Annotated in this window: 259 protein-coding genes, 3 tRNA genes, 3 rRNA genes, 1 pseudogene and 1 riboswitch; of the genes and pseudogenes, 93 read left to right on the top strand and 173 right to left on the bottom strand. The window is 38.6% G+C overall.

Annotated elements, in window-relative coordinates; translation table 11 throughout:
- Window positions 1–397: 397 nt before the first annotated feature.
- From tyrS to RZ55_RS01295, 3 genes are all read right to left on the bottom strand, one after another.
- Window positions 398–1,654, bottom strand: a complete 1,257-nt coding sequence (gene tyrS / locus RZ55_RS01305) for a tyrosine--tRNA ligase (RefSeq protein WP_057175571.1) — start codon at window positions 1,652–1,654, stop codon at window positions 398–400.
- 300 nt (window positions 1,655–1,954) lie between these two features.
- On the bottom strand, window positions 1,955–2,719 hold the full coding sequence (locus RZ55_RS01300; protein ID WP_057175570.1) for a DUF4811 domain-containing protein: 765 nt from the start codon (window positions 2,717–2,719) through the stop codon (window positions 1,955–1,957).
- Window positions 2,719–4,164 carry an MDR family MFS transporter gene (locus RZ55_RS01295; RefSeq protein WP_057175569.1) on the bottom strand — a complete coding sequence of 482 codons (1,446 nt, stop codon included), beginning with the start codon at window positions 4,162–4,164 and terminating at the stop codon, window positions 2,719–2,721. The genes RZ55_RS01300 and RZ55_RS01295 overlap by 1 nt, the downstream gene beginning before the upstream one ends.
- Window positions 4,165–4,338: 174 nt before the next feature.
- Here RZ55_RS01295 and RZ55_RS01290 point away from each other — a divergent pair, with 174 nt between their 5' ends.
- From RZ55_RS01290 to RZ55_RS01275, 4 genes are all read left to right on the top strand, one after another.
- Entirely contained in the window at window positions 4,339–4,803 is a 465-nt protein-coding gene (locus RZ55_RS01290; RefSeq protein WP_057175567.1) for a MerR family transcriptional regulator, read from the top strand.
- A gap of 212 nt (window positions 4,804–5,015) precedes the next feature.
- Entirely contained in the window at window positions 5,016–6,233 is a 1,218-nt protein-coding gene (locus tag RZ55_RS01285; RefSeq protein ID WP_034532694.1) for a glycosyltransferase, read from the top strand.
- Between the two features lie 2 nt (window positions 6,234–6,235).
- Complete coding sequence (locus tag RZ55_RS01280) at window positions 6,236–6,547, top strand: hypothetical protein (protein WP_053792448.1); 312 nt, start codon at window positions 6,236–6,238, stop codon at window positions 6,545–6,547.
- Window positions 6,537–7,469, top strand: coding sequence for a polysaccharide deacetylase family protein (locus RZ55_RS01275; RefSeq protein WP_241772081.1), 933 nt, complete (start codon window positions 6,537–6,539; stop codon window positions 7,467–7,469). Before RZ55_RS01280 ends, RZ55_RS01275 begins: the two co-directional genes overlap by 11 nt.
- 96 nt (window positions 7,470–7,565) lie before the next feature.
- Here RZ55_RS01275 and RZ55_RS01270 read toward each other — a convergent pair whose 3' ends face one another.
- Window positions 7,566–8,258 carry a 2,3-diphosphoglycerate-dependent phosphoglycerate mutase gene (locus RZ55_RS01270; RefSeq protein ID WP_034532690.1) on the bottom strand — a complete coding sequence of 231 codons (693 nt, stop codon included), beginning with the start codon at window positions 8,256–8,258 and terminating at the stop codon, window positions 7,566–7,568.
- Between the two features lie 70 nt (window positions 8,259–8,328).
- Entirely contained in the window at window positions 8,329–9,375 is a 1,047-nt protein-coding gene (locus RZ55_RS01265; RefSeq protein WP_081034481.1) for an AI-2E family transporter, read from the bottom strand.
- A gap of 148 nt (window positions 9,376–9,523) precedes the next feature.
- Here RZ55_RS01265 and RZ55_RS01260 point away from each other — a divergent pair, with 148 nt between their 5' ends.
- From RZ55_RS01260 to RZ55_RS01250, 3 genes are all read left to right on the top strand, one after another.
- On the top strand, window positions 9,524–10,702 hold the full coding sequence (locus tag RZ55_RS01260) for an SAM-dependent methyltransferase (RefSeq protein ID WP_057175566.1): 1,179 nt from the start codon (window positions 9,524–9,526) through the stop codon (window positions 10,700–10,702).
- A 206-nt stretch (window positions 10,703–10,908) separates the two neighbouring features.
- Window positions 10,909–12,000: a PTS transporter subunit IIC gene (locus tag RZ55_RS01255; protein WP_057175575.1), complete on the top strand. Its 1,092-nt coding sequence runs from the start codon at window positions 10,909–10,911 to the stop codon at window positions 11,998–12,000.
- A 92-nt stretch (window positions 12,001–12,092) separates the two neighbouring features.
- Window positions 12,093–13,202, top strand: coding sequence for a PTS transporter subunit IIC (locus RZ55_RS01250; RefSeq protein WP_431354836.1), 1,110 nt, complete (start codon window positions 12,093–12,095; stop codon window positions 13,200–13,202).
- 56 nt (window positions 13,203–13,258) lie between these two features.
- On the opposite strand, the gene RZ55_RS01245 is transcribed toward RZ55_RS01250, so the two are convergent.
- The 15 genes from RZ55_RS01245 to RZ55_RS01175 form a co-directional block, all read right to left on the bottom strand.
- Window positions 13,259–13,591, bottom strand: a complete 333-nt coding sequence (locus RZ55_RS01245) for an AzlD domain-containing protein (RefSeq protein ID WP_034532687.1) — start codon at window positions 13,589–13,591, stop codon at window positions 13,259–13,261.
- A 27-nt stretch (window positions 13,592–13,618) separates the two neighbouring features.
- Window positions 13,619–14,359 carry an AzlC family ABC transporter permease gene (locus tag RZ55_RS01240; RefSeq protein WP_081034485.1) on the bottom strand — a complete coding sequence of 247 codons (741 nt, stop codon included), beginning with the start codon at window positions 14,357–14,359 and terminating at the stop codon, window positions 13,619–13,621.
- A 288-nt stretch (window positions 14,360–14,647) separates the two neighbouring features.
- Window positions 14,648–16,039 carry a D-alanyl-D-alanine carboxypeptidase family protein gene (locus tag RZ55_RS01235; RefSeq protein WP_057175563.1) on the bottom strand — a complete coding sequence of 464 codons (1,392 nt, stop codon included), beginning with the start codon at window positions 16,037–16,039 and terminating at the stop codon, window positions 14,648–14,650.
- Window positions 16,029–17,237 carry a sensor histidine kinase gene (locus tag RZ55_RS01230; RefSeq protein WP_054482894.1) on the bottom strand — a complete coding sequence of 403 codons (1,209 nt, stop codon included), beginning with the start codon at window positions 17,235–17,237 and terminating at the stop codon, window positions 16,029–16,031. Before RZ55_RS01230 ends, RZ55_RS01235 begins: the two co-directional genes overlap by 11 nt.
- Window positions 17,227–17,916: a response regulator transcription factor gene (locus RZ55_RS01225; RefSeq protein WP_034532684.1), complete on the bottom strand. Its 690-nt coding sequence runs from the start codon at window positions 17,914–17,916 to the stop codon at window positions 17,227–17,229. The genes RZ55_RS01230 and RZ55_RS01225 overlap by 11 nt, the downstream gene beginning before the upstream one ends.
- Window positions 17,917–18,035: 119 nt before the next feature.
- Window positions 18,036–19,172, bottom strand: a complete 1,137-nt coding sequence (guaB, locus tag RZ55_RS01220) for an IMP dehydrogenase (RefSeq protein WP_053792443.1) — start codon at window positions 19,170–19,172, stop codon at window positions 18,036–18,038.
- A 92-nt stretch (window positions 19,173–19,264) separates the two neighbouring features.
- Window positions 19,265–19,993: a DUF1129 family protein gene (locus RZ55_RS01215; RefSeq protein WP_057175562.1), complete on the bottom strand. Its 729-nt coding sequence runs from the start codon at window positions 19,991–19,993 to the stop codon at window positions 19,265–19,267.
- 18 nt (window positions 19,994–20,011) lie between these two features.
- Complete coding sequence (gene ychF, locus RZ55_RS01210) at window positions 20,012–21,112, bottom strand: redox-regulated ATPase YchF (RefSeq protein WP_034535011.1); 1,101 nt, start codon at window positions 21,110–21,112, stop codon at window positions 20,012–20,014.
- Between the two features lie 27 nt (window positions 21,113–21,139).
- On the bottom strand, window positions 21,140–21,328 hold the full coding sequence (locus RZ55_RS01205; RefSeq protein WP_034532678.1) for a DUF951 domain-containing protein: 189 nt from the start codon (window positions 21,326–21,328) through the stop codon (window positions 21,140–21,142).
- A gap of 14 nt (window positions 21,329–21,342) precedes the next feature.
- Complete coding sequence (locus tag RZ55_RS01200; protein ID WP_057175561.1) at window positions 21,343–22,224, bottom strand: ParB/RepB/Spo0J family partition protein; 882 nt, start codon at window positions 22,222–22,224, stop codon at window positions 21,343–21,345.
- Entirely contained in the window at window positions 22,214–22,981 is a 768-nt protein-coding gene (locus tag RZ55_RS01195) for a ParA family protein (RefSeq protein ID WP_034535006.1), read from the bottom strand. Before RZ55_RS01195 ends, RZ55_RS01200 begins: the two co-directional genes overlap by 11 nt.
- 18 nt (window positions 22,982–22,999) lie before the next feature.
- Entirely contained in the window at window positions 23,000–23,737 is a 738-nt protein-coding gene (gene rsmG, locus RZ55_RS01190; protein ID WP_057175558.1) for a 16S rRNA (guanine(527)-N(7))-methyltransferase RsmG, read from the bottom strand.
- Between the two features lie 175 nt (window positions 23,738–23,912).
- Window positions 23,913–25,232: an NCS2 family permease gene (locus tag RZ55_RS01185; protein WP_143444173.1), complete on the bottom strand. Its 1,320-nt coding sequence runs from the start codon at window positions 25,230–25,232 to the stop codon at window positions 23,913–23,915.
- A 39-nt stretch (window positions 25,233–25,271) separates the two neighbouring features.
- A complete protein-coding gene (locus RZ55_RS01180) occupies window positions 25,272–26,519 on the bottom strand; it encodes a NupC/NupG family nucleoside CNT transporter (protein WP_057175557.1) in 1,248 nt (415 codons plus the stop codon).
- An 87-nt stretch (window positions 26,520–26,606) separates the two neighbouring features.
- Window positions 26,607–27,422 carry a hypothetical protein gene (locus RZ55_RS01175; protein ID WP_057175555.1) on the bottom strand — a complete coding sequence of 272 codons (816 nt, stop codon included), beginning with the start codon at window positions 27,420–27,422 and terminating at the stop codon, window positions 26,607–26,609.
- Between the two features lie 221 nt (window positions 27,423–27,643).
- Between RZ55_RS01175 and RZ55_RS01170 the strand changes: the two genes are divergently transcribed.
- Together RZ55_RS01170 and RZ55_RS01165 are read left to right on the top strand one after the other, a co-directional pair.
- Window positions 27,644–28,243 carry an SGNH/GDSL hydrolase family protein gene (locus RZ55_RS01170; protein ID WP_057175554.1) on the top strand — a complete coding sequence of 200 codons (600 nt, stop codon included), beginning with the start codon at window positions 27,644–27,646 and terminating at the stop codon, window positions 28,241–28,243.
- An 87-nt stretch (window positions 28,244–28,330) separates the two neighbouring features.
- Window positions 28,331–29,053: a hypothetical protein gene (locus tag RZ55_RS01165; protein WP_057175552.1), complete on the top strand. Its 723-nt coding sequence runs from the start codon at window positions 28,331–28,333 to the stop codon at window positions 29,051–29,053.
- Between the two features lie 3 nt (window positions 29,054–29,056).
- Here the strand turns inward: RZ55_RS01165 and RZ55_RS01160 are convergent, their stop codons facing one another.
- The 4 genes from RZ55_RS01160 to RZ55_RS01145 form a co-directional block, all read right to left on the bottom strand.
- Window positions 29,057–30,859, bottom strand: coding sequence for a hypothetical protein (locus tag RZ55_RS01160; protein WP_057175550.1), 1,803 nt, complete (start codon window positions 30,857–30,859; stop codon window positions 29,057–29,059).
- 65 nt (window positions 30,860–30,924) lie between these two features.
- On the bottom strand, window positions 30,925–32,694 hold the full coding sequence (locus tag RZ55_RS01155; RefSeq protein WP_171823244.1) for a hypothetical protein: 1,770 nt from the start codon (window positions 32,692–32,694) through the stop codon (window positions 30,925–30,927).
- 12 nt (window positions 32,695–32,706) lie between these two features.
- Window positions 32,707–33,573: a DNA/RNA non-specific endonuclease gene (locus tag RZ55_RS01150; protein WP_237757098.1), complete on the bottom strand. Its 867-nt coding sequence runs from the start codon at window positions 33,571–33,573 to the stop codon at window positions 32,707–32,709.
- Between the two features lie 117 nt (window positions 33,574–33,690).
- A complete protein-coding gene (locus RZ55_RS01145) occupies window positions 33,691–35,052 on the bottom strand; it encodes a hypothetical protein (RefSeq protein WP_057175548.1) in 1,362 nt (453 codons plus the stop codon).
- Between the two features lie 173 nt (window positions 35,053–35,225).
- Here RZ55_RS01145 and RZ55_RS01140 point away from each other — a divergent pair, with 173 nt between their 5' ends.
- The 3 genes from RZ55_RS01140 (at window position 35,226) to RZ55_RS01130 (ending at window position 36,913) form a co-directional block, all read left to right on the top strand.
- The gene (locus tag RZ55_RS01140) at window positions 35,226–35,483 is read left to right on the top strand and encodes a hypothetical protein (RefSeq protein ID WP_053792430.1); all 258 of its coding nucleotides are present in this window, start codon (window positions 35,226–35,228) and stop codon (window positions 35,481–35,483) included.
- A gap of 99 nt (window positions 35,484–35,582) precedes the next feature.
- The gene (locus RZ55_RS01135) at window positions 35,583–35,861 is read left to right on the top strand and encodes a hypothetical protein (RefSeq protein WP_143444171.1); all 279 of its coding nucleotides are present in this window, start codon (window positions 35,583–35,585) and stop codon (window positions 35,859–35,861) included.
- A gap of 158 nt (window positions 35,862–36,019) precedes the next feature.
- A complete protein-coding gene (locus RZ55_RS01130; RefSeq protein WP_034531417.1) occupies window positions 36,020–36,913 on the top strand; it encodes a LysR family transcriptional regulator in 894 nt (297 codons plus the stop codon).
- 35 nt (window positions 36,914–36,948) lie between these two features.
- Here RZ55_RS01130 and RZ55_RS01125 read toward each other — a convergent pair whose 3' ends face one another.
- The 3 genes from RZ55_RS01125 to RZ55_RS01115 all read right to left on the bottom strand — a co-directional run bounded on the left by RZ55_RS01125 (window position 36,949) and on the right by RZ55_RS01115 (window position 38,003).
- Window positions 36,949–37,194 (bottom strand): DUF2922 domain-containing protein, encoded by a 246-nt coding sequence (locus RZ55_RS01125; RefSeq protein WP_034531405.1) that lies wholly within the window; start codon window positions 37,192–37,194, stop codon window positions 36,949–36,951.
- A 21-nt stretch (window positions 37,195–37,215) separates the two neighbouring features.
- On the bottom strand, window positions 37,216–37,416 hold the full coding sequence (locus tag RZ55_RS01120; RefSeq protein ID WP_057175546.1) for a hypothetical protein: 201 nt from the start codon (window positions 37,414–37,416) through the stop codon (window positions 37,216–37,218).
- An 83-nt stretch (window positions 37,417–37,499) separates the two neighbouring features.
- Entirely contained in the window at window positions 37,500–38,003 is a 504-nt protein-coding gene (locus RZ55_RS01115) for a sigma-70 family RNA polymerase sigma factor (RefSeq protein WP_057175545.1), read from the bottom strand.
- A gap of 166 nt (window positions 38,004–38,169) precedes the next feature.
- Between RZ55_RS01115 and RZ55_RS01110 the strand changes: the two genes are divergently transcribed.
- Complete coding sequence (locus tag RZ55_RS01110) at window positions 38,170–38,604, top strand: GNAT family N-acetyltransferase (protein ID WP_034531399.1); 435 nt, start codon at window positions 38,170–38,172, stop codon at window positions 38,602–38,604.
- Between the two features lie 37 nt (window positions 38,605–38,641).
- On the opposite strand, the gene RZ55_RS01105 is transcribed toward RZ55_RS01110, so the two are convergent.
- A complete protein-coding gene (locus RZ55_RS01105) occupies window positions 38,642–39,205 on the bottom strand; it encodes a hypothetical protein (RefSeq protein ID WP_034531397.1) in 564 nt (187 codons plus the stop codon).
- 350 nt (window positions 39,206–39,555) lie between these two features.
- On the opposite strand from RZ55_RS01105, the gene RZ55_RS07230 reads away from it, so the two are divergent.
- Window positions 39,556–39,858, top strand: coding sequence for a hypothetical protein (locus RZ55_RS07230; protein WP_143444169.1), 303 nt, complete (start codon window positions 39,556–39,558; stop codon window positions 39,856–39,858).
- 36 nt (window positions 39,859–39,894) lie between these two features.
- On the opposite strand, the gene RZ55_RS01100 is transcribed toward RZ55_RS07230, so the two are convergent.
- On the bottom strand, window positions 39,895–41,664 hold the full coding sequence (locus RZ55_RS01100) for a hypothetical protein (RefSeq protein WP_057175543.1): 1,770 nt from the start codon (window positions 41,662–41,664) through the stop codon (window positions 39,895–39,897).
- A 162-nt stretch (window positions 41,665–41,826) separates the two neighbouring features.
- Here RZ55_RS01100 and rlmD point away from each other — a divergent pair, with 162 nt between their 5' ends.
- Window positions 41,827–43,230 carry a 23S rRNA (uracil(1939)-C(5))-methyltransferase RlmD gene (gene rlmD, locus RZ55_RS01095; protein WP_143444167.1) on the top strand — a complete coding sequence of 468 codons (1,404 nt, stop codon included), beginning with the start codon at window positions 41,827–41,829 and terminating at the stop codon, window positions 43,228–43,230.
- A gap of 22 nt (window positions 43,231–43,252) precedes the next feature.
- On the top strand, window positions 43,253–43,690 hold the full coding sequence (locus RZ55_RS01090; RefSeq protein WP_054482874.1) for a hypothetical protein: 438 nt from the start codon (window positions 43,253–43,255) through the stop codon (window positions 43,688–43,690).
- Between the two features lie 58 nt (window positions 43,691–43,748).
- On the opposite strand, the gene RZ55_RS01085 is transcribed toward RZ55_RS01090, so the two are convergent.
- Entirely contained in the window at window positions 43,749–43,979 is a 231-nt protein-coding gene (locus tag RZ55_RS01085; protein WP_034534031.1) for a hypothetical protein, read from the bottom strand.
- Between the two features lie 155 nt (window positions 43,980–44,134).
- Here RZ55_RS01085 and RZ55_RS01080 point away from each other — a divergent pair, with 155 nt between their 5' ends.
- The gene (locus RZ55_RS01080; RefSeq protein WP_057175540.1) at window positions 44,135–45,769 is read left to right on the top strand and encodes a glycosyltransferase; all 1,635 of its coding nucleotides are present in this window, start codon (window positions 44,135–44,137) and stop codon (window positions 45,767–45,769) included.
- 2 nt (window positions 45,770–45,771) lie between these two features.
- On the top strand, window positions 45,772–47,286 hold the full coding sequence (locus RZ55_RS01075; protein WP_057175538.1) for a glycosyltransferase: 1,515 nt from the start codon (window positions 45,772–45,774) through the stop codon (window positions 47,284–47,286).
- A gap of 45 nt (window positions 47,287–47,331) precedes the next feature.
- On the opposite strand, the gene RZ55_RS01070 is transcribed toward RZ55_RS01075, so the two are convergent.
- The 5 genes from RZ55_RS01070 to RZ55_RS01050 form a co-directional block, all read right to left on the bottom strand.
- The gene (locus RZ55_RS01070; RefSeq protein ID WP_057175536.1) at window positions 47,332–56,733 is read right to left on the bottom strand and encodes a DUF5776 domain-containing protein; all 9,402 of its coding nucleotides are present in this window, start codon (window positions 56,731–56,733) and stop codon (window positions 47,332–47,334) included.
- Window positions 56,734–56,981: 248 nt separating this feature from the next.
- Window positions 56,982–73,925 (bottom strand): DUF5776 domain-containing protein, encoded by a 16,944-nt coding sequence (locus RZ55_RS01065; RefSeq protein WP_057175534.1) that lies wholly within the window; start codon window positions 73,923–73,925, stop codon window positions 56,982–56,984.
- A gap of 326 nt (window positions 73,926–74,251) precedes the next feature.
- Window positions 74,252–99,307, bottom strand: coding sequence for a DUF5776 domain-containing protein (locus RZ55_RS01060; RefSeq protein ID WP_057175532.1), 25,056 nt, complete (start codon window positions 99,305–99,307; stop codon window positions 74,252–74,254).
- A 207-nt stretch (window positions 99,308–99,514) separates the two neighbouring features.
- Entirely contained in the window at window positions 99,515–113,266 is a 13,752-nt protein-coding gene (locus tag RZ55_RS01055) for a DUF5776 domain-containing protein (protein ID WP_143444165.1), read from the bottom strand.
- A 269-nt stretch (window positions 113,267–113,535) separates the two neighbouring features.
- The gene (locus RZ55_RS01050) at window positions 113,536–136,122 is read right to left on the bottom strand and encodes a DUF5776 domain-containing protein (protein ID WP_057175528.1); all 22,587 of its coding nucleotides are present in this window, start codon (window positions 136,120–136,122) and stop codon (window positions 113,536–113,538) included.
- Window positions 136,123–136,583: 461 nt separating this feature from the next.
- Between RZ55_RS01050 and RZ55_RS01045 the strand changes: the two genes are divergently transcribed.
- Window positions 136,584–137,366 (top strand): tyrosine-protein phosphatase, encoded by a 783-nt coding sequence (locus RZ55_RS01045; RefSeq protein ID WP_057175527.1) that lies wholly within the window; start codon window positions 136,584–136,586, stop codon window positions 137,364–137,366.
- A 20-nt stretch (window positions 137,367–137,386) separates the two neighbouring features.
- Window positions 137,387–138,325, top strand: a complete 939-nt coding sequence (locus RZ55_RS01040) for an alpha/beta hydrolase (RefSeq protein ID WP_057175525.1) — start codon at window positions 137,387–137,389, stop codon at window positions 138,323–138,325.
- 33 nt (window positions 138,326–138,358) lie between these two features.
- On the opposite strand, the gene RZ55_RS01035 is transcribed toward RZ55_RS01040, so the two are convergent.
- From RZ55_RS01035 to purB, 3 genes are all read right to left on the bottom strand, one after another.
- Window positions 138,359–138,967: an Lreu_0056 family protein gene (locus tag RZ55_RS01035; RefSeq protein ID WP_057175524.1), complete on the bottom strand. Its 609-nt coding sequence runs from the start codon at window positions 138,965–138,967 to the stop codon at window positions 138,359–138,361.
- A 97-nt stretch (window positions 138,968–139,064) separates the two neighbouring features.
- Window positions 139,065–139,613 carry a hypothetical protein gene (locus tag RZ55_RS01030; protein WP_054482851.1) on the bottom strand — a complete coding sequence of 183 codons (549 nt, stop codon included), beginning with the start codon at window positions 139,611–139,613 and terminating at the stop codon, window positions 139,065–139,067.
- Between the two features lie 82 nt (window positions 139,614–139,695).
- Window positions 139,696–140,991, bottom strand: coding sequence for an adenylosuccinate lyase (purB, locus tag RZ55_RS01025; RefSeq protein WP_057175522.1), 1,296 nt, complete (start codon window positions 140,989–140,991; stop codon window positions 139,696–139,698).
- Window positions 140,992–141,221: 230 nt separating this feature from the next.
- Between purB and RZ55_RS01020 the strand changes: the two genes are divergently transcribed.
- Window positions 141,222–142,514: an adenylosuccinate synthase gene (locus RZ55_RS01020; RefSeq protein ID WP_057175520.1), complete on the top strand. Its 1,293-nt coding sequence runs from the start codon at window positions 141,222–141,224 to the stop codon at window positions 142,512–142,514.
- Between the two features lie 15 nt (window positions 142,515–142,529).
- Window positions 142,530–143,495 (top strand): GMP reductase, encoded by a 966-nt coding sequence (locus RZ55_RS01015; RefSeq protein ID WP_057175519.1) that lies wholly within the window; start codon window positions 142,530–142,532, stop codon window positions 143,493–143,495.
- A gap of 56 nt (window positions 143,496–143,551) precedes the next feature.
- Here RZ55_RS01015 and RZ55_RS01010 read toward each other — a convergent pair whose 3' ends face one another.
- The 9 genes from RZ55_RS01010 to RZ55_RS00970 form a co-directional block, all read right to left on the bottom strand.
- Window positions 143,552–144,982, bottom strand: a complete 1,431-nt coding sequence (locus tag RZ55_RS01010) for an AbiH family protein (protein ID WP_057175517.1) — start codon at window positions 144,980–144,982, stop codon at window positions 143,552–143,554.
- Window position 144,983: 1 nt separating this feature from the next.
- Complete coding sequence (locus RZ55_RS01005; RefSeq protein ID WP_057175515.1) at window positions 144,984–146,405, bottom strand: hypothetical protein; 1,422 nt, start codon at window positions 146,403–146,405, stop codon at window positions 144,984–144,986.
- A gap of 276 nt (window positions 146,406–146,681) precedes the next feature.
- Window positions 146,682–147,302: a hypothetical protein gene (locus RZ55_RS01000; RefSeq protein WP_057175513.1), complete on the bottom strand. Its 621-nt coding sequence runs from the start codon at window positions 147,300–147,302 to the stop codon at window positions 146,682–146,684.
- 259 nt (window positions 147,303–147,561) lie between these two features.
- Window positions 147,562–148,221, bottom strand: a complete 660-nt coding sequence (locus RZ55_RS00995) for a class A sortase (protein ID WP_053792406.1) — start codon at window positions 148,219–148,221, stop codon at window positions 147,562–147,564.
- Window positions 148,222–148,346: 125 nt separating this feature from the next.
- Window positions 148,347–149,291: a dihydroorotate oxidase gene (locus tag RZ55_RS00990; RefSeq protein ID WP_057175511.1), complete on the bottom strand. Its 945-nt coding sequence runs from the start codon at window positions 149,289–149,291 to the stop codon at window positions 148,347–148,349.
- Window positions 149,292–149,302: 11 nt separating this feature from the next.
- On the bottom strand, window positions 149,303–152,479 hold the full coding sequence (gene carB, locus RZ55_RS00985) for a carbamoyl-phosphate synthase large subunit (protein WP_057175509.1): 3,177 nt from the start codon (window positions 152,477–152,479) through the stop codon (window positions 149,303–149,305).
- Window position 152,480: 1 nt separating this feature from the next.
- Window positions 152,481–153,560, bottom strand: coding sequence for a carbamoyl phosphate synthase small subunit (locus RZ55_RS00980; RefSeq protein WP_053792403.1), 1,080 nt, complete (start codon window positions 153,558–153,560; stop codon window positions 152,481–152,483).
- On the bottom strand, window positions 153,561–154,829 hold the full coding sequence (locus RZ55_RS00975; RefSeq protein WP_057175507.1) for a dihydroorotase: 1,269 nt from the start codon (window positions 154,827–154,829) through the stop codon (window positions 153,561–153,563).
- Window positions 154,813–155,751: an aspartate carbamoyltransferase catalytic subunit gene (locus RZ55_RS00970; RefSeq protein WP_057175505.1), complete on the bottom strand. Its 939-nt coding sequence runs from the start codon at window positions 155,749–155,751 to the stop codon at window positions 154,813–154,815. The genes RZ55_RS00975 and RZ55_RS00970 overlap by 17 nt, the downstream gene beginning before the upstream one ends.
- Window positions 155,752–156,627: 876 nt before the next feature.
- On the opposite strand from RZ55_RS00970, the gene RZ55_RS07260 reads away from it, so the two are divergent.
- Window positions 156,628–156,777, top strand: coding sequence for a hypothetical protein (locus RZ55_RS07260; protein WP_155453890.1), 150 nt, complete (start codon window positions 156,628–156,630; stop codon window positions 156,775–156,777).
- Between the two features lie 50 nt (window positions 156,778–156,827).
- Here RZ55_RS07260 and RZ55_RS00965 read toward each other — a convergent pair whose 3' ends face one another.
- The 7 genes from RZ55_RS00965 to RZ55_RS00935 form a co-directional block, all read right to left on the bottom strand.
- Complete coding sequence (locus RZ55_RS00965) at window positions 156,828–157,487, bottom strand: LysM peptidoglycan-binding domain-containing protein (protein WP_081034484.1); 660 nt, start codon at window positions 157,485–157,487, stop codon at window positions 156,828–156,830.
- A 387-nt stretch (window positions 157,488–157,874) separates the two neighbouring features.
- Window positions 157,875–158,357, bottom strand: coding sequence for a LysM peptidoglycan-binding domain-containing protein (locus RZ55_RS00960; protein ID WP_057175503.1), 483 nt, complete (start codon window positions 158,355–158,357; stop codon window positions 157,875–157,877).
- 507 nt (window positions 158,358–158,864) lie between these two features.
- Window positions 158,865–160,247, bottom strand: coding sequence for a Na+/H+ antiporter NhaC (gene nhaC / locus RZ55_RS00955; RefSeq protein ID WP_053792398.1), 1,383 nt, complete (start codon window positions 160,245–160,247; stop codon window positions 158,865–158,867).
- Between the two features lie 413 nt (window positions 160,248–160,660).
- Window positions 160,661–160,981, bottom strand: coding sequence for a thioredoxin (trxA, locus tag RZ55_RS00950; RefSeq protein WP_057175501.1), 321 nt, complete (start codon window positions 160,979–160,981; stop codon window positions 160,661–160,663).
- 4 nt (window positions 160,982–160,985) lie between these two features.
- The gene (locus RZ55_RS00945) at window positions 160,986–161,720 is read right to left on the bottom strand and encodes a TerC family protein (protein WP_057175572.1); all 735 of its coding nucleotides are present in this window, start codon (window positions 161,718–161,720) and stop codon (window positions 160,986–160,988) included.
- Between the two features lie 80 nt (window positions 161,721–161,800).
- A complete protein-coding gene (locus RZ55_RS00940) occupies window positions 161,801–162,478 on the bottom strand; it encodes a glycoside hydrolase family 73 protein (RefSeq protein WP_053792397.1) in 678 nt (225 codons plus the stop codon).
- Window positions 162,478–162,930: a MerR family transcriptional regulator gene (locus RZ55_RS00935; RefSeq protein WP_057175500.1), complete on the bottom strand. Its 453-nt coding sequence runs from the start codon at window positions 162,928–162,930 to the stop codon at window positions 162,478–162,480. The genes RZ55_RS00940 and RZ55_RS00935 overlap by 1 nt, the downstream gene beginning before the upstream one ends.
- Window positions 162,931–163,187: 257 nt before the next feature.
- On the opposite strand from RZ55_RS00935, the gene RZ55_RS00930 reads away from it, so the two are divergent.
- Window positions 163,188–163,646, top strand: a complete 459-nt coding sequence (locus RZ55_RS00930) for a C40 family peptidase (protein ID WP_347230234.1) — start codon at window positions 163,188–163,190, stop codon at window positions 163,644–163,646.
- A 63-nt stretch (window positions 163,647–163,709) separates the two neighbouring features.
- Here the strand turns inward: RZ55_RS00930 and RZ55_RS00925 are convergent, their stop codons facing one another.
- Window positions 163,710–164,375, bottom strand: coding sequence for a histidine phosphatase family protein (locus tag RZ55_RS00925; RefSeq protein ID WP_053792395.1), 666 nt, complete (start codon window positions 164,373–164,375; stop codon window positions 163,710–163,712).
- Window positions 164,376–164,436: 61 nt separating this feature from the next.
- Window positions 164,437–164,703, bottom strand: coding sequence for a hypothetical protein (locus tag RZ55_RS00920; protein WP_034530962.1), 267 nt, complete (start codon window positions 164,701–164,703; stop codon window positions 164,437–164,439).
- Between the two features lie 198 nt (window positions 164,704–164,901).
- Between RZ55_RS00920 and RZ55_RS00915 the strand changes: the two genes are divergently transcribed.
- Window positions 164,902–167,016 carry an LTA synthase family protein gene (locus RZ55_RS00915; RefSeq protein ID WP_431354837.1) on the top strand — a complete coding sequence of 705 codons (2,115 nt, stop codon included), beginning with the start codon at window positions 164,902–164,904 and terminating at the stop codon, window positions 167,014–167,016.
- Window positions 167,017–167,125: 109 nt separating this feature from the next.
- Window positions 167,126–167,887: a potassium channel family protein gene (locus tag RZ55_RS00910; RefSeq protein ID WP_057175498.1), complete on the top strand. Its 762-nt coding sequence runs from the start codon at window positions 167,126–167,128 to the stop codon at window positions 167,885–167,887.
- A gap of 4 nt (window positions 167,888–167,891) precedes the next feature.
- On the opposite strand, the gene RZ55_RS00905 is transcribed toward RZ55_RS00910, so the two are convergent.
- Complete coding sequence (locus RZ55_RS00905) at window positions 167,892–168,881, bottom strand: NAD(P)/FAD-dependent oxidoreductase (protein WP_057175497.1); 990 nt, start codon at window positions 168,879–168,881, stop codon at window positions 167,892–167,894.
- Window positions 168,882–168,962: 81 nt separating this feature from the next.
- Here RZ55_RS00905 and RZ55_RS00900 point away from each other — a divergent pair, with 81 nt between their 5' ends.
- Both RZ55_RS00900 and RZ55_RS00895 read left to right on the top strand, forming a co-directional pair.
- Window positions 168,963–169,742, top strand: a complete 780-nt coding sequence (locus RZ55_RS00900; RefSeq protein WP_053796220.1) for an alpha/beta hydrolase — start codon at window positions 168,963–168,965, stop codon at window positions 169,740–169,742.
- 214 nt (window positions 169,743–169,956) lie between these two features.
- Window positions 169,957–170,919 (top strand): nucleoside hydrolase, encoded by a 963-nt coding sequence (locus RZ55_RS00895; protein ID WP_041152831.1) that lies wholly within the window; start codon window positions 169,957–169,959, stop codon window positions 170,917–170,919.
- A 40-nt stretch (window positions 170,920–170,959) separates the two neighbouring features.
- Here the strand turns inward: RZ55_RS00895 and RZ55_RS00890 are convergent, their stop codons facing one another.
- Window positions 170,960–171,763, bottom strand: a complete 804-nt coding sequence (locus RZ55_RS00890; RefSeq protein WP_054482816.1) for a Cof-type HAD-IIB family hydrolase — start codon at window positions 171,761–171,763, stop codon at window positions 170,960–170,962.
- Window positions 171,764–171,828: 65 nt separating this feature from the next.
- A complete protein-coding gene (spx, locus tag RZ55_RS00885; RefSeq protein WP_034534086.1) occupies window positions 171,829–172,227 on the bottom strand; it encodes a transcriptional regulator Spx in 399 nt (132 codons plus the stop codon).
- A 245-nt stretch (window positions 172,228–172,472) separates the two neighbouring features.
- On the opposite strand from spx, the gene RZ55_RS00880 reads away from it, so the two are divergent.
- Window positions 172,473–174,032 (top strand): bifunctional metallophosphatase/5'-nucleotidase, encoded by a 1,560-nt coding sequence (locus tag RZ55_RS00880; protein ID WP_057175496.1) that lies wholly within the window; start codon window positions 172,473–172,475, stop codon window positions 174,030–174,032.
- A gap of 57 nt (window positions 174,033–174,089) precedes the next feature.
- On the opposite strand, the gene rny is transcribed toward RZ55_RS00880, so the two are convergent.
- Both rny and RZ55_RS00870 read right to left on the bottom strand, forming a co-directional pair.
- Entirely contained in the window at window positions 174,090–175,682 is a 1,593-nt protein-coding gene (rny, locus tag RZ55_RS00875; protein WP_034534092.1) for a ribonuclease Y, read from the bottom strand.
- A 171-nt stretch (window positions 175,683–175,853) separates the two neighbouring features.
- Window positions 175,854–176,807: an alpha/beta hydrolase gene (locus RZ55_RS00870; protein WP_057175495.1), complete on the bottom strand. Its 954-nt coding sequence runs from the start codon at window positions 176,805–176,807 to the stop codon at window positions 175,854–175,856.
- Window positions 176,808–176,923: 116 nt separating this feature from the next.
- On the opposite strand from RZ55_RS00870, the gene RZ55_RS00865 reads away from it, so the two are divergent.
- The gene (locus RZ55_RS00865) at window positions 176,924–177,355 is read left to right on the top strand and encodes a helix-turn-helix domain-containing protein (protein WP_034530974.1); all 432 of its coding nucleotides are present in this window, start codon (window positions 176,924–176,926) and stop codon (window positions 177,353–177,355) included.
- Window positions 177,356–177,556: 201 nt separating this feature from the next.
- On the opposite strand, the gene RZ55_RS00860 is transcribed toward RZ55_RS00865, so the two are convergent.
- The 6 genes from RZ55_RS00860 to RZ55_RS00835 form a co-directional block, all read right to left on the bottom strand.
- Window positions 177,557–178,042: an S-ribosylhomocysteine lyase gene (locus RZ55_RS00860; protein WP_053796214.1), complete on the bottom strand. Its 486-nt coding sequence runs from the start codon at window positions 178,040–178,042 to the stop codon at window positions 177,557–177,559.
- 24 nt (window positions 178,043–178,066) lie between these two features.
- On the bottom strand, window positions 178,067–178,942 hold the full coding sequence (locus RZ55_RS00855; RefSeq protein WP_057175494.1) for a MetQ/NlpA family ABC transporter substrate-binding protein: 876 nt from the start codon (window positions 178,940–178,942) through the stop codon (window positions 178,067–178,069).
- 13 nt (window positions 178,943–178,955) lie between these two features.
- Window positions 178,956–179,627, bottom strand: a complete 672-nt coding sequence (locus RZ55_RS00850; RefSeq protein ID WP_057175493.1) for a methionine ABC transporter permease — start codon at window positions 179,625–179,627, stop codon at window positions 178,956–178,958.
- Window positions 179,617–180,660: a methionine ABC transporter ATP-binding protein gene (locus RZ55_RS00845; RefSeq protein WP_057175492.1), complete on the bottom strand. Its 1,044-nt coding sequence runs from the start codon at window positions 180,658–180,660 to the stop codon at window positions 179,617–179,619. The genes RZ55_RS00850 and RZ55_RS00845 overlap by 11 nt, the downstream gene beginning before the upstream one ends.
- 264 nt (window positions 180,661–180,924) lie before the next feature.
- Window positions 180,925–182,061: a 5-methyltetrahydropteroyltriglutamate--homocysteine S-methyltransferase gene (locus tag RZ55_RS00840; protein ID WP_057175491.1), complete on the bottom strand. Its 1,137-nt coding sequence runs from the start codon at window positions 182,059–182,061 to the stop codon at window positions 180,925–180,927.
- Window positions 182,062–182,493: 432 nt separating this feature from the next.
- Entirely contained in the window at window positions 182,494–183,822 is a 1,329-nt protein-coding gene (locus RZ55_RS00835) for an ammonium transporter (RefSeq protein ID WP_057175490.1), read from the bottom strand.
- 211 nt (window positions 183,823–184,033) lie between these two features.
- Between RZ55_RS00835 and RZ55_RS00830 the strand changes: the two genes are divergently transcribed.
- Window positions 184,034–184,876, top strand: a complete 843-nt coding sequence (locus RZ55_RS00830; RefSeq protein ID WP_053792387.1) for an SAM-dependent methyltransferase — start codon at window positions 184,034–184,036, stop codon at window positions 184,874–184,876.
- A 19-nt stretch (window positions 184,877–184,895) separates the two neighbouring features.
- Here the strand turns inward: RZ55_RS00830 and RZ55_RS00825 are convergent, their stop codons facing one another.
- A complete protein-coding gene (locus RZ55_RS00825) occupies window positions 184,896–185,771 on the bottom strand; it encodes a LysR family transcriptional regulator (protein ID WP_053792386.1) in 876 nt (291 codons plus the stop codon).
- Between the two features lie 126 nt (window positions 185,772–185,897).
- Here RZ55_RS00825 and RZ55_RS00820 point away from each other — a divergent pair, with 126 nt between their 5' ends.
- The gene (locus RZ55_RS00820) at window positions 185,898–187,565 is read left to right on the top strand and encodes an alpha-keto acid decarboxylase family protein (RefSeq protein ID WP_057175489.1); all 1,668 of its coding nucleotides are present in this window, start codon (window positions 185,898–185,900) and stop codon (window positions 187,563–187,565) included.
- 225 nt (window positions 187,566–187,790) lie between these two features.
- Here RZ55_RS00820 and RZ55_RS00815 read toward each other — a convergent pair whose 3' ends face one another.
- Entirely contained in the window at window positions 187,791–188,324 is a 534-nt protein-coding gene (locus RZ55_RS00815; RefSeq protein WP_053792384.1) for a hypothetical protein, read from the bottom strand.
- Between the two features lie 18 nt (window positions 188,325–188,342).
- A complete protein-coding gene (locus RZ55_RS00810; protein ID WP_053792383.1) occupies window positions 188,343–188,723 on the bottom strand; it encodes a hypothetical protein in 381 nt (126 codons plus the stop codon).
- An 86-nt stretch (window positions 188,724–188,809) separates the two neighbouring features.
- On the opposite strand from RZ55_RS00810, the gene RZ55_RS00805 reads away from it, so the two are divergent.
- Window positions 188,810–189,700 (top strand): RluA family pseudouridine synthase, encoded by an 891-nt coding sequence (locus tag RZ55_RS00805; RefSeq protein WP_053792382.1) that lies wholly within the window; start codon window positions 188,810–188,812, stop codon window positions 189,698–189,700.
- Window positions 189,701–189,776: 76 nt separating this feature from the next.
- On the opposite strand, the gene RZ55_RS00800 is transcribed toward RZ55_RS00805, so the two are convergent.
- The 4 genes from RZ55_RS00800 to RZ55_RS00785 form a co-directional block, all read right to left on the bottom strand.
- Window positions 189,777–192,167: a phosphoketolase family protein gene (locus tag RZ55_RS00800; RefSeq protein ID WP_053792381.1), complete on the bottom strand. Its 2,391-nt coding sequence runs from the start codon at window positions 192,165–192,167 to the stop codon at window positions 189,777–189,779.
- Window positions 192,168–192,408: 241 nt separating this feature from the next.
- Window positions 192,409–193,128: a GntR family transcriptional regulator gene (locus tag RZ55_RS00795; protein WP_034534115.1), complete on the bottom strand. Its 720-nt coding sequence runs from the start codon at window positions 193,126–193,128 to the stop codon at window positions 192,409–192,411.
- 67 nt (window positions 193,129–193,195) lie between these two features.
- A complete protein-coding gene (locus RZ55_RS00790; protein WP_034534118.1) occupies window positions 193,196–193,525 on the bottom strand; it encodes an ArsR/SmtB family transcription factor in 330 nt (109 codons plus the stop codon).
- Between the two features lie 11 nt (window positions 193,526–193,536).
- Window positions 193,537–194,100, bottom strand: a complete 564-nt coding sequence (locus RZ55_RS00785; RefSeq protein ID WP_057175488.1) for a cadmium resistance transporter — start codon at window positions 194,098–194,100, stop codon at window positions 193,537–193,539.
- 118 nt (window positions 194,101–194,218) lie between these two features.
- Between RZ55_RS00785 and RZ55_RS00780 the strand changes: the two genes are divergently transcribed.
- Entirely contained in the window at window positions 194,219–194,716 is a 498-nt protein-coding gene (locus RZ55_RS00780) for an aminoacyl-tRNA deacylase (protein ID WP_034530987.1), read from the top strand.
- 12 nt (window positions 194,717–194,728) lie between these two features.
- Here RZ55_RS00780 and RZ55_RS00775 read toward each other — a convergent pair whose 3' ends face one another.
- The 3 genes from RZ55_RS00775 to RZ55_RS00765 all read right to left on the bottom strand — a co-directional run bounded on the left by RZ55_RS00775 (window position 194,729) and on the right by RZ55_RS00765 (window position 198,346).
- Complete coding sequence (locus tag RZ55_RS00775) at window positions 194,729–195,370, bottom strand: HD domain-containing protein (protein ID WP_054482802.1); 642 nt, start codon at window positions 195,368–195,370, stop codon at window positions 194,729–194,731.
- 73 nt (window positions 195,371–195,443) lie between these two features.
- Window positions 195,444–195,941 carry a DUF1836 domain-containing protein gene (locus tag RZ55_RS00770; protein ID WP_034530989.1) on the bottom strand — a complete coding sequence of 166 codons (498 nt, stop codon included), beginning with the start codon at window positions 195,939–195,941 and terminating at the stop codon, window positions 195,444–195,446.
- A gap of 53 nt (window positions 195,942–195,994) precedes the next feature.
- Window positions 195,995–198,346 (bottom strand): HAD-IC family P-type ATPase, encoded by a 2,352-nt coding sequence (locus RZ55_RS00765; RefSeq protein ID WP_057175487.1) that lies wholly within the window; start codon window positions 198,344–198,346, stop codon window positions 195,995–195,997.
- 94 nt (window positions 198,347–198,440) lie between these two features.
- On the opposite strand from RZ55_RS00765, the gene RZ55_RS00760 reads away from it, so the two are divergent.
- From RZ55_RS00760 to glyA, 3 genes are all read left to right on the top strand, one after another.
- Complete coding sequence (locus RZ55_RS00760; protein ID WP_034534125.1) at window positions 198,441–199,298, top strand: aldo/keto reductase; 858 nt, start codon at window positions 198,441–198,443, stop codon at window positions 199,296–199,298.
- A 70-nt stretch (window positions 199,299–199,368) separates the two neighbouring features.
- A complete protein-coding gene (locus tag RZ55_RS00755) occupies window positions 199,369–199,653 on the top strand; it encodes a hypothetical protein (protein ID WP_034530993.1) in 285 nt (94 codons plus the stop codon).
- A gap of 389 nt (window positions 199,654–200,042) precedes the next feature.
- Window positions 200,043–201,275 (top strand): serine hydroxymethyltransferase, encoded by a 1,233-nt coding sequence (gene glyA / locus RZ55_RS00750; protein ID WP_057175486.1) that lies wholly within the window; start codon window positions 200,043–200,045, stop codon window positions 201,273–201,275.
- 296 nt (window positions 201,276–201,571) lie between these two features.
- Here the strand turns inward: glyA and RZ55_RS00745 are convergent, their stop codons facing one another.
- A complete protein-coding gene (locus tag RZ55_RS00745; RefSeq protein ID WP_053792374.1) occupies window positions 201,572–202,048 on the bottom strand; it encodes a kinase in 477 nt (158 codons plus the stop codon).
- Between the two features lie 198 nt (window positions 202,049–202,246).
- Here RZ55_RS00745 and RZ55_RS00740 point away from each other — a divergent pair, with 198 nt between their 5' ends.
- Window positions 202,247–203,413 (top strand): MFS transporter, encoded by a 1,167-nt coding sequence (locus RZ55_RS00740; RefSeq protein WP_057175485.1) that lies wholly within the window; start codon window positions 202,247–202,249, stop codon window positions 203,411–203,413.
- A 27-nt stretch (window positions 203,414–203,440) separates the two neighbouring features.
- Here the strand turns inward: RZ55_RS00740 and RZ55_RS00735 are convergent, their stop codons facing one another.
- From RZ55_RS00735 to RZ55_RS00700, 8 genes are all read right to left on the bottom strand, one after another.
- Window positions 203,441–203,623: a hypothetical protein gene (locus tag RZ55_RS00735; protein ID WP_034530997.1), complete on the bottom strand. Its 183-nt coding sequence runs from the start codon at window positions 203,621–203,623 to the stop codon at window positions 203,441–203,443.
- Between the two features lie 60 nt (window positions 203,624–203,683).
- Window positions 203,684–204,232, bottom strand: coding sequence for a biotin transporter BioY (locus RZ55_RS00730; protein ID WP_057175484.1), 549 nt, complete (start codon window positions 204,230–204,232; stop codon window positions 203,684–203,686).
- Between the two features lie 140 nt (window positions 204,233–204,372).
- Window positions 204,373–208,038, bottom strand: coding sequence for a hypothetical protein (locus RZ55_RS00725; protein WP_057175483.1), 3,666 nt, complete (start codon window positions 208,036–208,038; stop codon window positions 204,373–204,375).
- Between the two features lie 308 nt (window positions 208,039–208,346).
- Window positions 208,347–208,658: a carboxymuconolactone decarboxylase family protein gene (locus RZ55_RS00720; protein WP_034531000.1), complete on the bottom strand. Its 312-nt coding sequence runs from the start codon at window positions 208,656–208,658 to the stop codon at window positions 208,347–208,349.
- 1 nt (window position 208,659) lies between these two features.
- The gene (locus RZ55_RS00715) at window positions 208,660–209,085 is read right to left on the bottom strand and encodes a cupin domain-containing protein (protein WP_057175482.1); all 426 of its coding nucleotides are present in this window, start codon (window positions 209,083–209,085) and stop codon (window positions 208,660–208,662) included.
- A gap of 12 nt (window positions 209,086–209,097) precedes the next feature.
- Window positions 209,098–209,502: a MerR family transcriptional regulator gene (locus RZ55_RS00710; RefSeq protein WP_057175481.1), complete on the bottom strand. Its 405-nt coding sequence runs from the start codon at window positions 209,500–209,502 to the stop codon at window positions 209,098–209,100.
- A gap of 109 nt (window positions 209,503–209,611) precedes the next feature.
- On the bottom strand, window positions 209,612–210,328 hold the full coding sequence (locus RZ55_RS07290) for a hypothetical protein (RefSeq protein ID WP_191976634.1): 717 nt from the start codon (window positions 210,326–210,328) through the stop codon (window positions 209,612–209,614).
- A gap of 471 nt (window positions 210,329–210,799) precedes the next feature.
- Complete coding sequence (locus RZ55_RS00700) at window positions 210,800–211,753, bottom strand: biotin--[acetyl-CoA-carboxylase] ligase (RefSeq protein ID WP_057175480.1); 954 nt, start codon at window positions 211,751–211,753, stop codon at window positions 210,800–210,802.
- Window positions 211,754–211,936: 183 nt separating this feature from the next.
- On the opposite strand from RZ55_RS00700, the gene RZ55_RS07145 reads away from it, so the two are divergent.
- The 3 genes from RZ55_RS07145 to RZ55_RS00685 all read left to right on the top strand — a co-directional run bounded on the left by RZ55_RS07145 (window position 211,937) and on the right by RZ55_RS00685 (window position 213,874).
- Window positions 211,937–212,527: a helix-turn-helix domain-containing protein gene (locus tag RZ55_RS07145; protein ID WP_081034476.1), complete on the top strand. Its 591-nt coding sequence runs from the start codon at window positions 211,937–211,939 to the stop codon at window positions 212,525–212,527.
- A gap of 100 nt (window positions 212,528–212,627) precedes the next feature.
- The gene (locus RZ55_RS00690; RefSeq protein ID WP_057175479.1) at window positions 212,628–213,008 is read left to right on the top strand and encodes a MerR family transcriptional regulator; all 381 of its coding nucleotides are present in this window, start codon (window positions 212,628–212,630) and stop codon (window positions 213,006–213,008) included.
- Window positions 213,009–213,010: 2 nt separating this feature from the next.
- Window positions 213,011–213,874 carry an aldo/keto reductase gene (locus RZ55_RS00685; protein WP_057175478.1) on the top strand — a complete coding sequence of 288 codons (864 nt, stop codon included), beginning with the start codon at window positions 213,011–213,013 and terminating at the stop codon, window positions 213,872–213,874.
- A gap of 32 nt (window positions 213,875–213,906) precedes the next feature.
- Here RZ55_RS00685 and RZ55_RS00680 read toward each other — a convergent pair whose 3' ends face one another.
- Together RZ55_RS00680 and RZ55_RS00675 are read right to left on the bottom strand one after the other, a co-directional pair.
- Window positions 213,907–214,656, bottom strand: coding sequence for an ABC transporter permease (locus tag RZ55_RS00680; RefSeq protein WP_057175477.1), 750 nt, complete (start codon window positions 214,654–214,656; stop codon window positions 213,907–213,909).
- Between the two features lie 10 nt (window positions 214,657–214,666).
- Window positions 214,667–215,551, bottom strand: coding sequence for an ABC transporter ATP-binding protein (locus RZ55_RS00675; protein ID WP_057175476.1), 885 nt, complete (start codon window positions 215,549–215,551; stop codon window positions 214,667–214,669).
- A 70-nt stretch (window positions 215,552–215,621) separates the two neighbouring features.
- Between RZ55_RS00675 and RZ55_RS00670 the strand changes: the two genes are divergently transcribed.
- Window positions 215,622–215,885 (top strand): hypothetical protein, encoded by a 264-nt coding sequence (locus RZ55_RS00670; protein WP_057175475.1) that lies wholly within the window; start codon window positions 215,622–215,624, stop codon window positions 215,883–215,885.
- A gap of 26 nt (window positions 215,886–215,911) precedes the next feature.
- On the opposite strand, the gene RZ55_RS00665 is transcribed toward RZ55_RS00670, so the two are convergent.
- From RZ55_RS00665 to RZ55_RS00655, 3 genes are all read right to left on the bottom strand, one after another.
- Window positions 215,912–216,457, bottom strand: a complete 546-nt coding sequence (locus RZ55_RS00665; RefSeq protein ID WP_057175474.1) for a hypothetical protein — start codon at window positions 216,455–216,457, stop codon at window positions 215,912–215,914.
- Window positions 216,458–216,568: 111 nt separating this feature from the next.
- The gene (locus RZ55_RS00660; RefSeq protein WP_057175473.1) at window positions 216,569–217,405 is read right to left on the bottom strand and encodes an SPFH domain-containing protein; all 837 of its coding nucleotides are present in this window, start codon (window positions 217,403–217,405) and stop codon (window positions 216,569–216,571) included.
- A 10-nt stretch (window positions 217,406–217,415) separates the two neighbouring features.
- Window positions 217,416–217,616, bottom strand: coding sequence for a hypothetical protein (locus tag RZ55_RS00655; RefSeq protein WP_054482756.1), 201 nt, complete (start codon window positions 217,614–217,616; stop codon window positions 217,416–217,418).
- A 191-nt stretch (window positions 217,617–217,807) separates the two neighbouring features.
- On the opposite strand from RZ55_RS00655, the gene RZ55_RS07140 reads away from it, so the two are divergent.
- Window positions 217,808–218,419: a helix-turn-helix domain-containing protein gene (locus RZ55_RS07140; protein WP_080997670.1), complete on the top strand. Its 612-nt coding sequence runs from the start codon at window positions 217,808–217,810 to the stop codon at window positions 218,417–218,419.
- Window positions 218,420–218,450: 31 nt separating this feature from the next.
- Here RZ55_RS07140 and RZ55_RS00645 read toward each other — a convergent pair whose 3' ends face one another.
- From RZ55_RS00645 to RZ55_RS00600, 9 genes are all read right to left on the bottom strand, one after another.
- A complete protein-coding gene (locus RZ55_RS00645) occupies window positions 218,451–219,803 on the bottom strand; it encodes an APC family permease (protein WP_057175472.1) in 1,353 nt (450 codons plus the stop codon).
- Window positions 219,804–220,145: 342 nt separating this feature from the next.
- Window positions 220,146–221,186 carry a zinc-dependent alcohol dehydrogenase family protein gene (locus RZ55_RS00640; RefSeq protein WP_057175471.1) on the bottom strand — a complete coding sequence of 347 codons (1,041 nt, stop codon included), beginning with the start codon at window positions 221,184–221,186 and terminating at the stop codon, window positions 220,146–220,148.
- Window positions 221,187–221,782: 596 nt separating this feature from the next.
- Window positions 221,783–222,961, bottom strand: a complete 1,179-nt coding sequence (locus tag RZ55_RS00630; protein ID WP_057175470.1) for an LPXTG cell wall anchor domain-containing protein — start codon at window positions 222,959–222,961, stop codon at window positions 221,783–221,785.
- 185 nt (window positions 222,962–223,146) lie between these two features.
- Window positions 223,147–224,316 (bottom strand): LPXTG cell wall anchor domain-containing protein, encoded by a 1,170-nt coding sequence (locus RZ55_RS00625; protein WP_057175469.1) that lies wholly within the window; start codon window positions 224,314–224,316, stop codon window positions 223,147–223,149.
- A 146-nt stretch (window positions 224,317–224,462) separates the two neighbouring features.
- A complete protein-coding gene (locus RZ55_RS00620; protein ID WP_057175468.1) occupies window positions 224,463–224,750 on the bottom strand; it encodes a hypothetical protein in 288 nt (95 codons plus the stop codon).
- A gap of 89 nt (window positions 224,751–224,839) precedes the next feature.
- Window positions 224,840–225,694, bottom strand: coding sequence for a DUF4097 family beta strand repeat-containing protein (locus RZ55_RS00615; RefSeq protein ID WP_057175467.1), 855 nt, complete (start codon window positions 225,692–225,694; stop codon window positions 224,840–224,842).
- Window positions 225,681–226,289: an HAAS signaling domain-containing protein gene (locus RZ55_RS00610; RefSeq protein ID WP_057175466.1), complete on the bottom strand. Its 609-nt coding sequence runs from the start codon at window positions 226,287–226,289 to the stop codon at window positions 225,681–225,683. The genes RZ55_RS00615 and RZ55_RS00610 overlap by 14 nt, the downstream gene beginning before the upstream one ends.
- A gap of 2 nt (window positions 226,290–226,291) precedes the next feature.
- Window positions 226,292–226,597, bottom strand: coding sequence for a PadR family transcriptional regulator (locus RZ55_RS00605; RefSeq protein WP_034535109.1), 306 nt, complete (start codon window positions 226,595–226,597; stop codon window positions 226,292–226,294).
- A gap of 101 nt (window positions 226,598–226,698) precedes the next feature.
- Window positions 226,699–228,105, bottom strand: coding sequence for a sucrose-6-phosphate hydrolase (locus RZ55_RS00600; protein ID WP_057175465.1), 1,407 nt, complete (start codon window positions 228,103–228,105; stop codon window positions 226,699–226,701).
- Window positions 228,106–228,366: 261 nt separating this feature from the next.
- On the opposite strand from RZ55_RS00600, the gene scrK reads away from it, so the two are divergent.
- Genes scrK through RZ55_RS00585 form a run of 3 tightly spaced genes read left to right on the top strand, consistent with a single transcriptional unit; the run spans window position 228,367 to window position 231,543 of the window.
- A complete protein-coding gene (scrK, locus tag RZ55_RS00595) occupies window positions 228,367–229,263 on the top strand; it encodes a fructokinase ScrK (RefSeq protein ID WP_057175464.1) in 897 nt (298 codons plus the stop codon).
- 18 nt (window positions 229,264–229,281) lie between these two features.
- Entirely contained in the window at window positions 229,282–230,637 is a 1,356-nt protein-coding gene (locus RZ55_RS00590) for a glucose-6-phosphate isomerase (protein ID WP_053792352.1), read from the top strand.
- Between the two features lie 15 nt (window positions 230,638–230,652).
- Complete coding sequence (locus RZ55_RS00585) at window positions 230,653–231,543, top strand: ROK family protein (RefSeq protein WP_053792351.1); 891 nt, start codon at window positions 230,653–230,655, stop codon at window positions 231,541–231,543.
- Window positions 231,544–231,579: 36 nt separating this feature from the next.
- On the opposite strand, the gene RZ55_RS00580 is transcribed toward RZ55_RS00585, so the two are convergent.
- Complete coding sequence (locus RZ55_RS00580; protein ID WP_053792350.1) at window positions 231,580–231,771, bottom strand: CsbD family protein; 192 nt, start codon at window positions 231,769–231,771, stop codon at window positions 231,580–231,582.
- Between the two features lie 170 nt (window positions 231,772–231,941).
- Between RZ55_RS00580 and RZ55_RS00575 the strand changes: the two genes are divergently transcribed.
- Entirely contained in the window at window positions 231,942–232,505 is a 564-nt protein-coding gene (locus tag RZ55_RS00575; protein WP_053792349.1) for an NAD(P)H-dependent oxidoreductase, read from the top strand.
- An 18-nt stretch (window positions 232,506–232,523) separates the two neighbouring features.
- A complete protein-coding gene (locus tag RZ55_RS07255; protein ID WP_155453888.1) occupies window positions 232,524–232,694 on the top strand; it encodes a hypothetical protein in 171 nt (56 codons plus the stop codon).
- 57 nt (window positions 232,695–232,751) lie between these two features.
- Here RZ55_RS07255 and RZ55_RS07225 read toward each other — a convergent pair whose 3' ends face one another.
- Both RZ55_RS07225 and RZ55_RS00565 read right to left on the bottom strand, forming a co-directional pair.
- The gene (locus RZ55_RS07225; RefSeq protein ID WP_057175463.1) at window positions 232,752–243,053 is read right to left on the bottom strand and encodes a DUF1542 domain-containing protein; all 10,302 of its coding nucleotides are present in this window, start codon (window positions 243,051–243,053) and stop codon (window positions 232,752–232,754) included.
- A 431-nt stretch (window positions 243,054–243,484) separates the two neighbouring features.
- Window positions 243,485–244,813 carry an MFS transporter gene (locus tag RZ55_RS00565; RefSeq protein WP_057175462.1) on the bottom strand — a complete coding sequence of 443 codons (1,329 nt, stop codon included), beginning with the start codon at window positions 244,811–244,813 and terminating at the stop codon, window positions 243,485–243,487.
- Between the two features lie 81 nt (window positions 244,814–244,894).
- Here RZ55_RS00565 and RZ55_RS00560 point away from each other — a divergent pair, with 81 nt between their 5' ends.
- Window positions 244,895–245,299 (top strand): MerR family transcriptional regulator, encoded by a 405-nt coding sequence (locus tag RZ55_RS00560; RefSeq protein ID WP_057175461.1) that lies wholly within the window; start codon window positions 244,895–244,897, stop codon window positions 245,297–245,299.
- Between the two features lie 13 nt (window positions 245,300–245,312).
- On the opposite strand, the gene RZ55_RS00555 is transcribed toward RZ55_RS00560, so the two are convergent.
- Entirely contained in the window at window positions 245,313–245,582 is a 270-nt protein-coding gene (locus tag RZ55_RS00555) for a hypothetical protein (RefSeq protein ID WP_057175460.1), read from the bottom strand.
- Window positions 245,583–246,044: 462 nt separating this feature from the next.
- Window positions 246,045–246,977, bottom strand: coding sequence for a DUF4352 domain-containing protein (locus RZ55_RS00550; RefSeq protein WP_057175459.1), 933 nt, complete (start codon window positions 246,975–246,977; stop codon window positions 246,045–246,047).
- A 143-nt stretch (window positions 246,978–247,120) separates the two neighbouring features.
- On the opposite strand from RZ55_RS00550, the gene RZ55_RS00545 reads away from it, so the two are divergent.
- Window positions 247,121–247,624, top strand: coding sequence for a GNAT family N-acetyltransferase (locus RZ55_RS00545; RefSeq protein WP_057175458.1), 504 nt, complete (start codon window positions 247,121–247,123; stop codon window positions 247,622–247,624).
- 159 nt (window positions 247,625–247,783) lie between these two features.
- Window positions 247,784–248,293, top strand: coding sequence for a GNAT family N-acetyltransferase (locus RZ55_RS00540; RefSeq protein WP_053792342.1), 510 nt, complete (start codon window positions 247,784–247,786; stop codon window positions 248,291–248,293).
- Window positions 248,294–248,324: 31 nt separating this feature from the next.
- On the opposite strand, the gene RZ55_RS00535 is transcribed toward RZ55_RS00540, so the two are convergent.
- On the bottom strand, window positions 248,325–248,606 hold the full coding sequence (locus RZ55_RS00535) for a hypothetical protein (RefSeq protein ID WP_057175457.1): 282 nt from the start codon (window positions 248,604–248,606) through the stop codon (window positions 248,325–248,327).
- Between the two features lie 198 nt (window positions 248,607–248,804).
- On the opposite strand from RZ55_RS00535, the gene RZ55_RS00530 reads away from it, so the two are divergent.
- From RZ55_RS00530 to RZ55_RS00520, 3 genes are all read left to right on the top strand, one after another.
- Window positions 248,805–249,149 (top strand): hypothetical protein, encoded by a 345-nt coding sequence (locus RZ55_RS00530; protein ID WP_057175456.1) that lies wholly within the window; start codon window positions 248,805–248,807, stop codon window positions 249,147–249,149.
- A gap of 131 nt (window positions 249,150–249,280) precedes the next feature.
- The gene (locus RZ55_RS00525; protein ID WP_057175455.1) at window positions 249,281–249,481 is read left to right on the top strand and encodes a hypothetical protein; all 201 of its coding nucleotides are present in this window, start codon (window positions 249,281–249,283) and stop codon (window positions 249,479–249,481) included.
- A 223-nt stretch (window positions 249,482–249,704) separates the two neighbouring features.
- Window positions 249,705–250,868 carry an MrcB family domain-containing protein gene (locus RZ55_RS00520; protein ID WP_057175454.1) on the top strand — a complete coding sequence of 388 codons (1,164 nt, stop codon included), beginning with the start codon at window positions 249,705–249,707 and terminating at the stop codon, window positions 250,866–250,868.
- Between the two features lie 25 nt (window positions 250,869–250,893).
- Here RZ55_RS00520 and RZ55_RS00515 read toward each other — a convergent pair whose 3' ends face one another.
- The 9 genes from RZ55_RS00515 to RZ55_RS00475 form a co-directional block, all read right to left on the bottom strand.
- Window positions 250,894–251,814 carry a type II restriction endonuclease gene (locus RZ55_RS00515; RefSeq protein WP_053792336.1) on the bottom strand — a complete coding sequence of 307 codons (921 nt, stop codon included), beginning with the start codon at window positions 251,812–251,814 and terminating at the stop codon, window positions 250,894–250,896.
- Window positions 251,811–252,578, bottom strand: a complete 768-nt coding sequence (locus RZ55_RS00510; RefSeq protein WP_053792335.1) for a DNA-methyltransferase — start codon at window positions 252,576–252,578, stop codon at window positions 251,811–251,813. The genes RZ55_RS00515 and RZ55_RS00510 overlap by 4 nt, the downstream gene beginning before the upstream one ends.
- A gap of 18 nt (window positions 252,579–252,596) precedes the next feature.
- Window positions 252,597–253,445, bottom strand: a complete 849-nt coding sequence (locus RZ55_RS00505; RefSeq protein ID WP_053792334.1) for a DNA adenine methylase — start codon at window positions 253,443–253,445, stop codon at window positions 252,597–252,599.
- A 171-nt stretch (window positions 253,446–253,616) separates the two neighbouring features.
- The gene (locus tag RZ55_RS00500; RefSeq protein ID WP_053792333.1) at window positions 253,617–253,844 is read right to left on the bottom strand and encodes a hypothetical protein; all 228 of its coding nucleotides are present in this window, start codon (window positions 253,842–253,844) and stop codon (window positions 253,617–253,619) included.
- Window positions 253,845–253,974: 130 nt separating this feature from the next.
- A complete protein-coding gene (locus tag RZ55_RS00495) occupies window positions 253,975–254,769 on the bottom strand; it encodes a DUF805 domain-containing protein (RefSeq protein ID WP_057175453.1) in 795 nt (264 codons plus the stop codon).
- An 18-nt stretch (window positions 254,770–254,787) separates the two neighbouring features.
- Window positions 254,788–255,471: a zinc-ribbon domain-containing protein gene (locus RZ55_RS00490; RefSeq protein ID WP_057175452.1), complete on the bottom strand. Its 684-nt coding sequence runs from the start codon at window positions 255,469–255,471 to the stop codon at window positions 254,788–254,790.
- A gap of 97 nt (window positions 255,472–255,568) precedes the next feature.
- Window positions 255,569–255,763 carry a hypothetical protein gene (locus RZ55_RS00485; RefSeq protein ID WP_057175451.1) on the bottom strand — a complete coding sequence of 65 codons (195 nt, stop codon included), beginning with the start codon at window positions 255,761–255,763 and terminating at the stop codon, window positions 255,569–255,571.
- 212 nt (window positions 255,764–255,975) lie between these two features.
- Window positions 255,976–256,254, bottom strand: a complete 279-nt coding sequence (locus RZ55_RS00480; RefSeq protein WP_057175450.1) for a hypothetical protein — start codon at window positions 256,252–256,254, stop codon at window positions 255,976–255,978.
- 245 nt (window positions 256,255–256,499) lie between these two features.
- Entirely contained in the window at window positions 256,500–257,210 is a 711-nt protein-coding gene (locus tag RZ55_RS00475; RefSeq protein WP_057175449.1) for a DUF805 domain-containing protein, read from the bottom strand.
- A 662-nt stretch (window positions 257,211–257,872) separates the two neighbouring features.
- On the opposite strand from RZ55_RS00475, the gene RZ55_RS07340 reads away from it, so the two are divergent.
- The gene (locus RZ55_RS07340) at window positions 257,873–258,622 is read left to right on the top strand and encodes a type II CAAX endopeptidase family protein (RefSeq protein ID WP_081034471.1); all 750 of its coding nucleotides are present in this window, start codon (window positions 257,873–257,875) and stop codon (window positions 258,620–258,622) included.
- 28 nt (window positions 258,623–258,650) lie between these two features.
- Here the strand turns inward: RZ55_RS07340 and RZ55_RS00465 are convergent, their stop codons facing one another.
- From RZ55_RS00465 to RZ55_RS00435, 7 genes are all read right to left on the bottom strand, one after another.
- Complete coding sequence (locus RZ55_RS00465; protein ID WP_053792326.1) at window positions 258,651–258,887, bottom strand: hypothetical protein; 237 nt, start codon at window positions 258,885–258,887, stop codon at window positions 258,651–258,653.
- Between the two features lie 159 nt (window positions 258,888–259,046).
- Window positions 259,047–259,724 (bottom strand): hypothetical protein, encoded by a 678-nt coding sequence (locus RZ55_RS00460; RefSeq protein ID WP_143444161.1) that lies wholly within the window; start codon window positions 259,722–259,724, stop codon window positions 259,047–259,049.
- A 168-nt stretch (window positions 259,725–259,892) separates the two neighbouring features.
- Window positions 259,893–260,312 (bottom strand): Hsp20/alpha crystallin family protein, encoded by a 420-nt coding sequence (locus RZ55_RS00455; RefSeq protein ID WP_053792324.1) that lies wholly within the window; start codon window positions 260,310–260,312, stop codon window positions 259,893–259,895.
- A gap of 28 nt (window positions 260,313–260,340) precedes the next feature.
- Entirely contained in the window at window positions 260,341–260,769 is a 429-nt protein-coding gene (locus RZ55_RS00450; RefSeq protein ID WP_034531033.1) for an Hsp20/alpha crystallin family protein, read from the bottom strand.
- 245 nt (window positions 260,770–261,014) lie between these two features.
- Window positions 261,015–262,397 (bottom strand): GH25 family lysozyme, encoded by a 1,383-nt coding sequence (locus RZ55_RS07220; protein WP_057175446.1) that lies wholly within the window; start codon window positions 262,395–262,397, stop codon window positions 261,015–261,017.
- 151 nt (window positions 262,398–262,548) lie between these two features.
- On the bottom strand, window positions 262,549–263,859 hold the full coding sequence (locus RZ55_RS00440) for a sensor histidine kinase (protein WP_053792322.1): 1,311 nt from the start codon (window positions 263,857–263,859) through the stop codon (window positions 262,549–262,551).
- Window positions 263,856–264,545, bottom strand: coding sequence for a response regulator transcription factor (locus RZ55_RS00435; RefSeq protein ID WP_034531031.1), 690 nt, complete (start codon window positions 264,543–264,545; stop codon window positions 263,856–263,858). The genes RZ55_RS00440 and RZ55_RS00435 overlap by 4 nt, the downstream gene beginning before the upstream one ends.
- Before the next feature lie 122 nt (window positions 264,546–264,667).
- On the opposite strand from RZ55_RS00435, the gene RZ55_RS00430 reads away from it, so the two are divergent.
- The 6 genes from RZ55_RS00430 to nrdI all read left to right on the top strand — a co-directional run bounded on the left by RZ55_RS00430 (window position 264,668) and on the right by nrdI (window position 271,349).
- Complete coding sequence (locus tag RZ55_RS00430; protein ID WP_057175445.1) at window positions 264,668–265,069, top strand: GtrA family protein; 402 nt, start codon at window positions 264,668–264,670, stop codon at window positions 265,067–265,069.
- Complete coding sequence (locus tag RZ55_RS00425) at window positions 265,062–267,209, top strand: ArnT family glycosyltransferase (RefSeq protein ID WP_057175444.1); 2,148 nt, start codon at window positions 265,062–265,064, stop codon at window positions 267,207–267,209. Before RZ55_RS00430 ends, RZ55_RS00425 begins: the two co-directional genes overlap by 8 nt.
- Before the next feature lie 14 nt (window positions 267,210–267,223).
- Window positions 267,224–268,189: a glycosyltransferase family 2 protein gene (locus tag RZ55_RS00420; RefSeq protein ID WP_057175443.1), complete on the top strand. Its 966-nt coding sequence runs from the start codon at window positions 267,224–267,226 to the stop codon at window positions 268,187–268,189.
- A 133-nt stretch (window positions 268,190–268,322) separates the two neighbouring features.
- A complete protein-coding gene (locus tag RZ55_RS00415; protein WP_057175442.1) occupies window positions 268,323–269,261 on the top strand; it encodes a restriction endonuclease in 939 nt (312 codons plus the stop codon).
- A 168-nt stretch (window positions 269,262–269,429) separates the two neighbouring features.
- Entirely contained in the window at window positions 269,430–270,821 is a 1,392-nt protein-coding gene (locus RZ55_RS00410; RefSeq protein WP_034531027.1) for a hemolysin family protein, read from the top strand.
- A 72-nt stretch (window positions 270,822–270,893) separates the two neighbouring features.
- Window positions 270,894–271,349 carry a class Ib ribonucleoside-diphosphate reductase assembly flavoprotein NrdI gene (gene nrdI / locus RZ55_RS00405; RefSeq protein ID WP_057175441.1) on the top strand — a complete coding sequence of 152 codons (456 nt, stop codon included), beginning with the start codon at window positions 270,894–270,896 and terminating at the stop codon, window positions 271,347–271,349.
- A gap of 43 nt (window positions 271,350–271,392) precedes the next feature.
- Here nrdI and RZ55_RS00400 read toward each other — a convergent pair whose 3' ends face one another.
- Window positions 271,393–272,568: an MFS transporter gene (locus tag RZ55_RS00400; RefSeq protein ID WP_057175440.1), complete on the bottom strand. Its 1,176-nt coding sequence runs from the start codon at window positions 272,566–272,568 to the stop codon at window positions 271,393–271,395.
- 240 nt (window positions 272,569–272,808) lie between these two features.
- Here RZ55_RS00400 and zwf point away from each other — a divergent pair, with 240 nt between their 5' ends.
- The 3 genes from zwf (at window position 272,809) to RZ55_RS00385 (ending at window position 277,500) form a co-directional block, all read left to right on the top strand.
- Window positions 272,809–274,290 (top strand): glucose-6-phosphate dehydrogenase, encoded by a 1,482-nt coding sequence (gene zwf, locus RZ55_RS00395; protein WP_057175439.1) that lies wholly within the window; start codon window positions 272,809–272,811, stop codon window positions 274,288–274,290.
- Between the two features lie 81 nt (window positions 274,291–274,371).
- Window positions 274,372–275,811 (top strand): NADP-dependent phosphogluconate dehydrogenase, encoded by a 1,440-nt coding sequence (gene gndA, locus RZ55_RS00390; RefSeq protein ID WP_034531023.1) that lies wholly within the window; start codon window positions 274,372–274,374, stop codon window positions 275,809–275,811.
- A gap of 141 nt (window positions 275,812–275,952) precedes the next feature.
- Window positions 275,953–277,500, top strand: a complete 1,548-nt coding sequence (locus tag RZ55_RS00385; RefSeq protein WP_057175438.1) for a multicopper oxidase family protein — start codon at window positions 275,953–275,955, stop codon at window positions 277,498–277,500.
- Window positions 277,501–278,365: 865 nt separating this feature from the next.
- Here the strand turns inward: RZ55_RS00385 and RZ55_RS00380 are convergent.
- The 6 genes from RZ55_RS00380 to RZ55_RS00355 all read right to left on the bottom strand — a co-directional run bounded on the left by RZ55_RS00380 (window position 278,366) and on the right by RZ55_RS00355 (window position 285,066).
- Entirely contained in the window at window positions 278,366–279,637 is a 1,272-nt protein-coding gene (locus tag RZ55_RS00380) for a cation:dicarboxylate symporter family transporter (protein ID WP_034531015.1), read from the bottom strand.
- 306 nt (window positions 279,638–279,943) lie between these two features.
- A 5S ribosomal RNA gene (rrf, locus tag RZ55_RS00375) occupies window positions 279,944–280,060 on the bottom strand.
- A 69-nt stretch (window positions 280,061–280,129) separates the two neighbouring features.
- Window positions 280,130–283,048: ribosomal RNA gene (locus tag RZ55_RS00370) — 23S ribosomal RNA — on the bottom strand.
- Window positions 283,049–283,220: 172 nt separating this feature from the next.
- Window positions 283,221–283,293, bottom strand: a tRNA-Ala gene (locus RZ55_RS00365).
- 37 nt (window positions 283,294–283,330) lie between these two features.
- Window positions 283,331–283,405 (bottom strand) — tRNA-Ile (locus RZ55_RS00360).
- Between the two features lie 87 nt (window positions 283,406–283,492).
- A 16S ribosomal RNA gene (locus tag RZ55_RS00355) occupies window positions 283,493–285,066 on the bottom strand.
- Together the 16S, 23S and 5S rRNA genes with 2 tRNA genes alongside form the textbook arrangement of a ribosomal RNA operon.
- A 602-nt stretch (window positions 285,067–285,668) precedes the next feature.
- Here RZ55_RS00355 and RZ55_RS00350 point away from each other — a divergent pair.
- The 3 genes from RZ55_RS00350 to RZ55_RS00340 all read left to right on the top strand — a co-directional run bounded on the left by RZ55_RS00350 (window position 285,669) and on the right by RZ55_RS00340 (window position 287,716).
- Window positions 285,669–286,847 carry an acetyl-CoA C-acetyltransferase gene (locus tag RZ55_RS00350; protein WP_057175437.1) on the top strand — a complete coding sequence of 393 codons (1,179 nt, stop codon included), beginning with the start codon at window positions 285,669–285,671 and terminating at the stop codon, window positions 286,845–286,847.
- Between the two features lie 129 nt (window positions 286,848–286,976).
- Complete coding sequence (locus tag RZ55_RS00345; RefSeq protein ID WP_034530719.1) at window positions 286,977–287,510, top strand: GNAT family N-acetyltransferase; 534 nt, start codon at window positions 286,977–286,979, stop codon at window positions 287,508–287,510.
- 14 nt (window positions 287,511–287,524) lie between these two features.
- Window positions 287,525–287,716, top strand: coding sequence for a hypothetical protein (locus RZ55_RS00340; RefSeq protein WP_034530717.1), 192 nt, complete (start codon window positions 287,525–287,527; stop codon window positions 287,714–287,716).
- Window positions 287,717–287,761: 45 nt separating this feature from the next.
- Here the strand turns inward: RZ55_RS00340 and RZ55_RS00335 are convergent, their stop codons facing one another.
- Complete coding sequence (locus RZ55_RS00335) at window positions 287,762–288,352, bottom strand: L,D-transpeptidase (protein ID WP_057175436.1); 591 nt, start codon at window positions 288,350–288,352, stop codon at window positions 287,762–287,764.
- A 121-nt stretch (window positions 288,353–288,473) separates the two neighbouring features.
- On the opposite strand from RZ55_RS00335, the gene RZ55_RS00330 reads away from it, so the two are divergent.
- The 5 genes from RZ55_RS00330 to thiM all read left to right on the top strand — a co-directional run bounded on the left by RZ55_RS00330 (window position 288,474) and on the right by thiM (window position 292,814).
- The gene (locus RZ55_RS00330; protein WP_057175435.1) at window positions 288,474–289,601 is read left to right on the top strand and encodes an SEC10/PgrA surface exclusion domain-containing protein; all 1,128 of its coding nucleotides are present in this window, start codon (window positions 288,474–288,476) and stop codon (window positions 289,599–289,601) included.
- A 103-nt stretch (window positions 289,602–289,704) separates the two neighbouring features.
- Window positions 289,705–289,797: riboswitch (TPP riboswitch) on the top strand.
- A gap of 100 nt (window positions 289,798–289,897) precedes the next feature.
- Window positions 289,898–290,605: a thiaminase II gene (gene tenA, locus RZ55_RS00325; protein ID WP_057175434.1), complete on the top strand. Its 708-nt coding sequence runs from the start codon at window positions 289,898–289,900 to the stop codon at window positions 290,603–290,605.
- Entirely contained in the window at window positions 290,598–291,410 is an 813-nt protein-coding gene (gene thiD / locus RZ55_RS00320; protein WP_057175433.1) for a bifunctional hydroxymethylpyrimidine kinase/phosphomethylpyrimidine kinase, read from the top strand. Before tenA ends, thiD begins: the two co-directional genes overlap by 8 nt.
- Window positions 291,397–292,038 (top strand): thiamine phosphate synthase, encoded by a 642-nt coding sequence (thiE, locus tag RZ55_RS00315; protein WP_057175432.1) that lies wholly within the window; start codon window positions 291,397–291,399, stop codon window positions 292,036–292,038. Before thiD ends, thiE begins: the two co-directional genes overlap by 14 nt.
- Window positions 292,038–292,814 (top strand): hydroxyethylthiazole kinase, encoded by a 777-nt coding sequence (thiM, locus tag RZ55_RS00310; protein WP_057175431.1) that lies wholly within the window; start codon window positions 292,038–292,040, stop codon window positions 292,812–292,814. The genes thiE and thiM overlap by 1 nt, the downstream gene beginning before the upstream one ends.
- A gap of 37 nt (window positions 292,815–292,851) precedes the next feature.
- Here the strand turns inward: thiM and pgmB are convergent, their stop codons facing one another.
- The 5 genes from pgmB to RZ55_RS00285 all read right to left on the bottom strand — a co-directional run bounded on the left by pgmB (window position 292,852) and on the right by RZ55_RS00285 (window position 299,973).
- Window positions 292,852–293,517, bottom strand: coding sequence for a beta-phosphoglucomutase (gene pgmB, locus RZ55_RS00305; RefSeq protein ID WP_057175430.1), 666 nt, complete (start codon window positions 293,515–293,517; stop codon window positions 292,852–292,854).
- 2 nt (window positions 293,518–293,519) lie between these two features.
- The gene (locus RZ55_RS00300; RefSeq protein WP_057175429.1) at window positions 293,520–295,721 is read right to left on the bottom strand and encodes a glycoside hydrolase family 65 protein; all 2,202 of its coding nucleotides are present in this window, start codon (window positions 295,719–295,721) and stop codon (window positions 293,520–293,522) included.
- A gap of 20 nt (window positions 295,722–295,741) precedes the next feature.
- Window positions 295,742–297,070 carry an SLC45 family MFS transporter gene (locus RZ55_RS00295; RefSeq protein ID WP_277813708.1) on the bottom strand — a complete coding sequence of 443 codons (1,329 nt, stop codon included), beginning with the start codon at window positions 297,068–297,070 and terminating at the stop codon, window positions 295,742–295,744.
- A gap of 492 nt (window positions 297,071–297,562) precedes the next feature.
- Window positions 297,563–298,537 carry an AEC family transporter gene (locus RZ55_RS00290; protein WP_034533846.1) on the bottom strand — a complete coding sequence of 325 codons (975 nt, stop codon included), beginning with the start codon at window positions 298,535–298,537 and terminating at the stop codon, window positions 297,563–297,565.
- Window positions 298,538–299,199: 662 nt separating this feature from the next.
- Window positions 299,200–299,973, bottom strand: a complete 774-nt coding sequence (locus RZ55_RS00285) for a (S)-acetoin forming diacetyl reductase (RefSeq protein WP_057175427.1) — start codon at window positions 299,971–299,973, stop codon at window positions 299,200–299,202.
- Window positions 299,974–300,203: 230 nt separating this feature from the next.
- Here RZ55_RS00285 and RZ55_RS00280 point away from each other — a divergent pair, with 230 nt between their 5' ends.
- The 3 genes from RZ55_RS00280 to RZ55_RS00270 all read left to right on the top strand — a co-directional run bounded on the left by RZ55_RS00280 (window position 300,204) and on the right by RZ55_RS00270 (window position 303,923).
- Window positions 300,204–301,541 carry a dihydrolipoyl dehydrogenase family protein gene (locus RZ55_RS00280; RefSeq protein WP_057175426.1) on the top strand — a complete coding sequence of 446 codons (1,338 nt, stop codon included), beginning with the start codon at window positions 300,204–300,206 and terminating at the stop codon, window positions 301,539–301,541.
- Between the two features lie 151 nt (window positions 301,542–301,692).
- Entirely contained in the window at window positions 301,693–303,033 is a 1,341-nt protein-coding gene (locus tag RZ55_RS00275) for a dihydrolipoyl dehydrogenase family protein (RefSeq protein WP_057175425.1), read from the top strand.
- Between the two features lie 92 nt (window positions 303,034–303,125).
- Window positions 303,126–303,923, top strand: coding sequence for a DUF975 family protein (locus RZ55_RS00270; protein WP_057175424.1), 798 nt, complete (start codon window positions 303,126–303,128; stop codon window positions 303,921–303,923).
- Between the two features lie 128 nt (window positions 303,924–304,051).
- On the opposite strand, the gene RZ55_RS00265 is transcribed toward RZ55_RS00270, so the two are convergent.
- Genes RZ55_RS00265 through RZ55_RS07245 form a run of 3 tightly spaced genes read right to left on the bottom strand, consistent with a single transcriptional unit; the run spans window position 304,052 to window position 305,266 of the window.
- The gene (locus RZ55_RS00265; RefSeq protein ID WP_057175423.1) at window positions 304,052–304,849 is read right to left on the bottom strand and encodes an MFS transporter; all 798 of its coding nucleotides are present in this window, start codon (window positions 304,847–304,849) and stop codon (window positions 304,052–304,054) included.
- Window positions 304,850–304,899: 50 nt separating this feature from the next.
- Window positions 304,900–305,058 (bottom strand): hypothetical protein, encoded by a 159-nt coding sequence (locus RZ55_RS07250; protein ID WP_171823241.1) that lies wholly within the window; start codon window positions 305,056–305,058, stop codon window positions 304,900–304,902.
- Window positions 305,059–305,113: 55 nt separating this feature from the next.
- Entirely contained in the window at window positions 305,114–305,266 is a 153-nt protein-coding gene (locus tag RZ55_RS07245; protein WP_171823240.1) for a hypothetical protein, read from the bottom strand.
- Window positions 305,267–305,419: 153 nt separating this feature from the next.
- Between RZ55_RS07245 and RZ55_RS00260 the strand changes: the two genes are divergently transcribed.
- Window positions 305,420–307,570 carry a peptide cleavage/export ABC transporter gene (locus tag RZ55_RS00260; protein WP_057175422.1) on the top strand — a complete coding sequence of 717 codons (2,151 nt, stop codon included), beginning with the start codon at window positions 305,420–305,422 and terminating at the stop codon, window positions 307,568–307,570.
- Between the two features lie 116 nt (window positions 307,571–307,686).
- Here the strand turns inward: RZ55_RS00260 and RZ55_RS00255 are convergent, their stop codons facing one another.
- Both RZ55_RS00255 and RZ55_RS00250 read right to left on the bottom strand, forming a co-directional pair.
- Window positions 307,687–308,133: a universal stress protein gene (locus tag RZ55_RS00255; protein WP_054482623.1), complete on the bottom strand. Its 447-nt coding sequence runs from the start codon at window positions 308,131–308,133 to the stop codon at window positions 307,687–307,689.
- A 32-nt stretch (window positions 308,134–308,165) separates the two neighbouring features.
- Window positions 308,166–309,725, bottom strand: coding sequence for an Nramp family divalent metal transporter (locus RZ55_RS00250; protein WP_057175421.1), 1,560 nt, complete (start codon window positions 309,723–309,725; stop codon window positions 308,166–308,168).
- A 238-nt stretch (window positions 309,726–309,963) separates the two neighbouring features.
- Here RZ55_RS00250 and ade point away from each other — a divergent pair, with 238 nt between their 5' ends.
- The 3 genes from ade (at window position 309,964) to RZ55_RS00235 (ending at window position 314,265) form a co-directional block, all read left to right on the top strand.
- Complete coding sequence (ade, locus tag RZ55_RS00245; RefSeq protein ID WP_057175420.1) at window positions 309,964–311,637, top strand: adenine deaminase; 1,674 nt, start codon at window positions 309,964–309,966, stop codon at window positions 311,635–311,637.
- Window positions 311,638–311,998: 361 nt separating this feature from the next.
- Window positions 311,999–313,114, top strand: coding sequence for a glycosyltransferase family 2 protein (locus RZ55_RS00240; RefSeq protein ID WP_171823239.1), 1,116 nt, complete (start codon window positions 311,999–312,001; stop codon window positions 313,112–313,114).
- Between the two features lie 17 nt (window positions 313,115–313,131).
- Window positions 313,132–314,265 (top strand): collagen binding domain-containing protein, encoded by a 1,134-nt coding sequence (locus tag RZ55_RS00235; protein WP_057175418.1) that lies wholly within the window; start codon window positions 313,132–313,134, stop codon window positions 314,263–314,265.
- 1,192 nt (window positions 314,266–315,457) lie between these two features.
- Here the strand turns inward: RZ55_RS00235 and RZ55_RS00230 are convergent.
- The 8 genes from RZ55_RS00230 to yycF all read right to left on the bottom strand — a co-directional run bounded on the left by RZ55_RS00230 (window position 315,458) and on the right by yycF (window position 324,242).
- A complete protein-coding gene (locus tag RZ55_RS00230) occupies window positions 315,458–316,237 on the bottom strand; it encodes a sulfite exporter TauE/SafE family protein (protein ID WP_241772077.1) in 780 nt (259 codons plus the stop codon).
- Window positions 316,238–316,409: 172 nt separating this feature from the next.
- The gene (locus RZ55_RS00225) at window positions 316,410–317,222 is read right to left on the bottom strand and encodes a sulfite exporter TauE/SafE family protein (RefSeq protein WP_034533833.1); all 813 of its coding nucleotides are present in this window, start codon (window positions 317,220–317,222) and stop codon (window positions 316,410–316,412) included.
- Window positions 317,223–317,408: 186 nt separating this feature from the next.
- The gene (locus tag RZ55_RS00220; RefSeq protein WP_057175416.1) at window positions 317,409–318,623 is read right to left on the bottom strand and encodes a S1C family serine protease; all 1,215 of its coding nucleotides are present in this window, start codon (window positions 318,621–318,623) and stop codon (window positions 317,409–317,411) included.
- Between the two features lie 58 nt (window positions 318,624–318,681).
- Entirely contained in the window at window positions 318,682–319,494 is an 813-nt protein-coding gene (locus RZ55_RS00215; protein WP_057175415.1) for an MBL fold metallo-hydrolase, read from the bottom strand.
- Between the two features lie 21 nt (window positions 319,495–319,515).
- Complete coding sequence (locus tag RZ55_RS00210; RefSeq protein WP_057175414.1) at window positions 319,516–320,343, bottom strand: two-component system regulatory protein YycI; 828 nt, start codon at window positions 320,341–320,343, stop codon at window positions 319,516–319,518.
- A 17-nt stretch (window positions 320,344–320,360) separates the two neighbouring features.
- Window positions 320,361–321,659, bottom strand: coding sequence for a YycH family regulatory protein (locus RZ55_RS00205; protein WP_057175413.1), 1,299 nt, complete (start codon window positions 321,657–321,659; stop codon window positions 320,361–320,363).
- A complete protein-coding gene (gene walK, locus RZ55_RS00200; protein ID WP_034533825.1) occupies window positions 321,649–323,505 on the bottom strand; it encodes a cell wall metabolism sensor histidine kinase WalK in 1,857 nt (618 codons plus the stop codon). The genes RZ55_RS00205 and walK overlap by 11 nt, the downstream gene beginning before the upstream one ends.
- Before the next feature lie 26 nt (window positions 323,506–323,531).
- On the bottom strand, window positions 323,532–324,242 hold the full coding sequence (yycF, locus tag RZ55_RS00195) for a response regulator YycF (protein ID WP_171823245.1): 711 nt from the start codon (window positions 324,240–324,242) through the stop codon (window positions 323,532–323,534).
- 360 nt (window positions 324,243–324,602) lie between these two features.
- On the opposite strand from yycF, the gene RZ55_RS00190 reads away from it, so the two are divergent.
- Window positions 324,603–324,675, top strand: a tRNA-Lys gene (locus RZ55_RS00190).
- A gap of 97 nt (window positions 324,676–324,772) precedes the next feature.
- Here the strand turns inward: RZ55_RS00190 and RZ55_RS00185 are convergent.
- The 3 genes and pseudogenes from RZ55_RS00185 to RZ55_RS00180 form a co-directional block, all read right to left on the bottom strand.
- Window positions 324,773–325,288 carry a hypothetical protein gene (locus RZ55_RS00185; protein ID WP_241772076.1) on the bottom strand — a complete coding sequence of 172 codons (516 nt, stop codon included), beginning with the start codon at window positions 325,286–325,288 and terminating at the stop codon, window positions 324,773–324,775.
- A gap of 6 nt (window positions 325,289–325,294) precedes the next feature.
- A pseudogene (locus RZ55_RS07335) lies at window positions 325,295–325,360 on the bottom strand (zinc-ribbon domain-containing protein); the annotation flags it as partial.
- Between the two features lie 150 nt (window positions 325,361–325,510).
- Complete coding sequence (locus tag RZ55_RS00180; protein WP_053792291.1) at window positions 325,511–326,155, bottom strand: CPBP family intramembrane glutamic endopeptidase; 645 nt, start codon at window positions 326,153–326,155, stop codon at window positions 325,511–325,513.
- A 281-nt stretch (window positions 326,156–326,436) separates the two neighbouring features.
- Here RZ55_RS00180 and RZ55_RS00175 point away from each other — a divergent pair, with 281 nt between their 5' ends.
- Window positions 326,437–327,576 carry a cation:proton antiporter gene (locus RZ55_RS00175; protein ID WP_057175411.1) on the top strand — a complete coding sequence of 380 codons (1,140 nt, stop codon included), beginning with the start codon at window positions 326,437–326,439 and terminating at the stop codon, window positions 327,574–327,576.
- A 29-nt stretch (window positions 327,577–327,605) separates the two neighbouring features.
- Here the strand turns inward: RZ55_RS00175 and thiW are convergent, their stop codons facing one another.
- Entirely contained in the window at window positions 327,606–328,115 is a 510-nt protein-coding gene (thiW, locus tag RZ55_RS00170; RefSeq protein ID WP_057175410.1) for an energy coupling factor transporter S component ThiW, read from the bottom strand.
- Between the two features lie 296 nt (window positions 328,116–328,411).
- Here thiW and RZ55_RS00165 point away from each other — a divergent pair, with 296 nt between their 5' ends.
- Together RZ55_RS00165 and RZ55_RS00160 are read left to right on the top strand one after the other, a co-directional pair.
- Window positions 328,412–328,861 (top strand): MarR family winged helix-turn-helix transcriptional regulator, encoded by a 450-nt coding sequence (locus tag RZ55_RS00165; RefSeq protein ID WP_057175409.1) that lies wholly within the window; start codon window positions 328,412–328,414, stop codon window positions 328,859–328,861.
- Entirely contained in the window at window positions 328,848–329,273 is a 426-nt protein-coding gene (locus RZ55_RS00160; RefSeq protein ID WP_057175408.1) for a GNAT family N-acetyltransferase, read from the top strand. Before RZ55_RS00165 ends, RZ55_RS00160 begins: the two co-directional genes overlap by 14 nt.
- Before the next feature lie 667 nt (window positions 329,274–329,940).
- Here the strand turns inward: RZ55_RS00160 and RZ55_RS00155 are convergent.
- Entirely contained in the window at window positions 329,941–331,095 is a 1,155-nt protein-coding gene (locus RZ55_RS00155) for a cation:proton antiporter (RefSeq protein ID WP_057175407.1), read from the bottom strand.
- Between the two features lie 112 nt (window positions 331,096–331,207).
- Here RZ55_RS00155 and RZ55_RS00150 point away from each other — a divergent pair, with 112 nt between their 5' ends.
- The 10 genes from RZ55_RS00150 to RZ55_RS00105 all read left to right on the top strand — a co-directional run bounded on the left by RZ55_RS00150 (window position 331,208) and on the right by RZ55_RS00105 (window position 341,792).
- Window positions 331,208–331,903, top strand: coding sequence for a DUF1275 family protein (locus RZ55_RS00150; protein ID WP_081000338.1), 696 nt, complete (start codon window positions 331,208–331,210; stop codon window positions 331,901–331,903).
- A 313-nt stretch (window positions 331,904–332,216) separates the two neighbouring features.
- Window positions 332,217–334,391, top strand: a complete 2,175-nt coding sequence (gene nrdD / locus RZ55_RS00145) for an anaerobic ribonucleoside-triphosphate reductase (protein WP_053792284.1) — start codon at window positions 332,217–332,219, stop codon at window positions 334,389–334,391.
- Window positions 334,360–334,932, top strand: coding sequence for an anaerobic ribonucleoside-triphosphate reductase activating protein (nrdG, locus tag RZ55_RS00140; RefSeq protein WP_041152657.1), 573 nt, complete (start codon window positions 334,360–334,362; stop codon window positions 334,930–334,932). The genes nrdD and nrdG overlap by 32 nt, the downstream gene beginning before the upstream one ends.
- A 4-nt stretch (window positions 334,933–334,936) precedes the next feature.
- Window positions 334,937–335,710 carry a Fe-S cluster assembly ATPase SufC gene (gene sufC, locus RZ55_RS00135; RefSeq protein ID WP_057175406.1) on the top strand — a complete coding sequence of 258 codons (774 nt, stop codon included), beginning with the start codon at window positions 334,937–334,939 and terminating at the stop codon, window positions 335,708–335,710.
- Window positions 335,710–336,867, top strand: coding sequence for a SufD family Fe-S cluster assembly protein (locus tag RZ55_RS00130; protein WP_057175405.1), 1,158 nt, complete (start codon window positions 335,710–335,712; stop codon window positions 336,865–336,867). The genes sufC and RZ55_RS00130 overlap by 1 nt, the downstream gene beginning before the upstream one ends.
- Window positions 336,860–338,074, top strand: coding sequence for an aminotransferase class V-fold PLP-dependent enzyme (locus tag RZ55_RS00125; protein WP_057175404.1), 1,215 nt, complete (start codon window positions 336,860–336,862; stop codon window positions 338,072–338,074). Before RZ55_RS00130 ends, RZ55_RS00125 begins: the two co-directional genes overlap by 8 nt.
- Entirely contained in the window at window positions 338,061–338,483 is a 423-nt protein-coding gene (gene sufU, locus RZ55_RS00120; protein WP_057175403.1) for a Fe-S cluster assembly sulfur transfer protein SufU, read from the top strand. Before RZ55_RS00125 ends, sufU begins: the two co-directional genes overlap by 14 nt.
- A complete protein-coding gene (sufB, locus tag RZ55_RS00115; RefSeq protein ID WP_034533790.1) occupies window positions 338,467–339,876 on the top strand; it encodes a Fe-S cluster assembly protein SufB in 1,410 nt (469 codons plus the stop codon). The genes sufU and sufB overlap by 17 nt, the downstream gene beginning before the upstream one ends.
- Window positions 339,877–340,015: 139 nt before the next feature.
- Window positions 340,016–341,383 carry an aspartate ammonia-lyase gene (locus RZ55_RS00110; RefSeq protein ID WP_057175402.1) on the top strand — a complete coding sequence of 456 codons (1,368 nt, stop codon included), beginning with the start codon at window positions 340,016–340,018 and terminating at the stop codon, window positions 341,381–341,383.
- An 88-nt stretch (window positions 341,384–341,471) separates the two neighbouring features.
- The gene (locus RZ55_RS00105) at window positions 341,472–341,792 is read left to right on the top strand and encodes a hypothetical protein (RefSeq protein ID WP_053792277.1); all 321 of its coding nucleotides are present in this window, start codon (window positions 341,472–341,474) and stop codon (window positions 341,790–341,792) included.
- A gap of 33 nt (window positions 341,793–341,825) precedes the next feature.
- Here RZ55_RS00105 and RZ55_RS00100 read toward each other — a convergent pair whose 3' ends face one another.
- The 20 genes from RZ55_RS00100 to dnaA all read right to left on the bottom strand — a co-directional run bounded on the left by RZ55_RS00100 (window position 341,826) and on the right by dnaA (window position 366,741).
- Entirely contained in the window at window positions 341,826–342,815 is a 990-nt protein-coding gene (locus RZ55_RS00100) for a D-2-hydroxyacid dehydrogenase (protein WP_057175401.1), read from the bottom strand.
- Window positions 342,816–343,982: an aminotransferase class I/II-fold pyridoxal phosphate-dependent enzyme gene (locus RZ55_RS00095; RefSeq protein WP_034533773.1), complete on the bottom strand. Its 1,167-nt coding sequence runs from the start codon at window positions 343,980–343,982 to the stop codon at window positions 342,816–342,818.
- 179 nt (window positions 343,983–344,161) lie between these two features.
- Window positions 344,162–345,805, bottom strand: coding sequence for a peptide ABC transporter substrate-binding protein (locus RZ55_RS00090; protein ID WP_057175400.1), 1,644 nt, complete (start codon window positions 345,803–345,805; stop codon window positions 344,162–344,164).
- Window positions 345,806–345,822: 17 nt separating this feature from the next.
- On the bottom strand, window positions 345,823–347,013 hold the full coding sequence (locus tag RZ55_RS00085; RefSeq protein ID WP_057175399.1) for a metal-dependent hydrolase family protein: 1,191 nt from the start codon (window positions 347,011–347,013) through the stop codon (window positions 345,823–345,825).
- A 489-nt stretch (window positions 347,014–347,502) separates the two neighbouring features.
- Window positions 347,503–348,684, bottom strand: coding sequence for an MDR family MFS transporter (locus RZ55_RS00080; protein WP_057175398.1), 1,182 nt, complete (start codon window positions 348,682–348,684; stop codon window positions 347,503–347,505).
- Between the two features lie 61 nt (window positions 348,685–348,745).
- Window positions 348,746–350,134, bottom strand: coding sequence for a replicative DNA helicase (gene dnaB, locus RZ55_RS00075; protein WP_034530644.1), 1,389 nt, complete (start codon window positions 350,132–350,134; stop codon window positions 348,746–348,748).
- A gap of 24 nt (window positions 350,135–350,158) precedes the next feature.
- Entirely contained in the window at window positions 350,159–350,611 is a 453-nt protein-coding gene (rplI, locus tag RZ55_RS00070; RefSeq protein WP_034530642.1) for a 50S ribosomal protein L9, read from the bottom strand.
- A gap of 67 nt (window positions 350,612–350,678) precedes the next feature.
- A complete protein-coding gene (locus RZ55_RS00065; protein WP_080695498.1) occupies window positions 350,679–352,715 on the bottom strand; it encodes a DHH family phosphoesterase in 2,037 nt (678 codons plus the stop codon).
- Between the two features lie 163 nt (window positions 352,716–352,878).
- Window positions 352,879–353,115, bottom strand: coding sequence for a 30S ribosomal protein S18 (gene rpsR, locus RZ55_RS00060; protein WP_034530639.1), 237 nt, complete (start codon window positions 353,113–353,115; stop codon window positions 352,879–352,881).
- A gap of 28 nt (window positions 353,116–353,143) precedes the next feature.
- Window positions 353,144–353,641, bottom strand: a complete 498-nt coding sequence (gene ssb, locus RZ55_RS00055; RefSeq protein ID WP_034533769.1) for a single-stranded DNA-binding protein — start codon at window positions 353,639–353,641, stop codon at window positions 353,144–353,146.
- 44 nt (window positions 353,642–353,685) lie between these two features.
- Window positions 353,686–353,976: a 30S ribosomal protein S6 gene (gene rpsF, locus RZ55_RS00050; RefSeq protein ID WP_034533768.1), complete on the bottom strand. Its 291-nt coding sequence runs from the start codon at window positions 353,974–353,976 to the stop codon at window positions 353,686–353,688.
- Between the two features lie 183 nt (window positions 353,977–354,159).
- Window positions 354,160–355,248, bottom strand: coding sequence for a hypothetical protein (locus tag RZ55_RS00045; protein WP_057175397.1), 1,089 nt, complete (start codon window positions 355,246–355,248; stop codon window positions 354,160–354,162).
- A 92-nt stretch (window positions 355,249–355,340) separates the two neighbouring features.
- The gene (locus tag RZ55_RS00040; protein ID WP_057175396.1) at window positions 355,341–356,630 is read right to left on the bottom strand and encodes an MFS transporter; all 1,290 of its coding nucleotides are present in this window, start codon (window positions 356,628–356,630) and stop codon (window positions 355,341–355,343) included.
- A gap of 126 nt (window positions 356,631–356,756) precedes the next feature.
- Window positions 356,757–359,234, bottom strand: a complete 2,478-nt coding sequence (gene gyrA / locus RZ55_RS00035) for a DNA gyrase subunit A (protein WP_206742854.1) — start codon at window positions 359,232–359,234, stop codon at window positions 356,757–356,759.
- Between the two features lie 118 nt (window positions 359,235–359,352).
- Window positions 359,353–361,299, bottom strand: a complete 1,947-nt coding sequence (gene gyrB / locus RZ55_RS00030) for a DNA topoisomerase (ATP-hydrolyzing) subunit B (RefSeq protein WP_034533762.1) — start codon at window positions 361,297–361,299, stop codon at window positions 359,353–359,355.
- A gap of 23 nt (window positions 361,300–361,322) precedes the next feature.
- Window positions 361,323–362,438: a DNA replication/repair protein RecF gene (recF, locus tag RZ55_RS00025; protein WP_054482548.1), complete on the bottom strand. Its 1,116-nt coding sequence runs from the start codon at window positions 362,436–362,438 to the stop codon at window positions 361,323–361,325.
- Window positions 362,439–362,447: 9 nt separating this feature from the next.
- Window positions 362,448–362,666, bottom strand: a complete 219-nt coding sequence (yaaA, locus tag RZ55_RS00020; RefSeq protein ID WP_171819640.1) for a S4 domain-containing protein YaaA — start codon at window positions 362,664–362,666, stop codon at window positions 362,448–362,450.
- Between the two features lie 202 nt (window positions 362,667–362,868).
- Complete coding sequence (locus RZ55_RS00015) at window positions 362,869–363,963, bottom strand: M24 family metallopeptidase (protein WP_053792266.1); 1,095 nt, start codon at window positions 363,961–363,963, stop codon at window positions 362,869–362,871.
- Window positions 363,964–364,094: 131 nt separating this feature from the next.
- Window positions 364,095–365,231: a DNA polymerase III subunit beta gene (gene dnaN / locus RZ55_RS00010; protein WP_053792265.1), complete on the bottom strand. Its 1,137-nt coding sequence runs from the start codon at window positions 365,229–365,231 to the stop codon at window positions 364,095–364,097.
- Between the two features lie 166 nt (window positions 365,232–365,397).
- The gene (dnaA, locus tag RZ55_RS00005; protein ID WP_053792264.1) at window positions 365,398–366,741 is read right to left on the bottom strand and encodes a chromosomal replication initiator protein DnaA; all 1,344 of its coding nucleotides are present in this window, start codon (window positions 366,739–366,741) and stop codon (window positions 365,398–365,400) included.

Below are 366,741 nucleotides of genomic sequence, written 5' to 3'. Positions count from 1 at the left end.
CTTCGCAATGTTTAATTCTTACAACCAAGTTGTAAGTTCCTTACACATCATCGATTATCAATCTTGTTCAGTTTTCAAAGATCTACCATTTAATTAACTTGTCGCCTCAATTGACAACTTGTTAATCATACCATCTTATCAAAGCAGTGTCAACAACTTTTTTTTAATGACGTTTGCGTCATATCAATAACGCAACTCATTTATAATATCAAATTAATGACATCGTGTCAACATCTTTTGAAAAATTAATCGTTGCTGATTTGTAATCATTTTTGATTACCTCTCTCAACAACAAATAATATTATGCCAGGTAAACCTTATAAAGTCAACACTTCTCCGCAAATAAATTAAAAAAAGTAGATTGAATTAATCAATCTACTTTTAAACAATCATATTACTATTTAATTCTAGCTAAGAAGTACTTTTTCTTACCTCTTCTAACAACGACGAACTTACCATCAAATGAAGTGCTTGGGTCGATTTCAAAATCAACATCGTCAACCTTTTCTCCATTAATACGGATGGCACCGTTACTTACATCTTCTCTAGCTTGTCTTCTAGAAGGTTCGATTGCAGTATCGTCTGCTAACCATTCAACAATGTTCTTCTTGTCTGCGCTAACTTCAACTGAAGGCATATTCTTGAATCCAGTTTCTACTTCATCAGTAGTTAGGTCTTGAACGTTTCCTGAGAATAATGCTTCGGTAATGTTTTGTGCTTCGACTACGGCATCCTTACCATGAACGAATTCAGTTACTTCTTCAGCTAAACGACGTTGAGCAACTCTCTTCCATGGTTCGTTCTTAACTTGTTCTTCTAGTTCTTCAATTTCTTCTTTGTTTAGGAAAGTGAAGTACTTCAAGTACTTGATTACATCCCTATCATCAGTGTTAATCCAGAATTGGTAGAATTCGTAAGGTGTAGTCTTTTCTGGATCTAACCATACAGCTCCACCTTCAGTCTTACCGAACTTAGTACCATCTGCCTTAAGCATTAATGGAATAGTTAAGCCAAATGCTTTTGCATCTGCTCCTTGAGTCTTATGAATTAATTCAATACCACCAGTGATGTTACCCCATTGATCAGCACCACCGATTTGTAATTCAACACCGTTGTTCTTGTATAGGTGTTCAAAGTCCATCGCCTGTAGAATTTGGTAAGTAAATTCTGTGTATGAGATACCTGTTTCTAGACGGCTTGAAACAATTTCTTTGTTTAACATAGTGTTAACGTTGAAACGTTTACCGTAAATACGAAGGAAGTCTAATAATGATAGTTTTGAAGTCCAATCATAGTTGTTAACGATTTGGAACTTACCGTCTTCACCAAACAAACTCTTCATTTGGTTAGTTAGGCATTCTTCGTTGTGCTTAACTTGTTCCATACTTTGTAGCTTTCTTTCAGCCTTCTTACCTGATGGATCACCGATTGATCCAGTCGCTCCACCGATTAGAATTACTGGCTTGTATCCAGCTAATTGGAATCTCTTCAAAATCATGAATGGAATTAAATGTCCAACGTGCATACTGTCACCAGTTGGGTCAATTCCTGCGTATAGACCAATCTTCTTTTCGTTGACTTCTTTCTTTAGGCCTTCAGCATCAGTTTGTTGATTAATGGCGCCACGCCATTGTAAATCATCGATAATGTCCATATTTCTTCCTCCTAATAAAAAAGTCCCTGACAAATAAATTGTCAGGGACGAAATGTTTTTGTTAATCCGCGTTACCACCCAAGTTATCGTATAAAATACGATCTCTTTCAATCATTTATAACGAAATGACGCGTCCAATAATGGAAAGCTCTGTAGGTGTAATTCTTCAACGCGTTTGCCTAGTTCGCATTCCCACTAGGTTTCTGAATACACAAATCGCATTAAATACTGGTAACTACTTCTTAGCTTTATATTTAATAGATACTATCATAATAATCAGCAAAGAAATAAAAGTCAATACTATTTAACTTGGCTTAGTTTTTGCTTGATTTCAGGCATCATCTTTTGAAGTGCTTCAGCTTGTGCTTTTTGAGTAAATTCAGCAGTTGCCTTCTTAACTAGTGTTTTTTGTTGTGCACTTGTCATCTTAGGGTTCTTCATCATTGCTGCTTTCACTTGAGCTTGAACGTATTGTTCAGCCGCCATCTTCATTTGGGCTTGAGCAGCAGTGTTTGATCCACTAATTTCTTTGATGATTGCAGGCAATTGTTTTGCTTGGTTAACTGTTAAAGTCATCCAGCTCTTTGGAACGTAGAAGTAATTGATTGTTTTTACTCTAGTTGGTTTTTGTGCCAAACCGAACCATAGACGGTTAGCACTTGAGTTGTATTCATACTTAACAGTCTTAGTTACTAACTTATCCTTATCACTATTAATAGTAATAATCTTATTTTCTACCTTATCAGTACCAGTGTGTGAAGGCTTAGTTGCCTTTTCATCAGTACGGTAAATAACAACCTTGTCTTTACCTGAAGTTCCGATTGGTTGGTAAAGTAACATGTTCATGCCCTTGTCAGCACTTGAAACTAACTTAGTTGAAGTTTCGTGGCTAACTTTGTGCATACCATAGTGATCATGGAAGTTAATAGTAATGAAGAAAGTTGAAAGGATAAATAGAACAGCAAATACAATAGAAGTAATTGCGTGCAATACCTTGTTGTTAGTTAATAGGTTAAAACAAATAAAGAATAGGAATGCAGTAATGCATAGTACGAATAAAATCATTATTTATTTACCCCCTTTTTGTTGTCATGTAGCCAGAAGCTAGCAATGAATCCAACTACGATGAAGAATGCAGCTACCCAGAATGCAGCATGGTAACCACTTAATGTAGCGTTAATTGCTGAATCCTTGTAAGCCAATGGATCTAGTTTTAATAGTGACTTAGCAGGCATGTTGCTTGTAGTTACGTTAGATAGAATTGAAACCAATACGGCAGTGGCAATGGCAGCACCCACTTGTCTTACAGTATTGTTAACTGCAGTACCGTGGTTAATCTTGTCATCAGGTAATGCGTTCATACCGTAAGTAGTTGAAGGCATCATTACAAGCGCCATACCGAATGTTCTTACAGCGTATAGGATTATGATGTAAGCAATTCCAGTGTCTGCGGTAATGTATGCAAATGGCACTGTACCGAAGAACAATAGAATTAAACCAGTGGTAATTAGTTTCTTAGCACCGTGCTTATCAAAGATTTGACCAGCAAATGGTGAAACAACCCCCATCATTAAGGCACCAAGTAATAGACTTAGTCCTGAATGGAAAGCGTTCATACCACGAACAATTTGTAGGTATAATGGTAGAACCATTTCAAAACCAACTAAAGCCATCATTGTAATTGATGAAAGAATAGTTGCGATTGAGAACTTAGCTGACTTGAAGACCTTAACATCTAAGAATGGTTTTTCCATTACTAATTGGCGCCATACGAATAATACGATGAAGATTTCACCGATAATTAATGTAGAGATAACTGTTGCGCTACCCCATCCATCAGTACCAACTTCTGAGAAACCGTATAGTGCACTACCGAAACCAATAGTTGAAAGAATTAATGACAATACATCAATTCTTTCCTTATTAGTAGGTAGAATTGGGCGCATGTAGTATAGACCTAATAAAATCACAATAGCGACGATTGGAATGATGATTCCAAATAGATCACGCCAAGTGTAGTTAATTAGAATCCAACCTGATAAGGTAGGTCCAATTGCAGGAGCCAATCCGATAACAATACCGGATAGACCCATGGCAGCCCCACGTTTTTCAGGTGGAAAAATTCTAAGCATGATAGTTTGTAGCAATGGCATTGTCACACCAACACCTAGCGCTTGAATTAAACGCGCTGCTAACAAAGTACCAAAGTTAGGAGCGAAGAAAGCAAGGACAGTACCTGCTTCAAACACTGTCATTGCTCCTAAGTATAACCATTTAGTGTTAACACGGTTTGATAACCATGCACTAACTGGAATTGCAATCCCGTTAACCAACATAAATCCAGAAGTTAACCATTGAACAGTTGAAGTGCTAATGTCAAAGTCTTTCATTAATGTAGGAAAAGCAGTTGCTAAAATTGTTTGATTTAAAATAGTACAGAAAGTACCAACCAATAAAATCACAACAAGCATGATCTTGTTGTATGATTTACCGTTTGCATCTACATTCATAATCTAACCCCTTTTCGTTAATATTTTGTTTTCTCTATAAATTTCGACAATAACTAATATACATCTGACATTTTTCATTGTCAACAAATTTGACAATGATATTAAAAAATATATAATTATTATTGATTATGTAACATCACTTAAGAAAATTTAAGAAGAAAAGGATGTGACACCTTGGAAGAAAGATATACAAAAGAAGACATTCAAGACTACTCCAGCCGTATTCATAAGCTAATGCAAGATCTTGACTTATCAATCGGTATTGGTGGTTTGTCTAGAACCTGCAACGTGCCACAAAGCAAGATTAGATATTGGGAACAAAAAGGCTATATCCATTGCCAAAAAGGTGATAAAAATACGAGTCATCGTTATCCATATTCATCAATTATTAAGGTAGAATTAATCAAATCATTTTTGAACTCTGGATATACTCTTGCTAAGGCAGCGGAAAAAGCTGAAGTCTTTGATAAAACCGGAAGCTTACTACACAGAATCGCTAAGCAGCGCTTTAACTGCATTGACATGATTGATGATCGTCCAGCAATCGACATGGGCCCACTAAAAGATGCCCCTGAAAAACATGTCTACTTTGTTGACTATGACGGCGATTTAGAGGCCCAAATTATTAAGAAAAACTAAAAAATGAATTCCAGATATGGAATTCATTTTTTAGTTGTAATAATATTGAAACAATTGAGGCTCATAGCTTTGATATATTAGGAAGTTTAATTTATAATTGAAGTATGATAAATATATGGTTTCTACAGTCATACATATGAACAAAACGCTAAAATATCTTATTGTATTCTAATATCTTATTTAGTGGTCCTTAAAGGAGGAATTCATTTATAATGTGGTTTTTAGATATTATTAACGATTTCATTATCGGATATCCAATTGTTGTGTCAGCAATTTGGATTGTCGGGGCGCTATACTGTAACATCTACCGCCGCTCTGAAAAATTCGCTAAAGTGGATGGATCTGAACCAGTGTCAATTCTAGTCCCCGCTCATAATGAAAGTGATACGTTAAAAGAAGCGATTTCAGCCATTTCAAACATTGACTACAAGAACTTCGAAGTTGTTTTAATTGATGATAAAAGTGATGACGATACATTAGATATTATGTACAAGTTACAAAAGCAATATGCTAATCAATTCAAAATCAAGGTCGTTCCAATCGACGTTAACCAAGGTAAAGCTAACGCAATGAACGAAGGTTTCAAGGTTGCTGAAGGACAATACGTTATTGGTATCGATTCAGACTCCCTACTAGCAAAGAATTCTGTAACTGAACTAGTTAAGACACTTAAGACTAATCCAAAACTAGGTGCCGTTGCTGGTAAACCGGTTGTTAGAAATAGAACTACCGTCTTAGGTCGTTTACAACTTCTTGAATACATCGGTGTTATTGATATCATCAAGAAAGCTCAATCATACCTATACGGTCGTATCAATACTGTTTCTGGTGTTATCGTTGGTTTCAGACGTGAAGCTCTAGAAGACGTAGGTGGATGGCACACTGATGTTATCACCGAAGATATTGATATTACCTGGAGAATGTACCGTAAGGGCTGGAGCGTTAGCTACCAACCTTCTGCAATTTGTTGGATTCTAGTTCCAGAAAACACTAGAAACTTAATCAAACAACGTCGTCGTTGGGCTCGTGGTGGTATGGAAGTTATCGCTAAGAACAAGGATCTTCTACTACACGGTTCAATTACACAAAAAGCTTTAATGTATGAAACAATTATCAGTAGTACTTGGGCTGTTTTAACTGCATTGAGTACTATCTCTTATTTCTTCAACCTACTATTAATCCATGAAGTTCAATTAGATGGTGACGTCTTATTAGTACTTATCATAGTTAGTATCTTACAATTCTTCATCGGTTTCTATGGTTCACACGAAACCGCCCTACTAAGCTTCGTCGATTTACTACTGATTCCTGCTTACATTGTTTACTACTGGATGGTTAACTTAATTTCATGTATCTTGGCTTTAGTTTCATTCTTCCTAGATCCTGAAAATGTAGGTACCTGGAGTAGTCCAGACCGGGGGGTAAAATAATTATGAAGAAAGATTTGAGAAAAGATTACGAAACATTCGTAATTAGAAAGCGCATTAGTCCATTAAGACGTTTAGTTCACTTTATTCTATTCGCTGCTTTATGGATTTATGTTGCCTTTGTTTTAGTCGTAAACTTCGCTTTTCTATTTGGTTTCTACAGTGATGATTTCGTTAGTTTCTACCTATTATTAAACCTAAACTACGATTTATACATCAAACTATTAATTGCAATTGCTGGATTAATTATTATCACTGCAATATACTCAACATTTAGATTAGTTTACTTACGGAGGTTAAACAAAGATGTCAAATAAGAATCAAAAGATGACAAGAAAACAACGTAAGATTATTGTTATTATTCTAGCAATCATTTTGTTCGTCATTATGTCATTTACTATTCACAGATCTGTTGAATACGATAAAGGTAGTAGTGAATACTACGGATTAACTAAGCAAGAAGAAAAAGCTAAAGACGGTATCTTGGTATTTTGTTACCACCGTATCCTAAAGAATAACCTTGGGGTTAACGTTTCAAGAACCCTATCAACTAACTCACAACTTCATGATTTCGATGTTCCTGCTAACGAATTCAAAGAACAAATGGAATTCCTACACAAGCACAACATCAAGGTTATCTCAGGTGCTGAAATGGTCAAGATGACCAATTCAAAGAAGCCTATCAAAGGTAAGTACGCTGTATTAACATTTGATGATATCGATAGAACTACTATTGATAACGCGATTCCAATCATGAAGAAGTACAACTACCCATTCACTACTTTCATTATCACTGGTAACACCGGTAGATATCGTGAAGGTACTCAACTAGCAACATGGTCACAAATCCATTACGCTAGAAAAGAAGCTGGTAAACTAATGACAATTGGTGTTCACACCAACAACATGCATTACCTTACTTCAAACTTGATTCCAGTGTTTAACCTACCTAAGAACTACGATCGATTTACAAAAGACTTCGTTAAATCTAGAGAAGTGTTAAAAGCACACACTGGTATTTACGCTGATTCATTCGCCTACCCTTACGGTGGTGGTACTCCTAGAATTTCACAATTCTTGGCAAAACAACCTCACCTAGGATGGGTTGGTACACTTGATTCCGGTACTGTTTACAACCACGGTAACGGTGATCACACTGATCCAATCTACACACCAAGAATGATTATTAATACAAACAGTTGGCCAAGTATTAGAGAATGGTTCTTAAAGAAAAGCTAACTAAAATAAAAAGCCATACGAATTAATCGTATGGCTTTTTTAATACCCTTTTTTAGCAAATAAAGAAGCCCTCAAGAGAGGACTTCTTTTTAGTTATTACTTGTCTAATTTAGTCTTGTTTTGAACTTCTAGCTTATCGTTGAATTCGTAAACTACAGGTTCACCAGTCTTCATTTCAAGATCCATGATGTCGTCATCAGAGATTCTTTCAATGTACTTGCTTAATGCACGTAGTGAGTTACCGTGTGCAGCGATGATAACGTTCTTGCCATCTAATAGCTTAGGAGCAATTTCATCAGCCCATAGAGGCATAACGCGTTCTAGAGTAACCTTTAGGTTTTCACCACCAGGGATTAAGTTAGGATCTAAGTCCTTGTAACGACGGTCGTTTACAGCTGAACCTTCGTCATCTGCACTCAATAGTGGAGGTAGTGTGTCGTATGAACGACGCCAAATGTGAACTTGTTCGTCTCCGTACTTTTCAGCAGTTTCTTTCTTGTTTAGACCTTGTAGACGACCGTAATGACGTTCGTTTAGTCTCCAAGTCTTAGTTTCAGGTACCCATAGTTGGTCTGATTCTTCTAAGGCGTAGTGTAAAGTCTTGATAGCACGAGTTAGAACTGAAGTGTATGCGTAATCAAATTCTAGTCCTGCCTTCTTAACTAATTTACCAGCTTCTTTAGCTTCTTCTACACCCTTATCGCTTAAATCAACATCTTCCCAACCAGTGAATTGGTTTGAAAGGTTCCATTGACTTTGTCCGTGACGGATTAATACAAGTTTTGACATAGGTCGAAAACCCCTTTCTATTTCTTAAATCAACAATACTATTTTACATCAAAAGTAGAAAATTTACATCCTATTTGACAATTCTCTTTATATTTATTGTCTTTTTGTTTTCACCCTTGACTCCTAAAATTTCTAGGAAGAAGGCAAGAATTGGTACAGAGACGATTAAGCCCCATGTTCCGAAGATTTCTTCACCAATTAATAAGGCACAAAATGTATAGAAAATTGGTAACTCTGTTCTAGAAGACATTAGCTTTGGATTCAAAATGTATGCTTCTAGGAAGTGGACTACAGCAATCATAATAATTAGGTAAATGATATACTTCAATCCACCCACAGAGTACCCCACAATTGATAAAGGTACCAATGAAATAATCACACCAGCAACTGGTACTAAACTTAGGAAGAAGATCATAATTGATAGAATAACCAATTGTGGAATTCCCATGAATGCCATGATTAAAGTAGTAAAGATGGTGTTAAATAGTGCAATCAAGAATTGTGCTTCTAACACGACCCCAAATGTTTTGGTGAAAGTCTTGGCAAAGTAGTAGACGTCTTGGAAGAACCAAGAAAATTCTGCATCCAAGAAACGTTTGCTAAACTCACCCATTGATTTTTCTTCTAATGTAAAGAAGAAACTCAAGATTAGAGATAAGAAGAATGTTACCCCCATTTGGCCTACACTGGATACATATTGAAGAATAATTGAGAAGCTCCCCTTCACTTCGCTTAGGAAGTTAGAACGATGGATGAACTGAACAATCATGTCTTTAATTTGGGTAGTACCATGAAGGTTATTTGGATCTTCGTAGAAATCAATAATGTGTTTTGATGCTGTAACAGCTTGGTCGTAAATTACCGGTGAGTAAATCGCAACCGCACTTACTACCCCAGCAATGAATAGTAGATAAGTCAAAATGACTAAGATAGGTGCTGGAATCTTAATATATCTTCTGACGAAGCCGACCCATTTGGTGACTAACAATGAGAAGATGAAGGTTAGTAATAACATACTCATCATTGAGCGCATTAGATATAAAACAAAGATTATAAAAATCAATACACACCAGCGTCTTAATTTAACGTTGGCTAAAAATTTGTCCCACAGTTTCATAATTCACCCCGCTATTTAGTTATGTTTTAATTATAACATTTTACACTATAAAAAATAATGAAATTAGTCGGTGTCTTTACTTACATAAAGTGCCCTCATAAGAGTATAATGGGTTCGTGGTTTTATTAATAAAGAAAGGACTGTTCTCATGTTTGAAAAAACTTTTTATAAAACATTTTTTAAACACGGATTTAATGAACCAATCCAAGTAAATTATTGGGACGGCAAATCTGAAAAATATGGTGAAGGTGAACCTATGGCTACCATCACTATGAAAGAACCAATTCCGATCAAGGATATTAGAAAGAATGCTTCTATCGCATTGGGAGAAGCTTACATGGACGGAAAAATCGATGTTGATGGAAGTATCGAAGACTTAATCGTTTCAGCTTACCAAAAATCAACTAGTTTTATTCGTGACCATAAATACATTAATTTCCTACCTAAGCAAAATCATAACGAGTCCACTAGTAAGAAGGACATTCAAAGTCACTACGATATCGGTAATGACTTCTATAAGATTTGGTTAGATAAGACAATGACCTATTCATGTGCTTACTTTGAAAACCCTGACGATGACTTGTACGACGCTCAAATGCAAAAAGTACACCACATTATCAAGAAACTAAATCCTAAGCCAGGTCGTACCCTACTAGACATCGGTTGTGGTTGGGGTACATTAATGCTAACTGCTGCTAAAGAATACGGACTAAACGTAGTCGGTGTTACTTTAAGTCAAGAACAATGCGATTACGTAAACGCACAAATTGAAAAATTTGGTTTACAAGATCAAGCTGAAGTTCGTTTACAAGATTACCGTCAACTAGGTGATGAACACTTTGATTACATCACTTCAGTTGGTATGTTCGAACACGTTGGTAAAGAAAACTTGAACGAATACTTCTCATGCATTAACAAATACCTAAAGGATCACGGTGTTGCTTTAATTCACGGAATTACAAGACAACAAGGTGGAGCCTACAATGGTTGGATTAACAAGTACATCTTCCCTGGTGGATATGTTCCAGGTATGACTGAAAACCTAGATCACATCATCAACAATGGCCTTCAAATCTATGACTTAGAATCATTAAGAAGACACTACCAATACACATTGGAACACTGGGACAAGAACTTCAACGATCATATTGATGAAGTTAAAGAAGTTATGGGTGATGACGAACGCTTCTTAAGAATGTGGGACTTATACCTAAAGACATGTGCTGGTTCATTCAAGGCTGGTAACATTGACGTTATGCAATACTTAATCTCAAAGGGTCCTTCAGGACAAGAACTACCAATCACTAGAGATTACATGTACAAATAATTGAAAAAACTATTAAAAAACATCGGTGAAAAAATTTCACCGATGTTTTTTCTTTTAATTGTCTTGACTTTTATTTCTGATTTATGGTTTAATTATAAAAATTTTAATTAGTTTCTAATCTAATTTTAATTTTATATAAAAAATACTTTTTTAAGTAAGGGAGTTGATTCAATATGATAAATGCAACAAAAGACGATTCACCTCAGATGAACGCAGCGAATCTTGCACACGTTGAAGTAAAATCTGGGTTTAAGGATAGTGTATATTTAGTGTTCAATGGGGTGTCTAATGCAATTTTAGTCACACTAGGCGTTGGTTTATTATTAGGTGCTATTGCCAACTTTGTCCACTGGACAGCTTTAGCCGAAATTGGATTAATTTGCCAATACTTAATGGCCCCCGCCATCGGTGCTGCCGTTGCCTCACAATTAAAGACTAATACCTTGGTGTTATTTAGTTCAATGATTGCCGCTACGGTTGGTGCAAATAATGTATTCTTCACATCTGCTGTGACGAATGCAGTTACTGCAACCGGACACGTATTACCTCAACCAGCAGGTTCTGCCGTCTTCATGATTGGACAACCTGTTAGTGCATTAGGTGGCGCTGTTGTCGCCACAGTCATTGGTAAATACCTAACCGGAAAAACACCTTTGGATATGTTCTTAGTACCATTTGCAGCTACATTTGTAGGATGTGTTGCGGCCTTAGGCTTTGCAACAGTCACTACACCTGCACTTGTATGGTTGTCAGGAGTAATTGCCAAGACAATGGTCATTAACCCATTTGTTGGTGGACTAGTAATTTCAGTCGTATGGGCAATCTTTTTAATGACCCCAGCTTCATCAGCAGCATTAGCAATTGCTGTTATGTTGGATCCATTATCATCGGGAGCTGCATTATTAGGAACAACCGCACAATTCGTATCATACACAGTGATGTCATTTAAAGTAAACAAACCAGGCGCAAACATTGCCCAAGGTTTAATTACTCCAAAGGTTCAATTTGGTAACATTACCAAGAACCCATACATCGCAGTTCCTGGTATCGTCTCTGCTGCAATTATCGGACCAGTTGGAACATTAGTATTTCATTTCTCAGTATCTTATAAGATTGCTGGATTAGGTTTGAACTCACTAATTGCTCCAATTACCCTTGCTTCTGAAAGTATGCCAAAACTAGCTATCTATGTAGTCTTAGGTGTAGTTGTACCAGCTGTAATTTCAGTGGTACTTGTTAAAGTTCTAAAGGCTGCTCATAAAATTAAAAATGACGACATGAAAATTGATCTTGTCTAATTACTAAAAAGTACTGGCGATTATCGCTAGTGCTTTTTAGTATATTTGTGGCCCGGTAGAACTTAGTTTTCTATATAAGGGAGTGGATTCAAATGATTGATGTAGCAAAAAAAGACGCCCCACAAATTGATATGGTAAAGTCTTTGTCTTCCGTCAAAGAAAATGTCTTTTTGGTAGTAAGTGGCGTATCAAACGCGATTTTTGTTACGCTAGGTATCGGAATGTTGATAGTTGCCATCGCTAACCTAGTACACTGGTCTGCGCTATACCAGATTGGTGTCATTGACCAGGTCCTAATGGCCCCCGCCATCGGTGCTGCCGTTGCTCATCAGCTAAAGACCAATACTTTGGTTATGTTTAGCTCGATGATTGCTGCTACGGTTGGTGCCAACAACGTTTTCTTCACCGAAAAAACAATCAACGCCGTCACAGCGACAGGTCATTTGCTATCTCAGCCTACCGGGTCATCAGTATTTATGATTGGACAACCAATTAGTGCTTTAGGTGGTGCAATTATTGCTACGATTATTGGAAAGCACCTATCAGGAAAAACACCATTGGATATGTTCTTAGTACCCTTCTGCGCAACAATGCTGGGATCAATAATTGCGTTAGGCTTAGCTGCAATCACAACCCCTGCTCTAGTATGGGTATCAAAAGTAATTGCCAAAAGCATGATTGTAAACCCAATCGTCGGATCAATTACCGTTGCGTTAGTCTGGTCAGTCTTCTTAATGACACCAGCATCTTCAGCGGCACTGGCGATTGCGGTCATGTTAGATCCGCTATCTTCTGGAGCCGCACTACTTGGGACGACTGCTCAATACGTTTCATATACTGTAATGTCATTTAGGGTAAACCGTCCTGGTGCAAATATTGCCCAAGGTTTAATTACCCCCAAGGTGCAATTTGGTAACATCACCAAGAATCCATATATCCTGATTCCTGGAATGGCGTCATCAGCCATTGTCGCACCTATTGGAACGTTATTATTCCATTTTTCCACGACATATAAACTAGCTGGTCTAGGGACTAATTCCTTAATCGTTCCCCTTACCTTCGCTAGTCAAGGTCTAGCCAAACTAGCAATCTATGTTGTGTTAGGCATTGTGATGCCTTCAATTATCTCAGTAACCATACTAAAGTTATTAAAGGCATGTCATAAAGTAAAAAACGATGATATGAAGATGCATATCGTATAAAAACAAAACTAAAAAAGCACTGGTCAATTGACCAGTGCTTTTATTTTATTCTTAATTTAAATAAATACTGCTAATACTAACACAGCAGCTAATCCCAAAATAACTGATAGCGCCATTGATCTTGTCCAATAAGCAATAATAAACACGATTAAGGCAGCTACTAGTTCGGGCGCTTTTCCTGATACCGATAAGGTATACGATGATGTGATACATAGATCCTTAACAACCAATGAGGTAAATAAGGCAATTGGTATGTAACCCATCCATTCGTTAAACCACTTAGGAATCTTTCTTGTTCTAAAGAAAGCTAGTGGGACGAATCTAGGGATAAAAGCAACCACAAAACATAATATAATCAACCAAAAATGTTGAGTTGAATTCCATTCCATAGAATATCTCCTAATCCGTTTTTAAAGTTATTCAGTCTCTTCTTCTTCATCAAACTTATCCTCAGGGGTACCCGCAGGGTTCTTAAATAAGCGAAGCAAGCGATTCTTCTTGTACTTTTCGTAATGGCTTCTAATCCATGATTCAACGAAATATCCAACGAATGAAGCTAACAGAGTTGAAACGACTAATCCTAAAGTGGATTTCATCAATAACATGAATGCAATGGCCAATACAATGGTTAATAGAATAATTAACACCTTTAGTAATGACTTCATTTGCATAACGATCATATAGATAAATAATGCAGTTAGCGCAAAATGAACAACTGTTAGGTTAATTGAAAGTGATGAACCAACTAAACTACCAATAATGGTACTAATTGTCCATACAACCAAAGCATAGTGTTCAATTTGTAATGCATCTTGAGCAGTAAACTTCTTATCAGTTGATAGTTTCAAATAATTTACAGCGTATGTTTCATCATTTAATGAAACTGCAAATAACACAGTAAACCAAAATGACTTACCTTGTAAATATTTAGAAATACTGGATCCTAATAATGCATATCTTAACTCTAGAAAAAACATCATAATTACAATTGATAATAATGGTGAGTTAATGGTTAACATGGAGGCAATCAAGAACTGCGCCCCACCAGAGAAAACCATTAATGATACTAAAGCTGTCAATAAAGTATTAAATCCAGCTGCATGAAGTAAGATACCACATGCAATTCCAATGGGAACGTAGCTAATATTCAAAGGCATTGCCGTCTTCAAGTTGGTTAGCCAACGCGGTTCATTTGGATTTGGTACTTGCTTTGTCAAATAATATTCCCCCGTTTAAAAACAATAGGTCTTAATTTTCAACGATTTATAAACAGTCAGATAAAAATCAAACTTTACCTACTATTATAACGCAAAATAGTTTATTTTATCTAACTTATTTACATAATTTTAATAAAACATCATCATTTTATTATTATAAACACAGTGAATATACTGTTTGTTCAATATTTGCAATAAAAAAAGAGTTATCATTTTGATAACTCTTTTTTAGAATAAACTGGCAATCCATCTCCATGCTCTCACGAAAATGTTAGGTTTATCTCCATCATGATTAGCGATTAAATCAATGCGGTTAGATACACCCTTCATATACTTCACATTGGAGACTTTGGCTGTGGCAATCTTATCGCCCTTATCGAATCCAGCATCAACGCTTGATCCGTCAGCATATTCGCCAGCTGACTTGATGTCTTTAATATTTAGTTTTTGGTTCTTAGTCAACCATACACCTTGGGTAGTTGAAACGGCTAAATCGACCGAGTCATCTTTACCGTTTTCAACATTAATCTTACCGCTATTTCTACCGTCAGTGGCATTCTTAACGGTTTGACCATGAGATAGCTTAACGTAGTGATACTTAGCGTACACGTACTTCATAAGCTTTCTGGTTTGGATGAAACGAGCTGGATCGTATTGACCAGCATTAGGGACTCCCATTACAACGGTGATGATACGGTGACCGTTCTTAACAGCAGTTCCTGTAAAGCAGGCCTTAGCGGTATCGGATGTTCCGGTCTTTAGCCCATCAACCTTGATGTCAGGTAGTTCTTGGCTTCTGCCCTTAATCATCCAGTTCCAATTTAGCATTGTTTGACCGTCAAATTTGGTTGTATTAGCTGAAGTGGTCTTTAAAATATCTGGATAGTATTTCAAAATCTTCATTGCTAATAGTGCCATATCACGAGCCGATAACTTGTTTTCGGCATCAGCTGATACGCCCTTGAAACCAAGTGAGCCAACTTCCCCGTTGGTTAAACCACAGGCAGTATAAATTTTGGCATCGGTAATACCAATCTTCTTAGCTTCCTTACGCATTAGCAAGGCAAATTTTTGGGTACTACCCGCGATACCGTATCCCAATGCCATGGTTGCGGCATTTTCAGAATAGATGGCGGTTTGATAGAGTTGTTTGATTGTGTATGAATTACCCAAACGTAGTTTCACGTTCGCGTAATTATGATCGACACTTAAATCATGAAGTGCCTTGTTAATCTTTACTTTATCGTCCCAATGAATTTTACCTTCTTTAATGTACTTTAAAGTAACATATAAAGTTAATAACTTACTCATTGAAGCAGTTGGTAGTGATTCATTGACGTTTTTAGCATACAATACTTGACCAGTTTGATAGTCAATTGCAATTGCAGACTTAGCGGTCAGTGTTAGTGGTTGGTTCGTACTTAATAACTTATCGACCTCTTGGCCTAATTCTTTACTGCGTTTAATTGCAACAGCCTTTGACGTGTTGGAATTATCAGTAGTGGTTGTAGTGGCCATTGTAGTCTTAGTTGTTTGAGCACTTGCTGTTAAAGGCATTGTAGTGAATATAACTAATGCAATTAAAGCAATACTAAGCTTGGAAACAAGCTTACTTTGCATTCTCGATAACCTCCTGTTGCCCTTCTTCGTGTTTGTTTGGTGTTAACTTATCACCATGTTTGATTGGTAGATGGAGAGTAAACGTTGTTAATTCATCATTAGATGCCACTGAACAGTAGCCACCGTGGATACTAACAACTTCGTATACGATTGCTAATCCAAGACCGGTTCCTCCAGTTGACTTGTTACGAGAGTTTTCGACACGATAGAAACGATCAAAAACATGTTTAATTGATTCTTCAGGAATCTTTTCACCATCGTTAGAAACCTTTATTTCTAATTCCTTTTCATTGACACGGAAACCTTCAACATAAATATTGTGACCATCGTGACCGTACTTCAAGGCATTATTGATTAGATTGTTAATAGCTCGAGCTAAGTCTGAAGGGCTACCATCAATCACTAACTTATCGAAGTTGGTTTTGCTATGCATTTGCATATCCTTTTCGGCCATTTCTAAATCAAATCCAGCAGCGATTTGGTCAATCATTGCCTTCATTTCAATCTTTCTAGTGTTTAGCTTACTGTAATCTTTATCAGTAATTTTTGTGTATTCAAATAAATCATCGGCCAAAGTCTTCATTTGTCTAGCTTTTGAATAGGCAATATGAACATACTTAGCCAAATCTTCTTCACTTGTGTATTGCTTGTTTTCAATCAAACCTAAGTAACCAATGATGGAAGTCAAAGGGGTTCTAATATCGTGAGAAACGTTTGAGATTAACTCATCCTTTGATTTTTCAGTCTTTAGTTCTTCAGACATTGAGTGAATAACATTATTAACTAATACATTAATACTTTCAACGATTCGTTGATCATCACCGATTAGCTTATATGGAATTGTGTAATCAAAATTACCATCAGCGATATAATGCAAATCGTTAATAATATGTTGCTCTTGAATACGTTTATAATGCATGAACAAACGAATATACAACACAAACATATCCAACGCGGCAATCATAACAACAAATCCATTGCTCCAGCTCCATAGTTGGATATGATTTCCTGCAATTAAAGAGTTACCAAAGCGGATTAACTGGTTTCGCCAATCCGGATGAGTGGTGTAATACACTTCTGTTGCAAAGAAAACCAAGAAATTAACTAACAATATAAACAAACTAGTTAGAATAGCATCTGTAACTAATCCAATTCGCTCCTTATGTGTTAACTTGATTGATTTACTATTATTCTTCATTGATTCTGTATCCTACTCCCCAGACAGTTTCAATAATCTTCTTGCCGTCTGTAGCTTCTTCTAGCTTATCACGCAAGTGACTTACGTGGACCATAACAGTTTTGGCAGAAATAATACTTTCTTGGCGCCAAACTCGTTCAAAAATTTCATTGGCAGAGTATACACGACCAGGATGACTTGCCAATAGGTATAAAATACCAAATTCAATTGCAGTTAATTGAATTGACTTGCCATCACTAGTCTTAACTTCGTGTGATTCACGGTTAATAGTCAAGGTAGCAACGTTTAGTACTTCAGGTTCCCCGACAACAACCTTGTCAGTGTATCTTCTTAAAATTGAGTGCATTCGAGCCATTACTTCTAATGGATTAAAAGGTTTTGTTATGTAGTCATCAGCACCACCAACAAGTCCTTCAATCTTATCAATGTCTTCTGTCTTTGCAGATAGAATCATAATTGGTAAACTAATTTCTCTTCTTACTCGTTTTAATACTTCAAAACCAGACATCTTTGGCATCATAATGTCTAGAATCATAAGTCCAATATCACTATTTTTTCTTAATTCTGTTAGGGCGGCTTCACCGTCATTTACAATGACTGTTTCGTATCCTTCGTTTCGTATGTAAATCTTTAATAATTCAGCAATTTCTTGATCATCGTCTACTACTAGAACTTTCATCGAGACGCCTTCTTTCTTTTCGTTTATATAGTTTTATATTAACACAATATAAGGATTTGTTATATAAATGTAAATAAAAAAGACGCTAAAAATTAGCATCTTTTAATATTTTTAACATTTTATTTATAATTTGGTGCATCCTTTGTGATTTGAACATCATGAGGATGTGATTCAATTAGCCCTGCACTAGTGATTTGAACGAATTGAGCATCGTCGTTCATTGCTTGAATATCTTTTGATCCAGTGTATCCCATGGCTGCTCTTAGACCACCAACCATTTGGAAGACAACATCTTTAGCTGAACCCTTGTATTCAACACGAGCTTCGATACCTTCTGGAACTAGCTTGTTAGCTTCGTTTACTTCACCTTGGAAGTAACGGTCAGCTGAACCATGTTGCATGGCTCCAACGCTTCCCATTCCACGGTATGCTTTATACTTAATTCCATTTTCTTCGAAGATTTCACCAGGAGCTTCGTCAGTTCCTGATAACATACTTCCAAGCATTACGGCGTTACCACCGGCAGCGATTGCTTTAGCAGCATCACCTGAGTACTTGATACCACCGTCGGCGATGATTGGCTTGCCCCATTTTCTTGCAACTTCAGCAGCATCGTAGACAGCAGTTAGTTGAGGAACACCAACACCGGCGATAATTCTAGTGGTACAAATCGAACCAGGGCCAATACCAACTTTAACTACATCAACACCAGCTTCGAATAAATCGTTAGTTGCTTGTCCTGTAGCAACGTTACCTGCGATGATTGTCTTGTCAGCATACTTAGCTTTAATTTCTTTTACTTTTCTGATAACTCCTGCAGAGTGACCATGAGCAGTATCAATAATAATAGCGTCAGCACCAGCGGCAAACAAAGCTTCCACACGCTTGAATGTATCTGATGTAACACCAACAGCAGCGGCACATAATAAATGATTATTAGCATCAACTGCTGCGTTAGGGGTTTTGTCGGTCTTTTCTACTGCTTTGACCTTCTTAACTTCTGCGGCCTGATCATCGATAATCATGTTCTTGTGAATTACACCTAATCCACCAACTTCAGCCATGGCAATCGCCATATCTGAGGTTGTAACAGTATCCATACTTGCACTTAAAAATGGTACGTTTAGCTTAACATCATCTGATAAACGAACTGAAGTATCCACATCATTAGGTAAAACGTGACTTTCTGCTGGAATAAGCAATACGTCATCAAATGTTAATCCCTTTTTGGCAAACTTTGTGTTCCAATTATCCATAATCATAAAACCCCTATCTGTTTATTTTTTTAATGTCTAATATACAAAAAATGCCAGAGAAAATCAAATTTAATTTTCACTGACATTTATTTTTATCTTCTATTTGGTGTTCTAGGTGTCATCACATTAACTGTAATTTCGTAGTTCTTGTGGATCCAGAACGCTGCGAATGCTGAGATAGCAGCTAAAATAAAGTTAACAATTGGTGATACGGCGATGTTAATTCCTGCTTGTGGAATTGAAACAATTACCATGAACGCACCAATCCACACAATTACCGATAGGATTAGCAAACCAAAACGCACTAGTCCACTGTATTTGTGCTTAACGTTTCCGTCCAATAATCTAGTCATAATTGGCATAAAGATACCAAATACTAGTGAAATCAATACAAGTGATAAGATTCCGACTGATTGCTTGTCCTTTGCGTTAGTTTGAATCATCAAAGTGATTCCATATAGCAAGTTAAAGATTACAAAGAAGAATAATGCGTTAAAGATTGCATTAGGCACAAAGTTGTCCATCATAGAAATCTTCTTCTTTGGTGGGTTCATAATGAAGTTAATACGTTCTTCAACAGTACCGTATAAATTACGCGCAGTTGCACCGTGCTTTTGTTCAACTAGTAATTCATTCTTCATTTGGTTAACGATTTCGACCTTACGTTCATCTGATAGCTTGGTCTTCTTTAACTCTTTGTTAAATCTAAACATGTAATCTGAATTACGTTTAGTCAAACCAATCCCATCAAATTGTTGACGAGTCTTTTGTTCTGCTTCATGTCTGTTTTGTTGTACATGAGCATTTCTCTTTTCAGTCATTGATGTCGTCCTTTCCGATTAAACGTTGAATCTGAAGTTTACAATGTCACCGTCTTGCATAACATAATCTTTACCTTCAACACGTAGCTTACCAGCTTCCTTAACGGCTTGTTCGCTACCTAGCTTGTCTAGGTCGTCAAATGCCATTACTTCTGCTCTAATGAAACCACGTTCGAAGTCTGAGTGAATAATTCCGGCAGCTTGAGGAGCCTTAGTACCCTTTAGATAAGTCCAAGCCTTAGTTTCCTTACCACCTGCAGTGAAGAATGTTTCTAGGCCTAATAGGTTGTATGAAGCACGAATTAGCTTGTTTAGACCTGGTTCAGTAACACCTTCAGCTTCTAGGAAAGTAGCCTTGTCTTCGTCATCTAATTCAGCAATTTCTTCTTCAGTTTCAGCAGCAATACCGATTGCTTGCGCGTTTTCCTTAGCAGCGTATTCCTTAACTAGTTGGAAGTACTTTGAGCCTTCTGGATCAGCCATGTCATCTTCTGAGATGTTAGCAACGTATAGCACTGGTTTTGAAGTTAATAAGAATAGTCCCTTAACAATCTTTTGTTCATCTTCGTCAAAGTCGATTGAACGAACTGGTTTACCAGCTTCTAGGACTGGCTTAATCTTTTCTAGGACAGCTAATTCAGCAAGAGCGTCTTCGTCCTTACCCTTAGCAGCCTTTTGAACACGACCTAAACGCTTAGTAACTGCATCTAAATCAGAGATACCGAGTTCTAAGTTGATTGTTTCGATATCAGCGATTGGATCAACCTTACCAGTAACGTGGGTAATGTTGTCATCGTCAAAAGAACGAACAACGTGAACGATAGCGTCCACTTGTCTGATGTTTTCTAGGAACTTGTTACCAAGACCTTCACCCTTACTTGCACCCTTAACGATACCGGCAATATCGGTAAATTCGAAAGTAGTAGGCACAATCTTCTTAGCTGGAATTAGTTCTTGAATTCGATCAAGTCTGTCATCTGGTACTTCCACCATCCCTACGTTTGGGTCGATTGTGGCAAATGGGTAGTTAGCCATTTCCGCACCAGCTTTAGTAATCGCATTAAATAATGTAGATTTACCAACGTTTGGTAAACCAACAATTCCTGCTGTTAATGACATATTAATAATTCACTCTTTTCTTTAGATTTAATCTTCTTGTGTACTTTGAATTACTTTTTTCATTTTCTTTTCAAATTCACGACGTGGAAGCATAACCACATGGCCGCATTTTTGACATTCAATCTTAATGTCTGCACCCATTCGAATAATCTTCCAACTATTCTCGCCACATGGGTGGGCTTTCTTCATCATGACAACATCATTTAATGAATACATATTGAGCACTCCTTTTAGTCTAAGTTAATATCTAAAATTTGCAAAATGCGGTTTAAATCATCATCTGATGCGTAACTGATTTCAATCTTACCAGTCCCCTTCTTAGAACGGTTATTTGAGATTGAAACGGATGTTTGAAATTTATCTTGTAGTTCATTTTCAGAAGCACGTAAGAATGGTGACTTCTTGGTTGAACGACGTGGTTTCTTTTTCTTCTTAGGTGATGAACTTAGGTTTTCAATTTCCTTTTCAAGTTGGCGCACAGTCATAGTTTGTTCGTATGCCTTCTTGGCCAATTTGATTAGTTCATCCTTCTTCTTAACTGATAGTAATGTTCTTGCTTGTCCCATTGAAAGTTGGTTCTTAGTAAGCATGTCCTTTACTTCAGTTGGTAAACCTAATAGACGTAAGTAGTTAGCGATGTATGGACGTGATTTACCTAAACGTTTTGATACTTCAGCTTGAGTAATATCTAGCTTAGTCATCAAGGTGTTGTAAGCTTCAGCTTCTTCGATTGGATTTAAGTCCTCTCTTTGAAGGTTTTCCATCACGGCGATTTCCATCATTTGTTCATCAGAAGCATCACGAACAATTGCCGGAATCTTTTCCTTACCTGCCATGCGTGAAGCACGGTAACGTCTTTCACCAGCAAGAATTTCGTATTCGTCCTTTCTGCCGCTAGTCTTTCTTACAATGATTGGTTGGAATACCCCAGATTTTTCAATCGAACGGGTTAAATCTTTAAGTGCATTTGTATCGAAATGCGTTCTTGGTTGGAAAGGATTTGGAGATAACTTGGTTAGCTCTAATTCCAATACGTCTTCTGAGTTGGCGTCGATATCATTATCAGCAAACAATGCTTGAATGCCTCGACCTAGTCCTTTGTTATTCACCATGAGCAGCTAACACTTCCTTTGCAAATTGCATGTATAATTCTGAACCCTTTGAATTTGGATCATAATCAATGATTGGTAATCCGTAACTTGGGGCTTCTGATAAACGCACATTTCTAGTGATGATTGTGTCGTATACCTTATCACCAAAGTACTTACGAACTTCATCGTTAACTTGTTGACCTAATTTAGTACGTGAGTCATACATGGTAAGTAGAACTCCTTCAACGTCTAAGTCTGGATTAAAGTGTTTCTTAACTAATTGAACAGTGTTTAATAATTGGCTTAGACCTTCTAGTGCGTAGTATTCGGTTTGCACTGGAATTAAGATTGAGTCACTGGCAGTAAATGCGTTGACAGTGATTAATCCTAATGAAGGTGGACAGTCAACTAGTACGTAATCGTATTGATCTGAGACTGATTTTAGGGCATTTAATAAACGTGTTTCTCTCGCCATTTGAGGAGTTAATTCAATGTCTGCCCCTGATAGTTGAATTGTTGCTGGTACAATGTCTAAACCTTCATGTTTTGAAGGAATAATGGCTTCTGAGATTGGTTCTTCATTAACCAAGATATCGTAAATATCTTTTTGGATGTCGGATTTTTGAATACCTACTCCTGAAGTTGCATTTCCTTGGGCATCAGCATCGATTAGTAATACCTTTTTACCCATTGTTGCAAGGTCTGCACCTAGGTTAACGGAAGTGGTAGTCTTACCAACTCCACCCTTTTGATTAGCTAATGATATAACGTGTCCCATTAAAACCCCTCCTCTAGTCTACTTATTACTTGAACCAATTGGTTTCTTGTTTGGTGTACCCGCTTTTCGTGGATATTGTTTTGGTGTGTTCTTTACCTTTTCTAACACGACCATGTTACGTGGATCATTTGAAACCGGCAGATTGAATTCATCATCTGAAATCATCTTACCACCTAAAGTAGTAATCGCGCTTTTTCCGTCTGATAGTTCATCTTTAGCCTTAGATGCCTTTAGTGCAATCATTCGTCCGCCGACCTTAACTAGTGGCAAACAAAATTCTGCAAGCACACTCATTCGAGCAACTGCACGTGCGGTTGCGATATCAAATGATTCACGGTATTGAGATTTTTTACCACCAAATTCTTCTGCTCTGGCATGGTGTAATTCAACATTGGTTAGTCCTAATTTAGTAACTAGTTCATCCAAGAAGTTGATTCGTTTGTTTAATGAATCAATGATGGTGACCTTTAAGTTAGGAAAAACAATCTTTAACGGAATGGATGGGAAACCGGCACCGGCTCCAACATCACATAGGGTTAATTCTTCGGTTCTCAAGTCTTCTGCAAAGAATGCAGGAGTAATTGAATCAAAGAAGTGCTTTAAATATACCTCATCCCTATCAACAATGGTTGTCAGATTAACGTGTTCGTTAGTGGAAACTAACGATTCATAGTAATCTGCAAATTGTTGCATTTGGTGGTCAGTCAATTCGATATTGTGTTTTGCTAATTGACTCTTGAATTCTTCTGGATTCATGCAAATCCTCCTATTGTGAAACATGATTGTTTCACATCTATCTATACTTTAACTGATATTAATCTTTTTTACAATCATGAAACATATACTTCTCCATTATAACCAAAATTAGGCTAATTCGTCACTAGATTATCAAAAAAATACATATAAAAAGACGATCATCCGATCGCCTTTACTATAGCATTGCTGTCATTATCAAATTGATTAAAAACAACCCGCTTAAAATATAGTTAATTGTACTAATTGATTTGATTTGGCCATTGAAGATTTTCACGATTGGATAAGCGACAAAGCCGAATGCCAATCCAATTGAGATACTTCCGGTCAATGGAATCAATACCACGATTAGAAACGCTGGGAACCATTCAGCAAAGTCATCCATGTTAATGGTCTTTAGATTGGATAACATCAAAGCACCTGTGATGATAATTACCGGTGCAATCGCTGCTTGCGGTACTAAGTCCAAAAAGCTGATGAAAAACGTTGAAAGTAAGAACATTATTCCAGCGGTAATTGACATGATTCCGGTTCTAGCACCTAGTTGAAAACCAGCCACACTTTCGGCAGCCGATACGGTCGGACTGGTTCCTAAGATACTAGAAATGATTCCAGTAATTGAAACAGTTCTAAAAGTCTTCTTGAACTTCTTCATGTCCGGTAAGATTCCGGCGTTTAATCCCATCGATTCAAACACCAAGATCATCGTCATTGAAAATGATGCCATGATAAATGGTGTCGTCCAGACGTTTTTAAAACTAAAGTCGAACAATGATTTGTGATATTGCAAGATATCAATCAAGTGGGTGGTCTTAACCCCACTGTCATGAATATGGAAGATAATTCCGACAATTGTGGTAATCACAATTCCAATGAAGAAGTTTCCCTTCACGTTCTTAATGTATAGAACAATCGTTAGAATCAATCCAAAAATGGCTAGTAGCAACGATGGATTCTTAAATGATCCAATCGTTAACAACGAATTCTTCCCTTGTTGAATTAATCCGGCCTTTTGAAGACCAATCTCGACTAAAAACAAACCAATGCCTGCGGTAATCGCTGACTTCAATGAATCAGGAATGCCACCCTGTAAGATGTCCGTAAATCGGCTAAATGCGATTAATGCAAACGCAATCGTCGATACTAATGAAACGGTCAACGCTTCTTGATACGACAATCCCATGTTTAACACCATCGTGTAGGTGAAAAACGCATTGACACCCATCCCCGGCGTAATCACTACTGGGGAGTTCGCATAGAATCCCATGATAAAGCAACCGATGACAGAACTAATAATTGTCGCAAAGACGGTCTGGTGAACATCCATCCCCGCATCCGCTAGTATCATTGGATTAACTACCAAGATATACGAGATTGCGAAGAATCCAGTAATCCCACCTAAGACCTCTGTCTTAAAAATTTCTTTGTCCCTTAAAACGTCTAAAAGAGACAGCGCGGCTGTCTCTTTTTTCGACGTTTTGTTCAACTTATTACTCATTAAACAAAATCCTTAATCTATATATATTATGTTTCTATTTTACCATACAAATAGACCAACGATTCCTGCAGATAGTAGTGAAACTAAAATTCCTGATAGAATCATGTAACCTACACTCTTTGAAATAGCGTTGTTTACTTCACGGTTAACGATACCCTTGAATGCACCAATGATCATTCCTACTGTAGAAAGGTTAGCAAATGAAGTTAGGAAGACAGTTAATTGTGCACGGTAGTGAGGAGCGTATGAACCGATGTGTGATGATACTTTACCCATAACAACGAATTCGTTAGTTACCAGCTTAGTACCCATGTTTTGCGCAAAATCAAAAGCAGTATGCACGTCTGAACCCATTAACCAAGCAAATGGGAACATGATGATTCCTAAGATGTGTTCTAGGGATAAACTAGGATTGATTGCACCTAAGATCTTGTCAATTAATGCAGCTAAAGCAACGAATGCGATAACGTTTGCAGTAATGATTAAGATTAATTTACCAGCACCTAGGATTGAGTCACCCAAGAATGAGAAGAATGGTTCTTTCTTAGCTTCTTCTGCGTTTTCAGGATGTTCACCAACGGCAACTTCAGCAGTTTGTGAAGAACTACCTAAATTAGCGATAGTATCTTCTTCTGGACTAACTGAAGTTGGCATTAAAATACTAGTTACAATAACAGCATTTAAGATGTTCAATGGAACGGCAGTCAATACGTATTGACCTGGAACCATTTGAGTGTATGCTCCAAGAATTGAGGCAGTCACACATGACATTGACATCATGGCAATGACAACATTTCTTACTGCTGAGATTTGTTTTAATTGTAGAGTTGAAACAGCAAGTGCTTCAGTGTTACCTAAAAACATCATTTCAACAGCGAAGAATGATTCAAACTTAGGTTGGCCAGTTATGTATGCCAAACCTTTACCTACCCATTTGATGATCCAAGGTAGGATTCCAATGTAAGTTAAGATATCAAACACTGGAACGATTAATAAAATTGGTAGAAGTGCTGAAGTTACAAAGTCCATTGACTTAACGTGAACCCAACTAGGTAGAGCAAAAGCGATACCTTGGTAGGCGACTTCAACTAATGCTGAGAAACCATTGGCAGCGGCTTCAACAGCAGCACGACCCCATGCAAATTGTGTTAAACAGTAAGCGATTACTAGGTTTGACACTAAAACAGTAATTACTGAACGCCATTTAATTTCTTTCTTGTTCTTTGAAAAAATAAATGCAATCCCTAGGAAAACAATAATTCCTAAAATATTAACTAACAAATACATAAAATTTCTAATCCTTTCTCTGCGACAAAAAATATAGTGACAAATAGCTTATTTTAGTTGCGCAACACCCCTTTCAATATTAATTAATTACTTAACTTCGTTGATGAAGTTTGGTTTAGTAATTTCACCATCGTCTAAATCAAAGAACGCAACGATTGCATTAGCAACCGCCCCTAGTGAACGTTTAATTCCCAATGACTTACCTTCATTCTTATTTGGATTGAAGACAATTAGTGGTAAATATTCACGCGTAATTCGATTGTCCCTGGTTGGATCAATGGCATATGAAGAAGTGATTAGTAGTAAATCATTATCCCTTAGTCGTTCTAAGACCTTACCGATTGTTTCATCCAACACATTTAGTTGCTTAGCATACCCAACACTATCGTTCATTCTGGCGAAGTGTCTTAGCTCTGGTAACTGGCAGTAAATTAACCCGCTCTTTTGGGTCCTCATTTTAGCTGACAATTCAATAAAAGCTTTGCTATCATCAGGGACTTGGACCATTGAAATATCGTCCTGTTTTTCCCAATAATAAGCAAAGCTTGAAATAATTGAAACACTATGTTGTTTTTCTGCTAGCAAGTCCATTACAGAAGCTGTACGGACACCGGCAGTGTAGTCAAACATCTCACGAAATGAGGCACTACCCCTGTTGCTGTCAACTGTGGTAACCATTTTCCCAAAGAAGCCACGAGGAGCGTCAATTTGTGGAATTGACTTAATCTCGTTGTCCCAGCGTACGTTGCCAAGACCTAGGTTAATTAAATTAGAAACATTTAGCCCCTTATCAGCGATATGGCCTAATGTGTCGGCACCAATAGAATCAAAGTGATTGGCATCGGGAGCTTCGCCTAAACCAAGTGAAGCAATATCCAAAACAATCATTCTTTTGTGTGTCATTGTGTGCCCTCCTAATTTTATTTATTAACAAATGAGTATATCATAAATGGCAATTGTGTCAATAAAAAAAGGCGCGGATATCCGCGTCTTTTTCGGCTTATGTGCCCCTGCCAAGGACCTTCATTATACCAAAAAAATTTATGAGTATATAAAATTAAATTTTTACTAAGTTTTTGATATCATAATAGGTAATATATACATATTAATCGGAGTTGATTAAATTGGATCTTACAAACAAAACAGTCGTGGCCTTAGGTGACTCCGTCACTCGTGGCTTCGATGGAACCGTCAACCTACGCTACAACTATCCACAATACTTAGCCAAATACTACAATTGCCGTGTCTGTAACAACGGGATCAACGGTGCTACTATCTATGAAACACTGGAAAAAGAAATTGAAAAAATCAAAGATAAGCAATACGACGTTATCGTCTTAATGATTGGAACCAACGACTATGGTCATCTAGATGTTCCTTTGGTCCGAATCATTTCCAAATTAACTAGATTGATTCGACAACTTATTAGTGAACATCATGAAGCAAAGATTTACGCAGTGCTTCCACTAACTCGTTTTGATGATGACAAGAACGCCGCTGACGTGATTAGATATTCTAACTACACCTTCAATCAACTACTGGATGGATTGACCGAAGTCTATTCAGCATTCCAAATTCCATTCATTGATTGGCGTGAATATCACTCAGAGTTTATCACCGACTTTAATTACAAGGACATGTACCAAGATCAACACGTCCACCCTAACGCATATACTTATCGTAAACTGGCCTTTTACATAGGTGACTTCATCAAAAATAGTTAAGATTTCCTTAAATTGGCCGAAATAATTCGCCTAAAAAATCCCCTCGTGCTAGCTTGTTAAACGCAAACCACACGAGAGGATTTTTTTATGAATGAAACAAATTTAAAAAAAGAAGCAATCGAAAGTAAAGATGGCACCACCTTCGTTGATGTCGACAAGCTGCCGATTAGTATGGTCAACCACCGTTTTAATTTCAAACAAATCAACTGGCATGACCTGTTGATGCTAGTGGACGTGTATGATCGCAGCAAACGATATTCAACCATGGTGATTGAAAAAGGTTTTAACTTTTACTTACTGAAATCATCGACCACCGCTTTAATCAATAAAAAGCTACAAATGGAATGCATGCTGCACAAGCACTTCAATCGAAGCGTCTGTGAGGAACTGCATATCAAAAATAAGTTTCCGATTCTAACCACCGAGGCATCCCTGATTCCACTGCCCTCCAGTCATAAGACTCGGTCCTACTCTTGGTTTAACGCCAACCTATTGAGCTATTGCATCCCCTATTCAACTGATAAGTTCTCCTATCTATACATGCACGGCAAAGAAACCCATCTCAAGGTCAACGCCAGCGGGTACTACCTGCAAAACAAGTTCAAGGACCTCATGATGATTCATAACTTCATCATCTACTACACCCAAAAGAGTATTAACTGTATTAATTTCGTCAAACAGAGTCGGTTTAATAACCCAAATTTATCCTGTGCCAACTCAATCTTATTCGACGACCAAATATACCATGACATCTATTTGAAAACGGCTAAGTACATGTATGAGGATTATTTAGCAAATAAAAAAGAGTAACCACTATTGGTTACTCTTTTTGTTTTTGAATCTTCTAACGATGACATAGCCGAAGACGTCGACCCAACTAAGTGTGGTAACTAGGAAGATGACATCCATTCCTAATCCAGTACGATAAGATACTGTTAGCACATTCTTACCTGGCTTAGCCTTAACGGTAACGGCACCAACTTGACTAAGGCGAGCTGGCTTAATTTTCTTACCGTTTAGGACTAACTTAGTGGCTGAGTACTTAACGACAGTTACTCTAAAACGTCTAGTCTTTGAGTGATGGTTATACCATGTGACGGTCAATGATCCATCCTTGTTCACCTTCTTGGTGTAGCCACCCTTAATCTTGAAGTTGTGCTTAATCAATTGACGGTGGTTGTTCAAGTATGGATGCACACTAGCATAATTATCCTCGTTGACTGCCTCAGTAGCTGGTAAGTAATCAGGTGTTGTCTTTAGAATATCGTTAACTAGATACGACTTGTTTGGACTTTCTAGGTCCTGTAAGTATGTTCGATTATATTTTTTATTGTAGCTAAACGCATGGTTAACCGGGATGACAGAATCATTGTTTTGTTTCATCGCAATGGTTTGAGATACCCCTAGGTTGATTGCTTGGAAGTTTAATTCCATGTTTAACGCAAAAACGAAGAATAGCATTGCGTAAGTGAATGCTCGACTTGGGTAGTGCAATGGTTTTAACGTCAAGGCGTGCTTGTCGTTAGTCAAAATCATCCCTAGTAATAAGAAGAATAGGATGAATGGTACCACCGCAAAACGTTTAGGGAATTGCACCAATGTGGTTAGCTTAGGAAATTCAACTTGTAAACGAGTCCATGGCACGATGTTAGTAGACAGTACCAAGAAACCAAACCCCACACAGCCCAGTGTTCTTACAACGTAGTTTAGCTTCTTCCATCTAGTAATCACGTAGTAGATCACATACAAGAAGATTAACAGTTCCATTGGCTTCACAACGCTTTGAATTGATTCGCCGTGAAGTGAAACTGTGAATAGTTGCATGCTGGTTTCTGGGAATGTTGGAATCAAGAAGTTATGTCTAAAGATTGAGATCATGACTCCCCAGACGTTAAAGGTCAATGCAAGTGTTAATACAATTGCGATTAAACCATCCTTAATCATCTTCCATTTTTCCTTAGTTAGCACCAAAGAAACAATGATTATAGGAAGGGATGCCCCGAAGGCAATCAAACTCGATACCACATGGGTTTGAATTAGGACTGCCATTCCAACGGATACCCCTAATACCGGGATTCTTAGCTTTTGTAGCATCAAAGTAATTCCGATGAAGAACACCGGCATGACGGCAGCACCGACTCCGGTGAATTGTTGGTTAATCACCCATACGAATACGGATGATCCAATCATGTATAGTGAACCCATTAAGATGGAGTAATCACGACTAACACCGTTAACCTTACATAACCAATACATTGAAAATGCAGCGACTAACATCACTAGCATTGAACTTACAATTTCAAAAACAATCCAGTTGTAACTTAGCAATAGGACAAATCCACCAATGTATGCTACTACCGGTCCATACAAAGCATTAACAATTCTTCCCGTTTGTAAGAAACCGTAGTTCATTTGGAAGTAATTATAACTTCCATTTCTGATTTGCTCAGCAGTGTCATAAAATCGATTAAAGTGAAAAATCGTATCGTAGCTTAAAATTAATGTGTTATTTAAAATCAAGCTGCTAAGCGCAATCAACCCCAATAATCCAAATACGAGCAGCGGGAAAAAGCGGCTTTCATGTACTTTTTTAGCCGCATTTCTCAGTTGTTCCAAAACTATCCCTCCAGTAATCGGAAATGATTCATTTCCTTATAAAACGACAAAAGACCGCATTCAGCCTACTTGTTGCGTCTAATTTTTGTTATTGCAAAAATACCAAACAAAATCCAACTAATCCATGTTAGTACCATCATCAAACGAGTGGTGAATGATGTTACGTATTTAATGTTTACTCGGTTGTTACCCTTCTTAGCTGAAACGATAACAGCACCCAGTTTAGTTGTCTTCACATTCTTAACGGTTCCATTCACCGTTACTTCTGTTTGGGCATACTTAACCAATGGAACTTGAATTTCTTGAGCCTTCTTTAGCTTGAACTTGATACTCAATGATCCATCTTTTCTTACAACGTGTTTGAAATGAATCTTCTTATTGTGATTCTTTTCGATGTATTCCTTGTAATACAATTCGTATGGATTCAATTTTTCGTATTCATCATGTCCCTTGATTTGTTTGTAAGAAGGAACATAATCCGGAGTAGCCTTGATAATATCCTCTAGCAAGTTAGATAGTTTGTGGCTTTGGGTGTCCTTTTGAATTGTTCTATGGTGTTTTCTCATGTAGTAGTAAATTGAGTTATCGTTCTTGTTGTTTTTGTGACGCTTAGTATTTAAGGCCACATAGTTTACGCTACGTTGGTGAATGGCATAAAAATCCAATCCAGCACTACCAACGATTAATAATAAGATAGTTACTACCACGGCATAGTTACTCTTATGAGTATTGTTTCTAATTTCATAAGTTAAAATTCGACCGAAAGTTACCAATAAACATACAAACGCAATTACCAAGAAACGTTTTGGAAATTGGAGTGTGTAAGATAACTGTGGAATAAGATATTGAAGAACTCCCCATGGGAAGTGGCTCCATGAAATAACTAAGAAGAAAAATCCAGTGAATGCTGTTGTCTTAGTTAAGATATCAACTTGTTTGAATCTTCTAATAACAAAGTATAATACAAAAATAAATAGAATAAACTCAGTCGGTTTCATAATGTTCACTAATGATTGAACATTAAAGTTGTATCCGTAGGTACGAACATGTGGAACTGGGTATACCGGAAGTAAGTGGTTGGTAGCAGAAATGTAGATTAGGTTGTACCAAACGTTAATGGTTAATACCATTGTAATCAACGCAGCGTAAATAGTATGTAGTAGCATACGGACACGTTGCTTCTTATCAACCGCCTTAATCATTCCAACGACGAAGAATGGAATAATTCCGATGGCGGTAATCATGGCACTCATCAAGTGAGTTTGCACCAATAGACTCATTACGAATGCAAAGCCAACAAATGAAACGTCATTTTTTCTGACCATTTGAGTGGCGTAAATCATGACGAATGGCACGATCATTGCCCCTACCCCGGTAAATTGTTGAGCAGTGACCCATTGCATTACCAATGATGAGTACATGTAAATGAATCCCATGAAGATTGCTGGGTACTTGTCGACGTTGTTAACACGACATAGCTTGTACATTCCAAGTGCTGAAACAATTAGCACGATTAAATCAGTTAGAATTTCGAACTTAAACCAGGTTCCAGCTAATAGTAGTAGAAAACCACCAGCATATGCTGCCACTGGTCCATACAAGGTACTTAGCATTCTACCAGTACCTAAGAAACCATAGTTAGTTTGGAAATAACTAATCTTATGGGTCTTTAGTTGCATTGCGGCATCGTAGAAACGGTTAAAGTGAAATAGTGAATCTGATCCCAAAAATGTTTGTTTCTTAATTAGTGGAATCGCAACGACTAATAACGCTAAAACTAAAAAGATAATAAATGGTGTTAACCATTTTAAAAACTGCTTTAATTTTTCCATCATTAATTCTCCTCATTATTCAGCTACGCTAGTTCCATTGGCGTAGTTAAGTTTGAATCCTTCTTGAATATTTTTAATGTAAATATTAAACGAAATTGCGTTGCTACCAACTGACTTGGCACGCATAATCACACCAGATGCTAAAAGATTGTTCTTCTTAAAGACCGGTTTGATTTGATATCTAACGTAGTGGTGATGATTACTACGTAGATAGTATGCAACCTTGTTTTCAAACGTACTCATTGCAGGATCATTTAATGAACGCGTTCCTGTCATCAGATTACGCAAGTTGTTGTTTTGACCTGTAAACTGATAGCCGATTAGATGGCTACGGTTATATAACCATGTGCCACCGTCTTTCTTATTGTGCCAACCCGTTGGATCAACATATAAAGGTTCTCTTTTAACCTTTGGCATCAATGAATAGTTTAACATTGCATTCGCAGTGGTTGAACGATTGAGCTTATCCAAACTACCATATCTTGCCCATGCCCCATGTTTTAATGACATTTCGGACTTGGTAAACGCTGGATTATTACCATTTATAATCACAATTTGATTCTTGGCAATCTTAGTCTTACCACTGTGACTAACTGCTTGTTTATGTATCTTTCTGGCCGTTTTGGCTGTAACCTTGGTAACGACGGTGCGGTGAGCACTTTCATCTTTGGCCAAAGTAAGACCACGTGATTGCGCCTGACTTAAGGTAACACGATAAACTTGGCGTGCCCGCTTTAGTCCCCAATCATTTCGGTTGTAGTAGTATCTTTTACCAGTTCTTGTAACATATACGTAGGTTTGTGCATTGACCGTCTGTCCAGAAACTGAAAAACACATTAAAAGTACAGTTATCAATGACAAGAAAACTAAGAACTTTTTCAACTTTTATCACTCCGTTTTAATCTTATACATTAATAATAATACATATTAATATAATATTCACTGAAAATTAAAGAAAAGTAAAAAAGCCTCCCGCTTTTGGGAAGCTTTTTTTATTTATTATTTGTAGTAAAGAGTAACTGTTGGGTTGCTTGCATCAATTGCAGTTGTATCAACACCTACGAATTGAAGTGAACCGGCACCACTAGTTGATAGTTTTGATTGATCAATACTTAGTAAGTTGCGGTTAGTCAAGATTGACTTAACGGCATCAGCATTGATGCTTTGACCATTTAATACTAGTTTTTGGTTCAATAAATCTTGACCAGCTTCGTTTAGCGTAGTTACTAAATCAGCTGAAGGAGTCAAAAGTGAACCAGTGTCCTTTTGCTTGATGGCAATTGTTAAACGAGTGGCTGGAACAGCGTTTAAGTTGATGATGGCAGTTCCACCGTTAACAATCGGACCGTCAGTATTGATGGCATTAGCATCAGTAGTGATTTGGTAGTTACTTGGGATAAACTTAGCGATTGAATCAGGAGTTACGACAGGAGTGCCGTTTACTGATAAATCTGATAAGTTCACAATCTTAGTGCTTACAAAGTTGCCATTGTATTTGAATACTAGGTTGTAAGTACTTGGAGTTGGTGTGGTAGTTGTTGGGTTAGATTGAGTTTGTTTTTTATCAGTTGGTGTCTTAGCAGGATTCTTCTTAGAAGTCTTCTTGGTATCCTTCTTAGCATTACGAGAAGTAGTGCTACCGCTGTAAATCCAACCGTTAACACTCTTCTTCTTGGCGTCTTGAACGTAGTAGTATAACCAACCACGTGTGTTGTATACAGCTGATTCAACAACGAAATCATCGTTGATGTATGAAGCCTTCTTGTGGCTAACAACACGAGCGTTGTAACGACTGAACTTAGGGTAAGTCCATAGCTTATCTAGAATTTTAACGTTGACGTTGCTTGGGTTAGCACCATATCTTAATGTTTTCGTAGCTGAAATTCCAGTGTTTTTAGTGATGTTATCAAGGTTGTATTGGAAATCGTTCTTACCAACGTAGATCCAGCCACGGTACTTGCCACCCAGAGTGACAACGTGAGCGTAGTATAAACCGGTGTTAGTCTTAGCCATTCCATATACATGAAAGACGTTTTCAGGTAGTTTTGATTTAGCTAAACGACGCATTGTTGTCTTGTTGGCAACAACCTTAGCATTACCCAACTTACCTGGTTTGTTCATGATGCTAACTACCCCGTTTGATTTAGCATATGCAGCGTTTTCTGCAAAGTGAACTTTGTAATATGTGACAGTAACTTTAGTTTGTTTTTTTGTGTGCTTCCCTTTTTTTACCTTTTTGGCAACACGCTTAGTAGTGACGTGCTTCTTGGCATTAGCAGTAGTTGTGTTAACTGCAGCTAATGAACCTAATGCAAAAAGAGTTAGTCCAGCATAGACTGTCTTCTTTAAAAATGATTGCATTTTGATTCCTCCAATAATTTTATAATCTAGATTATAACACATTTTAACTTTTTAACTATTTCATTAACAAATTGTCGTGTTTTATTAAATAATTTTAAAGTTAGTGCCATACTTTAGACATTTACTCCAAAAAATATTAAAGTAAAAGAAAAAGATTAGTGGAGGTATTGCCAATGGCAGAAACATTTAGTTCGAATAATCCAAGTACCCACCTTTTGGCTCAACTTAGATTAAGGAACTATTTTGCTAGTTATTTAAAGCAAATTGTCGCTAAAAGATTTAGCGACGACGAGAAATACCCACAATTCGAACAACTTCTAAATAAACAAAATAACTTTGAGGTTGTTAACTACCTACTAATCGTAACAGACAAATATCGCAATCATGCTGATTTATTAAACGTATTAATTGATATCATGCAAGGAGACTGATATTGTCTCATTCGCAATTAAGCTACGAACTCTTCTACTATTTTATATAGATATTTGAAGGGAGTGATTTATTTGCGTCAGTTATATAGAGGACTTACATTGGATGCCAAGTTTGAGCAAGCCAATCTTCATCTCCGTCGCAAGCTACGTCAAAAAATCCAAAATAAGCTTATCAAATATGTCGGAGATAAACATTATTACCTCTGCAATAAGGCACTAGATAAAATCTACTGCGCCAACGATATGCACTACATGCTAGCAATCATTACTAGTTCACGGCCGAAACCGTTGGAATATATTATCAAATGTGTAAATAATATGGATGCCCGCAGATATCATCGTTGGTCGCAAGAAGCGTTTGGCTTTTGGTATCCATAATAAAAAAGACGCTATCGTTTGGATAGCGTCTTTTTTTCTATTCGAATTTATTTCGATAGTTTATATAATTTTTTTCAAATGGTTGTTACATATTTTTACAAAAACATATATAATCTAAAACAATAAGTTTTTAATTGTAGACGAGAGGATTGATGTACATGATTTCTTTTTCATACCAAGCTTTTGTAACCGTAGTTAGTGAAGAGAGCTTTCACCACGCAGCTCAAAAGCTAGAAGTAACACCTTCTGCAATTTCTCATTCAATCGATAAACTAGAAAAACAACTTGGTTTCTCACTACTTATCCGTGATAGATCAGGAGTTAAGTTAACCGAAGATGGAAAAGATGTTCTTCCTATCATTCAAGATATCTTAAATAACGAAGAGCGTCTTCAACAAGAAGCCAATAAAATCAAAGGACTAACCTCCGGAACAGTTAGATTAGGTGCTTTTAGTAGTGTCTGCATCAACTGGTTGCCAACCATTATACATAACTTTCATAGTCAATTTCCAAACGTCAAAGTTGAGCTGATTCAAAGTGATTTCAATGACATTACCTTACAAGCGCGACAAGGTAAAATCGATCTTGGTTTCACCTGTCAGCCAATTAACGAAAGATTAGTAAAGGCACTATTGGTAAAGGACAAGATTTACTGCATCACCCCTAAGGACTTCGTTCCAGCCAATGGTAAATCAATCACCAAGAAGGACGTTGAAAACCAACACTTCATCCTCCAAAAATCAGATTATGATGGTGATACCAAGGCGGTGTTAGATCAATACAACGTTGCCCCTAACTCAATTCAATTCAGTATCGATGACCAATCAATCATTGCGATGGTTGAATCAGGACTTGGTATGGGGATCCTACCTAAGCTAGCATTCCAAAGAATTAACGGTGACGTTTCACTATACCCATTTGATGATGATTTCTACCGTTCAATCTTTATGGTAATGAACTCGGTTCAAATGAAAACCCCTGCCGCTCAAAAGATGGTGTCATGCATTCGTGAATTTATCGAATCAAACTATCCAGATGGATACCTAAAATAAAAAGCCGTGTTGCTTAATGCAACACGACTTTTTTATTACTTAGCTGAAGTGTTAGTCTTAATTCGTTTATCGAATAAAACTTGGTTAGTGGTATCAACAATCTTGGCTGCCACTGGTTCTTGGTATAAGCTACCGTCCTTGTCACGGAATAGGTTTAATTCCGCTAGACGTTGCATAGCAGGCATTACCTTATCAGCACTTAGGTCACCTTCGACATAGTTAAAACCTAGGTTTTTGTTCTTACCGTTTTCGCTCTTGAATGTTAATTCTAGTTTTTTCATTAATTTATCCTCCAATTAAAATTAGCCCACATACTTGTTTTCTTGTACTAGTCTTGCATCATCAACTTTAGCACCGGTTAATTCGGCAACGATTGCGATTAGTTGAGCCATTTGTTCAGGTGATACTTCTTGAATTGCATTGGCAATGTTGCGTTTTCTCATAACATTGTCGCTCCCTAAAGTAGTAACTGTAATCTTTGACTTATCCCATTGCTTTTCCATTATTATTTACCTCTTTTTCCAATTTTCATAAGTGATTAGCGCCAACCCTTACACTATTAATAACGTATTGAAATGTAAAAGTGTTACCCCAGTTTGTAAAATTCTTCTTGGACGCCTTTCTTCCATTGATAGACCGTCTTTCGACTGACGTGATACTTTCTGGCGATGTCGGTTACCGTCATCGACTCGTTGTAAGCACAGCATAAAAACTTCCTTTGGTTAGTGGTGCAGTGCAGCCATAGTTGGTTTAACAAATCGATGCCGTCGATCTCATCGTGTGGGAAGAAACCATCACCATCAATTTCTGTTTCAACACTGATAACGTTGTCGTTGGTGCGTTGCTGCTTTCTTAAAATATCTAGCAGGTGCCAATAGACCGCCTGAAATAAATACCCGCAGACCCTATCGTCATCTAGTTCATCATTGTATTGACTGTACTTGGTAGCTAGATGGATAAAGCCCTCCTGCTTTAGGTCATCGAATTGTGGGTTATCCACTCTGATGTTTAGTCTTTTTAATACTCCATAGACAATGCCTACGTGGTTTTGCTTCATCAAGAATTCAAAACCGGCATCTAAATTATTCATCTTAATCAATCCTTTTGCGTATTGATCAAGGGCCCTTGAACGATTAAAAAGATAACAGTGATTGGTAAAAAAGACACCGCGTCTTTTTTGCTTGAATACTGCAAAATCTTACACTTTCAATATAAAAAATAGTAGAATGAAAATAATCAATCTAGGAGGTTGTGTCATGGAATGGAAAGTAAAAACATTTGATGAAATCACACGTGATGAACTATGGGCCATCTACTACGCCCGTGTTCAAACCTTTGTGGTGGAACAAAAACGTCCTTACCAAGAGGTCGACGATGTCGACAAAAAAGCACTACATATCTGGGCTGAAGAAGATGGGCAACTACTAGCCTATGCCAGAGTCTTTCACGGAGAAGACCACACTTCATTTGGCAGAGTGCTTACCACCCCTGCCGCACGCGGCAAAGGATTGGGCAAGCAATTAATTGAACGCGTATTAAAGGAAATCGATGAACACTTCGATCATCCAAGAGTTGAAATCGATTCCCAAGATGACAAAGAAGGCTTTTATGCCAAGTTTGGTTTCAAATCAGTCGGTGATGTTTACGAGTTCCACCAAACTCCACACATTAAAATGATTTTGAACAAATAAAAAATGCATGCAGACAATTTTTATCTACATGCATTTTTTAGTGCATAAATTCCTTGATTTTATTCATATCAATTACACTGGATTCTTCTAGCTTCTTCAAGTTAAACTCAACCGGATTCAAATGGACCCGAGGATCGTTAACCATAAATTCGAATCCCAACTGGAAATCTTTCTTAGAAATATCGTTGTGGGAAATGTCATTGTGTTCATGTTTAGCAATCGAGAAGGCCTCGGCAATGATGCGATTCAACTGTTCATCATCACTACTGCGTTTGATTGAAATCGTAACGATATAGTCGTTTGAAATCGGCCGCCATCTCGTCAATCCTTCCCTAAACAAATCTAGGTTCACACTGTGCGCTAACTCCTCACCGTGTAGCGTCATATAGATGCGGTTTAACTTAATGAACCCACTGGTGTTTAGTTTCTCATCCAAGAAGTAGATGAAAACTCCCTGACCATTAACCGATGAACGATCGACTCTGATTCTCATTGGGGGCTGGCGGCGATTCAAATATAGCGCAATGTATGCGGTGATAAAGGTTCCAATCGCGCTAGCTAGTTCAAAGATGTCGTTCCAACTTAGTGGTTCTAAATGCATTCAAACATCCCCTTTCCTTCATGAATTTAGTGTTTAAACTCATTTGATTTGATTAATAAAATCATAACATTTTTTATTTATGATTGTATTGATTACGAAATTCTTTGTATTATAATTATCAAAAATAAAACAACGAGGAGCATTTTTAATGAATAACCAAGCATTCAAAAAAGGCATTCTAATTTACGGTGGTGTCATGTTGGTCCTTTTCACATTATTTAACACCTTCGTTTTCCCCATCCTATTAGATGAGAGTATCATTTAGTCTAGCCTCCTTCTACCACGGTCTATTACCAGTCGTCATGTTTTTCCTTTACTATACAATCGCTTCACTTTTTAAAAATAAAATTGTGAACATCATCGTTTTCACTTTTTATGTTTTATCAGCAACTGATCATTTATCTTCCACCATTTTAGGACTATTATCCGGATTATACTTGGTTGCTTTTATTAACTTCTTAGCATTCTCGTTATATATCTGGTTAGCCTTCCAATTCACAATGGCGGTCAACGACATTATCAATCGCATTGATCATGATAACTACTTTCAATCATGGCTCCAAAGTATTTCAAAATTCTTTTTTGAAAACAAAACCCTCATCATCAGTATTATTATCTTCTATGTCTTTAATATTCTTACTAATAATCCATAATAAAAAAGCAGCCACATTACGTGGTTGCTTTTTTGATTAATCGATTGGTGTGGTTGATTTCAATACTTCGGATCTCCAAAGTACGACTAGATATCCATAGCCACTGCTATCAAATGATAGGCTTTCAAATTCACGGTTAGTACCAAAGGTAGTGTAGTGAACGTCTTGTGGTTGGATGTTGTCATTTCTTACTTCATCTACCGGAATGGAAATAATCATATCGTTTGATAGTAAGTATAAACGGTTGTTATTGCGGTTGTAAGTGACACCTTGGTTAAAGCTTCCTGGCCACTTGATTAGTCCCTTCACTGGAGTGAATTGAATTCCGCTTTCGTTCATTGTCCCGTGGAATAGAGTGTAGGCACCTTTCATCTTCTTAGGACCGCCACGAACACCAAAGTATGCATTACCATCGTTATCGAATGTCAAAGTATGAATAGCGTAGTAATGACCCTTGTTGTTTAGTTTGAAACGGTAAACGTGAACCGGGTTCATGTTTTCTGCATCCATTTCAGTTACTTGGTTGTAGAAGTCATCTCCAACGACTCCTAGCTTATCGTCTTGAGCCAAGTAAACGTGGTTATTGCTTGGATTATATGACAATGTTTGACCGTGACCAATGTTGGTAACCGGACTGATTGTTAGAAGTTTTGATAAGTCAAAGTACTTGCTAAACAAGTCATTGCGTTGACCAATGCGGTTGATTTCGCGGTTATTGTGACCAATCTTGGCATTCCATGCACTAATTTGCTTGTTGTCCTTAGCGATTAACTTAGCTTGTGCCTTCTTGACACGGTTGTAAGTCTTGAACGCCTTAGGAGCCAGCTTACTCATGTTTTTCTTTTGAGCGTTTAACTTCTTGTAAGTCTTGTTAAGCTTTACAATTTGTTTCTTAATCGCTCTAGTCTTGACGTGTTGCTTCTTTAATTTCTTAACAGTCTTACGGTTGGTCTTGATATTTTTAGCTAACTTCTTCTTGGCTTGCTTAGTAGCTTTGTTAAAGGTCTTTTGATTCTTCTTAACCTTTGCATTTGCGGTAGCAATTACCTTTTTCATCTTACTAATCTTAGTTTGAATGTTTCTATTATCTTTTCTGTAGACGTCAGTATTAACGATGAAATCTGACAATCTCTTGCTGTGGTCACTTCCATAAGCGGAATTTCTGTTAAAGAAGTTAAAGACTTTGGCCAAGATGTTTTGTTGAGTAGCGTCATCAATTCCCAACTTATCTAATGCATCAAGTCTAATTTTTACGATTGCACCCTTGTTGGTGTTGGTTCCAGCAGATTCAACAAAGTAGATACTATCGTTAGCGATGATTCCACCTTGGTAGTTTCCATGTTCTTCTGGACTAACGTGGAATCCTTCTGGTAAGAACCACTTAGTCTTAAAGGTGGTTGCACCTGTATTGATTGAATCAATTGATGTGTAGTTACTTGGAACACTCATGTTACGAACGTGCGTGTAATTCCCCCATGTTGGCGTAATCTTAGGTAGCTGCGCGTCGATAATATGGTAGTTAGTGTTGTTATCGACATAGGCATTTTCGCTGGTGGTAGTTGCAATTCCATCGGTGTTGATAGAATCACTGATGGTCTTGTTGTCGTTGAACTTATCACCAGTCTTTTGTGTCCCCTCGTTTGGCTTTGCTGCATCCCCATCGATTGATTCTGGATCTTTGTCATCAATGACGTTTGAGCTATTATTGGCATCTGCGGATACCTTAATTCCAAAGTCAATTGAAGGTAACGAAATTAACATTGCAATAATTGTCAAAAGTAAGAATAGATTTCTTAACTTTTTCATGTCAAAAATCGCCCCTCTCAAATTTATTCACTGTTTCTATTTAACCCCTTTACAAGCCGTTTTGCAATAAAATAATCGCTAAATAATACACTGATAATTTAAAAACATTTCTAACATGATATAATGTAAATTAATATTGTATAAATGAAAAGGACGTTTTTAATGGCATACCAAAATCGCAATAATCGTTCCAACTATAACGACGTCGACGTCGAAGTTGGCCAACAATTTAAAATGACCATCAAAAGAATGGGCATTAACGGTGAAGGAATCGGTTTTTATGAACACAAATTAGTGTTTGTTACCGGTGCTTTTACCGATGAAAAAGTCGTTGCTGAAGTAACTAAGGTCTACCCTAATTACATCAAGGCAAAGGCCGTCAAAATTAACCGTGTCTCACAAGATCGCGTTGAACCTCGTGATAGTTATGCCGGAAGTGTTGGTGGATTCGAACTTGAATCACTTTCATATCCCGCACAACTTCGTTTCAAACGTGATTTAATCAAGCAAGCACTAGAAAAGTTCCAACCACAAGGTTACAAGAACTTCAAAATCCGTTCTACTATGGGAATGGAAGATCCTTACGAATACCGTAACAAAGCTCAATTCCCAGTTCGTATGAAGGATGGCAAGGTGATTGCCGGACTATTTAAGGAAGGAACTCACGACCTAGTCGACCTTCCAGAATGTTCAGTGCAATACCCTGCTACCATGAAAGTAATGAGAAAGATTGTTGAATTCATCCAAGAACTAGAAATTCCCGTCTTTGACGAATCCAACAATTCTGGAATCATAAAAACCGTAATCGTCCGTGCTGCTTTAAACACCGACGATGTTCAAGTGGTATTTGTTACCAACACTCCTAAATTCGTTAAAAAAGGTTTCATGCTAAAAAAGATCATGATTGAGTTACCAGAAGTAACTTCCGTTATGCAAAACATCAATCCTGGTGACTCCCCTCTTATCTGGGGTGACAAGACAGTACACCTAGCTGGTAAGGATACCATCGTTGAAAAGATTAAGGGACTAAGTTTCGAACTATCAGCTCGTGCTTTCCTACAATTGAATTCAATCATGCTTCCTCGTCTATATGAAGTTGCCATCTCCGCACTAGAACTTACCGGAAACGAAAAAATCGTTGATGCTTACTCTGGTGTTGGTACCATCGGTTTACCTTTGGCCAAGCATGCAGAAGAAATCCGTGGAATGGATATCATCCCAGAAGCCGTTGAAGATGCTAACCATAACGCCATCATCAACAAGATTAGAAACGCATACTACGAAGTTGGTAAGGCCGAAGACCTACTACCAGAATGGTTAGAAGAAGGTTTCAAACCGGACGCCATCATCGTCGATCCACCACGTACTGGTCTAGACGATAAATTAATTGATTCTATTTTAAAGAGTGCGCCAGAAAAATTCGTATATGTATCATGTAATCCTTCAACAATGGCTGCTGACTTAGTCCAACTAACTCGCAAGTACAAAGTGGACTTCATCCAGCCAATCGACATGATGCCACAAACACCACGTTGTGAAGCGGTCGTTAAATTTACTAGAAAATAATCGATAGAAAGTAGGTATTCAAATGAATAACTTCCCTAAACCACCAGATTTCAAGCAAAACTTCGTCTTCATGATTAAGCGCGATGATCGCATCAAGTTTGGTCGTTTTGGATTTTCAATTCTATCATTCTTGTTGCATTGGATTCCTTCCATCTTGCGTTCTGACTACTACAACACCGCTTGTATCGTCGGTGTTGATGCTTGTATCTACATGGCTGTGCACATGTTCTTACAGCTAGTTTTAAACGTTGACCCTAGCAATGCCACAAACATTACCTATTTTGTAGGTGCTGTTATTTGGGGATTGGGTTACAACACTATGTATATAAAACGCTTAGTGAATAAAGGATTCAAACCAATTGATGTTGATTCTCAAAACGTTTTAAAACAACATCGCATTGACTGTGAACTAACTGACATGACTCCAGATGAAATTAATCATCAAGGACCAACACTTTAAAAAGAAAATGCCCAAGAATTATTCTTGGGCCTTTTTTATTTTAGATTTTTTATTAGTATTATTTGCTAATCTTTAAGTCTAAATCATCACCAATGTGTTCGGTGTAATTAAAGCCAGCTTCATTGAAGTATTTCTTTAATTCATCATTCACATTTTTTAGTGGACGTCGATCTTCTTTTTGTTGAAATACTTTGATATCATATGCTGAATTATCTGAGTCAACGTTTTCGAAATTGTATTCCACATCCACTGTGTTTAGAATTTGTTGAATTAATTGTCTTTCTGTCATAATTATCCTCCCAATAATACTTCACTATTTATTGTAAAACTAATTTAGACTTTTGTTAAAAAATCATGTAAAAATCTTTCTTAAGATTTTCTTTACTCAAATTTAACTCTCACTGCGTTATAATAATTGTAACTACATAAAAAGGAGTATCCGATATGAATTTTTTCTTAAATTCTAGCTTTAATGCCAAAAACTCCGGGATTGAACATGCCCAGTTAAAACGCGCAAAACTATTCGAAAAATTCGGCGAAGACTACCGCCTAGTCTTTCGTGAATGGAACCCACTGCTACACTTCCATTTAAACAATAACGGAATTGCAGATAAATATATCCTAAGCATTTTCGATTATTTCCAAAAAGCTACCGATGTACAAAAAAAGACAATCCGTCCAAAAGACATCAACTTTGGTGTCTCTAATCTAAGATATGAAGAAGAAAAAGATCACAACCGTGTGATTGTCTACAGCAAGAACCAAATCGTCGCTCGTATCAACCTATTCGATAAGGACGTTACCAACGATCAAATCGTGAAGTCCGTCGAACTATTCGATGGATTTGCCAACCTTTACCGTGTTGATTTCTACGACTACCGCGGTTTTCTATCAATGGCTCAATGGTATACTCCTGACAACAAGATTGCGACTGAAACTTGGTACACTCCTGAAGGTCGTCCCGCTATCGAAGACTACTTCAGACTAAACGCCCAAGGTAAAATGGAAAAATCTGGTTTTAAGACTATCGACGAAAACGGCACTGTCCGTACTCACAACAACATTGTGGGATTACTTCAAGAATTTCTTGAAGACGTCAACGTTGAATTCATGGACCAAGACCATCCAAACATCTATGTAATGGATCGTTCTGATTACTTTGAAGAAATCCTGGAAAACTTGAGTTCTCCTACCTACACCGTCTTGCATCTACATAACTCACATGCCGGTGACGCTCAAGAACCAGATACTTCAATCATGAACAACAACTATGAATACTCACTAACCGACGCTAACAGATACGACGCAATTGTTTCTGCTACCGAAAAACAAACTATAGATGTTAAACGTCGTTTCGACCCAGATATCGACATGTTTACCATCCCCGTTGGTGTGATTAAAAATGAAGACCTACAAGGTCAACGCATTCCAATGAAGGACCGTAAGAAACATAGTATCGTAGTAACTGCCAGAGTCGCTCCTGAAAAACAAATCAACAAAATTATCGACGCAATGGGAATGGCCAAAAAAGAAGTTCCTGACATCAACATGGATGTCTACGGATATGTTGACCACTCCAACGACGATATCGCTATGAAGCGCATTAACGCCTCATTAGACGAATACGATTTAAAGGATGCTGTTCACCTACACAGCTACACCAATGACGTTACTGGTGTGCAAAGAAACGCCCAACTATACGCCCTTGCTTCTGTCATGGAAGGTTTCAACCTTGCTTTAATGGAAGCCCAAGCTCAAGGTGATGTTGGTGTTACTTTTGATACCAACTACGGTCCAAACGAATTAATCGTCGATAACGAAAATGGTTACGTCGTTGATTACGACGACACCAAGGCCCTATCAGATAGAATGGTCAAACTATTTACCGATGATGAATTACTACAAAAGATGTCAAATCAAGCTTATGAATTATCAAACCGTTTCTCAGAAGACAGCGTTTGGGCAGATTGGAAACAACTAATCGATTCTGCTAAGAAGACTTGGCAAGACAAACTAAAGACATACCACTTCGACATCAAAAAGGGTCTAAGTGATATGGAACACACTGAGGAGGCCTAATCATGAGCAAGAAATTTTTATTCGTGAATGAAAACATTTTTACATTCAATTCGGGAACTGAATTTTCAGCCATGAACCGAATCAAACTGTTTAAACAAAATAACGTTGATGCCAAGATTGTTACCAGAAATTACAACCCTTCGTTGCATCAAGAAATTCAAAAATACGGTATCGCAGATGACGATATCATTAATATGTACGACTATTTCCAAGGTGAAATAGGTCCTAAAAAACATCATGAATACCTAAGATATTCCAACCTTGTCGACACGCATGAATACAAGATTAACGGTGTCGACAACAACAAGTCATACATCGAAAAATTAGGTCAACGTGTGGCCAAGGTTTCCATCTTCCCTCTTACTGTTGGTGAAATCGGAAACGTCGATTACTACGACAACTTCGGTAACGTCTCCAGTCGAGACGTCTTTGACTATCGTGGTTTCAGATCAAAGACCATCTACATGCATCCGGATGGCAACATTGGACACGAACTAGTTTTAAACAAGGCTGGTAATCCGGTTATGGAAATCACCCACATGAACATTGGTGACCAACTAATGCCTACCATGTACAAGTTGTTAAACTACAAAGGTAAAACATTACGTTTCAATACCGAAGATGAACTATACACATTCTTCTTAAATGAAATCTCAGATAAGGACACCGTCATTATCAATGACCGTCCTTCATTAACGGTTGCCGTTGGTGAAGTTAAGACTACCAAGCATAAGTACCAAATCATGCATAACGAACATACTGAAGACCCAGTACAAGCTGGTAATTCTAAGGCGAAGTTGTTTGACAACTTAACCCCACTATTTGATAACTACCAAAACAGTTACGAAGGTGTCATCACCCCTACTGAAGCGCAAAAGAAGGACTTAGCAAAACGTTATCCAAAGATGAACTTCTACAGCATCTTTGATGCCGCCATCTTTGAAATGCATAAGCCTGCTTCAGACGTAACCAACCATGAAATCACTTATATGGGTCGTGTCTTTAGAGATAAGAACGTTGCCGAATTAATCTCAATCATCCCTGCCGTTAAGCAAACCATTCCAGATGTCCACCTAACCATGATGGGATACTTCGAATCAGCTCAATTTAAGAATGAATTAGACGAAATTATCAAACAACTAGACGTTGTCGACAACGTTTCAATGATTGATTACAAGACCGGTCAAGATAAGCAAAACGTCTTAGAAAATACCCGTGTCCTAGTCCAATCATCCAAGGGTGAAGGATTAAGTATGGCACTAATCGAAGGTCTAGCTTACGGAATTCCTGAAGTTGCCTACGATGTTAACTACGGTCCAAACGAAATTATCGACAACGATAAGAATGGATCATTAGTTGAATCAGGTGACCTAGGTAAGTTTGCTAGCCAAGTCATCGATATCCTAGCTAACGATCAAAAACACAAGCAACAAAGTGAACACGCCATTGAAAAGGCTGATAAGTTTAGCGCAGACAATGTCATGAAACAATGGAATCAATTCTTTGAAACCATCTAAACCAAATAAAAAAAGCCCCTATCTATTCGATAGGGGCTTTTTTTATTATTCTTTGTTAACCCAGGTCTTGTTAGCAGTAATGTATCTACCTTGACCAATGTATAGTCTGGTGATGCCCTTGTAATGAACAACCTTTTCGATCTTTATTCTGCTGTTGAAACTAATTTTTCCAACGGCGTGCTTCTTGGCGAAAACTGGACTGTTGTAGATAACGATTCCTTGGTGTCTAATTACGCGGTAGTATCTGTCGTTGTTTTGTGGTTCAACGGCGTAATAACCATCGGTGTAATCGGAACTATCCACGAAGTGATCATGAATTTTGAATTGCAAACGACCGTCTACATATCTGTATCCTGAAACCTTGTGAACTGAAGAATGATTTCTATCTTCGTTTAGATTGTAAACATACTTAGGAACGTTGTCGAAATCATTTCTTAGTGCGACGTACTTCTTGTTTGAAGTGACGTATTCACCATTCCCTAGATATAGTCTAGTGATTCCATTGTATTCAACTACCTTTTCAACCTTGAATTCAGAACCATAACGCATGAAACGCTTGCGTTCGTGTTTGCTAAATTCTGTACTACCGTATACCCAAACACCATTGTGGTCTGAAACGATGTAGTCATTTGTAGGTTCGTTAGTTGAGTAGTACTTACTGTTGTTGTCCTTCACATCATTCAATTGAGAATTTAGTTGATCAATTTGTGCTTTGTATTGGTTAATCAAAGTTTCGTTACCATCATTTTTATCGTTTAATGACTTGGTTACTTCTGCCAATTTAGCTTGATATTGGGCATTCAATGAAGCAGCTTGGCTACTTAGTTTTGATTCTTCATTATTCATGGCAGCAATTGACATTGCTTCTTGTTGCGCCTTGATAATGTTAATTGCATTTTCATACTTGTTTGCAAGTGAATCTCTAATTACTTGAGCTTGTGAGTCAGCTTGACTAGCTGCAACACTTTGTGCACTTCTCATTGCTTCCTCGTTAGCTTTAGCTTGAGAACTCAATTCGTCATCTCTTTGTGCGTTCAATGAGGCAACTGCACTTGAGTATTCAGCCCTCTTTTCAGCCATCATACTGTCTGCTTTAGAGTTAGCCTGAGCGATTGCTGATTGCTTATCGCTTTCCACTTGTGAACTCAATGATGCCATTTGACTAGCAAATGTTGAGTTAGCAGCATTTGATGAAGCGTAATATTGACTTTCCAGTGAAGCATTTTGAGCGTTCATGTCATTGTCAGCAATACTCTTAGCAACACTAGCTGCACTTGATGCAGCGCTGTCGATTGCTGATTGAGCCTTACTACGTTCATTTTCAACTAGGCTATCGTAGTTGCTCTTGATAGCTTGTTGAGCTGAAGCATTTGATTGCGCCAAACTATCTAATTGAGCTTGAGCTGAACTATTCATCACATTTCTCACATCTTCAATTGCTTGGCTAGCAGCTGATGATTGAGATGAAGTTTGATCATTCAATGATTGAACTTGTTTTGCATATGAGTCAGCGTATGAATCTGCGATTGACTTCGCAACGCTAGCAGCATGACTTGAAGCTGAGTTAATTGTTGAATCCATTACGGATTGAGCGACTGATGAAGCGGCTTCACTATCGGCGTTAGCCTTTGAATTAGCAATTGATAATGCTAGCGAGTTAGCAATTGAGGTTGCGGTTGATTGTGAACTAGCTAGGCTTTCGGCAGCCGATTTAGCGGCTGAAACTGCTGAACTACGGATTGAGTCAGCATTGTTTGAAGCATAAACGCTATCGTTGTATGCCTTTTGTTGGGCATCGCTCAATGCTTGTGAGTTAGCAGCATTCAATGAAGCAATGGTTGAGTTAGCAATGCTTTCAGCCAATGATCTAGCAGCTGAAATAGCGTCTTGGGCACTGTTAAATGCCGCAATACTGTCCGAAATTGACTTGGCTTTTGCTTCACTTTCAGCTTGTGAGTTGGCAGCATTGATTGAATCAATAGTTGCTTGAGCTTGTGATGAGGTTAAACTCTTTGCAGCTGAAATGGCATCAGCGATATCACTTTCTGCCTTCTTTTGCGCTGCAATACTGTCAGCAGTTGATTGTTGTCTTGCTGAACTCAATTCATCTTCATACTTAGCTTGTAGTGAAGCTATTTGTGAAGCAGCTAAACTTCCTTGTGCTTCGCGAACAGAATCGATTGCACTTTGTGCACTTTGTAGTGCAGCTAAGCTATCTTGTTGAGCCTTTTGTTGAGCGGCTGAAATTGCAGCTTGGTTGGCACTGTTTAGTGAAGAAATCAAAGAGTTGGCTGAATCTTGCGCTGATTGTCTTGCTGAATCCAATGCTGAATTCTTAACGGATTCGGCACGACTTGATGCAGCTGAACTATCAACGATTGCCTTTTGTTGAGCAGAACTCAATGCTATTGAGTTGGCAGCTGATTGACTATCCAATGCTGCAGTAATTGATTGTTGAGCAGCAATACTAGCGGCACTTAGCTTGATGTTGTAGATACTATCAGCCATCAAGCTATCTTGTTTAGCCTTACTTTTCTCATCAACTAATGCTTGTGAGTTCGCAACAGAAACAGCGATTGATTCTTGTTCTGCAATACTTCTAGCAACTGATTGTGCTGATGATACTGCACTGTTTCTTTCTAAGACAGCTGCTTTACTTGCTTCATTTAGACTTTCTTGGTATTGATCAGCCTGTTCATTTAGCATCTTAGCGTATGAATCTTCGATTTGCTTAATTTGCGCATCTGTTACCAATTTGGCAGCTGATTGTGCTGAAGCAATGGCTTGATTCATTAGTGAGTTTGCATAATTTGAAGCAGCAATACTATCCTCTACAGCCTTTGATTGTGCATCGGACAATGATTGAGAGTTTGCAGATGATTGTTGAGCAAAGACAGAGTTGGCTGAATCTTGCACAGATTTTTGGGCTGAGGCGATTGCTGAATCCATGATGGACTTAGCAAGTGATGATGCTTGTAAACTATCAGCATTTGCCTTTGAGATTGCTGCAGATAATGCTTGTGAGTTCGCAGTTGATGTTGCACTAGATTGTGCAGCTGCGACTGATTGAGCTTGTTCAATCGCATCGTCAACAGCCCTTTGGATAGCGTCTTGTGCTGATGATGCAGCATTTTGACTATCCGCAGATGCCTTGCTTCTGGCAGCATCTAGAGCTTGTGAGTTCGCAATTGAAGCAGCTGTTGATTGTTGTGCTGCCAAACTATTGGCGGCATCGACGGCCTTCTTAACTGCATCCGCTTGCGCTGCTTCATATGATTGAGCAAGTTGATTTTGCTTAGTTGCATAAGAACTGTTCAATGAACTAATTGAGTTAGCGTTAGCAGATGACAAGCTATTGGCATAACTTTGAAGCGCACTAATGCTGTTGGCAGCATTTTGTGAATCTTGTTGGTACTTGTTATTTAGATCAATTACTTCTTTAGCATATGAACTAGCAATGCTATCTGCCTTATGGTTGGCTTCAGTAATCGCTAAACTATTCCTAAGTGCGGCGGCCAAACTGTCAGCCATCAAACTACTAATCTTGTTTGAGTAACTGTTCATTTGTGAAGTTGCACTATCAATCTTAGCTTGCGCTGCGGCTGAACTAGCTTGCGATTCATTTTGTAGATTACTAATGTAATCACTGTATGAATTGGCAATTGATTGTCTTTCGGCAATTGCTGAACTTCTAGCTGCTTCAGCAGCAACGCTTTGTTCGTATGAGTTCTTTGATTGTTCGGCAGCAATTGATGAAGCCTTTGAAGCGGCATCCGAGATTGCAGCTGCTGATTGTTTTGCAGCTTCTTCGGCAGCGTTTTTTGCTGCTGAGATTGTCGCATTGAAATCATTTTGCATACTGCTTAATTGATTTTGGTACTTAATTACTTCGTTAGATGCAGAGTCTCTATCAGCTTGTAAACTGTTAATCACAGCTTCATATGATGCAACCACTGAACTATAAGAGCTAGCGGCTACTGAGCTATCATATCTAGCTTGGCTAGATGCAGCTGAACTAGCAGCAGATAAGCTATTAATTGCTGATGAATTTAAGCTATTTTGCGCACTTGCTCTTGATTCCAAGTCGGCAAGTGATTGGTTAGCCTTACTAATTTCATTACGTAATTCATTGATAATCTTGTCGTAGTCGGTGTTCAAACTAGTAATTTGAGCTTGGTATGAATCGTTTAATACTTTTTGTGCTGAAGATACCGCACTGTTCTTGTCGGTTTCAGCATTAACTGACGCGGCAGAAGAGTCAGATTGTGACTTTGCAATCAAATCGTCAATGGCTTTTGAGTTAGCAATTGAAGTTGCAGTTGATTGGGCTGCAGCAATTGATTGAGCTTGGCTCTTAGCTTGTGAGACAGCAGCGTTTACAGTTGAGTTCATTAGTGAAACGGCAGCATTTGAATCATCAATGGCCTTTTGGTTCAATGAACTAATTGCTCTAGCGTTTTCATCGGCAATTGATTGAATTTGTTGAGCCGCTTGTTGTGATGCAATGACTTGCGCTGACTTAACAGCACTGGCAATTGCTGATTGAGCACTGTCGGCTGCACTTGAAAGATCTTGTTCTTTCTTCTTATTTAGGTCATCGATAGCAACAGAGTTGGCACTACTTTGAGCAGAGAATTCTGTTGAAGCCTGACTAGATGCTTCACTTGATGCTTTTGAAGCAGCGTCACTAATTGCAGTATTGGCACTGCTTTGTGCTTGATTCAATTCGTAGCTCTTTTGAGCGTTAATGGCATCAATGGCCTTACTATTTTCAGCTGATAGTGAAGCTATCTTTGAATCAGCATCATTTTGAGCTGATGAAATTGCTGAGGATACCACTGAATTTAGTTCATCTTGAGCCTTTTGAGATGCGGCCTTTGAATCAGCAATTGATTTGTTTGTTAAATCTTCAATCGCTTTAGCGTTAGCTGAAGATAATTGTGCGGCCTCATTACTTGCTGAGTCTTGCGCTGACTTGATAGCACTTCTCATTGCGCTATTTGCTTGTTGTGATGCGTTGTTTAGGTCATCTTGAGCCTTGCTTTGTAAATCAACAATGGCTTGTGAGTTTGCTAAAGAAACGGCTTTTGAATCTGCATCAGCCTTTGCTTGGGCATCGCTTTGTGCTTGTTCAACAGCTTGAGCGATTGCTGATTGCGCACTATTGGATGCATTGATTAAATCTTGTTTTGCCTTTGATTGTAGGCTATCAATTGCACTTTGGTTTTGTTGGGCAACGGATTGTGCAAGTGAGTTGGCTGAGTCTTGCGCTGATTTAACCGCACTATTCATTGCGTCGGTAGCTGAACTTTGTGCTGATTGCATACTGCTGTTGTATTGAGTTTGAAGGTCATTAATCTTTTGGGAATTAGCTAAAGAAACAGCCTTTGAATCTTCTGCTGCTTTGCTTTCAGCTAATGATTCGGCGTTATCAGCAGCTTGATAGATAGCTGCGTCAGCACTGTTAGATGCATTAATTGAATCTTGTGTCGCCTTTGATTGTAGACTATCGATTGCACTTTGGTTTTGTTGAGCTATCGATTGTGCAAGTGAGTTTGCTGAATCTTGCGCTGATTTAACTGCACTACTCATTTGTGATTGAGCATCATTAGATGCTTGCATTGAGTCTAATTTATATTTTGCCTTCAATTGATCCAATGCTTGTGAATTGGCAATTGATGTTGCTGTGGATTTAGCGTTAGCGTCATCAATAGCTGATTGAATGGCACTATTGATGGCAGCAGTTGCACTGTCGGCTGCTGCCTTCGAGTCAGATTCACCCTTTTGTTGAAGTGCGTCAATTGATGCGTTGTTAGAATCAGTAATTGATTTTACCAAACTATCAGCGTTTTGTTTTGCAGTCACACTAGCTGCAGACAATGCGGCAGCTAGATTTTGTGCTGCTTGTTGTGATGCCGCCTTTGAATCGGCAGTACTCTTGTTTAGTAAGCTTTGAACTGCTGAAGAGTTGTCCGCACTTTGCTTAGCAAAAGTATCGTTAGCTGAGCTGGTGATACTTGTAATCGCATTGTTTAGTGCAGTTTGGGCGGCTTGTGAAGCAGCAGTTGACGCTGCTTGGTATTGCGATTGTTGTTCTGAACTACTTTGAGCATATTGTGATTGTAATGAAGCAATTGTACTAGTCAATACACCCTGTGCAGATGCGCTCATTGAGTTAGCAGCTGATGTTGCGGCACTGTTAATGGCAGTGTTGGCAGAGTCACTCAATGTTTGTAGCGCAGTTTGGTAGCTTGTGTTCAAGCTGTTAGTTAAGCTTTGGTTTTGACTAGTTAATTGAGTCATCACACCGGCAGCTGATTGTTGAACACTTGCCACTGCGCTTGATCTTAGTGAATCAGCAAGCGTTTGGGCAGCTTGTGAATCAGCGATGGATTTTTGGTTCAATGAGTTTAGAATTTGTTGATTTTGTGCGTTAATGTCATTAATCTTTTGACGATTAACAGCATTAATTGAATCAGTTGCTGATTGAACCGCATTACTTTGATTGATGACTGCTTGGTTAGATGCGGCAGCCAAACTGTTGTTGTATTGACTTTGTAGTTGTGCCAATTGTTGTGCATTTTGTGAGTTCAATGAATCTTGGACTGATTGAGCTGATGATTGGACAGAAGTCAATGTTTGACTAATTGCATTAGCCTTATCAATTGAAGCTGAACTACTCAAACTTTGTAATGCACTATTAGCTGAGGCAATCAATGATTGAGCATAACTTGAAGCTTGTTGTGATGCTTGCAATGATTGGTTTTGAAGTGTTGTTAGTGAGTTTTGGTAGTTGGCACTAGCAATTGCAGAATTAGACGCTGCAATACTGTTGGCAATTGAATTAGCTTGACTTGATGCTGAATTAATTGCATTTGTAATTGATTGGCTAAGTGCTGCCTGTGAACTTTGAATGTAAGCCGCTGCTGATGAACTACTTGCAGCAGCTAATGAATCAGCAAATTGTGGTTTAGGAAGTACATAAACATATGCTGTTCCATTCCACAATTGTGGTAAAACATGCCCAGAGCTATTTTGATTATTTAGATAATAGTTATTATCTAACGATGTAACGGAAGTCAGAACTGGATTACTAGTATTACCATTAAACACAGCAACTTGTCCTTGTCCACTTACATATCTACCGCTTGAGTCCATGAATTGGATTGGGTAGTAAACAACGTTTACTGTTGGGGTAACGTTGATTTGGTATTGTCCATTATTGTTGATAATTTGACCGGTTGTCATGTAGTAGTTATTACTATCGAAAGTTCCGTTATCAACCAATCTAGGTGTGTTATTTGCGTTTAAAACGATTGATCCTTGTCCATGGTTAACACCATTACTATCAACGAAGTAGACAGGTAAAGTACTACTGATTGAGTATGGGTTAACGACTACTTGGTATTGACCATTTACGGTAACCACTTGTCCATTAACCATGTAGTAGTTGTTACTGTCGAAGGTACCTACACTAGCAATCTTTGGATTGTTATTAGCATCAAAAGCAACCAATCCAGTACCATGTGCGTTTCCATTTGCATCAACGAATGTTAATGATGCTTGGTTATTAACAACATCAGGATTTACCAGTACTTGGTATTGGCCATTAACGTTAGTAACTTGACCATTTACGACATAGTAGTTATTGATATCTAAACTACCGTTATCGATTAATTTTGGATTATTGTTGGCATCAAAGGTAATTGTTCCTTGACCATGGGTACCACCATTTCCATCAACAAATGTTGCATTAGCAAAGTTGCTTAGCTTGTTTAAAACAACTTCCATAGTGAAGTTGTCATCATTTGCGTCCTTAATCAATTGACCGTTAGGACTGATGTGGTAGTGACTGTTCGCTAAGTTACCATAGTCAACTAGTTGTGGCACGTTGTTTCCGTTAACGTTAACTTGGCCTACCGCAGTGTTTCCACTGTTATCGACTACCGGAACACCTTTACTAGTGAATGTTACTGTTGATGTTCTAGCATTTTTTAGGACAGCAATGGAGTAAGTTCCATTACCGTTAGCTACCGCTTTAGCATTTGGCGCAACGTGATATCCACTACCGTTAATGGTGGTAGTATCGTTGACGGTTGTTGATCCATCGGAGTTTAGGTAAACCGAACCAGTCAATTGGTTATTGTTACTGTCTGTTAGGATTTGATTGTTTGGAGTTACGAAGTTCAATGTTGCAGTTTGTTGGTTAACAGTAACTGCGTATTGACCGCTGTTGTTAGCGTCTGCAATAATGTTTGGGGTTGAAGCATTGGGCACATAGTAGTATTGAGTTTTCAAGTTACCCAATGTGTATGTGTTGGTAATGCTTCCATCATTATTGATGTTAACTGTACCAGTTGCTACCAATTGGCCATTGGTGTTATAGAAGTTCAATGGCTTTGGTTTTGCAGCAGGTACCAATGTTACAACGTAGACGTAGTTTGAGTTCATACTCAATTGTGATCCAACGTTTGCTACGTAGTTAGTTCCGTTAAGGTTGTAAAAACTAGTTACCTTTTTCAAAGCATTGGTTGAACTGTTTAATACGGCCATCCCTATAGCTTGATTTCCATTTGTTCCTGTAATTGCATTTCCATTGGCATCAACGAATGTTACAGGTGTTAGGAAAGTTGGATTAGTCCCCTTAATTTCAACAGCAACTTGTGGTGTTCCTAAAAAATTTTGTCCTGGAGTTGCATTAGTAGTTAAAACATATGTGGTTCCTGGGGTGGAAATATTGTTAACATTATTTAATTGGTTAACTCCGTTGGCATTTGGTGTTGCTGAATTTAGGATTTGAAAATTATTGGGATTGGTATTGTTAGCAACATATCCCATGGATGCCCCACCACCAAGTTGTTGCATCCCGCTGGAGTCATTGAAATAAACAGTTTGAGGCGTTGATCCAAAGTTATCACGGTAACTTAGTCCCTGAGCTAAGTTGGCACGATACACTGCGGCATTGCTATCAATGTTGCTTTGCGCAGATGAAGCCATCTGGTCAATGATGGCTTGAGCTTCGGACAAACTAACCCCTGTTAATGAATTATTAGAATTGCTACTTTGACTATTATTGGTACTAGTGTCTAAATTGGATTGTACATTTGAACTACTAACACTACTTATCGAATTCGATTCACTTGAAATAGAACTGCTAGCTTGAACGCTACTTGAACTGCTTTGTGATGAAGGTGTTGAACTGGTGTTACTTGTTACTATTGGGCTCTTTGATTGATTGCTTGAATAAGTACTTTGATCCACAACTGCGGCTGCTTGACCTTTAGTCGTTTCATCAGCGTTTGCGCTAACTTGAGTTGTCATCAAAGTAAAACTAGCCGCACCAAAAAGCGCAAAAGAAGAAACGGATACTACAACCCAGTTTTTCTTTACTTTTTTCAACATTTTCTTGTCGTTTAGTTTTCTTATTTTTCTCTTATTGTATTTCAATGAAAAGGCACCTCCTCTTAAAAATCAGTGATAAACTTATAAAATCGTTTTTATACAACGAATATAATATCCTATTAATACCGCGATTTCTCACTTGAAACATTGATTTTATAAAATCTTAAAAAAGTAAATAATTACTTAATATTTCACTGAGGTTTTTTCTTATTTTTCTGGAGTAAAACTCGAATTTTAGACAAAAGTATAAAAAATACCCGTTAGGAAAAAATCCTAACGGGTATTTTTAGATTCTATTTAATTCTGTTAACCCAGGTTTTATTAGCTGTAATGTATTCACCATGTCCAATGTAGAATCTGGTAATTCCGTAGAATCTTGCTACGCTTTGAACTCGGATCAATGCGTTCTTTCTGAAATGCTTAATCGCATTACGCTTAGTGAACTTCTTTGCATTGTGAACTAAGATGCCCCTATTTCTGATGACACGAATTAGCTTAGTACGACGAACGTAATATGCTGGAATTGTGCCCTTAGCATTGATGTAGCCGTGCTTGATGCGGTACTTTGTACCGTTCTTAGTCTTGACTATTCTCAATACCTTGTATGCGTTAGCTTTATTTCTTGGTCTCTTGGAGAAGTACTTAACGGCATTCTTGCGAGTGAAGTGAGTATTTACGTAAACTCCACGTTTGTTTGTCCAGTATACGTAAAGTGGTGCTCTCTTCTTAGCAAGCGCAACATAAGTCTTGTTAGAAGTTACATATTGGCCATTACCAATGTATAGACGAGTAATGCTGTAATACTTAACAACCTTCTTAACGTGGATTAATTCACCACGACGAAGTCTAATTACACGTCTCTTGCCGTAATGGAACTTCTTGTCTGTGTGAACCAATACTCCAGTCTTTCTGATGACACGGAATAATGGATGGTTAGTACGGTAGTATGCATCCCTAATGTTCTTGTTGAAGTAGATGTAACCACCATTAACCTTTAGACGTGGGTACTTGTTATGATCTAGAACAACTCCTCTAACCTTGAAGACATGTGCTAATCTTCTTGGTTTCTTAGCATAACCCTTCACACGGTTCTTGATTGTAAAGTGAGCTGAACTGTGTAGGTATAGTCCCTTCACACTGTAAACATATGAAGGAGACTTTCTCTTCAATTCGGCCTTGTATGCTTTCATGTATCTAAATACATAGTCGGCATCCTTATGCTTCAAGTTTTCAACTGGTAATAGCTTAGCAGCACGATTTCTACCTGCAGATTCAGGGGATTCACCTGCATGAGTCTTAACCGCAACTACATGCATGGTTGTTGTACCATCGCTATTAACAACTACCTTAATGATTGTATTTTCATTAGCAGTGTAGTTGTAACCATGACCATTATTAACAACTGATTTGTGTTGAACAATCAAGTTGCCGTTGCCATCAAGCTTGGCGATTACTTTTCCAATTGCATAGGTTTTATCACTGGCATCGAGATGCGCATTGTCAATTGTAATTGCGCCGTCAGCATTGATTGGGAATGATTCAACATGGTAGCTTCCATCTTGACTCTTGGTAACTGTTGCCCCAGCAGGTACCAAGTACTTGTTATCACTTGAACGAGTTGGCTTAATTACGATAATTGCTCCATTACCGTCACCCTTAACTGGGATGTTACCAATTGATTGAGTATCTTGACCACCGTGGTTGAAGTGAACATGTTCAATTTCATCATCAACAGGTGTTAATACTGGATTACTTGGTACTGGTTGACCTTCTGGAATAGTTGTTCCCGCGTAACCAGGGATGTTGGATTCAATTGTCTTTGAACCATCGTTATTAGTGTGAATAGTTACCGCATCATCTACAGGTTTTGCATTGTCACTTAGACGAGCTGGTTTCTTTTCATCTTGTTGAATTGGGGTTGCTGCAACATGGTATGAAACATTGTTGTTCTTATCAACTTCAATTGTAATTGGTTCACCAGCATCGGCTTGGTAAGCACGGTGTGGAATGGTTGGGTCAGTTACAACTGAGGTATTAGCAACTGTTAAGTCACAGGTATTTGGATCAACCTTAGCAACCAATGGTCCAATGACTGACTTAGTCTTGTCATTCTTATCATCGTAGAATGCATTATCGATGTTTAGAGTACCATCAGCATTGGTTGACATCTTAGTACCGTTTACTTGGTAAGCTCCAGTGTCTTTGTTCTTAGTGATTGATGAACCAGCAGGAACAATGTAGTAGTTACCATCGTTACCCTTAACAACCTTAGTCTTGGTTGTTACGATGTTACCATCGTCATCAACTCTAGCCTTAAAGTCAGCTTGGGCTTGTGGATGACCACTATCATCAACGATGTTTGCGTTGGCGATATCAACGTCACCGTTTGCATCGATTGGTAGTGAATCACCATGGTAAGTGCCGTCATCGTTCTTTGTAATAGTAGTTCCAGCAGGAATTACGTACTTACCATCGGTTGACTTAGTAGTCTTGGTTACGATGATATTTCCATCGTTATCACCCTTAACAGGTAGGTCAGCCTTAGAACCGGTATCCTTACCACCGTTATCGAAGTGGACATCAGAAGCAGTACCTTGAGTTGGAGTCAATACTGGTTTAGTAGTGTCTTGACTAAATGGTACGTTAGTTTGACCATCGTAGCCAGGGATGTTTGAGATAACATCCTTAGTACCGTCACTATTGTAGTGGATGGTTGCGCCATTTGGTTGAGTCTTACCATTATTACCAGGTTGTGCTGGAACCTTTTCGTCTTGAACGATTGGTGTTGCATCAACGTGGTATTCAACACCACCCTTACCATCTGACTTGATGGTAATTGGGTCACCGGCAGTTGCTTTGTAGACACGACTTGAATCACTTGGATCAGGTACCACTGTGTCTTGACTTACGGTTAGCTTGCCAGTGTTTTCATCAACGTTTGCCACGATACTGTTGATGGCACCCTTACCTGGTTCTAGTTTGTCATCATAGTGAGCATTGTCGATTGTAACCTTGCCATCCTTAATTGGTAGAGGATTGCCGGCTACTTGGTATTGACCAGTTGCCGGATTCTTAGTTATAGGTGAACCGGCAGGTATGATGTAATCGTTGCCGTCATCACCCTTAGCAATTTCATCCGTGGCAGTGGTGATGTTACCTTGGTCGTCAACGTTGGCTACTAAGTCCTTGTGAGCCTTAGTATCACCCTTACTATCGTTAACGTTAGCCTTATTGATAGTTACGGTGCCGTCTTGGTTGAATGGTAGTGAATCACCATGGTATTTACCATCGTCACCCTTGGTAATGTTGGTTCCCTTTGGAATCATGTACTTACCATCGGTTGACTTGGTATTTTGAGTTACAACGATATTACCATCGTTATCACCCTTAACTGGAACGTCACCAGTTGAACCAGTGGCCTTCTTATCAGTATCAAATGATACGTCGTGAGCGACATCATTAACAGGATTTAACTTAGCATGACTAGTATCAGCATCGTTTGGTAGTCCAGTTTGACCAGTGTATCCAGGGACGTTTGAAACGATATCCTTAGTACCATCACTGTTGTAATGAACCTTGGCACCGTTTGGTTGAGTCTTACCATTGTCACCTAATTGAGCATCGATTGACTTATCTTGGTCAATTGGAGTGGCATCCATGTGGTATTCAACGCCACCCTTGCCATCTGGTTTGATGGTAATTAGGTCACCGGCATTAACTTGGTAAGCTCTTCCTGGGTTAGTTGGGTCGTTGACAACAGTTGTCTTATCAACTGTCATTATGCCCTTTTCAGGATCAACTTTTGCGGTTACTGGTCCAACCACTGATTTTGTCTTATCTTCTTTGTCGTCATAGTGAGCGTTTGGCATATTAACGATTCCATCGCTTGGTGAATTTAACTTATCACCAACAACTTGATATGAGTTGTCAGATGGGTTCATGTTGACGTTGGAACCACTAGGGATGATGTAGTAGTTACCATCCTTACCCTTGGCAATGACATTATCGTTTGTGGTGATATTACCATTATCATCGGTATTTACTGGTAATGTTTGACCGTGGTCAACTTGAACGTTACCAATTTGGTCATATACCGAAGCGTTATCAATTCGACCCTTGGATGGGTAAATTGGTACTTGGTATAAAGTCTTACCTGGATTGGTTGGGTCAGCAATAATTTGGATTTGTCTACCAGTTGCATACTTGTATCCATCTGGAATTGCTGAAACGGCCTTGTAGGCGTCAGAACTACCTGCATAGATAGGAGTATTGTCCTTATCATTTGCGTAGATAAAGTACTTAGTAGTGTCAGCTGAAACTTGCTTGTTAGTGTAGATATCAATGAATTGAACGTTTTGTCTTGTTGAGTAAGGTGAGTTATCAGCAATTACAACCTTGGCGTTTGGATCAACGTTTCCGTTGTTATCAATCCAATCAACAACTTGTGAATCTGGGTTGTAAACGTGGAATCCATTATTTTCATATCCACCATTTGGTAAGTTAGCGTCCAGAACATGCCCAGTGGTCTTATCAATGATAACTTGACCGTTACCCTTAGGAGCACCATCGTTGTTATCAATGAATGTAGCGTTATTGATAACAGCGGTGTCATCCTTGGCAGTCAATGAGAATGCCCCATTGTTGTTGTTAATTGGTGTACCAGCATTTGCTTGATATGCTTGCTTACCCTTAACAATGTGAACACCGTTTTCATCAGCAAGAGTCATTGTACCCTTGTTCAAGTCGATGTTGGCGTGGACATCACGAACACCAATAACGTTACCTTGTTCATCCTTTACAGCAACGTTTGGCAATGTTACCTGACGAGTACCTGCATCATATGGATATGATGGAACTGTCCAGTTACCATTGCTATCCTTAGTGACTTCACTGCCAGGTAGAATGATTCTACCGTTTGGAGTAGTTACAGGTGCAGTTACCTTAATTGTGCCATCGCTTTGACCTTGGATTGGAAGTTTATCAATGGTTGCTCCCGTATCTTTACCATCGTTATCTAGGATATGAACATTGTCGATGGTACCAGTAGTTGGTTTCAATACAGGGTTAGTTGGTAGTGGTTGACCATTTGGAATGGTGTTACCAGTAAATCCAGGAACATTTGAAATGATTGTCTTGCTACCATCATTATTTACATGAATTGTAGCAGCGTTGTCTTGAGCTGTACCATTTTGACCGGTTTGAGCAGGAACCTTCTTATCTTGTTCGATAATCGTAGCTGGAATGTGATATTCAGGTTCACCATTATCGTCCTTAGTGATAGTGATTGGGTCACCAGGATTTACTTGGTATGCCTTAGTTGGGGCGTTTGGATCAGTTACGACAGTGGTCTTGTTGACAGTCATTGTGCCGTTTGATGGGTAGACGTTTGCTGAAACCTTTCCAATTACTGACTTGGAAGGATCAGTCTTGTCGTCTAGATGAGCTTTATCGATATCAACAGTGCCATCTGGGTTAGAAACTAACTTGCTACCTTGAGCGGTGTAACTACCATCGCCAGAACTGTTTGGAACAACTGAAGTGTTCTTAGTGATGATGTAGTAGTTGCCATCCTTACCCTTGGAAATGACATCCTTGGTAGTGTTGATTGAACCATCATCGTTGGTTTGAACTGATAATGTTTGACTGTGGTCGACCTTAACGTCACCCTTTTGATCCAAGACACTAGCATTGGTGATTTCACCTTGTTCTGGGACAACTGGAACAATGTAGGTACGCTTGTCTTTATCACTGTCATCATCATTATTAGTTTGTTGAACGATAATTTGCTTACCCTTGGCATAGCTGTATCCACTTGGAATACCAGTGACAGCTTGAGCAGCATTTGAACCACCGGCAAAAATTGGTAGTAAGTCATCATCGTTAACCTTAACTGATGGGTTGTTGGTGTTGTCTGTAAAGACTTGGTTGTTGTAAATGTTTATGAACTTAACGTGGTTGTTTGCATGGTATGGTGCGTTGTCGGTAACACGGACAATTGCCTTGTCGTTAACGTTACCAGTTTCATCACTCCATTGAACAATTTGACCATTTGGATCATAAACATGGAAACCTGCGTTTTGGTTACCACCAGTTGATGGCAAGTCAGCAGTCAAAATGTTACCAGTAGTCTTATCAACTCTAACAACACCGCTTCCTACATTGGCATTATTGTTGACGTTAATCAATGTAGCGTTGTGTAGAACAGCAGTATCGTTGTAGGTGTTTACATACAAGTGATTGTTATCTGAAACGATTGGGGTTCCAGCATCGGCTTGGTATGCATCGGTACTTGTAGTTGCGTGAACACCTTGTGGGTTAGCAACTGTAAGTGTTCCGTTAGCTAAATCAACATTGGCAACGACATCTTGGTGGTCGATTACGTTAAACTTATCATCCTTGATTGGAAGTTGTGACAAGGTTACCTGTCTGTTACCTGCATCGTATGGGTAAGATTGAGCGTGCCAGTTACCATCCTTATCCTTGGTTACCTTGGTATTAGCAAGGATAATCTTACCGTCTGGAGTGGTAATTGATTTTGTGGTCTTAATTGAACCATCATCTTGTCCAATAACTGGTAAGTTATCGGTAGTTTCACCAGTGTCATTTCCATTAATGTCGTCCATGTGAACACCGTTCATGTTTTGAGCACTTGGTGTTAATACAACTGGGTTTGGTACTGGTTGACCTTCAGGAATATCGTATCCCTTGAAACCAGGAACGTTTGAAACAACGGTCTTGCTACCGTCATCGTTGACATGAATCTTGGCAGCACCATCAGTCATAGTTCCGTTTTGACCAGTCTTGGCTGGAATTGTTTGGTCTTGAACGACCTTTTCAGCGTTGACATGGTAAGTAACGTTACCGTCTTGATCAACTGACTTGGTAATTGGTGTATTACTGTGGGCGATGTAAACATTACCCTTGTCATCCTTGGTAACACTGCCTTTAGCAACGGTCATGTTTCCGTTGTCATCAACCTTGGCAATTAACTTACCTGATTGTGATGTCTTGTCTGAAGCATCATAACTACCATTTGGAATATTGATAGTTCCATCTGGATTGACTGGGAATGAATCACCGTGGTAGTTGCCATCGGTTCCCTTGGTTACGGTTGAACCAGCAGGAATCATGTACTTGCCATCGGTTGACTTAGTGTTCTTGGTAACCACAATGTCACCATTTTGATTACCCTTAACAGGAACATCACCGGTTGAGCCAGTGTCTTTGCCGTCATCGTTAAAGTGAACACCCTTAATAACATCGTTAGTTGGTGTTAAGACAATGTTTCCAGTATCTTGATCAACTGGGACGTTAGTTTGTCCAGCAAATCCTGGGATGTTTGAAGCGATTGTCTTAGTACCGTTATCTGGGTTGATTGTCACTGTGGCAGCATTGTCTATGCGTTGGCCATTGGTACCGGCCTTTGCAGGGATGTTTTGAGTTGCTGGTACAGCATGAGCAGCAACGTGATATTGAACATCACCGTTTTCATACTTAGGAGTAACAGCTTCACCCTCATCGACTTGGTAGATTGTGCCATCTGTCGCCTTGGTTACTGATGCCTTAGCAATGGTAATCTTGCCAGTATCTGGATTGATGTTGGCAGTAATCTTACCTGGGTATGAAGTGTTCTTATCCTTGTCGTATTGTCCAGTGGTAATGTCAAAGGTACCATCTAGATTTGCGGGGATGGTGTATCCATCAGCATGGTATGTGCCATCGGCTTCTTGACGAACGTTGGAACCCTTTGGAACAAAGTAGTAGTTAGGGTCGTCGTTCATCCCTTTAGCCACGTGGTCTTGTGATGTGGTGATTGTACCATCTTCGTTGGTATTAACAGGTAACTTGGTAATTGCCTTTTCTTGGTTATCCTTACCATCAATGATGGCTGTTGGTAGTTCAGCCTTAGTAGGAACAACCGGAATTACATATTCAAAACTACCGTCATTATTCTTGTTAACAATGATGTTTTTTCCGGCATCGTATACATAGTTATCAGGTAATTCATTAATCGCCTTAGCAGCATCCTTTGTACCGTAGTTAATTGGCATTCCGTCTGAATGAGTAACCTTTAATTGGTATTTCTTGGAACCATCGGTAAAGACTTCACCGGTATATGCGTTCTTGAACTTCACATCAGAGATGAAATCATATGGATAGTTTTCAACAACCTTAACGGAAGCGGTGGTGTTGACGTTACCCTTACCGTCATTCCAATCAACTGTTTGAGTATCAGGATTACTGATGTGGTATCCTTCGTGATTACCACCTAGTGTTGCAACGTTTGATAGGTCTGAACTTGGTAGAATATTACCAGTTGATTTATCAACATTGATTGATGCGGTTCCATCAACCTTATTACCTTTTTCGTCGATTAATGTGGCGTTGGTAATTCTGGCGGTATCATCTTCACTCTTAACTTGGTAGCCATTACCGGTCTTAACGACTGGAGTACCATTGTTAGCTTGATATGCGTAACCGTCTTGAGTGATGGTGTGAACTCCGCCATCTGATGGTTGATTCAATGTTAGTGAACCGTCATCGTTTAACTTAGCGTAGATTGGTTGACTGTTTAGCTTCTTACCATTTTCATCGGTAATTGTGGCTTCATTGATCATAACGTTACCATTCTTATCGATTGGAAGAGTTTGAACATGGTAACTACCATCAGTGTTAATTGTGACTGGTGAGTTTGCCATTGCAACGTTTGCGCCATCGTCTGTCTTGGTGTTCTTAACAACAGTAATTGAACCGCCATCGTGACCTTGAACACTCATGTTAGTAATAATCTTACCAGTGTCTTTACTATTAACGTCATCGGCGTGAGTAGTTGGTAATGTAGTAATACCAGGTGTTAATACTGGAAGACTGGTGTCTGTATCGGATGAAACATTATCGCTACCAGTGAATCCTGGAACGTTAGACTTGATTGTCTTAGTACCATCTGGATTAGTGTGGATGGTTGCTCCACCTTGGATTGTATCGCCGTTCTTACCAGCCTTAGCAGGAACGACTTGGTCTTGTTGTTGAACTTGACTAGCAATGTGATAAGTAGTTGAGCCATCTGGGTTAACTACTGGAGTAATCTTGCTGCCCTTCTTGGCAACGTAGACATTACCCTTACCATCTTCAACAGCAGTATCAGTATTTACAGTTAGTGAACCATCGGCATTTAGATGAGCGACAACTGGTTTAACAACACTGGTACCGTTAGTACCGTCGTAAGAAGCGTTGTTAATTGTGACAGTGCCATCTGGATTTCTTGATAATGATTCGGCATGGTAAGTGCCATCAGCATTCTTGGTGACCTTAGCACCAGCTGGGATGACGTACTTGCCGTCCTTTGAAGGAGTGTTTGAGATAACAGTAACGCTACCATCATCATGACCTTGGACTTGTAGTTGATCAGTGGTTGAACTAGTGTCATTGCCATTTTGGTCATTGTGAACACCGTCAATTGTTTCCTTGATTGGAGTTAACTTGAATTGACTGGTGCTGGTGTTAGCAGGAATTTCTTCACTCTTTTGACCGTTATCCAAACCGAATCCAGCAACATTAGATGTAACTGTCTTTACACCGGTCTTAGGGTCATAAGTAACGGTTGCACCATTGTCAATAACTGGACCGTTAGCTCCGGCGATTGCTGGAACATCCTTTCTAATCTTGTGGCCAACTGTTTGAACGTGGTATTCAGTAACACCATTATTAACTACCTTTTCAACAATTGTGTTGGCTTTAGCAGTATAAGCATCATTATTGTTACCAACTAATGTTGTGTCGTTAACAACTTTAATCTTGCCATCTGGACCAATCATTCCCTTAATGGTGCTGGTTAATCCAGTGTCTTTATCCTTGTGCATAAAGTGAACATTGTTGATTGTGACAGTTTGGTCAGTTGGATCGTATGGGAATCCATCAACACTTGGTTGGTTTTGACCGTTGTTAGAAACGATTGAACCTGCGGGGATGATGTATGAACCATCGGCACTGGTTGTGTTCTTAGTAACAACTTGGCTGCCATCAGCATTCGTATTAACAGGAAGGTTGCTGATAGTTGAGTTGGTCTTTTGACCGTCATTTGTAACGGCAACGTTACCCATTCCAATCAATTGACCAGTGGTCTTGTAACCACCACCAATAGTGTTTGGTGTGTTTGGTTGAATGGTTTGACCTGGGTTGATTTGGTAGGTATTACCATCACTACCATTAATGACACCATTGTTTGGAACCTTAGTGATTGTGGTATTACCGTTAGCATCACCACTTACAGTTACATTGACAGAGTTGTTAATGACATTACCATTACCGTCAGTAACTGAAATGTTGGTTTGAGAAGTAGTTGGTGTAACAATGTATTTGTCTTGGCCGTTGTACTTCTTAGCTGTGGATGATGTGAAACCAGGATTGTCAGGGGTTACGAATGGTTTACCATTACCGGTATTGGCGTTGTAAGTACCTTTACCGACACTTGAACCATTTGCGGTAACAACATCAACTGTTTGTTGATCTTTTGGTGTACCATCTGGAAGCAATGATAGATAGTAGTAGTCTGAATCATTACCATTTGCAGCAACGTGAACCAATACATCCTTGTTGGCAGTTAACACATTACTGATTGTGTACTTATTACCATCGCTATCAGTAATTTTAGCGACTGGTTTAGCAGTGTCTGTATTATCAGCAACGACACCGTCTGATTGTTGATCAGATAATGCTGTGATGTCGATGTATACAGGCTTTTTATCTTGTTTTCTTGAGTCATTGTGACCAGTGATTAGGACGTTTACAACCTTGTTAGTATCTTGACCGGTCAAAGCATTGTAAATGTGAACATTAACTGCTTGAGGGGTATTGTTGGTTGTAACGTTAAATGAGGCATCCTTGTCGTTTTGTTGTGGATTGTATCCTGGCAAATCAGGAGTTACCACCATATGACCATCCTTGTCATAGCTGATGGTTCCTGAGAATGGAAGGATTGTGCCATCTTCACGTTGGATTGGAACCTTATCACCGGTATTGTAGTTAAATTCTTTCTTAGCAACGTTAATGATTGGGGTGTAATTACCTTGACTATCCTTATTCAAGTCAATTGCACTACCGGCAGTAACAGTGTAGCTAATGTGCTTGCCGCTTGCGTCTTGCATTCCGACAAATCCGCCGTTAACAACACTGGTAATGCGAGAAGTACCATCTTCGTTACCTTGAACCATGACTGTTGCAGTTCCAACCTTTTGACCAGAATCTTGATCGATAATGTCTACGTTAGTTTGAACCGGTGCGGTCGCAGGTTCTAAGATAGCATCGCCATTGCTATCGAATTGTGCATTAGGAGATGGTGCGAAACCAGGCATGTTAGCAGTTGCTTGTTTGCCACCTGAAGCATTCGCTGAGATGGTTGCACCACCCTTGATTGTGTTACCTGAATCGGTAACAGCGTTAACTTGTTCGGTACCAACATAACTTGGAGTAACGTAAACATTGAAATTACCTGGATTGCTCATATCAGGACTAATTGCAGTCCCGGTTGTAACAGTGTATCCATTGTGACCGTTTGTTAATGTCGCGTTGCTTGGTGAATCAATAGATGTAATGTATGAATTACCATCTGAGTGACCTTGGACGTGAACGGTCATAGTACCAACGTTATCACCGGTGTTAGCATCTAAAACATTAATAGTTGTTTGAACCGGATTCTTTGAAGGAGTCAAGATAGCACTACCGGTGGCATCAAATTTGGCTGGTGTACTTCCATCAAAACCAGGCATGTTAGATACTGACGTCTTAACGCCATCTTTGGTCTTAATCGTAGCTCCTGAAGTAATATTGTTACCCTTATCAGTAACAGCTTCTACAGAGTAATCTGCAACAGGTATTGGTTTAGCAACAATTGATGCACTAACTTTTCCAGCATTGTATTGAGGAGTTAAAACGTCACCCTTCTTGACCGTGTATTTATTACCTACACTGTCTCTGAATTCAGATTGAGTGTTCACTCCAACAACATATGAATGACCGTCGTTATTACCTTGAACATCCACTTGAATGACACCCACATGACTTCCATCAACACTACTAATTACGGGAACTGTAATACGAACTGGAGAGGCTGATGGTGTAACAACAGCACTATTTCCCTTCATTTGACCAGGGTTACTACCATCAAAACCTGGCATACCAGGTTTAATCGTCAATGTACCATCACTATTAATAACGGTTGCACCACCATCAACGGCTACACCGTCTTGGGTAATGGCTGGAGTCTTAGTAACAATATCGTTATCAACTTGACCTTCAGCATAAACAATGACATTACCTGAATTGTCGGTGTAGGCCTTAACTTTGTCACCAACACTTACCTTGTATCTATTGCCATCGTCAGTCTTATAGATGCCTCTACCTTTGATAGAAGTAATCTTTGACGTACCATCATTTTGACCTTGGGCAGTTCCTTCAATAAAGACTGGCTTATTATTAACCATTAATTGAGTATTGGTACCTGGTTGATATACCGGAATCTTGACACTAACCGGGTTAGCAGATGGTTTAACAACATCTTTTTGATTAGCACCCGTTCCTGTGGTTTGAGTATTGGCAGATGAATCGAAACCTGGTAGGTAGGTAACTGTGTGAAGGCTACCATCGGCATCTTGGCGTCTGTATCCACCTTGATCAATTGTGCTACCTGAAGGAGTAACAACATTTACGAACTTCTTATCACTATTACCAGTTAGTTGAACGTGGTAAGTTGGGTTACCTTTGGCATCGGTAACAATCCCAATCTTGGTCTTGTTATCAATGGTGTATTGCAAACCGTCATTCTTACCGGATGGAACGTTAACTGTTTGCACGGCATTAACAGTACCATCACTATTACCCTTGACTTGAACTGATGCGGTTAATCCAGTTGGGTTACCGTTAGCATCATCGATGTAAACGGTGGCAGTACCGACAGCTGGTTGCACGGTGTACATTCCATAACTATCTGTGTTTAGACCATTGTTATTGGCTGAAACAGCAAAACCAGGAAGTTGTGGAGTAATTGAAATTACGTTTCCAGTTGACTTATCAACCTTAGCAATCCCCTTAAATGGCATCTTAGATCCTGAAGGAGTATCGATTGGTAGTAATGCTCCGTCTTGGACGAATTGAACATCTGGAACGAAGATGTCATAAGTTGACTTATCGTATTGCTTCATTGGAGTTTGCGATAAATCAAGAGTGTACCCCTTGTTATTGTTGGATACATCACTAGCTAGTTTTGTAAATGCGGTCTTAGCTTGGTAGTTAGAAGTATCGTATGAGCCGTTATTTAAAATAGCATCAAATGGCATCTTAGCAATACCAACTAGTCTAGTCTTGTCACCGTTAGAAGCGATAACTCTAACTGTTGCAAAACTTGTTTCTTTGTTGTTTGCATCTGCACCACTGTATGATGAATCATCAAATGGTGTGATGTTTTGGTTATTAATTAGGTATTCACGATATTCTGGACTTGGTAGTGGATCACTTGAAGTCTTATTGGTGTAGTATTGAGCTTCATTGGTATCACGATCGCTTAAGTGGTTCAAAATACCACTAATATTCTTCAAGAAACCTTGTGCTGTAGGCATTGCGGCGATTGAGTGCATATCATTATCGGGACCGTAGTTACCCTTTAGTTTAAGTTCTTGTCCATTATCTAGACGAGTCCAAACACTGTTGAATCCTTCAACGTTAGTTTGATAACTGTTGTTACCAGGACGAAGTGAACTTGAAACACTGGCAATTGGTTGATATGCAGGTCCTTGCCAATCTGCCAAACCAGTTTGCATGAATGTATTCAAACGAATTCCGACAGTATCGATTGGCTTAGTACCTAAATCGATATCACCGTTGAATTGAATACTACCATCACTTAAAGTAGTTGAATTGCTTGAATCCAATGTGATGGTTTGGGCTAATGTTTCATTATTGTTATTAGCCTTGTACATATTACGGTAAACATCACCGTTATTTGACTTAGCATCAAATGAACCTGTGACGTAGTGAACTTCTACTTGATGTTCCTTAGCATCGTCACCAGGATTATTTAATGTTGCTTCAAACTTAGCGTGGTAGTGACCGTTAGCATCTTGGTATGTTTGAATGTTGTGGTCAAATTCAATTGATGGAGAACCAGAAAAGTCGATAGATGTATCATTTCTGGCGTTTTGTCCTGAAATAACCTTTGGTGTATTACCATTAAATGCTTCGTTAATTCTCTTAACAACATTTTGGTTATCAGACATTCCCGCAACAGTTTGACCTAATGCCTTAGCGATGTTAATGATGATGTTTGGTAAATCAGGATCATTAATATTCTTAAGTTTGTTAGCAAGGTCTCTCTTACTCATCCCTGCTAAATCAGAAAATGTGCTTCCACTTAAGTAAGCTTTTTGCGTGTTTAATGCATTTTGATTATTAGTATCATTCAAGTAGTATGTTGAATTAATTGCTCTGTTAACATCGTTCTTCCAAACGTTGGCAATTGCTGCATTAATTTCAGCTTGAGTTGGATTGTCACCGTTTTTAGCCTTTTCAGGATTGTAAGCCCCTGTACGGTTAGGGTCTGGGTTAACAATGTTACCGTTTAAGACTTGATCACTGTAGTCTTGCTTACTTGCAATGATGTCTTCATACAATTGAACAAAGTATTGTAAGTAATTGAATGCTTGATCGAAGCTAACACCGTTAACAGTGACACCTGTATCTGGTACTTCACCCCAGGTGTATGGATAACTGAAACTAAATCGTTTCTTACTACTATCAGAACCGGATGGTTTGTATCCGTTAGTGGTTCCGTTAATATCTTGGAAAATTTCACTACTGTTGAAACTGTCATCGTTTTCACCCAGTGCAGTCCCATTACGACGGTAGTGGTAGATGTATGGGTTCAATAAGTAACCACTATTAGTCTTAATACTTGCGATGTTTCCTTGGTCCAAAATGGCACCGAAAACATCAATTGAAGAAAGACTTAGTTTTGGACCAGCTGCTCCCATTGAAGAACCTGGAGTAACGTTTAGTGTTAAGTTAAACTTCTTTGGGTTAAATGCAACGATTGGTAGGAATGCAACACGAATTGGGTGATCCTTAGAACCAGTATTCATGTTGACATTTAGTGTCCCATTTTGAAGAACTAAAATCTTACTGCTTGATTGGTTTCTACGACCGCCAGTAGTCATGGTTGAATATGGACCATAGATAAAGGCATTGTACAAACCAGCATTGGCAGTAGTTGGAATCTTAGCATCAACGTTGAATGCACCACCACTTAGGATTTGCATCCCGTGACCTAGCCATACAACGGCATCTGCTCGCTTGTTGTTCCATCCACTGGCAACAGAAGATGTGTTATTAGGACCATTAACCAAGTTAGAGTTCAAAGCAGTTGGTGTAACACCATCTGGAACAACTAAGTTAACAGTACCTTTAATAACGATATTTCCGCTATCACCTGATCCGGTATCGGCTGGATTATTAACGTTTCCGACACGAATACCGTTGGTGTTATTACTCAATGTAATGTTTACTTTGGCACCCTTGTGGACATTAATATTGTTGTTAGCAACAATTCCGTAACTAGGCATCATAGTAGAATCGATGTAGTTAGTCTTTACAGTTTTACCCCAGCTCTTTTGGTAAACGTAGTTATCGATTTCAACCGGATTCAAGTTAACGTTGGCGTTTTCTTGGAACACGATATAGTTAGCCATCAATGAGTTAAAGGCGTATTGGCCATTTTCACCGACAACGAATTTACCACCGGATGGATTTAAGTTCTTGTATGTTTCTGAATATGTAATCACGCCATTGTTTGTGGTTGCATCAGAGGCATAGACATTAGCACCTAATACATAGTTACCATTACCATTGCTTGGATTGAATAGATTGTCAAAGGTATCGTTATATCTGACGTTATCGTATTCAACGAATCCATTACCGTTTACAACGTATGGATTCCCTAGACTGGTAACATTTTGAATCTTAACAACTGAAGTGCTGTCAGACTTGTTAAATGTGTAAGCTCCACTTAGTGAGAACTTGTTTTGACCATCAATTACTAGGTTGCCTAAGTTAGTAACAGTTCCGCTTGAGTTAATGTTGTTAGTTAAAACAATCTTTTGGATACTGTTGGTACCTGAAGCAACCATGGCACTATTGAATTGATTGTTGTTATTAGCGTAAACGATTCCGTTATTGAAGTCGTTTACCATCTTATTGAATGTTGTCTTGTATTGTGCAGCACTGGTATCTGTGTTGTTTTCTGGTACATTTTTATCGTCTGGTTTGGCGTCGTATCCAGATACGTTAAACTTATCTTTTGAATCAAATTGTTGGTTTAAAGAGTTTCTAACACCCATGTAGGCGTTGTCGTACATTGCTTGTAGACCAGAATCTGCACTAGGACGATTGCTTCCTTGGGTGTAGTCATTTGATCCAGATGTAGTTGCATCGTTAAATGCTGCATCGGCAGTCTTTCTAAAATCAACACCATACTTGTAAGCGATGTATAGCATTGATGAAGTATTTGCAGCTGCCTTCTTGATGTCGTCGATTGATGAACTGGCCATATTGTCTGAAACACTCTTGGATTGATCAGCATTGACCCCTTCATAAGCAGCGCTGTAAAGTTCCTTGCTGTTATTGTCGGTTATGTCATCATTATCAGCTTTACGATTACTGTAAGCATCGTTGACACCTTGATTAATTGATTGGGTATATTGTTTGTTAGCATCATTTGAATCTTTAGTGTTACCTTGTAAATGCTTTTGGTAGTTAGTGGCATCATTAGTGGATTGGTTGTTAACAATGTCAGTAGTTTGATTTTGATTATTGGATTGATCGGTTGCACCTAAACGATTTGATAACTTATTGTCGTTGTTATCATTTTGTTTTTGTTGATCGTTATTGTTGGCTGATTGACCATTATCCTTGTTTACATCATTTTGATTTTGTTGATCATCATTTGATGCAGTTTGCTTATTGTCATCAGATTGTTGGTTTGATGACTGCTGATTATTATTAGGTTGAACAACTTCAGTATTGTTCTTGGTAGTATCATCAGCGTGAGCAGAAACTCCGTGTGACATTAATGCCAGCGAAGTTCCACCTAGAAAAGCAAATGAAGCTAATGAGACGACAACCCATTGTTTCTTTACTTTTCGTAGAATCTTTTTATCATTGGTTTTTTGAAATTCATTCTTATTGTATTGCAAAGAAAGCCCTCCCCTGTTATTTATTGACTCTCTAAATCTTTAATTTAGTGTTTTATACAAACAGAACATCTAAATTAACCAATTTTAAAAGTTGAAGCTCGTTAGATTGGAACAAAAAATTCAAATAAAAGCTTGAAACGACCCAATCACGTTCAAAAATTCATCGTTTTATGCCTATTAAATCAACGATATCAAGCTTCACAACTTTATTCTACTACCACTATAAGTTTTAGTTAATCTGTCCAATTCAACCTTAAGGAAAACTTAAAAAACGATAAATCAAAAGTACAAAAAAAGACCTAGCAAATAGCTAGGTCTTTTTTCGACTATCTTACCTTCTTAACAAAGGTCTTGTTTGAAGTGAAGTATCTGTTGTGTCCTAGGTATAGTCTTGTTAATCCATAGTACTTAACAACCTTAACAACGTGAATCAATTGTCCTTGACGAACTCTTCTGATTACATTGTGCTTGGTGTACTTCTTGCTTGTATGGATCAATGCACCGGTAGGTTTAATTACACGGAATACCATTGGCTTGTTCTTGGTCTTCTTGTTGTCACTGCTCTTAGTAGTCTTAGCAGTATTACCACGGTAATATGCGTCTTGGACCATTTGACCAGCAGTTACTAGACGACCACCGGATACAACATATCTTGGTACACGGTTCTTGTAGTACTTGATACCGATAACCTTGAAGACATGTGCGTTGTATCTTCTTGAGTACTTGTACTTAACAATTCTTGAACTATTAGAGAACTTAGTGATTCTGTGAGTAAAGATGGTCTTAACGTTGTAAATATATCTTGGCATGTGAGCCTTGAATTGACGTTTGTACTCTGCGACGTATGCCTTAGCATATGCAGCTGAGTGGTTCTTGGTAATACTCATTGGAATTGGGCTACGCTTGATTGCGCGGGCACTTCCGTACTTCTTACCAATCTTAGTTTGACGGGCTGTTTCAACCTTGAATCCTTGGTTGTAAGTGTATGCAAATACTTGACCCTTAGTAGCCAATTGCTTAGCAGTTAACTTCTTGTGAGTACGAGCACTTGCTTGAGCTGCCTTAACACCTTGACGGTATCCGTTAAAGGCGTTGACATAAGTCTTACCACCTAATGCATTTAGTTGGGCATTAGTTAATTGAGCCTTAGTCTTAGCCTTCTTCATTGCAGCAAGTGCAATCTTAGCAGCCTTGTAACCATTTACGTAGTAACCAGAATCAGGATTTTGCATTTCGATATTCTTAATTCCATCAGTGAAACCATCACCAGTTTGCTTGTATGCTTGTTCATACGAGTTCTTGTCGGTTCTACTGTTGAAGTTAGTCTTCTTACTGTTGTATAGGTAATCTTCTTGGGCTGGAATATCGTTTGCAGCCTTGTTGTAACCATTGTTGTATGCATTGACGAATGCTGGGTTGGTTTGACTTGGGTTCTTAGGATGTAGTCCCGCACCAGTCTTGTAACCTTCGTAAGCACCGGCAAATACTTGACGGTATGCATCTTGATCTAATCCATCAGGTACTGGAATGTCATTTACGTTATCAAACTTACCGTTTGCTTGAGCAAATGCTTGACCATCACGCAATGCGGCTTGAGCAGAATTGTAACCCAATACATAGTTTGGATCATCTGATTGTTGCTTGTTCCCACTAGTTGCGTCGATAATTCCGGCAACGACTGACTTAGCCTTTTGGTAACCAATCTTTTGTGCAGGATTTGCATTTTCAGGTAGGTTATCATCGCCGTTTACCAAGACATTTTCGTATTGTGCCTTAGCATCTTGGTAACCCTTGTTGTGGTCTAGACTATTTGCGTCAACACCACTTGCTGAGTTTGGCTTGTTGTCATTAAATTCGTTAGAACCATCGGTGAATGAATTCATGGCTTCGGTTAATGCCTTGTCATATGCCTTTTGGTAAATTGGATTATCTTCGCTCTTAGCGTGTTGTCCTGAAGTACCGTTCTTAACATCGTTAAATGCGGCAGCTGCACCACGGTAAGTGTCATCTAGATCATTTTGATCGATATGACTTTGAAGCATTGGATTTTGTTGTGCTAATTCGTAGCCCTTCTTAGCATCGTTAAATCCAGTTGCAAATGAGTTCTTTTCAGCTTGGGTAGTGAATGAAGCCATCTTGTGGTCGTAGTCTTGGCTATCAGTCAAGTATGTCAAAGCACCATCTTGGGTGTTTGATTGACCAGAAGTTAATGCTTTGTCATATGCGGCAACGTAAGCAGGATTATTTGAGTCGTTCCTGTGTTGACCAACTGTATGGTTGGAAACGTCGTTAAAGGCGTTAGCAGCACCGGAGTAGACTTCATCGTAATCACTGCCACTCTTGTGTTGGTCGGCTTGACTTGCATCAACTTGAGCTGCGGCAAATGCAGCTTGGGCATCATTGTAACCCTTGGTGTAATCCTTAACCTTGGCACCAGAACTTGCAAATTGCTTAGTGTCATCACTTAGTGTGTGACCTTGACCAAATGCAGTAGCCCCATTATTTGCGTTAGCCTTACCTTCAGCTAATGCCTTGTTGTAAGCATTTTGGTAAACAAGATCTGCAATTGTTTGACTATGTTCACCTGGATTGCCATCTGCGACATCGTTAAATGCGGCAGCTGCACCAGCATATGCTAGACCAGCATTAGTTGTTTCATCAGCTTTGGCCTTGTCATCAGGATTACCTTGAGCTTCGCTGTATCCATTTGTAGCATCATTGAAACCTACTTGATAAGCTTGCTTGTCAGCATTGGTGTTCAATTGACGAGCTTGCTTTGGACCGTTGGCATCGATAGCACCATCATGAGCTTGTGCGAATGCTTGTTGTGATGCTCTGTTGTAAGCATCAGCGAATGCCTTATTAGAATCGACCTTAGCATTTTGGCCAGGTTCATGGTTGATAATATCACTGAATCCAAGTGAGGAACCACGGTAGACACGATCGTAGTTACTATCGCTAGTATGATCGTTTGCCTTACTGTGGTCGTTTTCAGCATCGGCGTAAGCCTTAGTTGCATCAATGTATCCAGCATTGTAAGCATCGGTTAATGCCTTCTTGCCAGCATATTGAGCAACATTGGTAGATTGTGATGCACCATTAACTGAATCATCGGCACCATTGTTTGCGATGTTGAATGCTTCGTTGAAGGCCTTGTTGTAAGCAGAACCCGCAACATCATTTGTGACATTGTCCTTAACTTGACCAGTTCTGTCGTTTACATCCTTAAATGCCTTAGCAGCATTGGTGTAGACTTGATCAGCATAGGAGTTTGTGTCGTGATGAGCTGCATCCAAGTAGTTAGTTTCAGCAGCAGTGAAACCAATTTGTGCTTCGTTGTAACCAACATTGAATGCATCTCTATCACTTGGCTTAGCTTCCTTAGCAAATGCAGCATCATGGTCATCGTTGTTGAATGCCAATACACCGTTTAGGGCCGATTGCTTAGCTTGTGCCAATGCTTTGTTGTAAGTCAATGTTGCTAGGTTATTGCCACTCTTAGCAGGTGCTAATGGGTCGTTGATGGCATCATTGAAACCAGCAACAGCATTGGTGTAGACAACATCAAAATTACTGTCAGTGGAGTGAGTAGTACCTTGAGTTCTATCGTTTTGAGCTAATTCGTAAGCACTTTGTGCATCGCTTGCACCCTTGTCGTATGCCTTCAACTTACCAGCAGCAGTTGGCTCATTACCAGCGGCGTTTGGTGAGATGAAGTTAGTTGCACCATTCAATGCATCTTGAGTGGCTTCGACTTGAGCCTTAGCGTAAGCACTAGTGTAAACGTCACTTGTGTTTTCCTTTTCATAAACAGCCACACTATCAGTTGAAGCATTTGCACCAGGAGTGCCGTTGATGACATCTGTGAATGCGTTCATTGCACCACGGTATTGTTCATCGTTAACACTGTCTGATGTGTGCTTACCATCGTTTTCACCTGAATCTTGGACGCTCTTGTACACGTAACTGGCATTGTTGTAACCAGTTACGTAAGCATCCTTGTCAGAACCAGCACTGATTTGTTGAGCTTGAGTATCTCTATTCAAACCATTGTTGAAATCAAGTGTTGCTTGATGGATTTGTGCTTGGGCTTCCTTAACGGCACGAGTGTAAGCATTTTGATAAGTTGGTGTTTGGTTATCATTTTGATGTTTACCAACTTCACCGTTAATTGTGTCGGTGAATCCTGCAGCAGCACCGTTGTATGATACATCAGCATTACTGTCTGATGTGTGGTTAACTTGATCATTTCTGTTTTGTTGAGCAAGCTTGTAACCGTCGTCTGAATCTCTGTAACCACGGTCGTATACGTCAATCAAACCTTGGTTACCATTCAATGCAGCGATACCAGTTTGTTCATCGACATTGTTAGCAGCATCAGCGGCACCTTGGTTTTGGTATTTCAAACCAAGTGCGTATGCCTTGTCGTAAGCAGTAGTGTATACAGGATCTGAGCTGATTGAACGACTAGCCTTACCGTTGTTTCCGGCAATATCGTTAAATGCTGCCGCAGCACCGTTGTATGACTTATCGATATTACTGTTTGAAGTATGGTTGAAGTTCTTGCTTGGATCTTGGATAGCTGCAACGTAACCAGTGTAAGCATCGTTGTAACCAGAAGTTACAGCGTTGATTACGGCTTGGTCATTTGAACCATTCAAACCATCAGATATTTGCTTACCAGGAGTGTTACCCAGGATTGCACCTTGGGTTGCGTAAGCAGTTGCTTCGTTTGCAGCCTTAGTGTAAGCGTTTTGGTAAACAGGGTTGGTATCGTTAGCAAATTGACTATTGAACTGGTCACTTGCGACATCATTGAATCCAGCAGCAGCACCCTTGTAAGCTTCATCGTAATCACTTGTTGTGTTGTAATCGATGGTGTTGTTAGGGTTAGTTCTTGCAGCAGCGTAAGCGGCGTTAGCATTGGTTACACCGGTGTTGAACATCTTTTGTGCTGCTTGGTTGTTCTTGTAGACTGCAAGTGCTTGGTTGACTGCGTCATTACCAAGTGGTGCAGTTTGAGCACCCTTACTTGCGATTGTCTTACCTTCGTTCAATGCACGAGCATAAGTTGATGCGTAAACTGGGTTTCCGTTTGTGGCATTCTTTCCGGCTTGGTTGTTGGCAACATCGTTAAATGCTGCGGCAGCACCATTGTATGCTTCATCGGCGTTGCTTTGGCTTGTGTGGTTGCCTTGATCACTTGGGTTGGATTGTGCTTTAGCATAATTTACCTTAGCGTCATTGTAACCAGTGGTGTAAGCAGCCTTTGCAGCTTGGTTGTTACCAAATTGGGTACGACCAAGAGTTGCATCAACGCTCTTGCCAAAGTCAACTGCACCAGTTTGAGCAAACTTGGTAGCTTCTGCGAATGCCTTGTTGTATGCAGCGGTGTAAGCCTTGTTAGTATCTGAAGCCTTACCAGCATCAGATGACTTGTGACTTGCGACAGCGTTGTATGCGTCTGCAGTACCACGGAATGTTTCGTCAAAGTTGCTTTGACTAGTATGAGTGGTATCTGCTGGGTTAGCAGTTGCGGCTGCATAAGCATTCTTAGCATCGTTAAATCCAGTTGTGAATGCACGTTTTGCGGAATCATTTGGTAGGTTCTTCAAGCTATCAGATAATGTTTGACCATTAGAGAATGCTTGAGCACCATCATTGGCATGAGCAACAGCTTCAGCTAATGCCAAGTTGTATGCATTTTGATATACAGAGTTACTGTCGGCGTTCTTACCAGCATTGATGGTGTTGTTTACAACATCATTGAATGCGGCTGCGGCACCACGGTATGTGCTATCAAGGTTGCTAGTTGTACCATGTTCACTTGATTGAGTCATATCGTTTTGAGCAGCTTTATAACCATTATCAGCATCGTTGAATCCAGTTGTGAATGCACTCTTAGCTGCAGTGTTAGCCATGTTCTTAACACCGTCGCTTAGTGCTACGTTAGTTAATCTAGCGTTGGCACCAGCGGTGGCGTTTTGTTGAGCTTCGGATAATGCCTTGTCGTAGACAGCTTTGTAGACAACACTATCGTTATCACGGTGAGCACCTGGGGTATCGTTTGTCACATCGTTAAATGCGGCTGCGGCACCCTTGTAGGCATTGTCACTGTTGGTATCGTTGGTGTGTTGACTAGCTTGACTTGGATCACTTTGAGCTGCTGCGTAGGCAGTTTGAGCATCAGAGTAACCCTTGTTGTACATAGCAGCATTAGAATCCTTAGCAGATGATTGTTTCTTACCATTAGCAAAGGCAATTGCACCCTTCTTGGATTGAGCAATTCCATGGTTCAATGCACGGTCGTACATTGCTTGGAATACTTCTGACTTACCATTCTTAGCAGTAGTGTCACTTTCGTTTCCGTTAACAACATTGTTAAAGGCTGCGACTGCACCACTGTATGCTTGGTCGTAAGCACTATCACTTGAATGAGTTTCACTCATGTTACCTTGTGCTTCAACGTATGCGCTTTGAGCGGCAACATAACCACTAACAATTGCATTACTGTAAGCAACTTGGTTGTGAACGGTGTTAATGACATCGTTAAAGCCAGTTAGCTTACCGAATGCGACAGCACCACGGTTTACATAGTTCTTAGCATCAGCTAATGCCTTGTTGTATGCGGCAGTAAATACTGGATCAGTGTTTCCATTGGTACCTAATGCAGTGTTTCCAACAGCGATTTCATTGAATGCTAGTGAAGCACCATTGAATGTCTTGTCGGCGTTACCACCTGATACATATGAACTAGGTTCAGTTTGGTTAGGATCAGTAACGGCTGCATTGTAAGCACCAGTGGCATCGCTAACACCCTTGTTGTAGATATCTGTATCAGCATTGGTACTTTGAGTAGAAGTTGTGCTATTCAAGTAGTTCAATGCTCCAGTTTGAGCAAGGTTAGTAGCGTAACGGTATACGTTTGAGTATGCAGAATTGTAAACGTTAGTGTTGCTTGAAACCTTTTGTGGTTGGTTATTCAACACGTCGTTAATTGCATCAGTCACACCGTTATATGCTTGAGTGTAATTACCAGCATCTGTGTTGTGGGTTTGCTTATAGTTATTAAATGCATCTTGTTTTGCCTTACTTGCATCATTGTAACCTTGACTAAAGGCAAGTGATTGAATGTCATTGTTAGTTGTGTTGGCGTTACCCATTAGAGCAGAAACAGCACCTAACTTAGAAGCTGCACTACCTAGTTGAGATGCAATTCCATAGACGGCATTGTATACCAATGATTGTGCTGGATTTGTTGGGTTACTGTTGGTAGTTACATTCTTACTACCATCAGCGAAACCATTAACGTTAGCATCAAACGCTGCATTGTATGCATCTTGACTGTATACTGCCTTACTTGGAGTACGAGTACCACTTTGAGCATCGTTCATACCATTTGTTTGGTCAGTAGCCAAGTTGTACCCATCCATGTATGAAACGTTTTGACTATTTGGATCACCTAGACTCATCTTATCTGTATATCCAGATTGAGCTTGGTTGAATCCATAGTTTTCAGCGTTGGATACTTGATCAGTCTTACTTGCACTATCCGGTTGAGTATCACCCGCAGCAAATTCATTAACACCCTTAATTGCAGCGTTAGCAGCAGCTTGTTGTGCCTTCTTATATGCAGCCCAGTAAACTGGTTTAGATGAAGTATCACTTGGGTAATTGTTATTACCTAAAGTACCATCAGCAAATCCGGCATTGGCACCAGCATATGCATCAGTTGCATCGTTGATAGCAGTGTACGCACTTGCGTTTTGGTTGGTGTTGGCATCGTTGTATGCATTGTTAGCAATTTGTTGACCGTATGCATATGCATTTTGATTAGCTTGAGCCCAACTAGTTTGTGAGTTGTTTTGATTAGCTAACTTGTCAATTGAACCAGCTTGGGCCTTGGCTCTTGCTGAGTCGTAAGCAGCATTGTATGCGTCTTGATATGCACGTGATTGACTTGAACTTGTATCGAATAATTGCTTAGTTTGACGAGCAATTCCAGCGAAGTATCCGTCACGAGCACCGTTGAAACCATCTCGGTCATTTGCACTTGCGTTGGTATTTGGATCAGTAGTTGTAGCAGTTGGATTGGTTAAACCGTTAAATGTGGCAATACCATTTCTGGATTCCTTAGCGGCTGCATAACCTAGTTGATATGCCTTAGTTTGACTAGTATCTACGCTTCCACTTGGGTTGCTTAGGTATGCTTGATATCCAGCTTGAGCGTCATTGTAACCCTTTTGTTGAGCAATGCCATCAGCAGAAATTACTGGAGCTTGGGCATCTGCTTGGATGTAAACATTGGCACCGTTGATTGCTGAATTCAAACCACTAGCCTTAGCCAACTTGTATGCATAATCGTATGCATACTTTTGAGGAGCTAATGATGAATCCATTGTAGTACTACTGTTGTAACTACCATCATGGTATCCATCACGGGTTGCTGCATAAGCAGCCTTTTGGGTATCAGTACCAACGTAATCTGTACGACTTGGGTTGTTTGAAGCATCTGAGATACCTAATTGAACATCCTTAGCCATACGAGTACCGGCCTTGTATGATGAATCCTTACCAGTAGTATCGACTAATGCAGTTTGGTTGATCTGGTCATTGAAACCAGCCTTGATGTGATCGTATGCATTAGTGTATGCAATTGATTCTGCATCGTTTTTACCTTGGTCTGCATTGTAAGTTGTATCCTTAACCGCTTGGAAGTCCTTAATTGCTTGAACTGTTTGAGCTCCAGCTTGGCTTCTAGCGTTATTGTATGCAGCTTGGTAAGCAGCGGTTTGTGAAGTAACATTAGCAACATTTCCTAGTTTTCCATCTGAGAATCCAGCTTGAGCCCCGTTAAAGACTTCTGAAGCATCGGAGTTATTGATGAACTTGTTCTTGTTGTTAACGTCATCGTGTGCCCATGCATAAGCACTTTGGGCATTGCTTTGACCGGCATTGTATGCAGCTTGTTGTAAAGTGTTGTAACCACTTGGGTTATTCTTCCCAGCAAGTTGATCCAATGCACCTTGGTTGGCGATTGACTTAGCATCGTTGTATGCGTTGTTGTAAGCATCCTTGTAGGATTGACTTTCTTGACTCAAGTCAGCTGGTTGCTTGTCATCTTGACCGTCTGTGTATCCTGCCTTAGTACCGTTGTAACCATCAGTGTAGGCATTGATGTAGTTTTGATCCTTACCTTCATTAGATAGTTCATCAGCACTCTTGATTGAGTTACCGTTCTTAGCATCTTCAGCACCATCACTAGCACCTGAAAGTGAGTTGAAACCAATTAGGTAAGCACTATCAGTCGAAGCGTTAGTTGACTTGTTGTCCTTAGCGTCTTGCTTACCAGTTTGAGCAGCAGCTGCACCATTGTTTTGAGCATCGTTTGCCAATGTTTGACTACCGAAGTCAGTAGTTCCCTTGGATACGAATTGAGAAGCACCATCGTTTCTTGCATCGTTTGCCATCTTCATAGCGTAGTTGTATGCAGTGACGTAGTCTAATGATGACTTGCTCAAATCACGCTTAGTGTTGGCATTTGCATCATTGTAAGCAGCCTTAGTTGCTTGGTAAGCGTCACTTGAATCCTTAGTGGCATCTTCGTTTTGCTTGTTGAATGCATCTCTGTATCCATTAACAACCTTTTGACCAGCAGCATATGCTTGTTGACTCTTATCATCTTGGTAAGTCAAACCACTTAATGGTTGATCTTTCAATGCTTGAGCATAAGCTGCCTTAGCATTGTTGTAACCATCAATGTCGGCTTGAGTGTCACCAGTAGGTGCAGTCTTACCAGTCATATAATCACTAAACCCTTCGGCATAATGTTGTTTAATTAGTGTTATAGCCGCACTATAAGCGTCCTTGTATACCTGATTACTATTATTAGGATCTGATGGTGAAAGTGTATTAGCTGCATCAGGATTATTATGCAATGCTTGCTTAGCAGCCATTGCTGCTTCAAACGCTGTATTATACATTGGACCAGTTTGTGATTGTTGGATTTCACCGTTAGCAACGTTTTGAGCTGCAGCTAGTGCAGTCAATGCTTGGTTGAATCCAATCTTCTTAGCGCTACTATCATTAGCAGATGGTTGAACATTTAGGTTCAATGAACCATCTGCATTGGTAGCTGCTTGTAATGCTTCTTGATAACCAGCTTCAGCTTCGTTAAATCCTTGTTGTAGCAATTGCTTGGATTGATCGGAGTTAACTGAAGTTTCGTCGGCAGAAGTCTTACCATTTGAGTATTGTGAGCCAAATTGGCTAGCACCATTTTGGTATTGAGTTTGTAGAGCTGAGACAGCCTTATTGTATACGTCTTGGTATGAAACAGACTTGCCTGCTGGTAATCCTGCTGGATTATCTGGGTTGGATGAAACAGCGTTAGCAGCATCCCTGTAAGCTTGTTGTGCATCATTGTATGCGCTTGGTTGCTTAGAAGCACTTGCGTTGTTTTGACCATTGATAGCATCAGCTAGACCATCTTGAGCAGCCTTGGCCATGTCACGACCCAATGTGTATGCGGCAGTAACATTACCTGTGGCTTGCCTGTTGTTTGCAAAATCATCGTGTCCACGTTTTGCATCGTTGTACCCGATGTTTTGGGCAAGTGATTGAATACCTTCATCAGTTGATGGTTGGTTACCACTTTCGTAGTTCTTAGCACCTTCCATCGCTTGAGCGCCACCATTGTTCCATGCTAATTGATATACATAGTTGTAAGCAGCGGCTTGAGCTGGATTAATTGGGTTACTGTGTTCTTTATCTCCACTAGCACCGTCTTTGTATCCGTTAACTGAAGCGTAGTATCCGTTAACAGCGGCATTGTATGCGGCAACTTGGGCTGGAGTCTTAGAACCGTCCTTACCATAGTCGGTAATTGAACCGTTGGCATTAGCGTCAGCCACACCTTGTTTAACTTGGTCTGACATTGCTTTACCAGCTAAGTATGAAGCATCTTGGTTATTAGGATCAATGGTTTGAGGGTTAGCGTTGGCATCATTGAAACCTTTTCGCATTTGGTTGTAACCATTTGATCTAGCAACACTCAATGCATCTTGACCAGAACTTGCCCCATTAATGTTACCTGCTTCGAAATCAGATTGACCTTGTTTTGCAGCTGCGACTGCTTCGGCCTTAGCCTTATTGTAGGCATCCTTAAACAATTGTGACTTGCCGTTTAGGATACTGTCATCATTTGAACCAGTAGTTCCTGAAGCAAATCCAGCCTTAGCACCGTCGAACGCTTCAGAAGCATCAGAGCCGCTTGGATATGAGTTCTTAGCACTAATATTGGCCTTAGTTGCGTTGTATGCTGATGTGGCATTTTGTTGACCTGCAGCATAAGCAGCCTTTTGTGGAGCACTCCAGTTACTTTGATCTGACTTATTGCCAGTCATTGCATCGTCAGCACCTTGGTTGGCGATTTCTTTGGCCTTGTCGTATGCCTTCTTGAATGAGTCAATGTATGCTGGTGACTTACCAGTCATATCAGGTAAACCAGCACCGTTTGGTCCTGCTAGGTAACCAGCTTGGGCACCATCGTAGGCATCCTTTTGAGTTTGACTAGCGTTTGAATCCAATTGACCGCCGTTTTCATAAGCATCATAACCGTTCATACTGTTTGAGTATGAATTGTAACCGGCCATGAATTCCTTGTTAGCCTTTTGATCAGCTGCAGGAGTTGCACCGTTAGCTGCGCCATCATGACCTGCCTTAGCATCGTCATAACCTTGGGCCTTAGATTGTTCAATTTGAGTAGTACCTGTTGGTCTGCTTTGACCTGATAGGTATTGTTGTGCCCCAATTGATCTTGAGTTTTGGGCTTCGTTAACAGCCTTGTCGTAAGCTTGGATGTAATCGAATGACTTACCAGCTGCCTTCAATTGAGCATCTGTTTGAATTGTGCCACCTGCAGTCATTGCAGCTTTGACACCGTCGGAAGCACCGTTGTAACCATCAACTTGGTGTTGGTTTTGACTTCCGGCGCTAGCTTGGTTATTCATGGCATTAATGTATCCGTTGTATACAAGTTGTCCTTGGTTGAAACCAGCTTGAACACCACTTGTAGAGTTGGATGCCATTGTTGAACCTTGCATTGCTGTAACGTATCCAGTTTTAGCATCGTTGTATCCTTGTGTTAATTCACTAGGTACGTTTGATTGAGTAGCTTGACCACTTAGGTATTGTGTAATACCTGATTGGTAGTTAGCCTTCATTTGATCCACAGTTGCCTTGTAGGCGTTAGTGTATGGAGCGGTTGAAGAGTTGCTATCGCTGGCAGCTACAATATCTGAGATATCTGGGTTAGCATCGAATGCTTCCTTAGCAACATTTGCAGCAGCTAAAGCCTTTTGGTAAATTGCGTCATTATTTCCCGCATCACCGGTAGTGTTTCCATTAGCTACTTGGTTAGCAGCCTTCAATACAAGTTGTCCTTCATTGAAACCAGCTTGTTGAACTGGGTTGTCTGATGAACTTGCACCACCATTTAAGTTATTACCATTAATGGATTCGTTGTAACCACTTAGCATGTCATTAAATCCTTGGTTAACCAATGTTTGTGCTTGAGTTGAAGCAACACCACTTAAGTTAGCTGAGTTGTTTCCATTTGCGTATTGGTTAACGAATTGGTTTTGACCCGCAACGTATTGACCTTGTAGGTAAGTCTTAGCTGCATTGTATGAATCGTTGTATGCAGTTGACTTATTAGCAAATGCTTGAGCTGAAGTATCTTGTGGATGAGCAGTTACATAGTTAAATGCATCTGTGTATGCAGTTTGAGCATCCCCATATGCAGTAGCGTCTAATGCGGTACCTTGACCACTGTTAGTTGCATTTTGTGCATCGGCTAAACCACTAGCAGCTGACTTAGCAGCATTGTAACCAGTCATGTAAGCAGCTGTTGATAATTGAGCTGCCTTGTTTGCAGCAAAGTCATCATGACCACTCTTAGCTTGGTTGTAACCAGCTAATGTAGCAACTGAATTGTAGTCACTACCACTTGCTGGTTTACCAGTGTTTTGAACGAATGCTTGCGCACCGTTTGAAGCACTAGTTAAAGCTGTTGATTGGGCTTGACCATATGAATCCAAGTAAACCTTGGTTTGAGCAGCATCGCTTGAACTTGGAGTTTGACCGGTAGTTGTACCGTTAATAACATCTTTGAATCCTGCGATAGTTGCGTTAAATGCTGCAACTTCAGCGGATGATCCTGATGCAGTTGCATTAGGATTTTCGATTGCGGCATTGATTCCGTTAGCTCTATCGATTGCCATTTGAACACCGGCAGTGTATGCAACGTTGGTGTTAGTACTGTCAGCAGTTCCACCAATTTGAGCAGCATAACCTTCACTAGCGTTATTGTAACCATTATATAGTGCTTGGTTAGTAGCGTCAGTTTGACTTTGTTTGCTGGTATCGTCAGCATTCTTGGCGAAGTCAGCTACACCATTTGAAACATTGGCACCAGCTTCTGCTTGAGCCTTGTTGTAAGCGGCTGTGTAGACTGGATCGTTTGATGCTGGTGTACCATTTCCAGTGATTCCGGCTACGAAACCATCGTGAGCACCATTGAAGGTATTGTATGAATCGGTTCCGGCAGTGTATGGGTTGATGTTTGAAACAGATAAGTCTGACTTAGCTTGGTTGTAACCAGTGACTGCGTTATTTTTACCTGTTTGATATGCATCCAATTGTTTTGCTTTGAATTGAGAAGTATCAGTTGTTGGATTGGTTGTTAATGCATCGATTGCACCTTGAGTTGCCTTAGCTTTGGCATCTTGGTATGCAAGGTCGTACGCAACACGTGATGATGGGAAGACTTCATTGTTAGTGTATTGATTAGTTCCGTTCTTACCATCTCTGTATCCATCAATTGCCCCTTCGTAACCACGTTGTTGTTCCTTGTAAGGAGCATTGTATGAAGCAGTATCTGAGGTTGCATTTTGAGCATCGTTGTAACCAATTACAGCATCAACATAAGCATAGAAACCTCTCATGAATGATGAGTTGTTCTTTTGATCATCTGTTAAACCGGTTGTGTCCTTGCTTTGATGACTCTTAGCGTATTCAAAACCTTGGGAAGCATAGTTGTATCCTTCCATAATCTTGGAATATTGGCTGTTTGATTTATCAGGAGTTTGTCCTCTTACGAAGTTAGTTGAACCTGTTAGAACAGCGTTCTTAACGTCATCGTAAGCCTTAGCGTATGCTTTTCTGTATGCCAAACTAGTTTGTGCTAATTGTGCATCAGTTTGCTTAGAACCAGAAATTGCATCCTTGTATCCGGCGGTAGCACCACTATTAGCATCATTTTGAACTGAATCGGCTGTTGGGGTTGTGTTGTTTTGCATTGCGGCGTTGTAACCAGACAATGCTCTTTGTCCTACTGCTAGACCTTGTTGAGCACCGGAAGTAACGTATCCATATGCATTAGTATCTGGATAGTTAGGACCGTTTAATGCGTTATCGAAACCATTGTTGGCATCATTGAAACCAGCGGTGTATTCAGTTGAGGAGTTAGCTGGAAGTGGTTGACCACTTAGAAGTTGTTGCACCCCATTTGAGTATTCAGTTGAAAGGCTGTAAACAGTAGCACTGTATGATTGTGAATAAACTGGGTTTAAGGCATTGGCATCAGTTGATGGTACCTTACTTGAAATATCTGGGTTCATATCAAATGCAGTCTTAGCAGCCACGGCTGCAGCGAATGCCTTTTGGTATGAAGCATCGTTGTTTCCAGAATCTGGAGTGGTTTGACCACCAGTCACTTCGTTTACGGCATTGATTGCTTGTTGTCCTTCAGCAAAACCAGCTGTGGCAGCGCTAGTTGATAGTGATGGAGTGTTTGCTCCACTCATACCATCCTTGAATCCTTTAACGGCTTCATTGAAACCTTGGTTGATAGCACTGATGCCTTGAGTTGACTTAGCAGAACTAGTGTCAGCTTGAGTAGTTCCAGCTGCGTACTTGTTCAAGAATTGTTGTTTACCAGCATTGTATTGAGCATTTAGATCTTGCTTAGCTTGGTTGTATGCATATTGGTAAGCTGGAGTGTTGTTAGTTTGAGTAACAGATGTATCATCTGGGTTACTTGCAAGAGCTGTGCTTGCGTCATTGTAAGCAGTTTGAGCATCGTTATATGAATTCAAATCACTAATAGTGCTTTGTGAATTCTTATTGCCCGCTTCCGCTTCTGACAAACCAATCTTAGCAGCGTTTACAGCTTGGTAACCTGTCTTGTATGATGCGTTGTTACTGTTATTTTGGTTTTTTAGTCCATCGGCAAAACCAGTTTGTGCTTTAGCATAACCAATTTGTTTAGCTTGAGCAATTAAACTGTTACCTTGAGGAATGCTTGTGTTATTTACATAAGCATTAGCACCGCTTCTAGCATCTTGAGAACCTTGCTTCTTGGCTTGCTTATATGCGTCATTGTATACGTGAGCTTGCGCTGGATCAGCTGGTTGAATGTTATCACTGGTGCCATTTGCACCATCTTTGTAACCAGCGATGAAACCAAGGTATGCTGCCTTTTGAGACACACTTCCTTTGTATGAGTTACCTTGAGTTGGATCAAAGTTAGCATCATCGATACCACTGTACTTATCCTTATCCATTTGGGCACCGGCTTGGTATGAAGGATCAGTATTGGAACGACTTGCCCCACTAGTCTCTTGATCATTGTAACCTAGTTGTGCTGCTTGGTAACCGTGACTTTCAGCGTTACCTAAAGCATCAGTTGCCCCTGACTTAGTGTTATTGCTATTTGCAGCAAAATCAGCAACCCCTTGCTTAGCAGCGGCCATTGCGGCAGCTTTCGCCTTGTTGTAAGAGGCTTGGTATTCAGCTGGTTGTTTTGAAATGTCACGGGTTGCACCAACTGTTCCATCGGCGAATCCAGCCTTAGCACCATTGAAGGTATTAAACATGTTAGTGCCATTGTTGCTTGGTTGAGTTGCGTTGATGTTAGCTTGTGCTTCATTGTAACCGTTTTGGGCATTTTGAACACCAGTGTCGTAAGCCATTTGTTGTTCAGGGTTCCAAGTTGAGTAGGCGGCTGGCTTGTTACCACTAAATGCGTTTTGAGCACCTAAGTTAGCCTTAGCTACCGCATCGTTGTAAGCATCTTGTTGAGCTGCGCTGTATGAGTTGGATTGAGTATCTGCACCCTTGTTGTCAGAAGGCTTGCTTGAAAGGGTATTTCCGGCATTGGCACCTTCTAGGTAACCATCCTTAGTACCGTAGTAAGCGTTCTTGGCATCTCCATTTAATCCTGAGTCATCCTTGTTACCTGGAGCAACTGCGGCATTTGAACCACTAGCTGTGGCGACCCCTTGGTTGAATCCAGTTACGTAAGGTTTATCAGTATTAGTTGGTTGAACAGAACTTGAAGTTTGACCTGCTTGTTTACCATCTGAGAAACCACTAGCAGCGGTGTTTACACCGGTTGCGTAGTTTCCATCTGATTGCTTAACTTGTTGATCAACAGTTCCCTTGGTGTAGTCATTTGCACCGGCTTGTTGACGACCAGAAGCATTACCTTGGTTGTAGGCGTTTTGGTAAATTGCGTTGTCGCCTTCAGTTGTTTGGTTAGCATTCTTGTTTGTTGAATCACCCTTAGTGCTTGCAGCACCGTCTTTGTAACCATCAACGGCACCTTTGTAACCTGATTGGTATGCACTAGCGTTAACGCTGTTTTGACGAGAAGCAGGTACTGAAGTATCGCTTGAAGTGTTTGGATCGTTCTTAACAGCATTGATACCATCGTTAGCACCGACTTCTTGTGAGTATGTCACTGCGTATAGAGGTGATGTGTTAGTTGTGTTTCTAGTGTTAGTTTGAGCATCGACTAAGGCACCCATAGTGTCCTTGTAGCCAGGTTCGGCGTTAGCATTGATGTCTCGCTTACCAGCTAGGAAGTCGTTCATAGCGTCTTGGTAACCCTTTTGAACGGACTTAGCCATGTCATATCCAGCCTTGGCATTTGGATTAGTTGGTTCGCTTGTTGGGTTTGTGCTTAGTCCTTGCTTAAATCCGGCAGTAGCATCGTTGTAGGCTTGTAGGTATACAGCTTGGTTAGCAACTGTTGATTGACTGCTTGGATTTGCGACTAGACCATCCTTAAAGTCTGATAGACCTTCTTCACTAGCAATGATGGCATCATTTCCGGCCTTGTTGTAAGCCATTACGTATGCTGCAGTGTGGCTTGAATCAACGGCAATTGGAGCAAATGTACCATTTTGTTTTACTGAAGCAATTACGTCAGCAACACCCTTGTAAGTGTCTGAATTAGAATCACTTGCACTTGGTGAAGCTTTACCTTCAGCTTCTTGGTAGTCGGCCTTAGCTTGTTGACCAACTGTGTATCCACGTTCGTATTCCTTAGAAATGTTGGCATTGTTAGCACCACTAATTCCATCGGAGTAACCTGTTTGGGCATCAGTATAACCAGTTTCATAGTTATTGTCTTCTGCACCCATTGAGCTACCATTCAAGAAGTCGGTTGCACCGATTTCTTTTCTACCAACAGCATTACCTTGATTGTAACCTGCTTGGTAAGCTGGGTTGTTCTTTTCAGGAGAAGCATCTTTGTTAGCAGTTGATCCTTGAGTGCTTGCGTTACCGTCATGGTAACCATCTAGGACTGCGTTATATCCTGTCTTGTATGAACTATCACTTGAGACTTGGTTATTATTAACCGCATCGTTTGGTCCAAGTTTTTTAGCATTTGAAGCAGGCTGGGTCAACTTAGTCATGGCATCGTTGATACCCAATTGTTGAGAAGAAACAATTGAATAAACAGCTGAAGTGCTTTGCTTGTTAACTTGGTTGTTATTAGCATCAATAATTGCTTGGACTGCATCCTTGTAACCAACTAATTCTGGATGTGCATTAGGGTTTAGGCTACCTGATTGAGCATCTGATAATGCCTTTTGGTATCCAGCTGAATATGTTTGGGCAGCTTGAATTCCGGCGGTTTGACTTGCATTGGCACCGGTAGCATTTGGATTAGTTAATCCGGCTTGGAAACCAATTTGAGCATCTTTGTAAGCTTGATCGTAAATCTTTTGAGGTTCACTGTATGGAAGAGTTGCATGCCCTTGACCACCGATAAAGTCATTAGTACCTTGAGTAGCACTTGCTCTTGCTTGACTCAATGCAGTGTTGTAAGCGTTAGCGTATTCAGCATTGACACTATCACTAACTTGCTTATCAGCAATTGCATTCTTAGCTGCATCGGTAGTTGCGTTGTTGTAGTCATCTAACGCTTGCTTTGCACCAGCGTATGTTTGACTACCGTCTGAAGCTTGGTCATTTACCGCCTTAACATAGCTATCGTGCTTGTTAGCACCAGCATCGTATCCAGCAATATATGACTTGGACTTGCCAGCTTCCATTTGAGTTTGTTGACTAGGTCCGTTAATTAAACCATCTTGGTACCCAGATTTAGCAATGTTGTAACCATCAATGTATTCATCGTTAGTGGATTCTTGAGGCTTACCATTGACAAAATCGTTTGCACCGATGTTAGTTTGGTTAGTCTGTCTTGATAACTTGAATGCATTCTCACTTAAGTCGTTATCTTGACTCGCTGGAATTGATTGTTGGTTATATTGGTAATAAGCACCTTGGTAGATAGCCTTGTATGCTTCTGTTTGTCCATTATCGTATCCAGATGGAATGGTTAGATTATTAATATCAACCTTAGTTCCATTATCATAGTCATCCTTAGCTTGCTTCAAAGCAGCTTGAGCGGCTACATAACCCTTGTAGGCAGTGGTAGTATTATCTGCTGGTTGACTTGAAGCCATTGCACCAGTGTAGATATTCTTACCATATACATAACCTGTACTTTGGGCATTTTCACTTGGTTTAGCATTATTAGCCTTAAATGCTGTCAATAATCCAGATTTAGCCTTATCCCAACCATTTTGGTAAGCAAAACCATCAAGGTTGTTTGGATTATTTGGATCGGTTCTACCTATACCATTAACAAATCCGATTGCACCATTGGTGTATGAAGTAACAGCATCTTGAGCAGCAATGTAGTAAACCTTCTTGTATAGGCTAGACTTACTATCTGCAGGTGTCTTAGATACTCCATTGTTCTTAACATCATTAAAGGCATCAAAGACAGCTTGGGTAACATCATCGATCGCTGCAGTTGCAGGATTTGATTGGTTATTAGCATTTTGGAATGATTGAGCTTGGGCTTTACCTTCTGCTAGACCGGATTGGAATGCGGGACCATTGGTAATAAAGCCTTGGTTCTTGTAGTTAGTCATATCTGCATCTGAAGTAGATCCAGTAATTCCGGCTTGGAATCCTAGTGCCTTATTCAAGTAACCTTCACTGTAAGCTGGTGTCTTATCATATTTGAATGCACCAGTGTATGGAGTTTGGTTATCAAAATCGCTTTGACCATTGTTGTATTCAGTTTGTAGTGAGTTGAATAGTAGGTTGTAGAAAGCGTTGTAAACAATACTATCTTTCTCCAAGTCACTTTGGTTTTGACCAGTACCACGTAGCATGTCATTGTAAGCATCGATTACAGCATTGCTTGCATCGTTGTTAGCGTAGGTGCTAGTTGGCAAACTAGTGTCGTTTTTAACATGAGTTGCTGTTGAGATGTTAGCAGTTGCATTGATTGCTGCTTGGTAAGTTGATTGACCTAGTTGGTAACCATTTTGGTATTGTGGTGAGTTACTGTTACTTGAACCTGATAGTCCGTCTTGGAAACCAGCAAGGATTGCGTTAATAACAGCGTAGTAGGCTAATGTCTTACCACCCTTATCTTGTGGTGTAGTAGCTGCAGTTACTCGACCATATACCAAGTCGTTGTATGCTTGTGTACCTAGTTGTTGACCAATTGACAATGCTTGGTTGTAAGCCAACTTGTAGATTTTGCTCTTGTTTGTAAGAGTAGTTGTTGTTTGTTGTGAATTTGGATTGTATGCACCATCACTGTAACCTTGAACGGTCGCGTTAAATGCATCGTCAGAATCTGAGTTAGCTGAAATGTTAGCTGGTTCTGAACTTGCATCTGTGTTGGCTGCATTAACCCCTGCTTGGAAGTTTTGGTATTGAGTTAAACCAGCTTTGTATCCAGCTGAATTGACGTTAGCACCATTTTGAGCAGTCTTTTGGTTGAACCCATCACTTGCATCGTTGTATCCAGCAACACCAAATCCATTGGTTGGGCTAGCATTACCCTTTAGGTATGCATTATATCCATCGGCATATTCCTTGCTACCACGAGCATCGATGAATTGACGTAATGCTTGGTATAGTGGTGCAGTTGTGTCGTTGGTTGCGTTGTAGGTAGTTCCTTGAAGGTTTGCCAAAGAACCGTAGAATGCGTCTACGGCAGCTCCATATGCAACTGTTGGATTATTTTGTGATGTGATGTTCTTTCCTTGAGCATCAAGTACTAGGAACGCTTGCTTTGCACCAACGGTTTGGGCATTAAATGCATAGTAACCAATTGCAGTTGCACCAGCAGTGTCAGCTGTGTAGGTTCCAGCATCTTCGATTCCTAAATCTTTGTTAGTCTTGCCTAAGTTAGTTAATGCAGTGTTCAAACCTGCGCTAGCGGCGTTAAAACCAGCAGCGTAGTTATTTTGGTAAGCAGCGGTTTGACCAGATGGAGTGCTTAGCTTTTGGTTGTTAGCAAAAGCGTTGGCACCATCGATGTAACCTTGGGCGTCCTTTTGAGCTTGAACGTCTGCCGCATACTTCTTAAGACCAGCATTAAAACCAATTACATAAGAGTGATCAGTACTTGTAGTAGTTGGGTTTTGAGTAACTTGCGATTGACTGTATGCATCGTTGTAACCTTGAGTAGCAGCGGTAATACCATCTGCATACTTGGAGTCACTAGTTTGCACACTTGTATTAATTGAATTATTTACATAGTCATTAGCACCGGCAGTACGACGACCTTCATCCATACCGTATTGGTAACCAGAGTTGTAGATAGCTGGTTGAGTGGTGTCCTTGTTGGTTGATGCTGGGTAAGTTCCAGCGGAACCATCTTTATAACCATCAACGGCAGCTTGGTAACCAATCTTGTATGAACTTGGTTCACCACTTTGGTTAGCTGCGCTGTCACTAGGGGTATGACTAGCACTAGCATTAGCTAGGACTGCTGCAAGACCGTCTTTTTGACCTTGGGTAAATGCAGATTGTGCTTGGTTGTATGCATTACGGTAAGTAGTTGCACGAATAGAGTTATCTGTTTGTGCGTATGCTTGTGGTAATCCATTCTTGAAGTCACTAATTGCGTTTGCAGAAGCAATAGGTCCAATTGCATTAATGTAACCAGCTAATTGAAGTTGGTTTAGACCTGTTTCTGGTTTACCTAATAGAGCTTGGTATGCACCAAACTTAGCTTGTTTGTATACCATTTGATCAATTGCACTACCGTCTGGGTTCTTTTGAGTAGTCCCGCTCAATTGGCTTGGATCACTAGATTTAGCTTCACTGATTTTTGTGACATCTTTACCAGATACTGAGGCAACGGCTGCTTGAACAGCGTTGAATCCAGCTTGAGCTGAGTAGTATCCAGCAATTCCTGCAGGTGGAATTGGAATATCAGCAGATGGGGTTGCAGGTGGTAAGGTCTTTGACTTAGCACCATTTACCAATGATTTACCAATCAAGAAACCATTTGTTTCAGGACGGTTTGAGTTAGCATCTGGATTATCTGCAGTCGAATCAGGCATAGTAATAGCGTTATTGAAACCAATTACGGCTGATAGGTATGCTGCTGCAGCGTTCGGATCATTTTTAATACTATTCCAGCCTGAACCATTAAAACTACCAATAGTAAATGAACTACCAGCCTTTTCATCGGTCTTAAATGCATCAATGGCCTTCTTATCAGCAAGACCAATTTGAATACCAATTGCTGGGAATCCATCTAAGTTAAGATCCTTATTTGAATCAAATGAAGTCTTACCATTTTGACCAGTTAGAGTGTATAGGTAGTCAGTAGCACCCTTCAAATAACTTGGGTTCTTGTATTGACCGTAATTTTTTTCGTTTCTAGCGGCAGTTAACCCGGCACGGTATGCTGCTTCTTGGTAACCCTTGATGAATGCATCTGGGTTAGCTGAGTTGTTATAACTAGCTAATTGAGTATAGTCAGCATCTGGGTTATTAGGGTCGAATGCGGCATAACCAGCTACGGCACCATCGTATCCACTCAAGTAGTCAGCACTTGTTTGAACATTGAATGTACGACCGGCCTTAGCATTACCATTACCATTGATGGAGTCATTGATACCATCGGTAGTACCCTGGTTAGTTTGACCGACGTTACCTTGACTAGTTTGCATAGTTCCGTTGCTGTCGTACTTAACCTTACCGTTACTGTCCTTGTTATAACCTTCGGTGGTATTTGTGTATGTTGTACCATCGGTAGCTTGAACAACAGAACTGATTCCGTAGGTAAGTCTCATTCCTGTGAATAAGTTTTTTACCAATGTCTTTGGAATGTTAAATGTGATTGGTACAACTTGTCCATCTTGGTAGTTAGATGGTAGTACCTTAGTGTCTGAGTATTGATTTGGATCGGCTGGAGCATTACTGTTTGTAATTGTTGAGTTTGTAGATGGGTTATTAATTAATCTGCTTGGTAATCTGACGATTGATGAACTACCACCTACATATACACCTACGTAGATTGGACCATTTGATGGATCGTACTTAGAAACCTTAGCGTAAGCAGTTACGGTGGCTGTTCCATCGGAATTCATGGTCTTATTAAGTGGCCCAACGAATGAAACTGATGGAACGTCACCAATTTCTAGTCTGTTAGGGTCACTAATCGTTCCAGAAACACTGTTTCCAGAGCTATCAACACCTGTGTAGTTAGTTGAACCTGAAGGCAAGTTAAAGTAGTAGAACAACTTATTATCAACGGATACGGTGTATGCACTGATAGCGTTGTTACTAAATGCTCCGGTATTTGGATTCTTCGCTAAAACAACGTGGCTGGCACCAACGTTATTAATGTTTAAGTTACCGTAGAATGGTAACATTCTTTGACCAGTACTATCGGTAGCAACAATTAAGTTCCCACGGTTACCAACGTTCATTGATCCACCAGCAGCAAAGTTGATAATACCGTTGTATGCTGCAGCTTGTCCTGGGTTGTTAGTTAATTTAATTTGAATTAGACCACCGTTTAAGACGTTAACGTTTGTATTGGCTTTAAAGTCAAATACTTGGTTGTATACGCCCGGTTGCATCGAATCAACAACATAGTTAATGGCACCACCATTAACGTTAATTGTGGTTGCACCCGCGGTCGCAATACCACCACCAGCGTAATTTCCACCCCCGGCTTGTGAATAACTTGGAATAATGTTCAAAACGGCATCCTTATTAACGTTTAGTTGGCCACCACCAGAGAAGAAGATTCCCCAGTCACCACCGTCATAAGTACTTTGACCGTTATTTTGGCCGCGTGGAATCAAAGTCATCTTAGAACCTTGTCCTAAGGTAACATTACCGTTAGCGTTAATTAGAGTAGCACCAGTTGATCTAGCAACTGTACCAAAGTAGTTAGCATTTGGTTCTAGAATGAAGTTGTTAATTTCAAGGTTTTCTTGATTACCTCCACCTTCAACGATAACTCCGTTAGAACCTACCCATGGAGAGTAGTATGTTGGGTTGGAAGTATCTTGAGGTACCAAAACGTTAACGTTACCGGCAAAATAGGTATCGTTGTTAGTGGCACTCAATAATTGAGAACCAATGTAGTTGATGTTCTTGTAGTGTAGGGTTTGATTACTGCTTGCAGGCGCAAATGGACCGTAGTAGTTGTATCCATAAAGTGCTTGAATGTTTTGAATATTGATTTGAGAAGCAGTATTAACTCTGTATGAAACACCGTGCATATCCAACATGTGGAATTGACCATCAACTGTGAATGGACCAGGATTACCGTTGTAAGTGTTGTTATTTTCACCAGCAAATGGTGCACCGGTAAAGTCCACATCAGCAGCTAACTTAACTGTCTTAATGTTCCCTGGAGTGTTACCCCCAGTTGAGTAGTTAGCTTGACCGTTAGTCATTACAGCATCAAATTGGTTAGAGTTGGTAACATAAGCTATCCCTTGATTGATGTTATTTACAACATCGTTAAAACCTGTTACGTATGCTGAACCATATTGAGATGAAGTAATTGCCTTTGGCAAGTTATTCTTTAGATAGTTGTTCTTGCTGTCATATTGTGCCTTGATAGCATCCTTAGCACCAATATATGCCAGGTCATATGGATTTTGCGAGTTGTGTAAGTCGGTATTTCCATTGTCATAAAAGTCATATGATGTTGTGGTTCCGTCACCTCTAACACCTGTCCACTTACCAGCTTCGGCATCAGCATAACCTTGTTGAGTCAATGCGTATGTGACCCCTTGATCAAAAGCAGATAGTAGTCCCGATTTTTGGGCGTACTTGTTCCTATCATTGGTGATTAAAACATCATTTGCGGCTGGAACGTTGATTGTAAAGCCATTAGTGAATTGCACACTATGGTTGTTAACACTATTCAGCTTGGCTAAAAGTGCGTTTTGATACTTTTGAGCAGAAGAGTATCCAGCTTTAGTATCATCCGCACCACCCTGGTTAGGGTTACTTGGGGTGTTGTAGCTTAATGGCGTACCATCTGTTGGCGCGTTTGTGTATGAAGTGTTATTACCCGATCCAGTATCTTGATTAGTAGTATTATTAACACCACCACTGTCACCTTTAGCACCATCTGAGGTGTTACCAGTGTAACCCTGTGGTTTATTTGGTGTATTACCATAGTATGTTGTATCTTGCGTACCTGTACCTTGACCCTTAGTATCAGTGTTGTATGCGTTCATTGCACTAAGAGCACCAGCATACCCAGCTTGGTAGTAGTCTTGGGCTTGACCACTATAGTTAACTGCGTTATTTCCCTTGTTGTTGTAAGCATCAGAAGCACCTTGGCTAATTTGTTGACTGAATTGCGCTGAGTTATCAGTATTATCAGTGGTGCTTGATGAACTATCTCCATCACGGTTAGTTAATTGATAATTGCTGTCATCTTGTTGACTATTATTAGAGTAAGACTGATTTGGGGCAGACTGGTCCCCTGAATCATTAGAATTATTATTATCTGAACTACCGTCAGAATTAGAATTACTTTGATTATTATTGGCTGATTGAACCACTTGTTGTGAGTTGTCATCGGCCTTAGCAGAAACGCTGTTCATGCCATAAGCCGATGCACCCAAAACAGATAAAGTCGCAATGGATACTACTACCCATTGTTTCTTTACTTTTTTCATGATCTTTTTATCATTAGATTTTATGAATTGATTTTTATTATATTGCATACATATCGCCCCTCTTGTCACGATTTTTATGTACCTATACAAGGTGTGTAATTATCCTAATCTTAATTTAACACTATTCTACACTTATGTTCATAAAAAAGCCCTAATATTCTCATTCTTAAATATTTCTTAATTATTTTATGTAAGTTTATATATGTATACAAAAAAGAGCCACTGGAATTAACCAGTGACTCTTTTTGTTAGCAATTATTTGATAATTGCTTTGACATATGTCTTGTTAGAAGTAATGTATTCATTCTTACCAACGTATAGACGAGTAATTCCGTGGAATTTAACCACTTTACGTACATGGAATACTTCTCCTCTGTACAATCTTCTTACTGAATTACGTTTAGTGAATGTCTTACCAGTATGGATCAATGTTCCAGTAGGCTTGATTACAGTATACTTCTTGAATTGTTTCTTGTAGTAAGCGTTTTGTACTGCTTGACTTGCAGTTACTACAGCGCCATTACTCAAACGGTATCTTGGGATACGGTTCTTGTAGTACTTCACACCGACTACTCTGAATACAGTTGAATTGTATCTTGCTGAGTAAGCATATTCTCTGATTCTAGTGTGATGAGTGAATTTAACATGGCTATGCGTAAAGATAGTATCTACATTGTAGATGTATCTTGGCATATGTCTCTTCATTTCCTTCTTGTATGTTGCGACGTATGCGCGAGCATAACTTTCAGAATGATGAGTGTAGATGTTCTTAGGAATTGCAACGCGTTCTAGCGCTCTTCTAGTTCCGAACTTCTTACCATGTGCTCTTTGAATCTTGATTTCATGTTTCAAACCTTCTTTGAAGGTGTAGCTGTATAGCTTGTCCTTGTTTAGAAGATCCTTAGCAGAAAGCTTCTTGTTCTTCTTAAGAGTTCTCTTAGCAGCAGCGACACCATTTAGGTAACCGTTGTAACCATTAACGAATGAAGCGTCCTTGGTCTTTAGAAGATCACGGTTGGCCTTAGTATCACCCTTAGCAGCTAGTTTCATACCAGCTAAACCATCTTCAGCAAGTTTGTAGCTTGCCTTGTAGTAGTCGTTGGTTGACTTAGCGCCTCTCTTGTAAAGAGCATCGTAGAAACCAGACTTAGCTTCGTCATATTGTTGCTTGTATGCCTTAGCGACAGCTGGATCTGTGATTGTTGGCATCTTTCTGTTGTTCAAGAAATCGCTAGGAGCTGAAGTATCAGTTGGGATACTTGCTTTACCCTTAGCATATCCGATACCAAATGCGATGTTGTAGTAAGCATCAGTTGAACCAGAATCAGTTGACTTACTGTTGTAACCGTTGTAGAAACCACTTAGGATTCCAGCATAAGCATCACGGTAAGCAACTGGGTCTGAACCATCTGGAACAGGGATTTGAGTTAGGTCAGCTGGTAATTGCTTGTTAGCCTTCGCATCAGCAACAGCTTGAGCAACTGCAGCTTGAGCAGTAGCTAATCCCTTTTGGTAATCAGGATCTGTGCTACCAGTGTTTGGATGACCTTCTGCAACATCTTGTAGGGCTAGTAGATATTGACTAGCTCTTTGACGTCCAGCAACTGAAGCTGGAGTGTTTGAAGTTGCGTCCTTGTCATCGACACCATGTAGTTTGTCTAGGAATGCGTTATTTGCATCCTTGTAACCTTGTGATTGAGCCTTTTGAGCTGCACCAGTTTGACCGTTAGTTGTGTCTGGTTCGTTTGCGTTTGCAGCGTCAGCACCAGCCTTAGCAACTTTTAGACCATCTAGGTAAGCAGCCTTGAAGGCATCACGGTAAGCAATTGACTTGTTACCTAGGTTAGCAGCGATATATGCATCGATATCTTCAGGCTTGATGCTTCCATCAGTAGCAGCCTTGTTGTATCCATCTACAGTACCGTTGAATCCGTCCTTTTCAGCTTGAGGAGCAGCTACATCAGGTTGTTTAGTTGCGTCAGCTTTAGCTTCTGCAACACCTTTAGCAGCATCTTGGGCACCCTTCAAACCAGTTAGGTAAGATGGGTCTTTTGCGATTGGTTGGTTAGCATCGCTGACACGACCACCGTTGTTAACGGCATCTTCATGGCCCTTTTCAGCACGTTGTGCAGCTTCCTTAGCAACTTGACCTAAACCAGCGTTGTCACCTTCAACAGATGGAACGTCGTCAATAGCTTTACCACCAAGGTAAGCATTAACACCATCGGTTGCGGCTTGAGCAACAGCAGCCTTAGCCTTTTCATAGTATACCTTGTAAGCTTGAGCATTAGCTGGATCCATGCCTGCAGCGGTTGGATCTTCCTTAGCATTACCGTTGTTCTTCAAGTAGTCATTGATAGCGTTTTGAGTTGCTTGGTAAGCAACTGAACCCTTATCAATACCATTGTGATCCTTTAGTTCTGGATCCTTGTTTGCAAGAGCATCGTTGTATGCCTTGTTTGCGTCAGTTCTTGCTTTTTCGTAAACAGCTTTAGCAAGTGCATTTGGATCATATGATGAACCGTTATCGTTAGTGTCAGTTGCACCATTAGTTGATGCAGTTTGAGCACGTGATAATGCGTTCTTGTATGCGGCAGCATATACAGGATCCTCAGCAGATAGTTGACTTGCAGTTAATGGTTGTTGACCATTCAATACAGCGTTGTATGCATCTTGAGTTGCGTGGTATACGTTACCAGCATCTGTATTAGCATTGTCACCAGCGTATTGAGCATCCTTAGCAGGATCGTTTGCTTGAGCATCAGCTAAAGCGTCCTTAGCATTTTCTAGACCCTTGTTAAATGCCTTATCTGCAGCAGTAGTTGCGTTTGGTTTAGCTAATGTTGAAGCGTTTGCAGTTGAGTTGTTGTCATTGTTATCAAACAATGCTTTAGCACCATCAGAAGCATTTTGTCTACCTTCAGCTAATGCCTTTTGGTAAGCAGCTTCGTATACTGGGTTGTTATCAGAAGTTGCGTGATCTCCTGGCTTAGCATTGTCCTTACCAGCAACATCGTTAAATGCGGCGGCAGCACCCTTAGCAGCTTCATCACCATTTACAGAACCTGTATTTGGATTTGAAGCTACAGAATCTGGGTTAGTTTGAGCATCATGATAGCCTTCTTGAGCATCGTTGTAACCTTCTTGGTTAGCAACTGCATCTACTGACTTGTTGTTAGGGTCAGTAACGTGGTTACCTTCCTTACCATCTGAAGCGAATGATTTGGCACCATCTTGAGCCGCCTTGTCAGCAGCGTGTTGAACAGTGGCATAAGCATCAGCGTAAATTTGAGCGTATGGTTTAAATGCATCAGGTACTTGACCTGCATTTGTAACCTTATCTAATCCATTCTTACCATCTGCTAATGCAGCCTTAGCGGCAGCAGCAGCGGCTTTAGCAGCACCTTGTACGTCTGGATCAGTTGATGATTCATAAGAAGTAGGTTGAGCATCGTCACCGTTATTTAGAACGTTGTCACGAGCAGCGGCAGCAGCCTTAGCCATATCAACACCCTTTTGGTAACTTGCATCTGGATTGCTTGAGAAGTCACCTGATGGGTTATTGATAGCAGCTTGGTAACCAGCAGCAGCTTGGTTGTAACCATTGCTGTGAGCATTCTTAGCGGCTTGTGCATCTTCAGTTGGGTTAGCTGCAGATAAACCTTGTGCAAAGTCTTCAACACCAGCATGTGCAGCAGCCTTAGCATCTGCATTAGCCTTGTCGTAAGCAGCCTTGTAAGCAGGACTTACGTTGGTTGGTTCGTTAGTAGCACCAGTCTTACCGTCAGCATAACCAGCCTTAGCTCCAGCGTATGCTTGAGCTGCAGTGTCATTGTTAGGAACGAACTTACCATCCTTGGTAGTACCATATTGGGCATCCTTGGTTGGGTCGTCTAGCTTAGCATCTGCGATACCCTTAGCAGCCTTAGTAGCAGCATCGTTGTAAGCAGCTTGTTCCTTAGGTGTAGCGTTCTTGTAGGCATTTGAGTCAGCAGCCTTAGTAGCAGTACCACCGTTTGCAGCAGTGTCTTGAGCTGCGTTATCTACAGCGGCCTTGTACTTGTCGTATGCGGCATCAAATGTCTTATCGTATTGATCAGAAGGAGTAACACCATTTGGAGTTGGGTAATGACCGTTTACCTTTTCAGGTTTACCGGTACCGTTAGTTGCAGCATTGTATGCTTGTTGAGCAGCTTGGTAACCAGCAGCGGCAATACCAGTTGGTTGTTGTTCGCCATTACCAAATGCGTTAGCACCGTTACCAAATGCGTCACCAGCTGCTTCAATTGCTTGAGCAAATGCAGCTTGCTTCAATGGATCATTTGGATATTTAGATTGTGCAGCTTGGTTAGCAGCGTTCTTCAAGTCGTCACCAGTCTTACCAGCATATAGATCTGGGTGATCTGTGTATTCCGTTTGACCAGCGTCGGCAGCAGGCTTGATGTTGTCATAAGCAGCTTGTTGGTTTGGAGTCAAGTTAGCCTTACCAGTTGAAGTACCATTTACAGCATCTTCAGCAGCCTTTTGGATTGCGGCAGCATCGTCAACACCTTGCTTGTATGCAGGGTTATTAGCTTGCTTAGTAGCATCTGCATGGTTTGCCAATCCATCATTTAAACCAGCAAGAGCATCGTTTTGAGCCTTGTCGTAAGCAGCCTTATCAGCTGGGTTAGTTGGTTGTTCATTCTTGTTACCATTACCAAAGTCAGTTAATCCCTTAGCAGCAGCATCCTTAGCAGCCTTGTATGCTTGAGCATATGCTAATTGATCAGCTGGACTGTATTGGCTTTGATCTGCAGGCTTGTCACTGTTGTTATGGTTGATAGCATCATTGTATGCGTTAGATGCAGCAACATATGCGTCATCCATATCTGACTTGTTGTCAGGGTTGTTGTATCCATTTGCGTTTGCTAGGTCGCTAGCCTTGTTAGGTTGACCGTTTGCAACGTTTTGACTACCTTGAGCAGCAGCGACAGCGTTTTTAACGTTTTGTGCTTGTTGCTTAGCGATAGCATAAATTGGTGACTCGCTCTTTGGATCATTTTGGTCTGAAGCAGGTGTTTGTGAACCATCTTTCATACCAGCCAATGCATCTTTGTAAGCTTGTTCTTGTTTAGGATCAGTGAATGTTTGAGTAGCATTAGCTGGGTCAGTAATGCCCTTAGCAAAGTCCTTAGCGGCAGCTTGGTATGCAGCTTGTAGTGGAGTACCGGCTTGAATACCAGCTTGTTCGTTTGCATTTGAAGAATCTGAACTACCTTGCTTACCACTTAATACTTCAGCCATACCCTTGTTAGTATCGTGCTTAGCAGCATCATATACGGCAGCTAATGCTGGGTCACTTGGACGAGCAGCAGCTGAACTTGGGTTAGCAACGGAATCTTGACCAGCCTTGTTAGCATCTACAGCATCTTGGATTGCCTTTTGGTAAGCAGCCTTAAAGTCAGGACTTTGTTTGTCAAAGTCAGCTGGACGGTCAGCCTTTGTAGCATTACCCTTAGCAGCCTTAACTGCAGCAACGGCAGCAGCGTAACCCTTGTAAGCGTCAGCAGCTGGTTGGTTGTTTGCAATGTCAGAAGGAACGTTATTTGCATCTGGAGTAGATTGTGACTTAGCTTCATTAACACCCTTTTGGTCAGCTTGTCCTTGAGCGTAAGCCTTTTGGAAAGCTGGAGTCTTTTGAGCTAGTGCATCACTACTCATTGGTTTTTGATCACTTAGACCTTGTTCATAACCGTCATTTGCATCAGTAACCCCTTGAGCGTAACTCTTCTTAGCTGGGTCAGTGCTGTTTAGATCAGAAGCAACATCCGCATTTGACTTCTTACCGTTCAATGCGTCGTTTGCACCACGAGCAGCTTCACCGGCTGCCTTTGCATCGTTAAATGCTTGTTGGTCAGCTGGGTCAGAGTTAGTTGGTGTAGCACTTGAATCATCAGCCTTACCAGCGTTGTAACCCTTGATAGCATCGTTAAATGCATTCTTGTATGATTCCTTATCAGTTGCAGGAGTATTTGCAAGTCTTGGGTCATTGTCACTAGTAATTGGTTGTGGATCAGTACCATTAGCAGAAGCGTTGGCTGCCTTGATTGCATCCATTGCATCCTTCTTAGCTAATGCTTGTGAGTTAGCAACCGCATATACAGGTGATTTATCGTTAGCATCAGTTCTACCTTGAGCTCCATCGGCGATTGCCTTCAATGCTTCTTGGTATACTGGGTCATTTGCATTGGCTGGGTTTGAAGCCTTAGTTGGGTCGGTAATGCCATTAGCATAATCCTTAACAGCAGCTTCGTACTTAGCCTTGTCGTTTTGACCAGCTTGTTGACCAGCTTTTTCGTTACCGTTATTAGCATCTGAAACTGGTTTGCCAGTTAATCCTTCTGCATAACCCTTGCTTGCATCACTTCTAGCAGCATCGTATACAGCAGCTTGAGCTGGATCACTTGGACGAGCAGCAGCTGAACTTGGGTTAGCAACAGAATCTTGACCAGCCTTGTTAGCATCTACAGCATCTTGGATTGCCTTTTGGTAAGCAGCCTTGAAGTCAGGACTTTGTGAGTCAAAGTCACTTGGACGGTCAGCCTTTGTAGCATTACCCTTAGCAGCCTTAACTGCAGCCACAGCAGCAGCGTAACCCTTGTAAGCGTCAGCAGCTGGTTTGTTATTTGCGATGTTACTTGGTACGTTGTTAGCGTCTGGAGTTGATTGTGACTTAGCAGCGTCAACACCGGCCTTGTCAGCTTGTCCTTGAGCGTATGCCTTTTGGTAAGCTGGAGTCTTCTTAGCTAATTCGTCGCTACTCATTGGAGTTGTGTCGTTTAGACCTTGTGCATAACCATTGTTTGCATCAGTAACCCCTTGAGCGTATGCCTTCTTAGCTGGGTCAGTACTGTTTAGATCGGAAGCAACATCATCGTTTGACTTCTTACCGTTTAATGCATCATTTGCACCACGTGCAGCATCACCAGCAGTCTTACCAGCATTGAATGCATTTTGATCAGCTGGATCGTTGTTAGTAGGTGTGTCAGATGTGTTGTTCTTACCAGCATTGTAACCCTTGATAGCGTCGTTATAAGCGTTCATGTATGATTGCTTATCCTTAGCTGGAGTTTGAGCTAATCTTGGATCACTTAGGTCAGTGATTGGTTGTGGGTCAGTACCCTTAGCAGCATCCTTAGCGATTTCAGCTTGAGCATCTTTTGAACCTAATGCTTGTGAGTTTGCAACTGTGTATACAGGTGAATTATCACTACCAGTTGTTCCCTTAGAAGCATCAACTAGAGCATTAAGAGCTGATCTGTAGACAGGGTCTGACTTCAATGATGGGTCAGTTGAAGCATTTGCTGGGTCAGTAATACCCTTAGCAAAGTCAGCTAAAGCATCATCATATTTTTGCTTGTCAGCAGCACCCTTTTGGTTACCTTGAGTTTCGCTAGCGTTATTGCTGTCTGATACTGGTTTACCAGTTAATCCTTCGGCATAACCCTTTTGAGCATCATTTGCAGCAGCCTTGTAAACGTCGGCTAAAGCAGCAGGAACTGGGGCTTGAGTGTTTGTACTATCTGGAGTTAATTGTGAAGCAATACCTTGCTTAGCAGCTTGCTTAGCATCTTCTAAAGCAGCGTTGTAAGCGTTGTTGTATGATGCAGGTTTGCTTGGATCATTGCTTTCAGGTAGTGAGTCTAGGTCCTTACCCTTAGCAGCCTTAACAGCGGCAATCGCTGCAGCAGCACCCTTAGCGGCATCTGAGCCATCAGGATTACCGTTTTCAGCACTTTGGAAACCAGCCTTATCGGTAGCACCGGCAGCAGCACCTGTGTTGTATGCATCTGTAGAGTTAGCTGGAGCAGCAGCGTTACCCTTCAATGCGTCAACATAACCTTGCTTAGCATCGTCGTAACCCTTAGTAAAGTTAGGATCGCTTTGGTTGTTAGCCTTACCATCTGTAAATGTCTTAGCACCTTGAACCTTTAGTCCATCAGCCTTGGCAGCTTCGAATGCAGCTGAACCAACAGCATCATCCTTGATACCAGCAGAAGCGGCAGTAGCAGTTGGGTCAGTGTTTTGGTATGCCTTAACAGCAGCAGCGTATGCCTTGTCGTATACGTCCTTGTTGTTGGCGTTACCATCACTAGGAGCTAATTGGCTTCCAGTCTTTCCAGCCTTAACGTCAGCTTTAGCTTGAGCAATGGCAGCTTGAGTGTCATCGTAAGCTTTTTGTTCAGTTGGTAAGTCATCGTTACCAGTAGCAGTGTCAGGTCTCTTATCTGCAGCAGCACCATCAGTTAATGCCTTTGCGTAGTTGTAACCTTCAACAGCAGCGGCTGGAGAAGTTGGAGCAGGTTGACCCTTCATTGCAGCTTCATAACCATCCTTAGCAGCGTTGAAACCGTCTAATTGTTTACCAGTTAAACCTTGAGAAGCACTTGGGTCTTCTGGGTTCTTGGCATTCTTAAGAGCGGCGATTCCTTGACCGTATGCGAAACCATCTTTGGTTGCTTGATCAGCGTTAGCTGGAGCTTGGTCAGTTGGTTTAGCCTTTTCACCTTGCGCTTTTCCGTCGTTAAAGTTGTTGTAAGCGTTAGTGTAGTTAGGATCTGTGTTAGTTGTTGAAGCTGGTTTAGCGTTTTCAGCGTCACTTACACCCTTGGCAATGTTGTAACCTTCTTTGTAAGCAGGTGTCTTGTCAGAAGCAGGTGTGTCTGCACTGTTTGGTTGGTTAGCATCGCTAGCACCAGCAGCAGCGTCATCCTTAACGGCCTTGTAAGCTTGACCAGCGGCACTGTTGTCATCAGCTGGTTTGTTAGCAGTTGAACCGTTCTTGTAGTCAGCAAGTGCGTTGTTTACTACTGGAGTAGCAGCGGCAAGTGCCTTCTTGTATGCGTCTTGGTAAGCTAATGATTTCTTAGCTAGGTCAGCATCTGAAATAGGTGCTTTCTTACCAGCAGCAGTGTCATAAGCATCCTTGGTAGCGTTGTAACCATCAGTTTCAGCTTGTGATGGAGCTGGGTTAGTTGGTAAGCTTTGACCATTAGTTGCTAGATTTGCACCAGTTTGTGAATCAGTCTTAGCTTGTTGACCAGCCTTGTATGAAGCAGTTTGGTTTTCAGGAGCAGTGTTGTTTGCACCGTTAAATCCGTCAGCAGCTTGGTCATATGCATTCTTGTATTCAGGATCACTGTTGTTAGGATTCTTTTGAGCACCGTTTAGAGCGTCAGCTGAACCTTTAGCAACGTTGTAACCCATCTTGTATGCAGGTGTTTGGTTTGCATCAGGTGTTGCTGGACTATTTGGTTGACTAGCAGCAGTAGCACCGGCAGCTGCATCATTTTGAACCTTCTTGTAAGCTGCAGCATCTACACCGTTACCTTGAGGCTTGTTAGCTGTTGTACCATTCTTGTAGTCAGCTTCTGCTTGAGCAACAGTGTTGTTTGCAGCAGTTTGAGCAGCCTTGTAAGCATCTTGGTATGGTAGAGATTTTTGTGATAATTGATCGTCTGTTAGTGGAGTTTGTTGACCACTTGCAGCAGCGTAAGCATCCTTAGTTGCTTGTAGACCATCTTTCTTAGCTTGTGAATCATTTGCACCAGGTTGTGCATTGACATCAGACATTGCAGCTTGTTTACCAGCTTGTTCGTCAGTCTTAGCAGCTTGTCCAGCCTTGTATGCAGCAGAGTTCTTTTCAGTATCTGAAGCAGGTTTGTTATTGAAACCATCTTTTGCATCATTGTAACCAGCAAGCGCTTGTGGATCTGATGGAGCAGTTTGACCGTTCAATGCAGCTTGTTGACCACCAGCATATTTTGATTGAATTGCATCATATTGTTGTTGGTATAGAGCTTGAGCTAATGGTGACATAGTGTTTAGAGGAGCATCAGATGTTGATTCCTTCTTACCACTTCTAACATCGTTAACGATTTGGGCGTAAGCAGCTTGACCAGCTTGGTAAGCTGATGGGTCCAAGTTGTTTGGATTGTTAGTTGTACCTTGAGCAGCTTCAACCATTGCTTTTTGAGCATCTTTGTATTGTTGTTGAGCCTTGTCGTAAACTTGTTGACCTGTTGGATCAGTATCAGCAGGTCTATTGTTTGTGTTACCAGCAACTGCATCGTTAAGTGCTTGTTGTGCTGTGTTGTAACTAGCAGCATAGTTCTTCTTGTAAGCAGAATCTTGACTACCATTTGCAACTGCGGCAGCGGCAGCTGGACTTGCGTTTGCAATGTCATTTGCAGCTTGTGAGTTAGCTAGGTAATCTTTGTATGCTTGTTGTAGACCTTGCATGAAGGCACTTGGGTTAGCAGCCTTTTGATATTCTGGTAGTTGTTGAATCTTAGCCAAAAGATCAGGTGTAAGTGTAGTAGGAGCCTTGGTTGGGTCTGTAATTCCTAATTGTTGTAGCAATTGAGGAGTAGCAGCCTTGTAACCACTCATTACACTATCGTAAACACCAGTATAATCATTGTTCTTTTGGTATCTCAATGGATCTTTTGAGTTGGTACCATTTGTGGCATCAGCAATCGCATTGTTTAAACCATCAGTGATATCTTGACCTTTACCACTGTTAACTTGAACAGTTGCGGCAGGGTCTTGAGATAGTGAACCATTTGAACCAGCTGAGTAACCAACGATTGATGAACTGTAGTCACTACCACCAGTAGCACTTGGAGTCGCTGTCATGTAGATACCATTAACACCATATCTCATGTAAATACCAACAGTTTTAATTCCATTAGCTTGAGACTTTGGAATTGTAAAGCTAATAGGAATTTGAGTAACGTTTGATGGTGATGTTGCAGAGTATACGTTGTTATCAACAATTCTTCCGTTACTATCAGTAGCTGGGTTGGAGTATTGAACAGTGTTCCCGTTTGAATCAGTAGTTAGGAATGTGTTCATACCGGAATCATTGTAGTTAGTTGTTGAGTTCTTATCGATACCATATTGTAGGTAAACGTTTTGCTTAGCATAGTCAGAACCATCGTAACCAGCAACCTTAGCAATACCAGAAACAGTGATTGAACCATCACTGTTAGTCTTAGCACTGATTGGGTTAGCGAAGTATACAGAAGGAATACTACTAATGTCTAAAATTTGTCCACCAGCATAAGGTGTGTTATTTGTTGTCTTCAAGTATTGATCAGTTGAAGTGTATTGACTTGATGAGTTCATTTGGTAGTTGTAGTAAATCTTACCATTAACCTTACCAGTGTAGGCGTTAATAGTTCCACCACTAACAAATGGATTGGTGTTGCTACCATTGCTGTTTCTTGCTGAACCAGCATCTAGGATAACGTGACTATCACCAGAGTTGTTAACAATCAAGTTACCGTAAACTAAAGGAACACCTGAACCAGTACCATCTGAGATGGCAGAGATTAAGTTACCACGGTTAGCGACTTGAACAGTACCACCAGCTAGGTAAACTAATCCACCACCAGATGTTGGTCCGCTTGGAGCACGAGAGTCCCCAATGTGGGCCACCTTAACTTGAATGGTACCACCATTAGTTGCCAAAACATTTGAACCAGATTGTACGTATAGAAGTGCGTTGGTTTGTCCGTACATCTTAGGTGATTGGTTTGATTCGATATTAATACGACCACCGTCAACACGAACTCCACCGTTACTACCTACGTAGATACCACCACCGGCACCATATTGTGGGTAAGTGTTGGAGTAATCTGGCATGATGTTCAAGTTGGCGTTCTTGTTAACAGTCAAACTACCATTTTGAATATCGACACCCATTGGGCCACTATCTGAACCGTCATCTCCACCAGTTGCATTACCTCTAGGAATCAATGTCATACTTGAGTCTTCACCTAAGGTAAGGTTACCACCACCAGAGATGTAAACAACGTTAGCCCCAGTATTTGAACCTACTGATCCAAAGTAGTGAGCGCCCTTGTTCAACACCATATTCGCGATTGATAGGTTATTTTGGTTACCTGATCCTTGGGCATTTTGTCCCTTTAAGAAAGGTGAATCGTAAACATCATCACGTTGGAAGACGTTCACATTACCATCAACGTATACGTAGTTACCTTTGGCTGACAAGATTTGTGAACCAACGTAGTTAACGTTCTTGTAGTAAATTGCACCACCATTAGATAGTGAGAATGGACCATAGTAGTTAGTTCCATATAAAGTTTGGAAGTTTTGAACATACAACTTAGTGTTACTTGTTGTAGCAGTATTGAACTTGTATTGTTGACCAGACATATCAGCGATATGGTTTTGACCATCAACAACATAAGTATTACCTTCAACGGCATTAACACTAACATCATTTTCTTGAGCCGTATTAACAGGATGTAAGTCAATATCATTTACCAACTTAATTGTGAAACCTTTGCTTAGTAATGATGAGTTGTTCATAATACCGTCAAATTGCTTACCAGTAGATACGAACACAACGTTTTGCGCTGCTTGGTTTACAACGTCGTTGTATGCAGCGATGTAATTCTTGTCTTGTTTACTTGAGGCATCAATGGCAGAAATTGATTGAACAGAGTTACCACCATTAAATTGAGCTGCAATAGCGGCCTTTGCCCCTAAGTATCCTTGATCGTATGGGTTAGTAGAACTAGTGGTAATGTTGTTATTTGCTAGATAGAAATCTTGGGTTTGACCCTTGGCAGATCCATCACCAATAACCCCTGTCCACTTACCTTTTTCAGCATCTACCATCCCTTGCTTAGCAAGAGCAGCAGTAGTTGCGTACTTGTAAACGTCAGATAATGCACCATAGAACGCTGAATTGTTGGTCTTAACATCTGATTGTGAAGCTACCTTAATGTTAGCGGCACCAGATGTTGCATTTTGACCATTAACCTTAACTGAGGTGTTTTGAGCATTATTGAACTTAAGACCTAAGTCATTTTCGTAGCTAATTACTGAGTTATAAGCATCGTTAGGGTTGTCAGCTCCACCCTTAGTTGCTTGGTAACTGTCATTGTATGAACCAGTGTAAGCAGCTGCTGCTGAAGCATTGTATGAAGCGCTTGAACCTTGGCCCCAAGTTGATTTGTTAATGTTTGGGTTAACTGCAGCTGTTGATCCATTTCCTGAAGTATAGGAAGTGTTAGCTGTGTTGTTGTAGTAGTTGTAATCTTGAGTACCAGTACCATTACCTTGAGTAGCATTTGAGTATGCATTAATGGCAGCTTGGGCACCCGCATAGGCAGCACTGTAGTATGCACCCTGATCAGTTGAGTATGAAGCCATGTTGTTACCATTACTCATAACAACATCATTAATAGCAGCTGAAATTGCAGCTGAGTATTTAGCTTCATATGCTGAACCAGCTTGATAGTTAGCATCTGAAGTGTTGGCATTGCTTGCTGTACTACTGTTCAATGCAGCATAAAAACCGCTACTTGCTTGGCTGTAAGCACTGTTGTATGTAGATTGGTTTACAGAGCCTACGTTTGAAGCAGCTGAACTACCTTTAGCGTAATCACTAATACCTGCACTTACGGCACTTGATGATGCAGCGACACTGTCATCATGTGCTTTTTGTGATGCAGCGACACTAGCAGCAGTTGATGCAGCTGAGTATGCAGTATCGTAGGCGTCTTGATGGTTGGCATAAGAAGCCTTTGACTTATTAGCGGTAAAGTCACTTGAACCTGCGTTAGATGCAGCGATACTTGCTGAAATAGAAGCAGCACTGTATGCAGAATTATAATCATCTTGGTAGGATGATAATGATGCTTTGGCTACTCCTGCAGTTCCATCAGAACTACCTTGATCTTGAGCAGCATCTTTTTGTTTTTGAGCCGCAGCACTTTGTGCGTCAGCTTCTTGTTGTGATTGAGATTCACCGGAGTTTCCACTAGTAGTGGTGGTTGTTCCGTTTGAACCTCCTTGTTGTGTGGATTGTCCGTCAGTATCAGCGTGAGCAACTACTGAAGAAGTAGATGTCATGCCATAGGCGGATGCACCTAAAAGAGCTAAGGTAGCAACGGATACAACGACCCATTGTTTCTTAACTTTTTTCATGACTTTTTTGTCATTTACTTTATTAAATTTGCTCTTATTATATTGCAATATATCATCCCCTAAAATGCAATCTATATAAAAAATATTGTACCAGTCGTCCTAATCATGATACCACTCTTAATGTTTTTTTAAAACTATTTTAATTGAGAATAAAAATCTTAATATTTTCTTTAACTTTTCTTAATATTTTCGAAAAAATCCAACAAAAAAAGGCCACTCATAATTGTGATGAGTGCCCTTTTTATCTATTTAATCAAGGTTAGTAATCCTTAATTATTATCCTTTTGAACAAACGCGGTATTAGCTGTTATATATTCGTTTTTACCAACATATAGTCTGGTAATTCCGTAATATTTAACTACCTTTTGAACTTTAACCACATTACCTTGTTGTAACTTGGCAGTCCAGTTCTTACCGTTAAATTTCAAATCAGTGTGAATTCTAATACCATTCTTAGCTACCACCCTGAACTTCTTATGGTTCTCATGGTAGTAACGACTTACTTGCTTGTTTGAAGTAGTCTTTGAATTAGTATCAGTCTTCTTACGGCGGAATGTAACCTTAGCATTGCTGCCACGGTAGAATTCCTTCAAGTAAGCGACGACATAAGCATCGCTATGATCTGACAGGTTCTTTGGAAGTGATTTGTGTGATGCCTTGTACTTCTTGGCATCTTGAGTGGCCTTACGTTGTTCGTAAGTCTTCTCATCAATCACAAATGACTTGTTACTTGTTACGTAACGACCTTTTCCAATGTAGAATCTGGTGATTCCATGGAACTTAACAACCTTTTCAACTCTAATGATATCGCCACGACGAAGCGTTGATACCCAGTTGCGGTCAGTAAAGTTCTTACTTGTATGAATCAAAGCATCCTTTTGAAGTCTGAATTCAGTGTAGTTCTTTCTGTAGTAACGACTTACCTTCGTTGGAGTCAATGTTACAGAGTAGCCTGGGTTGTTAATAGTTTGTTGTTTCTTAACAACTGGTGTAACTACCTTCTTATGGATCTTCTTATGAATTTGCTTAATTGATGTTTGCTTTGCCTTGGTCTTATGCTTCTTAACTACAGTTGGTTTCTTAGTTGTTTCAGTCTTCTTGACTACCTTCTTCTTAGCTGGTTTTGTCTTAATTACTGGAGTTACCTTCTTAACAACCTTCTTCTTGGTTGTCTTTTTAACCTTCTTAGTAGTCTTCTTCTTATCGGCCTTGGCTAATTGAGTTGCAACAACGTAATCCTTGTTACCAGTGACGTATTCACCGTGACCAACGTATAGTCTAGTTGTCTTACCGTATCTAACAATCTTGATAACCTTGATTAGATCACCATGTTGCAATGTAGTAATCCAGTTATGCTTGGTAAACTTAGGACTCATATACATTCTTGCACCATGTTTGTTAGAAACTCTGTACAACTTGTAATTCTTCTTGTAGTACTTCTTAGATACCTTAGAGAAGTCGCTTTCTTGTGCGGCTTTCTTCTTGGCCAAGAAGTAATCATAAGCACGTTGGTAAGTTGCTTGGTAAGCCAATGACTTACCACTAACATCTTGTTTAATACCCTTATTAGCATCCGCACTAGCAGCAATTGTAGCTTGATATGCATCGTCAGTAGCAACGTTACCAGTTGTGCTTTGTTTACCATTACTTTGAGCAGCTTGGTAACCCTTGTAAGCAGAATCAGCGTAGGTGAAACCAACTTGGTAATATGGATTATCTGACTTGGATTGTGCATTAGCCTGATTTCCGTCATTGTAACCAGATTGTGATTGTTCGTAACCCATCTTAATTGCGGCAGCATCTTCAGGTGTTGCTGAGTACTTGTTAATTGCAGCAGATTCAGTCAATCCTTCGGTGTATGCCTTAGCACCATTGTTAGCAGCTTGTTGAGCGATTTGTGCTTCACGTTGGTAAGCAGCAACGAAGACTGGGTCGTTACTATCACTTAGATGATTGTTTGGACGGTTTGAATTAATATCAATCAATGCCAATACAGAACCACGGTAAGTATTGTCCACATTGTTACCGTTAGTGTGACTTGCCAATTGATCAGTACCTAATTGTACTAATTCGATACCAACCTTGGCGTCGTTGTAACCCTTGGTAAAGACATCCTTAACGGATTGGTTACCACCAAATTGACCTAATGAATCATTCAATGAGCCATTTTGTAGGTAAGTAACACCCGCGTTCTTAGCAATTTGACTTGCGTAAGCCAATGCCTTAGCGTAAGCAGCCTTGTATGGAGCACCTTGTTCAGCATTTGCATATTGCCCAGGGTTTCCATTCTTAATGTCATTAAGTGCAGCGGCTGCCCCACGGTAAACAGTGTCTTCATTTGAGTTAGTTGTATGGTTGACACCATCGTTTGCATTTTGCAATGCAAGGTTGTAACCATTTTGTGCATCGCTGTAACCCTTAGAGTAAGCAGCACGTTGAGATTGGTTATCTCCAAACGTTGCCAATTGATCATTCAAGTTGACATCATTACCAAATCCAGTCGCACCGTTGGTAGTTTCTGGTTGAGCAGTTTGTAGAGCCTTTTGATATGCGTCGATGTAAACGATATCGTTAGAAGCCTTAGCTTGTGCTCCATCGTTTCCGCTCTTAACGTCGTTAATTGCATTAACAACAGCCTTGAATACCAAGTCGTTTGTACTGTTTGCAGTGTATGGACTGTTTTGATCTGGGTTTTGTTGTGCTTGGGTGTATGCCTTTTGAGCATCGTTGTAACCCTTGGTAATTGCATCCCTATCAGATTGGTTGTCACCAACACGGTCTAATAGGTCACTCAATTGACTATCACTTAGGTAACCAGTGATACCAGTTCTTAGGATTTCAATTGCTTCAGCTAAAGCCTTATCGTAAGCACTTTGTGCTACGACATCACTGTCAGCTGGACGACTGCTACCTAGTTGACCTAACTTAACATCGTTAAATGCAAGTGATGAACCATGGAAGGTTTGATCAGCATTAGTATCAGATTGTCTGCTTTCAGTATCTGGTTTGCTCTTGGCTTGACCGTATGCAGTTTGGGCATCAGTGTAACCACGGCTAATTTCATTCTTAAGAGTGTTGTTATCACCTTGAGAAGCAAGCAAGTCAGCTTGTGATTTGCCTTGGTTAAATCCAACGGCACCAGTTTGGGCAAGTTGGTTAGCCAATGCTTTGGCACGGTTAAATGATGAAACGTATGCTGGGTTAGTTTGTGATGCGTCTGGAGTAGCATTCTTATCTTGGGCAACAGCGTTAAACGCGTCAGCAGCTCCGACGTATGCCACATCTTCATTGCTTGATGTCTTATGATTGTCAGCCTTAGATGCATCTTGTTGAGCGGCATTGAAACCGTTGTTGGCATCGGTGTAACCAGTAGTGAAGACATCCTTCAATGCTTGGTTGTTACCGAATTGACCTAGTGAATTGTTAAGGTCGGCATTGTTACCGAATGCTGTAGCACCGGCATTAGCTTGAGCTTGAGCTTCTTGCAATGCCTTAGCGTAAGCAGCTCTGAATGGTGCTGATTGTTCTGCATTTGCATTTTGACCAGCATGACCATTCTTAACATCTTGCAATGCGGCTGCTGCCCCACGGTAGACTTCATCACCGTTGCTTGAACTTGCATGGTCACTACCATCATTAGCATTTTGAAGTGCTTGAGCATATGCAGTTTGGGCATCGCTGTAACCTCTAGTGTAGGCATCCTTTTTAACCTGGTTGTTACCAAACTTAGCAAGTTCATCTGCAAGGTTAACACCTTGACCGAAGCCAGTAGCACCATTGGTTGCTTGAGGTTGTGCTTCGTTCAATGCACGTTGATATGCATCTACATATACCTTATCGGTTGAAGCATTAGCTTGAGCACCAACGCTGTTAGCCTTCACATCAGCAATTGCATTCGCAACAGCGGCAAAGACTAGGTTGCTATTAGTGTTAGCAGCATATGGGTTGTTTTCACTTGGGTTTTGTTGAGCTTCTGCGTAAGCAGTTTGAGCATCATTGTAACCCTTAGTGATTGCATCCTTATCGGCTTGGTTAGCACCCGCGCTATTAACAGTGTTATCAAGACTAGCACCCTTGATGAATGAGTCACTACCGTTCTTAGCAACACCTTGAGCGTAACTCAAGGCCTTGTCGTAAGCACTTTGAGCAACAACATCACTATCAGCAGGACGACTATTACCATCGTTACCGTTCTTAACATCGTTAAATGCTAATGAAGCACCATAGAATGTCTTGTCGGTATTGCTATTAGTTTGATGGGTAGTTGTGTCAGGCTGTGCTTCAGCTTGACTGTATGCCAATTGTGCATCAGTGTATCCACGACTGACAGCATTTTGTAATGCCTTGTTGTCGCCTTGTGCACTTAGCAAGTCTTGTTGAGCAGTTCCCTTGTTGAAACCAACTGCAGCGTCTTTGGCGATTTGTAGTGCTTGATCCTTCGCACGACTGAATGCAGCGAGGTAAGCAGCATTAGTTTGTGATGCATCAGGAGTTGGGGTTTCACCACGAGATACCGCGTTGAATGCATCGGCAGCTCCACGGTAAACCTCATCCTTATCACCATTGGTGCTATGAGTTGAACTCATATTAGCATCCTTTTGTGCGTCGGTGTATCCAGCACTCGCATCGTTGTAACCTTTGGCAAAGGTATCGCTTAATGCTTGGTTATTACCAAATTGACCAAGTGCGCTGTTAAGGTCGGCATTGTTACCAAATGCAGTCGCACCGGCATTAGATTGAGCTTGGGCTTGAGCCAATGCCTTAGCGTATGCAGCTTGATATGGTGCTGATTGTTCTGTGTTTGCGTGTAGACCAGCAGTTCCGTTCTTAACATCTAATAATGCAGCAGCTGCACCACGATAAGTTTCATCACCATTTGATGATGTGTTGTGGTCGGCGTTGTCATTAGCATTTTGCAATGCTTGGCCGTAAGCAGTTTGTGCATCGTTGTAACCCTTGGTGTAAGCGTCCTTTTGAGCTTGGTTGTTACCAAATGATTCAAGTTGTTGTTGTAGGTTGAGTCCATTACTGAATCCACTAGCCCCGTTGGTTGCTACCGGTTGAGCTTCGTTTAAAGCACGTTGGTAAGCAGCAACGTATGCAGGATCAGAACTCTTGTTAGCTTGGGCACCCGCTTCGCCGTTCTTCACATCTCTAAATGCGTTTTGAGCGGCTTCGAATACCAAGTTACTGTTAGTTCCGGTCGCGTATGGACTAGCTTGACTAGGAGTTTGTTGAGCTTGAGCATAAGCTGCTTGAGCATCGTTGTAACCCTTAGTAAAGGCGTTCTTGTCAGCTTGGTTGTTACCTAATTTAGCAACTTGAGTGGCTAGGTCTTGGCCATTACCAAAACTAGTTGCCCCATTGTTAGCTACTTGTTTAGCAGCATTCAATGCAACTTGGTAAGCGTCTTGGTAGACAGGACTGGCATCAGAAGTACCATTTTGTCCTTCTTCACCATTCTTCACGTCGTTAAATGCGGCAGCCGCACCCTTGAAACTTTCATCCACATTAGTGTTACCAGTGTGGGTGGTGTTATCTGGATTTTGACGCGCTTCATTGTAACCCTGTGATGCACTAGATTGACCAGCTTGGTAAGCATTCTTATCTGCTTGAGTCCAATTAGTCATGTCTTGGTTACTGTTAGTGAATTGGTTTTGGGCACCAAGTGATGCCTTAGCCAATGCCTTGTCGTATTCGGCACTGTATTGGTCTTGGTATGCTTGAGTCTTGTTAGAACTAGTGTCAAAACTCTTCTTGGTGTTGCCTTGAACTGCGTCTAGGTAACCATCTTTAGCACCATCATGACCAGTTTGCACATTAATGTTACCTGATGTGTAGTTAGCGTTGGCATCCTTTTGACCGTTAAAGTCGTTGTCACCACTCTTACCATCTGCAACAGCTTGAGCACCTGATTGATATGCGGCACTAGGGTTGCTTGGCGCTTGAACATTGTTCATTGCGTCATCATGACCTTGTTTAGCATCATCATAACCCTTTTGAGCTGCTTGACCAGTCGCACTGTTGTCATCAGTCTTAGCACTTCCACTGTTATAAGTAGTTGCACCAGCTAATGCAGCTGCTTGACCAGCACTCAATGCCTTGTTGTATGCATCAGCATAAGCCTTAGCTTGAGTTGCATCGGTAGGTGTTGAGTTGTTAGTACCGTAACTTCCATCATGGAAACCATTTGCAGTGGCATGGTATGCAGCCTCTTGAGCAGCAGTACCGTTGTAAACTGAACGATTTGGATTAGTCAAAGCATCGTTGTATCCAGTTTGCATATCACTAGCAGTTTGCACACCAGATAAGTATGACTTATCGTTGTTGTTTTGGTTAATTTGACCATTAACTTGAGCATTGTATCCATCAGTTGCTTGATCAAACGCATTCTTGTGAGCCACATTTAGTGCATCATTTGAATTGGTAGCTGTGTCAGGTTTTCCGGCAGCAAATTCTGCAAGTCCTTCTGCTGAAGCTTGAGCAGCTTCGTTCTTCGCACTCTTGTATGCGTTGATGTATGCAGTTGACTTACCATCTAATGAAGTGTCGTTACCAGTCTTACCAGCAGCAAATCCAGCCTTAGCACCTTCAAATGAGTTGTAAGCGTCACTATCAACAATGTTGTTGTTAGCAGTTGTAGTGTCACCCTTGATTGCATTGTATGCAGTTTTAGCATTTTGCTTACCGGCATTGTAAGCATCTAATTCAGTTGAAGATAGTTTTGAAGTATCTGTTGATGGATTAGTTGCATATGCATCGTTGGCACCACTTGTAGCAATTTGTTTAGCGTTGTCGTAAGCATTGTTGTATGCATCTTGGTATTGAACTGACTTGTTAGCCAAAGTTGAATCCTTTGGTTCGTCGTTCTTACCAGCAACAAACGCAGCTTGTGCGGCGAGGTATCCAGCTTTTTCAGATGCTGATTCGTTACCAGTTAGTTGACCACCGCTGGTGAACAATTGACGACCTGAAACCATGTCGTTATAAGCATTAACCCCAACCATAAATTGTGGGTTAGACTTTTGTTCATCAGTGTAATTACCACCGGCTTGTGCAGCCTTGTAACCATCCACCGCGTCGGCATATGCTTTAGCAGCAACACCACTTGGGGCGTTGGTTACGGCTGGACTAGTGTTTCCATCAGCAAATGTTTTAGCACCTTGGATAAGTGCTTGTTTAGCATCCCCTTGTGCCTTCTTGTATGCACTTTGGTAAGCCAATGACTTGTCAGATAGATCAGTGACATTACCAGTCTTGGCATCGTCGAAAGCTTGTAGAGCAGCCTTGTTAGCATCATTTCTTGGAGCATCGTCAGTATTGCTGTTTGAAACACCGTTGTAGGCATCTTGGTAACCATTCAATGCGGATAGTCCGTACTTGTTACCAGTTTGGATTCCACTATCGGCGTTATCTGAAACCTTAGTACCAGCAAATCCAGTGTTAAATCCTTGTTGTGCATCTTGGTAACCATCTTGACCTAGCTTGTCGCTTGGTTCTGTTTGGTTAGATACAAACGCGTTTGCACCTTCATTGTATTGAACTTGCATTGCTTGGATGGCTTGCTTGTAAGCAGCCTTCTTAATTGGATTGTTTTGGATTGTTGGATCATCAGAGTTGGTACTGTGTCCTGGATTATCAACCAAGTCTGTCTTAGCTTGTTGTGCTGCTTGAGTAGCACTAGTGTAGACAGGGTCTTGGTTATTGCTGTCAGTATTACTGTTTACGATTCCACTAACGGCATCTTGAACAGTCTTAGCTGACTTAATACCATCTTTTTGAGCAGCATTTGGATTACTGATTGGTGTGTTGTTAACAACTGAATCGAATCCTGCCTTGGTATCAGAATAACCTTGGGCCAAACGATCCTTAGCTTGTTGTGAAGTTACGCCAGTAGTATCTGCAACGTTCTTACCACTATCAAATTGTTGTTGACCAGTTTGGTAGTTAGCTTGTAAATCAGATACGGCCTTGTTGTAAGCATCAACGTAAGCTGGGTCTTTGTATTGAGATGTTTGTGGTTTGTCAGGGTTAGCGGCAATTGCATTACTTGCATCTGTGTATGCCTTTTGCGCCTTAGCATATGCGTCGTTGTCGACATGGTCGGTAGTGGTATTGTTTTCAACATCGTTTAGACCAGCTTGACTTGACTTGTATGCGTTGTATCCGGATACGTAAGCAGTAGTTGCACCACTTGGTAATGAGGCAACGTTATTGTTCTTAGCTAATTGATATCCATCACTAGCATCTTGGTAACCCTTCGCTTGAGCGATTGAATGAGAGTCTGCACCGTATGGTTTGTCTAGTCCCTTGTTAAAGTCACTAGCACCAGTTGCAGCATCCATTTGAGCTTGTTGCTTAGCAGCAGCATAAGCATCGTTGTAAACCACTGATTGACTTGCGTCAGTTGGTGTTTGGTTATTAGAGTTACCATTGGCACCATCCTTGTAACCGTTCAATGTTGCTTGGTATGCGGCTTCTTGAGCAGGAGTACTCTTGTATTCATTACCATTATTGCTTGGGTTAGTTGTGGCATCGTTAGTACCATTTGCTAATTGCTTAGCTAAGTTGATACCTGCTTGGTAATTAACGTTTTGGTTATTATTATCAGCGTTACCAGCTTTTTGAGCTTGGTAACCATCTGATACAGCTTGATAACCAGCCTTGTGAGCTTGGTTTAATGAGTCGTTTGAAGCAGTAGCAGAATCACTTTTACCTGCTTCGTATTCCTTAAGGCCATCGTTAGCAGCAGCACTAGCTTCATTCTTAGCCTTGTTGAAGGCATTTAAGAATGTGTTGGACTTGCCTGATAGCTCAGGAGTGATTCCTGTTGATCCAGCAGCAAAACCAGCCTTAGCCCCATCAAATGATTGTGCAGCATCTGTTCCAGTAGCATTTGGATTAGCCTTGGTGTTGTCGGACTTAGTGTCATTGTAAGCAGCAATTGCGTTTTGCTTACCTGCTGCATAAGCAGTCTTTTGAGCTTGAGTCCAACCATCCTGGCTAACTGGAGTAGTATTATTGAATGCTTCAGAAGCACCGATTGTTGCCTTAGCTTGGGCATCGGCATAAGCATTGTTGTAAACGTCTTGGTATGCTTCTGGTTTGCTGCCTAGATCACTTGGCTTAGCGATGTCATTCTTACCACTTGAGTAAGCATCTTGGGCAGCAGTATAACCAGCCTTTTCAGCAGCACTAGCATCATCTGGTAATTTTTCACCATTTACATATGCGTCGTGTCCCTTAATTGATTGGTTGTATGCATCAACCCCGGCCATAAATGATGGATTCTTCTTATCATCATCGGTAATCTTGCCGTCTCTAGCAGCTTCATAACCTGACTTAGCGTAGTCGTAAGCTGCTTGCTTAACTTGACTTAGCGCATCGTCACCAGTTGGTCTGGTTTCACCGTTAGCAAATGCTGTCGCACCACTAGTAGTTGCAACAGCAGCATCTTGTTGTGCCTTTTGGTATGCCAATTGGTATGCAACAACTGGTTCTTTAGAGATATCAGTTGTCTTTAGGTTCTTAGCATCATCAAATGCTTGAAGGGCAGCAGAGTTAGCTTGTTGTTGCATTGCATCGCCTGAAGTATCCTTCTTGTTTGATAGTGCTTCTTGGTAACCTGACAATGCAGATTGTCCAGCTGTTTGACCAGCCTTAGTAGCACTGTGTTCGTTAGGAACGCTTGTACCATTGAATCCGGCAGCAAAACCAGCTTGTGCGTCATTGTATCCTTGATTACCTAAATCAGTGCTTGGCTTGGTTTGGTTGTTCAAGTAGTCGCTTGAACCATCTGCGTATTGTTGATGCATTTGGTTAACAGCAACCTTGTAAGCAGCTGCCTTGATTGGGTTGTTTTGAATGCTTGCGTCGTCTGAAATAGTTGAATGATCTGGATCATTTTGTAGATCTTGTTTTGCTTGTCCAGCTGCACTGTTGGCGGTTTGAACAATTGGATCATTGCTGCTTGAGACGTTGTCGGTTGCGACACCGTTGACGGAATCGATAACCTTTTGTGCCATGTCGGCACCCTTTTGGGTAGTGTCATTGGCGTTGTTAGTTGTCTTTCCATCAATCTTGTCGTTGAAACCACGTTGAACATCAGCGTAACCTTGTTCAATTTGCGTCTTAGCTTGATTTGATTTAGCACCTGAAGTGTCAGCAGAGTTGCTACCGTTAACGAATTGGTTAGTACCATTTTGGTAGTTTTGCTTCAAGTCGTTAACGGCCTTAGTATAAGCAGTTTTGTATACAGGTGAACTATCACTAGCAGTTGCTGGTGAATCTGGGTTGGAACTGATTGCCTTAGAAGCATCATCGTATGCCTTTTGAGCCTTGTTGTATGAAGCAGAATCGACAACGTTTGCAGTAGTTGTACCATTTTCGATGTCGTTGATTCCGGCTTGACCAGACTTATTGGCATTGAAACCAGTCTTGTAGGCATCAGTTGCGTTAGTTGGAATTGTTGCATCTTTGTTGGTTGCAGCATTGTATCCATCTGTTGCATCTTGGTAACCCTTTTGTTGAGCAAGACTTTCGGCTGAATTACCAGTTGGTTTAGTATTACCAGCAATGTATGAGCTAGCTCCAGTGGTTGCGGCTTGTTCACCCTTTTGCTTAGCAGCTTGGTATGCATCGTTGTAAGCCTTAGCTTGACTAGGGTCAGTAGTTGTTGCGTTATCGTTATTGCCGTTACTACCGTCTAGGTAACCATTAACGGTCGCCTTGTAGGCAGCATCTTGAGCAGCTGAACCAGAGTTGTATGAATCCTTCTTACTTGGATCAGTTAAAGCGTCGGCAGAACCCTTGGCAACGTCCTTGGCAGTTTGCACACCTGATTGGTAAGAAGTGTCCTTGTTACCATTATCAACAGTGTTATTGTTTTGAGCGTTGTAACCGTTTTGAGCTTGGGTGTAACCATTAACGTGAGCAACACTTAGCGCATCCTTGGCATTAGCATCAGCAGAGTCACTTTGTTGAGCGTTGAATTGATCAGCACCCGCTTTGGCAGCTTGTTGTGCTTCTTGCTTAGCAGCATTGTATGCGTTAATGAATGTTTGAGTCTTGTTAGTTAGGTCAGTGGTTGCACCAGACTTACCGTCTGAGAAACCAGCCTTAGCACCATCAAATGCTTCACCGGAGTTACTACCAGTTGGGTAGTTATTTTGAGCGGTAACGTCTTGCTTAGTCTTATCGAAACCAGCTTCGGCGTTCGCCTTACCAGTGTTGTAAGCATCTTTTTGAGCTTGGGTCCAAGTGCTTTGATCTACCTTAGAAGTTGAGTTACCAAATGCTTCACTAGCACCTGATTGGGCCTTTTGTTGAGCATCTGCATAAGAATCTGAATATTCATCTTGGTAAATACCAGGTTGTTGATTCAAATCACTTCTTTGTGGTTGATCACTTGCACCAGCTGTATAAGCGTCCTTAGTGGCGTTGTAAGCTAGATTTTCAGCTGTAGTTGCATCACCTGGTAATGATTTTCCTTCATTAAATAAAGTACGACCGGTTTGTGCATCTTGATATGCCTTTACCCCAGCCATGAATGATGGGTTGTTCTTTTGTTCTTGGGTCAACGTTGCACCAGTCTTGGCAGCATCGTATCCAGAACGTGCATCATCGTAAGCCTTAGCTTGGGCATCTGTGATGGCGTCAGTCACTGTTGGACGAACTTGACCACTTGCGAATGCCGTCGCACCGTCTGTGATGGCTTGTTGAGCAATTTCTTTGGCCTTGTTGTAGGCAGCTTGGAAGGCTACCGGTTCTTTAGCAAGGTCGCTGGCACTCATTGAAGTATTGTTCTTAGCATCAGCAAATGCTTGTTTGGCACCGTTGTTACCATCTTTTTCGACTTGTGGCGCATTCGCATTTTCATCCTTTAGAGATAATGCATTGTTGTAACCAGCAAGTGCTTGTTCACCAGCGGATAGTCCGCTTTGGGCTGCACTGTGTTGGTTAGCAATTGATGTTTGACCGCTGAAACCAGCAGTGAATCCATCATTTGCTTCTTGGTAACCCTTCTTACCTAGATCATCACTAGGTTCAGTAGTGTTATTCAAGTATGCATTAGTTCCGGCATCGTAGTTAGCCTTGTATTGAACTTGTGCTTGCTTGTAAGCAGCCGCCTTTACAGGGTTATTAGCGATGATTGGATCAGTTGATACATCAGCATGATCTGGGTCGCTTAGTAAATCATTGTGTGCCGATTGAGTTGCGCTGTTGGCTGCTTGAGCAACTGGGTCACTACTGTTCTTGTATGAACCAACCACTGAAGCCTTAACAGTGTCAGTTACTGTCTTAGCAGCGTCCATCCCTGCTTTTTGCGCATCGTTTGGATTAGTAATGTTTTGACCGTTAATCGCAGCATTGAAACCAGCTTGAGCATCAGCGTAACCTTGGCTAATTCTACCCTTACCTTGGTCGGATGAAGCGCCACTAGTGTTAGCACTTGATTGAGCATCCATGAATTGTTGCTTACCTGAATCGTAGTTATTCTTCAAGTCAGCTTGGGCTTGCTTGTAGATTTCTTGATATGCAGGTGAAGTATTAGTAGTTGGTGCTGGGTTGTCTGGGTTAGCAGCAATTGAATCACTTGCATCCTTGTAAGCTTGTTGAGCTTGGGTGTACGCACTGTTATCAGCGTGGCTAGTTGGGGTTGTGGCACCCTTTTCAATGTCAGATAGACCTGTACGAGCAGATTGAGCAGCATTGTATCCTGCCATGAATGATGGATTGTTCTTTTGTGCTTCAGTTGGTGTTTGGTTCTTAACAGCGGCATCGTGACCACTTTGAGCATCCTTGTACCCTTGGCTTTGAGCTTGACCAGCCAAACTCTTATCGGAATTATCTGCTTGACCTGCATTAAATGCGTTCGCACCGTCAGCAGCCTTTTGCATACCTAGTGCATGAGCTTGGTTATATGCATCAGTGTATGCCTTGGCTTGAGCAGAGTCTCCTTCAGGGACACTTTGACCGTTATTGTTGTTATTAGCACCAGCTGTGATACCAGCTAACGCGGCATCGTAAGCAGCCTTTTGAGAAGCATTGGCTGGAGTGAATGACTTGTCATCACTGCCAGTTGCTTGTTGAGCTGCTGAAACACCGGTGTTTTCATCAGTACGTAGTTGTTGACCTGCCTTGTATGCTGGATCATTGGTATTGATACCAGGACCAGTTTGACCGTTGTATCCGGCTTGAGCTTGGGTGTAACCATCATTGTGAGCTACGTTCTTAGCGTCGGTTGCGGTTGCGTTGGCAGTATTACTCTTGTTAGCAGTAAATTCATCGATACCGGCTTGAGCATTTTGTTTAGCTTCTTGTTGAGCCTTGTTATAGGCAGCCTTGAATACGTCTGACTTACCGTCTAGTGAAGTTTGTCCACCATTAGTACCGTCAGCAAAACCAGCTTTGGCTCCATCGAATGATTCTGAACCATCACTACCCGCAGAGTATGGGTTGGTTGCATTGACGTTGTCTTGGTTTTGCTTGTACGCATTGTTGGCGTTAGTAACACCAGTTGTATAGGCATCCTTTTGCTTTTGAGTCCAGCCAGTTTGATCCACTGGTTGGCCAGTCAATGCAGCGTTGGCCCCTTGGGTAGCCTTTTGCTTAGCATCATTATAAGAAGTAGTGTATGCATCCTTGTATGCTTGACTCTTACCAGTTAAATCAGGCATTTGACCGTCTGATTGACCGTTAGCGTAAGCATCGACAGTACCTTGGTAACCATCTTTTTGTGGTTGAGTCCAGTTAGTCATGTTTGGAGTGGTATTGCTACCAGCTGCGGCTAATCCTTCGTTTCCTGACTTAGAATCATTGAAACCAGTGTTTAGAGCTGAGTTGTTCTTTTGAGCTTCAGTTAATGTTTGACCAGCTTGTTGCAAGTCATGACCTTGTTTAGCAGCAGCGTAACCTGCACTTTGAACCTTGGAAATTGGATCCGTAGCATTAGTGTTGTTGTCACCATTGACATAGCCACTAGCACCATTGTCGTAAGCAGTTTGTGCTGCTTGTTTTACCTTAGCGTAAGCCAACTTGAATGCATTACTGTTTGAAGTGTATGCAGAATCGTTGTTAGCAAGACCATTACTAATGTCAGTAAGTGCTTGAGATGCACCATTGTTAGCGTCAATTTGGTTTTGATCAGTTCCAGTTGGGTAGTTCATTTGACCAGTTGAAACGGCATCGTTGTAACCTTGCAATGCCTTTTGACCTTCGTTAAACGCATTGATAGCTTCAGTAGTCTTCTTAGTTGATGAAGATTGACCACGAACAATGGCGTCTTCGAAACTTTGTTTAGCATCATTGTAACCCATGGTGTATTCATAAGTTGCGTTAGCAGGTGCAGCTTGACTACTTAGGTATTGTTGAACACCGTTTTGGTAGTTAATTTGCATTGCATTAACCGCGTTGGTGTATGCAGATGCATAAACATTATTTGAAGCATTTAGATTAGAAGATGGAACCACGTTAGATACATCTGGGTTTGCATCGACAGCATCCTTGGCTTTTAGTGCCGCAGTGAAGGCTAGACTATAGATTGGGTCTCCACCGGGGTTGGTTAGCTTACCATTGTTGGCAACATCATTAACCGCACCTAATAGTTGTTGACCTTCTTGGAAACCTGATTGAGCACCACTGGTTGTGATGGTTGTTGCGGCTTGTTCACCACTCAAGGCGTCTGTATAACCTTGTCTTGCATCAGTGTATCCATTAATTAGCATTTGAACGGCTTGAGAACTCCCTAATCCAATTGTGTTATATCCAGTTCCTTTAGCAATTCCTTGAGGGAATTGTGCTACCCCTTGTTGGTATTGACTTTGTAGGTATGTTTTTGCAGCTGAATATGCATCAGCATAAGCTGGTGATTTTCCAGTCATATTAGGATTGTTAGGGTTATCTGGATTCTTACTCAAGTCTGTATATGCTGCTGTGTACGCATTAAGTGCATCATTATATGAGTTTTTATCGATTGCAATATTAAAATTATTTTGATTACCACTTTTAGCATCGGTATTTCCAAGTAATTCAGATTGGTATGCATTGTAACCTGTCATGTATGCAGAATCGGATGCCTGAGGTGATTGGATGGTCTTGGAATCGCTAAATCCAGTTTGAGCACGACCGTATCCATAGTTAAACGCTTGTGAATCGGCATCGTTACCAGTAGCTGGGCTTTGACCTCTAACGTATGCCAAAGCACCATTAGCACCATCTTGGATTGCGATATCTCTTGATCTGTTATATGCATCCACGTACGCTTTGGATTGGTTAGCATCACGACTTAGTGGTGTTGCAGAAGCGTTTGGTGTGTTCTTCAAAACATCATTAAAGGCTCCGGCAGTACCATCGTAGGCAGCAACTCTTACAGCTGAACCAGTGTAATTAGCACCTAGAGTTGGGTTAGCCTTAGCATCGTTAATACCAGCTTGAATATCGTTGTACATAGTGTTACCAGCTTTGTATGATGCACTATTGTTGGTAGTATCAAACGTATTTGTGGTTGATGCACTGTAACCCTTTTGAGCTTGGTTGTAACCATTGCTCATTGCCTTAGTATCAACAGTTGCATTATCTGAAGTTGTGTCGTAATTATTTTGTTGGCTAGCTTGGAATGTAGCAACCCCTTGTGCTTCATCTGATAATGCCTTTGCCTTGGCGGTAGCAAAAGCTGCTTGGTAGGCATTTGATTGGGTGTTAATTCCACTCACACCGTATGAAGGTAATTGTGAGTTTTGAATATTTGGATTAGCAACGTATGCGTAAGCGTCCTTAACACCGTAATAAGCACTCTTGGAGTCACCTGATAGTCCATTATCTGTACTGTTTAGCGCTTGGGCTTGTTTTACCCCATCGGCTGATTGGATACCTTGAGTATTACCTGTTGTATATGGTTTATCTTGACCTTGCTTAGTGACACCACTAGCACCATCTTGATAACCATTTTCGGCAATTGATACCCCAGTTGCGTAGTTACTATCTTTTTGTTGTTCAGCTTGGCTAACAGTACCGTTGGTGTAGTCATTGGCACCAGCTTGAAGACGACCAGCTGTATTACCTTGCTTGTAAGCATTTTGGTAAATTGGGTTGTTAGCTTGTGCAGCACTATTGTTGGTAGATGTTCCTTCAGTAGATGCAGAACCATCCTTGTAACCATCAACAGATCCTTGGTAACCATCTTGGTATGCGAATGGGTTAACAGCACTTGGAACGTTGGTTGGAATGTCACTAGTTGAAGAATTGTTCTTAACAGCAGTCAAACCATCGTTAGCACCTAAAGCTTGTGAGTAAGCCAATCCATAAACAGTGGTTGTGTTGTTGTTATTACGTTGTTTCTTTTGAGCATCAAGCAACGCATTCATAGTGTCTGAATAACCTGGTTCAGTGTTGGCGTTAGGGTTGTTACTACCATTGTTAAAGTCCTTAATGGCGTCAGCATATCCCTTAGCTGTTGCTTTACCGTTTGCAAAACCAGCTGCAGCATTAGTGTTAGCTGGAGCAGATGAGTTTGGATTACTCAATCCTTGCTTAAATCCAGTAGTTAATGCTTGGTAAGCTTGAGTGTAACCAGCTTGAATGGCTGCTGTAGTTTCTTGACCTGGGTTTGGTTGCACCCCATTATCGAAGTCTCTAACAGCATCTGCAGAAGCCTTGTTGATATCTGCCACGGCACGGTTGTATCCGTCAATGTAAAGTGTTCCATTGGAACTACTTGTGATTGGTTGGATAGTTCCGTTTGCAGAAGCGTTGTTCAATGCATCAACAACACCATGGTAAGTTTGTGATGTTGAATCAGATACCTTTGGATTACTCTTGGCTTCGGCAGCGTTGTAGTCATTCATGAAGGTATGACCAACTGTTTGACCTTGTTGATAGTTAGCATTTGAAGTAGGAGTTGATCCAGTAGTCATGCCAAGAACTGAATGGTATCCATCCATCACTTGGTTGTATGCTGCCGTGTAAGCAACGTTCTTAGCTCCATCTGCGTTTAGTGTTGCATCAGTTGCTGATTGGTTTTGACTCAATTGTTGCAATGCTTCGTTGGCTAGACTAGCGCCATCTGAATAAGCCTTGTTATATGCATCAACGAAGACCTTGTCGTATTGGGAAGTAATTGTCTTAGAACCAGTGGTTGAACCAGTAGCAACATCCATGTATCCAGCCATGGTACCATTGTAGGCATCCAATTGATCTGGATCACTTGGTGTGTTGTTTTGAACTGATGTCTTAGCAGTATTAATCCCTGTGTTTAAGTTTTGTTGTTGTTTTACACCATCAACGTAACCTTGAGATTTGGTGTTAACAGAGTTTCCAGTTGTTCCATTGTATCCATTAGTTAAGTCGTTGAAACCAGCTTGTAGGAATCCAAATGAAATTTGTGGTTGAGTGTTACCTGCAGTTGGTGCAACAGTTGTCTTCTTGGCAATGTTTTCACCACTTTGGTAATCAGTTTGTGCCTTAGTGTCAAACCAAGTTTGCAAGTCTGTGTACAAAGTACCACTGGTACTTTGTTTGTTAGTGTAGCTAGTGTTTTCCAATGATGCTAGTTGAGCGTTAAAGATATCGGCAGCAACATTGTAAGCTACAGATTTATTACTATCGTTAGCAGTTAGTGCAGATTGGTTATTAGCTAGTGCATTGTTTGAATCACTGAATCCAGTTGTCGCATCGTTTTGGGTACTGCCATTGTTGAATGAACTATAACCCAACTTGTATGCATTTTGTAGGCTAGTAGTGAATTGAGCAACAATTGTACTACTGTTTACGTATGTTGGATCAGCCTTGTTAGCTGAAGGTGTAAAGGTTGGTAGACTTTGGTTTTTACCATCACGCGCATCCAATAGACCTTGTCTAGCGGCATCGTAACCTTGACTGTAGTATGCGATGTAATATCCATCATGACCACTTACAGACTTAGGTAAGTTGTAAGTGTAGTCCTGTGCACCTTGAGCAAATGCTTGAGCATCGCTACTCTTGGTTGCATCAGAACGTTCGTCACTAACCCCAGTGTTAAAACCAGTTACATAGGTCTTATCAGTGTTGTTCGTAGTAATATTTTGATTTCCAGGTTGGTTAGAAGCAGCAGTATAACCATCCTTGTGACCCTTGGCAGCTGTATCTACCCCAGTAGCATAGTTGGTATCACTATTGGCAACAGTTTGACTAACAGTGTTGTTGACGTAGTCATTAGCCCCTGCTTGTTGTCTACCTTGCGCATTACCATTTTGGTATGAAGTTTCATAGTTGGCATTAGCACCAGTAGAATTGTTGTTGGCACTTGATCCAGTAGTTGATGAGACCCCATCCTTGTATCCATCAACAGCACCCTTGTATCCGGTGTTGTATGAAGAAGATAGGTTTCCATCGTTTTGATAGCTAGCTGGAATTGTAGCAGCTTGGTTAGATACGTTTTGTGGGTTAGCACTATTCTTAACAGTGTTTAGACCATCAGATTGACCTTGGTTGAAAGCGGTTTGGGCATCTGAGAAACCACTGTTAAATGATTGTTGACCAATTGTTGAGTTGTTGTATGGGTTGTTAGCAGCTGTATTAGCTTGCTTGTTGTTGAATGTTTGGGCACCTTGTTCGTAAGCCTTTGGTTGAACGTATAGGATGTATCCAACTTCTTCAAGTAAATCTAGTTTTGATTCTGTTTCAGATGAGTTCAAACTAATGTCGGTTTGACCTTGAGCCGCCTTGTAGTATCCATACTTGATACTCTTGTATACAGTCTTGTCCCCTACATATGAATCATCGGATAAAGCACCATGACTAGTAGTGCTTGATTCTGATGAAATGTTAGAAACAGAGTGAATTAAAGCTGCTTGAACAGCATCATATGCTGATTGAGCGGCCGCTAAGTTGTAAATACCAGCAGATGGGTTTACAACCGTTGGTCTTTGCTTAGCTAGCGCACCGTTAATCAATGATTGTCCGTATTGGAAACCGGCTTGTTCAGCCTTACTTGCATTTGGATTTGGATTAGCAGCGGTAGGGTTTGATACGTTTTTAACCGCATTGAAATAACCCGCTTCCGCATCCAAATAAGCATTCTTTTGCGTTGGGTTTGATAGAACCGTTCCGTATCCACCGGATGTACTGTTAATAATCGCATTTCTTTCATCTTGAACGAATGAAAGTGCACCTTGGGCATCAGATAGACCAGTTGTTGTAGCTGATGCTGGAATTCCTAGGTACGTTGAAGCAAGTCCATATTGTGATTGAAGAGTTGATAATGGAAGTGATGCCTTACTTGGATCTAGTCCTACTAGGTATGCTTGGTTATATTGGTTTACACCATCTTGATATCCAGGAATATTTTGTAATTGTGGACTAGTAATCCCGAAATGAGCGTCACTAACACCGGCATCATATGCCGCCTTTTGGTAACCTTGGATGTAGGCAACCGGATTAACAGCAGAACTAAATCCAGCAGTTTGTTTTAAATCATCCAATGATAATGGTGCATTCTTATTAAATGCAGCGTATCCACGTTGGGCATCATTGTAAGCACCTGTATAGTCGGTACTTGTTCTGGTAGTGAAACTTTCTGCATTTTTGGCGTTGTTGTTACCAGCAGAAGCGTCAGTTAAACCATCAACAATACCATTTTGTTGAACAGCTGTACTACCGGCAGTAATCCCCATATCACCATTTTCGATCACTTGTCCATTACTACCAGAGTTGTAACCTTCGATTGTAATTGTGTAGTTATTAGTTCCTGCTGATGGACTAGTGTTAACGATGTTATTAACACTAGTCAAACCATACTTTAGACGCATTCCGACAAATTGTGGATTCACGCTTCCGGTTGCACTTTTTTGTAGAACAAAAGTAACTGGAATAATTTCACCAGCATAGTTAGTTGGAACATTAAGTGCACCTGTATATAAGTTAGGATCGGCATTGGAATATAAATCTTGTGTTGATGAGTTTGGATAAGTTGTTAGATTATTGAACTTTCCTTGCGGATCAGTATTTGAGTAACCAACTTGGTAGTATAACTTTTGACCAAGAATTGAATTGTAGTTGGTTAATTTAGCATATGAAGTTATAACTGTGTTTCCATTATTATCAACAGAAACGCCACTGGTCCCCACGAATTGCACGGCAGGAATACTTTGAATTTCTAGTTGAGTGGTATTAACATTACCAGTCACTTGATTACCTGAACCGTCAATTCCTTTATAAGTAGTGCTACCTGAAGGAAGATTAAAGTAATAAAGTGGCGTGATACGATTGGAAGAATCCAACACTCCAACGTTATATGCATTAATACCATTTTGGTTACCACCAGTTTGGAAGGTATTGTTAGTAGTGTTGTTATTGTAGAAAATAACATGATCACTACCCACACCATTAATGGTTAAGTTACCGTAGTATGGGGTTACGTATCCACCATTTTGATCGGTAAGTCCAGCAATCAGATTACCACCATTACCAACATAGAAGTTACCATTAGTGTTTTCATTAGAAATCAAACCGTATAAAGTAGCCTGACGACCACCAGAAGTGTAATAAGTCCCATTTGTTTGTGGTAATCCCGCTTCAAGCGCTTTAATCAATCCACCATTAATAACCTTAATTGTGGAAGATCCTCGCATATCAATAGCTTGGTTATAGTATCCAGCAGTACCGTTATACCCTTGGAAGTTAATCGTACCTCCATCGACAACGATAGTTCCCCCATTCATGTAGATACCGCCTGATAAACGATTAGCAGTTTGTGAAGCTAATGGAATAATGTTTAAGACCGCATCCTTAGCAACATTCAAGTTAGCTGATGAGCTACGGAAGTAAATTGCCATATTAGAAGCATTAACTCCATTTTCACCTTGTCCACCGGTATCACGACTGGCAAGCGTCATCTTAGAATTTTGACCAAGTGTCATATTTCCATACAACTCAATGGCGTTACCACCCATTACTGGTGAAGTATTACCAAAGTAGTGAGAATTGTTTTCTAGAACGAAGTTTTGCACTTCAAGGTTTTGTTGGTTACCCCCACCAACAGTTAAAACATTTTGGGTAAACGGTGAGTTATAGTATTGCGAATTTCCTAGATTGTTGTAGTTAACCGGATTTAAAACATTAACATTTCCAGAGAAGTATACGTTTTGTGAGACTGCACTAAGCAATTGTCCACCAATGTAGTTAATATTGGAGTAATGAATATTATCATTAGAACCAACACGGAAAGGTCCGTAGAAGTTTGCAGCGTATAAGGTTTGGAAATTTTGTAGATACAAATCTGTAAAGTTACTGTTGGTGAACGTGTAATCCATATCATGGAAGTCCATCATATGATTTTGACCGTCAATCGTAATGGATGAGCCAGTAGCATTAATATTGGCGTATTCGCCACCAGTTCCCTTAATGTTTGTTAAATCAACGTCACCAATCAGTTTAATCTTAATAACGTTATTGGCAGAATTACCCCCAGCAGCATTCATCGTTCCAGTTTGACCGGTTAAGACATTAAAGAATTGACTACCATTAGATACGAATACCACACCAGATCCTTTGGCAGTTTCTTGGTTAACAACATCGTTGTAACCCATATTGTAGTATTGATTTGATGTATTCACTGGGTTAAACGCAGTATTAACCTTAAAGTTATTGTATTGATCAAACGAGTTAGCGATTGAGTCCTTAGCACCCAAATAAGCTTGATCATATGGATTAGATGAATTTCTAATCCCAGAGAATGAATTCATGTAAAAGTCTTGGTTTCCTTGACTCGCTTGGCCAGCGGCAATACCAACCCACTTACCGGATTCGGCATCATTATATCCTTGCATTGCCAAAGTCATATTTGTGGCAGTATCAAAAGCCTTCGCCAAACCGGCGTAGTTAGCATATTGTTGACGTGCTTGTTGAATAATCGCATCGTTTACTTGGGGAATAATTACAGCACCGATGCTATTCGAAGATTTAACACTGACATTATTAACATTTGAAAACTTAGATAGTAATTGTTGTTCGTAATTTTGTGTAGAAGTATATGCCGAATATGGAGTATCAGCACCTCCACGGTATGGGGAATCCGGACTGTTGTAGTTTTGCGGAGTTCCATCTGTTAATGCGGTTTGTGGATTGGTAGTTGATGCACCTGTAAAACCACTCCCATTACTAGACGCAGCACCAGATGAAGAGTTGTTAGATGTAGTTGAATTTGCCGCTATATTGCTTGATAAACTAGCTCCACTTGAGCTTAGACTGGGTGACTTAACGTTTCCGGCATCATCTTTTCTATTAGGTGTATTTCCGTAGTAAGTGTAATCTTGTGTACCAGTACCAATTCCCTGAGTCTTTTGGTTGTAATCGTTCATTACTGCGGCTGCAGCTGCATAACCAGCATTGTAGTAATTAATTGCTTGTCCGGTTAAACTACCAGAGTTGTTAGCCTTACCACTGAAAGCATCTTGATAACCTTGTTGAATTTGTTGAGCGTAAGTAGATGAATCATCATTGTTGTTAAAGCTAGGAGCTTGACCATTAGTAGTTCCTACATTAACAACTGGTTTAGAAGAACTTGCTGTTCCACTGTTTGATGAAGACGCACTTGTCCCGCTACTTTGGTTGCTAGAAGATGATTGTCCACTAGCAGCTGTCAAAGAAACACTTGAACTTGAGTTAGATCCAGCGCTTTGAGTTGTTGTATTTCCAGAATTATTACTTCCACTATTAGCTTCAGGCTTAGCGTCCGCATGGGCCTTATTTCCACCTATTGTGTATGCAGTGGTTCCCAAAAAGGCTAAGGTAGCAACGGATACTACAACCCATTGTTTCTTAACTTTTTTCATTACTTTCTTATCTTTTACTTTGTTGAACTGTTGCTTGTTGTATTGCATAGTAATGGTCCTTTCAAATTCAATCGAGGTTTTAAATCTTTATTAAAAACTTTTTCAAAAAACATATTATTTTGCGCTGCTGTTCCATTAAAAAGCGCACAGTGTGGGTAATTTTATATAATTATTATATTATCATCTTCTTAAAGAAATTTAAAACGTTTTGAAGAATTATTTAATATTTGTCGATAAAAAAATACATAGTGTCTAATAAATTGCCAAAAATCTATATTTTAAAGACTTTTTCAATGTATTTAAATCGACCTATTTTTAATGTTTTTATAATTTTTATTCGAAATATCATAACATAAAAATTACTGTAACTATAACTAAAGATGCTAAATAAATATTTATTTAGCATTTGTCATATCAATGAAAATATTATTTCTTCTAGCTTTCATTATTGGTTAATTTCTTTTACAATATAATAAATAATATTTGCGTTAATATGGGAGGTATGAATTTTGTCACAACAACGATTATTAGACATTAAAAACGGCTATAACTTCCGTGAACTTGGTGGATACCAAACAAAAGATGGCCGTTTTGTAAAATGGAATAAAGTTCTGCGCTCAGGTGACCTTTCTGAACTATCCGATTCAGATTTAGATTTTTTAGAGGACTATGGCATTAATTTCGATGTCGACTTAAGATCTGACACCGAAAGAATAAAAGCACCTGATAAGAAATCAAGCAAGATTAAGCTTATCGCTAACCCTGTCTTCAACAGCGGTCACGACAAGACTGAACAGCAATACGCTGAACAGTACATGGATGATGCCAAGCGCGGCAAACAAAATATGATTAATTCATACCAATCAATGGTGACTAGCCCATCCGCACAAAATGCTTTTAAAAATCTTTTTAAGACCTTATTAGCTAACACTGACAACGGTGCCGTACTATTCCATTGCGCGCAAGGAAAGGACCGCACTGGTCTATCAGCTGCTTTCTTCTTATTCGCTTTAGGCGTTGATGAAGAAACAATCAAAAAAGATTACCTATTATCAAAAGAAGCAATGAAACCATTCATTCAAGTAAAAATCGATCAATACAGTAAATACGGTATGACTGACGAACTTCGTCAAAACCTACACGACTTATACACTGTTGATGAATCATACTTCGATGCTGCGATGGCTACCATTAAAGACAAATATGGTAATATCAATAACTTCTTGCATGAATTTATTGGCCTATCTGACGCAGATATTGCTAAATTAAAGGATATTTATCTTACAGACTAAATAACATTGGAGTGATTTTTATGGGATTTAAAAAAGCTGCTGCTGCTTTAGGTGTAATGTCTACTGCAGTTGGGGCAGGAGCTTTTATGTTCAGTAACTACCTATTTAAATTGGGTATGAACAGAAAGGACGATGAACCTGTCCCACAAACTAGCCAATTACGTTTTGCATACGCATACTACCGTTATGTCGATTGGTTCCACGCTATTCCTAAGGAAGAATGGGTGTTAAACGAAGTCGACACTGGCGAAAAAATGATTGCCTCATACGTTCCTGCCAAGGAAGAAACAAAGAAAACAATCATCATGGCCCACGGGGTTGGATGTAACCGTGAGACAATGGCCAACTTCATTAAGATGTACCACGAATTAGGTTTTAACGTCCTAGCTCCTGACGATCGTGCCCACGGTGATAGTGATGGTAAGTACGTTAGCTATGGGTGGAAGGACCGCATCGACTACCTTCGTTGGATTCAGCTAGTCCTTGAAAAAGTTGGTGACGATGCCGAAATCCTAATGTTTGGTATTAGTATGGGAGCCGGTATTGTCACAATGTTAAGTGGTGAAGACTTACCAAAACAAGTAAAAGCAATCATTGCCGATTGTGGATACACCAATGTTGGTGATGAATTCAACTACTTATTAAAGGACATGTTCCACTTACCTCCTTACCCAATCGAACCATTGGTTAGCGCGATTAACTGGTACAAAGTTGGATATCGTTTGCATAACGCATCATGTACAGAAGCGTTAAAGAAAAACGATTTACCAACCCTATTCATTCATGGGGACAGCGACATTTATGTTCCTACCTACATGTCTTATGAAAACTACGCCGCATCAAACGGTCCAAAACAACTATGGATAGTTCCTGGTGCAGGTCATGAAGAAAGCTTCTGGGTCAACCCAGTCGCATACAAGAAGCGCATCAAAGACTTCTTGCACACATACTTTGACTAAACAAAAAGACTCAGCATTTCGCTGAGTCTTTTTTTAATCATCGCTTGAATCACTGTCGCCGGCTTGATATAGTTTTGACCATTCTGCTTCAGTTAAAATTGATTTGGCAAAATTATCTACGTGTTTCTTTTGCTTTGGAGTATTGTAATAAGTCTTAACCAACTCAGCGATGCTAACTGTCTTGTTAGCTCTTGGTGCTTCGTATTCTGGTCTATCTCCTAGATGAGCAGAATCGGTGTATTGAAGGTTAACATTTTCTCCATCAACACTATATTTCAAATCAGCCACACCATCACCATTAAAGGTTAAAGTGCTGTGTTTTTCATTTCCTTTTTTGCCATCATAACACATTCTGCTAAGGAAATAATCCTCTTCGTTTCCATCATCATTTCCATTAAATTTGCTCTTAATAACAGAATCATAGTGAGAATATAAATCATTGTTAGTCTTTTGCTTTTCTAACTTAGCTTGATCATTACTAACCCATTCGTATGCTAAGATACCAATTTTTTCGTCGCCTAAGTCCTTAGCAGTAATTGTAGGTGCACTGGATTGATTGGAAGCTTGACTCTTTCCGCATCCCACTAGCACCAATGAGACTAGTGAAGCCAATCCGATTATGTATAACATTTTCTTGAACATTTGAAGCTCCCCCCCTTTATTCTTTTAATATTACCATTAAAAACATCTAATAAGTGCATATATGTAAAATAAAAAAGCCAGCCAATCTGGCTGACTCTTACTTAAATGTTAATGTCATTAGCATTGACGCGTTAATAATCATGTAGATAACAATTGAAATCACTAGTGGTTTCCAATCGTATGCTAGACTGACTTTCACACGGTTAAACCAACGCTTGAAGTAGTTTCCTTCGTCCGCATCGACGATTGAATCGATGATGTTAAAACTAATCTTGGCGTTGATGTATGCCATATATAGGATGGTCAAAGTACCAATCAATAGTACTAATCCACCTAAAATATCACCAACTGGAAGTGTGTAGTAAGCAAGTGCTAATTCTTGTCCAGCCAGTAATAATGTAATAATTGTTGGCAAGGCCACAATGCGACGTGATGGTAGTAAAGTACATACTAGGTAGAACAATACTAAGATCACTGCGTAAATCAATGAGCTTAATAATGTTGACCAGTGTACTAAAAAGAATGTCACTTTAACATTGCCCCAGTGAGCAAAGTGCGCCTTACTAAAACTGTAGTAGACTGCGAATAAGAAGAATAGAACTGAGAAAGTCCAACCTTCTTTTGTCATTTCAAATTTTTTATTCATTATATATCACCTATATTTCATTCTAACTGATTTTTAAAAATTACACAAAAAAAGAGCTGGCTGATTGCCAACTCTTTTTGTTTTACATTAAACCACAGCGTTTGAAAATTTCGTCGACGTGGCGGATGTGATAGTGATAATCAAAGGCATCATCAATGTCTTCTTTAGAAAGTTTTTCGTTAATTGTTTCACTGGCTTCAACCAATGGCTTGAATTGTTTGTTTTCATCCCAAGCAATCGCAGTAAGTGGTTGAACTGTATCATAAGCAGCTTCTCTAGTCATCCCTGCTTCAACTAATTTCAACATTACACGTTGTGAGTAGATTAGGCCGTTAGTAATGTTTAGATTACTTAGCATTCTTTCTTCGAATACATCTAGATCACGAACGATGTTGTTGAAACGGTGCAACATGTAGTCGATTAAGATAGTAGAATCTGGCAAGATAACACGTTCTGCAGATGAGTGAGAAATGTCTCGTTCATGCCATAATGCAACGTTTTCCATTGCAGTCACAACATGTCCCCTCATTACACGAGCTAATCCACAGATGTTTTCTGAACCAATGGGGTTTCGCTTGTGTGGCATTGCTGATGAACCCTTTTGACCCTTGGCAAAGTGTTCTTCAACTTCATGAATTTCTGAACGTTGTAGTCCACGCACTTCGGTAGCAAATTCTTCTAGACTAGTAGCAATCACACCCAGACATGCAATGTAGTTAGCGTGTAAATCACGTGGTAGCACTTGGCTGGCAACTGATTGAGCACGAAGTCCTAGTTTTTGACATACGTATTGTTCAACGTATGGATCAACGTTAGCAAAAGTACCAACGGCACCTGAAATCTTACCTGCTTCAACATCCTTTGATGCCATGTCAAAACGTTGTAAGTTACGTTTCATTTCTTCATGCCAACGAAGTAACTTCAAACCAAAGGTAGTTGGTTCAGCTTGTACACCGTGAGTACGTCCCATGATAACAGTGTCCTTGTACTTAAGGGCCTTGTTACCGATAGTTTCGATAATTTCTTCGATATCTTTACGAATAATGTTGTTAGCTTGTTTCAAACGGTAACCTTGGGCAGTATCAACGATATCTGTACTGGTCATACCGAAGTGAATCCATTTACTTTCATCACCTAAGTATCTTGAAACATCACGAGTAAATGCTACGACATCATGATGGGTAGTCTTTTCAATTTCTTCAATTTCTTTTTCATCAAAGGTAGCGTTCTTTTGAATCTTAGCTAAATCTTCGGCAGGAATTTCTCCTAACTTAGCCCAAGCTTCGTCAACAGCAACCTCTACAGCTAGCCATGAGGCGTATTGATTATATTTAGACCATACATTTCCCATTTCCGGTCTGGTATAACGATCAATCATCACAATCCATCCTTTCGAATATCTTGCTTTAATATTAACACATAAAATTCGCTTTTTCACTATTATCTTAAAATTAATTATACTTATCGTTCGTTTTTTATTTATTTTCCGAACATTATTTTCTCATTTATACAAATAGTTCTTGATTAATTTTTCCATCATGGTAAAATCTTTCGTGGAGTGTTGAAATACATTCCTCAATACTTAAAGAAATATATGAGGTGAACTTGATGTCATCAATCGTTATTATAGGTAGCCAATGGGGCGACGAAGGAAAGGGTAAAATTACCGACTTTCTAAGTCAAGATGCTGATATGATCGTAAGATATTCTGGCGGAGACAACGCCGGCCATACCATCGTTATTGACAACAAGGAATTTCACTGCCGTTTAATTCCATCCGGAATCTTCTATTCCGATAAGCTAAGTATCATCGGAAACGGAGTTGTAGTTAATCCAGAAACTTTAATTTCTGAAATGGACTATTTAGAAGAAAATGGTTTTGATTATTCTGGACTACGTATCTCAAACAGAGCCCAAGTAATCATGCCATACCACATCTTGTTTGATAAATTACAAGAAGAACAAAAAGAACATAAATTAGGTACCACACACAAGGGAATTGGACCTGCTTATATGGATAAACTAGAACGTATCGGTATTCGAATCGCCGACTTGATTGACGAACATACCTTTGCTGACAAGTTACACCAAGCATTAAACATTAAAAACAACATCTTAGAAAAACTATACGACCAACCTGGTTTTGACTTCGATGAAATCTTTACCAAATACAGTGCATACGCTAAGAAGATTGCACCATTCGTTACTGACACTTCTCTACTAATTAATGAAGCGTTAGATAACGACCAAAAAGTACTATTTGAAGGTGCCCAAGGCGCAATGTTAGATATCGACCATGGAACTTATCCATACGTTACTTCATCCAACCCTACTGCCGGAAATGCAGCTACTGGTACTGGTATCGGTCCTAACCGTATCAACTCAGTCGTTGGTGTATGTAAAGCCTACACTTCACGTGTTGGTGACGGACCTTTCCCAACCGAATTATTCGATGAACGTGCTGATCGTATCCGTGAAGTCGCTCATGAATATGGGGTTGTTACTAAGCGTCCTCGTCGTATTGGTTGGTTAGATGCAGTTGTCCTACAACATGCAGTTCGTACTTCTGGTATCACTCACCTATCACTTAACTGTCTAGATGTACTTTCTGGTTTTGACACCGTTCGTATCTGTACTGGCTACAAATACAATGGTGAATTAATCAAGTACTACCCTGCTAACCTAGACTTCTTAGACAAGTGCGAACCCGTCTTTGAAGACCTACCTGGATGGATGGAAGACATTACTAAGTGCAAGACTGTCGAAGAACTACCCGCTAACGCACAAAATTATCTAAAACGCGTTTCTGAACTAACTGGCGTTGAACTATGTACTTTCGCCGTTGGTCCAGACCGTGAAGCTACTAACATTTTGAAAAACGTTTGGGAAGATCATAAATAAAGTGAGGTCATTATAATGAGAAATTTTGATTACCACAATGTCCAATTATTACCTGAAAAATGTATCATTAAAAGCCGTAGTGAAGCTGATACTTCAGTTCAATTCGGCCCACATAAATTCCAATTGCCTGTTGTTCCCGCAAACATGGAAACAGTTATGGATGAAAACCTAGCTACTTGGATGGCTCAACATGACTACTTCTACGTAATGCACAGATTCCAACCGGAACAACGTCTAGAATTTATTCAAAGCATGCACAAAAAAGGTTTATTTGCTTCAATTAGTGTTGGTATCAAGGATGCTGAATACGACTTTATCGATGAATTAAAATCAGCTAACGCCGTTCCTGAATACACTACTATTGATGTGGCTCATGGTCACTCAGACTTCGTTATCAAGATGATTAAATACATCAAAAAAGAAATCCCAGAAACTTTCCTAATTGTAGGTAACCTTGGTACTCCTGACGCTGTTCGTGAAATCGAAAACGCCGGTGCCGACGCTACTAAGATTGGGATTGGACCTGGTAAAGCATGTATCACTAAGTACAAGACCGGTTTCGGTACCGGTGGTTGGCAACTTTCAGCACTTAAGTGGTGCTCAAAAGCTGCTACCAAGCCAATGATTGCCGACGGTGGTATCCGTACTAACGGTGACCTTTCTAAGTCCATTCGTTTCGGTGCAACCATGATGATGATTGGTTCAGTCTTTGCTGGCCACGTTGAATCACCTGGTGAAATTGTCGAAAAGAATGGTAAGAAATTCAAACAATACTGGGGTTCTGCTTCTGCCAAACAAAAAGGTGAACACCACAACGTTGAAGGCCGTCAATTGTTAATCCCATTCAAAGGAAACATTGAAGATACCCTTCTAGAAATGAAAGAAGATCTACAATCATCAATCTCATACGCTGGTGGAAAAGATTTAATGTCACTACGTAAAGTTAACTACGTTCTACTAGACAGCATTGATGAATCATAGGATGTATATGTATGTAAAAAGACCAACTCGAGGGAGTTGGTCTTTTTGTTAGTTGTCTATTTCAATTCTTTAATTACAAGTCGTCCTTCTACCAATAATTTATGCATTAAATTATTACCGCGATTTTTATTATCTAAAGTTTCACCATATTTTGATAAAAGAGAAAATACGTTATTTTCTACCTTATGCATATCTCTATCTGGATATTCACTATCTTTTCTGTGCTTAGAATAATAAAATTCCAAAATAACATCAGAATTGTATAAATCCAATTTATCGAAAATCGATTGAAAATATGAATAGTCCGCATCGCTTAAAGAATGTCCGAAAAACTTTATGACATCATAAGATTGATCAGCTAAATAAGAAATATCATTATTACTAACACGTTCATTTGTCTCAAACATCATTGCTTTCTTTGTTTTCGACATAATCCTGTATGTTTTTGTAAACATGGGAACGTGTATATCATTTTCTTGTTTTTCATTTGAACTATTATCTATACCAAATATTACGTGATCACTAATAGATCCATGAATATTAAATATATCTTTTAAATTAACTCTATATTCAATATCACTGTTCTTTAAATAGTTTTCATATTCCGTATAATTAAAATTAAGGATATCAACTGGATCCATTCCCACAAGATTATATATGTTTTTTATAACGTTATTTTTGTAATTTTTTCTCTCAACTTCATATTTTAAATAATTGGAAAACATATCCTCTAGCTTATTTAATTCACTGATTAAAAATTCATCAATGTTTATTTGAAGTATAGTTACAAAAAACTCATCTTCTAGGCAATCATAAATATCTTTTTCTGAACAATTACTTTTTTTCTCTTTATCCATTGCATTTGTAACTATTATATCCTTATTTCGTAAAATCTCTTTAAAAATAATCATAAAAAGATTAAAGTTACAAAAACTTTTATTGTTTTCCATAAAACTTTTATCATCTTTTATAAAACATCGTTTTTCTATAGCCAATTTTAACAGTTTGAATTTTCCCATAAAATCCTTTCCCCTGCTAATTTCCATAACATAATCAGATATGGATTTTTCAATACTATTCCAATTTTTTGACATTTCTTGTCTCATGACATGGGGTAAAAGCCAATAACTATAGTCTTCATCCATTAATACTTTTTCTATATGTTCAAAGAATTGAAAGACATTTTCGTCAGAATCATATTTATCTTCAGAATTAACTTTATCTGAGTTTTTATATTTTAAAATATAGTGTCGTTTGATCCATTGCTCTAACCAGTAAAGATCATTACATTGTTTACGTAAATCCTCATTAAAATTTTTCACTGTTTTTTTCCTATCCATTACAAATAATGAATCATATACTCTATCGTAATGATATATATCGTTAATCATTTTATTCTTTTGATTAAAAAAATTTTTATAGTTTGACTTTAGATTGCTTTTTAAATCAAGTCCATTACCTGTTATCAATAATGTTCTAGCCTTCATATTATTCACCCTTTTCATTATTCAAATATTCAGATAAGGCATCATCACACTGCTTTTCAGAATCATTTTTAACGTATAAGATTATGAAGTTTTTTAACTTTGCAATATTTTCTATTATTCTCAAAGTGTCTTCACTTATATCTTTCAAAATTATTAAAAACATGTTTCTCGAAATGAAAGAACATATTTTTAAAATCATTAACATTTCATCTTTATCCAAACTGCAATTTTTAATTTGTTTTGTATCCACTTCAATTAACTTGCATAAACACCTTTTATAAATTCTATAATCAAATACTTTTCTAAAGGAATCAGTTAGTATTTCTTTATCAAATTCCCTTAAATTATTAAATTCGTCTTCCAATTCAACGTCTCTATTTAGCTTTATTTTATAAAGAAGATTTTTCCTTCTATAGTCATATTCGTCATCGTAAACGATTTCATTTTCTTTTGAAGGTTTATCATCATAAGCTGTTTTAATTTTCTCGTTTATTTTTTTATCATCATTAATAAACATTACTTGTTCAGGCATATCACAAGGATAATAAAGTTGTTTACCAATATCACCAACTCTTCTAATCGAGGGTGTTTCTGCTTTGGTAAACAAATCAAAAAAATTCTTCAATATATCGCTGCTTCTATCCGCATTGATTCTGTATAATCCCTTTTTAGAATCCATTCTTTTTTTATTTTCATAATTTTTAGATTGACTAAATAGATAAGTAACATTTTCTTTTCTATGCATTTCACTCAGTGCATAATCAATTTCTTCTTTAGACTTGTCTTCAGTTACGTAGATGTGTTTTGAAAGGTATGAAGTTTCCTTTATATCTTTAATTTTTTTTAGTTCTTCTAACTTTTTTAAAGCTTTTAAATCATCAAGTCCTTCTGATTTAAGCATTTTATAACTTATCTTTCCTTTAGGTTTCAAACATTTAGACAATTCAAATTCATCTGAATCATCGTTCGAAGGGGCTTCTTTTTGACTTTCTTCAAAAAAATTCTTTATTAACGGTTTCTTATGTTTAATAATCTTATATGAAATATTATCTCTAAGTTCACTAATTAGAAATGATAAGTCATTAAAATATCGAAGTATTTCTTTATAATCATCACCAAAAAATGATCTTAAATTATCATAGTATGTATCGCTACCCATTGTATAATATGTGCGTTTAGGATCAGCATTTGCTTTTGCAAAATCATCTTTATTTTCTAGTTTGTCTATTTCTTTTCTTAAATCACTATGACACCATACCTTAATCATACCAATTGCAGTAGTTTTATCTTGAGATTCATCTAAAAGTTTACACTTATATGATATTTGACGATTATAATCTCTATTCTTTCCACCATATTCTCGCCAATCATCTTTTTCAAAAATTAATTTTTTCCCATGTAAGATTACATCAATATTTTCCAATTATAGATTCTCCTTTAAAACAAAAAAGTAGAGTAATTCCAATCTATCAAATAAACATTAACAACTTATTATATAGAATTAATATTTCGAATACAATAAATATACAAGCAAGATTACAATAACTGTAAAATCATCAGTTTTGAATCTTTTAAAATAATTTTTCATGTAAACTTAATTATGATTAAGTATGACTAAACGTTATTGATATTAATGAATTTATTTTCAAAATTAGACAAATAAAAAAGACCAGCTCCAAAGAGTTGATCTTTTTTATTTTTACTTAGTAATCTTACTAACGTACTTGTGATCACTTGTAATTACGCGACCGCCATAAACCTTGTAGTAAGTCTTGTGGTCCTTCTTAACAATCTTGTAGACGTTTAGCATAGTACCTTTGTATTCAACCTTACGACCAGCCTTGTGTAGCTTGATTGTCTTGTAAGCGTAAATCTTGTGAGCCTTTATGCGAATGCGAAATAGCTTCTTAGCTTTAGCCTTCTTAACAACCTTCTTGTGAGCTTTCTTTGCTACCTTCTTCTTAGCGACATGCTTCTTAACTACTTTCTTAGTAGTTTTCTTTTGTGCTACAGAAGTTTGAGATTTTTTAGATGGAAGTGGTGTTCCATCTTGCATAGCTATCATGTATGGTGTGGAATCATGTTCTGCGTAAGATTTATCAATAGCATCAATTTGAGCTTGATTGTCAGATTTAGAATTTTCTAATTCTTGTGCGATTTTCTTATCATCGTCTGTTACACCAGGGGCGTAGCCACTGGTCATTTCACCAGTATCCCATGAGTCAGCATGAGCTACTACGTGTACAGATGCGATAGTTGCACCTGCAGCTAAAGTTGCGACAAACATTGCGAATTTAGAAACGGTTTTTGTGCTTTTCATAATAAAATAATCTCCTTTAGACGATAATCTTTAAAAATATTATTTAAAGTAAGGAATCACTATAAGTCACTTTCCAGAGGAACTATATGATTAGAAATTAAATAAATATATTAGGAAAATTTAATCTGTCATGCCATGACATTTCTATGTACTAGTAGCGAATCAAACAATTAAATAACTTGATTTGATTATACCATAAGAATTTAAATATAAGTATTGATTAAAAAATAAAAAGAGGACTATAATAGTCCTCTCTTTTTTACTTAAAGTATTTAGCTGTCTTATCACTCAAATCAGTAATTGAGCTTAACTTAGCCCTTACCATTGTACGGTTTGGTTCATTTGGTGTACCACTAGCACATGTAATCAACGTTAACGTTGGTTTCTTGTACTTCTTAGTGATGTATTGGGTATCATATTGATCAATCACAGAGACTGAACTGACTTCATACTTGTATACCTTTTTACCGTTGGTGATGTAAATAGCATCCCCTTCAACCACCTTGTGTAATGGACCAAACAAAATCTTTTCGTTGTTCATATGGTGTCCGGCAATCGCATAGTTACCCTTACCTAGTTGTTGGTTCGGTTTCATAGTACCGACACCCGACAATAATTCTTCGTTATCCAAACCATAGTAGACTGGTAGGTTAATTGAAACTGATGGAATGGAAATCTTTCCAATCATTGTGTGCTTGTGGCTAAAGATGGCCTTTGAGATTGATGAAGCACTAACGCTTTCAATCTTTGAAAAGTCAAAGTTGGCATTCTTACTTTTATCTTGTTGAACGATTTTGCCGTTCATTTCACTACTAATCAAATGTTGAATAGCTGAGTTTTCTAGAAATGGCAGACTAACTAGAAAAATTCCAACTACAAGTAGCAATACCCATGTAGCTGTATATAATTTCTTTCTCATGATGATTCCTCACTCATTATTTTATATTTTTATCGTACCATAAAAACGCAAAATTTCGTCATTTGAGGTTCAAGCATTACCAATTTTTAAACAAAAAAGACTGAGTTTCCCCAGTCTCTTTTTAGCTAGTCTTCAATTACCTTTAGTTTGCCGCGGAAATCATCTAGTGAAGTGTATCCCTTAGCTTCCATAATATCAGTTAGCTCTCTTGTGACACGTTCGAAAGTTTGTAGCCCTTCTTCGTATAGTTGAGTCCCGATTGAAACCATCTCAGCACCACACAAGATGTGTGCGAATGCGTCTCGTCCGTTGGTAACTCCACCGGTACCAATAATCTTAATGTCATCGTTTAGACGTTGTCTTAAGCCGCGGACATTGGCTAGAGCAGTTGGTAGGACCATTGATCCACCGACGCCCCCAAATCCACCCTTTGGTTTTAATACGACCGTTTCTGAGTTGGTATCAATCCATAGTCCGTTTCCCACTGAGTTAATGGTATTCACGTGACTTAGTGGGTACTTGTTCAATACTTCGGCAATCATATCGAAATGAACTAAGTCGAAGTAAGGTGGCAACTTAATGCCCAGTGGTTTCTTGTAGAAACTAAATACTTCATGTAGTAAGTCATCAGCAGCTGCAAAATCATAAGCCATTTGAGGTTTACCAATCACGTTGGGACAAGATAGGTTCAATTCAGTCAAACCTTGGTAGTCGTCGTTATCTTGAAGTTTGTGTAGCATCTCCAAGTCTTCTTCCTTTGACATCCCTGCCACTGATACGATGATTGGCTTTTTTTGGTCATGATTATTCAAGTAATCCATGTAGTAGTCGAACCCTTGGTTAGGCAATCCCATTGAGTTAATCGAGCCGTTTGCTAGGCGGTAGTATCGAGGTAATGGATTCCCGAAGCGACTCTTAGGGGTCATACTCTTGGTGACCATGGCGCCCGATACCGGTTCGTTCATTAGTTCGTCTAGTTCTTGTTCGGTCTGACAATGAATTCCTGACGCGTTTAAAAATAGGTTCTTTACTGACATGTTGGCGATTTGTGCTGATAAGTCTACTGACATTTGAATTCCTCCTAAAGTGCGTTGACGGTTAGTGTTTGATCTTCTAGTACTGTTAACAATGATGCGACAGTGTCTAATGCGGTGAACAATGGCACCGCGTTTTCAATCGCTGCAGCTCTGATTTGGGCTTCATCATCGAAGGTTGATTCGGTTGAGTCGATGGTGTTAACGACTAGTCTTAGGTGTTGCTCGTTTAATTCGCTGACCGGATTATTGTCATCGTCTTCTGAGAACTTGTGGATTAAGGCGTTGTCTAAACCATTTTCTTGGAAGAAACGATGGGTGTTTTCAGTCGCTTTAATTTGGAACCCTAATCTTCTGAAACGTTTGGCTAGTTCTAATGCTTCTTGCTTGTCTTCATCGCAGACAGTGAATAAGACATTTCCGGATGTTGGAATGGTAATTCCGGATGCGATGAATGACTTGTATAGCGCCTTGGCGTAGCTGGTGTCTGATCCCATCGCTTCACCGGTAGACTTCATTTCAGGTCCTAGTGTGTTATCGACTAGTGGTAATTTTGAGAAACTAAACACTGGGGATTTCACACTGATGCGGTTAGCTGGTGCGACTACCCCTGACCTGTATCCTAGGTCTGCTAGTTTTTCACCGGCCATGATGCGAGTGGCTAGGTCTGCCATTGGGACGTGGGCAACCTTGGACATGAATGGCACGGTTCTTGAAGCTCTTGGGTTAACTTCGATGACGTAGGCGACGTCGTCTTTGATAACGAATTGGACGTTCATCAATCCCTTGGTGTTTAGTGCCTTGGCTAGTTCAACCGCTGCGGTCTCGATTTGGTCTTGTACACTTTGTGACATGATTTGTGGTGGGTATACGCCCATTGAGTCCCCTGAGTGAATTCCGGCTCTTTCAATATGTTCTAGAATTCCGGGAATGACCACAGTTTCACCGTCTGATACAACATCGACTTCGGCTTCTGAACCTAGTAGGTATTGGTCGATTAGGACTGGGTGGTCGTTGGATGCGTGGACCGCCTTAGTCATGTAACGGTGTAGTTCTTCGTCGTCATGGACGATTTCCATCGCCTTTCCACCTAGTACGTAAGAAGGTCTAATCATGACTGGGTAGCCGATTTGATTAGCAATCTTTAGCGCTTCATCGATGTTTTTGGCGGTATCACCTTGTGGTTGTGGTAACTTCAATTGTTTGATGACTTGGTCGAAGTCGTGACGATCTTCAGCTCGATTAATGTCTTCAACGGTTGTTCCTAAGACCTTCACGCCCGCTTCGTGGAGCGGTTCCGCCAAGTTGATGGCGGTTTGACCACCAAATTGGACAATCACGCCTTCTGGTTTTTCAATGTCGATAACGTTTAGCACATCTTCGATGGTTAGTGGTTCGAAGTATAGCTTGTCTGACATTGAGAAGTCGGTTGAAACTGTTTCTGGATTGGAGTTCATGATGATGGCTTCATAACCTAGTTGTTGTAAGGTTTGCACACCGTGAACTGTGGCATAGTCGAATTCGACCCCTTGACCGATTCTAATTGGGCCAGAACCTAGGACTAGGACTGACTTCTTATCGGATACTTCTGACTCACTGTGTTGACCCCAAGTGCTGTAGAAGTATGGAGTTGCCGCCTTGATTTCACCGGCTGATGTATCCACCATCTTGTAGACTGGTGTGATGGCGTTGTCCTTACGCATTTGGCGAACTGACTTTTCGTCCGTTTTCCATATTTTAGCAATCCATTCGTCTGAGAAACCATAACGTTTGGCCATCTTCAACATTGGAAGTGATTGGTCGGTTGCTAACTCTGTTTCAATTTCAACAATGTGTTGGATTTTATCTAGGAAGAATAAATTGATTTGAGTGCGGGCGTTGATTTGTTCAATGGTAGCCCCTCTTCTGATTAATTCAGCAATCATGAATAGTCGATCATCGGTTGGGCCTTCAATGGTTTGAAGCATGTCGGCGGTGTCGACATTTTCGTATTCGGCTGGGTCAAAGTAGCGTTGGTCGATTTCCAAAGAACGAACTGACTTCAATAAAGATTCTTCGAAGTTTCGACCGATGGCCATGACTTCACCATTAGCTTTCATTTGAGTTCCTAGATGGTTATCTGCTTGTGGGAACTTATCGAATGGCCAGCGTGGAATCTTGGTTACGACGTAATCCAAGGCTGGTTCGAATTGAGCTAGTGTGATTTGAGTGACCGGATTCTTGATTTCGTTTAAGTTAATTCCGACCGCAATCTTGGCGGCAATCTTGGCGATTGGGTATCCGGTCGCCTTTGATGCTAGCGCCGATGAACGTGAGACACGGGGGTTAACTTCGATGATGTAGTACTTCATGGAAGTTGGGCTTAGTGCCATTTGCACGTTACATCCCCCTTCGATGTGAAGGGCTCTGATTATCTTCAATGCGGCGTCACGTAGCATTTCGTATTCGCGGTCAGATAATGTTTGGACCGGCGCGGCGACGATTGAGTCTCCGGTGTGGACCCCGACTGGATCGACGTTTTCCATTGAGCAGACAATCATGGCGTTATCGATTTGGTCTCGCATTACTTCCATTTCGATTTCTTTGTATCCAGCGATTGAGCGTTCTACTAGGACTTGGCTGATTGGTGATAGGCGTAATCCGTTTTCCATGATTTCTTCGAATTCGGCCATGTTGTGTGCGAATCCCCCACCGGTTCCACCTAGTGTGTATGCGGGACGAATGACTAGTGGGAAGCCAATTTCTTTGGCAAAGGCAATTGCGTCTTCCATGTTTTCCACCGTCTTGGACTCAGGAACTGGTTCACCGATTTCTTCCATTAGGTTTTTAAAACGAAGTCTGTCTTCGGCTTCTTCGATGGCGTCTAGCTTGGTACCCAGTAGTTCGACGTTGTATTCGTCTAGGATGTTACTGTCGGCTAGTTCTTTGGCCATGTTCAAACCAGTTTGCCCACCCAATGTTGGTAAGATGGCATCGGGTAATTCCTGGCGGATGATTTTACTGATGAATTCCAATGTGATTGGTTCAACGAAAATCTTGTCGGCGATGGTAGTGTCGGTCATGATAGTCGCCGGATTGGAGTTGATTAGGATAACTTCGTATCCTTCCTCCTTCAAGGATAGACAAGCTTGTGAGCCTGAGTAGTCGAATTCAGCAGCTTGCCCGATGATGATTGGGCCGGATCCAATTACTAAAATCTTATTAATGTCAGTTCGTTTTGCCATCTTAAATCCCCGCTTTCTGGTTATCTTGCATTGCTTTTACAAAGTCGTCAAAGACGTATTCAGCATCGTGTGGTCCAGGTGATGCATCTGGGTGATATTGGACTGAGAATGCCGGTCGATTCTTCAAACGCACTCCTTCAACAGTTCCGTCGTTGATTTCTGTTTGGGTAATTTCTAGGTCAGTTGATGGAATTGATTTAGCGTCGACCGCGTATCCGTGGTTTTGTGAAGTGAAGTAAGTTTGTTCCTTCCCCGCTTCTGCAATCGCGTGGTTGAAACCACGGTGACCAAACTTCATCTTGTAGGTGTTAGCGCCGTTTGCCAAGGCAAATAGTTGGTGTCCTAGACAAATTCCTAGGATGGGTAGTTGTTCTTCTAGTTGACGGATGACTGGTAGAACGTATTCTAGTTCTTTTGGGTCTCCAGGTCCGTTTGATAATAGGATGCCATCTGGATGACTGGATAGAATTTCTTCTGCAGTGCTGGTGGATGGGAAGACGGTCACGTTTAGGTTACGTTTCGCTAGTGAACGTAGGATGGAATCCTTTAGTCCAAAGTCGATTAATGCGACACGCAAACCAGTGTTAGGTGCTTGGTAGACGCTGCTAGTTGAAGCACTTTGTGCGGAGGTGCTTGCTAGCGGTTGGTCGAATGCTGCTTTGATGGTTTCTGGTTTTAAATCATCGACGATGACAGCTTCCATCGAACCTTCGTCGCGTAATTCTTGGGTCAGTGCTCTGGTATCGATTTGTGAAATTCCAGGAAGGTCTTCTAGTTCAGCGTATTGAGTTAGCGTCATGTTGCTACGCCAGTTTCCTACTAGTCGAGCAATTTCGTTTACGACAATGGCTGCAACTGATGGGTGCAAACTTTCCATGTCGTCTCTGTTAACTCCGTAGTTTCCAATTAGCGGGTAGGTAAACACTAGCATTTGCCCATCGTAACTGGCGTCGGTCATGCTTTCTTGGTAACCGGTCATCCCTGTTGAGAAAACCAATTCACCGTGAACTACCTTCTTGGAACCAAATCCGATTCCTTCATAAGTTGATCCATTCTTTAATACTAAGTATCGTTCTTGCATCTATTCCACGCTCCCCTCTTGATATGCGACGTTGCCATCTACTAATGTTAGTTTTGTCTTGCCATATACCTTTTGACCGATGAATGGTGAGTTCTTCCCTTTTGATAAAAAGTCATTGGCGTCGATTTCGTATTCATCATCTAGGTCCATCAAGGTTAAGTCAGCTTGTTGGCCCTCTTCTAACCTGCCCGCAGGTAAGTGGAAGATATCAGCTGGATTCTTGCTCATCCATTTCACTAATGTCTTTAGGTCAACCAATCCTGATTTCACAAAGCTGGTGTACATTAGGCTAAATGCTGTTTCGATACCAACAATGCCGAATGCGGCATCTCTCATTGATCCTGATTTTTCTCTTTCACTGTGTGGCGCATGGTCGGTGGCTACCATGTCGATTGTGCCATCCATTAGACCAGCGATTAGTGCGTGTCTATCTTCTGGACTTCTTAGCGGTGGGTTCATCTTCATCATTGGGTTGTCACTTTCAATCATTGAGTCATCTAGTAGTAGATGATGTGGTGAAACTTCAGCGGTGACGTTAACACCGCGTTGCTTAGCCATTCTAACTAGTTCGACCGATTCCTTGGTTGAGATGTGAGCGACATGGTAATGTACGCCGGTGTCCTTGGCTAGCACCAAGTCTCTGGCTAGTTGTGATGATTCTGATAGTGGTGACATCCCTGGCAAACCCAGTTCGTCTGCTTTGGCCCCCGCGTTCATCACCCCACCGTTGATTAGTGAGTCATCTTCAACATGGGCAACCAATGGTTTATTTAACTTTGCAGCTTCCTTCATGGCAAGATACATGGTTTCAGCATTTTGCACCCCGTGGCCATCATTGGTAAATGCGATGGCGCCCATCTCAGCCATTTGGGTGAAGTCAGTTGGCTTGTATGCGATTAGTTGTTTGGAGATAGCAGCGTATTGGTAGGCATGCACCACACTCTCGCGTTGGTTTAGACTTAATTGTTCTTGTAACTCGTGTGGAGTGTCCACAACTGGTTTGACATTTGGCATTACACAGACGCTGGTGAAGCCACCGTGTGCTGAGGCCTTGCTTCCGGTCTCTGTGGTTTCTTTGTAGGTTAGTCCCGGATCTCTGAAGTGGACGTGGACGTCGACTAGTCCGGGTAGTGCTGTTGCACCGTTTCCGTCAATCACTTGATTGAACTTGTCGCCTAGGTTGGTATCAATAGCCTTGATTTTATTATCTTCGATTAGGATGGATTGTAATTGGTTGTCTACATACACGTTTTTAATTAATGTCTTCATATTCGTCCTCCGCAATTAGGTCTTTACTCTTTAGGATTGATGTTAGGATGGCCATTCTGGCGAACACCCCGTTTTGCATTTGTCGAAAGATTCGAGATTGTGGTGCTTCGACAAGTGAGTCGGCAATTTCGATGTTGCGATTGACCGGCGCCGGATGCATGATGATGGCTTTCTTCTTCATCTTCTTTCCGCGTTCTTCGGTTAAACCAAAGATGTTGGCGTATTCGACGGCGGTAAAGCTTTCGCGCGCATCCTCGTTTAGTCTTTCTAGTTGCACCCTTAACATCATCATGACGTCGACCTTGCCGATGATGGTGTCGATGTTGGTAAACTCACCGAAGTTATCGAAGTCACTTGGGTACCATTCGTCTGGTCCGGCGAAGTATAGCTTGGCGCCAAGTCTTTTCAATATTTCAGCGTTTGATCTTGCGACTCTGGAGTGAAGCAAGTCGCCGACAATGGCAATCTTTAAACCCTTAAACTTATTGAACTCGTCGTAGATGGTAAGTAAATCTAGCAAACTCTGTGATGGATGTTGACCACTACCGTCACCGGCGTTGACCAATGAGGAGTGGATTCTTTCATCGTCGATTAGCGGTTCATACCAGCCGGTGGTCTTATGTCTGATGACCACTCCGTCGGCCCCGATGGCTTGTAATGTCTTGAACGTATCCGATAGAGTTTCACCCTTTTGGACCGAACTATTCTTAGGGTCGATGTTAATCGGTGTGATGCCTAACTTGCGTTCAGCCATTTCAAACGATGTATGAGTTCTCGTACTGTTTTCATAAAACATGTTGGCGAAGTAGACCGGACGCTTTAGTTGTACCAGTTTGCCGTCACGATATTCAATCGATGACCTGATTAGTTCCATGATTTCGTCGTCATTTAACTGATTAAGATCTAAAAAGTGTGTTTGCATGTATCCATCCTCCTAAAAAAGCACCCAACTCGATGGAGTGGGTGCTTGGAATGGTCTGATTGCGTATATTCCAATGCACCCTCTCTGGAGTTGCTTAATTGAAACCAAGATAATAAAAAAGGACTTCCCTGACCATGTCAGAAAAGTCCCTCAATGTCTGTTGTTTACACTGATGGCGTATAGTTTCTACGCATAGGCCTTGTCTGACTCTCTGGTCAATACTTAAAGGCGAATCTCTTTTTATGTTGTTTATAATATATCACACTTCAAAAATATAACAAGTTTAATTTTAAAAACATTCTTAAGATTATTAATATTTCAACAATCTTTAAAATTTATTTGTATAATACGATTTAATAATACTAATAGCTTGGAAGTGACAGAATGAAACCAACAATAAAAACAAAATTTACAATCTTATTTGTATTTAAAATGTCTTTAGTTTCATCTTTAATAATTGTAGGTGCCATAGCGGGACACAGATCGATATTATTTGATATATTTTATTCATTAATATCTTTGCCACTATTATTACTAATAGTATCCAGAATTAAAAACGGCGAGTCGCTTTTAATCATTTCTATAGACATGATTATCTTTGCCGAATTAGCGTGTCTAGGAACTTTTAATTTTCTAAGTTTCTTCAACCCTAAAATATCGATTATTGATTATTATATTACATCATCATTATCTTTCGTTATTCTGTTATTATTATGCTTTTCAATTATTATATCGATGTTTTACTATCATCATACGCAAACCATTAATCCCAATCTAAACAATTTTAGAACTAAATATTTTTTACCAAAAGTCATTTTGGAAATGCTCAAAAATTCATTTACAGTTATTTCTATTATCTATGGTGGAATCAAAATTATGGATGATAATTCAAGCTTCACAAACGCAAATATTAGCTTAGCATTCATTTACTGTATCGAATTACCATTAATTATATTAACCATCATTTCATGGTATGAACTAGTGAAAATCGGTGAAGAAATCACAAACAAAAAAAGACGCCAATAAAGGCGTCTTTTTGTAGATATAAATATCGATTGAATAAATCGGCTAAGATCTTAGTACCAACCGTGTTGTAACCAGAATGACTTAGCGTTATCCCATGAACCGTAACGGGCAGCAACGTATTGGTCAGCAACTCTTTCTTGGTTAGCAGCTGAGTAGTCACCGTGTAGCATAGCAGCACCTAGTTGGTACTTACCATAGTATTGACCGTTTGAGGCAGTGTATGAACCTCCAGATTCACGGTTAGCAATCCATGCTTTAGCAGAACTGCTTGAGCCAGTGTAGCTTGAGCTTTGTGATTGGCTGTAGTTAGTTGTGCTTTGCGCTTGTGTTTGTTGTTGCACTTGAGATTGTGCTTGTTGTTGAGTTTGTGTTACTGATTGTTGTTTAGTAGCACTTTGACTAGTTGTTGAAGCAACAGTCTTTTGATCAGTAGATACAGTTGCACTTGAAGGTAAAGTTAGTTTTTCACCTACGTAGATTAAATCTGTGTTAACACGGTCGTTAACTGCTCTAAGTGAACTTAATGAAACGTTGTATTTTTGTGATAATCCCCATAGAGTATCACCACTTTGAACAGTAACAGTCTTCTTAACTGTTGCCTTAGCTTGTTGTTGTGGTTGTTGTGCAGATGCGTTAGCAGTTTGATCTGCGTTGGCACTTGCTCCACCAGCTACAAATAATCCAGCTACTGCGGCAGTAGCAAATAACATTGACTTCATACTATTTAATTTAACGATAATAATTCACTCCTATAAAAAATCTATAATTCTGTATTTCTGTATCGTCGAAAGTGTTAATCGATTTGATTAACTGTGGTATATACTACATCGTATCCATTACATGCCTATATCATGCACGTTAAAAGATTTGGCTTTTTCGTAACATTGTCGTTACGCTGTAACAATATGACATCAAAAACGACGTACTTCCCGTGGTTGAGCCTTTTTGAACGTTACATACAGCTTAAATTATTCTAAAATTGTTTCTAATCTGGCGAAAAAAATGCTAAAAAGTTTTGAAAAAAGCCTTGCAAACATAAAATTGATCGAAAATGGCTAAAAAAAAAGCGTTGAAAGTAAAACTTTCAACGTCTCTTTTTAATACCAGTTATTGGCAACCCAATGTTGTTTGGCGTTTACCCAAGAACCATATCGGTTAGCAACATATTGTTCTGCGACACGTTCTTGATTAGCTGGTGAGTAATCACCATTAAGGTAACTACTATCTAATTGATATCTACCATAGTAACGACCGTTTTGTGCGGTGTATGAATCGGTAGATTCATGGAAAGAAATCCATGCCTTTGCTTCGGCATTTGCTTTGTTCCATGTTGATTGAGCACTGTATTGTGATTGATTTTGTTTCTTAGAAGTAGAATGATGTTTGTTTGACTTAGTCGAGTGTTGCTTTTGAACCTTCTTATCGTCTTTTGCATCATTATTATTATCTGGAATCACGATTTGATCGCCAGCTAATAAATCATCATCACTATACTTGCCATTAGCATGCTCTAAAACAGACATGAAAACATTGTACTTATCTGACAAGTTTTCTAGTGTATCGCCAGACTTCACAGTCACTACTGTATTCGCGTTGGTATCTACAGTAGCATTTCGGTAAATAGAAAGTAATCCCGCGAACGAGATTGCGATTACAAGAAATAAAACATGAAATTTATATCTAATAACTGAAACACTCCTATATAAAATTAAAAAATAAAAAATTGCGTTTGTTGTTCTTTAACAACGAATGCATATTCTATCTACTTAATATTACATGAGTGTTACATGCACGTTACGTTCATTCGTCAGTTTGTAATATAGTAACATTACTGTAACGTGCTGAAATATAAATGAACACAATGACTAATAACACGGCTTTCTGGTTTTAATAATCGTGTACAATATATAGACAATTTTTGATCAATTTTTGCAAAAAAATTTCGAATTTTTTTCAAAGCTACTCAAATATGTTTCATTTGAAGTGATGTGCAACGTAAAAATCGCAAACAAAAAACCTACCACAAATCGCTTTATGATAGGCTTTTTAACTTTTTCTTAATAGTATTAAATTATTCTAAACATTAGTTAATCTTTATTGTGTTTAATAGCAATTCCTGTGATTGCACTTAAAATTGAGAACACTGGAGATAAGATACTTAGGAATAGGAATGGTGCAAAGTGACTTGCTGGCACACCTAATGTTGCTGAAATAAATGCTCCGGCAACACCCCATGGAATCAAGTAGTTAATTACGGTACCACCATCTTCAATCGCACGACTTAGTGCAACTGGTGCTAATCCAGCTTGGTGGAAGACCTTCTTAAATGCGTTTGCAGGTAAGATTTCTGATAGGAATTGTTCACCAACAAAGACGTTTACCCCAATAGCAGTGAAGATTACGGCGATGATTAACTTAGCATCGCTGTTTAGATGCTTAGTAAGAGGTTGAACAACGGCATCGATGATTCCTAAGTGCATCAATAGTCCACCAAAGGCTAAAGCAATCATGATCAATGCTAGAGTCCCCATCATTGAACTGATCCCCCCTCTTGATAGAAGCAGGTCAACTGACTTATTACCAGTCTTTGATACGAAACCACTAGTGATTAGGTCGTTAATCTTTAGCAGTGAAAGCTTGTGATCTTGAATTCCCATTAATCCGATTGAAACAATGATGTTAATGAATAATGTTGGAATTGTTGGAATGTGACTCCATGCACAGATAAGTAGTAGTGCGATTGGAATAATTGCTAAGAATGAAATGTGGAAGTTGCTGTTCAATACGTTTACTGTCTTGTCAACGTTTGCTAGGTTCGCTTTACCATCACTGTGGTTTAAGAACACGAAGATGATGAATGAACCAATCATGGCAGGAATTGTTGACCACATCAAGTTCTTGATATGAGCAATCAAGTCGGCACCTGATACTGCAGCGGCTAGGTTAACAGTTGCTGATAGTGGTGATGACTTATCACCAAAGACCGCACCTGAGATAACGGCACCGGCAATCATGGCTGGGTTCATGCCCATTGTGATACCAATTCCCATAAAGGCAATCCCTAAAGTAGAGATAACGGTAAACGCGCTACCGATGAATGTACCAACTAAGGCACATACTAGAAAGATTGATGGTAAGAACCAATTGATGTTAATCAAGTGAAAACCAAAAACCATTAGTGAAGGAATGACTCCTGAGGCGATCCAAACACCAATCAATGAACCAATTAATAGGAAGATAAATAATGGAACAATTCCATTTTTAATTCCTGTGACGAATCCTTCGTCGATGTCATCCCATTTGAAACCTTTAAAGCGACCCCAGAATACCAATAACATAATTCCAGTTAGGATTGGCACTTCTGGTGAAATACCTAAACCAATAACACCGAATGACATAATTGCCATCATTACAACTAAAATAATAATTCCCTCAGCCAGAGTGACTGTCGGTTTCTTTTCTTCTTGCATAATATCTCTCCTCAAAATAACGTAAATTTTTTATATAATATATGTAGTCTTTTATTTATTTTGATATCGGATTAATCCTCCGCAGTTAGCAATTCTCATCTTCTCGTCTTCTTTCCATAAAAAAAGTCCCTGTTGTATAAAACAACAGGGACGACTTATTTGTATTTTTACCGTGGTACCACCCAAATTAGCAACCACACGTAGTGGTCACTCACTCTCTAGAAATAACGACTCTAGTTACCGTTCTTGGGTAGACACTATCCAATGTATTTCATCGAGATTAGCCTGATCGGTTCGCAGCAACCACCGACTTCCTGACACCCAGCTAATTCGTTACTTAGTTTGGAATAATTGTTTTGCTTTATTTGATTAAATTAAGATTAGCACTACAGATTTAATCCGTCAACTAAAATTTACATTTCTTCTAGTTTACGGTTAAGATAATGCGCCATCTTTTCCTTTGGATATACTCCAGTCACCTTTTCGACTGCCTTACCGTTTTTGAATAAAACGATGCTTGGTAGTCCCATCACCTTGTATTGTTTTGCTACGTCTTCATTATTGTCGACGTTCATCTTACCAAAGTGAATGTGGTCCCCGAATTCTTCTTCCATTGCTTCAAGCACTGGATCCATAATCTTACATGGACCACACCATGGTGCCCAGAAGTCGATGACGGTCATTTTGTTATCTGTTTCTTGTGCAAGGTTTTCCCTTGTAATTGTTGTTGCCATTTTATTACCTCTTTGCTTTGCGAATAAAATGAATGATGAAGGTTACGATGAATGTAACCAATACGATTAAACCAAAGTGAAGTGGTTCAATTTCAATATCAATCATTGGAATTGAAAGGATTAGCTTCAAAGCAATCACTGCGATTAAGAAGTATGCCATTGTCTTTAATTCTGGGACCTTCTTCATCACTAACATGATGACTTCGGCAATTCCTCTCATACATAGAATTCCGATTAAACCACCCAATAAAACAATTACTGGGTTATCAGAAATTGCTAGAGCGGCTAGGACGGAATCAACGGAGAAGACAATATCCATAAATTCAATTTGCAATACTGTCATCCAAAAACGTTTCCGATTGGATTCGTTGGCAGATTGTTTGAACATGGATTTTTTATGTTTGTCGGAATGGGCAAAATGCGCATAGACTAAGTAGAAAAGATATAATCCACCAACAACCTTTAATTCCCAGATATGAATTAGGAATACTCCTAATCCAATAATGATAAATCTAAAGATGTAAGAACCCCAAAGACCATAGAATAATGATTCTTCTTGTTCCTTCTTAGTTGGTAAAACTTGAGCCTGCGTGGCTAACACCACCGAATTATCAACTGACAGTAAACATTCGATTAATACTAAGGATAAAATTACTATCCATGCATCCTCGGAAAAGATTACGTTATGCCAGTTATTCAAATCGAAAAACGGACCATATAATTTACTTAATAATGGTATCACCTAAAGTCTCCTCTTCTATTTTTATACAATTATATAAGATAAATTTTTGAAAATATAGTTCTAACTATTAAATTTTATTATTTACTAATTTGATCGTCGTACTTAGCTAAATTGTATTGTTTGATTAATGCAATTAAGTTTTTTGCGTAGTTAGGATCAGTTGCGTAACCGTTCTTTTGTAGCATCTTAGCTTGTTCTTCATAGCTCATGACGTTCTTTTGTTTAATGAAGTTTAGAGCTGTCACGGTACTGTGGTTTTCCACCGCATCATAGACGCTTGGATACTTTCTGAAAGTAGCAGGAATTGAAATCTTCTTCTTGTCACCTTCACGGACAACCTTAACGCCCTTACCGACTGGAGTATCGTTACTTACGTATTCATCAGTGTAGTATTGGATTGATTGTCCCTTATAAGTTCCCTTCACACCGAAGATGTTATAGGCCTTCTTGTATAGTTCTGATTGACCCCAGTTAGATTCTTGGATAGCTTGGGCAATCACAACACTTGGTAACACAACGTGTTGTTTGTTCCATACTTCAACGGCTGGTTTGGCGATTGTTTCAGCAAACTCATGACGCTTCTTTGCCGCTTCTTCTTGTGCTTCTTCAATTCTTTGTTGATCAGATTTTTGAATTTGGTTTTCTCGGATTGTACTGTGAATTTGTTTTGCAACCTTGTATCCACCAAATAATACAATCACAATTACAACTAACCAGACAATCTTCTTAGTTAAACTCATTTTCTTTTTTCTCATCATTTATCCTTCTTTTTTATATCGACAACACGATATTTTATTTCGTCATTCTCATCAACTGAGGCATATAATACGGAAGTTTTTTCTTCATTAAAGTAACCCAGATTAACAACCGGTTGACCATCGATTGTCTCAACGTCTTCAAAAGCATTCATCATGAACCTTCTTAGATAGCGCATTTTAGCAATATTTTCAGAAGCTGTCTCGTTGGCAGCTGTAAGGGTGAATCCCTTATCTAAGTAATGCTTAATTAATGTTACTTTATTTAAGTTTTCCATATTAAAAACGCGAGATCTACTCTTATCGTCCCTAATTGAGGTAATGTAACCTTTTTGTTCCCAGTAACGAAGTTGACGTGTTGACACGTCCATCATCTTGCTGACTTCCCCGATTTTAAAAATTAGACGATTAAGGTCGATTTTTTGGGGAAATAATTTCTTTAAGCCCGACATTTCAACGGTTCCTTTCGTGTAATCTACATAATAAATTTACCACAAATTTGGAACCCTTTCATTACTTTAATTGGGTACAGTAAATATTAAACACTATAATTATAAAGATTACATTAAAATTGCAAAGTTTTAATTAATTTGAAATTACTTTGTTACATTCTTGAAACATTAATCCCTTATCATATGAAATATATTGAGATAGAGAAAAAACGAGAGAGATTTTTTTATAAGAGAGAGGATTTTGAGAGATGAAAAAAATGATTACTAAAATTGCTATAACCGCAGCCGCGTTTACTTCACTACTATTTGCAGGTGCCGCTGCAAGTAACAACAACACTGCCCATGCTGATACTAATATCCAATTTACTTCAGTATATCGTGTTGCTAAGTCAAAACTAGGTGACCGTTACGTTTACGGCTCACAAGGTTCACGTACTTTTGACTGTTCTGGTTTTACAAAATACATATACAGACACGGTCTAGGTGTTAACTTACCTAGAACTGCACAACAACAATACCACTACTCTAAAAAAGTTGGTAAGAAGCACCTTAAAAAAGGTGATCTAGTATTTATCGGTTCATCAAAGAAGAGCATTTACCACGTTGGTATGTACATCGGTGGCGGTAAGATGATTGACGCTCAAAACCGTGGCGTTATCCGTGAAAGCATCCATGCTCCATGGTGGCACGTAGTAGCTTACGGTCGAGTAGCTTAATTTAATCTCTTAAAATCCAAAAAAAGACGATTACTAAATGTAATCGTCTTTTTTAATGTTTTCTTATTGAACGTTGTAATCTGTAATCTTGACTTGGTCGTCGCTGACTTCCATCTTAGTAAGGCTTCCGTTAGCTGGACGTTCAGTGACGTCATACTTACCTTCGCCGAAACGTTCAACTAAGCTCAATACGGCGTTCCCGTGACTAATTAATAGGACATTATCGCCATCATGAATGTTCTTATCGTTTCTAATCAGGTCTAGTCCTTGGTCCCAACGTTTCCAGTATTCTTCATTACTTTCAGCTTGATGGAAAGGATCTGCTTCTTTTAAGAAGTCCTTGGCCTTACCGATTGAATACTTGGTAACGATGTCTTTGAATGTTGGCAAACCATGTGGTGCACCAGCGACGTACCAGGTTTGATCCATATCATTTCCTTCGTAGTATCCGTAGAATTCTTCTCTTAGGTAGTTAGAAATTGTAGGTTCTTTTACAGAATCAGCCTTGTTACCATCTAAGATAATCTTGGCGGTGTGCATCGCTCTAGTGGTGTCACTGCAATAAGCAGCCGCAAAATGAGTATTAGCTAATTTATCAGCAGTCTTTTCGGCACCCGCTATTCCTTTATCGGTTAAAGGTGAATTACTCCACCCTTGCAAACGATTGTAAATGTTAAAGTATGTTTGTCCGTGACGGACAACGTATAGATTAAATGTGATAACATTCATCCCCTTTTTAAACTGGTAATAATAGAATATCACTAATAAAAAAAGTTAGACAATATTCTGCCTAACTTAATTCTGTATTATAGTATTTAGACGCAATCTTGTGGTAGCGCAATTTATCTAGCGTCTTATAAATTATCATTTGTAGTTCGTGTAGTTTAATGATAGTGTAGGAACTCAATTGGACTAAGATTAATCTTTCGGTACGATTGATAATCTCTTGGTTACTAGTCAAAGCTAGCAAGTCGCTATGGACCATCTCTGGCATGAATTCAATTATTTGTCCATCACTTAACTGAACATTTAATTTTTTAGTATTACCTTTTAGCAATGCCGTCATCCTCCTACTGATTTAACTTTATTTTACAACATTTGTATAATTTTGCAACTATATATGGTGATTAATATTTTTTATTTTTCCACATATTGTGGTGATGTTTTTATGATACGAAAAAAACATGCCTTTTTGACGTCGGTCTGTTAATATTAAGTATGAATTATATCAAAGGAGCTCTTCATTTTGAAAGCGATAAATTATCTGCGCTCTAAAATGTCCACTAGGTTAGGATTCTTCATTCTACTAGTTGTTTTATTTTGGGCTAAAACTATATACGCATATTTCACTGATTTTCAATTAGGACTTGCAAATCCATTTGAATACTTCATAGCATTCATTAATCCAATCGCAACTACCATGCTTTTGTTTGGACTTGCAATGTACATTAAATCAAGTCGATTATTTTACCCTATCATCCTATTGATTGATGGGTTAAACACTTTACTACTATATTTGAACGTTATTTATTACCGTGAATTTACCGACTTCATGACAGTAAGTACCATGACTGGTTACTCAAAAGTTAACCAAGGGCTTAGCGGTTCATCACTTGCACTTACCATGCCACATGATGTCTTCTACTGGTTAGATATCGTTTTAGTATTACTTCTACTATTATTTAGAGTAATTCGCATCGATAACAAGAAGTTCGGTGGTAAGGGTGCATTCGCCATTACTTCAGTCGCCATATTAATCTTCACCGCCAACCTATCATTTGGTGAAATGGCCAGACCACAACTTCTAACTAGAACTTTCGACCGTACATACATCGTTAAGTATCTTGGCGTCGATTCATTTACAGTTTATGACGCCATCTCCACTCAACACACTAAGGACTTGCGTGCGATGGCTACCAAGTCTGAAATGAATGACGTTAGAAAGTTCATCAACAAACATTATGCTGCCCCTGAAAGATCCATGTTTGGATTAGCCAAGGGTAAAAACGTAATCATCATTCACTTGGAAAGTTTCCAACAATTCCTAATCGATAAGAAGGTAAACGGCCAAGAAGTAACTCCATTCTTGAACAGTCTCTACCATAGTAAATCGACGATTGCCTTTTCTAACTTCTTCCACCAAGTGGGACAAGGAAAGACATCTGACGCTGAAAACATGCTAGAAACCAGCACCTACGGATTACCTCAAGGTTCTATGTTTACCCAATTTGGAAGCGACAACGTCTTCCAAGCAGCTCCTGCTATTTTGAAACAAGATAAGGGATACACTTCAGCTGTATTCCACGGAAACGTCGCTAGTTTCTGGAACCGAAACAACGTTTACAAGAACATGGGTTATCAATACTTCTTCGACGAAAGCTACTACGATACTTCCGGTGACAAAGCACTTGGTTACGGTTTGAAGGATAAATTATTATTCAGAGATTCCGTTAAGTACCTTGAAAGATTACAACAACCTTTCTACGCTAAGTACATCACTGTTACTAACCACTTCCCTTACTCAATCGATAGCGAAGACAGTAACTTTAAGACTACTAACACCGGTGATACTAAGGTTGATAACTACTTCAAGACTGCTCATTACCTAGATCAAGCCGTCCAAGAATTCTACGCGTACCTACAAAAATCAGGATTGTTGAAGAAATCAATCATCATGCTATATGGTGATCACTATGGTATTTCTAACTCAGAAAACCTAAGTCTTGCTAGAGCGTTGGGTAAAAACCCTAATGACTGGACTGACTTTGATAACGCCCAACTACAACGTGTTCCATTAATGTTTAACATCCCTGGCATGAAGAATGGTTACATCGACAAGACCTACGGTGGTGAAATTGATGTCTTGCCTACTCTACTTCACCTATTGGGTGTCAACACCAAGCGATACATTCAATTTGGAACCGACTTATTCTCCAAGAAACATGATACTGTCGTTGCATTTAGAAACCGTGATTGGGTAAGTACTAAGTACACTTCAATCAGCGGTACCATCTACAGCAACAAGACCGGTAAGGTAATTCACCCTACCCCCCATCAAAGAAAAGTCTTCAACAAGATGCAAGCTCGTGTTAACACCGAGTTATCATTCTCAGATGAACTAAACGAACAAAACTTACTTCGTTTCTACACTCCTAGTGGATTCACTCCCGTAAATCCTAAGGATTACAATTACCAAGATGGATTCCAAAAGGAACTTGGAGCTGAAACAGAATTGGGTAAGAAATCAACTAGTTTGTATGACAAACTTAAGAAGAAATCTACTCAATCCCTATACAAGACCGATGCACCAGAATTAAACCATTCAGGTGGATCATCTCGAATCTCCAAGAACAACAACGAAGATAACTAAAATAATGCGACCAATTGAAAGATTGGTCGTTTTTTATTTGCTTTAAACTAACTTAAAGGTAAAATGATTATAATTGGATTAAGAGATAGAGAAAAAGTGAGTTGAAATAATGAAACAATTTAAAAATAAAACCGTCGAATTGATTTATAGTCTGTTTATTATTTTCATCGCCGTTGCATCCGTTGTGATGGTTGGTCTAGACTACTTCGGCGTCATCAACATCTACCATGGTGTTTTAGGGAATATCTACTATGGTATCTGGATCTTTTACATTATTGATTACATATCTGGCTTTCTATTGGCCAAGAACCACAAGCAATTCTTATTAGAAACATCGTTGGACTTGATTTCACTAATTCCAGCCCACCCGATTTTTGTCGTATTTCGTCTATACCGTGTGATTAGAATCGTCCGTCACTACAACCTATTCTGGAAGTTTGGTTGGGACGGTAAAGTAACTGGTGGAATTCACCGTTTCATTTACGACACTGGTTTTATCTACCTATTCTCAATCAGTATCGTGATTTTAATCTTCAGTGCTTTGATTTACTCACACTTCGAACAACATGATTTATCCACCTCATTATGGTGGGCAATTACTACCGCCACTACCGTTGGTTACGGTGATATTTCGCCGCAAACCGCTGGTGGTAAACTAATTGCCGCTTTCCTAATGTTCGGTGGAATTGGTTTTATTGGTTTGTTGACCTCTACTATTACCGATTTCTTCACCCATGGAGATAAGGACGAAACAGACGATAAAATCGATCAATTAACCAGACAAATTGAAACTTTGACTAAAGAAGTGCAAAGCCTCGAAAAGACGGTCAAAAAAAATAGCACCCCATCAAAGGATGCTAAGAAAAAATAGTTTTTTATGATAATTGAGTACTGTGAATTGGTGCTCGGTTACCTGGATATAGGTCGTTCATAATCGCATTAATTGTGATTGGCACTTCACCGAATCCAGTTGCGATAATGGTTTGTTTACCATCGTATTTAGCTTGATCACCCACGGCGTAAATGTTTTTGATATTAGTTTGAAGATTGCCATCAACCTTTGTGGCGTGGTGGTCTTCTTCAATATCAACATTCCAGCCTTGCATGTCTTTATTATTAGAAATGAAGCCGTAATTTACCAGAATCTTATCAACATCAATATCGATGAATTCATCATCTGTCTTCATCTTCTTGGCGTGGACTCTAACTTGGTTATTGTCCACGTTTTCTAATGACTTAATCAAGTATGGAGTAACTAGTTTGACGCTTGATTGCTTCAATAAGTTGACGGTGTGTTCTAGTCCTCTAAATTCGTTTCGACGGTGCAACAAGTAAACTTCATCGGCAATGTCTTCTAGCATTAGTGCTTGATCGATTGCTGAATCACCACCACCCGCGACTAAAACTTTTTTATTTTTAAAGGCATCTAAGTCCGAAGCGGTGTATACTAGTTGTTGGTCTGAGATTGTTTCGGCACCATCAGAGCTTAGTTTACGTGGGTTAAATGCCCCGTTACCAACCGCAATAATGATGGCTTTAGTTTTGGTAATTCCCTTATTTGTGGTAACCTTGAAAACGTCGTCGTCTTTCTCAACGTTAACTACTGTTTGATTTAACTTAATGTCACCATCCATGGTGGCAAGTTGTTTCTTCAAGTTAGCCACTAAATCACGACCTGAAATCGCAGGATAGGCTGGGATATCTAGAATGGTTTTTTCTGGATATAATGCATTTACTTGTCCCCCTAGTTCTGAAAGACTTTCGATGATTTGGAATTTGGCGGTACGTAGTCCGGCATAAAAACCGGCAAACATTCCAACGGGACCTCCTCCAATTATCGTAATATCATAGATTTCATCTGACATTTTATTTTAACTCCTTTTATTTTGGTGTTATTTAATATATTATGTATCTTATAATTATACTTTAGCAAAGGAAGAACAATTATGCACAGCAAACGCAGAAAAATTATCATTGGAATTGTTTTGATTATTGAAGCAATTGCCCTATTCATCACTACCTCATGGATTTTCAGAGGTCGTGTCCTAAATGATGTAAAGGTAGATAAGACTAGAACGGCTACTATCTTCATCCCTGGTTATGGTGGTAACGCCGTTTCAACCGATGACTTCATTAATCAATTCAACGATCATGGCATTGCTAAGCGTTCTCTTCGTATTCATATTTCTAGCAAGGGTAAGGTTACTACCATGAAGAAATATGTCAAGAAGATTTCAGCTGACAACCCATTAGTTCAATTAATCTTTGAAGACAACACTCACCCAATCAAAGAAGCTAAACAAATGAAGAACGTGATGACTTACCTATACAAGACTTATCACATTAAATCAGTTAACTTCTTAGGACATTCATCAGGTGGTCAAATCGCCTACGAATACATGGTTAGAAACCCTAACCAAAAGAACGCTCCTAAGATTAACAAGTTCGTAAGTATCGCCAACGACTACCCAGCTGGTGACAAACGTGCTAAGAACTTACCACGTAACCTAAAGATTTTTAATATCGCTGGTGAAATTTACAACGTTGGTACCGATGGTGAAGAAGCCGTTGATATCGTTAAACCAATGGGTAAACTAGTTAAGCCTTACGTAAAGAGCTACCAATTCTACCTATACCGTGGAGATCCAATTTCTGCTGAACATTCAATGTTACATGAAAACCCAACATTGGATAAAACAATTGCTGAATTCCTATTTAGAAACTAGCAACCAAAATCTCGATTTCGTTTAGAAGTCGAGATTTTTTTATTAACAAATTTCTTATTTTCGTTAAATTTGTTCGTATTTATATGTCATTTCCTTAAAAACTTCTTAGTATCCCCTTTTATTTTGGACTGAAAGCCCATATAATTAAAGTTAATGAAAAATGTTCACGGACATAGATCCGTGAGGGGAATTAATATTGGGAGGGTTTTTCATTATGGCAAAGCAAAAAATTATCTTAGACGTTGATACAGGTGTCGATGACGCTATGGCTATCGCCTACGCTGTCGCTGCCCCTAACGCCGATTTAGTAGGTGTTGTGAACTCATACGGAAACGTATTGGTAGAACAAGCCGCTAAGAACTCACTAGAAATTCTAGACCTATTAGGTGCTACTGACGTACCAGTATTTGAAGGTGAACCACATTCACTAGAAACTGACAGTTTCGAAGTAATGGAAGTTTCAGCTCACATTCATGGTGTTAACGGTGTTGGGGAAGTTGAGTTACCAGCAAGTAGCCGCCAAGTAGAAGAACAATCAGGTGTCGACTTCATCATAGAAGCCGCTCACAAGTACGGTAAGGATCTAACAATCATACCTACTGGTCCACTTACCAACCTAGCCTTAGCATTACGTAAGGACCCATCAATTGCCGACTTAATCGGTAACGTTACTCTAATGGGTGGTGCTTTGACTGTCCCTGGTAACGTTTCTGATGCTGCTGAAGCAAACATCAACCAAGATGCTACTGCTGCAAACGAAGTATTCAGAAGCCCACTACACGATACTATGGTTGGTCTAGACGTTACATTAAGAACTTTACTAACTAAAAAAGAAACTCAACAATGGCGTGACCTAGGCACTGTTGCTGGTGAAAAGTTCGCTGATATCGTTGACTACTACATCGATATTTACGCTGAAATGTACCCACACCTAGGTGGTTGTTCACTACACGACCCATTAGCCGTTGGTGTCGCTTGTGACCCTAGCTTCGTTCAAACATTGGACTTAGACCTATTGGTTCACACTGGTGAATTAAACTACGGACGTACTACCGGTGATACTGCTCACCTAGACGATCCAAACCCTACTGCTAGTGTTGCTATCCAAGTAGATGAAAAGCGTTACCTAAAGACATTTATGGAATATTTGAACTACTTATTCGCCAACAACAAGTAAACAAAAAGGACTTAAACTTCTCGGTTAAGTCCTTTTTTATTTAGTCTTTAAAGTATTTGTGTAAGAAAACTTCGACCCCATCGTCATCGTGGTCGACGGTAACGTCTGTGGAAATTGACTTAATTTCATCGGAGGCGTTGCCCATCGCAACACCAACATTGGCAGCTTCAATCATTTCGTAATCATTTTCCGCATCACCAAATGCCATCAGGTTGGAAAAATCCATTTCTAAGTGCGTCAACAAGATATTTAAACCGTAAGCCTTGCTCATGTTTAATGGCAAAAATTCCATGATTTTGGGCTGAGAACGGACGATTTTATAATGGTCAGTAATTTCTGCTGGGAAATTAGCACGAGCATTATCCAATGTCGCAATTTGTTCTGACATGATGGCCTTACTGTATGGTTTGTCCTCTAATTCTTTGAAGTCCATTGGAACGAATTCAAGTGGTGAATTCAAGACTTCCTTATAAGTAGATTTAACCAAGTCGGTCAGTTCATAGACCTTTTCAAAGTCTAGGATGTCCAATGGTAAATCGTTATCCAATGCGTATTGGTGAATCAAAGAAAAGTCATCTAGGGTTAGTCCTTTTTGGTTTAACACCTTTTGATCATGGTTTCGAATTACCATGCCACCGTTGAATGTAATGGTGTAATCATTTTCTTCAGTCAAACCAAGTTGTTTTACATATGGCCAAACCGCATTGATTGGACGGCCGGTACAAAGTACGACCGCAATTCCTTTTTTATGTAATTTTTGTAGTGTTGAAACATTTTCATCACTAATTTCTTTGGCTGAATTCAATAGTGTGTTGTCTAAGTCCAGCGCAATCATTTTTATCATAATGTGACTCCTTTTGAGTGAATAAAAAAAACGACATTACAAAGTAATGCCGTCACTCTAAAATATTAAGCTTCCAACTGTGATTCTAATTCTTTTAGTTCAGTTTCACGAATGGAACGGGGTAAGAAACGACGAATTTCTTCCTCATTGTACCCAACTTCCAAACGTTTGTCATCAAACACAATAGGACGTTTGATAAGGTCTGGATACTTGACAACTAAATCTACCAAGTCTGATAGTGACAAGCTATCAAAATCGATGTTTAGCTTCTTGAAAATTTTGGATCTTGTTGAAATGATGTCTTCGCTCCCATTTTCAGTAAGACGTAAGATTTGTTTTACTTCGTCTGCATTCAATGGGTTAGAATTGATATTTCTTTCGCGGAAAGCAATATCGTGGCCCTTTAACCAGGCTCTAGCTTTACGACTGGATGCACTACTTGGTGCTACGTAAAGATTCAACATTTATATCACCCCTTAATCGCTTAATTTTTATAAAAACAATTATGGTTAGGTTAGTAGTACTTACTAAATGTAAATACAATTAACTGTAATTATCTTAACATACCTATAAGATAAATCAATTTAAATTTTTATTAAGAATAGGTAAATGTTAATCAAATCTTAATTTTTCATTTTAAAAAAAGTGATAAAATATACACAATAAAAGAAACGGAAGAATCATAACAATTTAAGATGGGGGTGGCTCGATGAAAATAAATCTTTTAGAGACAAGTGATACACACGGCTTTTTGTTCCCAACTAACTATGTAAACTTAAAGGACGATAAACCCTTTGGGGTGCTTCGTTGCGCTACAGCAATTAAGGATCTCAGAACCAAGCTGGATAACGTCGTAGCCATCGATAATGGAGATTTCTTGCAAGGTTCAGCACTAGCTTATTACATTGCCGAAATAAAAAAACAATCCGCACCGAAACAAATTAACGACACATTTAATGCTGTTGATTATGATTTTGGAGTATTAGGAAATCATGAGTTTAATTACGGATTATCATACCTACACAACACCATAAATGAGTGTAGTCGCCATTTTCTTTGTGCCAACATTATCGATGAAGATGGTAATCACCCATTTGGTAACTCATATGAAATTAAAGATATTAATGGTGTAAAGGTCGGATTCTTAGGTCTAACCACTCAAGGTACCACTAAGTGGGAAAAAAAATCCCATTTAGCTGGTCTAACCTTCCTTTCTGCCAAGGACACCGCAGCTAAATATATACCTGAAATGAGCGAAAAAACTGATTTAAACGTCATCGTTTATCACGGTGGAATCGAACGTGATGAAGAAGGTGTGCCAACCGAGGTCTTAAACGGTGAAAACGAAACATACGACATCTTAGCTCATGTTAAAGGTGTCGATGCCATCATCACCGGTCACCAACACAGAAAAATTGCTGGTCACCTATTGGGTGTGCCAATCATTCAACCAGGTCATCGTGGTCAATACATCGGACACATCGAATTAGACGTTCAACAAGATGACAATGGTAAATACTTTGTTCAATCCAGTGAATCCGAATTAATCCCAACCAAGAAATACCCTGTTGATCATGAAATCGCCAATAAGTTGGGCGACATTCAAAAACAAATCAACAAGTGGTTAGATGAACCAATGGCTCATATCGAAGGCTCAATGGAATTTGATAACGCCTTTGAAGCCCGTCTAAATAAGACTAGTTTCATTCAGTTCATTCAAAACATTCAGATGCAAACCATGGGAGTCGACCTTTCGGCAACCGCCCTATTTAATGATGAAGCTCACGGTTTTGAAAACCCGATTACAATGAGAAATATCATCACTAACTACGTTTACCCTAACAGTCTATCCGTGCTAAAGATTACCGGTGCCGAATTAAAGGCTGCCATGGAAACTAGCGCGAAGTACTTTGACTATCAAAACGGCAAGATTGGCGTGAACCATGACTACATCTTCCCTAAGCTAAAGCACTACAACTACGATATGTATGAAGGTGTCGACTACGTGATTAACGTCGCTAAACCAGTTGGTCACCGCATCGAAGACTTAACCTATCATGGTAAACCAATCGATGATGATGCCGAACTAAAAATCGTGTTAAACATCTATCGTGCTGTCGGTGGTGGTAACTACCAGATGTTTTCTCAAGACAAGATTATCAAGTCAGATGATCGCATGATGAGCCAAATAATCGCTGATTACTTAAGACAACACAAGACCATCAAGGCCGAAAACAATCATAACTTCAAGGTCATCTACAGACCATAAAAAAAGAGTTCCAAAACTTCATGTTTTGGGACTCTTTTTGGTTTAACAATAATAGCATTAAGCTTCTTTAACCGTATTATGATTGCGTTTCTTATTCTTACCAACGTATTGAACCGCTTTTAGTTCACGAATGGTAGTAACCTTAATCTTACCTGGATAAGTCAATTCATCTTGAATCTGATCCTTAACGTGTTTAGTTAATAACTTACTGTTATCATCATTTAACATTTCAGGATTTACAATAATTCTGATTTCACGTCCGGCTTGGATGGCATAGCTATCACGAACACCCTTGTGTTGGTTAGCAATGTTTTCTAGGTTACGTAAACGACTGACGTATTCTTCAATTGATTCACTTCTAGCTCCTGGACGAGCACCGGAAATGGCGTCGGCAGTGGCAACTAGAATGGCGATTGGGTCAGTTGGTTCAACATCACCGTGGTGAGAAGCAATTGAGTTAACAACGACTTCATTTTCACCAAAGGCCTCAGTTAGCTTGACCCCTAATTCAACGTGGGTGCCACCAACTTCGTGGTCAATGGCTTTACCAATATCGTGAAGTAATCCAGCGCGTTTAGCCAATTGGGTATTCAAACCTAATTCAGCGGCCAAGGCACCGGTTAATTGAGCAGTTTCAATTGAGTGGTATAAAACGTTTTGACCATAACTAGTTCTAAACTTCAACTTACCAATAATTTTCATCAAGTCAGGATGAACACGCCCGACGTGTAATGAGTGAACGACTGTTTCACCGGTTTCACGTAAAGCCGCGTTAACCTTTTGAGTAGTGGTATTAACCAGATACTCGATGTTGCTGTTGGTAAAGTGACGAGAAATAATTAGACTTTCAATAGTTGTACGAGCAATTTCTCTTCTAATTGGATCATGAGTAACGATGTGAAGTAGTAATGGGTAGTCTTCATCAAAGATTAAATCAGTTCCAGTTAGGGTTTGTAGTAGACGAACATGTTGTTCATCCTTACCAATTAACTTTGATTTGATGTCGCTACTTGGCAAGGCAATATTTCTTTCAATGTGACTTCTAGGTTCATCCCTAGGGCCTCTTTGAATGGCTTCGATTACTAAGTCATTAGCAATCTTGTTAGCGGCAACCTTGCTTTCGGATAAGTTGTACTTAACTTCGATGTCTTTTTCACGACGAAGAGCGTTTTCGGTATGATTCAACACAGCATGACGAGCATAGTTCTTGTCGATATGACTGATTGATTGAAGCGTCAATTCACGTTGTTGCCAAATGTCTTCGGCTTGGTGCATGACGTCATCGATATCATCTTGGACCTTAGCTTGTTCATCACTGCGTTCATTTAAATCATTAGTATATTTAGTTAGGCGGTTCTTCATTTGTTCCAAGTACTTTTCGTGTTGGTTCAAACGGTTTTCACGAGTGATATTTTCTTCTTTTTGAGATTCGATTTCATCGTCTGCAATCTTTTGGTATTGCATGATGTCTTCTTTGTCATCGGCAATAATTTGCTTAGCCTTAATGGCAGTTTCATCAGCGGTCTTTTGAAGATGTTGTTCGGCCTTGCTTTTGGCGGCGTCAACTTGACCCTTGATGCGCATATCACTAACCCAAAACCCTAATAAAGCACCAGCAATTAAAAATACTAATGCGGCTAGTTCAATCAAAAAGCGTCCTCCTTTCTGATTTTTTTATTTATTTTTTAACGAATATTAAACGTATTGTTTGATGGTGTTATTACACACTATCTATAATAACATTTAACCCCCTATTTGATACACTGAAAGTTTTTAAAATTACGAAAAAGGCGCTAGATTCAACATCTAACGCCTTTAATATTATTTAAAATATTTGTTCAAAAATCCCTTAATTGTATCAACATACAATTTTGGATTAGTTTGATAAGAAGCAGCATGGGCTGCATTTTTCACAACAAGTAGTTGTTTTGGTCCCTTGCTAGCCTTGTATAGTGGGTAAACCATGCGAGTTGGTACGAACTTATCATTGGCGCCATGGATGAATAGCATTGGACGGTGGTTCTTCTTCACTTGATCTAGTGATGAAGCTTCGTACATGCTGTATCCGGCTCTAATGTGGGTAATTCCACTTAGGATTGGAACCAGTGGCCAACGTGGGAATGCTGGCATATGGTAAAGTTGACCGGCTTCGTAGTTAATTTCATCGGAAACACTGGTGTAACCACAGTCTTCGATGAATGCTTTGACTTGGTGTGGAACGTCTTTTTCACCCGATACCATCATGGTAGTAGCTCCACCCATGCTGACACCAAACATCACGATTTCAGTCTTTGGTCCTTGGTACTTGAGGACCTTTTTCATCCATTTAATGTAGTCCAAACGATCTGGCCAACCGTAGCCAACGTAGTTACCCTCACTTTGACCTTGGCCCCTATCATCGGGAGTTAAAACGTTGTATCCCATTTGATGGAAAATGTAGGCATAAGGTGCCATCTTTTCCTTACTACCCATGTAACCGTGAGCAATCACAACGGTCTTGTTGGTCTTTTTGTCGGCTGGAATGTAGTTAGCCACCAGCTTTAAGTTACCGGTCGCAGACTTTTGAGTCCAGTGAATCTTTTTGACGTCGTAGTACCACTTGGTTCCCGCATATAGTGGTGAATTCTTCTTAACTTTATCGTTACTTAAGAAGGTCTTGTGTGAAGGAACCACGGCGACGTTGTAGAAGTACATCCCCGCACCCACAAAACCAACGACCGTTAATACGATTAATGTAATCACGGTCGCTAATAATATTTTAGTTTTCTTTTTCAAGATAGTGCTCTCCATTTCAGTATGTAATAATTCGAGTATAGAGTTTCAATAAATAAAAAGCAACTACCCGCCAATTTGACGCATTTTCGGTTATAATATGCGTAGAGGTGTTGTAAATGTTTCCGATTCGATTAAGAGCTCTTCGTAAAGGGCAACATATCAGTATGAACCAACTTGCAAACAATCTAAACGAAAGATTTCCAGAAGATGAACACAAAAATACCCCATCACAAATTGGTAATTGGGAACGTGGGATTCGTTCACCTTCGTATGTCGAAATCAAAAAACTGGCATTGTACTTCAACGTCAGCATGGATTATTTGACAGGAAGAACTTCTGTTGAACATTTCAATCTAGGTAGCGTCTTGATGGAAAAAAATGAACTAACCTTTGGTAATCACACTTTGGATCAACAAGATCGATACGAAGTATACCAACTTATCAATGGTTATCTTCATGGCAAGGACCGTCAATACTTAGAAGACGGTGAACAACCAGAAGCATACCAAGAAGAACTTAATTTAAATTTTGATGATTATAAAATGTAAAAAAACTCCAGAATATTTTCTGGAGTTTTTTTCGTAATTGTACATAGCACTCATTTTTTGTTTTTTAGTCGATGAAAGATATGTGGTCTGCCAACATATGCCCATGTCATCAATAAGAAATAACCTAACCAAAACACAATAAATGCGACGGCGCGGAACCAATAGTATTGCCATAAATCCATATCTTTCACCTCATTTGTTTTAGATTACTTTTCGTTCGTATGGTTCAGTACTAATTTGTTCATCCAAAATAGTCTTGCACCATTCCTTTGCTGAGAATAATGAATGATCACGGTAGTTACCACAGCTTTCTGCAGTAGTACCTTGAACATCTTCCCATTCGATGTCATCTCTGATTGCTCGTAATGAATCTTTTAATGCTAACGCTACCTTATCGTTTCCAGGGTTACCCCAGGTGATTAAATGAAAACCAGTACGACAACCGAATGGTGAACAGTCGATAACGCCGTCTAAACGGTCACGTAATAGTCCTGCAAGTAAATGTTCAATGGTATGTAATCCGGCAGTTGGGATTGCTTCTTCATTTGGTTGAACTAGACGTAAATCAAAGTTAGCAATTGTATCGCCGTTTGGTCCATGTTCTTCTGTGATTAAACGCACGTAAGGTGCCTTTACTGCTGTGTGATCTAATGTAAAACTTTCTACCTTTGTTTCTACTTTTGCCATAATAATCTTCCTTTCAAAAACGAATTAGTATTTAAATGCTGGTAAAGATACGCCCTTGTATTCCTTTTCGATTAGGTCGTATACCGCTTTAGAATGGTATGCGTTAACCACCTCCTTATAGGTCTTGTTGTTTTCTTCTGAAGTCTTAGTTACCAAGATGTTAATCCATGGCTTGTTGTATGAATCGTTGATGTTTGGTGCGATTGCATAGATTGAATCCTTAGATGGGTTCAAGTGGTTGGCTTGAACGAAGTTTGAGTTAGTAATACCAGCTGCGAAGTTAGGTAATAACTTGATGATAGCTGCTGGGTCGACTTCGATAATTTGTAATTTCTTAGGGTTACTTGTGATATCAGATACTGTTGGTGAGTATCCTTTAGCTGGGTTAGTCTTGATTAATCCGGCTTTTTCCAATACCTTCAAAGCTCTACCGGCGTTAGTTGGGTTATTTGGAATGGCAATCTTGTCGCCTTCCTTTAGATCCTTAACGTTCTTAATCTTCTTTGAGTAAATGTTTAAAGGTTGGATATAAGTGTTACCAATTGCGGTAAGCTTGTAGTTCTTTTGGCTTACTTCTTGGTGTAAGAATGCATAGTGTTGGAATGAGTTAATATCAATTTGACCACTGTTGGTTGCTTGGTTTAATGCTTCACCGTCACTGAATACTTTTACGTCAGCGTAGATGTGTTTGCTTGCTAGTTCCTTGTTGACTTGTTTCCAGATTGGCACGTCGTTACTACCGATAATTCCGACGGTAACTACCTTTTTGCCCTTGGCGCTTTCGCCTGACTTGCTGTGACCAGATACGATAATGAAACCTAATACAACGACTAGAATCGCTACTAATATAGCTGATAAACTAGCGACTTTCTTTTTATTATGACTACTCTTTTGACTCATATAAAACGCTCCTTTAGCGGGTTAATAATTCCGCGATTAATGTTCCAATGACTTGGACGATTGTAACTAATATTAGTAATACGATGATGCAGGCCATCGTTACATCGAATTGGTTTTGTTGGTATCCGTATTGAATGGCGAAGTTTCCTAGGCCACCTCCACCAACAACTCCGACGATGGCGGTTAGTCCGATTAGACTAACGATTGTGGTAGTAGTCATTCTAGTGATACTGATGATGCCTTCATGTAGATAGATTGACTTCACAATTTGAAAGTTACTTAAGCCGATTGCCTTACCGGTTTCAATCAAACCAGAATCAATTTCGTTTAGCGCTGATTCAATCTGACGGGCAAAGAATGGTGTAATTCCGACAACTAATGGGAAGATGGTCCCGGTTACCCCAATCGCAGTTCCAGAAATCAATGTGGTTAGTGGAATTAGTGCCACGATTAGGATGATGAATGGAATACTTCTGAATAAATTGATTAGTTTATCGAAGATGTTAAAGATGATGAAGTTTGGTTTAATTCCATCGTGCTTCATGACTACCAAGATGACTGCGATAATCAAACTGATGATTAATGAAATGATTCCGGATAAAATCACCATTTCGATTGTTTCAACAATTGATTGGGTAAATTCAGGCCAGTTCGTTCCAACGTTTGGAAATAGACTATTCAACATCGTTAATCACCTCCACTTCAATTCCAATGTTTAGTTTTAATTCCTTGTAAGCATTTTCGATATCTTCCTCGTTTCCTTCAACGGAGATTATCAACCCACCGATGAGTTTGCCTTGGATTAATTTGATATCGCCCAACAAGATACTGATGTCGACGTTGTACTTTCTAGATACCAATGAAATAACGGGATCAATCGTGTTTTCATTGTTGTAAGTCACCCGAATCAAGCGGTGGCCTTCAGGTAAACCCAGTGCTTGGTACAATCCCTTTGAAACGTTTAAGTTGGTGGTTGTCTTAACGAAACGTTTTGTAATCTCTTCTTTTGGATGGGAGAACACATCGTAGACGTTTCCAGTCTCAACAATTCGACCATTATGTAGAACCGCAACATCTTCGCAGATTTGCTCAATGACTTTCATTTCATGGGTTACCACAACGACTGTGATATTAAGTTTTTGATTTAGTTCTTTTAAGATTTCCAAAATTGAATCCGTTGTTTCCGGATCCAATGCACTAGTTGCTTCATCACAAAGCAATACCTTCGGGTCATTAATCAATGCTCTGGCAATCGCTACTCTTTGTTTTTGGCCTCCGGAAAGTGAATTTGGATATGCATCCGCTTTATCGGATAGACCAACCAATGATAGTAGTTCGTTAACCTTTTCCGCGGTCTGTTTCTTACCGATTTTCTTGTACTTAATCGGTAGTTCGACGTTTTCAGCAATCGTTCTTTGAGGCATCAAGTTGAACTGTTGGAAAATCATACTGATTTCACTTCTCAAGTTGATTAATCCTTTTTCACTCAGTTCATTGACCACCGTATCAAGATATTTGATGGATCCTGAAGTTGGTAGCTCCAAACCGTTAATACAACGAATTAACGTTGATTTACCGGCTCCAGAATATCCGATGATTCCGAATATCTTACCTTGTTCAATTTTTAAATTTACACCGGACAAAACCTCGTTTTGTCCTTCGGCAGTTTCAAACGTTTTATTGACGTTTTCAAAACTGATAATGTCGGTCTTACCCATATCTTCACCTCCTAATAAAAAACGGCATCCCTCGATTACTTAAAATCAAAGGACGCCGTTAGCGTGGTACCACCCAGTTTGGTAATTTCCATTACCCACTCATCGTAAATTACGATTAATTGAATATCGGTAATTGACCGCATCCATTGCTGGACGATACCTCCTAGACCATCTATAGAAAAATTAGCTTGCTGCTTTTCACCATCCGCAGCTCTCTATCAAAGTAATTAATCTACTCTTCTATTCATTGGTATGTTTTGTTTATTATTCGCCCCAAATCTTCTTAGCAGTGTCGACTACTAATCGAATCTTGGCCCATTGTTGTTCTTCTGTTAGGTGGTTTCCTTCTTCAGTTGAAGCAAAACCACATTGAGTACTTAATGATAAGTGTTTTAAATCTACATATTCGGTAGCTTCATTCACACGTTGGATTAAGACCTTTTGATCTTCTAGTTCTGGACGCTTGCTGGTAACTAAACCTAAGACAACGTCCTTACCCTTTGAAACTTCAGCAAGTGGTGCGAAGTCTCCTGAACGGTCGTCATCAAATTCTAGGTAGTATGCTTGAACGTTTTCCTTACCAAATAGTGTTTTGGCAACCGGAGCATAACCACCCTTTGATGCCCATGTTGATGCGTAGTTACCACGACATACATGAGTACTGATACGTAAGTCTTCAGGTAAATCACGAATAGCTTCGTTGTTGAATTTTAGGTTTAAATCTAGTAATTGTTGTAGGTTATCAAAACCATCTTTTACTAATGCCCAACCATCTGGATCAGCAAGTAATCCCCAGGTACAGTCGTCTAACTTAACGTCGCGACAACCGGCATCGTATAGAGCAAGGATTAAATCATGATATGCCAAACCTAAATCATGAATTAATGCGTCGGTGTCAGTTCCGTAAACCTTTTGTAAGGCGGCGACATTTTCAGGCCCTCTGACTAGTTCTAAGTAGCATTGAGCTGGTGATGGAATGCTTTGTCTAGCAATCACTTCATCGTTGTCTTCAACCAATGATTGTAAGTACTTGAATGCTAATAAGTCAGGATGATTAGGATTGAACTTAATCTTGCCATCTAATTGTGCTGAGTCATTTCTGGTTTCAACGTCATGGAAGATATATCCATGTTCTTGTTTGGTATGTTTGATGCCATCAAAACCCCAGAAGGTATCTAAATGCCAGTAGCTACGACGAAATTCACCGTCGGTAACAATCTTTAAACAGTTAGCAATTTCTTTTTCGACTAAATCTTTGATCAACTTGTTTTCAATCTCAGTTAATTCTGCTTTAGTTATCTTTTCGTTACTGAAGTCTTCTCTTGCTTGTTTTAGTTCCTCTGGTCTTAAGAAACTACCTACGATATCAAAATGTTTTTGCCTAGTTGCTACTTGTGTCATATCAATCACTCCTCTAAAGTTTTAATGGATTTTTTATCAAATAAAAAAATCCGCTCCTAGTATAAATACTAGAAGCGGATTCCGCGGTACCATTCTAATTTGGATGCAGCTTACACTACATCCCTCACTAACGTCAATCAACGTGTGCAATTAATAATGGTTGCCACCCCATCAGCGTTTAAGTATCGACGCTGCCAATTAACGGGCCATCTTCACCTTTGTCGAATCGATCTACTCACAGCTACCGTAGACTTTCTGAACTATCTTCAAGGGTTACTCTCCCGATCTTTTTGTTGTCTGATTTATTTGATTGACTAAATATTAATGCCGCAAATAATAAAAGTCAACACTTTTTATCATATTTTTCTAATTTATTTTTAATCAAACAAATAAAAAGACCGCTATTGTGGTCTTTTGAAAGGTATAATATTTTTAATCTTTTGGTAGATTTGGATTGTCTAAATGGTTAATTTGCCCCTTAAACTCGTCAGCATTAACTTCGATATCCTTGCTGTGATCCTTACCAGTTTCACCGTATGAAACCATGTAATCGGCAGCTTCACCGTGTTCTACGATATCTAGTCCGGCTCTTTCTTCTTCTTCAGTTACACGCATTGGCATTACTAGTTTTAATAATGAAATAATAATTGCACAGGCCACTGCAACGAAGATGATTGTTACTAGAGTAGCGATGATTTGAGTTAGGAATAACTTGAAACCACCACCGTAGAATAGACCGTTGTCTACAACTGAGCTGTTTACCGCCTTAGTGGCAAATAGCCCCGTCATGATACTTCCGACCATTCCTGAAACACCGTGACAACCGAATGCATCAAGTGTGTCATCGGCACCTACTTTAGCCTTTAGCACGTTTACGTAGAAGTAACTTACTAGAGTAGCAACGATACCGATTGCAAATGCACCGGCGATAGTTACGAAACCAGCTGCTGGAGTGATACCAACAAGTCCACAAAGTGTACCAGTACAGATACCACCCAATTGTGGCTTACCTACAAAGTGCATGTCTAATAGCATCCATACCATCATTGAAGTTGCGGCAGCAACAGTTGATGTCATGGTAGCTTGCATTGCGACATTGTTGACACCTAGAGCTGATCCGGCATTGAAACCATACCAACCAATCCAAAGAATGGTAGTACCTAGCAATACCCATGAAAGGTTGTAGTGCTTAGTTTCTTTACCGAAGTTTAGACGCTTACCTAGGTAAATTGATAATACCAACGCAGTAACCCCTGCATTAATATGTACGACAGTTCCACCAGCAAAGTCTAAAGTGCCTAGCTTTGCTAAGAATCCAGTTGGTGACCATACCATGTGTACCATTGGGTAGTAAATGATAATTGACCATAGGATTACAAACCATAATAAGAACTTGAAACGAATACGACCAACAATCGCACCAACGAATAGCGCTGGAGTAATAACCGCAAACATCATTTCAAAGATTGAGTAAATGCTTACTGGAATCTTAGTTGGTGTTAGTGATGTAAGATCAATTCCATTCATAAATGGATGGGCTAGGTTTCCAATAAAGCCACCTAAATCACCTGAGAATGATAAACTGTATCCGATAATCACCCAAAGAATCGCAGCTAAACCAGTCATAATGAATACTGACATGGTAGTGTTAACAACGTTTTTCTTTGAAACTAGGCCCCCGTAGAAGAATGCTAGACCTGGTGTCATAAACAGAACTAAAATACTTGAAATAAAAACAAATCCCGTACTTGCTAAATCCATCAATATCTACCTTCATTTCCTTATAATGTTATATCATGTAACATATTATATCATTAAAATTAAATAAGTACAGGGTTAATTCCCTTTAATTTGAATTCAAATCCAAAATAATGGCATATTATGTTATATGATGTGACATAATGCCCACTTTTTTGCATTCATATCGGTTTTCCCATAAAATAATAATTAACCAACTCAAGGGAGTTAGACAATGGATAAAAAGAAACTACTCAAGAAAATGAAGAAAAATAAAAAAATCACCCATAAGCCTTCATACATTGAAAGAATGAAGAAGTACTATGACATGTTCAGTGATTTTTCTGACATTAAATATTTAATCAATAACGTTTTAGAAGCGGACCGATTGTTGCAACAAAACCAATTACCACAGGATTTGCCGGTGTTGTTATTGCCAGACGATATTCAAGATACCATTTTCGCCTACGTGAACGAAAAATACCCAATGGGTGATCCTAAAGGCGACGCCGTCTGGAATCAATTCGTCGACCAATTACCAAAACTAGATCAAGACCTACGTGAATTTCGTGACTATCTAGAAGGACAATACGGTATGTGGGCATACATCTCCGCCCCATTTACCAATGACATTGCCAAGTTCATAAATGGTAAAAAAACTTTGGAAGTAATGGCCGGAAATGGATACATCTCAAAGGGATTACGCGAAAATGGCACCGATGTCATTTGTACCGACAACCTAGCATGGAAGAAGGAAAACGAAACCGGTAAACATCTGGTTACCGACGTAGAATCATTGGATGCAATCGATGCATTCAATAAGTACAAGGACGACATCGACTACATCATCATGTGCTGGTCTCCTGATGGCGTCGATATCGACTGGAAATTATTATCAGCCATCCGTGAATCTGGTAAGGATATTCCACTAATCACCATCGGTGAAAAGTACGGCGCCACCGATTCCAAACAATTCTGGGACAACGCAAAGTTTATAGAAAATGATGACGTTAGGAACTTAAACCGTCACCACAAACCATTTGATTTAATTGAAGATCAACTATACTTAGTAAAATAAAAAGACTAGTTCATATGAACTAGTCTTTTTTGTTGATTAAATTAATTAATTCTCTAATCGGTTCTGAAATACTCTTTTCCTTTGGAGTGACAAGACTCATCTTCAAGAGAGAATGCATATCTTTAATCTTTAGAACATTTAACTTAGATACATCAATCGAATCTAAGTAGGATGTCGTCACAAATGTAATGGCCTTCATCTCTTCAGCAATTCTGATGCAACTTTGATAATTATTCAGTTCAAATTGATAATTTGGTGTAATCAAATGACTAGCAAAATAATCATCAATCATCCCTCTTATAAAATAACCATCCCTAAGTACGGCCATGCCCTTATTTTTTAATTCCATCGATGAAATGAAATCCGCATCATTTTCATCTTCAGAAAAATCTAAAGCTACAATTTCATCATTAAAACTAGCGTGTGTCACTAGTTGAGAATCACTAACGTCTTCATATAACACACCAATGTCGATTTCGTTTTTCTTCAACGCAGATAAAATCATATTGGTTTCCATTTCATGAATCGATATCTTTAGGTTATTAAACTTCTTCTTTAAACGGTGAACATATTTATAGATAAATTGATTACCAGATATCCCAATTTTTAAAGATGCAGAATTGGGATCATCAAACTGACTAACAACTTGATTAAGGGAGTCCACTTCTCTTAGCACCTGTCCAACCTTTAAAGCAATTTGCTTACCCTCTTCAGTCAATTGAATATTGCGACCAGCCTTATTAAAGAGCTTGACACTAAAAGCATTTTCCAACTGCTTAATTTGTTTACTTAACGCCGGTTCACTAATAAGAAGTTCTTCAGCAGCTGTGCGATAGTTCAACTTTTCCGCTAATTTATAGAAATATGATAACTGGTTAAGTGTATAGTTTTCCATCCATATGAACTCCTTTCTTTTAATCGATAACTTCTTGTTATCAATATAGTAACACATTGATAATTGTTGGACCCTTAATTTGGCAATATGATAATAATATTCAATATGCAAAGGGGATATTTTATTATGTATACAGTTTCAGATTACTTAATTGATGTTATTAAATTTATGGGAAACGACCACGTATTCGGTGTTCCCGGTGATTATAACCTAGAATTTTTAGACCACATCGTCGATCGCAATGATATGACATGGGTCGGAAACGCAAACGAACTAAATGCCGCCTACATGGCTGATGGTTACGCTAAAAAAACTGGCTTCGCAGCCCTTGTGACAACCTTTGGCGTTGGTGACTTAAGCTCCGATAACGGTTTGGCAGGTAGTTTAGCAGAAAACGTTCCTGTTCTTTCAATTGTTGGTGCACCCAAAACTGAAAACATGGACCAAAAGTTATTGGTTCACCACACATTCGGTGATGGTGAATTTGAAAAATTCACTAAAATGCATGAAGTGATGGGATTGAAGGTTAAGGACTTAACCGCTCAAAATACAGTCGATGATATTAACGAAATCGTCAAATACATCATTAAAACTGGTAAACCAGCTTATCTAACTCTTCCAATTGATGTCGCTAAAATTCCTGTCAATCCAAGCATCAAAGAATCATTTGCTTCTATCTTCAATAGAGATGAAGAAGTAACCGATTTTAACGACACAATCGCCGAAAGACTTGTTCAAGAAATCAACAATGCCAACTACACATTGGTATTAGTAGGTCACGAATTAAAGAATCGTCAATTGGCTCACTTCATCGAAAGATTTGTTGTTAACAACAATTTATTGTTCACTGACCTAGGACTTGGTAAGTGCGCCTTAAATGAATCATTACCACAATTCATCGGAACATATAGCGGTGCTTTAACAGATGAACCCACAAAGCAAATTGTCGACCAAGCAGATTTAGTAATCAATTTCGGAGCTAAATTAACCGACTTCGTAACATCTATGTTTACACAAAGTTTTACTGAAGAAAAAATCATCAACATTTCAAATGACGACTTTGATTTCTTTGGATCACACAGAGATTTAATTGGTGACTACAGTTTCTACCAAGTTGTTAAAGCAATTAGCGATAAGAAACTTAAAAAACCACTTACAAATACCGTCAAACTAAAACCAGTTTCATCAGCAACACCTTCAGATAAAGTCCTAACACAAGACTTCTATGATAGAGCTGTTATTAACTCCATCAAACCTGGTCAAACAATTGTCGCCGAAAGCGGTACTTCATTCTCAGGTCTATCACCTTTCACCCTTCCAGATAACGTTGATTTCAGTGCTCAACCACTTTGGGCATCTATCGGTTACGCCTTTCCATCAATGATTGGTGGTCAACTAGCCAATAACGATAGTCGCCACATTCTTTCTACCGGTGAAGGTTCACTACAACTTACCATCCAAGAATTAGGTACACTAATCAAACACGACCTACATCCAATCATGTTAGTAATCGATAACAACGGTTACACAGTCGAAAGACTTATTCATGGTATGAAGAAAGCTTACAACGATGTCGCTAAACTAGACTACACCCTAATGCCTCAAGCATTCGGTGCTAAAGAAGATCAATTTATGACATTCGACGTAAATACAGAAACTGACTTAGTTGATGCTTTAAATAAAGCACAATCAACTGAAGATAAATTCGTTTTAATTCAAGTTCATATGGATCAAGAAGACGCACCTTCATCACTAACTAAGATGGGTGAAATGATTCAAAACAAAAATAACTAAATAAAAAAGAGCGTAACTTCAAATGAAGTTACGCTCTTTTTGGCATCTACTAAGTAGACGGATAAGTGGTGTTCACATCACCAACATATCAGACACGCGAATTACGTCCGCATAATGTGTCCCCTTCGAAAATATCGCTTAATCACATCTTGTGAATACAACCGTAGTTGCGCGATCTCCTCGACTCATCGCAACAAGTAGTATAACACATAAGAGTAATTTAGACTATTTTTTCTTGGTAGTCTTTTTAGTAGTTTTCTTCTTAGCAACTGGCTTTTTCTTGTCTGTCTGTTCAGCAGCTTCTTGTTCAATCTTTTGGTTTTCATCGATTGCAGCAAGTTGGTCATTTGCCCACGCACCTAATTTAGCGCTTAAATCAGCGTTGACCGCAAAGTCGTCTTGTGATGATAATTCATCAATACGCATCTTTGAACGGTTCACATCAGGTGATTCTACAAACATGTAGACGTTTAGCGGACAGTTAGTTTCGTCACTCATCATCTTTGAGATATTCTTGATGTATCTGTATGGTAAGTTCACGATGTTGTTTTGTAGGTAAAAACTAATTTCTTCACCCTTTACTTGTAATAAAGCAGAGGCCAAACGACCACTGTTCACTTGTTCTTCCATGAATTCCATCAATGGTTGAAATGCCTTGTCAGTGTCCTTCTTCAAATCTGCTAAAGATACTTCAGCTGAGTAAGTTTCAAAACTTTCAGCAGTTACATCATCGATAAATTTTTGTGCATCCATTTCCATATTATTAAAACACCTATCTTATTTTTTTACGTTCTTTTTGACGATTCTTACGTAGTCGCTTTTAATTTGTTTTGCGGCGATTCGATACCACAATAAGTTCACAATAATTCCTAGCACCGCAAACACTACTGCTAGTACCGAAACATCACTATGGCTTTGGGTCGCAAAGATGAATACGATTCTAATCATTGCTAAAGTATAGATACCCACGACGAATAAAAGGAAGTGGTAAGCTAGACGCCACTTAAGTAAACCACCTATAATTAGAAGTAGATATAATACTGCAGCGACAATAATTGTCTTGATTAGATCTTGGGCATTTTCACCCATTAAAAAATCACATATAATAAACATTACTAGTGATAAGAGACTCCAAAGGCTGATAATCTTTTTATCCATAATGCCCTCCGGTTTAAAATTACTATTTACACCTTATCACAACTCGACTAAATATAGTAACACATTTGACTAAAAGAGGTGAAAAAATGCAAAAATGGGAATATAAACTAACCGTTTCTGAAATCGATGAAGAAACCTCGCTACGAGAATACCTACAAGAGCAATTATTAATCCCTAAGCACCTCATCTTCTCTTTGAGGACCAATGAACGCGTCTTGGTCAATAACAAGTATTTACCCATGAATTTCGCTATTAAAAATGGCGATGAAATCCATCTCACATTTGTTGAGGATGATTTTTCGCTACCAGTACAAAACCTGATTCCTGACGATTCTATCAAACCGGAAATCTTATACGAAGATGCAGATTTATTGGTGGTCAATAAACCACGTGGGTTCAAGACCCACCCTAATCAACCTGGCGAAACCAACACACTATTAAACTTCTGTGAGGCCTACCTAAATCAAAATAATCAGCACGCCTTTATGATTCATCGCTTGGATCAATTCACGTCAGGCGCAATTATCGTGGGTAAGAATCCCGCTGTCGTCCCTATCTTAGTGCGTCTAATCAAGGACAAAATCATCCATCGAAACTATCTGGCTTGGACCGATGGCATCATCAATCCACCAACCGGAACCATCGATAAACCGATTGGTTTTGACCCGAATGATAAACGCAAACGAAAAATTGATGGTATCAAACCGCTTCAGGCTAAAACCGACTATATGGTGCAATCTACCACCAACGAGCATTCTTTAGTCGAATTATCACTGCATACTGGGCGCACCCATCAACTTAGGGTCCATTTAGCATCCATTGGCCACCCAATTGTGGGTGACCCTTTGTATAACCCTAATTCAGATAATGATGATATGTTACTTCATTCCTGGAAGTTAACACTGGTTCGACCTTATTATATGGATCAAATCGAGATTAAGTCGCCATTTCCCGATTCGTTTAAAAAATTTATGTAAACAAAAAGAACCGTATCGAAAGATACGGTTCTTTTCTTTATGGTTTGACCATAAGTAAATCAGATAAATTATCTAATTACTTTAATGGTTTCCATTGCCATTCGTTAACTTCTGGTAAGTCAGTACCAACTTCACGGATGTAAGCGTTGTGCTTGTCAACCATGTCATTCATACGTTGTACGAATGATGCACCCTTAACAGAGTATTCTGGAATGTCGTTTACAACTTCCTTAGCTAGGTCGAAACGATCTAGTTGGTTCAATACACGCATGTCGAATGGTGTAGTGATATCACCGTTTTCACGGTAACCGTGAACGTGAACGTTGTGGTTGTGACGATCGAAGAATACATCCTTAACAAGACCTTCGAATCCGTGGAATGCGAATACAACTGGCTTGTCAGTAGTGAATAGACGGTCAAATTCTTCATCAGTTAAACCACGAGGGTCAACCTTAGGTGAACGTAGTTTCAAGAAGTCAACAACGTTGATGAATCTGATCTTCATTTCTGGGAATTCGTCGTGTAGTAATGAGATAGCAGCTAGTGATTCCCAAGTTGGTTCAGTACCAGCAGCAGCAATAACTACGTCAGGTTCTTGACCTTGGTCAGTTGAAGCCCAGTCGATGTAACCTAAACCATTGTTTACAAGGTTAGTAGCTTCTTCAATTGAGAACCATTGTGGACGTGGGTGTTTTGAAGTAATGATTAAGTTAATCTTTTCTTGGCTGGCGAAAGCAACGTTACCAACAGCTAATAATGTGTTAGCATCAGCTGGTAAGTATTCACGAATGAATTCTGGTTTCTTTTCAGCTAAGTGAGTTAACATACCTGGATCTTGGTGAGTGTAACCATTGTGATCTTGTTGGAATACAGTTGAAGTATCAACAAAGTTCAATGATGGGTACTTCTTTCTCCATGGTTGGTCAGCAGCTTTACGTAACCACTTGAAGTGTTGAGTTAACATTGAGTCAACAACACGACCGAATGATTCGTAAGTTGCGAAGAAACCATGACGACCAGTTAATACGTAACCTTCTAACCAACCTTCAGCTTGGTGTTCTGAAAGTTGTGAATCGATTAAACGACCTGATGGTGATACGTATTGGTCATTTGGTTCCATAACTTCTTCCATCCATTGACGGTTAGTTTCAGCAAACACACCGAATAGACGGTTTGACATTGATTCATCAGGACCAAATGCACGGAAGTTATCTGGGTTAGCTTTCATAACGGCACCTAACCAGTTACTCCATACAGCCATATCTTGGGCTACAGTTTCACCTGGAGTCTTAACGTCAACAGCAAATTCTTTAACGTCTGGTAAGATAAGTGGCTTAGGATCGATACCACCGTTAGTGATAGGGTTAACTGACATTCTTCTGTCACCCTTAGGTGCTAGAGCCTTAATGTCATCCTTGATAGTACCGTCATCGTTAAATAGTTCTTCTGGTTTGTATGACTTCAACCAGTTAACGATTAAGTCAGCGTGTTCCATTTTGTCTGATGAAACATCAACTGGGATTTGGTGAGCACGGAATGAGTTTTCAATTGGGTTACCGTCTAAGTCAAACTTAGGACCAGTCCAACCCTTTGGAGTTCTAACAACGATAACTGGCCATACTGGTTCTTTAGCAGTGTCAGCAGTTTCGTTTTCACGTGCATTCTTTTGTACTTCTTTAATTTCTTGAACAGCTTCGTCCATAACCTTAGCCATCTTTTCGTGGTAAGCCATGTGATCATCGAAGTCTTGTTCGTTTTCAACGAAGTAAGCTTTCCAGCCCATACCCTTGAAGTAGTCAGTAATTTCTTGGTCTGACATACGAGCCATGATAGTTGGGTTAGAAATCTTGAAACCGTTTAAGTTAATGATTGGTAGAACGGCACCATCTTTAACTGGGTTGATAAACTTGTCTGAGAACCAACTTGCAGCTAGAGGGCCAGTTTCTAATTCACCATCACCAATTTCAACAGCGGCAATTACATCAGGGTTATCAAAGATAGCACCAACACCGTGGGCTAGTGAGTAACCTAATTCTCCACCTTCATGAATTGAACCTGGAGTTTCAGGGGCAGCATGTGATGCAACTCCACCAGGGAATGAGAATTGTTTGAATAATTTAGCCATACCCTTTTCATCTTGTGAGATGTTTGGGTAAATGTCTGAGTAACTACCATCAATGTATGAGTTAGATACCATAACTTGGCCACCGTGACCTGAACCTTCAATGTAGAACATGTTTAGGTCATACTTGTTAATAACACGGTTTAAATGTGCGTAAATAAAGTTTTGAGATACGATAGTACCCCAGTGACCAATAGGCTTAACTTTAACATCACTTGATGTTAATTCTCTCTTTAATAATGGGTTATCTTTTAGATATAGTTGACCTACTGATAAGTAGTTAGCAGTACGCCAGTATTTATCTAATTCTTCCAAGTATTGCTTGGAATCGAAATCTTGAGCCATTAATTAACACTCCTTTTAAAATAAAAACTATTGAAATTAATAATGGAAAAATCATCGGACTACGCCCGATAATTTTAATTACAATGAATATAATAAAGACTTTTTACAAAAAGTCAACCTTTTTGCAAATTGATACGGTCCAATTTCTTCATTGCAATTAAACCATTATTACATCGTCATTATTATGAACGATTTTGGGATAATAGTCCAATGATTTTCATAACTTTTTTGTATTAAATTTCTACACCATAACGAAAGTATTGTAGCGCAAATATTGATAGTGCAGACGCATGTTTGATACCTCAAATGGAGTACCGTCATCTAGGAAGAAAATCCCTTCCATGACACCAACTGGTTCGGTTGGTTTTAGATTAAGTAGTTCTTGATCTTGTTCATTCGATGGACTCGCCAATATAGATAGGAATGAACGTGTGACACTCTTGTTGATTGCGTCTTCAACATAATTAAAGATTGACTTTTCAACAATCTCTTGTGTTAGTTCAGGAGCAATCTTAATTGGAATGTATCCTGTTTCTATCATGAACGGTTTGTCATCAAACAAACGAAGTCGTTGAATTTCGTACACGAAATCTCCGTCAGCTAAGAATAAGTCTTGTTGAATTTCCTTGCTGGCAGGAACAACCTTAAAACTCAAAAGCTTAATCTTTGGAACTTTTCCCTGACTCTTCATACTGTCAGTAATCCCTAGGTTAGAACCTTCATAATGAAAAATAGTCTTATTCTTCATAAATAGCGGATTGATAAAAGTTCCTGAACCACGTTTTTTGAAAATAATGCCGTCATCAGCTAACACTTTCAACGCCCGTTTCACTGAACTGCGGCTTACGTGGTATGTCTCACTTAATGTTCGCTCGTCGGGCAAGCGCTTGTTAGGAAATTGGTTATCGACTATCTTTTGCTTTAAGTCGGATGACACTCTCCTGTAAACTAAATCAGCCATTTTCTACTCCTTGCGATTAATTTTCTAAAAATCAGTATAACAGATTTATCACGTTAACTTTGCAAAATTAAAATAAATTCTTTGGATGGGGTTTTCCCACCATCTCATGCTTAACGTGTTGAATCATGTCTGAAATCATCTCTACGACGTGTGGATCGTCGACACCGTATAACACGCTGGTACCGACTTTTTCCTTACAAACAATTTGATACTTATATAGGATACCTAGTTGTTTTGAAACCACGGGTTGATCGAGTTTAGTCTCTTCGCAAATCTGATTAACACTTAATGATTTGTCCGCATCCATCAAGGAAGTAATGATTAAAATTCTGCGCTCATTACTCAATACCTTGTAGATAGCTGCGACTTCCTCAATGATTTTCATTTTATCCTGCATTTAAACATCCCCTAGAACCAAGAAATTACGTGGGCGATTAAACCACTATCAAACAATACATAGATTCCGACACCGATGTAGACAACCTTGGTCAAAATCTCGCCGTATTTTTTCATCAAATCATTGATTGGTTTAATGTTACCTATCCATTTGATAATCAAAATCACTAGAATTGATAAAACAGTTAGGACTGCAATCACTTCCATAATTTGAATCGCACTAATAGTGGATAATACTGGTAAGAATAATGCCAGGTTGCATCCCGAACATACTGATAGGTAAGTAATAAGTGTAATCACAACCGATGACTTGTGGTTCACCTCTTTGGCATCTTCGTCTTCATCTTTCAATGCCATGTAGATAGGGAGAATTCCTAGCAAACCTAATACCCATTCTGGTAGAAAACGGTCTAGGATTTGACCAACACTGAAACTTAGGATTAGTAGTACCCATAGTCCAATTAAATACCCCATCATAACTGAACCTAGTTTATGCTTTTTCAACAATAGAAGGAGGATGAAAAAGAAGTCTAGATTCACCCCTAAAAACGTAATTAAAATTAATAACCAATTCATATCATATTCCCCATTTTATAATATACCTTTTTAGATATATATCATTTTCGGTATATAATACATTAACGTTAATCGGTTGTCAATTCTATGCTAAAATGATTACCGAGGTGATTTTGAAATGGGAAAAAAGAAGAAAAATAAAGTTCATAAGACATTAGTCGAACAAATTCTTGATAAAAATAACATTTCTTATATCCAACACCAATTCGCAACACACGACGAAAATAACGTCGCTCAACTAGAAGTCGAAGAAGACATGGATCAACATCGTATCTACAAGACATTAGTGCTTGAAGGTAAGGAAACTGGTCCAGTTGTTGGCGTGGTGCCCTTGGATCAACATTTAGACGAAAAGAGACTTGCCAAAGAATCTGGCAATAAGAAGGTCAACATGGTTCCACTAAAGGACCTATTGAAGACCACTGGGTATGTCCATGGTGCAAACACACCTGTTGGAATCTATGAAAAGTTCCACTACCCTATCTACATTGATAACGAAGCTAAGCGCCAAGGCCAAATTCTGGTATCATCCGGACAAGTTGGTCGCTCCGTTGAACTAGACGCAACTGATTTAGTTAACTTAGTTCACGGTCACTTCGTTGATATCGTAAAGTAATTACGTATCTAATTAGTGAATGCCTTGCCATTCATCCTTAAATTCCCTCACAAAATCGTGCATATATTGATTACGTCTGTCCGCCATTTCTTTGGCAACTGGCGTATTCATTAAATCAGGTAATTTGAATAACTTTTCATAAAAATGATTAATAACCGTTGTATGCTCACGATATTGACTTTTGTCCATATCATTGCGAGGCATTTGTTCGGGGTCATAGATGGTATCACCAAAGTGACCTCCGAAGTACATAGCTCTGGCAACGCCAATTGCGCCAATCGCATCTAATCGATCGGCGTCTTGGACAATTTGCCCATTAATCGATAGTTCATAGTGATGTTTTAAGTTCGCACTGTAAGACATGTGTGTGATAATATCCATCACTTCATCAATTTGTGCTGAGGTGTAATCCAGTTCTTCCAACTTGGATTGCACCTCTTTTTGTTTGTCATATGTATCATCGACTAACTTATCATCAATCACGTCGTGTAAGTATGCCGCAGTTAAGACAATTAATAAATCAGCGTTTTCTGTTTTTTCACAAATTGTCTTGGCCAATACAACCACTCGTTGAATGTGGGTATAGTCGTGTCCGGTAGTGTCATCACCCAATTGTTGTTCGACGTATTGTTTTAACTTATCAATAGTTTCCATGCCAAGTCCCCCGTTTTTTCTTATTATTATAATCTAAACAAAAAACATCCTACAAACGTAGGATGCTTTTTTATTATTCATAAATCATATCTTCAAAGATTTCATTGGCAATCAAACGGTTAACAATAGTGTCAGCAATTGAACTTAATAGTTGTTCAATTTCTGAATCATTGTTAGCAACTGACTTGCCGTCTGCGATATGGTGTAGCTTTTGAACCAACATTTCAATGAATTCATCATAGGCTTGTTTAGGAAATTGTTGCTTAGTAATTTCGTCAATTCCACGTCTGATGTCCTTAATTGAAAAGACTGGTTTCAATAAACTGATAATTATAATGTCTGCCACGTGGACAGTTTGATATTTCTTTTTAACCGGCGCAAATGTCGCCTTGTTTTTTACGTAATTATTAACCATGGACTTAGTTACAGTATCCATCCCTAGTGGTCCAATCGCCTCGTTGACAACGGCCACCAGCTGATCCATGTATAAATCAAACTTAGGAAGTTCTTCCCATTTTGGCAAAGTAACTTCTTTCATTTGGTCCTGCCACTTGGTATATTTGCTGTTCATTAGATCACCTCAATGTCATTATTATACCACATCAAGTAGTTTTATATACTAGCTTAAATGGAGTCGTCAAATTTTTCTGGATTAATCTTAATCAAGATGCGACGAACAACTGATGACATCACGATAAATACCGGTACAGCAGTCACAACGACTAGGGCTGCTGGAATGAAGATTGGCATCGTAAATACATCCACCAGTGAAAATACCGATGGAAAGAATAAGAAGATGGCCGCAAATATTACGATTGATGGCACAATGATGGATAACTTCACCTTGTTGAGTGGACGTGATGCCTTAAACAAGGCAATCCAGTAGATGAATCCGGTAACCAAGACACTGATTGTCGCTCTTTGAACGAAACCAAAGTGGCATGCTTTTCCAATGTAAATAATTAACACGACGTAACCCACAATCGTCATCGCTGCGGGCAACGAAATGTTGTATATCTTGGCACTAAACTGGTTGGTAACCCTTTGATAGTTAGGTGCCAATGCCAATAGGAATGATGGTAGTCCAACCATAAAGGTGTTGATTGGTGTCAATTGGATTGGTTGGAATGGATAGCTATGAATGCTAAACATAAACAAGATGGTTAATGACAATGAGAACATCGTTTTAATCAAGTAAAGCGAAGCCACACTTCCGATGTTATTGATAACACGGCGTCCTTCGGCTAGGACATCGATCATCGCTGAGAAGTTTGAGTTAATCAAAACGAAGTCGGCAATTCCCTTGGTGCTTTCACTACCGGAAGCCATCGCAATTCCACAGTTAGCTTGTTTCATTGCCAACATATCGTTAACACCGTCTCCAGTCATAGCAACGGTATTGCCGTTTAATTGATATGAACGGATTAGGTGTTTCTTTTGTTGTGGGGTCACACGACCAAAGACCGCATTGTCCTTTACCAATTCTTGGTAATCGGCATCAAAAGGAACTTCAGTCATATCGACAATCTTGTCACTATCATTTAGCCCGACACGTTTGGCGATTGCACTAACGGTCTTTGGATCATCACCTGAAATCACCTTCAAACTAACTCCCTGTTCAACGAAGTATTGAAGAGTGCTCTTCGCATCCGGTCTGATTTCATCACTGATTAAAATTAAACCTAGTAGTTCCGCATCGTCTAGGTCTTCAGTTAATTCCTTGTGACTTTGTAGCAATGCCAAGACACGGTATCCTTGGTTAGCATAGTCGCTAATGGTGTCTGAAACTTCTTTACCCATGTTTTCGATAATGAACTGAGGTGCACCCATGATGAAGTTACCTTCATCAGTGTCGACCCCACTCCACTTCTTGTCGGAAGAAAATGGAAAACTTTTTAGGACATGCACGTTAGGATTTTCGATTGCTTGCTTGATAGCTGAAGATGTTTCGTTATCGTCTTCAAATGCATATACCAAACTACCTAAGACGTGTTTTAATTCATCCTTGGAATGGTTGTTAAAAGGTAGTACGTCTTCAAACTTGAGTTTGCCAGATGTAATCGTCCCGGTCTTATCCAAACAGATGGTATCAACACGCGCCAACGTTTCAATCGCTGGTAGTTCACGCACTAAGACCTTGTGGCGCGCCAACTTAGCAGCTGAAACCGCCAGGGTAACTGATGACAATAGAACAAGCCCTTCCGGAATCATCCCAATCATTGCAGCAACGGTTCCCAGCATCGCTTGGTCGATGTCATCCCCGCGCATAATCTTGGTGTACAACAATAATGCACCTAATGGCACAATCACAAAGGTTAGCCATTTAATAATCTTGTTGATGGTCTTTAACATCCTGCTGTCGGAATCCTTCTTGGTACGACTAACTTCGAATTCCATTCTATTAACGAATGTATCCTCACCGACTTCGGTCGCCACAATTCTGGCACTACCGCTTAAAACGACACTACCAGAAGTAATGGCGTCACCATGATTTTTTTCAATCGAATTGGTTTCGCCGGTGATTTGTGATTCGTCAACTTGAAGCGAGTCTGAGGTTAAGACCTTTCCATCGATGGGAATTTGGTCCCCGTGTCCGATTAATAAGACGTCCCCTAAGACGATATGGTCATCTTCGACTTCTTTGATTTGGCCGTCGCGCACGACTCTAATCAAACCTTGAGACAAGATGGCCATCTTATCTAATTGGCGTTTGGATCTGATTTCTTGGATACTTCCGATGATGGTGTTAGAAACCGCAATCACTAGAAACAATAGGTTTTTGTAGTCGCCAGTGTAAAAAACCATTGCTGCCAAAACGATATTGATAAAGTTAAATAATGTGAATGCATTTCCTTGTAAAATTTGTGGAATGGTCTTGGTAAAACCCTTCCGTTTGGTGTTATGCAAGCCTTGATCATATAGACGTTTGGCTTGTTTGGTAGTCAGTCCCCTTTGACTGTCAATTCGTGATTGCAAAAAGACACCCCTAACATGTAAAAAATTTGATTTATCTGGTTTTTATGGACTATCATTAATCGTGGTACTTAAATAATCAAAGGAGGCCGTTATTATGCCTAACTCAATTAAAGATACCGTCAAGCTAAGAGATGGAAACCAAATGCCTGTAGAAGGCTTTGGAACCTACAAATTAGCTGATCAAGATAGCATGGATGCAGCAATTAAGTCCGCATATGAGGCTGGATATCGATTATTCGATACTGCACAATTCTATAATAATGAAGAACTACTAGGTAATTCAATTAAAAAGCTACAAATTAACAGAAATGAAATATTTATTACCACTAAAATCCCAGAACCAAAGCAAGGTTACCAATCAACTTTAGACGCGATTGATGAATCACTTGCCAAACTACAAACTGACTACATCGACTTATTACTAGTTCACTGGCCAGTTCGTTCACACTTCTTTGAAACTTGGCGAGCTTTTGAAGACGCCAAGAAAGCCGGTAAGGTCAAGTCAATTGGGGTAAGTAACTACCACCAAACTCATTTGGATTTACTAAAGACTAAGGCTAACGAAATGCCAGTCGTAAACCAAATCGAAGTGCACCCTTACCTAAGCCAAAAATCAATGCTAAAGGCCAATGAAGACGAAGGAATCGTAACTCAAGCATGGAGTCCAATGGGTCGTGGTGCTACTCTAAACGATGACACCATCCAAGAAATTGCTAAGGCTCATGGTAAATCCAGTGCACAAATCATCTTAAGATGGCACTTACAAAACGGTGTCACAATCATTCCTAAGTCCAGCACTCCACAAAGAGTTGCCGAAAATGCTGATTTGTATGATTTTGAATTATCAGACCACGAAATGAAGCTAATTGACGACTTAAATCAAGACTTCCGTACTGGTGACGATCCAGAAGTTGTTTACGAAATTGAACACCAATACCCTCGTCACAAGTAAAAAAAATTAGTAAGTAATTGTACTAAGTGTATAATTACTTACTAACAATACATATTAAGGAGTTTTGGTTATGGGTTATATAATTGTCGCTTTGCTAGCAATGGGAATTTTCCTAGGATTTGGTTACGTGATTGTCTACGGTTGTCTATTCATCGTTTGGCTAATCAGTTTGTTCTTCGATCGTGATGAACGAAGAAGAGCAAATGAAGAAACAGAAAGAAGTACCGAAAGATTTCGTCAAATGACTGAACAACTTAAAGCTGAAAATGAAGAAATGCGTCAAAGAACAGAACAACTAAAGGCAGAAAACCAACGCAAGCGAGAAGAAATCGCCCGCAGTCAAAATAAAAATTAATAACCAACATATACACAAAAAAGACGCCCAAATGGCGCCTTTTTTCTGTGCATTTAACTCCCCTTGATACGAACATTTTTTGTAGTTCCTTGAAAAAAAGTTCAAATTTTATTGTTGACAGTCAAATTTTTTTGGTCTATCCTTAAAAGCAACTTGAAAGTAGTAATTCAAATCGACATGTTAAGCGAGTATCTGATTTAGTGAAACGAGATACCTTGTCCTTGAACGAAGGCAGTCAAGATTTATCAATTGAATCGAAATCTTAATGCGCATTAAGAACCAGAGGTATCAAGTGTGAGCTTGATATAAAACTAAGGTGGAACAGTGTTACGACGCCCTTGTACGAAAGTACAAGGGCGTTTTTTATTTACCAAAAAGGAGAATAAATTATGTACGATTTTTCAAAAGAAGATCCAGAAATTTTCAAAGCGATTGAACACGAAAATGATCGCCAAGATAACGTAATTGAATTAATTGCATCAGAAAACATTGCATCCAAGGCTGTTTGCGCGGCTCAAGGTTCTGTATTAACTAATAAATACGCAGTAGGATATCCCGGCAAACGTGTCTACACTGGGAACGAAGCAATCGATGAAATCGACAAGATTGCCAAGAAGCGTGCGGAAGAATTATTCCATGCAGAATATGCAAATGTTCACCCTCACTCAGGAAGCCAAGCTAACCAAGCCGTCTATGCAGCCTTCTTACAACCCGGCGATAGAATTCTTGCAATGAGCGAACATGCTGGTGGTCACTTCACTCACGGTCAAAAACATAACTTCTCCGGTCAACTTTATGAATCACATTTCTACGGCGTTGACCCTAAAACAGAACTACTAGATTTTGAAAACATTCGCCAAATTGCTTTAGAAGTAAAACCAAAACTAATCATTGCTGGTGCATCAGCATACAGTCACATCATCTATTGGGACGAATTTAGAAAGATTGCTGACGAAGTCGGTGCCATCCTAATGGTCGACATGGCTCACATCGCTGGTCTAGTCGCTGCCGGTGTTCACCCTAACCCAGTCGAAGTTGCAGATGTTGTTACTACCACTACCCACAAAACATTACGTGGACCACGTGGTGGTATGATCTTAGCCAAAGCCAAGTATGCAGATAAGTTAGACTATGCAGTCTTTCCAATCTCACAAAGTGGTGCTTTGGAACACGTTATCGCTGCCAAGGCCGTTGCTTTAGGTGAAGCATTAAAACCAGAATTCCATTACTACGCCAAAAACGTAATCAAAAACGCTAAGGCCATGGCCATGGTATTCAATCAAGACGAAAAGATTCGTGTCGTATCAGGTGATACTGAAAACCACGAAATGACATTGGATTTAAATGCCGTCGGTTTAACCGGTGATCAAGCAGCTGAACTACTTTACTCAGTTGGTATCGCCACTAACAAGGAACTACTACCTCTAGAAGATGGTGATACTATGGAAGGAATTCGTATCGGTACCCCTACTATCACTAGTCGAAACTTTAATGAAGAAGAAGCTTCTAAGGTAGCAACCATCATTGTGGATGTATTAAACCACCCTGGTCATCAAAACATCTTAGACGATGCTAAGCAACAAGTGCATGACCTAGTCGTTAAACATCCCATTACCAGATAAATATGTAAAATAAAAAAAGACCTTCTTGAGAGAGAGCGGTCTTTTTTGAGAGAGATAAGAAAATATAAATGTATTAACGAGATGAGAGGTCTCATTAATATAATAAATATGAGTTAACTGATCGCCTTTATGCGAACAACTGTTCTTATTATATATGACGATCTAAAAAAACACAAGAATTAATATAAAATAAAAATATGGTATAAGCAAGGGTATATAACATATTTGTATAATTTTTAATTAGATATTAATTATTTACAAATATATCTCTCTTTTAAATCCAATCTAATATAAACCTAGAATAACGGTAAATCGTTGATGTCATCAATGATTTGATCACTATATTGTTCAATGCCACTGTTTTCTAATTTTACATCTTCATCAGAAAGTAAATCAGAATCAATCCACCATGATTTTAGTTTATCGATATCGTGTGGTTGAATTTTTTGTTCGTTATACTTCACTGTTTGTTCGAACGAATCGTTAAAATAGTAAACTAATTGTTGGCTACCAAAGTCTTCGATTAATTCATTTAGCATTTCGCCATACACATCCATGGGTAGTACCCCATCTAAGATGACATAATGGAAATGTTTTTTACCATAGTTAACTAACTTTTGAATCATTTGAATTTGCGTGCCGGCATGTTCCTCAGTGATATCTTGTTGAACCAACATTACGTCGGTGGTTCCTAATCTTTCTTGTAGAGATGAGGCAACACTGGTCTTGCCAGTCGCTGCGTTTCCCCTAAGCACAATTAATACGGGATCCATGTTTTCCTCCGTTTTCAATAATTAATGTATCTATTATAAACTTTTTTCTACTATAATATAGGTGTTTAAAATAATTTGTACTTTCAAAGGAGCTGTTTATTATCAAACGTCTTAATAAATAATTCTCTGGAAGATTTATCAGGAATAAACTAGCAATACACTTAAGTATTGCGAAAGCATATTAATTGGGAGAAATAAATGAAAAAGATACTATTATACAATGGCTTTTCTAACATAATGTTAGAAGTCATTGTTTGGATGATTTATTTAAAAAATCAAGGCTGGTCTATTGCTGAAATAGCCTTATTAGAAGGCCTATTTACAATTTCACAAGCTATATTTGAATTTCCCTCCGGAATAATTTCGGATAGAATTGGTCATAAAAATGCTTTAATATTAGGAGAACTTGTATGTTTATTGTATTTGATTACGTTCTTCTTTGCTAATATTCACATCCTGGTTTATTTAGGATTTATATTATTCGCATTAGGATTGTCATTGATTTCAGGATCAGATGTTTCCATCTTGTATGAATCTGTTGATAAAAATGAAAAACAAAAATATTTAAAGTATTTAGGATACTTTAACTTCATAGGTATTTTATCCATGGCACTTGGTAATGCATTTGGTGGATGGATTGCGAGTTATTCGTGGTCATTAATGTTTATAATATCAATTATTATCAGAATAATATCGGCCATTATTATCTTAAGTATTAATAAAAATGATATTAAATCTGCTAGTAGTGATGATACATTTAAAAGTGTAATTAAAACATTTATATCATTTTTATCTAAAGAAAAAGATTTCAGATGGATTGTATTGTCGATGAGTTTTTCATCTGCAGCAATCACTATAAGTTATCAATACGGTCCATTAATTATGAAAACTTTTGATATTTCTACACAAATAATATCTACAGTATTTGGAAGTATATCCTTGGTAGCTGCTGTATTGGTTTTAATTTTATATAAAATAACAAAATATATATCTGAAGATAAATTAATATTGTTGTTACAAATATTTAGTTTAGGTATCTTTTCATTCTTTTTAAGTGGCAATATGATTTTTATTTTGTTTGGATTAATTATAGTTAATATAATGTTTGAAATGTGGAACATACTATTTGAAAACAAAATACAAGAATTGGCTTATGATAATACAAGAGCATCTGCAATATCAATGGCCAATCTATGTGAATCATTAATTTTAACTCTAGGATCATATTTTATTAGTATATTTTCAAAAATTACATCTTTGATAAATATTGTTAGCTTTTTAGGAATGATTTTATTGTCTATATCATTAGTAGGAATTCTTATATATACGAGAAATCGAGTTAAAGTAAATAAAAACAAAAAATAAAAGCAGCAGGCATTTCGCCTACTGCTTTTATTTATTTTCATATTCAGCTAAAACTTTTTTCCATTCAGCTACGTGTTCTGGTGTATCGGGCTTTGGCATTAACATGTAGTTAAACTTGATATCTTCAATATCATCAGTTGAAGTTACTTGTTCAACAAGTGGACGTAACTTCCAACCTAACATAGGATTAATCATTTTTGATGTATCCATGAAAACATCCCCCTTTGCTTTTGACACCATTATATACGTCAAATCGTGAAAGAAAAAATATTAAGCATTTTTATTAATAATTGGTAATAATCGTTTGGCAACAAAAGCAGCAATAACTGCCTTGATGATGTCTCCCGGAATAAATACAATGTTAGCAAGTAATGATTGTTTCAATGTGATGTGCATTTGCACGCTGATCCATACAATAGCAATCGCATATGAAATGATAATACTTACTATAATAGTAGAAATTAAAACATTCCAAAAACTACTCTTATCAATATCCTTGCTAAGTAGTCGGTTGAAAAGCGCCATTAGTGAAGGCATTAATAGCCATGATAATAGGTATCCACCTGATGGTCCAATGAAAATAACGGCACCACCGTGACCTCCAGTTAAAACTGGTAGCCCAACAGCAACCATCACCATCAAAATAGCGACAGAAATAGTCCCCTTCTTACCACCCAATAGCAATCCGGCTAGCATGATTCCAAAATTTTGTAGCACGATTGGCACTGGAATAATAGCAACTGGAATTGCTGGTACAAATGCCAGTGCGATAATTAGCGCTGTCATAAGCGCGATTTGTGTAACATCTCTTGTTTTCATATCTCTCTCCTCATTGTTAACCATTCATTCATAATAAGTTAACAATTAAACATAATACCGATTGTTAACTAATATGTCAAATTGAGTTGTTAATAAAAACATACAAAAAAGACGCTATCGTATGATAGCGTCTTTTCAGATTACTTAGTTAACTTACGAACAGCTTTTCTTAGTTGGGCACGTTTAGCGATTAGGCTACGTCTGTGCTTCTTAGTTAAGTGTTTTGACTTTAACTTTTTAGTAATTTTAGCAATTGCCTTTTTGTCAGTATTTACTCTTTTTGCAGCACGTTTTGTTAACTTCTTTTGGTGCTTTTTAGCTTTTTTAGCAGCCTTTTTTGATTTCTTTGAAGACTTCTTTGACTTCTTAGTTGTCTTTTTACTCTTCTTTGTAGACTTCTTAGTGTGTTTCTTAACAGTCTTTTTAGCAACCTTCTTCTTAGCAGGTTTTACATGGTTCTTCTTAATTTCTTTACGAAGAGCAGTAGCTTGCTTGTGAAGACGTTTTCTAGTCTTCTTAGAAATCTTCTTGCTGTGTAACTTCTTAGTGATCTTAGCAAGTTTCTTCTTGTCACGTTTTACGATGGCGCGTTTAATCTTGTTCTTTAATGCGCGAATCTTCTTTAATAGTGCCTTCTTAGCACGTTTTGTCATCTTCTTGTGCTTTAGCTTCTTGTTTAGCTTAGCAAGTGACTTCTTTGACTTCTTAATTGAAACTTTCTTTTCCTTAGGAGCCTTCTTAGCAGGTTTCTTGCCTGGCTTCTTAGGTTGACCAGCATTGTTCTTGTTTGATGGGTTAACTGCAGGTTGATCAGGTTTTACATCAGGTGTAAGAGCTGAATCATTGCCCTTGTCACCATCAATCTTAGTAGATGAAGCAGTATTGTCATCGTTGGCCTTTTGGTCGTCTGAGGACTTCTTGTCATCATTGTTCTTTTGGTCATCTGATGGTTTCTTGTCATCGTTGTTCTTTGAATCATCTGATGGCTTAACCATGTAATCTGCTAAAGCAACAGCGTAGTCATTCTTCAAGTCATCAACTAGAGAATTAATCTTAGTTAATGTTTGCATGCTACCCATGTCTGCAGCATCGCTATTGTTAGTTTGATTTACTAATTCATATAAAGCATTTAAATCATCGTTTAATTCACTTGAGTTAGTAAATTCTTTATCTGATAGGTTAGCAATCTTGCTTAATTTAGCCTTAAGAGCGTTGATTTCATCAATCTTCTTAGTCAATAGACTGGATTCTTGATCAAGTACTTTTGACTTACCAAGAAGATCAGATAAGTGGTTGATGTAATCATCACGGTATTCGTTTGGAATGTCTGAAGAATCATTGAATTGGTATTCGTCATCACTAGTTTCTTCGTCTGCCATTCTAAATGATAGGACTGCAACAGGTTGTGCTTGAAGTTTCTTAACAGAATGCTTCTTGTTATTCTTCTTAGCAGCTTCTTTTAGTGCTTTTTCAAAGTTAGCTAGGGCTTCCTTGTTCTTATTAGAAGCATCTTTAACTACACGCTTGTTTAATTCGTTAACGTTTTTTAGTTGTTGAGCAACAAATGATTTTAGAGTCTTAGCTAGCTTGTTGTAAGCATCAACTGACTTCTTGTCATTCTTGTTTTCAACCTTGTGCATTGCTGCGTAGATTGAAGCTAACTTGCTGCTTTGTTCTTTAACTAAGTTGTCTACCTTGTTGTTAAAGTCGGCCATCTTAGCGTTATCATCTTTTTCAAGTTCAGCTTCCTTAGCGGATACCTTTTCGGCGAATGCTTTCTTAGCTGCATCTTCTAGGGCATCGTGTAGCTTGTCTGAATCGATTAGTTCTTTAATATCAGCAGATCTTTGCTTTTCGTGGTTTAACAAAGCATCTAGTTCTTTGTTAACCTGTCCCATCTTAGCTGCATCTTCTTTTTCAAATTTAGCCTTAGTGTCAGCAACTTGCTTCTTGAATGCCTTTTGAGCAGCTTTTTCAAGTTGTTCTTGTATCTTATCTGAATCGATTAAGTTGTGGATGTCAGATGTTCTTTGGTTTTCATGGTTAATTAAGGCATCCAGTACCTTACTAACCTTGTCTATCTTGGCGTTGTTGTCTTTTTCAAACTTAGCCTTAACATCTGAAACTCGCTTCTTGAATGCCTTTTCAAGTTGTTCTTGCATCTTGTCTGATGCGATCATGTCATGAATGTCAGTTGTTCTTTGCTTTTCGTGAGCCAATAGCGAATCTAGTGTCTTGTTAACTCTGTCCATCTTTTCGGCATCTGATTTTTCTAGGCTAGCCTTCTTGTCAGCGACAGCTTGATTAAATTCTTTTTGTAATTCTTCTTGCATCTTGTCTGAGGCAATCATGTCTTTGACGTCAGCACTTCTTTGGTTTTCATGTTTAATTAGTTGGTCTAATAACTTGTTAAGCTTGTCCATCTTAGCTGCGTCTGACTTTTCAAACTTGTCCTTAGTCTTTGAAATAGCCTTGTTTAGTTCTTTTTGTAGCTTTTCGTGCATCTTGTCTGAGGCAATCATTTTGTTAACATCAGCTGTTCTTTGCTTTTCGTGGTTCAATAAGTCATCTAGTTCCTTATTAACCTTAGCCATCTTGGCGGCATCTTCTTTTTCGAATTTAGCTTTCTTATCGCCAACTTGTTGATCAAGTTTCTTTTGAGCAGCTTTTTCTAGTTCTTCTTGCATCTTATCAGATGCGATTAAGTCGTTAATATCAGAAGTTCTTTGCTTTTCGTGGTTGATTAGGACGTCTAGTTCCTTGTTAACCTTGTCCATCTTTTCGGCATCTGATTTTTCTAAGTTATTCTTAGTATCAGAAACTTGCTTATTGAATGCGTCTTCTAAGGTTTCCTTCATCTTATCTGATTCTATTAGAGCTTTAACGTCAGATGTTCTTTGGTTTTCGCGCTTAATTAAATCATTTAATAACTTATCAACTTTACTCATCTTAGCTGCATCTGATTTTTCAAACTTAGCCTTAGTGTCATCTAAAGCCTTGTCCAAAGCTTCTTGCATCTTGTCTGAGTTGATTAATTCATTAATGTCTTCAGTTCTACCATTTTCTTGGTTGATCAAATCGTTTAATGTATTTTCTGCATTATTGTATTGATTATCAAGGGCGTGGCTTAGGCGACTTAATGCAGTTAATTCGTAACCATTGCCACCAAACTTGCTGATGTGGTCTTCAGTAGTCTTAATTTCATTTCTTAGATTAGTCACTGCTTTTTGAAACTTAGCCTTGTCGTGCTTATCAGTGTTCTTAACATTCTCCAAAGCATCGTTTAGGTTATCTAAGTCTGAAGCAATAGATTTCTTCAAAATATCAAATTCGACCTTAGCACCAGAATTCTTACTTAAGATATCTGAGGCTGCATCTAAAGATTTAGCCATGTAGTTTAAGTAATCTACTTCCTTTGAAGCATCTGATTGTGCCTTGTTGTTACTTGCAACTACTGAATCATCTTTCGCTTTGTCCGCTAAGGTTTGCTTAGTAGCTTCATTAATTTCATTAGCAAATTGTCTTTGAATGTCTCCGTCATACAAAGAAGCTTGCGCTAATTGCTTAATGTAATCCCCTTTAACAAAACCAAGTGATTCGTTGTAGTATCCGTACAAATAATTTTGAATTTGATTTGCAGCAGCAAGTAAATCTTTGTCAGACATCTTCTTTGAGTTGTCTTTTTCATTAGATTTACCATTAGCAACACCAGTAGCTGCTTTAGCATATGTGTTGGTTGCTGCAGACATTAGCATTACCGAAAGTGGAATAATGGCTAGTGTCATATTTTTGAACTTTTTGTCCATTATGAAAAAAATCCTCCCTAAAAATATAAATGAAAATAATACGAACATTTTCATACTAGCATTTTCTTTTTTAAAAAAATTAAGTATGTTAAATGTTTTATTATCTTTTAATAATGACTAATTTATAATTAATACAAATAAGAACATCCCCTAATTTTTCTCTCAATTAATAACGGGGAATTATCAAAATATAACTATTTATATTTTTAGAAACAAAAATGAGAATAAAAAATAACCGGCGGCATGCCGGTTATCAATCCATATTAGTGTTTATTTTTTCATAATCATTCCGTAATTCACGAAAATTATTAGAATACTTGTTTAGCAATATTGAAGGCTGACCAAGCTTTTGGCCAACCAACGTAAAAAGATAAATGCGTGATCATTTCTGCAATTTCATCTTTAGTAATGCCGTTTTGCTTCCCCATCTTAAGGTGGGCTTCCAATTGTTCAAAGTTACCGGCAGCAATTAAGCTGCTGATGGTAATCATACTTCTTTGTTTTAAAGACAACTTTGATTCTCTGCTCCACACTTGACCGAATAAGACATCGTCGTTAATTTCGGCAAACTTAGGAGCGAATTCGCCTAGGTTATCTCTTCCCGCTGTTTGTTTCTTCATATTAATCACGCTTTGCTTCATTATTAGCTTGGCTGTATTGTTCATCGCTAACATCTTCTAACCATTCTGGAGTTCCAGCGGTGATTGCAACGTGTGAGAACCAACTATCGTCAGTTGCACCGTGCCAGTGTTTAACACCATCATGAGTCACCACGACATCCCCTGGTTGTAATAATCTAGCTGGTTTGCCTTCTTCTTGGTACAAGCCCATTCCACCAGTTACCAATAGTAGTTGGTAGCCGTCATGGTGAATGTGCCAATTATTACGACATCCTGGTTCAAAGGTAACGTTTCCCACACCGACTTTGACTTCTGCTTCCGGACTAATCAATCCTTGTAGGTAGCTTTGACCAGTGAAATATTGTGCATAGGCATCGTTCTTAGGTCCGCGATCAAAAATAATTCCGTTCTTTACTTCTTCGTTCATTGGCGATAACTCCTATCTAAATCGTTTAAGATATTCTTCGAAGCTTTCGTCGACCTTATGATTTAGTTTGCCATCATACCAATCTATCTTATGAGATAACACGTTTAGGTGGGACTTACGTTCGTTAATTTCCGCCAAACTTCTCTTCTTAACTGATTGCAGTAACTGCTTGCGTTGGTCAATGGTGGAATCACCCTGTTTGCGCAAATCTACATATTCTTGAATTTCAGACATTAACATTCCAGTTCCCTTAAGGTGCAAAATAAAACCAATCCACTTTACGTCCTGATCATCATAATAACGACGATCGTTTTCATCACGCTTAGGGATAATTAAATTTTGTTTCTCGTAGTATCTTAATGTGTATGTGGTCAAACCGACTTTGTTGGCAAAGTCACCAATGCTGTATTTACTCATAAAAAAGTCCTTTCTACTAACTTCAAGAATAAATGTACTATTTAGAGTTAACTCTAAGTCAAGTATATAAAAAAAGAATCATCATTTCGATGATCCTTTTTGATTTTGATTATTCTTTGTGAGCAGACTTTTTGTGTGAAGCTTTCTTTTCAGCCTTCTTATGTGAAGTCTTCTTAGCGTGCTTCTTAGTTACTTTCTTTGAATGCTTCTTTGCATGTTTCTTAGCATGTTTCTTAGCAACAGTCTTCTTTACATGCTTCTTAGTAGCTTTTTTAGCAGCTTTTTTAGCAGCTTTCTTTGCTGCGGCCTTCTTAGCAGCCTTCTTTGCTTCTTTCTTAGTTGTCTTCTTTACAACTTTCTTTGAAGCCTTCTTTGATGATTTCTTAGCTACATGTTTTTTAGCAGCTTTCTTTGCTTCTGGTTTAGCTTCTGACTTAGTTGCTTCAGTTGAAGTAGTTGTTGCGTCTTTCTTAGTGTCTGTTGTTGTTGTGGTTGCATCCTTCTTTGTGTCTGTTGTTGCAGCAGCTTTGTCATCTGATTTTGATGCAGTTTGGTCTGATGATTTAGCATCTGAACTCTTGTTTGAATCTGATGATGCAGCTGATGTGGTTGAAGTACTTGTTGTAGTAGTTGCTGGAGTGGTTGTTGATCCAGTTGTAGATGAACTGTTTGAGCTACCTTCTGAACTACCCTTGCTTGAATCTGATGAATGTTGTGTTGATGTTGGTGTTGAATCAGTTGCAGCAAATGCACTCACACCAGTTGAGAAAAATAGAGTTGCGGCAGGTACTAGAGCTAGTACGGCCTTTTTAAAATTCTTTTTCATAATAAAATCCCCCTTGAAATCCTTATTCAGGATTCGTTTTTAATTTAAAAATTTCGGTAATGACGTTGTCATCATCGTGAAACAGTAAATCTAAAAACTGTATAGATGCATCATATATGTACTATACAATCAGGTGATTATTTCGGTTAAAATGAAAAATCCTAATCAAAAAATCATCTTTATTGATACAAAAATCTAAAAATGCGGTTTCCCGTATTTAGCAAAACAACAGACAAGACACATATTGCAAACCAGACTAGATTATAAGTTTATAATCTACGTTTAATATATCACTAATATTAAGAAATAGATGAATAAAATAGCACCATATATTAGACACTGTGTATATATAACCTTAAGAAACGTTGGTAATATCATGTTTGAAAGCCTTAAATTTTTTTAAAGGTAATCATATATATTTCAACAATGTGTTGAATTGATGAAAAAAAGACACCTTGTTTAAGATGTCTTTTAAAAATTAACTTTTACGACTTCACCATTATTAATTGTCGTTGATTTTCCATCAACATCTAATAACAAATGGCCTTCTTTGTCGATACCTGTAACAGTTCCGTTGATTGTCTCTTTGGTGGTATCAACACTGACTTGTTTACCGTTTAAGAATGACATCTTTTGGTAGTCTTCAATGAAGTTTGCTTCCAAATAATGTGGGAACTCTTCGTCAAAACCATTAACGATGTCAGCGACTAGTTTGTTCTTATCGATTTGCTTATCGCTAATCCATCCGACCTTATCCTTCATTTCTTCGGGAATTTCTTTGGCGGATAAACTAATTCCAACACCGACAACGATTGCGGATGGTTGCATTAATTCAGCATCCATCACTAATTCGGTTAGGATTCCGACAACCTTCTTGTTGTTTACATAGATATCGTTGATCCATTTGACCAAAAAATCTTCTTCTGGATAGCTCTTCTTCAGAGCCTTAGCAACCACCACTGCGGTCATGGTAGTTAGCAGACCCGGGTTTAAATGCTTAGCATCATGGAATGGTACTACCATACTCATGTAGATTCCACTCTTGGCAGGAGAATAAAAACTTCTCCCTCTTCTACCGTGTCCTTGCGTTTGCTTTTCAGCAATCACCAAACGATGTTTGCCATCTGGATTTTGATCATTGATTTGTTTGGCGTATGAATTGGTAGATGTGATTTCCTTTTTGAAGATGATTTCATAATCATTATTTAAGTCAGATTCGATTAATTGTGGATTTAGTTCATCATTTCCTATGTACTTGTAGCCTTGATTAGTCTTGCTGTCGATTTGGTGTCCTTGTTCCTTCAATTGATTGATTAGCTTCCAAATCATGGTACGACTAATGTTCATTTCACTTGCTAATTGATTACCGGACACCCATTCATCCTTGTGTGCGATAAACAATTGCAATAATTGGTCTTTTTTCATCGTGAGCTTCCTTTCGTTACTATATAAATCATATCATAAAAATAACAATAAATATCGCAATCTACCATAATTAGATGCGCTTTATTCATTGATATATCAACGTTGCAAAGAAACTTAGCTAACTATTTTTGACAAACTTTTATATAATTATCACAATCAATATTTGAAAAGGAAGCGATAAAAATGCAATTTGGTAATCGTTTAAAGCAACAACGAAAAATCAAAAAATTAACCCAAGACGACGTAGCGGAAAAATTAAATGTATCTCGTCAAACCATCTCCAGTTGGGAAAACGAAAAGAGCTACCCTGATATAAAGAGTCTAATTTCATTAAGTGATATGTATGATATTTCATTGGATACGATGCTAAAGGAAGATAGTGGGATGAAGGAATTCATCGAAAAAAATGACCTAAGTAAAAAGCTATTAGGATTAAGGTGCTCCATTGCTTCTTTTACTATGTTTGCTTTGTTACTATACTTTTTAAATTCAGTAAATGCTATATCATCAACATACGAAAATACGACTATCTTTTTAATGTACGCCCTCTTTGTAGCAATTCTTTTATCATTCAATAAATTTATTAAATCCATTAATCTGGAAAGATCACAAATATCTGATACATTTAGATTGAATAAATATTTAAAATTCATATTAGCCGCATCACTTATAGTATCCATTGAATTAGCAAGATATCATATAATATTACCCTTAATCATATTCATTGCCGCTTTGGAAATCTTCATTTTCATCTACTATTTCCGTAACAAATAAAAAGTTATCACAAAAAAGTGGTAACTTTTTTCTTTTTTACTTGCATTGGAGTTAACTCAAAGGTTTATACTTTTCAATAATCAAGTCTGGAGGTAATCAAATGAACATTAATGAAGTCAGCAAGAAACTAGATATATCAAAGGATACCCTTCGCTACTGGGAGAAAATTGGCCTACTTCCTCCCGTCAAAAGAAACGCGAGTGGCTATCGTGATTACTCAGATCGAGACGCCAATTGGGTATATTACATCAAGGCATTGCGCAATGCTGGTATGTCGATTGAAAGACTACTGGAATTCGTTCATTTATATCTAAAAGACATTGATGATTTAGATCGTCGCAAACATCTGTTAATCGAGCAACGCAAAGAACTCCAAGCTGAAATTGCCAAACGACAAGAGACTGTCGATTATTTAACGTTTAAAATCGACCACTTCGAAGAACACGTAATGAATCAAAAAGACGAAAATAAAGGAGAATAAGTATGAACAAAAGAACATTAGCAAATAAAGTTACTATCCCTACCCTAGGTTTTGGTGTTTTCCAAGTACCAAATGAAGGTGCTGCCAAGCAAGCTGTCATTGACGCCATCAAAACCGGTTACCGTTTAATCGATACCGCTGCTAGCTACGGCAATGAAAGAGAAGTCGGTGAAGGAATCAAAGCTGTGATTGAAGAAGGAATCGTCAAACGTGAAGACCTATTCATCACTTCAAAACTTTGGGTCCATGATGTAACTGCCGCAAAGGCTCCTAAAGCCATTCAAGACTCACTTGACCGCCTTCAACTAGACTACCTAGACTTATTGTTAATCCACCAACCATACAACGATGTATTTGGAGCATGGAAGGCAATGGAAGCTGCTTATGAAAAAGGACTAGTTAAGTCTATTGGGGTTTCCAACTTCGATAACGCCCAAATCACTAACCTAGCCGAATTTAATGACATCAAACCAATGGTCGCACAAATTGAAGTGAACCCATTCTGCCAAAACATCGAAAAAGTTCAATACATGCAAGACTATGGCGTCCAAATTGAAGCATGGGCTCCTTTCGCTGAAGGTCAACACGACCTATTCAAGAATGAACTACTTAAATCAATCGGTGACAAGTACAACAAGTCAGTTGCTCAAGTTGTGCTTAGATGGTTGTACCAAAGAGATATCATCCCTTTGGCCAAGTCTGTTAAACCAGAAAGAATGCAACAAAACATCGATGTCCTAGACTTTGAACTATCAGACGAAGATATGGAAAAAATCAAAACACTAGATACCAAGCAAAGCCAATTCTTTGATCACCATGATTCAAAGATGATTAAGTGGATGGCTAGTCGTACAATCGAATACTAAAATAAAAAAGGCCTGACATCCGTCAGGTCTTTTTATTTGTTTCTTTGTGCAAAGATGTAATTTCCAATTAGCATAAAAATAATGACATAAATTGGAATCCAAATGAAGTAAGCATACATTGGTAATAATGTTAGGTGTCCGTATGATGCATCACCAGCTTGGTTAGTGATATTTAGCATGTTAATTGGGTTAAATCTTAGTAACTTATTTGATGCAATTACCATAAACATTAAGTTCGCAGCGATTGAAGCTGAGAAATACAAGATAATGCTGATGGTAATTGATAGTCCAGACGATCTAAATATCGATGCTAAAAGGAAACATAGACTAACAATTAACCAAGTTGAGAAAAATTCGCAGATAATGTTGGTAAAGAACGTTTTCATATCAGCTGAAGTAATTGCCACTCTGGTAAAAATGATGTTAATGACAAATGACATTACTATTGTCAATAGATATAAAACTATTGATTGAGCAAAGACGAAAATGACCTTACTGAAATAAATCTTAGTTCTGCTAAATTCCTTCGAAATTAATAGCTTAATTGTGCCGTACTTGTATTCGTTTAAAAAGATATTACTAGCTAAGAAGATTAAGACAAAGACAATCCAAAGTGTGGCATCATAATTTTCTTTGAAAAGTGCCGTCCCATTAAACACATTTTTATATTTCAAAGATAGAAGTGCCATCGCTAACATAACTACCACTTGGATAATCATTGAAACATATGTTGATTTTTTATGATAATTTTTGAACATTTCTTGTTTAATTAGATATAACATTTCTATCCTCCTACTTTTCGTCCAGAATTTGGATTAAATCGTCTTCAAAGTCATCATTGATAGTTTGAATTGATGTAAAACTGATATTTTGACTATTTATTAAATCAATAACTTCTTGTAATTTAAAATCACCAACGATTGTTAATTCATTGTTATTAATGGAAACTTCAATGCCGTTTTCCTTAAGAATTTCTGCTGCAGCATGATTATCTGATGTTTTAACAAGTGTCTTATTCACTTTATTGCCAAAGTATTCCAAATAGTTATCAAAAATTTTGGTACCCTTTTTGATGATAACGACACGGTTAATAATCTTTTCCAATTCGGCAAGAATATGACTAGAGATTAAAAATGTTGTGCCCTTCTTGTTTAAATCAACAATTAGATTTCTAACTTCTTTAGTACTCTTAGGATCCAAACCATTAACTGGTTCGTCTAAAATAGCGAAACTTGGTTGATTAACTAGAGCCATTGCAATTGCTAATTTTTGTTTCATCCCTAATGAATAGTTAACTGCGTTTTTATTTATGTAATTTTGCATATTTAATTGATTAACCAAATAATCAATCATTTCATTGTTCTTAGTTTCAGAGAACAATTGAAGGTGCTGCATCCCACTCAAGTATGGGTACAGTACGGGATTTTCAATCAATGAACCAACGTTTTTTAAACCTTCTCTTTTAGAAACAGTCACTTCTTTACCATCAATACTGATTAATCCACCATTATTTTCAATCATCCCTAGGATTGACTTCATAATGGTGGTCTTCCCAGCACCGTTTTCACCGACCAATCCAACAATGTCGCCCTGATTAATTTCAAAGGAGATATTATTTAGGATTAATCGCTTGCCAATGCGTTTATTTAAATAGCTAATCTCAACACTTTTTGTCAATTGAGTTCTCTCCAATTCTGCTGTATTATATCTACATGATACATTAATTAGGAACGGATGTGAAAACGAAATGGGATTCATTATTCCTCTACTAGTGATTGTTGCACTTTACTTACTAGAAACATACGTACTAACCGATACGAAGTACTTTTGGGTTGGTGGAATTATCCCCTTATTAGCTGTTTCTTTTGTAATTTATATAATGATTTCTCGTGATAAGTACTCATTTCACGATTTCTTTAATCTAATTATTTTTATTGCCGGAATCATTTGTATCTGGAGTGATGGAAATAACCGACACAAGAAGAAAAACGGTATTAAAAAAGATAAATAAAAGGCCTGACGATTGTCAGGTCTTTTTTATTTAAAGTTAAATTTCTTTATGGATACCTTCAAACAATCTACCGCTAATACAAAAGTATTGTCCGTAGCTATTTTGATACTGATACCGTCGTCGCTGGTTTTAACACACCAATCCACGATGACATGCATTCCCCAAGTGCATACTGGTATATATTTACGTGAACTGTCATCTAATTCCATTAGATTATACATATTAAATTTTTGATCAAAATAAGAGACATTATCCAATATCAAATCCATAAGGATATCGTCATGTTCACCCTGTTCGTTTTCTTCACTCCACCAATCGACTCTTTTCAATCGAATTCTCATTTGTACTAGAGAATCAAAGTCCTCATCATCGTCATCATCATCAAATCCCTTATACTCGTGGGTCAAAGTATCAACTTCATAAATAGTCCAATCGTATAAAGCCTCAATTCTTTCGTTATCTAAAATATCATCTGCCTGTTCCTTGCTAAATGCGGCTTCGACGTCTTTTTCAAACTCTCTTCTGCCTTCTTCATCTAGATTATAAAAATCATGATCTCTGTTAATAATCATTAAATAAATTCCCCTGTTTCTTGTATGTATAAGACCAATCATACACTTTTTAAATTCAAATTAATAATTTAGAGCATAAAAAAGGAACCGGCTATCACCGATCCCTTTTTATTATTCTTTAGTTTCTTTCTTTTTGTTGTTTTGCTTTAGTAGTTTTGCAAAAGTAGTCATTTGACCATATGAGTCTGCGCCATCATTTGGTACAACCACCATATTGGTATCTGAATTAGCTAGATTACTGAATGCTTCGATACTTTGAGCATTGAAGTACTTGTCATCGGCACCACGTAGGGCTTCTTGAATCTTGTCGATTCTGTACTTTTCAGCATCGGCCTTAGTCTTGGTAGCTTGAGCGTTAGCTTCAGCAGTCGCAACTAGAGCTTCGTTTTGCGCCTTAGTACGTAGTTCAACTGACTTGGCATCCCCTTCAGCACGTGAAATTTCAGCTTGGCGTTCACGGTCAGCAGTAAGTTGAGTGTTCATTGCTTCTTGAATGGCCTTACTTGGAGTTAATTCATCGATGTTAATACGATCAACGTTAATTCCATAGATGTCGGTTAAATCACCGATTGCATCGGCTAGTTCTTTATTGATTTCTTTAGTAGAACCCAGTACTTCGTTTAAATCCATACGACCGATGATATCTCTTAAATGACCACGAACTAATTGGACCATGGACATTACTGAGTCGGTATTTTCGTATTGGTACTTAACGGGTTCAGTCACGTGGTAGTTCAAACTGACACTACCTAATACTTCGGCGTTATCCTTAGTAATCAATGAATACTTTGGTAGTAACTTAGGTTGCATTGCAAGACTAACGGTTCTAACGCGTTGAATTAATGGAATGTAGAAGTGCAAACCAGAACTTAGAGTGTGGCTGTACTTTCCTAATGTTTCAACTAAACCTTCGTTATTTTGACGAATGACTTTAACTCCAAATGGCATAACAAATACCTCACTTAATTTTTTGTAAATGAAGAGTATTACCTGTGTTATTCACGACCGAGTATTTCACTTGTTCATCATAGGTAGAATTGTCGGATAAATCATAGCGATACCAAATACCACCAACTTGAACCAATGATTTGTCAGTCGAGAAATCGTCACTTGTAACGACCCTACCTAAAAACATTCGATGTTCTAAATTGTCAGTCATGAAAAACACCTCCCCCTTATTCACGTACCATTATCCCATTGTTGTATTTAATAGTCGATACATTTTGTATAAAATTATTTTCCATTTTTAAAACGTTGATATATCAACATGTCCAAGAAACTTGGCTACCAAAAATAGCATTTTTTATATAAAATAAAGTCATTATCTTAAGAGAAAAGAGACGATACATAATGCAATTTGGTGAACGTATCAAAGAACAACGTAAAATCAAAAATATGACTCAAGAAGATGTCGCAAAACACTTACACGTTTCTCGCAAAACCATCTCCAGTTGGGAAAATGAAAAAAGCTATCCAGATATCAAGAGCCTAGTGAAAATTAGTGATCTATATCAAATTTCACTAGACACCCTTTTAAACGAGGATTCAGGACTAAAAGAATATCTACAAAAGGACAAGGTACAAGATAACTTTGTCGAATTAAAATACGTAATTAATGCATTGTTTTACTTAGCAGTATTACTGGTCGCAATCCTTAAAAACTACTCATCATTGTTCTTCCTTTTGGGTGTTTTCCTTCTTCGTTTAGCTTGTGATCATTTTATGAAGGAATCTAAATTATTAAACATAGACTATGATTTACCATTTCGTAATTGGAACAGAAGCTTACCGGTTAAGATATTTTTTATATCCTGTCTTGTCTTCATATTCGGCTTTGCAGGATGGGGAATCTATGCAGACTTCAATAATCTAAACACCAACTTACCTTTAATTGCGATGGGAATCTCCCTACAGGTTATGAATTTAATCTTGTATATCATAGATAAATTTCACATCAGATAAAAAAGACGTCACGATTATGGCGTCTTTTTGCTTAGTCTTGTTTTCTTCTCTTCTTAATTGCGTACACTACCAATCCGATAATGATCCATAGAATGACTGCGTATGGATATAGGTTTCCAGGGAAATCTGGGATTGGGTAAAGGTTAGTCCACATTGGGTAAACTAACACTAAAATTCCAAGAACTGGAATCAAGATATGTTTGATAAATGAACGCTTGATGGTATCTCTGTGTTTGTGGAAGTATAGAATTGTTCCAACACAGGCCAAAGCATATACGGTCAACATACTTAATACACCAAGTGTTGATGAGTTTGCATAGATTACTTCAGGACCATAAGGAACACCGAAGATTAGGTATGCTACTGCCATGATTACAGTTAGTAACCAGATAGCACGAGTTGGACTGTTTAGTTTTTCGTTAAATTCACCGAAGTATTTTGGTAGGTACTTCTTAACACCCATTGCATAGATCATGTATGCACCGGCATTCATGATACCAAGAACTGAACCAAAACTACTGATTAGGATGGCAAAATCCATGATAAGTGCCATTGGGCGACCCATGTACATCAATGAAAGGTCATTCAATGGTGATGAAGAATGTGCGAAGTCTGAGACGTGGTTGATACCAAATCCGATAACTTGCATGTAACTTGCGATAACAAAGAAAATTCCAGCAAAAATAATTGTAACAATAATAGATAATGGCACTGAACGTTTTGGATTCTTTGTTCTAACAGCTACAGTGGTAACACCTTCGAAACCACAGAATGATAGGATGGCAAATACCATTCCTTGACCAATTCCAGATACACTACTGTGAGTTGGAACGAATGGTTGGGCACTGATTCCATCACGACCACCCTTAGCAAAGATGATGATGGTCAATACGACGAGGATTGCAATCGCTAAGAATTCAATCGCAATTGCTGATTTACTGGTAAATTTCAAACCAAAGGTAAGAACTAATGCCGCAGCAATCAATAATACATAAGCAATAATCGTATCGTTAAAGTTAAATCCTAACTGTGCGAAGAATACGTGGGCAAAGTTAGCATTGGCAGCCATACATGAGACGGCCAAGTTGACGTAGGCAAATGTCAAAGTCCACCCACTGACTAATCCTAGTCGTTCACCTAAAGCTTGTTGGTTGTAAGCGTAGACTGAACCAACATCTGAAATATGTTTTGATAATTCGGCGAAACTAATTCCAACAAATAATAATCCAATCGCACCAAGTAAGAATGCAATCGGTACGTTAATTCCAGCGAATGGAACTGCTGGCACGGCGTTAAACGCGATTGAACCAGTTGGGGCAACAGCGGCAACGGCTAACGCGAACGTCTCAAATTTAGTAATCTTTTTTGACTCATCTAAATCCATTATTCATTTCACTTCCTAAGTATTATGATGTGATGTATATTCTCTCCTCCAAACAAAAAAGCCGCTGATCCCATCACTATAGGTCAGCAGCTCTTCTCAGATTAATCGTATGTATCACGACGCGATTAAATAACCAGAGGAGAAGCCGCCGGTTTACAACAATCGCACATGTACATGTTCATAAAGTTATTCATTTGTGACTCCTCCACCGATATATTTTCTAACGATTATATCGTATACTAAACGTTTAATTCTGATAAGTCAATTAAAAGCACCTAATCATTTTCTAATTTAAATTATGAAGGTATAAAAAAAGACCAACATCAGTCGATCCTTTAAATATTAATCATTAACAACAGTAGCCTTGATTGTGTTTCTTTCAGCCATGTCTTTGTATGCTTGGTTAATGTCTTCTAATTTGTATTTACCAGTGAAGACCTTACCTGGATGAATTGCACCAGATAATACGGCGTCCAATAATTCTTGTCTATCATAAGTAGTAACTGAAGCGATACCACCGGCAAGCGCAATGTTCTTACCAAATGGAGTCACAACATCTAAGTTACCTGAGTGAGGCAAACCAACACGACCAACCTTAGCACCTGGACGAGCAACGTCTAGGGCAGTTTGAGTTGATAGTTCAGTACCAACACATTCTAAAACGGCATCTGCACCGTTACCGTGAGTTAGTTCCATAACCTTCTTCACAGCTTCGTCACCACGTTCAGCAATGATATCGGTAGCACCGAATTCCTTAGCTAACTTTTGTCTGTCTTCGTGTCTACTCATCACGATGATTTGTTTAGCACCACGTAGCTTTGCAGAAATTACACCACATAGACCAACGGCACCATCACCGATAACTACGGCAGTGTCACCCTTTTGAACGTCAGCAGTACGAGCTGCATGATATCCAGTAGCCATAACATCTGATAGAGCTAATAGTGAATCTAACATTTCATCACTGTAGTCTTCTGGTTTACCAGGAACCTTAACTAGTGACCATTCACCGTGTTGAGCTCTTAGGTATTCAGCTTGGGCACTTTGAGTAAAGTTATCTGAATGGTTCAAACAACTTCCGTCGTAACCAGCTAAACAAGCGGCACAGTGTCCACAACCGTGTGTAAATGGTACAATTACGAAATCCCCAGGTTGTAAAGTAGTGATATCCTTACCGACAGTTTCAACAACACCCAATGCTTCGTGACCATTGTTGTAAGCTTTCTTTTTGTATTCGTCTAATCCACGGTATGACCATAAGTCTGATCCGCAGACACAGGTACGAACTACCTTTAGGATAACGTCATCATCTTTTTCAATTTTTGGCATGTCGACGTCTTGAACTTCGACTTTACCAGGTTCAATAAATACTGCACTTTTCATAATTGAAGCCTCCCATATTTTCAATAAGTACAATTATTCCATATAAAGTGCACTTTAAGTCAAATGATAAGCCTCAAAATTTTTGATGTAAAATATTTGCATTATGCGAACGAATGTTCTATTATAATTACAACATACATTTATCCATGAATTCATTCAAAAAAGACATCTTACAACGCTGCGTAAGATGTCTTTTTTATTCACCTTCGAATCTAAGTCTAACCTGATTAACGACTAATATTGATTCTAAAACATTTAAGAATCCTTGTCCGTAGATAATGATTGTGTATCGGTGTATATCAATCGTTAATATTACGGTTAGAATTACCACGATTAAAGGGATTATTAGCCCTGCTAATACAAAGTGTTTTCCAGATCTAACATAGTAGTGTGTACAACATAGACCTAGAAAAAAGATAAAAAATAGAGTTTCTAACATTAAGTACTTCTCTCCTCTTGAAGTACACTTTACACCCCTTATTCTAAAATGTCTTTAATAAATTTTCTCATAATTAAAAAAATTTTACAAAACACTAATAGACCAATCGTATTAACATTAAACCGAAAGTTACAAATTAGACATTTGTATAAAAATGCTATTTATTTTTTCTTCTTAGACCTAAGTAAGCAAGACCCAGACCAACGGCAATGGTAGCAACACCTAATGCGATGGCTCTAGCTTGGTTAGTGTTATCACCAGTTTGTGGTAATTTAGCACGAACGTCTTTCTTATCTGCAGCTGGAGTTTGTTGAGCCTTCTTGTGTTCACCCTTGTTGACAGAATCAACAATGACCATTGTCTTTTCATCACTCTTTGGAGCTTGTGATGCAGCTGATGATTGTGCTGAACTTTCAGTTGAAGTAGCAGCTGATGATGAAACGGCTGATGAAGCAGCTTCTGATTTTACTGTTTCTGTTTCTGAACTCGATTGTTTAGTAGCTTCGCTTGATTGTGCTACTGGTTTAGTAGCTTCGCTAGTTGAAACTGATGAAGCACTTTCCTTCTTGTCATCGTTTGATGCAGCCGATTGAGCTGCTGAGCTTGATTGTGCTGAACTCTTTACAGTTTGGTCTGAAGCACTTGATTGAACTGTAGTAGTTGTAGAATTTTGAGTGGTTTCAGTGTTAGTGTTTGTTTCAGTAGTTGTGTTGTTTTGTTGAGTGCTTTGGTTAACAACAGTGGTAGTAGGTGCCTTTACTGAGATGTTAACAGTAGTTTGACTGTTATCAACTGAGCCAGGGAATGAATCGTATCCGTAGTTATGTTGTTGAGCCCATGTAGATAAATCACTAGTATCAGTTTGGCCAAAGTTAGTTACATTAGATACTGTTTTAGTTTCAACAGTGTGACCGTTTTGGTCAACTAGGTTGATGGTTAATGTGTGAGTTGGTTGAGTTAGCTTATAAGTGTAGCTACCAGCTCTGCTTAAATCCAAGGTATCAGGAACATTGTTATCACTTGTGCTAACACCAGGATAATCGCTTAAACTGTTTAGTAAGTCTGACTTAGCAACTTGTGCATTTTGAACTGGATAGGTAATTACTGATGGATAAAATTGATTATCACCAGCTGGTTTTTGGAATTGATTTCCATATTGATCAGTAAATGTAATTGTTACTAATGATGTTTGTGATGTTTCATCCGCGTGAGCTGTGTATGTAGATGCGAATTGGCCTGCTTGTGTTCCAGTCAACAATACCCCTGTAATTGCTGAAACGTAAACGAACTTTTTAGTGTTCTTGAATAGTTTTGAATCCTTCTTATTGAAATTCATAGTACAACGTCTCTCTTCTTTATAAAATTTTAATTACAATAAAATTAAGTTCCTTTAAGTATTATATATTTTTTTAAATTTTTTATGTACTTTTTTGCTCGATTTTATACTTTTTTAAACTTTTGAACCGTTTGAAGACAAAAAAAGAAGACCCCAAGGGTCTTCTTTTCGTATTTATAGATAGATTATCTATTCTTTCTTCTTAATCCAAAGAATCCAAGAACAGCACCAACAATCATAGCGATAACACCAACACCGACAATTGCTTGTTGATTAGTCTTGTCACCAGTTTGTGGTAACTTGTTATCTTCAGCATTTGCTGGTTCGCCAGCATTGTTACCAGCCTTTTCTTCACCTGGGTTTACAGGATCATAAATAACTGATGTCTTTTCGTTATCCTTGTTAGCTTCTGACTTCTTTTCAGCCATTGATGATGCTACAGATGAAGCAACTGATGATTCAGCTGATGAAGTGTTTGTTGCTTCAGAACTTTGGTTTTCAGCTTTTGATGAGTTAGTTGCTTCACTTGAAGTTTCACTGCTTTGGCTAGCCTTTGAAGATGCAGCTGAGCTTTGTGTTGAGTTTTCTGCGCTTGAAGCTTCGCTGGATTGACTTGAACTGGATGCACTTGATGTTTCAGTTGATGAGCTTTCACTTGAAGTAGAACTTTCATTAGTGTTGGTTCCGGTTGAAGCAGCGGCTGATGAAGTAGTGGTTGAAGCACTTTGTTTGCCTTCGTTATCGTAAGATGCGGAAGCTTGACCATGAATGGTAGTGCCACTAGCACTTGATACGTTAGCCTTTGATACTTCAACATTGTATTGGTCTTCATAGTTGAATGGATCTGAGTAACTGTAGCTGTAGTCATTTGAGAATGGTGCAACTAAGTCCTTGATGTCAGTTGTACCAAAATCAGTTACAGTGTATTCCTTTGTAGCAAGAACAGCATGAGTTTCCTTATCAATGACGTTAACTGTCAAAGTGTGAGTTGGTTGATTCAAGGTGTAGTTGTATTCTGACTTACTTAAATTAATGGTGTCAGGAATATCCTTGTCGTTCTTAATTTGGTCAGTGAAGTCATATGTCTTGTTATTGTAGTGCAAGGTGTATGAAAGACGTGATTTTTGGAAGTTATTGTTATCACTTGAAGCAGTTACACCACCAAGTGAGTTCTTATTTTGATCTTGGAAGTTAATTGTTGAATTATATTTGTATTGATGTTGAGACGTATTGTTTGTGGTATCCGCCTTAGCTAAATAATTACTGGATGAATTAGCATATTGGGCTCCAGCAAATAATACCCCAGTCATGGCTGCGGCATATACCCATTTCTTAGTATTATTGAATTTAGTCATAATACACAGCTTCTTTCCTTTTCGTTTTTACAATTCCATTCTAGGAGTTTTTTTAACGAAGTGTATATTTATGACTAGATTTTTACTATTTCTTAAAGAAAGTAATAAAAAAATAAAGACCGACTCAATCGAGTCGGTCTTATTCTTTAAATATTCCACTTACCGTCTACCTTTTTGAACTTAGGTGCACGGTGTTTTTTAATATCTTCTTCAGCTTCACTTACAGCTTGTTCACGAATGTCTTCTGAGTATTCGGAAATCATATCAATGAAGTCGTCGTCGTTGATATTTTGATCATTTTGGCTGTTGTATTCTTCCTTACTATTCTTTAATAGCACTTGGCCAATTTCTTCGACGTCAGCGTCACTTAAGTCTGAGTAGACAGCTACCCATAAATTATACATGTAATTAAAAACGATTTTATCGTTAAACACGTTATTGTCCCTCCTGATATGATTTACATTATTATACTTATAATTTTACTATATTTGCTAATAAATTTATATGCCATATCGTAAAATGATTATTCTAACACCGTAATTGTTCCTGTATTGGACTTAAATCGATATTGTTTGTCAGTATTAACGGCCTTAACCGCAGTCTTCACAGTTGGCTTAGGACCAGATGTTTTAACGTCTAGTTGTGCATCTTCTGATTTCTTTAATTGTGCGAAGATGTTACCAGTGTCGGTAGTAACTGACAGATGACTTTCAATTGTTGGTCTGTCGATGTTGACATCCCCATTAGTTGCCTTAACTGCCAATGACTTAAAACTACTATTATGTAAATCAACGTAGTTGTCACCGGCATCGATTTGGCTATCATCCCCATTGAACGTACTATCGACGACTGAGACACGGTCTTCAATACCGCGCACGCGAAGTGACTTGGCGTTAACGTCCTTGATTTTAACATTGCCCCATCCGGTAATATCCATCGGTAACTTATTACTGTAGTGTTTTAGTTTTAGACTGAAACGATTATCTAAGCCATCAACCTTAGTCAATTGGTGACTTGGCACTGTCACGGTCACAAATGATAGTCGTGATAATTCACCCATTTGAAAGTTAGTTGAGAAGCTGCTTTCGTTATTGTCTTGTCGTAGTTCCAAGGTATTGTTTTGTACCTTGTATGTTAGTGGATGATCCTTAGAATCAGTTGATGTAATGGTAAACTTATCACCAGATTTAATTGTTAGATTGATGTTTCCGTACGCACTAATCTTGTCGTATGCATTTACGGACTTGGTGTATGTCTTATCCATGTTACGACTAAAGAAAATATCGGTGATGCTTTGGTCGGCCTTAGCGTATCCAATTGAGAAGACGATTCCTCCAGCAAAGATTAGACCTAATCCGATTAGACTAAATTTCTTCATTGTTGACTCTCCCTTCAGCATTGCCATATCTTAGGCACTTCTTGTATGTCCAGATTGTGACGTGTTGAATCCAGTTGGCCAACTTTCTCACTAGCCATTTTGATAATGGATATAGTTCCATGGAAAGTCCTAGGGAGAATAGTGCCACTCCTAATACCATGATGCTTTCAAACAAGTGACCGGTAATGTTAGTCACACCCCATACCGTTGTACATAGGAAAACGATAAAGGTCAAAATTAATACTAATACGACTGCTAGCACCATTAAGCTGGCTGCTAAAACGGTAGCAAAAATCACTAGGATTAGACTGATTACGACTGGAACTAGTAGTGGACTGGCAAACAATGCCAAAATCACAATTGATGGTAATTCCCAGAATTTTTGTGGTGTTGAACTATCTGAATTGTTGATAGAAATATCGGCACGAATTTGTAGTGCTAAACGGTTTGGTGAACCCAATTCCTTCACACATTCCTCGTATGTATTTAAGTTTCCATCCGTTAGATAGTCGGTGTAGTAGCTGATAGCGTCCATCGCGTCTTGTTCGCTAAGTTTCTTCAAGTGTTGAGTAAGTTCCTCGATATACTGATTCAATTTTATCCCCCCATTAAATCATCGATGCCGTTCTTAAACGTCATCCATTCTGTCTTTACTTCTTCTAGCTGTGTCTTCCCTGCTTCAGTAATTCGGTAGTATCTGCGATTGCGTCCTTCAAACGATTCGTCGTATGTGTCGACCAATCCCTCTGATTTTAAACGGCGCATGACCGGATACATTGTCGAATTAGAAACATTAATGGATTCTTGAACTCGCTTAGTAAGTTCATACCCATACATCTCTTCTTGTTCCAATAGACCCAAGACACAACCATCCAATAGCTTCGTCGCTACTTTTATGGCCATTTGAACATCTCCAATTATATTTCAGATTATATTATACGACATATAATATTATACAAAAATAAAAAAAGCAACTAGAAATTTAATCTAGCAGCTTTTTAATTTTACATATTGCTAACCTTGTTTTGTTTAACGCTCATATTTTCAGTATTAACCCTGACTTCATTACCATCGTGGAAGAATTGTCCGGTCATGGTAACCTTGCCTCCTAGGATGTAAATTTCAAATACTGTGTTGTCTAAATAGAAATCGACTGATGAAGCTTCACCCTTGAATGTTCGAATCGAAGCATCTTCACCGACATTCTTGCGCTTCAATGTCCATTCTTGGTCACTTTCATCGTATGACAAACGAAGATAGCTATCTTCTGATTCTAAGTTCAAATTGAAGTGTTCATCAAATGGCGCCGCTTCAATATGTTTTTGTAAATCGGTGTCGATTGCTTCGTCTTCTTCAATTAATTGTTTGAATTCTTGGACTGGTCGTTGGGTCAAGTCACCATTTTCAATGTGTAATTCTCTTACCATTGAAAGTTCACCTTCCCAGCCTTCTTGATCAGATAGGTATTCGGTATCAGGTAAACCAATCCAACCGACTGATAGCAAACGACCATCCGGAGCATTCAAGACTTGAGTGGCGTAGTAGTCGAAACCTTCATCTAATTGTTTCATTTCAGAAGGATTGATTAACTTCATTTCTTCGAAGTCCAGGTCATCCGCCACAATGTATGCGTTTGGATGAACGTTGTCATAATGGAATTCGTGTTTATCAGCACCTTGTGGGCAGAAGATCACAACGACCTTGCCATCAACGAAACCAACATTTGGACATTCGTCCATGTAGCCTAAGTTGTCGGTGCCTAGGTCTAATTTCTTGTATAATTCCCAACCGTTTTCAATGTCTTTGGTGCGGTAGGTTAGAATTTCACCGGCATTATCGACAGTTTGGGCACCCAAAAATGCGTAGTAGTAATCACCGTGTTTGATGACTTGGGGGTCTCTAAAGTGACCGGTAACTCCATCCGGTTCACTTTCAATCAATGGGTGATCTAGTTTTGAAATATTATTATCGGCATCCATCCACGCACCTAATTGGTAAGGATGTCTAGCCATCTCTTCACCCTCAAAAGTGTTTCCGGTATATATCAAGAATAGCTTGCCGTCGACATTAATGGCACTACCGGAATAACAACCATTACGGTCAGAATTTAAGTCCGGCACCATTGGTTTGTCGATGAACTTCCAGTGAACTAAGTCATCTGACACCATGTGTTGCCAACTTTTTAGTCCGTGCACAGCACCGTATGGGAATGCTTGGTAGAACAAGTGCCATTGGTTGTTGAAGTATGAAAAGCCATTAGGGTCATTCAACAAACCGGTCTGAGTAGTAATGTGATATCCAGGACGCCAGTGTGATTTAGCAATCTTTGTTGCCAATTTCTTTAACACTTCTGGGTCCCAATCTTTGTATAGTCGACCCAATCGATCGATATTCCAGTACTTTGTATCCATTTTTCTAGCCTCACTTTTTTCGTATTATTGTGACTAATTATAACAGGTTGATAAGATAAATGAAACCGGTTTCATAAGGTTTATAAAATCTTTAAAAACGCCGTGGTGATAGTTATATCTACATGAAAAAACATTTTTGATTCTTAACCTTTTTTTAACTATTTTTTACTTGTATTTAGAAAAATCGGGTCCATAATAAAAATTGGGAGCGCATTCAAAAAACTAATACTCCCATAGAAAAAGGTTAAAGGAGATTCCACTATGAAATTTGGTAGCATTGAAGCAGGCGGAACAAAATTTGTTTGCGCCGTAGGTAATGAAAACTATGAAATTCTTGACAGTGTCAGAATTCCTACCACCACTCCTGATGAAACATTAAGCAAATGTATTGAATACTTCGAAAAATTCGACGACTTAACAGCCATGAGTATTGCGTCATTTGGTCCCATCGAAGTGCGCACAGACTCACCAAAATATGGTTATATAACAGACACACCAAAACCAAACTGGTCCAACACTAACTTCTTAGGAACGATGAAGAAACATTTCGATATTCCTATCTTTTGGACTACTGATGTTAATGGTTCCGCTTATGGTGAATACATTACATCAATTAGAAATCATAATCCATTACAAACACTGGTATACTATACTTTCGGTACTGGTGTTGGAGCTGGAATTATCAATGAAGGTTCATTCATTGGTTCTCTAGGCCACCCCGAAGCTGGACACATTTATCTAAAACGCCACCCAGACGATTTAGACTTCAAGGGATTATGTCCATACCACCACAGCTGTCTAGAAGGTCTAGCAGCTGGTCCTACTTTTGACGTTCGTTGCGGTAAGAAAGGTAAAGATGTTCCTATGGATGATCCTGTCTGGGACATTATGGCTTACTACATTGCCCAAGCGGTAATGCAGGCTACCCTATTCATCCGTCCACAAAAAGTTATTTTAGGTGGTGGAGTAATCTCAGAACCAGTTATCAAGAAGGTTCGTGAACAATTCAAGGAAATGTTCAACGACTACGTTGAAGTTGGTGACTTAGACTACTACATCACTATGCCAGCATGTGAAGACAACGGTTCAGCTACAATCGGTAACTTAGCATTAGCATCAAGACAATACTACAAAGAAAACATCGTTAAAATTGATTAATCGATGGAGGAACATAAAATGAAACGAGTTGAATTAGACACCAAAGGCTTAAAGTCCTTTGTGCAATCAAATGAATTAAAGGAAATCGCCCCAATGGTACAAACCGCCCGTGACTTACTAGTTCACGGAACCGGTGTTGAAGCCAAAATGGGTGACTGGGTAAATTTACCAGAGGAATACGATCCCGTTGAATTCGACCGTATTAAAGATGCGGCAAGAGACATTCAAGAAACCTCAGATGTCCTAGTTGTTATCGGTATCGGTGGTTCATACCTAGGTGCCAAGATGGCATTAGATTTCCTACACGGCAGTTTCTTCAACTTAGAAGGTACTGACAAGCACCCGCAAATCTTCTTCGCAGGTAACACAATTAGCCCTGCCTACACTGCCGACTTACTACGTGTAATCGGTGACCGTGACTTCTCAGTTAACGTAATTTCTAAGTCAGGTACCACTACTGAACCAGCAATGGCATTTAGAATCTTCAAAGAAAAGTTAATTGAAAAATACGGTGAAGAAGAAGCTAACAAACGCATTTACGTAACTACCGACGCTAAAAAAGGTGCTTTACACGATGAAGCAATCGATCAAGGCTACACTAGTTTCGTCATCCCTGATGGAATCGGTGGAAGATATTCAGTATTAACTCCAGTTGGCCTACTTCCAATCGCCGCATCAGGTGCTAACATCGATGATTTAATGGACGGTGCACACGAGGCTCAAGTTGCATTAAAGGACGCTCCTTTATATGAAAACGACTCACTTCTATACGCTGCTTACAGAAACATCTTGTATCGTAAGGGATATACTAACGAAATCCTTGAAAGTTACGAACCACATCTTCGTTTCCTAGCCGAATGGTGGAAACAACTTGCGGGTGAAACTGAAGGAAAGAACTACAAGGGTATCTACCCTAGTTCAGCTATCTTCAGTACTGACCTACACTCATTGGGTCAATACATCCAAGAAGGGATGCGTAACCTAATGGAAACAGTTGTTGAAATCAAACAACCTGCTTCAAACCTAGGTATTCCTGCCAACGAAGAAAACTTAGATGGTCTAAAGTACTTGGAAAACACTACAATGGACGAAGTTAACAAGACTGCCAGAGAAGCCGTTGTTATCGCCCACACAAACGGTGGCGTACCAAACATGTTGGTAACCGCTGAAGACAACAGTGAAGCTACTTTAGGTTACTTAATCTACTTCTTCGAATTTGCGATTGCGGTTTCAGGTTACCTAAACGGTATTAACCCATTCAACCAACCAGGTGTTGAAGACTACAAGCAAAACATGTTTGCCCTACTTGGTAAACCAGGATACGAAGAAAGACGTAAGGAAATTCAAGAACAAGATAACGAAAAATTTCACTAAAAAGAGGCGTTGAATATGTTATTAGGAAGTCTCTGTACCACTGATCAAAACCAAATGGTTTGTGCCGTTGGTGACGGTAAGTGCAACATCTCAGACTGGATTGTAATTGATTTAATTGAACCTCAAGAAACTTTGAAAAAAGCTATCGACTACTTCAAAGGTTTTGACGATTTAGCAGCTATTGGCATCTCCTCATTCGGTCCTTTGGAACTTCGTACTTACTCTTCTCAATACGGCTATATTAAAGAATCCTCCCGTCCTAACTGGCAAAATATTAACCTATTAGGCACATTCAAACATCATTTCAATATTCCAATCTCATTTACAACTGATGTTAATAGTCGTGCCTATGGAGAGTACATTAGCTCGATTCTAAACGATGATCCTATCTTGAGTCTGGCATATATCACAATCAGTGATGGTGTCGGTGTCGGAATTGTAAACGATGGAAAGTTTGTTGGACACATGGGTAGCCCTGAAATTGGTCATATCATCCCACAAAGAAACGTTAACGACCAAGACTTCAAAGGAACCTGTCCATATCAAGGTGACTGTCTAGAAGGTCTTGTATCAACCAAGGCCATCGAAGCCAGAACTCACCAACGCCCACAAGAAATCTCAATGTATAATCCTCTATGGGATACTGTGGCGTTCTACATCGCACAATCCGTAATTCAAACCACTGTCTTCATCAGACCACAAAAGGTGATTTTAGGTGGTAGTATCTTAAACGAAATAGAGTTAGGCAAGATTAAGGAACAATTCAAGAAGCTATTCGATGGCTATCTTGATGTTGGTGATATCGATCAATACATCACCCTTCCTAGTCAAGACGCTGACAAGTTATCAATCATTGGTAACCTGTCTTTAGCAAAACAACAATTCTATTCAGAAGACATTAGATAATAAAAAAGACGCCTTTTGGCGTCTTTTTTATTATGTTTACTTGTTTTCGTTTTCACGTTGGCTACGACGTTCTTCGGACTTACGACGAGCTTCATCGAAACTGTCCTTAGCCTTACCGAAGAAGTTTTGTGCCTTACCCTTTAATTCATCTAACTTGCTACCGGTTACCTTACCCTTTAATTCGGTTGCTTTACCTACAACTTTGTCTTTTTTATTTTCCAAACTCATAGTATCACCTCAAGATATAAATTAGATAAATTCCTTTATCTATCCCTATCATAGAACATTTTTCGTGTAATAGTGGTAAAGATTTTACTAAGATTGTGTTACAGTTTTCGAATTGGTAAAATTTCTTGTTTAAAGATATAATAAGGACAAATATTTCGGAGGCGATTAAAATGAAAATCCTAGTTATTCAAGGTCATCCAGACGGAAATTCATTTTCACATGGCAATGCCATGAACTATGTAGAACACGCGAAATCATTAGGTCATGAAGTTGAATTAGTCGACTTAAGTGATGCTGATTTTGATCCCGTTTTACGTTACGGATACAGAAAACACATGGAAGATGAATCATTTCCAAGTAACATCCAAGGATTAGTAAAGAATGCTGATCATATCGCCTTCTTCTTTCCAATCTGGTGGTCAGCTGAACCTTCAGTATTGAAGGGACTATTCGATCGTGTCTTTACTCCTAAATTTGCCTACATCTACCACCCAAATGGAAAACGTGAAAAGCTACTAACTGGTAAAACAGCTAGCATCTTCACAACCAGTCATGGACCAGCATTTTTCTACAAGATGTTTGGTAACGTGTTATTTAGATGGAAGTACCTACTACTTGCCTACTGTGGTATCAAAGCTACTCACTGCTTCGATTTAGGAAACATGGAAAACAAAGTAGACACTCTTGAACGCCGTCAACAATATATTGAAAAGTGTGCCAACACAATTAAATAACTTTCGGAGGTTTCCCCAATGAAAAGCATCTACACAATCTTGATGATTGTCCTATTATTAATCAATTTAGCGCTAATTAGTAATGATATCTTACCGCACACCACTGTCGGTACTATCTTTCATCTATTATTAATTATCGCTTTATTTGTCACTGTTATCATGTGGATTAAAGATCGTCATAAAAAATAAAAAAGGCTGCTCGTTTGAGCAGTCTTTTTTGTTTGCCTAAATTACTTTAAGCAAGTGTTATTTAGTTTTTTGAACTAAGTTCTTGTTAGCACTGATGTAACTACCATTAGTTAATTGCAATCTGTAAGTAGTACCATCCTTCTTCACTGCTTTAACATTCAAAACAGTGCCGCGCTTGTATGACTTCACAGACTTAGTTAACTTAAGGTTCTTGTAGGCACGGATTCTAGAACCAATTACGCGAACCGCGCGAACCTTGCCGCTGTAGTACAAAGGTTTTACGTATGAAGGCTTAGTGGTGATGTAACCCCACTTCTTGCGATCTACTCTAAATAGTCCCTTCTTATTACGTACAATTTGGTTAACCTTGTATCTCTTTAGTCCATTCTTGTTGGTAGTTTCGCCAACAATTCTTAACATCACAGCATTTGGACGTGCTTGTTTCTTGTAACCTTGGATTCTGTTCTTGTGACTGAAGTTGACACTTGAGTATCTGTAGAATCCTTTGACCATGTAGACGTTACGTGGTGTAGTTTGCTTACGAACCAAGTTCTTGTTAGCAGTAATGTAGTGACCGTTAGTTAATTGTAATCTGTAGGTGCTACCATACTTCTTGACTGCCTTAACCTTCAAAACAGTGCCATGTTTGTAGCCTTTAACAGCCTTACTCAACTTAACGTTCTTGTAGGCACGGATTCCCCTACCAATAACCTTAATTTGTTGAACATTGCTACTGTAATACAAAGGTCTCATGTAAGAAGGTCTAGCAGTGATGTAACCCCACTTCTTACGGTCCACTTTAAATAAACCATTCTTCTTAACAACAATTTGATATACCTTGTATCTCTTTACTCCGTTCTTGTTGGTAGTTTCGCCAATGATTCTAAACATTGCTGCCTTTGGACGAGATGTAGCCTTGTAACCTTGAACACGGTTCTTCTTAGTAAAGTTGGTGCTTAGATATCTGTAGAAGTTCTTAACCATGTATACATTACGTGGAATAGTTTGTTCAGGTCCACTTCCGTTGTTTTGTTTCTTAACGTGTTGAGAATCAATGATTTGGATGTAATCAGCAACTGCTGCGTTAATGTCATCAGCATTAGTCAAACCATCAATGGCTGCTTGTGCATCCGCTTGAGCACGTTCAACGTTGTTTCTTTGACGTTTCTTTTCAGCCTTACTCAAGGTCTTATCAGCATCAATGGCTGCCTTAACCTTGTTGGCTTCATTATTGATAGCATCCTTAGCAGCTGTCTTTTGATCATCAACTGATTGACCAGAAACATGGTCTGCATCAATCTTTGCATTACCATTGCTGATGGCTTGGTTAATACTGTCGGCATCTGATGCGTTGTCAATGGCTTGTTCAGCAGCGGCTTTATCAGCATCTACTTGAGCCATTTGAGCATTCTTTTCGGATTGAGTCAATGTCGCATCATTTGCGATGTCATTCTTAACCTTAGCAGCCTGGGCGTCTAGGTCAGCCTTAGCAGCACTCTTTTGGTCATCAACTGGTTTGCCCGGAACATAGTCAGAGGCAATCTTAGCATGCCCATTGATGATAGCTTGGTTAATGCTGTCAGCGTCTGGTGCGTTGTCGATGGCTTGTTCAGCAGCTGCTTTGTCAGCATCTACTTTAGCCATTTGAGCATCCTTTTCGGATTGAGTTAGAGTGGCATCATTTGCGATGTCGTTCTTAACCTTAGTTGCTTCTTCTTCCAGTTTAGCCTTTGCATTAGTCTTTTGATCACCCAATGAAACCTTACCAGGTACATATTGAGCATCGATTTCTTCGACACCTTGAGCAGTTAAAGTATTGATGTTGTCAGCGTTAGTTTGAGCATCAACTTTATCTTTGGCAGCTTGGTTTTGGCTATCTACATTTTGCTTTTGTTGTGCTTTTTCAGCGCTATTTAATGTGACATCATTGTCGATGGCATTCTTAATCTTTTCTGCTTCTGCATCTAGTTTCTTCTTAGCAGCAGCTTTTTGATCATTGGTTGAATTACCTGGTTTATGATCACCGGATGTCTTGGTATTACCATCTTTTAATGCTTGGTTAATTCCATCAGCATCTGAAGCATTATCAATGGCTTGTTCAGCTGTAGCTTTATCAGTATCTACTTGCTTGGTTTGAGCATTTTTTTCGGCTTGAGTTAAGGTGGCATCATTTGCGATGTCTTGCTTAATCTTGGCTGTATTTGCATCTAATTGTGATTTAGCAGCATTCTTTTGAGTATCAATTGAATCAGCAGACTTATGCACGTCACTAACATCAGTCTTGCCTAAGCTTACCGAACTATTAATATTATCGGCATTTTGGGAATTATCAATTGCTTGCTTACTTGCTGCCGCATTTTCGTCAACCTTAGCTTTTTGTGATTCTTTTTCAGCACTAGTTAGCGTGTTATCTGCATCGATGGCTGCTTTGGTATTCTTTGCCGCTTCATCGATTGCTGATTTAGCATTTTCCTTTTGAACATCTAATGAATCAGCAGGTTTATGTTCAGAACTAACTTGAGAATCTGAATCACTTCCAGCCTTGTTGATTGAGTCAGCGTCAGATGCGTTATCGATGGCTTGGTTACCAGATTTTACATCGTCTTCAACCTTAGCTTTTTGTGATTCCTTTTCTGCTTGCGTCAATGTTGCATCGTTTTCAATGTCTTGCTTAATCTTATCTGCTTTTGCAGTCAATTGATTCTTAGCGTTCGCCTTTTGTGTATCAATTGAATCAGCAGATTTATGATCATCATTAACTTGGGCACTCGTATCATCTGCAGCTTTATTGATACTGTCAGAATTTTTGGCGTTGTCGATAGCTTGTTTTCCGGCAGTGACATCTGAGTCAACCTTAGCCATTTGATTGTTCTTTTCAGTTTGGGTTAATGTTGCGTCATTTGAGATGGCATTCTTAGTCTTAGCAGCTGTTTCATCTAATTTAGACTTAGCGTCATTCTTTTGATCTGATAGCGAAGCTCCTGGAATGTAATCAGCATCAAGTTTTGGACGAGCATCACTTAGCGCTTGGTTAATATTATCAGCGTCAGATGCAGCATCAATGGATTTTTCAGCGGCAGCCTTATCATTATCTACCTTATCCTTTTGAGCATCCTTTTCCGCTTGCGTTAATGTGTCATCACCAAAAATTTGGTTGATTAAATCTTGCACATGTTGAGATAGTTTATCTTTTGCTGCTTGCTTTTGGGCATCTAATGATGTTCCCGGCACATAGCTTTGGGCAATGTCACCACTCATTCGGTCACTTAATGAATTAATATCATCAGCATTAGTTGCAGCATCAATCTTATCTTGGGCAGTTGCATTTTCACTATCTACCTTATTCTTTTGAGCAGTCTTTTCAGCACTGGTTAAAGTGTTATCCGCATCAATGGCTGCCTTAGTTTGCTTTGCTTTATCTTCAGCAGCTTGTTTAGCAGCTTGTTTTTGAGCGTCTAATGATTGTCCTGGTACATGTTCTGCATCTACTTGTTCATTAGTATCGTTTACTAATTTATTGATGCTATCCGCATCTGTAGCTTTTTCGATGTTTTGCTTACCAGTAGCGACATCTGAATCCACCTTCGCCTTTTGGGTTGTTTTTTCGGCACTAGTTAAAGTGTTGTCAGCATCAATGGCTGCCTTTGTCTTATTTGCTTCTGCATCTAATTTGGCATTTGCATCTGTCTTTTGATTATCTAATGAAGTTCCTGAAACATGGTCCGCAGAAACCTTGTCGTTAGCATCACTGACTGCCTTATTAATGCTATCTGCATCTGATGAATTATCAATTGCTTGCTTACCAGCAGTAACATCAGAATCCACCTTAGCCATTTGATTGTTCTTTTCAGTTTGAGTTAGTGTTGGATCATTTTGAATATCCTTCTTAACTTTATCTGCTTGATCATCCAATTGCTTCTTAGCGTTTGTCTTTTGATCAGCCACAGATGTACCTGGTTGGTGCTCGTTTTTGACCTTGTCGTTAGTATCACTCACTAGCTTGTTGATACTATCAGCATCATTTGAATTATCAATTGCTTGCTTACCAGCTTTGACATCGTCATCGACTTTATCTTTTTGAGCATCTTTTTCAGATTGAGTTAATGTTGCATCATTATCGATTGCATTCTTAATGCTTTCGGCATAAGCATCCAATTGACTCTTACCATTTGTCTTTTGGTCAGACAATGGTTTGCCAGATACATGTTCGCCGTCAATCTTATCATTGGTGTCGCCGATAGCTTTATTAATACTGTCAGCGTCTGATGAGTTATCAATTGCCTGTTTACCGGAAACGACGTCTGCATCAACTGCTGATTTTTGAGCAGCTTTTTCTGATTGACTCAATGTTTGGTCAGCATCAATAGCATCCTTAATCTTCTTAGCTTCTGCATCTAATTTATTCTTAGCAGCAGTTTTTTGATCACTAACTAATTTGCCTGGTTGATGTTGAGCATCAATAGATTGACTGTTTCGTGAAACTAAATCGTTAATTTCATCAGCGCTGGATGAAGCGTCAATCTTATCCTTAGCAGCTTGGTTAACTTGATCCACATTATTCTTTTGTTGTTGCTTTTCTGCACTAGTCAAAGTGTTGTCAGCATCAATGGCTGCCTTAACCTTGTTCGCTTCTGAATCAAGTATTGATTTAGCGTTTTCCTTTTGGTCATCAACTGACTTACCTGGTTGATGTTCACCATCAATCTTCGCATTAGTGCTATCAATAACTTGTTTGATGCTTTCAGCATCAGATGCATTATCGATGGCTTTCTTACCATCAGCAACATCTGCATCAACATTAGCCTTTTGTGCATCCTTTTGAGCTTGAGTTAGTGTATTGTCAGCATCGATAGCTGCCTTAATCTTGTTTGCTTCTGCATCTAGTTCAGCCTTCTTGGCTGTCTTTTGATCATTTACAGATTGTCCTGGCACATGATCACCGTTGATTTTATCGCTAGTGTCACTAATTAACTTGTTAATATCATCAGCATTTTCAGCTCTGTCAATAGCTTTTTCACCAGATGTCTTATCAGCATCTACCTTGGCCATTTGGGCATCCTTTTCAGCTTGTGTCAATGTATTATCATTGGCGATGTCATTTTTAACCTTAGCTGCTTGATTGTCCAATTGTTTCTTAGCGTTTGCCTTTTGAGTATCTACTGAATCTCCTTGTACGTGGTCCTTGTGAATCTTGTCGTGGCCACTATCGGTTGCTTCCTTAATACCTTCAGCATCATTGGCGCTATCGATGGCCTTTTCTGCAGATTCTCTATCAGAATCAACTTGAGACATTTGGGCATCCTTTTGCGCCTTAGTTAAAGTTGTATCATTTGAGATGTCTTGCTTAACCTTTGCTGCTTGGGCATCCAATTGCTTCTTAGCATTTGTCTTTTGGTCATCTACCGATTGATGTGAAACATGGTCGGAAGCGATCTTATCATTATTTCCTTGAATAGCTTGGTTAATGCTATCAGCATTTGCAGCATTATCAATTACTTGTTTACCAGCGGATGTATCTGAATCCACCTTAGACATTTGTGCATCCTTGTCAGCTTGAGTTAATGTAACGTCGTTTTCAATGTCTTGCTTAATCTTAGCTGCTGTGGCATCCAGTTGAGCTTTAGCTGCTTGTTTTTGGTCATTTAAGTCCTTACCAGACTGATGTTGAATATCAATATCGCTCACACTTTGAGTGATTTGAGCATGAATGTCATCGACATTGGTTAAACCATCAATCTTATTTTGGTCAGCAGCACTTACACTATCAACCTTATCCTTTTGAGCAGCTTTTTCAGCACTAGTTAAAGTTGAATCTGCGTCAATTTCAGACTTAATCTTACTAGCTTCTGCTTGAATAGCTGCTTTGGCATCAGCTTTTTGGTCAGAAAGTGACTTACCTGGTTGGTGGTCTGAGTCGATGTTTTTATTACCATCACTAATTGCTTTATTAACAGCATCAGCATCTTTAGCGACGTCAATTGCTGTTTCAGCTGATTCTTTGTCAGCATCAACCATAGCGATTTGTTCATTCTTTTGAATTTGAGTTAATGTGGCGTCATTTGCGATGTCTTGTTTAACCTTAGCTGCTTTAGCATCTAGTTGTGACTTGGCATTGGTCTTTTGATCAGCTAGTGAAGTCTTGCCTGGAACATATTGAGCATCAATGTCTTTAATCCCTTGGTCGTATGCAGACTTAATATCATCAGCATTAACTGCTGAATCAATCTTAGAGTGGGCAGCTGATTTCACATTTTCGACATTGTTCTTTTGTTCAGCTTTTTCAGCACTAGTTAATGAAACATCAGCATCAATTTGGTTCTTAACTTTAGTTGCTTCTGCGTCTAAGTTGGCATTATTAGAATCCTTTTGGCTATTAACTGAAGTACCAGCTTGGTGGTCTGAAGCAATTTGATCATTGCTATCTTTAGTTGCTTTGTTAATGCCATCAGCGTCAGAAGCGTTATCAATTGCTTGTTTTCCGGCAGATGTGTCTGAATCAACCTTGGCGATTTGCGCATTCTTTTCATCGTTAGTTAATGTTGCATCATTTTCGATGTCACTCTTAATCTTGGCTGCTTGAGCATCTAATTGACTCTTAGCATTAGCCTTTTGAGTATCTACTGATTGTCCTGGTTGATGGTCACTATCAATGTTGGTTTTTCCATTGTTAATTGCTTTATTAACTCCGTCAGCATCAGCAGCGTTATCGATGTCGGATTCCGCAGCTGCTTTATCTGAATCAACTCTGGCTATTTGAATGTTCTTTTGGTCATTGGTTAATGTTGCATCATTTGCAATAGCTTGTTTGATATTGTTGGCCTCATCATTTAATAGTGACTTAGCGTTAGCTTTTTGTGTGTCTAATGATGTACCAGCCACGTATTTTCCATCAACGTCGGAAATACCTTGTTTGATTGCTGAATTGATATCGTCGGCGTTTGTTAAATGGTCAATATTACTTTGAGCCGCGGCAGAAGCTGAATCTACAGCATTCTTTTGCTTGGATTTTTCTTCACTAGTCAAACTGGAATCGGCAGCAATGGCAGCTTTCACCTTGTTAGCCTCAGCTTGAATAGCTTGTTTAGCAGATGCCTTTTGATTATCAATCGCTTGGCCAGGTTGATGGTCCGCTTCCATATTCAAATTACCATCACCCAATGCCTTATTAATACCATCAGCATCAGCAGCATTATCAATTGCTTGCTCAGCAGCGACTTTATCAGCTGCTAACTGATTCATTTGGTCATTCTTTTGATCTTGCGTTAATGTAGCATCATTTGCAATATCATTTTTAATCTTAGCTGCTTGGGCATCTAAATCAGCCTTAGCGTTAGTCTTTTGGTCCGCTAGGGATGTCTTACCGGGAATGTATTGATTATCAATGTCTTGGATTCCTTTGTGGTATGCAGTGTTAATATCATCAGCATTGGTTGCCGTATCAATAGCAGTTTGATCAATTGATTTAGTGCTGTCAACATTAGCTTTTTGCTTTGCTTTTTCCGCACTAGTCAAAGTATTGTCAGATTCAATTTGCTTTTTGACCTTGGTTGCCTCAGCATCCAATTGGGCTTTCGCATTGGATTGTTGATCGGCTACTGATGTCTTGCCTGCAACGTATTGAGAATCAATGTCTTTGATACCTTGTTGATATGCTGTGTTGATATCATCAGCATTAGTTGCCGCGTCAATCTTACCTTGATAAGTAGACTTTACACTATCTACATTAGCTTTTTGAGTTGCTTTTTCTGAGCTAGTTAAACTATTGTCAGCATCAATTTGTTGTTTAACCTTAGTGGCCTCAGCATCTAATTGGGCTTTCGCATTAGATTTTTGGTCAGGTAGTGAGGTCTTTGCTGTGGTATATTGACCATCGATATCTTGAATTCCTTGTTGGTATGCTGCATTAATGTCATCAGCATTGGTTGCAGCATCAATTTTTCCTTGATCAATTGCTTTTACACTATCGACATTGGCTTTTTGAGTTGCTTTTTCTGAGCTAGTTAAACTATTATCAGCATCAATTTGTTGTTTTACCTTGGTTGCTTCAGCGTCCAATCGGGCTTTTGCATTCGCTTGTTGATCAGCTACTGATGTTTTGCCGGCAACATATTGCGCATCAATGTCTTTGATACCTTGTTGGTATGCAGTAATAACGTCATCAGCGTTTGTAGCAGCGTCAATTTTTCCTTGATCAGTCGCCTTTACACTATCTACATTAGCTTTTTGACTGTTTTTTTCTGCACTAGTCAAAGTATTGTCAGCATCGATTTGTTGTTTTACCTTATCTGCTTCAGCATCTAATTGAGATTTAGCATTACTCTTTTGATCAGATAATGAGGTTGAGCTTGTTTGATGTGCATTGTCGATTGAAGCAATCCCTTGGCTTTGCGCATCGTTTATACCATCAGCATTAGTGGCAGAATCAATCTGAGATTGTGCTGCCGCTTTAATGCTATCCACATTACTCTTTTGACGATTCTTTTCATCATTGGTCAATGTATTATCAGCATCAATTGCAGCTTTAATTTTGTTGGCTTCATTATCTAAACTATCTTTGGCCGTTTGTTTTTGAGTACTTAAAGGAGTCCCTGGAGTGTAATCACCATTAATTTGGTTAACAGCATTATCACGTACACCTGAAATCTTTGATAAATCGTTACTTGATTGAATCAACCCAGTGTAATAAGTCTTATCGACTGAAACTAATCTAAGTTGTCTATCTGACTTTTCTTTAGACAGTGTAATATCCGAATTGATTTTATTAGTGGTATTTACAACCGCATTGTTAATATCATTAATAGCTGAATTAATGGTTGCTTGTAATTCAATTTTCTTAATGGAATTAATACCATCTGATAAAGCACCCGCAATGTCACTTGATTGAGAAACACCCATCACATTCGATTGAGCGGTTTGTAAAGCACTCTTAATCCAATTGTTAGCGGTTTGCTTATCATTAGTAGGTAAGTTACCAAGATTGGAAACATTGTTTGTAGAAGTTGCGGCTTGACTGTTTAGTTGTGAAATCGCATTAGATAACGAACTGTTATCTGCTTTGTATGAATTTTTGATGGAGTTTAAAACATTAACGAAATCATCACTGGTTGTAACAGAGTTGATTTGAGAAACATAGTTATTCTTAAGTTGGGTAGTTTGGCTCAATGGAGAGGTTTGATTTAAGTCATTTAAAACTTTACCTTGCAATTGGGCAAGTAATTTAGAATTAAAGTCATTGCCGAATTGGTCATATGTCAAACTTCTAGTGGATGAGAAGGCAATTTGGGTACTAAAGTTAATAAGTTCTCCCCTGCTATTTTCTCTATGTGTGGACATGAATGCTGAAATCCAGTCCCCAGGAGTTGCCTTAATTGGATCAACATAAACTGCTAGATCAATATTTCCACCGACAACTTTACCTGTCTTGTACTTAATATAATATCTACCATTATTCATGGTTAGGTCTTTAGTACCATCATCATTGGTAACAGTTACCTTACTAACTCTGCTTGATAGGTTTGGACTCAAGTTCAATGCGAACTCTAGAACACGGTCAGCACCACCAGTACTACTAATTACTTCAGATCCAAATTGGAAGTTAATCATGTATTTATTAGTAGAAGGGTCATAATTTACCCCGTTATAAGTTAACTTAGTGTTGGCAATGGCATTCTTATATTGGGTACCATTTGCTCCACCGGGTCCAGTAATGAAAGTGTTGCTATCAGCAGGAGCACTTGATCCGCTGTCTCTCAATGATAGTCCCTCTTTAGCATGTGATGAACTTGATGCAGAGCTTGCTAAAGAAGCCACTGATGAGGCGCTTGATTGTTGTGATTTAATATCATTGGAGCTTTGATTAGCACTTGAACTAGCATTGCTAGATTCATTTGAATCAGTGCTGTTATGGCCTGCAACATGACTTGCGTCAATGTTATTCTTACCATCAATTAGTGCCTGGTTAATGCTGTTTGCATCTGTGGCACTATCGATTGATTGTTCGCCAGCTACCTTGTATGAATCTACTTCAGAATTTTGGCTATCCTTGTCAGATTGAGACAAAGAAACATCATTACTGATGTCATCCTTAACCTTGCTAGCTTCGGTATCTAATTGTGCTTTTGCGTCATTTTTTTGACTGTCTATTGTTGAGATATTATTGTCGTTGTTATTTTTATTTGTGGTTGAATTTGCAGAAACTTGAGTTTCACTCGCAAATGCAACATTTTGATTAGATTGGATTACAGCAGCTGAGCCGATTAATGCAAATGAAGCTACTGATAAAACAACCCAATTTTTCTTTACTTTTCTCATAATTTTCTTGTCAGAATTTTTTCTGAACTGTTTGTGGTTGTATAACAATTTATTAACCTCCCGTCGAAAAATAAATTTTTTCAGCAAGAAAAATTATAATCAGATTTTACATTCTATCAAGAGGCTAAACTACTGATATACCAACATTTGATTAACTTTTGATAATATTTCTTTAATCAAAGCGATTGAAACATTGACTTACGGGCATCACAAAAATAGAAAAGATTAGAAAATAGATAGTTTAAGTTTTGTTTAAATTTCATTCAACAGTAATAATTTGATAAAAAATGAGATGAAGGTGAATGACTGATGTAACAATATTAAAACAGTGGTGTGTATATTGTGTCTATTAAAATAACGCTTATTTTTATAAAAAAATCTAATTGTTTGAAATAAAAATACTGCCCAATTGAGCAGTATTTTTTGTTTCAAGTATCCTGGCTACATGGATAAATGTATACATGTATCTTTGGCTACATTTATTTTTGATGAAGTCGTTTGATATTAATCGACATAATTAATGGAACCAACATCAATAACGACATTAATAGTGTTTGATAGTGGTAAGCGGTAATCACATTGGTAATTCCGGCGGTCAAAGTCACCACTATAGACAATAGAATCGAACTCCCTAATTGGTGGAAGACGTTAACGGCACTGGAAGTCGCCCCACCCAATTCCTTCGGCGTATTGGCAACCCCTGATACTGTCAGTGGACCGAACGAGAACCCTTGACCGATTCCCATCACAATCATTGGTAATGCCACTGAAATCATGTAGCCGTGTTTTAAATCTAGACCGAATAGCATTAAGACCCCCATCAAAGTCACGATGGTCCCGAATAACAATAGGTTTTCGTTTTTATACTTATTTGATAGCTTGGATTGAAGCATCCCAAACAAGAATTGTGGAATCGTTTCTGGCATGAACCCAAACGCGGAAAGTAGCGGCGTGAAGCCATAGTACTTTTGTAATACCTGTGGGACTAAAAAGAAGAATGAAAACATTGAGCCGATATAAAAGAATCTGGCGATATATGCGGAAACACGTTCTTGATCTTTGAATATTGCCATTGGCATGATTGGATTATCAATCTTCACTTCGCGGAATAAGAAGAGGACCAATAACACGACAAAAATGGTGATAAATAATACCTTGTGGCCGGTACCGTTAATTGCATTAACCAGTGATAAGATGGCTAAAACGGACAAAATTGAGCCGATATAATCCAAATGAGCGTGGTCTTGGGCGTTTGATTTTGGTACAAAGAAAATGGTCAATAGAATCAATAAAATTCCCAGTGGCACGTTGATTAGAAAACCTAATCGCCAGGAATAAAATGTCGTCATTAATCCCCCGATGATTAGTCCAACACTGGCACCCAATCCGGCTGTCACCCCGTAAAATGAGATGGCCTTTTCACGCTTTTTACCTTCATAGGTATCAAGCAGTAACGCCAATGAGGTTGGTGCTAGAATTGCGGAACCAATCCCCTGAAATGCGCGCATAACGATGATGAATAAGCCGCTTGGTGCGAGACCGACTAGTAGTGAGAAAAAAGTGAAAATGACCAGACCAGTTAAGAAGATTGGTTTTCTTCCATACAAATCACCCAGGCGACCACCTAGTAACAACATACTTCCAAAGACTAACGCATAGATGTTAGTAATCCATGCGACACTTTGACTAGTCATGTGCAAACTACTGGCGATTTGAACCGTACTAGTAAATACGACGGAATTATCCAATAGAATCAAAAAATAGCTAATTAAAATAATTGGCAGGATGATGCCAAATTTATACTTCATGCTTGTGTCCCCCTAAAAATATGATAAAGTAATCATATTACTTAAAGCCGACTTTAAGGCAAGACATCGAGGTGAAAAATTTTGAACATTAAAGAAGCCAGTCAAATTACCGGCGTACCAGCATCTACCATCCGTTATTACGAAAAAGAAAACATTATCCCCGCCGTCGACAGAAACAAATCTGGCGTCCGTGATTTCGATGATCATGCGATTAGACGAATTAGTTTTGCGAAGAAAATGCGTGATGCCGGAATGGAAATCAGCACATTGAAGCAATACATTAACCTATTCGACAACGTCGAAGACAGTGAAGATGAACAATTAGCCCTATTAGTCGAACAAAAGCGTCTAATGGAAGAAAAACGCGATAAGATGAATGATGCCATCGACCACTTGGCACATAAGATTGAGAACTTCGACACCCACATGTTAAGAATCGAAAACGAATTAAGAACAATGAAAGCAAATAAAAAAGAACGACTATAACAGTCGTTCTTTTTTATGCTTGTTCTTCGTTTGCAGCTACGAAATGGTAGACGATGTAGCTAACAGTCCAAACAAAGATGAATACTAGAAAGATTAGGAGTGCTTTTACATCTAATTCGATGTTGAAGTTCAAGAATCCCTTTAGCTTGATAATGTTAAAACCTAATAATGATCCCCAGGCACCCTTTGAGTGCACCAAAAGTTCTACAAAACTATCAAGTAAAATTAGAACTAGGTATAAAATGGTACCGTAGGAGAACCAATTAAACGTCTTTTTTAACATGGCCTTCCTCCCAAATATCGGTTACTGTCATTATACACAAAAAGCAATCCTTTGTCGGATTGCTTTTTGTTTGATCTTGGCTAATTCTATGAATGCGAGGCCTAACAGCACTGTAAGTAAGGGATGAGGTAAAGGATTAAATTCCTCATGGCGTGATGTTAATTATTAATAGTGATTACGGAAACTATAATCGATCAATTAATCTTTTCGGCTGGAGATAAACGACAATTACCTACCATAATCACCATGCATCCAGTCGACGAATTAGCCAAGTTTTGGCTTTTCTTCATATTATTCGTTCAAAATACAAGTCATCTTAATTATTCATAATCCCATTAGCGTCATCTCTTGATGAATTATTTATGGAACATCTTTAATATATTCCTGCCGTGTAAATTTGCTATAAAAATTATGTAAATATAAAAAAGAGAAGCGTCAATGTCACGCCTCTCCTTTTATCTGTTAGTTTAAGTCAATGTCTACGGTGTGGTTATCAAAGAAATTAGGTTGGTATTCCAATTTCAACTTAGCATTGGGGTTAGCTTGTCCAATTAAGTAACCTGTAACTTTTGATCCCTCATCTAAAGTACCACTGTCAATAGTATTATTGTCATAAGTATCATTACCTGTGTATTCGTCCAAATCAGTACCATTACCGTCAGCACTCAACTTGAAATCATAAGGATTGTAGTCTTGCTTGTCACCTGTATCATTTTGAATGGTAACGTTAATTGCAACATACTTATTGCCACTCTTAGGAGTGTTAATGTCATCACCGTCATCATACTTAATATCATTTACAGTGACTTTGTATCCCTTATAATTAATAGTTTCTCCTACTTTGTATTGCTTATTCAATACTGAATCATCACTTGATTTTGAATCTTGTGATGATTTCGCGTTACCTTGTGTAGTAGACACATTACTGTCTGATGAACTTGATTTTGAACCATTTGATGATGTAGTAGAAATAATTGCAATTGAAAGAATTAATGAAACAGCAACAACTACCCAAATCCACCATACCTTGTACCAAGGAATAATAACATCATTTACTTCTGATGCGTTTTTGGCTGGCTTTTGTAAAAATTCAAAAACTACAGAAATTATAAGTAATACAATTGATGGGAAAGCAAAAATCATTGATAAACCAGAAATCGCACTACCAATAATCCCCAATACTGGTCCTACAATCGAAATATTTAATTGCTTAGCATAATATAATGAAATAGTGTTTAAAATTACACCAATCCATGTAACTAAATAGAAAAATCCCCCGCTGGTATTTCCATTATTTGCAATCGCTTGCGCAATTACCACAAACCATGAAATAAACAACATTAAACAATTAAAAATGTTAAATGCTGCAGTCCATATATTTATTTTAGACTTCATGTTAAAAAATCCCCCTAAATTTTAATACATATTTAATCATATCATAACAAAAAATCAATTCAAAGAAATCTTTTATCAAGATATTAGTGAATAATACTTCATAAAGAGGTATACTGAAACCAAAATGCTAGGAAGTGATAATTATGAATAATATCGCTGAATTTAAGCTAGATAGACAAAATTATGGTCTAGAGTTAGTCGAAGAATTTATGTCCACCGAAATTTACGACATCATCAAAAATGACCGCGAAGAATTAGCCAAGTGGCTACCATGGGCTAAGGACATGCAATCAATTGATGACGAAGCAAAATTCATTCGCTATGCTAAGGAACACAATATATTCGTTCTAGCAATTTTAAATGGTGCAAAATCAGTCGGTATGATTGATCTACACAATGTGGATGAAGTGAATCATACCGCTGAAATTGGCTATTGGTTATCCAGTGAATATCAAGGTAAAGGAATCATGTACAACAGTGTGCAATCACTTGTTAGTTATGCATTTAACTTCTTTGATATGGAAAAGCTAATTATTAAAGCTGAAATTGAAAATGAACCAAGCAGACACGTTGCTGAACGTGCTGGATTCACATTCCAAAAAACAGAAGAACCATTTGCGATTTATGCAAAACAAAAGAACGGCTAGAATTAGCCGTTCTTTTTGTGCTTAAAAGTCACTCATTTAATTTTTTATGGCGATCAATTAAACTCGTCGTCCAGAAGAATTCACTTTTGTTAATAAAAAGATTTGAGAAGTTTTTTCTGACTGAGAATATACTATAAAAAAATCATAGGAGTGATAATTATGCACAACATTTCAGAATTTAAAATCAATAAGCACAAATATGGTTTAACCTTGGTAGAAGAAGATATGGCTGCCAATTTTTATAGAATTATCCAGAAAGACCGTGAACAACTTGGAAAATGGTGCTCGTGGGCTAATAAGATTAGATTTATTGATGACGAAAAAGATTTCATTAAGGCAGCTCGCCAAGATTGTATCTTTATTCTAGCAATCATTGACGATCAAAATCCGATTGGAATAATCGATCTACACAATTTAGATGAAGATAAACATACATGCGAAATTGGTTACTGGTTATCAAGTGAATATCAAGGTAAGGGAATCATGTACAACAGTTTACAAGTGATGAACTGCTATGCATTTAACTTTTTCGATATTGAAAAGTTAAAAATAATATCGCAAATCAAAAACATGAAATGTCGACACGTTGCCGAACGAGCAGGCTTTAATTTCAAAGAAATTAAAGATCCATTTGCGATATATACCAAAGAAAAAACCGATTGGGAGTAACCATCAATGTACTAAAAAAGAACGGCTAGATTTAGCCGTTCTTTTTATTTGCCTTTAACATGTAGTCCACGAATCCATATAAAGCCATCCAGATTAACATGATGACAATGAAGTAAATCAATGTCTTCCATGTGATCAAAAGACTAAAGTTGAATTCCCCGGGGTTAAAATTCTTAACGACTCTTACGCCCATTAGAGTGCGCCAAGTAGATGGTGATTGATAGTAAAATCCCTCAAAAAAACCATCAATAATAGTTAAGATTACATATACCCCAACGCCAAGTGAAAACCATTTGCTCATCTTCATTTGCATAATGTAACCCACCTTTGTTATGTACTAACCACATAATAGCACAGCAATTATTTTAATTGCATTAAAAAAGGCCATAAAAATCATGTCATATCAACGTTTTAACAAGTTAATACAAAATAATGACAATAGTTTGTCATTTTCATTAAGTTTATAAAGTGGTATATTCTTATTACTATAAAATTCAAAGGAGGTGCCATGATGAAGGCAATCAGAAACATTATTATCTTAGTATTCCTTGCTGTACTTATTTTTATTGTCCTACCTGTAGGAAAAGACTTCTACATTCAAACATCTTTAAGCAAACAAGCTAGTTCAGCAATCAGCAACCAACAAGAACTAAAGAAAGTGGCTGCCAACGAATCAACTTACGTGTACTTAAATCAACACAACAGCGATCGTATCTACAATTCGAACTCTGATACTGGTAAAGGTAATACCTACCGTTACTCCGCCAAATATGGTACTAAGAACATCACACTTACTGGTACCCTATCCAACGCTGGATTTAAGGTAAAACTAGATAAAGTGGAAATCACACAATAAGAAAAAGCTCTCCGTTTTGGAGAGCCTTTTTTATTTTAAATTTTATCGAACTAAATACTAAACACTTCGCATCTATGGTGCTAATATATAGTTGGATTCAGATATAAATTGAATTGGTAGAGGCGATTAATATGACTGAATCAGAAATTATAGATGGAATTAAGCAAGTAAAGACAACACCAGGTATGATTGATTACCTAAGAACATTATTGAAGAAAGGTCGCAAGGAAGACCCTACTGATGTTCACACATTCCATGATTTTGAAAGGGCATTGTATGATTACAATAATCATCAATACCAAACTCATAGCAAAGCTGACAACTCACTATAATCTTGTAGAGTCAAAGAAGGTCTTATGATGATGAAGAGATTTCGAATTCATGATTGCACTACTTTGTTACTTGATAGATTTTCAATATAATGTAGAGACATTCTAAATAGAAAAAGGCACCCAGATGGGTGCCTTTTTTTAATTGACAAAAATTTCGTTTAAAAAAGAAACAATTTGTGGCATATTTAATATATAAACTAAATTTAAAATAGAGGTATTTAAAATGCTGCTTACTTTAAAGGATCTTATTGAATACATAATGGACAACTACAACACTTCAACTATCATGAAAAATAGTTTCGTGGCAGATAGAATAAGACATGGAATGAACGATATTCCTGATACAAAAAAAATATCATCGGCTAGATTCAAATTTTACGGTTCAGCTGGTCAGGGAACATGGGCTGAAGTTCCATGGATTGGCCTATTTGACGTATTAACTTTTAAATTAAGTGCACAGCAGGGTGTATATTTGGTGTACCTACTCTCCGCGGATCATAAACGAATGTACTTATCTCTAAACCAAGGTTGGACATCATTTAAAAATAAATATGGTACAAAAATTGGACTACAAAAGCTCGATAGAACGACCAAATCAATACGTGACATAATAAGCAGTAAATCACTATGTCATATAGACAAGCCCGTTTACAATATTAATTTAGGAAGTAAATCTGACAATCCAAAAGGATATGAAATAAGTAATATATTGAGCATAGAATACAATAGAGAAAATATGCCATCCAACGAACAAATGGTTAATGACCTAAAAGCCATGAAAGAATTATTAATTAACGTTATATCCAATTTGAAAATAACTTACGGTGAAAATGTTACTTATTCGACTGATAATAATGATGAGGATTTATCTATGGAACCGTATAATTTATTAGAATATGTTGAACCAGATTCTGTTCCTCATTATAAAAAACAAAATGAAAAGACTTACAATGAAACATATAAAAAAATCGATTTTGATCACATCCAAAAGATGAAAAAATTTTGGGGTGATACCGGAGAAGAATGGGTTGAAAAAATAGAAAAACTCAAGCTTGAAAAATACGGAAAATACGATTTAGCAGCAAAAGTAGAACAAGTATCTAAAACTAAAGGTGATGGGCTCGGATACGATATACTGTCTTTTGATAATAATGGTAATAAGATGTTTATCGAAGTAAAAACAACAACAGATAAATCGAAAAATAATAAATTTCAAATTTCAATAAATGAGCTAAATGCATCAAAACACTATGGAAATAAATATTACATTTACAGAGTTTACGATTTCAAAAATTCTATAAACGGTCCAAAATATTATGTGTTAAATGGTGATATGTTTAATAATTTAGACTTACAACCTATTTCCTTTACATCAATACCAAAATAAAAAAGAAGCATAATATGCTTCTTTTTTATTTAATGATATCGCTTAAATATCCATCGCTAACCATTTTTAAGTTTATGATATTTGGAATAACATCAAAAGCTTCTCTCATTGGATTTTTTGCTGTATCCCATCCTGGACCATCACTTATCCAAACAAAATCAACATTCTTAGCAGTTTTTAAGAACTGACCATACATTTCACTAAATTCTCCTGCTACAGCCTTTAGTTTTGATCCTCCACCACCATAAAAATTGGTTTCTATGACTAGAACCTTACCAGTTTCACTATTAAATACTGCTCCATCATATCTTCTTCCACCTTTTCTTCCACTCTCAAGAGCTTCAGGAACTAAAACATCCCAACTTCTTTTTATAGAATCAGCAGTGGCTTGAACCATGTATTCACATGATGGATTATGCTTTATAAGTAGATTTAAATTTCTCTCCAAAATATTTTCATTTTCAGTACCACTACGATTTTTTCTACCATTGGAGTCTAAGCCGACTTCCACTCCATATGCATAATCTACTAAAGATCTAGATACATGATTTTTTAAAAAAGATAAAAGTCCACTTTCTTTCATAAATTCAATATATTTATGAATATCATCATTTGGATTATTAAAGTCTAGATGTTCATTACTCATATTAAATTGCTCATCATAATGAAGAACATTTATATTATCATCTCTACAAGCCATCAAAATGGGTATTGTCCTAATAAGATCAGGCTGTTCACTCAATAATTCGTTAGCTCTATTTTCAATATCATCTTTTCCAACCAAATAATTCATAGTATTTAACATAATTTCGTAATTGGAGATATTTTCTTTCACTTTATCCCAATTAACCCAATAACTTGAAGTTCTATTTGTTGGAAACCTTGTTTCCATAAAATATTTAAATTTATCGTCCATGTCCATTGATATATATTCTTCATACTTCATCGAATATTACCTACTCTTTCGTTTGAATAATCTTCAACTCTATTCTTTGCAATGTCCAAGTACTCTTCTGCCATATCTATACCAATAGATCTCACACCGAGCTGTCTACATGCAACACATGTTGTTCCACTTCCAACAAAAGGATCAAGAACTAGTGAATCCTTATTGGTAGATGCTTCTATTATCCTTTTTACTACTGATAAAGGTTTTTGAGTTGGATGCTTACCAAATCGTTTTTCCATTTTTTGTGTAGTTGGTGTTGTCCAAACATCTTTCATTTGTTTTCCGCCATTTAACTCACGCATAAAATCATAATTAAATAATTGTCTACCATGTTCTCTTTTTACCCAGAGTATAGTTTCAGTAGAATGTGTAAACATTCTTCGACTTAAATTTGGTGCAGGATTCGATTTTTGCCAAGTAATATTATTCAAAATTTTCCATCCCATCTTTTGAATCAAATAACCTAGCATATATATATTATGCATTGAACCAAAAACCCAAAAAGTACCATCATCTTTTAAAATTCTGTCCACTTCATTCAAGAATCGAGAATAAAACTCCTCAGGATCTTGTTCTTGGTCCCACTTACCTTTATCAACGCTTACTCGCTTGCCGCCACTATTAGAAAACCCACCATTACTAAGAAAGTATGGTGGATCAGCAACAATAACATCAATAGACTTATCATTTATTTTCTTCATACAATCAAAAGAATCTGATTTTATAAGTGTTGTAATATTATCGTTAAATATTTTCTTCATTAAAATTGCCTCTAAAATTTAATAATTAGTTATTATGACCTCACCAATCTTGCCTCGTTTATCAGACTTAGAATTTATGAATCTATTAGCCTGTACAGAGTGTATATTTGCATCTTTATACATATCCCTTACTAAATCTACATCTGAGTTGCTTAGCATTACTTTAACTCCGCTTTTACTAAGATCAAAGAAAAGGTCTCTAAGTCTTTCCTGATCAGATATGTTAAAACCTTCAGAAGTATATGAGGTGAAATCTGACGTTGGATTTACTGGTACATAAGGAGGATCAAAATACACAAAGTCATCTTTTTTGGCATTTTCTACCGCTTTTTCGAAGTCCCCATTAAGTATATCTACGTTAGATTGATTAAAATAATTGCTTACGCTCATAATATTCTCTCTATTAGCAATATTTGGATTTTTATACCTACCATAAGGAACATTAAACTGATTTTTCTTATTCACTCTGTAAAGGCCATTAAAATCTACTTTTAACATATATAAAATTCTTGCAGCTTTTTCTACGTCAGATAATTCATTGATAGCATCACTTCTATCTAATTCCCTTAATCGTAAATAATATTCTTTACTATTATTTTCCGCATGTTTTTCTAAAACTTTTAATAAATTCTCAGGATCTTTTTTTACAATTCTGTATAAGTTCACTAAATCTGCATTAAAATCATTTATAACTGCTTTTTCTGGTGCTAAGTTAAATAAAAAAGCTCCCCCACCTACAAATGGTTCGAAATAAGTCTCGAATGAGTCTGGTTTAAATTCATTTAATTTGTTTAATAACTGTCTTTTCCCTCCAACCCATTTAGTGATAGGTTTTAAATTATTTTCTGTGTTAAATAAATCGTTCATTTCTTCACCTCCAAAAAGTTTTTCATCTTTTATAAATACGAAAAAAATCTTTATTCAATTTTAACATATTAGTAATTAATGCTATAAAAACATTTGATATAGTAATAAAAAAAGAATGTTGATAATTCAACATTCTTTTTTATCATAATTAATTTATTTTATTACATAACACTAATCTTCGAAAAAACTATCCATATCAATAGTATCAATTGTAGATTCGATAAAAAGCAAAACAATTGAAAGAATAAATGTAACAATTGCCGTTACTTTTCTTACTGTCGTATCTGGACCATTAAAAAAGCTATCCCAGATTAAAAAAGAAGAAATCATTAAAGCAACCATTACTGATTGTAATCTTATCAACGCAAAAATCATTTGTCTATTAGATGTAGGTTCCATCTGATCTACTCCGTTTCATATGTATTCCCCCGCATACACGGGGTATTGTTTACCACTTAAACAAGTTGAAAACAGTAAATTACTTTACCATAGTATGTTAGTTTTTTTATATTACGTAAATCAAAAATGATTAGTAAGTGTCATCAGATGAAGAGTCAGTATCACTAGTGTCATAATCCTCATCACTCTTTGGATTGTAATGGGTGTATTCATAATTCCAATGATATTGTTCGATTGCAGTAACCGTTGTAGATGTTGTTGTAATAACCCAGAAAATTACAGTAACAGCGCAACCAAAGATGATTGCGGTCTTAGTTGGTGCAACGTAATCACCGAATCTGTCCTTACCTTCTTGCTTAGAAGGTTGGCAGAAAAGAACAATTAGTATAACCCATCCAACGATTGGAATTAGTCCTAACCATAAAAAGTTTCCAGAAAGGTTAGCATCATGAAGCCTTCTAAACATCAAAATAATTCCGACAGTGTTAAGGAATGCTGTTAATAGTGATACAACGATGATTATAAGTCTTAAGAATCTAAAACCACCAACACTGTTTAATAATGGATTATATACAGCCAATAAAAGAACTCTTAGAACAATTAGGCATAAGGTAAGCACTAGTTGGCCATACCAAAATTGAGCTCTAGTTGAACATCCTGAAATGGTGAATAATCTTTTAAACATATCACTCATTGCATCCGAAAATGTAACGTTGTTTTGTTGCGCAAATGCTTGATTGGAAAAATCTCGTTGTTGGTTGTAACCATCATTTACAAATTTTTCTTCAACGTTTGCGTTTTGTTGAGTTTGATTATTAATGTTACTATTTTGTGTTTCACTTGCTTGTTCAAATCCACATTTATTGCAGAATTTCGCATTTATATCTAGTGCCTGTCCACACTTTGGACAAAATTTATTGTTCATCATTATCCCCCTAAACGATTAAAATCCTAATATAGCTATATACCAAAAAGTTTGGACAGCTAATGAGATTAAAACATACAAAACGTAGAAAGTAATCATACCGCCTCTTTGGCCACTAGTAAGTTTAGCTTCTTTGTATGGATTATTAACTGGTTGAGATGGACCACATAGGAAAACAATCGTAATAATGTACCCAACAAGTGGAATCAAATAAATCCATAAATAATGAGCTGATTTTCCAGTATCATGTAACCTTCTGGCACCAGCACTTATTAATGCAATCACTGATAATGCGACTAGTAATCCCATAAATATATCAAAGAATAGAACAATATAAGCACCATTCTTATAGTCATACATTCTGGTCATCATTTTTACAGAAGCAAAAATACTATAAACAACAATACTTACACTTAGTATTAGATACATAAGTGCTCCATACCAGAATTCTGCTCTACTTGCAGTTCCTTCAACGCTGAACATCTTAGTAAAGAAAGTACAAACAGATTCAGAAAAGAAAACTTTCTTTTGCGCTGGTACATTAACACCAGCATAACCAGCATTATTGTATGGTTGTTGGTTCACCATTGTGGATTGTTGGGCATTAGACATATTGTTGCCTTGAGATTGTCCACAGATTGGGCAAAATTGTGCATCATTATTGATCAAATTGCCACACTTAATACAAAACTTATGATTCATTGCCATTCCCCTTTATTATATAAATATCAAAAAAATACTTTTTTGATGGTTGCCACCCATTTAATAAATATGTATCCCCCATACGGAGGAGTACAAACTACCACTTAAACAAGTTGAAAGTTGTCTTATGGTAGACCTTGTTATATAACGCCTTATGTGGATTATTAATCCATCCCATACCCTTCTTACCATAGTATGGGTTAACTACACGTTTCATCGAACGTACCGCACGTCCTCTTGTCCGTGCTGATAATGACTTTTTCCAGCTTGGCTTTCTCATGCCAAATTTCATGTCTATCATCTTCTTTTTTATAGGCTAATGTAATTATACAACTTATCTAATTAATTTAAAGGATATGAAAAAGTTTGTATTTAGAATGTTCATATGGTCAAATCTCTGCAAATAAAAAAGAGGAACTACGCCAGTACATCGTCGATGCCAACGACGATAGAAATGATTGGGAAAATAACGCCAAATAAAAAAGCACACAGGAATGTGTGCTTTTATTTTTTCGATGGTGGATCCTGTGGCGCAAACCAGGTTGGATGTTTTTTGTGTATTCTTTCGGTGATAAAACTATAAATTAGGTACAAAACGAATAAGAATAATCCACTTCCTGCTGAAATCATGGTCAATTTAAGAAAGTCATGCCAACTTTCAGCAATAAATGCATTGGACATTAAGCCATAAATGCTACCTATTGCTGCACTACCCAATCCAACAACTAAAATCAAAATTATCCATGATTTAGAAGAACTATTTTGGGTTTTCTTTTTTCTCATGTTGGCTTCCTCCCTTTTGAAAATCATCTTAATGGTTTACAAATATTATCATTAATCTTATTTATTGTTTTAAATAAGTGATAACTTTCATCGAAATGATCAAATGGCGATTTGTCATTTTGGTTATTGTCGAAATCCATATTGTTTTCCATTTATTTCGAATACATTTTATTTAATTATACACTTTATATGAAATGCTGAAAAAAAATAAAAGCACACATTTAATGTGTGCTTTTTTCCAATCATTAGCCAAAGAAATCAATGTTGATATCCTCATCATGTTTGCCATGTTTTTCAACAACAACATGATTATCATTATCATAAACATAATTATAATGATAAAGGAAAACAAAATGAGTTCTAAAAAATGCAATTGCCAAAAAGGCAGTAAGTAGTAATCCTATCACATTAGCAGTCAATGAAGGTTTTACATAATCGCCAAATCTCATATAGCCACCGGTCTTAGTAGGTAAGCATAGAAGTACGATCATAACAATAAATCCACAAATAGGAACTAGTAAAAGCCAAAGAAAACCACCTGACATATCAGAATCATGTAATCTTCTAAAAGTTAAACAAAATTCAACTACCATGAAGAACCCAAAGATTAACGAAATTACTCCCATAATACATTTAGCAGCAAACAAATTACCATATACATGCACCAATGAATGGTGAGCGTATATCAAAATAGATTGAGCAAGAGTCAAACAAATAAATAAAAATAACTGTGCATACCAATATTCAGATCTACTGGAGCACCCCTTAATAGTAAACAATCTCTTAAACATATCTTTTATTGCGCCAAAAAATGACACTTCTGGTCTAACTGGTGGAACAACAGTTTTGGCATCATTTACTTGTTGAATATCCACTTGTTTAGCACCGCATTTATTACAAAATTTAGCGTCGATTGGTAACGCTTGTCCACATATTGGACAATGTTTTTCTTCCATATATTTTCACCTCTGTAAAATGAATCATTAATATCGATATTAATTATTATATATAGGTATATACGAAAATATTAATAGAAGCAAGAAAATAAAAAAATAGAAAAATGTATAAATGAACACTCGTATAAATATAATCGAAATATATAATTTGTCTGCATCACAAAGTCTAATAAATCCTTTATTTAAAAGATTTTTAGTGCAAATTCATATTATATGGATCAATAAAAGTAATTTATTATACACTCAATCCACAAAAATGGAATTTGAACCTTTTTATATTTTTTTAGGTAGCTAAAATAAAGTAATTAAAATCGTCGGAACCCTTTATAATTCATCTTTATCTAATAATTACTCATAAGTTAAACTATATGCAGTTAATAAAAAAATCACGGTTATTATTTAAATCTTCTTAAAAAAGATATTTTTATTCAAAATTATGATATTCAATATTTCTCCTCGTAATTTATACATATTGCGTAAAATTCGTCTTCATTATTTAATGTTTTTTAATACAAAATCAAGAAATTCTTTGAATTTCACGACAAAAAAACTGCCAATTAAAGCATTATCACTGTAATATGACGGTAAATTTTCAAATCATCAATCATGATAAACGAAAAAATATCAATCAGTTCTCATTTTAAAATTGTTTAAAATCACAGATGTTTTTTTACAAAAAAATAATTAAAATCTTATGTTTATGGAATTATAATGGTGACAAAATTAATAGTAAAAAGCTTCAATCATCATATGACAGGAGGAGGAGTGTGATGAGAAAAACTTCTTTTATTTTTTTGTTGGTGTTTATATCCCCCTTAATGGGATTAGTGCAGTACCCTATCTATCAATTAACCGACGGGACTGTTAGAACAATTACTATTCAAATATTAGTTTCTTTTCTATTATTAATAACCATAATCGTTTATCTATATCGGCATCTAATTAATGATTCTATTATCGAATTATTTCAGAATAATCGATTTGACTCTTCATTGATAAAAATTAGCATTGCAATGCTAATTTTAAATGTCATTTTCATAGTAGTCGTGATTAAACCAAATAATGGTATCCATAATAATCTTTTTACTTTAACAGGATTTAATAACCATTATCTACAAATTATTAGTGTTTGCACTAGTTTCACTTTATCACCAATCATAGATGAGCTCTTTTTTAGAGGATTAGTGATTTCTTTCTTAGAAAAAACGTGGAATAGTGATTTTGCAATTATCTTTTCAGCTATTATCTTTGGAATTTCCCACTCTTTGTTTAATATTATTTTCCTTTCGTTCTACATAATTGTGGGTATCCTATTAGGTCTTGCTAGAGAAAAAACGAATGGAATCATCGCTCCTATTATCTTAAGATCAATGTGGGACGTCTTCATAGTACTAATGATGTGGATATATTAAAAAAGCATACGCTAAAGCGTATGCTTTTTTATTTGATATTGATCCAAATGATTGCGCCTAACAACAATACATCGACGATTGTCATTACGACGTTGAACCATTTAGTTCGATTATGGAAATCAACAATCAGCATGTTTCTTAATCCGACTGGGATAGAAAGCATTGCCAATCCAGCAATAAAAATTACTAAACTGTGGACGCTAAATAATAATATTAAAACGTATAGTAAAAAAATGGTCCAAACAGTGTTACTGTATTTTTTCATTATCATCACTCCGGTAAAATGTAAAACTATGTATAGTAGTTTATGATAAAAATTAATTTTAAGTTAAAAACTACTTACTAAGTTTATATATCTATTAATGATTTAAGTCAATAAAAATAAAAAGAACTGCCAAAACTTGGCAGCCCTTTTTCATATACATTATAGGTCGTAACCAACCATGATGTTCTTAAAGGCGTTTAGGCAACCTTTATCAATGCGTTGGTTTAAGAATCTTTCGTTAGTAATATTAGCATTATCGAAGTATGAGGAAGACATGTTAACTTCTGGGCATAGTTCGATGAACTTCTTAATCATGTTATCGTCAAATGAGTGTGGTTGAACATCAATGATTAAACCAAATTCCTGGTGGTAGAAGCACATTACCATTTGTTTTAGTAATACCGTCATGGCACGATTTGGAACGGTTGTGATGTCAGCTTCAACTTTTAGGACATCATAGTAACGATCAAATAATTGGTATTGAGCGTTGTATCCTTGAACAACGTTAATTCTGGCAACCCTGATGTTTTCCATTGAGTAACCTGAATCTAGCATGTCTTGCTCACGTTTTGATAATTCATCGCTCTTAATATATTTGATTGGGTCAGTTCTTAGGATCATTTCCATGTTAGGAATGTCATCCTTAGAAGATGTGACTGGCTTGTATACCATACTATTAAATTGGAATGATGTTTCTTTTGACATTGAGGCATCAATCGTTTGAGCATTGTTATAACGCGCTTGTTCTACCTCTCCGTGGTTCTTAATCACTACGTATACAATCACCGCTAAAGCAATGATAATACCGATAGTAATCGCTAATATCGGATTAGCCACCACACATAAAAGTAAAAATATTAGAACTAACGCTCCTGAACAACCTAATCTCATCTACTAACACTCCAATCATCCTTAAAAAATCATTATAATTCCATTATAATATTTTTTCACTTTATATTACAGAAAAAATACACAAAAAAAGAGCCTCAATGACTCTTTTTTAAATTAGTTAATAGAAATTGTGTGCTTTGATTCTTTTTCAGCTGATTTAGGTACCATGATATCCAAGATACCACCGTCATACTTAGCACCAATCTTATCAGTGTCTGCATCAGGTAAGTAGAATGAACGACTGACATCGCTAGATGTCCTTTCGCTTCTAATCAACTTACCGTCTTCGTCTTTTTGTTCCTTGTTCAAATCGTGAATAGCATGGATTGTTAAGGTATCGTTTTCGTAATTAATGTTGATATCTTCCTTCTTAAATCCAGGTAGTTCAGCTTTCACTTCGAATTCGTCATCATTTTCGATAACATCTGTCTTCATCTTTGAGGAGTTAGCCATGTTTCTGCCTAATCCATCAAAGAAGTTGCTCATTGGATCCATAAAGTCGTTGAATACATTGTTTCTTAGTTCGTTTGCCATAAGATATCCCTCCAATTATTTGAGTTAATTAGTTAATGTTGATTTTGTGTGCCTCTTCATCCTTAACTTCTTGCTTTGGTAATGTAATCTTTAAAATACCGCCATCATAGTCGGCAGATACATTATCAATATCGATATCAGGTAGGTAGAATGCACGTGCGATATTGCTTGAAGTGCGTTCCTTTCTTAATACCTTACCTTCCTTGTTGGTGTCTTCCTTACTCAAGTCATGTGTAGCATGAATGCTTAAAGTATCGTTGTTGTAATCTAGATGAATTTCATCCTTCTTGAAACCAGGTAATTCAGAGCTTACTACGTAATTATCTTCGTTTTCAATAACGTCAGTCTTCATTTGATTACCAGCAACTGAATTGAAGAAATTCTTACCAAAGTCACCGAAGAAATCGTTCATTGGATCAAATACATTGAAGTCTCTGTTTCTTAATTCGTTAGCCATAATCAAAGCCCCTTTTCATTATTTTATTTTCAATATTTAGTTGGTAGTTATTTATTTCCTATCAACAATTCTTATATTAGTCAGTATTGGTCAAATAGTCAAGAGAAAACTAGCACTCAATTTAGTCAAGTGCTAAAAATACGCTATAAATATTGATATGACGGCATTTATTTTTAATAAAAAATTTTAAAAATATATAAAAAAAGACGATTCTTTTTTCGAATCGTCTTTTTGATCAAAGTTTTTTATTTAAACATTGCACCGTAAGCCCAACCAATAAATTTACCTTGGTAGTAAGCCTTGTAGTAGTACTTCTTCCATCCGTCTTTCTTAGCACGTTGGGTAATTTGTACTGGGGTGTATGCGTATCCGGTACCGTAGTTAGTAACGTGAATGTCAGCGAATCCACTGTTACCAACGTGATTGTAGAAGTTTACCTTTGGATGCATTCTAACAATCTTAGTAGCGTGGTACTTGGAGTAAGTGACGTTAGATACCAAGCCATTGGTGTTGATCCAACCTAATACCTTACCGTTTTGTAGAACACGGTAGTAAGTACGACCATTTGAAGTATTCTTAGCTACTGAGTTAATAGTAACTCGCTTGGTTGCGTAAGAATTACTCTTATGAACGGCCTTAGTGTTCTTCTTGTAACGTTTATCGCCAGGTACATGGTTGTAAATCTTCAAACCAGTACCACCAGCAATTGTCATTGATTTATTAACGGCAGTGTAATCAACATTCTTAACTACAGCCTTTTTCTTTTTCTTAGTGGTAGTTACAGAAGTGTTGTTACTGTTATTGTTGTTGGCAGCTTGTTGGTTAGCTGGGCTAGCTGCATTCTTTTGCGCAGCACTTTGTTTCTTGTTTACCTTTTTAGAAGATTGATCACTCTTTGGTACTTTAATCTTTGGTACTGGAGTAGGATTTGTGGCATCGGAAACGTCACCAATGAACCAGTTAGCATCCTTTGAGGTAAACATACTTGCATCTAGGTTTTTACCTAGTGCATTTGAATGGAACTTATCTGTAAATTGCCATAAAACATGTTCTCTGGCAGGTTCGTTGTTTTGGTATGCGGCTAACCAGTAACCGTCATAGTTAGCAACTGAACTAGCTGCGTTTTGAACCATGAAATTAGCATATGAATAGAATAAAATCTTACGTTGACCAACTAATGGTCTCAATGCCTTCAACCATGCATCGGTTGATTCATTGGTTCCACCAGAAGTAACAGTTTGTGATTCATAGTCATTTACGTAAAATCTTGCACGTGGTGCACGACTGTATAGCACTTTAGCCTCATAAGCGGCATCACTAGGATTTTCGTATTGACTGAATGAGTATACCCCGTATGGGATACCATACTTGTCCATTAGATCACGATTGTGTTCAAATGTCTTGTCGGCATAGGCACTACCGTATTGCACTCTTAAAATAACGAATGGCACTTCATTTCTTAATTGTTGTGCTTGGGTATCGGTAAGGCTACCTTGCCATTCTGACATGTCATAAACGGTGTTTGATGTGTTAGCGTTACTTGCATCAGCCATCGCTGGTACAGAGGTGCTAGCAAGCATCAAACCGATTACGGCAACAATCGAGAACCATAATCCTTTTTTTCTCATATAAAGATATAAAGAAATTAAAAAATTAATTTATATCTTATACACCTCCTCTTATCGCTTTATCATTATTGCATATTGTAACAGAGCCGGAGGGGTAAAAGAAAGCCAATTCCATATTAAATTTTAGAAAAACTTTGTAATATTTAATATTTTATAAATTAATATTTACTGTAAAAATTGATCCAGTTGGATGATTATCACGGACATGAATGCGACCATGATGTTGGTCGACAATCCATTTAGCGATTGATAATCCCAAACCAGTTCCCCCAGTCTTGGAATTTCTCGACTTGTCTGTACGATAGAAACGTTCAAAGATACGTGCTTTATCCTCGTCAGGAACACCGTTTCCAGTATCTGAAACCACAATCCTTAGATTACTGTGGTTCTTTACAATCTTAACGGCAACGGTACCACCCTTTGGTGTATATTTCATCGCATTATCAATTAGGATAACCACCAATTGTTTAATCAAATCGGCATCAATATGGCCAGTTCCATCGACATCGATGGTGTCGACAAATGACTTGTTTTGACTTGTGGCAATCTCGTTAAATGGTGACAAGACGCCTTCAAAGAATGGTTTCAATTCAACATCAGAACGTTGTGCTTGGACGATGTTGGAATCAGAACGCGCTAGCGTCAATAGTCGTTGGGTTAAGACCTTTAGATGCTTAACCTCTTCTAAGGTCGTCGATACCGGTTGAATCTGATCGACGACTTTGTCATTTGGTTTAGTTAACAAGAATTCCATCTGGTTTTGAATAACCGTCAATGGCGTTCTCAATTCATGGGCGGCGTTGGAACTGAATTCCTTTTGTCTGTGCCATGAATTAATGATTGGTTTCATACTCGACTTAGATAGGTAGTAAGCAATTAAAATCGCAATTGCCCAGAAGAATATCAATGTCACAATCAATGCTTCGACGAAACTGTGTAAGGCAAGTAAATCAGCATCGATGTTTTGCAAAATCAATACATAATTACCCGCATACTCGGGATTAGTGTTATCGTCGGACACCTTTAATAGAATCCCTCTAAACGTGGTCACGTAATTGTGAGACCACAAAGTAATTTCTTCAACTTGATTTAATTTTCTGTTCTTAACGGTCAACTTACTCAATAGCTTGTAATTTCTTTGACCAAGCATCCCCCTATTGGAGATAATTCCCTTTTTATTGAAGACAATCACGTTAGTCTGAAAATCACTATTGTTGTAGTTGTTAAACGGATTAAATCCACCAGGACGTTGATTGACACTCAATGGGCCTTCATTGGCGTATGTGTTTCGTTCAATTCGTTCCTTTTGGCGGTTCAACCCAGCGTCGATGTTGGAGTAAATCGACTTTTGGAAGAAGAAGTAAACAATTAATCCTAAAATCGCAAATAAAATCGCAAAACCAATTAGTTCCTTAATGAATAACTTAATTTGTTGTTTGTGCTCTAAAATGCGATCTCTCATTGATTAGATCCTTCTAGCATGTACCCTACGTTTCTTAGGGTCTTGATTGGGTTTTCTCCAGAAATTTGTTTAATCTTCTTTCTTAAGTTACTCATGTATACCTCAACTACTGATAATGAAGTTTCAGAATCAAATCCCCATAGACGATCGAAGATTTGGTCCTTGGTAATAATAGTAGAAGGATTTTGCATGAAGTAGACCAATAGATCGTACTCTTTTCCGTTTAATTTCAATTCTTGATGTTGGTATTCAACGTAGTGGCGACCTAAGTCAACATTAAATTCACCCACCGACAATGTGTTGTTGTTACCAAGACGACCTGTTCTCTTTAATAAGGCCTTTACACGAAGGATTAGTTCTTCACGATGGAATGGCTTAGTTAAGTAATCGTCGGCGCCTAATTCGAACCCATGCACCTTATCAGCCATAGTGTCCTTGGCGGTCAAAATTAAAACGGGCATGTCTATTTCGTCGTCTACTCGCCAGTGTTTTAAGATATCGTATCCACTGACTTCCGGTAGCATTAAATCTAAAATTGCGATGTCATAGATGTTGTCTTGGCCCATCATTTGGCCTTCAAAACCATCATTTACCACCGTTGTGTTTCCGATTGGTGATAAGAATTGAGCCACACTGGCTGCTAAGTTTTCGTCGTCTTCGACGATTAAGATATTTAAACCATCCATGTTAATCATTCCTTTCGATTTCAATTAATTTTGTTATTTAAGTTAAGTTTATGATTGCTTTAAGATTAGTTTAATTTTCTTAAACTAGACTTAAATCATTCCAAAAAAGGAAGTGCCCAACCATGATAAATATTTTGCGGCAGTTTTTTAAATTCGGAATTGTTGGTCTAATCAACACTATTCTAACTTATCTTATCTATTCAATGTTGTATAAAGCAACTTCTCCTACTTTTGCAATGGCGATTGGATACGGTACTACATCGATTATTGGTCTAACCATTAATCAAAAGTGGGTATTTAAAGCCAACCATGACTGGATGATCGTCGTTAAATACTACCTTACTTACCTTTTAACATGGACCTTAAGTATCTTAGTGACAGAAGTGGCAAGTAACTATTTCCACGTTATTGCCAACATTATCCCCCTAATCACGCTTCTAGTCACTACGCCTACTAACTTCTTCTTAAGTAAGTATTGGGTATTTAGAAAAACTGAATTAAAGGAGGCATCTGCCAATGAATGAACCGACAGACAAGAAACCTAACTTCTTCCAACGACATAAAGTCGATTGGGTGTTAGCTATTATTCTCCTAATTGCATTAGGCTTGTACGGTTACGGAACATGGAAGACTGGTTCTGCCAACGACTTCTATACTTCCGCCATCACTAGTATGACCCAGAGCTTTAAAAACTTCTGGTATGCCAGTTTTGATTCAGCCGGATACATCACTGTCGATAAACCACCTGTTGCCCTATGGTTCATGGCTATCTCAGCTAAAATCCTAGGTGTTTCAAACTTCAGTGTGGTCCTACCATCAGTATTATTCGGTGTCGGATCCGTCTACCTAATGTATCGACTAGTAACTCCTTACTTTGGTCGCTTCGCAGGTAGAATCGCTGCGTTAGTAATGACAATTACCCCCATTGTTGTCGCTGACTCTCGTACCAACAATATGGATGCTACTCTAATCTACTTCCTATTGTTAGCAATCTGGATGCTACAAAAATCCATCAACAAGCACAACATGTACTGGTTAATCGGAAGTTTTGCTACCATCGGGTTCGCGTTTAACATCAAAATGCTACAAGCTTTCATGATTATTCCAGCAATGCTTATCTTCTACTGGTTAGCATCAAAAGATTCATGGAAGAAAAAGATTGGTAAGTTATCACTTGCCACAATCGCCTTAGTCGTATTCACCCTATCATGGCCACTATCAGTTGATATGACATCAGCTAATAATCGTCCATATGAAGGTGGATCACAACACAACTCAGTATTAGAACTAGCCTTTGGATACAACGGTACTCAAAGATTATTAGGTCAAACTACTGGTACCGGTGGTGCCTTCAAGGGTATGGGTAATAACTCTTCTAAGGGTTCTAACCAACCTGGTGGTAACACCAAATCAAACAGCAACAACAAGATGACGCCACCAAGTGGCAAGAAGGGTAATTTTAACCCTTCTAAGAATATGAAATCTCGTGGTAACTTTACTGGCGGAAATCACCGCGGTGGTATGAAGATGAACGGTAAAGGCGGCATGGGTGGTGCATTTAACATCGGAACTGCTGGTCCACTTCGCCTATTCCAATCAGCTTTAGGACCACAAATTAGTTGGTTATTACCATTCTCCATTATCGGTATGATTGCCGCATTCATCGGATTCGCTGATCCTAAGCGTAAATGGTACCAACTTACTACTCGTCAAAAACACACAGTTTTATGGACAGGTTGGTTAGTTCCAGTTTACGGATTCTTCTCCGTAGCTAGTTTCTTCCATCCTTACTACACCATCATGTTAGCTCCCGCCATTGCAGCACTTGCTGGACTTGGGTTAGCAGCTATGCTGGACTTGTTTAAACGTTTCGGTCTAAACAATTACAAGGCATACTTCCTACCACTAGCAATCGTTGTTACTGCCGGACTACAAGCATGGTATGTATCAAGCTACTACGCATGGTTAAGTGTATTAATCCTAGTCGTAGCAGTTCTAGCAAGTATCTTATTACTTGTCTTCAAAGCTAAACCTGCCGGAAAGGCTATCGTTATCGTAGGTCTACTATCAATTGCAGTAGCACCTAGTTTCTGGTCATTAACCCCTACCCTTGCTAAAGAATCTGCAGCTATTCCAACCGCTGGTCCCGATCTCTTAACCAGTGGTGGTAATAACTCAGGTGGAATTGGTAACGGAACAGTTAATACCAAATTGTTGAACTATTTAACTAAGCACCAAGGCAATGCCAAGTACCTATTTGCAACCGCAGATTCTGGCACTGCTGCTCCATATATTATTAAAACCAAGAAAGCCGTTATGGCAATGGGTGGTTTCAACGGAACTGACCCTGCTATGACATTAAGCAAATTCAAGCAATTAGTAAAATCTGGACAAGTTAAATACTACCTAGATGAAGGTAAGTCAGGTTCTACTAACAGCACAATTGTTAACTGGATCAAGAAACATGCTAAGAAGGTCAGCGCAAGTGAATATGGTGGTTCAACCAGCACTACTACTTCTTCATCCAATTCAATGAGCTTCACCATGAAGAAAGGCGCATCTGCTAAGATGGCCAAACCTAGTGGTAAGCAATCAATGAACATGGGTGGTGGACCATCTAACATGAGCAACGGTACCTTATATGACCTTTCCAGCATTTATTAATCTGGAGGTGTCTCATGCCAAATAAAACTAACAAAATCTCCATTGTTCTCCCCGTTTACAATGAAGAAGCTGGCATCAAAAACACCATCGAAGTCTTAGAAAACTTCGTGGAATGCCAAATTGAAACTTACGAAATTATCTTTGTGGATGACGGCTCTGTCGATTCAAGCGTAGATATTATCCGTCACGCACAATCACAATACGAAAACATTAGATTGGTCGAATTTTCAAGAAACTTCGGTCACCAACTAGCAATTACCGCCGGCATTCGATATGCCAAAGGTGATGCGGTTGTCGTCATGGATGCGGATTTACAAGATCCCCCCTCTGTTATCCCTAACATGATTGAAAAGTGGCAAGAAGGCTTTGACGTTGTCTATGGAAAACGCCTTATCCGTGAAGGCGAATCCTTCTTCAAACGTTTCTCTGCGAAAGCCTTCTACCGCGTAATGCGTAAAATCGCCAACGTCGATATCCCCCTTGATACCGGTGACTTTCGCCTAATGGATCGTAAAGTGGTTGATGCACTTTCCAAATTAAACGAACCTGAGCCATTCGTTCGTGGCCTTGTTTCGTGGGTTGGTTTTAAGCAAACAGCCGTAACTTATGAACGACAAGAACGAAATGCGGGAGTCACAAAATACCCCCTAAATAAAATGATTAGACTAGCGTCTGATGGAATCACCTCATTCTCCGCAATCCCCCTCAAGATAGTAAATTATATCGGTTTCATCAGTATTATCGCTGGAATCATTTATGGATTAGTCACCATCTTCACTGGTATCTCGACACTTACATTCGCAATCTCTTTAATGTGTGTCCTATCAGGAATGATCATGCTTGCGCTGGGCATAATCGGTGATTATCTATACCGCACTTTTGATGCTTCCAAACATCGTCCTCAATATGTCGTTTCTAACTCTTACGGATTCAATAACCATCCCGGAAACATCGCCACGATAAAGAAACAACATGGCTAAGAAAAATCCCTCGGTATTATACCGGGGGATTTTTTTGCGTTTATATAGAACAAACGTTCTTAAAAACATAGAGAAACCGCGTCAAATCTGATAAAATAGGGTTATTATTAAATCTTAAAAAGGAAGTTTAGACGTGAAAATCAGTCACTTCATTCGTCGATTTATATGTATCCTAATTACATTGAAAATTATCGACATCGTGGTAGCCATGATGCACCTATCAAACGTTTACAATCAGCTGACAGCACTGTGCATTGCATTCACCCTGCTAGTCACTGGCTACTGCATCCTACCAAAATCAGACAAACATTTTATTAAAACCATTAAAAACAATCTCAGTCGTCATCAAACATATACGTTTAAAAAGACACATGTCGTTTCAAACCAGATGACGTATCAAAATCGAGCTGTCGATATCTCCAGACAGCAATATCAGGCACAATCCACGCCATATTTAAACGAACTGTCGATGTTAAAACGTCAATTAGACGAGATGAACGAGCGCATTGAATCACAAAAGGCCTACCGTAATCAGTTAAGCAAGCAAATCAATGAGCTCAACATCAAATACCAACAACTAAATGAGTTAAACACTCAATACAATAGTCTAGTAGAAGACATCAAACGCCTCCAAGACCAAAAGGATAAACTAGCAGACGCCCATGTTACAGACGAGTATCAATCATTTATGGATTATCAGTCCAAACAAAAACTGGCCACAATTGATAACTTCGACGGTTATCAGTTTGAGACCTTTACTTGTGACTTGCTTAAGGCACTTGGTTTCTCAGACATCAAACGCACTCAGGGAAGCAGCGACTTCGGTGTCGATGTCTACGCCAAAAATGGCGACACCAGTTATGTATTTCAATGCAAACTATACGCCAGTCCCGTCGGCATCAAGGCGGTCCAAGAGGCCAACTCAGGGCGCAGTTACTACAATTGTAAAAAGGCCGTGGTCATTACCAACAGCTACTTCACCCCTCACGCCATCTCAGCGAGCGAGAAGTTAGACATCGACCTATGGAACAGAGATAAGCTAGCTAGTTTAATTGCTGAGGCAAATGTGTAACACTATATATGTAGAATAAATGTTAAATTTTTGTCTAAAGTTTCACTTTTTTAAATCTTTTTTAGTGAAAATAGGTTATTATATTCATTAAATTACTTAAAAAAAATAAACATAAAAGGTATAATGTAGACATTATATAAATTTTATTAAGAAACGGGGAATGTTCTGTTGGATAGTGGTGCGATATTCTTTCAAATCGTTATTGTATTGATTGCATTCTTCTTCGCCGCTTACTTTGTTGCCTGTGAATTTGCCTTAGTGCAAACCAGATACAGTATGTTGGAAGAAGAAGAAGAAAATAAGGGTAAGTCAAAGAAGCTTGCTCGTGAAATGCACATGATCACTAACCTAAATGACTATTTATCAACCACCCAAGTGGGTGTATCCGTCTGTGGTATCATCATGGGTTGGGTTGGTGAAAGTCTTATCGTTGACGCCATTTTTGATTTACTTGAATTAAAATCTGGATGGGTCACTGCTGGTACCGCTCACGCCATTGGTGGTGTAATTGGTATCTTGATTCTTACCTATTTAGAAGTGGTATTTACTGAAGTTGTTCCTAAGAACATCAGTATCGCCATGCCTAGAAGAATTCTAGGTTACGTGGCTACTCCACTTCATTACTTCCACACAATTTTCTATCCTGGTGTTTGGGCTATCAACGTCAGTGCCGCTGGTGTTGTTAAGTTAATGGGTCTTAAGATGACAGACGAAAGTGACGAATCAATGTCACAAGCTGAAATCCTAAGTATCTCAAAGGAAGCCGTTGAAAATGGTGATCTTGAAAAATACGATTACCTATACATGCAACGTGCCTTCGACTTTAACGATAAAGTTGCCAAGGACATCATGATTGATAGAACTCAATTGACTGTTATGGACATCAATACTTTAGTAGACGATGCCATCACAGTATACCTACAATCAAAATTCAGTCGTATTCCAGTTGTTATCGATAACAACAAAGATAACATTCTAGGTTACGTTTACTGTTACGACCTTGTTCGTCAATCAAGAGTGAACTCAAACATTCCAGTTGAACGTCTAATCCGTGATATTGGAACTGTTCCTGAAACAATGAAGATTACTGAAGTGCTTCAAAAGATGATTACTATGAGAACTCCTATTGTTGTCGTAGTTGATGAATATGGTGGTACTTCAGGTATTATTACTGATAAAGATATTTATGAAGAACTATTCGGTACTGTTCGAGACGAAATCGATCCAGCAACCAATGAATATGTCTTCAAGCAACCTAAGGGTACTTACCAAGTAAGTGGTAAGATGACTACTTATGATTTTGAACGTTACTTCAAGACTGAAATCAAAGACTTCAGCAAATCAGATAGTGTTACCCTTTCCGGTTACTTTATCGACAACAACCCAGGTATTCAAATCAAACCTGGTACAGAATTCAAGGTAGATACCTTCACATTTAAGGTATTACACTTTGAAAACTCATTTATCGATTTATTCGAAGTAGACGATTTACGTGATAACCACGAGGCTATGGCCGAAAAATCTTCTGAAGAACAAAAAGATGAAGAAAGTAAAGACTAATATATAATTTTTAAATCTGTTAGAATATATTTCTAACAGATTTTTTATTTTGCCTTGAAAGGAAGCTAAACATTGAAACCAATTAGAATCCTATATATTTCAGTGGCTGGTAACACGCGTAACTTTGTGACCAACTTACAAGAATATGCTAAAAACGTACATAATGACGACGACAATAACCCGTTAATTGAGTTAGAGGAAATCACCGATCAATCAGACTTCGCTGATGAAACCGGCAATTTCTTCGCATTCGTGCCTACCTACTTAGATGGCGGCAACGGCATTGATAACGGCGTCAAAGAAATGATGACCAACACTTTGGGCGAATATATCGACTACAACGACAACGCTAAATACTGTATTGGGGTTATCGGTTCAGGTAACAAGAACTTCAACGAGCAATACTGTCTAACTGCCAAACGTTACGCTAAACAATTCAACGCACCATTTGTGACCGACTTTGAACTTCGTGGAACTGATCGAGACGTGGTCAGAGTCTATGATGAATTAAAAAAATACGATAAATAAAAAGGATTCGTTTCATATCGAAACGAACCCTTTTTTAATTTGATTATTCTGTTTTACGACTGATAATCATAACCGCGAATAATGCGATTAGCATTAAGACGGTAACGAAGATGAACAATGGATTGTAGCCAAAGTCTTCAACAAACAATCCGGCGAATAGTGGACTGATTGCACGTCCGGCTGACATCAACGCATTGAACATCCCTTGGTACTTACCCTTTTCCGACTTGGTTGATAGTTGATCAATCCATGCAGGCACATCAGGTAGTCCCAGCATTTCACCAAATGTTAGGAAAATCATGATGGCTAAAAAGACTGGGAAAGTCTTTGCGTAAACTAGGAAGAAAAACGAAATTGCGAAGATAAATACTCCCAAGAAAACTTGGTGATTTAAATGAATTTTTAGTCGTTTACTTACGTAATTTAATATAGGTTGTCCAAATACAATCATTAGACCATTTACTGTCCAAAGCATTGAGTATGCTTCAAACGGAATCCCCATTCTAACCATGTGGACTGACATGACGCTTTCCCACAATGTATAACTCAAGTAGACGGTAAATACCATGATACAGATTGGATAGATTAGTCGAACATTGGACTTTAAAATCCCCTCTTTTTCTTCCTTGATTTCTTCTTTTGGAATACTGTTATCGTAGTCTGAAAAGTCGATGTTGAAGTATACAAAAGTAAGCAACCATAGCAAGATGTAAAATACCGCTGCGGTCATAAAGACAATGGTGACACCGTATTTTAGTAGGTATCCAACCATCGCAGTTCCGATTACGACCCCGATGTTTAATCCAACATATAGGATGTTGAATACCGTTCTGGTGTCCTTACTCTTAACGTTGGTAGCATATGAGTTTAGAAGCGTTAGGTTAATCCCATCTCCAAATCCTAAAACTACCATTAGAATCGCAAAGGTAGGCCATCCATGAAAGAAAATTAATGCTAAAATGGCGGCCGTCGAGACGGTAATACCAATCAAGGCTGCTTTATACGCTGACCAATGATCAAATAAATAACCCCCGATGTAATTACCAATAATGGTAAAACCGGAAATAAATAGTAATGATACCCCCGACACTAGTAGTGACTTATGTAAGTAGTCATCGATATACATCGTTACTAGTGGCCACATGAATGCAGCACCGGAATTTAACAGTAGTGAATAGAAAAATACTAAACGAAGTCCTAATTCTGTTCTTTTCTTCATGAATCCTCCCCCTTATTCAAATGTTCTAACAACAATTATAATTCATTTGAGAGCATAATATCCATTAAGAGATGTTTAAATTATTAAATTTTAGTAAAGCGTTTACATTTCTTTTGTGCTATGGATTAAAAACACTTTTTTAATTTAGCATGGTGTTATATAATAGCCTTGTATTATTAACCGAAAATGAAATATATTTCATTTGATTCGTTAAAATTTTTCTATAAGGAGTGACGGTAATTGGCAACAGCAACTCGTGCCTTGTTCATGCTTTTTGGTGCAACAGGTGACCTAGCTAAACGTAAATTATATCCATCTATTTTTAACCTATACAAAAAAGGTTACGTAGATAACGATCACTTTGCATTAATCGGTACTGGTCGTCGTGAATGGAGCGACGAAAAGTTCCGCGAAGTAATCTTGGACTCTGTAAGTGCCAACGCTGACAGCGAAGAACAAGCAAAAGCTTTCGCTAGTCATTTTTACTACATGTCACACGACGTAACTAATCCAGAACATTACGACGCATTAAGTGACTACGCAAACAAGTTAGACCAACAATATGATATTGAAGGAAATCGTATCTTCTACATTTCCATGGCTCCTAACTTCTTTGGAACTGTAGCTAAAAACTTAAAAGCCCACAATTGTTTATCAGACAATGGCGGTTTCAACCGTTTAATTATCGAAAAACCATTCGGACGTGACTACGACACAGCTGAAGAATTAAACAATGCTTTGGCTAAATCATTTAACGAAAACCAAGTTTACAGAATTGATCATTACTTGGGTAAAGAAATGGTTCAAAACATTATTGCATTACGTTTTGGTAACCCACTAATTGAAGGTATTTGGAACAACAAGTACATTGACAACATTCAAGTAACCCTTGCTGAAAAGCTAGGTGTTGAAGAACGTGCCGGATACTATGATGGTTCTGGTGCCCTACGTGATATGGTACAAAACCACACTATGCAAATGCTTACTATTCTTGCAATGGAAGACCCTATTTCATTCAAGGACGTAGACATCCGCAGAGAAAAGATTCGTGCACTAAGAAGCATGCATGTTTACACTGAAGACGAAGCTCGTCAAAACTTCGTTCGTGGACAATATGGTGCAAACGGTGACCAAAGAGATTACCGTCACGAAGACAACGTTCCTAACGATTCAATTACCGAAACTTACGTTGCCGGTAAAGTATTGTTCGAAAACAAACGTTGGAAGAACGTTCCTTTCTACATCAGAACTGGTAAGATGCTAACTGACAAGTTTACTAGAATCGATGTTGTATTCAAGAAACCCCTAGTAGACATCTTTGCAGCTGCTAAAGGAACTGAAAGCGAATTAAAAAACAACGTGCTTACTTTATTCGTAGACCCTGTTAACAAGATCATCCTACGTCTAAACGGAAAGCAAGCTGGTCAAGGTATGGAAATGCAACCACTAGACTTAACTCACACTCAAAGTGATGAAGAAAAGGCTGCTACTCCAGAACCATACGAACGTTTAATCCACGATGCTATCTTAGGTAACGCTACTAACTTTGCCAGTTGGGACGAAGTAAGTCGTGCTTGGGAATTCGCCGATGTTATCAGACACGTTTGGGATACTGACAAACCAGACTTCCCTAACTACACACCAGGTTCAATGGGACCTGATGCTGCCGACGAATTACTAGCTCGTGATGGCAGAGCTTGGGTTTTTAACTCAAAAAAATAATTTATATGACATTTAATCATTAAAATGTTAAAATCTAAGTGTATATTTATACACAATTTTCTTTAAAAAGGAAGGTTTATAATGGCTGACTCAAAAGCAAACATTGGTGTTGTTGGAATGGCTGTTATGGGTAAGAACTTAGCCCTTAACATTGAAAGCCGCGGCTTCACTGTAGGTATTTTTAACCGTTCAGCTTCAAAGACTGAAGCGGTAATGAAGGATCACGCAGACAAGAACTTGGTACCAAGTTACTCTGTTGAAGATTTTGTTAACTCACTAGAAACTCCACGTCGTATCGTTATGATGGTTAAGGCTGGTAAGCCAACTGACGCAACTATCGACTCACTATTACCTTTATTAGATAAGGGTGATATCTTAATTGATGGTGGTAACACTAACTTCCATAACACAATCGAAAGAAACGCTAGACTAGATGCATCTGGTATCAACTTTATTGGTATGGGTGTTTCTGGTGGTGAACTAGGTGCTTTACACGGTCCATCACTAATGCCTGGTGGTCAAAAAGAAGCATACAAGCTAGTTGAACCTGTTTTAACTCAAATCGCTGCTAAGGCTAGCGATGGTAAGCCATGTGTTGCTTACATCGGACCTAACGGTGCAGGTCACTACGTAAAGATGGTTCACAACGGTATTGAATACGGTGATGAACAATTAATCGACGAAAGTTACGACATTCTTCGTAACGGTGCCGGTATCGACATTGACGAATTAGCTGATATCTTCAAGGAATGGAACAAAGGTGAACTAAACAGTTACCTAATCGAAATTACTGCTGATATCTTAACTAGAAAAGACGATTTAGGTGCTGACAAGAGCAAGCCTATCGTTGACATGATCTTAGACCGTGGTGCTAACAAGGGTACTGGTAAGTGGTCATCAGAAGATGCCATGGAAGTTGGTACTGACCAATCAGTTATCACTGAATCAGTTTACGCTCGTTTCATCTCAATGCTAAAAGACGAACGTCTTGCAGCAGCTAAGGTATTAAACGGTCCTAAGGCTTCAGACATCATCAACGATGACGAAAAGAAGGACTTAGTAGAACGTGTACGTAAGGCTCTATACTTCGGTAAGATTATGAGTTACGCTCAAGGTTTCGAACAACTACGTTTCGCTTCAGAACAATATGACTGGAACTTGAAGTTCGGTGAACTAGCTCAAATCTGGCGTGAAGGATGCATTATTCGTGCCCAATTCCTACAAAACATTACTGACGCTTTCGAAAAGGATGAAAACCTAACTAACCTATTGTTAGACCCATACTTCTCAGAAATCGCTAACAAGTACCAACAAGATGCTCGTGATGTTGTTGCTCTTGCAACTAAGGCTGGTATTCCAGTTCCATCACTTTCAGCAGCTGTTAACTACTACGATTCATACCGTGCTGAAGTATTACCTGCTAACTTACTACAAGCACAACGTGACTACTTCGGTGCTCACACTTATGAACGTACTGACCGTGAAGGTAACTTCCATTACCCATGGTACACTGAACAATAATATAATTATTGATCACAATAAAAAGAGACGATTAAATCGTCTCTTTTTTAATACATACTAGTTTGTAATGGTTATTAATTGCAAATGAATATAAACAGGAATATACTATAACCAATCTTGAAAAAAGAGAGGTTATTTTTTATGTCTACCGAAAAAGTCTACACAGATTATTTCTTTTACGAACCCGCTTTTAACACGCACGACGGTGGTTACATTCCTTTGGAAGAACCAAACGTGGAACAACAAAAGTTAAAGGTTCCAGAATTACTTACCCCTGACAAAGAGACCGATACTGACATGTACTACACAGTTACCTCACAAGCTGGTGAAGCACAAATTATGCCCGGTAAAGCCACTAAGACATGGGGATACAATCAAGCACTACTAGGTAAGACCATTTTATTCAAACGTGGTAAGAACATTCACGTCACTGTTAAAAACGAATTACCTGAATTAACTACCTATCACTGGCATGGTTTAAACGTTCCCGGTGATATCGATGGTGGTTGTCACACCCCTGTCTACCCAGGTGAAAGTAAGGTTTTAAATTTCAAGTGTGATCAACCTGCAGCTACCCTTTGGTTGCATGCTCATCCATGCCCATCAACCGCCGAACAAGTTTGGCATGGCCTAGCTACCGCTGTTGTCGTCAAGGATGAACATGAAGCAACCCTTCCAATCCCACGTAATTATGGTGCCGACGATATCCCCGTTATCTTACAAGATCGTCGTTTCCATGAAGATAACCAATGGGATTACAAGGCTGATTACGACCCTGATGGCGTTCAAGGTCCTACAGCAATGATTAACGGAACAGTTAACCCATACTTTGATGTCACCACCCAAAAGGTTCGTCTTCGTCTACTAGATGGTGCCAACCGTCGTGAATGGCGTTTGCACTTCTCAGACGACCTTGAATTCACCCAAATCGCAGGTGATGGTAGCCTCTTAACCCACCCAGTTAAGTTTACCCACCTAATGATTACTTGTGCCGAAAGACAAGAAATTGTCGTTGATTTCGGTCAATACAAACCAGGTGATGAAGTTGTTCTATATTCTGACGATGTCCCCATCATGCATTTTAGAATCCATGAATTCGCAGAAGATAACAGCGTTATTCCTGACACCCTATTTGAAATGAACACACCCAAAGTTACTGAGAACACACCCGTCCGAAAAGTCGTTATGTCTGGTATGGATGAAGAAGTTGCCCTAGATGGTAAGAAGTTTGATATGGAAAGAATCGATGCCAAACAAACCATGGGTAACTGCGAAATCTGGGAAGTTACCAACACCAACGACTGTGAAAACGGAATGGTCCATCCATTCCACATGCATGGCTGCCAATTTGAAGTATTAGACAGAGATGGCCATGCCCCATACCCTAATGAAACTGGTCTAAAGGACACCATCGGAGTAAACCCTGACGAAACAGTTCGCTTCAAAGCATGGTTCGACCACCCCGGCGTCTTCATGTATCACTGCCACATCATCGAACACGAAGATGGCGGTATGATGGCGCAAATCCAAGTCGATGACCCAGACCACCCACAAGAATTCCACCTAACTAAGATGGATGACTTGATGAAGGCATTTGCCGAAGAACGTGGTGTTGCCGTCGAAGACCTCGACTTAAGTGGTATGTCTTGTTACGACCACATGGAAAATATGGATCACTGTAATATGTAAAAAGAGAACCTAATCATTGATATGATTAGGTTCTCTTTGCATTTTGATTAGATGATGAAAAATATTTATATCAATTTATAAGTGAAATGTTGTCAAAATATAATAATTGGTGTACAATGAACATTGTAATAAAACTAGAAAAAAGGAGTGAACAACATATGACTGAATTAACTTTTGATCCAGGAGCGTCGAAAGATCATTCTATCAAGGGAAAATTGATGTCAGAAGTTGTTTCAATTCTAAACAAATAGAATTGAGATGACCTTTGACAGTTAATTTTCCCGAAATCAACATAATCAATATAGATTATTTAGATGGAGAATTAACTGTTGTTGGTTATCTCAGTATCCTTTAGCTGCATGCTTAACGGTGAAACGTTAATTAACAGTGAAATGTTAGCAGCTAATAACAGTAATTTAAAATTAAATATTAATAATTGCTTGATGATGCTTCACCTTCTAGGGAACTAGTTGGGGAGGTATGGACAACAGTTTATGCTACTACTAAATTTTACGAACAGATAAACTGAGTAATTATGAGATTACACAAAAATCTTCGTTGAGTCCACGGGGACGTGGGTTTACGCCAAAGTAATTGCTACTTATCTGTTATCAATATTAATTATAAAAGAGACAACTTTGTAGGTTGTCTCTTTTCTTGTGTTAAACACGAGAAAAAAGACCGGATCATATTGATTCGGTCTTTTTATTTACACTTTTGAAATAAGTAAGTTACATCTATAATTTCTAATCAAATAAAAGCTATTTTTAGCCTCTGTGGGCTTACAGTAATCTTTATGATTAATTACATAAGCGAGATGATAATTAGTTAAAAATGCCGTTTTTTAGTTTTCAGTATGGTCTAATTATTTATGAATGCCGATTGATTTTAGATATTTAGCTTCTTTTTCAGGATCGAATTCTTTTTCAGACTTACCGATAATCACAGTTGCTAGTGAGTTACCGATAACGTTAACTGCTGTTCTAGCCATATCGATGAAACGGTCAATTCCGGCAATGAATGTTAAACCAGAAACTGGAATACCAACAGTTGAAACGGTTGCTAATAGCACAACGAATGAAGCACCAGGAACACCGGCCATACCCTTTGAAGTAATCATTAGGGCAACAAGTAAAGTAAGTTGTTGACCAATGCTTAGGTGAATTCCGTAGGCTTGAGCTAGGAATAATGCAGCAAGTGATTGGTAAATTGCTGAACCATCAAGGTTAAATGTGTACCCGGTTGGGATTACGAATGAAACGATTGATGGGCTAACACCAAACTTAGTCATCTTATCGATACTTCTTGGTAGTGCAGCTTCTGAACTGGCAGTTGAGAATGCTAATACGGCTTCTTCTTTAACAACCTTTAGAAGATCAGTAATCTTAAAACCAAAGATTCTAGCAGCCAGTCCCATAACAACAAGTACGAATACAATCATTGTTAGATAAGTTAATAAAACGAAGTAACTTAGTGGAGCTAATGCAGAAACACCAAGTTCAGCTAGAGTAACACCAATTAATGCACAGACACCAATTGGTGATAACTTCATAATCCAACCAGTAATCTTGAACATTACTTGTGAAACGGCGTTTAAGAAATCAACGATAATCTTACCCTTTTCACCAACAGCAGCAGTACCTAAACCAAAGAATACTGAGAATACGATGATTGGCATCATATCACCAGAAGCAATTGAGTTAAATACGTTTACCGGAATTAGGTTAATTAAAGTACCCCATATTCCAGTGTGGTTAGCAGTCTTTGCTGTAGTCATGTATTGGGTAATATCAGTAGCGTGTAATGAATGCACGTTAATGAAGTCACCAGGATGGAAAACATTACCAACAACTAAACCTAAAACAATGGCAATTGTAGTCATAATTTCGAAGTATAGAATGGTCTTTCCACCGATACGGCCTAACTTATGGATATCACCAATGTTGGCAATCCCAACAGTTAAACATGAAACAACGATTGGGACAACGATCATTTGAATCAAACGAATGAACATTGTACCAACACTTTGCATTGCAGTAATTGCGGTAGCGTTCTTGTAGAACACTAGACCTAGGATGATACCTAAAATTAAACCAATCAGGATTTGCCATCCTAGTGTTATCTTAAATTTCTTCATCACGAAGCCTCTCCTTAATATGTATTAATATAATTTTATCATAAATCACGAATAATATCCCCGGTTAATAATGAAAATGTACCTAAATAACGATAAAAAACAAACTATTTTATGTAGTTTTACGATAGTAATTCAGATATTAACATTATGGTGTGCCCTTGAATTAACGAAATATCTCTATCTCCATTCAAATCCTGCAGTTAATCAAGTATAATCAGCACACCTCTTTAATTCTATCATAAAAAGTAATCTATCGTTTTGAATGTACAAAAAAAGAGCTACCAAACGGTAACTCTTTTATAAATTGCGCGGCGACTTCCTACCCTTGCAGAGGGCGATCCCTCAACTACTATTGGCGTTTAGAAGCTTAACTTCTGTGTTCGGCATGGGAACAGGTGTATCCTTCTAGCTATCGCCACCACACTATTTATCTGAAAGAACTTCGTTCTCTCAAAACTAGATATTATTTATTTCTTCCGATTACTACCTTACTTGGTTAAGTCCTCGACCAATTAGTACTAGTCCGCTCCATACATCACTGCACTTCCACTTCTAGCCTATCTACCTAATCATCTCTTAGGGGTCTTACTTCCATAAAGGAATGGGAAATTTCATCTTGAGGTCGGTTTCACACTTAGATGCTTTCAGCGTTTATCTCATCCATACATAGCTACCCAGCGATGCCCCTGGCGGGACAACTGGTACACCAGCGGTATGTCCATCTCGGTCCTCTCGTACTAGAGACAGCTCCCCTCAAATTTCCTACGCCCGCGACGGATAGGGACCGAACTGTCTCACGACGTTCTGAACCCAGCTCGCGTACCGCTTTAATGGGCGAACAGCCCAACCCTTGGGACCAACTACAGCCCCAGGATGCGATGAGCCGACATCGAGGTGCCAAACCTCCCCGTCGATGTGAACTCTTGGGGGAGATAAGCCTGTTATCCCCAGGGTAGCTTTTATCCGTTGAGCGATGGCCCTTCCATACGGTACCACCGGATCACTAAGCCCGACTTTCGTCCCTGCTCGACCTGTCTGTCTCGCAGTCAAGCTCCCTTTTGCCTTTACACTCGAAGAATGATTTCCAACCATTCTGAGGGAACCTTTGGGCGCCTCCGTTACTGTTTAGGAGGCGACCGCCCCAGTCAAACTGCCAATCAGACACTGTCTCCCACCACGATAAGTGGTGCGGGTTAGAGTGTTAGCACAGCGAGGGTAGTATCCCAACAATGCCTCCACCGAAACTAGCGTCCCGGTTTCCACGGCTCCTACCTATCCTGTACAAGCTATGTCAACACCCAATATCAAATTACAGTAAAGCTCCATGGGGTCTTTCCGTCCTGTCGCGGGTAACCTGCTTCTTCACAGGTATCTCAATTTCACCGAGTCTCTCGTTGAGACAGTGCTCAGATCGTTACGCCTTTCGTGCGGGTCGGAACTTACCCGACAAGGAATTTCGCTACCTTAGGACCGTTATAGTTACGGCCGCCGTTTACTGGGGCTTCGTTTCTGGGCTTCGCCGAAGCTAACTCATCCACTTAACCTTCCAGCACCGGGCAGGCGTCAGCCCCTATACTTCATCTTACGATTTTGCAGAAACCTGTGTTTTTGATAAACAGTCGCCTGAGCCTTTTCACTGCGGCTGCACTTGCGTGCAGCACCCCTTCTCCCGAAGTTACGGGGTCATTTTGCCGAGTTCCTTAACGAGAGTTCACTCGCTCACCTTAGGATACTCTCCTTGACTACCTGTGTCGGTTTGCGGTACGGGTAGTTAATTACTCACTAGAAGCTTTTCTCGGTAGCGTGACATGGCCCACTTCTCTACTTTATTTCGATCCTCATCACAGCTTGTCAACACGGTCACAAGCATTTCACTCATGACCTGACTTACTGCTTGAACGCACATATCCAACAGTGCGCACAGGTTAGCCTTCTACGTCCCTCCATCGCTCAAACATAATTAACTAGTACAGGAATCTCAACCTGTTATCCATCGCCTACGCCTCTAGGCCTCGGCTTAGGTCCCGACTTACCCTGGGAGGACGAGCCTTCCCCAGGAAACCTTAGTCAATCGGTGGAATAGATTCTCACTATTCTTTCGCTACTCATACCGGCATTCTCACTTCTAAGCGCTCCAGCAGTCCTTACGGTCTACCTTCGTTGCCCTTAGAACGCTCTCCTATCACATGACTACGTCATGTCCACAATCTCGGTAATATGCTTAGCCCCGGTAAATTTTCGGCGCAGAATCACTCGACTAGTGAGCTATTACGCACTCTTTAAATGGTGGCTGCTTCTGAGCCAACATCCTAGTTGTCTATGCAACTCCACATCCTTTTCCACTCAGCATATATTTAGGGACCTTAATTGGTGGTCTGGGCTGTTCCCCTTTCGACGGTGGATCTTATCACTCATCGTCTGACTCCCGGACATATAAATCGATGGTATTCGGAGTTTATCTGAATTTAGTAACCCATGACGGGCCCCTCACCCAAACAGTGCTCTACCTCCATGATTCTAAGTCCGAGGCTAGCCCTAAAGCTATTTCGGAGAGAACCAGCTATCTCCAAGTTCGTTTGGAATTTCACCGCTACCCACATTTCATCCCAGCACTTTTCAACGTACACGGGTTCGGCCCTCCGGTGCGTTTTACCGCACTTTCAGCCTGAACATGGGTAGATCACCTGGTTTCGGGTCTATCCCAACATACTGTAACGCCCTATTCAGACTCGCTTTCGCTACGGCTCCGGACTTTTCGCCTTAACCTTGCATGTTAGCATAACTCGCCGGTTCATTCTACAAGAGGCACGCCATCACCCATTAACGGGCTCTGACTGCTTGTAGGCACATGGTTTCAGGAACTATTTCACTCCCCTTCCGGGGTGCTTTTCACCTTTCCCTCACGGTACTGGTTCACTATCGGTCACTAGGGAGTATTTAGCTTTGGGAGATGGTCCTCCCGGATTCCGACGACGTTTCACGTGTGTCGCCGTACTCAGGATCCTGAACTGAGGTTAATTGATTTCGCCTACGGGGCTATCACCCTGTATCGCTTAACTTCCCAGATAATTCGACTATCAATTAACTTGGTAACTCAAATGTTCAGTCCTACAACCCCAAAGAGCAAGCTCTTTGGTTTGAGCTGTTCCCCGTTCGCTCGCCGCTACTTAGGGAATCGAAATTTCTTTCTCTTCCTGTGGGTACTTAGATGTTTCAGTTCCCCACGTCTGCCCCCAAACTAGATATGTATTCTCTAGCTGGTGATAATCGATTAAGATTATCGAGTTTCCTCATTCGGAAATCTCCGGATCAAAGCTTACGTACAGCTCCCCGAAGCATATCGGTGTTAGTCCCGTCCTTCATCGGCTCCTAGTGCCAAGGCATCCACCATGCGCCCTTCATAACTTAACCTATTTCATCACTACGTGATGTTTGGTTAGTTGAGTATTTACGAATAAACTAATATTTTAAAACTCAAAATAACGCGGTGTTCTCGGTTGAAATTGTATTTTTATACAAATTCAATATAGAAATTAAATAATATCTAGTTTTCAAAGAACCAAGTATGACACTTACGTGTCAATGGAGAATAGCGGGATCGAACCGCTGACCTCCTGCTTGCAAAGCAGGTGCTCTCCCAGCTGAGCTAATTCCCCATAAATATAAATATGATTGTGACCCCTGTGAGGTCGATGGGCCTAGGGGGACTCGAACCTCCGACCTCACGCTTATCAGGCGTGCGCTCTAAACCAACTGAGCTATAGGCCCAAAGAAGCAAAGAATCATATGAGAGGTAAATCCCTCAAAACTGAATAAGATTGATGAACCTAATGTAAGTTTCCGAAATTTCCTTAGAAAGGAGGTGATCCAGCCGCAGGTTCTCCTACGGCTACCTTGTTACGACTTCACCCTAATCATCTGTCCCACCTTAGACGACTAGCTCCTAAAAGGTTACCCCATCGTCTTTGGGTGTTACAAACTCTCATGGTGTGACGGGCGGTGTGTACAAGGCCCGGGAACGTATTCACCGTGGCATGCTGATCCACGATTACTAGTGATTCCAACTTCATGCAGGCGAGTTGCAGCCTGCAATCCGAACTGAGAATGGCTTTAAGAGATTAGCTTGACCTCGCGGTTTCGCGACTCGTTGTACCATCCATTGTAGCACGTGTGTAGCCCAGCTCATAAGGGGCATGATGATTTGACGTCGTCCCCACCTTCCTCCGGTTTATCACCGGCAGTCTCACTAGAGTGCCCAACTAAATGCTGGCAACTAATAATAAGGGTTGCGCTCGTTGCGGGACTTAACCCAACATCTCACGACACGAGCTGACGACAACCATGCACCACCTGTCATTCTGTCCCCGAAGGGAACGCCCAATCTCTTGGGTTGGCAGAAGATGTCAAGAGCTGGTAAGGTTCTTCGCGTAGCATCGAATTAAACCACATGCTCCACCACTTGTGCGGGCCCCCGTCAATTCCTTTGAGTTTCAACCTTGCGGTCGTACTCCCCAGGCGGAATACTTAATGCGTTAGCTGCGGCACTGAAGGGCGGAAACCCTCCAACACCTAGTATTCATCGTTTACGGCATGGACTACCAGGGTATCTAATCCTGTTCGCTACCCATGCTTTCGAGCCTCAGCGTCAGTAACAGACCAGAAAGCCGCCTTCGCCACTGGTGTTCTTCCATATATCTACGCATTTCACCGCTACACATGGAGTTCCACTTTCCTCTTCTGTACTCAAGTTTTGTAGTTTCCACTGCACTTCCTCAGTTGAGCTGAGGGCTTTCACAGCAGACTTACAAAACCGCCTGCGCTCGCTTTACGCCCAATAAATCCGGACAACGCTTGCCACCTACGTATTACCGCGGCTGCTGGCACGTAGTTAGCCGTGGCTTTCTGGTTAAATACCGTCAAAGTGTTAACAGTTACTCTAACACTTGTTCTTCTTTAACAACAGAGTTTTACGATCCGAAAACCTTCATCACTCACGCGGCGTTGCTCCATCAGACTTTCGTCCATTGTGGAAGATTCCCTACTGCTGCCTCCCGTAGGAGTCTGGGCCGTGTCTCAGTCCCAATGTGGCCGATTACCCTCTCAGGTCGGCTACGTATCATCGTCTTGGTGGGCTTTTATCTCACCAACTAACTAATACGGCGCGGGTCCATCCCAAAGTGATAGCAGAGCCATCTTTCAAGTTGGAACCATGCGGTTCCAACTAATTATGCGGTATTAGCACTTGTTTCCAAATGTTATCCCCCGCTTCGGGGCAGGTTACCCACGTGTTACTCACCAGTTCGCCACTCGCTCCGAATCCAAAAATCATTTATGCAAGCATAAAATCAATTTGGGAGAACTCGTTCGACTTGCATGTATTAGGCACGCCGCCAGCGTTCGTCCTGAGCCAGGATCAAACTCTCATCTTAAGATGAAAAAGCTTAACTTAGCTCTTCTGAATAAATTGTTATTTTATAAGCGAATTGACTTCGCAATGTTTAATTCTTACAACCAAGTTGTAAGTTCCTTACACATCATCGATTATCAATCTTGTTCAGTTTTCAAAGATCTACCAATTTGTTGATTGCTGATTAAATCAATCAGCTTTTTTATTATATCAGATTGTTAACTCAATGTCAACAACTTTTTATAATTAATTTTTATCAACTTTGTTATCAAAAGTCGCTCAAACGCGATGACAACAATAAATATTATGCCATCTTGGCAAGTAAAAGTCAATAACTTTTTTTGCTTATTTTCAATCGAAATTAACGATCAACTTTTTCAACAGCAGAAACAATAATATCAAATTCAAACCGTCAGGTCAACAACTTTTTATTATTTGTTTCGATTAAATTTTATTGTTATCTCAAAAATGACAACGGATATAATAATACCAATTATAAACACTGTGGTCAATAACTTTTTCAAACTTTATTAAACTTTTTAGTTTTATTCTTTATAATAGAATTAAATAGAATAATCGTTATACTATTTCTTATAGATAATATTAAAGGAGTTTTACTATTATATGGAAAAAGTCGTGATTGCTGCTGCCAAGAGAACACCGATTGGTAAGATAAACGGTGCCCTAAAGAACTTCACTTCTGTGGATTTAGGAACCATTGTTACCAAGGCTGTAATTGAACAAGCAAACATTAAACCATCTGATGTGGATCAAGTCGTGTTTGGAAATGTCATCCAAGCTGGTGCTGGTCAAAACATCTCAAGACAAATCGAAATCAATTCAAACATCCCCTACTGTAGTACTGCCAATACAGTTAACCAAGTATGTGGTTCTGGCCTAAAGGCTGTCCGCAATGCTCAAGCTGCCATCGTAATGGGTGACGCTGACGTCGTAATTGCCGGTGGAGTGGAAAGTATGTCCAATGCACCATTTCTAAACATGGATGTTAGATCCGGTCATAAGTTTGGTGACGTTACTTTAGTCGATTCATTAAACAATGACGCATTAATGGATGCTTTTAACAAACAACCAATGGGAGTTACCGCAGAAAACGTTGCTGAAAAGTTCAACGTTTCAAGAGAAGAACAAGACGAGTTCGCCTACCAATCTCATATGAAGGCTGCCAAAGCATTTGATAATGGATACTTTGATTCCGAACTAGTGCCAATTGAAATCAAAAACAGAAAATCTTCTTATATTATGAAGGAAGATGAAAACATTCGTCGTGATACTTCTATTGAAGTCCTTAACAAACTACGTCCTGCCTTCAAGGAAGACGGAACTGTGACTGCCGGAAACGCCGCAAGTCTAAACGACGGTGCATCTGCTTTAGTCCTAATGAGTGAATCAGCCGCTAAGCGTTTGAATGTTAAACCACTAGCGGTCATCGATGGCTATGCCGAAGCAGGATGCGATCCTGACTACATGGGATATGCTCCATACGATGCTACCAAGTCATTGTTTGATAAACTAAACATCACTATGGATGATATTGACCTAGTCGAATTAAACGAAGCATTCGCTGCTCAAGTCCTAGCGGTTGCTCACGACTACAATATCGATACGAACAAACTTAACATCTCCGGTGGTGCCATCTCAATGGGACATCCCCTAGGTGATTCCGGTGCGAGAATTGTCGGTTCATTAATCTACAACCTACAACGAACCAACCAAAAAAGCGGTCTAGCTACCATCTGTATCGGTGGTGGTATGGGAATGGCCATGAAAATTACACTACTATAGATAATTCTAATTAGTTTACTAAAAGTGTCATTGTAGTATGCTATGAATAGGCTTAATTTACAAACGTTGCAAAATGCAGCGTTTTTCTATATACTTTTTACTTATAATTTTCATAAAGGAAGTGTAAAAATGCCCGCAACATACTTAAAGAAATCAACTGAAGAAGATTTACCAGCAATCTTAGACATCATTCACTCAGCAATCAAGTACCTACACGAACAAGGAATTGATCAATGGCAACATGGTTACCCAGCTGACGAAGATTTAGTTAAAGACGTTAAAGATGGAATCAACTACGTGTTAATCACTGACGGCCAAGTCGCCGGAACTGCAACAATTCATCAAGGAATTGATCCAAATTACCTAAAGATTGAAGAAGGCGATTGGGTTAACGGTTCTGAAGCTCACTACGCAGCGATTCACAGAGTTGCCATCTCAAATGAGTTCCGTGGACAACACCTATCTGAAAAACTGGTTAGTAGCTTAATCACCGTTTCACGTGTATTAGGTTACAAGGATATCAGAATCGACACTCATCCTGAAAACAAAGGTATGCAACACGTTATCACTTCTAACGGTTTTGAAAAACGTGGAATTATCCATATGCGAGAAAATGGTCATCCATGGACTGCTAGATTTGCATACCAACTATTAACTAAATAATAGAAGGTGCTCACATGCTAGCAGACGACCTATCAGTTCAAATCAAACTGATTATTATGTATGCGATTGGTGTTTTAGCCCTATTGACTTTGCTATTTTTCTTATACCGCAAGCATCAATCATTTAAAAATAAATATGTAGCAACCATCCTAGGAATTACCATTATCTTGGTATTAATCCTAATCGATGTAAGTACATTGCATTAAAAAAAGACGTTCATCATTATGAACGTCTTTTTTTGTTTGGTTTAATTAGTGAATAACAACCTTAGTACCGGTTGGTACTGAGCTGTTGATCCATTTAGCGTCTGGAATTGATAAACGAACGCAACCATGTGAGTTGGCAACCTTACCCAGTTCATGGGCATCCTTCATTAGATACTTACCATCCTTATTTACGGGAACGGAATGGAATAAGTAGATTCCGTGATCCTTAAATGAAGTCCAGTAGTTGGCACCTTCTTTGGATGAGGCGTTGTAGAAGTGACTACCACGTTCTTTTTGAATGTGGAATGTACCACGTGGGGTACCATCGTCATTTCCAGTTGAGCATAGCATGGTGTATAAGACCTTGCCCGCCTTGTTCTTAACATAGACACGTTGCTTCTTAATTGAAACATCTAGCCAGTTCTTCTTTGATAGTTTCATATTTGGGTAAGCCTTCTTTTCAGAAGAGTGCTTCCAAGCATTCTTTGAAGGCCTTACTGAGGCTTGTGCCGATAGATTGGTAGTAGTGTTTTTGTTCGCAGTCGATTTTGAGGTAGATTGGCCGCAAGCTGTTAATCCTAATGCCACAATGACGGCAGCAATAATCATTGCAAATGCACGTTTAAATTTAGTCATTAAATATCTCCCCTTGTCTTTGACTTAATTAAAACACAAAGTGAAAATCAATTCCATTATTAAAAACATTTGGTATAGTTATATTTATAAAAACATTCGTACAAACTAAGGAGATATCGTTATGCGAAAACTAAAAGCATTTTCACTACTACTACTCGCTATGACTGTCATGTTATTTGCCGGAAGCATCAGTGAAACCCACCTAGCCGCTAATGCGCAAACTACCAAGCAAACTCATCACAAGAAAAAGCCCGCCAAAAAAGCTAAAAAATCCAAGAAGGCTAAGCATAAAAAGACCACCAAGAAGAAAAAGGCCGTAAAGAAACACACTAAAAAGACTACCAAGACCAAGAAGAAACACCCAAAGAAAACTAGAAAAGTTACCAAAGCAAAAAAGAAGGTAGCTACTAAGAAGAAGGCTAAGAAAAAGGCTAAGAAAAAAGCACCTAAAAAGGTAGTTAGAAAAAACACCACAGACAAAAAGGTGATTGTAAGCACTACTGATCCGGTAACTTCCAGCACCAAGAAGACTACCGACTCTAGCTACTACCAATCTGTTGACGGTTTTAACTATCCTTCAGACGATCACGCTACTCCTAACGCGTCCGACACACTAAACATCCCTAACGGATACCTATTTAGTTTCGATGCCAACACTAAGAAGATGGTCCAAGGTACCGCTTCAGACGAATCAATTGACCAAAGCCGTCAAATTAACACATTCCACCCAAGCACCGCAGACATTAACACCAAGGTCAACATCAACAACATTAGTACTGACCAACAACGTCAACTATCACAATATGCAGCTAACCTTGTGAACGATTTAAGACACAAGCTAGCTAACAACTACCCATACACCCAAGACCTAACCGTTACCGACCGTGCTCTAAAGGCAGCCACTGATGTTGCCATCGGCTACAACAACGATAATTGGGACTTTACTAAAAAGGGTGGTCACGATGTCTCTGTCCTAGATGACGTCTTCGCCGCTAACAGTTTCTCTGCCTACGGTGAAAACATCGCTGGTTCACTACTAACTAACTCATACATCAATGGACCAGTTACTATGGCTAACGTTAAGGAAAGCATCTACGGTGCCATCTGTGCCATGATGTTCGACGACGCTTCTTCTGATTGGGGCCACGCTGCCAACTTCCTAGGAATTGGTTTCGATAGTTCCGCTAAACAAGAATTCGGTGTTTCAATCGATAAGATGGGCCAAATTCACTTCGAAATTTATCAATAAAAAATAAAAAGGCGCTATGACGGCGTCTTTTTTGTTTGGAAAAATTATCATGTTTACAAATAGTTCAAAACAGATATACTTATACATGAATTAAATATAAAAATGCTGTCCACTGGGGTGCCGTTTTTCGGCTGAGATTACACCCATTGAACCTGATCTAGTTAACACTAGCGAAGGAAGTCAGGCGCACTCCAAGTAAAGAATTAGAATTAGACTTAGTCTATCCAAGTGTACCCTTCCACCGTCGTGTGGGAGGGTATTTTTTATTTACGGCAGCAAACTGGAGGTAATGTTTCATGTTTTCACATCAACTAGTTAAGGAAGCTAACCCAATTTTGGAAGCTATCTTTGACCACCCGTTTGTTAAAGGTATCGGTGACGGTCACGTCGACGATGCAGCATTAAAATTTTATGTTCAACAAGATTTTCAATACTTATCTGAGTTCATCAAAATTTACGCTAGTATCATCCCCATACTAAAGGGCAGAGAGGACATGCGCTTCTTCGCTGAAAACATCGATTTTATTCTAAACAGTGAGATTCACCCTCACCACGTCTTTTGCGATATCGCTAACGTTACATACGAAAGTTTGCAACATGCTACTCCAAGCCCCAAGGCTTACCTATACCAATCACATATGTATCGTGCCGTGAGAACCGGTAGTTTGGCCAACATCATCTGTGCCTTACTACCATGCCCATGGACATACAATGAAATTGCCAAACAACTAACTGCCACAGGTAAAAACACCGCTGATAACCCATTCAAGAGTTGGATTGATTTCTACCTATCTGACGATGAAGATGCAGATGGTGGAATAACCCAAAAGCTCTTTAACATGTTAAACGAACTATCAAAGGACATGTCAGAAGAAGAAATCAATGAGGCCAAGGGATTCTTCCTAAAAAGTACCGAATTAGAATGGGAATTCTGGGAACAAGCCTTCTACCAACAAGACTGGCGTTTTGCCGACATTATTCATGGAGGTAATCATCATGAATAGTAAAAAAGTCCCCGAAACACTAACCATTGCTGGATCTGACTCCGGTGGTGGTGCCGGTATGCAAGCAGACATCAAGACGATGCAAGAACACCACGTCTTTGCGACCAACGTCGTGGTTGGTTTAACCGCGCAAAATACATTGGGTGTGCAATCAGTCCTACCCACTCCCGTTGAAATGATCAACGCCCAGTTTGACTCACTATACGATGATTTCGACATCAAGGCTGCCAAAACCGGCGCCTTGTTTGATCAAGAACGCGTCGAAGCTGTCGTCTCAAACATCAACAAACACAACATTCACCCCATTGTCGTCGACCCAGTCATGGTTGCCAAGGATGGCGCTAGGTTATTAGACGATTCAGGTATCGACGCCATCATTAATAAACTAATGCCAATCGCAGACATCGTGACCCCTAACCTACCTGAAGCTGAGGTTATATATGGTAAGAAGATTGAAACCAACGATGATGTCATCACAGCAGCCGCGCACATTCAACAACTAGGTGCCAAGAACGTCATCATCAAGGGTGGCCACCAACAAGGTGATACCCTATCCGATTACGTCCTATTAGAAAGCGGAATTAGTTTTACCATCGAAAGTAAAAAGTACGACACCGTCAGAAAGCACGGTACTGGCGACACCCTATCATCTGCGATTGTCGCTAACCTAGCCAAGGGCGCATCCATTAAGGACGCCATCATTGAAGGTAAACACTACATTGATACCATCCTACAATCAGAAATCATTGTCGGACATGGTCATGGACCACTAAATCACTGGGGGGCTGAAGATGAAATTCGCTAAAGAACAACTAGCCGTCTACTTCATTGCGGGTAGTCAAAACGTTGGCGGCGACGTCGACAAACTAATCAAAATCGTATCGGATGCATGTATGAATGGCATCACCATGTTTCAATACCGCGAAAAAGACCGTTCTACCCTAACGGATGCGGAAAAACTACAGGTGGCGATTCAACTAAAGGAAATCACCGCCAAGTACAATGTGCCATACATCATCGACGACGATATCGATTTGATGAAGGAAATTAACGCCGATGGAATCCACGTCGGCCAAGACGACACCAAGATTGAACGCGTGATTGCTGAATGTCCCAACAAGATTATCGGACTATCTACTCACACCCTAGATGAGGTCAGAGCTGCCAACAATGTCGATTCACTAGACTACATCGGAATTGGTCCCATCTTTGCGACTCAATCCAAACTAAAGGTAAAACCTGCAATCGGTATCGATGAGCTAAACCGTTTATACCAAGAATCGACTCATCCAGCCGTGGCCATCGGCGGCATCAAGGAAGATAACGCCAAGGCAGTGCTAACTACCAATGTCGACGGTGTTTCAGTCATCTCAGACATTATCAACAGTTCGGATATCCAACAAACCATCAATCGTCTAAAGGGGACTGCATAATGACTACTATCAAACAAATCAGAGAAAACTCACCCATCATTTTAAACATCTCAAACATGGTAACACCACAACACGTGGCAGACGCCATCAACTTCATCGGCGCATCACCTATCATGTTCGACGACATTAAAGAAGCAAGTGACCTAGTCAACATCTCAAATGCCCTAGTAATCAACATGGGTTCATCAAACGATGCCGACGTTGAAAAATCAATTGCGGCCGGAAAATTTGCCAACCAAAAAGGCATCCCTGTCGTCATCGATCCCGTGGCGATTGGCGCATCCAAGTTACGCCAAGATAACTTCGCAAAGGTTGCCAATGAGGTCAAATTCGACGGTGTTCGTGGCAATGCCGGTGAGTTAGCATTTCTAGCTGACATCGAATGGAACGCGCAAGGTATCGACGCCGGAGAAGGTGGCGGTGACTTACATCAAATCGCAGAAACTGTCGCTAAGAAGTTCGACTGTATCGTTTTACTATCAGGAATTACTGATGTGATCTCAGATGGTATCAAGACTGTCGAAGTAAAAAACGGTCATCACTACTTTACCGTTAACGTCGGTTGTGGCGATATGTTAGACGGTATCCTAGGTGCCTGTCTAGCTGTCGATAACAGTTTAGATTCCGCCGTGCTCGCATCAAGCATTTTAAGCATTGCCGGAGAAATCGCCGGTGGAATTACCGACAACTTACCATATTCATTCCTATCAACTGTATTTAATACCTTATACCAACTAACCGACGAAGAAATCACTGAGTTTCAAAAACTAGGCTAATCAAAAAAGGACTGACAAACGTCAGTCCTTTTTATTTTTATAGTGCTTTTTCGATATTAGCTAGTGTTAGTTCATCAGTTGAGGCAAACACGATATCAGCATCCTTTAGGATATCTGCACTGCCGATTCCGATGGAAGTCTCGCCGGCGCCATTGATAGCAGCGATACCGACTTCCGCATCTTCAATTCCGATACATTGTTCAGGAGCTAGGTCCAAAATTTCCGCACCCTTAGTGTAAATTTCTGGATCTGGTTTACCCTTACTCAATAAAGCCGGGTTAACCACCTTTTCAAAGTATTCACTTAATTGAAGTTTTTCCAAAACAGTTGGTGCATTCTTGGAAGCAGATGCTAAAGCGATTAAATAGCCATTATCACGTAAACTGTCCAAGAATTCCTTGATACCAGGAAGAATATCGGCTGGTGACATTTGATCAACTAGGTTTAGGTAGTTATCGTTTTTTTCCTGTGCTAGTGCCAGCTTGTCTTCTTCAGTGTATTGGTCCTGTAGGTTACCACGGTCCAAAATTAGATTCAATGAATCCATGCGGTCCACACCCTTTAGGTCTTCGGCTAACTTGTCATTCCATGGCGTGCCGACTTTATCGGCAATTTGTTTCCATGCCTTACTGTGTAAAACAGAGGTGTTGGAGATGACACCGTCCAGGTCAAAAATGAAACCTTTAATCTTGTCTAATCCCATGTCTATTCCCCCTTTGATAGGACTTCTAGTGTTGCTTTTTCTAGTTTGTATGACTTGTTGTTTACAATGATGTTCATTGGTTGACCATCAACCAACTTGATTGTTGTTTTACCATCAACAATGTTGATGTTTAATAATCTGCCGTTAAAGACAATTCTGAATTCAAAGCCATCCCATTCAATTGGTAGATGTGGGATAATCTTTAATTCGCCGGCTGAAGTTACTTGCATCCCCGCGAAACCTTGAACCACACTTAGCCAGCTTCCACCTAAGTTTGCCAAGTGCAAACCATCTTCAGTGTTTCCTTGTAAATCAGTTAGGTCCATACGGACAGTGTCTGAGAAGTAGCTGTAGGCCTTCTTCATGTCACCCATACGCGCAGCTAACGCACTGAAGATTGAGCGTGATAGTGATGAGTCATGAGTAGTGATTTTTTCGTAGTAATCGAATTCTCTTCTTAGTTGATTATCATCAATTGTTTCTGGGAATAATAGGTCCGCTAAAACAGTATCTGCTTGCTTGTTCACTTGGTATCTGTAGATGTTTAGTGGGTGGTAGTGCAATAGTAATGGGTATTTGTCCTTTGGTGTTTCGTCGAATGGCCAGATTGCCTTGCTGAAGAATGTGTCATCTTGAGCGTTAATTTGGTATTCGTCGTTGAATGGGAAGTAGATCCTTTCAGCGATGTCCTTGAATGCTTCTAATTCTTCAATTGAAGCACCTAGGTTGCCGAATCCTTCTGAATCTTCTTTCATTAGTACTAATCCTAACTTGTATGCCAAGTTGAAGTTGTTTTGCGCCATTCTGTTAGTGAAGTAGTTGTTATCAACCATTGCAGTGTATTCGTCTGGTCCAGTTACTGTGTGGAATTCGAATACTGTCTTGTTCTCTCTCTTTGCCCATGTACCGAATTCTCTGAAGAAACGAGCAGTTTCTAGTAACATTTCGAAACCGTAGTTCTTTAGGAAGTCCATGTCATGAGTTGCTTGGTAGTAGTTACCGATAGCATATGCGATGTCACCATCTAAATGGTATGCAGCAGTACTTGCTGGGTAGTAAGCGGAAGTTTCTTCACCGTTGATCGAACGCCATGCGAATAGCGCACCTTGGTTAACACCCAATTCACGAGCACGAGTACGCGCAAAGTCTAGTGTGTTGTAACGGTATACCAATAGTTTCTTGGCAATTTCTGGGTTTGTGTAGATGAAGTAAGGAATCATGTACATTTCAGTGTCCCAGAAAGTGTGGCCTTCATAACCTGGTCCTGTTAAACCTTTGGCAGCGATGTTTGTCTTACCGTCACGACCAGTAGCTTGGTTTAATTGGAAGACGTTGTAGTGAAGAGCTAGGTTTAATTCGTCGTTTCCGGCGATTGAAACTTCACCGTTTTGCCAAGTGTCGTGCCAGAAACTAGCACTGTTTTCCTTAATTGTGGCAAAGTCTTCTTTAGCAAAGTCACCTGCTTCGTTCTTTTCACCAACGATAAATCCGTAGCCGACTTTTGGTTCGTCCACTAGTGCTAGTTTTTTAGTTAGTTGACTTTCGTCGTTAAAACCGTAAACAGTAATTTCGATGCGTTGTTGTGATTCAGCAGTGCTAATGGCGATTGTTTGTGATAAGTCGTCAGTAGCAACTACTTCGCGTTTGATTGATTTTAATTCTCTAGTCTTTCTTGGGTCATCGATATCATCGCCTGCTTCAGCCTTTGCTTCTTCTAGGACAAAACTCTTATCGATGTAGATGTCACCCTTGTAAGTTCCAGCTTCAAAAGCATATTCAATTCCGTAGAAGTGAACTTCTCTTTGATCGATTGCTGAAGTGACATTCATTTTAATTGTTTGTTTCTTGTCGTTACTTAATTCATATTCTTCAACCAATTTACCGTTAGATAAATCTAATTGCATATCTACTAGTTTAGAATGAGTGAATTCGCTATGACTGTCATCGAAGACGCGAATCTTTCTCAAGTTAGGAAGTGAAACGATTGTTTCATTTCTCTTTGGGTAGTAAGCAGCAGCTTCTCCGTATGTGATTGGACTGTATTCGAAGAAACCATTTACAAGTGTTCCTTCTACTGCGTTTGATTCGATTGGGTTAGTTGCACGAACCCCAAAGTGACCATTACCGAATGAGAACACAGCTTCTAGGTTACCCGGATTACTTGAACTCACGTCTTTTAGTCTTAATTTAATGTCTTTAGTCATTTTTAATTCAACTCCTTTAATTATTCTTTAACTGGTTTTACAAAGAATACTGTTCCGGCAGCAATTAGTGCGCAGATTCCAGCTAGGAATAGCATTGCACTCATTGATCCATGTAGCATTGGGAAGATTGCGAAACTAGAAACTGAAGCGACAATTTGTGGGATACAAATTTGCCAGTTGAATAGTCCTAGGTAAGCACCTTCGTTCTTACCTTTAACAGCACCTGTAATCATTGCAAATGCTTCTGTTCCGATTGTGATGTACATAATTCCAAATAGTGTGAATGGAACGATTGATAGCATCTTTGAAGTTACAAAGTACATCATGATTAGACCTAATCCACCTAATACTAGTGAGATGAATAGGATTTTTCTTCTTTGGCTTGGTTTTAGACGAGCTAAAACGAATGTACCCCATAGAACTCCGGCTAGTGATTGAACAAATGTTAATACCCCGTTCCAGTTACCAGCTGCTTGAAATCCTGCGCTAGCAGGGTTAGTTGTGTGCCAAATGTTTTCTGCTAATGCACCAGTGCTGTAAGTCCATACAAATTGAACTGAGATGAATGAGAACATCATAACTGCTAATAATTCCCAGAAGATCTTAGGAGCAGTCTTTACTAATTCCCATAGACTTGGTGCTTTTTCTTTACTGTCTTCTTCTTCAATGTCGTGGTATTTTGCGTATTCTACTGGGTCGTATTCTTTAACGTTTACGACAGTGTAGATAGTAGTTGCAGCGATTACGAGTGCTCCAATGTAAAAGGCAATTTTTACAGTTGTTGGAACTTCACCTTTAGGAGCGATGTTTGAGAAACCAATTGCAGTGATTACGAATGGTAGGATTGCAGCTAGCATTCCCCCTGCGTTTGAGTAAATGTTTTGGAATGACCATGCTTTGTCTTCTTGGTCTGCGTTAACCATGTCACCGATAATCATTCTGAATGGTTGTTGACACATGTTTGATGAAACGTCTAGAAGCATTATAGTAACCGCACCAAATAGTAAAGCGGCTAATGATCCATAACCCAAACCTAGCGATCCAACGTTTGGTAAAACGATTAAAACAATTGCAGAAATAATAGAGCCCATAATCAAGTATGGCAATCTTCTACCAAAACGGTTCCAAGTTTTGTCTGATCTCTTTCCAACGATTGGTTGAACAATCATCCCTGCCAATGGTGGTAGGATGAAGAACCAACCTAACTTATTAGGGTCAGCCCCAATAGTTTGGAAAATTCTACTCATTTGAGATGTTTGTAAAAAGAACGCCATGTTTAAACCAAAATAACCGAAGGTAATATTAAATAATTGGAACCTCGATAGTTTTGGTAATTTTAGTTTGGACATCATAATAGCTCACTCTCCTTTATTAATATGATTCTTTAGTGGCTATGATTACTATAGCGATAATAATGTAAACGCTTTACTAATCGATAATCAAATTATATTCGATATTTTTTTAATTAGCTAGCGTTTTTTTGTTAAGAATTTATAAAGGTATAAAATATTTTTTATATACTTTAGCAGGAGATTAATTAATCCATTAAATATTTTTATACTTATATTTTGTGCACAAAAAAAGCCGACCCATTTCGGATCGGCATAAAAAAAGAGACCGACAAACGTCAGTCCCCAATTTTTAATAACATACAAAATATACTATGGCGATAATAATAACGGCGATTACCATTAATGTGTAACAAATCTTTTCAAACATATGAATTCCTTCTTTGCTTCCGCATTTAATTTATTTAAAGTTTAGGCTAACTACCCGCACTTGTCAATTTTGTTATATGTAATAAAAAAACGCTGGAATCATTCCAACGTTTTTTAAAGTTATTAGATGTATTGAACGATTGTCATTAAGATAGGAATAACAACGATGAACAATACAGTTGAAGTAGTTACAATGTTTGTAGCGTACTTAACATCCCCGTGTGATTCAGCAGCTAGGATTGGTAATACGGCTAGCATTGGAGTAGCTGATTGAACAATCATAGTTTGGCTGAACATTGTTGGTAGTGATACACCACCGTGAGCAGCAGCAGTTAGGATAACGATCATAACAACTGGAGCCAATACGAAACGACCTAATAGCGCAACAACAGTGTCGCGGTCGAATGAGATACTCTTTAGACCAGCATCAGCTAATACAATACCAATGTAGATTAGTGATAGTGGAGTAACTAAACTACCAACGTATGATAGTGTTTGTGATAAGAAAGGTACCTTTAGTACTGGAATGTTTAGTAGTAAGAATACTAAAGCAACTAAGAAACCAACAAGTGGCATTGGAATAACTTGCTTCCAGTTAATCTTGTGGTGTTCCTTTGGTTGACCTTCCTTAGTAGGATCATCGTTACTGATCAAGAAGACACCGAATGCCCAAGTAGAAACAGTGTTGATGATGTAGTATACCAAGAAGTAAGTCATTGACTTGTCACCGAATAAGGCGATGTTCAATGGTAGACCAATGAAAATAGTGTTGGCGTTAACAATAGCGTTAATGAATACACCACGACGACCTGGTCTAACCTTCATGATTTTAACTAGTGCAAATGCAATTAGGTAACCGATAACAACTGAGATAACACCCCAGATTAGGTAGCTACCGAAACTTACAAGCTTACCTCTAGTTAGACGACTTAACACCGCAACGAAAATTGAAGCTGGTAGGGCGATGTTTTTGATTAATTTAGAAATGTTCTTGCTGAATGTATCTGCAAACCAACCGGTTTTTCTTAATACATATCCTAATAACATAATTAGAACAACAACAAGGACACTTTGGATTGAGTTAATAAATACTCCCATTATGAATCCTCCTATTTGATATTAAAAATAATTATTGCTTAATTTAAAACACGATAAGTACTATAAAACATACTTAAAGATATAGTCAAAGGATAAGTTCGTTATAAATATTTTTTATATAGGCAGATAAAACCCCTGTCATATTAGTCTTTGTCGTCGTTTTTATGCTTGTTTTTTAAAGAAATTACTAACACAGTTGATAATGTAGAAATAATAAATAGTACGGCGACCATGATTAACATACCGATCACTTGCATCTAATCCCTCCCAAATTTTTAATTCGTTAGTAAAATTATAGCGAATTTTCAATTTTTTCTCAAAATATTGTTGCATAAAATCTATAGATATGGTTTAATATTATATGTCGCTTGAGGTTACATCTCACAGACAAACTTAATATTTTGAGCTGTTAGCTTAAGGTAAAAGCACTCAGTCCTTTGCTGAGAAGATGGTGTTCAAAGCATCACAGCTCACTAACTAAAGTACTTTGAAGATTTTATCTTTGGGGTACTTTTTTGTTAAAGAATAAAAGTTTGTTTTTGTATATCTCACAAAAAAAGAGCCGCTTCTTAATTGAGGCGGCTCTTTTTTTCGATCTTTTACTACATATAATAAAAAGCCATAGGATAACCTATGGCTTTTTTCATATCCAAGATATGATTTTAGTGGAATTGCATACCACCATCTAAAATTAATGTTTGACCAGTCATGTAGTCTGAGTCTTTACCTGCTAAGAATGAAACACCAGCAGCGATTTCTTCAGATTCAGCTAAACGACCTAATGCGATATCCTTAGAGAATTGTTCCATACCCCATTCATCATCCTTACCTGCGTTTTGACCAACTTCATGGGCGATGTCCATCATCATTGGAGTCTTAACGATACCTGGTGCGAATGCGTTAACAGTGATGTTATCAGCTGCTAAATCACGAGCAGTGGTTTGAGTGATACCACGGATAGCAAACTTAGTACTACCATATAGAGTTAAGTTAGGGTTACCAACAACACCAGCTTGAGAAGTAGCGTTGATGATCTTACCACCATGACCTAGTTCGTTGAACTTAGCCTTGGCTGCTTGAGTTCCCCAGATTACTGATGCAACGTTGATGTTGTATACAGAGTTGAATTGTTCTGGAGTGATTGTTTCAACTGGAGTAGTAGGACCTACACCGGCGTTGTTAACAACAACGTTTAAATCACCCAATTGTTTTACAGTTTCTTCAACTGCAGCAAATACTTGGTCTCTGTCAGCAACGTCTGCTTGAACAGCAATTGCCTTACCACCGTTTGCGTTAATTTCTTTTGCTACTGCTTCACCCTTTTCAGCAGTACGGTTAACAACAGCAACTGCAAAACCGTCTTGAGCTAATCTTTCAGCGATTGCTTTACCGATACCTTGGCCGGCACCTGTAACAAATGCAACTTTTTGAGTCATAGTAACATCCTCTTTTCTTCTTTTGTTTATTTATTCACAAAGTGATTATATACTATTTTCATTAATTTTACAGTACTTATATTATTAAATTTTTATTAAATCCATAAAATTTGTTATGTCTTACACTATATAATCCGAAACTAATTAATTGAATTAAAATTCGTGAACGTTTATTTTATATGTATACGAAGATGAATTTAATATCTTATGTAAAGAAGGAATTGATAACTATGACTGAAAAATTCGATTACGATGTTTTATACATCGGTGCAGGTCACGGTACTTTCGATGGTGCAATGCCATTAGCCGCTAAGGGCTACAAAGTTGCCGTTGTCGAAGCAGATAAAATCGGTGGTACTTGCCCTAACTGGGGTTGTAACGCCAAGATTGCTTTGGATTTACCAGCACAATTAATGGAAACTCAAAAACGTTTAAGAAATATTGTTAAAGGAAACCTAAGCATCGATTGGACCCAAAACATGCTAAACAAGCATAAGGTCATCGATAGCCTTCCAAACGCCATCCAAGGTGGTCTAGAATCATTTGGTATCGACGTTATTAAGGGCTACGGTAAGTTAACCGACGGCCACACTGTTGATGTTGACGGCAAGTCATACACCGCAGACAAGATTGTTGTCGCTACTGGTTTACGTCCACACAGACTAGATGTACCTGGTAAAGAAATGGCCCACGATTCAAAGGACTTCTTAAATATCAATGAACTACCAGTTCACATCGCCATCATCGGTGCCGGTTACATCGCCATGGAATTTGCATCAATCGCCAACGCTGCTGGATCACAAGTTACTGTCATCATGCATGGTGACCGCGCACTTCGTGACTTCAACGGTGAATACGTTGACGCTGTCGTAAATGACCTAAAGGAAAAAGGTGTTACCTTCGTTGAAAACGCCGAAGTAAACGAATTCCACGAAGAAAAGTGCAAGACTACCATTGAATTATCTAATAACCGTCAAGTCTTCACTGACTACATCTTAGATGCGACTGGTCGTATTCCAAACGTCGAAAACATTGGTTTAGACGAAGTCGGTGTTAAATACGACAAGAAGACCGGTATTGAAGTAAACGATCACTTGCAAACATCAGTTGATAGCATTTATGCTTCAGGTGACGTTGCTGCTACTGGTCAACCAAGATTGACTCCAACTGCAATCTTCGAATCACAATACCTAACTAGCCTATTCTCAGGCGAAACTAAGGATGCCATCAATTTCCCTGCCATCCCTTCAGTAGTGTTCACTTCACCTCGTATCGCCCAAGTCGGTGTATCAGTTGAAGAAGCTAAGAACAGTGACGACTACACTGTTGAAGAACACGATATGACTGCTGATTGGTACCGTTCAATCACTAACGAAGAAATTGCCAAACGTGCATACATCTTCGACAAGGAACACCACTTAGTTGGTGCCACTGAAGTATCAAACGAAGCGGATAGCGTAATTGATTCAATCCTACCTGCCGTCGCTCTAAAATTAGACAAAGCTCAAATTAACAAGATTGTTCACTTGTTCCCTACTATCGGTAGTGACGCTTGGCAACATCTATAAAATATTAAGTAAAACCACCCATTTGGGTGGTTTTTTTATTGTTTAAAATTCCATTAAAATCGAGTCAATATATTTGTTTGCAACACTACAATATTGTACATTAATTAATATAAGAAAATATAAAAATCGTAATAAATACGGAGGCTTTAACATGAAAAATCCTAACTTCGATTACGATGTTATCTACATCGGATCAGGACACGCCGCATTCGACGGTGCCAAGACACTTTGCAAACAAGGTTTTAAAATTGCATTTGTAGAAGCAATCGCCGTTGGTGGTACTTGCCCTAACTGGGGTTGTAACGCCAAAATCTCACTTGATGGACCAGTTACTCTAGCTAAGACCCAAAGACGTATGAAAGACATCGTTGAAGGTGACACTAAGCTAAACTGGAAAGAAAACATCAAACACAAACGTGAAGGAATTCTACCAATCAAGGTAGACCGTGAAGCAACTATGAAGAGCTTAGGAATGGATGTTATCCATGGTTTCGCTAAGTTCACTGATGCTCACACACTAGAAATCAATGGTGAACACGTAACTTCAGACAAGATTGTTATTGCCACTGGTTTAACACCACACAAAGTTGAAATTGAAGGTACTGAATTATCACATGATTCAAGAGACTTCATGGAATTAGAAGACATGCCAAAACGTATGGCAATTGTTGGTACTGGTTACATCGCCATGGAATTTGCTACTATGGCAAACGAAGCAGGTGCTGATGTTACCATGTTCATGCACGGGGACAAGGCATTACGTCCTTTCTATCAACCATACGTAAAAATCCTAATGGATGAAATGAAGCAATCAGGTATCAAGTTTGTTGAAAACTCTGGCTTACGTTCATTCAGCCAAGACGGTGACGAATACACTGTTACCTACGCTGACAACCAACAACTAACTGTTGATTACATCCTAGACGCTTCTGGTCGTGTTCCAATGGTTCACAACATGGGTCTAGAGGAAGTTGGTGTTAAATACGATGATAAGAAGGGTGTCTTAGTTAACGAATACCTACAAACATCAGTTGAAAACATCTACGCTTCAGGTGACGTTGCTGCTACCGGTCAACCAAACCTAACTCCAACAGCAACATTCGAATCACAATACCTAAAGCACTTATTTGCCGGTGAAACAGATCAACCAATCGACTTCCCAGCAATTCCATCAGTAGTATTTACTTCACCTCGTATCAGTCAAATGGGTGTTACCGTTGATGAAGCAAACGCTAGTGACGAATACACTGTTGAAGAACACGATGCTACTAACACATGGTTTAGACAAATCACTAAGGAACCAGTTGTTAAGAATGCCTACATTTTTGACAAGGAACACCGCTTAGTTGGTTTTACTGAAATCTCAGATCAAGCTGATAACGCAGTGGACATGATTGTTCCAGCCGTTAACATGAAGATGACCCCACTTGAAATTGAAAGAAATGTTCACCTATTCCCTTCAATCGGTCACGACACTTGGAAAAACATCTAAATCATTCTTAATCAAAAATTAAACCCCGGTCAGATTTCTTCGACCGGGGTTTTTGGTATAATTAAGACATTAAATAAAACAGGAGGCTTATCATGTACAATCGTCCAGAACAAAAACAAGAAGTTAAAGGCCTAATCCGTGGTCACCAACGCTTCTTCTTCATCCTATTTCTACCATTCTTGCTAACTTACATTGCTTACAATGTTTTAGCTAACCAAGTAAGCTTTAACTCAGCTCTTAATGTAGATGCCACAAATGTTACTACTAACATTACAAGTAATGACGCCGTTAACTATGTTGCAACATTTATTTTCTTAATCTTATCTTCAATCTTTTTACTTGGTGCTATCTACACCGCCTTCAACGTATTGAGAGGACAAGATGATTTCCAAAATCCAATTAGAAAATCACTAACATTTATCGACGACCAACGTCTTTTCTGGGGTACCACATGGACTTGGATTTTAAGATCAATCCTATTATCACTATGGTCACTACTATATATCCCTGGTTTTCTATTCATGCTTTTACTACCAAACGCATTAGGTTTATCCCTTTCTATCGCAGAATTCATTGCCGTAACCGTATGGGTAGTAATCAAGAGTTTCGCATACACCCAAGCACTTTGGGTATACAGAGATGCTAGATTAGCCAACCAACCGGTTAGCGCCTACACTGCCATTATGACCAGTCAAGACATGATGAAGGGCTACAAGGTCGATTATCTTGTATTACAACTATCATTCATCGGTTGGATGATTCTAGTTGCAATCACTTCCGGAATCGTCGGTATTTACGTATTCCCTTACTACTACATCACACAAGTAAAGTTCTATGAATTCGTAAAAGAACAATTCAAACAAAAACAAACCGTTTTAGATGTTGAATAACAAAAAATCCATAGGTTATCCTATGGATTTTTTGTTTGGGTTTATTTCTTAGGTAATCTAAATGATAGTAAGAAACCAACTAACGCAATCCCTAGCATTAACCAGAAACCAAATTGGTAACCGGTAATTTAAGCCCCAGCTGTGGAAGCATGGCTACTTGATAGGTTCACACCTAATGTCACAACGGTCATTGAGATGGCTGTTCCAAGTGATCCACCAACTTGTCTGATGTTTGAAGAAGCAGCGTTACCGTCTGTTTCGTATTGGGTTGGTAATGAGTTAATTCCATCCGTAAATGTGTTCATCATTACTAGCGCTACACCGACCATTCTAAGTGCATAGCTCACAATGATGATGGCTAAACTAGATGAAGCATTAAAAACAACCATTGGAATTGATCCGATTAAGATGAATGCAAAATCAATAATAGAAACTTTTCTAACTCCTAGTTTGTCGTACAATCCACCAGATATTGGGTTAAAGATTCCCATCAAGATGGTACCTGGCATCATGACTAAACCAGCAACCAGCGCTGATACCATACGTGAGTTTTGTAGGTACAATGGCATTACTAATTCGATGCCAACCATTGCGATGTTACTTAGAGTACTTAGCAATGTTGTTAGGTTAAAGTTGTGGTTTTTAAAAATAGACATGTTAATCATCGGTTCATCCAAATGATTTTGTCTGTATACGAATCCTGCAATCGCCGCAATCCCAATCAATCCAATGATTGAAATAGTAAGGTTTAAGTTACCAGTGTTACCAATTTCAGAGAATGCGTATAGCAAGCCACCAAACCCAACTACTGATAGTAATAGTGAAACAAAGTCTAACTTTGTCTTCTTGATTTCATTGATGTTTTCAGTGAAGAAGATACCGACTACTAGGATAATCACTGAGATGATACTTAGTAGGGCAAACAAAAAAGACTCAAGATAATATATTGAGTCTTTTTTATAAATATATCTAATATCTATTTTTCATCCATGAATCCACGAAGAAAATCAATTGCGGTTTCTCCACCATTACCTTCTGCTCTACAATTTCTATAAACTTGTCTACGAGTATATGATTTAAATCCTCCATAAATTGTAGACAAATCAGATTCACTTAATTCAATAATATTTCCCATGAGATTACCTCCAAACTATTATTTCTACTAATTTTTTAATTTTTAGTCTTAATTACTAAAAATACTTTGCAAACTTTAAAACTTGACTTACTTCCATAATTGTATCAACACCTTTTCTGGTGTATCTACCCCATTTATATGCTGTTTTGTTAAATCCACCTTTAACACTAATTAAATCATCCTCAGTTAATTCATCAAATTTTCTCATAATATTCACCTCCATAATTCTGATTACAAATATTTGCATCTATAATATATCCCACTTTTAGTTATAAGTAAATATATTTTTTAGGGTTGCCAAAAAAATGATATACATTATAATTATAGATAATATAGTTTATATAATGGTTGGTGAATTTTAATGATATCAAGATATTATGTTCCCCAGATGGATGAATCAGATTGTGGCGTAGCAGCATTGGCTACAGTTTTAAGAAAATATAACTCTTACTGTTCACTTTCTAGTTTAAGAGATTTATCTAAAACGGGAGTTAATGGAACAACAGCTTTAGGATTGATAAAAGCTGCAAAACATTTTAATTTAGAAACTAAAGCAATAAAAGCAGATTTATCACTATTTAAAGAAAAAAATCTTAATTACCCAATAATCGTACAAGTTTTAAAAGACAATAGGTTTTATCATTTTTATGTTGTTTTCGAAAAAAAAAATAATTATATAAAGATTGCAGATCCTGATCCTAATGTTGGAATAATAAAAATGAATATAAATACATTTGTTGATGAGTGGACAGGAATAGCATTATTATTCCATCCAAACGAGAAATATATCCCTATAAAGCACACTGGTAAAAGTATATGGAACTACTTTAAATATATCTTTAAGTATAAAAAACTTGTCTCTGAAATTATTTCATCCTCATTATGTATAACTTTAATTGGAATAATCGGATCATATTATATTGAAATACTTGTTGATAAACTCATACCTAACAAAAACTTCCAATTAATTAATATTTTTTCCTTATGTTTAATTTTTTCTTACGTAATACAACAAACTATGTCGTTTATACAAAACTATTTAGTAAGCATTCTTAACAGAAAATTGTCTATTGATATTATATTAAAATATATTAATCACATCTTTAATTTACCAATGTCATTCTTCTCTAGTAGAAAAACTGGAGAGATTGTTTCTAGGTTTAATGATGCAAATAAGATAATTGATGCCTTAGCTAATACAATTATTTCGTTTTTTTTAGACACTTTTATCATACTGATATTATCATTATTCCTAATAATACAAAGTTATACACTTTTTTTGGTTACATTATTACTTATCCCTGCATATTCCCTTATAATATATATTTTCTTCAAGCCATTCAAAAAATTAAACAATCAAGTGATGGAAAGCAATTCAAAATTAAGTTCATCTATTATTGATGACTTAAAAGGAATAGAGACCATTAAGTCTTTAAATTCTGAAAACGATTGCTATAAAAAAATAAAAGACGAATTTAACAATTATTTAGAGAAGACTCTTAAATATAGTAGGTTAATATTCATGCAAGAATCTTTAAAGACATCGATTAAATTAATAATGAACGTTGCTATTCTTTGGTTAGGCTCTGAACTAGTTATAAGAAATAAATTAAGTATAGGTCAGCTTATGGCATTCAGTGCTCTTATATCTTACTTTATATCCCCAATAGAGAACATAATTTCATTGCAAACAAAGATACAGTCTGCTCAAGTATCTAATAATCGTCTAAATGAAGTAATGACCGTTAAATCTGAATTCAAAGAAAAAAGAAAAATAGATAACTTTAAAGAACTAGATGGTAAAGTTACTTTTAATAATGTTTTCTATAGCTATGGTTATGACAAAAAGGTTTTAGCAGGAGTAAATTTAAGTATATATAAAAATCAAAAAATATCGATTGTCGGAATCAGTGGATCAGGTAAATCTACAATAGCACATCTTTTAAATGGTTTTTATAATGCAGAATATGGAAATATAGAAATAAATGGTCATAATATAAAAGAAATAAATAGAAAGACTTTAAGATCATATATCAATTATGTGCCTCAAACGCCCTACTTGTTAAACGGTACCTTTCTAGATAATATACTTTTAGGGTGTAGAGACGGATTAAATTATAATGATATAAAGGAAGCCTGTGATATATCTGAAATAAATGACCTAATAGAGTCTACACCTTTAGGGTTTAAAACAAACATCTCTGAAAATGGTGTTGTTTTGTCTGGTGGAGAAAAGCAAAGAATAACAATAGCTAGAGCATTATTAAGTCCTGCTAAAATAATTATTTTCGATGAATCTACTAGTTCGTTAGATATGATTACAGAAGATAGAATAATAAATAAGCTTCTATCTTTGAAAAATAAAACAATTATTTTTATAGCTCATAGAATAAATATCGCTAAAAAAACAGAAAACATAGTACTGTTAGATAATGGAAAGGTTTCAGATCAAGGAACTCATGAAGAATTATTAAAAAGAAGTAAACTCTACTATAATCTATGTAAAAAATAGAACGACGATAACTGGAACGTTATGTTAAATAATCGTTAAATATTATATGCAAACAAAAAAAGACCCAAGATACTATCTTGAGTCTTTTTTTCGGAGTGAGTAATTAATCAATAGTTTTATCTAATCACCATAACTGATACTGGTGAATATTTTGCCATGTAGGCAGCTTGGCTACCAAAGTGACGAGCTAAGCCCTTCTTTGATTCTGATCCAACAATCAATAAATCAGGGTTAACCTTAGGAAGCACATCCTTGATGATGGTTTCCCCAGCTTCACCGGTTGATGCGATTACATTAACATCGGCTACGCCGGCTTCTTCAGCGGTCTTCTTGTATTTTTCTAGATGTTTTTCTAAATCTTCGTACTTACCATGAACAAATTGTCCTGATAATGATTGGAAAACATTGATTTCTTCATCTTCTAGTACTGAAACGATGGTTAGCTTAGCGCCTTCTGATTTAGCACGTGAAATCGCGTACTTGAAAGCTAATAAAGCGTCATCTGAATCATCGACAGCAACCAAAATATTCTTGAAATTAATTTCGACGTCCATGTTTTGCATAATTTTCGCCTTCTATTCTTGAATTTTTTATTTTAGTTTTCTCTGTTTCTTAAGCGTTTGTTACCTAGGTATAGTTCAACCAATGTCCAGATTAACAATGCTAGAATTACAGCATTAATTGCATAAGCAATTACAGCAGCATGTGCATTTTGAGCAGCGGTTGGATTATCACTAATGAATCCAACAACAGCATCGGGCATGTTGTATCCGTTTAAGAAAATTAATACAAGAACTGAAATCCATCCAAGGATCTTTACCCAGAAAGTATTTTTAAATCGGCTACCCATTTCTTCTTTACTGTCAGTCATCATTAACAATGGAAGCATTGAAAATGGTAATGCGAAGGCTAGGAAAATTTGTGAGTTTTCAATCAAATCGTTGATTGCAGCATGTTGTTGAACGGTCGATTCACCTGCAGTTAAACCGACACAGATAAGTACTGGGATAACTGAGATTAGACGAGTAATTAAACGACGAGCCCATAGAGGAACCTTTAAGTTAACGAAACCTTCCATGATAACTTGTCCTGATAAAGTACCAGTAATAGTTGAGTTTTGACCTGAAGCAAGCAATGCAACGGCAAATAATGTTGATAAAATACCAGACTTAGCAACACCAATTAGAATTGGGTTTGATAGCATCTTAGTATTGTTTAAAGCATCGAATAGACCGAAGAATGATGAATCTTGAACGGCACCAGTCTTGAATACGGCCACACCCATGATTAATAGTAAAGCGTTAACGAAGAATGCGAATGTTAATTGGATGTTTGAGTCCCAAGTAGCAAAACGAACAGTTCTCGCTACGTCTTCTTCATCGTCGTGATCAATAGCTCTAGTTTGAGCAATAGCTGAATGTAGGTATAGGTTATGTGGCATAACAGTAGCACCAATAATACCTAAAGCACCCTTTAATGGAGTTAATCCATTAACAGGTCCATTTGGAGAAAATGTTCTTTCAACAGGAATTAAACCTTTGAAAGCACCTAACCAATCAGGTTTTGATAGTACAACTTCATAAATGAAGACTACTAAAATAACAAGAATTAAACAAACAACGATTGCTTCAATCTTTCTGAATCCCACTTTAGTTAATAATAGCAATAATAAAACATCAAATACGGTAAGGAATACCGCTAAGATTAGAGGAATGTGGAATAAAAGATATAAGGCAATGGCCCCACCGATAACTTCGGCGATATCAGTAGCCATGATTGCTAATTCTGTCATAATCCATAGAACAACACCAAGTGTCTTTGAGGTTCTTGAACGAATGGCTTGTGCCAAATCCATCTGACTCACGATTCCAAGTTTAGCCGCCATGTATTGAAGTAACATCGCAATCAAACTTGAAATTAAGATGACAGACATCAATAGGTAACCAAAATCTTGACCCCCTGTAATTGATGTAGCCCAGTTACCTGGATCCATGTAACCAACCGCAACTAATGCACCTGGTCCGGAGTAAGCGAATAAAGTCTTCCAGAATCCCCAGTCCTTCGGAACTTTAATTCCACCGTTAATTTCTTCTAGTGAAGGACCGTTGGCATATTCAACGAAGCCCTTTTTTTCATGTGAAACGTTTTCACTCAAAGTTCTTCACCCTTTCTATTTTTAAGAACAATACAATTGTACACTACATTTCCCCCTTTTTAAACATTTTTTTAGGTACTACTGAAAAATTACTCTATCAAGTATAGAAAATATATCTATTAAAGGCTTAATACTACGCAGATTTACCGAACATTAAAATAGATTTGACTTTCTTTCATTAATGTTTCATAATACTTGATAATTTTAATCAAAATTAAATTAACGTTGGGGTGGGAAAATGCAAACAATCGATTTACTTGTTCAAAATGGAAAAGTTTTAAATGTATTCACAAACAGATTCGAAATTAATGATATTTTCATTAATAATGGCAAAATTATTGCGGTCGGCAATCATCCAGAGTTAAAAGCTAAAGAAATTATCGACGCTAAGAATCAATTTGTTGTTCCTGGTTTTATTGATTCACACGTTCACATCGAAAGTTCACTAGTCACTCCATCTGAATTGGGTAAGGTTTTAGTGCCCATGGGTGTTACTTCTATCGTCGTCGATCCACACGAAATCGCAAACGTTTCAGGTTCCGACGGGATTAAATACATGATTGAAGATGCCAAACAAACTCCACTGGAAGTATTAGTGATGTTACCTTCATCCGTTCCCGCTACCAGTTTCGAACATAACGGTGCTACTTTGACCGCGAAAGACTTGCACCTACTATATAATGAAGAGTCCGTAATCGGTTTAGCCGAAGTAATGGACTACCCAGCCGTACATAATAAGGATAAAGACATGATGGCAAAACTAAATGATGCCTTAGACCACGGATACCAAATTGATGGTCACGGCGCCGGATTATCCTTGGAACAACTTAAGGAATATCGTGAAAATGGCATTACTACCGACCACGAATCGGTCAGCCTAGACCAAATGAACGACAGACTTGCTGCCGATATGAATGTCTTCTTAAGAGAAGGAACCGTTGAAAGAGATTTACAAAACACCATTCAAGCAGTTACAGAAGATAATTCAGACCGTTTTTCATTCTGTACCGATGATAAGTTCATCACTACCATCATTCGAGAAGGTAGCATTAACTTCAATATTAAGTTATCAATTCAATATGGTCTAAAACCAGAAACTGCATATAAGATTGCTAGCTACAACGCTGCCGTTGCCCACAAACTAGATAAGTTAGGTGCCATCAAGGAAGACTACCAAGCAGATTTAGTAATCGTTGATCACCTAGACCAAGTCGACGTTAAGACCATCATCAAAAATGGTAAGGTCATGACCGAAGATAGTTTTAATACCACCCCAATTAAATTCGGCGACAACTGCGTCCACCAAAACCTATCAGTTGATGATTTAAAACTACCTTTAAACTCAAATAAATGCCATGTAATGGGTGTAATTGCAAATCACATTGAAACTACCCACTCCATCCAAGAAGTTCCTATAGAAGATGGTTATTTCAAAACCGATTTAGAAAACGACATATTATTGATGGTCGACGCAGAACGTCACCACCAACTAGGTACTTATGGATTGGCACTAGTTCATGGTTTTAAAATTAAAAACGGTGCTATTGCCACTACTGTCGCCCATGATTCCCATAACATCGTTGCTGTCGGAACCACCAAGGAAGCAATCTACCGCGCAATCCAAGAAGTTACCGCTACTAAGGGTGGCATTGCCGTAGTTGACGAAGAAAAGACTTTAGCCACCATGCCACTACCAGTTGCTGGATTAATGTCTGATAAATCATGGCAAGCAGCCAGTCACGAACTAGAAGAAATCGAGTTAGCGTTTAAAGAAATTAGTGATGGTGTCGATTTCGACCCATTCATCACCCTATCATTCTTAACACTACCAGTAATTCCAACATTGAAACTAACCGACCAAGGGTTATACGATTTCGATCAACAAAAAATCATCAGTGTGGAAGCTGAATAATTGGATAGTTTGTCAAAAAATGGGTAAAATTTTCCTTTTTTTAGATAAGTTTATATAAAAGAAATATTAATCACGTGAACATGACATATAGTCTAAAAACTTAAAATCGCTCAATCCCAGTAGAGACATCGTGTCATCATATACTACCTATGCATTTCGGATAGACAAGACATTTATAAACTTCTGAATATAATGAAGTTATCTTGTCCCGAAAACGGAGGTAGATAAAGTGAAAATTCTATTTGTAATATCGATGATTTTTTATATTCTATATATATTACAAGTACTATTTCTATTGGTTAATCATTCAAAACATTATAAACACAAGAAAAGAAAAATTAATATTGTCTCACAATACTGTTTGTGGATTGTAATTCCAGCATTGAACGAAGAAAATGTCATCGGTGATACCATTGTTTCATTAAGAAACGAGATTAATAAGCTTGATTCAAATATTACCGGTCATATTTTAGTCGTCGATGATCAATCCAGTGACGATACTTTTGCGATTGCTCAATCGAAGAAAGAAATCGTGGTGCAAACTACTTCTGACATTGCCCATACGGGTAAAGGGTCAGTGTTAAATTTCGCAACATCTTATATTGATCAACACAAAAACGAGTATTCTGAGAATATTATCTTAATTATCGATGCGGATGGTCGAATGAGTTCTGAAGATATCGAAACCGCTATTTTTGACTTCCAAGAAAATCCTGGTATTGGTATGGTTCAATCAGCCGTGAAAATGATTAATATTAATAACGCTCTAGAAGTTGCTCAAGATGTCGAGTTTTGCGGAATGAACCGTAAAGCACAAATCACTCGTGATAATTTAGGTGATGGAATCGCATCTGGTAATGGACAATTTGTGAGTCTCGACATGGCAAAAAACGTTGGGTGGGATAACGCCCTACTAGAAGATATGGAATTTACCCTTCGAGGTTGGATCAAAGGATATACCAGTGTCTTTAATGACCATGTTATCGTCAGACAACAAGCAGTCAGTAGTATGTACAAGTACATAAGACAGAGAATTCGTTGGTGCACAGGGGGATTACAATGTTTTAAATACTTGGGAGCTGTTTATAAGAGTAAGTATATTAACGCTGGATTAAAAATCGACTTAACCGTCGATATGGTGATTCCATTTTTGTATATATTCGTTAATGTCGTTAACATCTATGTGTTTTATCGCCAAATATATATTCTTTTCACTTATCATTCAGTAGACTATACACTTATGTCTCTTCTATTCATCTGGATAATACTAACTTTTCTAGCTACTATTTCATATCAAAGATACATTAATTGGTATTTTAAGCATCGTGAAAATCCAAAAATGCATCTATCAATATGGAAGGCTTTTATCAACACTTTATACTATTTTGTGGTTAACGTTATCACCTTCTTCATTCCAATCGTGAGTCTTTATAAAATCATGGTCGGTGAACTCAAATGGGACAAGACAGAACATTGATCGGAGTGATGAGGATTATGGTAAAGAAAGTAATTAGCCTACTTGTCTTTGCTTGTTTGGGATTGTTCTTTTTTAACGTTTCAGCGCATGCCGATGACCTTACAAATCAAATCAATTCCTCATATCAAGTTTCAGACAGCCAAGGTGAAGATGTAACTAACCAAAGTAATTTGGATTACTACACACAATATAAGTTGAAATATCATTGGAATATGGGAGACAACGTCGATGTTAAGGAAAACGATAGTATTCAATTGAGCATCCCTCAAAACGTCAGAGTTGATGGGGCCAACAGTTTCCCAGCTTACAACACCGATAACGTCGCAGTAGGAACTGTTAACATCAACAACTCCACTGCAACTCTTACTTTCAACAGTAGCTTGCTAGATAAGAAGATTAACCGTCAAGGTGACATCAACCTAAATGTATCTGGTAAAAACATTGATCATAAAAGCAAAAACTGGTTTATTAACAAAACTGGCTGGTTTAAAAAAGATGATCATAAACAAATAACATGGAATGTCGCTTTCAACCCTAACCATAATGATCTTAGCAATGTTAAATTGACAGATTCACTAGGTAAAAACCAAAAATACGTTTCAGGTAGTGTCAAAGCAACTTCTGGTTACTGGGACGAAAACAACAACTTCATTGCTGATAACAAGACTGTTCCTGCTATCACTGTAAATCAAGTAAACAACAACCTAGAATTTAACTTTGCTGGTGCATTCAACAACGGTATCAACCTAACTTACGATACTGACGCTAACGGTAATCCTAATGGTGATGTTTACAAGAACACCGTTGCCATTTCAGGTCAAGGTACTGAAAACGTTGCTAACACTTCAGTATCAGCATCCGTTTCATTTGGTGGTAATGCTAACGTTAAATACGACCAAACAAAACCTACTAACCCAAATGACAATAATGGTAATCGACAACCAAACAACAACTGCCAACCTCAACCTATCAACCCATGCAGACCCCATAAAGTGGTATATCAATGGGGTTGGTGTCGTCCAGTTCGTCATTACAGCTGGGGCTGCGGTTTCTTTAACTGCATAGATAGATGGTTCACAGGTATCTATAACTGGTTTGTGCCAAGAACATGCTACATCTTTGGTTCCCGTGGATTCTTCTCCTATTGGTAAAAGATAAAACAAAAAAGCTTATCCCGCTAAGGATAAGCTTTTTTTAGTGCAATATAATAATAGTCTGAATAATAATTACCATCGAGAATGCTTTTATTATAAGGAATGAAAAGTATTACGATTTTGGGATAAATCTGCGTGACGGAGATGCATCACCGATTGCTTAAATTCTCGAAATAACTACCAATTGCTTTTTTCGACCATTACGTCTTAATAAAAGAATTGCTACTTAAATACATCTTTAAATGCAGCATCTAAATACTAGAGAAGGTTCAACAACTTTTAAAACAAAATTCATACGAAACTGTCATTATCAAAGCTTACGTGTACGTTATGAAACATAACTTAATAAATGATTGGGGGAATTGACTGATCTGTGTGTCTACCATCACACAGAACAATACATAATCATATGAATCAGAAATAATAAATAATAGCTAAACACTATGTGTCCTAATGGATTAACCTCAACCAATAAAAGGAGCAATGCTAATGGCTAAAAGCATCACAATGATCCTACCAAATCATTGCTGCTAGATATCCACCACAAAGTTATTGATGAGAAATAGTCTCTCAAGTTAGACTATTTATTCCGATTAAGAAGTAATCAACGAAAAGTGCATTATTTAGATTGCTTAAATTGTCTTAGGTTTGCGTATTTGACATACAAACCATAACAATATGCATTTACGATATAAACAATATAGATAACATATTGATTCATCATCCAACTACCATTCGTCCACCGAATTTTTTCGTCGCGCGTCTTAGAAAAAATAAGAATGGCAATCGAATCAAATTATTAAATATAGAGCTTATAAAGATGTAAACTCCACAAAAGTGATCATTTGCATGTATCACCTGAGGAACAATTTTGTATTGTAGCACTGCTTTTACATAATTTGTAGTTATAATTCAGTTAAGTTTTAATTAATGATTATAGGTCTCAAGCATTGTAATATCACCTTTTATCATTTTACTCTTAGTTTTATTTTTTCGTCTTGTACGGCATAATCACAAAAAACATAATGGATAAACTTAGTGTTAACTAATGGTAAGAAGATTGCATCGTGCATGACGCAATTTTTCCTTTTCAGTTATAAATATAAATAGTTTTTAATTATCAATTTTATCTTTTCTAAAATTACTCACATTTTAAGCACAAAAAAAGAGCGAAATTTTTTCGCTCTTTTTATAGAAAGTGGACATGATAAGCTGAAACAAATTGAGTGTAAGCTAAAATCAATGCCAAAATTCCAGTCACAATCTTGATGAATTTAACTGGTAGCACACGTACAATCTTTGGTCCGATGTATCCACCAATGAAAAAGCCAATTCCTAGTGGTAGAACTAGGATCCACACAACGTGTGAGAAAAGTGAATAGTAGACGGTTGCCACGATGTTTGCAGCTCCCATCGCTACATTTCTAATTGCGTTACTTACAGTGTATTCATTATATGTAGTTCTAGTTAGTAGGACTAATAATAAAATTCCTGATGCAGCGCCAAAATATCCGCTGTATGCACCAATTAAATATGTAAGGACAATGATGGCGATATTCTTTAGCCAAGTCCATGTCGTATCTTTTTTGGCTGCAGGATTAAAGTTCAATGCACCCTCAGTATTTTCGTTAATTTCTTTCTTGTCTGGAAGTAAAATCATTAAACCACCAAAGGCAATAAAGAATGGAACGATATGGGTAAAACTAGACGATGGTAGTGCAGTTAGTAAAATGGCCCCTGTAATTCCACCAAAGAAAATGATAACCATAATCTTGAATAGTTCCTTCCAGTGACCTCTAAGTTCACGGGTGGAAGAAATACATGATCCAACAGCATTAAACATTAGTGATGCCTTGTTAACCACGTTGGCAGAAACGGCTGGTAGTCCAGCAAAGTATAGCAATGCGGGATATGATACTAGCGATGATAAACCGGTAACTGTTCCCAAGATTCCTGCCACGATTCCCACAGGAATAAACAATAAAATAATCCAAATACTTACACCTAAAATAGTAATGACTTCTCATCTCTTTTTCTACTAAAATAAAATCATAATTTCATATTAACATTTTTCGAATAAAAGAAAAGGATAAAAAAAGCACCTACCGTTATAAATAACAATAGGTGCCAAAATTTCATCTTTAGAAGAAGTAGAATAAGTGAATACCGTAAGCTGACACGAATTGAGTGTAAGCTAGGTATAGCGCTAAAATACCAGTAACAATCTTGATTAACTTAACTGGTAATACACGAACCATCTTAGGTCCAACGTAACCACCAATTAGGAAACCAATACCTAGAGGAATAGCTAGTGCCCAGTAAATGTGGGTGCTACCGTGTTGACCATACTTGAATGAGTATAGGATAGTACCGATAACGTTAGCTGAACCCATGGCAACGTTTCTGATAGCGTTGTAAACAGGGAATGGATCTTTACTTGTTCTTGATAGAACAGCTAATAGGATAACACCTGCAGCAGCACCGAAGTAACTACCGTAGATACCAATAACGAAGAATAAAACGATCATTCCGAAGTCAACAAGCATCTTCTTTGAGCCAATGTTGTCTTCTTCAACTACCTTAGCAGTAGGTGCCTTAGTAGTGTCCTTGCTTGGTAATAAGATACCAATACCAGCAGCTGCAATAAATACAGGTACTGCGTATTCAAAGTCCTTTGATGGTAAGAATGTTAGTAAAATAACACCAACGATACCACCAAAGAAAATGATAGTCATAACTTTAAATAGTTCCTTCCAGTGTCCATCTAATTCGCGCTTGGATGAAACAGCTGAACTTACTACGTTAAATAGTAAGGCGGAAGTGTTAGTAATATTTGCTGAAATTGGGTTTAAAGCGCCCCAATATAATAGCGCTGGGTATGAGGCAAGTGAAGCTAATCCAGTTACAGTACTTAAGATACCGGCAACGATACCAACTGGAATGAATAATAGCAATGTCCATACACTAAAACCAAAAATAGTGATAATGAAAAACTCCTTTTATTTATCAATTTAAAATCCAATATATAAATTTATACATCTTATTTAGATTAAATACAACCCCTCAAAAACGCCAAAACGCTGACAATGGCCAGCATGTCAGCGTTTTCATAACTTAAAATTTTTTCAAAATATTACGTGTTATTGATTGATTTTCAATTGAGAAGTACTTTCAGTCAACTTAATGGTTCCAGTCTTTAGTTTTCCGTCACGGTAGTACTTAATGCTTACTGTTGATCCAAGTTTTTGACTGTATAGAATATTCTTCACTTCGTCTTGGCTAGAAATCTTCTTCCCAGCAAGTTCGACGATTACATCGTATTTCTTCAATCCAGCGTTTTCAGCAGGACTGTTCTTAGTAACTGTGTAAACCACAACCCCATTTTCAACGGATGATGGTAGTTTTAGGATTGATTTTTGTTGGCTAACGGCAATGTTAGTTAGGTCAACGTATTGAATTCCAAGGGCTGGACGTTCAATCTTTCCGCTCTTAACTAGTTGGTTGATAATCTTAACCACTTCGTTACTTGGGATTGCGAAACCAATTCCTTCAACACTAGTACCTTCACTATCAGAAGCTAACTTCATTGAGTTAATTCCGATTACTTGTCCGGCTAGGTTAATCAATGGACCACCTGAGTTACCAGGGTTGATTGCAGTATCGGTTTGGATAACTGTGGCGGTGTTACCTGTAGCTTGACCGTTTGAACCAGTCAATGGCACTTCACGTTTCTTGGCGGAAATGATGCCTTGAGTTAGTGAAGAGGCGTAGGCAGAACCTAGTGGTGATCCAATTGCTAGAGAGGTTTCACCAACCTTGATGTTGTCAGAGTTACCAAACGAAGCAACTGATTTGATCATGCTTCCGTTAATTTTCAATACGGCTAAGTCGGTAACGCTATCGGTACCAACAACCTTGGCTTCTAGTTGTTTACCATTGCTTAATAGCACTTGAATTGCTGAAGCTCCGGACACAACGTGGTTGTTAGTTACGATGTAAGCAGCGTTTCCGCTCTTCTTGTAAATCACACCAGAACCTTCACTGTTAGCTTCTAGTTTGCTAGAACTCTTACCTAGCATTGAGTCAAATGAGTCCGAACTAGTTGATTTTAGGTTGATTACTGAAACAACTGAGTTCTTAACAGCTTGGTATGCCTTTTCTGATTGTGATTGCACATTAACTTTTAAATTAGATGTTGAGGCTGTCCCACCCGCATTAGAACCAGCTGGAACGGCAACATCGACACCTGTGCTTTGCAACAAGCTCGCACCACCGTAGGCGATTCCGCCACCCAATATTCCAGCCACTAAGGCAATTAATCCTGTTTTTAAGACAAATCGGTCACTTTTTTTCATAAGGTTTTCCCCCTATCAATTTTATTAATCTTATTATATTAAATAATCTTAAATCAAACTAAAGTGTAAATAATTTAGATGCCTTTTCAACATCGGTATCCAATAAATCAAAATCGGTGCCTACACCAAAATCATTTTCTTCTAACATAGATGCGACGGTTAAATGGGCTAATTCCTTCACGTTATTGTGATGGCTTCTGTGTCCGATAAATATGCGTTTAGTGTCATATCCGATACATTCCATTAGTGAGTTAGCACCATCTTCGTTAGATAAATGGCCCTCGTCACTCATGATACGTTGCTTCAATGACCATGGATATTCCCCACTTCTAAGCATTTCAACGTCGTGATTGCATTCCAAAACATAAGCATTAGCGTTATTGATAACACCATAAATGTGATCAGAGATGTATCCGGTATCGGTTAGGACAACAAAGCTCTTATTGTGATGATGAAAATCGTAGAACTGGGCTTGTGCGGCATCATGAGAAACGGCAAAACTTTCGATATCGATGTCACCAAAGTTCATTACCATGTTTGGTGGGAAGATATTCTTTTGTTCGTTTGGAATTTCTCCGATGGTTTCATGCATTGCATCCCATGTTGGTTGGTTTGCGTAGACGTTAATTTGTGGGTAACGTCTGGCCAATACACCGACGGCCTTACTATGGTCGGTATGTTCATGGGAAACCAACAACATGTCGACATCCTTCATTGAACGGTTGATTGACTTCATCAATCTTTCAATTCTGACACCGCTCAAACCAGCGTCTAGTAGTATTTTATGTTGATTAGTTTCGATGTAGGTTACATTGCCCCCACTTCCACTAGATAAAACACTAATTTTCATATCGTCTGCATCGTTGTTCATTTTGATCCTCTTTCTAAAATTCTAATTCGATTTGGTAGCTGATTGAGTCGAGCTACTACTGTCCAAGATAGCACCGTTAAAGGCATTGATTCTCTTAGATACTACTGAAGAGGAATCTGAAGTGGTGTATCCAATTACCCAAGTTGGAATTAAAACGATATTGTTCTTAATTGATAGTAATTGGGTGTAGTACAAGCGAACCCATTTAATCTTTGAGTTATCAGGGATTTCGTTGTATTGGTATAACCATACTAAAGCTTTAGCGGGTGAAATGATGTCGGTTTTTTCACGCAAAATACTGACATCATTCATGTAACTTTGCGTATATCCTTCTAATAGGTGATCGTTACTAATGTCGAAGGTAATTTGACCATGCTTTGTACCATAAAGCAATCCGTCAGATGTTTTCTGTGAGTACACAACACTGTTCTTGGTAGATAAATCAGAATTGTATTCATATTCCGTCCCGTGTGAAACGAAGGTAGACTTCTTCATCAACTTGTCTAAGATGTCACGGTATTCGCCGGAATATAGACCGATTGGTCGTTTGAAAGTACTTCTTAAAATGTGATTGGCGTAAGTCACCTTTTGATTAGACAACTTATTTACGTCGTTATTTAAAGTGTCATCGTTGACTGCGGATAGGTAGTATCCGGTTTGACCACTTGTAGATAGTTTAGGTGCTACAGTGATTTGATCATTTTGCATTTGCTTAATGATTTCGGTATCACTACCTTGATTACTGTTTTCGGTTTGAAGATGTGAGTTTTCTCTGAATAAAGAGAATAAGAAGACATCAATCATCACGAAGATAATCAAGAAAATGATTTGTATCTTTTTAAAGTCCATGTAGCTTTCCTCCTATCTTATTGTGGTTCCCTTGATAACATTTGGGTGTAGTTCATGTACTTACCGTTATATTTAACGAACCATGTTGGTTGGAGAGTAATCAAGATGTCAGATGACTTAGTATTACTCCATTGGTAGGCCAACTCAATGTCTGTAATCTTGTTAGAACTGTATCCGTGATTACGTAGACTGTTCAATAGTTCATCGGTAGTAATTAATTTAGTATCCTTACGTCCGGTTGGTACCGGAATTTGAAGGGTGTTTAGTGAGAAGTTATACTTCAAAGAAGTGTTATCGACTAATTTCATTTCGATTGCCCCGTAAGGAGTTTGGTCGAAGATTGGGAAACCTTCAACGTAGTTTCTGTAAACAACTTTTGAATTCTTAGCATCGTAGTCGAAGAAACGAATGTTGGCTAGGGTATCGCTAACTAGTAATTGGGAAATATTTTGATATGAATCCTTCAAAAACTGGGTCATATTGGTAGATATATTGCCCGGATGACTATCGTAGTAGTTGACCTCGCCATCGTTTGAAAACGACAACTGACGAGAATTTTCGTCATTGTAAACAGTTGAGCTACGGTGACGTTTGACACTGATATCTTGTGAGTCTGATAGCAGTCTTGTCACGTAGTAATTTTGTGAAGTTCGATTAATCAAGTAGCCATATTGAGGCATGGTAAATGATTTATAGAAATCAATAAATGGAGTGTGATTAATCATTTTCATTTTAACAGGAATTGCTCTGACGTTATCCTCAATAACCTTTTGAATTCCCTTCACGTTAGTATCTGAGACGTGAACCTTGTAGACCTTGTAGTTATGGTCTGCAAATAGGTAAATATCATTACTGTCGTCAAACGGAATCACAATTCGGTTGATTGAAACGTTAGGTAGTGATTTAAAACTCTTACTAATATATTGACTAACAATCTTTAGGTTCAAAGCATCCGGGTAGTTTAGCATGACAGAATCATCTGTATTTAGATACTTAAGGTAATCTTTTTCATTACTCTTTACCTCTGTAAACTTAGGATCCTTATAGTTGTTCATTTGTTGACCAATTTCGGTGGTTAAGTTAACTGATTGGTTGGTTAGAACATATTGCTTACCAGAGTCCTTGGTTCTAATCACCTGAGTTGGTGAATAGATGGTCGACATTGGTTTAGCATCAATCTGACTACTTTGAGTAGAAACCTTTTGACTTGAACGGTCGTAGTGAGCCGGATTAATCAAAATGGAGGCAGAAAGGGCAAAACTAACTACAACCGCGATTGTTAATAATGCTGGTAGTATAAAATATTTAATCTTCATCCCATAAGTCCTCCTCGATTGGTTCGTATGGTAGTGAGATGTAGAAAGTAGAACCTCTATTTTCGGTACTTTCTACCCAAATCTTACCGCCAAGTGCTTCAACCACTTCTTTGGAAATTGCTAATCCAAGACCAGTTCCACCTTGGGCTCTAGAACGCGCCTTATCAACACGGTAGAAACGATCGAAAATGTGTGGAATGGAACTTCTAGGAATTCCCAATCCTTGGTCTCTAACGCTCAAGATAACGCTGTGTTTGGTCTTGTATAGTGAACAAGTAATCACTCCCCCATCAGGAGAATACTTGATGGCGTTGTTCATTAAGTTATCGATTACTTGGGTAAACCTATCGGTATCTACTTCTACCCATAGATCTTGTTTAGTGAAATGACGTTCAATGCGGTAGTGCTTATTAGGCTTTTCGCTATTGTTGTCATCTGACTTAATAATCATGTCAAAACGATTCAAAATGTAGTTGAACAATTCGGTGATGTTAACTAGTTCCTTATCAATCTTTTGGGTTCCAGAATCCATTCTGGACAATGTTAATAGGTCGTTAATCATTCGAATCATACGGTCGGTTTCTTCTTGGGTAACCTTCAAGAAGTTAGGCGCGATTTCTGGATCCTTCCAGGCACCATCTTGTAAGGCTTCAATGTATGAGTGAACACTGGTTAGCGGTGTTCTTAATTCGTGAGAAACGTTTGAAACGAATTCCTTACGGTCATTATCAATCTTTTGTTGTTCAGTAACATCATGTAGCACACAGACTAGCCCTGATACGAAACCAGAATCTCTTTGAATTAATGAGAAGTGCGCGTGCAAGATTAAGTCATGATCATTATCTGAACGGTCAATGATGGTTTCATCGGGGTTTTCGATTAAGTCACGTAGACTGTATTCTTTTCTGATATCCAAAATATCTAAAATGGAGTTACCTAGTGCATCTTGTTCAGTTGTTTCTAGGAAACTAGCCGCTTCATCATTCATGATGATGACGTATCCACGACGGTCGGTCGCAATAACCCCATCGGTCATGTTGGTTAGGACGGAATCCAGTCTTTGACGTTCTGATTCTGTCGATTCTTGGGACTCTTCAACCTTAACTGAAAGGTTGTTAACCGCATTGGCAAGTTGACCCAATTCATCACGTCCATACACGTGAACTTGACCGGAGTAGTCCCCACGGGCAATTTGTAATGTTTGTTTCTTCATTTCATCAATTGGTTTAGTAATCGCCTTTGAAATAACGATGGAAATTAATAAACCAGATAGGATGGCAACAACAGCGGCAACAACGTAAATAACCGTAATTTGATTAATTTCGTTATAAACGGTATTTAAATTAGCGTGCACGTAAACAACACCGACTAATTCATTATTACTACTCTTGATTAGCGGTGTGATAACAGTATAATAACGCGAACTATCGCCCGGGTTACTAGTGATTGAACTAGATGAACGACGGTTGATAATCGCGTTTTTAATATCAGTTCTGAAGTTTTTTTGACCAACTGAGCTTTGATCACCAACTTCGTTCGTTCCACGAATGGTGTTCTTAGCATCAACAACCTTGATTTCGGTGTAATTATTACTATCAATGTTGGATAGCAATGACTTGATTTTCACGTTGGCCTTGGTAGTACTAGAGCTTGAAAGCTCGTTAGTTAAGGTTGTGTTTACGTAAGTAGGCACCTGAACTTGTTTTTTAAACGAAGCCATATTCTTGTTTTCCAATTGGTTAACAAAAACAGCCCCAACAATTTCTAGGGTCACCAATAAGATTAGCGCAAGCACAAGCGCAATTTTAAAATGAATTGATTGAAAATACTTAATCTTACTATTCACCGCAAACTACTCCTTAGTTATGTCGATTATTCTTGTTCTGAGTTGCGTAGGTAGTACCCTACCCCACGTCTTGTGATTAGCCAGATTGGGTGACTTGGGTTGTCTTCAACCTTTTCTCTTAGACGACGAACAGTAACATCAACTGTACGAACATCACCAAAGTAGTCGTAACCCCAAACTGTTTGTAGCAAATGTTCTCTAGTCATTACTTGACCAATGTGTTGAGCTAAGTAATGTAGTAATTCGAATTCACGGTGAGTTAATTCAATGTTTTCACCACGTTTAGTAACGGTGTATGCTTCTGGGTGAATTACAAGGTCACCAATCTTGATGTCCTTGTTTTCGTTGTCAGAAACTTGTCCATTGTCGTTGTTAGATTGACGACGCAAGTTTGCCTTAACACGGGCAACTAATTCTCTATTTGAAAATGGCTTTGTAACGTAGTCATCAGCACCTAATTCAAGTCCTAGGACTTTATCTAGTTCTGAATCCTTGGCAGTTACCATGATAATTGGCATGTCATGTGTCTTTCTAACTTCTCTGGCCACTTCAAGACCGTCGACTTTAGGCAACATCAAATCTAGGATAACTAAATCAGGAGCTTCTTCTTCTACTTTTTGAATTGCTTCTTCCCCGTCGTATGCGACTACAACGTCATATCCTTCTTTTTCTAAATTAAATTTTTCAATATCTGTGATCGGTTTTTCATCATCTACAACTAAAATTTTTGCCATAATATTCTATCTCCTTAACAGGAATTGATTTGTATTTTGTTCATATAAACGTTAACGAAATGCTATCATTTCAAGGATAGTTATGCTTTTATCTAGTTTTAAACCGTTAACTTACTACATTATAACACGCTTGGACTTTTGTTTTCTAAACGTAATGTTCTTGCAATGAAGATTTAAAGTACGACATTTTTCCAAAATTAGGGGTTGTCAAAATAATAATTGTCATGCTATTATAAATATCGTTGATTTGAGGCAAGGAATTGATAAACAACTTGTTAATTAAATTTAAAAAAGTTGTTGCAATCCTTACTCCAACATGGTATTATAGTTTTTGTTGGTTGATAGCCGACAGATAAATATTTTGGGCAGTTAGCTCAGCTGGCAGAGCAACGGACTCTTAATCCGTGGGTCCAGGGTTCGATCCCCTGACTGCCCATAACTGATAAAAAGACATCGCTTAGGCGATGTTTTTTTGTACCTTGATAATAATATGAATAATTAAAAGAAGCTACTTATTAAAGTAGCTTCTTTTTTTAGTATTGAGCAATAAAACTATCTAGTTTTTCCATATTTTTCTTTTGGAAATCACAAGTTAATAGAATTGGGCTTAAATAATATTTGTTCTTTCTTCCATCGGTCTTAAAACTAAATACTTTTCTCAAAACACTATTTTTATATCCCATTTCAGAGATTGATTCCTTTGGAATAAAGATATTTTGTCCAGTAAATCGAGATAATTTATTAATTCCAATGAATAGCACACCATCTTTTTCAAATGATAAGATAAACCACTTGTCAGTGATTGCTGCATATGCTGTTGATATAAGCATTCTACCCATGTTCGCAGATTCAGCAACAACTACGTTATCGGCGGTTGGTTCGATGCCCATTGCTCGTTTATAAGCAATGACGCGATCAGTTTTCAAGTCATTTCCAAAGCCAATCTTAGCAGGTACCGGTGCATTATAGTTAACGTTATGTACTTGTTCTCCTTGATTACTTTCAACGACTGTTGCAGTGTCTTCCACTGAACTTCCTTTCACTGCCAAACTTTCACCGCAATTAGGACAGAATTTTTTAATATTTTCTAGCTTATCGCCACAATTAGGGCAAAACTTCATTGCCATATAAATGCATTCCTCTCGTCTAAGAATCTATAGAAGATTCTTTCGATATTTTTCAAACATTAAAATCATATCATAATAAAATGTATCATTGAACGTTGTGTATAAAAAACAAAAAGCAACCTGCAAGACAACAGGATACCTTTTCTATAGAATCATCAAGAATATTAATAGGTTCCAAATCATGTGCATGATGATTGGTGTGATGATTCCATTTGATTTATTTCTGGCCAACCCGATGAAAATGGCAACAATCGCATGTGTAATAAAGATAAATGGATTGAATAATGAATGAGCCAATCCAAAGAATAATGATGAAATGATTAGCGCTGTAGTTAGATTCGTTGTCTTTTTAACGTATGTGAAGATTAGGCCTCTAAAGTAGAATTCTTCAACGATTGGCGCCAAAATCACGCTAATGATAATGAAGAAGTATTGGAGTCTAACGTCAGTAAAACTAGTCATGTGCACTAGTTTTTGATAAATCGTCCCGTTAGGTGTTCCACTCATTAACATTAATAAAACTACGACCACGATCATTTCGATGGTATAAACGATTAGTTTCTTGGAAAAATGACTATCCTTAAACAATCTGATGAACTTTTCCTTGATCAACCATCTGTATAGGATGATTGTTACCCCAATGACAACTACAATGGCGAAAATCACTTGGAAGATTAACGCTAAAAAGTTACCGCCGCGAAAAGAATTAAGTGGGTAAGAAATCAATCCAACAAATGGTGATAGAAGCAATAATCCGATTAAAATTAATACTCGTTTTAAAATTGTCATAACCGTTTATCCACGTAGCGTGGACCTCTCCCCCTCGTTTATTTTTATCTTCATCATAGTTTATAGGCGAAGGTTTTCAATATTAACAGGTAATTATTTACCAAAATTTAAAAAAATATTTTCTAAATATTGCTTAATATACTGATAAATTAACAAAAAACACCACATTTTCAGTCGAAATAGTTCATCTTTCTTCATATTTATAGAACTAAATCAGCCGATATTTACAGGATTTCAATCTATGTTTATAATCTCCGTAAACAAAACGAAAGGAAGATTTAGTGGATTATATTTTATCAGTCTCCATCATTCTATTAGCTTCTCTGATTACTGGAAAAATATTTACTAAAATCAGTCTACCTCCAGTAGTCGGACAATTAATAGCTGGCGTCATAATCGGTCCAGCAATTTTGAATATTGTTAAACCAACGAATTTAATTTCTTCATTGGCTGAATTAGGCGTTATCTTATTAATGTTTATCGCCGGTTTAGAAAGTGATTTAAAACTACTCAAAAAATATTTCAAGCCCAGCATTGTCGTGGCCATAATGGGAATTATTTTTCCGGTCGTTGGTATTTTTTACACCAGTAAACTATTTGCTTTATCAAACATTGAAAGTCTATTCATCGGCGTTATTTTCGCTGCAACATCTGTATCAATCTCAGTCGCCGTACTGAAGAACATGAATGCCCTAAGTACAAAACAAGGCGTAACAATATTAGGGGCAGCGGTGGCAGACGATATTCTTTCAATTTTGCTACTAAGTATTGTTATTACGTTTACCAGTGGTAGCTCAGTACAGGGAAATCCAAACATCTTCCTTTTGATATTAATGCAAATTGGATTTTTTATTTTCGTTTGGATTTTATTCATCTTAGTTAAACAATTTAAAATTAAACTTGCTCCTGAATTGGCACCAATAGTTGGGTTAATCGTTTGTTTATCATTATCCGCTTTGGCAGAACACGTTCGAATCAGCGCAATTACTGGAGCCTTCTTCGCTGGAATATTGGTAGGACAAACTAACTACAAAGAATCAGTTAACCGACAAACGAATCAATTTGGTAACTTATTATTCATTCCAATTTTCTTCGTCAACGTTGGTCTTAACATGAATATAAGCGGAATTATAACAAACTCATCATTATTTATAATCTTATCAATTGTCGCTGTTCTAACAAAGTTTTTAGGGGCATATTTAGGATCTCGTTTCTTTAAATTCAATCGCTTATCAGCCACCGAAATTGGTGTCGGAATGATTAGTCGAGGCGAAGTTGGTTTAATTATTGCCGATATCGGTTTGAAAAATAATCTAATCTCAGATAATTACTACTCAACAATCATTGCTTCAATCATATTAACCACAATTATGGCACCACTATTGCTAAAACCAATCGTGATGAAAATAAAACAAATATAAAAAGACACCCAGTGGGTGCCTTTTTTAGTTTACTTAAAAAATATCTTTTGAATATCTTTAAACTGACGAGTCTTTGAAAGTCTCAATAATATAATGTATGCAATGATGGATCCTGAAATTGCACCACCAAAGAATTTAGGTGTGAAAACGAACCAAAATAGTTGGTTAGAACTTCCGGTGTACCAGACCATTACAGGGTATGAGGCAAGTGAACCAAATACCCCAGTTCCGATGATTTCACCGATGACAGCCATCCAGTTTTTACGGTAGATAAGATATAGTAGTCCGGCCAAGAATGCCCCGAAAACTGCTCCGGTGAGTGCTAGTGGTGGAATTCCTAGCAATAACATTCTAAGGCAAGCACAGACGATGGCCATAACTAGCGCGTACCATGGTCCCATCAATACCGCTGCGGTTACGTTTAGTACTGATGACATTGGTGCCATTCCTTCAATTCTAAAAATGGGTGATAAAACGAAATCTAGTGCAATCATAATTGCTAAGATTGTTACTTTCTTGATGCTAACTTTTGAATCCATTAATAAAGCTCCCCTCAAATATGTATACTTCATTAATGGAGTTTCCTGCACAGCATCTTAATTAAAAAAGTCCCTATCTATTTAGATAGGGACAGTCCAAGTGCGTTTATCTTCCCTAGCGCCAGCATTATCTGGATCAGGTTCGTGGGTATAATCTCAGCCGATTAAGGCACCCCATTAATGTTTGTATTTTCAAATCATAGCGTAGTTGAATGAAATAGTCAAAAAAGATTTTCAAACTAATTGGTGGACAAAAGCCACTATTTAGATATAATTGTTTCAAAGGATGTGATGGTATGGATGATAAAAAAATCGAGGTAATCAGACATTTTAACCGTGAATATACCCAACGATTAGGAATTCTGCAAAAAAACGTTTTTAACAGTGAAATCAGTTGGGCAGAAGCACGAATATTAATGGAAATTAACTACCTGCAAAGTCCTACACCAATTAAAATTTCCAATAATTTAGAACTCGACAAGAGTTATGTCAGCCGTGTCATCAATCGTTTGAATAAAATAAATTATGTCGAAAAAACAACGTCCAAAGATGACAAACGAGCAAAGCTGTTAGTCCTAACACCTACCGGAAGGACAGTCGTCCAACATCTTAATACCAATTCTGACGAACAAATTCAATCAATCGTAAATAATCTCGACAGCGAAGAACAAGAAGCTTTCTATCAATCAATTAACACCCTAAACAAACTACTAGCAAAAGGTGGAATCAATCATGTGGAAGACTAAACAATTTTCAGAACTAACCCTAGAAGAACTTTTCGAAATTTACCGCGTCAGATCAGAAGTATTCGTTGAGGAACAACATATCGTCTACACCGACCCAGATGAAAATGACAAACAAGCACTACACGTTTTTGAAACCGATGGTAAGACCATCACCGCGTACGCCAGAATCTTCAAGGACGGTGACCACGTTACATTCGGTCGTGTCTTAACCATACAACAAGTTCGCGGAACCGGTAAGGGTAAGGAACTTTTGGAATACATTCTAAAAGTTATCAAGGAACACTTCCCTAACACCAGAGTCAAAATCGACGCCCAAGCACATGCTGTTGGTTACTACGAAAAAGGTGGTTTCAAGGTCACCAGTGAATCATTTATCGAGGCCGGCATTGATCACATCAAAATGGAATATTAAGCAAAATAAAAAAGCCCACCGTTTTGGTAGGCTTTTTTAGGTGCTAAAAGTTAAGGTTAACAGCAATAGCGCTATCAGATGTATAGTTAAATGTGAATGACATAAAGTCAGCTGGAGTTGAATCATCAGTTCCAACGAAAGTTAGGTCAACTACATAAAAGCCAAAATTTTAATAAATTTTGACACACAATGTCCAAAGTGGTTTGTGATTTTACTAACTTATCATTAATCTATAATTTTTTTATTTTGACTTTATGTACAATATTTTCCGTATATTTCGATTTATACCATCATTAGTGAACGTGTTGTTCATTTTTAACTTTTTCACTAAATTTATTTCCATTAAAACCCTTGATACAATATGTTAGAAACCATTAAGGGGGAATTAATCATCATTCATTTAAAGTGTCCGATTTGTGGTAATTTATTCTTTAATCAAATTAAATGCAAATACTGCAGGCTTATTACCAATCAACTAAAAAATGATATTAAAAAATCATATAAACGAATGACTAGTTCCTTTGATAGAAACATCCGCCATATGAATAAATTCGGCGACGAAAGATTCTTACCACTACTAGCATTTATTTGTGCGATTATAACCGTAATTATTATTGACTTAATCTTAGTATTAATATCTTATATCCCATAAAAAAAGAGGGTCGGATTATACCGACTCTCTTTTACGTTTCCATGCAACAATGGGTTTTAAAATTAATGGTGCTAAAATTGTTGTGACAACAATTACAGCAATTAAAGTGGAATAATAACTTGTTGAAATAAAATGACTGACGAGTCCAGCTTGAGCAATAACAATGCCAACTTCTCCTCTACTGATCATTCCCGCACCAATTTCAACTGAATTAGCAAAATCAATTCTGCTGATTTTGGCACCAATAAAAGCACCTAAAAACTTAGTTAGCACAGCTAAAACTGTTAAAATTACAAACATTAAACCATTTCTAATGATTCCACTAATTTGCATTTCAACACCGATACTAACAAAGAATATTGGGACTGCCATTAACCCACCGACGCCCTTTAGATTTTTCACTAATGGCTTTTTAAACTTAGTTTGATTAATAATAATTCCGGCAAAAAATGCACCAATCACAGCGCTTAACTTAACCATTTCAGCTGTTCCGGATAAAAATAAGCATAATAAAAATGAATAAGTTCCGGCCTTTTGAACGTTTAAATCTAATACATTAATTAACAATATAAATATCCTATAGCACATCCATAAGAATAAGAAAAATACGACTTGTAAAATTATCATAAATAATGCATCAGAATTTCCGTGTCCTCTTCCAATCCCCAAGATTGGTATTGAAACACTTAACAAAACAATAGATAAAATATCATCCGCTACAGCAGCAGCTAGAATAGTAACGCCTGCAGATGATTTCAATTCGTGCATTTCGTCTAAAACAGCAACGGAAATTGAAACAGAAGTTGCTGCAAACACTATTCCAATAAAGGAACTTTCAATAATAGAAACTTCAAAATAACGACAAATTAGATAAATTGATCCGACGGGAAACACTACCCCTAATAGTGCAACCACAATCCCCGGAACCAAATATTTTTTTAATCTGTCAACATCACACGTTAATCCCGCAATAAACATTAATATTACAGCACCTAGTCCAGCTAGAGAAATCACAACATCTTGTCTGTGAATCAGCCCAAGAAATGATGGTCCCAAAATAATTCCACCGATAATTTGTCCGACAACCTCTGGAATACTAACTTTGGCAGCCAGCATTCCAAAAAGTTTCGCAAATGTGATCATTAGGAACAATGCGATTAAATAATTCAAATAAACCCTTCTCCCTGAATAAAAAACAATTCTGTTTATTTTAAAACGATATGGTAGTAGTATTTATAAATAGCTTATTTATAACTTATTACTTTAGAGAAAGGGAGTCAATATTATCGATGCACCTCACCCCGCTCGATTCGGTGAAAAAATATCGACCGCATTCTTTTTAACTTCCATCGGTGGTTGCCTTGATGCCTACACTTACATCGAACACGGCGGAATATTCGCAAGTACCCAAACAGGTAACTTAATTTTGTCTGCCTTAGCGTTGACACAATTCAATTATGGTCACTTTTTAGAAAGAATTTTACCCGTAATTGCATTTTCAATCGGAATTCTATTGGCCAATTGGATTCACCATAACCTTGATAAACATAAACTAAACTACTGGAGAGTCTACATTTTAGCCATAGAAATTGCAGTCTGCACAGTTGTGGGATTTTTGAAATACAACGTTCCACAACTAATGATTACAACCTCAATGTCTTTAACTACAGCCCTTCAACTTTCAACATTTAATACAATGTCTGGATTAGGTTACTCAAACATGTTTAGTACTGGAAACCTTCAAAAGACAATGAATAATCTATTCTTGTATTTGGAGACCAGAAAACATGAGTTTAAAACCAAGTTACTCTATTATGGTGGACTGGTCTTAAGTTTTCTATGCGGAGCTTTTGAATCCAGCATCCTATCACTTTTCTTCCATACTAAGACCATTTGGGTTGTCGGTTTGGAGTTAATTGTCATCTTAGTCTTCCAAATTCGATGCATCTTAATCTATCGACATGAAAATCAACTATAAAAAGAACTTTTTCAATAAAGTTCTTTTTTTGTGTTTTTCATTCGGATTTCACTTATTAAACGTTAGTATATCAATACTTTGGGCACGATATGTAAGTATTCAATTTGAACATTTTTAGACAAAATTCCAAAAATGTTCGACGAAAAAAGGCGAAATCACTCATCACTACGTATTATGAGAAAATTAAATTATTATAATCATTCAGTACGCACTATTCAAATTGACATTCAAGAATGTTTTTACACTATATATGCGTGTTAACATTATTTTAGACACAAGTTATAGTGTATATTTTAAGGATAGGACTGATATAATGTTTGATAAAACTTTTGCCCATTTAAACGTTATAAAGAATTCTGGTGACAAGACCAAATTCTATAAATACAAGATTGATTTTGTACTAAATCAACTGGGTATTAGTAAGGAAGATAACAAGCGTTTCTTTGAACGTTTGAACCTATTTACTAAGGATCAAGAAGAAATTACCTCAAGTCATATTCATGACTTCATCATTCAATTTCTAGAAGAAAATGATTTCTTAGATGCTAAAGAGCAATACTTAAAATATGAACAAAAAGACATTGAAAAATTCAAGAAAGCAACCGATGTAAAGGCTCGAATCGACCAACTATTCAACCGTTACGACCGTGTTGTTCACGAAAATGCCAACAAAGATAGTAACGTCTTTAACACCCAAAGAGACCTAGAAGCAGGGGCAGCCAGCAAGGCCATCGGTCTTCAAATGCTACCTCCGCTAGTTGCCAAAGCGCACCTTAGAGGTGACATCCACTGGCACGATTTAGACTACTCACCAGCAACTCCTGAAACCAACTGTTGCTTAGTTGATTTTGCAGAAATGTTGAATAACGGTTTTAAGATTGGTAACGCCGAAGTTAAATCACCTCGCTCAATCCAAACTGCGACCGCTCAAGTTTCTCAAATCATCGCCAACGTAGCATCCCTACAATATGGTGGTCTATCATTCGACCGTGCCGATCAAGTATTGGCACCATTTGCCGAAATCAACTACGAAAAGCACTTAAAGACCGCTTCTAAATGGGTCGAAGAAGACAAGCGCGAAGAATACGCTAAAGACCGTACTAAGAAGGATATCTTCGACGCTATGCAATCACTAGAATACGAAATTAACACCCTATACTCATCACAAGGTCAAACACCTTTCACCACTGTTAGTTTCGGTCTAGGTACTAACTGGATTGAAAAGGAAATCCAAAAGGACATCCTAAGAATTCGTATTAAAGGACTTGGTAAGGAACGTCGTACTGCCATCTTCCCCAAGCTTATCTATGTATTGAAGAAAGGCTTAAATTTAAACCCTAACGATGAAAACTATGACGTAAAAGAATTAGCCATCGAATGTGCTACAAAGCGTATGTACCCTGATATTTTGATGTACGACAAGCTTTGTGAAATCACCGGTGACTTCAAGGCACCTATGGGTTGTCGATCATTTCTACCTAAGTGGACTGACGAAAACGGTAAAGCCGTAAACGCTGGTCGTATGAACCTAGGTGTTGTGACCGTTAACCTCCCTCGTATCGCACTATTGGCCAAGGGTGACATGGACTTATTCTGGCACATCTTTGAAGAAAAACTAGATATCGTTCACCAAGCCATGGCATACCGTATCGAAAGAACCAAGGAAGCTAAACCAGATAACGCCCCACTACTATACAAGTATGGTGCATTTGGTAAACGTCTAAAATCAACTGACAGTGTTGACGAACTATTCAGAAACGAACGTGCCACTATCTCACTTGGTTACATCGGTCTATATGAAGTAGGAACTGCCTTCTTCGGTCCAGATTGGGAATCAAACCAAGAAGCTCACGACTTCACTGTCAGCATCGTTGCTGAACTAAACCGTCTATGTCGTGTATGGAGTAAGGAAAGTGGATACCACTACAGTCTATATTCCACTCCTGCCGAATCATTAACCGATACATTCGCCCAAGACGATATCGAAAAATTCGGTAAGGTTAAAGACATCACCGATAAGGAATACTACACTAACAGTTTCCACTACGACGTTAGAAAACGTCCTAACCCATTTGAAAAACTAACATTTGAAGAAGCTTATCCTCACTATGCCTCAGCAGGATTCATTCACTACTGTGAATACCCTAACTTAAAGCAAAACCCTAAGGCACTAGAAGCCGTTTGGGACTGGGCATACGATCACGTTGGATACCTAGGTACCAACACTTCAATCGATAAGTGCTTCAAGTGTGGTTTCAAGGGTGAATTTGAAGCTACCGCCCGTGGTTTCAAATGTCCTCAATGTGGTAACCACGATCCTAAGTACTGTGACGTTGTTAAGAGAACTTGTGGTTACTTAGGTAATCCTCAAGCACGTCCAATGGTTCACGGTCGTCACGTTGAAATTTCATCACGTCAAAAGAATATGTCGAAAGGAATGGTAGAAAGTGTCGCACATGAAGAGACAGCCAAACAATCCAAAGCCTAAGGAATGGCTTGCAAAAGACTTAAGCCAACAATATATTGCTGACTATAAGCCATTTAACTTCGTTGATGGTGAGGGAATCCGTTGCAGTATCTATGTTTCTGGTTGCAAGTTCTTATGCCCCGGCTGTTACAATGTCGCCTCACAAAACTTCCATTACGGACAACCTTACTCACAAGATTTAGAAGACCAAATCATCGAAGATATGAAAAAAGATTACGTTCAAGGTCTTACCCTCTTGGGTGGAGAACCATTCTTGAATACTCAAGTTTGCCTTCGTTTATGCAAACGAGTTAGAGAGGAATTCGGCCACACCAAGGACATCTGGTCATGGTCAGGTTACACATTCGATGAATTACTAAAAGATTCATATGACAAATTAAAACTACTTTCAATGATCGACATCCTAGTTGATGGTCGTTTCATGGAAGACCAAAAAGATTTAACTCTTCAATTCCGCGGTAGTGCTAACCAAAGAATTATCAATGTGCCAAAGTCACTTGAAGAAAACAAGGTTGTACTTTGGGACAAGTTAGTTCACTAGGAGGATTATTGTGTTAAAAATTGAAAACCTACACGTTAAAATCAATGAAACCGATGAAGAAGTCATCAAGGGTCTAAACTTAACCATCCCCGACGGTGAAGTACATGTCATCATGGGTCCCAACGGAACCGGTAAGTCGACTCTTTCTCAAACCATCATGGGTTCTCCCAAGTATTCAATTACTGAAGGAACCATCTCATTTGATGGCAAGGAATTAAACGACATGGCAACCGATGAACGAGCCCGTTTGGGTCTCTTCATTGGTATGCAATACCCTACTGAAATCAGTGGGATTAAAAATGTCGACTTCATTCATGCCGCAATGAATGCGGTGGCTTACAAACCAGTATCAGTTTTAGATTTCATGAAGCGCCTAGACTACGTCATGGACTTCTTGGATATCGACGAATCATACACAGACAGATACCTTAACGAAGGTTTCTCCGGTGGTGAAAAGAAGCGTAACGAAATCCTTCAAATGATGATGATTCAACCCAATCTAGCCATCCTAGATGAAATCGATTCTGGACTAGATATCGACGCCTTAAAGGTCGTTTCAAAGGGAATCAATCACATGCGAGACGATCACTTCTCTTCACTTATCATCACCCACTACAACCGCATCTTACGTTACGTTAAACCAGATGTCGTTCACGTTATGATGGATGGTCGCGTCGTTACCAGCGGTGACTATCACCTAGCTGAACAACTAGAACAAAACGGTTACGCCCAATTGCGTGATCAATTAGGCATCGATGTAAAGCTGGTGGATGAATAATGAGTATGTCAGTTCAAGAATTTGCCCAATCTCATAACGAACCACAATGGTTAACCGTTAAACGCATTGTCGCAAACGACATGAAAAAGACGATGAAGGTCCCCGCACCACTTCGCAAGTTTCACTTTGAATCTCCTGAACTTAACTCCCGTTCAATAGATACACAAAACCTAGCGCCTAAAAACTTACAGGATTTAGGGATTATCATGATGGACTTGTTCGCCGCTGCAAACGAGTTTCCAGAACTAATCCAAGAAAACTTGATGGAAAAAGCAATTTATTGGCGTGATAACGCATTAAATGCGAACCATCTTGCGTATCTACAAAGTGGTGGGTTTGTTTTCATCCCTAAAGATGTCTGCGTTAATGAATCAATCGACATCTCCGACTTAGTCGATCACAAAATGCAGGAAAAACACCTCCTAATTATCGCTGCTTCAGGAAGTGAAGTTTCATTCACCTACAAGGATTCAAAACAACACCCTAAAAACGACCGCCTAATGATTGAAGTATTACTGGGCGATCACGCCAACGTCTCCTTCTATGACGCTGCAATGACTAATAGCGAAAAAACTCACCGCGTTTTAAATGCTTACTTAGCACAAAACGCCAACTTAAAGACTTACGTCGGTCTATTTAATCATGGTGACAGTCGCTACTACAGCAACATTGACCTAGATGGTATGGGCAGTTCCGCTAGAATTAACCTAGTGAGTCTATCCGATCAAAACCAAAATCAAGTAGTTCAAACCAAAATTATCAATAAAAGCCCCAATACGAGTGGCTTGATATCACAACGTGGTATCGTCGCCGATAAATCCAAGACTGTCTACGATACTACCGGTCAAATTAAGCTGGAAGCTAGCGATTCTGATTCAGATCAAATCAGTCGACTATTAACTTTAAGTCCCGAAAGTAAGGGGAAAATTGACCCAATTCTTTTGATCGACAATCACGATGTGATTGCCGGTCACGCTGCGAGTGTTGGTAAAGTTAACCCCGAACAGCTATACTATTTAAAAACAAGAGGAATTGACGCTACGACCGCCCGTTTCCTATTAACCCGCGGATTCTTGACACCTTTAATTGAAAAATCCCCCGATAAATCAATTCAAGAACACCTATTAAATAACATAGAGGAGCGTATTCATGGATAGTCTAAACATTCGTCATCACTTTCCCATCTTCAAAGAACATTCAGATATGATTTATTTTGACAACGCTGCAACGACTCAAAAGCCAAAGTACGTCATTGACGCAATCAGCAACTTTTACACTCATCATAATTTCAACGTGCACCGAAGCGTCTACACTGATGCTGGGGAAACGACAGAAATGTTTGAACAATCCAGAAAAAATATTGCCTCATTCATTAATGCCAGCAGAGCAAAAGAAATCGTCTTTTCTGCTGGTACCACCGATAGCATCAACTTAATCGCTAACGGATATTACGCAAAGCACATACAAGAAGGAGACGAGATTGTGGTTTCAATCGCAGAACACCACAGTAACCTCCTTCCCTGGCAAAAGATTGCGAAAAATAACGGCGCAACTTTAAAATTCATTCCGCTAAATGAAGATGCTAACCTCGACTTAAATGCCGCTAGCAAAAACATTTCCGACAAAACTAAACTAGTGGCAGTCACCGCCGTTTCCAACGTCTTAGGGAACATCAATCCCATTGATCAACTAACAACATTGGCTCATAAACACGGTGCTGACATCCTAGTCGACGGTGCGCAAGCTGCTCCCGAATTACCAATCGATGTGCAAAAAACACCAATTGACTGGTTAGCCTTCTCCGGACACAAGATGATGGCTCCAACCGGCATCGGTGTTTTATATGGTAAACAAGATTTACTAGAAAGCATGGATAGTCCCCGTGTCGGCGGCGAGATGATTGAATCAGTCTCCACTACCGACTACAAGGTTAAAGATATTCCATACCGTCTAGAAGCTGGCACACCTAACATTGAGGGTGTCATCGGTCTAGACGCCGCAATTTCTTATCTAAAAGAACTTAAAATGACTAACGTACAGGCACAATGTGAAAAACTAGGTCAATACCTATACGACCAACTTAATGCATTAGACGGAGTTTCAGTATATGGACCAACTAAGCGCCAAACTGGAATCGTCTCTTTTAACGTCGACAATATTCATCCACACGACGCTGCAACCTTCCTTGACTCTAAGAATATCGACGTTAGAGCTGGTCAACACTGTGCCGAACCACTAACCCACAAACTGGGGGTCAACGCTACATTACGTGCTAGTCTCTACATTTACAACACGATTGAAGAATGCAACCAACTAGTCGACTGTATTAACGAAATGAAGGAATTTTTCAATGGATCTAAGTAACATTTATCAACGCATCATCATGCAAAAAGCTGGTGAGTGCCCAAGCAATAATCAGTTTGATTCAGACGTCCATCTAACTAATCCCACCTGTGGTGATGACATTTCGATGGCCGCTAATGCAAAGCAACCCGACGTAGCAAACCTACAAGTGGCATGCGATGGCTGCATTATTTGTAAGGGTGCTACCAAGATGATGCTAGAAGAAATTCAAGATAAATCCGCTGATCAAATCAATGAACTCGTATTAAACATGTCCAAAATGATGACACACGAAGATTACGACGAAGAAATGTTGGGTGATTTAGTCGCCTTTCAATCTGTCGTGCACCTACCAATTCGAATTAAATGTGCCATGCTTCCCTTCAAAGCAATTTATCAATTAATTAACGGAGATGATATCAATCGATAAATCAATCCAACACTTAAATGATGATTATCAATACGGTTTTAAAGACGACGTCAAACCCGTCTTTTCAACCGGTGATGGCCTAACTGAAGATATCGTCCGCGAAATCTCAGCACAAAAACATGAACCCAAATGGATGTTAGATATTCGTTTGAATGCTTTTAAAATCTTCCAAAAACTACCCATGCCTGATTTTGGTCCCGACCTATCTGATCTTGACTTAAGCAAAATCAGATACTTCCAAAGGGCGACCGATTCAGTCTCCCGTAGTTGGGACGATGTTCCAGAAGATATTAAGAATACCTTTGAAAAAATCGGGGTTCCAGAAGCAGAACGTAAATATCTAGCGGGTGCCGAAGCTCAATACGAATCAGAAGCCGTTTACGCCAACATCAAAAAAGAATTCGCTGATATGGGAATTATCTTTTCCGATACCGATACGGCATTAAAAGAACACCCTGATTTAGTGAAGGAATACTTCGGTAAACTAGTAACACCTCAAATGAACAAATTCGCTGCACTAAACACAGCGGTTTGGTCCGGTGGTGTCTTCTTGTACGTTCCAAAAGGAGTTCATGCCAAAATTCCAATCCAGGCATTCTTTAGAATCAACGCTGGTAGAACCGGTCAATTCGAAAGAACTTTAATCATCGTTGATGAAGACGCCAGCGTGAACTACGTTGAAGGTTGTACTGCCCCTAACTATTCTGAAGATAGTTTGCATGCAGCCGACGTTGAAGTCTTCGTGAAGAAGAACGCCTTTTGTCGTTACACCACCATTCAAAATTGGTCCGACAATGTTTACAGTCTGGAAACCAAGCGTGCTTCCGCCGATGAAAATGCCACAATGGAATGGGTCGACGGAAACCTAGGATCCAAGGTCACAATGAAGTACCCAAGTATCGATTTAAATGGTCCATACGCCAACGGAACAATGCTATCAATCGCATTTGCCAGTGGTGATATTTACCAAGATACCGGCTGCATTATGAGACACCATGCTCCTCACACCTCATCCAACGTGGTATCAAAATCAATCTGTAAAGACGGTGGAACTTGTAACTACCGTGGAACAATCCGCATGATTGAAGATGCTCACTACTCCAAATCTCATATCGAATGTGACACGATCATCATGGATGATGACTCGATGAGTGACACCATACCACACAACGACATTTACAATGGTGATTCCGAAATCGAACATGAAGCCAAGGTGTCAAAGATTTCAGAAACCGATTTATACTACCTAATGAGCCGTGGCTTGTCAGAAGCTCAGGCTACTAAGATGATTATCATGGGATTCATTGAACCCTTCTCAAACCAACTTCCAATGGAATATGCAATGGAATTAAATAAATTAATTGATTATCAAATGGAAGATTCCGTTGGTTAAAACTAATGCCCCTAGAGCTTTTCTAGGGGCGTTTTTGTTTCATGTGAAACAAATTTATATATTTAATTTGACTAATTAAAGATTTAGTTTATACTTAATGTAACATTTTATAACATATAACTATTTAGGAGATGTTTTTATGCGTATCGAAAAAGATTGTGTTGGTAAACTGGAAGTTCCTGATGATGCTTTGTATGGTATCCATTCCCTTAGAGCAGCGGGGAATTTCCCGATTACAGAAGAGAAAGTTGACCCACTTTTAATTGAAAGTTATATTCAGATCAAAAAAGCATCAATCACCGCAAATTACGGCGCTAAAGCGACTGATGTTACAAAATATAACACAGTTGTAGATGCTTGTGACTACTTAATTGAGCACCCATCACCAGAGAGTTTTATCACTCCAGCCATCCAAGGTGGGGCCGGAACTTCCACAAATATGAACGTAAATGAAGTAATTGCCAACGTCGCAATGAAATTACACCCTGATGTCTCCATTCATCCAAACGATGATGTCAACCAGGCACAATCTACTAACGATACCTATCCAACCGCCGGTAAACTAGCAATGATTAAACGTTTACCAAAGTTAACCGGCGAAATTAATCGATTAATCGAAATCCTAGATGAACTATCAAAGAAATTTCAGTTCACCATTAAACTAGGTCGAACCCAACTTCAGGATGCCGTTCCTACTACCTACGGAAAGACATTCCATGCTTACGCATCATTATTCCGTCGTGATTTAAAACGAATCAACAGCGCAGAAAATGAACTAAAGACTGTCAGCATGGGTGGGACTGCCATCGGTACTGGTACCAACACCACTAAGTACTACCGTGATCACATCGTAGAAGAAATCAACAAGATTACCGGTTTCGACCTAAAACAGGATGAAGATTTAATCGACGCCGTTCAAAACACCGATCACTTCGTCGCATTCTCCTCTAGTTTAAAAACATTGGCCGTTGACTTATCCAAGTTCAGTAACGACTTACGTCTACTTGGTAGCGGCCCACAATCTGGTTTAAATGAATTAATCCTACCAAAACGCCAAGCTGGTTCATCCATCATGCCTAACAAGGTTAACCCCGTTATCCCAGAAGTTGTGAACCAGGTTGCCTTTGAAGTAATCGGTTTTGACGCCACCGTCACTGCCGCTTCAGAAGCCGGTCAATTGGAACTAAACGCCTTTGAACCAATCATGTTCAAGAGCATTCTAACCGCCGAAGTTCACTTGGCGCGCGCAATCGAAACATTAGTTGATCACTGTCTAGACGGTATCGACGTCAATGTAAAACAATGTCTAGATGACGTTAGAAAGTCTGCTGTAACCGCCACAGTCCTATCTCCTATCTTGGGTTACAACAAGACCACCGAACTAATAAAGACAGCCACCAGGGAAAACAAGACCGTGCCAAGTCTATTAATCCAAAACCATATTCTATCTCCTGAAAAGGTTAAACAACTATTCTCACCAGAATATCTAGTTAACGGTGAAAGCTAATAAAAAAGAGCTCACATAGAGCTCTTTTTTATTTTAGTTTTACAAGCATCCCTTCGACCTTTAAAATAAAGGCAGGAGTTGAATACAAATGCAAAAAACTACAAAAGGTGTGTTAGCTGCCATCAGTCTTTTGATGACCGTCTACATGCTAATTATTACCATCAAAGATATTTCAGACTTATATGTAACTGATTTTTCACTAACATTATTATGGTTAATCACCATTTTGACATTGATTGAAATCATTTTATTTTTCTGGAAACACAATTGGATGATTACCGCAGTAATCGGAATCATTGTATTTATCTTAGGAATCATTCTAGTCGCAAACGGGACACTTGGTTTTACCATCATTTTGATTAATTTAATCATTTCAGTCCTATTAAGCGTATATAGTTTATATAACTAAAAAAGAGCTCATAATGAGCTCTTTTTTCTTACTCTAATTAACTTGGTATAAGGCCTTTTGACCGTTAGCAATCTTGATAGCATCTCTCACTGAGAATAACGCCATATTGTGGACCGCAACATCGGTAAAGAAAGCAATATGTGGAGTAACAATTACGTTATCCATCGCAATTAAAGCTTTTAAGTTGTCATTGTCGTATCCCTTGTCGCCAAGATCAACACTGGTAATTCCAGCTTCACCATCAAACACATCAATTCCTGCCGCACCGATTTCACCGGCTTCTAGAGCAGCAACTAACGCGTCGGTATCAACAACTCCACCACGGGAGGCGTTAATGAAGATGGCATCATTTTTCATTTTCTTGAATCGTTCAAAATTCATAAAATGGTCCATTTCAGGAGTTAAAGGTGTGTGCATTGTTACGACATCAGATTCTGATAATAGATAGTTTACATCAACGTATTCGACCGTATCAGCCAAATCTGTTCGTTGGACTGGATCGTATGCTAACACACGCGCACCTAACGCTCTAAAAATACGTGCGGATGCACTACCGATGGTTCCAGCACCGATTACCCCAACGGTTAAGTTGTGAATTTCACGGGCTTGCCCACCGGTCCAACTAAAGTCATTTCGTTCCTCACGCTTGCTGTAGTCCTTTAAACGACGTAATAAAGCCATGGTATCGGCCAATACTAGTTCGCTGACTGAGCGAGGTGAGTATCCAGGAACGTTGGTTACTTTTAGGTTGTATTTATCAGCTAAATCTAAATCAATAATTTCATATCCGGTACTACGCAATGAGATTTGTTTGATACCATTTTCGGCCAAACGTTTGTATAAGTCTTCACCCTCTAGATCACCATGTTGTTGGATGGTGATTGCGTCGTAGTCCTTGGTCTTATCGACATTATCAGCTGTTAACGCTTCGGTTGTATGGTCAATTTGAACATTCAACTCATCAGCAATTTTTGCAAAAGTTTCTAATTCGTATGATTGAGTATTGAACATTAGTACTTTCATCTAGTTATCCTCCACAAACTTAGCGATACGTTTAACCGCTTCATTTAAATTGTCTTCACTGGTTGCATAACTTAGACGGAAATACCCCTTTCCAGATTTACCAAACGCACTACCAGGCATTGTTCCAACCCTAGCTTCCTCCGCCAAACGGGTACAGAATGCAAAGTCATCATCACCAAACTTTTCAGGTATTTTAGCAAAAATGTAAAATGCACCACTTGGATTGGCACTTTCAATCCCTGCGTCAGCTAATCCTTGACGCAGTAATTGACGGCGTTTTTCGTAAATTTTTTTCATTTCAGGTCCATCATCTTGACCATTTTTTAAAGCCTCAGCAGCTGCGAACTGTGCATTATCTGTCAATGAACTCACATTGTATTCATGAATCGATTTAATGACATTAATAATGTCGGCAGGTCCGTATACCAACCCCACTCTCCATCCAGTCATTGCATGAGATTTGGATAATCCATTATACACAATTGTTTGATCTCGAATAAATTTAGCAATCGACTCATGGTCATGTTCATAATTTAACTCACTGTAAATTTCATCACTAATACAAAAAATATCATATTTTTTAATGACTTCAGCCAATTCTTTTAATTGTTCTTTCGTGTATGAAACCCCTGTCGGGTTGTTAGGGGTGTTAATAATAACTGCTTTGGTTTCTGGATGTTGTTTAATCGCTTCTTCTAATTTATAAGGAGTTAGGACAAAACCATCTTCTGATGTATCAACTTCAATTGGGTTGGCACCAAAAAATGAAGAACTATTAAAGTAAGGTGAAAACGCTGGTGAAGGAATAATAATACCATCGCCTGGATCTAAGATAGCCGCAAAAGTTAAGAAAACTGCTTCAGTCACTCCAACTGTTGCAATAAACTCTTTCTCAGCATCATAATGCAAATCGTACTTATCTGCTAAAAATTTAACGGCAGCTTCGCGCAATTCGACGACACCACGGGAATCGGTGTAATGACTTTGATTGTCATTAATCGCTTGAATAGCTGCCTTCTTAATGTGATCAGGTGTATTAAAATCTGGCTCTCCGATTGTTAACGGAATTAATCCGTCAACGCCAGCGATAGAAGCGCCAAAAGACAAGATAGCATCTGGTTTGACGTTTTCCATTCGTTTGCTAATTTTGTTAATTAATTTAGACATATTAATCAACCTCCCTTATAAATATTAGAAAATGATTAGAAACATTATCGATATATTATTACTATTTAATAACCCATGTCAATCTAATTATTAATTTTGTATTAGAAAAATGAATTAATTTCATCTAAGCAAATGGACAAAATAAAAAAGAACCCAGTAGTTGGGTCCTTTTTTGAATGTTATTTTTCAACGTATGCTTTGCTGAAGTTCCATTCCAAACCGGTAGCAGAGTGAGTAACGTTTTTGATGTTAGTCTTAACAACTTGTGGTTCTGAGCTTTGGTAGAATGGTACGGCACCTTGATCGTTCATAAGAATCTTTTCGGCCTTAACCATGTCATCCCAACGTTTTGCTGAGTTGTTGGCATCTGTAGTTGATGCAGCATTTACATACTTGTCGTATTCAGCATTCTTCCATCTTGCAAAGTTGTATGGGTAGGTACTTGTTAGCAATTGTAGGAATGAAATTGGGTCTGGATAAGTGGTACTCCAACCAGTAACTGTGGCGTCGTAATCGTAAGCAATTTGTCTGCTCAAACGAGCCTTAGTTGGAATATTAGTAGCGGTCACCTTCAAACCAGGTAGTTGACTAAATGCTGAACTTTGTAGGAATTCAGTGATTGATTTACCTTCAGAAGTATCATCGAACAAAATGTTGAATGTAAGTGACTTCTTACCAATTTCTTTCATCCCTTTGTTCCAGTAGTATAGTGCCTTCTTCTTGTTGTAGGTAGCAGCATCCTTAACGTAAGCAGCATCCGCAAAATCAACACCGTTTCTACTCATCATTCCAGTTGAAACTAATCCTTTAGCTGGGAATGATCCATCACCCATTACGTCGTTTACAAATTGATCTCTGTTAACCACCATTGATAGTGCTTTTCTTATGTTGACGTTCTTAAATGCAGGGATTCTGTCTTCATTAAATTCTAGGTAGTTGTTACGTGCACTGGCTAATTGATGGAATTCAGGAGTGCCCTTGTAATGTTTAACTTGTTCCTTATCAGCTAACATCATTTCATCCAATTGGCCTGATTGGTATTCGTTGTATGCAGTGTTAGCATCCTTTTCAACGTTAATCTTAATCTTTTCTAGTTTAGTACTCTTGGCATCCCAGTAATTGCTGTTCTTTTCTAGCATCCAAGTATCGTTCGTTCCGGTCCAGCCGGTAACCTTAAATGGTCCATCGTAAATTTGATTTTCTGAGTTAGTTCCATACTTACTACCCTTTGATTCAACAAACGATTGTTTTTGAGGTAGGAAATCAGTACCAGCCACTAGGTACTTAAAGTATGGTTGTGGGTTAGATAGTTTAAATACTACCGTCTTGTCGTTTGGTGCTGAAACACCTAACTTCTTGTATGACATTTGACCCTTACTTACAGCTTCGTAATTTACGATATGATCGAAATCATATGTATTTTGTGCGGCAGTTTTAGGGTTAACTGTGCGTTGGATTCCGTAAACGAAATCGTTGGCAGTTACCTTACTACCATCACTCCATTTAGCGTTATCTCTTAAATGGAATGTGTATGTCTTACCATCTTTTGAAACATCGTAACTTTTAGCTATTCCGTTCTCTAATTTACCTTTGTCACCGTAGGTTAATAAACCTTGTTCCGCATTTAACGCTGTGTTTGATGTTTCCGCATCAACAATCTTTGATGGGTCTAAAGTGGTAATTTCTGCTGATGCCATCCAATTAATTGGCTTGGTAGTTCCGTTATTGGATGTTTCACTTGCTGAGTTAGACTTACCACAGGCGGCTAATCCAATAGCCATCATAATCATGGTTGATCCGATAATCATTTTGTTTTTCTTCATAAAATTCATCCCCTAGTCTAAAATTCTTTTCTTCCGCTTACATACACTTCTTTATCTGTTTGTTGGACTGCTTTGATGTCTTCCATTGGGTTGTCATCAATGATTATGAAATCCGCATATTTATCTTTCTCGATTGAGCCGTATTCATCATCAATTTTCATTAACTCGGCGGCCTTATAAGAAGTTCTGTACGCTTCAAATTCACTCATTCCGATGCGTTCAACCATCATCTCTAATTCCTTAGGAGTGGTCATATCAAAGTAGTTATAAGGTGTTCCTGCATCAGTACCTAATGCGATATTGACGCCGTTTTGATACGCCTTTTTGACATTGGTATATGCATCGTCCATTGCGTTAGCCATCTTTTGGTGTTCCCACTTAGGTAATGTTTCCTTACCCTTCTCGGTTACAGATGCTGCGGCGATAATGGTTGGAACAATATATGTGCCACGTTCTTTCATCATTGCGATTTCTTCATCGTCAACGTAAAAACCGTGTTCGATAGAATCTACACCAGCTTCAATGGCGTTTCTGATTCCTGGATTACCTTCAGCGTGAGCTGCGACAATCTTATGTTTGTTATGTGCTTCGTAAACGGCAACCTTCATTTCATCAATTGTTAATTGAGCTTCATCCATGAAGTCACCAGGCGACATGACACCTCCAGATGCCATGATCTTGATGCAATCAGCACCAGCTTTTAATCCTTCACGAATCTTCTTTCTCATTTCATCTGGAGAATCAACAACGTTTCCGCCGTTAGCATAATCACCATGTCCACCAGTCATTGTGTAAGCCTTTCCTGAGGCCATTACGTGTGGAACATTATCGATTTTGCCTTCGGTAATTAAACGTTTGATTGGAATATCAATTCCGTATCTAGCACCGCATTGTCTGACGTATGTACATCCAGATTTTAAGAATGCTCGTAATGCTTTGATGGCATCGACTGTGGTTTCTACAACGTCCTTATCACCTCCAGTGCTAATGTTAGGATCACTGGTGATGTGAGTGTGGGCATTGATTAAACCCGGAGCGACAAACTTATGATTTACATCAATTACTTCGTCGTCTGCTGCTGGCGAAATTTCTTGAGCAATTTCAGTAATCTTTCCTGTCTTTACATCGACTGCAAAACTAAAATCTTTAAAGACATCTTCGTGGACTCCATCAAAGATGTTGGCGTTCTTAAAAATTTTTCTATGCATATAAATCTCTCCCAACTTTTTAACAAACAACTAAAAAAACGCCCCTCAGCCAATCGGCCAAGGGACGTTTGTAACGTGGTACCACCCAGATTCAAAATATTTTCACAAATATTTTCTCGCTCGTACTACACAAATTAATGCTTCATACGCGGTACGATAATGGGTACAACCATTTCACCTGGAAAAGTGAACTTATACAATCAAGTCTTTCAATCAGTAGTCGCAATGCCCTTTCAGCAACGACACTCGCTTAATACGGCTAAAGATCTAATTACCTTCATCAAAAATGTTTTATTAGTTATTTGTTTTTTATTTATTTAACATTTCAAATACTAGACTTTGAGTTCAAAAAGGTCAATGATTTTCTAACCATTTTGCCATTTATGTTTTCGATACTAACATTAGATAAAATAACAATAGCTACACAGCAGCGTTCAACACTCTCATTTAATTCTAATAAAAAGGTCCGCTATAAAAATAGCGAACCCATTATTCTGAATATTTAGTTACCTTTTTACGTGAATATCTAGCGATTAATTCTGATCCTAGAATAATTACCACACACGTGATTTTACAAATGATGAACAATAATCCATACGAAGTGGCATCAATAATGATTCCACCAACCAATGGTCCAATTGCCTTACCAATTGCGGCCCAGGCATTAGTTAATCCTTGGTACTTACCCTTTACTTCAACCGGCGTTAACTCGTTGACCAACGCAGGAATTGAAGGAATTACGGATGCTTCTCCCAATGTTAGAACAATCATCGAGATGACGAATCCGGTATAGGTATGGGTAAAGATTAATGTGAAGAATGACAAACCGATAAATAAAATTCCAAAGTAAATTTGGAAGTATAGGCTGTCGTGTTTTTGCGCAATCCAGTTAATCAATAGTTGAAATACTACCAACAAGAATGCGTTTAATGTCCACAATAGACTGTACATTGATAGCGGAATGCCTGATCCGGTAATGTATACCGACATGTTGGATACCCATTGTTCATAAACAATCCAAATGATGGCTAGTGTTACGAAGAATGTGGTGACGATAATCCAGTTTGGACGTGGTAACTTCACCTTTGTCTTCTTCATGGAATCACGTTTGATTGGATAAATCGAACCCTCTTTGTGATAGGTCAAGATGGCGCTAATGCCGTAAATAATCAATATGGCAGTGGTCAATATGAAGACATAGCCAATTCCGATTGGATAGATAAAGCCAACCGCAATCGTGCCAAATACCACTCCAACGTTTTGCGCTAGGTATAACATATTGAAAATAAAACGACCGGATTTCATTTTAACGGTAGTCCCTAAGGAATTAATCATTGTTAGGTTCCAACCGGTTGTAAAGCCAAATAATACCAATCCAATTGGATAGTATGGCCATCCATTAAAGAAAATTAATCCAAACGATATCAACACGGAAGTAATAATTCCCATTATCGTCAAAATATAGCGATTATGGCGGTCAAATAGTTTCCCCGATATATAATTACCCAAAACATTAGAACTTGAGTATAGGAACAAAATTATGCCGACCTCGGTCAGTGACTTACCCAATGCATCATGCATGTAGACGGTCGTAAGCGGCCAAACCGTACTTACCGCAATGTTATTGATTAATGATCCTAAGAATAACCAGTGCAGTTTAATTTCATTCATTCTCTCACCCCCCGAATTTTGACAAAAAAATCCTTAGCAAACGCTAAGGATTTAGTTTTAATTAACCCTCATCATCTGGATTGTATGCGATAGATGAGAATTTATTATGTGATTTGATAAATAGTAACTTAACAGTTCCACGAGGACCTGAACGGTTCTTTTCGATAATTACTTCAACTTCACCTACGTCGTTGTTTTCTTCTACTTCTGATTCTTCTTCATCATCGTCGCCGTCTTCTCTTTCGTAATAATCATCACGGTATAGAAAGGCAACGATATCGGCATCTTGTTCGATTGATCCAGATTCACGAATATCAGATAGAACCGGACGCTTGTCTTGTCGTTGTTCAACTCCACGAGACAATTGGGATAGCGCAATAACTGGAACACCCAGTTCCTTAGCAATCTTCTTCAATTGACGTGAAATGTATGAAACTTCTTGTTGACGGTTTTCTTGGCTGCCACCATCAACTAGTTGCAAGTAATCGACCACGATTAGACCAAGGTTGTTAGTATCTTTGGCCAAACGTCTTGATTTGGCACGAATTTCGGAAATCTTAGTTCCGGCAGTGTCATCGATGTAGATGCTGGCATTGGATAGACTACCCATTGCCATGTAGACGCTTTGCCATTCTTCACCAGTCAATTGACCAGTTCTCAAGTGGTTGGCATCAATACTACCTTCGGCACAAATCATACGACTAACTAGTGATTCAGCACTCATTTCCAAACTGAAAATAGCAACGGCTTTTCCAGACTTGGTACCCACGTTTTGCGCTAAGTTTAAGGCAAACGCAGTCTTACCAACGGCTGGACGAGCGGCTAGAATTACTAATTCATCATCATGCAAACCAGTTGTCATTTTATCTAAGGCTGGAAAACCAGTCGACAAACCGGTAACAGTTGATTTTTGTTGAGCTAATTCTTGAATACTGTCTAGGGATTGTCCTAAAACATCCCCAATGAACTTGAAACCATTACTGTTTCTATCTTCTGAAACGTTTAGAATTGAACGTTCAGCGTTATCCAATAGTTCATCAATGTTTCCGTTGTTGTTATAACTTTCGGTCACAATATCAGTTGCGGTCTTGATAAGACGTCTAGCAACTGCCTTTTGATGAACGTTTTTGGCATAGTAAACGGCGTTAGCAGCGGTTGGTGTGGTGGTTGCTAATTCAGCTAAGTAAGCCACACCACCAGCATCTTCTAGATTATGGCCACCTTCAAGTTCAGTTCTTAAAGTCGACGCATCAATTGGTTCATCCTTGTCACCCAAGGTCTCCATAGCGGCGAAAATCAACTGATGAGCATGTCGATAAAAATCATCAGAGGTAATAAATTCTTGGGTTTCTGCTAATTTTTCATTGTCTAATAGGACAGCACCCAAGACGGCTTTTTCACCATCTAAATCTTGTGGTGGTGTTTGACCATTCATATACTCGTTACTCATACTACCCCTCGATTTCCTTTAAGATTATTTTTCACTTACATGAACTCTGATTGTAGCAGTAACTTGCTTGTGTAATTTAACTGGAACGTTAGTGTAACCTAAGGTTCTAATTGGTTCACCCAATTCAATCTTACGCTTATCAATCTTTAATCCATGTTGTTTTTGCATTTCTGCAACGATTTGTTTTGAGGATACTGATCCGAATAAACGGCCGTCAGCACCAACTTTAGCAGATAATTCAACGACTGTCTTATCATCTTCTAGTTTTGCCTTTAAGTCTTTTGCTTCTTGTAATTCAGCTGCAGCTTCTTTGGCTTCGGCGTGTTTTTCACCTTGAAGTTGGCTTAATGCTGAGTTGGTTGCTTCTTTAGCTTTACCTTGTTTAATTAAGAAGTTTTGTGCATATCCGTCGGAAACGTTCTTGATTTCTCCACGTTTACCTTTACCGCGAACATCTTCTAAAAATATAACTTTCATTCAAATCACTCCTCTTAATGTCTTTATATTATTATAAACTCTCTGGGTGTTTTTTTAAATGAATGAATTAATTGTCTTCTGATTCCTCAGGAGCTTCTTCGTTCTTTACTTCATTGATGGAATCCAAAAGCATTTGTTCCACTTCTTCAATTGTCTTGTCGGCAATTTGGGTAGCACCACTTGATAAGTGACCACCACCACCTAGTTCTTCCATTACTCTTTGCACGTTGACTTCACCATTACTTCTTGCAGAAATACCGATTAAATCATCTGGACGATGAGAGATAACGTAGGAAGCTTCAACGCCTGACATGTTTAGCATTGAATCAGCAGCTTGTGCGGCAGTGACAGGATCGTAGACCTTGTCTTCTTCACCGGCTACATACATCATGTTTTCGTGACCTTCAACGACCTTGGCCATTGAAATTAGGTGCATTCTTGCCATGTAGGCATCAGGATTTTCGCGCATGAATTGTTGCATTTCTTCTGAGTCAGCACCTGCTGAACGTAGGTATGATGCAGCATCAAACGTTCTAGTTCCTGTACGTAAAGTGAATTGTTTAGTATCAACAAAGATACCTGTCAACATTGCTGTTGCTTCTAGTTTGCTTACTGGTTCGGCATCTTGTGATTGATATTCAAACATTTCGGTAATCAATTCACAGGTTGATGAAGCGTATGGTTCGATGTAGACCAAGACTGGGTTTTCAGGGAATTCTTCACCACGTCTATGGTGGTCAATAATCATAACCTTACTTTCCAATCTATTGTATAGGTCTTCAGACACACTCATTGATGGTTTAGAGTGATCAACCATGATTAAAAGGCTGTTGTCGTCAGCTAATTGTAGAGCTTCTTCTGGTGTGATAATGTCAGAAGCTAGGGTTTCGTCTTCCTTGGTCTTGTCGATTAAACGTTGTACATCAGAGTGGAAAGTTCCATCTGGAATAACAACGTAGCAGTGCTTGTTGTTCATCTTAGCTAAACGATGAATCCCAAGGCAGGCACCAATTGAATCCATATCTGGTTGGCTGTGACCTTGAACAAAGATAGTATCTGCTTCTTTGAATAGTTCTTGTAATGCTTGAGAAATCATACGAGCACGAACTCTGGTACGTTTTTCCATTGGGTTGGTCTTACCACCATAGAAACGTGCTTCGTGATCTTTGGCCTTCACAACAACTTGGTCTCCCCCACGACCTAAAGCTAGGTCCAAATCACTTTGGGCTTGTTCAGATAGGTCGTTTAGGTTGTCTTCACCATAAGCAATCCCGATACTCAAGGTAACTGGGTAGTTTTGCTTAGATGTAGATTCACGGATTTCGTCTAGGATGCTGAACTTGTCATCTTCGATATCCTTTAAAACCTTTGAGTAGGCCATCATGATGTAGTGATCTTCATCCACTTGTTTGATGAAGAAACCAAATTTTTGCGCCCAAATAGTCAATTCGTTGGTAACGTAGTTATTTAGGTTTGAGATTTCTTGGTCGGTCATTGATTGAGTAATTTCATCATAGTTATCCAAGAAAACTTGACCAACAGCGATTTTTTCGTCGTTGTAGTCTTTTTCGATTTGGTAGTACTTAGTAATATCCATCATGTAGATGGTGCGATATTCCTTTTGAATCAACATTGTAAAGTAATGGTCTTCCCACTTTACGGTTGCGTAGTCCGGATTATCCCAATTATTTTCTAGAATGTCGGATAATTCTTCATTTACTTCTTCTACAGTCTTACCAAGTAAATCTTGATCACCAAAATAAGGAGTCAAATATGGGTTTACCCATTCAATCACTCCTGTTTCACTAATCATTAATACACCGACTGGCATTTCCAAAAGTGTTTCTTGTTCACCACGGTGCATACGGTATGAAAGGTCTGAGATGTAATTATCGGTGCTGACACTTAGATCGTTCATTTTCTTAAAGATGTAAGATAACAATGAACATACGAATACTAAGAAAAGGACACCGGATTTCCAATCATATAGGAAAGATACAACCAAACCAAAGATTGATAATACGGTTAATGCTAACGCAATCCATCTAAGAACCTGGTTCTTTAAAAATGGAGGTAGGTTAGTTAGCGAGAACAATTTTTTCATTGTAACTCCTCTTTTTTTATTTTTTTATATCTTTATTTTATCACATTAGGTGATTATTCAAAAAAAGGAGCTACAAACATTATTTGTATCCCCTTCATATCGGTATTTTTGAGCATAAAAAAACTGAGACCGATAAAAATCAATCCCAGTTAAAAAGTTATTTTTAGTCTTCTGAAACGAATGGCATTAAGCCCATGATACGTGCACGCTTGATAGCAAGAGTTAACTTACGTTGGTTCTTTGCGCTAGTACCAGTAACACGACGTGGTAAAATCTTACCTCTTTCAGATACGAAACGACTTAATAGGTTAGTATCTTTGTAATCGATGTATTCGATGTGGTTTGCGGCGATGAAGTCAACCTTACGGCGACGACGGCCACCTCTTCTTTGTTGAGCCATTAAATTTCCCTCCTCTTTTATTTACACATTAAAATGGTAAATCATCATCGGAAATATCAATTTGATCACCAGAGTTAGCGAATGGATCCGCTGAGTTGTTGCCACCATTATTTGATGGGGCATTGTTTGATGAATCAAATGGATTGTTATTTCCTGCATTTGCTTGAGGAGCATTGTTGCCGGCGTTGTTGTTACCTTGATTACTTGAACGAGGTTCTAGTAATGCAAAGTTTTCTACAACTACTTCAGTAACATATACTCTTTGGCCTTGTTGATTTTCGTAATTTCTTGTTTGAATACGTCCATCAATACCAACCAAAGCACCCTTGTGGGTGAAGTTAGCAAAGTTTTCAGCGGATTTACGCCAGATAACACAGTTGATAAAATCTGCTTCTCTTTCACCTTGTTGGTTAGTAAAACTACGATCAACAGCTAAAGTGAAGTTACCTACGGCTGAACCGCTTGGAGTGTATCGCAAATCAACATCCCGTGTTAATCTACCAGTTAAAGTTGTACGATTAATCATGCTGAAAATTACTCCTCTCTTTTTTAAAACGTTTAAATTCTAAATTATCTTCTTACAGTCATTTGACGTAGAATGTCATCACTGAATTTTGATTGACGGTCGAATTCGTCTAGAGCAGTCTTTTCTGCAGTAGTTAGGTTAACGATGTGGTATACACCTTCGTTGTAACCGGCGATTTCGTAAGCGAAACGACGCTTTGACCAGTCTTTTGAATCAATAATCTTAGCACCATTGTCAGTTAGAACCTTGTCGAACTTAGCAACTAAGTCGTTCTTAGCTCCTTCTTCCATATCTGGACGAATGATGTAAGTAATTTCATATTTGTGTTCTTCCATGAATTACACCTCCTTGTGGACTTTAGACCCAACCTCTTGGGTTGAGTAAGGAGTACGAGTTATTTATAACCAATACTCACGTTCAATAAGTTTAACATTAAAAAATAAAATATTCAATACAAAAAACGGGATTGTTTTTCTGCGATACATTTATATATACGCAAAGAAACTTTCCCGTTATTTTTAAAAGTTATTAATAGTAAATAGTTGTGATCCACGAATTGTTAGGATGTATCCTAAACCGGCTTGGTTAAAGGCAACACCTTCGAATTCTAGGTTAGTCTTGAACTTGGTTGTTCTAACATCCCTTGGACGTAATTTGTTTAGCTTATTTACTGGAACTGATGAAATAACACCGTCAGAAACTAGGTATAAACGATTACTTGCTGGGTTGTAACCCATTCCTTGAGTTTGGAAACCTTGACCGTTTGCTAGCCCTTGCTTGATAGCACGGAAGGTAACGTGGTTTTTCTTAACTTGTCCCTTGAAGATAACGATTCTACCAGCTGATTTTCCTTGCATACGATATTTAACGTATGTGTAGAAGTTTCCGTTGTTATCGATTGCTAATTCGTTGTTGATTGAATATGAGCGACTGAACTTGAACTTAATTTGCTTAACTGGTTTTAAAGTAGTTGGACTAACTTCAACCAATGAAGGTGCTCTTGAAACAACGTCCATCTTTACATACCATAACATGTTAGTCTTTGGGTTCAATGCTAGTGATTGACCGTGACCGGCATCAAACTTAGGACCAAACTTAATTGCTGACATAATTTGTGGGTCACGATTTCTAACACCCATTCTTAGCGCAGCCATGTTATTGGTATCAACACCTAGACTTTGAAGTTTCCATAAATCATATCTAACAATAGTAGTTTTAGCCTCTGGGTACATTACGTAAGCGTATTGTCCAGATCTAGAAATAGCGACACTTTGTGGATTGCCAAGATCACCACTCCAGTTATATGAGACTGGTAGATAAAAACTGGTTCTGGCGTTACGACGGAAGTTTCCGCCCTTAGCAAACATAGTGTAAGGATTAGTTTGGTAAGTAGATTTTTCGTAGTATCCCGCACTTGAACCGTAGCTGTACTTAGGAATATATGCATAATTTCCGTTTTTTACGAAGTGTGTTGCATAGCCACCCTTCAAAGCATATCCCTTTTGATGGTATGTCTTAACGCTAGCGTTGGCGTTAACCCCCATAGTAATCAATAGGAATAATGAAAAGACAAATAATATTGCCTTCAAATTTCTCTTAAAATTCATTAGAATATCCCCTCAAATTTTGTATGATTTAATTCTATCATCAATTTAATAAAGTTTTAATTAAGAATTTATTAAATTATTAGACTATTAGTTCAATTAATCTGATCTGCATGTTCCTCTACATACAAATCATCTTGTTTGATGTTTCGAACAAATTGGGAAATACTCAATACGGTGTAGACGATTAGAATCAATCCACTAATCATCATAATGAAACTACCGCGTGGGAACATGTCGTATAACCATGTATATACCAAGGTCCCAAATGGCATGATGGCATACCCAACCGTATAAAGTGTGGAACTAACTCTACCTAAGATGTTATGTTCAACGGTGCTTTGAAGACGAATTTCAATCGCCAAGTCAAAGATGGCAAATGATAATTCCATCAATAATGACAATAGCATCCCGATTACCGAAACAATCATTTGATTCTTGGTAACGGTGAATAGGAACCCTAATCCGACTAAACTGATGCCGACTAGAATCATGGTCGACATAATCTTAATCCCGAAATGATTTTGTTGTCTTAATCGACTGGTGATTAAACTCCCGGTTAGATAGCCAATTGAATACCCAGTTTCCGTCCAAATTACGACCGAATTGGGCAAACCTAATTGGTTAATGATGATGAATGGGCTCCCGGTGACGACAGCCGTGTAGAAGAAGTTAACCACGATTTCCGCCACAATACTGTCACGAATAAACGGGCGTTTTTTAACGTATTGAATTGTTTGTTTAAACTGTTGTCTTTGCGATACGCGTTCTTGTTTTTCAGCTTTAAACTCGTAGAAATGAAGCGACATCATAATTAACATTGCCACCAAAGTGGCCAGGATTTCCAAAGCAATTAGTCCCTCGACACTAATTAAAGCATACAGCGTAATCCCTAAGACGGGCGATAATATTCTAGAAGCCGACGCCACGGCGGTGGTGAGCGAAGTCAGTTTGGCCACATCCGACATTCTTACTAACTGGCGAATTGACGCTGAGTACGCTGTGTTTCTCAGGTTCACTAAAATAGAATCAATCGCAATGAAGATTGCGACTGGAATCAATAATGATCCTCCATGGAAAAATGGTAGTGCTAACGCTAATGCAAGAAAACCAATCATCCTTAAGACATAGCCCCAAAAGATAATGCGCTTATGATTATGGGTATCGACGAAGTTTCCAATCGGAATAAACGTCAATAAACTAATCAATGGACCGACGGCAATGTTCATCCCAAAGCTCAATGGAGAATGAGTGGCATGCAATAGCATGAAACTAATTCCGTACTGAAAGATTCCGTAACTAAAGGCCCCCAACCCATTACTAGTCAGTGACTTAATAATTTGTTGGTTGGATTGACTCTGCGTTAGTTGATTTTGTTTTTCCATTTGCTCACCCCCGTTTTTTTAAAGTGTATTAAGGCCTAATTATAGATTTATTGATTAACAACCACAATAAAAAAGCTTTCATCATAGGATTTTTACGTCCTACATGAAAGCTTTTTTGTTTGACGATTATTCTTCGTCGTTGTTATTTGTTTCGTCAGTTGATTCTGCGTTGTATGAACTTACTTCAGCAGTTTGTTCTTCAGCATCATCTTCTGTTTCGTCTTCTTTTTGAACACGGGCAACAGTTGATACTCTAGAATCTTCATCAATCTTGATTAAGTGAACCCCTAGAGTAGCACGACCGGTTTGTGAAACGTCAGAAATACTAAATCTGATCATAACACCCTTGTCAGTGACAAGCATGATATCTTCATCACCGGCAACAGTAGTCAATCCAGCTAATGGACCGTTCTTTTCAGTCACGTTAACTGTCTTGATACCCTTACCACCACGGCCTTTGATTTGGTATTCGGAAGCAGGAGTTTGCTTACCGTAACCATTTTCAGAGATAACGAAGACGTTGTCGTTTGGATCTAATACATCCCCACCAACTACGTAATCATTTTCTCTTAGACGGATACCACGAACCCCGGTAGCAGAACGTCCCATTGAACGAACGTCTGAAACCTTGAAGCTGACACAGTAACCTAAGTGAGTACCAATAATAATGTTTTGGTCTTCAGATACTGTTGATACACGCATCAATTCGTCTTCATCCTTCAAGTGAATAGCCTTTAAACCATTACTTCTGATGTTTTGGAATTCATCGATTGGTGTACGTTTTACAGTTCCCTTTAGGGTTGTGAAGAATAAGAATCTACCGTCGTTACTTTCGTTATCATCAACCGGAATAACAGCTTGAATCTTTTCATCTGTATCAATTCCTAATAGGTTGATGATTGGAATACCCTTAGCGGAACGACCGTATTCAGGGATTTCGTAACCCTTCATTCTGTAAACCTTACCTAGGTTGGTAAAGAATAGTAATGAATGGTGGGTAGTAGTTGATAGTAAGTGTTCGATGAAGTCATCATCGTGGACACCCATTCCTTGCACACCACGACCACCACGGTTTTGGCTCTTGAATTCTGAAGTAGCAGTACGCTTGATGTAACCGTTGTGAGTCAATGTAATCATGATATCTTCTTCAGCGATTAAATCTTCGTCTTCGATACTTAGAACTTCACCAACACGTAGTTCAGTCTTTCTTTCGTCACCGTATTTTTCTTGGATTTCTAGTAATTCTTGATAGATTAGTTCATTAATCTTTTCACGACTACCTAGAATTTCCTTGTAACGTTCGATGTCTTTTAATAGTTCGGCATGTTCGCTAACAATCTTGTCGCGTTCCAAACCAGTCAAACGAACAAGACGCATGTCCAAGATAGCTTGGGATTGCTTATCAGTTAGTGAGAATTCACTCATCAATTGATCCTTGGCGATTGCTGAGGTTTGTGATTCACGGATGATTGTAATAACACGGTCAATGTTATCCAAAGCAACGATTAAACCGGCTAAGATGTGCGCACGGTTTTCAGCTTTGGCTAATTCGTATTCAGTACGACGTTTGATAACGTTAACTTGGTGTTCCAAGTATTCATTTAAGATTTCTTTCAAACTTAAAATCTTTGGAGTACCTTCAACGATAGCTAGCATGTTAAAACTAAAGCTAGTTTGCATTAATGTTAGCTTGTATAGGTTGTTTAGAACAACTTGAGCAGATGCATCACGTCTAACATCAATCACGATTCTCATACCATCACGGTCAGATTCATCATTGATATCTGTAATTCCATCTAGTCGTTTGTCACGAACAAGGTTGGCGATGTGTTCGATTAACTTCGCCTTGTTAACCATGTATGGAATTTCAGTAGCGATAATGCGTTGCTTACCACTCTTTTGTTCTTCGATTTCAGTCTTGGCACGTAGCACGATGCTACCCTTACCAGATTCGTAAGCTCTTCTAATTCCAGACTTACCTAAAACGACACCACCAGTTGGGAAGTCAGGTCCAGGTAATGCTTCCATCAAGTCAGCAGTAGTAGCTTCTGGATTGTTCATTAAGATATGAATTGCTGAGATTACTTCGCTTAAATTGTGAGGAGGAATGTTTGTAGCCATCCCAACGGCAATTCCGGAAGCACCATTAACAAGTAGGTTAGGGAAACGAGAAGGTAATACTTCTGGTTCTCTTTCACTACCATCGAAGTTATCTTGGAAATCGACAGTATCCTTGTTGATGTCTCTTAGCATTTCCATCCCAATTTTACTTAGTTTTGCTTCGGTATAACGCATGGCAGCGGCACCGTCACCATCGACAGAACCGAAGTTACCATGTCCATTAACCAATGGATATCTGTAACTAAATGTTTGGGCCATTCTAACCATTGATCCATAAACTGCAGCGTCACCATGGGGGTGATACTTACCAAGAGTATCCCCTACGATTCTGGCAGACTTACGGAATGGTTTGTCAGGAGTTAAACCAAGTTCACGCATATCATATAGAATTCTTCTGTGAACTGGTTTCATTCCGTCTCGAACATCAGGAAGGGCACGCGCAACGATAACACTCATTGCGTAGTCCAAGAATGATGTTTTCATTTTTTCAGATAAGTCAACGTTTTCAATACGATGGCTTGATAAATCTTCATTATTGGCCAATGTTTTTACCTCCAATTCATGGTCGTTACATTAAAATGTTTCACATGAAACATTCATGTTAAATGTCTAAGTTTTCAACGAATGTGGCGTTTTCTTCAATGAATTTACGACGTGGTTCTACCTTGTTACCCATCAACATGTCAAAGATTTCAGCAGCTTGTGCAGCATCCTTTGCTTCAACTCTTTGTAGACGACGGTTGTCTGGGTTCATAGTAGTATCCCAAAGTTGTTCGGCATCCATTTCACCAAGACCCTTGTAACGAGAGATGCTAGGTTTTGGAGATGCAGGCAATTGAGCCTTCCATTGTTCCAATTCATCATCATTTGCAATGTATCTAATCATCTTACCTTGTTGTAAACGATACAAAGGTGGTTGAGCGATGTAGACATATCCAGCGTCGATTAATGGACGCATGTAGTTGTAAATCAATGTCAATAGAAGTGTTTGAATGTGGGCACCATCGACATCGGCATCGGTCATGATAATTAGTTTGTGGTAATGAACCTTTTCAATATCAAAGTCATTACCGAAACCAGTACCCATTGCTGTAAACATTGATCTGATTTCTTCATTGGCTAAAATCTTGTCCATTGTTGCCTTTTGAACGTTCAAAATCTTACCTCTAATTGGCAAGATGGCTTGGGTCAAACGGGAACGACCTTGCTTAGCAGATCCACCCGCTGAGTCCCCTTCGACAATGAATAATTCAGAGATTTCAGGGTCACGACTAGTATTGTTGGCTAACTTACCAGGTAAGTTAGAAATTTCTAGTCCTGATTTCTTTCTGGTAACTTCACGCGCACGCTTAGCAGCGGCACGAACACGAGAAGCTAATGCACCCTTTTCAACAATTTGCTTACCCAATGTTGGGTTTTCAAATAAGAACTTAGCAAAATGTTCTGAGAAGATGTGATCAGTAGCAGTTCTTGCGTCTGAGTTACCTAACTTAGTCTTAGTTTGTCCTTCGAATTGTGGGTCCGGATGCTTAACAGAAATAACGGCTGTTAGACCTTCACGAACGTCAGGACCAGTTAAGTTATCGTCTTTTTCTTTTAGTAGGTTGTTCTTACGAGCGTAATCGTTGATAACACGAGTTAATGCACGTTTGAAACCTTCTTCGTGAGTACCACCTTCGATGGTGTGAATGTTGTTGGTAAATGTTCTCATTTCACTGTGGTAGTCATCAGTGTATTGAAGTGCAACTTCAACTGAAATGTCATTTTCCATTCCTTCAACATAGATTGGTTCTTCGAATAATGGTGTCTTTTCACTATCGATGTATTCAACGTAGTGCTTGATACCACCTTCGTAGTGGAATTCTTCGTATGTTGGTTCTTCTGGACGATTGTCACGAAGTGAAATCTTTAGTCCCTTGTTTAAGAAAGCAAGTTCTCTAATTCTTTCGGTTAAAGTTTTGATGTTGTAAGTGGTTGTTTCAGTAAAGATATCTGGATCTGGAAGGAAGTGAACCTTAGTACCGTGGTTATCTGGATCATCATCACCAACGAATTTCATCTTGGTGTTAACGTGACCACGCTTGAAGTCCATGTAGTACTTCTTACCATCACGAGTTACGGTTACGTCTAGTTCAGTTGATAACGCATTAACAACTGATGCCCCAACCCCGTGAAGACCACCAGAAACCTTGTATCCGCCACCACCGAACTTACCTCCGGCATGCAAGATAGTAAATACTGTTTCTAGGGCTGGCTTTCCAGTTTTTTCTTGGATATCAGTAGGAATCCCACGTCCATTATCGACGATTGTAATACTGTTATCTTTTTCAACAGTTACGTGAATGGTATCAGCGAAACCAGCTAGGGCTTCATCAATCCCATTATCAATAATTTCCCATACCAAATGGTGGAGACCTTGAACACTGGTTGATCCAATGTACATACCTGGACGTTTACGTACCGCTTCTAGACCTTCTAGAACTTGAATTTGGCTGGCATTATATTCGTCAGCTTTTCTTCTTTGTTCTTCTTTTTCATTTTCAGTCAACTTTATTCCTCCCCTAATTCAGACTATTCTTCTACGACTTGCCCACTTGAAATATTGAACACCTTTGGATCAGATATTAAGTCGCGAGCAATTCCGCTTAGACTCGTAGTCGTCAAAAACGTTTGCACTTTATCTTGAATTGACTTTAGTAAATGAGTCTGACGATTATCGTCTAACTCGGATAAAACATCATCCAATAATAGGATTGGATATTCGTTCGTTTCTTCCTTCATCAAATCAATTTCGGCTAACTTAACCGAAAGTGCGGATGTTCTTTGTTGGCCCTGTGAGCCGAACGTCGAAACATCTTTTCCGTTGATAATAAACTGTAAATCATCACGATGCGGACCATATAACGTATTACCCTGCCTAATTTCTTTGTCCTTGTTTTCGTCAAACAATTCCTTTAGACCGGTGTAAATGTCGTTTTCATTGGTCTGCTGTTTTTTCTTTAATGCACAAACATATTTAAACTTCAATTCTTCTTTGCCTTGAGAAATTTCGGCATGGATATTTGCTGCCCATCCCTGCAACTTCTTCAATAATTCCAAACGTTGAAAAATTAACTTGGCACCATAAGCTGCTAATTGATCAGATAAGACATCTAGATAAAGCTTATCCGAAGCCTCTTTTAGCTGTAACTGCTTTAGGTAATTATTTCGTTGTTTTAGAATCTTTCTGTATTGAGAATTATTGTATAAATACTGGCTGCTCATTTGACCAAATTCCATGTCCATGAAGCGACGACGAACCGTTGGCGATCCCTTAACGATGGATAAGTCCTCCGGAGCAAACAAAATTACGTTTAGTTCACCCACGTAGGAGGATAGCTTGGCCTGTTCGAGTTGATTTACTTTTGCACGTTTGCCTTTCTTTCCCAAATCGATTTCCAATTTGGTGGTGCCAAGTTCTTTTTCAATCTCGCCATAGACCTGCGCATTTTCATTTTCCCAATTGATCAAGTCGCGATTGTTATTGGTACGATGACTACGCGTTAATGCCAAAACATAGATTGCTTCTAGCATGTTGGTCTTTCCCTGGGCATTGTTACCCAATAAGACGTTAATTGAAGGTGAGAACTGCACCTCTACATCGCTATAATTACGAAAATTACGTAATTTGAGTTCTCTTAATTTCATAAATAAAGCCTACTTTTTGCGAATAAAAAACAAACCAACATCAATAACTTCAACGTTATCCCCGTCGTATAATTTCTTACCACGACGATCTTCAGGTTCGTCGTTTAGTTTCACTGCATGGTCCTTTAAATACCACTTAGCTTGACCACCGGAAGATACGATATCTTCTTCCTTCAACAACTGACCTAATGTTATATATTCGGTATCGATGAAAACATTCTTTTTCAAAACTTCACCCACCTTTTCCTATGTATTATTATACCCTTTTGGACGTCAAAAGTATAGTTTATAAGCTGATTTTCGCCTTTCTAAGCAATTATATAAATGTGCTTACTAGTTTGTTAAATCCATGCCAAAATCGCTCATATCCTAAAAAAATCACTTTAAACGCAAAAAGAACCCCTTAGATAACTTTCTAAGGGGTCTTATTTTATAAATATTTAATTTCTTTAGATGTATGGGTAAATGGTTCGCATCCATCTTCGGTTACGTAAACGCAATCTTCGATACGGACACCAGCGAATCCTGGAACGTAAATTCCGGGTTCGATTGAGAAACACATTCCTGGTTTTAGAACCATCTTGTTTCCTTCCATGATTGATGGGAATTCGTGTTCAGACATCCCCATTCCGTGGCCTAGACGGTGAATGAAGTATTTACCATATCCCGCCTTTTCGATAATGTCTCTTGCGACCCTATCAACTTCTTCGGCTGTTACACCGGGTTTAACGAAAACCATCGCAGCTAATTGAGCTTCTAGACAGACATCGTAGATTTCTTTTTGTTTGTCGCTAATTTCACCAACGGCAACAGTTCTGGTGGCATCTGAGATGTATCCATCATGCACTGTTCCTAGATCAAATAGCACCATTTCATTTTCTTTTACTAAATTATCGGAGGTTGCACCATGTGGTTCAGCAGCATGTGCCCCTGCTTGAACTAAGGTATCAAAACTCATTTCCATGACACCCTTTTGTTTTAGTGCGTATTCCAATTCAGCGACGACTGATTTTTCAGACTTCCCTGCTTTTAGTGCTGCGAATCCTTTTTCAAAAGCAAAGTCGGCTTCTTTACCCGCTTCCTTTAACTTTTCGATTTCGTCTGGAGTCTTAATCAAACGCATTGTGTTCAAGTAATCAGTGACGTCAGTTTCAAAAGTTACATCTTGCAACTCTCTGTGTAAATTTTCTAGACGAGCAACTGTTAGACTTTCTTTTTCAATTCCTGCTGATTTTGGTGTTGCCACTCTTTGTTGGATATGAGCAGCAATCTTTTGCCATGGATTTTCATGATCTAAGTATCCATAAACATCATATGGAAAACCAGTATCTTTAATTGCTTCTACTTCCAATGCGGGTGCAAACATAAACGGATCCTTTTCAGGAAATACGATTAATGCTAATACCCTCTCTACCGGATCACTATAAAACCCAGTTAAGTATTGAATTGTTTTCGGATCACTTAGATATGTGAAATCTAATCCGTTGTTGTAGGTCCAGTCCTGGATTGACTTTATCTTAGACATGCAAACCCCTCCTTTTAATATATCTTAGACTAAAATGACAAAATTTCAAACAATTATTAATTTGTAAATTAAAAAAACGCGGCCCTTTATTAGACGGGGGTCGCGTTTTATTAGATGAATTATTAAAATCCCTAGAAAGTACGTACTGGGGTGATTAATTCGATAAAGTTTTCAGCATCTTCAGAAGGAACAAGGGTGAATGGACGTAATGATGATGTGAATGCCACATTAATCATTGAGTGTCCAAAGGCACGTAGGGCGTCCTTCATGTAATCAGGGTTGAAGGAAATTTCTAAGTCATTTCCGGCAACTTCCTTGCTTTCAACTTCTTCTTCAACGTTACCAACGTCTGGAGAGTTACCAGAGATGGTTACTTGTTTAACATTTGCTTTGATAGTTAGCTTAACAACGTTGTTTCTTGATTCGTGAGATAGAAGAGAAGCTCTTTCAATCGCACCAAGTAGTTCGTAAGCATCGAATTGAACGTTAGTTTCTGAATCTTTTGGAATCAATCTAGAAGTATCAGGGTATGTTCCTTCAAGAAGTCTTGAGTAGAAGTAAGTGTTGCCAATAGTGAATAACACTTGGTTTTCGGTGATCTTCATCTTAACGTTTTCAGTATCGTCTGAGATCATCTTTGATAGTTCTGAAAGACTGCTACCAGGAATGATAACGTCGTATTCACCTTGGTTATCTGGTAGGGCAACTTTACGTTGACTTAGACGGTGTGAATCAGTTGCGACAGCAAATAAAGTACCGTCCTTTAGCACAAAGTGAACACCAGTTAGGATAGGGCGACTTTCTTGGTTTGATACGGCGATAACAGTTTGGTTAATGATTTCCTTGAACACGTCACCAGATAGTGAAATTTCATTATCGTTTTCGATTTCAGGTAAGTGAGGGTAATCAGCAGCATCTAAACCATTGATAGTGAATGATGAAGTTCCTGAAGTGATTTCAGTTTGGAAACCATTTGCAACAGAAAGTGTCATTTTATCACTAGGTAATTTCTTAACGATTCCACTGAAGAATCTAGCAGGTAAAACGATGGAACCTTCTTCTTCGATGATTAGTTCGTTGTCTGCATCGTTTCTATCAATAACAGTTTCGATAGAAACATCAGCATTGCTACCAGTTAAGATCAAACCTTCGTTTGATGCACTTAACTTTAGACCAGTCAAAATAGGAATAGTGGTTTTTGATGAAATTGCTCTTGAAACCATGTTTATTCCTTGAATGAATGCTGATCTTTTGATTGAAAATTTCATTTTGAAAGTCTCCTCGCATGTATTATTTAATATTAATTAATATATATAGTTAAAACAGTAGTAGTAGGGCCTGTGTATACTGTGGAAAACTCGACTTGTTCTTACGGTGACAAAGTTTTTCACATGTGGATAACCTGTGGATAAGTTACCACGTTTTTCCACACCCTTATCTCTCTAATGTTTCCTTTAGTTCTTTGATTTGTTCTTTGATTGTTGAATCTGATTGAACTGCATCGGCAATTTTATCGTAAGCATGGATAACAGTTGTGTGATCCTTACCGCCAAAGGCGTTACCAATCTTTGGAAGAGAACTATTAGTTAAGGTACGGCTTAAATACATCGCTATTTGACGAGGGATAACGATTGTTTTGACACGTTTTTTCCCTTTTAAATCGTCTATAGAAACGTTGTAGTAATTTGAAACTGATTTAATGATGTTTTCAACCGTAATTTCAGGTTTGGAATCACCATTGTTAAGGCCACGTAGGGCTTCTGAAACTAAGTCAGTTGTAATTGGAACCTTTTTGAAGTTAGCAAATGCATGTACACGAGATAGTGCACCTTCTAGTTCACGAACGTTTGAATCAAATTGACCAGCTATGTAATTAAGCGTATCTGGGGGAACTTGAATTCCGTCTGCTTCTGCTTTCGCACGCAAGATAGCAATTCTTGTTTCTAAGTCTGGAGGGGTAATATCTACCGGAAGTCCCCAGGCGAATCGAGAAACCAAACGATCTTGCAACTTGGCAATTTCTTTTGGTAAACGATCAGAAGTTAAAACAATTTGCTTTTTATTTTCATACAAGTCATTGAATGTATGGAAGAATTCTTCTTGAGTTCCGTCCTTATCAGCGAAGAACTGAACATCATCAACTAGCAGTGCATCAACGTTTCTGTATTCTTGTCTGAATGCTTCGGTTTCATTATTTTGAATCGCATTAATGAAATCGTTGGTGAATGACTCACTAGTTACATACATAATGTTTGCACTTGGATTGTCTTCTAGAATTTTGTTACCAATTGCGTGCATCAAGTGGGTTTTACCTAATCCGACACCTCCGTACAAAAGAAGTGGGTTATACATTTTTCCTGGATCTTCGGAAACAACTAGCGCCGCTGCATGCGCCATTTGATTACCTTTACCGATAACGAAGGATTCAAATGTATAGTTAGGATTTAAATGACTGTTTTGTAGGAATTCATTGTTGTTTGCGCTGCTTGAATTCTCTTTAACAGAATCATCTTTCTTATCTGAACTACCAAGTTCACCTTCTACAACGAATTTTGGAACGATATCTCTTTTAGTTATTTGGTATGAATACTCTACTAAAGAGTCTTCTAACTTATCTTCCCAATAATCACGATGGAGAGGAGATGGAAGTTCAAGCGTTAGCTCATTTCCGACTAAGCTAATGGGATTAACTGTATCAATCCAGGTTGAATAAGTTGTAGTGGAGTAATTTTTTTCAAAAGCTTCACTGATTGCTTCCCATAATGAGTCTTTATCCAT

Origin of the sequence: Apilactobacillus kunkeei, assembly GCF_001421115.1 — a bacterium.
Classification (GTDB): domain Bacteria; phylum Bacillota; class Bacilli; order Lactobacillales; family Lactobacillaceae; genus Apilactobacillus; species Apilactobacillus kunkeei_F.
This window is presented reverse-complemented; position numbering and strand designations above follow the sequence as displayed.

What these genes read in the sequence shown, in the direction of transcription:
- RZ55_RS00970 (WP_057175505.1), bottom strand. Translation starts at nt 155,751, where the DNA reads ATGCAAACACACTTTTTAGATCTTAATCAGTTAAATGACGACGAAATC.
- nrdG (WP_041152657.1), top strand. Translation starts at nt 334,360, where the DNA reads ATGAAGAGACAGCCAAACAATCCAAAGCCTAAGGAATGGCTTGCAAAA.
- RZ55_RS00735 (WP_034530997.1), bottom strand. Translation starts at nt 203,623, where the DNA reads ATGGATACATCAAAAATGATTAATCCTATGTTAGGTTGGAAGTTACGT.
- RZ55_RS01105 (WP_034531397.1), bottom strand. Translation starts at nt 39,205, where the DNA reads ATGCATTTAGAACCACTAAGTTGGAACGACATCTTTGAACTAGCTAGC.
- RZ55_RS01250 (WP_431354836.1), top strand. Translation starts at nt 12,093, where the DNA reads ATGATTGATGTAGCAAAAAAAGACGCCCCACAAATTGATATGGTAAAG.
- RZ55_RS00530 (WP_057175456.1), top strand. Translation starts at nt 248,805, where the DNA reads ATGAAGGCAATCAGAAACATTATTATCTTAGTATTCCTTGCTGTACTT.
- RZ55_RS00645 (WP_057175472.1), bottom strand. Translation starts at nt 219,803, where the DNA reads ATGGATTTAGATGAGTCAAAAAAGATTACTAAATTTGAGACGTTCGCG.
- RZ55_RS00810 (WP_053792383.1), bottom strand. Translation starts at nt 188,723, where the DNA reads ATGGATAAAAAGATTATCAGCCTTTGGAGTCTCTTATCACTAGTAATG.
- RZ55_RS00690 (WP_057175479.1), top strand. Translation starts at nt 212,628, where the DNA reads ATGAACATTAATGAAGTCAGCAAGAAACTAGATATATCAAAGGATACC.
- RZ55_RS01235 (WP_057175563.1), bottom strand. Translation starts at nt 16,039, where the DNA reads ATGCAAAGTAAGCTTGTTTCCAAGCTTAGTATTGCTTTAATTGCATTA.
- RZ55_RS00420 (WP_057175443.1), top strand. Translation starts at nt 267,224, where the DNA reads ATGCCAAATAAAACTAACAAAATCTCCATTGTTCTCCCCGTTTACAAT.
- rlmD (WP_143444167.1), top strand. Translation starts at nt 41,827, where the DNA reads ATGGCATACCAAAATCGCAATAATCGTTCCAACTATAACGACGTCGAC.
- RZ55_RS00495 (WP_057175453.1), bottom strand. Translation starts at nt 254,769, where the DNA reads ATGAACAATAAATTTTGTCCAAAGTGTGGACAGGCACTAGATATAAAT.
- RZ55_RS00660 (WP_057175473.1), bottom strand. Translation starts at nt 217,405, where the DNA reads ATGCCATTTGGAGTTAAAGTCATTCGTCAAAATAACGAAGGTTTAGTT.
- RZ55_RS00535 (WP_057175457.1), bottom strand. Translation starts at nt 248,606, where the DNA reads ATGCAAATGAAGATGAGCAAATGGTTTTCACTTGGCGTTGGGGTATAT.
- RZ55_RS00500 (WP_053792333.1), bottom strand. Translation starts at nt 253,844, where the DNA reads ATGGAACCTACATCTAATAGACAAATGATTTTTGCGTTGATAAGATTA.
- RZ55_RS00655 (WP_054482756.1), bottom strand. Translation starts at nt 217,616, where the DNA reads ATGACTGACAATTTAGAACATCGAATGTTTTTAGGTAGGGTCGTTACA.
- RZ55_RS00785 (WP_057175488.1), bottom strand. Translation starts at nt 194,100, where the DNA reads ATGAATTGGTTATTAATTTTAATTACGTTTTTAGGGGTGAATCTAGAC.
- RZ55_RS01215 (WP_057175562.1), bottom strand. Translation starts at nt 19,993, where the DNA reads ATGACTGAAAAGAGAAATGCTCATGTACAACAAAACAGACATGAAGCA.
- ychF (WP_034535011.1), bottom strand. Translation starts at nt 21,112, where the DNA reads ATGTCATTAACAGCAGGAATTGTTGGTTTACCAAACGTTGGTAAATCT.
- RZ55_RS01130 (WP_034531417.1), top strand. Translation starts at nt 36,020, where the DNA reads ATGATTTCTTTTTCATACCAAGCTTTTGTAACCGTAGTTAGTGAAGAG.
- gyrA (WP_206742854.1), bottom strand. Translation starts at nt 359,234, where the DNA reads ATGAAAACATCATTCTTGGACTACGCAATGAGTGTTATCGTTGCGCGT.
- RZ55_RS01125 (WP_034531405.1), bottom strand. Translation starts at nt 37,194, where the DNA reads ATGAAAAAACTAGAATTAACATTCAAGAGCGAAAACGGTAAGAACAAA.
- RZ55_RS07255 (WP_155453888.1), top strand. Translation starts at nt 232,524, where the DNA reads ATGAAAAGCATCTACACAATCTTGATGATTGTCCTATTATTAATCAAT.
- spx (WP_034534086.1), bottom strand. Translation starts at nt 172,227, where the DNA reads ATGTTGAATCTTTACGTAGCACCAAGTAGTGCATCCAGTCGTAAAGCT.
- RZ55_RS00975 (WP_057175507.1), bottom strand. Translation starts at nt 154,829, where the DNA reads ATGAAGACATTAATTAAAAACGTGTATGTAGACAACCAATTACAATCC.
- RZ55_RS00865 (WP_034530974.1), top strand. Translation starts at nt 176,924, where the DNA reads ATGTTTCCGATTCGATTAAGAGCTCTTCGTAAAGGGCAACATATCAGT.
- scrK (WP_057175464.1), top strand. Translation starts at nt 228,367, where the DNA reads ATGAAATTTGGTAGCATTGAAGCAGGCGGAACAAAATTTGTTTGCGCC.
- RZ55_RS00830 (WP_053792387.1), top strand. Translation starts at nt 184,034, where the DNA reads ATGGATAAAAAGAAACTACTCAAGAAAATGAAGAAAAATAAAAAAATC.
- RZ55_RS00860 (WP_053796214.1), bottom strand. Translation starts at nt 178,042, where the DNA reads ATGGCAAAAGTAGAAACAAAGGTAGAAAGTTTTACATTAGATCACACA.
- RZ55_RS00100 (WP_057175401.1), bottom strand. Translation starts at nt 342,815, where the DNA reads ATGAAAGTACTAATGTTCAATACTCAATCATACGAATTAGAAACTTTT.
- RZ55_RS01020 (WP_057175520.1), top strand. Translation starts at nt 141,222, where the DNA reads ATGTCATCAATCGTTATTATAGGTAGCCAATGGGGCGACGAAGGAAAG.
- RZ55_RS01055 (WP_143444165.1), bottom strand. Translation starts at nt 113,266, where the DNA reads ATGAAAAAAGTTAAGAAACAATGGGTCGTTGTATCCGTTGCTACCTTA.
- RZ55_RS00980 (WP_053792403.1), bottom strand. Translation starts at nt 153,560, where the DNA reads ATGCAAGAACGATACTTAGTATTAAAGAATGGATCAACTTATGAAGGA.
- RZ55_RS00835 (WP_057175490.1), bottom strand. Translation starts at nt 183,822, where the DNA reads ATGGATTTAGCAAGTACGGGATTTGTTTTTATTTCAAGTATTTTAGTT.
- RZ55_RS00275 (WP_057175425.1), top strand. Translation starts at nt 301,693, where the DNA reads ATGAAAAATCCTAACTTCGATTACGATGTTATCTACATCGGATCAGGA.
- rsmG (WP_057175558.1), bottom strand. Translation starts at nt 23,737, where the DNA reads ATGAATCCAGAAGAATTCAAGAGTCAATTAGCAAAACACAATATCGAA.
- RZ55_RS00455 (WP_053792324.1), bottom strand. Translation starts at nt 260,312, where the DNA reads ATGGCAAACGAACTAAGAAACAATGTATTCAACGACTTTATGGATCCA.
- RZ55_RS00745 (WP_053792374.1), bottom strand. Translation starts at nt 202,048, where the DNA reads ATGGATCCCGTATTAATTGTGCTTAGGGGAAACGCAGCGACTGGCAAG.
- RZ55_RS01145 (WP_057175548.1), bottom strand. Translation starts at nt 35,052, where the DNA reads ATGCAATCATTTTTAAAGAAGACAGTCTATGCTGGACTAACTCTTTTT.
- RZ55_RS00340 (WP_034530717.1), top strand. Translation starts at nt 287,525, where the DNA reads ATGCTAGCAGACGACCTATCAGTTCAAATCAAACTGATTATTATGTAT.
- RZ55_RS00345 (WP_034530719.1), top strand. Translation starts at nt 286,977, where the DNA reads ATGCCCGCAACATACTTAAAGAAATCAACTGAAGAAGATTTACCAGCA.
- RZ55_RS00590 (WP_053792352.1), top strand. Translation starts at nt 229,282, where the DNA reads ATGAAACGAGTTGAATTAGACACCAAAGGCTTAAAGTCCTTTGTGCAA.
- RZ55_RS00440 (WP_053792322.1), bottom strand. Translation starts at nt 263,859, where the DNA reads ATGAGAGATCGCATTTTAGAGCACAAACAACAAATTAAGTTATTCATT.
- sufU (WP_057175403.1), top strand. Translation starts at nt 338,061, where the DNA reads ATGGATCTAAGTAACATTTATCAACGCATCATCATGCAAAAAGCTGGT.
- RZ55_RS00090 (WP_057175400.1), bottom strand. Translation starts at nt 345,805, where the DNA reads ATGAAGAAAAACAAAATGATTATCGGATCAACCATGATTATGATGGCT.
- RZ55_RS00715 (WP_057175482.1), bottom strand. Translation starts at nt 209,085, where the DNA reads ATGAACGAAGAAGTAAAGAACGGAATTATTTTTGATCGCGGACCTAAG.
- RZ55_RS00490 (WP_057175452.1), bottom strand. Translation starts at nt 255,471, where the DNA reads ATGAATCATAAGTTTTGTATTAAGTGTGGCAATTTGATCAATAATGAT.
- rpsF (WP_034533768.1), bottom strand. Translation starts at nt 353,976, where the DNA reads ATGGAAGAACACAAATATGAAATTACTTACATCATTCGTCCAGATATG.
- RZ55_RS00505 (WP_053792334.1), bottom strand. Translation starts at nt 253,445, where the DNA reads ATGAACGATTTATTTAACACAGAAAATAATTTAAAACCTATCACTAAA.
- RZ55_RS00805 (WP_053792382.1), top strand. Translation starts at nt 188,810, where the DNA reads ATGCAAAAATGGGAATATAAACTAACCGTTTCTGAAATCGATGAAGAA.
- RZ55_RS00165 (WP_057175409.1), top strand. Translation starts at nt 328,412, where the DNA reads ATGGATGATAAAAAAATCGAGGTAATCAGACATTTTAACCGTGAATAT.
- RZ55_RS00700 (WP_057175480.1), bottom strand. Translation starts at nt 211,753, where the DNA reads ATGAAAAAAGACCAATTATTGCAATTGTTTATCGCACACAAGGATGAA.
- RZ55_RS00625 (WP_057175469.1), bottom strand. Translation starts at nt 224,316, where the DNA reads ATGACTAAATTCAATAATACTAAGAAATGGGTATATGCCGCAGCCATG.
- RZ55_RS01165 (WP_057175552.1), top strand. Translation starts at nt 28,331, where the DNA reads ATGAATGAAACAAATTTAAAAAAAGAAGCAATCGAAAGTAAAGATGGC.
- RZ55_RS00210 (WP_057175414.1), bottom strand. Translation starts at nt 320,343, where the DNA reads ATGGACTTTAAAAAGATACAAATCATTTTCTTGATTATCTTCGTGATG.
- RZ55_RS00435 (WP_034531031.1), bottom strand. Translation starts at nt 264,545, where the DNA reads ATGGATGGTTTAAATATCTTAATCGTCGAAGACGACGAAAACTTAGCA.
- RZ55_RS01155 (WP_171823244.1), bottom strand. Translation starts at nt 32,694, where the DNA reads ATGATGGAAAAATTAAAGCAGTTTTTAAAATGGTTAACACCATTTATT.
- RZ55_RS00235 (WP_057175418.1), top strand. Translation starts at nt 313,132, where the DNA reads ATGGTAAAGAAAGTAATTAGCCTACTTGTCTTTGCTTGTTTGGGATTG.
- RZ55_RS01255 (WP_057175575.1), top strand. Translation starts at nt 10,909, where the DNA reads ATGAACGCAGCGAATCTTGCACACGTTGAAGTAAAATCTGGGTTTAAG.
- sufB (WP_034533790.1), top strand. Translation starts at nt 338,467, where the DNA reads ATGATATCAATCGATAAATCAATCCAACACTTAAATGATGATTATCAA.
- RZ55_RS00550 (WP_057175459.1), bottom strand. Translation starts at nt 246,977, where the DNA reads ATGAAGTCTAAAATAAATATATGGACTGCAGCATTTAACATTTTTAAT.
- RZ55_RS00430 (WP_057175445.1), top strand. Translation starts at nt 264,668, where the DNA reads ATGATAAATATTTTGCGGCAGTTTTTTAAATTCGGAATTGTTGGTCTA.
- RZ55_RS01175 (WP_057175555.1), bottom strand. Translation starts at nt 27,422, where the DNA reads ATGACACACAAAAGAATGATTGTTTTGGATATTGCTTCACTTGGTTTA.
- RZ55_RS00510 (WP_053792335.1), bottom strand. Translation starts at nt 252,578, where the DNA reads ATGAAGAAAATATTTAACGATAATATTACAACACTTATAAAATCAGAT.
- RZ55_RS00760 (WP_034534125.1), top strand. Translation starts at nt 198,441, where the DNA reads ATGCCTAACTCAATTAAAGATACCGTCAAGCTAAGAGATGGAAACCAA.
- RZ55_RS01015 (WP_057175519.1), top strand. Translation starts at nt 142,530, where the DNA reads ATGAGAAATTTTGATTACCACAATGTCCAATTATTACCTGAAAAATGT.
- dnaN (WP_053792265.1), bottom strand. Translation starts at nt 365,231, where the DNA reads ATGAAATTTTCAATCAAAAGATCAGCATTCATTCAAGGAATAAACATG.
- RZ55_RS00480 (WP_057175450.1), bottom strand. Translation starts at nt 256,254, where the DNA reads ATGAGAAAAAAGAAAACCCAAAATAGTTCTTCTAAATCATGGATAATT.
- RZ55_RS00890 (WP_054482816.1), bottom strand. Translation starts at nt 171,763, where the DNA reads ATGATAAAAATGATTGCGCTGGACTTAGACAACACACTATTGAATTCA.
- RZ55_RS00930 (WP_347230234.1), top strand. Translation starts at nt 163,188, where the DNA reads ATGATTACTAAAATTGCTATAACCGCAGCCGCGTTTACTTCACTACTA.
- nhaC (WP_053792398.1), bottom strand. Translation starts at nt 160,247, where the DNA reads ATGCAAGAAGAAAAGAAACCGACAGTCACTCTGGCTGAGGGAATTATT.
- thiW (WP_057175410.1), bottom strand. Translation starts at nt 328,115, where the DNA reads ATGGATTCAAAAGTTAGCATCAAGAAAGTAACAATCTTAGCAATTATG.
- RZ55_RS00065 (WP_080695498.1), bottom strand. Translation starts at nt 352,715, where the DNA reads ATGAAAAAATTGTTCTCGCTAACTAACCTACCTCCATTTTTAAAGAAC.
- RZ55_RS00125 (WP_057175404.1), top strand. Translation starts at nt 336,860, where the DNA reads ATGGATAGTCTAAACATTCGTCATCACTTTCCCATCTTCAAAGAACAT.
- RZ55_RS00755 (WP_034530993.1), top strand. Translation starts at nt 199,369, where the DNA reads ATGGGTTATATAATTGTCGCTTTGCTAGCAATGGGAATTTTCCTAGGA.
- RZ55_RS00130 (WP_057175405.1), top strand. Translation starts at nt 335,710, where the DNA reads ATGAGTATGTCAGTTCAAGAATTTGCCCAATCTCATAACGAACCACAA.
- dnaB (WP_034530644.1), bottom strand. Translation starts at nt 350,134, where the DNA reads ATGAGTAACGAGTATATGAATGGTCAAACACCACCACAAGATTTAGAT.
- RZ55_RS01010 (WP_057175517.1), bottom strand. Translation starts at nt 144,982, where the DNA reads ATGAAGGCTAGAACATTATTGATAACAGGTAATGGACTTGATTTAAAA.
- RZ55_RS00515 (WP_053792336.1), bottom strand. Translation starts at nt 251,814, where the DNA reads ATGAAGTATGAAGAATATATATCAATGGACATGGACGATAAATTTAAA.
- RZ55_RS00740 (WP_057175485.1), top strand. Translation starts at nt 202,247, where the DNA reads ATGAAAAAGATACTATTATACAATGGCTTTTCTAACATAATGTTAGAA.
- RZ55_RS00995 (WP_053792406.1), bottom strand. Translation starts at nt 148,221, where the DNA reads ATGAGAAAGAAATTATATACAGCTACATGGGTATTGCTACTTGTAGTT.
- RZ55_RS00910 (WP_057175498.1), top strand. Translation starts at nt 167,126, where the DNA reads ATGAAACAATTTAAAAATAAAACCGTCGAATTGATTTATAGTCTGTTT.
- RZ55_RS00110 (WP_057175402.1), top strand. Translation starts at nt 340,016, where the DNA reads ATGCGTATCGAAAAAGATTGTGTTGGTAAACTGGAAGTTCCTGATGAT.
- RZ55_RS00385 (WP_057175438.1), top strand. Translation starts at nt 275,953, where the DNA reads ATGTCTACCGAAAAAGTCTACACAGATTATTTCTTTTACGAACCCGCT.
- RZ55_RS01295 (WP_057175569.1), bottom strand. Translation starts at nt 4,164, where the DNA reads ATGAATGTAGATGCAAACGGTAAATCATACAACAAGATCATGCTTGTT.
- RZ55_RS01285 (WP_034532694.1), top strand. Translation starts at nt 5,016, where the DNA reads ATGTGGTTTTTAGATATTATTAACGATTTCATTATCGGATATCCAATT.
- RZ55_RS01205 (WP_034532678.1), bottom strand. Translation starts at nt 21,328, where the DNA reads ATGTATTCATTAAATGATGTTGTCATGATGAAGAAAGCCCACCCATGT.
- RZ55_RS01085 (WP_034534031.1), bottom strand. Translation starts at nt 43,979, where the DNA reads ATGACAGAAAGACAATTAATTCAACAAATTCTAAACACAGTGGATGTG.
- RZ55_RS00180 (WP_053792291.1), bottom strand. Translation starts at nt 326,155, where the DNA reads ATGACAATTTTAAAACGAGTATTAATTTTAATCGGATTATTGCTTCTA.
- RZ55_RS00255 (WP_054482623.1), bottom strand. Translation starts at nt 308,133, where the DNA reads ATGCAAAACATGGACGTCGAAATTAATTTCAAGAATATTTTGGTTGCT.
- RZ55_RS00900 (WP_053796220.1), top strand. Translation starts at nt 168,963, where the DNA reads ATGCACAGCAAACGCAGAAAAATTATCATTGGAATTGTTTTGATTATT.
- thiD (WP_057175433.1), top strand. Translation starts at nt 290,598, where the DNA reads ATGAATAGTAAAAAAGTCCCCGAAACACTAACCATTGCTGGATCTGAC.
- RZ55_RS00720 (WP_034531000.1), bottom strand. Translation starts at nt 208,658, where the DNA reads ATGAAGAAACAAACAGCGGGAAGAGATAACCTAGGCGAATTCGCTCCT.
- RZ55_RS00840 (WP_057175491.1), bottom strand. Translation starts at nt 182,061, where the DNA reads ATGACACAAGTAGCAACTAGGCAAAAACATTTTGATATCGTAGGTAGT.
- RZ55_RS07290 (WP_191976634.1), bottom strand. Translation starts at nt 210,328, where the DNA reads ATGAAAAAGAATTTTAAAAAGGCCGTACTAGCTCTAGTACCTGCCGCA.
- RZ55_RS01275 (WP_241772081.1), top strand. Translation starts at nt 6,537, where the DNA reads ATGTCAAATAAGAATCAAAAGATGACAAGAAAACAACGTAAGATTATT.
- RZ55_RS07140 (WP_080997670.1), top strand. Translation starts at nt 217,808, where the DNA reads ATGCAATTTGGTGAACGTATCAAAGAACAACGTAAAATCAAAAATATG.
- RZ55_RS00775 (WP_054482802.1), bottom strand. Translation starts at nt 195,370, where the DNA reads ATGGAAACTATTGATAAGTTAAAACAATACGTCGAACAACAATTGGGT.
- RZ55_RS00665 (WP_057175474.1), bottom strand. Translation starts at nt 216,457, where the DNA reads ATGATTATTAACAGAGATCATGATTTTTATAATCTAGATGAAGAAGGC.
- thiE (WP_057175432.1), top strand. Translation starts at nt 291,397, where the DNA reads ATGAAATTCGCTAAAGAACAACTAGCCGTCTACTTCATTGCGGGTAGT.
- RZ55_RS00465 (WP_053792326.1), bottom strand. Translation starts at nt 258,887, where the DNA reads ATGAAAAAATACAGTAACACTGTTTGGACCATTTTTTTACTATACGTT.
- RZ55_RS00820 (WP_057175489.1), top strand. Translation starts at nt 185,898, where the DNA reads ATGTATACAGTTTCAGATTACTTAATTGATGTTATTAAATTTATGGGA.
- RZ55_RS00615 (WP_057175467.1), bottom strand. Translation starts at nt 225,694, where the DNA reads ATGAAGAAATTTAGTCTAATCGGATTAGGTCTAATCTTTGCTGGAGGA.
- RZ55_RS00780 (WP_034530987.1), top strand. Translation starts at nt 194,219, where the DNA reads ATGGGAAAAAAGAAGAAAAATAAAGTTCATAAGACATTAGTCGAACAA.
- RZ55_RS00545 (WP_057175458.1), top strand. Translation starts at nt 247,121, where the DNA reads ATGAATAATATCGCTGAATTTAAGCTAGATAGACAAAATTATGGTCTA.
- RZ55_RS00895 (WP_041152831.1), top strand. Translation starts at nt 169,957, where the DNA reads ATGGCAAAGCAAAAAATTATCTTAGACGTTGATACAGGTGTCGATGAC.
- RZ55_RS00710 (WP_057175481.1), bottom strand. Translation starts at nt 209,502, where the DNA reads ATGAGTAAATACAGCATTGGTGACTTTGCCAACAAAGTCGGTTTGACC.
- RZ55_RS01140 (WP_053792430.1), top strand. Translation starts at nt 35,226, where the DNA reads ATGGCAGAAACATTTAGTTCGAATAATCCAAGTACCCACCTTTTGGCT.
- RZ55_RS01270 (WP_034532690.1), bottom strand. Translation starts at nt 8,258, where the DNA reads ATGTCAAAACTTGTATTAATCCGTCACGGACAAAGTCAATGGAACCTT.
- RZ55_RS01200 (WP_057175561.1), bottom strand. Translation starts at nt 22,224, where the DNA reads ATGGTGAATAACAAAGGACTAGGTCGAGGCATTCAAGCATTGTTTGCT.
- RZ55_RS07245 (WP_171823240.1), bottom strand. Translation starts at nt 305,266, where the DNA reads ATGAGAAAATTTGATGAATTAACTGAGGATGATTTAATTAGTGTTAAA.
- RZ55_RS00300 (WP_057175429.1), bottom strand. Translation starts at nt 295,721, where the DNA reads ATGACTAAAGACATTAAATTAAGACTAAAAGACGTGAGTTCAAGTAAT.
- RZ55_RS01260 (WP_057175566.1), top strand. Translation starts at nt 9,524, where the DNA reads ATGTTTGAAAAAACTTTTTATAAAACATTTTTTAAACACGGATTTAAT.
- dnaA (WP_053792264.1), bottom strand. Translation starts at nt 366,741, where the DNA reads ATGGATAAAGACTCATTATGGGAAGCAATCAGTGAAGCTTTTGAAAAA.
- RZ55_RS00220 (WP_057175416.1), bottom strand. Translation starts at nt 318,623, where the DNA reads ATGAAAAAAAGTGACCGATTTGTCTTAAAAACAGGATTAATTGCCTTA.
- RZ55_RS01195 (WP_034535006.1), bottom strand. Translation starts at nt 22,981, where the DNA reads ATGGGACACGTTATATCATTAGCTAATCAAAAGGGTGGAGTTGGTAAG.
- thiM (WP_057175431.1), top strand. Translation starts at nt 292,038, where the DNA reads ATGACTACTATCAAACAAATCAGAGAAAACTCACCCATCATTTTAAAC.
- RZ55_RS00795 (WP_034534115.1), bottom strand. Translation starts at nt 193,128, where the DNA reads ATGGCTGATTTAGTTTACAGGAGAGTGTCATCCGACTTAAAGCAAAAG.
- guaB (WP_053792443.1), bottom strand. Translation starts at nt 19,172, where the DNA reads ATGGATAATTGGAACACAAAGTTTGCCAAAAAGGGATTAACATTTGAT.
- RZ55_RS00815 (WP_053792384.1), bottom strand. Translation starts at nt 188,324, where the DNA reads ATGGAAATGGATGCACAAAAATTTATCGATGATGTAACTGCTGAAAGT.
- RZ55_RS00085 (WP_057175399.1), bottom strand. Translation starts at nt 347,013, where the DNA reads ATGCATAGAAAAATTTTTAAGAACGCCAACATCTTTGATGGAGTCCAC.
- RZ55_RS01240 (WP_081034485.1), bottom strand. Translation starts at nt 14,359, where the DNA reads ATGCCTTTGAATATTAGCTACGTTCCCATTGGAATTGCATGTGGTATC.
- RZ55_RS00520 (WP_057175454.1), top strand. Translation starts at nt 249,705, where the DNA reads ATGCTGCTTACTTTAAAGGATCTTATTGAATACATAATGGACAACTAC.
- RZ55_RS00540 (WP_053792342.1), top strand. Translation starts at nt 247,784, where the DNA reads ATGCACAACATTTCAGAATTTAAAATCAATAAGCACAAATATGGTTTA.
- RZ55_RS07340 (WP_081034471.1), top strand. Translation starts at nt 257,873, where the DNA reads ATGTTTTTTTACAAAAAAATAATTAAAATCTTATGTTTATGGAATTAT.
- RZ55_RS00335 (WP_057175436.1), bottom strand. Translation starts at nt 288,352, where the DNA reads ATGACTAAATTTAAACGTGCATTTGCAATGATTATTGCTGCCGTCATT.
- RZ55_RS00080 (WP_057175398.1), bottom strand. Translation starts at nt 348,684, where the DNA reads ATGAATGAAATTAAACTGCACTGGTTATTCTTAGGATCATTAATCAAT.
- pgmB (WP_057175430.1), bottom strand. Translation starts at nt 293,517, where the DNA reads ATGGGATTAGACAAGATTAAAGGTTTCATTTTTGACCTGGACGGTGTC.
- RZ55_RS00940 (WP_053792397.1), bottom strand. Translation starts at nt 162,478, where the DNA reads ATGAGAAAAAAGAAAATGAGTTTAACTAAGAAGATTGTCTGGTTAGTT.
- RZ55_RS01110 (WP_034531399.1), top strand. Translation starts at nt 38,170, where the DNA reads ATGGAATGGAAAGTAAAAACATTTGATGAAATCACACGTGATGAACTA.
- RZ55_RS07220 (WP_057175446.1), bottom strand. Translation starts at nt 262,397, where the DNA reads ATGAGAAAAAAAGGATTATGGTTCTCGATTGTTGCCGTAATCGGTTTG.
- RZ55_RS00965 (WP_081034484.1), bottom strand. Translation starts at nt 157,487, where the DNA reads ATGTTATTTGCTACTGCCGCAGTAGCTGGATTATTTGTAGCTGGTGGA.
- ade (WP_057175420.1), top strand. Translation starts at nt 309,964, where the DNA reads ATGCAAACAATCGATTTACTTGTTCAAAATGGAAAAGTTTTAAATGTA.
- RZ55_RS01120 (WP_057175546.1), bottom strand. Translation starts at nt 37,416, where the DNA reads ATGGAAAAGCAATGGGATAAGTCAAAGATTACAGTTACTACTTTAGGG.
- RZ55_RS01080 (WP_057175540.1), top strand. Translation starts at nt 44,135, where the DNA reads ATGAATTTTTTCTTAAATTCTAGCTTTAATGCCAAAAACTCCGGGATT.
- RZ55_RS01115 (WP_057175545.1), bottom strand. Translation starts at nt 38,003, where the DNA reads ATGAATAATTTAGATGCCGGTTTTGAATTCTTGATGAAGCAAAACCAC.
- RZ55_RS00475 (WP_057175449.1), bottom strand. Translation starts at nt 257,210, where the DNA reads ATGGAAGAAAAACATTGTCCAATATGTGGACAAGCGTTACCAATCGAC.
- RZ55_RS00685 (WP_057175478.1), top strand. Translation starts at nt 213,011, where the DNA reads ATGAACAAAAGAACATTAGCAAATAAAGTTACTATCCCTACCCTAGGT.
- RZ55_RS00290 (WP_034533846.1), bottom strand. Translation starts at nt 298,537, where the DNA reads ATGGGAGTATTTATTAACTCAATCCAAAGTGTCCTTGTTGTTGTTCTA.
- RZ55_RS00630 (WP_057175470.1), bottom strand. Translation starts at nt 222,961, where the DNA reads ATGAATTTCAATAAGAAGGATTCAAAACTATTCAAGAACACTAAAAAG.
- RZ55_RS00330 (WP_057175435.1), top strand. Translation starts at nt 288,474, where the DNA reads ATGCGAAAACTAAAAGCATTTTCACTACTACTACTCGCTATGACTGTC.
- RZ55_RS07260 (WP_155453890.1), top strand. Translation starts at nt 156,628, where the DNA reads ATGGATGATAATTCAAGCTTCACAAACGCAAATATTAGCTTAGCATTC.
- RZ55_RS01090 (WP_054482874.1), top strand. Translation starts at nt 43,253, where the DNA reads ATGAATAACTTCCCTAAACCACCAGATTTCAAGCAAAACTTCGTCTTC.
- RZ55_RS01265 (WP_081034481.1), bottom strand. Translation starts at nt 9,375, where the DNA reads ATGAAACTGTGGGACAAATTTTTAGCCAACGTTAAATTAAGACGCTGG.
- RZ55_RS00450 (WP_034531033.1), bottom strand. Translation starts at nt 260,769, where the DNA reads ATGGCTAACGAATTAAGAAACAGAGACTTCAATGTATTTGATCCAATG.
- glyA (WP_057175486.1), top strand. Translation starts at nt 200,043, where the DNA reads ATGTACGATTTTTCAAAAGAAGATCCAGAAATTTTCAAAGCGATTGAA.
- RZ55_RS00730 (WP_057175484.1), bottom strand. Translation starts at nt 204,232, where the DNA reads ATGAAAACAAGAGATGTTACACAAATCGCGCTTATGACAGCGCTAATT.
- gndA (WP_034531023.1), top strand. Translation starts at nt 274,372, where the DNA reads ATGGCTGACTCAAAAGCAAACATTGGTGTTGTTGGAATGGCTGTTATG.
- RZ55_RS01280 (WP_053792448.1), top strand. Translation starts at nt 6,236, where the DNA reads ATGAAGAAAGATTTGAGAAAAGATTACGAAACATTCGTAATTAGAAAG.
- RZ55_RS00925 (WP_053792395.1), bottom strand. Translation starts at nt 164,375, where the DNA reads ATGAATGTTATCACATTTAATCTATACGTTGTCCGTCACGGACAAACA.
- RZ55_RS00800 (WP_053792381.1), bottom strand. Translation starts at nt 192,167, where the DNA reads ATGGCTCAAGATTTCGATTCCAAGCAATACTTGGAAGAATTAGATAAA.
- RZ55_RS00880 (WP_057175496.1), top strand. Translation starts at nt 172,473, where the DNA reads ATGAAAATAAATCTTTTAGAGACAAGTGATACACACGGCTTTTTGTTC.
- carB (WP_057175509.1), bottom strand. Translation starts at nt 152,479, where the DNA reads ATGGCAAAACGAACTGACATTAATAAGATTTTAGTAATTGGATCCGGC.
- RZ55_RS00725 (WP_057175483.1), bottom strand. Translation starts at nt 208,038, where the DNA reads ATGGACAAAAAGTTCAAAAATATGACACTAGCCATTATTCCACTTTCG.
- RZ55_RS01030 (WP_054482851.1), bottom strand. Translation starts at nt 139,613, where the DNA reads ATGAATAAAAAATTTGAAATGACAAAAGAAGGTTGGACTTTCTCAGTT.
- RZ55_RS01000 (WP_057175513.1), bottom strand. Translation starts at nt 147,302, where the DNA reads ATGAAAAGCACAAAAACCGTTTCTAAATTCGCAATGTTTGTCGCAACT.
- RZ55_RS07250 (WP_171823241.1), bottom strand. Translation starts at nt 305,058, where the DNA reads ATGGGAAATATTATTGAATTAAGTGAATCTGATTTGTCTACAATTTAT.
- RZ55_RS00045 (WP_057175397.1), bottom strand. Translation starts at nt 355,248, where the DNA reads ATGAATTTTAAGAGAAATTTGAAGGCAATATTATTTGTCTTTTCATTA.
- RZ55_RS00990 (WP_057175511.1), bottom strand. Translation starts at nt 149,291, where the DNA reads ATGTCAGTAGACTTATCAGCACAAATCGCCAACATGTCAGTAAAGAAC.
- RZ55_RS01075 (WP_057175538.1), top strand. Translation starts at nt 45,772, where the DNA reads ATGAGCAAGAAATTTTTATTCGTGAATGAAAACATTTTTACATTCAAT.
- RZ55_RS00400 (WP_057175440.1), bottom strand. Translation starts at nt 272,568, where the DNA reads ATGAAGAAAAGAACAGAATTAGGACTTCGTTTAGTATTTTTCTATTCA.
- RZ55_RS01050 (WP_057175528.1), bottom strand. Translation starts at nt 136,122, where the DNA reads ATGCAATACAACAAGCAACAGTTCAACAAAGTAAAAGATAAGAAAGTA.
- RZ55_RS01225 (WP_034532684.1), bottom strand. Translation starts at nt 17,916, where the DNA reads ATGAAAGTTCTAGTAGTAGACGATGATCAAGAAATTGCTGAATTATTA.
- tenA (WP_057175434.1), top strand. Translation starts at nt 289,898, where the DNA reads ATGTTTTCACATCAACTAGTTAAGGAAGCTAACCCAATTTTGGAAGCT.
- RZ55_RS00565 (WP_057175462.1), bottom strand. Translation starts at nt 244,813, where the DNA reads ATGAAGTATAAATTTGGCATCATCCTGCCAATTATTTTAATTAGCTAT.
- RZ55_RS00585 (WP_053792351.1), top strand. Translation starts at nt 230,653, where the DNA reads ATGTTATTAGGAAGTCTCTGTACCACTGATCAAAACCAAATGGTTTGT.
- nrdD (WP_053792284.1), top strand. Translation starts at nt 332,217, where the DNA reads ATGTTTGATAAAACTTTTGCCCATTTAAACGTTATAAAGAATTCTGGT.
- RZ55_RS00600 (WP_057175465.1), bottom strand. Translation starts at nt 228,105, where the DNA reads ATGGATACAAAGTACTGGAATATCGATCGATTGGGTCGACTATACAAA.
- RZ55_RS01180 (WP_057175557.1), bottom strand. Translation starts at nt 26,519, where the DNA reads ATGTATTTGTTAGTTAATATTTTAGGAATTATTGTTTTCCTAGGGATT.
- RZ55_RS00605 (WP_034535109.1), bottom strand. Translation starts at nt 226,597, where the DNA reads ATGGCCATAAAAGTAGCGACGAAGCTATTGGATGGTTGTGTCTTGGGT.
- RZ55_RS00770 (WP_034530989.1), bottom strand. Translation starts at nt 195,941, where the DNA reads ATGAACAGCAAATATACCAAGTGGCAGGACCAAATGAAAGAAGTTACT.
- RZ55_RS00855 (WP_057175494.1), bottom strand. Translation starts at nt 178,942, where the DNA reads ATGAGTCAAAAGAGTAGTCATAATAAAAAGAAAGTCGCTAGTTTATCA.
- RZ55_RS01060 (WP_057175532.1), bottom strand. Translation starts at nt 99,307, where the DNA reads ATGCAATATAATAAAAATCAATTCATAAAATCTAATGATAAAAAGATC.
- RZ55_RS01230 (WP_054482894.1), bottom strand. Translation starts at nt 17,237, where the DNA reads ATGAAGAATAATAGTAAATCAATCAAGTTAACACATAAGGAGCGAATT.
- RZ55_RS00790 (WP_034534118.1), bottom strand. Translation starts at nt 193,525, where the DNA reads ATGCAGGATAAAATGAAAATCATTGAGGAAGTCGCAGCTATCTACAAG.
- RZ55_RS00280 (WP_057175426.1), top strand. Translation starts at nt 300,204, where the DNA reads ATGACTGAAAAATTCGATTACGATGTTTTATACATCGGTGCAGGTCAC.
- RZ55_RS00350 (WP_057175437.1), top strand. Translation starts at nt 285,669, where the DNA reads ATGGAAAAAGTCGTGATTGCTGCTGCCAAGAGAACACCGATTGGTAAG.
- RZ55_RS01100 (WP_057175543.1), bottom strand. Translation starts at nt 41,664, where the DNA reads ATGAAAAAGTTAAGAAATCTATTCTTACTTTTGACAATTATTGCAATG.
- RZ55_RS01300 (WP_057175570.1), bottom strand. Translation starts at nt 2,719, where the DNA reads ATGATTTTATTCGTACTATGCATTACTGCATTCCTATTCTTTATTTGT.
- RZ55_RS00935 (WP_057175500.1), bottom strand. Translation starts at nt 162,930, where the DNA reads ATGTCGGGCTTAAAGAAATTATTTCCCCAAAAAATCGACCTTAATCGT.
- RZ55_RS07145 (WP_081034476.1), top strand. Translation starts at nt 211,937, where the DNA reads ATGCAATTTGGTAATCGTTTAAAGCAACAACGAAAAATCAAAAAATTA.
- RZ55_RS00640 (WP_057175471.1), bottom strand. Translation starts at nt 221,186, where the DNA reads ATGAAAAGTGCAGTATTTATTGAACCTGGTAAAGTCGAAGTTCAAGAC.
- RZ55_RS00215 (WP_057175415.1), bottom strand. Translation starts at nt 319,494, where the DNA reads ATGAACAACGATGCAGACGATATGAAAATTAGTGTTTTATCTAGTGGA.
- RZ55_RS00485 (WP_057175451.1), bottom strand. Translation starts at nt 255,763, where the DNA reads ATGAAATTTGGCATGAGAAAGCCAAGCTGGAAAAAGTCATTATCAGCA.
- RZ55_RS00555 (WP_057175460.1), bottom strand. Translation starts at nt 245,582, where the DNA reads ATGTTAAAAAAGACGTTTAATTGGTTCTCCTACGGTACCATTTTATAC.
- RZ55_RS00850 (WP_057175493.1), bottom strand. Translation starts at nt 179,627, where the DNA reads ATGTTGAATAGTCTATTTCCAAACGTTGGAACGAACTGGCCTGAATTT.
- trxA (WP_057175501.1), bottom strand. Translation starts at nt 160,981, where the DNA reads ATGGCAACAACAATTACAAGGGAAAACCTTGCACAAGAAACAGATAAC.
- RZ55_RS00845 (WP_057175492.1), bottom strand. Translation starts at nt 180,660, where the DNA reads ATGGGTAAGACCGACATTATCAGTTTTGAAAACGTCAATAAAACGTTT.
- RZ55_RS01035 (WP_057175524.1), bottom strand. Translation starts at nt 138,967, where the DNA reads ATGTTCAAGAAAATGTTATACATAATCGGATTGGCTTCACTAGTCTCA.
- RZ55_RS01040 (WP_057175525.1), top strand. Translation starts at nt 137,387, where the DNA reads ATGGGATTTAAAAAAGCTGCTGCTGCTTTAGGTGTAATGTCTACTGCA.
- RZ55_RS00040 (WP_057175396.1), bottom strand. Translation starts at nt 356,630, where the DNA reads ATGGAAAAACAAAATCAACTAACGCAGAGTCAATCCAACCAACAAATT.
- RZ55_RS00575 (WP_053792349.1), top strand. Translation starts at nt 231,942, where the DNA reads ATGAAAATCCTAGTTATTCAAGGTCATCCAGACGGAAATTCATTTTCA.
- RZ55_RS01245 (WP_034532687.1), bottom strand. Translation starts at nt 13,591, where the DNA reads ATGGAATGGAATTCAACTCAACATTTTTGGTTGATTATATTATGTTTT.
- tyrS (WP_057175571.1), bottom strand. Translation starts at nt 1,654, where the DNA reads ATGGACATTATCGATGATTTACAATGGCGTGGCGCCATTAATCAACAA.
- RZ55_RS00295 (WP_277813708.1), bottom strand. Translation starts at nt 297,070, where the DNA reads ATGTCCAAACTAAAATTACCAAAACTATCGAGGTTCCAATTATTTAAT.
- RZ55_RS00160 (WP_057175408.1), top strand. Translation starts at nt 328,848, where the DNA reads ATGTGGAAGACTAAACAATTTTCAGAACTAACCCTAGAAGAACTTTTC.
- recF (WP_054482548.1), bottom strand. Translation starts at nt 362,438, where the DNA reads ATGAAATTAAGAGAACTCAAATTACGTAATTTTCGTAATTATAGCGAT.
- ssb (WP_034533769.1), bottom strand. Translation starts at nt 353,641, where the DNA reads ATGATTAATCGTACAACTTTAACTGGTAGATTAACACGGGATGTTGAT.
- RZ55_RS00270 (WP_057175424.1), top strand. Translation starts at nt 303,126, where the DNA reads ATGTACAATCGTCCAGAACAAAAACAAGAAGTTAAAGGCCTAATCCGT.
- RZ55_RS00105 (WP_053792277.1), top strand. Translation starts at nt 341,472, where the DNA reads ATGCAAAAAACTACAAAAGGTGTGTTAGCTGCCATCAGTCTTTTGATG.
- RZ55_RS00285 (WP_057175427.1), bottom strand. Translation starts at nt 299,973, where the DNA reads ATGACTCAAAAAGTTGCATTTGTTACAGGTGCCGGCCAAGGTATCGGT.
- RZ55_RS00825 (WP_053792386.1), bottom strand. Translation starts at nt 185,771, where the DNA reads ATGGAAAACTATACACTTAACCAGTTATCATATTTCTATAAATTAGCG.
- RZ55_RS00525 (WP_057175455.1), top strand. Translation starts at nt 249,281, where the DNA reads ATGACTGAATCAGAAATTATAGATGGAATTAAGCAAGTAAAGACAACA.
- RZ55_RS00095 (WP_034533773.1), bottom strand. Translation starts at nt 343,982, where the DNA reads ATGTCTAAATTAATTAACAAAATTAGCAAACGAATGGAAAACGTCAAA.
- RZ55_RS00205 (WP_057175413.1), bottom strand. Translation starts at nt 321,659, where the DNA reads ATGAAGATTAAATATTTTATACTACCAGCATTATTAACAATCGCGGTT.
- RZ55_RS01185 (WP_143444173.1), bottom strand. Translation starts at nt 25,232, where the DNA reads ATGAGTAATAAGTTGAACAAAACGTCGAAAAAAGAGACAGCCGCGCTG.
- purB (WP_057175522.1), bottom strand. Translation starts at nt 140,991, where the DNA reads ATGATTGATCGTTATACCAGACCGGAAATGGGAAATGTATGGTCTAAA.
- RZ55_RS00425 (WP_057175444.1), top strand. Translation starts at nt 265,062, where the DNA reads ATGAATGAACCGACAGACAAGAAACCTAACTTCTTCCAACGACATAAA.
- RZ55_RS00580 (WP_053792350.1), bottom strand. Translation starts at nt 231,771, where the DNA reads ATGAGTTTGGAAAATAAAAAAGACAAAGTTGTAGGTAAAGCAACCGAA.
- RZ55_RS00260 (WP_057175422.1), top strand. Translation starts at nt 305,420, where the DNA reads ATGATATCAAGATATTATGTTCCCCAGATGGATGAATCAGATTGTGGC.
- RZ55_RS00015 (WP_053792266.1), bottom strand. Translation starts at nt 363,963, where the DNA reads ATGTCTAAGATAAAGTCAATCCAGGACTGGACCTACAACAACGGATTA.
- RZ55_RS00905 (WP_057175497.1), bottom strand. Translation starts at nt 168,881, where the DNA reads ATGTCAGATGAAATCTATGATATTACGATAATTGGAGGAGGTCCCGTT.
- RZ55_RS00380 (WP_034531015.1), bottom strand. Translation starts at nt 279,637, where the DNA reads ATGAAGAAATTTAAGATAACACTAGGATGGCAAATCCTGATTGGTTTA.
- rpsR (WP_034530639.1), bottom strand. Translation starts at nt 353,115, where the DNA reads ATGGCTCAACAAAGAAGAGGTGGCCGTCGTCGCCGTAAGGTTGACTTC.
- rplI (WP_034530642.1), bottom strand. Translation starts at nt 350,611, where the DNA reads ATGAAAGTTATATTTTTAGAAGATGTTCGCGGTAAAGGTAAACGTGGA.
- RZ55_RS00670 (WP_057175475.1), top strand. Translation starts at nt 215,622, where the DNA reads ATGGGATTCATTATTCCTCTACTAGTGATTGTTGCACTTTACTTACTA.
- RZ55_RS00680 (WP_057175477.1), bottom strand. Translation starts at nt 214,656, where the DNA reads ATGTTATATCTAATTAAACAAGAAATGTTCAAAAATTATCATAAAAAA.